The 461,373-nt window shown below is 55.4% G+C and carries 394 protein-coding genes, 5 tRNA genes, 1 other RNA gene, 16 pseudogenes, 1 CRISPR repeat array, 1 riboswitch and 1 other annotated feature (2 of these 419 running past the window's edge); of the genes and pseudogenes, 178 read left to right on the top strand and 238 right to left on the bottom strand.

Going from position 1 to position 461,373, the window contains the following annotated elements:
- Positions 1-800, top strand: partial view of a purine nucleoside transporter PunC gene (gene punC, locus ACN28Q_RS23775; protein ID WP_095848596.1) — the 3' portion only. Its footprint begins 406 nt before the window's first position; 800 of the gene's 1,206 nt are visible here — the last part of the coding sequence; its start codon lies off the left edge, out of view; the stop codon is at positions 798-800.
- Between the two features lie 566 nt (positions 801-1,366).
- Positions 1,367-2,518, top strand: coding sequence for a cyclopropane fatty acyl phospholipid synthase (cfa, locus tag ACN28Q_RS23770; RefSeq protein ID WP_095848595.1), 1,152 nt, complete (start codon positions 1,367-1,369; stop codon positions 2,516-2,518).
- A gap of 103 nt (positions 2,519-2,621) precedes the next feature.
- On the opposite strand, the gene ACN28Q_RS23765 is transcribed toward cfa, so the two are convergent.
- The gene (locus tag ACN28Q_RS23765) at positions 2,622-3,269 is read right to left on the bottom strand and encodes a riboflavin synthase subunit alpha (RefSeq protein WP_095848594.1); all 648 of its coding nucleotides are present in this window, start codon (positions 3,267-3,269) and stop codon (positions 2,622-2,624) included.
- Between the two features lie 236 nt (positions 3,270-3,505).
- Between ACN28Q_RS23765 and ACN28Q_RS23760 the strand changes: the two genes are divergently transcribed.
- The 5 genes from ACN28Q_RS23760 to ACN28Q_RS23740 all read left to right on the top strand — a co-directional run bounded on the left by ACN28Q_RS23760 (position 3,506) and on the right by ACN28Q_RS23740 (position 8,993).
- Positions 3,506-4,882, top strand: coding sequence for an MATE family efflux transporter (locus ACN28Q_RS23760; protein ID WP_095848593.1), 1,377 nt, complete (start codon positions 3,506-3,508; stop codon positions 4,880-4,882).
- A gap of 196 nt (positions 4,883-5,078) precedes the next feature.
- A tRNA-Val gene (locus ACN28Q_RS23755) sits at positions 5,079-5,155 on the top strand.
- 39 nt (positions 5,156-5,194) lie between these two features.
- Positions 5,195-5,271, top strand: a tRNA-Val gene (locus tag ACN28Q_RS23750).
- A 397-nt stretch (positions 5,272-5,668) separates the two neighbouring features.
- Positions 5,669-7,969 carry a TonB-dependent siderophore receptor gene (locus ACN28Q_RS23745; RefSeq protein ID WP_095848592.1) on the top strand — a complete coding sequence of 767 codons (2,301 nt, stop codon included), beginning with the start codon at positions 5,669-5,671 and terminating at the stop codon, positions 7,967-7,969.
- Between the two features lie 64 nt (positions 7,970-8,033).
- A complete protein-coding gene (locus ACN28Q_RS23740) occupies positions 8,034-8,993 on the top strand; it encodes an alpha/beta hydrolase (protein ID WP_329957372.1) in 960 nt (319 codons plus the stop codon).
- Positions 8,994-9,090: 97 nt separating this feature from the next.
- Here the strand turns inward: ACN28Q_RS23740 and iroC are convergent, their stop codons facing one another.
- Together iroC and ACN28Q_RS23730 are read right to left on the bottom strand one after the other, a co-directional pair.
- Complete coding sequence (gene iroC / locus ACN28Q_RS23735) at positions 9,091-12,786, bottom strand: salmochelin/enterobactin export ABC transporter IroC (RefSeq protein ID WP_095848590.1); 3,696 nt, start codon at positions 12,784-12,786, stop codon at positions 9,091-9,093.
- Between the two features lie 131 nt (positions 12,787-12,917).
- Positions 12,918-14,033: a glycosyltransferase gene (locus tag ACN28Q_RS23730; RefSeq protein WP_095848589.1), complete on the bottom strand. Its 1,116-nt coding sequence runs from the start codon at positions 14,031-14,033 to the stop codon at positions 12,918-12,920.
- A 725-nt stretch (positions 14,034-14,758) separates the two neighbouring features.
- Between ACN28Q_RS23730 and ACN28Q_RS23725 the strand changes: the two genes are divergently transcribed.
- A complete protein-coding gene (locus ACN28Q_RS23725; RefSeq protein WP_095848588.1) occupies positions 14,759-16,000 on the top strand; it encodes an alpha/beta hydrolase-fold protein in 1,242 nt (413 codons plus the stop codon).
- A 74-nt stretch (positions 16,001-16,074) separates the two neighbouring features.
- Positions 16,075-17,122: direct repeats of the CRISPR family, unit length 28 nt; unit sequence TTTCTAAGCTGCCTGTACGGCAGTGAAC.
- Positions 17,123-17,251: 129 nt separating this feature from the next.
- Here the strand turns inward: ACN28Q_RS23725 and cas6f are convergent.
- Genes cas6f through cas3f form a run of 5 tightly spaced genes read right to left on the bottom strand, consistent with a single transcriptional unit; the run spans position 17,252 to position 24,397 of the window.
- A complete protein-coding gene (cas6f, locus tag ACN28Q_RS23720; protein ID WP_095848587.1) occupies positions 17,252-17,806 on the bottom strand; it encodes a type I-F CRISPR-associated endoribonuclease Cas6/Csy4 in 555 nt (184 codons plus the stop codon).
- Between the two features lie 12 nt (positions 17,807-17,818).
- Positions 17,819-18,829, bottom strand: a complete 1,011-nt coding sequence (gene csy3, locus ACN28Q_RS23715; RefSeq protein ID WP_095848586.1) for a type I-F CRISPR-associated protein Csy3 — start codon at positions 18,827-18,829, stop codon at positions 17,819-17,821.
- 17 nt (positions 18,830-18,846) lie between these two features.
- A complete protein-coding gene (csy2, locus tag ACN28Q_RS23710; RefSeq protein WP_095848585.1) occupies positions 18,847-19,785 on the bottom strand; it encodes a type I-F CRISPR-associated protein Csy2 in 939 nt (312 codons plus the stop codon).
- A complete protein-coding gene (csy1, locus tag ACN28Q_RS23705) occupies positions 19,782-21,101 on the bottom strand; it encodes a type I-F CRISPR-associated protein Csy1 (protein ID WP_095848584.1) in 1,320 nt (439 codons plus the stop codon). The genes csy2 and csy1 overlap by 4 nt, the downstream gene beginning before the upstream one ends.
- 17 nt (positions 21,102-21,118) lie before the next feature.
- On the bottom strand, positions 21,119-24,397 hold the full coding sequence (gene cas3f / locus ACN28Q_RS23700) for a type I-F CRISPR-associated helicase Cas3f (RefSeq protein WP_095848583.1): 3,279 nt from the start codon (positions 24,395-24,397) through the stop codon (positions 21,119-21,121).
- Between the two features lie 452 nt (positions 24,398-24,849).
- Between cas3f and ACN28Q_RS23695 the strand changes: the two genes are divergently transcribed.
- From ACN28Q_RS23695 to ACN28Q_RS23675, 5 genes are all read left to right on the top strand, one after another.
- The gene (locus ACN28Q_RS23695; protein ID WP_095848582.1) at positions 24,850-25,029 is read left to right on the top strand and encodes a hypothetical protein; all 180 of its coding nucleotides are present in this window, start codon (positions 24,850-24,852) and stop codon (positions 25,027-25,029) included.
- Positions 25,030-25,223: 194 nt separating this feature from the next.
- A tRNA-Val gene (locus tag ACN28Q_RS23690) sits at positions 25,224-25,300 on the top strand.
- A gap of 108 nt (positions 25,301-25,408) precedes the next feature.
- The gene (locus ACN28Q_RS23685) at positions 25,409-25,708 is read left to right on the top strand and encodes a cupin domain-containing protein (protein WP_095848581.1); all 300 of its coding nucleotides are present in this window, start codon (positions 25,409-25,411) and stop codon (positions 25,706-25,708) included.
- A gap of 435 nt (positions 25,709-26,143) precedes the next feature.
- The gene (pykF, locus tag ACN28Q_RS23680) at positions 26,144-27,556 is read left to right on the top strand and encodes a pyruvate kinase PykF (RefSeq protein WP_095848580.1); all 1,413 of its coding nucleotides are present in this window, start codon (positions 26,144-26,146) and stop codon (positions 27,554-27,556) included.
- A 306-nt stretch (positions 27,557-27,862) separates the two neighbouring features.
- Positions 27,863-28,099, top strand: a complete 237-nt coding sequence (locus ACN28Q_RS23675; RefSeq protein ID WP_004943717.1) for a major outer membrane lipoprotein — start codon at positions 27,863-27,865, stop codon at positions 28,097-28,099.
- 128 nt (positions 28,100-28,227) lie between these two features.
- On the opposite strand, the pseudogene ACN28Q_RS23670 reads toward ACN28Q_RS23675, so the two are convergent.
- The 7 genes and pseudogenes from ACN28Q_RS23670 to sufA all read right to left on the bottom strand — a co-directional run.
- A pseudogene (locus ACN28Q_RS23670) lies at positions 28,228-29,160 on the bottom strand (L,D-transpeptidase family protein); the annotation flags it as partial.
- 314 nt (positions 29,161-29,474) lie between these two features.
- Positions 29,475-29,891, bottom strand: a complete 417-nt coding sequence (gene sufE, locus ACN28Q_RS23665; RefSeq protein ID WP_095848578.1) for a cysteine desulfuration protein SufE — start codon at positions 29,889-29,891, stop codon at positions 29,475-29,477.
- Between the two features lie 93 nt (positions 29,892-29,984).
- Positions 29,985-31,205, bottom strand: a complete 1,221-nt coding sequence (gene sufS / locus ACN28Q_RS23660) for a cysteine desulfurase SufS (RefSeq protein WP_095848577.1) — start codon at positions 31,203-31,205, stop codon at positions 29,985-29,987.
- On the bottom strand, positions 31,202-32,488 hold the full coding sequence (sufD, locus tag ACN28Q_RS23655) for a Fe-S cluster assembly protein SufD (protein WP_095848576.1): 1,287 nt from the start codon (positions 32,486-32,488) through the stop codon (positions 31,202-31,204). Before sufD ends, sufS begins: the two co-directional genes overlap by 4 nt.
- Positions 32,463-33,209 carry a Fe-S cluster assembly ATPase SufC gene (gene sufC / locus ACN28Q_RS23650; protein WP_095848575.1) on the bottom strand — a complete coding sequence of 249 codons (747 nt, stop codon included), beginning with the start codon at positions 33,207-33,209 and terminating at the stop codon, positions 32,463-32,465. The genes sufD and sufC overlap by 26 nt, the downstream gene beginning before the upstream one ends.
- Before the next feature lie 135 nt (positions 33,210-33,344).
- Complete coding sequence (gene sufB / locus ACN28Q_RS23645) at positions 33,345-34,844, bottom strand: Fe-S cluster assembly protein SufB (RefSeq protein ID WP_095848574.1); 1,500 nt, start codon at positions 34,842-34,844, stop codon at positions 33,345-33,347.
- Positions 34,845-34,858: 14 nt separating this feature from the next.
- Positions 34,859-35,230, bottom strand: coding sequence for a Fe-S cluster assembly scaffold SufA (gene sufA, locus ACN28Q_RS23640; protein ID WP_095848573.1), 372 nt, complete (start codon positions 35,228-35,230; stop codon positions 34,859-34,861).
- Between the two features lie 515 nt (positions 35,231-35,745).
- Here sufA and ACN28Q_RS23635 point away from each other — a divergent pair.
- Positions 35,746-36,150, top strand: a complete 405-nt coding sequence (locus ACN28Q_RS23635) for a hypothetical protein (protein WP_095848572.1) — start codon at positions 35,746-35,748, stop codon at positions 36,148-36,150.
- 36 nt (positions 36,151-36,186) lie between these two features.
- On the opposite strand, the gene menI is transcribed toward ACN28Q_RS23635, so the two are convergent.
- Together menI and ydiJ are read right to left on the bottom strand one after the other, a co-directional pair.
- Positions 36,187-36,600: a 1,4-dihydroxy-2-naphthoyl-CoA hydrolase gene (menI, locus tag ACN28Q_RS23630; RefSeq protein ID WP_095848571.1), complete on the bottom strand. Its 414-nt coding sequence runs from the start codon at positions 36,598-36,600 to the stop codon at positions 36,187-36,189.
- Positions 36,600-39,656, bottom strand: a complete 3,057-nt coding sequence (gene ydiJ, locus ACN28Q_RS23625) for a D-2-hydroxyglutarate dehydrogenase YdiJ (RefSeq protein ID WP_095848570.1) — start codon at positions 39,654-39,656, stop codon at positions 36,600-36,602. The genes menI and ydiJ overlap by 1 nt, the downstream gene beginning before the upstream one ends.
- Positions 39,657-40,134: 478 nt before the next feature.
- On the opposite strand from ydiJ, the gene ydiK reads away from it, so the two are divergent.
- Both ydiK and rprA read left to right on the top strand, forming a co-directional pair.
- Positions 40,135-41,235, top strand: a complete 1,101-nt coding sequence (gene ydiK, locus ACN28Q_RS23620; protein WP_095848569.1) for an AI-2E family transporter YdiK — start codon at positions 40,135-40,137, stop codon at positions 41,233-41,235.
- Positions 41,236-41,473: 238 nt separating this feature from the next.
- An RNA gene (gene rprA, locus ACN28Q_RS23615) (antisense sRNA RprA) lies at positions 41,474-41,583 on the top strand.
- 105 nt (positions 41,584-41,688) lie between these two features.
- Here rprA and ppsA read toward each other — a convergent pair.
- Positions 41,689-44,067, bottom strand: coding sequence for a phosphoenolpyruvate synthase (ppsA, locus tag ACN28Q_RS23610; protein ID WP_095848568.1), 2,379 nt, complete (start codon positions 44,065-44,067; stop codon positions 41,689-41,691).
- A 445-nt stretch (positions 44,068-44,512) separates the two neighbouring features.
- Here ppsA and ppsR point away from each other — a divergent pair, with 445 nt between their 5' ends.
- The 6 genes from ppsR to ACN28Q_RS23580 all read left to right on the top strand — a co-directional run bounded on the left by ppsR (position 44,513) and on the right by ACN28Q_RS23580 (position 50,106).
- Positions 44,513-45,334, top strand: coding sequence for a posphoenolpyruvate synthetase regulatory kinase/phosphorylase PpsR (ppsR, locus tag ACN28Q_RS23605; RefSeq protein WP_095848567.1), 822 nt, complete (start codon positions 44,513-44,515; stop codon positions 45,332-45,334).
- 224 nt (positions 45,335-45,558) lie between these two features.
- Positions 45,559-46,605: a 3-deoxy-7-phosphoheptulonate synthase gene (locus ACN28Q_RS23600; protein ID WP_095848566.1), complete on the top strand. Its 1,047-nt coding sequence runs from the start codon at positions 45,559-45,561 to the stop codon at positions 46,603-46,605.
- Between the two features lie 136 nt (positions 46,606-46,741).
- A complete protein-coding gene (locus tag ACN28Q_RS23595; protein WP_095848565.1) occupies positions 46,742-47,242 on the top strand; it encodes a glutathione peroxidase in 501 nt (166 codons plus the stop codon).
- Between the two features lie 248 nt (positions 47,243-47,490).
- Entirely contained in the window at positions 47,491-48,321 is an 831-nt protein-coding gene (locus ACN28Q_RS23590; protein WP_095848564.1) for a heme/hemin ABC transporter substrate-binding protein, read from the top strand.
- On the top strand, positions 48,321-49,325 hold the full coding sequence (locus tag ACN28Q_RS23585) for a FecCD family ABC transporter permease (RefSeq protein ID WP_095848563.1): 1,005 nt from the start codon (positions 48,321-48,323) through the stop codon (positions 49,323-49,325). Before ACN28Q_RS23590 ends, ACN28Q_RS23585 begins: the two co-directional genes overlap by 1 nt.
- A complete protein-coding gene (locus tag ACN28Q_RS23580) occupies positions 49,318-50,106 on the top strand; it encodes a heme ABC transporter ATP-binding protein (protein WP_095848562.1) in 789 nt (262 codons plus the stop codon). Before ACN28Q_RS23585 ends, ACN28Q_RS23580 begins: the two co-directional genes overlap by 8 nt.
- A gap of 52 nt (positions 50,107-50,158) precedes the next feature.
- Here ACN28Q_RS23580 and ACN28Q_RS23575 read toward each other — a convergent pair whose 3' ends face one another.
- The 18 genes from ACN28Q_RS23575 to ACN28Q_RS23490 all read right to left on the bottom strand — a co-directional run bounded on the left by ACN28Q_RS23575 (position 50,159) and on the right by ACN28Q_RS23490 (position 69,845).
- The gene (locus ACN28Q_RS23575) at positions 50,159-51,601 is read right to left on the bottom strand and encodes a protein adenylyltransferase SelO (protein WP_095848561.1); all 1,443 of its coding nucleotides are present in this window, start codon (positions 51,599-51,601) and stop codon (positions 50,159-50,161) included.
- A gap of 266 nt (positions 51,602-51,867) precedes the next feature.
- The gene (locus ACN28Q_RS23570; protein WP_165907103.1) at positions 51,868-52,572 is read right to left on the bottom strand and encodes an EAL domain-containing protein; all 705 of its coding nucleotides are present in this window, start codon (positions 52,570-52,572) and stop codon (positions 51,868-51,870) included.
- Between the two features lie 381 nt (positions 52,573-52,953).
- Positions 52,954-53,412 (bottom strand): NlpC/P60 family protein, encoded by a 459-nt coding sequence (locus ACN28Q_RS23565; protein WP_095848559.1) that lies wholly within the window; start codon positions 53,410-53,412, stop codon positions 52,954-52,956.
- 170 nt (positions 53,413-53,582) lie between these two features.
- A complete protein-coding gene (arnF, locus tag ACN28Q_RS23560) occupies positions 53,583-53,987 on the bottom strand; it encodes a 4-amino-4-deoxy-L-arabinose-phosphoundecaprenol flippase subunit ArnF (RefSeq protein ID WP_095848558.1) in 405 nt (134 codons plus the stop codon).
- Positions 53,984-54,328 carry a 4-amino-4-deoxy-L-arabinose-phosphoundecaprenol flippase subunit ArnE gene (arnE, locus tag ACN28Q_RS23555; RefSeq protein ID WP_095848557.1) on the bottom strand — a complete coding sequence of 115 codons (345 nt, stop codon included), beginning with the start codon at positions 54,326-54,328 and terminating at the stop codon, positions 53,984-53,986. The genes arnF and arnE overlap by 4 nt, the downstream gene beginning before the upstream one ends.
- Positions 54,325-55,989, bottom strand: a complete 1,665-nt coding sequence (arnT, locus tag ACN28Q_RS23550; RefSeq protein ID WP_095848556.1) for a lipid IV(A) 4-amino-4-deoxy-L-arabinosyltransferase — start codon at positions 55,987-55,989, stop codon at positions 54,325-54,327. The genes arnE and arnT overlap by 4 nt, the downstream gene beginning before the upstream one ends.
- A complete protein-coding gene (gene arnD, locus ACN28Q_RS23545) occupies positions 55,986-56,891 on the bottom strand; it encodes a 4-deoxy-4-formamido-L-arabinose-phosphoundecaprenol deformylase (RefSeq protein WP_095848555.1) in 906 nt (301 codons plus the stop codon). Before arnD ends, arnT begins: the two co-directional genes overlap by 4 nt.
- Positions 56,888-58,873, bottom strand: coding sequence for a bifunctional UDP-4-amino-4-deoxy-L-arabinose formyltransferase/UDP-glucuronic acid oxidase ArnA (arnA, locus tag ACN28Q_RS23540; protein WP_095848554.1), 1,986 nt, complete (start codon positions 58,871-58,873; stop codon positions 56,888-56,890). The genes arnD and arnA overlap by 4 nt, the downstream gene beginning before the upstream one ends.
- Positions 58,873-59,901, bottom strand: coding sequence for an undecaprenyl-phosphate 4-deoxy-4-formamido-L-arabinose transferase (gene arnC / locus ACN28Q_RS23535; protein WP_183096700.1), 1,029 nt, complete (start codon positions 59,899-59,901; stop codon positions 58,873-58,875). The genes arnA and arnC overlap by 1 nt, the downstream gene beginning before the upstream one ends.
- Positions 59,840-61,000 (bottom strand): UDP-4-amino-4-deoxy-L-arabinose aminotransferase, encoded by a 1,161-nt coding sequence (arnB, locus tag ACN28Q_RS23530; protein WP_095848552.1) that lies wholly within the window; start codon positions 60,998-61,000, stop codon positions 59,840-59,842. The genes arnC and arnB overlap by 62 nt, the downstream gene beginning before the upstream one ends.
- A gap of 386 nt (positions 61,001-61,386) precedes the next feature.
- Positions 61,387-62,142: a vitamin B12 ABC transporter ATP-binding protein BtuD gene (gene btuD / locus ACN28Q_RS23525; protein WP_095848551.1), complete on the bottom strand. Its 756-nt coding sequence runs from the start codon at positions 62,140-62,142 to the stop codon at positions 61,387-61,389.
- A 6-nt stretch (positions 62,143-62,148) separates the two neighbouring features.
- Positions 62,149-62,700, bottom strand: coding sequence for a glutathione peroxidase (locus ACN28Q_RS23520; RefSeq protein WP_095848550.1), 552 nt, complete (start codon positions 62,698-62,700; stop codon positions 62,149-62,151).
- Positions 62,701-62,782: 82 nt separating this feature from the next.
- Positions 62,783-63,787 (bottom strand): vitamin B12 ABC transporter permease BtuC, encoded by a 1,005-nt coding sequence (gene btuC, locus ACN28Q_RS23515; protein ID WP_095848549.1) that lies wholly within the window; start codon positions 63,785-63,787, stop codon positions 62,783-62,785.
- Positions 63,788-63,941: 154 nt separating this feature from the next.
- The gene (locus ACN28Q_RS23510) at positions 63,942-65,087 is read right to left on the bottom strand and encodes a glycerate kinase (protein ID WP_095848548.1); all 1,146 of its coding nucleotides are present in this window, start codon (positions 65,085-65,087) and stop codon (positions 63,942-63,944) included.
- A gap of 164 nt (positions 65,088-65,251) precedes the next feature.
- Complete coding sequence (garR, locus tag ACN28Q_RS23505; RefSeq protein WP_095848547.1) at positions 65,252-66,142, bottom strand: 2-hydroxy-3-oxopropionate reductase; 891 nt, start codon at positions 66,140-66,142, stop codon at positions 65,252-65,254.
- A 56-nt stretch (positions 66,143-66,198) separates the two neighbouring features.
- A complete protein-coding gene (gene garL / locus ACN28Q_RS23500) occupies positions 66,199-66,969 on the bottom strand; it encodes a 2-dehydro-3-deoxyglucarate aldolase (protein ID WP_095848546.1) in 771 nt (256 codons plus the stop codon).
- Between the two features lie 269 nt (positions 66,970-67,238).
- Complete coding sequence (locus ACN28Q_RS23495) at positions 67,239-68,537, bottom strand: MFS transporter (RefSeq protein WP_095848545.1); 1,299 nt, start codon at positions 68,535-68,537, stop codon at positions 67,239-67,241.
- Positions 68,538-68,648: 111 nt separating this feature from the next.
- The gene (locus ACN28Q_RS23490; protein ID WP_095848544.1) at positions 68,649-69,845 is read right to left on the bottom strand and encodes an L-talarate/galactarate dehydratase; all 1,197 of its coding nucleotides are present in this window, start codon (positions 69,843-69,845) and stop codon (positions 68,649-68,651) included.
- 476 nt (positions 69,846-70,321) lie between these two features.
- Here ACN28Q_RS23490 and ACN28Q_RS23485 point away from each other — a divergent pair, with 476 nt between their 5' ends.
- The gene (locus ACN28Q_RS23485) at positions 70,322-71,347 is read left to right on the top strand and encodes a LacI family DNA-binding transcriptional regulator (RefSeq protein ID WP_095848543.1); all 1,026 of its coding nucleotides are present in this window, start codon (positions 70,322-70,324) and stop codon (positions 71,345-71,347) included.
- An 81-nt stretch (positions 71,348-71,428) separates the two neighbouring features.
- On the opposite strand, the gene ACN28Q_RS23480 is transcribed toward ACN28Q_RS23485, so the two are convergent.
- Positions 71,429-71,866, bottom strand: a complete 438-nt coding sequence (locus ACN28Q_RS23480; RefSeq protein ID WP_095848542.1) for a DUF2502 domain-containing protein — start codon at positions 71,864-71,866, stop codon at positions 71,429-71,431.
- Positions 71,867-72,100: 234 nt separating this feature from the next.
- On the opposite strand from ACN28Q_RS23480, the gene ACN28Q_RS23475 reads away from it, so the two are divergent.
- Positions 72,101-72,244 (top strand): hypothetical protein, encoded by a 144-nt coding sequence (locus ACN28Q_RS23475; protein ID WP_165907101.1) that lies wholly within the window; start codon positions 72,101-72,103, stop codon positions 72,242-72,244.
- 208 nt (positions 72,245-72,452) lie between these two features.
- On the opposite strand, the gene ihfA is transcribed toward ACN28Q_RS23475, so the two are convergent.
- The 9 genes from ihfA to ACN28Q_RS23430 form a co-directional block, all read right to left on the bottom strand.
- Positions 72,453-72,749, bottom strand: a complete 297-nt coding sequence (gene ihfA, locus ACN28Q_RS23470) for an integration host factor subunit alpha (RefSeq protein WP_095848541.1) — start codon at positions 72,747-72,749, stop codon at positions 72,453-72,455.
- Between the two features lie 4 nt (positions 72,750-72,753).
- Positions 72,754-75,141, bottom strand: a complete 2,388-nt coding sequence (gene pheT / locus ACN28Q_RS23465; protein WP_095848540.1) for a phenylalanine--tRNA ligase subunit beta — start codon at positions 75,139-75,141, stop codon at positions 72,754-72,756.
- 14 nt (positions 75,142-75,155) lie between these two features.
- Complete coding sequence (gene pheS / locus ACN28Q_RS23460; protein ID WP_095848539.1) at positions 75,156-76,139, bottom strand: phenylalanine--tRNA ligase subunit alpha; 984 nt, start codon at positions 76,137-76,139, stop codon at positions 75,156-75,158.
- A gap of 66 nt (positions 76,140-76,205) precedes the next feature.
- Positions 76,206-76,329: a sequence feature (Phe leader region), on the bottom strand.
- Positions 76,280-76,324, bottom strand: a complete 45-nt coding sequence (pheM, locus tag ACN28Q_RS23455; RefSeq protein WP_106120997.1) for a pheST operon leader peptide PheM — start codon at positions 76,322-76,324, stop codon at positions 76,280-76,282. It overlaps the preceding feature by 45 nt.
- A gap of 109 nt (positions 76,330-76,438) precedes the next feature.
- Positions 76,439-76,795: a 50S ribosomal protein L20 gene (gene rplT, locus ACN28Q_RS23450; protein WP_004931417.1), complete on the bottom strand. Its 357-nt coding sequence runs from the start codon at positions 76,793-76,795 to the stop codon at positions 76,439-76,441.
- Between the two features lie 43 nt (positions 76,796-76,838).
- The gene (gene rpmI, locus ACN28Q_RS23445) at positions 76,839-77,036 is read right to left on the bottom strand and encodes a 50S ribosomal protein L35 (protein WP_095848537.1); all 198 of its coding nucleotides are present in this window, start codon (positions 77,034-77,036) and stop codon (positions 76,839-76,841) included.
- Between the two features lie 98 nt (positions 77,037-77,134).
- Positions 77,135-77,686 (bottom strand): translation initiation factor IF-3, encoded by a 552-nt coding sequence (infC, locus tag ACN28Q_RS23440; RefSeq protein WP_095848536.1) that lies wholly within the window; start codon positions 77,684-77,686, stop codon positions 77,135-77,137.
- Between the two features lie 3 nt (positions 77,687-77,689).
- Positions 77,690-79,618 (bottom strand): threonine--tRNA ligase, encoded by a 1,929-nt coding sequence (thrS, locus tag ACN28Q_RS23435; RefSeq protein ID WP_095848535.1) that lies wholly within the window; start codon positions 79,616-79,618, stop codon positions 77,690-77,692.
- A 349-nt stretch (positions 79,619-79,967) separates the two neighbouring features.
- A complete protein-coding gene (locus ACN28Q_RS23430; protein WP_095848534.1) occupies positions 79,968-81,005 on the bottom strand; it encodes a YrzE family protein in 1,038 nt (345 codons plus the stop codon).
- A 281-nt stretch (positions 81,006-81,286) separates the two neighbouring features.
- Between ACN28Q_RS23430 and ACN28Q_RS23425 the strand changes: the two genes are divergently transcribed.
- Positions 81,287-81,967, top strand: coding sequence for a MarC family NAAT transporter (locus ACN28Q_RS23425; RefSeq protein WP_095848533.1), 681 nt, complete (start codon positions 81,287-81,289; stop codon positions 81,965-81,967).
- A gap of 91 nt (positions 81,968-82,058) precedes the next feature.
- On the opposite strand, the gene ACN28Q_RS23420 is transcribed toward ACN28Q_RS23425, so the two are convergent.
- The 7 genes from ACN28Q_RS23420 to ACN28Q_RS23390 all read right to left on the bottom strand — a co-directional run bounded on the left by ACN28Q_RS23420 (position 82,059) and on the right by ACN28Q_RS23390 (position 89,140).
- The gene (locus tag ACN28Q_RS23420; RefSeq protein ID WP_095848532.1) at positions 82,059-83,342 is read right to left on the bottom strand and encodes an SLC5/6 family protein; all 1,284 of its coding nucleotides are present in this window, start codon (positions 83,340-83,342) and stop codon (positions 82,059-82,061) included.
- 303 nt (positions 83,343-83,645) lie between these two features.
- Entirely contained in the window at positions 83,646-83,840 is a 195-nt protein-coding gene (locus tag ACN28Q_RS23415; protein WP_095848531.1) for a hypothetical protein, read from the bottom strand.
- Positions 83,837-84,034 (bottom strand): hypothetical protein, encoded by a 198-nt coding sequence (locus ACN28Q_RS23410; protein ID WP_095848530.1) that lies wholly within the window; start codon positions 84,032-84,034, stop codon positions 83,837-83,839. Before ACN28Q_RS23410 ends, ACN28Q_RS23415 begins: the two co-directional genes overlap by 4 nt.
- Before the next feature lie 267 nt (positions 84,035-84,301).
- Positions 84,302-85,639 (bottom strand): c-type cytochrome, encoded by a 1,338-nt coding sequence (locus tag ACN28Q_RS23405; RefSeq protein ID WP_095849177.1) that lies wholly within the window; start codon positions 85,637-85,639, stop codon positions 84,302-84,304.
- A 12-nt stretch (positions 85,640-85,651) separates the two neighbouring features.
- A complete protein-coding gene (locus ACN28Q_RS23400; RefSeq protein ID WP_095848529.1) occupies positions 85,652-87,436 on the bottom strand; it encodes a GMC family oxidoreductase in 1,785 nt (594 codons plus the stop codon).
- 2 nt (positions 87,437-87,438) lie between these two features.
- On the bottom strand, positions 87,439-88,164 hold the full coding sequence (locus ACN28Q_RS23395; RefSeq protein ID WP_095848528.1) for a gluconate 2-dehydrogenase subunit 3 family protein: 726 nt from the start codon (positions 88,162-88,164) through the stop codon (positions 87,439-87,441).
- Positions 88,165-88,468: 304 nt separating this feature from the next.
- Positions 88,469-89,140, bottom strand: coding sequence for a transglycosylase SLT domain-containing protein (locus tag ACN28Q_RS23390; RefSeq protein ID WP_095849176.1), 672 nt, complete (start codon positions 89,138-89,140; stop codon positions 88,469-88,471).
- Between the two features lie 337 nt (positions 89,141-89,477).
- On the opposite strand from ACN28Q_RS23390, the gene ACN28Q_RS23385 reads away from it, so the two are divergent.
- The 5 genes from ACN28Q_RS23385 (at position 89,478) to ACN28Q_RS23365 (ending at position 94,085) form a co-directional block, all read left to right on the top strand.
- Positions 89,478-90,389: a metal ABC transporter substrate-binding protein gene (locus ACN28Q_RS23385; protein WP_095848527.1), complete on the top strand. Its 912-nt coding sequence runs from the start codon at positions 89,478-89,480 to the stop codon at positions 90,387-90,389.
- A complete protein-coding gene (locus tag ACN28Q_RS23380; protein WP_095848526.1) occupies positions 90,386-91,279 on the top strand; it encodes a manganese/iron ABC transporter ATP-binding protein in 894 nt (297 codons plus the stop codon). Before ACN28Q_RS23385 ends, ACN28Q_RS23380 begins: the two co-directional genes overlap by 4 nt.
- A complete protein-coding gene (locus ACN28Q_RS23375) occupies positions 91,279-92,142 on the top strand; it encodes a metal ABC transporter permease (protein ID WP_095848525.1) in 864 nt (287 codons plus the stop codon). The genes ACN28Q_RS23380 and ACN28Q_RS23375 overlap by 1 nt, the downstream gene beginning before the upstream one ends.
- Entirely contained in the window at positions 92,142-92,984 is an 843-nt protein-coding gene (locus ACN28Q_RS23370) for a metal ABC transporter permease (protein ID WP_095848524.1), read from the top strand. Before ACN28Q_RS23375 ends, ACN28Q_RS23370 begins: the two co-directional genes overlap by 1 nt.
- Positions 92,985-93,218: 234 nt before the next feature.
- The gene (locus tag ACN28Q_RS23365) at positions 93,219-94,085 is read left to right on the top strand and encodes a fructosamine kinase family protein (protein WP_095848523.1); all 867 of its coding nucleotides are present in this window, start codon (positions 93,219-93,221) and stop codon (positions 94,083-94,085) included.
- Between the two features lie 20 nt (positions 94,086-94,105).
- On the opposite strand, the gene ACN28Q_RS23360 is transcribed toward ACN28Q_RS23365, so the two are convergent.
- The gene (locus ACN28Q_RS23360; RefSeq protein WP_095848522.1) at positions 94,106-94,663 is read right to left on the bottom strand and encodes a YniB family protein; all 558 of its coding nucleotides are present in this window, start codon (positions 94,661-94,663) and stop codon (positions 94,106-94,108) included.
- Positions 94,664-94,844: 181 nt separating this feature from the next.
- On the opposite strand from ACN28Q_RS23360, the gene hxpB reads away from it, so the two are divergent.
- The 3 genes from hxpB to ACN28Q_RS23345 all read left to right on the top strand — a co-directional run bounded on the left by hxpB (position 94,845) and on the right by ACN28Q_RS23345 (position 97,822).
- Positions 94,845-95,510 (top strand): hexitol phosphatase HxpB, encoded by a 666-nt coding sequence (gene hxpB, locus ACN28Q_RS23355; RefSeq protein WP_095848521.1) that lies wholly within the window; start codon positions 94,845-94,847, stop codon positions 95,508-95,510.
- Positions 95,511-95,728: 218 nt separating this feature from the next.
- Positions 95,729-96,277 (top strand): metal-dependent hydrolase, encoded by a 549-nt coding sequence (locus ACN28Q_RS23350; RefSeq protein WP_095848520.1) that lies wholly within the window; start codon positions 95,729-95,731, stop codon positions 96,275-96,277.
- Positions 96,278-96,430: 153 nt separating this feature from the next.
- Positions 96,431-97,822 (top strand): L-cystine transporter, encoded by a 1,392-nt coding sequence (locus tag ACN28Q_RS23345; RefSeq protein ID WP_145957823.1) that lies wholly within the window; start codon positions 96,431-96,433, stop codon positions 97,820-97,822.
- Positions 97,823-97,886: 64 nt separating this feature from the next.
- On the opposite strand, the gene kdgR is transcribed toward ACN28Q_RS23345, so the two are convergent.
- Entirely contained in the window at positions 97,887-98,678 is a 792-nt protein-coding gene (gene kdgR, locus ACN28Q_RS23340) for a DNA-binding transcriptional regulator KdgR (protein WP_095848518.1), read from the bottom strand.
- Positions 98,679-98,902: 224 nt separating this feature from the next.
- Between kdgR and ACN28Q_RS23335 the strand changes: the two genes are divergently transcribed.
- Positions 98,903-100,297: an MFS transporter gene (locus tag ACN28Q_RS23335; RefSeq protein ID WP_095848517.1), complete on the top strand. Its 1,395-nt coding sequence runs from the start codon at positions 98,903-98,905 to the stop codon at positions 100,295-100,297.
- A 73-nt stretch (positions 100,298-100,370) separates the two neighbouring features.
- On the opposite strand, the gene htpX is transcribed toward ACN28Q_RS23335, so the two are convergent.
- From htpX to ACN28Q_RS23315, 4 genes are all read right to left on the bottom strand, one after another.
- Positions 100,371-101,249 carry a protease HtpX gene (gene htpX, locus ACN28Q_RS23330; protein WP_095848516.1) on the bottom strand — a complete coding sequence of 293 codons (879 nt, stop codon included), beginning with the start codon at positions 101,247-101,249 and terminating at the stop codon, positions 100,371-100,373.
- A gap of 820 nt (positions 101,250-102,069) precedes the next feature.
- Positions 102,070-104,109, bottom strand: coding sequence for a carboxy terminal-processing peptidase (gene prc / locus ACN28Q_RS23325; protein WP_095848515.1), 2,040 nt, complete (start codon positions 104,107-104,109; stop codon positions 102,070-102,072).
- A gap of 19 nt (positions 104,110-104,128) precedes the next feature.
- Complete coding sequence (gene proQ / locus ACN28Q_RS23320) at positions 104,129-104,839, bottom strand: RNA chaperone ProQ (RefSeq protein WP_095848514.1); 711 nt, start codon at positions 104,837-104,839, stop codon at positions 104,129-104,131.
- A 95-nt stretch (positions 104,840-104,934) separates the two neighbouring features.
- Positions 104,935-105,432 carry a free L-methionine (R)-S-oxide reductase MsrC gene (locus ACN28Q_RS23315; protein WP_095848513.1) on the bottom strand — a complete coding sequence of 166 codons (498 nt, stop codon included), beginning with the start codon at positions 105,430-105,432 and terminating at the stop codon, positions 104,935-104,937.
- 275 nt (positions 105,433-105,707) lie between these two features.
- On the opposite strand from ACN28Q_RS23315, the gene yebS reads away from it, so the two are divergent.
- The 4 genes from yebS to ACN28Q_RS23295 all read left to right on the top strand — a co-directional run bounded on the left by yebS (position 105,708) and on the right by ACN28Q_RS23295 (position 111,693).
- Positions 105,708-106,958, top strand: a complete 1,251-nt coding sequence (gene yebS / locus ACN28Q_RS23310) for a membrane integrity lipid transport subunit YebS (protein WP_095849174.1) — start codon at positions 105,708-105,710, stop codon at positions 106,956-106,958.
- Positions 106,927-109,557 (top strand): PqiB family protein, encoded by a 2,631-nt coding sequence (locus tag ACN28Q_RS23305; protein ID WP_095849175.1) that lies wholly within the window; start codon positions 106,927-106,929, stop codon positions 109,555-109,557. The genes yebS and ACN28Q_RS23305 overlap by 32 nt, the downstream gene beginning before the upstream one ends.
- 354 nt (positions 109,558-109,911) lie before the next feature.
- Positions 109,912-111,348 (top strand): 16S rRNA (cytosine(1407)-C(5))-methyltransferase RsmF, encoded by a 1,437-nt coding sequence (rsmF, locus tag ACN28Q_RS23300; RefSeq protein ID WP_095848511.1) that lies wholly within the window; start codon positions 109,912-109,914, stop codon positions 111,346-111,348.
- 96 nt (positions 111,349-111,444) lie between these two features.
- A complete protein-coding gene (locus ACN28Q_RS23295; protein WP_095848510.1) occupies positions 111,445-111,693 on the top strand; it encodes a YebV family protein in 249 nt (82 codons plus the stop codon).
- Positions 111,694-111,770: 77 nt separating this feature from the next.
- On the opposite strand, the gene ACN28Q_RS23290 is transcribed toward ACN28Q_RS23295, so the two are convergent.
- Entirely contained in the window at positions 111,771-112,163 is a 393-nt protein-coding gene (locus ACN28Q_RS23290) for an ASCH domain-containing protein (RefSeq protein ID WP_095848509.1), read from the bottom strand.
- Positions 112,164-112,487: 324 nt separating this feature from the next.
- On the opposite strand from ACN28Q_RS23290, the gene yniD reads away from it, so the two are divergent.
- Positions 112,488-112,595, top strand: a complete 108-nt coding sequence (gene yniD / locus ACN28Q_RS23285) for a small membrane protein YniD (protein WP_230469481.1) — start codon at positions 112,488-112,490, stop codon at positions 112,593-112,595.
- Between the two features lie 320 nt (positions 112,596-112,915).
- Entirely contained in the window at positions 112,916-113,125 is a 210-nt protein-coding gene (locus tag ACN28Q_RS23280; RefSeq protein ID WP_095848507.1) for a hypothetical protein, read from the top strand.
- A 307-nt stretch (positions 113,126-113,432) separates the two neighbouring features.
- Here the strand turns inward: ACN28Q_RS23280 and ACN28Q_RS23275 are convergent, their stop codons facing one another.
- Both ACN28Q_RS23275 and ACN28Q_RS23270 read right to left on the bottom strand, forming a co-directional pair.
- Positions 113,433-114,623 (bottom strand): M20 aminoacylase family protein, encoded by a 1,191-nt coding sequence (locus tag ACN28Q_RS23275; protein ID WP_095848506.1) that lies wholly within the window; start codon positions 114,621-114,623, stop codon positions 113,433-113,435.
- 23 nt (positions 114,624-114,646) lie between these two features.
- Complete coding sequence (locus ACN28Q_RS23270) at positions 114,647-115,960, bottom strand: MFS transporter (RefSeq protein WP_095848505.1); 1,314 nt, start codon at positions 115,958-115,960, stop codon at positions 114,647-114,649.
- Positions 115,961-116,107: 147 nt separating this feature from the next.
- Here ACN28Q_RS23270 and ACN28Q_RS23265 point away from each other — a divergent pair, with 147 nt between their 5' ends.
- The 10 genes from ACN28Q_RS23265 (at position 116,108) to ACN28Q_RS23220 (ending at position 127,473) form a co-directional block, all read left to right on the top strand.
- Positions 116,108-117,031, top strand: coding sequence for a LysR substrate-binding domain-containing protein (locus tag ACN28Q_RS23265; RefSeq protein WP_095848504.1), 924 nt, complete (start codon positions 116,108-116,110; stop codon positions 117,029-117,031).
- A gap of 330 nt (positions 117,032-117,361) precedes the next feature.
- Positions 117,362-118,363 (top strand): ABC transporter substrate-binding protein, encoded by a 1,002-nt coding sequence (locus ACN28Q_RS23260; protein ID WP_095848503.1) that lies wholly within the window; start codon positions 117,362-117,364, stop codon positions 118,361-118,363.
- A gap of 114 nt (positions 118,364-118,477) precedes the next feature.
- On the top strand, positions 118,478-119,350 hold the full coding sequence (locus ACN28Q_RS23255; protein ID WP_095848502.1) for an ABC transporter permease: 873 nt from the start codon (positions 118,478-118,480) through the stop codon (positions 119,348-119,350).
- Positions 119,350-120,126 carry an ABC transporter ATP-binding protein gene (locus ACN28Q_RS23250; protein ID WP_095848501.1) on the top strand — a complete coding sequence of 259 codons (777 nt, stop codon included), beginning with the start codon at positions 119,350-119,352 and terminating at the stop codon, positions 120,124-120,126. The genes ACN28Q_RS23255 and ACN28Q_RS23250 overlap by 1 nt, the downstream gene beginning before the upstream one ends.
- A gap of 4 nt (positions 120,127-120,130) precedes the next feature.
- Complete coding sequence (hisD, locus tag ACN28Q_RS23245) at positions 120,131-121,453, top strand: histidinol dehydrogenase (RefSeq protein ID WP_095848500.1); 1,323 nt, start codon at positions 120,131-120,133, stop codon at positions 121,451-121,453.
- 22 nt (positions 121,454-121,475) lie between these two features.
- Positions 121,476-122,801 carry a hypothetical protein gene (locus ACN28Q_RS23240; protein WP_095848499.1) on the top strand — a complete coding sequence of 442 codons (1,326 nt, stop codon included), beginning with the start codon at positions 121,476-121,478 and terminating at the stop codon, positions 122,799-122,801.
- On the top strand, positions 122,798-123,787 hold the full coding sequence (locus tag ACN28Q_RS23235) for a zinc-dependent alcohol dehydrogenase (protein WP_095848498.1): 990 nt from the start codon (positions 122,798-122,800) through the stop codon (positions 123,785-123,787). The genes ACN28Q_RS23240 and ACN28Q_RS23235 overlap by 4 nt, the downstream gene beginning before the upstream one ends.
- A gap of 9 nt (positions 123,788-123,796) precedes the next feature.
- Complete coding sequence (locus ACN28Q_RS23230; RefSeq protein WP_095848497.1) at positions 123,797-124,579, top strand: SDR family NAD(P)-dependent oxidoreductase; 783 nt, start codon at positions 123,797-123,799, stop codon at positions 124,577-124,579.
- 195 nt (positions 124,580-124,774) lie between these two features.
- Positions 124,775-126,034 carry an MFS transporter gene (locus tag ACN28Q_RS23225; RefSeq protein ID WP_095849173.1) on the top strand — a complete coding sequence of 420 codons (1,260 nt, stop codon included), beginning with the start codon at positions 124,775-124,777 and terminating at the stop codon, positions 126,032-126,034.
- Positions 126,031-127,473 carry a glycoside hydrolase family 32 protein gene (locus ACN28Q_RS23220; RefSeq protein ID WP_095848496.1) on the top strand — a complete coding sequence of 481 codons (1,443 nt, stop codon included), beginning with the start codon at positions 126,031-126,033 and terminating at the stop codon, positions 127,471-127,473. The genes ACN28Q_RS23225 and ACN28Q_RS23220 overlap by 4 nt, the downstream gene beginning before the upstream one ends.
- Before the next feature lie 32 nt (positions 127,474-127,505).
- Here ACN28Q_RS23220 and ACN28Q_RS23215 read toward each other — a convergent pair whose 3' ends face one another.
- The 10 genes from ACN28Q_RS23215 to ACN28Q_RS23170 form a co-directional block, all read right to left on the bottom strand.
- Positions 127,506-128,507 (bottom strand): LacI family DNA-binding transcriptional regulator, encoded by a 1,002-nt coding sequence (locus tag ACN28Q_RS23215; RefSeq protein WP_095848495.1) that lies wholly within the window; start codon positions 128,505-128,507, stop codon positions 127,506-127,508.
- 162 nt (positions 128,508-128,669) lie between these two features.
- A complete protein-coding gene (locus tag ACN28Q_RS23210) occupies positions 128,670-129,755 on the bottom strand; it encodes an iron-containing alcohol dehydrogenase family protein (RefSeq protein ID WP_095848494.1) in 1,086 nt (361 codons plus the stop codon).
- Between the two features lie 189 nt (positions 129,756-129,944).
- Entirely contained in the window at positions 129,945-131,102 is a 1,158-nt protein-coding gene (gene hisC, locus ACN28Q_RS23205; RefSeq protein WP_095848493.1) for a histidinol-phosphate transaminase, read from the bottom strand.
- Positions 131,103-131,109: 7 nt separating this feature from the next.
- Positions 131,110-132,798, bottom strand: coding sequence for a urocanate hydratase (hutU, locus tag ACN28Q_RS23200; protein ID WP_095848492.1), 1,689 nt, complete (start codon positions 132,796-132,798; stop codon positions 131,110-131,112).
- Between the two features lie 64 nt (positions 132,799-132,862).
- Complete coding sequence (gene hutH / locus ACN28Q_RS23195) at positions 132,863-134,419, bottom strand: histidine ammonia-lyase (RefSeq protein ID WP_095848491.1); 1,557 nt, start codon at positions 134,417-134,419, stop codon at positions 132,863-132,865.
- Positions 134,420-134,546: 127 nt separating this feature from the next.
- A complete protein-coding gene (locus ACN28Q_RS23190) occupies positions 134,547-135,326 on the bottom strand; it encodes an ABC transporter ATP-binding protein (protein WP_095848490.1) in 780 nt (259 codons plus the stop codon).
- Complete coding sequence (locus ACN28Q_RS23185; RefSeq protein WP_095849172.1) at positions 135,323-136,183, bottom strand: ABC transporter permease; 861 nt, start codon at positions 136,181-136,183, stop codon at positions 135,323-135,325. Before ACN28Q_RS23185 ends, ACN28Q_RS23190 begins: the two co-directional genes overlap by 4 nt.
- Positions 136,184-136,200: 17 nt before the next feature.
- Positions 136,201-137,181: an ABC transporter substrate-binding protein gene (locus ACN28Q_RS23180; protein ID WP_095848489.1), complete on the bottom strand. Its 981-nt coding sequence runs from the start codon at positions 137,179-137,181 to the stop codon at positions 136,201-136,203.
- 272 nt (positions 137,182-137,453) lie between these two features.
- The gene (locus tag ACN28Q_RS23175) at positions 137,454-138,023 is read right to left on the bottom strand and encodes a HutD/Ves family protein (protein ID WP_095848488.1); all 570 of its coding nucleotides are present in this window, start codon (positions 138,021-138,023) and stop codon (positions 137,454-137,456) included.
- Positions 138,023-139,393, bottom strand: coding sequence for a formimidoylglutamate deiminase (locus ACN28Q_RS23170; RefSeq protein ID WP_095848487.1), 1,371 nt, complete (start codon positions 139,391-139,393; stop codon positions 138,023-138,025). The genes ACN28Q_RS23175 and ACN28Q_RS23170 overlap by 1 nt, the downstream gene beginning before the upstream one ends.
- Positions 139,394-139,574: 181 nt before the next feature.
- On the opposite strand from ACN28Q_RS23170, the gene hutC reads away from it, so the two are divergent.
- The 3 genes from hutC (at position 139,575) to hutG (ending at position 142,456) form a co-directional block, all read left to right on the top strand.
- Positions 139,575-140,291, top strand: a complete 717-nt coding sequence (hutC, locus tag ACN28Q_RS23165; protein WP_413541207.1) for a histidine utilization transcriptional repressor HutC — start codon at positions 139,575-139,577, stop codon at positions 140,289-140,291.
- Positions 140,292-140,433: 142 nt separating this feature from the next.
- A complete protein-coding gene (hutI, locus tag ACN28Q_RS23160) occupies positions 140,434-141,663 on the top strand; it encodes an imidazolonepropionase (protein ID WP_095848486.1) in 1,230 nt (409 codons plus the stop codon).
- Complete coding sequence (hutG, locus tag ACN28Q_RS23155; RefSeq protein ID WP_095848485.1) at positions 141,650-142,456, top strand: N-formylglutamate deformylase; 807 nt, start codon at positions 141,650-141,652, stop codon at positions 142,454-142,456. Before hutI ends, hutG begins: the two co-directional genes overlap by 14 nt.
- 929 nt (positions 142,457-143,385) lie before the next feature.
- On the opposite strand, the gene ACN28Q_RS23150 is transcribed toward hutG, so the two are convergent.
- The 6 genes from ACN28Q_RS23150 to umuD form a co-directional block, all read right to left on the bottom strand.
- Positions 143,386-144,267, bottom strand: a complete 882-nt coding sequence (locus ACN28Q_RS23150) for a nucleoside-specific channel-forming protein Tsx (protein WP_095848484.1) — start codon at positions 144,265-144,267, stop codon at positions 143,386-143,388.
- Positions 144,268-144,731: 464 nt separating this feature from the next.
- Positions 144,732-145,004: a hypothetical protein gene (locus ACN28Q_RS23145; protein ID WP_095848483.1), complete on the bottom strand. Its 273-nt coding sequence runs from the start codon at positions 145,002-145,004 to the stop codon at positions 144,732-144,734.
- A 68-nt stretch (positions 145,005-145,072) separates the two neighbouring features.
- The gene (gene yddG / locus ACN28Q_RS23140; protein ID WP_095849170.1) at positions 145,073-145,963 is read right to left on the bottom strand and encodes an aromatic amino acid DMT transporter YddG; all 891 of its coding nucleotides are present in this window, start codon (positions 145,961-145,963) and stop codon (positions 145,073-145,075) included.
- A 260-nt stretch (positions 145,964-146,223) separates the two neighbouring features.
- Entirely contained in the window at positions 146,224-146,979 is a 756-nt protein-coding gene (gene budC / locus ACN28Q_RS23135; RefSeq protein ID WP_095848482.1) for a meso-2,3-butanediol dehydrogenase, read from the bottom strand.
- Between the two features lie 844 nt (positions 146,980-147,823).
- The gene (gene umuC / locus ACN28Q_RS23130; RefSeq protein ID WP_095848481.1) at positions 147,824-149,092 is read right to left on the bottom strand and encodes a translesion error-prone DNA polymerase V subunit UmuC; all 1,269 of its coding nucleotides are present in this window, start codon (positions 149,090-149,092) and stop codon (positions 147,824-147,826) included.
- A complete protein-coding gene (umuD, locus tag ACN28Q_RS23125) occupies positions 149,093-149,515 on the bottom strand; it encodes a translesion error-prone DNA polymerase V autoproteolytic subunit (protein WP_095848480.1) in 423 nt (140 codons plus the stop codon). It lies immediately after the preceding gene.
- A gap of 257 nt (positions 149,516-149,772) precedes the next feature.
- Here umuD and ACN28Q_RS23120 point away from each other — a divergent pair, with 257 nt between their 5' ends.
- Entirely contained in the window at positions 149,773-149,943 is a 171-nt protein-coding gene (locus tag ACN28Q_RS23120) for a hypothetical protein (protein WP_165907104.1), read from the top strand.
- A 97-nt stretch (positions 149,944-150,040) separates the two neighbouring features.
- On the opposite strand, the gene ACN28Q_RS23115 is transcribed toward ACN28Q_RS23120, so the two are convergent.
- Positions 150,041-150,121 (bottom strand) — tRNA-His (locus ACN28Q_RS23115).
- 1,139 nt (positions 150,122-151,260) lie between these two features.
- Between ACN28Q_RS23115 and cspE (ACN28Q_RS23110) the strand changes: the two genes are divergently transcribed.
- A complete protein-coding gene (gene cspE / locus ACN28Q_RS23110) occupies positions 151,261-151,473 on the top strand; it encodes a transcription antiterminator/RNA stability regulator CspE (RefSeq protein WP_095848479.1) in 213 nt (70 codons plus the stop codon).
- 415 nt (positions 151,474-151,888) lie between these two features.
- Here the strand turns inward: cspE (ACN28Q_RS23110) and cho are convergent, their stop codons facing one another.
- Complete coding sequence (cho, locus tag ACN28Q_RS23105; RefSeq protein ID WP_095849169.1) at positions 151,889-152,761, bottom strand: excinuclease Cho; 873 nt, start codon at positions 152,759-152,761, stop codon at positions 151,889-151,891.
- Between the two features lie 91 nt (positions 152,762-152,852).
- Positions 152,853-154,433 carry an FAD-NAD(P)-binding protein gene (locus ACN28Q_RS23100; protein ID WP_095848478.1) on the bottom strand — a complete coding sequence of 527 codons (1,581 nt, stop codon included), beginning with the start codon at positions 154,431-154,433 and terminating at the stop codon, positions 152,853-152,855.
- Between the two features lie 269 nt (positions 154,434-154,702).
- Here ACN28Q_RS23100 and ACN28Q_RS23095 point away from each other — a divergent pair, with 269 nt between their 5' ends.
- Entirely contained in the window at positions 154,703-155,764 is a 1,062-nt protein-coding gene (locus tag ACN28Q_RS23095) for a glycosyltransferase family 9 protein (protein ID WP_165907105.1), read from the top strand.
- A 204-nt stretch (positions 155,765-155,968) separates the two neighbouring features.
- Here ACN28Q_RS23095 and ACN28Q_RS23090 read toward each other — a convergent pair whose 3' ends face one another.
- From ACN28Q_RS23090 to aqpZ, 3 genes are all read right to left on the bottom strand, one after another.
- Positions 155,969-156,910 (bottom strand): alpha/beta hydrolase, encoded by a 942-nt coding sequence (locus tag ACN28Q_RS23090; protein ID WP_095848476.1) that lies wholly within the window; start codon positions 156,908-156,910, stop codon positions 155,969-155,971.
- A 315-nt stretch (positions 156,911-157,225) separates the two neighbouring features.
- Positions 157,226-157,684 (bottom strand): IS200/IS605 family transposase, encoded by a 459-nt coding sequence (gene tnpA / locus ACN28Q_RS23085; RefSeq protein ID WP_038918153.1) that lies wholly within the window; start codon positions 157,682-157,684, stop codon positions 157,226-157,228.
- Between the two features lie 197 nt (positions 157,685-157,881).
- Positions 157,882-158,577, bottom strand: coding sequence for an aquaporin Z (gene aqpZ / locus ACN28Q_RS23080; protein ID WP_095848475.1), 696 nt, complete (start codon positions 158,575-158,577; stop codon positions 157,882-157,884).
- Positions 158,578-158,982: 405 nt separating this feature from the next.
- Here aqpZ and ACN28Q_RS23075 point away from each other — a divergent pair, with 405 nt between their 5' ends.
- From ACN28Q_RS23075 to ACN28Q_RS23065, 3 genes and pseudogenes are all read left to right on the top strand, one after another.
- Positions 158,983-159,252 carry a hypothetical protein gene (locus tag ACN28Q_RS23075; protein ID WP_095848474.1) on the top strand — a complete coding sequence of 90 codons (270 nt, stop codon included), beginning with the start codon at positions 158,983-158,985 and terminating at the stop codon, positions 159,250-159,252.
- A 138-nt stretch (positions 159,253-159,390) separates the two neighbouring features.
- Positions 159,391-159,459 (top strand): DUF1493 family protein, encoded by a 69-nt coding sequence (locus ACN28Q_RS23070; RefSeq protein WP_121526049.1) that lies wholly within the window; start codon positions 159,391-159,393, stop codon positions 159,457-159,459.
- A gap of 871 nt (positions 159,460-160,330) precedes the next feature.
- A pseudogene (locus ACN28Q_RS23065) lies at positions 160,331-161,417 on the top strand (IS3 family transposase).
- Positions 161,418-161,855: 438 nt separating this feature from the next.
- Here the strand turns inward: ACN28Q_RS23065 and ACN28Q_RS23060 are convergent.
- The 6 genes from ACN28Q_RS23060 to ftnA all read right to left on the bottom strand — a co-directional run bounded on the left by ACN28Q_RS23060 (position 161,856) and on the right by ftnA (position 167,909).
- The gene (locus ACN28Q_RS23060) at positions 161,856-163,577 is read right to left on the bottom strand and encodes an AIPR family protein (RefSeq protein ID WP_095848473.1); all 1,722 of its coding nucleotides are present in this window, start codon (positions 163,575-163,577) and stop codon (positions 161,856-161,858) included.
- Between the two features lie 92 nt (positions 163,578-163,669).
- Positions 163,670-163,957, bottom strand: coding sequence for a replication initiation protein (locus ACN28Q_RS23055; RefSeq protein ID WP_095848472.1), 288 nt, complete (start codon positions 163,955-163,957; stop codon positions 163,670-163,672).
- Positions 163,958-165,334: 1,377 nt separating this feature from the next.
- Positions 165,335-165,676: a YebY family protein gene (locus tag ACN28Q_RS23050; RefSeq protein ID WP_095848471.1), complete on the bottom strand. Its 342-nt coding sequence runs from the start codon at positions 165,674-165,676 to the stop codon at positions 165,335-165,337.
- A 71-nt stretch (positions 165,677-165,747) separates the two neighbouring features.
- Positions 165,748-166,629, bottom strand: coding sequence for a copper homeostasis membrane protein CopD (copD, locus tag ACN28Q_RS23045; RefSeq protein WP_095848470.1), 882 nt, complete (start codon positions 166,627-166,629; stop codon positions 165,748-165,750).
- Positions 166,630-166,632: 3 nt separating this feature from the next.
- Positions 166,633-167,016 (bottom strand): copper homeostasis periplasmic binding protein CopC, encoded by a 384-nt coding sequence (gene copC / locus ACN28Q_RS23040; protein WP_095848469.1) that lies wholly within the window; start codon positions 167,014-167,016, stop codon positions 166,633-166,635.
- Between the two features lie 374 nt (positions 167,017-167,390).
- Positions 167,391-167,909, bottom strand: a complete 519-nt coding sequence (gene ftnA / locus ACN28Q_RS23035; RefSeq protein WP_095848468.1) for a non-heme ferritin — start codon at positions 167,907-167,909, stop codon at positions 167,391-167,393.
- Positions 167,910-168,314: 405 nt separating this feature from the next.
- Here ftnA and ACN28Q_RS23030 point away from each other — a divergent pair, with 405 nt between their 5' ends.
- Positions 168,315-168,545 (top strand): DNA polymerase III subunit theta, encoded by a 231-nt coding sequence (locus ACN28Q_RS23030; RefSeq protein WP_095848467.1) that lies wholly within the window; start codon positions 168,315-168,317, stop codon positions 168,543-168,545.
- 37 nt (positions 168,546-168,582) lie between these two features.
- Here the strand turns inward: ACN28Q_RS23030 and pip are convergent, their stop codons facing one another.
- Together pip and ACN28Q_RS23020 are read right to left on the bottom strand one after the other, a co-directional pair.
- Positions 168,583-169,536: a prolyl aminopeptidase gene (gene pip, locus ACN28Q_RS23025; RefSeq protein WP_095848466.1), complete on the bottom strand. Its 954-nt coding sequence runs from the start codon at positions 169,534-169,536 to the stop codon at positions 168,583-168,585.
- Positions 169,524-169,796: a hypothetical protein gene (locus ACN28Q_RS23020; RefSeq protein WP_121525669.1), complete on the bottom strand. Its 273-nt coding sequence runs from the start codon at positions 169,794-169,796 to the stop codon at positions 169,524-169,526. Before ACN28Q_RS23020 ends, pip begins: the two co-directional genes overlap by 13 nt.
- Positions 169,797-170,157: 361 nt before the next feature.
- Here ACN28Q_RS23020 and exoX point away from each other — a divergent pair, with 361 nt between their 5' ends.
- Positions 170,158-170,826 carry an exodeoxyribonuclease X gene (gene exoX / locus ACN28Q_RS23015; RefSeq protein ID WP_095848464.1) on the top strand — a complete coding sequence of 223 codons (669 nt, stop codon included), beginning with the start codon at positions 170,158-170,160 and terminating at the stop codon, positions 170,824-170,826.
- Between the two features lie 60 nt (positions 170,827-170,886).
- Here exoX and ACN28Q_RS23010 read toward each other — a convergent pair whose 3' ends face one another.
- The 7 genes from ACN28Q_RS23010 to cspE (ACN28Q_RS22980) form a co-directional block, all read right to left on the bottom strand.
- Positions 170,887-172,920 carry a S9 family peptidase gene (locus ACN28Q_RS23010; RefSeq protein WP_095848463.1) on the bottom strand — a complete coding sequence of 678 codons (2,034 nt, stop codon included), beginning with the start codon at positions 172,918-172,920 and terminating at the stop codon, positions 170,887-170,889.
- A 71-nt stretch (positions 172,921-172,991) separates the two neighbouring features.
- The gene (locus ACN28Q_RS23005; RefSeq protein ID WP_095848462.1) at positions 172,992-173,633 is read right to left on the bottom strand and encodes a tellurite resistance TerB family protein; all 642 of its coding nucleotides are present in this window, start codon (positions 173,631-173,633) and stop codon (positions 172,992-172,994) included.
- A 161-nt stretch (positions 173,634-173,794) separates the two neighbouring features.
- Complete coding sequence (yebF, locus tag ACN28Q_RS23000; protein WP_095848461.1) at positions 173,795-174,160, bottom strand: protein YebF; 366 nt, start codon at positions 174,158-174,160, stop codon at positions 173,795-173,797.
- A 66-nt stretch (positions 174,161-174,226) separates the two neighbouring features.
- On the bottom strand, positions 174,227-174,535 hold the full coding sequence (gene yqfB / locus ACN28Q_RS22995; RefSeq protein WP_095848460.1) for a N(4)-acetylcytidine aminohydrolase: 309 nt from the start codon (positions 174,533-174,535) through the stop codon (positions 174,227-174,229).
- Positions 174,536-174,574: 39 nt separating this feature from the next.
- The gene (locus ACN28Q_RS22990) at positions 174,575-174,898 is read right to left on the bottom strand and encodes a YebG family protein (RefSeq protein WP_095848459.1); all 324 of its coding nucleotides are present in this window, start codon (positions 174,896-174,898) and stop codon (positions 174,575-174,577) included.
- 87 nt (positions 174,899-174,985) lie between these two features.
- Positions 174,986-176,368: an ATP-dependent RNA helicase DbpA gene (gene dbpA / locus ACN28Q_RS22985; protein WP_095848458.1), complete on the bottom strand. Its 1,383-nt coding sequence runs from the start codon at positions 176,366-176,368 to the stop codon at positions 174,986-174,988.
- 147 nt (positions 176,369-176,515) lie between these two features.
- A complete protein-coding gene (cspE, locus tag ACN28Q_RS22980; protein WP_095848457.1) occupies positions 176,516-176,725 on the bottom strand; it encodes a transcription antiterminator/RNA stability regulator CspE in 210 nt (69 codons plus the stop codon).
- A 248-nt stretch (positions 176,726-176,973) separates the two neighbouring features.
- Here cspE (ACN28Q_RS22980) and purT point away from each other — a divergent pair, with 248 nt between their 5' ends.
- A complete protein-coding gene (gene purT / locus ACN28Q_RS22975) occupies positions 176,974-178,152 on the top strand; it encodes a formate-dependent phosphoribosylglycinamide formyltransferase (RefSeq protein WP_095848456.1) in 1,179 nt (392 codons plus the stop codon).
- A 65-nt stretch (positions 178,153-178,217) separates the two neighbouring features.
- Here the strand turns inward: purT and ACN28Q_RS22970 are convergent, their stop codons facing one another.
- Positions 178,218-178,472, bottom strand: coding sequence for a YoaH family protein (locus ACN28Q_RS22970; protein WP_095848455.1), 255 nt, complete (start codon positions 178,470-178,472; stop codon positions 178,218-178,220).
- A gap of 176 nt (positions 178,473-178,648) precedes the next feature.
- Here ACN28Q_RS22970 and pabB point away from each other — a divergent pair, with 176 nt between their 5' ends.
- The 4 genes from pabB to ACN28Q_RS22950 all read left to right on the top strand — a co-directional run bounded on the left by pabB (position 178,649) and on the right by ACN28Q_RS22950 (position 184,309).
- Entirely contained in the window at positions 178,649-180,022 is a 1,374-nt protein-coding gene (gene pabB / locus ACN28Q_RS22965) for an aminodeoxychorismate synthase component 1 (protein WP_095848454.1), read from the top strand.
- On the top strand, positions 180,019-180,597 hold the full coding sequence (locus ACN28Q_RS22960; RefSeq protein WP_095848453.1) for a CoA pyrophosphatase: 579 nt from the start codon (positions 180,019-180,021) through the stop codon (positions 180,595-180,597). The genes pabB and ACN28Q_RS22960 overlap by 4 nt, the downstream gene beginning before the upstream one ends.
- A gap of 446 nt (positions 180,598-181,043) precedes the next feature.
- Positions 181,044-182,408 (top strand): L-serine ammonia-lyase, encoded by a 1,365-nt coding sequence (gene sdaA / locus ACN28Q_RS22955; RefSeq protein WP_095848452.1) that lies wholly within the window; start codon positions 181,044-181,046, stop codon positions 182,406-182,408.
- A 266-nt stretch (positions 182,409-182,674) separates the two neighbouring features.
- Positions 182,675-184,309: an EAL domain-containing protein gene (locus tag ACN28Q_RS22950; RefSeq protein WP_095848451.1), complete on the top strand. Its 1,635-nt coding sequence runs from the start codon at positions 182,675-182,677 to the stop codon at positions 184,307-184,309.
- Between the two features lie 75 nt (positions 184,310-184,384).
- Here ACN28Q_RS22950 and ACN28Q_RS22945 read toward each other — a convergent pair whose 3' ends face one another.
- Positions 184,385-185,932, bottom strand: coding sequence for a TerC family protein (locus ACN28Q_RS22945; RefSeq protein WP_095848450.1), 1,548 nt, complete (start codon positions 185,930-185,932; stop codon positions 184,385-184,387).
- Positions 185,933-186,487: 555 nt separating this feature from the next.
- On the opposite strand from ACN28Q_RS22945, the gene manX reads away from it, so the two are divergent.
- The 5 genes from manX to mntP all read left to right on the top strand — a co-directional run bounded on the left by manX (position 186,488) and on the right by mntP (position 190,651).
- A complete protein-coding gene (gene manX, locus ACN28Q_RS22940; RefSeq protein WP_095848449.1) occupies positions 186,488-187,450 on the top strand; it encodes a PTS mannose transporter subunit IIAB in 963 nt (320 codons plus the stop codon).
- 55 nt (positions 187,451-187,505) lie between these two features.
- The gene (locus tag ACN28Q_RS22935; RefSeq protein ID WP_095848448.1) at positions 187,506-188,306 is read left to right on the top strand and encodes a PTS mannose/fructose/sorbose transporter subunit IIC; all 801 of its coding nucleotides are present in this window, start codon (positions 187,506-187,508) and stop codon (positions 188,304-188,306) included.
- A gap of 15 nt (positions 188,307-188,321) precedes the next feature.
- Entirely contained in the window at positions 188,322-189,167 is an 846-nt protein-coding gene (locus ACN28Q_RS22930; protein WP_095848447.1) for a PTS mannose transporter subunit IID, read from the top strand.
- A 51-nt stretch (positions 189,168-189,218) separates the two neighbouring features.
- Positions 189,219-189,689 (top strand): DUF986 family protein, encoded by a 471-nt coding sequence (locus ACN28Q_RS22925; RefSeq protein ID WP_095848446.1) that lies wholly within the window; start codon positions 189,219-189,221, stop codon positions 189,687-189,689.
- Positions 189,690-189,888: 199 nt separating this feature from the next.
- A riboswitch (yybP-ykoY riboswitch) is annotated at positions 189,889-190,070 on the top strand.
- A gap of 11 nt (positions 190,071-190,081) precedes the next feature.
- The gene (gene mntP, locus ACN28Q_RS22920; RefSeq protein WP_095848445.1) at positions 190,082-190,651 is read left to right on the top strand and encodes a manganese efflux pump MntP; all 570 of its coding nucleotides are present in this window, start codon (positions 190,082-190,084) and stop codon (positions 190,649-190,651) included.
- 71 nt (positions 190,652-190,722) lie between these two features.
- On the opposite strand, the gene rlmA is transcribed toward mntP, so the two are convergent.
- Positions 190,723-191,541 carry a 23S rRNA (guanine(745)-N(1))-methyltransferase gene (rlmA, locus tag ACN28Q_RS22915; RefSeq protein WP_095848444.1) on the bottom strand — a complete coding sequence of 273 codons (819 nt, stop codon included), beginning with the start codon at positions 191,539-191,541 and terminating at the stop codon, positions 190,723-190,725.
- Positions 191,542-191,781: 240 nt separating this feature from the next.
- Between rlmA and pgeF the strand changes: the two genes are divergently transcribed.
- A complete protein-coding gene (gene pgeF, locus ACN28Q_RS22910; protein ID WP_095848443.1) occupies positions 191,782-192,501 on the top strand; it encodes a peptidoglycan editing factor PgeF in 720 nt (239 codons plus the stop codon).
- 74 nt (positions 192,502-192,575) lie between these two features.
- Here pgeF and cspE (ACN28Q_RS22905) read toward each other — a convergent pair whose 3' ends face one another.
- The 3 genes from cspE (ACN28Q_RS22905) to ACN28Q_RS22895 all read right to left on the bottom strand — a co-directional run bounded on the left by cspE (ACN28Q_RS22905) (position 192,576) and on the right by ACN28Q_RS22895 (position 194,420).
- Complete coding sequence (gene cspE / locus ACN28Q_RS22905; protein WP_002221949.1) at positions 192,576-192,785, bottom strand: transcription antiterminator/RNA stability regulator CspE; 210 nt, start codon at positions 192,783-192,785, stop codon at positions 192,576-192,578.
- A 41-nt stretch (positions 192,786-192,826) separates the two neighbouring features.
- On the bottom strand, positions 192,827-192,943 hold the full coding sequence (locus ACN28Q_RS22900; protein WP_002211058.1) for a DUF2627 domain-containing protein: 117 nt from the start codon (positions 192,941-192,943) through the stop codon (positions 192,827-192,829).
- Positions 192,944-193,421: 478 nt separating this feature from the next.
- Positions 193,422-194,420 (bottom strand): MBL fold metallo-hydrolase, encoded by a 999-nt coding sequence (locus tag ACN28Q_RS22895; RefSeq protein WP_095848442.1) that lies wholly within the window; start codon positions 194,418-194,420, stop codon positions 193,422-193,424.
- Positions 194,421-194,627: 207 nt separating this feature from the next.
- On the opposite strand from ACN28Q_RS22895, the gene ACN28Q_RS22890 reads away from it, so the two are divergent.
- Positions 194,628-194,915, top strand: coding sequence for a hypothetical protein (locus tag ACN28Q_RS22890; RefSeq protein ID WP_095848441.1), 288 nt, complete (start codon positions 194,628-194,630; stop codon positions 194,913-194,915).
- Between the two features lie 51 nt (positions 194,916-194,966).
- Here the strand turns inward: ACN28Q_RS22890 and ACN28Q_RS22885 are convergent, their stop codons facing one another.
- The 4 genes from ACN28Q_RS22885 to mgrB form a co-directional block, all read right to left on the bottom strand.
- Entirely contained in the window at positions 194,967-196,334 is a 1,368-nt protein-coding gene (locus ACN28Q_RS22885; protein ID WP_095848440.1) for an amino acid permease, read from the bottom strand.
- A gap of 190 nt (positions 196,335-196,524) precedes the next feature.
- The gene (locus tag ACN28Q_RS22880) at positions 196,525-196,839 is read right to left on the bottom strand and encodes a phage protein NinX family protein (protein WP_095848439.1); all 315 of its coding nucleotides are present in this window, start codon (positions 196,837-196,839) and stop codon (positions 196,525-196,527) included.
- 104 nt (positions 196,840-196,943) lie between these two features.
- Positions 196,944-197,216 carry a YebO family protein gene (locus tag ACN28Q_RS22875; RefSeq protein WP_095848438.1) on the bottom strand — a complete coding sequence of 91 codons (273 nt, stop codon included), beginning with the start codon at positions 197,214-197,216 and terminating at the stop codon, positions 196,944-196,946.
- Positions 197,217-197,312: 96 nt separating this feature from the next.
- A complete protein-coding gene (gene mgrB, locus ACN28Q_RS22870) occupies positions 197,313-197,435 on the bottom strand; it encodes a PhoP/PhoQ regulatory lipoprotein MgrB (protein ID WP_095848437.1) in 123 nt (40 codons plus the stop codon).
- A 186-nt stretch (positions 197,436-197,621) separates the two neighbouring features.
- On the opposite strand from mgrB, the gene ACN28Q_RS22865 reads away from it, so the two are divergent.
- Entirely contained in the window at positions 197,622-197,855 is a 234-nt protein-coding gene (locus ACN28Q_RS22865; protein ID WP_095848436.1) for a YobH family protein, read from the top strand.
- Positions 197,856-197,892: 37 nt separating this feature from the next.
- Here the strand turns inward: ACN28Q_RS22865 and ACN28Q_RS22860 are convergent, their stop codons facing one another.
- The gene (locus tag ACN28Q_RS22860) at positions 197,893-198,132 is read right to left on the bottom strand and encodes a DUF2766 family protein (RefSeq protein WP_095848435.1); all 240 of its coding nucleotides are present in this window, start codon (positions 198,130-198,132) and stop codon (positions 197,893-197,895) included.
- A gap of 196 nt (positions 198,133-198,328) precedes the next feature.
- Between ACN28Q_RS22860 and ACN28Q_RS22855 the strand changes: the two genes are divergently transcribed.
- Positions 198,329-198,541 carry a YccJ family protein gene (locus tag ACN28Q_RS22855; RefSeq protein ID WP_095848434.1) on the top strand — a complete coding sequence of 71 codons (213 nt, stop codon included), beginning with the start codon at positions 198,329-198,331 and terminating at the stop codon, positions 198,539-198,541.
- A 480-nt stretch (positions 198,542-199,021) separates the two neighbouring features.
- Positions 199,022-199,408 (top strand): helix-turn-helix domain-containing protein, encoded by a 387-nt coding sequence (locus tag ACN28Q_RS22850; protein ID WP_095848433.1) that lies wholly within the window; start codon positions 199,022-199,024, stop codon positions 199,406-199,408.
- Between the two features lie 779 nt (positions 199,409-200,187).
- Here the strand turns inward: ACN28Q_RS22850 and ACN28Q_RS22845 are convergent.
- The 3 genes from ACN28Q_RS22845 to lysM all read right to left on the bottom strand — a co-directional run bounded on the left by ACN28Q_RS22845 (position 200,188) and on the right by lysM (position 201,069).
- Positions 200,188-200,352 carry a hypothetical protein gene (locus ACN28Q_RS22845; RefSeq protein ID WP_165907099.1) on the bottom strand — a complete coding sequence of 55 codons (165 nt, stop codon included), beginning with the start codon at positions 200,350-200,352 and terminating at the stop codon, positions 200,188-200,190.
- A 22-nt stretch (positions 200,353-200,374) separates the two neighbouring features.
- Positions 200,375-200,515, bottom strand: coding sequence for a hypothetical protein (locus ACN28Q_RS22840; protein ID WP_165907098.1), 141 nt, complete (start codon positions 200,513-200,515; stop codon positions 200,375-200,377).
- Positions 200,516-200,628: 113 nt separating this feature from the next.
- A complete protein-coding gene (gene lysM, locus ACN28Q_RS22835; RefSeq protein WP_095848432.1) occupies positions 200,629-201,069 on the bottom strand; it encodes a peptidoglycan-binding protein LysM in 441 nt (146 codons plus the stop codon).
- Positions 201,070-201,285: 216 nt separating this feature from the next.
- On the opposite strand from lysM, the gene ACN28Q_RS22830 reads away from it, so the two are divergent.
- Positions 201,286-201,477 (top strand): YdfD/YebW family protein, encoded by a 192-nt coding sequence (locus ACN28Q_RS22830; protein ID WP_095848431.1) that lies wholly within the window; start codon positions 201,286-201,288, stop codon positions 201,475-201,477.
- A gap of 67 nt (positions 201,478-201,544) precedes the next feature.
- Here ACN28Q_RS22830 and ACN28Q_RS22825 read toward each other — a convergent pair.
- The 24 genes and pseudogenes from ACN28Q_RS22825 to ACN28Q_RS22710 all read right to left on the bottom strand — a co-directional run.
- Positions 201,545-201,691, bottom strand: a pseudogene (locus ACN28Q_RS22825) (porin); the annotation flags it as partial.
- Positions 201,692-201,914: 223 nt separating this feature from the next.
- Positions 201,915-202,898, bottom strand: a complete 984-nt coding sequence (gene astE / locus ACN28Q_RS22820; protein ID WP_095848430.1) for a succinylglutamate desuccinylase — start codon at positions 202,896-202,898, stop codon at positions 201,915-201,917.
- Positions 202,899-202,912: 14 nt separating this feature from the next.
- Complete coding sequence (gene astB / locus ACN28Q_RS22815) at positions 202,913-204,253, bottom strand: N-succinylarginine dihydrolase (protein ID WP_095848429.1); 1,341 nt, start codon at positions 204,251-204,253, stop codon at positions 202,913-202,915.
- Between the two features lie 104 nt (positions 204,254-204,357).
- Positions 204,358-205,830, bottom strand: a complete 1,473-nt coding sequence (gene astD, locus ACN28Q_RS22810) for a succinylglutamate-semialdehyde dehydrogenase (RefSeq protein ID WP_095848428.1) — start codon at positions 205,828-205,830, stop codon at positions 204,358-204,360.
- A complete protein-coding gene (gene astA, locus ACN28Q_RS22805; protein WP_095848427.1) occupies positions 205,830-206,864 on the bottom strand; it encodes an arginine N-succinyltransferase in 1,035 nt (344 codons plus the stop codon). The genes astD and astA overlap by 1 nt, the downstream gene beginning before the upstream one ends.
- Before the next feature lie 54 nt (positions 206,865-206,918).
- Positions 206,919-208,130, bottom strand: a complete 1,212-nt coding sequence (locus ACN28Q_RS22800; RefSeq protein WP_095848426.1) for an aspartate aminotransferase family protein — start codon at positions 208,128-208,130, stop codon at positions 206,919-206,921.
- Between the two features lie 610 nt (positions 208,131-208,740).
- The gene (narI, locus tag ACN28Q_RS22795) at positions 208,741-209,418 is read right to left on the bottom strand and encodes a respiratory nitrate reductase subunit gamma (protein WP_095848425.1); all 678 of its coding nucleotides are present in this window, start codon (positions 209,416-209,418) and stop codon (positions 208,741-208,743) included.
- A gap of 1 nt (position 209,419) precedes the next feature.
- On the bottom strand, positions 209,420-210,142 hold the full coding sequence (gene narJ / locus ACN28Q_RS22790; protein WP_095848424.1) for a nitrate reductase molybdenum cofactor assembly chaperone: 723 nt from the start codon (positions 210,140-210,142) through the stop codon (positions 209,420-209,422).
- Positions 210,139-211,683, bottom strand: coding sequence for a nitrate reductase subunit beta (narH, locus tag ACN28Q_RS22785; RefSeq protein WP_095848423.1), 1,545 nt, complete (start codon positions 211,681-211,683; stop codon positions 210,139-210,141). The genes narJ and narH overlap by 4 nt, the downstream gene beginning before the upstream one ends.
- Positions 211,680-215,441, bottom strand: coding sequence for a nitrate reductase subunit alpha (locus ACN28Q_RS22780; protein WP_095848422.1), 3,762 nt, complete (start codon positions 215,439-215,441; stop codon positions 211,680-211,682). The genes narH and ACN28Q_RS22780 overlap by 4 nt, the downstream gene beginning before the upstream one ends.
- A gap of 361 nt (positions 215,442-215,802) precedes the next feature.
- Complete coding sequence (locus ACN28Q_RS22775) at positions 215,803-217,056, bottom strand: EpsG family protein (RefSeq protein ID WP_095848421.1); 1,254 nt, start codon at positions 217,054-217,056, stop codon at positions 215,803-215,805.
- Positions 217,057-217,163: 107 nt separating this feature from the next.
- Positions 217,164-218,069 (bottom strand): glycosyltransferase family 2 protein, encoded by a 906-nt coding sequence (locus tag ACN28Q_RS22770; protein ID WP_230469483.1) that lies wholly within the window; start codon positions 218,067-218,069, stop codon positions 217,164-217,166.
- A 55-nt stretch (positions 218,070-218,124) separates the two neighbouring features.
- Complete coding sequence (locus ACN28Q_RS22765; protein ID WP_095849167.1) at positions 218,125-219,099, bottom strand: glycosyltransferase; 975 nt, start codon at positions 219,097-219,099, stop codon at positions 218,125-218,127.
- Positions 219,100-219,104: 5 nt separating this feature from the next.
- Positions 219,105-220,997 (bottom strand): carbohydrate binding domain-containing protein, encoded by a 1,893-nt coding sequence (locus ACN28Q_RS22760; protein ID WP_095848420.1) that lies wholly within the window; start codon positions 220,995-220,997, stop codon positions 219,105-219,107.
- Positions 220,994-221,737, bottom strand: a complete 744-nt coding sequence (locus ACN28Q_RS22755) for a glycosyltransferase family 2 protein (RefSeq protein ID WP_095849166.1) — start codon at positions 221,735-221,737, stop codon at positions 220,994-220,996. The genes ACN28Q_RS22760 and ACN28Q_RS22755 overlap by 4 nt, the downstream gene beginning before the upstream one ends.
- Before the next feature lie 7 nt (positions 221,738-221,744).
- A complete protein-coding gene (locus tag ACN28Q_RS22750) occupies positions 221,745-222,800 on the bottom strand; it encodes a glycosyltransferase family 4 protein (protein ID WP_095848419.1) in 1,056 nt (351 codons plus the stop codon).
- 323 nt (positions 222,801-223,123) lie between these two features.
- Complete coding sequence (locus tag ACN28Q_RS22745) at positions 223,124-223,972, bottom strand: ATP-grasp fold amidoligase family protein (protein ID WP_095848418.1); 849 nt, start codon at positions 223,970-223,972, stop codon at positions 223,124-223,126.
- Complete coding sequence (locus tag ACN28Q_RS22740; protein WP_095848417.1) at positions 223,962-225,251, bottom strand: flippase; 1,290 nt, start codon at positions 225,249-225,251, stop codon at positions 223,962-223,964. The genes ACN28Q_RS22745 and ACN28Q_RS22740 overlap by 11 nt, the downstream gene beginning before the upstream one ends.
- A 4-nt stretch (positions 225,252-225,255) precedes the next feature.
- Positions 225,256-227,427 (bottom strand): polysaccharide biosynthesis tyrosine autokinase, encoded by a 2,172-nt coding sequence (locus ACN28Q_RS22735; protein WP_095848416.1) that lies wholly within the window; start codon positions 227,425-227,427, stop codon positions 225,256-225,258.
- Positions 227,428-227,457: 30 nt separating this feature from the next.
- Positions 227,458-228,591 (bottom strand): polysaccharide export protein, encoded by a 1,134-nt coding sequence (locus ACN28Q_RS22730; protein ID WP_095848415.1) that lies wholly within the window; start codon positions 228,589-228,591, stop codon positions 227,458-227,460.
- Positions 228,592-228,633: 42 nt separating this feature from the next.
- Positions 228,634-229,683, bottom strand: coding sequence for a UDP-N-acetylglucosamine--undecaprenyl-phosphate N-acetylglucosaminephosphotransferase (gene wecA, locus ACN28Q_RS22725; protein ID WP_095848414.1), 1,050 nt, complete (start codon positions 229,681-229,683; stop codon positions 228,634-228,636).
- 246 nt (positions 229,684-229,929) lie between these two features.
- Positions 229,930-230,892, bottom strand: a complete 963-nt coding sequence (locus tag ACN28Q_RS22720) for an NAD-dependent epimerase/dehydratase family protein (RefSeq protein ID WP_095848413.1) — start codon at positions 230,890-230,892, stop codon at positions 229,930-229,932.
- 178 nt (positions 230,893-231,070) lie between these two features.
- Complete coding sequence (locus tag ACN28Q_RS22715) at positions 231,071-231,973, bottom strand: winged helix-turn-helix domain-containing protein (protein WP_095848412.1); 903 nt, start codon at positions 231,971-231,973, stop codon at positions 231,071-231,073.
- Between the two features lie 737 nt (positions 231,974-232,710).
- A complete protein-coding gene (locus tag ACN28Q_RS22710; RefSeq protein ID WP_095848411.1) occupies positions 232,711-234,105 on the bottom strand; it encodes a NarK family nitrate/nitrite MFS transporter in 1,395 nt (464 codons plus the stop codon).
- A 342-nt stretch (positions 234,106-234,447) separates the two neighbouring features.
- Here ACN28Q_RS22710 and narX point away from each other — a divergent pair, with 342 nt between their 5' ends.
- Complete coding sequence (gene narX, locus ACN28Q_RS22705; protein WP_095849165.1) at positions 234,448-236,208, top strand: nitrate/nitrite two-component system sensor histidine kinase NarX; 1,761 nt, start codon at positions 234,448-234,450, stop codon at positions 236,206-236,208.
- A 14-nt stretch (positions 236,209-236,222) separates the two neighbouring features.
- A complete protein-coding gene (gene narL / locus ACN28Q_RS22700) occupies positions 236,223-236,873 on the top strand; it encodes a two-component system response regulator NarL (protein WP_095848410.1) in 651 nt (216 codons plus the stop codon).
- A gap of 6 nt (positions 236,874-236,879) precedes the next feature.
- Here the strand turns inward: narL and ACN28Q_RS22695 are convergent, their stop codons facing one another.
- Positions 236,880-238,313, bottom strand: a complete 1,434-nt coding sequence (locus ACN28Q_RS22695; protein WP_095848409.1) for a YchO/YchP family invasin — start codon at positions 238,311-238,313, stop codon at positions 236,880-236,882.
- 302 nt (positions 238,314-238,615) lie between these two features.
- Here ACN28Q_RS22695 and ACN28Q_RS22690 point away from each other — a divergent pair, with 302 nt between their 5' ends.
- Positions 238,616-239,863: an acyltransferase family protein gene (locus tag ACN28Q_RS22690; RefSeq protein ID WP_230469484.1), complete on the top strand. Its 1,248-nt coding sequence runs from the start codon at positions 238,616-238,618 to the stop codon at positions 239,861-239,863.
- Positions 239,864-240,127: 264 nt separating this feature from the next.
- Here the strand turns inward: ACN28Q_RS22690 and nirB are convergent.
- From nirB to chaB, 13 genes and pseudogenes are all read right to left on the bottom strand, one after another.
- Positions 240,128-243,061: pseudogene (nirB, locus tag ACN28Q_RS22685) on the bottom strand (nitrite reductase large subunit NirB); the annotation flags it as partial.
- Between the two features lie 82 nt (positions 243,062-243,143).
- Positions 243,144-243,932 carry an ABC transporter ATP-binding protein gene (locus tag ACN28Q_RS22680; RefSeq protein WP_095848407.1) on the bottom strand — a complete coding sequence of 263 codons (789 nt, stop codon included), beginning with the start codon at positions 243,930-243,932 and terminating at the stop codon, positions 243,144-243,146.
- Positions 243,933-243,942: 10 nt separating this feature from the next.
- Complete coding sequence (gene ntrB, locus ACN28Q_RS22675) at positions 243,943-244,845, bottom strand: nitrate ABC transporter permease (protein ID WP_095848406.1); 903 nt, start codon at positions 244,843-244,845, stop codon at positions 243,943-243,945.
- Between the two features lie 10 nt (positions 244,846-244,855).
- The gene (locus ACN28Q_RS22670; protein ID WP_095848405.1) at positions 244,856-246,115 is read right to left on the bottom strand and encodes a CmpA/NrtA family ABC transporter substrate-binding protein; all 1,260 of its coding nucleotides are present in this window, start codon (positions 246,113-246,115) and stop codon (positions 244,856-244,858) included.
- A 282-nt stretch (positions 246,116-246,397) separates the two neighbouring features.
- Positions 246,398-247,660: a nitrate regulatory protein gene (locus tag ACN28Q_RS22665; RefSeq protein ID WP_095848404.1), complete on the bottom strand. Its 1,263-nt coding sequence runs from the start codon at positions 247,658-247,660 to the stop codon at positions 246,398-246,400.
- Between the two features lie 129 nt (positions 247,661-247,789).
- A complete protein-coding gene (locus ACN28Q_RS22660; RefSeq protein WP_095848403.1) occupies positions 247,790-248,473 on the bottom strand; it encodes an ABC transporter ATP-binding protein in 684 nt (227 codons plus the stop codon).
- A complete protein-coding gene (locus tag ACN28Q_RS22655; protein WP_095848402.1) occupies positions 248,470-249,312 on the bottom strand; it encodes an ABC transporter ATP-binding protein in 843 nt (280 codons plus the stop codon). Before ACN28Q_RS22655 ends, ACN28Q_RS22660 begins: the two co-directional genes overlap by 4 nt.
- Positions 249,302-250,171, bottom strand: coding sequence for an ABC transporter permease (locus ACN28Q_RS22650; protein WP_095848401.1), 870 nt, complete (start codon positions 250,169-250,171; stop codon positions 249,302-249,304). The genes ACN28Q_RS22655 and ACN28Q_RS22650 overlap by 11 nt, the downstream gene beginning before the upstream one ends.
- Entirely contained in the window at positions 250,168-251,214 is a 1,047-nt protein-coding gene (locus ACN28Q_RS22645; RefSeq protein ID WP_095848400.1) for an ABC transporter permease, read from the bottom strand. Before ACN28Q_RS22645 ends, ACN28Q_RS22650 begins: the two co-directional genes overlap by 4 nt.
- The gene (locus tag ACN28Q_RS22640; protein WP_095848399.1) at positions 251,214-252,782 is read right to left on the bottom strand and encodes an ABC transporter substrate-binding protein; all 1,569 of its coding nucleotides are present in this window, start codon (positions 252,780-252,782) and stop codon (positions 251,214-251,216) included. Before ACN28Q_RS22640 ends, ACN28Q_RS22645 begins: the two co-directional genes overlap by 1 nt.
- Positions 252,783-253,012: 230 nt before the next feature.
- Entirely contained in the window at positions 253,013-253,966 is a 954-nt protein-coding gene (gene cbl, locus ACN28Q_RS22635; RefSeq protein ID WP_095848398.1) for an HTH-type transcriptional regulator Cbl, read from the bottom strand.
- 291 nt (positions 253,967-254,257) lie between these two features.
- A complete protein-coding gene (locus ACN28Q_RS22630) occupies positions 254,258-254,953 on the bottom strand; it encodes a gamma-glutamylcyclotransferase (protein WP_095848397.1) in 696 nt (231 codons plus the stop codon).
- Between the two features lie 319 nt (positions 254,954-255,272).
- The gene (chaB, locus tag ACN28Q_RS22625) at positions 255,273-255,500 is read right to left on the bottom strand and encodes a putative cation transport regulator ChaB (protein WP_095848396.1); all 228 of its coding nucleotides are present in this window, start codon (positions 255,498-255,500) and stop codon (positions 255,273-255,275) included.
- 173 nt (positions 255,501-255,673) lie between these two features.
- On the opposite strand from chaB, the pseudogene ACN28Q_RS22620 reads away from it, so the two are divergent.
- Positions 255,674-255,781, top strand: a pseudogene (locus ACN28Q_RS22620) (siderophore-interacting protein); the annotation flags it as partial.
- A gap of 310 nt (positions 255,782-256,091) precedes the next feature.
- Positions 256,092-257,192 (top strand): sodium-potassium/proton antiporter ChaA, encoded by a 1,101-nt coding sequence (gene chaA, locus ACN28Q_RS22615; protein ID WP_095848395.1) that lies wholly within the window; start codon positions 256,092-256,094, stop codon positions 257,190-257,192.
- A gap of 216 nt (positions 257,193-257,408) precedes the next feature.
- On the opposite strand, the gene ACN28Q_RS22610 is transcribed toward chaA, so the two are convergent.
- The 3 genes and pseudogenes from ACN28Q_RS22610 to ACN28Q_RS22600 all read right to left on the bottom strand — a co-directional run.
- Entirely contained in the window at positions 257,409-257,627 is a 219-nt protein-coding gene (locus tag ACN28Q_RS22610) for a DNA-binding transcriptional regulator (RefSeq protein ID WP_095848394.1), read from the bottom strand.
- A gap of 88 nt (positions 257,628-257,715) precedes the next feature.
- A pseudogene (locus ACN28Q_RS22605) lies at positions 257,716-258,535 on the bottom strand (contractile injection system protein, VgrG/Pvc8 family); the annotation flags it as partial.
- Positions 258,525-258,605: pseudogene (locus ACN28Q_RS22600) on the bottom strand (GPO family capsid scaffolding protein); the annotation flags it as partial. The pseudogenes ACN28Q_RS22605 and ACN28Q_RS22600, both read right to left, overlap by 11 nt.
- A 160-nt stretch (positions 258,606-258,765) precedes the next feature.
- Here ACN28Q_RS22600 and ACN28Q_RS22595 point away from each other — a divergent pair.
- The 4 genes and pseudogenes from ACN28Q_RS22595 to ACN28Q_RS22580 form a co-directional block, all read left to right on the top strand.
- Positions 258,766-259,278: pseudogene (locus ACN28Q_RS22595) on the top strand (terminase gpP N-terminus-related DNA-binding protein); the annotation flags it as partial.
- 396 nt (positions 259,279-259,674) lie between these two features.
- A complete protein-coding gene (locus ACN28Q_RS22590; protein ID WP_131928991.1) occupies positions 259,675-260,745 on the top strand; it encodes a hypothetical protein in 1,071 nt (356 codons plus the stop codon).
- Positions 260,720-261,154 carry a hypothetical protein gene (locus tag ACN28Q_RS22585; protein WP_095848391.1) on the top strand — a complete coding sequence of 145 codons (435 nt, stop codon included), beginning with the start codon at positions 260,720-260,722 and terminating at the stop codon, positions 261,152-261,154. The genes ACN28Q_RS22590 and ACN28Q_RS22585 overlap by 26 nt, the downstream gene beginning before the upstream one ends.
- Before the next feature lie 2 nt (positions 261,155-261,156).
- The gene (locus ACN28Q_RS22580) at positions 261,157-261,975 is read left to right on the top strand and encodes a hypothetical protein (protein WP_095848390.1); all 819 of its coding nucleotides are present in this window, start codon (positions 261,157-261,159) and stop codon (positions 261,973-261,975) included.
- A gap of 193 nt (positions 261,976-262,168) precedes the next feature.
- Here the strand turns inward: ACN28Q_RS22580 and ACN28Q_RS22575 are convergent.
- Positions 262,169-264,447, bottom strand: a pseudogene (locus ACN28Q_RS22575) (replication endonuclease).
- Positions 264,448-264,594: 147 nt separating this feature from the next.
- Between ACN28Q_RS22575 and ACN28Q_RS22570 the strand changes: the two are divergent.
- Positions 264,595-265,541, top strand: a pseudogene (locus tag ACN28Q_RS22570) (phage integrase).
- 142 nt (positions 265,542-265,683) lie between these two features.
- On the opposite strand, the gene phoH reads toward ACN28Q_RS22570, so the two are convergent.
- The 5 genes from phoH to putP all read right to left on the bottom strand — a co-directional run bounded on the left by phoH (position 265,684) and on the right by putP (position 273,796).
- Positions 265,684-266,472: a phosphate starvation-inducible protein PhoH gene (phoH, locus tag ACN28Q_RS22565; RefSeq protein WP_095848389.1), complete on the bottom strand. Its 789-nt coding sequence runs from the start codon at positions 266,470-266,472 to the stop codon at positions 265,684-265,686.
- A gap of 476 nt (positions 266,473-266,948) precedes the next feature.
- Complete coding sequence (locus tag ACN28Q_RS22560) at positions 266,949-267,173, bottom strand: hypothetical protein (protein WP_095848388.1); 225 nt, start codon at positions 267,171-267,173, stop codon at positions 266,949-266,951.
- A gap of 21 nt (positions 267,174-267,194) precedes the next feature.
- Complete coding sequence (locus ACN28Q_RS22555; protein WP_095848387.1) at positions 267,195-269,588, bottom strand: glucose/quinate/shikimate family membrane-bound PQQ-dependent dehydrogenase; 2,394 nt, start codon at positions 269,586-269,588, stop codon at positions 267,195-267,197.
- 199 nt (positions 269,589-269,787) lie between these two features.
- Positions 269,788-271,941 (bottom strand): TonB-dependent receptor PqqU, encoded by a 2,154-nt coding sequence (gene pqqU, locus ACN28Q_RS22550; RefSeq protein ID WP_095848386.1) that lies wholly within the window; start codon positions 271,939-271,941, stop codon positions 269,788-269,790.
- 370 nt (positions 271,942-272,311) lie between these two features.
- Positions 272,312-273,796 (bottom strand): sodium/proline symporter PutP, encoded by a 1,485-nt coding sequence (putP, locus tag ACN28Q_RS22545; protein WP_095848385.1) that lies wholly within the window; start codon positions 273,794-273,796, stop codon positions 272,312-272,314.
- Between the two features lie 490 nt (positions 273,797-274,286).
- Between putP and putA the strand changes: the two genes are divergently transcribed.
- The gene (gene putA / locus ACN28Q_RS22540) at positions 274,287-278,261 is read left to right on the top strand and encodes a trifunctional transcriptional regulator/proline dehydrogenase/L-glutamate gamma-semialdehyde dehydrogenase (RefSeq protein WP_095848384.1); all 3,975 of its coding nucleotides are present in this window, start codon (positions 274,287-274,289) and stop codon (positions 278,259-278,261) included.
- A gap of 104 nt (positions 278,262-278,365) precedes the next feature.
- Here putA and tcyN read toward each other — a convergent pair whose 3' ends face one another.
- The 4 genes from tcyN to ACN28Q_RS22520 all read right to left on the bottom strand — a co-directional run bounded on the left by tcyN (position 278,366) and on the right by ACN28Q_RS22520 (position 281,737).
- Positions 278,366-279,118, bottom strand: a complete 753-nt coding sequence (gene tcyN / locus ACN28Q_RS22535) for an L-cystine ABC transporter ATP-binding protein TcyN (RefSeq protein WP_095848383.1) — start codon at positions 279,116-279,118, stop codon at positions 278,366-278,368.
- Positions 279,119-279,120: 2 nt separating this feature from the next.
- Positions 279,121-279,783, bottom strand: a complete 663-nt coding sequence (gene tcyL / locus ACN28Q_RS22530; protein ID WP_095848382.1) for a cystine ABC transporter permease — start codon at positions 279,781-279,783, stop codon at positions 279,121-279,123.
- Entirely contained in the window at positions 279,783-280,583 is an 801-nt protein-coding gene (tcyJ, locus tag ACN28Q_RS22525) for a cystine ABC transporter substrate-binding protein (RefSeq protein WP_095849164.1), read from the bottom strand. The genes tcyL and tcyJ overlap by 1 nt, the downstream gene beginning before the upstream one ends.
- A gap of 167 nt (positions 280,584-280,750) precedes the next feature.
- A complete protein-coding gene (locus tag ACN28Q_RS22520) occupies positions 280,751-281,737 on the bottom strand; it encodes a D-cysteine desulfhydrase (protein WP_095848381.1) in 987 nt (328 codons plus the stop codon).
- 619 nt (positions 281,738-282,356) lie between these two features.
- Here ACN28Q_RS22520 and ydgT point away from each other — a divergent pair.
- The 34 genes and pseudogenes from ydgT to ACN28Q_RS22350 all read left to right on the top strand — a co-directional run bounded on the left by ydgT (position 282,357) and on the right by ACN28Q_RS22350 (position 323,315).
- The gene (gene ydgT, locus ACN28Q_RS22515) at positions 282,357-282,572 is read left to right on the top strand and encodes a transcription modulator YdgT (protein WP_095848380.1); all 216 of its coding nucleotides are present in this window, start codon (positions 282,357-282,359) and stop codon (positions 282,570-282,572) included.
- A gap of 1,799 nt (positions 282,573-284,371) precedes the next feature.
- The gene (tagV, locus tag ACN28Q_RS22510) at positions 284,372-284,875 is read left to right on the top strand and encodes a type VI secretion system accessory protein TagV (protein ID WP_095848377.1); all 504 of its coding nucleotides are present in this window, start codon (positions 284,372-284,374) and stop codon (positions 284,873-284,875) included.
- Positions 284,876-284,901: 26 nt separating this feature from the next.
- Positions 284,902-285,429 (top strand): type VI secretion system lipoprotein TssJ, encoded by a 528-nt coding sequence (gene tssJ, locus ACN28Q_RS22505; protein WP_095848376.1) that lies wholly within the window; start codon positions 284,902-284,904, stop codon positions 285,427-285,429.
- Positions 285,430-285,473: 44 nt separating this feature from the next.
- Positions 285,474-286,820 carry a type VI secretion system baseplate subunit TssK gene (tssK, locus tag ACN28Q_RS22500; protein WP_095848375.1) on the top strand — a complete coding sequence of 449 codons (1,347 nt, stop codon included), beginning with the start codon at positions 285,474-285,476 and terminating at the stop codon, positions 286,818-286,820.
- A gap of 3 nt (positions 286,821-286,823) precedes the next feature.
- Positions 286,824-288,047 (top strand): DotU family type VI secretion system protein, encoded by a 1,224-nt coding sequence (locus ACN28Q_RS22495; protein ID WP_095848374.1) that lies wholly within the window; start codon positions 286,824-286,826, stop codon positions 288,045-288,047.
- Positions 288,047-291,679, top strand: a complete 3,633-nt coding sequence (gene tssM, locus ACN28Q_RS22490; protein WP_095848373.1) for a type VI secretion system membrane subunit TssM — start codon at positions 288,047-288,049, stop codon at positions 291,677-291,679. Before ACN28Q_RS22495 ends, tssM begins: the two co-directional genes overlap by 1 nt.
- Positions 291,680-291,701: 22 nt before the next feature.
- Positions 291,702-292,424 carry a type VI secretion system-associated protein TagF gene (tagF, locus tag ACN28Q_RS22485; RefSeq protein WP_413541208.1) on the top strand — a complete coding sequence of 241 codons (723 nt, stop codon included), beginning with the start codon at positions 291,702-291,704 and terminating at the stop codon, positions 292,422-292,424.
- A 25-nt stretch (positions 292,425-292,449) separates the two neighbouring features.
- A complete protein-coding gene (tssA, locus tag ACN28Q_RS22480; protein WP_095848371.1) occupies positions 292,450-293,472 on the top strand; it encodes a type VI secretion system protein TssA in 1,023 nt (340 codons plus the stop codon).
- A gap of 101 nt (positions 293,473-293,573) precedes the next feature.
- Entirely contained in the window at positions 293,574-294,107 is a 534-nt protein-coding gene (gene tssB / locus ACN28Q_RS22475; protein WP_095848370.1) for a type VI secretion system contractile sheath small subunit, read from the top strand.
- A gap of 3 nt (positions 294,108-294,110) precedes the next feature.
- Positions 294,111-295,613, top strand: coding sequence for a type VI secretion system contractile sheath large subunit (gene tssC / locus ACN28Q_RS22470; protein WP_095848369.1), 1,503 nt, complete (start codon positions 294,111-294,113; stop codon positions 295,611-295,613).
- A gap of 96 nt (positions 295,614-295,709) precedes the next feature.
- The gene (locus tag ACN28Q_RS22465; protein ID WP_095848368.1) at positions 295,710-296,372 is read left to right on the top strand and encodes an Ssp6 family T6SS pore-forming effector; all 663 of its coding nucleotides are present in this window, start codon (positions 295,710-295,712) and stop codon (positions 296,370-296,372) included.
- A 769-nt stretch (positions 296,373-297,141) separates the two neighbouring features.
- A complete protein-coding gene (locus ACN28Q_RS22460) occupies positions 297,142-297,624 on the top strand; it encodes an Hcp family type VI secretion system effector (RefSeq protein WP_095848365.1) in 483 nt (160 codons plus the stop codon).
- An 89-nt stretch (positions 297,625-297,713) separates the two neighbouring features.
- On the top strand, positions 297,714-298,130 hold the full coding sequence (locus ACN28Q_RS22455; protein ID WP_230469486.1) for a Rap1a/Tai family immunity protein: 417 nt from the start codon (positions 297,714-297,716) through the stop codon (positions 298,128-298,130).
- Complete coding sequence (locus ACN28Q_RS22450) at positions 298,130-298,624, top strand: T6SS effector amidase Tae4 family protein (protein ID WP_095848364.1); 495 nt, start codon at positions 298,130-298,132, stop codon at positions 298,622-298,624. Before ACN28Q_RS22455 ends, ACN28Q_RS22450 begins: the two co-directional genes overlap by 1 nt.
- 233 nt (positions 298,625-298,857) lie before the next feature.
- Positions 298,858-299,340: an Hcp family type VI secretion system effector gene (locus ACN28Q_RS22445; protein ID WP_095848363.1), complete on the top strand. Its 483-nt coding sequence runs from the start codon at positions 298,858-298,860 to the stop codon at positions 299,338-299,340.
- 81 nt (positions 299,341-299,421) lie between these two features.
- Complete coding sequence (locus ACN28Q_RS22440) at positions 299,422-299,787, top strand: T6SS amidase immunity protein Tai4 family protein (protein ID WP_095848362.1); 366 nt, start codon at positions 299,422-299,424, stop codon at positions 299,785-299,787.
- Between the two features lie 125 nt (positions 299,788-299,912).
- The gene (locus tag ACN28Q_RS22435; protein ID WP_183096701.1) at positions 299,913-300,302 is read left to right on the top strand and encodes a Rap1a/Tai family immunity protein; all 390 of its coding nucleotides are present in this window, start codon (positions 299,913-299,915) and stop codon (positions 300,300-300,302) included.
- Positions 300,303-300,441: 139 nt separating this feature from the next.
- Entirely contained in the window at positions 300,442-302,178 is a 1,737-nt protein-coding gene (tagH, locus tag ACN28Q_RS22430) for a type VI secretion system-associated FHA domain protein TagH (protein ID WP_095848361.1), read from the top strand.
- On the top strand, positions 302,175-302,948 hold the full coding sequence (locus ACN28Q_RS22425) for a PP2C family protein-serine/threonine phosphatase (RefSeq protein ID WP_095848360.1): 774 nt from the start codon (positions 302,175-302,177) through the stop codon (positions 302,946-302,948). The genes tagH and ACN28Q_RS22425 overlap by 4 nt, the downstream gene beginning before the upstream one ends.
- A 27-nt stretch (positions 302,949-302,975) precedes the next feature.
- Complete coding sequence (locus tag ACN28Q_RS22420; protein ID WP_095848359.1) at positions 302,976-303,944, top strand: type VI secretion system-associated protein; 969 nt, start codon at positions 302,976-302,978, stop codon at positions 303,942-303,944.
- 16 nt (positions 303,945-303,960) lie between these two features.
- Positions 303,961-304,782: a type VI secretion system accessory protein TagJ gene (locus tag ACN28Q_RS22415; RefSeq protein WP_095848358.1), complete on the top strand. Its 822-nt coding sequence runs from the start codon at positions 303,961-303,963 to the stop codon at positions 304,780-304,782.
- Positions 304,783-304,784: 2 nt separating this feature from the next.
- A complete protein-coding gene (locus tag ACN28Q_RS22410; protein ID WP_230469488.1) occupies positions 304,785-305,363 on the top strand; it encodes a type VI secretion system baseplate subunit TssE in 579 nt (192 codons plus the stop codon).
- Positions 305,364-305,367: 4 nt separating this feature from the next.
- A complete protein-coding gene (gene tssF, locus ACN28Q_RS22405; protein ID WP_095848357.1) occupies positions 305,368-307,251 on the top strand; it encodes a type VI secretion system baseplate subunit TssF in 1,884 nt (627 codons plus the stop codon).
- On the top strand, positions 307,248-308,342 hold the full coding sequence (gene tssG, locus ACN28Q_RS22400; RefSeq protein ID WP_095848356.1) for a type VI secretion system baseplate subunit TssG: 1,095 nt from the start codon (positions 307,248-307,250) through the stop codon (positions 308,340-308,342). Before tssF ends, tssG begins: the two co-directional genes overlap by 4 nt.
- Before the next feature lie 64 nt (positions 308,343-308,406).
- Positions 308,407-311,040 (top strand): type VI secretion system ATPase TssH, encoded by a 2,634-nt coding sequence (gene tssH / locus ACN28Q_RS22395; RefSeq protein WP_095848355.1) that lies wholly within the window; start codon positions 308,407-308,409, stop codon positions 311,038-311,040.
- A 49-nt stretch (positions 311,041-311,089) separates the two neighbouring features.
- Positions 311,090-312,562, top strand: a complete 1,473-nt coding sequence (locus tag ACN28Q_RS22390; RefSeq protein WP_095848354.1) for a serine/threonine protein kinase — start codon at positions 311,090-311,092, stop codon at positions 312,560-312,562.
- An 88-nt stretch (positions 312,563-312,650) separates the two neighbouring features.
- Positions 312,651-314,579: a type VI secretion system Vgr family protein gene (locus ACN28Q_RS22385; protein ID WP_095848353.1), complete on the top strand. Its 1,929-nt coding sequence runs from the start codon at positions 312,651-312,653 to the stop codon at positions 314,577-314,579.
- Positions 314,580-314,620: 41 nt separating this feature from the next.
- Positions 314,621-315,058: a DcrB-related protein gene (locus ACN28Q_RS22380; RefSeq protein ID WP_095848352.1), complete on the top strand. Its 438-nt coding sequence runs from the start codon at positions 314,621-314,623 to the stop codon at positions 315,056-315,058.
- A gap of 5 nt (positions 315,059-315,063) precedes the next feature.
- The gene (locus tag ACN28Q_RS22375) at positions 315,064-319,446 is read left to right on the top strand and encodes an RHS repeat-associated core domain-containing protein (RefSeq protein WP_095848351.1); all 4,383 of its coding nucleotides are present in this window, start codon (positions 315,064-315,066) and stop codon (positions 319,444-319,446) included.
- A 16-nt stretch (positions 319,447-319,462) separates the two neighbouring features.
- Positions 319,463-319,903, top strand: a complete 441-nt coding sequence (locus ACN28Q_RS22370; protein ID WP_095848350.1) for a hypothetical protein — start codon at positions 319,463-319,465, stop codon at positions 319,901-319,903.
- A gap of 349 nt (positions 319,904-320,252) precedes the next feature.
- Positions 320,253-320,384 (top strand): annotated as a pseudogene (locus tag ACN28Q_RS22365) (RHS repeat-associated core domain-containing protein); the annotation flags it as partial.
- A 184-nt stretch (positions 320,385-320,568) separates the two neighbouring features.
- The gene (locus ACN28Q_RS22360; protein WP_095848348.1) at positions 320,569-321,174 is read left to right on the top strand and encodes a DUF6707 family protein; all 606 of its coding nucleotides are present in this window, start codon (positions 320,569-320,571) and stop codon (positions 321,172-321,174) included.
- 291 nt (positions 321,175-321,465) lie between these two features.
- The gene (gene tri1 / locus ACN28Q_RS22355; RefSeq protein ID WP_095848347.1) at positions 321,466-322,560 is read left to right on the top strand and encodes an ADP-ribosylarginine hydrolase Tri1; all 1,095 of its coding nucleotides are present in this window, start codon (positions 321,466-321,468) and stop codon (positions 322,558-322,560) included.
- Between the two features lie 14 nt (positions 322,561-322,574).
- Positions 322,575-323,315, top strand: a complete 741-nt coding sequence (locus ACN28Q_RS22350; protein ID WP_095848346.1) for a PAAR domain-containing protein — start codon at positions 322,575-322,577, stop codon at positions 323,313-323,315.
- A 1-nt stretch (position 323,316) separates the two neighbouring features.
- Here ACN28Q_RS22350 and ACN28Q_RS22345 read toward each other — a convergent pair.
- Positions 323,317-324,830, bottom strand: a protein-coding gene (locus tag ACN28Q_RS22345; protein WP_418251458.1) for an IS3 family transposase whose coding sequence is annotated in 2 segments (ribosomal slippage) — positions 323,317-324,380 and positions 324,380-324,830 — 1,515 coding nt in all. Because the reading frame shifts where the segments join, the coding sequence is not laid out codon by codon here.
- A gap of 165 nt (positions 324,831-324,995) precedes the next feature.
- Between ACN28Q_RS22345 and ACN28Q_RS22340 the strand changes: the two genes are divergently transcribed.
- The 12 genes and pseudogenes from ACN28Q_RS22340 (at position 324,996) to ACN28Q_RS22285 (ending at position 335,621) form a co-directional block, all read left to right on the top strand.
- Positions 324,996-328,730, top strand: a complete 3,735-nt coding sequence (locus ACN28Q_RS22340; RefSeq protein ID WP_095849159.1) for an RHS repeat-associated core domain-containing protein — start codon at positions 324,996-324,998, stop codon at positions 328,728-328,730.
- A gap of 5 nt (positions 328,731-328,735) precedes the next feature.
- Positions 328,736-328,942, top strand: a complete 207-nt coding sequence (locus tag ACN28Q_RS22335) for a hypothetical protein (protein ID WP_095848345.1) — start codon at positions 328,736-328,738, stop codon at positions 328,940-328,942.
- 379 nt (positions 328,943-329,321) lie between these two features.
- Positions 329,322-329,534: pseudogene (locus ACN28Q_RS22330) on the top strand (RES domain-containing protein); the annotation flags it as partial.
- A 1-nt stretch (position 329,535) separates the two neighbouring features.
- Positions 329,536-329,817 carry a hypothetical protein gene (locus ACN28Q_RS22325; RefSeq protein ID WP_095848344.1) on the top strand — a complete coding sequence of 94 codons (282 nt, stop codon included), beginning with the start codon at positions 329,536-329,538 and terminating at the stop codon, positions 329,815-329,817.
- Between the two features lie 473 nt (positions 329,818-330,290).
- Complete coding sequence (locus tag ACN28Q_RS22320; protein WP_095848343.1) at positions 330,291-330,572, top strand: hypothetical protein; 282 nt, start codon at positions 330,291-330,293, stop codon at positions 330,570-330,572.
- Between the two features lie 88 nt (positions 330,573-330,660).
- A complete protein-coding gene (locus ACN28Q_RS22315; RefSeq protein ID WP_131928972.1) occupies positions 330,661-331,023 on the top strand; it encodes a hypothetical protein in 363 nt (120 codons plus the stop codon).
- A 40-nt stretch (positions 331,024-331,063) separates the two neighbouring features.
- Positions 331,064-331,879 (top strand): hypothetical protein, encoded by an 816-nt coding sequence (locus ACN28Q_RS22310; RefSeq protein WP_230469570.1) that lies wholly within the window; start codon positions 331,064-331,066, stop codon positions 331,877-331,879.
- 258 nt (positions 331,880-332,137) lie between these two features.
- Positions 332,138-332,527 (top strand): competence protein ComJ, encoded by a 390-nt coding sequence (comJ, locus tag ACN28Q_RS22305; protein ID WP_230469569.1) that lies wholly within the window; start codon positions 332,138-332,140, stop codon positions 332,525-332,527.
- Positions 332,528-333,129: 602 nt separating this feature from the next.
- Entirely contained in the window at positions 333,130-333,414 is a 285-nt protein-coding gene (locus tag ACN28Q_RS22300; RefSeq protein WP_095848340.1) for a hypothetical protein, read from the top strand.
- Positions 333,415-333,474: 60 nt separating this feature from the next.
- Complete coding sequence (tri1, locus tag ACN28Q_RS22295) at positions 333,475-334,575, top strand: ADP-ribosylarginine hydrolase Tri1 (RefSeq protein ID WP_413541224.1); 1,101 nt, start codon at positions 333,475-333,477, stop codon at positions 334,573-334,575.
- 444 nt (positions 334,576-335,019) lie between these two features.
- Positions 335,020-335,304 carry a damage-inducible protein J gene (locus ACN28Q_RS22290; RefSeq protein WP_095848338.1) on the top strand — a complete coding sequence of 95 codons (285 nt, stop codon included), beginning with the start codon at positions 335,020-335,022 and terminating at the stop codon, positions 335,302-335,304.
- Positions 335,301-335,621, top strand: coding sequence for a type II toxin-antitoxin system RelE/ParE family toxin (locus tag ACN28Q_RS22285; RefSeq protein ID WP_095848337.1), 321 nt, complete (start codon positions 335,301-335,303; stop codon positions 335,619-335,621). Before ACN28Q_RS22290 ends, ACN28Q_RS22285 begins: the two co-directional genes overlap by 4 nt.
- Before the next feature lie 64 nt (positions 335,622-335,685).
- On the opposite strand, the gene ACN28Q_RS22280 is transcribed toward ACN28Q_RS22285, so the two are convergent.
- From ACN28Q_RS22280 to ACN28Q_RS22245, 8 genes are read right to left on the bottom strand one after another with little or no spacing between them, the layout of a single operon-like run.
- Positions 335,686-337,398, bottom strand: coding sequence for an AMP-binding protein (locus ACN28Q_RS22280; protein ID WP_230469568.1), 1,713 nt, complete (start codon positions 337,396-337,398; stop codon positions 335,686-335,688).
- Entirely contained in the window at positions 337,379-338,659 is a 1,281-nt protein-coding gene (locus tag ACN28Q_RS22275; protein WP_095849157.1) for an MSMEG_0569 family flavin-dependent oxidoreductase, read from the bottom strand. Before ACN28Q_RS22275 ends, ACN28Q_RS22280 begins: the two co-directional genes overlap by 20 nt.
- 17 nt (positions 338,660-338,676) lie before the next feature.
- Positions 338,677-338,967 (bottom strand): MSMEG_0570 family nitrogen starvation response protein, encoded by a 291-nt coding sequence (locus tag ACN28Q_RS22270; protein ID WP_095848336.1) that lies wholly within the window; start codon positions 338,965-338,967, stop codon positions 338,677-338,679.
- A 15-nt stretch (positions 338,968-338,982) separates the two neighbouring features.
- Complete coding sequence (locus ACN28Q_RS22265) at positions 338,983-339,939, bottom strand: sll0787 family AIR synthase-like protein (protein ID WP_095848335.1); 957 nt, start codon at positions 339,937-339,939, stop codon at positions 338,983-338,985.
- Entirely contained in the window at positions 339,939-340,499 is a 561-nt protein-coding gene (locus ACN28Q_RS22260) for an MSMEG_0567/Sll0786 family nitrogen starvation N-acetyltransferase (RefSeq protein WP_095848334.1), read from the bottom strand. Before ACN28Q_RS22260 ends, ACN28Q_RS22265 begins: the two co-directional genes overlap by 1 nt.
- 11 nt (positions 340,500-340,510) lie before the next feature.
- The gene (locus tag ACN28Q_RS22255; RefSeq protein WP_413541223.1) at positions 340,511-341,620 is read right to left on the bottom strand and encodes an MSMEG_0568 family radical SAM protein; all 1,110 of its coding nucleotides are present in this window, start codon (positions 341,618-341,620) and stop codon (positions 340,511-340,513) included.
- Entirely contained in the window at positions 341,580-342,581 is a 1,002-nt protein-coding gene (locus ACN28Q_RS22250; RefSeq protein ID WP_230469567.1) for a Nit6803 family nitrilase, read from the bottom strand. Before ACN28Q_RS22250 ends, ACN28Q_RS22255 begins: the two co-directional genes overlap by 41 nt.
- Positions 342,582-342,594: 13 nt before the next feature.
- Complete coding sequence (locus ACN28Q_RS22245; protein WP_095848332.1) at positions 342,595-343,077, bottom strand: MSMEG_0572/Sll0783 family nitrogen starvation response protein; 483 nt, start codon at positions 343,075-343,077, stop codon at positions 342,595-342,597.
- Positions 343,078-343,483: 406 nt separating this feature from the next.
- Here ACN28Q_RS22245 and ACN28Q_RS22240 point away from each other — a divergent pair, with 406 nt between their 5' ends.
- Positions 343,484-344,887: an aminotransferase-like domain-containing protein gene (locus ACN28Q_RS22240; protein WP_095848331.1), complete on the top strand. Its 1,404-nt coding sequence runs from the start codon at positions 343,484-343,486 to the stop codon at positions 344,885-344,887.
- 10 nt (positions 344,888-344,897) lie between these two features.
- On the opposite strand, the gene ACN28Q_RS22235 is transcribed toward ACN28Q_RS22240, so the two are convergent.
- Positions 344,898-346,598, bottom strand: a complete 1,701-nt coding sequence (locus ACN28Q_RS22235) for a sugar phosphorylase (RefSeq protein WP_095848330.1) — start codon at positions 346,596-346,598, stop codon at positions 344,898-344,900.
- A gap of 258 nt (positions 346,599-346,856) precedes the next feature.
- Between ACN28Q_RS22235 and ACN28Q_RS22230 the strand changes: the two genes are divergently transcribed.
- Entirely contained in the window at positions 346,857-347,279 is a 423-nt protein-coding gene (locus ACN28Q_RS22230) for a DoxX family protein (protein ID WP_095848329.1), read from the top strand.
- 59 nt (positions 347,280-347,338) lie between these two features.
- Here the strand turns inward: ACN28Q_RS22230 and ACN28Q_RS22225 are convergent, their stop codons facing one another.
- The 3 genes from ACN28Q_RS22225 to ACN28Q_RS22215 all read right to left on the bottom strand — a co-directional run bounded on the left by ACN28Q_RS22225 (position 347,339) and on the right by ACN28Q_RS22215 (position 350,007).
- The gene (locus ACN28Q_RS22225; protein WP_095848328.1) at positions 347,339-348,391 is read right to left on the bottom strand and encodes an SDR family oxidoreductase; all 1,053 of its coding nucleotides are present in this window, start codon (positions 348,389-348,391) and stop codon (positions 347,339-347,341) included.
- Positions 348,392-348,404: 13 nt separating this feature from the next.
- Complete coding sequence (locus ACN28Q_RS22220) at positions 348,405-349,199, bottom strand: SDR family NAD(P)-dependent oxidoreductase (RefSeq protein WP_095848327.1); 795 nt, start codon at positions 349,197-349,199, stop codon at positions 348,405-348,407.
- 88 nt (positions 349,200-349,287) lie between these two features.
- Positions 349,288-350,007, bottom strand: coding sequence for an SDR family oxidoreductase (locus ACN28Q_RS22215; protein ID WP_095848326.1), 720 nt, complete (start codon positions 350,005-350,007; stop codon positions 349,288-349,290).
- Between the two features lie 110 nt (positions 350,008-350,117).
- On the opposite strand from ACN28Q_RS22215, the gene ACN28Q_RS22210 reads away from it, so the two are divergent.
- Positions 350,118-351,032, top strand: a complete 915-nt coding sequence (locus tag ACN28Q_RS22210) for a LysR family transcriptional regulator (protein ID WP_095848325.1) — start codon at positions 350,118-350,120, stop codon at positions 351,030-351,032.
- 108 nt (positions 351,033-351,140) lie between these two features.
- Here the strand turns inward: ACN28Q_RS22210 and ureG are convergent, their stop codons facing one another.
- The 16 genes from ureG to nac all read right to left on the bottom strand — a co-directional run bounded on the left by ureG (position 351,141) and on the right by nac (position 364,365).
- The gene (ureG, locus tag ACN28Q_RS22205) at positions 351,141-351,758 is read right to left on the bottom strand and encodes an urease accessory protein UreG (protein WP_095848324.1); all 618 of its coding nucleotides are present in this window, start codon (positions 351,756-351,758) and stop codon (positions 351,141-351,143) included.
- Between the two features lie 8 nt (positions 351,759-351,766).
- Positions 351,767-352,441 (bottom strand): urease accessory protein UreF, encoded by a 675-nt coding sequence (locus ACN28Q_RS22200; protein ID WP_095848323.1) that lies wholly within the window; start codon positions 352,439-352,441, stop codon positions 351,767-351,769.
- Positions 352,438-352,980 (bottom strand): HupE/UreJ family protein, encoded by a 543-nt coding sequence (locus tag ACN28Q_RS22195; RefSeq protein WP_095848322.1) that lies wholly within the window; start codon positions 352,978-352,980, stop codon positions 352,438-352,440. The genes ACN28Q_RS22200 and ACN28Q_RS22195 overlap by 4 nt, the downstream gene beginning before the upstream one ends.
- A gap of 15 nt (positions 352,981-352,995) precedes the next feature.
- The gene (ureE, locus tag ACN28Q_RS22190; RefSeq protein WP_095848321.1) at positions 352,996-353,466 is read right to left on the bottom strand and encodes an urease accessory protein UreE; all 471 of its coding nucleotides are present in this window, start codon (positions 353,464-353,466) and stop codon (positions 352,996-352,998) included.
- Positions 353,467-353,475: 9 nt separating this feature from the next.
- Positions 353,476-355,179, bottom strand: a complete 1,704-nt coding sequence (gene ureC / locus ACN28Q_RS22185) for an urease subunit alpha (protein ID WP_095848320.1) — start codon at positions 355,177-355,179, stop codon at positions 353,476-353,478.
- Positions 355,176-355,487 carry an urease subunit beta gene (locus ACN28Q_RS22180; RefSeq protein WP_095848319.1) on the bottom strand — a complete coding sequence of 104 codons (312 nt, stop codon included), beginning with the start codon at positions 355,485-355,487 and terminating at the stop codon, positions 355,176-355,178. Before ACN28Q_RS22180 ends, ureC begins: the two co-directional genes overlap by 4 nt.
- Before the next feature lie 10 nt (positions 355,488-355,497).
- Positions 355,498-355,800, bottom strand: a complete 303-nt coding sequence (locus ACN28Q_RS22175) for an urease subunit gamma (RefSeq protein ID WP_095848318.1) — start codon at positions 355,798-355,800, stop codon at positions 355,498-355,500.
- Between the two features lie 12 nt (positions 355,801-355,812).
- On the bottom strand, positions 355,813-356,643 hold the full coding sequence (locus ACN28Q_RS22170) for an urease accessory protein UreD (RefSeq protein ID WP_095848317.1): 831 nt from the start codon (positions 356,641-356,643) through the stop codon (positions 355,813-355,815).
- Positions 356,644-356,725: 82 nt separating this feature from the next.
- Positions 356,726-357,457 carry an amino acid ABC transporter ATP-binding protein gene (locus ACN28Q_RS22165; protein ID WP_095848316.1) on the bottom strand — a complete coding sequence of 244 codons (732 nt, stop codon included), beginning with the start codon at positions 357,455-357,457 and terminating at the stop codon, positions 356,726-356,728.
- The gene (locus tag ACN28Q_RS22160) at positions 357,454-358,110 is read right to left on the bottom strand and encodes an amino acid ABC transporter permease (protein ID WP_095848315.1); all 657 of its coding nucleotides are present in this window, start codon (positions 358,108-358,110) and stop codon (positions 357,454-357,456) included. Before ACN28Q_RS22160 ends, ACN28Q_RS22165 begins: the two co-directional genes overlap by 4 nt.
- A 15-nt stretch (positions 358,111-358,125) precedes the next feature.
- The gene (locus tag ACN28Q_RS22155) at positions 358,126-358,785 is read right to left on the bottom strand and encodes an amino acid ABC transporter permease (protein WP_095848314.1); all 660 of its coding nucleotides are present in this window, start codon (positions 358,783-358,785) and stop codon (positions 358,126-358,128) included.
- Positions 358,782-360,152, bottom strand: coding sequence for an MmgE/PrpD family protein (locus tag ACN28Q_RS22150; RefSeq protein WP_095848313.1), 1,371 nt, complete (start codon positions 360,150-360,152; stop codon positions 358,782-358,784). Before ACN28Q_RS22150 ends, ACN28Q_RS22155 begins: the two co-directional genes overlap by 4 nt.
- A 27-nt stretch (positions 360,153-360,179) precedes the next feature.
- On the bottom strand, positions 360,180-360,965 hold the full coding sequence (locus ACN28Q_RS22145) for a transporter substrate-binding domain-containing protein (protein WP_095848312.1): 786 nt from the start codon (positions 360,963-360,965) through the stop codon (positions 360,180-360,182).
- 60 nt (positions 360,966-361,025) lie between these two features.
- Positions 361,026-362,000, bottom strand: a complete 975-nt coding sequence (locus ACN28Q_RS22140; RefSeq protein ID WP_095848311.1) for an agmatinase — start codon at positions 361,998-362,000, stop codon at positions 361,026-361,028.
- A gap of 135 nt (positions 362,001-362,135) precedes the next feature.
- Positions 362,136-363,011, bottom strand: coding sequence for a MurR/RpiR family transcriptional regulator (locus ACN28Q_RS22135; protein ID WP_095848310.1), 876 nt, complete (start codon positions 363,009-363,011; stop codon positions 362,136-362,138).
- A gap of 433 nt (positions 363,012-363,444) precedes the next feature.
- Positions 363,445-364,365, bottom strand: coding sequence for a nitrogen assimilation transcriptional regulator NAC (gene nac, locus ACN28Q_RS22130; protein ID WP_095848309.1), 921 nt, complete (start codon positions 364,363-364,365; stop codon positions 363,445-363,447).
- Between the two features lie 333 nt (positions 364,366-364,698).
- Between nac and ACN28Q_RS22125 the strand changes: the two genes are divergently transcribed.
- The 3 genes and pseudogenes from ACN28Q_RS22125 (at position 364,699) to ACN28Q_RS22115 (ending at position 367,174) form a co-directional block, all read left to right on the top strand.
- Positions 364,699-364,774: transfer RNA gene (locus ACN28Q_RS22125), tRNA-Asn, on the top strand.
- Between the two features lie 179 nt (positions 364,775-364,953).
- Positions 364,954-366,233 (top strand): annotated as a pseudogene (locus ACN28Q_RS22120) (tyrosine-type recombinase/integrase).
- A gap of 62 nt (positions 366,234-366,295) precedes the next feature.
- Positions 366,296-367,174 carry a GTPase family protein gene (locus ACN28Q_RS22115; protein ID WP_095848308.1) on the top strand — a complete coding sequence of 293 codons (879 nt, stop codon included), beginning with the start codon at positions 366,296-366,298 and terminating at the stop codon, positions 367,172-367,174.
- 1,136 nt (positions 367,175-368,310) lie between these two features.
- Here ACN28Q_RS22115 and ACN28Q_RS22110 read toward each other — a convergent pair.
- Together ACN28Q_RS22110 and ACN28Q_RS22105 are read right to left on the bottom strand one after the other, a co-directional pair.
- Positions 368,311-368,688 (bottom strand): annotated as a pseudogene (locus tag ACN28Q_RS22110) (IS3 family transposase); the annotation flags it as partial.
- 51 nt (positions 368,689-368,739) lie between these two features.
- Positions 368,740-370,551 carry a DUF7380 domain-containing protein gene (locus ACN28Q_RS22105; RefSeq protein WP_095848307.1) on the bottom strand — a complete coding sequence of 604 codons (1,812 nt, stop codon included), beginning with the start codon at positions 370,549-370,551 and terminating at the stop codon, positions 368,740-368,742.
- Positions 370,552-371,091: 540 nt separating this feature from the next.
- On the opposite strand from ACN28Q_RS22105, the gene ACN28Q_RS22100 reads away from it, so the two are divergent.
- Positions 371,092-371,565: an SDR family oxidoreductase gene (locus ACN28Q_RS22100; RefSeq protein ID WP_230469566.1), complete on the top strand. Its 474-nt coding sequence runs from the start codon at positions 371,092-371,094 to the stop codon at positions 371,563-371,565.
- A gap of 48 nt (positions 371,566-371,613) precedes the next feature.
- On the opposite strand, the gene ACN28Q_RS22095 is transcribed toward ACN28Q_RS22100, so the two are convergent.
- Positions 371,614-371,715, bottom strand: a complete 102-nt coding sequence (locus tag ACN28Q_RS22095; RefSeq protein ID WP_418251456.1) for a hypothetical protein — start codon at positions 371,713-371,715, stop codon at positions 371,614-371,616.
- A gap of 898 nt (positions 371,716-372,613) precedes the next feature.
- Between ACN28Q_RS22095 and ACN28Q_RS22090 the strand changes: the two genes are divergently transcribed.
- Both ACN28Q_RS22090 and ACN28Q_RS22085 read left to right on the top strand, forming a co-directional pair.
- Positions 372,614-373,354 (top strand): amino acid ABC transporter ATP-binding protein, encoded by a 741-nt coding sequence (locus ACN28Q_RS22090; protein WP_131928975.1) that lies wholly within the window; start codon positions 372,614-372,616, stop codon positions 373,352-373,354.
- A gap of 456 nt (positions 373,355-373,810) precedes the next feature.
- Complete coding sequence (locus ACN28Q_RS22085) at positions 373,811-374,662, top strand: IclR family transcriptional regulator (RefSeq protein ID WP_095848306.1); 852 nt, start codon at positions 373,811-373,813, stop codon at positions 374,660-374,662.
- 360 nt (positions 374,663-375,022) lie between these two features.
- On the opposite strand, the gene ACN28Q_RS22080 is transcribed toward ACN28Q_RS22085, so the two are convergent.
- Together ACN28Q_RS22080 and ACN28Q_RS22075 are read right to left on the bottom strand one after the other, a co-directional pair.
- Positions 375,023-375,436, bottom strand: a complete 414-nt coding sequence (locus ACN28Q_RS22080; RefSeq protein ID WP_095848305.1) for a cupin domain-containing protein — start codon at positions 375,434-375,436, stop codon at positions 375,023-375,025.
- Positions 375,437-375,439: 3 nt separating this feature from the next.
- Entirely contained in the window at positions 375,440-376,372 is a 933-nt protein-coding gene (locus tag ACN28Q_RS22075; RefSeq protein ID WP_095848304.1) for an NAD-dependent epimerase/dehydratase family protein, read from the bottom strand.
- A gap of 504 nt (positions 376,373-376,876) precedes the next feature.
- On the opposite strand from ACN28Q_RS22075, the gene ACN28Q_RS22070 reads away from it, so the two are divergent.
- From ACN28Q_RS22070 to ACN28Q_RS22055, 4 genes are all read left to right on the top strand, one after another.
- Positions 376,877-377,587, top strand: a complete 711-nt coding sequence (locus tag ACN28Q_RS22070; protein ID WP_131928971.1) for a DUF4286 family protein — start codon at positions 376,877-376,879, stop codon at positions 377,585-377,587.
- 174 nt (positions 377,588-377,761) lie between these two features.
- A complete protein-coding gene (locus tag ACN28Q_RS22065; RefSeq protein ID WP_165907056.1) occupies positions 377,762-378,559 on the top strand; it encodes a substrate-binding periplasmic protein in 798 nt (265 codons plus the stop codon).
- Between the two features lie 33 nt (positions 378,560-378,592).
- A complete protein-coding gene (locus ACN28Q_RS22060) occupies positions 378,593-379,273 on the top strand; it encodes an amino acid ABC transporter permease (RefSeq protein WP_095848300.1) in 681 nt (226 codons plus the stop codon).
- Positions 379,270-379,932, top strand: a complete 663-nt coding sequence (locus ACN28Q_RS22055) for an amino acid ABC transporter permease (RefSeq protein WP_095848299.1) — start codon at positions 379,270-379,272, stop codon at positions 379,930-379,932. The genes ACN28Q_RS22060 and ACN28Q_RS22055 overlap by 4 nt, the downstream gene beginning before the upstream one ends.
- Positions 379,933-379,934: 2 nt before the next feature.
- Here ACN28Q_RS22055 and ACN28Q_RS22050 read toward each other — a convergent pair whose 3' ends face one another.
- Positions 379,935-380,084, bottom strand: coding sequence for a hypothetical protein (locus ACN28Q_RS22050; RefSeq protein ID WP_183102169.1), 150 nt, complete (start codon positions 380,082-380,084; stop codon positions 379,935-379,937).
- Positions 380,085-380,272: 188 nt separating this feature from the next.
- Here ACN28Q_RS22050 and ACN28Q_RS22045 point away from each other — a divergent pair, with 188 nt between their 5' ends.
- On the top strand, positions 380,273-381,484 hold the full coding sequence (locus tag ACN28Q_RS22045) for an MFS transporter (protein WP_095848298.1): 1,212 nt from the start codon (positions 380,273-380,275) through the stop codon (positions 381,482-381,484).
- 462 nt (positions 381,485-381,946) lie between these two features.
- Positions 381,947-382,094 (top strand): annotated as a pseudogene (locus ACN28Q_RS22040) (IS4 family transposase); the annotation flags it as partial.
- 289 nt (positions 382,095-382,383) lie between these two features.
- On the opposite strand, the gene ACN28Q_RS22035 reads toward ACN28Q_RS22040, so the two are convergent.
- The 6 genes from ACN28Q_RS22035 to ada form a co-directional block, all read right to left on the bottom strand.
- Positions 382,384-383,634 carry an ATP-grasp domain-containing protein gene (locus tag ACN28Q_RS22035; RefSeq protein ID WP_095848297.1) on the bottom strand — a complete coding sequence of 417 codons (1,251 nt, stop codon included), beginning with the start codon at positions 383,632-383,634 and terminating at the stop codon, positions 382,384-382,386.
- Positions 383,621-384,913 (bottom strand): MFS transporter, encoded by a 1,293-nt coding sequence (locus ACN28Q_RS22030; RefSeq protein ID WP_095848296.1) that lies wholly within the window; start codon positions 384,911-384,913, stop codon positions 383,621-383,623. The genes ACN28Q_RS22035 and ACN28Q_RS22030 overlap by 14 nt, the downstream gene beginning before the upstream one ends.
- Positions 384,900-385,883, bottom strand: a complete 984-nt coding sequence (locus tag ACN28Q_RS22025; protein WP_165907055.1) for a class I SAM-dependent methyltransferase — start codon at positions 385,881-385,883, stop codon at positions 384,900-384,902. The genes ACN28Q_RS22030 and ACN28Q_RS22025 overlap by 14 nt, the downstream gene beginning before the upstream one ends.
- Positions 385,855-386,127, bottom strand: coding sequence for a Rieske (2Fe-2S) protein (locus tag ACN28Q_RS22020; RefSeq protein ID WP_095849155.1), 273 nt, complete (start codon positions 386,125-386,127; stop codon positions 385,855-385,857). Before ACN28Q_RS22020 ends, ACN28Q_RS22025 begins: the two co-directional genes overlap by 29 nt.
- A 46-nt stretch (positions 386,128-386,173) precedes the next feature.
- Positions 386,174-387,580, bottom strand: a complete 1,407-nt coding sequence (locus ACN28Q_RS22015; RefSeq protein ID WP_230469561.1) for an iron-containing redox enzyme family protein — start codon at positions 387,578-387,580, stop codon at positions 386,174-386,176.
- A gap of 126 nt (positions 387,581-387,706) precedes the next feature.
- On the bottom strand, positions 387,707-388,780 hold the full coding sequence (ada, locus tag ACN28Q_RS22010; protein ID WP_230474292.1) for a bifunctional DNA-binding transcriptional regulator/O6-methylguanine-DNA methyltransferase Ada: 1,074 nt from the start codon (positions 388,778-388,780) through the stop codon (positions 387,707-387,709).
- Between the two features lie 642 nt (positions 388,781-389,422).
- Between ada and gspS the strand changes: the two genes are divergently transcribed.
- Positions 389,423-389,830 (top strand): type II secretion system pilot lipoprotein GspS, encoded by a 408-nt coding sequence (gene gspS / locus ACN28Q_RS22005; RefSeq protein WP_095848293.1) that lies wholly within the window; start codon positions 389,423-389,425, stop codon positions 389,828-389,830.
- Here gspS and gspB read toward each other — a convergent pair.
- Entirely contained in the window at positions 389,827-390,294 is a 468-nt protein-coding gene (gene gspB / locus ACN28Q_RS22000; protein WP_095849153.1) for a type II secretion system assembly factor GspB, read from the bottom strand. The two genes, gspS and gspB, sit on opposite strands and share 4 nt — an antisense overlap.
- A gap of 356 nt (positions 390,295-390,650) precedes the next feature.
- Here gspB and ACN28Q_RS21995 point away from each other — a divergent pair, with 356 nt between their 5' ends.
- Positions 390,651-392,627 carry an acid phosphatase gene (locus ACN28Q_RS21995; RefSeq protein ID WP_269467117.1) on the top strand — a complete coding sequence of 659 codons (1,977 nt, stop codon included), beginning with the start codon at positions 390,651-390,653 and terminating at the stop codon, positions 392,625-392,627.
- A gap of 66 nt (positions 392,628-392,693) precedes the next feature.
- Here the strand turns inward: ACN28Q_RS21995 and ACN28Q_RS21990 are convergent, their stop codons facing one another.
- The 14 genes from ACN28Q_RS21990 to ACN28Q_RS21925 all read right to left on the bottom strand — a co-directional run bounded on the left by ACN28Q_RS21990 (position 392,694) and on the right by ACN28Q_RS21925 (position 405,869).
- Positions 392,694-393,545, bottom strand: coding sequence for a prepilin peptidase (locus ACN28Q_RS21990; protein WP_095848291.1), 852 nt, complete (start codon positions 393,543-393,545; stop codon positions 392,694-392,696).
- A gap of 109 nt (positions 393,546-393,654) precedes the next feature.
- Positions 393,655-394,401 (bottom strand): type II secretion system protein N, encoded by a 747-nt coding sequence (locus ACN28Q_RS21985; protein WP_095848290.1) that lies wholly within the window; start codon positions 394,399-394,401, stop codon positions 393,655-393,657.
- Entirely contained in the window at positions 394,391-394,882 is a 492-nt protein-coding gene (gspM, locus tag ACN28Q_RS21980) for a type II secretion system protein M (protein ID WP_095848289.1), read from the bottom strand. Before gspM ends, ACN28Q_RS21985 begins: the two co-directional genes overlap by 11 nt.
- Positions 394,879-396,084, bottom strand: a complete 1,206-nt coding sequence (gene gspL / locus ACN28Q_RS21975; RefSeq protein WP_230469560.1) for a type II secretion system protein GspL — start codon at positions 396,082-396,084, stop codon at positions 394,879-394,881. Before gspL ends, gspM begins: the two co-directional genes overlap by 4 nt.
- Before the next feature lie 32 nt (positions 396,085-396,116).
- Positions 396,117-397,067: a type II secretion system minor pseudopilin GspK gene (gene gspK / locus ACN28Q_RS21970; RefSeq protein ID WP_095848288.1), complete on the bottom strand. Its 951-nt coding sequence runs from the start codon at positions 397,065-397,067 to the stop codon at positions 396,117-396,119.
- On the bottom strand, positions 397,064-397,624 hold the full coding sequence (gspJ, locus tag ACN28Q_RS21965) for a type II secretion system minor pseudopilin GspJ (RefSeq protein ID WP_230469562.1): 561 nt from the start codon (positions 397,622-397,624) through the stop codon (positions 397,064-397,066). Before gspJ ends, gspK begins: the two co-directional genes overlap by 4 nt.
- Before the next feature lie 35 nt (positions 397,625-397,659).
- Positions 397,660-398,043 carry a type II secretion system minor pseudopilin GspI gene (gene gspI, locus ACN28Q_RS21960; protein ID WP_095848286.1) on the bottom strand — a complete coding sequence of 128 codons (384 nt, stop codon included), beginning with the start codon at positions 398,041-398,043 and terminating at the stop codon, positions 397,660-397,662.
- Positions 398,040-398,582: a type II secretion system minor pseudopilin GspH gene (gene gspH, locus ACN28Q_RS21955; RefSeq protein ID WP_095848285.1), complete on the bottom strand. Its 543-nt coding sequence runs from the start codon at positions 398,580-398,582 to the stop codon at positions 398,040-398,042. The genes gspI and gspH overlap by 4 nt, the downstream gene beginning before the upstream one ends.
- Before the next feature lie 3 nt (positions 398,583-398,585).
- Positions 398,586-399,011 carry a type II secretion system major pseudopilin GspG gene (gspG, locus tag ACN28Q_RS21950; protein ID WP_095848284.1) on the bottom strand — a complete coding sequence of 142 codons (426 nt, stop codon included), beginning with the start codon at positions 399,009-399,011 and terminating at the stop codon, positions 398,586-398,588.
- 33 nt (positions 399,012-399,044) lie between these two features.
- Positions 399,045-400,268 (bottom strand): type II secretion system inner membrane protein GspF, encoded by a 1,224-nt coding sequence (gene gspF / locus ACN28Q_RS21945; RefSeq protein ID WP_095848283.1) that lies wholly within the window; start codon positions 400,266-400,268, stop codon positions 399,045-399,047.
- Position 400,269: 1 nt separating this feature from the next.
- On the bottom strand, positions 400,270-401,760 hold the full coding sequence (gene gspE / locus ACN28Q_RS21940) for a type II secretion system ATPase GspE (RefSeq protein WP_095848282.1): 1,491 nt from the start codon (positions 401,758-401,760) through the stop codon (positions 400,270-400,272).
- On the bottom strand, positions 401,757-403,676 hold the full coding sequence (gene gspD, locus ACN28Q_RS21935) for a type II secretion system secretin GspD (protein WP_095849151.1): 1,920 nt from the start codon (positions 403,674-403,676) through the stop codon (positions 401,757-401,759). Before gspD ends, gspE begins: the two co-directional genes overlap by 4 nt.
- Before the next feature lie 57 nt (positions 403,677-403,733).
- Positions 403,734-404,570 carry a type II secretion system protein GspC gene (gspC, locus tag ACN28Q_RS21930; RefSeq protein ID WP_230469559.1) on the bottom strand — a complete coding sequence of 279 codons (837 nt, stop codon included), beginning with the start codon at positions 404,568-404,570 and terminating at the stop codon, positions 403,734-403,736.
- 402 nt (positions 404,571-404,972) lie between these two features.
- Positions 404,973-405,869, bottom strand: coding sequence for a LysR family transcriptional regulator (locus tag ACN28Q_RS21925; RefSeq protein WP_095849150.1), 897 nt, complete (start codon positions 405,867-405,869; stop codon positions 404,973-404,975).
- A gap of 95 nt (positions 405,870-405,964) precedes the next feature.
- Here ACN28Q_RS21925 and ACN28Q_RS21920 point away from each other — a divergent pair, with 95 nt between their 5' ends.
- From ACN28Q_RS21920 to ACN28Q_RS21905, 4 genes are read left to right on the top strand one after another with little or no spacing between them, the layout of a single operon-like run.
- Positions 405,965-406,753 carry a substrate-binding periplasmic protein gene (locus ACN28Q_RS21920; RefSeq protein ID WP_095848280.1) on the top strand — a complete coding sequence of 263 codons (789 nt, stop codon included), beginning with the start codon at positions 405,965-405,967 and terminating at the stop codon, positions 406,751-406,753.
- A gap of 5 nt (positions 406,754-406,758) precedes the next feature.
- On the top strand, positions 406,759-407,550 hold the full coding sequence (locus tag ACN28Q_RS21915) for an amino acid ABC transporter ATP-binding protein (RefSeq protein WP_095848279.1): 792 nt from the start codon (positions 406,759-406,761) through the stop codon (positions 407,548-407,550).
- The gene (locus ACN28Q_RS21910) at positions 407,550-408,224 is read left to right on the top strand and encodes an amino acid ABC transporter permease (RefSeq protein WP_095848278.1); all 675 of its coding nucleotides are present in this window, start codon (positions 407,550-407,552) and stop codon (positions 408,222-408,224) included. Before ACN28Q_RS21915 ends, ACN28Q_RS21910 begins: the two co-directional genes overlap by 1 nt.
- Positions 408,225-408,230: 6 nt before the next feature.
- On the top strand, positions 408,231-409,637 hold the full coding sequence (locus ACN28Q_RS21905; protein ID WP_095848277.1) for an MmgE/PrpD family protein: 1,407 nt from the start codon (positions 408,231-408,233) through the stop codon (positions 409,635-409,637).
- Positions 409,638-409,863: 226 nt separating this feature from the next.
- Here ACN28Q_RS21905 and ACN28Q_RS21900 read toward each other — a convergent pair whose 3' ends face one another.
- Positions 409,864-410,901, bottom strand: a complete 1,038-nt coding sequence (locus ACN28Q_RS21900; protein WP_095848275.1) for a LacI family DNA-binding transcriptional regulator — start codon at positions 410,899-410,901, stop codon at positions 409,864-409,866.
- A gap of 183 nt (positions 410,902-411,084) precedes the next feature.
- Between ACN28Q_RS21900 and hisD (ACN28Q_RS21895) the strand changes: the two genes are divergently transcribed.
- The 5 genes and pseudogenes from hisD (ACN28Q_RS21895) (at position 411,085) to ACN28Q_RS21875 (ending at position 417,322) form a co-directional block, all read left to right on the top strand.
- Positions 411,085-412,392, top strand: a complete 1,308-nt coding sequence (gene hisD / locus ACN28Q_RS21895) for a histidinol dehydrogenase (protein WP_095848274.1) — start codon at positions 411,085-411,087, stop codon at positions 412,390-412,392.
- A 137-nt stretch (positions 412,393-412,529) separates the two neighbouring features.
- A pseudogene (locus tag ACN28Q_RS25205) lies at positions 412,530-412,862 on the top strand (GntP family permease); the annotation flags it as partial.
- 1,307 nt (positions 412,863-414,169) lie between these two features.
- Positions 414,170-414,478, top strand: coding sequence for an arginine deiminase-related protein (locus tag ACN28Q_RS21885; RefSeq protein WP_165907054.1), 309 nt, complete (start codon positions 414,170-414,172; stop codon positions 414,476-414,478).
- The gene (locus tag ACN28Q_RS21880; RefSeq protein ID WP_165907053.1) at positions 414,472-414,588 is read left to right on the top strand and encodes an arginine deiminase-related protein; all 117 of its coding nucleotides are present in this window, start codon (positions 414,472-414,474) and stop codon (positions 414,586-414,588) included. Before ACN28Q_RS21885 ends, ACN28Q_RS21880 begins: the two co-directional genes overlap by 7 nt.
- 544 nt (positions 414,589-415,132) lie before the next feature.
- A complete protein-coding gene (locus tag ACN28Q_RS21875; RefSeq protein ID WP_095848270.1) occupies positions 415,133-417,322 on the top strand; it encodes a TonB-dependent siderophore receptor in 2,190 nt (729 codons plus the stop codon).
- 7 nt (positions 417,323-417,329) lie between these two features.
- Here ACN28Q_RS21875 and ACN28Q_RS21870 read toward each other — a convergent pair whose 3' ends face one another.
- Complete coding sequence (locus ACN28Q_RS21870; RefSeq protein WP_095849149.1) at positions 417,330-418,217, bottom strand: LysR substrate-binding domain-containing protein; 888 nt, start codon at positions 418,215-418,217, stop codon at positions 417,330-417,332.
- 140 nt (positions 418,218-418,357) lie between these two features.
- On the opposite strand from ACN28Q_RS21870, the gene ACN28Q_RS21865 reads away from it, so the two are divergent.
- Positions 418,358-418,975: a LysE family translocator gene (locus ACN28Q_RS21865; protein ID WP_095848269.1), complete on the top strand. Its 618-nt coding sequence runs from the start codon at positions 418,358-418,360 to the stop codon at positions 418,973-418,975.
- A 100-nt stretch (positions 418,976-419,075) separates the two neighbouring features.
- Here the strand turns inward: ACN28Q_RS21865 and ACN28Q_RS21860 are convergent, their stop codons facing one another.
- Both ACN28Q_RS21860 and ACN28Q_RS21855 read right to left on the bottom strand, forming a co-directional pair.
- Positions 419,076-420,212: a helix-turn-helix transcriptional regulator gene (locus ACN28Q_RS21860; protein WP_095848268.1), complete on the bottom strand. Its 1,137-nt coding sequence runs from the start codon at positions 420,210-420,212 to the stop codon at positions 419,076-419,078.
- 309 nt (positions 420,213-420,521) lie between these two features.
- Positions 420,522-421,655 (bottom strand): helix-turn-helix transcriptional regulator, encoded by a 1,134-nt coding sequence (locus tag ACN28Q_RS21855; RefSeq protein WP_095848267.1) that lies wholly within the window; start codon positions 421,653-421,655, stop codon positions 420,522-420,524.
- 1,233 nt (positions 421,656-422,888) lie between these two features.
- On the opposite strand from ACN28Q_RS21855, the gene ecpA reads away from it, so the two are divergent.
- The 7 genes from ecpA to ACN28Q_RS21820 all read left to right on the top strand — a co-directional run bounded on the left by ecpA (position 422,889) and on the right by ACN28Q_RS21820 (position 431,737).
- Positions 422,889-423,467, top strand: a complete 579-nt coding sequence (gene ecpA / locus ACN28Q_RS21850; protein ID WP_095848266.1) for a common pilus major fimbrillin subunit EcpA — start codon at positions 422,889-422,891, stop codon at positions 423,465-423,467.
- Between the two features lie 90 nt (positions 423,468-423,557).
- Complete coding sequence (locus tag ACN28Q_RS21845; RefSeq protein WP_095848265.1) at positions 423,558-424,235, top strand: EcpB family pilus assembly chaperone; 678 nt, start codon at positions 423,558-423,560, stop codon at positions 424,233-424,235.
- Positions 424,236-424,246: 11 nt separating this feature from the next.
- Positions 424,247-426,787 (top strand): TcfC E-set like domain-containing protein, encoded by a 2,541-nt coding sequence (locus ACN28Q_RS21840; protein WP_145957822.1) that lies wholly within the window; start codon positions 424,247-424,249, stop codon positions 426,785-426,787.
- The gene (locus ACN28Q_RS21835; protein WP_095848263.1) at positions 426,777-428,387 is read left to right on the top strand and encodes a fimbrial adhesin EcpD family protein; all 1,611 of its coding nucleotides are present in this window, start codon (positions 426,777-426,779) and stop codon (positions 428,385-428,387) included. Before ACN28Q_RS21840 ends, ACN28Q_RS21835 begins: the two co-directional genes overlap by 11 nt.
- 70 nt (positions 428,388-428,457) lie before the next feature.
- Complete coding sequence (locus tag ACN28Q_RS21830; RefSeq protein WP_413541221.1) at positions 428,458-429,138, top strand: EcpB family pilus assembly chaperone; 681 nt, start codon at positions 428,458-428,460, stop codon at positions 429,136-429,138.
- Between the two features lie 705 nt (positions 429,139-429,843).
- The gene (locus tag ACN28Q_RS21825; RefSeq protein WP_230469558.1) at positions 429,844-431,043 is read left to right on the top strand and encodes an MFS transporter; all 1,200 of its coding nucleotides are present in this window, start codon (positions 429,844-429,846) and stop codon (positions 431,041-431,043) included.
- Position 431,044: 1 nt separating this feature from the next.
- The gene (locus ACN28Q_RS21820) at positions 431,045-431,737 is read left to right on the top strand and encodes a cyclase family protein (RefSeq protein WP_095848261.1); all 693 of its coding nucleotides are present in this window, start codon (positions 431,045-431,047) and stop codon (positions 431,735-431,737) included.
- 109 nt (positions 431,738-431,846) lie between these two features.
- Here the strand turns inward: ACN28Q_RS21820 and ACN28Q_RS21815 are convergent, their stop codons facing one another.
- The 7 genes from ACN28Q_RS21815 to ACN28Q_RS21785 all read right to left on the bottom strand — a co-directional run bounded on the left by ACN28Q_RS21815 (position 431,847) and on the right by ACN28Q_RS21785 (position 439,887).
- Positions 431,847-433,499: an ABC transporter ATP-binding protein gene (locus ACN28Q_RS21815; RefSeq protein WP_095848260.1), complete on the bottom strand. Its 1,653-nt coding sequence runs from the start codon at positions 433,497-433,499 to the stop codon at positions 431,847-431,849.
- Entirely contained in the window at positions 433,496-434,371 is an 876-nt protein-coding gene (locus ACN28Q_RS21810) for an ABC transporter permease (protein ID WP_095848259.1), read from the bottom strand. The genes ACN28Q_RS21815 and ACN28Q_RS21810 overlap by 4 nt, the downstream gene beginning before the upstream one ends.
- A gap of 10 nt (positions 434,372-434,381) precedes the next feature.
- Positions 434,382-435,323 carry an ABC transporter permease gene (locus ACN28Q_RS21805; protein WP_095848258.1) on the bottom strand — a complete coding sequence of 314 codons (942 nt, stop codon included), beginning with the start codon at positions 435,321-435,323 and terminating at the stop codon, positions 434,382-434,384.
- Between the two features lie 32 nt (positions 435,324-435,355).
- Positions 435,356-436,951, bottom strand: coding sequence for an ABC transporter substrate-binding protein (locus ACN28Q_RS21800; RefSeq protein WP_095848257.1), 1,596 nt, complete (start codon positions 436,949-436,951; stop codon positions 435,356-435,358).
- 99 nt (positions 436,952-437,050) lie between these two features.
- Positions 437,051-437,905 (bottom strand): D-amino-acid transaminase, encoded by an 855-nt coding sequence (locus tag ACN28Q_RS21795; RefSeq protein WP_095848256.1) that lies wholly within the window; start codon positions 437,903-437,905, stop codon positions 437,051-437,053.
- A gap of 17 nt (positions 437,906-437,922) precedes the next feature.
- On the bottom strand, positions 437,923-438,846 hold the full coding sequence (locus tag ACN28Q_RS21790) for an N-carbamoyl-D-amino-acid hydrolase (protein WP_095848255.1): 924 nt from the start codon (positions 438,844-438,846) through the stop codon (positions 437,923-437,925).
- A 120-nt stretch (positions 438,847-438,966) separates the two neighbouring features.
- The gene (locus tag ACN28Q_RS21785) at positions 438,967-439,887 is read right to left on the bottom strand and encodes a LysR family transcriptional regulator (protein WP_095848254.1); all 921 of its coding nucleotides are present in this window, start codon (positions 439,885-439,887) and stop codon (positions 438,967-438,969) included.
- A 177-nt stretch (positions 439,888-440,064) separates the two neighbouring features.
- Here ACN28Q_RS21785 and ACN28Q_RS21780 point away from each other — a divergent pair, with 177 nt between their 5' ends.
- A complete protein-coding gene (locus ACN28Q_RS21780) occupies positions 440,065-440,964 on the top strand; it encodes an AEC family transporter (RefSeq protein ID WP_095848253.1) in 900 nt (299 codons plus the stop codon).
- Here ACN28Q_RS21780 and ACN28Q_RS21775 read toward each other — a convergent pair.
- The 4 genes from ACN28Q_RS21775 to ACN28Q_RS21760 form a co-directional block, all read right to left on the bottom strand.
- Positions 440,959-442,044 (bottom strand): AraC family transcriptional regulator, encoded by a 1,086-nt coding sequence (locus ACN28Q_RS21775; protein ID WP_095848252.1) that lies wholly within the window; start codon positions 442,042-442,044, stop codon positions 440,959-440,961. The two genes, ACN28Q_RS21780 and ACN28Q_RS21775, sit on opposite strands and share 6 nt — an antisense overlap.
- Positions 442,045-442,831: 787 nt before the next feature.
- Positions 442,832-443,788, bottom strand: a complete 957-nt coding sequence (locus tag ACN28Q_RS21770) for an ABC transporter substrate-binding protein (protein ID WP_230469557.1) — start codon at positions 443,786-443,788, stop codon at positions 442,832-442,834.
- Between the two features lie 45 nt (positions 443,789-443,833).
- Positions 443,834-445,414, bottom strand: a complete 1,581-nt coding sequence (locus tag ACN28Q_RS21765) for a rhodanese homology domain-containing protein (protein WP_095848251.1) — start codon at positions 445,412-445,414, stop codon at positions 443,834-443,836.
- Positions 445,415-445,416: 2 nt separating this feature from the next.
- A complete protein-coding gene (locus tag ACN28Q_RS21760; RefSeq protein ID WP_095848250.1) occupies positions 445,417-446,016 on the bottom strand; it encodes a cysteine dioxygenase family protein in 600 nt (199 codons plus the stop codon).
- A 110-nt stretch (positions 446,017-446,126) separates the two neighbouring features.
- Between ACN28Q_RS21760 and ACN28Q_RS21755 the strand changes: the two genes are divergently transcribed.
- The 9 genes from ACN28Q_RS21755 (at position 446,127) to ACN28Q_RS21715 (ending at position 457,166) form a co-directional block, all read left to right on the top strand.
- Complete coding sequence (locus ACN28Q_RS21755) at positions 446,127-447,014, top strand: LysR family transcriptional regulator (RefSeq protein ID WP_095848249.1); 888 nt, start codon at positions 446,127-446,129, stop codon at positions 447,012-447,014.
- 173 nt (positions 447,015-447,187) lie between these two features.
- The gene (locus ACN28Q_RS21750) at positions 447,188-448,270 is read left to right on the top strand and encodes an LLM class flavin-dependent oxidoreductase (RefSeq protein ID WP_095848248.1); all 1,083 of its coding nucleotides are present in this window, start codon (positions 447,188-447,190) and stop codon (positions 448,268-448,270) included.
- A 24-nt stretch (positions 448,271-448,294) separates the two neighbouring features.
- Positions 448,295-449,473, top strand: coding sequence for an acyl-CoA dehydrogenase family protein (locus ACN28Q_RS21745; RefSeq protein WP_095848247.1), 1,179 nt, complete (start codon positions 448,295-448,297; stop codon positions 449,471-449,473).
- A 64-nt stretch (positions 449,474-449,537) separates the two neighbouring features.
- Positions 449,538-450,512, top strand: a complete 975-nt coding sequence (locus tag ACN28Q_RS21740; RefSeq protein WP_230469596.1) for an ABC transporter substrate-binding protein — start codon at positions 449,538-449,540, stop codon at positions 450,510-450,512.
- Positions 450,509-451,558 (top strand): ABC transporter substrate-binding protein, encoded by a 1,050-nt coding sequence (locus ACN28Q_RS21735; protein WP_095848245.1) that lies wholly within the window; start codon positions 450,509-450,511, stop codon positions 451,556-451,558. The genes ACN28Q_RS21740 and ACN28Q_RS21735 overlap by 4 nt, the downstream gene beginning before the upstream one ends.
- The gene (locus ACN28Q_RS21730) at positions 451,539-452,537 is read left to right on the top strand and encodes an ABC transporter permease (protein WP_095848244.1); all 999 of its coding nucleotides are present in this window, start codon (positions 451,539-451,541) and stop codon (positions 452,535-452,537) included. Before ACN28Q_RS21735 ends, ACN28Q_RS21730 begins: the two co-directional genes overlap by 20 nt.
- A complete protein-coding gene (locus ACN28Q_RS21725; RefSeq protein ID WP_095848243.1) occupies positions 452,531-453,319 on the top strand; it encodes an ABC transporter ATP-binding protein in 789 nt (262 codons plus the stop codon). Before ACN28Q_RS21730 ends, ACN28Q_RS21725 begins: the two co-directional genes overlap by 7 nt.
- Positions 453,320-453,372: 53 nt before the next feature.
- A complete protein-coding gene (locus ACN28Q_RS21720; protein WP_095848242.1) occupies positions 453,373-454,170 on the top strand; it encodes a class II aldolase/adducin family protein in 798 nt (265 codons plus the stop codon).
- Positions 454,171-456,236: 2,066 nt separating this feature from the next.
- Positions 456,237-457,166, top strand: a complete 930-nt coding sequence (locus ACN28Q_RS21715; protein WP_095849146.1) for a LysR family transcriptional regulator — start codon at positions 456,237-456,239, stop codon at positions 457,164-457,166.
- Here ACN28Q_RS21715 and ACN28Q_RS21710 read toward each other — a convergent pair.
- The 3 genes in view from ACN28Q_RS21710 to ACN28Q_RS21700 are tightly spaced (at most 37 nt apart) and all read right to left on the bottom strand, a layout consistent with a single transcriptional unit that may run on beyond the window.
- On the bottom strand, positions 457,153-457,854 hold the full coding sequence (locus ACN28Q_RS21710) for a DUF6250 domain-containing protein (protein ID WP_183096707.1): 702 nt from the start codon (positions 457,852-457,854) through the stop codon (positions 457,153-457,155). The genes ACN28Q_RS21715 and ACN28Q_RS21710 overlap by 14 nt on opposite strands.
- A gap of 37 nt (positions 457,855-457,891) precedes the next feature.
- Positions 457,892-460,648 carry an exo-rhamnogalacturonan lyase family protein gene (locus ACN28Q_RS21705; protein WP_095848241.1) on the bottom strand — a complete coding sequence of 919 codons (2,757 nt, stop codon included), beginning with the start codon at positions 460,646-460,648 and terminating at the stop codon, positions 457,892-457,894.
- Positions 460,649-460,652: 4 nt separating this feature from the next.
- Positions 460,653-461,373: the end of a TonB-dependent receptor gene (locus tag ACN28Q_RS21700; RefSeq protein WP_230469527.1), read on the bottom strand. The gene runs 1,559 nt beyond the window's last position; the window shows 721 of its 2,280 coding nt (coding positions 1,560-2,280); its start codon lies off the right edge, out of view; it ends in the stop codon at positions 460,653-460,655.

Genomic DNA, 461,373 nt, shown 5'->3' with positions numbered 1-461,373 from the left:
CGTTGGTGGCATTATCGCCGGCCCTGGCACCGTTGCTGGGCGCCTGGCTGCTAAGCCACATCGGCTGGCGGGCGATCTTCGCTGTTTTACTGGCCATTACCGTCGCATTACTGGCGCCGACCCTGGCGCTGAAGGATAAACGCCGCTTACCGCAAGCCAGCGGCGATAACGTGGCGCCAGTCGGCTTTCTGCAACTGCTGCGTTCGCCCATTTTCAGCGGCAATGTGATGGTGTTTGCCGCCTGCTCCGCCGGCTTCTTTGCCTGGTTGACCGGTTCGCCGTTTATTCTCAGCGCTATGGGCTATACGCCAAGCGACATTGGCTTAAGCTATATGCCCCAGACTCTGGCTTTCTTAGTGGGGGGATATGGTTGCCGCAGCGCGCTCAAACGCCTGAACGGCAATGCGCTGTTGCCATGGCTGCTGATAGCCTATGGCGTGAGTATGATCGCGTTGTATCTGGTGGCAACCCTCACGCAGCCTACGTTGACCAGCCTGCTGGTGCCCTTCTGCCTGATGGCACTGGTGAACGGGGCCACTTACCCGATCGTGGTTGCCAACGCGCTGATGCCTTTCCCAACCGGCACCGGTAAAGCGGCTGCGTTGCAAAACACACTGCAGTTGGGGCTGTGCTTCATTGCCAGCATGCTGGTTTCAGCCTTTATTGCAAACCCACTGATTGCCACCGTGACGGTGATGGCTTCAACCGTGTTGCTGGCGATGCTCGGTTATTTTATCCAGCGCGATAAGCCGCAGCCAGGCGAGCGTGCCACCGGCGCTAGCGCCGACGCTTTTTCATAATTAACATTATTAATAATCACTATTAATAATCACTCGATAATACTTTTGCCAGGTGCGATTTACAGTTGAGTAACCGCCCTGGCGCGCCTATACTTTATTGCGAATAAGTTCGCTATCCCCCAAATAATTCAAGTTGCAGGATAAAAGCGCCAACGCGAGCTTAAACAGCGCGGGCGCAGAAGGGGTGAGTCACGTTGTTTTGCGGTGAAAAATTCGTCGGGAACGCAGGGTCCGCCAGCGGCTGGCCGGCGGTGAGAGACTGCCTCTCTCGCATTCATCTCTCGGCGTTTCAAAGCCACCCCCCCCGCCAACCTGAAGTATGAAGGGCATAACGCTATTGCATAACTTTTATTATTAGCAGTTACTGCGCTCGCGTATTGCGTCACAGTTTTTTAAGATGAGTGTCCCCTGCGCCCACTTGCGCCGGGCGTCTCCTTAAAGTTTTCCTCTGCTCATGTCGGATATCAGACGCCGCGGTTTTTTCCGTAGGTTTACGTATGTGCCCGCAAAATTGGCTAAGCTATTTCAAGCGGGCCATAAGTCAGAAGAAAGGTAATGGAGAAGCTATGAGTTCATCGTGTATAGAAGATCTGAGCATCCAGGATAACCAATGGTATCGTATCGCCCATGAAATGCTCAGCATGGCCGGTATTGCAATAAATGGCTCACGACCTTTCGATATCAAGGTTAAAAACCCTGATTTTTTTAAACGTGTCCTCCAGGAAGGTTCCCTCGGCCTGGGGGAAAGCTACATGGACGGCTGGTGGGAATGCGAACGGTTGGATGTCTTCTTCCAGCGCGTCATCAATGCCGGTTTGGAAAGGAAACTCCCCCACCACCTGAAAGACACGCTGCGTATCGCCACTGCGCGTCTGGTTAACCTGCAATCGAAAAAGCGCGCCTGGATCGTCGGGAAAGAACATTACGATCTGGGTAACGATCTTTTCACCCTGATGCTCGATCCCTACATGCAGTATTCCTGTGCGTACTGGAAAGATGCCAAAACCCTGGAACAGGCTCAGGAAGCCAAACTGCAGTTGATCTGTGAAAAACTGCAACTTCAGCCTGGAATGCGCCTGCTGGATATCGGCTGTGGCTGGGGCGGGCTTTCCGCCTATGCCGCTAAAAATTTTGGCGTTTCCGTGGTCGGCGTGACCATCTCCGCCGAGCAACAGAAGCTGGCGCAGGCGCGCTGTGCCGGGCTGGACGTGAAAATTCTGCTGCAGGACTACCGCGATCTGCAGCAACAGTTTGATCGTATCGTTTCCGTCGGCATGTTCGAACACGTTGGCCCGAAAAACTACCGCACCTATTTCAACGTGGTTGAGCGCAACTTAAAGCCCGATGGTTTATTCCTGCTGCACACCATTGGCTCAAACCGCACCGATATGAATGTCGATCCCTGGATCAACAAATATATTTTCCCGAACGGCTGCCTTCCTTCGGTTACGCAAATCGCGCATGCTAGTGAAGGGCATTTTGTGATGGAAGATTGGCATAATATTGGCGCGGATTACGATCGCACGCTTATGGCTTGGTATGAACGCTTCCAACAAGCATGGCCGCAGTTGGCCGCACGTTATTCCGAGCGTTTAGAACGGATGTTCAGTTATTATTTGAACGCCTGTGCCGGTGCGTTCCGCGCCCGCGATATTCAGCTGTGGCAGGTGGTGTTCAGCCCGAAAGGCGTTGCCGGCGGCATTCGCGTTGCCCGCTAACCCAGGCGCCTGCGCATAACCCTTGCTCCCTTCCGCCCCCGGACAGGGAGCGGGTTAGCGAATACGCCAGCACGCACAATCCCATTGCTGGCGATAATTACCATTACAGCTTGGCAACCACCTCTTCTACTACCGCCACCGCATTCCGGCTGGCAAGCACCCGCTCAACGGTATCCACCACCGCCTGCGTTTGCGGATCAATTTCGATATTCACCCGGTCGCCCAGACGTTTTTTACCCAGGGTGGTGCGCTCAAGGGTTTCAGGAATCAAGTGCACGCAAAAACGGTTATTAATCACTTCGCCAATCGTCAGGCTAATACCGTCAATGCCGATAAAACCTTTGTGCAATACATATTTCATCAGCGTAGCGTCAGGGATCTGGAACCAAATCTGGCGGTTATTTTCCGAAGTATGGATTTTAGCGATTTCCGCCGTGCAGATAATATGGCCGGACATCAAATGGCCGCCAATCTCATCGCTGAATTTGGCCGCACGCTCGACATTCACCTGCTCACCGAGCGCCAACGCCCCAAGGTTGGTCAAGCGCAGCGTTTCCTTGATCAAATCAAAACTAACGCGGCTACCTTCTATCGCGGTCACCGTCAGACAGCAACCGTTGTGCGCCACCGAGGCGCCCAGCTCCAGCCCAGGCAGCAAGTCTGCCGGCATATCAATCACATGGGTACGGAAGTTGGGTTTTTCATCGATAGCAACCAACGGTGCAGTGCCTTGTACTATGCCGGTAAACATGTTTGCCTCTTTATTCAGTCAATGTGTGCAACAACGCTGGAGCAAGTTTGCCCCACTTGGCAAAAAAAACCAAATCTACGACGGTAAAAATCGTTCAGGCATTGGCCCGCGCTAATGACAATGATTGATTCATAACGCCGAGCAGGTACAATATTTGTGAAAATGTTTCACAACTTTCATTGTTCGCCTTCACGGCGCCCTCTGCCTCTATTATAAATAACCCCAAAGGTGTATGCGTGCAGAAATACCTCAAGGAAGCGCGTAGTTTATTAGCCCTCGCCATTCCCGTCATTATTGCGCAAGTTTCACAAACCGCCATGGGCGTAGTGGATACCATCATGGCCGGTTCCTACAGCGCCACCGACATGGCCGCGGTTGCGGTAGGCACCTCTATCTGGCTGCCGGCCATTCTCTTCGGCCATGGCCTGGTGCTGGCCTTAACGCCGGTTATCGCTCAACTCAACGGTGCCGGCCGGCGTGAGCGGATTGCGCACCAGGTCAATCAGGGCTTTTGGTTGGCTTCTGCGGTTTCCGTGCTGATTATCGCCGTGCTGTACAACAGCAAATTCGTCATCGACATGATGCATAACATCGATCCTGAACTGGAAAGAAAAGCCGTTGGCTACCTGCATACCATTATGTGGGGCGCGCCGGGCTTTCTGTTCTTCCAGGTGCTGCGTAATCAGTGTGAGGGGCTGTCAAAAACCAAACCAGGGATGATCATTGGCTTTATCGGCCTGCTGATAAACATCCCGATTAACTACGTGCTGATTTTCGGCAAATTCGGCTTCCCTGAATTGGGCGGGATCGGCTGCGGCGTCGCGACCGGCAGCGTCTACTGGCTGATGTTCCTGATGATGCGCTGGTATGTCAAACGCGCGCCGTCACAACGCGACATCAAACTGTTGCCGACCCAGCACCGGGGGCCTGACTGGGCGACGATAAAACGCCTGATTGGCATTGGCATGCCGGTGGCGTTGGCGATTTTCTTCGAAGTTACGCTGTTTGCCGTTGTGGCGCTGTTGGTTTCGCCGTTAGGCATTGTCGCCGTGGCGGGCCACCAGATTGCGCTCAACTTCAGCGCCTTGATGTTCGTACTGCCGTTGTCGTTGGGCGTGGCGGCGACCATCCGCGTGGGCTATAACCTGGGGAAAGGTTCCGTCGAGGGCGCGCGCATTGCCGCCAATGCGTCCATCGGCGTGGGTATCGCTATGGCTACCGCCACCGCGCTATTTACCGCCATTCTGCGCGAACCCATTGCCTTACTGTATAACGACAACCCCGCCGTGGTCACAATGGCCTCGCATTTGATGCTGCTGGCGGCGCTTTACCAGATTTCCGACTCGATCCAAGTGATCGGCAGCGGTATCCTGCGCGGTTACAAAGACACCCGTTCGATTTTCTTTATTACCTTTATCGCCTATTGGCTGCTGGGCCTGCCAAGCGGTTATTTACTGGCGTTAACCGATATTCTGGTGCCGGCGATGGGGCCGAGCGGTTTTTGGATTGGCTTTATCATCGGCCTGACCTTTGCTGCTATCCTGATGGCGTTGCGCATGCGCTGGTTGCAAAAACAGTCCGCCAGCTTGATTCTGCACCGCTCCGCGCGTTAAAGGTTTTCCCGTGCGGGCAGCACCCTCCCTGCCCGCCGTTAATTTCAGCGCCAAATGCAGAAAAAAGCGGCATGCTGCACACTCGTGCAGCAATCGGATGAATAAGCGGATAAAATTGCATTTTTCCCCTTGCCAGCGTGCGGGTAGCTCGTTAATATTCGTCCCCGCTGTCAGCCATGACAGGCAGAAAAAAGATGCGTCCGTAGCTCAGTTGGTTAGAGCACCACCTTGACATGGTGGGGGTCGGTGGTTCGAGTCCACTCGGACGCACCAACGTTCTGTTCACCACGGTGACGAAAATTTGCGTACAGTGCGTCCGTAGCTCAGTTGGTTAGAGCACCACCTTGACATGGTGGGGGTCGGTGGTTCGAGTCCACTCGGACGCACCATTTCTCTTCCGTAGTTTTCTCTTCATACTCTCGATTATCAAAATAACAATAAAATGCTCTGCCCTTCGCCATGCAGTTTAGCTAATTCCCCCTATACAACCGATTTAATTCCACAGTGACTTCATCAATACTCTGCAAAATTAACCACGGGAATTTCACCACATAAATTGCGCAGCATTTTATGTTCATGCTCAAGGCGAGAGAAAAAAGACGACCCTGACGCCCCGCCCCCCAATATATTGCGCTTCCAGCACCGTATAATCAGTGACGGCCAAGCCACCTACGGCGGCGCCGTTTATCCTGCCGATAAGAACAATCTCAATTGTAATTGGGAATCACTCTCATTATAGTTAAGTTTTTCATTATCACATTTAACAGGCAGGTAATTAATACCATCATGAAAATTGCGTATAAATATTCGCTGCTGGCTTCGTTCATTGCTTGCAGCCTGGGGATCGCGCCGACATGGGCAGACGAAACAAATACCGAACCAGCGCAGAAACAAGGCCCGGCCAGCAACACCAATCACAAGAAAAACGCCATTAATACCGATGAAAAAAGCAGCAGCGAAAATACCATGGTGGTGACCGCCAGAGAGCAAACGCTACAGGCGCCGGGGGTGTCAATCATTGATAGTGAAGCAATCAAAAAACACCCCATCCAGCGTGATGTTGCTGAAATTATCCGTACCATGCCCGGCGTGAACCTTACCGGCAATTCCAACAGCGGCCAGCGCGGTAATAATCGCCAAATCGATATTCGCGGCATGGGGCCGGAAAACACCCTTATTCTGGTTGACGGTATGCCGGTTAGCAGCCGCAACTCGGTGCGCTATGGCTGGAGTGACGAACGCGATACCCGTGGCGATACCAACTGGGTGCCGCCTGAAATGATAGACCGTATCGAAGTTATCCGCGGCCCAGCCGCTGCGCTATATGGCAATGGCGCCATGGGCGGCGTGGTCAATATCATTACCAAACCGGCAACCAAAGAATGGCACGGCAGTTTCAATAGCTATTACAACGTGCCTGAACACAAATCTGAAGGGGCTACACGGCGCTTTAACGCCAGTTTACACGGCACCCTGACGGATAATCTCACTCTGCGCCTTTACGGTAACTGGAATAAAACCCAGGCGGATGCGCAGGACATCAACGAAAGCCACACGACGCCACGCACTGGCACTTATGCCGGCACCTATCCGTCGGGACGGGAAGGTTTCATTAATAAAGATATCCATTCAGCCCTACGCTGGGAATTTATGCCACAGCAGGCACTCGAACTTGATATGGGCTATAGCCGCCAGGGCAACCTGTATGCCGGCGACACACAAAACACCAATACCAATACATTGGTGAAGGAATACTACGGTAAAGAAACCAATATCATCTATCGTCAAACGCTCAGCCTGAAATATACCGGCGCCTGGGACAACGGCGTGACCACGAATAACTACGTTCAGTTTGAAAAAACACGCAATACCCGGCTCAATGAAGGCCTGTCCGGGGGGATCGCGGGCATATTCAGCCCTTCTAATGAAGGTTTTTCCACCATTACGCTATATGACACTAACCTCCATTCAGAGATCAATATTCCGCTTGATCTGTGGGTCAGCCAGACCGTGACCTTCGGCGCGGAAATGAATCATCAGGCCATGAAAGATCCGGCTTCAAATACCGAAACCACCACGGCTGGCGGTAGCGTTACCGGCATTTCCAGCTCCGGACGTGATAAATACAGTTCAGCCGATATTTACGGCGTTTACATGGAGGACAATATTGATCTGACGGATTCAACCCGTCTGACGCCCGGGTTACGTTTCAACTATCAGGATATTACCGGCAGCAACTTCAGCCCAGCGTTGAATCTCTCGCAGGAGTTGGGCAATGATTTTACGCTGAAACTCGGTATCGCCCGGGCCTGGAAAGCCCCGAACCTGTACCAGACCAACCCCAACTATCTTCTATACAGCAGCGGGCAGGGTTGCTATGCCAGCGCCGGCAGTTGCTACCTGCAGGGGAACAGCGACTTAAAAGCCGAAACCAGCGTCAATAAAGAGATCGGTATCGAATATCATCATGATGACATTCAGGCCGGCCTGACCTGGTATCGCAACGACTACCACGATAAAGTCGAAGCAGGCTACGCGGCGGAATACGCCAACGGCACATCGGATATTTACAAGTGGGAAAACGTGCCTAAAGCGGTGGTTCAGGGGCTGGAAGGTACCTTAAACTTCCCGATTGCTGAATCAGTGACGATGAAAAATAACTTCACTTATAACATCGAAAATAAAAACAAAACCACCGGCGATTACCTGTCGATTATTCCCAAATTTACCATTAACTCTATCGTTGACTGGCAGGCCACCAACGACCTGTCAGTTCAGGGAACCATGACATGGTATGACCGTCAGAAACCGAAGAAACTGAATTATAAGGGCGAAGCCACATCAGGCAGCGAAACCCGGCAAGTGTCGCCTTACGCCCTGTTCGGCATGAGTGCGACCTATAACGTGAATAAATACATGGATGTCACCGCCGGTATCGATAACCTGTTCGATAAACGCCACTTCCGCGAGGGCAACGCACAGAGTACCGGAAACGCCACAACGGGTGCGTACTTGTGGGGCGCAGGCGCTAATACTTATAACGAATCAGGCCGGACTTACTATATGCAGGTGGGCATGCATTTCTGATAAAACGTTTTTCAGGCTGCGATGATCCTTTCCGCAGCCTGAAATCGTTTTTATCAGCGGGCAGATGAAGAGAATACCCATGAATCACCGATTATCTTGCAGCAAAAACAGGCGTAGCGCGCTATGCCTGGCCGCGTTATTCACCTGCCTGTACGCAGGAGCAAGTTATTCCAGGCCGGATATGACGCCTTTGGGCCCGAATATCGCGGATAGAGGCTCTTCTTTTTATCATTTCTCTGTCAGCAGGTTCGATTCCGCCGACGGCAAACGGCATTACAACGTGTGGACGGGGGTACCCAATAGCCCGCCACCAGCCACCGGATTTCCCGTTCTTTATATGCTGGACGGCAACGCCGTCATGGACAGGTTATCGGATGCATTGCTGAAACAACTGGCGGCACAAAGCCCCCCTGTTCTGGTCGTCATCGGCTATCAGACGGCGCTGCCGTTCGATCTGCACGCCAGAGCGTATGACTACACGCCGCCGGTTAAAGACAATAACACGGGCGATCGGCAAAATATGCGCGGCAGAATGGCCGGCGGCGGCCTTATCTTTCGCCATCTGCTGGAAACGACCCTGGCTCCGCAGGCAGAAAAAGGGCTGAATATCGACCAGCGTAAACGCGGTATCTGGGGGCATTCTTTGGGCGGGGTTTTTGTGCTGGAGGCGTATTTATCCTCTGCGTTTTTTAGCCGCTATTACGCCGCCAGCCCGTCGCTGAACCGTGATTATGTGGGGTTACTGCAACAGTTAGCAGCGATAGATAAGCGAAAATTCTGTGATAAACCGCTGTATTTAAGCGAAGGAAACGGCGCTCCCGGTAAAAACCCAGAGGCGCCGCCTCCGGATGTGCTCAATAAAGTGCGCGCCACCGCGTCATCCCTTCAGCAGGCGGGGCTGCCCGTGACATACAGGCCGTATCCCGAATTATCACATGGCCAGATGTTTAACGTTGGTTTTGAGCAGGCGTTGCTGGATATGGCAAAAAATGCCGCAGGCAACGCGCCGGCACAGTGCCAGTGATCATCAGCCCGTCCTGCTGGTCTTCTCCGCTGAATAACGCTAACGGCGAGGGGGCGTTGCCACCGCAACCCCCCCTCGCCGGTTTCATTCGTCATCGTCAGGACAATAGCTCCTCTTCCCCCTCATCAAAGATCTGTTCCACCCGGGTTTCCGTAGCGGCGCCGGCGCTATCACGCCACAGCCGCGCATAGAGGCCATCCGCCGCCAGCAGCGCCGCATGCGTGCCGTATTCAGCGATGCGGCCCCCTTCCAGCACTGCGATCAGATCGCATCGGCAGGCGGTGGTGAGCCGATGAGCAACCACCAGTGCCGTTTGCCCATGGTTACGGGCGCCTGCGGCCAAAGACGTCATCAGCGCCTCCTCGGCCGAACGATCCAGGCGCGCCGTGGCTTCGTCAAGCAGCAGGACATGGGCATTGGCAAGCTGCGCGCGCGCCAAAGCGATGAGCTGGCGCTGCCCTGCCGATAAGCCCGCCCCGCCGTTATTCACCGGGGTGCGGAACCCCTGCGATAGCGCGCGCACCGTTGCCAACAGCCCGGCCCGCCGCGCCGCGTCTTCCACCGCCTCATTGCTGCTCCCTGGGCGCGCATAGCGAATATTGCCGGCGATATCGCCACTGAACAATGCCACATCCTGCTCAACCAGTCCCACACGGGAGCGATAGTCGGCAAGCAACATCTCGTCAACCGCATATTCGCCAATGCGGATCTTACCGCTAGTCGGGGAATAAAGGCCCGCCAGCAGTTTCACCAAGGTCGACTTGCCGGCACCGCTTGGCCCGACCACGGCCACCACCGAACCTTGCGGTATCGACAGACTTAACGTATCCAGGGCCAGCTCACGGCTACCGGGATAGCGGAAGGTGACATTTTCCAGCGCCAGTTCGCCCTTCAGCGGCACGTACACCGATGGATCCGCAGGCTGCACCTCCTCCGCCCCCTCGGTAGCCAACAGTTCGTCAATATGCTTGGTGCTGGCAGTCGCTTGCTGGTAAGCATCGACAATGCCGGACAATTGCTGCACCGGCCCATAGAACTGCCCCAGCAACAGGAAGAATGCCGCCAACACGCCGGCGGTCATCTCACCTTCGGCAACGCGGGATGCGCCCACGAGCAGGACGACAGCGTAAGAAGCTTCGGTACAAAACGTCAGGAAGGGAAAATAAACAGCAAGGTATTTTTGCGCACGCACGCGGGTAGCGCGGAAGCGATCCGACAGCGTCCGCAGTTTGGCGGCCTCCACGTCCTGCTGCCCATGCGATTGCACCACCCGCAGCCCAGACACTTTCTCTTGCAAGGTGCTATTTACCTTGCCGATCTCAATCCGCGCCTTGGCATACGCGGGTGAACTCAAACGGCGGTAAATCAGCGTCGCCGCGGCGATCACCGGCACAGCGCCTAACGTCACCAGAGCCAGCACAGGATCGAGCCAGAACATCGTGACCGCAATGGCGAGCATGGTGACCAGACTGGTCGCAGCGCCGGCAAGGCCGTTTTGCAGAAAGCGCGCCAGCGCGTCGACATCAACGGTCATGCGGGTGAGGCGTGCATCGGCGTATTGTTCATGGTAAGGCAGGCCCAGCCGCAACAGATGGCCGAAGCTGCGTAACCGCACGGTGTGCTGCACGGTTTCTGCCGCACGCGCCGAAACCACGGTCTGCAATGAGTAGCAGCACCAACTGACGATCACCAACAACAGGGCAAAAGCGGCACAAACCGCGATGGCGGTCAGATTGCCCATGGCGACGCCGCTATCGATACCGCGCTGCAGCAGCACCAGCACCCCGACGCTCGCGGCTGAATCCACGGCGATCAGTATCGCGGCAGCCACAAACAGCCACGCGACAGGGGCCAACAGCGATACCACCCGCCGCCCTTTGCCGGCCTGCGCCAACCGCACCGCCTTTTCGGGCACGCGGCACATGCGCTCGCGGAACCCCAGGCCGGCCCCGGCCGCGCGCGGTTCATCGCGCTCAGTGCCCACCGGCGAGGCGCTCGGCTCAGGCCAGAGCACGTTGGCCGAATCCGCCGGTTGTTCCAGAAAATCCCCCGTGCCGGACATCAGCGCACGGAATGCCGGGCAACGTTGCTCAAGCTCCGCCTGTGTGCCGATATCCGCAACGCGCCCCGCCTCCAGCACCACAATCTTATCGGCCAGTTGCAACGTCGAACGGCGCCGTGCGATCACCAGCAGCATGTGCTCGTCATCGGCATAGCGTGCCAGCGCGGTATTGATTTCCGCTTCCGTACCGGCATCCACCGCCGAAGTGGTATCGTCCAGGATCAACAGCTCCGGCGCGGTGAGCAACGCGCGGGCAAGCGCCAGGCGCTGGCGTTGCCCTCCGGAGAGGTTTGCCGCACGCTCGGCCAGCGGCGTGTTGAACCCCTTTGGCAGCGCTGAAATAAAGCCCGTGGCGCCGGCCGCATCGGCAGCGCGACGGATGTCATCTTCGCTGGCCTGCGGATGGCCATAGGCAATATTTTCGGCAACGGTGCCGGCAAACAAAAAGGTGTCTTCAAACACCACGCCGACCTGCCGGCGCAGCGCGGCCAGCTTGAGATCGGCAATGCTCTGCCTGCCCTGCGCCGTGTTGAGCCACAGCCGCCCGGCGGTGGCATCGTAGAAGCGCGCAAGCAGCATCAACAGGGTTGATTTACCCGAACCGGAAGCGCCAACGATCGCGACGGTTTCTCCCGCACGCATGGAAAACGACACGTCATGCAATACGTCCACGCCGTTGCCGTAGTGGAATCCAACACCGTCCAGTTCCAGGCCGACAACCTTGCCGGCGACGGCCTGATCGCCGTCCTGCATTTGCGGCCGGGTATCAATGAGAGAGAAAACGCGCTCTACCGAAGCCTGAGTTCGTTGGGCAATGACCAGAAACGAGGCAAATACCCGGGTCGGGCCGGTTAACATGGCGAGGAAGCTGGCAAAGGCCACGAACGTTCCCAGATCGATTCGGCCCGCCATGACCGACCACCCGCCGAACCCCAGCAGCACGATTTGGCCGAGCACCGGAAGCGCCAGCATGGTGGCGCCCGGCATCGCCTGGGAAATTGCCGCGCCAATGCGCACGCGGACTATCTGCCGCGACTGGCGATCCAGCCATTGCATCTCGCGCAGCTCTGCCACACAGGATTTAACGATGGAGATCTGTGTCAGCACCTCACGCATGTGTTCTGTCAGGTTGGCAAGCCGATCCGAGGCCTGGCCGGTCTGGGCAAAAACACGACGACGCGCACGCAGCGCCGTAATAGCAAGGCCGGCCAGCACCACCACCACGATGAGCGTCATTGCCGGCGACATCCACAGCATTACCGCCAGGCCGGCAATATAATAAGTGAGGACGGCCAATGGCACCGGGCACATCTGCAACAGAATGTGCATCTGCTGCAAATCGCTATTGGTGCGCGAAATGACCTGCCCGGTACGCAAGGCGTCTTGCCCTGCGCCATCAAGGTTCTGAATACTGTCGAAGGCTCTTCCGCGCAGCGTGTGCTGAACCCACAGCGAAAGCTCGCCCGCATATCCGCGCCGCACATAGTTACCGATGAAATCAAACAGAGCAATCACCAGCAAGCCACCGGCGAGCCATGGCAAGCGTGCCGGATTGCCGGCCAGCGCATCGTTAACCGCCTGACGAGTAAATAAAGGCGCCAACGCGGCGAGGACAATCGTCGATACCGAAGCCAGTATCACAATGATGCTTAACGTCTTTCGTTCCCAGCACACGCCGGCAAGACGGACAATCCAGGAATCAGTGGCCTTTGAAGAATGAGCAGTGGGCATCAAGCCTCCTTTATCTGCCAGAGCATAAATCCGATTAAAACTGCGCCAGCGTAGGCCGCCTCCGGGTTCTTTTCCGCGTGAAGACAGCGCCATCACTGACGCAATGCAATAGCGCCGCAGGCTGGCGCTAATCAGCCGTACCTCAGTTTGGCGACAAGTTGTTCAGCGACCTGCGCCGGGCTGGCCTGCGCCGCCATTTCGGCCGCCACCTGTGCTGATGCGGTACGCAGTGAGGCATTACTCAGGAATGTATTGATCAGATCGCTCGATAAGCCGTTTTTGCCGGGGATGATGCCGCAACCGCGATCCACCACGGCCCTGGCGTTGACCGGCCGATCGGCGCCCTCACCGAACACGATTTGCGGAATGCCGGCGTGCAGCGCCGTGAGGGTGTTGCCCGCCCCGCCGTGATGAATAAACCCATCGGCGCCGTTGAGAAACAGGCCCATCGGTATCCAGTCGACCAGCCGAACATTGGGCGGTAGCCGGCGCAAATCAGAACGCGCATTGGCTGAAAGCTGCAGGATAATCTCCGCATCCACCTCATCGGCCGAATCCATAACCCACGAGATCAGATCCAGCCCGTCAACCATCGGCTTGACGGTACCCAGGCTGACCAACAAACGCTTACGGCCGGGCGACCTGGCCCACCAGTCTTGCCAGACGGCGCCGCCGTTATAGGGGACATATCGCATTGAGATGACGGGCTCGCCGTCATTTTCCAGCATGCTCATGCTCGGCGGCGTGACATCGATCCAGGCGAGATCGCGCGGCGGTGCCGTGACGCCGTGGCGGTTATAGGCATCGGCTAGCGAGCGCGTCACCCCTTTGATATGCCAGGGCGTATGGGCGAACCCGACGGATTGCATGACAACCGGGATATGATACTTGGCCGCAATGAGCGGGCCGACCACGCCAAGCGGTGGATAGATGATAAGATCGGGCTGCCATGCCCCAGCCTGTTCAACCAGGCGATCGGCCATCTCTTCACTGAAGAACGAGAAGTTACCCATTTTGGTGCCGGCATGGTTTTTTTTACGCAGATCTTCCCGCCGCCGATAGTCGGCCTCCGAATCAAAGCCGGGCGCGGCATCGAACGCGACCAGGCCGGCCTCCGCCGCCTTTTGCGCAAATTTGCCTGCGCTCGCGATCAACACTTCATGCCCATGAACACGAAAAGCCTGGGCTAGAGAGAACACGGGATACAACAAACCGTATAAAGGTGGGCCAACAAAGAGAATACGCATGAGAAAATCCATCTCCGGCCTGACACAGTGAAATCCTGAAAGTCGCGCAGGCCCCCGACTGCTAAGGCGCCTATGGATTTCCAGTCAAGCGAATATTCAGCCAACCGGCGCTGAGTCCCCGTTGAAATGTCATGGGGGTGAATTATCGACGACCCAGCAACCGTAACCACGCAAACTATTACTTACCCAGCGCACTACACCCCTATCGAATAATGTTTTTCATTTCCCGGCGAACAACAGTGATTAATTTATCCCGCCTTCTAAAATAGTGACACAAAATACATTGTCATTATATCCAGAAATTACCCCAAACATTGCGGGTAATCGAAAACGTCGAAACCCATACAGAATTTCACATAAAAACAATAGAGTACATAGAATCGCATCAGGTTATGGAAAAGAAACCCGCGATAGGTATAGCTGCGTTCCAAAATAACCACGCATTAATGAATGTTTTGCGAGATTATTTACCCAGAGCCCGTCTTCGCCTTCATTGGCGAGCTCTGTTCATTACGTTAGCATATAATTATACGGTGAGTTTAAATTAAATCGATAATAGGAATTTTACCATATCATAATTAACCATTTAATTTCCCCGGCTTATTAATAATAAAACAGGCAGCGATGTTTTATCGTGACACGCGTTCTTACACACTTTAATATAAGGTTGAAATTATTTTATTGGCCAAATTAATAAACCCGGTATATTTCATGGAATGCCAAGAATGAAGAATGTCACCGCTTTCACCCCCCTTAAGCTCAGTGCAACAGAACGCTTACTGGCACAGCTGGCGAACCCGACGTCGCTGGATGTGACTCAGTTCTGGCATGATGTGGAAGCCGTCGATGTTCCTCTGGTGACTACGGCCGCCGGTAATCACGACGAGCGTGACGTCACCTTTCTCTGGCGCTCGGAAAAAGCCTTACAGGGGGTTTATCTCTGCCTGAACCGTGTGACGGATAAAAGCCACGTCGCCAGGGGGATGATGACCCATATCCCCGCCAGCGACATCTGGGCGCTGCAACTGCGCTTGCCGGCCAGCTACCGCGGTTCATACAGCATTACGGAGATTCCGCAGGGAACCTCACCCGAGCTGATTTCACAACTTGGCGGGCGCTTCACGCCGTTTATCGGGCAAGCCGATCCTTTCTGTAAAACGGCCAGCATCAACGTGCGTGGGGAGACGTGGGTCTCTGTTCTGGCCCTCGATCAGGCCCCCGAGCAGCGCGAGTGGGCGGCCGCACCCGCCCCCCACCGCGGCACGCTCACCGCGTCTTATCCCGTGGTTGCCGGGCAACAGCGCCGTGTGCGCCTCTATATCCCCGACGTAGCCAGTTCGACGCCTTTAGGTTTGCTGGTCTTGCCCGATGCCGAAACATGGTTTGATCACGTCGGTGCCCTGGGCGCTCTCGACGCCGCCATCGCCAGCGGCCGTATCCGCCCCCTGGCGGTGCTGGGCATTGACAACAATGATGAACGGGATCGCGCCGCCATCCTGGGCGGCGATAACCAACTGGTGATCGACATTGCCGAACATCTGATACCGCAGGTACGCGCCGCACACCCAGACAGAGCCTGGGCCGGCCGTTCTCAGACCGTGCTGTGCGGGCAGAGCCTGGGCGGCGTAACCGCTCTGATGGCCGCCGTGCACGCGCCTGACGTTTTCGGCGCCATAATCAGCACCTCCCCCTCAATGTGGTGGATGCCGGACAACAGCCGGCGCCCGATCATGTTTAAAGAAAGCGATACCTCGTGGGTGAGCGAACGGGTATTGTCCAGCCCGCCGCAGACGGTGCGGATCAGACTGTGCGTGGGGGCACTGGAAGGGGCGATGGTTCCGCATGTCGAGCAATTGCACCAACGGCTATGCGCCGCTGGCGTTGAGAGCCAGCTTGCTATCTATACCGGCGGCCACGACTATGCATGGTGGCGCGGCGCCCTTATCGACGGGTTGGCAGTGATATGATTGTTCACCACTGCCAGCGGCGATGCCTTTATGGCAGTGGGCTGTTACACGCTGGATGGTCGCTTTATCTATAATTCCTATGCTGCCTGTACGGCAGTGAACCAAGCATTCCGCTGCCGGTGTGCTACCAGATATTTCTAATCTGCCTGTACGGCAGTGAACGTGCGGTTTCGGGCCTTCGGCTAGGGTCTGATTTTCTAAGCTGCCTGTACGGCAGTGAACTTATCTTTCTCGTGGTCGTCCTGGCTGCGTTCTTTCTAAGCTGCCTGTACGGCAGTGAACTCAGCGCCTAACAAAATGATGTAGTCAATAAATTTCTAAGCTGCCTGTACGGCAGTGAACGTCTTTGCGCGTCTGCATGAAATTGATTTCGATTTCTAAGCTGCCTGTACGGCAGTGAACAACGCCCCCGGAGGGCGTATGAAGGTCCGTCTTTTCTAAGCTGCCTGTACGGCAGTGAACCGCATGTTATTAGGACAGCGAAAGGATTCCGATTTCTAAGCTGCCAGTACGGCAGTGAACTTATCGACGGCATCACCTTCGCGACGGAATAATTTCTAAGCTGCCTGTACGGCAGTGAACGAATATCAATGTTGCCCTCGCCGTGGCATTTATTTCTAAGCTGCCTGTACGGCAGTGAACTGCAGAGCTCAGGCGCGCTTCCTTCCCCTCCGTTTCTAAGCTGCCTGTACGGCAGTGAACGGATAAGCGCCGGGAGCTGCGTGATGTCGTTTTTTCTAAGCTGCCTGTACGGCAGTGAACACTTTTCCCGTTATTACTGGTGACGAATGCCTTTTCTAAGCTGCCTGTACGGCAGTGAACCCCGGTGATACGCGCGATACGTTGTTCCCCGATTTCTAAGCTGCCTGTACGGCAGTGAACCCAGTAGCGCAGCAGTTGCTCAGAATTCGATATTTCTAAGCTGCCTGTACGGCAGTGAACCTGTTTGCGGGTGAGTCTCTTGCCGGCGTCATTTTCTAAGCTGCCTGTACGGCAGTGAACGGCTCCACAGCACGGGCAATGCACATCGCTAATTTCTAAGCTGCCTGTACGGCAGTGAACCAAGCGATGAACGATAAAGACCTGAGCAAGCCTTTCTAAGCTGCCTGTACGGCAGTGAACCGTTATAGATAAAAGATAACAGTATAAGTATTAAAGAAAAAATTCACTTTTGGCTTAAAAAGGCTTTTTTTACTGGCGGCTAATACTATGATAAAAATCAGTACGTTAGCATTAGCGGTAAAAAAAAGGTCAAAACCAAGGCACGGTAGCACTCTCGCTGAGTCCGTATGAACTAAACCGGCCGGTTACGGCATAATCCTGTAGCGCGCCCTGTTCCACAAACAGCCGGAACATTTGCCTGGATGACAAGCTTTTCAATTGCAGGAACGGCAGTGCGACCCGTTTCTCCGCAGAAAGCAATATTCGCTCGCGCGCTTCATCCTCGGTCAGCCAGCCCTTACGAACCGAGCGGCGGCGTAACCGTTCTGCACTGCTTTTCACTTGCACTCGTTTTACCGTTCTGAATTTTACATTAGCCGGAACCGGCTGAATTTCGCTGGCTTGCGTATAGTCCCGCAGCCCTTTCAACCACGCATCGGCCTGAAGTTCAGTTAACGCCGACACCAGGCCATGTAACCGGATTTTTTCGCCCAGCGTTCTGCCCGCATCAGGAAAACTCACACCGATATCTCCCTCTCCCCGTTGTCCCAGCGCCCGATGCAATTTGGCAAACAACGCATTCAGCAAATCAGCGGCGGAGAATTCAGTGTCGGGCAGTATCCGTATCTCCAGATAATGATCCATACCAGCCTCCTTTTATTCCCCTTTTTCACCAAACACACCGCCGCGAATCAGCGTAGCGATAACGTAATGCTGCTGGTCGTTTTCCGGCACGCTGCCCTTTGTCACCCAGTTATCCAGCAGTGTGTAGAAATCCATTTTTTGTTTCGGCTGACGATAGGCTTTCCCGCGACTAGTAACAGAGCCGTAAGGTTCCACCGCGATTGGCCCCAGCCCCAGTTCGGCCGCATCGGGATACCAGTCATCAATAGTGCGCAGGGCATTGCCAATCTTTTGCGAATGCAGCGCGGCGACACCATCCACCTGATACAGGATCTTGCTTTTCTTATTGCGACTGTTGTCGTCCAGCACCAGCTCCTGCGAAGGGAAAACTTCCTGACCGGCTCCCAAACGCACAAATGCATCGACGGTGAAAAAAGCCGATTCTTCTCCCGCCAGTCCTTGTTCAATAGCCGCCGCCAGCAGTGCCAGCTCCCCGTCAGGCTGACTGAATTGCCGCAACGAGTAATCTCCTCCATCGAAATCCCAGCTTTTTTCCCCCTGTGTCACCCGAACGTTAAGCGCTTCCGCTCCCACGCGGTTACGCCACAGGAAACGGCCGTTGGCCAGATTTTCCGCATATCGAGCCGCCAGAACACCAAACCCCTGTTCGGCAACATAACCGTCGATCACCCGCGACAGTTCGGCCTGATACTCTTGATCGTTACACACGGAAGGCGTCGCCAGATTACCCAGCACGCGCAGTGAAAAGCTCACCTTCAACGTATCCGCGTCGAAAGGCAGCGCTGCCACATCAACACGCTGCAGGTTAGCCTTTTGGATCTCGGCATCCAGTTTCGCTGGGTCGCTGGCCAGCGCGTTTTTCAACCGGTTGGATATGGTGCCACGAACCGCTTTCTCTTTAATCTCAACCGGCCGCCAGTCCGTTTTCTGTTCCCAGTTGCCGGAAAACATCAGCGCATCGGAATTCGCCAGTTTACGTTCGAACGCCAGTACCGATGCCGTTTTAATGGTTGCTTTAGCCATGATTAAATCCTTTTTCGTTATTCATCGTCGTCATTAAATTCATAGGTTTCGTCTGCCACCGTCGCCTTACTGCAGCACTGGTACCGGCCATCGTGATAGTGGTAATGCCAGAGTATGGCGCGAAGATCGTTAATTCGGTGCGCACCCCGCCACTCGCCAATGCCGTAGATGGATTCGGCAAAGCAGAACGGCATGGTCGGATCGCGGGTTTTCTCTACTTCGCCTGCGGCATAAAGCGGAGAAATGGCACAGTAACCGGTCATCAATGGCACCAGATAACCTGCCGCCGGCTTTGGCAAATAACGCCAGTCAGCCAGCTCATTGCCAGCGTCGTTCGCGACGGATCCCATCTTTATCGCTGCAAAATCCAGCCAGGCATCTAGCATTTCAGCTTCCGGATTCTCCTGTTTGCATTGTCCAAAGTGATCTTTCAGCAGATCGCGGCGATCCAGCAATACATAACCCGGCAGCAAGCGATGCATAACGCGGCGGGTATGCGCCTCATTTTGCGGGAAAGCCATCACTTCGATTTTGCCGATGCGGGTAATCACGCCGCCCGCCAGCCGCTGATTGACACAGCGCGTAGCCAAGAGATCTGCCAGCGCCCGCGCGCCTTCATCGCCATCGGCAATCATGCCGTGGCATTCCATCAGCAAAGAGACTGTCATATGCATGCGGCCTTCTTCATTAAACGCGGCGGTTTTCTCTTCTTTCGTCAACGGGTTGCGGGTAAGCGCGAAAGATCGTTCCCAGCCGGAGCCATAAGCATGCAGTTGCTGTTTATGACAGATCACCCCACAGCCGCTCAGCGTCAGGTTACGGCTTTGCTGCAGCCAGCGGGAAAGGGCGTGGGCATAGCCCAGAAAGTGGGTAATCGCCGGGAAACCGTAGGTTAATCCGGCGATGGCGTTGGCGTTTTCCACGCTCACATGACGCAGAACAATCAATGAACTCATCGCATCGCCTCCGTCAGCGCAGACTCTGACTCCCGCATCCGGCGTTTGAACAGCGCCGCCGTCGACCACTCCCGCCGCTCGACCTCGCTAAAGCGCAGCTGTTCATGTTCCAGTTGGCGATTGAGCCAGACGCCAAAGTCCTGTGCGATCTCTTGTTTCCAGCCGCCGCCTCCGCGCGCAAATTTAAAGTCACCATCGGATTCAGCGCGCCAGGGATCAAGCCAAAGCTGCTGGGAGCGTTTTAACTCGCAGCATTCATTCGCGCTCCAACCGGCGTCCAGATTCTGTATTGCCGCCGCATAGTTAAACAAACTATCAATAATGCTGTCGGCATATGCCCAGCATTGCCGGCGCATTTCCAGCGTGTTGCCGGACGGTGCGACACTGAGCAGAAATTGTTGCATCTGGCGCACTGCCGGACGGGCATGATGTTCAAACTCACCGCGGGGGCGAAAAATGGACTTATGCTGTAACGGCGGCTTCGCAATGCTTTGCCAGACCGGCGCGGCGCAGGGCAATAAGTAAGACTTGCCCCGGCGCCCGCTATTAAGAAACGAGATGTTCTGCGGTTTGGTGCCGCCCATGTTCTGCACGGCAAGATTGGGATAAGACACATCGATCGCATCGTGCCAGCGTTGTTCCTTTCTGGCCTGACGTATCGCTTTGGCCTCATCGCTAAAACGGGCAACCGTAATGCGCTGGTGCAGCGCCTGCGCCAGCGAAGATGAATAAAGTGGGCTGAGCAGGTGATATTGGCTGCCAGCCGCGGTGTCTGATAAGGGAAAATAAATCTGTTTTGCCAGCTTATGTGAACGGAGTTGCTTATCGGTAAGCGCCCGCTTAAACCCGGTTATCCACTGCGTCAGTTGCTGTGGATCGTCCGTCAATACGGCAAGCGCGGCATGATCTTCCCGCTGCAATGCCGCAGCCAGCGAATCACCGCCGTATTCCGTCTGTAATAACTTAGCGACATCCAGCGCAGCGGCATTACCCACCGCATCCACCGCCGGTTGCCTCAGCGCGGCGGTGGAAAGATATTCCGGGCTTTCTTCCACTGGCGCAGCGCTAAACACGCTGCTGCCTTTGGCATCGCTATGGGTAAACTTCAGCGCATGGGTCACCAGGCTGATCTGCTCCGCGCGGGAAGCCGCATCGGTTAACCAGGCACGAACCTGATAGCGATCGTTAATCTCCTGCCGTTCGGCCGCCAACGCCAGCGCGTCGTTAGCAAACTTTTTTTCCGCTACCTCAAGCCTCAGCCGCCTGCGGTTTTCGATGTAGTCGATAATAAACCGACTTAGCCCGACCTCTTCCATTATCGTTCCCCTTTATCTCAACCGAGTGCGCCAAACACCCCGAGCAGTGGGTGCCATAGCCATCGTTCGTTTTTCTCTACTGCACGAACCGGTAAATTAATCTCGCCGAAACGCTGGCTGACGGCGCTCAGTTCCATATCCAGCTTCTCCGCTAACTGCGTATAGATTTGCTGATAATCCACCGTCAACCAGTTGCTGACGCCGTTTGCCAGCATGACGGTCACAGGTTGAAAGACATAGCTCTCTTTCCAGCCGGAATCATCGCTGTCCGGCATTTTGAACACAGGCTTATCGCCCTCTTCAGCGATCCAGAGGTAGTACTGTTCATCAGGAAACGACAGCCGAAACGGTTTACGGCGCTGCAATTCACCGCACCAGTCGGCGTCAGTTTTCCACCACAGCGCGGCATAGTACTCCGTTGAGCCTTTTATTCCCTGCATCGCCTTACGCAGCATATGATGTTCCAGATCCACCAGATTTTGCGCAGGCGTAAGCGATGGCCGCTGCTGAATGCGGGGAACGGCGCTGATGACGCGATACTGTTCTTCCGTCAGTAAATCCGCCAGATCGTGGCTGACCAGCTTTGGATCACCAGATGAGGAAGACTCAAACCCCGGACGACAATAGGCCGGACGGCAATCACGCAATGCCTTTACGTTTTTACGCAAAATATGCAGATTTGGCGTGACGGGCTGCTGCTGGCGATGGCGCTGAATACGCCCGGCAAGCTGAATCAATGAACGCATCGAACTGGGTTCGGCAACGGCCCAGTCAAAATCAAAATCACGCCCCACTTCCGCCACCGAGGTCGCCAGCACCACAAACAAATGATGCGATTCCGGGTCATGCGCCAGCGCCTGCCGTATTTCTTCTATCTGCCATAGCGCATCCGGATCATAACGGGTGAGAGAGGCATCCAGCCGTTGTTCAATAAAAGAACGCATCGCCAGCGGATGCTGGCTGTGATACACGCAGTAATGAATACGGTAACCGTCTGGCGACGGCTGTGTAAATAACTGGCGGGCGACGGCCACCAGCGGCGTGATATTCGCCATACGAACCAACCCCAGCGAGATCGTTTTACCCGACGGATGCATTTGATGATGCGCCTGATGCAGCGCCATCATCGATTGATGAAAACAGGCCGCCACGCCGGCAATCACGTCGCCGACCTTTGTCGTGGCGACCGTGACCGGAACCCGTTCGGCCAGACGCAGCACTGGCGCCTGGCGCAGTTTTTCCACCCTTGCCGCCACGAACGCTTGATGCGCCTGGCGGAAGGTTTTCCCCGTCTGATGGTCGCTATGCAGTGCGGTATGTTCATCAAACCAACCACAGCAGATATTCACCGGCCTATCCGGTGTCCCACACACCTGTTGATAGTCGGCCCGCCCACTGCGATAGGCGTTAAACAGCGCCTCAACCAACGCCGGCGGTAAGGTGGCGGAAGAGAGCAGCACCCGGGAACCGAGCATCCCCGCCCAGTTGACTAGGCGGCATAATGCCGGCAGGTCGGCCAGGTCAAAATCATCCGGTTCATCCAGCACCAGATCGGCGGTCAGCAGGCGCAGCATAGGCGCAATTTGTTTACCACCGCGTACACCTTCCGTTGCCGATATCAGATGGTCGATGGTGGAGACCAGCACCGGCGCGCTAAGCAATTTATGCAGCGTTGGGCTTTTACTTAACCAGGCGCTAAGGCGCCCGTCATCCAGACTGCCGTCATAACTGACATACTGGTGTTCCGCAAACAGCGCATCGGCAGATGCGCTGCCCGACCGGGCGACGTCCCGATTCAGCTCATGCAGTTGAGTAACAGCCTGCGAACCGATCAGCACCGCCAGATCGTCATCCTGCAACGTCAGTTTTTCCCGTAACGCATCGCCGGTTTGCAGCGTCAGTGTCCGTAACCCCAGCGCAACAGAAAAACGACAGCCCTGCTTTTCATCGGCCAGTCCGTACATAATGCGGGCATTGGCAAACGTTTTACCACAGCCGGTTGACGCCATATTTACGCCGAAAAACCCCTGTTCAGCGGAACGCTCGCGCAACGCGCTGGACACGTCGAAGGCTTTGTCCTGCCAGCGATATTTGGTACTGGTGGCTCGCTGTTTAAATCCTTTATGACGGGTGATGGAAGGCAGTGTTTTTCTTACTTGCGGCAGACTGCGCCCCAGCAGCAGAGCATTCTGACTGACGCCAATACAGTGTTCGTCCAACTTTTGTTTGCGTTGTCCGGTCTGACGATCGGTATTGGCAATGGCGTCGTAGGTGGCATCCTGCCAACCCACGGTCGGCGGTAGCGATGAATAGTGATGGTCGGCCAGCATCAAAACCAAACGGGCGAGATGGCTGGTAAAACGCTGGCCAAGCACACCGTACTGCGTCAGTGAACTCAGTTGCCGCGCCCGGGCGGCAAATTTATGCGCCTTACTGCGCCACGTCGTGCTGCGAATCGGCGTGCCGTATGGAAAGCGCCAGATCGCCTGTTTATCCCGTTCGCTCCAGCCTTCTCTGTCCATGTTGGTGGAGTTCCACACGGCGGTAAGTTGCTGCGTCAGCCAGCTATCGATATACGGCAGTTCAGGCGGGTGGGTATAAGGCTCAGACAACGCGTTTCCCTGTGCGGGATATGTGGGCAAACGATGATGTGACACAATCAGCCAGGCAACAGTGGTGGCCAGCGGTGGCAGCGTTTTAAACGGGTTACTGAATGGCTCAATGCCATCTTTTTGTAGTTTCTGGAGTAACACCGCCTCATCGGCAATATCGATCTGCCCGAGCGCCGTCAGCCAGCGTTGATCATCACGATCATCGACGAACGCCTGAAATAAGCGCAGAGAAACCCACTCATGCCGATATGGCTGCCAGGCTTTCCCCTCGCCGCGTAGCCCCTGCTGGAACAGCACATTCGCTTTACCAAAGTCATGGAATAGCCCGGCGATAGCGGCCAGCACGCTGACCGATTCAATACTGTGCCACGGGTTTTCATCCTGCGCTTTCAGAATATCGCGTTCGGTTGCGTTGGTCGGCACCACGCCCTGAGCATTAAAACGACGTAAATTGCCGACAATCCACAGTAATTCAGTTCTACCGGCGCTTTTGATCCAGTGGCAGGCGACGGCGGTATTACGACGCGCGGTTTTACGCAGCAGTTTGCGTAATGTCTTTAACCCCTCTAGCGTAATTGCCGTTTGCCATGTGCGATCGCCCTTGCGTTCGGCAAATTGATCCAGAACGCGGCGCGTTTCAGTTAGCGCGCGTTTATTGCATTGTGACACCAGCAGAATATTCATCGCCGAACCTGACTTAATTGCTCCGCAACGGTTATTAGAACGTTTAGAATGAAGAATCGTTTTCAGATCGGACGGGCTAAATGCATTATCCATGTACAAGTGTCCTGAAAAAGATTGATACCAACCTTCTTTAATAGATCGAGGTTCTTCCACAGCACGAGATATGCGCTGGCACCAGGCAAACCAGTAATCACCAAAGCATTAGTTTGCCGGCTTACTGCGTGTTATACCTATGAAAGACAAACACCTGCTTCATGGGTGACGATAATCATGGTAATGCCTCCTGCGCCAACTTATCCTCTCGTTCACAATAAAGCATCAATATACAGTGCGGCGCCAGCCTTAGATGCGATATGCTTTTTCTGTCTTAAGATATGTTTTTTAATTTTTTCCCATCATACGCCCAGCGCCGTAGTATAGCCCCATTAGCTAGAGTGACGATGGGGTGGGAAATGCAAAAAGTTAACCGTTTTCTTGAATTGCTGACCGGTTTTTTGATGGAAAAAGAAGACAGCGATACCGCCATCAACAAAACCACCGGTGCGGAAGATCTGGAAAACCATGTGATGCACTCGTTGCAACCGCGCGTTGCGCGTTCGGTCCCCCTGGCCGATCGCTTTATGTTTATGTAATCCCCCTAACCTGCGGGTGGCCAGCGGCATTATTGCCCTGCCGCCCGCAGCGCTGTCGTATAACTTCCGTGCAAACGGCCCGCCACGGCTTGCCATGCCCATAGCGTTAGTCCATAATCCTTCCTCTGTTGTTGGCGGGCAAATAAAGCCTTAGCAATCAGCGGGTCACAATATCAGCATTGTTTCAGTCGCGTGCGTCCGTAGCTCAGTTGGTTAGAGCACCACCTTGACATGGTGGGGGTCGGTGGTTCGAGCCCACTCGGACGCACCAAGTCTATGCCTTATCTTCCCGCACCGCGCCAATACGCAACAGCTTTACCGCCATGCTTCGGCATCGCGGGCCGCATTCTCGCAGATACCCTGCTACCAGGAACATTGCATGCTGACATTTACCGCACAAACGCCGCTCGATGATCTGGGCAACGGCCTGAAACAATGTTCCGGCATACTCAGCGATGGCACCGCGGCAAAACAGCTGGATTACGCGGCGGGCGCGTTCGGCCAACTGCTCAAGCATCCCCATCCGGTGCAGAACCGGGTTGTCGCCGGTGAGTTTGAGTTTACGGTAGGTAATGACGTCTTTATCGTGATTGCCGGCGAATCGGTCACTATCCCTGCCAACACGCCCAGCGGCTGTTTTTGCCTGGTTAGCGGCAGGCTTTGGGAAATTTCCGCCTGATTGACGTGCCGGGTAATAGCGGCCAAGTGAACAGGATGTAAACGCTGCGCAAACAGCCTGCACATAGTGCGTTTCTTTGCGCAACAACGTAAGTTGTTCCGGTGCGTTTTTCCTGGCGTTTTGGCTAAAGCTACGCCACTCATCGGTTTTTTATTTTGTTTCACGCGGCGATAGCTTTATAATGCCAGCGTCTTTTAGTTGAATGGTTTCAGCCCTTGATTCGCGAAAATACAAAAACAACATGCGCTGATTACGTCACTTTTTGCGGTGTCCTGTCTCCCATACGCGGACCAAAATTTTCCACCCGGTTGCTATCGCTGTCACCTATCCTTAACTATATTTTGCAACGTCAGGCACAATTCCTATTCCATCCCGGTGGCTTACCCACTGGTTTACTGTTTCTCTAATCCATCACAACTTGTAGAAAACATCGTCATGAAAAAGACCAAAATTGTTTGTACAATCGGCCCAAAAACCGAATCAGAAGAAATGCTGACCAACCTGCTGAACGCAGGTATGAACGTAATGCGCCTGAACTTCTCCCACGGCGATTACGAAGAACACGGTAACCGTATCAAAAACATGCGCGCCGTAATGGCCAAAACCGGTAAAAACGCCGGCATCCTGCTGGATACCAAAGGCCCTGAAATCCGCACCATGAAGCTCGAAGGCGGTACCGACGCGGCACTGGTTGCCGGCCAGACCTTCACCTTCACCACCGATCAGAGCGTTATCGGCAACAACGAACGCGTTGCCGTTACCTATCAGGGCTTCGCTGCCGACCTGCGTATCGGCAACACCGTGCTGGTTGATGACGGCCTGATCGGCATGGAAGTGCTGAACGTGACCGAAAACGAAGTGGTTTGTAAAGTGCTGAACAACGGCGATCTGGGCGAAAACAAAGGCGTTAACCTGCCGGGCGTTTCCATCCAACTGCCGGCGCTGGCGGAAAAAGACAAACGCGATCTGATCTTCGGCTGCGAACAAGGCGTAGACTTCGTTGCTGCTTCCTTCATCCGTAAACGTTCCGACGTACTGGAAATTCGTGAGCACCTGAAAGCGCACGGCGGCGAACACATTCAGATCATCTCCAAAATCGAAAACCAGGAAGGCCTGAACAACTTCGACGAAATCCTCGAAGCCTCTGACGGCATCATGGTAGCGCGTGGCGACCTGGGCGTTGAAATCCCGGTTGAAGAAGTGATCTTCGCACAGAAGATGATGATCGAGAAATGCAACCATGCACGCAAAGTGGTGATCACTGCCACCCAAATGCTCGATTCCATGATCAAAAACCCGCGCCCTACCCGTGCGGAAGCCGGCGACGTTGCCAACGCTATCCTCGATGGCACCGACGCAGTAATGCTGTCTGGCGAGTCTGCAAAAGGTAAATACCCGCTGGAAGCAGTGACCATTATGGCCACCATCTGCGAACGCACCGACCGCGTGATGCAAAGCCGCATCGACGCCCTGAACGACAGCCGCAAACTGCGCATCACCGAAGCCGTTTGCCGCGGTGCGGTTGAAACGGCGGAAAAACTGGAAGCACCGTTGATCGTTGTTGCCACCAGCGGCGGTAAATCAGCCAAATCCGTGCGTAAATACTTCCCGGGCGCGATGATCCTGGCGTTGACCACCAACGAAGTGACTGCCCGCCAGCTGATCCTGAGCAAAGGCGTTATCCCGCAGGTAGTGAAAGAAATCGCTTCCACCGACGACTTCTACCGTATCGGTAAAGAAGCGGCTCTGGCCAGCGGCCTGGCACAAAAAGGCAACGTTGTGGTGATGGTTTCTGGCGCTCTGGTACCAAGCGGCACCACCAATACTGCCTCTGTACACGTGCTTTAATCGAAAAGTGACAAAAACACGTTACGTTAAACGCCGCATTGCGGCGTTTTTTTTAACTACTGTAAACTATCCCGCCTAAAAAACCGCTGCAGATGCTTATTATTTAGCAAACAACAAATCGGAGCTGTCCGATAGAATCCGGCTGTTTTAGCTCGCTTTTTTAACTATTTTGTAAAACAAGATGCAAGTTTGAGCGAACGATCAAAATAAAGGGCCTCAACACAAAAAAATTATTCTCTTTCGAAAAAAGTTTGTGTAATACTTGTAACGCTACATGGAGATTAACTCAATCTAGAGGGTGTTATAATGAATCGTACTAAACTGGTACTGGGCGCTGTAATCCTGGGTTCCACTCTGCTGGCAGGCTGCTCTAGCAATGCTAAAATCGATCAGCTGTCTTCTGACGTTCAGACTCTGAACGCTAAAGTTGACCAACTGAGCAACGACGTGAACGCAATCCGTTCTGACGTTCAAGCAGCTAAAGACGACGCAGCACGTGCTAACCAGCGTCTGGACAACCAGGCTCACGCTTACAAAAAGTAAGATAGCTTTGGTAATTGAAAACGGTGCGCATTGTGCACCGTTTTTTTTTGCCTGCCGTTGGCTGAAACGGGCCAGACCGGCAATACGCCGGAACCGGCCCAAAACCCGCCTTAAAAGCCGCTAAACGGCGTTGCAGCGCTGCCGCTGCTCACCAGCACCGGCATCCCCGAACGGCGCGCCATGGCGCTGTCAAACTCGGTTTTATCGGTCTGAAGATCGTTCACAAACGCCTGCTTGCTGCTTGAGAGCGCAATCGGCATGGTTTGCGGATCGTCTTTTTCGGTCCTCGACAGCGGTTGATGCACCTCAACGTAACGTTTGCCGTCGGGTTCCACCGCCACCTTCACCGGTTCATTAATGATTTGCACCCGGGTGCCCTGCGGAACATGGTTAAACAGCGCTTCGATATCCTCCGGGCGAAGGCGAATGCAGCCCGAGCTGACGCGCATGCCGATGCCGAAGTTGGCGTTGGTGCCGTGGATCAGATATTGCCCCTTGCCCATCGCCAGGCGCATGGCGAACAGCCCCATCGGGTTCTCCGGCCCTGCCGGCACCACCGCCGGCAATATTTCCCCCTGCGCGGCATAGCGCTTGCGGATATTGGCGGTCGGCGTCCAGGTTGGGTTCGGGATCTTCTGGCTGATATGCGTCACTTGCAGCGGCGTATGCATCCCAACCTGGCCAATGCCGATCGGGTAGACAATGACTTTGTCCTCACCCTTGGGATAATAATACAGCCGCAGTTCCGCCAGATTGACCACGATACCTTCGCGTGGGGTGTCCGGCAGCAGCATCTGGGTCGGGATCGTCAGCACCGAGCCGGTTTTCGGCAGGTAAGGATCGGTGCCTGGGTTGGCTTCCAGCATCCCCAGCAGGCCAATTTTATAATCGGCGGCAATCATTTCCAGCGAACGGCCATCGTTCGGTACCACGTAAGTCGTATTCTCCCCAATCAGGCGGCTGTTTGCCGGCGGCAACGGGTATTCGGTCGCTTTGGCGGCGGAAACGCCGGCCAGCGCGGTGGCGAATAACATGCTCATTAAAGTCAACGCACGTTTCATGCTTTTCCCTATATTGTGACGGTTTGGCTTCGAGGCTACTCTGGCGCCCGGTGACAGGTAAATCAGACAACGCCCTGATTAAACGCCGTACGCTGAACGTTCAGCGCGCATCATGAGGCATGCACTAATAGTAGCAACCCTGCCTCCAAAGGCAATAAGTGCCCTAGAAATCAAGGTGTTATAACATGCATAAAGCGCAAGCTGGCCAGCCAATAGCGGTAATAAGTGACTGAAAAAGAAGTGATTTAGCAGAATTGTCTTGGGATAGAGAATGGCAGGTGCGCACCGGCGTTGCCGCCAATGCGCACGGGCAATCAGGCGAGCAACGCCGCCTTGGCGCGAATAGCGCGAATCATCGCTTCCAGCCCCTGGGAGCGGGAAGGCGTCAGGTGCTGGCTCAATGCCAGTTGGCTGAAGAACGGGCGAACGTCAAACTCAACGATGGCGCTCGGCCCCATACCGTGATAAAGGCTGAACACCACGGCCAGCAGCCCTTTAACGATGGCGGCGTCGCTATCGCCCTTGAACGCCACATTCCCCTGCTCGTCCAGCTGCATGACGATCCACACCTGGCTTTGGCAGCCTGAAATCAGGTTTTGCGGCTGGCGATCGGCCTCATCAAGCGCCGGCAGCTTAGCGCCCAACTCAATCACATACAGGTACTTATCTTCCCAGTTCAGGCAACGGGAAAAGTTGCGCACCAGCTTTTCTTTGTCCGGCAAAGTAGCCATGGAACTCCTTCTCGTAATATCAGGCCAGCCACGGCGTAATGTTTACGCCGATCCTTGAGAGAAAAAAGGAAACAGCCTGGCTTCTGCTGGGGCTCACCCCAGCAAAGTATGGATACGCTGCAGACCGGCAACCAACCGATCCACCTCTTCACGCGTATTATACAGCGCCAGCGAAGCGCGGCACATGCTCGGGACGTGATAAAAATCCATCAGCGGCATGGCGCAGTGGTGGCCGGTACGAATAGCAATGCCATAGCGATCGAGGAAACTGCCGACGTCATAGGCGTGATGTTTCCCCAGGTTGAAAGCAATCACCCCAGCGCGCTCCGCCGGGCCATAGACCGTCAACTGCGGCACCTGCTGCAGTGCCTCATGGGCGTAATGCATCAGCGCCTGCTCGTAGCGCTGAATAGCCTCCAGGCCCAGCTCGCTCACATAAGCAATCGCCGCCCCCAGCCCCATGATGCCGGCGGTGTTAGGCGAACCGGCCTCAAAGCGCCACGGCGGCTCGGCATAGGTGGTGCCGTTACTCAGGCTGACCTGCTGGATCATCGCCCCGCCGCCTTCCCACGGCGGCATTTGCTGCAGCAGTTGCTGCTTGCCGTACAACACGCCGATGCCAGAAGGCCCATACAGCTTATGGCCGGAGAATACATAGAAATCGCAATCCAGCGCTTGCACGTCGACAGCCTGATGCATCACCGCCTGCGCACCGTCCACCAGCACTTTCAGCCCGGCCGCTTTGGCCTGCGGAATAATTTGCTGCAGCGGATTGACGGTGCCCAACACGTTGGACACCTGCGTGATGGCCAACAGTTTGGTGGTGCTGTCGATCAACGCCGGCAATTGCGCAACGTCCAGCGTACCGTCTTGTTGCAACGGCCAAACGCGCAGCTTGACGCCCCGCGCCTGGGCCAGCATCTGCCACGGCACAATGTTGGCATGGTGTTCCATCTCGGTGATGATGATGCTGTCGCCCGGCTGGAGCAGATGGCCGCCAAAGCTGTTGGCCACCAGGTTGATGCCCTCGGTGGTGCCGCGCACGAAGACAATCTCTTCCGCCGAGGCGGCATTGATAAAGCGTGCTACTTGCTCGCGCACCGCTTCCATCTCGCTCGTGGCCTCGGCGCTCATGGTATGAATGCCACGATGCACGGCGGCATAGCCATGGCGATAGAAGTCCAGCTCGCGATCGATCACCGCCTGCGGCTTTTGCGCGCTGGCGGCGCTGTCAAGGTAGACCAACGGCTGATCGTTCACCTGGCGCGCCAAAATCGGAAAATCACTGCGTACGCGTTCGATCGGATAACTCATTTTGCCTCCCCTGGCAGGCGTGGGGCGATTTGCGCCAACACCCGCTCACGGATTGCTTCGTTTTCGATGCCTTCGGTCAGTTCGGCCGCGAAGGCAAAGATAATCATCTGCTGCGCCGCGTGCTCGCTGATGCCGCGTGAGCGCAAATAGAACAGCTGTTCGGCGTCGATACGGCCGACGGTGGCGCCATGGCTGCACTTAACGTCATCGGCATAGATTTCTAATTGGGGTTTGGTGTCGACTTCAGCCGTTTTCCCCAACAGCAGATTATGGTTGGTCATCTGCCCATCGGTCTTCAGCGCATGCTGGGCCACTTTGATCATGCCGTTAAACACCGCACGCGCGCGGTCGCTGACCACGGTCTTGTGCAACTGGCGGCTTTCGCAGTAGCCCTTATTATGCTCCAGGTAGGTACGGGTATCGCACACTTCCTGGCCAACCGGCAGCACCAGGCTGTTAATGGCAAGCGTCGTCCCTTCGCCGTTAAGCTGGGCGCTGGTATTGTGGCGCGTTAGGCCGGCGCCGAGCAGGAAGCTGTCGCTTTTCACCCGCGCGTCGCGGCCCAGCACCAGATCGTTATGGGCAAAGTGATAACTGGCTTGGCTTTCAAACGCCAGCTTGATATGGCGCAGCCCGGCGTTATCGGCCACGTTGGCCGTCAGGCGCGCTCCGGTAAAGTGCGCCGCACCGTCCAGGCTTACGTAGTGTTCGATGATTTCGGCCTCGGCACCGCGGCCCACGTCCAGGTGATGGCGGTGATGCACGGTGTTCACCTCGCCTTCCGCCGCACGCCCACTGCTGATATGCAGCAGGTATAACGGCAGCGCCGGGGCCTTGCCGGCCGGCAGGCGGATCATGCCGGTCTGCTGCGCCAGGCTTTCCGTCAGGTGCAGAAAGATCTCGGGTTGGATCGGCTCCGGCAAGGCGCGCAGCGTGCCGTAGTCGGCCAGATCAAACAGATAGCCACCCAGATCGCTGTCGCTCAACTCTGGGCTAAAACGCCCGTCGACGAACACCAGGCGGTAGGCGTCGATCGCCAGCGCCAGCGCGTCGCGCACGGCAGGGCTAACCGGCTGCGGCTGTGGCTCCAGAAACTGCTGTTCAAGCAGCCCTTCCAGCGGGGTATATTTCCAGTTTTCCTGTTTGCGCGTCGGCCAGCCCAGACGCAATGCCTGCTGCCAGTGGGCCAGCGCATGAGCGGAATGTTCACCGCCGCGGGCTTCGAACAGGCTGTAAAGCTGGCGCAGCGCCTGTGAATTATTGTTGGTCGGTAAGCCAGCCATAGCCCTGCTCCTCCAACTGTTTCACCAGCGAGAAGTCGCCGGATTTGACGATACGCCCCTGCGACAGCACGTGAACGTAATCGGGCTTGATGTAATCCAGAATACGCTGGTAGTGGGTAACAATGATAAACGCACGCTTGCCGTCACGCAGCGAGTTAACGCCGTTAGAGACGATTTTCAACGCATCGATGTCTAGGCCGGAGTCGGTTTCATCCAGAATGCACAAATCCGGCTCCAGCGCCGCCATCTGTAAGATGTCGTTGCGTTTTTTCTCACCGCCGGAAAAGCCGACGTTGACCGAACGGGTCAGCAGATCGGCCGGCATGTTCAGCAGCTTGATTTTGTCTTCAATAAAGTCGGCGAAATCGAAGCGATCCAACGGTTCTTGCTCGCGGTATTTACGCACCGCATTGACCGAGGTCTGCAGGAAGAAATGGTTGCTGACGCCGGGGATCTCCACCGGGTACTGAAACGCCAGGAACACCCCTTCACCCGCGCGATCTTCTGGATCCAGTTCCAGCAGCGGTTTGCCTTTGAACGTCACCTCGCCGTCAACCACTTCGTATTCTTCGCGCCCGGCAAGCGTCGCCGAGAGCGTGCTTTTCCCGGAGCCGTTGGGGCCCATAATGGCATGCACTTCCCCCGGTTTAACCTCCAGGTTCACCCCTTTGAGGATTTCATTGCCTTCCACGCTGACTTTTAAATTTTTGATGTTTAACATTCTGTGTCCTTAAGACGCGCCATAGTGCTGACTCCCATTTGCCCTGCCGATGTGGCAAAGCAACACGGGGTGGGTATGCTGCATATGAGCCTTGAAGCTCTGGCACGTGCAACTCAATAAACGCGCGATGCTGGGTTAACCCACGCTGTGTTCCAGACTGATCGCCAGTAATTTTTGCGCCTCGACGGCAAATTCCAACGGCAGCTCGGAGAATACGTCTTTACAGAAGCCGTTGACGATCATTGAGATCGCATCGTCTTCGCTGATGCCGCGCTGCAGACAGTAAAACAGTTGATCGTCGCCGATTTTCGAGGTGGTGGCCTCGTGCTCCAGTTGCGCGCTGTTGTTGCGCACCTCCACATACGGGAAGGTATGCGCGCCGCTGTCCGGCCCGATCAGCATCGAGTCGCACTGGGTGAAATTGCGCGCGTTTTCCGCGCCCGGCAGGATTTTTACCAGCCCGCGATAGGTATTTTCACTGTGCCCGGCGGAAATCCCCTTCGCAATGATGGTGGACTTGGTATTTTTGCCGATGTGGATCATCTTGGTGCCGGTATCCGCCTGCTGATGGCCGCTGGTTAGGGCCACAGAGAAGAACTCGCCGATCGAGTTATCCCCCTGAAGGATCACGCTGGGGTACTTCCAGGTGATGGCCGAACCGGTTTCCGACTGGGTCCAGGACATCTTCGAGTTCGCCCCTTCGCACAGCGCGCGTTTGGTCACGAAGTTGAGGATCCCGCCTTTGCTTTCGCCGCCGGAGAACCAGTTTTGCACGGTGGAGTATTTCACTTCGGCATCTTTATGCAGAATAACTTCAACCACCGCCGCGTGCAGTTGGTAGCTGTCGCGTACCGGCGCAGAACAGCCTTCAATGTAGCTGACGTAGCTGCCTTCATCGGCGATCAGGATGGTGCGTTCGAACTGGCCGGTCTTCGCCGCGTTGATGCGGAAATAGGTGGACAGTTCCATCGGGCAGCGTACCCCTTTCGGCACGTAGACGAAAGTGCCGTCCGAGGCCACCGCCGCGTTGAGCGCGGCAAAAAAGTTATCGTTGTGCGGTACCACGCGGCCCAGGTATTTGCGCACCAGATCCGGGTGCTCCTGGATCGCTTCGCCGAACGAGCAGAAAATCACCCCGCTTTCCGCCAGCTTTTCGCGGTAGGTGGTGGCAACGGAAACCGAGTCGAAGATCGCATCCACCGCCACTTCGCTGCCTTCACGTACCGGCACGCCCAGTTGGTTGAACGCGTTTTCCACTTCCTGCGTCAGATAGCTGTTTTCCGCCATTGCCGCGCCGGTTTGCTGCTCGGCGCCCGGTTGCGAACCGCAGGCATCGTCACAACTGCCGCACGAAGGCGCCGAGAAATAGCTGTAATCCTGATAGTCGAGCTTATCGTAGTGCGCCTTAAGCCAGTGCGGCTCTTCCATTTGCAACCATGCACGGTACGCCTCCAGGCGGAATTCCAGCATCCACTCCGGTTCATTACGTTTGGCCGAGATCGCCCGCACCACATCTTCGTTGATGCCATTGGCCAGTTCATCGGTTGCCAACTGGGTGAAGAACCCTTCTTTGTAACGCCCGTCACCGACCCAAGCCTGTACATCGTTAGGAAGGTCTACATTGCTTCGTGTCATGTTAGTTACATCGCTTAAACGCCAAAGCTTTCGCCACACCCGCAGGAATGTTGCGCTTTGGGATTATTAAATTTGAATATCTGATTCAGCCCTTCACGGACAAAATCCACCGTGGTGCCATCGATAAACGGCATTGCTTTCAGCGGCACGTAGAGTTTCGCGCCGTCACGTTCAAACAAGAGGTCGTCTTCCGCCGGAGCTTGGGTCAAATCCAGCACGTAGCCGAATCCGGCGCAGCCAGATTGTTTCACGCTCAACTGCAGCCCTTTCACCTGCGGATCCTGCTGCATGAGTTTGCTGATTTGCTTTGCCGCGCTGTCGCTCAGTGCAATGCCCTGCCAGACATTTTCATCTAGCGAAAACGTGCCAACACTTTCCGTTTGCATATGGCCTACCTCTTACCTTGTTTTTTATCATGCCAATCTGGCTTACTTACTATGTTAGTGATAACAATAATCACTTCAACCGTTTGTTTTACAGGGGTATGCGACAAAAAATGCGCTTTTTAACGTTGGCCGGCAATAAAACAGCCCGGCAACCGCGTGGCCCGCGATGAAACCATCGCCAGGGCGCGTTTTCATCCCCATGACTTTCAAGCACTATTCCCCATTCATCGCCGCGTTATCCGCAGGCGATAAACCGGATACCCCCTTGCGGGCAGATAATACTGAACATTCATAGAAAATACCTATTTCTGTGTTCGGGCGCGATAATATCCTTATTTATCTTGTGGTAATAACGCGCCTTATCTGTATTAAGTTTAGTCGTTAGCCAATAAATTGGGTCGCTAACGCAAAAATACAGCCCTATTTGCGGAAAATATTATTGCCAGGGAATTGATCGTTATCGCGCCAGCAAATATGATAATGATTATCATTTAACTGCATTAAGCGTGGGGCCAATGACTATTTCAATAAATGCGTGGCTGCTGAACAAGATTGATCAATACAAATTCAGCGTGCGTGACGCCACGATCGATTTCTACATGGCGGAAGCCGCACTGAAGCGGCCGGGATGCGATATCGAACACCTCAAGCGCTACAATAGCGTCAGCCTGAACATGGCCAATCTGTGCCAGGAAAACGGCGATGACGAAAGCTATCTGCACGCGCTGAGTAAATTACATAACCGCTTGATTATAGAGATCAATAACCCGGATCGCTGCCAGCTGTTCCGCGTACAGAGCTACCACTTTGCCCGCCATACCCTGCAGCTGATTTGCCATCAGTACGCCATGGAAGGCACCTGGGACAAAGCCAACGCCTTTCAGAAGGACTTCGTTAAACGGGTGCCGTTTCAGCTGTAGCCCCCGTTATGCGCCACGCCGGCGTGGGCTTGGCGCTTAGCCCAACACCGCCGTCGTCAGGCGGGAGGTACAACACAGGCGATCGCGCTTGTCGAAAATCTCGATTTGCCAAACCTGGTGGCGGCGGCCAACGTGCAGCGCGCGGCACACGCCACGCACCTGCCCGTCAAACACGGCGCGAATATGGTTGGCATTGATTTCCAACCCTACCACCTGTTGATCCCCTTCGGTGCACAGATAGCCGGCGATGGAACCCATCGATTCGGCCAGCACCACGGAAGCCCCGCCGTGCAGCAGGCCAAAGGGCTGAGTGGTCCGGCTATCGACCGGCATGGTGGCCTCCAGCGTGTCCGGCCCCAGTTTGGTAAACTCAATGCCCACGTGGGCGACCATGCAACCTTCGCCGGTTTTGTTCAACTGCTCCAGCGTTGTCTGACGTTTCCATAGCATTACGCGATCATCTCCAACAGTGCCTGTAATGGGTGGCGCACTCCGTTTCCTTCAATGCGTTTCACCTGGCTGCGGCAGGAATAGCCGGTGGCCAGACAGCGCTGGCGTGGCAAACGCTGCATCGCCTGATGCCAGGATAGCTCATAGATACCGAGTGAATTCTGCAAATTTTTGCTTTCGTGCCCGTAGGTGCCGGCCATGCCACAGCAGCCTACGTTAATGTTCTCCAGGCGGGCGCCAAAGCGGGCGAAAATCGCGATCCACTGTTGGGTGCTGGTTGGCAGCGCGGTGCTTTCCGTACAGTGGCCGAACAGGTACCACGACTCACCGCCAAGCGGCTGTTCGGCACGCTCGGCCAACACCGGCTGTAGCCATTCGTGCACCAACTGCACCTTGAAATCCCCACGCGCGTCGCCAAGGATTTCCCGGTACTCATCGCGGTAGCACAGCACCAGCGCCGGATCGACCCCGACCATCGGCACGCCCAGCTTCGCCACACGGTTGAGGAAATCGGCCGTTTTGCGCGCGGTCTTGGCAAAGCGCACCAGGAAACCTTTAATATGCTGCGCCTTGCCGTTCGGCGAAAACGGCAACATTACCGGCCGGTAGCCCAGTTTTTCCACCAGCCGAACAAAGTCGGCGACCACGTTGGCATCGTAATAGCTGGTAAACGGATCCTGCACCACCAGCACGTAATCCTGGCGCTGGCGTTCATCCAATGCTTCAAGCTGCTCGAGCGTGACCGCCGTGGCGCTGTGGCCGGAAAGCTGCTGGCGCAGCGTAGGGCTTGAGAGCATCGGCAGGTCAATCATCCCCAGCGTGCTGCGGCTCAGTTCCCGCACCCACGGTTGCCGAAACATAAAGTTGAACGCCTTCGGCGCCCTGGCCATCAGCGGCGTGTAGCTTTCCACCCCGGCGACCATATAGTCGCGCAGCGGCCGCAGGTAGCGAGTGTGGTACAACTGCAGAAAACGCGAACGGAAGCCCGGCACATCAATTTTGATCGGGCACTGGGTAGAGCAGGCTTTACAGGCCAGGCAGCCAGACATCGCCTCTTTCACCTCGTGAGAGAAGTCATACTCCCCTTTGTTGGCATACCAGGTGTTGCGCGTTTTCTCGATAAGCGCCCGGAAACTCAAACGCTGCTGCGGCAACTGTTTCTCCAGCGCCACCGGATCGGTGCCCTGCTCGCTGAGCAGCCGCAGCCATTCACGCACCAGCGCAGCACGCCCTTTAGGCGAATGGATACGGCTGCCGGTGATTTTCATTGAGGGGCACATTGGGCTGCGCACATCGAAATTAAAGCACAAACCGTTGCCGTTGCACTCCATCGCACCACGGAACGAGCTGCGTACCGTAAGCGGAATGCGGCGATCGAGCGTGCCGCGCTTTTCCGCGTCCACCTTCATCATCGGTGCTTCTACCCCGAAAGGCGGGCAGATTTTCCCTGGGTTGAGGCGGTTGTGCGGATCGAACGCCGCTTTGATGCGCCGCAGCTCTTCATACAGCATTTCGCCGAAAAAGGCCGGGCTGTATTCAGCACGGAAGCCCTTGCCGTGTTCGCCCCACAGCAGGCCGCCATATTTGGCCGTCAGCGCCACCACCTGATCGGAGATTTGCTTCATCAACATCTCTTGCTGCGGATCGCACATGTCCAGCGCCGGGCGCACGTGCAGCACACCGGCGTCAACGTGGCCGAACATCCCGTAGCTCAGGTGATGATCGTCCAACAGTTGGCGGAACTCGGCGATGTAGTCGGCCAAATGCTGCGGCGGCACGCAGGTATCTTCAGCAAACGGGATCGGCTTCGCCTGCCCCTTGGCGTTACCCAGCAGCCCGACCGACTTTTTGCGCATGTTATAAATGCGCTCGATGCCGGCCAGATCGCCACAAATCTGGTAGCCAATCACACCGCCCTGATGCGCCGCCATCAGATCGTCCAGGCGCTGGCACAGGCCTTCTAACTGTTGCTCAATCAGCGCGTTGTCGTCGCCGGCGAACTCGACGATGTTCAAACCGAGCATGTCTTTGTTCGGCACGTCGGTAATCAATTCTTTTACTGAATGCCAGACAATATCTTCCCGCGCCAGATTCAGCACTTTGGAATCGATGGTTTCCACCGACAGCGCCTTGGCTTCCACCATGAACGGCGCGTTACGCAATGCGGAATCGAAAGAGTCATATTTCACATTCACCAGCCGGCGCACCTTGGGTAGCCGGGTGATGTTAAGTTTTGCTTCTGTGATAAACGCCAGCGTGCCTTCGGCACCGGTCAGGATGCGCGTCAGATCGAAGGTTTGCAGATCGTCGCTAAACACGTGGCGCAAGTCATAACCGGTGAGAAAGCGGTTAAGTTTGGGGAATTTTTCCAGGATCAATGCTCGCTGATCGCGGCAGCGGTTCAGCACCGTATGGTAAATGCGCCCTTCGGTGGTTTCTTCAGCCGCCAGTGCTTCCGCCAGAGGGGTGGGCATTGGGCGCGTATCGAGCATCTCACCGCCCAGCAGCACCGCACGCAGCCCCAACACATGGTCCGAGGTTTTGCCATACACCAGCGAACCCTGGCCGGACGCATCGGTATTGATCATGCCGCCTAGCGTTGCCCGGTTGCTGGTCGAAAGTTCCGGCGCGAAAAAGTAGCCCAGCGGCTTCAGGTATTGATTAAGTTGATCCTTAATCACCCCTGCCTCAACCCGCACCCATCCCTGTTCGATATTGATATCCAGGATGCGGTTCATGTAGCGCGACATATCAACGATGATGCCGCTGTTCAGCGCCTGCCCGTTGGTGCCGGTGCCGCCGCCACGCGGGCTGAAGATCAAACTGCTGAAGCGCTCATCTGCGGCCAGGCGGGCAATCAGCACCACGTCGGCGGTAGAACGCGGGAAGATCACGGCATCGGGCAACAGCTGATAGATGCTGTTGTCCGTCGCCATCGTCAACCGGTCTGCGTAACTGGTGGCGGTATCGCCGCTAAAGCCGTTTTGTTCCAGTGCGTCCAAAAAATCGAGCACCCGTTGAACAATACCGGGTGCCTGAGAAATCTGTGGGATCATTCGCTTTTTATACTCTGTCTGTCTTTAATGCGTGATGCACGCTAACCCAGGCCCGTTGCCAAGCCTACCCTGCTTTTAGTTATCGTTAAAAGCCGCACATTGGAATGGAAGACGTTAGTGTTTTTTTTATTTCCATTTCAATATGTTGATACCTATCCGTTTTACCACAAGTTGATCCGTTCTGCCATTTCCGGCCCCGAAGCACCCCAAGCGGGCAGATTCATGTTCTTATTATTAAAGCAAAATCAATGTATTAATAAGAAATGATGCGATGTAGCCCGCACGCTCCGCCGCATTAATTTACTCCTGCCGGGCGCCACTGTCGCGGCCATTTACTGCCAACGGGCCGCCGTGGCCGGCAAATCGCTATGCATGGCAGCCGCTAATTAATATCGTGCGCAACACTGTGAAATCCGTGAAAAATGCATCATGATTAATCGGCTGAAGGAATTAACGTAAATAGGATGAGAACGCTTTCATGACACTCCCGCGAGACCGGTACGATTTGGCCACCATCATTTTCGGCGTGTTGTTTATCGCCATTTTGATCCTGGCCTGTTTTTGGGTGATCCAACCCTTTATCCTGGGTTTTGCCTGGGCCGGCATGGTGGTTATCGCAACCTGGCCGTTACTGATTAAACTGCAGAGGTTATTCTGGGGCCGGCGCTCGCTGGCCGTCGCCGCGATGACGCTGCTGCTGATCCTGCTGTTTGTGTTGCCCATCTCTTTGCTGGTTAGCAGCATTGTGGACAATAGCGCCCCCATCGTTGCCTGGGCCAGCAAGCCAGGGCAATTCCATATTCCCGATCTGGCCTGGCTGCAAGATATCCCGATGATCGGCAACAAGGTTTACAACAGCTATCATACCCTGGTGAACACCGGCGGTACGGCGTTGCTGGCCAAGGTTCAACCCTATTTCGGCCAGACCGCCACCTGGTTCGTCGCGCAGGCGGCACACATCGGCCGCTTCCTGCTGCACTGCGGCCTGATGTTGTTATTCAGTGTGCTGCTGTATGCCCGTGGGGAGCAAGTAGGCGCAGGGATCCGCCGCTTTGCCATACGCCTGGCGGCAGACCGTGGCGATGCCTCCGTGGTGCTGGCCGGCCAAGCAATCCGCGCCGTTGCGCTGGGCGTGGTGGTCACGGCGCTGGTACAGTCGGTATTAGGCGGCATTGGCCTGGCGGTTACCGGTATTCCGGCGGCCACCCTGCTCACCGTGCTGATGTTTATCTGCTGCGTGGCGCAGTTGGGGCCATTGCTGGTGCTGATACCGGCGATCATCTGGCTGTACTGGAGTGGCGATACCACCTGGGGAACAGTGCTGCTGGTCTGGGCATGCGTGGTGGGCACGCTGGATAACTTCCTGCGGCCGGTGCTGATCCGCATGGGCGCCAATCTGCCGATGCTGTTGATTCTCTCTGGCGTCATCGGCGGCCTGTTGGCCTTCGGCATGATCGGGCTGTTTATCGGGCCGGTGGTGCTGGCGGTCTCTTTCCGCCTGCTCAGCGCCTGGATCGATGAAGCGCCGAAACCCACTAATGCGCTGGAGGATGTGGCCAAGGACATGGAGAAAGAATAACGGCCATACTCCGTGCCGCCATTGCCAAAATTGCCCGGTTAACCGGGCAATTTATTAATCAGCCCGCGCATCCGCTGGCCTGGCTAATAAATTAAAACAATATCGAAAACAACACGCTTCCCCACTTAATCACTCTGTGAAATTAAAAAAACGCCCGTTACGCCAATAAACTCTCCGCCAGATAACCGGTAATAGCGCTCAATCTATTAGGAGGATTCTTAATGACGAAGCGCGCATAACTGCCTAATATTATTGGCATATGCTTAGCACAAATTCACTGTGTAATGCCATACATGTAAATTGCTGTGTGTAGTCTTTGCCCGTCGCCTACGATGGGCTTTTTTTTATTTTTTTCACGCCCATTTACGTTTTGTCATATTTAACGCGCAGCTTAAAAAAAAGCCGTAATATTACTTACGGCTTTTTATCAGTTAACTCATTTATGCCTGGCTATCATTTTTTATTTGCCAAATTCAGCCAGGTTTGCACTACCGTATCTGGATTCAGCGAAAGGCTATCAATGCCCTGCTCCATCAGCCATTCGGCAAAATCTTCATGGTCGGATGGCCCCTGGCCGCAGATGCCGACGTATTTGCCCTGGCGTTTGGCGGCCTGGATAGCCATAGATAACAGCGCTTTCACCGCATCGTTGCGTTCGTCAAACAGCTCGGACACCACGCCGGAATCGCGATCCAGGCCCAACGCCAACTGGGTCATGTCGTTGGAGCCGATCGAGAAGCCGTCAAAGTGCTCCAGGAATTGGTCCGCCAACAGCGCGTTGGAGGGGATCTCACACATCATGATCACTTTCAAACCGTCCTCGCCGCGTTTCAAGCCCTGGCGCGCCAGTTCCTCAACCACCGCTTTCGCCTGCGCCACAGTACGCACGAAAGGCACCATGATTTCGACGTTGGTCAGCCCCATCTCATTACGCACCCGCTTCACCGCCTCACACTCCAGCGCGAAACACGCGCGGAAGCTGTCTGCGACATAACGGCCGGCGCCGCGGAAGCCCAGCATCGGGTTCTCTTCGTGCGGTTCGTACTTATCACCGCCAACCAGGTTGGCGTACTCATTCGATTTAAAGTCTGACAAGCGCACGATAACGCGTTTCGGCCAGAAGGCGGCACCCAGCGTAGAGATCCCTTCCGTCAGGCGGCCAACGTAAAACTCGACCGGATCGTCATAGCCGTGCATCAACGCTTTGATTTCATTTTGCAATGCCGGCGTTTGCTGATCGAACTCCAGCAGCGCTTTCGGGTGGACGCCAATCATGCGGTTGATGATAAACTCCAGCCGCGCCAAACCCACGCCATCGTTCGGCAAACGCGCGAAATCGAAAGCCCGGTCCGGATTGCCGACGTTCATCATGATCTTCAAAGGCAGCTCAGGCAGTTCGTTAATCTCGGCGCTTTGCACGTCGAAATCCAGCAGATCGCTGTAGACATAGCCGGTATCGCCTTCGGCGCAGGAAACGGTGACCTTCTGGCCCTCCTTCAGCACGTCCGTCGCCGAGCCGCAACCCACCACCGCCGGAATGCCCAGCTCACGCGCAATGATCGCCGCGTGGCAGGTGCGGCCACCGCGGTTGGTCACGATCGCCGAGGCTTTCTTCATGATCGGCTCCCAATCCGGGTCGGTCATGTCGGTGACCAACACATCCCCCGGCAGAATACGATCCATTTCATTGATATTGTGGATCACTTTCACCGGGCCGGCGCCGATGCGGTGGCCGATGGCGCGCCCTTCGACCAGCACATTGCCGCTGCCGTTCAACTGGTAACGCTCCATAACCTGCTCATTGGAGCGCACCGTCTCTGGGCGCGCCTGCACAATCAACAGCTTGCCGGTGTGGCCGTCTTTGGCCCACTCGATGTCCATCGGGCGGCCGTAGTGTTTTTCAATCAGCAGCGCCTGGTGCGCCAACGCCTGCACTTCATCATCCGTCAATGAGAACTGGTTGCGCTGCGCTTCCTCGACATCCTCAATGCGTACCTGCTTGCCATGCTCCTGAGAAGGCGCATACACCATGCGGATTTTCTTGGAACCCATATTGCGGCGCACAATGGCCGGTTTGCCGTTCAGCAGCGTGGGCTTGTGCACATAGAATTCGTCCGGGTTCACCGCGCCCTGCACCACCATTTCGCCCAGGCCGTATGCCGAAGTGATAAACACCACCTGATCGAAACCTGATTCGGTATCAATGGTAAACATTACGCCGGACGAAGCCAGATCGGAACGCACCATGCGCTGCACGCCGGCGGACAGCGCCACGCCACGGTGGTCATAGCCCTGATGCACCCGGTATGAAATCGCGCGATCGTTAAACAATGAAGCAAACACATGCTTGATCGCCACCATCACGGCATCGATGCCCTGAACGTTGAGGAAGGTTTCCTGCTGGCCGGCGAAAGACGCGTCCGGCATGTCTTCCGCGGTGGCGGAAGAGCGCACGGCAAACGAGGCTTCCGCCTGGCCGTCGGCCAGTTGCTGATAGGCCTGGGTGATTTCACGCTCAAATTCAGGATGGAAAGGCGTATCAATTATCCACTGACGGATTTTTGCACCGGCAGCGGCCAATTGATTTACATCATCAACGTTGGTTTGATCCAGCAGTTGGTAAATGCGTTGGTTAACGCCGCTTTGTTCCAAAAAATCATTGAATGCCTGTGCGGTGGTGGCAAAACCATTTGGCACGGCGACACCCAAATCGGAAAGGTTGGTGATCATTTCACCGAGCGAGGCGTTTTTGCCGCCGACACGGTTAACGTCATTCATACCTAGCTGGTTGTACCAAAGCACATTACGCAAATCAGAGCCATTGTTGGACATCGAGACAATCCTTATTGCTATCAGTAGGGTATTAGCGTTTTTGCTCTCAACAACAGAGTAAATTCAGCCTAGCACATTAATCCCTAACAAATGGAAAGGTGAATCGATCAATCAAATGAAAAAAAACACTTTTAGGAGAATGACCTAATACGCCAGATAGGTGAAACAAGGGATAACTAAATAATAAAATTTTATTTTTTCAAACAATTAAATTAAAGAAATCGCCTATAACGCAAAGACCTTTCAACTAGAGTGGTTAATCTGCGCAGTGCGGGTGAAACGCAGTAAATGTCCTTTACCGTCATTGGTGTGTTAGCGGGCGAATCGGCATAATCGCAAACTTCGCGCTGCCCTCTTTACCCAGGCCAAGCCAAAGCCCATTATGCATTACGGCGTGCAGCCCAGCGCGGCCATAAGGTTAACGTTATTAGCTAAGGAGCCACTGGTGGAAAGAAGCGTTTTTTATATTTCGGACGGCACGGCGATCACCGCAGAAGTGCTGGGCCATGCGGTCCTTTCGCAATTCCCGGTCAAAGCCTCGCCCTTTACGCTGCCGTTTGTCGAAACGGAGGCCCGCGCCCGCGCCGTTTGCCAGCAAATCAATGATATTTACCACCAGACCCAGGTGCGCCCATTGGTGTTTTACTCCATCATTTCACCCGCCGTGCGCAATGTGATTACCCAAAGCGAAGGTTTTTGCCAGGATATCGTTCAGGCGCTGGTCGCGCCGCTGCAGAGCGAACTGGGGGTGGAGCCAACGCCGGTGCCCAACCGCACCCACGGGCTGACCGAGAGCAACCTCGGCAAGTACGACGCGCGTATCGCCGCCATCGACTATACGCTGGCGCATGATGACGGCATTTCATTACGCAACCTGGATCAGGCCCAGGTGATCCTGCTGGGGGTTTCACGCTGCGGTAAAACGCCCACCAGCCTCTATCTGGCGATGCAGTTCGGCATTCGCGCAGCCAACTACCCGTTCATCGCCGACGATATGGACAATCTGCAACTGCCGGCGGCGCTAAAACCGTTTCAGCATAAGCTCTTCGGCCTGACCATCAACCCGGAAAGGCTGGCAGCCATTCGTGAAGAACGGCGGGAAAACAGCCGCTACGCGTCGCTGCGCCAATGCCGGATGGAAATCGCCGAAGTGGAGGCGCTGTTTCGCAAGAACCAGATCAATTACCTCAACACCACCAACTATTCTGTGGAAGAGATCTCCACCCGTATCCTGGATATTCTGGGGATGAGCCGCCGCATGTACTAAACCGTGCCCCGCGCCACCGCGCCCTGTGCGGCGGCGCACCACCATACATTCCAGCGTTAACTTCTGCCATTTTCGCCTTATCCAGCTTATTTTATTGCCTTAGCCGCCTATCATTTAAAATAACACTGTTTACGCGGTTGAATTCAGCCACTATTGCGCTATCGTGAGCGTCATGACTTCCGGCATTCCCTGCCGTTGAAGAGCCACTTTTCGAGCCAAAAATCATGCATAACACAGATCAACCGCGCAGGACGCGTATCGGTAGCCTGGTTACCCCGCAAATCTTGGCCAGCAGGCTGCCTGCAACTAAAAACCTTATCGATAACGTGACAACGTCACGACATCGTATTGCAAAAATCCTGTCAGGCGAGGATAAACGCCTGTTGGTGATCATCGGCCCCTGTTCCATCCACGATGTTGAAGCCGCCACCGACTACGCGGCGCGCTTGAGTGCTCTGCGCACGCGCTATCAGGATCGGCTGGAAATTGTGATGCGCGTCTATTTTGAGAAACCGCGCACCGTGGTGGGATGGAAAGGACTGATTGCCGATCCCGATCTGGACGGCAGCTATCAGGTAAACCGCGGCGTCGAAACCGCCCGTCGGCTGCTGCTGGCGATTAATCATCTCGGCTTACCCGCCGCGACCGAGTTCCTCGATAGCGTCACCGGCAACTACATCGCCGATCTGATCAGTTGGGCGGCGATTGGCGCACGCACCACCGAAAGCCAGACCCACCGGGAAATGGCGTCGTCGTTGCCCTGCCCGGTGGGTTTCAAAAACGGCACCGACGGCAATACCCGCATCGCCATAGACGCCATCCGCGCCGCGCGCGCCGGCCATATGCAACTGGCGCAGGACGAACACGGGCAGGTCGCCATCTACCAAACCCACGGTAACCCGCACGGCCATATCATTTTGCGCGGCGGCCAATCCCCCAATTACCACCCACAGGATATCGCCGCGGCCTGCCATGCCCTGCGCAACGTTGGGCTGCAGGAACGCGTGGTGGTCGATTTCAGCCACGGCAACAGCCAGAAGCAGCACCAGCGGCAACTGGAGGTGGCGCAAAGCATCTGCAGGCAAATCCGCAACGGCGGCAATAGCATCGCCGGCATTATGGCGGAAAGTTTCCTGCAGGAAGGCGCACAGCACGTCGATGCTGACCAACCGTTAACCTATGGCCAGTCGATTACCGATCCCTGCCTCGGCTGGGCGGATAGCGAGCGGCTGTTGGCGATGCTGGCGGATGCCGTAGACAGCCGCTTTTAATCGGCAAATCAAGCAAATGGAGGGTTAACTTTGTTATAATGACGCGCATTGCCCAGCGACAGCGGGCAATGCTGTCTTTGTTTTATCATGGCATTCCCCGCATGGGAACGCCCATGCGGCAGGCTACGGAGCCCCTATGAATCAATCGCTGTTATCCATTCCCTGCAATACGTTGCAAGGCAAGACCACCACGCTGGCGGACTTCCCGGCCAACGCCTATCTCATCGTAAACACCGCTAGCAAATGCGGCTTTACCCCGCAATACCAAGGGCTGGAAAACCTGTGGCAGTATTATCGTTCACGCGGCCTGATGGTGATGGGGTTCCCGTGCAACCAGTTTGGCGCCCAGGAGCCAGGCGATCCGCTGGAAATCGCCAATTTTTGCACGCTCAACTACGGGGTTACCTTTCCGCTGTTTAGCAAGATCAACGTCAACGGCCCGGCGGCGCATCCGTTGTTTAGCGAACTCAAACGCCGTGCGCCTGGGCTGTTTGGCAGCCAGCGGATAAAATGGAATTTCACCAAGTTCCTGCTTAGCGCCGACGGCCAGCGGGTTAAACGTTTCGCACCAGTCACCAAACCCGAACGGCTGTTCGATCATATTGAAACCCTGCTGGCATCTTCCCGCTCGCTATGAGCGGATTATTTTCCCCGCAACGCTTGCCACACAACGGCTAACGGCCCGTTCACCGGCGCAAATTTCCCTTGCTGTCGCCCTTTGTTCACATGATAATAATTATCAGTTTGATATTAATTACCATTTTGCCAGCACCGCATTATCACCGGTAAAATCGCAGTGCCGTGGCGCTGGCTTGCTGCTGGCCAACCAGAACAATAGCGTGGCGCGAACCGTTCGCCATATTTGCAACCCAAGGAAATTGCCGCATGAAACCTTCACTGACACGCCGCCTGGCGCTTTGCATCGCACTGGCATTACCGCTCACCGCCGCCGCCGCTGAGCGCATTGTTTCAATCGGGGGCGACGTCACAGAAATCGCCTTCGCATTAGGCGCAGGCGATGAAGTTGTGGCCCGCGACAGTACCAGCCTGCACCCTACCGCCGTCACGCAGTTACCAGACGTGGGCTACATGCGCCAGTTGAATGCGGAAGGTATTCTTGCCCTCAAGCCGACGCTGGTGCTGGCTAGCGAGTTGGCAGAGCCGGCGTTGGCGCTGCAACAAGTAGAACAAAGCGGCGTTAAAGTGGTGCGCGTGCCCGGTGACAGCACGCTGGATGCCGTGCCGCAAAAAATCAGTGTGATCGCCGCAGCGGTCAACCGTGCGGCTCAAGGCCAACAGCTTACCGAGCGCTATCGCCAGCAGTTAGCCGCCGTCGCCAAGACGCCATTACCCGTCAAAGTATTGTTCGTGATGAGCCACGGCGGCATTTCGCCAATGGCCGCCGGCCAGCACACGGCCGCCGACGCCGTTATTAACGCCGCCGGCCTGAAAAACGCCATGCAGGGCTTTACCCGCTATCGCCCGTTGTCACAGGAAGGCGTGATCGCCAGCCAGCCGGACCTGTTACTGATCACCACCGACGGAGTGAGTTCCATCGGTGGGATGGAAAAACTGTGGCAACTGCCGGGCCTGGCGCTCACCCCGGCGGGTAAAAACCACCGGGTTTTGGTCATCGATGATATGGCCTTGCTGGGCTTTGGTCTGGAAACGCCGGCCGCATTGCAAAAACTGCGTAATGCGGCGGAGCAAAAATAATGCGTTACCGTGTAACTCCGCGCGTGGCCATCAGCAGCCTGCTGCTGTTGCTCAGCGTTTTGGTGCTTGGGGCGGCGAACATGGGGGCGCTGTCGCTCTCTTTTCGCACCCTGTGGCAAATGCCGTTTAGCGACACCGTTTGGCAAATCTGGCTGAACATCCGCCTGCCGCGCGTGCTGTTAGCAGTGGTGATCGGCTGCGCGCTGGCCGTCGCCGGCACGGTAATGCAGGGCCTGTTTCGCAACCCGCTGGCCGATCCCACCCTGCTGGGCATCAGCAGCGGCGGCGCCTTAATGGTGGCGATGGTCATCGTGGTGCCGCTCGCCTTGCCGCCGTTCATCGCCCTCTATAGCCATATGGCGGCGGCATTCTTCGGCTGCCTGGTGGTGTCGGTTGTCATTTTTGGCATCAGCCGCAGCGGCCATGGCAATTTGTCCCGCCTGTTGCTGGCCGGTATCGCCATCAATGCCCTGTGCATGGCGGCCGTCGGCGTGTTGTCTTATATCAGCAGCGATCAGCAACTGCGTCAGTTCTCACTGTGGATGATGGGCAGCCTGAACCAATCGCAGTGGCCGACGTTAACCGTTGCGGCGTCGCTTATCCTGCCAGCCTCACTGCTGACGCTGCAACAGGCCAGAAAACTCAACCTGCTGCAGTTGGGCGATGAAGAAGCCCACTATCTTGGCGTTGACGTGCAACGCACCAAGCTGCATCTGCTGCTGCTTAGCGCCCTATTGACCGGCGCCGCCGTCGCGATGAGCGGCGTGATCGGCTTTATCGGCCTGGTGGTGCCACACCTGATCCGGATGCATTTGGGCGGCGATCACCGCTGGCTGCTGCCGGCGTCTGCGCTGGGCGGCGCCTGCCTGCTATTAGTGGGCGATACGCTGGCACGCACCCTGGTCGCCCCGGCGGAAATGCCGGTCGGGCTGGTAACCAGTTTGCTCGGCGGCCCTTACTTTTTATGGCTGGTGATGCGCCAGCGGGAGCGTACCGGTGGCTGAAAACACAACGCTGCTGGCAGCGCGCCAGCTCTGTTACAACCTGGGAGGGCGGCGGCTGATTGATGACGTGTCGTTGACTATCGCCAGCGGTGAAATGGTGGCCATCATTGGCCCGAATGGCGCCGGAAAATCAACCCTGCTGCGCCTGCTGACCGGCTACCTGACGCCCAGCGGTGGGGAATGTCGCCTGCTCGGCCAGCCGTTGGCGCAGTGGCAACCACAGCAACTGGCCAAAGTGCGGGCGGTCATGCGCCAGCACAGCAGTTTGGCGTTCCAGTTCAGCGTGGAAGAAGTGGTGGCGATGGGGCGAGCGCCCTACGGCCAACGCAACATGCAACAGGCAGTGCAACAAGCGTTGCAGCACACCGACTGCCTCAGCCTGGCGCAGCGTGACTATCGCCAGCTTTCCGGCGGGGAGCAACAGCGGGTGCAGTTGGCGCGGGTGCTGGCGCAACTCTGGCAGCCGGAGCCAACGCCGGCCTGGCTGTTCCTGGATGAGCCCACCTCGGCGTTGGATCTGTACCACCAGCAGCATAGTCTGCGCCTGTTGCGCGGCTTGACGCGCAGCCAGCCGCTGGCGGTATGCTGCGTGCTGCACGATCTGAACCTGGCCGCACTGTATGCCGATCGCATTTTGCTGTTGCACCAGGGCTGCCTGGTTGCCGCCGGCACCCCGGCGCAGGTGTTGCAGGCCGACATCCTCACCCGCTGGTATCAGGCGGATCTTGGCGTTGGCGCCCACCCGGAAATGTGCTTGCCGCAGGTCTATTTGCGCCAGTAACACGCGGTGTGCCTCATGGCGGCGGCATTCAGCCCCGCCATGAGGCCATTCATCAGCTTGAACAAGAAACTTCCAGGCGTTTTCCCCAATCCGGCGGCAAAGCGGCAAGATCGTCATACTGCGGATCGTCTGCGAATGGTGCCAGCAGTGCCTGATGCAGCCGGGCCAGCGCGCTGGCATCATCCTGCTCTGCCGCCTCAATCGCCTGCTGCGCCAGGTAGTTGCGCAAGATCAGCTTCGGATTGGCCGCCTTCATCGCCCGCCGGCGTTCAGCATCGCTGACGCCTTCCTGCTGCAACCGCTGGCGATAGCGTTGATACCAGCCGTCAAACGCCGCACGATCGATAAACTCATCGCGTAACGGTGATTGCGCCTGCCCCTGCTGCACCTCACTCAGCAAAGAGAAGGTGCGGGTATAGTCGCGCCCTTCCTGCGCCATCAGGCCCAGCAGCCCGGTCAGCAGATCGTTATCCTGTTTGGCTTCGGTAAAGAAGCCCAGTTTGGCGCGCATCTGCGTGCCGTATGCCCGCATCAGCGCAGGTTCATAGGCCGCCAGCGCGGTTTGCAGTTGCTCGGTGCTCATCAAACCGGACAGCGCCTGCGCCAGACGGTGCAGGTTCCACAACGCCACCGCCGGCTGGTTGTCAAACGCATAGCGCCCTTGATGATCGGAATGGTTGCAGATGTAATCCGGCCGGTAATCATCCAGAAACCCATAGGGGCCGTAGTCGATGGTAATACCGAGAATCGACATATTGTCCGTGTTCATCACGCCGTGCGCAAAGCCAATGCACTGCCAGTGTGCGATCAGGCGCGCGGTGCGTTCCACCACGTCAGTAAACCACGCCGGGTAAGGGTTCGCCGCGCCGGCCAACTGCGGCCAGTGGTGCGCGATCACATAGTCCGCCAGCTGTTTTACCTGCTGCGGCTGTTTGCGGTAGTAAAAGTGCTCAAAATGCCCGAAGCGCACATGGCTTTCCGCCATCCGCATCAGCATGGCGCCCCGCTCCGGCCGCTCGCGAAACACCGGCTGTTCGCTGGTGACTACCGTCAGTGCGCGGGTGGTCGGGATCCCCAAGTGGTGCAGCGCTTCCGAAGCCAGGAACTCACGGATCACCGAGCGCAGCACGGCCCGCCCATCCCCCATGCGCGAATACGGGGTTAAACCGGCACCCTTCAGGTGCCAGTCCATGCGGCGCCCATCGGGCAAGATTTGCTCGCCGAGCAAAATCCCCCGGCCGTCGCCCAACTGGCCGGCCCACACGCCAAACTGGTGGCCGCTGTAGACCTGCGCCAGCGGTTGCATTCCCGGCAACAGGGTTTCACCGGCCCATAGCGGGTTTTTCTCTGCGCTGAACTCGCTTTCAGCCAGCCCCAGTTCACGCGCCAGAGGCTGGCTATGATACAGCAGGCGCGCATTTTTCAACGGAGTCGGTGCTAATGCCGTATAAAAACCGGGCAACTGGGTGTAATAACTGTTATCAAACTGCGGCATAGGCCCCCCGTTCAGCTATTTATCGCCCGCCGTGAAGCGCCAGGCGCCAATGCAGAGCGATATAAAATCAACGTAATAGCCATAAGTGTATACACAAAATCATTCAAGATGCACCGAGGCGGCAAGAGAGAAAATCCCCGGCAGCATAGATAACTCTGTGACCGGGTTTTCTGAACGCAGCCAACAAAGAGGCAGCTTGAAGGATGACGTGTATAAAGCCTGAAAGAAAGGATTAACACAAAGTAACTGCAAGGAGAATGGCGGCATTACGCGTTATGCTGCCGAGAAGGGAGCAACGAATTGGCGATATCTTGCTGTGTATAGCAGTGCCATAAATAGCCTTGCATTAAATACTCCCCATTTTGCTGCGCCACCGCCAAATACTGCGTTGATTCAACGCCTTCAATAATCACTTTGTTACCGGCATATTTTTTTATTTTGGCAAGGGCAAGCGGGAATATTGGCCGATTATGGTATTTCCAGAAGAAGTCTTTATCTACCTTCACAAACTCATAAACCCGATGGCGTATGGCTTGAATACCGGCAGCGCCTTTACCAAAATCATCCAGCCAGAGCGTGAAGTGCTTGTACAACTGTGCGATTAGCCTATTGCCTACCCCTTCGTTAATGCCTGGGAAAAACTCATTGATCTCCAACCTAACGAAGGGCATTTTTTTGATCAGCTTGAAAATGCGGCGCGAACCCAGTATCAATGTTGCGCAGTCAGCATCAACGTTGACGGAAACCAGCACGCCTTTGGCAACAAAAAGATCTGCATGCTGGCTTATGTATTGAATCTGTTTGATAAATATCTGCCGGCGGGTATCTGTATCCAAATCGTAATACGTCAAAGAACTCCCTTGGGGGCCATTGTCGCATCTTGTTAATACTTCAAAGGCAAAAAAGTCTCCTGAAGGGAAGACAATAGGCTCAAAAATGAACCTAACCTCTTCAACGGAAAGAATTTTCAATTTTCCCACCCCGTCACGACACATTATCAGCAATCATTATATATGATCGTCATTAATGATCAATTAATATAATTCAATAGATATTAACTATTAAGTGTGTCAGATATTACCCTATAAGGTTGCTCAAACCCAATGAATTAGTTAATGATTTTTTATTTTTTAAGAATTCCCGTATAAAAGTGACATAAAATCGCTGTCACTGCTACGCGATAATTTAATGCAAAATCATTGGGATGTTAATAATCACACGGGGATACAGTGCATTTCAATCTTCCGGTTAAGGCACATGAGATGATCAGAACAGGGGCAAAAAGAACGGTAGCGCGAACAAAACCGGGAATCGGTGGGAAAATAAGCGTGGGGTGCCGGGCAAACGCCCGGCTAAATGCGGCGGGCCTGCCAGTAGACTTTTCGCCAGTAAACATTATCCAGCGACGAGCGGATCACACCGCGGCTGGTCGAGGCATGAATAAACTGATCGTTGGTATCATAAATACCCACGTGCAGACCATTTTCACCGGAGCCGGTTTTGAAAAACACCAGATCGCCCGGCATCAATTCATCGCGCGAAATGCGCGTGCCAAGCGCGGTTTGTTCTTCCGTCGAACGCGGCAGTTGCATGTCGAAGCGATCGCGGAACGTGCGGTAAACAAAGCCAGAGCAATCCACACCGGCATGATCCAGCCCACCGTAGCGATAAGGCGTGCCATACCATTGGCGTAACTGTTCATTCAACTGGGCGACCACCACGATCGAGTCAGCCAGTTTGCCACTGGGCGGCGGCGCATGACTGCTGCAACCGGCAAGAATCAGGCAGGCGAATAAAAACCAAACACGCATCCGTTAATATCCTTACAGTGAATACGTTGCGCCAGCGCCTGCATAGGGGATAACAATGATCGCCGCCCGGCCGCTGCCCGCAAGGGAAAGCGCTATTTGGCGTTAATTTATCCCCGGCCATAAGAAAAAGGCAAGCATTGTGAAAGAGATAATCGAACCGGGTCAGATTTTCACCGGCTTTTGGCGGCGCTATTGCCACGATGGCTGCTAATTAACCCGACGCCGAGCAGAATAAACAGCATGCCCAGCGTCTTAAGCAGCGTCGCGGATTCGTGAAACCAGGGCAGCAACACGGCGCACACATAAACCAGCGCATAGCTCAGGCTAAGCAGCGGATAGGCCCGGTTCAGCGGCAAATAGCGCAAGGTAAAGAACCAACACGCCATCGACAGCGCATAGCCCAGCACCCCGCCGGCCACCGCCAGCAACTGCCATTGATAAAGCCAGATGGTGAGTACGCTGATATCCGCATAGCCCAGCAGCGGGATCTGCCCCATCCCCCATTTCATCAGCAATTGCGCCGCCGTCACCAACAGCACGCTGGCGATGCCCCACAGATATCCTTTGCCTTTCATGCGCCCACGCTCATCAACACGATCCCCAGCATAATCGCCGCCACGCCACACCAGTGGCGCAACGAAGCTACCTCGCCGAACAGCCAACGCGCGGCCAGCGTCACCAACACAAAATTGAAGCTAAGAATGGGGTATGCCAGGCTAAGGGGCAGCCGTTGCAGCACGTTCAGCCATAGCGCCATACCGGCGGCCAGCAACGCCACCGCCAGCAATAGCCAGCGCAGCGTTGCGCCGATTCGCTGCGCCGGCGGCAGTTGCCAGCTTTGCGCCGCCCGTTTCTGGCACAGTTGCCCAGCGCAGGTCAGCAGGCTAACCATAATTATCAGTAGATAGCCCATCATGGCCGTTGCGCATACCATAACAGCACCAACCGGTTCATCACCACCTGCTGCTCGGGCTTTGGCAGCCCTTCCGGGATTGAATCACCGCGTGGCAAATGCAGCACCAGCGCGACGTTCCCCTGGCTACGCGCCTGGGTCAGCCAGCGAGGGAAATCCGCTTCGCTGACGAAACGGTCCGCGGCATCCGGATACGCCAGGCCGTACTCCACTTCCCCTTTTTCGCGGTACAGGGTGATATCACTGCGCTTAAGCTCCCACGCTAACCCGGCGGCGATGCCGACGCTATTGGTCAGCACGTAGCGGCTGTTGCCAAGCGCCGGCCGATTGGCGGCGATGAAGTTCTGCGGCTGTTTCGAGTCAATCACCTGCTGCGGGATAGCACTGCCAACCAGCAGGCACAGCAGCAACGGGCAACCGGCGGCCAAAGGCCAGCGCCGGCCATGATCCCCCAGTGAAAGCAGCGCAAACAGCAACCAGCCGCCAAAGGCAATCATACCGATAATCACTTTCGGCCATTCATCGGGGGCAAACAGCCGTACTTCCGGCAGCATCCCCAGGGCGATTGCCACCAACGCCAGCGCCCCGAGCAGGCCAAAAAGGCCATTCAACACGGCATTGGCTTTAAACACCTGGTAACGCAACGCGCCGGCGCAGTCTTCAGCATAAGCGGCGATCAACAGCGCCAGCGGCGCCATGCACGGCAGGATATACGTCGGCAGCTTCCCCTTGGCAATGCTGAAAAATAGCAGCGGCATGATGCTCCAGCTCAACAGGAAAAACCGTTGCGGATGCTGAATGCGTTCACGCCAGCCCGCGGCCAACGCGCCCGGCAGCAGCGCAAGCCACGGCAACACGCCGGCCAGTAAGATCGGGATGTAATACCAGAACGGCGCTTTATGCTGGGCGTTGTCTTCAGCAAAACGTTGAATGTGCTCCACCCAGAAGAAATAGTGCCAATAATCCGGCTCGCGCAGGGCCACCGCCCACGCCCACGGCAGGCTAATCAGCACGGCGGCACAGACCGCGATCGGGCCGTAGCACAGCAGTTGCTTAAACCGCCGCTGCTGGATGGCGATCGGCAATGCGGCAATCACCGGTACGGCCAGCGCCAGGAACCCTTTGGTCATAAACCCCATACCGCAGGCCAGGCCCAGTAAAACGTAAGCCCCCAGCCGGGCTTTACGCGACGTCGCCTGCAGCGCCAGGTAGTAACAGACCATCGCGGCCGTCAGCCAGAGCGTAATCATCGGATCCAACACGCTGTAGGAGCCAATGCTGAAAACCAGGGTCATGGAAAGGAAAATCAGTGCGGCAAGGCTGGCCCGGCGCGCATTGCGCCACATCATCCATGCCAGCGTGAAAACCAGACAGGCCGTTAAGCCGGTGCTGAACGCCGCGCCAAAGCGCACGGCAAAGAGCGTGTCGTCAAACAGCCATTGGCTGACATTGTTGAACCAGTAGCCCGCCACCGGTTTTTCAAAATAGCGCAGGCCGAGCAAATGCGGCACCAGCCAATCCCCACGTTGCAACATCTCGCGGCTGATTTCGGCATAGCGGGTTTCATCCGGCTGCCAGAGCAAACGCCCGTTGAGCGGGATCAGGTAAACCAGGGTGAAAAAAACGGCCAGTATCGCGGCCCACGCGCCCTTGATCGCCTTCATGGAGTACCCTTCACTTCGGTTTGACAGCCAAGCCAGCCCTCTCGCCCGGGGAACGGCGCCCGCACGATCTGCCCTAACGGCAGCGCCGTGGTATCAACAGGCAACAGTGCGCCCAGTGGGCAAAATTGAATACCCAGGCGTTCTGCCTGTTGCAATAATCGTTCGAACATCGCGCTCTGCGACATACCTTCCACCTCCGTGTGAATGGTGTATACCGGCACAGCGCTGCTGTGCAACATCCGCTGCAAAATGAAGTCGTTGTAATCCGCCAGGCTGACCTCATGGCCAATCACCTCATCGAACGTCGGCAAGGTCACCGGGATCTGCACCGTGCCAATGCGCCCATCCGCCAACAGTGGCCGGAACGGGTGCGTGCCGCGGCAATCGCTATTGTAATGAAAGCCAAAGCGCTGCTTCACCGACAACACGCGTTGATCCGCACGCCAGCCGGCCACCGCAGAGCACTTTACCGGTTGCTCAATGCAGGCGCGCAAAGCCCCAACGCCCAGCTGAATCTGGCGCGCCAGTTCGGCCTCGGACCAGCGTGCCACTTTGGCCTGCCAGCCCTGGTGATCCCAGGCATGCAGCCCCACCTCATGCCCGGCGCGCGCCGTTTGCTTCATCAGTGGGCCAAAAGCGCGGGCGATGTTGCGCCCCGGCCATGCGGTGCCGGCCAGCAGGATATCCCAGCCATACAGCGAAGCAGCCTGTGAACGCAGCATTTTGCGCAGGAACGCCGGCCGCAGCAGGCGCCACAAGTGGCGCCCCATGTTGTCTGGCCCAACGCTGAAAAAAAAGCTGGCCGTGATGCCATACTGTTCGAACAATTCCAACAGGCGCGGCACACCGTCACGGGTGCCGCTATATGTGTCGACATCTACCCGCAGGCCGACTTTTATCATTGGCTAACGCCCTTTTCCTGAACGTTGGTTTGCAGAAAGTAATCCAGCGTTTCGGCTACTGTCTGGCGCATTTTAATGGTCGGCTGCCAATCCAGCAGGCGCTGTGCGTTCCTGATGCTCGGCGTGCGGTGCTCAACGTCCTGATAGCCTTTGCCATAGTAGCTGCTGCTTTCCACCGCGTTAAAACCGGCGAACGGAGGGAAGCGATCGCGCAGCGGGTGCTGGTTGAAGCATTCCAGCAGCATTTCCGCCAGTTCGCGGATGCTGGCTTCGTTGGTCGGGTTGCCGATATTGATAATCTGGCCGTCGCACTGGCCGTGGCAGTTTTCGATAATGCGAAACAATGCTTCGATGCCGTCGTTAATGTCGGTAAAGCAGCGTTTTTGCTCCCCGCCATCCACCAGCTTGATCGGCGATCCTTCCACCAGGTTGAGGATCAACTGGGTAATCGCGCGGGAAGAGCCGATGCGTGCGGCATCCAGGCTATCGAGCCGTGGCCCCATCCAGTTGAACGGACGGAACAGGGTAAATTTCAGCCCCTGTTGCACGCCGTAAGCCCAGATCACCCGGTCAAGCAGCTGTTTGGAGACCGAGTAGATCCAGCGTTGCTTGCTGATCGGCCCGACGATTAAGCGCGAACAGTCTTCGTCAAACTGCTGATCGTCGCACATGCCGTAAACTTCGGATGTGGAGGGGAAAATAATGCGCTTGTGGTATTTCACGCAGTCGCGCACGATTTTCAGGTTCTCTTCGAAATCCAGCTCGAACACACGCAGCGGGTTGCGGGTGTATTCGATAGGCGTTGCGATGGCCACCAGCGGCAGCACCACGTCGCATTTTTTAATGTGGTATTCAATCCACTCGGAATGGATGCTGATGTCCCCTTCCACAAAGTGGAAGTGCGGATCGTCAAGGAAGCGGCAAATGGCGTCGGAGCTGATATCCAGCCCATAGATATCGTAGTTGCCGTCGCGCAACAGGCGTTCGGTCAGGTGGTTGCCGATAAAGCCGTTCACCCCCAGAATCAACACCCGGGTCCGGCGTTTAACCGCGCTGGTCGGCTTGGCGCCCAGGCGCACATCGGTGACGATGCCCATTTCCTCTGCCAGGCGGGCACCGTGCACATACAGCCCCGCCTCGCTCTGGCCGGCGACGATTTCCAGCGCGCCTTCGCCACAGGCGATGGTCAGCGGCGCAGTGGCCAGCACAGTGCCCGGCTGTTTGTCATGCGGTGTATTCAGCACGCGCCCCTGCCAGACAATTACTTTCTGCTGGCCCAGGTAACTGAACGCACCCGGGTAAGGATCGGTTACCGCGCGCACCAGGTTGTTGATTTCCCGCGCGGATTTATGCCACTGGATCTCGCCATCGGCGGCAGTGCGGCGGCCGTAATAGCTGGCTTCGGCCTCGTTTTGCGGGGTGAAGGTTACGCTGCCGTTCTTCAGTTGCGGCAAGGTGTCGTTCAGCAGGCTCTGCGCGGCTTCCCGCAGTTTACCGTGCAGGGTTAACGCCGTGTCATCCTCGCTAATCGCGACCTTATGCTGGGCAACGATGTCGCCGGCATCCGGGCGCTTAACCATTTTATGCAGCGTTACCCCGGTTTCGGTTTCGCCGTTAACCAGCACCCAGTTGACCGGCGCCCGCCCGCGGTAGCGCGGCAACAGCGATCCATGCAGGTTGAAGCCCCCCTGCGGCGCCAGCGCCAGGATCTCTTCGCTGAGCATGTTGCGGTAGTAGAACGAGAAAATCACGTCCGGCTGCAGCTCGCGAATACGTTCAACCCACAAAGGGTGATTGACGTCCTCCGGCGCATAAACCGGCAGATTCAGCTCTGCGCCCAACCGCGCCACGGAAGAAAAGAAATGGTTTTCACCCGGCGCATCGGTATGGGTGAACACGGCCTGCACGTCATAGCCGGCCTCCGTTAGCGCTTTCAAACCGGCGCAGCCGATATCATGGTAAGCAAATACGATAGTTTTCATTACTCTTCTTCCTGAATGTGGTGGTTTGGCTTAGCGCCAACCACTTTCTGAACAAAATAACGTGGGCGGGCGCGCACATCGTTGTAGATACGCCCGATGTACTCACCGAGTAGCCCCATACCGACAAACTGGGCGCCGACGAAGGTAAACAGCACGGCAAACAGCATAAATACCCCTTCGGCCCCCCACTGGGTGCCTAAGATCAGCCGCATGGCGATCAGCACGATCGCCAGCGTGAAACCGGACAGCGCGATGACGCTGCCCACCACGCTGAGCAGGCGCAGCGGCGTGGTCGTCAGGCAGGTGATCAGGTCATACATCAGGTTAATCAGCTTCATCAGGCTGTATTTCGAATCGCCGAATTCACGCTCTGCGTGCTCGACGTCGATTTCCGTCGTGCGGCGGGCGAAGGTATTGGCCAGGATCGGGATAAAAGTGCTGCGCTCATGGCAATGCAGCATCGCCTCGACGATGTGGCGGCGGTAAGCACGCAGCATGCAGCCGTAATCGCCCATCGATTTGCCGGTGGCGCGCTGGATCATCATATTGATGACGCGCGACGCGCTCTTGCGGAACCAGGAATCCTGGCGGTTGGCGCGCACCGTGCCGACCACGTCATAGCCTTCTTCGGCCACGCTCACCAGCCGCGGGATCTCTTCCGGCGGGTTTTGCAGATCGGCATCCAGGGTGATGACCAGATCGCCGTGCGCCTGGTTAAACCCCGCCATGATCGCCGAGTGCTGGCCGTAGTTGCGGTTCAGCAGCACGGCGACGATATGGCTGCCCGGGCTCTCGGCGGCTTCGGTTAATATCTCGGCGGAGTCATCGCTGCTGCCGTCATCCACCAAAATGATTTCATAGGCCTGGCGCAACTGCTGACAGGCGGCGGTGATACGTTCAATCAGCGCCGGCAGGCTCTGCTGTTCGTTGTAGACCGGGATCACCACCGATACGTTATTAATAGGTTCAACCCGCGGCACGTTCTGACTCCACAATTGAAAACAAGGCGTTAACAACGCGATCGACATCTTCATCGCGCATATCCGGAAATAACGGTAAAGAGCACAGCCGCGCCGAGTTCCATTCGGTATTCGGCAATGAAAGCTGTGGATAGCGTTCACGGTAGAATTTCTGCGTGTGCGCCGCGCGGAAATGCAGGCCCGTGCCAATGCCCTGCTCTTGCAGGCGTTGCATCAGCCGATCGCGATCCAGGCCGCAGCGTTCGAGATCGACGCGCACGATGAACAGATGCCAGGCATGGTCGTGCGGATAATCCGGCAGGCCGAGCGGTTGGAAGGGAGAATCCTGCAACATCGCCAGGTAGCGTGCCGCCAGTGATTTGCGGCGGGCGTTAAGCTGCGGCAAACGCTGCAGCTGCACCACGGCGATGGCTGCATGCACATCGGAAAGATTGTATTTGTAGCCCGGCTCGATCACTTCCGCCTGGGGTTTACGCCCTAGCTGTTGGCGATCGAAAGCGTCGACACCCAGGCCGTGGAACTTCAGGCTGCGCAGACGCGCCGCCAGTGCGTCATCATCGGTGGCGATCAGGCCGCCTTCGGCACAGGTCATGTTTTTAATCGCATGGAAAGAGAAAATCGCCGTGCCGCGCGCGCCCACCCACTCGCCGCGATAGCGGGCGCCGGCCGCATGGGCCGCATCTTCAATCAGCGGAATATTGTGCCGCTGCGCCACGTCGCGCAGTGCGGCGATGTCCAGCGGCGCACCGGCATAATGCACCGGCACAATCGCCTTGGTTCTCGGCGTGATGGCGGCTTCAACCGCTGCGGCACTGACCATCAGCGTATCGCGATCAATATCAACCATCACGGGCGTGGCGCCGAGCAGCTCGATCATGTTCGGCGTAGAAACCCAGGTCATTGAAGGTGTGATGACCTCATCACCCGGCCCGATGCCCAACGCCACTAGCGTGACATGCATACCCGCCGTGGCAGAGTTAATGGCAATCGCGTATTTACAGCCAAAGGCGGTGCAAAAATCCGTTTCCAAACGTTGGTTTTGCGGGCCGGTGGTAATCCAGCCGGAGCGTAATACCTTTTCAACCGCTGTTATTTCTTCTTCACCCATAGATGGACGAGAGAATGGCAAGAATTGTTCCTGAGCCATAGTTAACCTAAGCATATCGAGTTTGCGATAGGGCAATTATAGGGCGCAATTATTTAATGAAGATTAAACGACAAAGGAACAGGCCAATAATATTTTATGAAAGGTGAATTTCTGTAAGCATAGTTAACTGCCGTGATTAGAACTGTAACGATATTAATCTATGTGTATGACTAGACTAAAAACAAAAAATATAAATACAATATTAACTTATTTTCTCATCTTAATGCATTCTTAATAAAAGTCACTTTAATCACCAGTACCTTGCCCTTTTTGGGTGTAAAAACCAGAAAGTCTTGAAGAAAAATTCATATTCTACAAATTCGATTTCATTTATATTCGTTTTGTTTAACTTCTATTTATATTGCAAATCATAGGCAACTTAAGTTTTAAGCATCGCGCGTCATCAGCCAACGCTGCTCGCCAACCATTTGTAAATGGAAACCAATCTCATAAACCGGCGATAATAACGCCGGCACCATCACTTCCTGGCTTGGCCCTTGCGCCACCACCCGCCCGGCGCGCAATAACCACACCTGATCAGCCTGCTGCAATGTTTGGTTCAGATCGTGCGCACAGACCAGCACGCTGCGCCCCTGTTGGCAAAACTCGCGCAATAACCGATCCAATGCGGCTTTCTGCGCCACATCCAGGCTATTGCCCGGCTCATCCAGCAGCAGCAGCCGGCTCAATGGGTTGACCGCCGGCCAAACCTGCAGCAGCGCGGCAACCAGGCGCACCCGTTGCCACTCGCCGCCGGAAAGCTGGACGAGCGTGCGCGGCAACTTATCCGCCAGCTTCAGTTGCCGACACAGGTACCCCAGGGTATCTTCCAATACGGCAGCGCCACACCCCGGCGGCTGATGCAGCGCCAGATATTGAAAAACCGGCATGAATGCCGCCGGCGGCTGTTGCTGGCCCAAATAGGCGCGCCGGCGTGCCAACTGCCCCGCCGAATAGTGGCTGAGCGGCTGCCCATCCAGCAGCACCTGGCCGCCGCCGGGCAGCAGCCCAGCCACCCGCGCCAACAGGGTGCTTTTACCGGCGCCATTGGGGCCAATCAGGTGTATTTGGCTGCCTGGCGCCACCCGGGCAGACAACGGGAATAGGCGTTGATCAACGCTGACCTGATTAAGCTCCAGCATCGCGAATTACTGCGCCAGCGCCTGTTCGATGGCAGTGACAATGGCAGGATCCTGCGGCTTCATATCCGGGGCAAAACGCGCCAGCACGTTGCCATCGCGCCCAATCAGGAATTTCTCAAAGTTCCACAGAATATCGCCGGGCTGCTTTGGCCCCTGCCCCTTGCTGATCCGGCGTGCCTTGAACTCGCTGCCGGCTGGCACCACGGCTTCTGGTTTAGCGGCAATCAACGCCTGATACAACGGATGGCGGTTTGCACCGTTGACTTCAATCTTGCTGAACATGGGGAACTGCACGCCGAACGTGCCGCGGCAAAACGCCAGAATCTCTTCGTTGCTGCCGGGCTCTTGCCCGAGAAATTCGTTGGACGGAAAGCCCAGCACCGCAAAACCGCGGTCGCGATAGCTTTCATACAGCGCTTCCAGGCCTTCATACTGTTCGGTCAGGCCGCATTGTGAGGCCACATTGACCACCAGTAAAACGTCGCCTTGATACTCCGCCAGCGTGGTTGCACGGTTATCAATCGTTTGCAGTGGTATCGCGTTTATTGACTGACTCATCGGAACCCATCCTTTCTGTTTATTTGCAGGTGAAGATACGCGGCGCACGGCGCAGCGGCCAATGTGTACCGCATCGATGCGATTACCTTACGCTTTTTACCCGCAGCAGTAACCAGATAAAAAGCGGTGCGCCCAGGGTAGCGGTGACCACGCCGATCGGCAATTCGGCCGCGGCCAGAGTAACCCGCGCGGTCACGTCTGCCGCCAGCAAAACGCCGGCGCCGGCCAAGGCGCAACCGGGCAACAGATAGCGCTGATCGGTCAGCCCAATCAGGCGCAATATGTGCGGGATCACCAGGCCAACAAAGCCTATCACGCCGGCCAACGCCACGCTGATGCCAACCAGACAGCCGACCGCCAACACCAACAGATTGCGCCACAGGTATAAAGACAGCCCGAGTTGCCGCGCCTGCACCTCGCCCAGCGCCATCACATTGAGCACGTTGCCCTGCCGGCATAGCCACAGCAGCACGGGCAGGAGCGCCAAAACCAGCCATTTTTGCCGCCAGTCCACGCCGCCAAAGCTGCCCATCATCCAGTACATCAGTTGGCGCAGATCCAGGCTGGTGCTGATGTAAACCGCCCAGGTCATGATCGCGGAACACACGATGCCGAGTGCCACACCCACCAGCAGCAAACGCGCGTTGGTCACGCGGCGGCGGGCAAACGCCAACAGCAGGAAGGTTATCAGCAGCGCCCCGATAATCGCATTCAGGCTCATCAACGCAACCGGCAACAATCCATGCCCCAACAATACAGTGAGCACCAGCGCCACCCCGGCCCCGTTGGCCACGCCAAGCAGCCCCGGCTCCGCCAGCGGATTTTCGAACAACGCCTGCATAACCGCGCCACTCACCGCCAAGCTCGCCCCCACGGCCAGCACTGCCAGCGTGCGCGGCATGCGCAGTTGCCAAACAAATAATTGCGCCGAATCGCTCAACCACTGCGACGGCCAGATCCAACTATCGCCGGCGCACAGGCTGACAACGAAAATAACCAAGGTGCCGAACGCCAGCAGAGACAGGTGGTTTTGATCGCGGGAACGTTGCTGTTGCAGAAGAGCGATGAAAGTGGGCTTGGTTGGCATAAACAAACAGGTTCCCGGCGGCGATAAAACAGTGCAAGAGTGAATGACCGATGCCAAATAGTAGGATGTTAGCCTGCAACACGCAATGCCAACCCCATGGGCGCCGCAGACCGGCGGAAACGGCACACCGCCGCTCCCGCCGGATCGCTATCGATTAAAGGCGAACCCCCTTCATACATTGGAGGGCCGCCGCAACGTTGCGCGCCGTTTTTGTCACATTATCCGATGCATTTAGCATCGCTTGTTCAAGCGAACAAATTTCATAAATCACACTGAATACCGCATCGATCCCCTGTTGATAGACCACATCGACATCGCAAGACAGGCTCCCGGCAATGCCGATAACCGGTTTCCGGTGTTTTTTCGCGATAGCGGCCACCCCGATCGGTACCTTGCCGTTGATGCTCTGCCCATCAATTCGCCCTTCCCCAGTCACGACCAGATCACAGTCTTTGATATGGCGCTCCAGCTCCAGGGCTTCGGTGACGATTTCAATGCCCTTCCTGAGCCTGGCCCCGCAAAACGCCAACAGCGCGGCACCCATTCCCCCCGCAGCACCCGCGCCGGCAATGCTGTCGACCTCGATGTTTAGTTGATGCTTAATGATCCCGGCATACTGCCGGAGATTGTTATCAAGCAGTTCGACCACCGCTGGCGTTGCACCTTTCTGGGGGCCAAACACCCAAGAGGCGCCATTAGGGCCGGTTAATGGATTGGTAACATCACAAGCGACGTCGATACGGCACTGCTTCACCCTTGGCTCAAACCGGCGCATATCGATGGCAGCGATCTCGCTAAGGCTGCCACCGCCACGGCCAATGTCGTTACCCGCCCGATCGAGCAGCCTGGCACCCAACGCCTGAACCATACCGGCACCACCATCATTCGTTGCGCTGCCGCCGATACCGATGATGATATGACTAACCCCGGATGCTAAAGCCGCACGGATTAACTGCCCGGTGCCAAATGATGTCGTTCTGAGCGGGTCTCTTAGCGCGGGCGGCACTAGCTCAAGGCCGCTGGCGGCCGCCATCTCAATAAACGCAGTCTTGCCATCGCCGGAAAGCCCCCAAAATGCCGCAACGTCCGTACCCAACGGGCCCGTCACGTTCTCGTTCACCTTCGTGCCGCCGGTGGCGCCGATCATCGCTTCCACGGTGCCTTCGCCGCCATCGGCAAGCGGGATGCTGACATAGGTCGCTAAAGGAAATATTGCGCGGAAACCACGCTCGATAGCGTGGGCAACGCCCAGCGCACTCAGGCTTTCTTTATAGGAATCGGGTGCAATGACTATTTTCATCCATCACTCCACAGGCGCTGTTTCACAGGTTGAAACTGGGTGCTGAAAATTCAGCCCCCATGACGAAACATTAATCGCACGGCAGAAGGATCGGGCGTTCAGACAAGGCAGCGCCGGTTACCTTCCCCGTTCGCCCCACGGATCCCAAAGCGCCAATAGCGCGATTAATCAAACTGTTTCACTTCAACCTTCGCCAGTTTCTCGTAATAGCAGGCCAGCGCCGAGTGATCCGCCGTTCCCAACCCATCCACCCGCAGCGCCTGCATCATTTCCATCACGGCCGACGTTAACGGCAATTGGGCACCTACGCTATGGGAGGTATCCAGGGCGTTAGCCAGATCTTTAATGTGCAGATCGATACGAAACCCCGGCTTGAAGTTGCGGTTTAACACCATTGGCGCTTTGGCCTCCAGTACCGTGCTGCCCGCCAGGCCGCCGCGGATAGCCTGAAACACCAGTTCGGGATCGACGCCGGCTTTCGTTGCCAGCACCAGTGCCTCCGCCATCGCGGCGATATTCAATGCCACAATCACCTGGTTGGCCAGTTTTGTGACATTGCCAGCCCCGATATCGCCGGTATGCACCACTGAACCTGCCATGGTTCTCAGCAAATCATGGCATTGGTCAAACAGCGCTTTGTCTCCCCCCACCATTACCGACAGCGTGCCGTCTATGGCTTTGGGTTCACCACCGCTGACTGGCGCATCCAGCATCAGGATACCTTTCGCTTGCAGTGCGGCGGCAATTTCACGGCTGGCCAGCGGGGCAATCGAACTCATATCGATAAAGATCGCGCCTGCCCTGGCACCATCAATCACGCCATTCTCGCCAAGAGCGACCTCTTTCACCTGCGGCGAGTTAGGCAGCATGGTGATAATAACGTCGCACTGCGCCGCCACCGCTTTCGGGGTTGCCGCGCTGGCGGCGCCCAGCGCCGTCAGCTCATCGATGGATGCCGCATTTTTGTCAGCAACAACCAGGGAATAACCGGCTTTAATCAAGTTTTTACTCATGGGCTTACCCATGATGCCCAAGCCAATAAATCCTATTTTCATCATCGATTCCTCATCTATCGATTAGTGGTCCATACCGGCAGCAAGCGAACGCACGTTTACGGTTTAAACGTATCGCTCAGTTTCTGCGTGGCATTTCTAAATAACCCGAGATCGCTCCCAACCGCGACGAAAGTGGCGCCCCACAACAAATAGCGGCGGGCGTCCGCTTCAACCGGGGCCAGGATGCCGGCAGGTTTTCCCTGCGCCTTTGCTCTGGCGAAAATGTGCTGAATGACCTGCTGAACCTCGGGATGCGCCGGATCTCCCAGGTGCCCGAGTGCGGCAGAAAGATCGCCCGGCCCAACGAAAATGCCGTCGACGCCCTCAACGCCGGCGATAGCATCAATGTTGTCCACCCCACGCTGGCTCTCAATCTGCACCAGCACGCTAATGTTGCTATCGATCTGCGTGAAATAGTCGGGGACAGTGCCATAGTGGTTACAGCGGTGGGATACCGAAACGCCGCGGATGCCGTAAGGCGGATAGCGCGTTGCGGCCACGGCCTGTTCCGCTTCGGCCTGGGTTTCTACAAACGGGATCAGAAAGTTGTAGAAACCAATATCAAGCAGGCGTTTGATGATCACCGGCTCATTGGTCGGTGCCCTGACCACCGGCGCACTGGCGCTGCCTTTCAGCGCCATCAATTGGGGAATGAAGGTGCCGATATCATTCGGCGCGTGCTCACCATCCAGGAGCAACCAGTCAAAACCGGCCAACCCCAGCACTTCTGTGGTAATCGGATTCGCCAGCGCGCACCAACAACCATATAAACGCTCGCCGTTTTGCAGTTGTTGTTTAAATCTATTTGGGAATATCACATTAGCCATTTTAACCTCGACAATTTATAAACCACGCAGAGTGATGTAATTCCCCGCGCAGATGAATGCTTAGCCAATCGCTTCTGGAGCCTACTTCTCAATATCAACCATGAGAGATAAAGTTGATAACGATAAACACACCGTATATTCATGGTGAATATAAAAATATCATCCAAAAGAAATACGCGGTACGGCACAACAGGCTGTGAAAGATCACAATAAGTCACAGTGAATTTTTTTAATTAACGGCCAACAGGCAACAGCGAAAACAATGAATACTATATTTCCAAACGCGCCAACCGCCCCACCACAAACAAATAGGAACAGAGCCCGACCAACCCCATTGAGCCAACATAAAGAATGGCGAAGTCAAAAGAGTGCGTCCACGATAAAATAAAACCGATGGCCAGCGGCGTTACAATACTTGCCAGGTTGCCGCACATATTAAATACGCCACCGGCAACGCCTAAAACCTCTTTAGGTGAAGTATCACTCAAAACGCACCAACCAAGATTACCAAACCCTTTGGCAAAAAAAGCCAGGCTCATTGCCGCAATTACGATAACTTCTGAGTCGGTATAGTTGGCCGTAATAATGGTGCATGACAACAACATACCGCATATAATGGGAAGTTTTCTGGCGACGGTCAGACTGTATCCTTTTTTGAGCAAGAAATCGGAGAAAACCCCACCGCTGATCCCGCCAATAAAACCCGCGATGGCCGGAATCGATGCGATCATGCCTACCTTCAGGATTGACATTCCTTTGTCCTGATAGAGATAGGTCGGGAACCAGGTAAGGAAGAACCATGTGATAGAGGTCAGACAGAATTGGCCAATATAGACACCGATCATCATTCTGTTGATGCACACTTTTTTTATTTGCGCAAAGCTCACTTTTTCTTTTTTAGCTTCAGCCCCCAACTCCGGCATACCGCCGCCCGCTTTGATATAGGCAATCTCGGCCTGATTGACCTTTTTATGCCGCAGCGGATCCCTGATATACACCAGCCATAATACGCCGAGAACGACACCAATCATGCCGATATAATAAAAGACATAATGCCAGCTCCAGGTGTGCAATATGATGGTCATCAGCGGCGTGATCAATGCCAGAGAGATATACTGCGCTGCCTGGTAAACCGAGGTGACAAACCCGCGTTCACTATTAGGGAACCATTGTACGCTAAGCCGGCTGTTGGCTGGAAATGCCGGGGCTTCGATAGCGCCCATCAGCAACCTGAGTATAATTAGCACCATTAACGGTGAAGCATATAAATAGATCGTCCCTTGCAGCATCGTGACCATCGACCAGCCAATCAGCGCACCACCATAGACGATTCTGGAACCATATTTATCTAATAGCCAGCCACCCGGTATTTGCATAATCACATATGAAATACCAAATGCGGAGAAAGCAACGCCCATCATTTCAGGATCAAAGTTCAGTTCCTTACTCATAAACGGTGCGACAACGGAGAGCGTTGCCCTATCGGCATAATTGAAAACGGTAGCTGCAAATAAGAAGAATAATATAATAGATCTTACGTTTGTTCTTTTTTCCGGTTTTTCGTTCATTGACAACTCCTAAAATCATGTAGGGTTTTAAAATATGATTTTTTCATTTAGAAGATGTGAGATGACCGACGCATTAGAAAAATCCCGCATCAGTCATCGAAAAATAGCGAATCAGGGGCGTTTGCCAAACTCACATTGCGCAACAGTCCACGCACTAGCCTGTTCACTCAGCGTAAATCCAAGTCCGTAACGGTCAGATACCAGCATGCGGCCATCGCGTAATTCGAGCTGTTCATTAAATAATGGGTTTAGCCATTCGAAATGTTCCAGCCACGGCTCAATAGGATAAGCGGCGGCGAGATGTAAATGAATTTCCATGGCAAAATGCGGCGCTAATTTACGCCCGTTTTTAGCAGCTAAATCCATGATTTTAAGGAAAGGTGAAATACCACCGACGCGCGGCGCATCGGGTTGCACAAAATCACTGGCATTGCCCAGAATTAATTGCTCATGCTCACGGAAACTGGTCAGCATTTCACCCGTGGCGATCGGGGTATCCAGCGCGGTGGCTAATGCGGCATGGCCTTCCACATCGTAAGCGTCCAGCGGTTCTTCTATCCAGATTAAATTGAACGCCTCCATTTTACGCCCAATACGCATAGCAGTTTCCCGATCCCACTGCTGATTCGCATCAACCATTAACGGAAAATCATCGCCCAGCTCTTTGCGCACCGCAGTTAAACGTTTCAAGTCCTCTGCGGTGTCAGGCTGGCCGACTTTAATTTTTATGCCGCCGATACCACTTGCGCGGGAGATAGCCACATTTTTTATCACCTGATCCAGCGGCGTATGCAGGAACCCGCCGGAGGTGTTATAGCACTGCACAGAATCGCGATGCGCACCCAATAATTTTGCCAGCGGTAATTGCGCGCGTTTCGCCTTCATATCCCACAGGGCAATGTCAAAAGGCGAAATGGCCTGCACCGCCATACCGCTTCTGCCAACGGAGGCACCGGCCCACAGCAGTTTGGTATAGACCTTATCGATATCGTTAGGATCTTCATTCAGCAGGTTATCGGCGATCTCTTTGGCATGCGCATAAATCCCCTGGCCACCGGCACGTTTGGAGTAGCTAAAGCCAATACCTTCAAACCCATCACGGGTACGAATTTCAGCAAAAATAATCGCCACTTCCGTCAGCGGCTTTTGTCGGCCAGTAAGGACTTTTGCATCGCTGACTGGTGTCGCTAGCGGTAAAAGCGCTAACGAAACCTTGACCCATTCGATGCGGTCTCCCGTCTCAGCAGCGGTTCGTACATTGGAAACCCGGGCATAGGAAACAGCATCTGAGTTCGCACTGGTTGTCATCTTCATTTCTCCTGATTGACGTATCTGGAATTGCGTTATAGCAAAAATGATTGCGCTAACATTTTTACCCTGAACAAATTTAGTACGCCATAACCAGATCGCACTTGTGCGCCACTGATCACAAAAAAACATATAAAATAACAAGTTAAATTGTTGTTAAATTAAAACAAGTTACCGATAAACAATAATTTATTTCAATAAATGATAGCGCAATCATTTTATAAAAAAACAAAGCTATGCCCCCGCACGCCGAGCAATGTGCAGAAATAATGCGGTTGGTTGGGAAACTTGCGAACAGGGCCTGGCGTCATCTTCGCTCTACTACTCTGTTCGGCAGGATCGAAAACGGCAACAAACACTGCATATGCCGTAATAATCCTCTGCGCTGGGCGTGCTGCCATGGTTGTTGGGTAAGCCCACCCTTTTACTATAATATATTGCCCTGTAACCAATTTTGTCGTTGTTCAAGGACTGGTATGAAGGCGAAGAATGCTCTGCAAAAGTACGGTAAAACCAAATCCCCTACGCTGGAGGATGTAGCTCGAGAAGCCGGCCTATCCCCCATGACGGTAAGCAGAGCGCTCAATAATCCTCAGTTGGTTCGTGAGACAACCGTTGAAAAAGTAAAAAAAGCCATTGCCGTAACGGGTTATATTCCTAATTTATTGGCCGGAGGGCTGGCATCAAGGCGCAGTAAACTGGTTGCCGTCGTGGTTCCGCAGATCAATAACAATATGTTTGTCGATACCGTTCAGGCCGTCAGCGACCAGTTAGCAAAACGCGGATATCACATGCTATTGTGCGTCGGCGGGTATACCGAAGAGCTGGAAACCGAGATCGTTTCCGCCATTTTATCTCGCCGCCCGGATGGGATCGTATTAACAGGCATCCAGCACTCCCAGCAAATGAAGCGCATTATCTTATCTTCCGAGATCCCGGTGGTCGAAATATGGGATCTCACTCCAACGCCATTAGACATGCTGGTGGGTTTTTCTCATGAGAAAATTGGTAATCAGATAGCTAACTACATGTATGAAAAGGGATACCGGAAATTTGGCCTGATATGGACTGAAGATCAACGTGCGCTTATCCGCCAAAAGGGCATTACCGACATATTAGCGAAGAAGCAGGTCAACCCGATTGCGACGGTAACGGTTCCGCTGCCGGCGACCTTGTCTCTGGGTCGAGAGGGGTTTTGTCATCTGTTTGATGCTGAAAATGCCTTTGATGCCATGATTTGTAGTTCCGATACCCTGGCGCAGGGAGCAATAATAGAAGCGAATAGCCGGGGGCTACGCGTTCCGCAGGATATCGCCATTATGGGTTTCGGCGATCTGGACTTTGCCCGCCATAATATTCCGTCAATTTCAACCGTGAAAATAGATCGATGGCGCATAGGGATTGATGCCGCCAATATGTTGACAGACAAGATAGAAGGAAAAGAAGCGAATGAAGTGGTTACTGATATTGGTTTTGAATTGATAGAACGCGAATCAACCTAAACTACCCCGCTTCCCATTGAGCAAGCCTGCTGGCCTTGCCTGCCACACTACGATGACGGCAAAACCAGCAGCGCTTGATTTTTAGTTATGTGGGCCGTTGTTTTTCTGCGGGTACTGTTGCTGCCCCGGCCCATTGTCGTGACCGCGATCGTTGCCATGGCCTCTATCATTGCCATTGCCGTGGTTATCACGACGATCGCCGCCGTTGTCATGCCCGCGTTCGCCGCGGAACGGGTTGCCGCCTTGCGGGCCGTTATTTTGGCGGTGCGGCGGCTGAGCCTGCCAGCGGCCGCCATCCCAGTACATGCCATGGCCGTTGCGCTCGCCGATACCGTGGCCCTGATGCTCATGCCACCACTGTGGCGGACGCCAATCATAACCGTCCCAGTAATAGCCGCGGTTATCCTGATCCCCCAGATGCACGGATACCCCCGGCACATTAATGTCGATAGAGACATCAGCGCTGGCTGCCAACGGCAGCATCAGCGGTAAACACACCAGTAATAGGATCTTTTTCATATTTAACTCTCACGTTATTTGACGCTGAAGAGCGTTATATCAAGGCGATTATTTATCGACTATCTCATTTGTGCTCATTTTCAGTTTGTTTTCATATAACTTACAAAATACTTACAATCAATTCTTTCTTATTTAATTAATATAGCTGCTAACAACGATTAACGATTTACTGATGTACTATGATTATTTAATCTATTTATAATCAGTTTATCCCCACAACCCAGAGATAATATTATGTTGAAACGTATTGGATTGTTCCTGACCGTGACAGTGCTGGCAACAGCGCTGAGTGGCTGTATCTTCCCACCGTGGGGTGGCCCTGGTGGCGGTCATGGCGGTGGTGGCGGCGGCGGCCACGGTCATCATTTTGATCGCTAAGTTATTATAAGGGGCTACGGCCCCTTTTTTATTTATAGGGAATAATAAATATATATAAGAATAATCCGCAAAACATCCTGTCAGTTTTAATTAACCACTTTCTGCCAAAACCCACTGCTAATTTACACCTGGTTTTTTAAGAATAAACTGAAATATATATTAGAAAAGAAAAAAGGCCGCAAAAGCGACCTTTTTGGTTTTATAGCAATTAGCCTTTTGGATTGGCGTTCTCCACACGGCTTTTCAACTTTTGCCCTGGACGGAAAGTAACCACACGGCGCGCCGTAATCGGAATGTCCTCGCCAGTTTTCGGGTTACGCCCCGGACGTTGGTTCTTGTCCCGTAAATCAAAGTTACCAAAACCTGACAGTTTTACCTGTTCTCCGTTCTCAAGAGCCCGACGGACCTCTTCAAAGAACAGTTCCACCAAGTCTTTGGCGTCCCGTTTGCTAAGCCCAAGCTTCTCAAACAGGTGTTCTGACATTTCAGCTTTAGTAAGCGCCATAGGTTCAATCCCTCAAGGATGCTTGGAATCGCTGTTTTAAAGCCTCTACGCATTTTGCAACGGTAGTGGCTATCTCCTCTTCTTCCAGTGTACGAGCGGTATCCTGCAATATCAGACTGATAGCCAGGCTCTTATAACCCTCTGCCACGCCCTTACCACGGTACACATCAAACAAGTTTACGCCAACTATATGATTTACGCCAACTTTCTTACACTCTGCCAAAATATCTTCTGCGGGCACGTTTTCAGCGACCACAACGGCGATATCACGGCGGTTTGCCGGGAAGCGGGAAACCTCCCGCGCCTGAGGCACCACGCGGGTTGAAACCTTGTTCCACTCCAGCTCAAACACCACGGTGCGGCCATTAAGTTCCAGTTTACGCTCAAGTTCCGGATGTACAACACCAATGAAACCGACACGCTCACCGTGCAAATAAATCGCGGCGCTTTGCCCCGGGTGCAAGGCAGGATTCGCTTCTGCCTTGAACTGAATTTCGGATAATTTACCCGTTAATTCAAGCACAGATTCCAGATCCCCTTTCAAATCATAGAAGTCTACCGCTCTGCGCGCCAGATCCCAATGTTCTTCGTGGGTGGAACCGGCGATCACGCCAGCCAGCATGACGTCCTGACGGATACCCAGATCTGCCGTAGTATCAGGCACAAAGCGCAGGCCGCTTTCGAACAGGCGCACACGGCCTTGCTGGCGGTTCTGGTTGTATACCACGGCAGACAACAGGCCGCTCAGTAACGACAAACGCATCGCCGACATATCAACCGAAATAGGACTTGGCAGAATCAGCGCTTCTTCAGCCGGGTGCAACAACGCCTGCACTTTCGGATCGACAAAGCTGTAGGTAATCGCTTCCTGGAAGCCGCGATCCACCAGCAGCGTTTTGACGCGTTTCATCGCCAGATCCGCTTCACGATGGTGGGTCATCACCAGATCGGCACGTACTGGCACGTTTGGAATGTTGTCATAGCCGTAAACGCGCGCAACCTCTTCCACCAAATCTTCTTCGATTTCCATATCGAAGCGCCAGCTTGGCGCAACCGCCAGCCAGTCATTCCCCTGCTCTGTCACCTGGCAGCCCAGGCGGCGCAGAATATCGCTCACCTGCTCGCTAGGCACCACATGGCCAATCAGGCGATCCAACTTCTCACGGCGCAGAGTGATGGTGGCGCGTTTTGGCAGTTCGCTCTCGGCGGTGACGTCAATCACCGGCCCTGGCTGGCCGCCGCAGATGTCGATCAGCAGGCGCGTGGCGCGTTCCATAGCCTGGTGCTGCAACGCCGGATCCACCCCGCGTTCATAACGGTGGGAAGCATCGGTATGCAGCCCGTGGCGGCGTGCGCGGCCGGTGATAGCCAATGGATTGAAAAAAGCGCATTCCAGCAGCACGTCTTGCGTTTCAGCGTTCACACCGGAGTGTTCGCCGCCGAAAATGCCGGCCATGGCCAGCGCTTTTTGCCGATCGGCGATCACCAGGGTATCGGCATTCAGTTTGGCTTCATTGCCATCCAGCAAGGTTAGCGTTTCGCCTTCCTGCGCCATACGCACCACGATCCCGCCGTCAATACGGTTCAAATCAAAGGCGTGCATCGGCTGGCCCAATTCCAGCAACACGTAGTTGGTGACATCCACCACCGCGTCAATAGAGCGAATACCGCAACGGCGCAGTTTCTCGCGCATCCACAGCGGCGTTGGCGCATTGACGTTGATGCCTTTCACCACACGGCCCAGGTAACGCGGGCACGCCTGCGGCGCTTCAACCTGAATAGGCAGCGTGTCGTTGACGGTGGCGGCCACCGGGCTCATGTCTGGCGCGGTCAGCGCAACCTGGTTCAGCACGCCAACGTCACGTGCGACGCCGATAATGCCCAGGCAGTCGGCGCGGTTTGGCGTGACGCTGATATCGATGGCCACATCGTCAAGCTTGAGGTATTCACGAATATTGCTGCCGACCGGCGCGTCTGCTGGCAATTCGATGATACCGTCATGATCGTCGGAAATGCCCAGCTCAGAGAATGAGCACAGCATCCCTTCAGACGGCTCGCCGCGCAGCTTGGCGGGTTTGATTTTGAAATCGCCCGGCAGTACTGCGCCGACCGTAGCCACTGCCACCTTCAGGCCCTGGCGGCAATTTGGCGCGCCGCAAACGATATCCAGCAGGCGATCGCCACCGACGTTGACTTTCGTCACCCGCAGCTTATCGGCGTTCGGGTGCTGCGCGCACTCCATCACCTGGCCAACGACAACGCCGTTGAATGCGCCGGCAACCGGCTCCACGTCATCCACTTCCAGGCCGGCCATGGTAATTTGTTCTGCTAATGCTTCGCTGCTGATGGCCGGGTTTACCCACTCGCGCAACCAAAGTTCACTGAATTTCATGTGATATTCCCGCCTTACTTAAACTGTTTGAGGAAACGCAAATCGTTTTCGAAGAATGCGCGCAAATCGGTTACGCCGTAGCGCAGCATGGTCAGGCGCTCCATCCCCATGCCGAAGGCAAAGCCGGAGTACACCTCAGGATCGATACCGACATTACGCAGTACGTTCGGGTGCACCATGCCGCAACCCAGCACTTCCAGCCACTTACCGTTCTTGCCCATAACATCCACTTCGGCGGAAGGCTCGGTAAACGGGAAATATGAAGGGCGGAAACGGATCTGCAGATCTTCCTCAAAAAAGTTCTTCAGGAAATCATGCAACGTGCCTTTCAGGTTGGTGAAACTGATGTTCTTATCCACGATCAGCCCTTCCATCTGGTGGAACATTGGCGTGTGGGTTTGATCGTAGTCGTTGCGGTAAACGCGGCCCGGCGCAATGATGCGGATCGGCGGCTGCTGATCTTTCATGGTACGGATCTGCACGCCGGAAGTTTGCGTACGCAGCAGGCGCTTGGCGTCAAACCAGAAGGTATCGTGATCGGCGCGCGCCGGGTGGTGGCCTGGGATATTCAGCGCATCAAAGTTATGGTAGTCATCTTCAATTTCCGGGCCGGTCGCCACAGAGAAGCCCAACTCGCCAAAGAAGGTTTCAATACGATCGATAGTACGGGTCACCGGGTGCAGGCCGCCGTTTTCCAGGCGGCGCCCCGGCAAGGAGACGTCAATGGTCTCTTCTGCCAGGCGAGCATTCAGTGCGGCGGATTCCAGCGCGCTTTTACGCGCATTGAGCGCTTCTTGCACCTGTTGTTTGGCCTGGTTGATCACGGCCCCCGCGGCCGGGCGCTCTTCCGCCGGCAGATCGCGCAGCGACTGCATCTGCAAGGTAAAATGGCCTTTTTTGCCTAAATATTCGACGCGCACCAAATCCAACGCGGCTACATCCTGGGCATCTTCTACGGCTGCCTTGGCATTGGCAACCAGCTCTGCGAGATGTGGCATTGTGTTCCTCTTCTTGGGCCGCTATGGCCGCTAAGTAGTGATTGAGTAATTTATTTGATAGCCAGAAACAAAAAAGCCTCCGCTTAGGGAGGCTTAGGCGCTACTTTCCGTTTCTTTTCTTACGCGCAAGCCCCCTGGATTCAGGCGCTAAAGTAAAAAAAGAAGCGGAAAATGGCAGCGTTCATGCTTGCATTACCTTTCTGGGTTACGTGACGTTATGTGGTAAAGCGCCAGCTAACAGAAGTTTATAGGTTAAAAATACAGGATAAAAGAGGGAGCAAGCTCCCTCTTCCACTGACTTACGCCAGAGCTGCTTTCGCTTTTTCAACCAGTGCGCCGAAGGCCACTTTGTCGAATACCGCGATGTCAGCCAGGATCTTACGGTCAATTTCAATAGAGGCTTTTTTCAGGCCGTTAATGAATTTGCTGTAAGACAAGCCGTTCTGACGAGCAGCTGCGTTGATACGTGCAATCCACAGCTGACGGAACTGACGCTTACGTTGACGACGGTCACGGTAAGCATACTGACCTGCTTTGATTACTGCCTGGAAGGCAACACGATATACGCGCGAACGGGCACCGTAGTAGCCTTTCGCCTGCTTCATAATTTTCTTGTGACGTGCGCGTGCAATTACACCACGTTTTACGCGAGCCATATGCTCTCTCCTAAAGTCTTATTCTTGATTCAAAAAAAATGGCTTATGCGTACGGCAGGCACGCAATAACCAATACCAGATCGCTGTGCGCTACCATGCCTTTCGGACGCAGGTGACGTTTACGCTTGGTTGCTTTTTTGGTCAGAATATGACGCAGGTTAGCATGTTTACGCTTAAAACCACCGCTGCCGGTTTTTTTGAAGCGCTTGGCTGCACCACGTACAGTTTTAATCTTTGGCATTTTAATTAAATCCACTTCGCATTGTTAAACAACGAATCAGTGAGGCGAATAAAGCCCACACAGCGCAAGCGTTGCGCGGGCCTGATTACTTGGAAGCCTTACTGTTTCTTCTTGGGTGCGAGCACCATGATCATCTGGCGGCCTTCGATCTTCGTAGGGAAGGATTCGACCACTGCCAGATCGATATCTTCACACAGATCTTTACGGACGCGGTTAAGCACTTCCATGCCGATCTGCTGGTGCGCCATTTCACGCCCACGGAAACGCAGGGTGATTTTGGCTTTATCGCCATCTTCCAGAAAGCGAATCAGGTTGCGTAGTTTGACCTGATAGTCGCCATCATCGGTACCAGGACGGAATTTGATTTCCTTGACCTGAATAACTTTTTGCTTCTTCTTCTGTTCTTTCGTCGACTTGCTCTTCTCGTAGAGGAATTTGCCGTAATCCATAATTCGGCAAACTGGCGGTTCGGCATTTGGGCTGATTTCGACTAAATCAACGCCCGCTTCCTCAGCTTTTTCAAGAGCTTCATTCAGACTGACAATACCAATCTGCTCGCCATCGACGCCGGTTAGGCGAACTTCTTGCGCGCGAATTTCTCTGTTAATGCGATTAGGACGCGCCGTTTGAACTCGTTTTCCGCCTTTAATACTTTATTCCTCCAGTTGATGAAGACTACGGCTGCGGATTTCTGTCAGCAGCTTGTCTACAAATGCGTTTACGTCTTGGCTACCCAAGTCTTTCCCACGGCGAGTACGAACGGCAACTTTGCCTGCTTCGACTTCTTTATCACCGCAGACCAACATATATGGCACCCGACGTAAAGTATGTTCGCGAATTTTAAAGCCAATCTTCTCATTTCTCAAGTCTGCTTTGACCCGAATGCCTGCATCTTGCAGTTTTTTGGTCAATTGCTCGACGTATTCTGATTGGCTGTCGGTGATATTCATCACCACCACCTGTACCGGGGCAATCCAGGTTGGGTAGAACCCGGCGTATTCTTCGGTAAGGATACCGATGAAACGCTCCATGGAGCCCAAAATAGCACGGTGAATCATTACCGGCACCACGCGATCGTTGTTTTCGCCAACGTACGACGCGCCTAAACGGCCCGGTAAGAAGAAATCGAGCTGCACGGTACCACATTGCCAGGCGCGATCCAAACAATCATGCAGAGTAAATTCAATTTTTGGCCCATAAAAGGCGCCCTCACCCGGCTGATATTCAAACGGAATGCCGTTTTCAGTCAGCGCTGCGGCCAGATCGTCTTCCGCGCGGGTCCACATTTCGTCAGTACCGATGCGCTTCTCCGGACGGGTGGACAACTTCACCGCAATCTTTTCAAAGCCAAAGACGCTGTACATGTCATAGACCATCTTGATGCAATCGTTGACTTCAGCGCGCACCTGGTCTTCCGTACAGAAAATATGTGCATCATCCTGGGTAAAACCGCGTACACGCATCAGCCCATGCAGGGAACCCGAAGGTTCGTTGCGGTGGCAGCTGCCGAACTCGCCCATGCGCAGCGGCAGATCGCGGTAGGACTTCAGGCCCTGGTTGAAGATCTGTACATGGCCCGGGCAGTTCATCGGTTTGATGCAATACTCGCGGTTTTCCGACGAGGTGGTGAACATGGCGTCTTTATAGTTGTCCCAGTGGCCGGTTTTTTCCCACAGCACACGGTCCATCATAAATGGCCCTTTCACTTCCTGATACTGGTATTCCTTGAGCTTCATGCGCACAAAGGCTTCCAGCTCGCGGAAAATTGTCCAGCCGTCGTTGTGCCAGAACACCATGCCCGGCGCTTCTTCCTGCATGTGGTACAGGTCAAGCTGCTTGCCGATTTTGCGGTGATCGCGCTTGGCAGCCTCTTCCAGGCGCTGCAGGTAAGCATTAAGCTGCTTTTTATCTGCCCAGGCCGTGCCATAGATACGCTGCAGCATTTTGTTTTTGCTGTCGCCACGCCAGTATGCGCCGGAGGTTTTCTGCAGTTTGAAATGGTGGCAGAAACGCATGTTCGGCACGTGCGGCCCACGGCACATATCAATGTATTCTTCGTGGTGATACAGGCCCGGGTGGTCGTCATGGCTGATATTTTCATCCAGGATCGCCACTTTGTAGCTTTCGCCGCGCGCCACAAAGGCGTCACGCGCTTCTTGCCAAGTGACCTTTTTCTTGATGACGTCGTAGTCTTTATTGGCCAACTCATGCATCCGCTTTTCCAGCAGATCCAGGTCTTCCTGCGTCAGGGTATGGTCGATATCAACGTCATAGTAAAAGCCGTTGTCGATTACCGGGCCAATGGCCATTTTGGTATCCGGCCACAGTTGTTTGATGGCGTGGCCCAACAGGTGCGCACAGGAGTGGCGCAGAATTTCCAGGCCTTCAGGATCTTTGGCGGTGATGATCGCCAGTTGCGCATCGGATTCAATCAGATCGCCGGCGTCAACCAGCTCACCGTTCACCCGCCCGGCAATACAGGCTTTCGCCAGGCCAGGGCCGATATCAAGGGCAACATCCAGAGGGGAAACAGCATGATCGTAGTGACGTTGACTTCCATCAGGAAGGGTAATAACAGGCATTAAAAATTCCTTATCTACAGTGGTGACCCACACGACAGATCACATGCAGTACGAAAATTGGGTTTGGATTTAGTCAGTTAGAGTGCAGATCTCGCCCACAATTGCCAGATTGGTTTCTAACTTGGTACACAGCGTGGCAAGCATACCTTCACAGCCGTATTTGGCTAAATGGATAGTATCACTAAATTTCTTCTGGATAAATAAACGGCCTTGCCGCTGCCGAGCGAAACAAGAAAAACCCCGGCATCGTTGCCGGGGCTGGCCAGTCTTTCCTGGCTGCCACTTCACCTTGTGAAGAACCGGCCTCTCATCCCTTCATCGAGACGCGCAAACGGACCGGGGTATGCTGTTATTTTACTACTACGCGGCGGGCGTTAGTCTTAACCCCCCACAGCCCTGCCAGCGCACTGATTACTGCGCCAATCAACAGGGCAAAGAACGACCACAGTGCAGCATGGGCCAACGCATCAGCAGCAATGGCCGCCTGTTCGCGCGCCTTCTGTTTCAGTTCGGTGTATTCCTGTTTGGCCTGGTTGATTTTCGCATCGGCGTCGTTTAAACGCTGATTGACTATCTCTGCCGTTTTGTTTTTCGCTTCAACCAGGTTTTTAACCGTCTGATCCACCTGCTGCGGGGTCATATCGGTATTCTCCACCAGCGCTTTTTTCACCGCGTCCTCATCCACATCCTGTGAAATCGCGGTACCGTGCATTTTCAGCTTGGCCAGCAAATCCTGAATAATCGCGTCACTGTTGTCCGGCTGAAGCGCCAGCGCCTTCACCGCATCGGCCACATCGTTTTTGGCCGCATTCAGTTGCTGCTGCATGAATTCCGGCTGCAGCGAAGGGATACCGCTTTTTTTCAGCGCGGCCACCACATCGCCCTGCACCTGCTGCGGTTGCAGCGTGGTGTCGATGCCCAACTGATCAAAGGCTTTGCTGCCGGCATCCGCCAGCCCGGCAGCCCCTTTGCCGATGGCCGAACCGGCGCCGGAAAGCAGACTGCCGGAGGTGGATGCAATCGCGCCGAGTGCATTGCCGGTCGCCTTCACGGCAGACCCCACCAGCAACCCGCCCAGCACCGCAGCCACAATCAGCGCCGTCGCCCACACCAGGAAACCGTGGATCAACCCGTCATTCGCCGCCAAACGGCCAGCGATAAAAGCACCGGCTGCCAGGCTGATGATAATTGAAACCGCAGACCATACCACCACCGCGGTGCCTGCGCCGTTAACCGGATCGTCAGACGTTGGCTCAACCATAGAAAAACCCAGGCTGGTGCCCAACGTTGACAGCAACAGCGACACCGCCAGTACGGTGATCACGCCGCCAATCACGCTCCCCCATGATATTTTTTTTACTGTTGCAAATTCATTTGCCACTTCCATAGTAAAACTCCTTTTAAGTTTTCGATTATGCAGAACCGCCATAATTCTTTATTAGTATAGGATTGGTTGAAAAAATCAGGGGGGAAATAGCAAAAATAAACAAACAAATTTAATCATATGATCATTGCTAATATATTTTCACCGCCCGCTACCACGGCCCCAGCCAGCGCCGGCAGCGGCAAAAACAACGCAGGCGGCAAATAGTATTTTGCCTGCCGTTTAACAACGGCTAACCTGCATTCTTTAAGTATTGTGCGATTTAGCATGAGGGAGCTGTTTTGATGTCGAGCATTTTACAATTGTTCCAGGCCGTCAGCCTTGGCCTGGTCTTGTTGTTACCCTTGGCCAACCCACTGACCACGGTGGCGCTGCTGCTGGGGTTATCCGGCAATATGACCCGAGAAGAACGCCAACTGCAGTCACGCATGGCGTCAATCTATGTCTTTTTCATCATGATAGTGGCGTTTTATGCCGGGCAATTAGTGATGAAAACCTTTGGCATTTCCATCCCCGGCCTGCGTATCGCCGGTGGGCTTATCGTGGCGTTTATCGGTTTCCGCATGCTGTTCCCACAGCAAAAAGCCGATGAAGCGCCGGAGGTGGAAAGCAAAAATACCGAACTGCGTAAAAAAACCTCGGCTAATATCGCCTTTGTGCCGCTGGCAATGCCGAGCACGGCCGGGCCGGGGACCATCGCGATGATCATCAGCACGGCTTCCAGCATCAAAGAAAACACCCTGGGGTTTGCGCATTGGGTGCTGATGGTCGCGCCGGTGGTCACGTTCCTGTCGGTATCGTTGATTCTGTGGGCATGCCTGAGCAGCTCCGGCGCCATCATGAAGCTGGTCGGCCAAAGCGGTATTGAGGCGATTTCACGCCTGATGGGCTTCTTGCTGGTGTGTATGGGGGTGCAGTTTGTTATCAACGGCATTTTGGAGATTATTGCCACCTATCCCCAATAGCCTGACGGAACCAAGCGGGCCACTCGCGTCAGCCAGCGGTTTACACGGCGAAATCAATAAACGGCGCGCGGTGGCCCGCACGCCGCCGGGATCAGATCAAACCATAAATCAGCGCGGACAGCGCAATAACGCCCATCACCAACACGAAGATATTGCTCAACGCCCGGTAACGGTGCATGGCAGGCACTGCGCGCACGGCATACATCGGCAAAATAAACAAAATTACCGCAATCAACGGGCCGCTGATGGTTTCAATAATATGCAGCGCGCTGGGGTTCCATACGGTCGCCCCCCAGGTCAGCACGAACAGCAGCACGCCGGAAAGCCGATGGGTGACGCGCGAACTCAAGGGCTTGCCCAGCGCACGCGTCAGGCCGTCAATCAGGCTGGTGGCCCCTTCTGTGACCCCCAGCGACGTGCCGAGATACGATTTCGCCATCGCCAGCATCGCCATCAGCGGCGCCAGATAGGCAATCAGCGGGTTGGAGAACTTGTTCGCCAGGGTGGTCAGCACCGTGATGTTCTGTTCTTTCGCCTGCGCCATTTCCTGGTGGGATAAACTGAGCACGCAGCTAAAAACGAAAAACAGCACGGTAACGCAGATCAACACGTAGCTGTAGCGCATGATGCGGGCGCAGCGGCGTTCGGCGCGTGCGCCGTACAGGCTTTTCTGCGTTGACGCAAACGAAGAGATGATCGGCGCATGGCTGAATGAAAACACCATCACCGGCACCGCCAGCCACAGAGAGTGCCACAGGCCAGGGCTATCAAAACGGGTGTTCACCAGGCCATCAACGAAATTCGCCGTCTGCCAGGTCGGCACCAGGTACAAGGCCAGGCCCATCAGGAATATCAACAGCGGGAACACCAGCATGCCCATCGCCGCGACAATGGTATCTTTGCCCCGTAGCAACACCAGGTTCAGCACGATAATCACCGCCAGGCTGAGCCAGACGCGCGGCAACGGCGTGATATGGAACTGGTGGATCAGGAAGTTATCCAGCGCGTTGGTGATCGAAATGCTGTAAACCAAAACGATCGGGAAAAAGGCCAGAAAATACAGCACCATGATCAGTTTGCCGGCCAGCACGCCGAAATGCTCGACCACCACGTCATGGATGTTGCCATCGCGGCTGGAGCCGGAAAGCACAAAGCGGCATAGCGCGCGGTGTGGCAGATACGTCAACGGGAACGCGAACAGCGCCATTACCACCAACACCAGCGGGCCATTCAACCCAGCGTTGACCGGCAGAAACAGCGTGCCCGCCCCCACTGCCGTGGCATACAGGCCGAACATCCATACGGTGTCGGTTTTATTCCACTTGCCGGGCTTGGACGCCGCCAGCGTGTCGGAATCGGAGGAAATTGTACTCATTAGGACAGCTTACCTTAATCTATAGCGACAACGATTGCGCTCAATGGAATATCCTTATCCGTAAAATTTATTGAAAACAGTGCGTTAGAGAATTAATTGATTCTTGCGCATGATGAAAGGACGGCAAAGCATAAATAAAAATGGTTGCGGGGTCTATGTTCCGGCGGTTAACCGGGCACTTAATAATCAAAAAAACAGATAGGAATACCCGGCTGGAAACGGCAATAACGGTGGGAAGGAAGGCAAGCACAAATAAAAACCAGGCGATGGGGCATCACCAGGCTGGCGGGCACGGCAAAACGGCTATTTAAACAACGCCATCAGCCAGAAGAAAAACAGCGTAAGCACGATGATAACAACGGTTTGCACCGTTTTTCTCAGCAACCGATCCGTACCGATGCGGGTCACCGTCAGTTGTGAATCCAGCAAGGAAAGCACCGGCACGATCAGCAGAATATAAGCCAAGATAATCAGCGATGTTACTGCGGGGTTATTCATGATGCCCCTCCATTACGGGTTACCGGGTTGGCGAAACCAATGATATGCACCAATACACGCGCACTGCCGGCGCTGAAAGTCGCGTATTCAACGCTGCCCTGCTGATGCGGCACATCCTGCACAAGCGGGTTTAGCGATAGGCTGCCAAGCGCCTTCAGCAATTTTTTTCTGTGCCTTTTCGAGTGATCGACCATCCTACCTCCAGCAATACAGCAACGTGCTCAACGCCATTGCGGCGGGCCAGCAGACATACCCGCGCAACCAATAAGATTATTATATTGTAAACGATAATCATTATCAATTATGGTTGAGTAAAAAATTGCAAATTTCACGTAAGACGAAGGACTGGCTCGCCTTTGCCCGGCTGGCGCTATGGCAGCGATAAAAAAATGCCAGTCAGGATGAACTGACTGGCATCATACTGGCGGCTGGATGAGACGTTTATCCAGCGATAAGCGCCGTTACCTGGCCGCTTCGGGATGATCCTGCACCTGGGCGCTGCCCATGGCTTTGGCGTCAGCGATCATTGAACGATCGTTACGCACTTTGGCAACCTCTGAAGCGGTAATCGGTTTGGCCTTATTGCCCCAACTGCTGCGGATAAAGTTCACCACATCTGCGACCTGATTATCGTTCAAACGCCATCCAAACGGCGGCATGGTGATATTGGAGACGGCGCCCTGCACCGCCGGCGTGGTATTGCCGGTCAGCACAATATGAATCAACGACGTCGCATCGTCCGTCTGCACCACCGCATTCCCTTTCAGCGCCGGGAAGGCGCGCGAGTACCCCATGCCATCGGTACGGTGGCAGGCGGCGCAGTTATCCACGTACACCGCGGCGCCGGGCTTGCTGTCATTGCCGCGCCACAGTTCCCTGGCCGCGCTATCCTCAACCGGCACCGCCTGTGACTCTCCGCCCTTCGGCGCCAGTGTTTTCAGATAACGGGCGATGGCGGTGATGTCGTCATCGCTCAAGTATTGCAGGCTGTGCTCAACCACATCGCTCATGCCGCCAAACACGATCGACTTATCGTTGCGCCCGGTTTTCAGGAACTCGCGCAGCTCGTCTTCACTCCAACTGCCGAGGCCATCACGCTGCTCGCCACGCAGACTGGAAGCCACCCAACCGTCGATAGGCGCATTGCTGCCGGCAAGGTACTCATCCCCGTCTTGATTGCTCAGCGCTTTCTCTTGCATGGTGATGCTGCGCGGCGTATGGCAGGCGCCACAGTGCCCCAGCCCTTCCACCAAATAACGGCCGCGTTCGATCACCGGATCAGCATTGGCATCAGCGACAAAATCCGCCGGTGCAGGCGCAAAAATACCGCGCCAGATACTCAACGGCCAGCGCATAGACAGCGGCCATGGAATATCGGATTCCTGGTTCGTCTGCTCCACCGGCGCCACGCCATGCATGAAATAGGCATACATCGCGCGCATATCGTCTTCTTTCACCAGGGCAAAAGACGGATACGGCATCGCCGGGTATAGCGTGCTACCGTTTTTGGCAACGCCTTTACGCACCGCCTTGTCAAAGTCGTCAAAGCTATAATCACCGATACCGGTTTTTTTATCCGGCGTGATGTTGGTGGAATAGATCGTGCCGATCGGGGTCGCCATCGCCAGGCCGCCGGCAAACGTCTTACCGCTGCTGCCATTGGTATGGCAGGCCACGCAGTCGCCGGCACGCGCCAGATATTCGCCGCGCTGGATCAGTTCACTGCTGACCGTGGCGTCCTGCGCCCAGACCGAAAAACTTAACGCACTGGCCAGCAGTGCGGGTGCAAAAACTTTCATCATCAGCCGTCCTTATGCCTGTACCAGTGGGCCTGGGTTCTTCAGATACTGCTCGCGGATCGCACGCGCAGACCAATATGCCAGTGCCGCTACGGTGCCGGTTGGGTTATAGCCCAGCCCCTGCGGAAACGCGGATGCACCGATGGAAAAGACGTTGTGCACATCCCAACTTTGCAGATAACGGTTCACCGCGCTGGTTTTCGGATCTTCCCCCATCACCGCCCCGCCGTTCATATGGGTGGTCTGGTAGCTGGTGGTATCGAAATGGCTGTTGGCGTTCTTCGGGCTGCCGGTGATCAGTTTCGGCTTCATCGCTTTGGCAATCGGCGCCATTTTTTCATACATGAACTGGGCCATGCGGATGTCGTTCTCTTGCCAGTCGAACGTCATGCGCAGCAGCGGTTGGCCGTAGATATTTTTATAGTTGGGATCCAGATCCAGGTAGTTCTGACGATAAGACTGGTGCGCGCCGTGCGCATCCATCGACAGATGATGGGTATAGGCATCCGCCACTGCCGCCTTCCATTTGCTGCCCCACGCCGGGGTGCCCGGCGGGGTCGGCAAGCCGGAAATCGGCTTGGTGCCCGCCTGGTTGACCCACATCGGCGAGCCGCCCACAAAACCGGCCTGCGCGTGATCGAAGTTATCCGCGTTGAAATCGTCCACCCCGACGCCGTTACCGCCGGCGCCGATGAACGGGTTGGTGAAGGTGTCTTTATCAAAGAACGCTTTGATGGTGGTCATGTTCTGGTAAGCGAAATTGCGCCCGACCACACCTTCGCCCGTCAGCGGATCATACGGTTTGCCGATGCCAGACAGCAGCATCAGGTGCACGTTATGGAACTGGAATGCGCCCAGGATCACCAAATCCGCCGGTTGTTCAACCTCACGCCCCTGGGCATCAATGTAGTTAACGCCGGTGGCGCGGGTTTTATCGTCGGTCAGGTTGACCTTCAGAACATAGGAATTGGGGCGCAGTTCGAAACGTTTTTCCCTGCGTAGCGCTGGCAGGATATTGACGTTCGGCGAAGCCTTGGAATACATGTAACAGGCGTAGCCGCTGCAGTAGCCGCAGAAGTTGCACGGCCCCATCTGCGCGCCGTAAGGGTTGGTATAGGAATCAGACGTGTTCGCCGAAGGCAGGTTATACGGGTGGTAGCCCACTTCCAGCGCCGCTTTTTCAAACAGTTGCGCCGAGAAGGTGTTTTTTTGCGCCGGCAGCGGAAAGTCGTCAGAGCGATCCGGCGCAAACGCGTTGCCGCCCTTGCCTTGGCCAACCAGTTTGCCCTTCACCGTCCACGCAGTGCCGGAGGTGCCGAACACCTTTTCCGCTTTGTCGTAAAACGGTTCCAGTTCGTCGTAGCTGACGCCGAAGTCCTGAATGGTCATGTCCGGCGGGATAAAATGCTTGCCGTAACGTTCTTCATAGTGGCTGCGCATCCGCAGCTCAATCGGATCAACGCGAAAATGCACGCCAGACCAGTGCAAACCCGCCCCGCCCACGCCGGTGCCCGGCAAAAAGGCCGCCAGTTGGCGATACGGCATGGCGGTTTGGCTGGTGTTGTGGCGAATGGTCACCGTGCTCTTCGACAGATCCTGGAACAGCTTGCGGCGAATGTTATAGGTTAACTCATCGATCACCTGCGGGTAGGAGCCGTCCGGGTAGGTATCGCGCATTGGGCCGCGCTCCAGCGCCACCACGTCCAGGCCGGCTTCGGTCAGTTCTTTCGCCATGATGGCGCCAACCCAGCCGAAGCCAACGATCACCACGTCCTTTTTCTTCATTAAATTGGCCATCGTTACCCTCTCTCCCCACGAATTGATACCGGTGGGAAGGGATAACGTTCCCCTCGCTCAACCCAGTCCATAAAGTCGGCGCGTGCGCCCGGAAAGTTAATCAGCGTCCAGCCCACCATGCCTTTATTGCCGCCATGGATAGGATCGCTGAAGAAGCCTTCACGGGTGTTTTGCAGCAGGTAAGAGAAAAACAGCGCGGACGGCACTTGCTCAAACTGCGCCGCGCCGGATTCGAATTGGCTTAGCAGCGCATCCTGCTGTGCACCGTCCAGTTCGTTAAAGGCTTTGCCGGCGGTTTTTTTGCTATAGGTTTGCGCATCGGCGATGCCCAGATTGTAGATTTGGCGCGGCACCAGCGGCAGTTGATAGCCCAGCTCTTTCGGCGCCTCCGGGTGAAACGGGCCTTGCATATACCAGATAGCACCGGTGGCATAGGGAGTATTCATCTGGCGATCGATAAACTCCGGCACGCCGGCTTCCAACGCGCCGGCGCCGCGATCGTCTGCCGGGATCAGGCGGGCCACGGCGGCCTGAATAAAGGCCCATTCTTCCGGGGTAAAGAACGTAGGCTGATAGTCATTTTTGGTTTGCGTGGCGTTGGCTGCTTGCGCCGCCGCAGGGGCCACCAGCGCCCCTACGCTGCCACTGCCGATCACTGCTGCGGGGATTAAGGTCATCGATTTTAATAAAAAATCGCGCCGTGAATTATGAGTTATATTGTCCGACATATCACATTCCATCCAAAGATAATCACAACTATTTAACCTCAACCTTGTTTCTTATGCGGCTTTTAAACACACTTTGTAACTTTTTTATCTATTTATTGGATGCAGGGATGTGAACGTTAACAATGAAGTTACCGGTAACGTATTGAATGAACGTAAAGTTTTCTCTATTAAGGTAAATTTAGCTTTTAGTGCGATTTTTTCACTAACAGTGTGGGATTAGCCGGCTTTTTGAACAGCCCCACCAGGGGCGAGAAAAAACAAAACCGGCCTGAACGGCCGGTTTTAGCATGAAAGGTTTGGCGTTTTACTGCTGTATCGCCATTGCCTGATAAGCAGTGTTCACTTTCCACAAATAGCGCGGCGCCTGCGGCGCGGGATGGTTGCGCTGAATATGCTGATAAAACGCTTCCGGGCTCATCTGGTTGATGCGGTTAACCGCCACCCGTTTATCCTGGGCAAAGGTACGCAGCATCGCGCCCGCGCCGTTGACATAGGAAACGATGGTGGCATAGCGCAACGTCTGGGGGTCGTTGATACCGGCAAGCTGTTGGCTTTGAAGAATATTGATATAGGCGGTTCCCAGATCAATATTAACCGCGGGATCCTTCAGCTCGCGCGAACTTGGTTGGCCGTTTTTGCCTTTCATACGGTAAGCATCGCGGCCGGCGGTTGATGCCTTCAGTTGCATCAGCCCCACCGCATTGGATGTGCTGACCACGTTTGGGTTAAACCCGGATTCAACCTGAATAATCGCCTTGATCAGCGTTTCATCAACGCCATAGCTGTTTGCCGCCTGGCGGATGTAGTCATTATAAGCAACGGGCGTGCCGGTATGGTTATTTGCCCCGCTCTGTGGTGGCTGTAACCAGCCATTACGCGGCTTGCCGCTGCCTGAATTATTATCCGCCGTCCGCGGGCCTTGCGCGCACCCCGCTAAAACCATGATTGCCACCAGGCAGCCTATTTTTAAATTCACAGAATTCGTCACCCCTTTCAATAAGTTGCGCAGCATATCCGGCTAATATGAATGCCAGTATTAATTTATTAGACTAATCTTACGCTATTCATATACCAAGGGAGGATTTACGAGTCAATCAGCAGGCGCCTGTTTTGCGGTGGTATTTCATTATTAGCAGGCGCTGCAGAACCCGCGGAGACTTAAATAGTTACACCCTGACACACAACATGATATAAATTCCCCAGTGGTTGTTTGTTATTAAGCCAAAAGTCATATTCAAACACGCTCTATAGGCTCTTGACTTCCGCTCAATTGATATTGATAATCATTTTCATTTGAGACGAAAGGAGTCATCATGTTTTTGAAATCCCCATCCCTCTTGCGCCCTCTGGTGCTGCTCTCCCTGCTGTGTTGTGCCCTTTTCGCCAGCCACGGCGCGTTCGCCGAAAAGAAACTGCGCGTCGTCACCACCTTCACCATCATTCAGGATATTGCGCAAAACGTGGCGGGTGATGCCGCGATCGTGGAATCCATCACCAAGCCAGGGGCGGAAATCCACGATTATCAGCCCACCCCGCGCGATATCGTTAAAGCGCAGCATGCCGATCTGATCCTGTGGAACGGCATGAATCTGGAACGCTGGTTCCAGCGTTTCTTCGATAACATCAAACAGGTGCCTGCCGTTGTGGTAACCGATGGCATCACCCCATTGCCAATCCGCGAAGGGCCGTATAACGGCAACCCCAACCCACACGCCTGGATGTCGCCGAGCAATGCCCAAATTTATATCGAAAACATCCGCAAAGCGTTGGTGCAATATGATCCAGCCAACGCAGAAACCTACAATCGTAATGCCAAGGCCTACGCCGCCAAAATCGCCGCCCTGGATGCCCCACTGCGTGAACGCCTGGCGCGCATCCCTGCAGGCCAACGCTGGTTGGTGACCAGTGAAGGCGCATTTAGCTACCTGGCGAAAGACTACCAGTTGCAAGAAGTTTACCTGTGGCCGATCAACGCCGATGAACAGGGATCGCCGCAGCAGGTGCGCCGGGTGATTGACGCCGTGCGCGCCAATAATATCCCTGTGGTATTCAGCGAGAGCACCATTTCCGACAAGCCCGCCCGGCAGGTGGCAAAAGAGACCGGCGCCAACTATGGCGGCGTGCTGTATGTCGATTCACTGTCCGCTGCCGATGGCCCGGTACCGACATATATAGATCTGCTGAACGTGACCGTACAGACCATTGCCAAAGGATTCAACCAATGAAGACAGAGGGGGCCTTCATTCGCCCGGAACTGCACGTTGATAACGTTACCGTCACCTATAACAATGGCCACACCGCAATTTTTGATGCCAGCTTTACGCTGGCCGGCGGCACCATCTGCGCCCTGGTGGGGGTAAACGGCAGCGGTAAATCCACATTGTTCAAAAGCATCATGGGGCTGGTGCGCCCCACCCGCGGCAGTGTGCGGCTCAATAATCGCCCGGTGGCACAGGCGCTGAAGAAAAACACCATCGCCTATGTGCCGCAAACCGAAGACGTTGACTGGAACTTCCCGGTGCTGGTGGAAGACGTGGTGATGATGGGCCGCTACGGCAAAATGAATTTTCTGCGTATTGCCGCCAGGGAAGATCGGCTGCGCGTTGATAACGCGTTGGCGCGCGTGGGCCTAAGCGAACTTCGCCAACGCCAGATCGGCGAGCTTTCCGGCGGCCAAAAGAAACGCGTATTCCTGGCACGCGCCATGGCCCAGCAAGGTTCGGTGCTGTTATTGGACGAGCCGTTCACCGGCGTGGATGTCAAAACCGAAAATGCCATCATTGATCTGCTGCGCGCGCTGCGGGATGAAGGCCACCTGATTCTGGTGTCCACCCATAACCTGGGCAGCGTGCCGGAGTTTTGCGATCGGGTGATCCTGATTAACCGCACCGTGCTGGCCGCCGGCCCGACGGAAACCACCTTCACCCAAAGCAATCTGGAGCAGGCCTTTGGCGGCGTTTTACGCCACATCAACCTCTCCGGTTCCGCACTGCATGACGATAATGATGCCCGCAGCGTCACGGTGCTGACCGATGATGAACGCCCGGCGGTGTTTTATGGCCACACCAAGAGCGATCCGCCAACCCAGCGCCAGTCAACGGAGAAACAGCCCTGATGATGGAACTGCTGCTGCAACCCTTTCATTATAATTACATGGTGAAGGCCATCTGGGTCAGTGCAATAGTCGGCGCAGCCTGCGCCTTTCTTTCCGCCTACCTGATGCTGAAAGGCTGGTCGCTGATGGGCGATGCCTTGTCCCACTCGGTAGTGCCCGGCGTGGCGGGCGCTTATGCCCTTGGGCTGCCCTATGCCGCCGGTGCTTTTTTTACCGGCATGTTGGCGGCGCTGGCGATGACGCTGGTGCGCCATGTGACCCGTTTACGGGAAGATGCGATCATCGGCTTTATTTTTTCCACTTTCTTCGCCGTGGGGCTGTTGATCATCTCCCTTAACCCCACCTCGGTAAATGTGCAGTCAATCATCTTTGGTAATATTCTCGGCATTGCTGATGAAGATGTGCTGCAGGTCGAGATCATCATCGGGGTTTCCCTGGTGATCCTGTGCCTGCTGTGGAAAGATCTGCTGGCCGTGTTCTTTGATGAAAATCATGCCGTCTCGATCGGTCTTTCTCCGCTGCGCCTGAAAATCCTGTTTTTCACCCTGCTCAGCGCCTGCACCGTCGCCGCATTGCAAACCGTCGGGGCGATACTGGTGATCGCCATGGTGATTACGCCGGGAGCCACCGCCTATCTGCTGACCGATCGCTTCAGCCGCCTGGTCGCCATCGCGATTCTGATTGGCATGCTCACCAGCGGCATTGGCGCCTATATCAGCTTCTTCCTGGATGGCGCCACCGGCGGCGTGATCGTTACCCTGCAAACGCTGGTGTTCCTGCTGGCGTTCGTGCTGGCGCCCAAACATGGCCTGCTGGCCAACCGACGCCGCGTGGCGCGCGCTGAACATGCGGAGGACAACTGATGGAGACGCTCTATCAACTGCTCAGCGAGCCTTTCGCCTATCCCTTTATGCTGCGGGCGATCATAGCCGCCATCGTCACAGGCGTGGTGTGCGCCGTGCTGTCTTGCTATCTGGTGCTGAAGGGCTGGTCACTGATGGGCGATGCTATTTCGCATGCGGTGTTGCCCGGCATCGTGCTGGCGTTTGTGCTGGGTATTCCGCTGGCGATCGGCGCCTTTCTTTCCGGCATTTTCTGCGCAGTGGCCACCGGCTACATGAAGGAAAACAGCCGGGTGAAAGAGGACACGGTGATGGGCATTGTGTTTTCCGGCATGTTCGCACTGGGCCTGGTGCTATTTGCCCGTATCGATACGGATCAGCATCTGGCGCATATCCTGTTTGGCAACATGCTGGGCATTACCGACGGTGAGTTGCAGCAGACCCTGCTGATTGCCGGGATTACGCTGGCGGTGGTGCTGTTAAAGCGCAAGGACTTCATGCTGTATTGCTTCGATCCCAACCATGCACGCGTTATCGGGCTGCCAGTGAAGCTGCTGCACTATGGCCTGCTTTGCCTGCTGGCTCTGACCATTGTCGCTTCGCTGCAGGCGGTGGGGGTTATTTTGGTGATTGCTATGCTGATTGCGCCCGGCATTATCGCCTTCCTGCTCTGCCGCAGCTTTGATCGCATGCTGATCGTCGCCACGGTGGTTTCCGTCTTCTCCTGTGTGCTTGGCACGTTAATCAGCTTCCACATCGATGGCGCGACCGGCCCGTGCATTGTTATCGTGCAGGCGGTGTTGTTTGTCATTACCCTGCTCTATGAGCGTTTAAGTAAGTTACAACGTCACCCAGCCAGCTAACGCTTCCGCATAACGGCGGCCACGCGCCGCCGGTTTTCATTCCCCCACGATTAACAGCCAATATTGCGAGCCAGGCCTGTACTTAATTTAACCAATCACGTATATATTCAGTGCTAATACGGCGCGGGGCCAAATAAGGCGGCCGATGATCTCAGTCTGTGCGCCGCTTCGTATTCTCACCGCAGTTAAAGACGTTAAGCTAATGAAACAGCAGGCAACACGGAGGGGAAGACCATGTGGCAAGCTATTAGCCGTCTGTTAGGCGAACACCTTGGCAGTGCAGAGATCCGTGAACGAACCGAACTCCCCGGTGGGGAAATCCACCCGGCGTGGCGCGTCGGCTATGGTGAACATGAGGTGTTTGTGAAGTGCGACACTCGTGAGCTGTTGCCGGTTTTCACCGCCGAGGCCGATCAGCTCGCCCTGCTGGCGCGCAGCAATACCGTGAATGTGCCGCAGGTTTATGGCGTAGGCAGCGGGCGCGACTACAGTTTTCTTCTGCTGGAATACCATGCGCTAAAACCGCTGAATGCCCACGGCGCCTACTGCCTGGGCCAACAGTTGGCCCACCTGCATCAGTGGAGCGAGCAGCCGCAGTTCGGCCTGGATTTCGATAACGATCTTTCCACCACACCGCAACCCAACGCCTGGCAGCGCCGCTGGGCGCAGTTCTATGCGGAACAACGGATCGGTTGGCAGTTACAGCTCGCCGCGGAAAAGGGCATGACCTTCGGCGATATCGACCAGATTGTCGACATCATCTACCAGCGCCTGCAAAACCATCAGCCCCAGCCCTCGCTGCTGCATGGCGATCTTTGGCCTGCCAACTGCGCCCTGGCGGCGCAAGGCCCGCTGCTGTTTGATCCCGCTTGCTACTGGGGCGATCGCGAATGCGATCTGGCGATGCTGCCGTTATACCCGGAGCTGCCCGCCCAGATTTATGACGGTTATCAGAGCGTATGGCCGCTGCCGGCGGCGTTTATTGAACGCCAGCCCGTGTACCAGCTGTATTATCAGCTCAACCGCAGCAACCTGTTTGGCGGCCAGCATCTGGTGGCGGCACAGCGGGCGGTGGAAGCCTTGCTGCACAACGACGCATAACGCGCCGCCGCGCCCGGCGCTTAGCCGGCGGCCAGTTGGCCCAACAGTTTCAGTACAAAATAAGCCACCAGCGCCAGCACCACCGGCAGGATATACAACGGGAAGTATTGCAGGAAAATGGTGTGGTGCGGCAGCGTAATACGCGCTTCAAGTTGTTCACGCGTATGCCCTTCGCTGCCCTTCGCCTGCTCCAGGATCATTTGGTCTTCCAGCCCCTCACGGATAAACTTCACCTGGCGCGACATGCGCGCACCGGAAGCCTGAAGCGCCAGCCCGACGAAGATCAAAAAGTAGATGACAAGAAACATCAGGTTGGCGCCGCTGAATACGCTTTTATCAACGTCCGGTACCGGCGAGTTGTACCAGAAAATATTCAGAAACGGCGTATTAAAGCGCACCATATCCACCATGACGTGAACAAAATCCAGCATAACCGCATTGATGCCCTTGGTTTTTTCGCTGTGCTGATAAACAAAGCTCAGCAGTGAAATCAGCGTTGAGAGCAGTGCCGGGATAAAAACCACCCACCCCAAAATGCGTTTCACAATGGCGATACGCCCTGCCTGTTGATACGTCATTCCTTCCCCTTGTTAGCGACGCAGTCGAGAGGCTAAGTTTACCCGCAGTTGGCAAACCGCGCCCACCGTTTTCTTGATTTATAGCAGGATCATGGCGCGGCGGTGGGCAAAAAGTTTAGTCTGGCGGGCCGTGGTGGTAGAGTAGCAGCCCCACTCACCAAGCCCACAGGAGTTGACCTTAATGGCTTATTCGCACCGTATTGATACCGCTATTTTCGACATGGACGGTCTATTGATTGATTCTGAACCGCTGTGGCTGCAGGCCGAACTGGATACCTTCTCCGCACTGGGGCTGGATCTGTCCGAGCGCCACAAACTGCCAGATACCCTGGGTTTACGTATCGATCTGGTGGTAAAACTGTGGTACCAGGCGATGCCATGGCAAGGTGCGTCACAAGAAGAAGTGACCAAACGGATCATCGAGCGCGTGATTGAGCTGGTTAACGAAAAGCGCCCTCTGTTGCCCGGCGTGCGCCAGGCACTGGAACTGTGCCGCAGCCTGGATCTGAATATCGGGTTGGCTTCTGCATCCCCGCTGCATATGCAGCAGCAGGTGCTGAAAATGTTCGATTTGGAAAACTACTTCGATCAGTTGGTTTCTGCCGAATACCTGCCGTACAGCAAGCCGCATCCGCAGGTCTATCTGCTGGCCGCAGAGCGCCTGGGCACCGATCCCCTGCGCTGCGTGACGCTGGAGGACTCCTTCAACGGCATGATTGCCACTAAGGCGGCGCGTATGCGCTCCATCGTGGTTCCCGCAGCGGAAAACCGCCATGATGCCCGCTGGGCGTTGGCCGACAGCAAACTGAACGCCCTCACCGAGCTCACCGCAGAGCACCTGTCTTAACCTCCATCCCCCGAGCAGGCACCATACGGCCAATGCGCCAACGTGGTGCTGCCCACCATGCATTGCTCATTCGCTAAGCTATTTCAGCCAAAAACGCACCAAGCCGTTATAAAATCAGCTAAAAATACACGATTAGTTACAGCGTCACGGGTTTTACTGCCGGTGAATATACATTATACTGGATAAATTACCAGCTCAACATCCGGAATAACCATTGCATGACCGCGGAAGGGCACCTTATTTTCTCTGTCGCTTGCGCGATCCTGGCGAAGAAGGCAGAAGTGACGCCTGATATCGCCAGCGGCGACTGGTGGCACATCATTCCTGGCGCCTTGCTGACGTCGCTGCTGCCGGATATCGATCACCCCAACTCGGTGCTGGGGCAGCGGTTGCGCTGGGTTTCGGCGCCGATTGCCCGCGCCTTCGGCCACCGCGGTTTTACCCACAGCCTGTTGGCTATCCTCGGCGGCATCGCGCTTTTCCACATGAATATCCCCCGCGGTTGGTTTATCCCAGCCGACGCCCTGCATGCCATGATTATCGGCTATTTCAGCCACCTGCTGGCCGATATGCTCACGCCCGCAGGCGTGCCATTGCTGTGGCCCTGCCGCTGGCGTTTTTGCCTGCCGCTGTTGAATTCGCAAAAAGGGAATCAACTGGAGCGTGCGCTGTGCCTGTGCCTGGTGGCTTTTGCGCTTTATTGGCAGGGCGGCTATACCTTCCCGGTTCAATCGTATGTCGAACAGATAAAAAACTTCAGGTTTTAACGCTGCACGCGCCCCCGCCCTGGAAATAGCAAAATATTATATTTAATTCCATTCCAGTATAAGCTGCGCCAACACCTAACTGTTAGGATACGCGGCTTGCTACAGTTTGGTGCGTAGCTATATTGAAATAAGTAAATATTATGGAGAATCGGGATGAATCTACCACTCGTTGTCAACGTACTGATTTTTGCCGCCCTGCTGCTGCTGTTGGCGCAAACCCGCCATAAGCAATGGAGCCTGGCGAAAAAGGTCTTGGTGGGTCTGGTTATCGGCGTACTGTTTGGCCTGGGCCTGCAATGGGTATACGGTGCGGACAGTCCGGTACTGAAGGCCTCTATCAGTTGGTTTAACATTGTCGGTAACGGCTATGTACAACTGCTGCAGATGATTGTCATGCCGCTGGTATTCGCCTCGATTCTGAGCGCGGTCGCCAAGCTGCATAATGCCTCTTCGCTTGGGAAAATCAGCGTGCTAACCATTGGCACCCTGCTATTTACTACGCTGATTGCCGCGCTGGTCGGCGTGCTGGTCACCAACCTGTTCGGCCTGACCGCTGAAGGGCTGGTGCAAGGGGCGCAGGAAAGCGCTCGCCTGTCGGCGATTGAAAGCAACTATGTGGGCAAAGTGGCCGATCTGAGCGTGCCGCAGTTGGTGCTGTCTTTCGTACCGAAAAACCCGTTTGCTGATCTGACCGGCGCCAACCCAACCTCCATCATCAGCGTAGTGATCTTTGCCGCGTTTCTGGGCGTGGCGGCGTTGCAACTGCTGAAAGATGACGCAGCTAAAGGCCAGCGAGTGCTGACCGCTATCGACACCCTGCAATCCTGGGTGATGAAGCTGGTACGCATGGTGATGAAACTCACCCCCTACGGCGTGCTGGCGTTGATGACCAAAGTGGTGGCCGGTTCTAACATTCAGGACATCATCAAGCTCGGCAGCTTTGTGGTCGCTTCCTATCTGGGCCTTGGCATTATGTTCGTCGTGCACGCCCTGCTGCTGTCACTCACCGGCGTGAACCCGGCCAGGTTCTTCCGCAAAGTGTGGCCGGTACTGACCTTTGCCTTCACCAGCCGTTCCAGCGCCGCCAGCATCCCGCTGAATGTGGAAGCGCAAACTCGCCGCCTAGGCGTGCCGGAATCCATCGCCAGCTTCTCGGCCACCTTTGGCGCCACCATCGGCCAAAACGGCTGTGCGGGCCTGTATCCGGCCATGTTGGCGGTTATGGTCGCGCCGACCGTCGGCATCAACCCGCTGGATCCGGTTTGGATCGCCACGCTGGTAGGGATTGTAACCATCAGCTCCGCTGGCGTTGCCGGTGTGGGCGGCGGTGCAACCTTCGCCGCGCTCATCGTCCTGCCGGCGCTCGGCCTGCCGGTCACCCTGGTCGCCCTGCTGATTTCCGTGGAACCGCTGATCGATATGGGCCGCACCGCGCTGAATGTCAGCGGCTCGATGACGGCCGGCACCGTGACCAGCCAGTTGATGAAGCAAACGGACAAAACCGTGATGAACAGCGAAGACGATGTCGAGCTGGCCCATCGCTAAACCTGCCGCTTAATCGCCTCTCCCGATGGGGAGAGGCGAGATTCCGCGCTCATTGGCGCCATGCCTAAAACGGATAATCCCCGTAGCCCATTTGTTCAGAAATTTTCCGCCCCGCCGCCTGCAACCGCGCAATGTAATCCGCTTTAACCTGTTCAGAAAACCGAATGGTCGGGAATGAAATGCTCAGGCCAGCAATCACTACGCCGAAGCGATCAAAAATCGGCACCGCAATACAGCGCAGGCCGATTTCTTGCTCTTCGTTATCTTCGGCAAACCCCTGTTGCCGCACCTGTTCCAGCGCCGGCAGCAGCTCGGCAACGCTGCCCAGAGTGTTTGGCGTGCTACGCGTAAAGACCACGTCAGCAAGGATGGCGCTCGCCTCATCTCGGCTACGCCAGGCCAAAAGCACTTTGCCTATCGCCGTGCTGTACAGCGGGTTACGGCGGCCAATACGTGAATACATCTGCAGGTTATACAACGCATCAATTTTATGGATATACACGATGCTGTCGTCATCCAATGCTCCGACGTGAATGGTTTCGCGGGTATATTTCGACAGGTCACGCATCTGAACATCCGCAATGCGGATCAAATCAACATTCTGCAGCGATAAGGCCCCCAGCTCGAACAGTTTGAGCGTCAGCGAGTACTTTTCCGTGTCTTCTTCCTGCGCCACATACCCCAGCGCCTTCATGGTTTGCAAAAAACGGTAGACCGTGCTCTTGGACATCATCACCCGTTGGGCAAGCTCGGTAATACCGAGTTCGCGCGCGTCGCCGAGCGCCTGCAGGATACCGAACACCTTCAGCACCGATGACACCGCGTCGGGTTGTTTGTCTGGCTGTGCATTGGCCATCGTTTTTCCTTACGAACGTTCTGTTTTATCAAGTTAAACCAGGGTGCAGTATAGGAGCAACGCCCGCCGCCAGCAATCAGGCTGCCAGCAACCATCACCTATGCGGCCAATATAACGGCGCTTATCATCGCTATTTACAATTAGCGCGCCACAGAAGAGTGATTTCATCGGCGATTATGATTAGCATGTTAACTTTCCCCCGGATTAACCACCTCAGGACTGATATGGGTTCTTGTACCGATGGGCTTCCCCTTCCCCAGCGCTATGGCGCGATCCTGTGCATCGCACTCGGCATTACCGTTTCCGTATTGGACGGCGCCATCGCCAACGTTGCATTGCCGACGATCGCCCGCGATCTGAACGCCAGCCCGGCAGCCTCGATTTGGGTAGTGAATGCCTATCAATTGGCGATCGTCATTTCACTGCTTTCGTTGGCCTCGCTGGGCGATATGATTGGCTACCGCCGCGTTTATCAAACCGGGCTGTTGGTCTTTAGCATCACCTCACTGTTTTGCGCGCTGGCGGACTCATTGCTCACCCTAACCATCGCCCGCGTGCTTCAGGGGTTTGGCGCCGCCGCCATCATGAGCGTCAACACCGCGCTGATCCGTATCATCTACCCGCAAAAGATCCTGGGGCGCGGTATCGCCATCAACTCGCTGATTGTCGCGTTCTCCTCCGCGGCAGGCCCGACTATCGCCTCAGCAATCCTTTCGGTGGCCTCCTGGCAGTGGCTGTTCGCCGTTAATCTGCCCATCGGCATCCTGGCGCTGCTGCTGGGCCTGCGATTCCTGCCGGCCAATAGCCAGAAAAGCAACAATAAACGTTTTGATCTGATCAGCGCACTGATGAATGCATTGACCTTCGGGCTGCTGATCAGCGCCATCAGCGGCTATGCCCAGGGCATGAGCCTGCGGCTGATCGCCGGTGAATTGGCGCTGCTACTGGTTATCGGCTATTTCTTCGTGCGCCGCCAGCTCAGCCAGGCGTATCCATTGCTGCCGGTGGATCTGCTGCGCATCCCGATTTTCTCGCTGTCGATGGGCACCTCCATCTGTTCGTTTGCCGCCCAGATGCTGGCGATGGTTTCGCTGCCCTTCTTCCTGCAAATCGCCCTGGGGCGCACCGAGGTTGAAACCGGCCTGCTGCTGACGCCATGGCCGCTGGCGATTATCGTGGTCGCGCCCATTGCCGGGCGCCTGATAGAACATATTCATGCGGGGTTGTTAGGCGGCATTGGCCTTTGTGTCTTTGCCCTGGGGCTATTCTTGCTGGCGCTGCTGCCGGCGCAACCGACCAACGTCGATATCATTTGGCGTATGGTGCTGTGCGGCGCGGGCTTTGGCCTGTTTCAGTCGCCCAATAACCACACGATCATTTCCTCCGCACCGTCTAACCGCAGCGGCGGCGCCAGCGGCATGCTTGGCACTGCGCGTTTGCTGGGCCAGACTTCCGGCGCCGCGCTGGTGGCGCTGATGTTCAATCTGTTCCCCCATTCAGGCACGCATGCATCGCTGGTGCTGGCCGGTATCTTTGCCGCCGTGGCCGCCGTGGTCAGTAGCCTGCGGATCACCCAGCCACGCGCCGCACAGGCGGGAACCCAGGGTGATCATCGCTGACGCGGCGTACGCCGGCCAAAAAAAAACCGCTCGCCTAAGCGAGCGGTTTTTCTGCAAGCTAAACCGACTAACGTTACTTCAGATATTGGCCGGAACGCAGCGCTTCAATACGTTTATCCAGCGGCGGGTGCGACATGAACAGCTCGCTGAACGACTTGGATTTACCATTGATGCAAAATGCCATCATGCTGCCCGCTTCCTGCGGTTCATAGCTGGTTTTCAGGCGTTGCAGCGCGGCGATCATTTTCTCGCGGCCCACCAGTTTGGCAGAGCCGGCGTCGGCATGGAATTCGCGGTAGCGCGAGAACCACATGGTAATGATGCTCGCCAGAATACCGAACACCAATTCAAGCACCATCGATACGCCGAAATAAATCATCGGGTTGCCGTTGCCTTCCCCCTCGCCGTCACGGTTGCCCAGGAAGCCGGCGGCCACCTGCGCAATCAGGCGCGAAATAAAGATCACGAAGGTGTTCACCACACCCTGGATTAGCGTCATGGTCACCATGTCGCCATTGGCAATGTGGCTGATTTCATGCGCAATCACCGCCTCGGCCTCATCGCGGCTCATGTTTTGCAGCAGCCCAGAGCTAACGGCAACCAGCGATGCGTCGCGGCGTGCGCCGGTCGCAAAGGCGTTGATATCCGGTGCGTGATAGATAGCGACCTGCGGCATGGCGATACCCGCCTGCTGCGCCTGGCGGCCGACCACGTCAACCAGCCAACGTTCCGTTTCATTACGCGGCTGTTCAATCACTTCTCCGCCCACGGAGCGCAGCGCCATCCATTTGGACATCAGCAGTGAAACAAACGCACCGCCAAAGCCAAACAGGCCGGCCATGATCATCAGGCCCTGAACGCTACTGGATTGGATTCCTGTCAGACTGAGCACCAGTCCGAAAACCAACATCACCGCCAGGTTGGTGAGCAGGAACAGAGCTATACGCATCATAAAATGTTTGCTTCCTCGTAAATGTTAACAAATGCTGCCAAAGATACCCTTGATCGTATGGGCATCGGTCACAATTTCAAGTGCCACCTGTGATTAACCTACTAAAAATACGAAACTTTACAAAATCAGCGTTTTCGACAGGGATTGCTAATTGTAAACGGTTGTTGCATTAAAACGTAAGATTTAGCGAATTAGATCGGAGTGACACTGGCAGCGCAGGGAAAGAAACAAAAAAACCACCCAGAAGAGTGGTTTTTTTGTTTCCCCCGAGATTAGCGGTCTCAAGGAGAAATGACGCAAGCACAAGACGAAGATGACTATAACCGCCCTACTTATTTTTTTCAACCTATCCCCCCTATCATCTCTAACGACACGAAACATCCCAACAAATTCATATGAATCCAAGCCAACCAATAAAATCAAATAATTTCAAACAAATAGCAGGGTAATGGTATGATTCTGCCCGGCCCCTCTCACCGACTAGCAATCGGTCACCGACCTTCGGATAGGGAACCTGAATACCGTAAACGCAAGCACAAGACATGCTTGCATCGTTGCGGTTCTGTCGGTGGAGCTTCAATGGTTGCGGTTTAAACGGAACCGCACAATGAAAAGACACTTTTGTGTTCTGCTCATTGTTTTTGGTGGGGTCGTTGGTACTGTGAAAGGAGGCTGGTCAGTCACCAGCAACCAGATCAATATCAGCGTGAACATTCAAAGCAAGTAGCCACAAGCCGCCCTTCGGGGCGGCTTGTTTCTAGAGGAAACTGATTGATTTTCACCTGATAAAAACGCCCCCGAAGGAGCGTTATATTTTAGGTTATTTCGCCGGCTGTGGCTGCGGCTGTTTTTCCAGTTGCCACAGATCAAGCGCGATATGCACGGTTTCATCCAGGTAAGGATCGGGCTCCTGGTAATCTTTCGGCAGATCCTCAAGCGACTTCAACGGTTTCTTGCCAGCGTGCGCCAGGCGATCGTTAATCCGTTGCAGCCGGGTTGCGTCGTCATCGTGGTTCTCTTTTTCACGCTGCGCATAGTTCAGAGAAACGATGTTGCGTTTATCTTTCAACGCTTTGTAACGCGCAATATCCTGGGCGATGTACTGGAACTCCGGATCCTTGGCGATACGCTGCTCATGGTCTTTCAGCAGTTCCGGCTCAAACGGTTTCAAATCACCAAACCGGGTGAAGCTTGCCGCATTAATGCTATCCCACGGCATGGCGTTATCTTCAAAGCTTTCGCCCGTTTCGGCCGGATCGATACCGGTCGGCATCAGGATATCCGGCGTCACCCCTTTGCGCTGGGTGCTGCCGCCGTTAATGCGATAAAACTTCTGAATGGTGTACTGCACCGAGCCCAACGCCGGCCATTCCGGGCGCAGCATCTGATCGTAGATGCGGTTGAGCGAACGGTACTGCTGCACGGTGCCTTTACCAAAGGTCGGCTCACCAACGATCAACGCGCGGCCATAGTCCTGCATGGCGGCGGCGAAAATTTCGGAAGCCGAAGCGCTGAAGCGATCGACCAGCACCACCAGCGGGCCTTTATAGTAGATGACATCATCGGTATCAGCGTCTTCACGGATTTTGCCGTTGTTGTCACGCACCTGCACCACCGGGCCGCTTGGGATAAACAGGCCAGAAAGCGAAACCGCTTCGGTCAGCGCCCCACCGCCGTTGGAACGCAGATCGATCACCAGGCTTTTCACGTTTTGCTTGGCCATCTTCTGCAGTTGTACTTTCACATCGTCGGTCAGGCCAACGTAGAAGCCCGGGATATCCATCACCGCAACTTTGTCTTTGCCCACGGTTTTGATGGTCATTTTCACCGCGCGATCTTCCAGGCGGATACGCTCACGGGTCAAAGTCACCACGCGCGTTTTGGTGCCCTTACCGGCCGGTAGGATCTCCAGGCGCACCTTGCTGCCCTTCGGCCCCTTGATCAGGGAAACCACGTCGTCCAGCCGCCAGCCGATAACATCCACAATCGGCTTGCCAGTCTGGCCAACGCCGACAATGCGATCGCCCACGGTGATTGCCTTGCTCTTGGCCGCCGGGCCGCCCGGCACCATGGAGTTGATCAGGGTGTAGTCGTCATCCATCTGCAGCACGGCGCCGATGCCTTCCAGCGACAGGCTCATCTCGGTATTGAACTGCTCGGTGTTGCGCGGCGACAGATAGTTGGTATGCGGATCGATTTCATGCGCGAACGCATTCATGATCAATTGGAAAACGTCTTCGCTGTTGCTCTGCGTCAGGCGCTTGATGGCAGCCTGATAGCGTTTGGTCAGCGTTTCGCGAATTTCTTTGTCGTTCTTGCCCGCCAGCTTCAGGTTGAGACGGTCATACTTGACCTTCGCATCCCACAGGCGATCCAGCTCGGCCTTGTCTTTTGGCCACGGGGCTTTACTGCGATCGATATCGATCGTGTCGTTGCCGGTGAATGCCACCGGTTTATCCAGCAGCGTTAACGCATAGCTGTAGCGCTCGAAACGGCGTTTCTGCGCCAGATTGTACAGCGCGTAGGCGGTGTCCAGCTTGCCGCTTTTCAGCTCTTCGCCGATCTGGTTACGCTTGTCAGCGAACTGTGCCACGTCGGATGCCAGCAGCACGTTGTGGTTATAATCCAGCATATTCAGGTAGCGATCGAAGATCTTGCCTGAAAACTCTGCATCAAGGGAAAATTGGCGGTAATGAGAGCGGGTGAAGCGCGAAGTCACGCGCTCACTCACTGTCGCATGCTGGGGTTCCTGGTGAAGCTGCGGCAGTTGATCAATGCGGATGTTGGCGGTATCCGCACCAAAACTGACGCCAGCCCACAGCAGGCCAGCCACTGCGGTCAATCTGACAAATTTGTTCATGCCTTAGTTGGCCTCCGTATCAGAACTGCAAGTGTTCTGCGCGCACAATCATCGCCAGACCGGAAGATAGCTGCACACGTACGCCGTCTTTAGCGACTTCAAGCACGGTGGCATCCATAGCGTTCTTGCCAGCTCTGACTTTGATTTCCTGACCAATTTGCAGTTTCGATATATCCGTAACTGGCACTGGGCGAGGCTGACGTTCCTCTTTTACCGCACGAGGTTGGCGTGTTTGTTGCGGGCGGGCTTGTGGGCGCGGCTTGCGGCCTTCCGGCGCAGCACCGGCTTCACGGCGTGCAACCGGCGGTTTGCCGGCAGCGCGTGGGCGGCGTGGTGCATCAGTAGCAGCGGCGCCAGCGGCCTCGCGCTTCTTGGCATTTTGCTCGGCACGCTGTGCCTGAACACGCGCTTTAGCTTCTTCAAGCTGTTGGCGGGCATGATCGACGTGCTGCTGTTCCAGCTCACCACAAGGGTTACCGTCAAGATCAACGCGCTGTGCGCCTACTTTGACACCGTACAGGTAGCGCCAGCTTGAGGTATACAGGCGCAAAGCAGAGCGCAATTGTGTCTTGCTCAGATTTTCTTCGCCCTGCACACGCTCTACCAGATCCTGAAAAATACCGATTTTCAGCGGACGAGCTTCGCCTTCGGCACTAAAGCAGAGCGGAAAACGCTCGGCAAGAAAAGCAATGACTTCTTTACTAGAGTTCAACTTAGGTTGATTTTCCATGAAATTTCCTGATTACAACGGGTTTGCCAACCAGCGCAGGCATGAACAGGCGTCATTATAATGACGCCATCGGTAATTGCCACGTTAACTGTCGATCAACTTACCGTTGTAGTGACATATTTCTCACTATCACACTGCTCCAACTGCGCGCAAAGCCCCGCCACCACTGCCTTCAGCCCTAACTCATCCTGTTCGTCGAAGCGTTGATAAACTGTGCTATCGATGTCCAGCACGCCGATAATTTGCCCGCCAACCACCAGCGGCAGGACAATTTCTGCGTTGCTGGCCGCGTCGCAGGCGATATGCCCGGGGAAAGCATGCACATCATCAACGCGCTGTACCCGGTTTTCCGCCACGGCCGTTCCACACACACCTTTACCCACCGGAATACGCACACAGGCGATCTTGCCCTGAAATGGCCCCAGCACCAGTTGGGCGCCATCCATCAGATAAAAACCCACCCAGTTGACGTCATCCAGGCGTTCATTAATCAACGCGTTGGCGTTCGCCAGGGCGGCAATAAAATTGCGTTCTCCATCCAGCAACGCCGCCAAATCGCGCGCTAATTCTGCATAGTTTTGTTCTTTGTTCATTTATTAACCATAACACTCTGTAGATAACCGAAGCATAACCCGTATAAATAAGCATTAAATGCGTATCGTCACAAGGCCAATCATCCGTTGCTTCACAAAACCCTCTGCTTCAGGGTATGTTTGGCTGCGGCAGAGGTGACACTTTTTTACCATTAATCGCGGCAGGCGGCGCAACTTCCGGCTACGCTGAACAAGCAACGCTAGGCCCGCGCCGTAATCAATATGCACCGTTATCGGCGGTTTATCATCACCAACCCGTAGAGCCATTTTCCATGATGGAAATACACGCAATCACCAGCCAGCCGCTTAAGCCGCGCTATCAACGTTGTAGCGAATGCGATCTGCTGTTCTGCGTGCCACCGCTGGCGGCGAACCAGGCGGCATTTTGCCCGCGCTGTAACGCCAAAACCCTGCGTGGCCGCGACTGGTCGATGAAGCGCCTGACCGCCATCGCGGTGGCGATGCTGCTGCTGATGCCGTTCGCCTTTACCGAACCGCTGATCAACATTCACCTGCTGGGCACCAGTATCAACGCCAGCCTGCTGCAAGGCATCTGGCAGATGAGCAGCCAGGGCAACCCGCTCACCGCCAGCATGGTGGCTTTTTGCACCTTTGGTGCCCCGCTAACGCTGGTGCTTTCCCTGCTCTACCTGCGCATTGGCCATACCTTTGGCATGAACCTGCGCCCCGTGCTGCTGATGCTGGCCCGGCTGAAAGAATGGATCATGCTGGATGTCTACCTGATCGGTATGGCCGTCGCCGCTATCAAGGTGAAGGAATATGCCGACATTCAATTCGGCAATGGACTGGTGGCCTACCTGTCGCTCACGCTGCTCAGCATCCTGACGTTGATCCACATGAATCTGGAGCAGCTTTGGGCGCGTTACTACCCGCAAGAGAAACGCCGGGAAGGCTCGCCGGAAACCCTGCAGGTTTGCCTGGCGTGCCATTTTACCGGCACCGCTGATGCGCAGGGGCGCTGCCCGCGTTGCCATACCCCACTGTGCCGGCGCCAACCCTACAGCCTGCAGAAAACCTGGGCGGCGCTGATTGCGGCTATGATCCTGCTGCTGCCGGCCAACCTGTTGCCCATTTCGGTTATTTATGCCAATGGCGAGCGCCTTGAGGACACGATTTTTTCAGGCGTGGTGTCGCTGGCGACCTCCGGCAACGTGCCTATTGCCGGGATTGTCTTTATCGCCAGCATACTGGTACCGTTCACCAAAGTGATCGTGCTGATTACCCTGCTGCTCAGCATCCACCTTAAAGCCGCGCACAACCTGAAAACCCGGATCCGCTTGCTGCGCCTGGTGACCTGGATTGGGCGTTGGTCAATGCTCGATTTATTCGTCATCGCGTTGATGATGTCGCTGGTTAACCGCGACCAGCTATTGTCTTTTACTATGGGGCCTGCAGCCTTTTACTTCGGTTCTGCAGTTATCTTAACCCTCCTTGCCGTTAAATGGCTGGATAGCCGACTGATTTGGGATGCGCATGCCACAGGAAATGCCGAATACACCGATTGAAGCACGGGTCACCAAGAAACACCGCATCTCGCCATTCTGGCTACTGCCGTTTATTGCTTTATTGATCGCAGGCTGGCTGCTTTACAGCAACTACCTGGAGCGCGGCACCACCGTCACCATTGAATTCCAGTCGGCGGCGGGCATCGTTGCCGGCCGCACGCCGGTGCGCTATCAAGGGGTGGATGTCGGCACCGTGCAATCCATCAGCCTGAGTAAAGATCTGCGCACCATCTTGGTTGAAGCCAGCGTTAAAAACGAACTGGCGGACTCGCTGCGTGAGGGCACACAGTTCTGGTTGGTCACACCGAAAGCGTCATTGGCCGGGGTTTCCGGCCTGGATGCCCTGGTCGGCGGTAACTATATCGGCATGCTGCCCGGCAGCGGCAAACCGCAAGACCACTTCAGCGCGCTTGATACCCAGCCCAAATACCGCCCGAATACCGGCGAGTTAATGATCCACCTGCATGCCGACGATCTTGGCTCTCTCACCTCCGGCTCGCTGGTCTATTACCGCAAGCTCCCGGTCGGCAGCGTTTACGACTACACCGTCGCCGAAGGCAATAAGGGCGTGACCATCGACGTGCTGATTGACCGCCGCTTTACCCACCTGGTGAAATCCGAAAGCCGTTTCTGGAACGTCTCCGGCTTTAAGGGCGATGTCAGCCTCGCGGGGGCGTCGGTACAAATGGAAAGCCTGGCGGCCTTGGTTAATGGCGCGGTGGCTTTCGATTCGCCGGCGCCGGGCACCCCAGCCAAGGCCGATCAAAACTTCACGCTGTACCCGGATCTGGCCCACAGCCAGCGCGGGGTGAGCATCACGCTCGATCTGCCGAGCGGCAACGGCCTGAATGAAAACCACACGCCTCTGATGTACCAGGGGTTACAGGTAGGTACGCTGACTAAACTGACGTTGCAACAGGACAACAAGGTCAGCGGTGAATTGACGATCGATCCTTCCGTGGTCGATCTGATGCGCAGCGGTACCCGTATTGTGATGCGCAGCCCGAAAATCAGCCTCAACGATGCCCGGCTAAGCCAACTACTGACCGGCAATACGCTGGAGCTGCTCCCTGGAGAAGGCGAGCTACAGCAGCACTTCAACGTACTGGATAACAATGAAACGCTATTGCAGCAGCCGGGCGTACTTACCGTTACGCTGTCTGCGCCGCAAAGCTACGGTATCGACGCCGGCCAGCCGCTGCTGATCCATGGTATCAAAGTGGGCCAGATCGTCGGCCGCACCCTGACCGGCAGCGGTGTGGTCTTCCAGGCGGCGATCGACGCCCAATATCGCGATCTGCTGCATAAAGACAGCAAGTTTGTCGTCAACAGCCGTGTTGATATTAAACTCGGCCTGGACGGGGTGAACGTGCAAGGCGCCAGCGCCCAGGAGTGGCTTGACGGCGGGGTGCTCATCATTCCCGGCGGCAAAGGCGAACCCGCCCGCCAGTACCCGCTGTATGCCAATGCCGATAAGGCCGCAGCCGGCATCACCGGCGATGCGCCGCTGCCTACCCTGACGCTGACGGCGACCAGCCTGCCGGACGTACAGGCCGGTTCGATCGTGCTGTACCGCAAGTTTCAGGTTGGCGAGATCGTCAATGTGCGCCCCAAGGCCAATGAGTTCGAGGTGGATGTCTACATTAGCCCGGAATACCGCAAGCTGCTTACCGAGCAAAGCATTTTCTGGGCCGAAGGCGGCGCCAGGGTGCAGTTGAACGGCAGCGGCCTGACGGTGCAGGCTTCGCCACTGAACCGGGCGCTCAAGGGCGCCATCAGCTTCGATAACCTGCAAGGAGTAACGCTGGACAAAGGCGCCAAACGCGTGCTGTACGGCAATGAAACCGCAGCACGCGCCGTCGGCAGCCAAATCACGCTGAAGACCTACAATGCCAGCAAGCTGTCTTCGGGAATGCCGATCCGCTATCTCGGCATTGATATCGGCCAGGTGGAATCATTGCAGCTTTCTCCACAGCGCAGCGAAGTGCTGGCCAAGGCGGTGCTGTATCCGGAATACGTCGCCACCTTTGCCCGCGCCGGCACCCGTTTCTCGGTCGTCTCCCCCGAAATTTCCGCGGCTGGGGTCAATAACCTGGATACGTTGTTGCAGCCCTATATCAATATCGAACCGGGCCAGGGCGGCACGCGGCGTGAGTTTGAGCTGCAAGAGGCCAGCATCACCGATTCACGTTACCTGGACGGCCTGAACGTGGTGCTGGATGCCAGCGACACCGGCTCGCTGCAAATCGGCACGCCGGTGCTGTTCCGCGGGATTGAAGTGGGGACGGTCACCGGATTCTACCTGGGAGCGATGTCGGATCGCGTGCATGTGGCGCTGCGGATCAGTAAGAAATATCAGAACCTGGTGCGCAACAACAGCGTGTTCTGGCAGGCTTCCGGCTACAATCTGCAGTTCGGCCTTACCGGTGGGATAATAAAAAGCGGTACCTTCCAGCAGTTTATCCGCGGCGGGATTGCTTTTGCCACACCACCAAGCATTCCACTGGCGCCAAAGGCTGGGCCGGGGAAACACTTCCTGCTCAATGCCGAAGAGCCGAAGGATTGGCGTTCCTGGGGCACGGCGATCCCACAGAATTAACCTCACGGCCCCCTCACCCTAACCCTCTCCCACAGGGAGAGGGAACCGGCCGGTGTGCGCTTTAACTCCTGTATACTCACCCTGGCCCTCTCCCACAGGGAGAGGGAACTGACCAGTGCTCGCTTCAACTCCTGTACCCTCACCCTGGCCTTCTCCCACAGGGAGAGGGGATCGTCTGGTGTTCGTTTTAACCGCTGCGCCTTGTTGAATAGAGCTACATGTTTCACAGCGCGCGCGATCGGCTCCCTCTCCCGCTGGGAGAGGGTTGGGGTGAGGGCAATCACATCCCCTGTCCGGCATTTTCATGCTAAAATCCCGCCTTTCATTTTTATTTACAGCCCAGAGAGTTCCCCCGTGGCCAAACCCGCCTCCGTATTGCTACCGCCCGAATTTCTTGCATCAACACGCGCCATTATGCCGGCCGAACTGTCGATGGAGGCGTTCATCGCCGCCTGCCAACGCCCGTTGCGCCGCAGCCTGCGGGTGAATACGCTTAAAATCAGCGTGGCGGACTTCCTGGCGCTGGTGCAGGGCTACGGCTGGCAACTGGAGCCAATCCCATGGTGCGCCGAAGGGTTTTGGATCAGCCGCGCGGATGAAGATCTGCGGCTGGGCAACGCGGCCGAGCACCTGAGCGGCCTGTTCTATATCCAGGAAGCCAGCTCAATGCTGCCGCCCAGCGCGCTGTTCGCCGCAGAAGCGGCGCCGAGCCGGGTTCTCGACATGGCTGCCGCGCCCGGCTCAAAAACCACGCAAATCGCCGCGCTGATGCACAATGCCGGCGGCATCGTCGCCAACGAATACTCCGCCAGCCGGGTGAAAGTGCTGCACGCCAATATCAGCCGCTGTGGGGTAAAAAACGTCGCCTTGACCCATTTTGACGGGCGAGTGTTTGGCGCCGCCTTGCCGGAAAGCTTCGATGCCATCCTGCTGGACGCCCCCTGCTCCGGTGAAGGCGTGGTGCGCAAAGATCCGGCCGCCATGAGCAACTGGTCGCCGGAAAGCGTGGCCAGCATCGCCGCCACCCAGCGCGAGCTGATCGATAGCGCATTTCACGCGTTGAAGCCCGGCGGCGTGCTGATTTACTCCACCTGCACCTTGAACGAACAGGAAAACCAGCAGGTGGTGAACGGCCTGCTTACCGCCTACCCCGAAGCGGTAAGCGTCGAACCGCTGGGAGATCTGTTCCCCGGCGCTGAAAAAGCGCTGACGGCGGAAGGGTTCCTGCACGTCTTCCCGCAGATTTACGACAGCGAAGGCTTCTTCGTTGCGCGCCTGCGCAAAAACGGCTCCGCCCCGGCGCTGCCTAAACCCAGCTACAAGGTCGGTAAATTCCCCTTCACCCCCTTCGCCGCCAAAGCCGCCGCCCAGCTGTGCCAGAGCGCCGCGGCGGCCGGGCTGGCATGGGATGAAAATAGCCGCCTGTGGGAACGGGATAAGGAAATTTGGCTGTTCCCCGCCGAGCTGGAGCCGCTTTTCGGCAAGGTGCGTTTTTCCCGCATTGGCCTGAAGCTGGCCGAACGCTTCCCGAAAGGTTACCGCTGGCAGCACGAAGCCGTGATTGCGCTGGGCGATGGGCGCGGCCAGCAGGCCTTTGAGCTGAACGCCGAGCTGGCACAGGAGTGGTATCACGGGCGCGATCTGTATCCCACCGACTTACCGGCAAGCGATGAGTGCATCGTCACTTATCAGCATCAGCCGCTGGGGATCGCTAAACGTATCGGCAACCGGATCAAAAACAATCTGCCGCGTGAACTGGTGCGCGACGGCGCGCTGGATTTTCACCCATAGCGCAGGCTTCGGCGCCCTCGGTGGCATTTTTTGCTCTGTTGACTATGCTCATAAAGGACTGGTCGTACCTCCCTCCCCACAGAGTAAGGAGTTCCTATGGGCAAAACCGTAGTAAAAATCGGCACCTTCGAGATTGACGATGCGCATCTTTCCCCCGCCAATGGGCAGGCGGAGGGAGACAGCACGTTGAGCATTCCCTGTAAATCAGATCCTGATTTATGCATGCAGTTGGATGGCTGGGATGAGCACACCAGTATCCCTGCCGTGCTCAATGGGAAACAATCTTTGCTGTATAAGCACCACTACGATAGCCAGGCCGATGCCTGGGTGATGAAACTGAAATAATGGCTGGAAAGACAAGGAGCGCGCTGTGATCCGCAACGGCACTGCGCGTTTTTTTATTGCCCCGGCACGGCCAGCGATCAGAACCGCTCCACCACCTTGAAGTGCATCAGGATCAGTGACATGTCCGGTGAAAACATCTCGTACTCTTCGAAGAAGCGTTTATGCTCCCGGCGCCAGTGCGCCAGCGAACGGTCGCCTTCGCCTTCCGCATAGGCATGGGCTTCGTCCACCTGATCGTAGCTTTTCAGATCGACCGCGGTCAGTTCCACCGCACACACCGGCTCCCCTTTGCCGTTGACAACGACGAAAGCGTCGCCCACCACCGGGATACCGTCTTCATCCAGTGCTGAACAGGTGGCCGTTTTCTGCCCATCGAGCACCAGCGCGACTAACTCATCCGCCAGTTGCTCGGTATCGCCAAAAGCCCAACGCTCGGCATTTTCATACTTCTTCGGTACCGCTGTTGACATCATTTACCCTGCGTGATTGCATTATAGAGGCAACAGAATAATACGCCCTCTCAACGTGAGGAAGCAGAATTGGCAATCCCCCCCACCGCCAATACGGATTTACCCTATTTTACCCGTCGGCTATTGCCCGGGAGTATTACGCAGGCATACTGGTTGGCTACACACGTAAGCCGCAGCGCCGCACCAGGTGGAAATATGAAGAATTCCGATAAAGATCCCGATGATACCTTCAGTGATTTATTAAAAGTGATCGCGGTGGCGGTTATCATCATTATCATTGCATGTATCTGGTATATTAGCGCCTAAGCGAATAAGGAGGTTCAGGTGGTCACCAAACGTATGCGGCTAAAACACTGGAAAATGTTTATCATTCTGGTGTTGATTTGCCTGGGGTTACTGCTGTTGCGCTGGGCGGCGATCGCTTTCGGCTAAGGTTGAGTGCGAGCTGCGGCTCAAGCAGCTCGCGCAGGTAGGCAATACGCGCCTCCCCCTGCGGCAACCACCGGCGGCACAACCAGTTCTGTACTTCAGCGTGTTGGCTCAGGCGGTAATATTCAGCCAGTTGATCCACCATGTTCATCGCGCTTCCCTCCCTTGATTATTCGGTACCTTCATTATCAGGTGAATAACCAGAAGAAATACTGACGAATTAATTTTTATACTTCCTGTTTTCGGCCCGATTAGCCACCTGGAGTAGCGACATGGGTGTACAATTGCTACATTGAGCAAAAATCACCCAACCGAGGTAACCCATGAATTTCTCGGAGCAGGAGATCAAACCCGTATGGGATGAAGTCGCCCGCTTGATTGGTGAAAGCGTGATGGAACTGCGCCATCGGGGTGAAGTTTTATCGGTAGAAACCTTGGCAAAACACCTGGAGCAACAGCGGGACAACAACCGGGATATTGAATCGCGCATCTTGATCGGCGCGGCAATTAATATGCTGAAGGATAAAAAATGAATCGCCAACCCGAAGGCTGGCGATCCGTTAGAAACCCGAGGTATGCAAGCCCGGCTTTCTGTACGCATTATCGCACTCACAGGCCGCGCCGTTAATAAGAATCGTCGGATTTTCGCGTAATTAACAGCATTTTTCTCTCATCCCTTACCGTTTACTTTGGCAACGACAGATATCGTGCCTATTTCTGCTTTCTGCGCCCTCTGCCACCGCCACGCCCCAGCGAAGTTCAAAAATCCCGGGTGATGAAACCAGGGATTTGGGTATAAAAGACAGCCAGAGAAGGGGATGGTTGAGGTTGCTAAACCGCTTATTCCGCGCCCAGTTCCAGCTTCACGATATTGATCCAATACCCGATGCCGAGCGGCAGGATCTCGTCATTGAAATCAAACAGCGGCGTATGAACATGATGATAGCTGCCGTCGGGCTTAACGCCGTTGCCAATCAGCATAAACGCGCCTGGCCGGGCCTTCAGCATATAGGCGAAGTCCTCGCCGGCGGTAATCGGCGGATAAGCCGCATCGACGCCCTCCTCACCCACCGTGCATACGGCAGCAGCGGCGGCGAGTTCCGTTTGCGGCGCGGCGTTGACCAGTGCGGGATATCCCCGTTCATAGCAGACCTCCGCCGTACATTGGTGCGCGGCCGCCAGGTTTAGCGCCAGGTCGGTCAGCCGCTGTTCCAGCGTATCCCTGACCGATGCCTCATAGGAGCGGGCGGTTCCGCGCACGACGATCTCGCTGGGAATGACATTCGCGGAACGCTCATGCCCCGCCGAAATATAACCGGCGCTGAGAACCGCCGTCTCACGCGCTGGCACGTTACGGCCAATAATGGTTTGCAGCCCCAGCAGGAAATGCGCCAGCGGCATGCTGGGATCGGTGGCGCGATGAGGAACCGCGCCGTGCCCACCGGTGCCCTTGAATTTGACGGTCCAGGTATCCACGCTGGCCAGCATCGGGCCGGGCCGGATGCCGAACCGGCCGACCGGCAATCCCGGCTCGTTGTGCAATCCGTAGACGGCATCGCAGGGAAAGCGCTCAAACAGCCCTTCTTCGATCATCACACGCCCGCCGCCGCCTTCCTCTTCCGCCGGTTGAAAGATGAGATGAACCCTTCCGGCGAAGTCGGGATGTTCGGCAAGATAGCGCGCCGCGCCCAGCAACATCGCCGTGTGGCCGTCATGACCGCAGGCGTGCATTTTCCCTTCGTATGCAGAGGAATACGGTAAGCCGGTCGTTTCCTGCAGGTTAAGCGCATCCATATCCGCCCGGAGCCCGATACGGCGTTTCCCCGGCCGGTTGCCGACGATGGTGCCGACCAGTCCGGTGCAGGCAAGCCCGCGCGTCACCTCGATGCCCCAGCTTTCAAGCGTTCTGGCGATAATCCCGGATGTTCTTTCTTCTTCGAACGCCGCCTCGGGATGCTGGTGAATATCCTGCCGCAGGGCGATCAATTCAGGCAGGTATTCGCTGATTTCATCAAATATCGTGTTCTTCATTTATTTCCATTCCCCTACTCTATTTAATCGTTAAGCCGGACATGCCGCGTCTCACGCATCATCAGCATGGCAACGACGGCGACCGCATTGGCGATGACCAGATACCAGGCCGGCGTCATCGGATTACCCGTGATGCCGATCAGCCAGGTGACCACAAACTGCGCCGTTCCGCCGAAAAGGGTGACGGCCACGGCGTAGGAAAACGAGAGGCCAAGGCTGCGCACATGGCTCGGGAAAGACTCGGGGATCATGCCCAGCATTACGCCGGCATTGATTGAATGCAGCGTCACCAGCAGCGCGACCATCAGCAGCAGCATGGTTCCCGTCTGATGATGCGTGATCAGCAGGAAGGCGGGATACGCCGCCAGCACCAGCAGCGCGCGCGGAATAATCATCACCACTTTGCGGCCGAAGCGGTCGGAGAGCCAGCCGCCGACCAGACTCATTACCGCCATGGTGGCGCCGGTGACGAATGTCGCCAGCATGGCAACGCCCATCGGCAGCTTGAGGGTCGTCAGCGCGTAGGTGGTCATATAGCTCGAAATATACATGGTGACAGCGCCGCCGGCGATAGCGAGACCGGCAAGCACCACGGTACGGCCATGACCGGCGAACAAATCGGCGAGCACGGCTTTTGTCGAGCGGTGCGCCTGCTCGTTATTCAGCGTCTCAGGCAGCCGATTACGGATATAGATGCCGACAGGGGCAATCAGAATGCCCAACAGGAAGGGCACGCGCCATCCCCATGACTCCAGACTCTCTTGCGGTAAAATCTGTGTCATAAGAAAACCCATCAGCCCGGCGAGCAGGAAAGCCAACCCCTGGCTGGCCGACTGCCAACTGGTATACAGGCCGCGTTTGTTGGCGGGCGCGCGCTCCAGCAAGTAGGTGGTGGCCGGCCCCATTTCGCCGCCGGCGGAAAATCCCTGAATAAGACGCGCCAGCACCACCAGACAAGGCGCCGCGATACCAATCGACGCATAAGGCGGAATAACGGCGAGCAAAGCCGAACTCAAGGCCATCAGGGAGATGGTCAGGGTCATTGCCGCTTTCCGTCCTTTTCGATCGGCATAGGCGCCGATCAGGATCCCCCCCAGTGGGCGCGTCAGAAACCCGACGCCGAACACCGCCACCGAAAGCAGCAGGCTGCCCAACGGCGTTTCCGCCGGAAAAAACTGCCTGGCAATAACGGCGGCAAAAATGCTGTAAATGGTAAAGTCATAAAACTCAAGCGCGTTTCCAAGTGTGACCGCCCCAATACTCGCCGTCCTCCCCGGCGCGTTAGCCTCTGTTTCATGCTGCTCACGGGCGGAAACCGCCGCCGTCGTTCTTTCCATACCAGTCCCCCGGGTTACATGTGATTTTTGTCTTTCAGGTCAGACTAGCGAAAATAGTTAATTTGAAAAAATGCATTAATATTGAACAATACGTACATAAAATGTATGTTTTAACCAAACTGTCATCATAACTATTCAGGTGAATACGTGTCCTATTCGATCAAACACCTGCATTATGTTGTCGCGGTAAAACAGACCGGTTCGCTCGCTAAAGCGTCCGAAAGCATGTCGGTTTCCGTGTCCTCGATCCGTGAAGCCATTCGCCTTATCGAAGCCAAGCTGCATATCAGCCTGTTCCTCAGCGAACCGGCCAAAGGAATGAAACTGACCCGCGACGGGGAACGATTCGCCGCGCTCGCCGAAGAGTTTCTCAGCGCCTATCGGGGGTTTGAACAGGCGGCGGCGCATATCCCCCTGGATTGGGAGCGCGATATTTCTCTGGGGGTGCTTGCCAGCGCCGGGCCGCTTATCATGCCGGCGCTGCTCGCTCAGTTCTCCCGTTCTGTTTTGAACGGACATATCCAGCTCGTTGAGCACGGTTCGAAAGAACTTTCAGAAGCGGTTCGTTCCGACAAACTCGCGGCGGCTTTTACCTTCAATGACGATCTCCACCCCTCGCTGGCGTTCGTCGAGTTGTTCAAACCTCCCCTTCACGTCGGCCTGCACCCGACCCATCCGCTCGCCGGGAAAAACACAATCCATTTATCAGAGTTGGAAGAAGAGCCATACATTCTGCTCGATTTCGATGGCGCCCGGCGCTATTACGCGGGACTTTTCGATCATCATGGGATCAGACCTCAGGTCGCCTATACGGTGAGTTCGCGCGAGATGGCATACAATATGGTGGCTGCCGGCCTCGGTTATTCGGTGTTCAACCTTTGTCCGCTGCCTACCGAAAATGGGCCGTTGTCTGAAGCGATCGTGCGTATTCCGCTGGAATCGGACTACTGGAGTCCGGCCTTCGGCATGATCCATCTGCGCAGCCGCAACGGCGGCCTGATTGACGGTCTTTATCAGACCTGCCGTTCCATTGCCGGCAGATCCGGGAATGGCCGCTATCGGACGAATTGATCTTCACGCCTTCAACGGGATGCCCCTGCGCCGCAACGGTCATCTGCGTTCACTCAACCAACGCTAAACATTCGGGTGTCCACACGGCGCCCCATCATTGCCCACCCGCGCCAAAGTTGGGCGCAGTGGTGGTGCAATCGCCGCCAAACCAGGGCAAAACCGCCGTTCGCGCAACCCATAACTAAATCAAAGTTTTTATAAATCAGCTAGCTGATAAATATCCTCGCCGATCCGCCGCGATTGGCCTTTAACTTGCTTTGGCTTGTATATACATGGACGGACATTACCGATGAGGACATCAACTCACCAGTGCGAAAGATGAGGGTTCCAATGAAGCAACCAATAACAACGTTGAAAAAAATGCTCGCCGCCGCCTGCTGTATCGGGATGCTGTCGGCCCAGGCACTCGCCGCCGACGCCCCGCTGCCCAAACCGGAGCCCGGTACTTTTAAAATGGGCATCGAGCCCTGGCTGGGCTATGGCCAATGGCACGTAGCCAACCAACTTGATTTATTTAAACAGCAAGGGCTGGAGAAGGTTGAGATCATCAACTTTGCCGAAGACAAAGACATTAACGCCGCGCTGGCCAGCGGCCAGATCGATGCGGCCAATATCGCCACGCATACCGCGATGGGGATGGTTTCCGCCGGTTTGCCGGTGAAAATCGTGCTGCTGCTCGACCAGAGCCAAACCGCCGATGCGCTGATTGTCGGCGCGGGCATCAACGCTCTGACCGATCTGAAGGGCAAACAGGTTGCCTATGAAGAGGGCACCACCAGCGACATTCTGCTGCACAGCGCCCTCGCCTCGGCCAACATGCAGTGGAGCGATATCGTGCCGGTGCCTATGCCGGCCGATTCCGCCGGCAGCGCCTTGATCGCCAAGCGCGTCACCGCCGCCGTCACCTACGAGCCCTACCTGAGCATGGCGAAAAAACAGGATCCCAACGTAAAACTGCTCTACAGCGGTGAATCCGATCCGGGCCTGATCAGCGATGTACTGGTGGTGCGCGATGAAGCCATCAAAAACAAACCGGGCCAGGTAGCCGCGATGATAAAAAGCTGGGATGCCGCCCTGCAGCACTATCAGCAAAACACCGCCGAAGGCCGGGCAATCATCGCCAAACAGGTGGGCGCCAGCCCGGCAGACCTGGAAACCGCCTTCGACGGCGTGAAGTACTACACGCTGGCGGAAAATAAACAGGTATTGAGCGAACATTTCGCCAAAGTGACCTTTGCCCACGTGCTGAAAGCGGCCACGGAAGCCAAACTGGTAAGCAAGCCGGTCACGCCAGAACAAATTATCGAACCGAAGTTTGTTAACGGCCTGTAAGGCCGTTTTGCCCCTCGTTTCTGGCGAGGGGTTTTCGCGTGCCCGTGCAACACCCACCCTGCCGGCAGCATACCGGGGCCGACAGGGTGCGAGATAACACCAGAGGAAACACCGATGAGTTCAGTGAAATTGGATGCGCCGGAGACGCGCGCCCAAGCGCGCCCACCCCATCTACCCAATCATAAAAAACGCCGATCCGCCGGCCTGTTTGTGATCGGCAAAACGCCCTCGCGCAAACTGTTCGTCAGCATTGCGGTGGCGGTATTCGCCCTGCTGCTGCTCAGTTGGTGGCTGGCCACCCGTAGCGGCGCGGTGCCGGCGATCTTTATGCCGACGCTGGGCAACGTTTGGCAGCGCATGATCAGCCTGGCGCAAGACGGCACACTGTGGAGCGATATCCGCAGCAGTCTGTATCGTATTTCCATCGCCTTTCTGATCTCATCGCTGATGTCGATCGTGATCGGCGTACTGGCCGGCTGCTATGGTTTTTTCAAGGCGATCACCGAGCCGCTGGTGGACTTCATCCGCTACATGCCGGTCGTCGCCTTTGTGCCGTTGACCATCCTGTGGACCGGCACCGACGACTTCCAGAAATTCCTGATTATCTGGATCGGCACCTTCTTCCAACAGGTATTGATGGTGATTGATGCGGTAAAACGCGTTCCGGGTGATTTTGTCGGCCTGGGGCGCACGCTCGGCATGCCGGATCGCAACATTCTGTTCAAAATCGTGCTGCCCGGCGCACTGCCGGAAATCTGGGATGCACTGCGCATCAGCCTGGGCTGGGCATGGACCTGGCTGGTGCTGGCCGAACTGGTTGCCTCCACCTCCGGGCTGGGCTACCGCATCGTGGTGTCGCAGCGTTTCTTCCAGACCGACACCATCATCGGCTACATCCTGCTGCTCGGCCTGCTTGGCCTGGTTACCGATCAGGTGATGCGCGCCGCAGAGCGCGTTCTGTTCCGTTACAACGCGAGGCGCAAATAATGGCTACCTTAACCATCAGCGGCCTGAACAAAAGCTTCCGGGTCGGCAAGGGCACGCGCCAGGTATTGCATAACATAGATCTGACGTTGGGCAACAACGAGTTCGTTTCCGTGGTCGGCAGCTCCGGCTGCGGCAAAAGCACCCTGCTTTCCATCGCCGCCGGGCTGGAGGATTTTGACGACGGCTGCGTGCGCGTCGACGGCGAGGATATCCGCGGGCCGGGCATCGATCGCGGCGTGGTGTTCCAGTCCTATACGTTGCTGCCGTGGCTGACGGCGCGGCAAAACATCGAATTCGCGCTCAAGGCCGCCGGCTATGCCCGGGCCGAATGCCGGGAGATCGCCGATAACCATCTGGCACTGGTGAACCTGACGCCGTTTGCCGACGCCTACCCCAACGAGCTTTCCGGCGGGATGAAACAACGGGTGGCGATCGCCCGGGCGCTGTCATACCGGCCGAAAATCCTGCTGATGGATGAGCCTTTCGGCGCGCTGGACGCCATGACGCGCCACCAGATGCAGCTGTTGCTGACGCGCATCTGGGAAACCCACCGCCTGACGGTGATGTTCGTCACCCACGATATTGAAGAGGCCGTGTATCTGTCGGATCGCATCGTGGTGATGGGGCCCGGCAACATCAACACCACCTTCCAGGTTGACTTGCCTCGCCCGCGCAGTGAAGAGATCAGCGCCGACATGCGCTACATCGAGCTGCAACGCCAGGTTCTAAAATCCATCCGGGAACAGGCTTCCCAACACGAATTTGCCCAGGAGTAAACGCATGACACAGACAGTGACCTTTCACGATCTTAGCGATTGCCAACAGTTGCCGGACGCGTTGTTTAAACGCACTGAAGCGGACCTGTCGTTCTTCATCGAACGGGTTCAACCGATTATCGCCGCCGTGCGCAGCGAAGGTGATGCGGCGCTGCGGCGTTTTGCCCGTGAATTCGACGGCGTGCAGGTTGAACAAATGGCGATCCGCGCCGAAGAGAGCGAATTTGAAGCCGCGTTTGCCCGGCTGGATCCCAAGGTGATCGAATCCATTTCCTTTGCGGCGGAAAATATCCGCGCCTTCCACCAGGCGCAAAAGCCCGAAGAAATGTGGTTGAAGGAGATGCAGCCCGGCGCCTTTGCCGGCGACCGGATGGTGCCGATCGACTCCGTAGCCTGCTATGTGCCGCGCGGTAAAGGTTCTTTCCCCAGCGTGCTGCTGATGACCACCATTCCTGCGGTGGTGGCCGGCGTGCCGCGTCCGGTGGTGATCACCCCGCCCGGCCCGGACGGCAAGGTGGACGACGCCACACTGGTGGCGGCCCGCCTGGTCGGTATCAAGGATATTTATAAGTGCGGCGGCGCCCAGGGCGTGGCGGCCGTGGCCTACGGTACGGAAACGGTGCCCAAGTGCCTGAAAATCGTCGGCCCCGGCAGCCCGTGGCTGGTTGCCGCCAAACGCCTGCTGGCGCAACATATCGATCCCGGCGTGCCGGCTGGCCCGAGCGAAAGCATTATACTGGCGGATGAAACCGCCAACGGCGCCCTGGCCGCGCTGGATCTGATCATCGAATCGGAACACGGCCCGGATTCCTCCGCCTGGCTGGTCACCTCCAGCCGCCAGGTAGCGGAACAGGCCATCGCCGCCCTGCCGGGCTACTGGGCGCAATTGGATGAAAAACGCGCCGGCTTTTCCCAGGCGGTGCTGGGCGGCGAACATGGCGGCGTGGTGTTGACCCGTGACTTCGCCACCGCCGTGGAGTTCGTCAACCAGTACGCGCCGGAGCACCTGGAAATTCTGGCGGAAGAACCGCTGGCGGTGATGGCGACAATCCGTAACGCCGGCGAGATTTTGCTCGGCAACTATACGCCGGTAACGCTGGGCAACTTTGTGCTGGGGCCGAACGCGGTGCTGCCCACCAACGCCGCGGCCAAAGTGGCCGGGCCGCTTTCGGTGTTCGACTATATGAAACGCATTTCCGTCGGTTACGTCACCCGCAGCGGTTATGACGCCCTGGCGGATAAGGCGCACGATTTTGCCGTGTACGAAGGTTTTACCGGCCATGCGCTGGCGGTATCTCCGTTACGCAAAACCCTGCTCGGCCGTTAACCCCAAACCCCGGGAGGTTGTGATGACCGATAATCCCATTCCCCAGCGTGAACCGCTGGCGGCCCAGGCGCGCGCCCTGACGCACGCCGGTGAATGGCAGCAGGCCGCCGCCAAACTGCGCCAGTTGGTCGGGGAGATTACCGGCGCGACGGTAACCCAGTTGGCCATCAACCGCGATCAGTACAGCCTGAACTCGCTGAACGGCACGCTGACGTTGGCCGATGGACGCGGGCTGTTCTTCAAGTATCACCATGAGGAAGGCGAAGATCACACCATCGAGGAGTATTACAACGCCGAGCTGCTGCGCGACAGCGGCTTTCGCGTCGACGTGCCGCTGTACGCCTGCGGTGAACCGGGGCGGCAGATCCTGCTGTACCGCCTGCGCCACGATCGGCGCCTGGCGGACGTTTGCCGCGAGATCGAACTGCATCAACGCTGGGACGACGCCGCGCCGGTGATTGCCGCCCAGCAACGCGCCGATCGGGAAATCCTGGCGCTGACCCTGCCGACGCTGCAGGCCGGCGAGCCTGGCGCAGTAGCACGAGAGCCGATCCACCAGTTGTTCCACCACCGGCTGGTCAGCCCTGGCGCCGCGCCCGGCTTCGGTGGCCGGGTGGCGCAGTTCTACGTCGGCCAAACGTTCACGCTGGCGCAGCTCACGCTGCCGTGGGCGCAGTTGAAAAACCTGCGCTGGCAGATAAACGGCATACTTTACCCGCATACGCTGGGGGAATTGCTGTTGCAGGCCGGCGAGCTGCTGGCACCGGCAAGGCTAGCGCAGCACGGCGTCGTCACCGCCCACGGCGACGCGCACAACGCCAACGTGTGGTATGAAACCGAACACCCGGAGCCGCAACTGGTGAGTTTCGATCCCGCCTTCGCCGGGCGCCATATCCCGGCGCTGCTGGCGGAGATCAAGGCCACGTTTCACAACATCTTTGCCCATCCGTTCTGGCTGTATGAACCCCAGCGCTGTGATGAGCGTTACCAAATCAACGTGCAGTTGCAAGGCGACCGCCTGCTGGTGGAACACAACTGGCAGTTGACGCCGCTGCGTGCGCCCTTCCTGCAAAGCAAAGGTGAAGGCTACTGGCGGCCATTATTGGCCGAGCTCAACGCCCGCGGTTGGCTGCCGGCCCACTGGCAACGGCTGATGCGGCTGGCGCTGTTCTGCTGCCCAACGCTGGTGTTGGATCTGCGCGACGGTGGCGGCGGTGGCCACAATGTCACCAGCTCGGCGCTGGGGTTCGCCATCGCCGTGATGCTGGGCAGCGAACCACTGGCCGGGGAGGATATCGCCAGCCGCTGGTTCAAGCTTATCGATCCGGCGAACGGCGGTGAAGCATGAAAGCCGCCCGTTTTTATGGCATTGGCGATCTGCGCATCGAACAGATCCCCCCGCCCGCCGCCCCGCCCGCCGACGGGGTGTGCCTGCGGGTGCTGGCGGCCGGCATTTGCGGCTCCGATCTGCACAACTTCCGCACCGGCCAGTGGATCGCCCAACTGCCGGTAACGCCGGGGCATGAGTTTTGTGGTGAAGTGCTGGCGATCGGCACCGCGGTGCGCGGGCTGGCGGTGGGCGATCGCGTGGTGGTGGATTCCCGCGCCTGCTGCCGCGTTTGCCCCGCTTGCCAGGCCGGGCGCAGCAACCTGTGCCCGCGGCTTGGCTTCGTCGGCGAAGTGTGTGACGGCGGCTTTGCCGAACTGGCCCTGTTGCCCGCATCCAGCTTGTTGAAGGTGCCGGCAACGCTGCCAGCGCCGATCGCCGCCCTCAGCGAACCGCTGGGGGTCGCATTGCGGGTGGTAAACCAACTTAACCCACCGCACGGCGCGCCGGTATTGGTCGCCGGCGGCGGCACCATCGGCGGGCTGGTCGCGCTGCTGCTGCACCATCTGCGCGCCTGCCCGCTGTTATTGGCCGAGCGCAACCCGCAACGCCTGGCGTTGCTGCAGCGCGTTCTGCCGCTGCAAGCGCTGGAATTAGGGCGCCCGCTGCCGCAGGCCATTGCTTTTGCCGTGGAAGCCACCGGCTCGGCCGGCGTGCTCAATCAGCTGATTGAACATATCGCCCCCGCCGGGCGCATCGCCATGGTCGGCCTGTTCCACGGCCAGGTGCCGATTGACGCCAACCGCCTGGTAGAACGTGAAATCACGTTGGTGGGCTGCAGCGTATTTGCCGACGAACAGCAACAGGCGATCGCGCTGCTGCCGCAGCTTGCCGATAAACTGGCGCAGTGGCTGTCGCCGCCGATTGCCCTCGACGCGCTGCCGCAGGCTTATCAAGCGTTGCTGGCCGGCGATGCCGCCGCGTTGAAAACCATCGTGGTGCCTTAAGGAGAAACTATGCAAAACGCAACTTTACCGCCTGGGCTGGCGCCGTTTTCACTGCAGGGCAAACGGGCGCTGGTAACCGGGGCGACGCGCGGCATCGGTCAGGCGCTGGCCATAGGGCTCGCCCAGGCCGGCGCGCAGGTGATCGTCGCCGGCCGCCAGCGTGCCGCACTGCAAGCGGTGGCGCAACAGTTGAACAATTGGGGCGAACATCCGCAGATGGTGCAACTGGACGTGCAGGATCCGGCGTCGATCCGCGCGGCGTTCGCCAGCCTGGCCGATAAACCGTTGGATATCTTGATCAACAACGCCGGTATTGAACAGGTGCGCCCGTCGCTGGAGGTTGACGAAGCGCTGTGGGACAACATCCTCAATACCAACCTGAAGGGGGCGTTTTTCTGCGCGCAGGCCGCCGCACGCTTAATGATGGCGCAGGGCAGCGGCAGCATCATCAACCTGTGTTCGCTGACCACCGCCGTTGGCGTGCCGGGCGCCACCGCTTATGGCGCATCGAAATCCGGGCTGGCGGGCATGACACGCGCGCTGGCCAGCGAATGGGCGCCCCATGGCATCCGGGTGAACGGCATCGGCCCCGGCTATTTCCAAACCGCCATGACCGAAGTGTTCTACCAGGACAGCGAATGGTGCAACGCCATGCAAAGCAAGATCCCGATTGGGCGCTTTGGCGAGCTGCAGGATCTCACCGGCGCCGCCATCTTCCTCGCCAGCCCGGCGGCCGCCTATATTACCGGGCAGATCCTTTACGTCGACGGCGGCTACCTGGCCAGCATCTAAACCCTGCCCCTGCGCTTATCTCTCGCCACGAGGGATAAGCGACGCCCATGATCAACACGTGATTTCGATCACATCGCAAAAATGTTAACGTTAACTTTTGTGATTAACATCGCAATCAGCTGCGATGGTATCTTTATCTCGTCAAAAGTTAACGTTAACAATAGAGCCAATCTCACTCATCAGGGCAACATCACCATGAACCGCGAAACCAAAAAGTACTATGTGCTCCTGAGCGGCCTGCTGTTTTTTTTCTTTTTTACCTGGTCGTCCAGTTTTTCACTGATTTCCATCTGGCTTAACCAAAAAATCGGGCTGAAAGGCGCCGAAACCGGTTTGATTTTCTCGGCCATTTCGCTGGTTGCCCTTTGTGCCCAGCCGCTGTACGGCTTTATTCAAGACAAGCTTGGCCTGCGCAAACATCTGCTGCAGTACCTGGGCGTGATGCTGCTGCTCACCGGGCCATTTTTTATTTACGTTTACGCGCCACTGCTGGCCATGAACCTGCTACTGGGCGCGCTGATCGGCGGGCTGTTTATCGGCGCCACCTTTTTTGCCGGCATCGGCGCGCTGGAATCCTATACCGAACGCGTCAGCCGTATCGTCGGCTTTGAATTTGGCCGCGCCCGCATGTGGGGCTCGCTCGGCTGGGCCTGCGCCACTTTCTTCGCCGGGTTTATTTTCAACATCAACCCCAACATTAACTTTTGGCTGGCTTCGGCTTCGGCAGTCGCGTTTCTGCTGCTGCTCAGCCAGGTGCGTGAGCTAAAACCCAATGCCATGGCCGGGTTGGAATACGGCAAGCCGGAAAATCTGCAGCTCAACGACGCGCTGGCGCTGCTGCGCCTGCCGGGATTTTGGGCGTTGGTGGTGTTTGTACTCGGCATCAGCGTGTACAACGTGTTCGATCAGCAGTTCTCGGTCTATTTCGCCTCACAGTTCCCAACCCACCAACAGGGCAACGAAATGTACGGCTTCCTCAATTCGCTGCAGGTGTTCCTGGAAGCCGGCGGGATGTTTCTGGCGCCCTTCCTGGTGAACCGCATCGGCGCTAAACAGGGCCTGCTGCTGGCTGGCGCCGTCATGGCGCTGCGGATGTTCGGTTCGGGGCTGGCCAGCGGCGCACTGATGATTTCCGCCATGAAGCTGTTGCACGCCGTTGAATTGCCGATCCTGCTGATCGCGCTGTTCAAATACATCGCCACCCGCTTCGACAGCCGGCTGTCTTCCACGTTGTATTTGGTGGGCTTCCAGTTCATCACCCAGGTGATGGCCAGCTTCCTGTCGCCGCTGGCCGGCCACGGCTATGACCATATCGGCTTTGCCGCCACCTATCTGCTGATGGGCTGTATGGTCGCCTTTACTACCCTGCTTTCCTGTTTCCTGCTGCGCGGCGATAACGCCGGGAAGGATGCACACTTTCAACCCACGATAAAATCAAGCGAGTCGATGCAATGAAAAATGCCTTACTGTCCGCCGATCATGCCGTTGAAGCCCTGCATGCTCAACGCCAGGATGATTACTATCCGCGTTTTCACCTGGCGGCGCAGGCCGGCTGGATTAACGATCCCAACGGCCTGATCTGCATCAACGGCGTGTACCACGCGTTTTATCAGCACCACCCTTTTGATGCGAACTGGGGGCCGATGCACTGGGGCCATGCCACCAGCCACGATTTGGTGCACTGGCAACATCAACCGATCGCGCTGGCGCCGGGCGATGAATTCGATAAAGACGGCTGTTTCTCCGGCTGCGCGGTGGACGATCGCGGCGTGCTGACGCTGATCTACACCGGCCACGTCTGGCTGGGCAAAGCAGGCGATGACGACCAGGTGCGCGAAGTTCAGTGCCTGGCCACCAGCAGCGACGGCGTGCACTTCGTCAAGCATGGCCCGGTGCTGTTGCCGCCAGACGGTATTCAGCACTTTCGCGATCCCAAAGTCTGGCAACAGGACGGCCAATGGTGGATGGTGGTCGGCGCCAAGGAAAACCAACTGGGCCAGGTGCGTCTCTATCGCTCGCACGATCTGCGTGCCTGGACATTCGAGCGCGTGCTGGCGCGCGCGCAAACCGCCGCTGAAGGGTATATGTGGGAATGCCCGGACTTCTTCCCGCTGGGCGAACGCCACCTGCTGATGTTTTCGCCACAGGGGCTGGCCCCCCACGGCTACCATAACCGTAACCGTTTCCAGAGCGGCTACCTGCTGGGCGACTGGCAACCGGGGCAGGCATTCACCCTCGACCAGCCGTTCCGCGAGATGGACGCCGGGCACGATTTCTATGCGCCGCAGTCTTTCACCGCGGCCGATGGGCGCCGCATGCTGTTCGGCTGGATGGATATGTGGGAATCGCCGATGCCAAGCAAAGCCCACGGCTGGGCCGGCGCGCTTACCCTGCCGCGCGAGCTTTCGCTGGATACGGATGGCAGCGTGTTAATGAACCCGGCGCGGGAGTTGCGTGCGCTGCGCGGCGAAACCCAGTCATTCGGCGCTGCGCAGTTGCGTAACCAGCGCCTGGTGCTGGGCGCCGCGCTTCAGGAGCTGGCGCTGACGGTGGATACTGCGGCGAGCGATGCGGAGCGTTACGGTGTCACCATCGGCAACGCCGCTCGGTTGTATATCGATAACCAGGCGCAGCGGCTGGTTCTGGAGCGGTTTAGCGATGAGCCGGGGCTGTGCGGCTGCCGCAGCGTACCGCTGCCACCGGCGGGAAACATGCAGCTACAGGTGTTTATCGATCGCTCTTCCGTCGAGGTATTCGTCAACCAGGGCCGCGCCTGCCTGACCAGCCGCATCTATCCGGCCGACGGTGAGCGCACCATCAGTATGTTTGCCGAAAGCGGCGCGGCGGCCTTCGGCGAACTTCACGCCTGGGCGCTCGGCAGCATCTGGGAATAATCCCTTTCCCGCCCTCATCGGCGGGAACCCCATCACAGCGATGCCCGCAATAACAGCGGGCAAGCCACCTTCACGGTTTGCCGGTGCTCAAGCTGATTGATCAGATGCAAAGCCGCCTGGCGGCCCAACTCATAATGCGGCAACTGCACCGTAGTCAGCGGCGGTTGGAACAGCTCGCCGATGCCGACCATATTGTCATACCCCAACACCCCAACCTGCTGCGGGATCTGCCAGCCTTGTGCCAGCAGCGTCTGGTAGACCAAAAACGCCACCCGATCGTTGCCGCACACCACCACGTCGCAATCACGCTTGCCCGGCGAAAAATGGCGCGCCAACAGCGCCAGGCTGTCGAGATAGTGGCCATCACCTTCGCTAAGATCCAAATGGTATTGCTTAAGCTGGACAACGTCACCGCTGGCCTCGCGCCAGGCGCGCTCCAGCCCGCGGCGGCGCAGCCCGGCGGCCGGGATGCCCTCCGGCAGATGGATACACAACGGCGCGCGATAGCCTTTGGCGATCAGCGCTTTCATCGCGTCATACTGGCCTTGTTCATCATCGGGAATGTAGCTGGCGATAGCGTTGCCAGGGCTGGTACAGTTGGCCAGCACCAGGCGTTTATCCAGCAGTTTCGGCGGCACCGTCACCTGCCGCAGCCCCATGGTGGTAAAGATCACCCCATCCGGCCGGTGCGCCAGCAGCAAATCAATGGTTTTTTCTGCACTGTCGTCGGCAAACAGGTTGACGACAAAGCTGTTCCAGCCGTGTTCGCGCGCGGTTTTTTCAATCGACAGGATGATTTCAACGGAAAACGGCGTGGTGGCGGTATCCAATGCCAGTACGCCGATAGTTTGCATCCGGCTGCGATCGCCGCGGATGCGCCGGGCGGAGAGATCCGGCACATACTCGAGCCGATCAATGGCCTGCTTCACACGTTGATAGGTTTCGGGGCGCAGTTTATCGGGTTCGTTGATCGCACGGGAAACCGTCATCAACGACACACCAGCCAGTTTTGCAACGTCTTTCAGCGAGGCCATTCACCCTTCTCCAAGTGGGATACACGCGCGCTATGGCGCGTTACCGGCCTGCTGACGATCAACTACATCGCCGCCTTCCGGCAACACGCGTTATTTCGCGTATCAAGGGCGAAATAATCCCACAAATCGGCCCGCAGCTCTAGGCTGGTTAAACCGCTAACGTTACAGCCGCTGCGCCAGCGCGTGCACCCGCTGGATGGCCTGGGCCACCTGTACCGACGTGACCGGCTGCGGCATATTGGCCATATCCGGCGCATCCACCGCCGCAGCCACAATGGCGTCGATCTCGTCCGCGGTCAGATCGTCGGCGATCTGCGCCATGTGCAGCGGGATATTACAGGCTTGCGCCAGTTTCAGCGCCTCCAGCAGCTCTTCGTCGCTGCGTTGTTCGATCGCCAGCAGGCACAGGTTGCCATACCCTACCAACAGGCCGTGGCCGAAATCGCGGGTTTTGTCGCAAACGGTGAAGCCTTCAAACAGCGCATGCGCCGCGGCGGCATGGGCACCACTGCCCATCAGCGATGTCAGCCCGGCGAACAGGAAGATGGCGTCCAGCACCTGCTCCAGCTCCGGCGTGGCTTCCCCGCGCTCCGCCGCCTGGCTGGCCGCGGCGCCGTAGGTTTCAATCAATTGGTAGCAAATACGGCTATTGGCCTGCGCCGCCAGCGCCATCCCGCCCACTGCGCCGTTACGGCTGATGGCGCGGTATTCATACCATTTAGCCAGAGTATCCCCCAGCCCGGCAGCCAGCCAGCGCGTCGGCGCCTGGGCCAGCAGTTGGCTGTCGATCACCACCGCCACCGGCGAGTTCGCCAGGTGCAGCATGTCGCGGAAATGCCCGTCGGGGTAATAGCGCACGGTCAGCGGCGTTACCGCCGCACAGGTGGCGGCAATGGTGGGAACGGTAATCACCGGCAAGGCGCAAAGATTACCGACCGCTTTGCCGGTGTCCTGTGCTTTACCGCCGCCGGCGATAATCAGCACCTGTGCCTTTTCAGCCCGGGCCTGCGCCGCCAGGCGGTTAATGTTTTGCTCGGTGCACTCGCCGCCGAAATGTTCGCTGGCCACCAACTCCACCGCCGCGGCCCGCAGGCAATTACCGATGGTCGCCTCCGTCACCGCCAGCGCCCGTTCGCCGCCAATCAGCATGGCACGCGAACCGTAATCCGCGCACAGTGTTCCGATCTCTTCCAACGCCCCGGCGCCGCGCACGATGCGCGCCGGAAAAGCGATTTGTGTTACAGACATGCGACTTCCCTCCAGCCAACCTGTGGCCGCAAGCCAATAAGGCTTGCGTGCTGCGCGCGGCGCCGGCCTGGCGGCGCCCACGCGCGAACGATAATCATACTGTACCTTCCCGCCTCGGCGACCGCCGCATGCGCGACGTTCACCGGCACCACCAGCCTATCACAACCGGCTGGTCATACTGCGTTAACCTTACGCCATTTTGATCTGGCTCTGGGCGGCGGCCAGCACCTGCGCCAGCGCCGCCAGAAAGCGCCGGTTATCTTCCGCGCTGCCGATCGAGACCCGCAGGAACTGCTGATAACCGGGCTCACGCCAGGGTTTGACGATAATGCCGTGCGCCAGCAGCGCTTCTGCGATTTCTGTGCTGGGATGGCCGCAGTCAAAAAACAGGAAGTTGGCGTATGAGGGCGCCACTTTTAGCCCCATGTCGCGCAGTTTGGCCGCCATGGCGCTGCGCGCGGTGCTGACCCAGGCCACGCTGTAGGCCACATGATCGCGATCGCGCAGTGCCGCCAGCGCCGCGCTTTGCGCCGAACGGTTGATATTGAACGGCGTGCGCACCCGGTCCAGCAACCCGATCAGCTCGGCATCGCAGGCCATGCCGTAGCCCACGCGCAACCCCGCCAGCCCATAGGCCTTCGAGCAGGTGCGCAGCACGATCCACGGCCGGGGCTGCTGCGGCAACAGTGACAGGCTATCCGGGTAGTCCGCCTCGTGTGCGCAGTACTCATAATAGGCTTCGTCGATCACCAACAGGCAATCCTGCGGCACCGCGTCGAGCAGTTGCAGGAACACGTCGCGCCCCAGCATGCAGCCCACCGGGTTCGACGGGTTGCTGAACACCACCATTTTGGCCGGTTGCTGCAGCGCCTGGCGCCAGGCGGCCAGATCGAACTCCAACTCCCCGCTGACCGGCACCATAGTGACTTCAGCGCCCATCATGCGCGGGTATATCTCATGCAGGCCGAATGACGGCAGCAACGTCACCACCCGATCGCCCGGATTGATAAAGGCCAGGCACAGCATCTCAAGGATGTTTTCCGAACCGTTGCCCACCACGATCTGCGCAGACGGCACGCCGGTTTGCCCGGCGATTTCCGCCCGCAGCGCCAGGCTGTTGGGATCCGGATACACCCCGCTGTCGCGGCTCGACGCGTGTAACGCCAGTTGCACCTGGGGGCTGGCGCCGAGCGGGTTTTCATTGCTCGCCAAGCGCGCGATATCAGTGACACCGTAACGTTCACGCACGGCGTCGCTGGAAAGCCCGGCGTTATAAACGCCGAGCGCGCTGGCCTGCTGGCGGGCCAGGCGGCGCACCGCCTGCGCCGTGGCTGAAAGCGTCTCCATTCTCACCTCACAGGTTAAGCAGCGGCAAATTCAGCTGATGTTGTTCGGCACAGGCAACGGCGCTGTCGTAACCGGCGTCCGCATGGCGCATGACGCCGGTGGCCGGATCGTTCCACAGCACGCGGGCCAAGCGTTTATCCGCATCTTCGCTGCCGTCGCAGACAATCACCATCCCGGCATGCTGGGAGAAGCCCATGCCGACTCCGCCGCCGTGGTGCAGGCTGACCCAGGTTGCCCCGCCCGCGGTGCTCAACAAGGCATTGAGCAACGGCCAGTCAGACACCGCATCGGAACCGTCGCGCATCGCTTCGGTTTCACGATTGGGGGATGCCACCGAGCCACAGTCCAGGTGATCGCGGCCGATGACGATCGGCGCTTTCAGCTCGCCCGTGCGCACCATTTCGTTGAAGGCCAGCCCCGCCAGATGGCGTTCGCCCAGCCCCAGCCAGCAGATACGTGAAGGCAGCCCCTGGAAGGCAATACGCTGCCGGGCCATATCCAGCCAGTTATGCAGGTGAACGTTATCTGGAAACAGTTCTTTCAGCTTGGCGTCGGTTTTGTAGATATCCTCGGGATCGCCAGACAGCGCCACCCAGCGGAACGGGCCTTTCCCTTCGCAGAACAGCGGGCGAATATAGGCCGGCACAAATCCAGGGAAATCAAACGCGTTGCTCACCCCTTCCTCCAATGCGACCTGGCGAATATTGTTGCCGTAGTCCACGGTCGGTACGCCCATCTCATGGAACGCCAGCATCGCCTTAACGTGCACCGCCATCGACTGGCGCGCCGCACTCACCACGCTTTGCGGATCGCTGTTGCGAGCCGCTTGCCAGTGCTCGACGCTCCAGCCGGCCGGCAGATAGCCATTGAGCGGATCGTGGGCGGAGGTTTGATCGGTCACGATGTGCGGGCGTGGGCCGCCGTTGGCCGCGCGCTGCGCCAGCAACGGCAGAATTTCCGCCGCATTGCCCAGCAGCCCCACCGAAATGGCTTCGCCCTTGGCGCAGGCCTGTTCAATCAGCGCCAGCGCTTCGTCCAGATCGTCGCATTTATGATCGAGGTAACGGGTACGCAGACGGAAATCGATACGTGATTCCTGGCATTCGATCGCCAGCACGCTGGCGCCGGCCAGCACCCCGGCCAGTGGCTGCGCGCCGCCCATGCCGCCCAAACCGGCGGTCAGGATCCACTTGCCGCGCAGATCGCCGCCGTAATGCTGGCGCCCCGCTTCAGCAAAGGTTTCGTAGGTGCCCTGCACGATGCCCTGCGCGCCGATATAGATCCAGGAGCCGGCGGTCATCTGGCCATACATCATTAGCCCGGCCTTATCCAGCTCATGAAAATGCGCCCAGTTGGCCCAGTGTGGCACCAGGTTGGAGTTGGCAATCAGCACGCGCGGCGCATCGCTGTGGGTTTTGAACACGCCGACCGGCTTGCCGGATTGCACCAGCAGCGTTTCGTCCGGGTTAAGCGCCCGCAGGCTGGCCAGGATCGCTTCAAAGCACGGCCAGTTACGCGCCGCTTTACCGATGCCGCCGTACACCACCAAATCCTGCGGGCGCTCGGCGACGTCGGGATCCAGGTTGTTCTGGATCATGCGGTAGGCGGCTTCGATCAGCCAGTTTTTGCAATGCAGTTCGGTGCCCTGCGGCGCACGCACTTCCCGTGCCACGGCATTTTTGATCGTATCGTTCATGGTAAATCCTTAACGAGTGAGTCAATGACTTCACCGCCAGCGCCCGGCCGGCGGTACAAGAAAATTACAGCGCGCCGTAGCTTGGCAGAATCGCGCTAACGGCCTGCGGCCAATGCCCAGCGGTGGCCCAATGGCGCATAGCTTCCACGTCCGGCGCCATCAGGCGATCCTGTTCGAGGAAAGGCACCTGTTCGCGGATCGCCGCCAGTTGCTGTTCCAGCAACGCGGAGCTGCGTAATGGCCGGTGGAAATCGATCCCCTGCGCGGCGGCCATCGCTTCAACGCCCACCACCACGGCGGTGTTGAAGCACATATCCCCCAACCGACGGGCGGCATAGGTCGCCATGGAGACGTGGTCTTCCTGGTTGGCGGAGGTCGGCAGGCTGTCGACGCTGCCCGGGTGCGCCAACGATTTGTTCTCGGAGGCCAACGCCGCAGCGGTGACCTGTGCAATCATAAAGCCGGAGTTGATGCCGCCTTCCTTCACCAGGAACGGCGGCAGGCCGGACAGCCCGGTATCCAGCAGCAGCGCCAGCCGGCGCTCGGAAATGGCGCCGATTTCCGCTACCGCCAGCGCGATAATGTCGGCGGCGAACGCCACCGGTTCGGCGTGGAAGTTACCGCCGGAGATCACATCGCCGTTATCGGTGAACACCAGCGGGTTGTCCGACGCGGCGTTCGCCTCAATGCGCAGCACCCGGGCCGCGTGCAGCAGATTGTCCAGGCACGCCCCCATCACCTGCGGCACACAGCGGATGGAGTACGGATCCTGCACCCGGCCGCAATCCACGTGCGAACATACGATGCTGCTGTCGGCCAGCAATGCGCTGACCGCCTGCGCCACGGCGATCTGCCCGGCCTGGCCGCGCGCCTGGTGAATACGCGGATCAAACGGTTTAACCGAGCCTTTGATCGCTTCCAGCGACAGTGCGCCGGCCACCAGCCCGGCGGCGAACACCTGTTCAGCTTCAAACAGCCCGCGCAGCGCCAACGAGGTAGACACCTGGGTGCCGTTGAGCAGCGCCAGCCCCTCTTTCGGCCCCAGCTCAAACGGTTCCAGCCCGACCCTGGCAAGCCCTTCGACGGCGCTGCAACGCTGGCCGTCAACGGTGACGTCACCCACGCCGATCAGCATCTGCGCCAGGTGGGCCAGCGGCGCCAAATCCCCCGAGGCGCCCACCGAGCCTTTTTCCGGGATGCACGGCATCACGCCGGCGTTGAACAGTGCCAGCAGCGCATCAATAACGGCGATGCGAATGCCGGAGTGGCCGCGTGCCAGGCTGATGATTTTGGTCGCCATGATCAGGCGCGCCACGTTGTCCGGCAGCATGTTGCCCACGCCAACGCTGTGCGAGAGCACCAGGTTGCGCTGCAGTTCTGATAACCGCTGCGCCGGGATGCGCGTTTGCGCCAGTTTGCCAAAGCCGGTGTTAATGCCGTACACCACTTTGCCCTGCTCGAGGATCTGCGTTACCGCCTGCGCAGCCAGCTCGACCGCGCCGCGGGCACTTTCCGCCAATGCCAGTTTGACGCCGCCGCGATAGATGGCGCGCAACGTATCCAGCTCAACCTGCCCTGGGTGTAGTTCAACCACGCTTACTTCTTGTTTGGTTGGCAACATAGTCTATTCCTGTATATACAAGTACACGTAAAAACTATCCCGACGAATCGGGCTTGTTGATGCGGCTGGCGGCGCCTGCGTACGCGTTAACGCACTGCCGGGCGCCACCCCGTTGGCCTGTTGGGCCTTAATGCATGCTTTGCAGCGTTTCGCTGCGGATCTCTTCCGTGACCCGCGCCTTGATGGCCATAAACTCCGGCGACGTTTTCAGGGTGTAATCACGCGGGTGTGGGAAGTTGACCGGCACTTCGGTTTTGATCCGCCCCGGCCGCGCACTGAAGATAGCCACCTTGTTAGCCATGAAGATCGCTTCGTCGATATCATGGGTGACGAACAGCACTGTCTTGCGGGACGCTTCCCAAATATTGAGCAACAGTTCCTGCATCATCACCCGCGTCTGGTTGTCCAGCGCGCCGAACGGCTCGTCCATTAACAGAATTTTCGGATCGTTGGCCAGCGCGCGGGCAATTGCCGTGCGCTGCTGCATGCCGCCGGACAGTTGGCGCGGGTAGTGGTGCTCAAAACCGCGCAGCCCGACTTTGTTGATGAAGTAGTCGCTGCGTTCTTTCTGCTGGGCCAGGCCCACACCGCGCTCCTGCAGGCCAAAGCGGATGTTCTGCTCCACGGTCAGCCAGGGGAACAGCGTATAGCTTTGGAACACCATGCCGCGATCGGCGCCCGGCCCTTCGACCAACTGGCCGTCCAGCCACACTTCGCCCTGGGTTGGGCTGTCCAGCCCGGCGATGATGCGCAGCAAGGTGGATTTGCCGCAGCCAGAGGGGCCGAGAATGGTGATGAAGTCATTCTCCTGCACCTGGTAATTAATCGGCAATAGCGCCTGGGTCTGCTCGCCGTGCGGGCCGGCGAAGATGCGCGATACGTTCCTGACATTGAGTTTACTGTTCATCGCAGTGAGCTCCAGACAAACAGGCGCTGGTTAGCCGCCTTGAATAACAGATCGGACAGCAAGCCAATACAGCCGATAACGATAATGCCGAAGATAATCTGCCCGGTATTGAGCAACGCCTGGCTGTCGACAATCATATGGCCGATACCGCTGGAAGAGCCGATAAGCTCCGCCACAATAACGTAGGTCCAGGCCCAGCCCAGCACCAGGCGCAACAGTTCGGCAATCTCCGGCGCGGCGCCGGGGATCAGCACCCGGCGCACCACGCTGCGGTTAGACGCGCCCAGCGTATAGGCGGCTTCGACCAGATCGCGGCGGGCGGAACCCACCACCACGGCCACCATCAGCACAATCTGGAAAAACGAGCCGATGAAAATCACCAGGATTTTCTGCATTTCGCCGATGCCGGCCCACAGGATCAGCAGTGGGATAAACGCCGAAGCCGGCAGATAGCGGCAGAAAGAAACAAACGGCTCCAGAAAGGCTTCGATCAGCTTGTACGATCCCATCAGGATGCCCAACGGCACGGCGATCACCGCCGCCAGCAGGAAACCGCTTAGCACGCGGAACACCGTCATGCCGATATCCAACGAAAAATTATATTCGGTGAACAGCAGGATGCCTTCGTGCACCATGGTGAGCGGATCGGCCAGGAAGGTGGGCGACACCACGCCGGCGAAGGTCGTCAGCCCCCATACCGCAACGAACAGTACGAAGAACGCCAGGCCAAGGAACCAGCGCAACCGCGTCGCGACGGGCCGCAGCGGCACCATCATCGGGTTATGCCAGTGCGGCTTGGCCGGCGGCAACGCCTGTGGTTCACGTTCTACGGCCTGCTGGCTGACGGTTGAATTCATATCAGTCTTCCCCATAATCATTGCACGTAGCTGGCGTCATACAGCGTGTTGATATCCGGCACCTTGCGGATCACCCGCATTTCCAACAGCAGCGCCGCCGCTTCTTTACTGAAATCAGCCAACTCGCCGGCAAAGAACTTGCGGTTCTGCTCGCGATCCTGCCAACGCAGATAGCTGGCGGATTCGGCGAACTGCTTGCCGCTCGATTTCACCGCAGCGCCCATGATTTCATACGATTTATCCGGCTCGGCCTTGATCATATCCAGCGCGTCGAAGTAGCTTTTGACGATCGCTTTCGCCGCCTGCGGGTTCTTTTTCAGGAAGTCCGGCGTACAACCGAGGGTATCCATCACCATCGGGTAATCGAGTGTGGTGACCAGGATCTTGCCCTGCGCCGGGTTCTGGCGCACCGTCGACAGGTACGGTTCATAGGTCATCGCCGCGTCGTTCTGCCCGGCGTTGAACGCCTGGGCCGCCGCCTGTGGCGACAACGTGGCCAGCTTGACGTCTTTGAGCGTCATGTTGTTTTTATCCAGGATCCAGGCCAGTGCAAAATAAGACGAGGTGCCCGGGGCATCCACGCCGATAGTTTTGCCTTTCAGCTCCGCCACGCTGTTGATGCCGTTACGCACCGCCAGGCCATCGGCGCCATAGGATTTATCCAACTGCACGATTTGGGTCAGCGGCACGCCGTTGGCGTTCCAGGCGACGTAGGTTTCCACCGTGGTCGCCGCACACTGCACGGCGCCGGATGCAATCGCCAGGTGGCGATCTTTTTGCGGGATCATTTTCAGATCCACATCCACGCCGTTTTTCTTGAAGATCCCGGCCTTATCCGCCAACGTCAACGGGGCAAACCCAGTCCAGCCGGAGATGCCGATGGCCACTGGCGTATTGGCAGCCTGCGCCGCAGTCACCAACAACCCGGAAAACCCAATAGCCGCTCCCAGCGCTGAAAATTTCCTGACTGCCGTTCTTACGGAAAAAGTCTTGCTCATACTGCGCTCCTGTTGTGCTGTGCCGATAAACCCACCCGGACGGGCGGGAAAATGCATCTGTATATTCTTGTCTATACAAGTGCATCTATACAGCAAGCAAGATGTGCGCCAAAAACGCAAACGGCCTCAAATGCTGGAATTACTTGCCGGCCATGGCTCATCGGTGGCCGGAACGGATCGCGATGGTGCAAAGTACGCACCACGATGAAGCACACTGACCGGAATACGGAAGAACAACCTGGCGCCGGCGCAGGCCAGGGAAGCAAATACCTTTAGCACGGGTGAATATCGGCCCACAGGGCAAGCGCCGGTTCGCTCCCCTGCGGCACAAACCGGGCCGGCGCCGCCGCCTGCCGCCACCAGCCGCCTTCGCCGGCGGCCAGTACCGCCGTTTGCTGCTGCACCCACTGCCAGCGGCCACAGAGCACGTACAGCACCCCGTCATGGCCGGCCGGAAGTTGAATCGGCCCGGCCAGGCGTTGGACGTTAACCGCCCATCGGCCGCGCCGCACCATGATATTGAAATCCTGGCTGGCGCCGCCAAGCAAGGTGGCATGCAGCGCTACGTCGCCGAGGAAGGCAAACGGCTCGCCGACGTGGGCCAGTGGGTGATCGATCAGCCCTTCGCTGAACAGGCGCACGCCGTCGCCCGCCAGTAGCGTGATTGAGCGATCAATACCGGGGAACAGCGAAAAGGGGCCGCTTTGCGCGATCGTGGCAATGCTGGCGCGCCAGTTGAAATCCGCCCCCGCCGGTTGGCTGACGATCTCGCGGGTTTCACCGCCGCCGTTGCGCCAGCGGCTGACCGGCAGCGTGGCAAAGGAAAAACGGTGCAGGCTCATCACACCTCCTGACGCAGCGTTTTCAACACCTGCTGCAAGGCCGCGGCGCTTTGTTGTTCCAGCGCATGGCGCCCCTGGCTAATCACTTGCTTGCCCGCGACAAATACGTCGCGGATCTGCTCGCGGCCACCGGCAAACAGCCAACGGTTGAGGATTGCCTCATCCGCGGCGGCGGCCAGGTAAGGATCATTGCCGTCGAGCACCAGCCAGTCGGCCCGGTAGCCGACCGCCAACTGACCGATCGCCACGCCGCAGGCCTGCGCGCCCCCTTGCAGCGCCTGCTGGTAAAGTACGTTGCCCACCACCGGCTGCCGGGCGGTGACCAGGCGGTTGCGGCGCTGATCGCGCAGGCGCTGGCCGTATTCAAACCAGCGCAGTTCCTCGACCACGTTGAGTGAGACGTGGCTGTCGGAACCGATGCCCCAGTGGCCGCCGTGGTGCAGATAGCTATCGCCGGGAAAAATACCATCCCCCAGGTTGGCTTCAGTGGTAGGGCACAGCCCGGCGACGGCCCGGCTTTGCGCCAGGCGCACCAGTTCATCGCGATCGAGATGCGTGGCGTGCACCAGGCACCAGCGTTCATCCACCGGCAGATGGTCATACAGCCAGGCCACCGGGCGCTGGCCGCACCAGGCCAGGCAGTCATTCACCTCTTTTTGCTGTTCGGCAACGTGGATATGCACCGGCAAGGCGCTATCGCACGCGGCCAGCACCTGCTCCATTTGCTGCAGCGTCACCGCGCGCAGCGAGTGGAAACACAGCCCCTGATTCTGCAGGGGTTGCCCGGCCAACTGGCGGGCGATGGTGCGTTGCTGGGCCAGGTAACTGTCGGTATCCTGAATAAATCGCAGTTGCCCCGGCTGGGCCGGCTGGGCGCCGAAACCGGCGTAGCTGTATAATACCGGCAACATCGTCAGGCCGATCCCCGCCTGCGCCGCCGCCTGGCTTAGTTGGCCAGTCATTTCCCCAGCATCGGCGTAAGGCTTGCCGCCCGGGCTATGGTGCAGGTAATGGAACTCGGCCACCTGGGTATAGCCGCCCTTTAGCATTTCGATATACAGTTGGCCGGCGATGGCCGCTATTTGCTCCGGTTCCAGGCGCTGCACCAGGCGGTACATCAAATCACGCCAGGTCCAGAAGCTGTCCTGCGGGTTGCCCGCCACTTCCGCCAGCCCGGCCATCGCACGCTGGAACGCGTGGGAGTGCAGATTGGCCATTCCCGGCACCACATCGCCCGCCAGGCGGGTGCAACCTTCCGGAGCGGCGCCCACTTCCACGTGGCTCAGGTAGCCGACATTGTCGACGTTCAAGCGGACATCATGCGCCCAGCCATCGGCAAGCAAAGCGCGCGGAGCAAAATATGCAGGCATAGCGGTTCCCCAACGTTAAAAAGTGGCGGCCGGCCCAAAATAAGTGCTGACAAAACCGCCCTTGGTTGTATATACATATACATACACCAGCATCAACAGTAAACTGGTGTTATGCTTTTTTTATTTGATGAGGTTAACGCCCGTGGTGGATCAACAAACCCTGCTACAACTGGCTGCTGCAATGAGCGATACCCCTGCCCCGATTTATCAACGGGTGAAGCAGGCCATCGTGAACCAAATTCGTTCGGGCCATTGGCAACCGCATCAACGCGTTCCCTCGGAAAGCGAACTGGTGGCGGAGCTTGGCGTTAGCCGCATGACCATCAACCGGGCGCTGCGGGAACTGACCAGCGAAGGGTTCCTGATCCGTATGCAGGGCGTCGGCACCTTTGTCGCCGAAGCCAAGGCGCACACGGCGCTGCTGGAAGTGCATAACATTGCCGATGAAATCGCCGCCCGTGGTCACCGCCACCGCAGCCACATCGTCGAATTTATCGCCCGCCCCGCCAGTGAAGAAGAAGCCGCAGCGCTGGACATTCAGCCTGGGCAGCAGGTGTTTTATTCCCAGATAGTGCATTACGAAAACGACATGCCGGTGCAGGTGGAAAACCGCTGCGTCAATCCGGTGGCTGCGCCGGATTACATGATCCAGGATTTTGACCGCGTTACGCCCTATACCTATCTGATGCAGGCTGCGCCGCTCACCGCCGGCGAGCATATCGTCGAAGCCGTGGTGCCCACCCGGCATGAGCGCGAACTGCTGCAGTTGGCGGAGCATGAGCCTTGCCTGCTGATCCACCGCCGCACCTGGTCGGGGAAAACGGTGGTCACATCGGCCAGGCTGCTGTACCCAGGCAGCCGTTACCAGCTGTTTGGCCGTTTCACCAACGAACGGTAATCCCTACGGGGGGTGAACGTTCCCCCCTGCTTCCCCTACCCTGGTTATTGCATAAATTTCACGCGTTATGGTTGCCGCCTTGCCGGCAATGCGCTAGCTTGTGTTTAATTGTATATACAACAATATGGGAGTAGGAAAGCACATGACCGCTGAGACTCACTGCGACAGCCTGTGGTACGGGGCGGATATTGTTACCCTGCGAGACGGCCGTTATCACACCATCAAAAATGGCGCGATAGCGGTGCGCAGCGGAAAGATCGTCTGGTTGGGGGAGCATGCGGCATTGCCGGCGTTCACGGCGGATAATACGGTGGCCTTCAACGGCGGCATCATTACGCCGGGCTTTATTGACTGCCATACCCATCTGGTGTTTGGCGGTAACCGTAGCAGCGAGTATGAGCAACGGCTCAACGGCGTGAGCTATGCCGAGATTGCCGCACAGGGCGGCGGCATTGCCGCCACGGTGCAGGCCACCCGCGCCACGAGCGAAGAAACACTGCTGGAGCAGGCGCTGTTTCGCCTGCGGCCGTTGCTGGCCGAAGGCGTTACCTGCGTGGAGATTAAGTCCGGCTATGGCCTGACGCCAGAAAGTGAGCTGAAAATGCTGCGCGTGGCGCGCAAACTGGGCGAACTTCTGCCGGTTGAAGTCAAAACCACCTGCCTGGCCGCACACGCCCTGCCGCCGGAATATGCCGGCCGGCCCGACGATTATATTAGCCTGGTCTGCAACACCATTATCCCGCAGGCGGCCGAGGCGGGCCTGGCCGACGCCGTGGATGCTTTCTGTGAACATTTGGCGTTTTCCCCGGCGCAGGTGGAAGCCGTCTTTGCCGCCGCCGAGCGGGCCGGTTTGCCGGTAAAACTGCACGCCGAACAGCTTTCATCGCTCGGTGGCAGCGCGCTGGCTGCCAAACACCATGCGCTTTCCGCCGATCACTTGGAATATGCCACGGCCCAGGACGCCGCCGCCATGGCCGCTGCCGGTACCGTGGCCGTGTTGCTGCCGGGCGCCTATTACCTGCTGCGTGAAACGCAACGCCCGCCGGTCGAACTGTTCCGCCAGCACGGGGTGACGATGGCGATCGCCAGCGATGCCAACCCCGGCACTTCGCCAGCGTTGTCGCTGCGCTTGATGATCAATATGGCCTGCACGCTATTCCACCTGACGCCGGAAGAAGCGCTGGCGGGGGTTACGCTGCACGCAGCCAAAGCGTTGGGGCTGCAGCAAAGCCACGGCTCGCTGGAAACCGGCAAGGTGGCGGATTTTATTCATTGGCCATTATCAACGCCGGCTGAACTGGCCTATTGGCTGGGCGGGCAACTGCCCTGTACGGTGATTTTCCGAGGAGAAGTACGCAATGAGCATCCATGATCCTTTTGATTTCCAGGCCGGTAGCCTGCCGTTGCTGATCAGCATACCGCACGCCGGCACCCGGCTCACCCCGGCGGTAGACGCCACCCTGACCGATGACGCCCGCCCGCTGCCGGATACCGACTGGCATATTCCGCGGCTGTATGATTTTGCCGCCGCCATGGGCGCCAGCATCCTGGTTGGCAACTATTCACGCTTTGTTATCGATCTCAACCGCCCCGCCGACGACAAACCGCTCTACACCACTGCCACCACCGGCCTGTATCCCGACGTGCTGTTCGATGGGCGGCCAAGCTTCGCCGCCGGGCAAGCGCCGTCGGCGGAAGAACGCGCTGGCTACCTGCAACACATCTGGCGGCCCTACCACCAGCAGCTACAGGATGAGCTGGCACGGTTGAAGGCTAAACACGGCTATGCGCTGCTTTTTGACGCGCATTCCATCGCCTCCGTCATTCCCCGCCTGTTTGACGGCACGTTGCCGGATCTCAACCTGGGCACCAACAGCGGCGCGAGCTGTGCCGGCACGCTGAGCGATCGCCTGCTGGCCTGCTGCCAGCAGCAACAGCAATACACCCATGTGCTGAACGGGCGTTTTAAAGGCGGCTACATTACCCGCGCCTATGGCCAACCCGCCGAAAATCAGCATGCCGTGCAGTTGGAACTGGCGCAGGTGAACTATATGCACGAACAGCCCCCCTTCGCCTATGACGCACCGCGCGCCGCGCAGTTGCAAGGCCTGCTCAAGCCGTTGATTGAAACCTTACTGGCCTGGGGTGAACAGCAGTACCACTAACCTACCGCCGGGCGCGGCCCAGGGATGGGCCAAATAACCAGGCAAACACCCCGGCAACATAGGGAGTATTTACAGAAAAGTTCCACGGCACCGGATAATGGCAGCGTATTATACGCAGCGTGGTAACAAGGCCAAAGCAACGAGCGCAAAGCATTAACAATATTTACAGCCTGCCAAAGTAAATACCCGGAAGGGGAATTTAAATTCAGATATTTCTTGCAGTGAAAAAGCCAATCCAGTACTTTTGGCACCGGTAACTAAAAAGAGTTACCACGTTTTTTTCGCATCTCAAACTTATCTTCCTTATCATCCAAGATAATATTTCTGTGAGTTCCCGCCGTTATCGGCGGGATATTTTTTCGCATTCGTTACCTGGCGCCCGCCGTCGCCTCCACGCGCCCCAATGCGGCGGGATCAGGCACGGGGTTCGCCACTCAACGTAAAACAAACTATAGCGCTTATATTTTAATACCTTAAAAAACGCTGTAGTTTATTTACCCAAGCCGTTTATAACCTGGCGCGCTTAATAATAGAACGCTGATTGAGCAGGCGTGTTTAAATGCCGCACAGAATAACCTGCCGTTAAAATAAACGATATCTCAACAAAGAGTGGGAAATACGGGAAACGATTAATGAAATAGTGGATGATACCTACCGTTGCAGATACCACGATTCTACGGTAATAGCGTTATGAAAAATATGATTTATAAATCAGTAATAGTGACGGTTATGCTCTTTTTAACGGGCTGTGCGCCCCTTCACCAGCACGGCGGCCATGCACCCAATCGGTTCGACCACGGGCATAGCCACCCGGCGCCACACCACGGCCATCACCGCTAAGCACGCAGCCCCGTGGCACCATAACGGCAGTGCCCCTTTATCCAGCCGAATAAAGGGGCATTTTTTACCGTTTCAGCTTGGCTGACGCGTTAGAAGTTGTAGCCCGCCACCAGGTAGTAACCCCAGCCGGTGGATTTGATCGGGCTTTGTTGCAAACCGATATCCGCCCCATCCTGCCACTGGCCGCCGTGATGGAAGTAACGCGCCACCACGGAATAATGCCAATGCGCATAGTTCAACGACAGAATATGGCTGGAGGCGATGGAATCGTTGGTGCGGACCTGTTTGCCGGTGCCGTCCACCCAGTTGCTGTCCTTGCCCAGATCGGAACCAAAATCGAAGTTGGTAAAGCCGATGTAGCTGAGGTTGCCGCCCCACAGTTCGGTAATCGGCACAAAGTATTTTACTTTGACGCGGTAACCGTCCCAGCTGTTTTCATTGGCCGCGCCGTAGTTCTGCCATTGATATTTGGCATACACGTTCAGTGACAGGCTCATCGGCAGGCCGGTATCGATATCGGTGCCCAACCCCATATACCAGGTGCTCTGACGGGAAGCCTTATCACGCCCCATATCGTAGATATAGTTGTTGGCGATGTACCATTCTTTGAACGGCCCGAAGCTGAGATCGGCCCCGGTCAGCTTATCAATGGAAAAGCGCGGTTCGATTTCCATGAACATCGGTGAGCCCTTATCCCAGATGCCCCGATCCGGCGTGTTGCCAACGCCGAAGAATTTCGGCACGTCGACATAGCCGTAAAAATCCAGCCATTCATGTTTGGCAAACGCTTCGTATTCCAGGTAAACGTCATTGTTCAACTGCGGCCCGAAGCGGGTATGGTAGCTCCCCACTACGTTGACACTTTGGTGCCACCAATCCGAAACATATTCACTGTCTTTGCTATCAGCCATTGATGATGCGCTGTACGACGACGCGAGCAGCACACCTGCTGCGAGAGCTATTTTTTTCATTTTATTACCACATGCTTAAAGGGCCATTTCCTGCCCGTTAGAAAGATGACAAACCTACCAACGACACCCGGTATCGCGTTCGGCTCACGATGCCACCGAATCACGCGCGCATTATAAGAACCACAAAGTGCAACAGTCTGTGATCCAGTTACGCATTTCGCGAATAGGTAATCGATTGCCTTCACATTTGTCAATTTTTGTTTCATGAAAAATCATAATTTTTGTGATTTTAATCATGATAAGAATTTTTAAAGCAAGATATATGCCATATTTACTGGCAACTTGGGGTTATTGATCTGGTGGCTGGTAGGGATAAAAAAACCGCAGTTGCCGGCCGGCAGTGCGGTTTTGATGTGAGCAGGCGCCAGGCTGAACTAAAGAAACCAACGCTGGGTGAAACCCATCAGCATTGCTGATGAGCTAGCGGTAAGCACAGCATCTGCAGCGATAGCCTGGTATAAAAGCTAACGCGCGCCTGGCAACGCTTTGGCAATGTTCTCCTTACGGAACACCACCTCTTCGCCCGGATTAATTTCCCATGCCTTCAAGGGGATATCCAGCCGGGGCGCCGCGGCAATGACCGAACCATGAAATACATTACCTTCACGGAATAAAATACTGACGTCGATCTGGTATTCATGCCGCAAATTCGCCGTCGTCAGGCGAACAGTATCGCCACGGCCATAAGACTGCGCGCCACTGCTGGGCTGTAGAGTAAATTGAATATCGTCTCTCATGAGCAACATCTCCATACAAAAGGGCTACTTACAGCTTAGCGGGGAATTGCCCCTGGTGCTCAATCTGCTTACCTGCGAGTAGCCCACCAGCACACCAACGATCCCAAGGTTACCATCGCGCCCCCCTGCCAGAAATTGATGCTGAGCACAGTGCTGAGCACGATGGCGGCAAGCACCGATGAAAGCACCGGGGTAAAATAAGAGGCGGCCGCGAGCAGCGCCATGTTGCCACGCAGGATGCCAACGTTCCAGGCGGCATAACCCGCCCCCATCGCCACGCCCACGCACAGCAGCGCCGCCGTGACGGCGGGGGAAAATTGCATGCCCGTTTCGTTGCTGATGGCATATTTCACCCACAGCGACACCGCCGTCAGCAACATAAACAGCACCACGCCATTATGGCCCTGGGCGCTTTTCCGGGTGACGTTGCAATAGGCGGCCCAAAGCAGCGCGCCGCTAAACACCAGGCCGTAGCTAAGCGGGTTGCTGCGCACGTTGTGCAGCAACTGCGCCAACGACCCTGCGTTCCCACCGTTCATGATCCAGCCAATGCCCGCCAGTGACAGCAGCATACCCGGGATCACCCACCAGGTGGCGCGTTGCCCATTAAACACTATCGCCATCAGCACAGTGAAACAGGGCCACAGGTAGTTGATCATGCTCAATTCTATTGCCTGGGTGCGGCTGTTGGCATAGCCGAGCGCCAACGACAGACAGATTTCATAGGCCACGAACAGCACGCTGCCCGCTATCAGATATACCCTGGGGAATTGGCGCAGTTTGGGCCAGCCCATCACCGCCAATAAAAACAGCGTACTGACGCTGTAGATCATCGCCGCGCCGCCGATCGGCCCCAGGCCTTCACTGACGAGACGGATCAGGCCGGTGATGCTGCTCCATAACACAATTGCCAGCAGGCCCAGCAACGTAGCTTTATGCCGGGCCAAAAAAGAAAACATGTTCAGGCCTTCCAATCGATTATTTTTATCCGTTTTTTACTTTACGGTGCGGTACGAGAAAAGAAAAGGCGCAGCGCCAATGGCTGCACAAAGGAGCGAGGTAGCCTGCCAAGCTGCGGGGCATCGTTGCAGCAAACAGGGATCATGAGGCGTCTACGGTTAGCCGGCGGCAGGTATAAAAAAGGGCACAGCAAGCTGTGCCCTATTGGCGTAACGCCATACGTTACGCAGGCAATGATGCATTGCCTTCCACTACAGTGTTAAACGATTTTTGGCTGGCCGTCAGAGGCGGTTGCCCCGCCATCGACCGGCACGTTGGCGCCGTTGATAAAGCTGGCGTCATCGCTGGCCAGGAATGCCATAACCGCGGCGATTTCTTCGGGTTCTGCCGCACGGCCCAACGGGATACGTTCGTTGAATTTGTCGCGGATCTCCTGCGGCCAGCCATTGGTCATGTTGGTTTTCACCAGGCTTGGGCACACAGAGTTCACACGCACGCCGTCTGCGCCGTGATCCAGCGCCATGGCGCGGGTCAGGTTAACCACTGCGCCTTTCGCTGCACAGTAATAGGCTGCGCCCCAGTCACCGCCCAGGCCGGAAACCGATGCAGTATTCACGATACTGCCTTTGGTTTTCAGCAGGTGCGGCAGCGCGAATTTGGAACAGAAGACCACGCCGTCGATATCCACACCGGCAATGCGGCGCCAATCGGCAACGCTGGTTTCCAGCACGCTACCGGCAACGTGAACACCGGCATTGTTCAGCAACACGTCAATACGGCCGAGTTTCTCTGCAACGTCATTCATCATTTTTTCAACGGCCGCAGGATCGGAAACATCAACGTGTACCGCATGCGCTTTGCCCTTTGGCAGCGATGCCGCAACGGCATCGACGGCGTCTTTTGCCCAGTCGGCCAGTACGACAATAGCGCCTTCAGCGGAGAAACGGCGAGCGGCCGCTTCCCCCATGCCGTTACCCGCACCGGTAATCACGACGACTTTATTATCAAAACGCATAGAACCTCCTCATGAATATAAATATTGCTTAATAAATCGTACAAATACGAAACTAGAGCGAGGATAGCCCTCGAGGGTAGAAACGACCAGTCAAAACGTGCGGAATTTAATACCAACCCGGCATTTATGGTTATTAATTAATCAACAATTGCAACCAAATGCTGTTTGTTTACACAATCAGCCGATCTTGTTCGATTTCAGTTATCATGGAACCAGCGTAGGCAAAGTATTAAGAGTTACTGGAGGATCTCGCATTATGGAACATGATTCCCATGGGATGCGCGCAGTACAACAGGGCTTGCCGCTAAAGGAACAACACGAAAAGTGTTTATCGGTATACCGACAGTACGTAATAAAATCTTATCACCCAAACGTCCACACACTGCGCCATCCAGTGAAATGAAATAACTGATTCTTATTCTTATAGCGATTGCCGCCGGCGCACGTTTTGTGGCCTAACGGCCCCACGTTTTCATGATAAAAATTAAGTTTTATTGATGTATAGCAAACTATTGGACCCCGTTTGCGGGTATAAATTAATTAGATTCACTTATATTTTCCCTGGTGTTGGCCGAATTGGCAACCCGCCGTATCACAACAGATCGGCGGGATTTTTTTCTGCTTTTGGCGACTTTATTACCACACGAACCTATCCACTGGTTGTTCCCTACCTATTTGCAGAGTGAAATCGTGTAGCGCCGTTGCCTATGCCCATTTTCGCTGGCTTACCACTTTTAACGTGACAGCTGTAAATTAACTTATTAGTTAATATTGTTAAGTATTTTTTTCGGGGAATTATATAAGAAACCAGGTATATGGTTGCGCCCCATTCCCCCGAGCCAGGTTAATACACCCGCGCACGCGGCAGATCGGCCAGCCTTGTTGTGTAAGCCGGCGAGAGCAGTTCACGCTTCATCGCCCACACCTGCTGCGCCCCCTGCCCGGCAAACCACACCTTCGCCCCGCCTGACTGATTGATCTGATCCAACACGCTCATCAGCGGCCCACTGTTAGGCCGCGGCGGGTATTCATCGAACAATCCCAACTGGGCCACGCCCTGGCTGAAAAAGTCTTGCAGTATCACCCCGCATTTTTGGTAACGATGCCCTGGCTGCCAGATCTTATCCAGGCAGCGCATAGCCGCGGTGATAATGTCGCGGGTATCCTGCGAGGGGGTATGGAGCGGTATGCTGGCCGCATTGCCGTAATAGGCGCGATGATTCGCAAAGGGGCTGGTTTTGATCCATGCGCTCACATGACGGCAATACTGGTGTTCCGCCCGCAATTTTTCCGCCGCCCGGCTGGCATGCAGGCAGATGGCCTGGTGCATATGCTCATACAGCGTTATCGGATCGCCAAAGCTACGGCTACAGACGATCTGCTGCTTGGTCGGCGCAAACTCTTCCAGTGCCAGGCACGGCTGGCCACGCAGTTCACGCACCGTGCGCTCAAGCACCACGCTGAAATGCTTGCGGATCATCGCTGTACTGGCATCGGCCAATTGCAGCGCTGTTTCAATCCCCATGACGCTGAGTTTTTTCGCCAACCGCCGGCCGATGCCCCACACTTCCGCCGCCGGCACTATCGCCATTAACCTCCGTTGCCGCGCCGGGTTAGAGAGATCGACCACGCCATTGGTCTTCTGCCACCGCTTGGCGGCAAAGTTAGCCAGCTTGGCCAGCGTTTTGGTTTGCGCAATCCCGATACCAATCGTTAACCCGGTTTCTTTTTTCACCCGGCTTCTGACCTGGTGCCCAAACGTTGCCAGATCGGTACAGTTGCGCACGCCGGTCAGATCGAGAAAGCTTTCATCAATGCTGTAGATTTCGATGTGCGGCGCCATCTCTTCCAGGATGGCCATAACGCGCGTAGACATATCCGCATAGAGCTCATAATTGCTGCTGAATGCGATACCGCCAGCGCGTTCAAAGCGTTGCTTAATCTGGAAATAAGGCACCGCCATTTTTACGCCGCAGGCTTTGGCCTCTGCACTTCTGGCGACAACGCAACCATCGTTATTCGACAGCACAACCACCGGCCGGCCACGCAAATCGGGGCGCCACAGCATTTCACAGCTCGCATAGAAATTGCTCACATCAGCCAATGCGTACATTTACTTGAGCCTGGTGATAACAGAGACAACAACGCCGAATATCTCAACCTCGTCATGGCCTTCCCGCAGGGCTATCGGTTGGTATTTGGGGTTCATCGGCTCCAACTGGCGGCGAGGGTGCAGGCACAGCCGTTTTACGGTGAACTCCCCGGCAACACTCGCGATCACGATATCGCCGTGCCCCGCGCTGATGCTGCGATCGACCACCAGCATGGAGCCTTCGGTGATGCCCGCTTCGAGCATCGAATCCCCTGTGGCGTACAAAAAGTAGGTCGCGTTGGGGTGGCTGATGCAGTACTCGTTCAGATCTATCCGTGCGCCGACATAATCCGCCGCCGGGCTGGGGAAGCCTGCCGGCACTTTGTCAGAGAACAACGGAAGTTCGAGTTTGCCGGGGTTCGCCGTTGGGTAAAATAATCTCATATGCTCACCTTTACTGTTTTTTTATACAGTATAAAGGGAAATTTTTAGCAATGGGAGAGGCCGCTATGCCAAAGCACGCTAGCCTACTGATCGGTAAAGAAAGTTAGTGTGAAGTGACGGGCTAAAAACAGCGCCAGGCGCTTGCCGCACGGCCTTCCTGCACAGGAATCGGTCGTGCCGCAGCCTTAATCAAACTTTTACCGGGCGTTTTATGGTTAACTACCCTGACGTAAAACTACCGAAATAGGTTACAGATAATGGACGATAAAAAACCGCAAGACACCAAGATCAATGAAGGCTTTGCCAAGGTTCACAATGCCGGTGAACTCGTCAGCGAAGAGGAAATCGCGCATTTGGCGGAAAAGGCCAAAGAAGAGGCAAAGGCCAATATGGAAAAGCACGAAGCCAAAAAATCACAGAAAAAGTAGCAGCACGCCAGCCCCAGAAACGCGAAACCCCGGCGGTGGCCGGGGCGCCAGGGCTATTCGCACAGGGGCATACTCATATGCGCCCTGCGGCCGTATTTGGTCCGCCATCGAGGTCTCGAACCCCGGCTCTTACTTCCTGTCACGAAGCAATGCTCTTGCCACGTTGAGCTAATGGCGGATAGAGCGATCATATCGGCCAGAGCCTCATCGTTCAACCCGATTAAACACGTGGGTTCCGCCCCGCCCTTGGTTGAACCGGTTCATAACGCTTGGGGATGTACGCTCACGCCAGCGGCAATCGCACATTGATGCGCGCAGAAGATAGCCCATAGGAAATTGGCGGTTAAATAAATACGTCATTTAAGATAAATAAAAATATCACGCGACTATCAGCGCGGGGAAATATATACCAAACACGCCGGAGTAATATTTTAAACAAGCCAGCAAGCGGGGATAAAGCGAAGAAACATGACGCAGTGATTTTGCCGTTGCAGCGATGACTTTGGTTCCGGGCAAAGGGCGCTTTAGGCGGGTAGCCAAACGATGCGACTCCTTTGCAGCCCCCCAGGGTGAAGCCCTGGAAGGACTATAATGGGTTTTTAAGATAGACGTCCAAAATCCAGAGCACCACTAAAATGCCGATGAAAAGCGGGTTGTTCATATGCCCCCCCTTAACGTTCATACTCATGAAACACAGCTTCCAAAGCAGATTGTCAGATGCACGCTAAGCGCCACAAGAATGTTTAATACAACCAGAAACAGGGTAGTCTCCGCATTGGAAATGCGTAACATTCTACCCTTTCCTGATCGCTCTTCAAGCACATTTGCAAACGGCGCAAGCTCATGACCAGGCACCGTTTCCAGACCGTTCAGCTTCTTTGTTACCGCAGGCCGGGGCACAATGGCACCGCGGCTCTCCTGCGCCTTATGCCCTAGGATGCGGCCATGATGATAACGCTCGGATAAAAACGATTTCACAAGAGTTGATCAGGCTGAGAAATATGCGTTTCGCATTCGATAAAAATCTAAACCTCATGAAAAACCCAAAGCCGAAGAGCCAATGAACACCAATAAAACATTTAAAAAATCAGATAAGAAAAATTAACACTTGCTTAATAAAGCAGGACAAGGATATGATGCGTCATCGGTTTGGAACACAGACCTTATGAAAGCAGTTTTAGTAAAGCAGTTCTCAGTTCAAGAGTTTATCCATAGATGCCCTTCTTCATGAGCCTTCTCCTAAGTGCCCAATAAGTAATTATCTGAATACAGGCCATGTTTGCCACCTTAAGTGGCTAAAAATTAAAGGAAGTATCTATGTCTAATAAAATGACTGGTTTAGTAAAATGGTTTGACGCTGGTAAAGGTTTTGGTTTTATTTCGCCAGCAGATGGCAGTAAAGATGTATTCGTACATTTTTCAGCTATCCAAAGTAATGACTTCAAAACTCTGGATGAAGGGCAAAAAGTGGAATTCTCTATCGAGAATGGCGCAAAAGGCCCTTCTGCCGGCAATGTCTGTGCGATTTAATGCCAGATAATTCGCAAAGGCTTACAATAGCGATGACGGCAATAGCCTGAGCAGTTAAGCCATAGTGATAAAAACCCGCTGCTGCGGGTTTTTTTAAATGTAAAAAATAGCAAAAGCCAACATAACTGCAACTTGAATGATTTTGTGTATAGATACACAAGACCAAAGAAAACCATCAGTACCGGTAAAATGCCCCAGGGCAACCCATGTTTATCTCTTCGCCTTTGTTTTAGCCAGACACCTATAATTTAATGATTTTTTATACTCATAAATCTCATATTTTTTGAACTCTAACCTGTTACGTTCCTCAGCAGAGCCCACTGCATCATCCTCACCGTTTTTAGCTAACGAGCCGGCTAATGCCCAACCAGACAGATACGAATAGGAATTACGCCCAAATAAAGACTCTAGGGCGTCATGCTTGTTCGTAAAGATCTATAATCTCATACTGCCCACTCATCACGGGTTTACAGAGAATTTTATAGCCGTCGCTGTCAAAACCCGGCGCAGCGACCATTAACGCCGGTGCATCGCCCAGATCGTCTACGGCACCGAGCCAGAGCCAATGGTGAATAATGTGGTACTGCACCCTATCCGGCCCCTGCTCGCGCAAAGCGATCGGGCCCTGCCACGGCCAACACACCACGCGGCCTTCCTCAAGCGCAGCAAGCAGCCGCTGGCGATGCGCGGCCAGGCTCTCCTTGCCACAACAGGCGCCGGCGCAACGCTTCAGCGCCGAGCGAAAACAGGGGCGCCCCCGGCTCAACGGCTCAAGCCCCAATAGCCCATAACAGAGTTGATGCCGATCGGCGATGGACTGCAGCGCCTGCAGCGCCGCCCGCCGGTTAGCAAATAGCCCGAACAACCCCGCTTTACGAGCGAAGTCCACCTCTTTGGCATACACCACTTCAGGCTTATCGGCATTAAGCTGCAAGGCACAAAGCTGTTTGTTGCGGCGCAGGCGCTTATTAAACAGCGGCTGCTGCTTTTTGATCATCTGCGCCTCCAGCAGCAAGGCGCCGATTTCACCGGCGGTTCTGACGAACGAGATCCGCCGTGCCTGGCGCAGCATCGCGGCTTCATCCGGGGCGCGCAAATGTGAAAGCACCCGGCTACGGATATTCACGCTTTTACCAATATAGAGCGGCATGGTTTCACTCTCGCCGTGGAACAGATAAACCCCTGGCAACGAGGGCAAGCCCGCCAACCATTGGCGCAGGTGCTCTGGATATTGATAAATTGCCGCGGCTTCAAATGCCAACCGCGGCGCGCTTTGATGTCTGGCCAATGATTTCCCCTGTACTGGTTTTTCATACAGTATAGCGCCATTAAATAACGTTTTACATGGCGACAGGCAAAACCATGGCCCGCTGACCAATTCAGCGCCGCCAACGAGATAGGGCTGCACGTGCAATTGCTGCGCCGATGTCCGCGCTTGCGGTAATGCCCTGCACAAAAGGCCGGTCATGCATCAGGTATGGCAATGCGCCAAAAGCAATGCGCCCGCGCGCGATATCCGGCGCCAGCAAGGTGTAATCGTCGCCGACGGCGGGAATATCCTCGCCCGACGCCATCAGTTGCCGCCTTAGCCCCGGAAACGGCAATTCGTTGGTTTTGAGCGGCCGCTGGCCGCGGGCATCAATGAATAAATCAAAGAGATATTCTGCGCCATCAATGCGGATTAGTGTGTTTTTGTCCAGTACCTCTTGTTGATAATCATACCCAAGCTCCAGCAGGCCAATCACCCCGGCTGCGCGCAGCGCCAACAGCCGGCGTATAGATTCGGGCGGGATTGCCGCATAGTTATCAATGAAAACCTTGGCCAGCCCGGCCGTGAAGCGTTGGTGATCCTGTTCCCCAAGGTGCGGCACGATGGCCTGCACGGCTTCATGCAGCCGCAGGATCGCATAACGCCAGGGCACGGTGCGCTTGCCGCGCTTGTTGCGCTCAACTTCGGCCAGGTTGTATTCAGCCCAGCGAAACGGATCATAGCGTGCGCGATCGCTGAAATAAGCATCGGCGAAACTGTCAGCATCCAGCGCCGCGAGCGATACCCGCTCACTCCAGGCGGGATCGGCAAGCTGGATCTCTTCAACCATGAGCATAAACACGCGATCCAACAGCCCCTCTGGCCCGGCAGCGATTTCTTGTTTAATCGCCTGCTCGGTTGCCATGCGCAGAGGCTGATAAGGTATGGGGCAGTAAAAATCGGCTTCCGGCAGTATCCCCGAGCGTGACATCAGCGTGATGCTCAACGCCTGGCTTTCCGGGGCAAGCTCGAAACACAGTTTACCCTCGGCGCCCTCAACAAACTGGCCATGCTGCTCCACCACGGCCATGGCCGCATCAATCGCACTGAGCGATGTCCCCATGATGCCAATGCGACAGGCGGGAATCGCCGTTTCCACCAGCCCCGACCAGGGGCTGGGAAAATAGCTGCGCGTCGAGGCTTCCTTTTCCGGCCAAACATGCCCGGTGGCAATCACCACCAGATCAAAAAAATCGGCGACAGGCGCGCCGCCGGCGCACAGCTTCACACCTGCAGGCAAGGCTTCAATATCCGCCACTTTGCACGACTCATGTAATGTGACCGCAAAACCGCGCGCCGATGCCTGCTTCAGCAGTATCTGGAATTGATCTCTGAAATATTGCCCAAGCAAAATCCGCGGCAAAAACTGGCGCTGATGCAGGCTTGATTTATCAACGCCGAAACGCGCCAGTTGTTTTTCGTCTTGCAGGCGCAACCATGCCAGATAGCTGGCAGTAATCGGCGGGATCTCGATACTGGCGATATTCGCCAGCATCAGCCGGCTATTATCCTCATCGCTATAAGGCATCCCCACGCCCGCCTGCTCTGCCTGCTCGAAGAGGGTTATCGCCAGGGGTGTTTCACTTTTTAAGAGCGAAAAGAACGTATAAATCCCTGTTGGGCCTGTCCCCACAATCGCAATGCGTTTCATAGCGCGCTCCAGTTATTTTTGGCATCCATTAATCAGGGTGTATGGCCCTCACGCCCAGCTCCATAAAGGGTAGCTTTCTCCCCCCTAAAAAGTAAGTTAACATGCGCTGCGGTAAGCACCTGGGGTTAGGGCCGAGCAGCTAACCTTCTTGCCGTTAGCGTGGCGTTAACGGATACCCTGGCCGGATGGGTACGGAGCAGGCTGCTCTGTATTTTTTGCTTAATGGTCACATCGCTGCTATCTGTTTGCGGACTGGAGCCGCCCTAACCATGCAGTTTTTAAAACGTTTCAACCGCGCTAAAAACACCGTTTTGCGCCGCCTTAAACTGCACACGCTCAACACCTGGCTTAATATCACGTACCGCCCACCCAGCTGGGAACCCGAGAAGGTTAAACGGGTTCTGCTGCTGCGCCTGGACGATAAAATCGGCGACATGGTGGTGACCACCGGTACGGCGAAACAACTGGCCGACAACGGCTATCACGTCTCGGTGCTGACAGGCAATGTCTGCAAATCTATGCTGGCATTCTGTGATGCGGTTCAGCAAACATATCTATACGAAAAGCGGATGTCATTGCGTTCACTGCGGGCGCAACATTTTGACGTTGTGATCGATTTCGATGACGTTGTGGACTACGAACGGCTACGCCTGCTATTTCTGCTTGCGCCACGCCATGTCATTGGCTTTAACAAGCCAAATTCGACGATTTATTCCCCGAAGTTAAACTGGCGCAATAGCGAGCAACATATTACAGAACGGCACCGGCAAGTGTTGGCGTTATTCAATTTGCCGCCTGCGCCCTTCCACTATCATTTGGGGCGTGATCCTGCAGCGGCGGCCCTTGTCGCGCCATTAACGCTGCCGGCGGATCGCCGGCTTATCGCCATCAATCCGTTCACCGGCGCAGAAGACAAAGACTTTTCCCGCGAACAGGTGCAATGCCTGATCGCGCATATACGCCAACACCATCAGGAATGCCGCATCCTTTTAATTGGGCATAGCGACAAACTGCAATCCTTGCAAATTCCCACAGCGGAATATGTGGCTAACAGTACCATTAATACCGCCATTGAGATCGTGCGAAACGCCGATCTGGTGATAAGCCCCGACACGTCGATTGTGCATATCGCATGTGCTTTTAATACGCCGCTGCTGGCGGTTTACAATACCCGCCGCCTGAAAGACAGCGGATTAGTCGGCTATAAAATATGGGCGCCAAATTATTCGCATGCCACACAAATTGTTACCGCGTGCCCGGCGATTCGCGATCTGTCTGTAACCACGCTAATACAAGCGCTGGATGAAAAACTCACCCAATTAGCGCATTAACGCCGCCGACATTAACAGCACATGAGGTAATTCCGGCATGGTTTAACTGCCATTGATATTGCAAGGTGTACAGTGCTTGCAGATAACGAGATCCAATTATCTGCCATTCCATTGATGCCCTACCCGGTTTTCCCGCTGTGCTCTGCCCAGCGGGATTTTTTATGGCCAACGCCCCACCTGACAGCAACGGCGCCACACCATCAATCACCTTGATGAGCTGTGGGACTTTACGAAATCCGTGATAGCGCTCACCACGCCTGGCGCCAGAGGCAGATCGGCCATAGCATAAGTCGCCAGATTAACGGCTTTGTCATCCGTCGTGACCGATTTAAAAATGTGATTCGTATCGGGCAGCATGGCCAGCGTTGCCTGGGGAAAAACCTGCCTAAGTTGTTCAGCCGTGGCGGGCACCTGAATATCGCGCTCCCCTTGCAGAATCAAAACCGGCTTATCGATCTTGCCCGCTAGCTTAATGGGGTTCAATGAAAAAGCACTGATTAGGAACCCCTGCACGGCGGGCTTAAAAAGCGGCATAAGCAATGGCGGTATATTCTGGGCATCGACACGATGGCCAGCCGAGAGCTGGTTGATCACGTTTACAGCCGCATCCATCAACGGCGCATTATGAGGGTTGGACCGTAGCTGTGCGGCCAAAACCTCACCCAGTGGCCTGGCCGGCGTGGCAAGCAGCACAAGCCCACAAATATTTTTAATTTTTCCGACAGCAACCAACGCCACCAGCCCCCCCTCACTGTGCCCCAACAGCCAAATGCAGGATGCGCCAGTTTGTGCCATGGCAACATTCACCCACGCGCTGATATCGTCAACATAATCATTGACGGTTACCGCGTTGGCATCTGGCACGGCGGCCTGGCTGCCGAACATACCGCGCTTATCGATTCGGATACTGGCAACACCTTGCGCTGCCAACCCTTCCGCCAACAATTTATAGGTTGCTGCGCGAATGCCCAGTGGGCTATTGCCATCACGATCGGTAGGCCCAGAGCCCGGGATGATCAGGATAACCGGCGCCCCTTTTTCTGCCGGCAGAACAGCCGTTCCCCGCAGGGCACCCAAAGGACCTGGCGCCTCCATTTCATAGCTTGAATGTAGTTGATGAGTGGCTACTGGAGCATCAGAAAACATGAAATCCACCTTAGTCTACGAACCGTTATATTCCCTGCCGCTCTCCTCAAACAGGCAACTATCACTATCGATCTGTTAACCATAGAAGCCAATGAAAGCAGCGCAATTATTAAATACCGCGAATGTTACGATCATTGATGTGCCATAAAAAAGTTAACGCGGCATGAAAAGGAGCAAGGAGGCAGGTAAATAAAATGGTGGCGGCAAATAAATATCCTCCGGCATAGCCGGAGGTTTTTCTGATGCGCCTATAAGGCTCTGTTACCAGCCGCGCCCTAACAGGCGCATACGATCTGACATTTGCATCAGACTCCGTTACTTACGGCCCGTAAACGGGCTACCCGGGTAAGGGATCGATAACTGCTCGCCCATTTTATCCTCTTCAAGTTGGTGCTTTATGTATTCCTGTATCTTCGCGGTGTTCTTCCCCACCGTATCTACGTAGTACCCCCGGCACCAGAACTCCCTGTTTCTGTATTTGAATTTCAGATCTCCAAACTGCTCATAAAGCATCAGACTGCTTTTCCCTTTCAGATATCCCATAAAGCCAGATACGCTCATTTTGGGCGGGATTTCCACAAGCATATGGATATGATCTGCGCAGCATTCAGCTTCCAGGATCCGTACATTTTTCCACTCACATAGCTTTCTTAAGATACTGCCTATCGCCAGACGTTTCTCTCCGTAGAACGCTTGTCTTCGGTATTTTGGCGCAAAAACTATGTGATATTTACAGTTCCATCGGGTGTGCGCTAAGCTCTTTTCGTCCCCCATTGGGACCCCCTTTTGATTTCTTGTTGAACTTTTGCAGTTGCCAGACCGCAAGATGTTTTAACAAATCAAAAGGGGTTTTAATAACTGGCTTAAAGCTGAAAGCTTTCCGGAACCCCCAGCCTAGCTGGGGGTTTTCCATAGACAACAAAAACCCCGCCTGTTGGCGGGGTGAATCATAGGTTTAATGTGAGCAAGGTTTAGTCTTTACGCTGCAAAAGAAAGCGATAAATCAGCCCACCGACAACGCCCCCAACCAGCGGCACCAGCCAGAATACCCAGAGTTGCTGTAAGGCCCATGTTCCCTGATAAACCGCCACGGCGGTGCTGCGGGCTGGGTTTACCGATGTGTTAGTGACCGGAATGCTAATCAAGTGAATAAGGGTCAGCGCCAGACCAATGGCAATGGGCGCGAACCCCGCCGGAGCGCGTTTATCTGTCGCACCATGAATCACGATCAGGAAAAATGCCGTCAGAACCAGCTCGATGATAACGGCAGACTGCAGTGAGTATCCACCAGGAGAGTGCTCGCCAAAGCCATTTGATGCAAAACCACTGGCCGTTACATCAAAGCCAGATTTACCGCTGGCAATCAGATACAGAACGCCACCAGCAGCAATACCACCAATCACCTGCGCAATGATGTAGGGTATAACATCCTTGAAAGATATCCGCCCACCGGCCCATAATCCCAGAGTCACTGCTGGGTTGAAATGGCCGCCAGAGATATGCCCCACGGCAAAAGCCATTGTCAGAACTGTCAGACCAAACGCAAGCGCAACCCCCGCAAACCCAATCCCCAGTTGTGGGAAGGCTGCGGCTAACACCGCGCTCCCACAACCACCAAACACCAGCCAGAAAGTGCCGAAGAATTCAGCAGCGGTTTTTCTAAACATTTCATACTTCCTTCTGTTCGTTAACGATTAACGACGCTCATATGTCGCGAGCTTATGATAACCAACGAAACTATGAAAGAAACTAATTTTATGTATTTATAACAATAAGAAAGACACTATTTTTGTATGGATATAATAACGTTGCGCAGTAAATTCAGATAAGAGCGAGCAGGTATTATCAGGTTGGAAACCTAGTGCAACGCCCAACACGCGACAGATGCCAAAAGAGCCACGCGTTAGCGCCGGCGCATAAAATTCAGGGTTGAAATCATTTGTGATAATGATTATCATTTTCACGGCTTGGTCTCTGACCAGCCTGACCCAGTATTCAGCGCGTTACTGCCCCATTGTTTACCGCCGATTTCGGGCAACAAACTCATTTTCCCTTTAGGGACCATAGACAACATGCGTAAACAGATTATACGATACGTCGCCAGATACACCCTGCTCTACAGCGAGAGGCGGCCAGCATTGCCATGGGATTCGATTCGCGACATCTTAATTCAGGCACAATGCGGCATTATCGAAAATAATCTGTTCCTTAAAGGCTGGAAAATCACCCTTTACCACCATAGAGATTCCGCCTATCCCTATTTCATCGCCAAGCATAAATACCGGGGAAGCCTTAGGATAGATTATATTGACTATCAGCAAGAGCTTGCGCTTATCAAATGAAGACGTTTGCCTATTAGATGAGTTTTATGTTTTAAAATCAATAAATAGTGCCGAATACGATGCCTTGATAGTTAAGGAAAAGTTATTTAATCAAAAGTTATACAACTTCGGTGCCTGACATACCTTGTCAACGCTTTAATGTTGATCCCGCTGACGGTTAGAATGCTAATAGATTCTGCCGAAGCCAGCTGCTGGTTGTACGATTAGAGCATCTAATATCGAGCACTAATAGCCCTAGACACACCTGTACTATAAGCGTATGGCTATCCACGACGCTCCTGATTTTCGTAAATGTGATGTAAGATGGAAATATTAATATTTGTAGTTCTTTATTATCATTTTCTATCTGATACCAGCAAACACTATCGATTAGTTTTTGACAAATCATGTGCTAATGCATAGTGATAATAAAAAGGAATGAACAAGTTCGATTTTGTTATCCTTATGATCAGGCCTACGGCCTGTGCTATAGATTTCCTGCTGTTCTTAATGGTTATACAAAAATAAAACCATAGCCAGTAAGATAATAAATCGTATGGCCTCTCACCATTGCAAGTAGCCCCAGAAAAATTTCAGCTAACAAACTAAGACTATCGTAAAATTCCCGGATCGCTCTAGGTAGCCTCAAGATACGAATGTTAGAAATTCCGTCAATATCTGCCTAATGATGGCAGCTTTCAATCGTCTCTTATCCCTACTTATGTGAATATTTCACTATGCACTAAATGGCTTTTCATAATACGGCTACACCTTGTGGAAAGCTTGTGCACAAGGCGTTAGGCTTGCTCACCATCAAGCGCCCGCCAGATAAGGCTTAACAGTCGAGTACAGTGATTGGTAATGTGGTTACTTCACATCCATCCAGTGATTTACTATTTTGAAAAGTTATTTAAACTCATGGATGGTAAAGATAGTGATAGATTCGACTAAGGTCATTAATTGGTTATGCGGAAACAATGATGTCTGATTATGACAGTTTTGGGAGACACACCTGAGATTAATCAGACAGGTAATCCCCCCGAAAAACCGGTGTGTTCATAAGTAGAATTTTCTCGTAACCTGAACCGGGGAGATCTCTATGAAAAAATCACGTTTCACTGACAGCCAGATCATGTCCATCCTGAAGCAAGCCGAGGCAGGAACGCCGGTGGCCGAACTGTGCCGCGAGCATGGCATGAGCAACGCCAGTTTCTATAAGTGGCGTTCACGCTTTGGCGGGATGGATGCTTCCATGATGACCCGCCTCAAAGAACTGGAAGAGGAAAACCGTCCCTCAAAAAAATGTATGCTGAAGAGCGTCTCAAGGCCGAAATTATTCAGGAAGCCATGGCAAAAAAGTGGTGAAGCCATCGCGTCGAAAGCAGATGGCGCAAGAAGCCGTCAGGAGCCGAAACGTCAGCGTGCGTTTTGCCTGCCGGCTGTTTGTTGTCAGCGAAAGTTGCTATCGCTACCAGCCGCAACGAAATGAAGAAAATGACGTCATCGCCGACTGGCTGCTCCGTATCACTGACAGTCAGCGTAACTGGGGATTTGGCCTGTGTTTTCTGTATCTGCGTAACGTAAAAGGTTTCCAGTTTAACCATAAAAGGGTGTACCGGATTTATTGCGGGTTGTCGCTTAACATGCGGATCAAGCCGAAAAAACGACTGAAACGGGATAAACCTGAGCCACTGGTGGTGCCTGAAAGTGGCAACGAATGCTGGTCGATGGATTTCATGCATGATCAGCTATCGGATGGACGTTCTGTTCGTTTACTGAATGTTATCGATGACTTTAATCGGGAAGCGCTGGCGATTGAGGTGGATTTTTCCCTGCCAGCGAGTCGGGTGGTCAGAACACTGGAGCAGCTCATTGAATGGAAGGGAAAACCAGCAGCTATCCGGTGCGATAACGGGCCAGAATATACAGGCAGGATACTGATGTCATGGGCGGCCCGACAGAATATAACCCTGCGTTTTATTCAGCCCGGTAACCCTCAGCAGAACGCTTATATTGAGCGATATAATCGTACAGTACGCTATGACTGGCTAGGGCAGTACCTGTTTTCCTCGCTGGATGAATTGCAGGACTATGCCACACGCTGGCAATGGTTTTATAATCACGAGCGTCCGAATATGGCATTGAATGGCTACACGCCGATGCAGCATATTCAACGCATGACCTGATTCTACTTATCACCTCCGTTAAAAATGGGAGGATTACCGACAGACCGCTCCAAGCGAAAAGCGGACTACTTTGAAAAATTAAGATTTTAGACAAGGGCTGTGTTTAAACGCCGGTGTTAAGTGGCGAGATTATCTCGTTCACCAATGTGGGCCGGTAATAGATGTCTATTCCCTCTCATCTCTGAGGATTAAACGGTATTTATTCCGGCTCGTGCGTCATGAACAACAACAGAGGAATATAATTGCCTGGTAAATTGTTTGATTTTGAATCTTGCGGGCTTCGCGCACCGCGCCGAATTAGTTTCATGAAGCAAACAGGCTGTATAAAGGCTTAATTAAAGAGAAGTACAGCACGTCTGTGTGTGATTATGGCAAGTAAAAGCCCTCTGCCAGAGAGGGCTGCTACTTGATATAGGTTGTTTAGTCTAAAGGTGAGACTTAGAGAACCATGACCTCTTTAACTTTACTTTGATTTTCGAAAAAACGAGGCATGTGACTAGTAGCGTAATGTTCGTCTATGTGTGCCTTGATTTTCTTGAAAGTCTCGTTTATATATGGCTTTAGGTCGGGGATATCATCAACAGGAACAACTGCGTTCCTCTCGATTAAACTCCGATATTTATTCATAACTAAAGAGATGAAAATGTATTTCCCATGAATAACTATCTTTTCATCGCGCTTCGTTTTTCTATTTTTTTCCATGTAATTAAGAGCTTCATTCGCAGATCGAAAAAAATTAACTGTATTGATTAGCATCACACAATGAACACTAGGATTAAAAACAGCCTTATATACTGGACTGGTTATAGACTCAAAAAACCTTCCTCGATTTGATTTCAATAAGGCCATATATCGAGGTGAATTTAAGTTACAAACTAATGATGAAAGTGCATCTTCTATTGTTATAACATTAACGCCAGGAGACTTATTTGAATCTTGCTCGCTTCTCTTTATTTCGTAAACGTAGGGTTCCTCAAAAGAAAATGATCTTTTCAACTCTATTTGGAATGGGTCCTTTGAAATAAAGTCTCTAGCTGTAACTTTATTCTGACTATTGTTGGCTATGGTTATTGACAGCGCGACATCTAATCCGCCGCCATCTTGGCTGCCATAGTCTTCAACTTTGATAAAACGGCATGGCAATTTAACTTCAGCCAGTTGATCCATGGTAACTTCACCAGATAGATAGGCTTTCCCAATTGTACTAATGGTTTGAGCACCGTTAATAACATTAACATTAACTAGGTCAAAACCACCGTTTTCTCTTCTCGTTTTACCATTCCTCATTTTCGGAGTGATAGTGTTAACTAGTATAGTGACTCCATTATTAAAGTAGTAGAACATCTCAGGGTTATCAATAAGTGTTTTTTTTATTCCTTGGTTGACATCAGATACTTCGCCTAACCCACCTCGAATATTATCTTCTAAAAGAAGATCACCATAGTCTTCCCACCAACTAGCGACCTGATCACCAGTAATCAGCCCATGAACAGCTTTCAATGGCTCCTCTGTCACCCCATACTGGAAAATCTCGACATCATTTATATTGATATTTCCAAGTGATCTTCTGCTCAAGTAATCTTTTATTTTGCTTAAAGATAGTGTCTGTATTTCTATGTAATCACCATCAAGGTCAAAATTGAATTCTTTCTTTCTTTGTTCAATTTGCCTTTTAACATCTTCTGATAACTCATCTCTACCGCTATAAGCAAAAACAAAAAAATACTTGTAGGAGTTGTCATAAGCAACTTCTAGCGATTCTGAAAATCTATTAAATCTATCGTTGAAAAGGTTATATTCTTCCATCAATACATCTCTGCATGATGTTAAATAATCCGCCATATCTTGCCTAGATATTGAACCATTCCCAGACTGATCGAATTTTGACTGGACTATTGTTACTTGTTTCTTATCATGATTTACATAAACAGCATCTATACATCTATCATCGCTGCCATCGCATACCGATTCTGAACAAACAACCTCACTTAACTCTGGGTTAAAAATATTTACAGCTAGCGCGGCTATTGCTCTAGAAACCTTGACTATCTCTTTTGATTCTTCGCTTCCACCAACATTATCCATGTTAATGTATTCACCATACCTTGATAGTAATCTTTTCTTTATTCCAGAAATGGTTATTTCTCTTACGCCAGCCATGATTTTATATCCTCTTTCGTCGAAAGTAAGTTGCTCTACTTATTCCTGTATCTATCTGTGATTTATTTAATGAAGGCCTAGCACCTTTTTACCTATTCCACCACTGATAGATTCATTTCCCATAAATTAAGATTTTGATTTTTGCATATTAGCCTAAAATAATCCACATCAGCATCTAATTTTTCACATAGTGCGTTCTTTACGGAGGTGTACGGCTTCCTTTTTGCGCCTCGCGGTGCGGATGATTTTTTTGAGCGCATAGCGCAGATGCGCTCATCCGTTTTCGGGGTTTTGATAATCGGCGTAGGCGCGGGCGGGTTACAGTCACTCCAGTCTATAACAGTACCCGCACGGTCGACATCAAATCCCTGCCAAAACATGGAGTGAGAATGTTTGAACGCTTTCTACATTGACGAAAGAATTTTACGATTTAATCATTACAGACGTCTGCGTCAGAACGGCATTTGTAAATATTGTTTACAGCACAACGCCAGATAATTACCTATAAAGCAAGCTACTAAGCAACATCCGCTTCTGGCACGCAGCGGACAAAAAACAAGGTCGTCAGGTCCGCTGTGAGCGAGAAGCGGCCATTCGTTATTGTTACCCCCTGATTCCGAATATGACAAGCCGTTGTAGCAACGTCCACTTTTGGTACTAAGCTGACATGCCGATCTTACTGCCCCCAAAACAAAGATGTGAAATCAATCATAAGTTAATACACCACGAATAATGCAATATAAGTGACACAATTAGCTTCACGACTGCACTGATGATTACAATTAGACTGCAAGCCAATCCAACCATTTGAACTATATCACCTGACAATTCTACACAATTAATCACAAAGAGTACAAATAAGAAAAACAGTAAAAAAATCATTCAAAGAAAACTTTTTATCATAAAAGACAAAATAGTAATTTTAGGTGATAATTAATGCGATAATTTGTATATCAGTTTCACTTACCTTGCTAATTTAAAATATACATCGCATCCTAATCTCTATTTTCTGAATATTATTTTTAATAGGAATTAACAAAAAACAGCGCTGTGTCATATTCAATAATTAGCTTGATAGCATTTCCTATAGTGGCGTCATGTATTTCATTCCCTCCCCTGGCTCTGGAACTGAAAGCCGTAGCCTCCGGCCTGGCACCGTGACAGATCGCCGCCGTCTGGCCAACACGACAGACTTTATGATCAGCGCTGGCATCAGGAAAACAGCCCGAACGGCGCTCAGCATCCCGATAGGATCACGAAAAAATCTGTCACCGCACGAAAAGCGCCGGGATCGCGTTCCAGAATAGCCTACCGACATTCCACGGGATCCGTGGTTATCAGGACGACTGTATGAAAAGGAGGAAGGAAAGGAGTTTGCACGGAAACTATTGGGGCATAAATCAGAGAAGATGACTGACAAGTATCTCGATACGTGGAAAAAAGAGTACGTGATACTGTAAAAGACTGAATATCAAAATTCGAGTTAATTCCAAAAAAACAATTAAAATCAAAAAATAAAAAAAAGACCGAATACGATTCCTATATTCGGTCTAGGGAAATGGCTCTTGGGAGAGAGCCGTGCGCTAAAAGTTGGCATTTAATGCAGGGCTTATTCAGCCATGCACTTTAAGCGTAGCCCAAGCCGCTATTTTTGCCAGCGTGGCGCACGGTGCGTGATAGTTTACCGTAGAAATCAAACACCTGGTTTTCACCGGCAACGGCGGCCCCCAGCCATAACCCTTTCTTTCCGAAAAAGATCAGTGGGCGCACAGCTGCTGCGCACGCTCACGGAACGCTTCTGTACTCATCTTGTGGCCAGGGTTGTTGGCATCATCGAGCAGGATCACATCCAGCGGCTGGGCACGTTGCTGGCCTGCTTTTACCTGGGCCTGGGCGATATCATTTAGCGGATATTGCATCAGCGTGCTGTTGTTCAGCACAAACAGCGCGCCATCTTTCCGGCACTGCAGCGTCACCTCTTCCCGAGTAAATGCCCACTGTTTGCCGTATTCCAGCTTAGTCACATTGACTAGCCCACCGGCCGCCAACGCGGCGTTGGTCGCTGCCAGCAACGCGAAACCGAGTAATGCTCGTTTCATTTTATGACCCTAATTTGATTTACTATTTCGTTGATTTTCCCGTAATCCACGGTAGCGGGCAAGGCGTAATGTCACCGCGGTGAATAGGTGGCAAACACACTGACCAGCATCAGCGCCACAGCCCCCAATGCCACTTCCGCCCAGCAACCCCATACCAACCCACGCAACGCCAGCGCGGGGTCGCGCTTCATTAACGGCACCAGGGCATAGCGGTTGCCTGCGGCAATCGCAACCATCCCCGCCACGGCTGCCGCCTTAAATAGCAGCAGGCGCTGGTAGGTTGAATCCGGGTTCAGCGGCCAATGGCCGGTGATCAACAGCCCGTTGACGATACCGGTGAGGATAACCAACGCCACGGCCAAATGGCCCCAGCGGGAAAAACGGATCAACACATGGATAGCGTCATAACGCCAAAGCGGCTGATGCAGATAACGCAGGCACAACAGCAGCGGCAGCAAACAGCCGAACCAGTAGCCCGCTGCCAACAGGTGCAGCGCATGGTTAATACGGTGTGCTGCACCCAGCACGCCATCATGCATCACCGCATGGCCGATAAATGCCAGGCTCACCAGCAGCAGAACGGCAAGCAACGCACCGATCTGCGCACCGCGAACAGGCGGCAACAACAACGCCAAGAGGGATAACGCCGCCAGCCCAAGGTGCCAGCACCAAACCTTGCCGAAAGAGGTCGAGAGCACTGCCAGCCAAACGCTCGGTTGCCAGACATCCATCCAGCCATCGCCCATCAGGCCCGCCTGGATAGCCAACATACAGGCGGCGGAAAGCGCTCCAGCCCAGACAGAAGCCACCAGCAACGGGCGCACATCAGGGGTAAGCCGTTGCGAAAAGCGCTGCGGCGCTAATATGGCGGTGAATATACTGGTGCCAAACATCAGCATCACCGCCGCAAAGTGCACAAAGCGACACAGGACGAACAGAGCCGCCAAACCCATCGGTTATTTTACAGTAAAGCTGTATTGGCCTTTGGTTTTATGGCCATCAACCGAGACAACGTGCCAGGAAACGTGGTAGTTGCCGGCGGTGAGCTGCTCATCAATCGGCACGCTCACCTGGGTTTTACTCTCACCCAGTTTCAATTTGCCGGTTTTTACTGCGGCATTATCGGCACGGGTGATGTTAATGCCGCTGAAGTTGGGCTCAATCCCTTCAGAAAACTGCAGTTCCAGCTCGCCTGGCGCTGCGCTGACAGTGGCATCGGCAGCCGGAGTCGCAGCTTTAAGATGCGCATGCGCCAATACCTGCTGGGAAAATAAGCCAGCGAGTAAAACAACCAGCGCGGGAAACAAACGAGAAGATGAACGGAGTTTAGCGATCACAATGGTGTTATCCCTTTAATCAAATGAAGGCAACAAGGGGTAAAGCCAGATGGCAGACGAAGGCCTTAACCCACCGCAATAATTGCGCCACGAGTAAAGGAAGGTGTTGACGGGTTCACTAAGTTGACCAATACCATCCCTGTAGCGTATCGGGCCAAATCATAACGGTGATAATGGGGCGAGTCGAGCACATCACTGGCATCAACGCCGCAGACCGCATTTCTCGCTGCATAACCACAATAAAACCAGGGAAATAATCCTATCCCCTTAAACATTGCAAGAGGCAGGAAGCGCGCCGCTCAACGCGCACCAACAAAAAACGCACCCCGAATGGGGTGCGTTTCAACAGAAGGCTGTGCTGCCCATACTTCAGGCGATCACACTTGGCCGTTGCTGCTCGCGCCGGCCGCACCCATCTGTTTGAGATCCTTGTCAACGAAGAACAGCGCTTTACCGCTGGTGCCCACCAGCGCCAGTTTATCCAGCACGGATTTGAACAGTTTTTCTTCTTCATGCTGCTCGGCAACGTACCATTGCAGGAAGTTGAAGGTGGAATAATCGTGGGTGGTCATTGCAACATGCGCCAGCTCATTGATCTGGCGGGTAATCAGCTGTTCATGCTCATAGGTTTGCTTGAATACGTCTTCCAGCGAAGCAAACTCAACCGGCGGCGCGGCAATGCTGCCCAACAACGGCAGAGCCCCGGTATCGCTCAGGTAATCGAACAGGCGCTGCATATGCTGCATTTCTTCCTGAGAATGGGTTTTCAGAAATGCGGCTGCCCCTTCAAACCCTTTGTCGCTGCACCAGGCGCTCATCTGCAGGTACAGATTGGCTGAATAGAACTCCAGATTGAGTTGCTCATTCAGTTTTTTTACCATTTCTTGCGTTAACATAATTATTCCTATTTTAATTTTCGGCAGGCAGAAAACTTAATTTCGGCACATTATGCACTGTAAAAAACAAAATAAAAACACCTTATTCACAAGGTTAATCATTAAAAATAAAATCAAAATAATTCAATGAGATAAAAATAAATTTCCACCACAAATTAACGCTTATAATAATTATTATCACTTATTTAAAAAATAAGATAATAATGATTCCCATTTCAATAAATAAACAAATTTCATTGCCTGTTTTGGTATGGGCGGCAATTTACAGCGCTATACCCTTCATACGTCGAGCCGCAGGTGCAGGCATTCGAAACGGCTATTGCGCGATAACGTGGTACTTGCCAAGCGGATTCGGCTGGATTACCTTTCAGCGCTGATGGTGGCATTAGCGGTAAGGAGAACAGAATGGGTTACAACCTGGCGGAACTGTCTAAAGAAGAGATGGACAAGGTCAACGTTGATTTAGCGGCTTCAGGTGTGGCGTTCAAAGAGCGCTATAACATGCCGGTGATCCCGGAAATGGTTGAACGGGAACAGCCCGAACACCTGCGGGATTACTTTCGTGAGCGCGTGGCCCACTACCGGGCGCAGTCGCACAAATTCTCACAGTTGCCCTACGAACCAAAAACTAAATAAGCTAAGCCTGCCCACCAAGGCAGGCTATGGCGGCGTGCTACTTGCCGGCAAAACGATCGGTCGCTAACATCAGTTGGTGCAGAATCCCGGGCTCATCAAAGGAGTGCCCGGCCCCTTCCACGATTTTTAGCTCCGCTTCAGGCCAGGCCTGCGCCAGATCCCAGGCGTTTTGTAACTGGCAAGCCATATCATAGCGGCCATGGATGATCACCGCCGGGATATGGCGAATGCGGGGAACGTTGCGCAGCAGTTGATCGTCCGTTTCCAGAAATCCCAGATGGGTAAAGTAGTGGTTCTCAATGCGCGCAAACGCCAGCGCAAAATCGTCCTCGCTGAACGAATCAGACTCGGCGCTTGGCAACAGCGTCACCGTCTCCCCTTCCCATACGCTCCACAGTTTCGCCGCTTCCAGTTGCACCTGCAGATCCGGCGAGGTCAGCCGCCGCCGGTAAGCGGCGATCACGTCTTTGCGTTCGTCGTCAGACAGGATCGAAAGCACGCGCGCCCATTTGTCCGGGAAGAAGCGCGAAGCGCCATCCTGGTAATACCAGCTTAATTCCTGCTTGCGCAGCGTAAAGATGCCGCGCAACACCATTTCACTCACGCGCTGCGGATGGGTTTGCGCATAGGCCAGCGCCAGCGTAGAGCCCCAGGATCCACCAAAAACCAGCCACTGTTCAACGCCCGCCATCTCACGCAAGCGTTCAATGTCGGCCACCAGGTGCCAGGTGGTGTTATTCTCCAGGCTGGCGTGCGGCCGGGAACGCCCACAACCACGCTGATCGAACAGCAGAACCTTGTAATGCTCGGGGTCAAACAGCTGGCGGTGACGCGGGGAAATGCCCCCCCCCGGCCCGCCGTGGATAAATACCGCCGGCTTGCCGTTGGGGTTACCACTCAGTTCCCAGTAAATGCGATGACCATCCCCGGTATCAAGCCAACCGCTGTCGTATGCGGCTAACGGTGGATACAAACCTCTTAATTGTTCCATGGCGCTTCCATCTCTGTGTGGCTCATGCCTTCATCAAAGCCCATGCAACGGAGCAGGTCAATGATAAAACCGGGAAATCTGCATATCTGCCGGCCGGTTAGCGTCTGTTTGCTTAAAATGAACGCAATGGCTGTCGCTCGCCTGGCAGATGAATCGCCCACCGGCTGTTTATTGCGCCAACCCGTGCTTTTGCCATAGCGCCAAAAAAAATTATCGGGTTTAACAGTGCATTGGGTTTTTTTGATCATTCCTGCTTGCATCCGGCCCCCTTTAGGGGGTTAATAGATAAGCAATCTACCCACCATAGGTAATAGAGAGGCCAAAATGAGTAAGGGAATGGATAGCAAGAAAAATGCGAAGAAAAAGCCGTTGAAGACCCAGGCAGAAAAACGCGCGGACAAGCGTGCGAAGAAAGCACATCCTGCCGGTGAATGATTAAGTAAACGTTCTTCTATTCGTAGTTAAGCCCGCCTCGGCGGGTTTTTTGTTGCCTGAAATCCCCTGCGGCTAACGCCGATCATCGTCGCCGCTGCCGATGTAACGCTCGCCGGGCAATCTGCCGGGCATTGGCATGGGTATGCCCAGCTGTTAAGCTCGCCTTTCGGACACCCTGGAGTACATATGGCGTTACGCGTAATAGATACCGAAACCTGCGGGCTAAGCGGGGGCATTGTCGAAGTGGCGTCTGTCGATATCATCGATGGGCAACTGACCAACCCCATGAGCGATCTGGTTAGCCCAGACCGGCCAATCAGCATTGAAGCGATGGCAATCCACCACATTACCGAACAGATGGTGGCCGGCAAACCGCGCATTGCGGTAGCCATTGGCCGCTATCAGGGCAGTGAATACTATGTGGCGCACAACGCCGCTTTCGATCGCGGCGTGCTGCCGGAAATGAACGGCCAGTGGATCTGCACCATGAAGCTGGCCAGGAATCTATACCCGGACATCAAATACAGTAACCAATATCTGCGCTACGCGCTGAACCTGAATGTGCAACTGCCGCAAGACGCCACGCTTTACCCGCACCGCGCCCTGTATGATTGCTACGTGACCGCTGCGCTGCTGCAGCGCATTATGCAAGATTCCGGCTGGTCGCCGGCGCAGATGTCGCAGATAACGGCCCAGCCTACCTTGCTGAAAAAATTCAAATTCGGCAAATACCGTGGGCATGATATTGAGCGCGTCGCGCAAGAGGATCCGGGGTATCTGCGCTGGATGCTGAAATCGATTAGCGATCTCAGCCCAGACATGCAATACACCCTGAAATACTACCTGATTGGATAACAGCGGCGGCAGTGTCTCACACCGCCGCCCCCATCACATTCGGCCTGGCATTGATGCGCCCTATTCCGCCAGCGCCAGGATAAACGCATATTCCAGCGCAATATCCTCATACGCTTTAAAACGCCCCGACTTGCCGCCGTGCCCCGCATCCATATCGGTGTATAGCAGCAATTGGTGATCGTCCGTTTTCAGCTCGCGCAGCTTCGCCACCCACTTTGCCGGCTCCCAATATTGCACCTGCGAATCATGCAAACCGGTGGTCACCAGCAGGTGCGGATACGCCTGAGCCTGCACCTGATCGTATGGGCTATATTGTTTGATGTAGTCGTAATAGGCCTTATCTTGCGGGTTGCCCCACTCGTCGTACTCACCGGTGGTGAGCGGAATGCTCTCATCCAGCATGGTGGTTACCACATCAACAAACGGCACCTGCGCCACCACACCGTGGAACAGCTGCGGCGCCTGGTTAATCACGGCGCCCATCAACAAGCCGCCAGCGCTGCCGCCCATGGCGAATACACGCCGGGCGTCACCGTATCCCTGCGTCACCAAAGCCTGGGTCACATCAATAAAGTCGTTGAAGGTATTCATCTTGTTGAACAGCTTGCCGTCTTCGTACCACTGCTGGCCCAGTTCACCACCGCCGCGAATATGCGCCAGGGCAAAAACAAACCCGCGATCCAGCAAGCTCAGGCGGCTGGCGCTGAATGCCGGATCCATACTGCTGCCGTAAGAGCCGTAGCCGTAAACCAATAACGGATTGGCCTGTTTGGCAAAAAGATCGGCCCGGTAAACCAGAGAAACCGGCACCTCAACGCCATCGCGCGCCTTCACCCACACCCGCTCGCTGCGGTAGTTTTCCGGGGTGAAGTTGTTCACCTGCTGCTGTTTGAGCAAGCGGCGTTCGCCGCTATCCATATTCAGCTCATACAGGGTCGTCGGCGTGGTCATAGAGGAATAGCCATAACGCAGCAGCGCCGTTTCAGGCTCCGGGTTATAGGCTAGCCACGTCACATAGGTGGGATCGTCAAAGGCTATGCGCTTTTCTTCCCCGCTTTGCCAGTGGATCTGGCGCAACTGCGTCAGGCCAGCCTGGCGCTCTTCCACCACCAGCCAATCACGGAACAGGTTGAAGCCCTCCAGCATCACATCGCTTCGCGGGGCGATCAGCGTTTGCCACTGGGTCTCATCCGCCTGCTCGCTCTGATACAGGCCAAAATTCTTACCGTCCTTGTTCGAGCGGATGTAGAAGCGCCCACGATAGTGATCCAGCGCGTATTCGTGATCTTTGCGGCGCGGCAGGAACATTTGCGGTGCGCTGTTGGCGTCATCGGCATCTAGCAGCAGAATTTCCGAGGTGGTGGTGCTGCTAAGGTGGATCAGAATAAACCGCTCAGAGGTGGTTTTTTCCAGGCTAACGTAGAACGTATCGTCGGTTTCTTCATACACCAGTTGATCCTGGCTAGGATCGGTGCCCACGACGTGGCGATAAACCTGATAAGGCAGCAGCGTCGTCGCATGTTTACGCACGTAGTAGATCGTCGCGGAATCATTCGCCCATTCGCTGCTGCCGGAGGTGTTTTCCAGCACCTCGTCCGCCCACGAAGCATCGTTCAGGTTCTTGAAGCGGATGGCATACTGGCGGCGTGAAAGGAAATCTTCCGCTACCGCCAGTGTGCGGTTGTCCGGGCTGATATCCAGGCCGCCCAGCGTGTAGAACTCATGCCCTTCAGCACGCTGGTTACCGTCAATCAAGGTATCCCACTGCACGCTCTCCACCTCTGGCTGGCGCACGTACAGCGCATATTCATTGCCTGGCTCGTAGCGCGTCTGGTAACGGAAACTGCGCTTTACATAGGGAAAGGAATGCTCCTGCTGCGGAATACGCGCCACCATTTCGCCATACAGCGTTTCCCGCAGCGCCTGCTGCGGCTGTAAAGCGCCTTCGGTAAACGCATTTTCCGCCCGCAGATAATCCAACACCTGCGGGTCCGCGCGGTCATCATCGCGCAGCCAATAGTAATCGTCTACGCGAGTATCACCGTGGGTGGTAATGGGATAAGGGCGCTTCTCTGCCTTCGGGGGTGTCATCATTACGTCATCGTCCGCTTACAAATATTACAGTAAGGGTGACACGACTCTCACTGCTTTAACAAGCGGCGCGCCTAGGTCAATTCACGCTTTTTTTCATTAACATCGCTTTCTATCCCCTGTTTTACATCCACCGGGATCTTCAGCGCCTGTGCCAGGGCATCCAAGTAGCCGCGCTCCATAAAGTGATCGACGTCGATCACCATGCAGCTTAGGTAGTAAACTTCCAGCGCTTCGTCCTCATTTTTTATACTTTGGGCGATCAGCTCCGGGTTTAACGGTTGTTCAATCGCTTCTTGCACCCAGGCCTGCGCCTGTTCGCCCACCTGCAGTTGCTCCAGGCTGTGATCGATAGCGCGCTTTTCATCGGCATCGATATGGCCGTCGCTCTTGGCGGCAAACACCAGTGCCTGCACCAGCCGTTTGGCGCGTGCATCAACCGGGGTGCTTTGTATCCCGAACTGTGGCTCCCCCTGGTGTTCTTCTTTCACGCGCTGCTTATATTTATTCCACAATACCGCGCCCACTGCCGCGCTGCCGCCAATGATCAGGGCATTTTTACCAAATTTACCCACCAGTTTGCGTGATGACTTATTTGCCAACAGCACCCCAACCAAGCCACCCAGCGCAGTCGGCGCCAGCAGTTTACCCATGCCTTCAGAGCCAGCCTTTTGCCCCAGCAGGGATTGAATTTGCTGCATCCAGTTATTTTTCATCTTTTGCCTCTTTGGTGGGAACATCATGCGGCAGGCACGCCCATAGGCGGCCGGCAGCTAAACCACCAGATTAGGGGATAGAATGTCAATTAACGTATGGAAGATGAAAACTTGTGTGGGAGTATGCCGGCCTGCCGACGGCAGGCCGGAAAATACACGCGCTATTGCGGTTCACTGTAGCGGATGTCGCCGGTTTGGCAATCCAGCGTAACTTGGTAAGTTTTGTCCAGCTTGGTGCCACGCACGGTCAACGGTACCTGCCAAACATCGCCTTTCCCGGTGATGGCGTCCTGGCTCACCCAAGCGACCGGTGTAGCCGTGCCCAGCAGGCGTTTATCGCTTTCCCAACGCGTGATACGGTTTTGCAAGAAATCACGTTTCACCTGGGCGCTGGCATCGGTGGCCTTTAAACCGACGCATTGCCCGATCTTGGCCGTGCGCTGTTCCTGCTCTTGCGCCTGCGCCGTAGCAACCACACCCACCATGGCAAGCAGTGCCGCAGCCAACCCTAACCCTGTTTTATTCATATGCCCTCCGGTTACCCTTAACGCTATCCGGAGGCGCAGACCGATTATGGCAGGTTTGGCATAGGATCAACGTTTGATAAAGGCAATGACAAACAGTTCATCCACTCCCGGATAGATCTCCTTGATAACCTGCTTCAGCGTATTGAGCGGCATGTTCTCCTGTTCAGCGTGCTGCGCGGACAGCGCTTCCAGGCGCACCGGCGTAACGGACAGCACTTCTATCAGGCAAAAAAACACACCGTCTTCGTAGCGGCTGACACGCAAAACCTCACCGGGTTGAAAGTGAGATTCACTGGCGTCCCGAAGGGTGATCGTCTTGCGGCCAGCCAGAATATCCGCTTCAAAACGGCCGAAGAAGGTTATTTCACGCATCATTCTAGACCCTTTTTCATTACATTACCGCAACATTAATAACTACGCCGCCTGTTTTTCCGCCGCAGCATTAGCCTGCAGCGTTTCAGCCGCTTTTACCGCAGCGGCTTTGCCGGTTTTTTTAGCTGCGGCCTGTGCCGGCGCACCGCGCAGGATTTGAGCCATCGCCTCTTTGCGCTCTGCCAGGAAGAAGCTCAGCGCCTCGCGCTGCTCGTCATCCAGCGCCACCGGCGCCTGTTGCAACAGCTCACCAAGGTTATCGGCCAGATCCAGCATTTTGTCGTAGGCGTCCGCCTCTTTCTTGCTTGCGAAAGTCATCTTTTCTTCACCCTTCCTGACCACCACATATTTAACTTCGACTGCCATATGCGTACTCCCAAAATAATTATACTGTATTTATATACAGTATAATTGGAGTCACGTCAGGATACAAGCGGCTACCGATGGCATAGGCTATTTTAGCAACCGAACCTTGCAGCTTTTGCCTTTGATTTTTCCCTGTTTAAGCTGCTGTACCGCGCGGCGGGCGCTGGCCTGGCGAATAGCCACATAGGCATGCACCGGGAACATATCAATTTTGCCGACATCGGCGGCGGTCAGCCCCGCTTCGCCGGTGAGGGCGCCAAGAATATCCCCCGGGCGAATTTTTGCCTTGCGTCCGCCGTCAATACACAGCGTCACCATTTCCGCTTCCAGCGGGGTTTCCGACGCGCCGTGCAGTTCAGCCGCCGGCGCCCAATCCAAGGTTATCTGCAGGTAATCTTCCAGGGCATGCGCCCGCGGCATTTCCTGCGGCGTGCACAGGGTGATCGCTGCCCCACTCATGCCGGCGCGGCCGGTACGGCCGACACGATGCACGTGCACCTGCGGATCGAATGCCAGCTCGTAGTTCACCACCAGCTCCAGCTCTTTGATATCCAGCCCGCGTGCCGCAACGTCGGTCGCCACCAATACGCGGCAACTGTGGTTGGCAAAACGCACCAGCACCTGATCGCGATCGCGCTGTTCCAGATCGCCATGCAGCGCCAGCGCGCTGATACCATGGGCTTCCAGCGCTTCGAACACGCTTTGGCAATCGCGCTTGGTATTGCAGAACACCACGCAGGAAGAAGGCTGATAATGGCGGATGGCGGCAACCAACAGCGCCGGGCGCTGTTCGCGGCGGGTTTCATAAAAACGTTGCGCAATGGCCGGGGCTTGCTGCGCGTTTTCCACTTCAACCACCAGCGGGTTGCGCTGCACGCGCGCGCTGATTTGCTCAATCTCCGCCGGATAGGTGGCTGAAAACAGCAGCGTCTGGCGTTGCGCGGGGGTATAGCCGATCACATCATCGATTGCTTCGCTAAAGCCCATATCCAGCATCCGATCGGCTTCGTCCAGCACCAGCAGCTTCAGCGCATCCAATAGCAGCGTCTTTTTGCGCAAATGCTCCTGCACCCGCCCTGGCGTGCCAACCACGATATGCGGCGCATGCACCAACGAATCCAACTGCGGGCCCATCGGTTGACCACCGCACAGCGTCAGAATTTTAACGTTCTGGGTGAAACGCGCCAGGCGGCGCAGTTCCTTGCTGACCTGATCGGCCAGCTCACGCGTTGGGCACAAGACTAGCGCCTGGGTCGCCACCTGGGCAACGTTAATGCCATCCAACAGGCCGATGCCAAACGCCGCCGTTTTGCCGCTGCCGGTTTGCGCTTTGGCACGGACATCCTGCCCTTGCAAAATGGCAGGCAGCGCGGCGGCCTGCACCGGGGTCATGGCGGCATACCCCAGTTCAGCAAGGTTGGCCAGCTGTGCGGCTGGCAATGGCAGGGAAGAAAAGGAAACAGTGCTCACGGCGATAACTCTTTATGCAGATGAAAAGGCGGCGCAACACGGTGGCGGGCGCCGATATGGGGCAGATGATAGCAGAGATGGCGGGTGATTCCGGATTTCACCCGTAAAAAAACCCGCCTGAGCGGGTTTTTGGCAGCGGCGCGTTGCTTAGATAGCAACGACGTTGGCTGCAGCCGGGCCACGTGGGCTGTCTTGGATGGTGAATTCAACCTGCTGGCCTTCTGCCAGAGTTTTGAAACCATCGCTAGCGATAGCGGAAAAATGAACGAAAACGTCCTTGGAACCATCGGCTGGAGTGATAAAGCCGAAGCCTTTGCTTTCGTTGAACCATTTTACGTGACCAGTGATCTTAGTCATTTGACTTTCCTTTACTTGATAAACCTGCCTTAACGGCACTAACAGCGTGAAACCCCTGAATCAGCGGGGCTTCTTTCGCCGCTGATTATTAACGCATAATCATCCTGACAGGGCAAATTTTTTCGTTTGTTATGAAAACAGCGGCTTCACTCAGAAGACGCGGGTTCGATTGCTGCCAGCGCAATCGTTTTCGTATATACTGCGCGCTTGTTTTCAGACCGTTTAATTTTCAAATCAGGTACGAAGCTATGCTAACTCTTGGAACCGCCCTGTGCCCTTCCGCCACCCGCGTCATGCTGCTTGGCGCCGGCGAACTGGGCAAAGAAGTCGCCATTGAATGCCAGCGTCTGGGGCTGGAAGTGATTGCCGTCGATCGCTATGCCAATGCGCCCGCCATGCACGTGGCGCACCGTAGCCATGTGATTAATATGCTTGATGGCGCCGCGTTAAAAACGCTGATCGAACAGGAACGCCCAGATTATATCGTGCCGGAAATTGAAGCCATTGCCACCAGCACGCTGGTTGAGCTGGAACAACAGGGCCAGCGCGTGGTGCCGTGCGCAGAAGCCACGCGCCTGACCATGAACCGTGAAGGGATTCGCCGGCTGGCTGCGGAAACCCTCGGTCTGCCCACCTCAAGTTACCGTTTCGCCGATAGCGAAGAAGCCTTCCGGCAGCGGGTCAGCGAGATCGGCTACCCGTGCATTATCAAACCGGTCATGAGCTCTTCCGGCAAGGGCCAGAGCCTGATCCGTGATGAATCGCAACTCACAGCAGCCTGGAACTACGCTCAGCAAGGCGGGCGCGCCGGCGGTGGCCGGGTGATTATCGAAGGGCTGGTAAAATTTGATTTCGAGATTACGTTGTTGACCGTCAGCGCCGTCGACGGTATCCACTTCTGTGCGCCGATCGGCCACCGCCAGGAAGACGGCGATTACCGTGAATCCTGGCAGCCACAGCAGATGTCTGCCCTGGCCCTGAGCCGCGCGCAGGAGATCGCGGCAAACGTGGTTAAGGCGCTGGGGGGCTTTGGCCTGTTCGGCGTAGAGCTGTTTGTCTGCGGCGACGAGGTGATTTTCAGCGAAGTTTCACCGCGCCCGCACGACACCGGCATGGTCACGCTAATTTCCCAGGATCTGTCCGAGTTCGCGCTGCACGTGCGGGCGTTTTTAGGCTTGCCGATTAGCGCCATTCGCCAGTTCGGCCCTTCGGCTTCCGCGGTCATCCTGCCGGAGCTGACCAGCAGCGATCTGCGCTTTAGCGGCCTGGAGCAGGCTTTGACCGGCTTTAATCAAATCCGCCTGTTTGGCAAACCGGAGATCGGCGGCAAACGCCGGCTCGGCGTTGCGCTGGCAACCGCAGAAGATACGGAACAAGCGGTAGCATTAGCGAAACAGGCCGCCGCGGCCGTGGTGGTCCAGGGCTAACGCCCCTGCTAAAGCCATGCGCTGCGTGGCTTTAGCCCTACTCTATCTATTACGAGCAACGTGGCTTAATAGGCGCGTTCAGGATCGTCATCCTCGTTGTCGTCCTCTGCGTCTGAAGACGCCGCGTTTTCTTCATTATTCATCTCGTCTTCATCATCAAACATGACCGCCACGCGGGCGCCCTGATGATGTTCTCGGATTTCCTGTGCAACGCGCGCAATGGCTTCGCCACTGCTCATGCCCTCTTGCATCAACTGGTGGATACGTTCCGCAGCTTCCTGTTGTTCCTGATGAGTCAGAGCCGGCATACCCGATATCATACGTTTCTCCCCGCTAAAGTGGAGGGTGAGTATACGCCCTAAGCCCAAGAACCCCAATACCTGTTATTCCCATCAGCCCGCGCCCTCGGCGGCGGCAATACATGCACGGGCCGGGCGAGTGTGGCAAAATGGCGCACCCGATGTCTTAGCCCCGTTAGCCAGGTTTAGTTAACCCAATGAGTGGAAACGCCCCGAGCCTTAAATCACTGCCTTATACCCCTGAAGCCCTGTTGGACATCTTTGCGCCGCTGGCGCAGCGGCCCTGGGCCATGCTGCTGCATTCGGGCTTTGCCGAACATGCCCATAGCCGTTTTGACATTCTGGTGGCCGAACCGCGCATCACCCTGGTTACCCGCGGCGAAACCACCACGATCCAGCAGGGCGAACAGCGGCAGCGTTCGGCAGCGGATCCCTTCACCCTGCTGCACGAACAGTTGGCCGGGCTCAATTTGCACCCGCAGCCCGACAACAGCCTGCCGTTTCAGGGCGGAGCGCTAGGGCTGTTTGGCTATGATCTCGGGCGCCGGGTGGAAACCCTGCCGCAGTTGGCGCAGGCGGATCTGGCGTTGCCGGATATGGCGGTGGGCATTTATGACTGGGCGCTGGTTGCCGATCATCAGCAGAAAACGCTGGTGCTGCTGAGCTACGGGGACGTCGAACAACGCTGGCAATGGCTACAGCAACAGCGGGCGCAGCCACAGCCGCCGTTCGCCCTCACCAGCCCGTGGCGCGCCAACATGTCGCGGGCACAGTATGGCGCCAGGTTCCGCCGCGTGCAGGAATACCTGCGCAGCGGCGACTGTTACCAAATTAATTTGGCGCAGCGTTTCACTGCCGACTACCGCGGCGATGAGTGGCAGGCATTCCGCCAGCTCAATACGCGTAACCGCGCGCCGTTTTCCGCCTTTCTGCGTTTGCCGCACAATGCGGTATTGAGCGTGTCGCCGGAGCGCTTTCTGTGGCTGGAAAACCAGCGCATTCAGACCCGGCCGATCAAAGGCACGCTACCGCGGCTGGACGATGCCGCAGAGGATGCACGCCAGGCCCAACGCCTAGCAAACGCCGAGAAGGATCGGGCCGAGAACCTGATGATTGTCGATCTGCTGCGCAACGATATTGGCCGCGTCGCCCAGCCCGGCAGCGTGCGGGTGCCGGAGCTGTTCGTGGTGGAGCCGTTCCCGGCCGTCCATCACCTGGTTAGCACCATCACCGCGATTTTGCCGGCCGATACGTCGCCGACGGCACTGCTGCGCGCCTGTTTCCCAGGCGGCTCGATTACCGGCGCGCCGAAGGTGCGCGCGATGGAAATTATCGAAGAGCTGGAGCCACAGCGGCGCAATGCGTATTGCGGCAGTATCGGCTATATCAGCGCCTGCGGCACCATGGACACCAGCATCACTATCCGTACACTGATCGCTGAAAATGGCCGTATTCACTGCTCCGCCGGCGGCGGCATTGTCGCCGACAGCCAGGAGCAGGCCGAATATCAGGAAACCCTGGATAAAGTCGGCCGTATTTTATCGCAACTGGGGGAGTTTACCGTTTCGTGAGTCAGCCCTGTTATCCCGCCGAATTGGTTGAGTTTATCCGCCGTTTCCAACTGCAGTTGCCGCAGTCCAGGCCCCTGTCCCGCCACTCGCGCCCGGCGGCGGTGTTGATCCCGATTATCTGCCGCCCAGAGCCGACCTTGCTGCTCACCCGCCGCGCCGATATCTTGCGCCACCATGCCGGCCAGGTGGCCTTCCCCGGCGGCAAGAGCGATGCAACGGACGGCTCCGCCATCGCCACCGCGCTGCGCGAGGCGCAGGAAGAGGTCGCGATTCCCCCGCAGGCCGTCACGGTGCTTGGCCAGATGGCGCCATTCGACAGCACCAGCGGCTACCGGGTTACTCCGGTGGTTGGGCTGGTGCCGCCGGATATCCACTTTCATGCCAATATCGGGGAAGTCGCCGAACTGTTTGAAATCCCACTGCAGGAGGCGTTGACGTTAACGCGCTATTATCCGCTGGATATCAAGCGCGGCGACCGCCGGCAGCGGGTTTATCTTTCCTGGTATCAACGCCAGTTTATTTGGGGATTAACCGCCGCGATCATTCGCCGGCTGGCGCAACAGGTTAGCCGCTAGCGCCTGGCCGTGGGCGGTTTCATCACCGCGCACCTCGTGGCGATGCACCTTTCCCCCAGGAAAGCGATCGCCATCACTTTTTTCCGCTCACTTTCCACTACCTTTCCCGCTAGATTCATTCTAAAATGCCGCGAAATAACCACTTTACATAAATAAATTTCACTCAAAAAACATATAGCAGAACAAAGCACTAGAAAGAAGTTCATAAAATAAACAAAAAAAGATAATGCGATCCGACACAATCTGGCGATAAAAAATGAGGCAAAGCAACCCTCTAAACCTCTCTCATCGCCGATGACGTCAGCTTATCTGGCAATACCAAGGATTATTTTATTTCATGCGAAAAAAGCAACACAAGCGGTATGGCCCTTATAGAATGTCGGAAATCCCTGTCGCCTATTTAACCCGCCAGCCCCTGGCAGCATGCCGTTTGAAGGAGTTCCCGCGTGATTAGCGTTTTCGACATGTTCAAAATCGGTATTGGGCCATCCAGCTCCCATACCGTGGGGCCAATGAAAGCCGGCAAACAGTTCGCCGACGATCTGGTTAATCGCGGCCTGATGCCCACCGTCACACGTATCGCGGTGGATGTTTACGGTTCTCTGTCGTTAACCGGCAAAGGCCACCATACCGACATCGCCATTATTCTCGGCCTGGCGGGCAACCAGCCCGATACGGTGGATATCGATCATATTGCGGGCTTTATCAGCGATGTCGAACAGCGCCAGCGCCTGATACTGGCCAATGGCCGGCATGAAGTGGATTTTCCGCGTGATAGTGGGATGGTGTTCCGCAGCGACAACCTGCCGCTGCATGAAAACGGCATGCAAATCCATGCCTTCGCCGGGGAGCAGCAGGTTTACAGCAAAACCTATTATTCGATCGGCGGCGGTTTTATTGTCGATGAAGAAAACTTCGGCAAAACCGCGCTCAGCAAGGTATCCGTTCCCTACCCGTTCCATTCCGCGCGCGAAATGCTGGAGCACTGCCGCCAAACCGGCCTGTCGCTGTCCGGCATGGTGATGAAAAACGAGCTTTCGCTGCGTAACCGGCAAGAGATTGAAACCTACTTCGACAACATCTGGCAGACCATGCGCGCCTGTATCGACCGCGGCCTGAACACCGAGGGCGTGCTGCCGGGGCCGCTGCGCGTGCCACGCCGGGCCTCGGCGCTGCGCAGGATGCTGGTTTCTTCCGACAAGCATTCCAGCGATCCAATGAACGTGATCGACTGGATTAATATGTTTGCGTTGGCGGTGAACGAAGAAAACGCTGCCGGCGGGCGCGTCGTGACCGCACCAACCAACGGCGCCTGTGGCATTGTGCCTGCGGTTCTGGCCTATTTCGACCATTTCATCGCGCCGGTCAGCACGGACATCTATATCCGTTACTTTATGGCCGCCGGGGCAATTGGCGTTCTGTATAAAATGAACGCCTCGATCTCTGGGGCAGAGGTCGGTTGCCAGGGCGAAGTGGGCGTGGCCTGTTCGATGGCGGCGGCCGGGCTGGCCGAACTGCTGGGCGGCAGCCCGGAGCAGGTTTGCGTGGCGGCAGAGATCGGCATGGAACACAATTTGGGCCTGACCTGCGATCCGGTCGCCGGCCAGGTTCAGGTGCCCTGCATTGAGCGCAACGCCATCGCCGCCGTGAAGGCAATCAATGCCGCCCGTATGGCGATGCGGCGCACCAGCGAACCACGCGTATCACTGGATAAAGTTATCGAAACCATGTACGAAACCGGTAAGGACATGAATGCCAAATATCGTGAAACCTCACGCGGTGGTTTGGCGATAAAAGTGCAGTGCGACTGATACCCTCTTTTGCTCCCCGCAGGCTCTGCGGGGTTCCCTTTGCCAATTTCAAGACATTCGCTCCGATACGTGACATAGTCACTGGCGTTTTTTATTTTCCCTTGCTCACCCGTTTTACCCTTTGCGCGCTGTAACTGCGCAAGAGTGAAATTAATTTGTTGAGTTATCATCAATTTTGCATCGCAACAGGCTAGAATTGAGAAATATTCCGTGGGCATTTTGCCTGACCGTAGTCTCAGGCTGATTGGCGAACAAGGATTTACCGGATGTTAATGTCCCAGCTCTCCGTGACAAAATACCGCTACTATCGCTGGCTGCTGGCCAGTTTTGTTGGGGTCGTTGTTCTGCTGGTTTCTTTGTATAGCCGCTTTTATCAGGAAGTTAAAGATATCGAGCAAAGTCAGCAGGTGCTGGCCAGGCGTATTGTCACAAAACTCAATCAGGTGCTGATGCCCGCACACCAGCAGGCGCTGCGTTCAATGCCGCTGCTCAATGAAAGCTGCGAAACCATTATTCCCACCCTGCGCTACCGTACGGTACAAAATGCCGGGGTGCGCGCCATGTTGCTGGTTAAAAATGATAATGTTTACTGCTCCAGCATCTTTGGCGTGCGGCAATATCCGTTTAACAGCAATTTGCCCGGCATGGCCAACAGTGAAACCAAACTGGCGTTGCGCTCATCAATGACGGTATCCAAAGGCACCCCGATTTTACAGATGTGGCTGCCGGATCCGGCCGATCGCTCACGCGGCGTGCTGCAGGTCTTCGGTATCGAACTGCTGGCCAGCTTCCTGTTGGAGCCACAGGAGCCCTACGCCCGCCGCGTAGAGCTCAACGTTGCCAACTTTAGCCTGGGTTACAATCAACGGGAACTGCTGCGCCGGGAAAACCAGCCCGATGATTTGCGCTATACCGCCAGCTCCAGCGAATACCCGTTTTCAATCACCGTCTTTGGCCCCAGCGCGGAAATTCTGGCGCTGGAAAAACTGCCGCACCAGATCCCATTAGCCCTGCTGATCAGCCTGCTGGCCGGCTATGTGGCCTATTTAATCAGCGCCAACCGCATGAGCCTGGCTTACTATATTAGCCATGCGATCACCCACCGCAAGTTTCTTGTGTATTGCCAGCCGATCATTGATGGCGAAACCGGGCGCTGCATGGGGGTGGAAATACTGCTGCGCTGGCAAAACAAACGCCAGGGCTGGGTTTCGCCTGATGTTTTCATTCCGCTGGCGGAACAGCACGGGTTGATTATTCCGCTGACGCGCTACCTGTTAAGCACCGTGGTGGAAAACCTGGCCCTGTTCCCGCCGCGGCCTTCATTCTACATCAGTATCAACGTGGCCGCCGAACACTTCAACGCCGCCTACCTGCTGAAGGACATCAACCGGCTTTGGCAACCGGCGCAACCGATGCCTTCACTGGTATTGGAATTAACCGAGCGCACCGAACTGGCGGCCGATCACTATGAGCAAATCAAGGCATTGAAGGAAATGGGGATCATGCTGGCCATTGATGACTTTGGCACCGGGCACAGTTCGCTAAGCTACCTGAAGAAGCTCAATCCCGATATTCTGAAAATCGATCGCAGCTTCACCGCCGCGATCGGTACCGATGCCATTAACGCTACCGTGACGGATACCATCATTGCGCTGGCGAACGCCCTTAAAATCAGGCTGGTCGCCGAAGGCGTCGAAACCGAGGAACAGTTGGAGCATCTGCGCGCACGCGGGGTTAATGCGCTGCAAGGTTTCTATTTTGCCAAGCCAATGCCGATTAACGAATTTCCGCTGTGGCTGCAGCACTATGAAGAACACTTGCGTTCGCAGGATATGCGGGCTGACTGGCTGAGCGCCGCCGCACCGCAGGATACGCCGCTCGGCACGCCTGATGGCCGCTAGTGCAAAACAACAAGGCCTGGCACCGGGCCAGGCCTTGTACACAACGACAGGCGGCGACGTTAAACAGCCAACCGGTTACTCTTCTTCTGGCTCCGGTGGAGCGATTTTGCTGATGTGCACCAGCTCAATGCGGTAATCGGTGCCCACACGGATCTCAAAGCGCAGCTGGTTCAACTCAATCACGTCACCCACCGCCGGCATTTGGCCGCAGTAGGATAACAAGAACCCCGCCAGCGAGGCATAATCCGCCGTTGGGCTGACCAGATCGCCGCAATCCAGCACCTGCTCCAGCGAATGCAGGTCCGCACCGCCTTTCACCAGCCAACCGTCGCCATCGGCCACAATCTCCGGGGTTTCGTCCTCATCGGGGAACTCACCGGCGATAGCTTCCAGCACGTCCAGCGGCGTCACCAGCCCCTGTACAACGCCAAATTCGTTGCTGACCACCAGCAGGCTACCCTTGGCCCGGCGCAGCACGCCCAGCAGCTTGAGCACATCCATCGAGTCCGGCACCACGATCGGCGGCGTATGCGCAGCAAATTCGGCAATATCGCCGCCCTGTTCCAGCACCACCAGCAAATCCTTGGCGCGCACCACACCGATGATTTCGTCCAGCTCATCCCGGCACACCGGGAACAGACTGTGCGGCGTATCTAGTAACTGAGCGCGTACTTCGTCCGGCGAACGATCGCAGTCCACCCAGGAAATTTCGCTACGCGGCGTCATTACGCTGCGCAACGAGCGGGAAGCCAGCGTCAACACGCCGCTGATCATGTAACGCTCTTCTTCGGCAAAGGCCTCTTCCACCGGCAGTGGCGTATCTTCCACCGCCTGCTGCTGAGCGCGCCGTTGCCCCATCAAGCGCATAATGGCTTCCGCCGTGCGTTCGCGCATCGGGCGGTGCGCCTGGTGTTTGATGAAATTACGGCGGGCAATCTGGTTAAACAACTCAATGAGGATCGAGAAGCCGATCGCGGCGTACAAATAGCCTTTCGGAATATGCAACCCAAAGCCTTCGGCAATCAGGCTCAAGCCGATCATCAACAGGAAGCTGAGGCACAGCACCACAATGGTTGGGTGAGCGTTAACGAAGTTAGTCAGCGATTTCGATGCCAGCAGCATCACCGCCATTGCAATCACGACCGCCGCCATCATCACCGGCAAATCGTTGACCATCCCCACAGCGGTAATCACCGCGTCCAGCGAGAAGACCGCATCAAGGATCACGATCTGCACCACCACCGCCCAGAACTTGGCGTAACCACGGTTGCTGCCATCCTGATGGGCATGCCCTTCCAGCCGTTCGTGCAACTCCATGGTGGCCTTGAACAGCAGAAACACACCGCCAAACAGCAGAATCAGATCGCGGCCGGAGAAACTGAAGCTCGCCACGCTAAACAGCGGCGTCGTCAACGTCACCATCCACGACACCACGGACAGCAAACCAAGGCGCATCAACAGCGCTAAAGACAGGCCGATAATACGCGCTTTGTCCCGCTGTTTTGGCGGTAGTTTGTCGGCCAGAATGGCAATAAACACCAGGTTGTCGATACCCAGAACAATTTCCAGGACGACGAGCGTCAATAAACCTGCCCAAATTGAGGGGTCCATTAAAAATTCCATATCAGACTCCGGAAAAAGACAGAATAGCCAAGCCGTGCTGATGCATGGCGGCGCCAGTGGTGAATACGGTACGGGATGAAAATGGGATTACCGGTGAATAGCCGAGCGGCCGTGACGTGGATTTTACGCCAGCAGGTGGCGGGTAGAACCTTGGAAAACAGTAACTTCGGTGACAGTCCATAGGGTGGGCTGATGCCCTTCACTCCTGAGTGATGAAAGAAGAAATCACTTTATCAGGAAATTTTGGGCAGGCAAGAGAGATTTTTATCCCGGCCCGTTTTCCCAAGCCGACGCTTGTCGATTAATTCTGCAAATGTATCACTTCAATCAAACCGTGCGCTCAATAGCAGAGCGCCGTCACAAAATTTATTTTTTCACTTACTAAAATAATTACCAGTGTCCTACCACGGCAGGCGCAGGTTTTTGAAACTGCGGTGATAAGTGTTAAGGGCGCTTTTTTATATTTCTACCATAATGTATCTGAACTGAGGAATCGCTGCCAGGAAGGCGGCAAGACGCACAATCCGTGCCTGAAGTTTAATGAGGAGGTAGCGAGTGGCAATAGCTATTATCATCGGCACTCACGGGACAGCGGCGGAACAATTGCTGAAAACAGCGGAAATGCTACTAGGCGAGCAGGATAACGTCGCCTTTATCGATTTCGTTCCCGGAGAAAATGCCGAAACCCTGATAGAAAAATACACCAGTAAACTCAGTGGGTTGGATACCAGCGGCGGTGTCCTGTTCCTGGTTGACACGTGGGGAGGCAGTCCATTCAATGCGGCCAGCCGCATTGCCGTAGATAAAGAGCACTATGAAGTTGTCACCGGGGTTAATATTCCCATGCTGGTGGAAACGTTTATGGCGCGCGACGACAACCCAAGCTTTGACGAGCTGGTTGCCCTGGCGCTGGAAACCGGGCGTGAAGGCGTTAAAGCACTGAAAAAACCTGCCGAGGCGCCAGCCAAACCTGCGGCGCAACCCAAGCCACAGGCCGCTGCACCACAGGCGCCGCTCGGCCCGAATGACCGTATGAAAATCGGGCTGGCGCGTATCGATGACCGCTTGATCCATGGACAGGTTGCCACCCGCTGGACCAAAGAAACCAACGTCAGCCGCATTATCGTGATCAGTGATGAAGTGGCCGCCGACCATGTGCGCAAAACGTTGCTTACCCAGGTTGCACCTCCCGGCGTAACCGCCCACGTGGTGGATGTGGCAAAAATGATCCGCGTCTGGAATAACCCTAAATATGCCGGCGATCGCGTCATGCTGCTGTTTACCAACCCGACTGACGTTTGCCGGGTAGTTGACGCCGGCGTGGCGATTAAGTCGGTCAATATCGGGGGCATGGCATTCCGCCAGGGGAAAACTCAGGTAAATAATGCCGTTTCAGTCGATGAAAAAGATATTGAGGCGTTCAAGAAATTAAACGATCTCGGTATTGAATTAGAAGTGAGAAAAGTATCAAGCGATAACCAACTGAAAATGATGGATCTGATTAATAAACTCAATTAATAGCATCTGCCAGTAATTATTTTACTCAGAGCGATTTGGTCATAGGAGAAGTACAATGGAGATTACCACTCTTCAGATTGTGCTGGTATTTATCGTTGCATGTATTGCCGGTATGGGGTCCATTCTGGACGAATTCCAGTTCCACCGCCCATTGGTGGCCTGTACCCTGATCGGCATCATCCTCGGTGATATGAAAACCGGCATCATCATCGGCGGTACGTTGGAAATGATTGCCCTCGGTTGGATGAATATCGGCGCGGCAGTCGCACCGGATGCCGCTCTGGCATCCATCATATCCACCATTCTGGTTATCGCCGGCGGCCAAAGCGTGGGGGCCGGTATCGCACTGGCGATCCCACTGGCGGCGGCAGGCCAGGTACTTACCATCATCGTGCGTACCATCACCGTTGCCTTCCAGCATGCCGCAGACAGCGCGGCGGAACGGGGCAGCCTGCGCGCCATCAGTTGGCTGCACATCTCTGCCCTGCTGCTGCAGGCAATGCGTATCGCCATTCCGGCAGTCATCGTTGCCGTTTCTGTCGGCACCGAAGGCGTCCACACGCTGCTTAACTCCATCCCGGAAGTGGTCACCACCGGCCTGAACATCGCAGGCGGCATGATCGTTGTCGTCGGTTACGCCATGGTTATTAACATGATGCGCGCCGGCTACCTGATGCCGTTCTTCTATGCGGGTTTCGTTACCGCCGCGTTCACCAACTTCAACCTGGTTGCGCTGGGCGTCATCGGCGTAGTGATGGCCATTTTGTATATCCAGCTCAGCCCGAAATACAACAAAGCACAGGTTGTTCAGGGCGGTGCCGCACAGCCCAACGATCTTGATAACGAACTGGACTAGGAATAGGTGAGAGACATGGTTGATACAACTGCAACGCAAAAGAAACTCACGCCGGCCGATATTCGCGGCGTAGTACTCCGCTCCAACCTGTTCCAGGGTTCGTGGAACTTTGAACGCATGCAGGCGCTGGGGTTCTGTTTCTCCATGGTGCCGGCCATTCGCCGCCTGTACCCGGAGAATAACGACGATCGCAAGCAGGCGATTAAACGCCACCTGGAGTTCTTCAACACCCACCCTTACGTGGCAGCGCCGGTACTGGGCGTCACGCTGGCGATGGAAGAACAACGGGCCAACGGCGCGCCGATTGACGATGCCGCTATCAACGGTATCAAAGTGGGCCTGATGGGCCCGTTGGCCGGGGTTGGCGATCCTATCTTCTGGGGCACCATGCGCCCGGTATTCGCGGCTCTCGGCGCCGGCATCGCCATGACCGGCAGCCTGCTCGGGCCGGTGCTGTTCTTCGTGCTGTTCAACGTGGTGCGCCTGATGGTGCGTTATTACGGTGTGGCCTATGGCTACCGTAAAGGCGCGGATATCGTCAATGATATGGGCGGCGGCTTCCTGCAGAAACTGACGGAAGGGGCGTCGATCCTCGGCCTGTTTGTTATGGGGGCGCTGGTCAACAAGTGGACGCACGTTAACGTGCCGCTGGTGGTTTCGAGTATTACCGATCAGACCGGTAAAACCACGGTGACCACGGTGCAAACCATCCTTGACCAGTTGATGCCGGGCTTGATTCCGCTGCTGCTGACCTTTGGCTGTATGTGGCTGCTGCGCAGAAAGGTCAACGCGCTGTGGATCATTCTGGGCTTCTTTGTCATCGGTATTCTGGGTTATTGGATTGGCCTGCTGGGCCTGTAATCGTTAGCTGCCGGGGGCATGCCCCCGGCCTATTATTTCGCTGGGGATGGAATGTCGTTGACCGATGCCGCAATGGTTGTTTTTATCGCATTGATGCTGCTGTACGCGCTGTATGATGAATTCGGTATGGAACGGATGAAGGGGCAAACGCTGTTGAAAGTGCCGCTGAAACGCAGTAACCGTATCGATTGCCTGATCTTTGTCGGCCTGCTCGCCATTTTGGTTTACCGCAATATCACCAATCAGGGGTCGCCATTAACAACGTGGTTATTAATTTCATTAGCGCTGATTAGCGTCTACATTTTCTATATTCGCTGGCCGAAATTGTTGTTTAAACCCCAAGGTTTTTTCTATGCTAATGCCTTTATTGAATATCCACGTATTAAGGCGATGAATTTATCTGAAGACGGAATCCTGGCCATTGATTTAGAGCAGCGGCGTTTATTAATTCAGGTAACGAAATTAGATGACCTTGAAAAAATCTATCATTTTTTCCTTGAAAATCAAAAAATAAAAATATAAAAACCACAATAACAATCACTATACTGCGGCAGTACCCTGTGTAATTAATCAGCAACGCTGTCGCTTCCTCTCTTTATTTTTTGTGTAATAATTACCCTTATTTTTCGAATGATTTGATGTTAATGAAAATAAGTCTCAATTACACAAAATGCCGCGTATAATTAAGGGTTGTCTCAAACAAAAATAATGTGATAAGGTTGCGCCCGTCATTGGGGAGTAGCCGGTTTCTGGGTTGTATCAGCCAGAAACGCCCGTATCAACATACTCGTTTTGTTGTTAAAACGTGGTGCGGGTAGCCAGGAAAGGTTGGCGAGACCATAGGCACGTGACTCCGTCGTATGGTTGGGGGTGGGTTACGTGTATATGGAGGCTCCCGGCCGAGGTTATTTCAAATGAATCTATCCGCAACGCTTATTCTTGCTTTTGGCATGTCCATGGATGCTTTCGCTGCATCAATCGGCAAAGGCGCCACACTGCATAAACCCCGTTTTCGTGAAGCACTCCGTACCGGCCTTATTTTTGGCATCATCGAAGCCATTACCCCGCTGATTGGCTGGGGCATTGGTCTGTATGCCAGCCGCTATATTATGGAATGGGATCACTGGGTGGCGTTTAGCCTGCTGTTCATTCTTGGCATGCGTATGATCGTTGAAGGTATGCGCCACCGCACCGAGGAAGAACCGCAGGTTCGCCGCCACGGCTTTTGGGTATTGGTAGCGACAGCCATCGCTACCAGCCTGGATGCGATGGCGATCGGCGTCGGCCTGGCCTTCCTGCAGGTTAATATCGTGCACACCGCGATGGCCATCGGCTGCGCCACCATGATCATGGCGACGCTGGGTATGATGATTGGCCGCTTTATCGGCCCGCTGTTTGGCAAACGGGCGGAAGTGATCGGCGGTGTCGTATTGATTGGCATCGGCGTGAATATTTTGCTGGAGCACCTGGGTTATCTTTCCTGACAGGTCATCCCAGCAACGCCGGGGGCCAACACAGGCCCCTGGCCGTTTCCCCCCTCTCCCTTAAAAAACGCCTATTCCTGCCGCCGGTGCAACCTGATCGTAAAATCCGTCTCACAATCAAACAGCGCACGGCTCGCCAGGCTTTGCCGCACCTCCGGCGAGGCGCGCCAGGCAAACGGCGTCATCTGTAATAAATTTTCCGCCTGCTCGCCCGGCAAAGCCATCGCGTAACTCAGCTGTTCACTGCTTTCACAGGTAAAACCAGGCAGTTGCTCATCAACCTCGGCATGAAGTTGGGTTTGCTGGTAAACCTGTTCTTTAAGCTGGTAAAGGTGGCGCGGGCCGGGCGATACCGTCACCACTACCCCGCCGGGTTTTACCACCCGCGCCAGCTCCTCGGCTTTGCAGGGCGCGTAAATGCGCAGTACCGCATCCAGAGAGGCTTGCGCAAATGGCAAACGGTGGCTTGATGCCACACAGAACGCAACGGCAGGATAACGTTTCGCGGCGTAGCGGACAGCCACTTTAGCCACATCCAGCCCGTAAGTGCTAAACGCCCGCCGCTGCGCGAGCCGTGCGGCGACTTCCGCCGTGTAATACCCTTCACCACAGCCAATATCCAGCAGAACGCTTGCGCTGCTGCTCAACGCATCATCCAGCAGTTCAGCCACCCGCTGCTGCAGCGGACGGTAGAACCCCGCATCGAGAAAGGCCCGGCGCGCCTGCATCATTTCCGCACTGTCGCCCGGCTGTTTCGAGCGTTTATGCTGCACCGGCATCAGGTTGACATAACCTTCTTTCGCACAGTCGAACTGATGGTTGCTCTCGCAACGCCACTGGCGGGTAGCAAAATGGAGCGGTTGATGACACAAAGGGCACTGATAAGACATGATGACGAAGATTCCAGAAAGAGAGGTGCATTAGGCAAAGCCCCAGGCATTCCAGCCGGAGCGTGCCTAGTCTAAAGAAGGCGTAATGACGTTGCAAGGCGACATCCCGTTTCATCCCGCCACGCAGGGCAACAACCGCCGCTACGGCCTCTTGCTTGGCACAGCCTAATTCCGCTGGTCAACGCCAAACAAAGCTGATTACACTGGGGGCTGGTTCCCTGACGCAGGCAAGAATGTTTTATGGCTGATTACTCTGCGCTGCTTGGCGCAATCCCCACCATTGAGCACGGTTTTGGCAACAAGGGCGCCCTGCTCCCCGAACATTTGGCGCGCTACCAACACACCATGCCAGAAAAGAAACAAGTGCACGGAACACGCATTGTTGACGTTACCGCGCCGCACCAGGCCTGCGGCGAAGCCGACGGTTTTTACACCACGCAGCCGGGCATCCTGCTCAACGTGCTCACGGCCGACTGCCTGCCGGTGTTGTTCAGCCGCCGTGACGGCACAGCGATTGGCGCCGTGCACGCTGGCTGGCGCGGGCTGTTGAATGGCATCCTGGAATGCATGGCCGCACACATTACTCGCGCAGACAGCACGGCCAACTGGGTGGCGACTATCGGCCCGGCAGCCGGCGCCTGCTGCTATCAGGTTGATGAAGCGCTGGTGGAGCAGTTCCAACAGGCGCTGCCGTTGCCCGCGCCGCTTATCAGCCCACACTACCGGCACCTGGATTTGGCGGCGATCGCCGCCAGGAAATTACAAGATCTGGGCTTTGCCGGCGTCGATCAGGCTGGCAGTTGCACTATCTGCACCCTGAATCAGGATCCGGCATTGCCGTACCGTTTCAAATACACCAGCTTTCGCCGCAACAGCCACCGCCGGGCGGCAGATCCCAACCATCCGGGGATTAAGGGCCGTAATCAATATGCCGGGATTATCATGCATCAAGGGAAATAAACAGGCAAAAAACCAGTGGTTCATTACAACGAAAAAGCCCGCACATGGCGGGCTTTTTATACAGCTGACGCTGATTAGATAGCAGTTACGTTAACTGCAGATGGACCTTTCTGGCCATCCTGGATTTCGAACTCAACGTTCTGGCCTTCAGCCAGGGTCTTGAAGCCGTTACCCTGGATTGCAGAGAAGTGTACGAACACATCTTTGCTGCCGTCAGCCGGGGTGATGAAACCGAAACCTTTAGACTCGTTGAACCACTTAACTTGACCTTTGATCTTTGCCATCTTGAGTATTTCCTTTGGATTGTTTAAACCGCCCGTAGGCGTTACATAGACAAACTAGAGTCGTTACTGCTTGAGGCACTAAGATAAGGATCGGCAGAGAAGCGGTATTCAACGCTAACGTCTTTACTCAGAACTTCTTTACTGAAAATGCCACACATATACAGAACTGTACCTCGTTTTACCCAATTGCGTTATCACATACTCTGTATGCGATGGCAAGCCATTTTTAATCGTCGATCGACACGTCGCACATATTTGAAACGGTCAGTCGCAACAATAGCTTAAACAGATTAAAAGATGTTGAAGCTTTATCTGTTTTCTGCTTGGCATGGGCATGCCGCCACACTCCGCACCCCGTCTGCATTTTAACAAAACGGTCAAGTTTAGCGGCCTGAACGCGCCCGGCTGCGCACTGCTTAAAACGTTAAAAATTTTGAATCTATATGAAATTCAATATTCCATATGACAATTTTAATAAATGTGAGCCACATCAGCTTACTGCGCCCCGTACTGGGCGGCCTGATAACGGCACGGCAGCGCAGGCGCCACAGGCCAAAACGTTAGCGGCGATAGCCCGCCGCCCCCCCTGCATAGCTATGCAGCCACGCGGCTTGGCGTGCCGGCACCTCATGGCCGCTAACTGCGGCCACCGATATCTATCCGCTCACCAATTTTCAATGGTTGAAAACCGTGCTGCGTCATACCCGCGGCGTTCAGCGCCTGGTGCAGTTGCTGCGGAGGTTCATCCAGCGACTCATCGGCCAGTTCGAACACCCCCCAGTGAATAGGGAACGCCCGCGGCGCATTCAGTTGCTGGTACAACTGGACGGACTGCTGCGGATCCATATGCTGCGTTTGCATGAACCAACGCGGCGCATAGGCGCCGATCGGCAACGCCGCCAGATCAAACGGCCCCAGGCGCGCGCCGATCTCCGCCAACCGGTCGGAATAACCGCTGTCGCCAGAGAAATAAAAGCGCAACGCCGGGTGGTGGATAACCCACCCGCACCACAAAGAACGGTTGCGATCCCACAGGGTGCGCATGCTCCAATGGCGTGCGGGCACCGCGTGCACGGTCAGATCGCCCAATGCCAGGCTATCCCACCAGTCCAATTCTTCAACGCGCTGAAAACGATAACGCCGAAACCAGCGCTTCAGCCCCAACGGCACTACGCAGGTCGCCTGTGGGAAACGCCGGGCCAGTTGGCGGATGGTGCGCCGATCCAAATGATCGTAATGGTTATGGGAAATCAGCAAGACATCCACGGCGGGCAAGTCTCGCACCGCCAGCGGCGATGGCGTTTTGCGCTTCGGGCCATAAAAACTCAGCGGCGAGGCGCGCTGCGACAACACAGGGTCAATCAACACGTAACGCCCGCCCAGGCGCATTAATACCGAGGCATGGCCCAACCACCATACGCTATCGTTACTGCCCTGCAGATTGGCCTGCTGCCACCAGCGTTGAGTAAACTGCCGGTACCCCATTTGCGGCGGCTTGGGCAAGCCCAGCTTTTTGCGCTCGGCCCGCCAGCGCTGTAAATCGCCTTCCTGGCGCTGGGTGGGCTCCAGGTTGCGAAACCCTTGCGGCGTATGGTGCGCCTTGCTGGCATTGTAATAACGATTAGTGATCTTCATTGGCGCTCTCCGGGTAACCCACAGCCATTTGCATCCAAAGGATAAGATAATTATCACAAAATGGGGCAAACTCTCTATCGCCACTGACCTTTCGCACTATGTTGTTGTCACAGTTATGGTCATGCAGTAAGGGCCGCCAGAGCCCGTTAAGCATTTCTTAAGAACGTTATGTTTTACTTGTTTCGGTCATTCAATGAAGGGGAATTTATGGGCCGTTCTACAACACGCAAATCATCTGTCCGCCGCAAGGGCAGCATCCGCAGCAAACTGCTGGCCCAGGTTCAATACGGCAAAATGTATCTGGCCATGAAGCTGCGGCGGGCGCGTATCCCCGCGCCGCTGGTGGCACTGTTTGGCGCGATGCTAAGCATTCTGATCCTGGGGCTGCTGATAGCCAGCGTTGTCGCGATTGATATTATGACAACCCTGTTCCTGCTGTGCCGCAAACTCTTGGGCCGCAACCACAAAGCCGGAGCTTTAATGCCACGCGGATAAAACGCCAGAGGCGCCCAGGGGCGCCTCATGGTATTGCCGCAGGCGGCGCGTTTATTTCACCGCGGCCGCTTTACCACGGCGCGTCAGCAAAAATCCCACCCACAACAGCAGGATCCACGCCGGGATCAACAACACCGAAATTCTGATCCCTTCGCTGTAATACATAATCACCAGAATCAGGCCCAGGAACGCCAGGCACAGATAATTGCCAAACGGGTACCACAGCGCCTTAAAGCTTGGGATCACGCCCTGCCGGTTTTTCGCCGCGCGGAATTTCATGTGCGCCAGGCAAATCATTACCCAGTTAATCACCAGCGTGGAGACCACCAGCGCCATCAGCAGCTCAAACGCCTTCCCAGGCATCACGTAGTTGATTAACACGCCGATAGACGTCACCAGCGCCGACAGCGCAATCGACAACACCGGCACACCGCGCTTGTTCACCCGGGTCAGCGCCTGCGGTGCGTTGCCCTGCTTAGCCAGGCCAAACAGCATGCGGCTATTACAGTATACGCCGCTGTTATACACCGATAACGCCGCGGTGAGCACCACCACATTAAGGATTGTTGCCACCAGGTTGCTGTTGAGCGCGTGGAAAATCAGCACGAACGGGCTGCCGCCATCCGCAACTTTACTCCACGGATACAGCGACAACAGGACCACCAGCGAACCGATGTAAAAAATCAGAATACGATAAACCACCTGGTTGGTGGCCTTGGGGATACTGGTACGCGGTTCTGCCGCCTCTGCCGCGGTGATACCCACCATCTCCAGCCCGCCGAACGAAAACATAATCACCGCCATCGCCATGACAAGCCCGGAGATACCGTGCGGCATAAAGCCCCCCTGCTGCCACAGGTTGCGCACACTGGCTTCTGGCCCGCCGCTACCGCTGGCCAACAGATAGGCGCCAAAGCCGATCATCCCGACGATTGCCGCAACCTTGATAATGGCAAACCAGAACTCGGTTTCACCGTACATCCGCACATTCACTAAATTAATCAGGTTGATCAGCACAAAGAACAGCGCCGCCGAAGCCCAGGTGGGGATCTCCGGCCACCAATACTGAACATAAATGCCGACGGCGGTCAGTTCCGCCATGCCGACCAGAATAAACATCGCCCAGTAATTCCAGCCGGAAAGAAAACCGGCGAAGTCGCCCCAGTATTTATAGGCAAAGTGGCTAAACGAACCGGCAACCGGCTCTTCCACCACCATTTCCCCCAGTTGCCGCATGATCAAAAAGGCAATAAAGCCCCCTATCGCATACCCCAACAGTACCGATGGCCCCGCCATTTTGATGGTTTGCGCGATGCCGAGAAATAGCCCAGTGCCAATCGCGCCGCCAAGCGCGATAAGTTGTATATGTCTGTTTTTTAAACCGCGTTTTAGCACGGTATCCTGAACCTGGCCGCCCATTTTATCCTCATATGACTGAACATCCCGCGCAGTTAACGCAGAATATCGCGCGTTAGCACGTGTGAATGTGGGCGGTTTTTTAACATTTAACCCCGGAGGTAGCAAGGAGTAGCGCCCCCTGGCGGGCAAAAGGGGCGGTTTTTGGCAGAAACGAGCGAGGAAACTGGGGGGTGTTATCCGTTATGCGGCGTTAGCATTCAACGCCTTCGGTCTGGCGGCTTAGCAGGAAGCAAATCATCGCAGCCCGCAGTGGGCTATTGCTGTCCGCCTGCCATTCGCCCTGATGGGTGGCAATGCGTGCCAGCCAGCGATCGGGCTTGCCCTGGCTGTCGGCGTTCAGGCTAATTTTGTTGGCGCAGATAATCGGCCAGGCGTCAGAGGGGTTCTTACAGTAGTCTTTACCTTTAATACCGCCGTAGGGGTACCATTTGTCCGGGTTTTCCCCGGTGAGCAACGCAATGCTGCGGTTAACCTCAGCGTCGCTTTCTTCATGCCATTTAATCATCGGCTTAATCCATCCTGTAGTAGTTTGAATTACCTTACGACGCCGATACGACAGATTTATGACAGCCGCCGTGGAACCACGGCGGCATGCAAAACACGTAGCGATCAGCGCTCGGGCACAAAACCGCTAAAATCCAACCCGGGGGCGGCCTCGTCCGTCGAGGCGGTTTCTTCCCCCGGCGCATCCTGCACCAAGCGTTTCAGCAAGGCCGTTTGTTGGCGCTGCTGTTCCGCAATTTCCTGCAGCAGACGTATCTGCTCATTTGCCCGCACGCTGGCACGGTTGACCAGGAACCACAGCCATAGCCCCAGGGCCACCGCCAGAATGCCCACCGCTAACGAAACCAGGCCCGCCGGGCCAACACCTAAATCGAACATGGACTACCCTTTCAACGGCAAAAAAAGACAACACACATCTTAGCATTCCCTGGGGGATACCAACATCTTCTGCAAAGAGAGCGTAGTGCCGAACCGTCACCAGGGAATAAAACGGGTAATGGAGCAAATACCAAGCGCAAAGCTCCCATCTTCATCACAGTAGCTATCCAGCGCCAGCAGATAAAAGAACAAGCATGCTGCAAGGATGGCAATTATCATGAGGATTCTTTTCCGCAACAAAATTAGCAGCCTCATTGTTAACGTGTTAATAGGTTCTTAATGCTAACACACCAAACCTAAACAAAGTTTAACGATACGTTAAATCCTATCTTTCAGACTGTTACCGTTGCCTGGCGCGGGCGACCGTGGCTAGATCAGGCCTGCAATCGACAATAAGGAGTGAACGTGAAAAATTTACTGAAGTTGTGCGTACTGTTGGCGGTGCTCTATGGGGCATTGTTGTTCTCCGGCTACGGCGTGCTCATCGGCAGCCAAAAAAACGTCGCGGGCCTGGGCCTGCAGTGCAAATATCTCAGCGCCCGTAACGTGGTGACGGCCCAATATCTCAACGGCGAGAATGGCGTGATCGGCACCTCATCCTGCCCCATGCTGAAAAAAGTTGAGACAGTAGTGGACTGATCACACCACGGCTTATCTGGCGGCGTGCGTTACAGTGTCACGAGCGTTCGAATTTCATTTCAATTAGCGCGATGGCCTTTTCAACCGCCCGCCGGGTAACCGGATCCGCCCCCGCCGGGTTGGATGAGAAATCAACGCTTTTCAGTTGATTGGCCATTTTATCCCGGACTTCCGTCGGCGCAATCACATCGATCACATCCAGTATCTGTTTAATAACCAGTTGGCAGGCGACCAGATCGGACACCAGTTCCTGATCGTTGCTCAAAATCGTAGACATAATAATCTTCCTTCTTATTCAGCGGCGGCACAGAATAACATGCACCGCGTGATTTTACCGCCGCCTGGCCGCGCAAGCCCTGATTTTTCAGCATAAATACGCCGTCAGCGCCGGGAAAAACCGCCGGACTGGCCTATACTTTACCTATCCATTGCGATATCGCATGCCACATTGATGCATAAAGAGGGAGTTTTTTATGGCAAACCACAATATCAAATCCTGGGCTAGCGTGCGGGAAACCTCCGTTGAAATCGCCGAAGCGATTTTCGAAGCCGCTGGCGATGACGAAGTATTAGCGCAGAAAATCTGGGAAGAAGGCAGCGACGACGTGTTGGCGAAGGCATTTGCCAAAACCGACGCCAACCAGCTTTATTGGGGCGATGAAACCGTCGAACGCAAAAACGTGTAACGCACAGAAAACGAAAGCCCGGGCCATCGCCCAGGCTTTAAAGGAACGTCAGCCCACACAGGGGCATATCAATCGGCCAAAAATCACTGTTTTTCACCTCCCACACCTTCCGCATTATTTGCCATTATCGTAGGGGCAGCCATAAAAGCAGCAACGCCCACAATCACAACCAAAGTAATAATCACTGTCATTAACATGCGATCACCCCATCAACGCTACGTTGTTACGGCTAGCTTTTGTCTTGGCTGTTATCACTGCGGCCTGAACCACTTGAGGCGGTAGCGGGCAAATTCAGAGTACCCCTTTTTACATTAGCCTGACAACAGGTTCTCTACGCATGGCCGCGGACGCGCTCCCCCCAATGCCGGGGTGGCCCGCTGGATTTGTCTGAATTAAACGGCGCGCGGCGGCCGGTTTTTTTGTCCCCTGCCGCAAGTTGTGTATACTTCACGATCATGTAGATCTCACACAGACGCGCTGATGATTCAAGAACACCACCTCTCATTGGTCTGCGCCCTCAGCAAATGGGTTGAAACCCACCTGGGGCGAGTCATTCACCTGGAAGAACTGGCTGCGTATTCCGGTTACTCACTGTGGCACATGCAAAAACTGTTCAAGGAAGCCACCGGGATATCGCTGGGCAAATATATCCGTGAGCGCCGTTTAGCCGGAGCGGTGTATCAATTGCGCAGCAGTGATGCCTCTATCTTCGACATCGCCATGGACTTTGGTTTTGGCTCGCAGTCGCACTTTACCTATATGTTCAGGAAGCGTTTCAACATCACGCCTTATGATTTCCGCCAGGATCTCAGTGTAGATCTGCATATCGACCCGCCGTTGCATATTATCCATCAAAAAACCGCGTGAGCGCACCTAGCCCAGGCCACTACGCGCAGCCCTCGCCCCAACCCGTGATAACTCGTTAAAATAAAAGAAAATAAATCGAACAAAGGCATTCTATGCATTATGGAATGACGGGTATTGACGATCGCTAACGGCGGATGGGAAATCCAAAAGAAGGGATAAAATACACATTAATTGCGCCAGGCCACAGAATATGGGCCCAGCGCCAAATAAATTATTTTAAACAACCGGCTTAGTTTAGCGCCACCACCAATAAAGTAGCGATAGAAACCCAAAACGCTGCCGTTACAATAACGACATGGGACAATCTTGCACGGTAGAGTATTTGGCTCATAACAACCTCACAGGCATCAACTAACAGTGTTGGTAATTCAGTTCATAAGAAGTATCTTAATTGCCTATTGGCGTTAATTACTTGCTGGAGATCACTATTTAACCGCACCCGCCTGACGGGATTAAAAATATGGATGTTAGATCACACTTATCCAGTATAACGCCGGCAGCATGAGTACAAATATCCTGCATCACATCACCGAAACCGGGTTACCAGCCCGCTGGCAGGCCCGTTCTGACGGGGAAGGTGCAGCAATGCGCCGGAATGGCAGCCCGCAGCCCCACCCCGCCATTGTTATCCCTTACTTTATTGCTTTTTATTTGCGCAAAAATCGCCACGCTATTTAGCCATCCCATTGCACCAATAAGGAGCAAATAGGCGAATGCGCAGTGAAATTTATATTTGCCGCTGCGCTTAGCCGAGCGACAGTGCATATTTTAGCCAGACGCTACGGCGTTTTAAGGTAGCAATTTTGCACATCAACACCTTCATGCGTGTTGTGGGTGTCTGAAAAGTAGGTTATGCCGAACAGTATCGATACCACGAGCAGTACAGCGACCAGCAGGCCAATGATAGCGAGCAGTTTTGTTTCGTCGTGGAGATTGTGCTCCATGTTTTCTCCTGTGTGCATGACGTTATGTCAACCACAACGTGACTATGAGCGCCAAAACGATCAGCGAGCAGGATGCCATTGCCAGCACGGTGATGGCAAACGGAATATCCCCTAACGCTTCACGTTCATCGGTTTCTTTTAGGGTATTGCGGGGTTTTTTCACGCAGTATGTCTTAATTCATCACGCCAACGGCGTGTTTGCCGAAGGAGTATATCTGTCATCAAGGGAATAAAAAACCGGTCTATGACCGGTTGGTACTTTACGCGGGCGGGGGGTTACTGCGGGATACGCAAAACCTGGCCCGGATAAATCTTGTCCGGGTGGGTTAACATCGGTTTGTTGGCTTCGAAAATTTTATTGTACTGATTCGCGTTGCCATAAACCGCTTTGGCGATGGCGCTCAGGGTATCGCCCTTTTTCACCGTATAAAATTGGCTTTCAGCCGCGCTCTGCGCCACTGCAACGTGGTCTTCAACACCGCTGATGCCGGCCACATTACCGACGGCTACCAGGATCTTCTCTTTCAATTCCTGGCTAATGCCTTCGCCCGTCACCACCGCTTTACCATCGACAACCTTAACATCAACTTTATCGGTATCCGGCAGCCCACTCTTGTCCAGATGCTCTTTCAGCTTGGCGCTTTGATCGGCGGCATTACCGGTAACGGTGTCCCAAAGTTTTTCGCCAGCTTCTTTGACGAAATTAAACAGTCCCATAATCACTCCTGTTGATGGTTGTGTTGTTACCTCTACTTAAGACAGGTTAAGCTTAGCAGCACACGTGATTTTTTCAATTAGCCCCGCGCGATTAAGCAGTTAGCACATTTTTCACCTATACTCAATGCGTCGCCCCCGGGCCAGATTCGTTACGGCTTCTTCAGGAAACCGACAAATCCTGGCGGCATTTGGCTGTGTCAGTAAGGAAGGAAAGCGATGTATGCATTAGTGATGTTTGTATGCTATCTGGATGGCGGCTGTGCCGACATTGTGGTTGACGTACTGCGCGATGAGCGCCAATGCCTGTTCGCAATGAAAGAGCAGAACCTGCGCCATGCGGGGTGTTACCCGGTTGAAGACTGGATTGACGGCTTCTGGCTGCCCGCGCACGAATACGCGCCTTTCTAACCCCCACCGACGATGCCTCTTGAGCCCTATTGCCCTGCCCATAAGCCAGCGTTTTTTGCGCGCTGGTGCGGTAGGTCGCCGAGCCGTTAGAACGCCCGGTCATAAAGTCGTCGGTATTGCTCAGTGAGTCACCGCCAAATTCTGGCAGCATATCGGTATAGGCGGCGGCGTCATAGACCACGCCATAGTTACGGCCGTAGTCAAAGGAGCCGTAGATCGTAATATATCCAAACGGCAAAGCGGAAAATACCGGTAAGCGTTAATCGAATATTTAATTTAAACAGGCACGTCGGGCGGTATGATATTACCGATTTATGGAACAGAGAAGGATATATTTTAGGCGGTTATTATCGGTTAAATGAAACAGGGATCGCACCGGCGGCCAGATATAAAACGGCAGATGAGATCCCTAATAGCACAAAGGCCTGTTCACAGACTCAGAACAGCGTACTGCGCGCAACCTCGGTTAACACCAACCCGGCACGCAACCCCAGCGCCACGTTCGGGTTGGGGAACAGGATCCACGCCTTGGCATGTTGCACCCGATATGCCTCCTGGGGCTGTTCGCACACCAGCATCCCCTCGGGCAACTCGGTAAAATTGGCGGTGTCATCGCTCAAATACAAACGAAACGCTGCACTGCGTTTAATCAGCGATGTCTCAACACGGAACACCCGTATCGGCGCCCCCTGCCGGGCTGGCAGCGGCTCGCCGCTGGCCACCGCCTGCAGCACGCGTTCAATAGCGGCAAACTGCTGCAGATCGTTTTGCCCAAACGGGCGCGCCTTGCCCAACTCCAGCGTGCAACTGGCTGCCCCGGTATGCTCGCAGGTAAAGTGGCTGAAGGTTCCCCCCGGCTCACTGTGCAGCACCAGACCATCCAACGCCGCCGCGTCCAGCGCCGCCAGCAGCGTATGGCTGTATGGCCCTGGCTGGAAAGGCAAAATACCAAAACGTGGCAACCGTGAATCACGGATCGCGGTGTGCAAATCATAATGAAAACGATCGGTGCTTTCGTCAGCGAAAAAGGCCGCAATCGCCTGTTCCAACAGTTGCACCCGCGCCGTTTCGCCGCTGGCGGGGAACGCCTGGGCGCGCCCGCCAAACATCCGGTTCATATCGCTGTGCAGATAACGTTTGCCGGCGCGCATCGCTGCGGGGTTGCCAAGCATAATCAGCATCTTCGCCGCCAGCGGCCGGTGCCCAGCCAGCAGCGCGTTGACCAGGTTGTTCAACAGCTCAATGGGCGCGGTTTCATTGCCGTGAATGCCTGCCGACAATACCACTGCCTGGCGGTAGCCGTGCAGCGGGCAAAGCTCCAGTATCCCTTCCCCCAACCAGCGCCACCGCAGGTTTTGGTTCTGCCCTTGTGGCTGGGCGGGTGTTTCGCCCGCCAGCGTCAGGGCTAATAAATCCAGCATATGCACACCTTTGTTTAACGTTGGAATGCGTAAATCGCCCCCAGCCCCAGGATCGCCGTCAGCGCATCCAGCGCTTCCCGCCCTTCCCGCAACAGCTGCGGATCGGCCAGGTCCTGCTGGCTTAGGCGATCGCGATAATAGCGATCCACCCAGGCGTTCAGGGCGGCAAAAAGCCGGTCGTTCATCAGCACGCCGGGGTTCACCGCCTGCAGTTCCTGCTCCGTTAAGGCAACGCGTAACCGCAGGCAGGCCGGGCCGCCGCCGTTGCGCATGCTCTCGCGCAAATCAAACACGTTAATCTCGTCAATCGGCCCACCCGATGCGGCCATTTCATTCAAATAGCCCCACACGCCGCTGTGCTGGCGCGCTTCTTCCGGCACCACAATCAGCATGCGGCCGTTCGGCTTGGTCAGGATCTGGCTGTTGAACAGGTAGGTCGCCACCGCATCCGCCACCGAAACCCGCTCGGTGGGGACTTCAATCGCCACCAGTTCCTGTTCCAGCGTCGCCATTTTGCGCCGCACTTCATCCAGCGCCTGCGCCGGGTGTAAAAAGGCCTGCTGATGATGAAACAGCACCTGCTGGTTACTGACGGCGATAACGTCATTATGGAACACCCCTTGATCGATCACGCTGGGGTTTTGCTGGATAAACACCGTGTGGCGCTCATCCAGTTGGTGCAAGCGGCTGATGGCCTCGCTGGCTTCCCGGCTCTGGCGCGCGGGATAACGCACCGGCGCCACTTCCCCGCCGAACTCCTGGCGCCCATAGACGAACACCTGCACGCTTCGCTGGCCATAGTCGCCGCCCAGGCGGTTATGGTTGGCCGCACCTTCATCGCCAAACAGCGCCACCTGCGGCAAAGCGGCATGGTGTGCAAAATGCTGTTCGTCGCGAAAAATCGCCCGCAACACTGCCGAGGTGGTTTCCGCCTCGATCGCCCGGTGGAATTTATTGTTCAGGTTGGCCGCGGTGAAATGCACCCGGCCATCCGCACTGTCTGCGGAAGGCGAAACCGTCGCCGCGTTAGCCGTCCACATCGGCGAGGCAGAGCTTAATGCGGATAACAGCCGTGGCGCTGTGCGCATCGCCTGTGCCAGAACGGCTTCGTCGGAACCGGCAAACCCCAGTTGGCGCAACGTCGGAATATGCGGCCGTTCCTGCGGCGGCAACACCGCTTGCCGGAACCCCAGATCCGCCAACGCTTTCATTTTCAGCAGCCCTTGTTTCGCCGCCAGTTTCGGGTTGGACAGGCTGTTTTGGTGCTGCACAGAGGCTTCATTGCCATATGACAACCCGGCGTAATGGTGCGTCAGGCCCACCAGCCCATCAAAATTGACTTCATATCCCGGCATTTTATTCTCCTGCGGCGCCGGCAACCGAGGCTGCCGGCCGCCGACTTATTTGATGGCTTTCGGGCGGGGAACCCCCGGCCCGGTGCGAACAATACAGTGGCGTCTCAATCGAACGACACGCCGGGCAGTAAACTGGCCGGCAACGCCAGGCTCTCGCTTTCCAGCGAAGCCATCGGCCAGGCGCAATAATCCGCCGCGTAATAAGCACTGGGGCGATGGTTGCCGGAGGCGCCCACGCCGCCGAACGGCGCGGCGCTGGAGGCCCCGGTCAACGGTTTGTTCCAGTTGACAATGCCGGCGCGCGCTTCAATCAGCAAGCGCTCAAACAATGCCCGCTCCGGCGACACCAGCCCGACCGACAGGCCATAGCGCGTGTGGTTGGCAATCTGCAGCGCCTGATCAAAATCGTCGTAACGGATAATGGTGGTCAACGGCCCGAAATACTCTTCGTCCGGCAGCTCCTGCACCCCGGTCACATCAATGATGCCGGCGCTAAGAAGCGAGCTGTTGTCGGCCAATTGCCGCATCGCCAACAGCGCCTTACCGCCCAATGCCAACAGGCGCTGCTGCGCCGCCAACAGATTTTCAACCGCCGACAGCGAGATGACGCCCCCCATAAACGGCTGTGGTTCGTCATCCCAGCGGCCAATACGCAGCCCCGCCGCCACCTGCACCAGGCGTGCAATGAAAGCATCCCCCTGTGCGCCACGCTTCACCAGAATGCGTCGGGCGCAGGTGCAGCGTTGGCCTGCGGAAATAAACGCCGACTGGATCGCCAGGTTCACCGCGGCGTCCAGATCCTGCGCCTGATCGACGATCAACGCATTGTTGCCGCCCATTTCCAGTGCCAGGATCTTCTCCGGTTGCCCGGCCAACTGGCGGTGCAGGTGATAACCGGTGCCCGCGCTGCCGGTGAATAACAGGCCGTCGATGTCCGGACTGGCGGCTAGCGCCTCACCGGTTGCTCGCCCGCCCTGTACCAGATTAATCACGCCATCCGGCAGGCCGGCCTGTTGCCACAGTTTGAGCGTTTCCTCCGCGGTGTGCGGCGTTAACTCACTGGGCTTAAACACCACGGTATTCCCGGCCAGCAGCGCCGGGACAATATGCCCGTTCGGCAAATGGCCCGGAAAATTGTACGGCCCGAACACCGCCATTACGCCGTGCGGGCGATGGCGCAACACCGCCGCGCCGTCCGGCATTGCCGTATGGCTCTCACCGGTACGGGCGTGGTAAGCCCGCAGGGAAATGCCGACTTTACCGATCATCGCCTGAACTTCGGTCAGCGTTTCCCAGCGTGGCTTGCCGGTTTCGCGGCTAATCACTTCCGCCAACGCGGATTTATGCTGTTCCAACAGTTCGGCAAAGCGTTTTACCCGCTGCTCACGCTGCTCAAAAGGCATGCGCGCCCAGGCGGGAAATGCGCGGCGGGCCGCAGCGCACGCGGCGGCGACGTCATCCGCATCTGCAGCGTTGGCCTGCCACAGCCGCTGGCCGCTGACAGGATCATGTTTAGCAAATGCAGCGGCGTGGCCTGGCAGCCAGGCGCCATTAATTAACAACCCAGGGTGTGACATTATGCTTTCTCCTGTGGAATAAGGGGGAGCACCCGCACCGGCTCACCAGGCTCGATGCCGAGCATCGCCGCGGTATCCGTGCCGATCGACAGCCGATCGCCATCCCGATCGGCCCGCACCAGCAGGGCGCGATAATCCTGATAGCGATCGTTGCTCACCAGATAAACCGGCGCATCGGGGCGTGCCGGCTCGGCGGCTATCGCGGTTTCCAGCCGTTGGCTGTCTTTCACCGCGCGGATCTCGTCAATCTCGGCTTCAAGCGTCGGCCCGCCGTCGAAAATATCAACATAGCCCTGATAGCGCAGCCCTTCCGCCTCCAGTAAACGGCGGGCCGGCGCCGTATGCGGGTGCACCTGCCCCACCGCTTTTTGCGCGTCCTCGGCCAGGAAATCCAGATACAGTGGGTGCTTTGGCATCAGTTCGGCGATAAACGCTTTTTGTCCGGTGCCGCTTAGGTAGTCGGCCTGGGCGAATTCAATCGAGAAGAAATGGCGGCCCATGCTTTCCCAAAACGGCGAACGGCCGCTTTCATCAGAAAAGCCGCGCATCTCGGCGATCACTTTCTGTGAAAAACTCTCGCGAAAGGCGGCCATAAACATAAAGCGCACCTTCGAAAGCAGCTTGCCGTTACTGCCGTGGCGATAGTCTGGATCGAGAAACAGCGTGCACAACTCCGAATGGCCGGTATGGTCGTTGCTCAAAAACAGCGTCGGCACCGATTTATAGACCCCTAATTGCTTTGAGGCATGCACCTGGGTGCCCACCCGGAAGCTGTACCAGGGTTCGGTCAGCCCCACCGCCACCTCAAGGGCGCTAATCCCCACCACCCGCTGACATTCGGTATCTTCCAGCACGAACAGGTAGCACTGCTCCGCGCGGGGAAGCTCGCCTTGCCAGGTTTGCAGCGCCCGTTCGATGCGTGCCGACAGCGTTTCTTCATCTTGCGGCAAGGAAGTCAGGCCTACGCCGCCTTTGCCGGCGAGCGCCAGCAAATCGGTTAAATCCCGGCGCGCGACTGGGCGAATAATCATCATAATGCGACCCTCAACTTGCATGCGGCCGCCCGGCTGGGCACGGCCGCGCTTTCATCAACAAAGGCGTGCCACGGCACGGGCAAAACGCGCTAAACCTTCAACCACATCCTGCTGCGGAATAATCAGCGAAGGAGTAAAACGCACCACATTCGGGCCGGCTATCAGCGCAATAACCCCTTCTTCATTAGCCAGCCTGGTGAGCTGTTTCGCCTTGCCCGCAAACGCCGGGGCCAGCTCGCAGCCAATCAGCAGCCCTTTACCGCGGATCTCGGCAAAAATGCCATATTGTTGATTAATGGCATTCAGCCCGGTGGTGAACCATTCATGGCGTTGTTTTACGCCGCCCAACACCTGTGGGGTATTGATGATGGAAAATACCGTGCCCGCCACCGCCGTTGCCAGCGGGTTGCCGCCGTAGGTGGTGCCGTGGGTGCCCACGCCAAAGGTGGGCGCCAGTTTGTTGGTGGTCAGCATCGCGCCAATCGGGAAGCCGGCGCCGAGCGCTTTGGCGGTTGTCAGCACATCCGGCACCACGCCGTAATGCATATAGGCATACAAATCGCCGGTGCGGCCGACGCCCGTTTGCACTTCATCAAAAATCAACAGCGCGCCATGGCGATCGCACAGCTCGCGCAGGCCCTGCAGGAAGGCCGGATCCGCCGGCAGCACGCCGCCCTCGCCCTGGATCGGCTCGACGATCACCGCGCAGGTCTGATCGCCGATCATTTCGGCCGCCGCCGCCAGATCGTTAAACGGCGCGTGGGTGATGCCGCCGGGCAGCGGCGCGAAGTCCTGCGAATATTTAGGCTGCCCGCCGACAGAAACGGTAAACAGCGTGCGACCATGAAATGCATTGTTAAAAGCGACGATTTGGTTTTTCGCCGCGTTGCCCTGTTCCAGTGCATACTTGCGCGCTAGCTTCAACGCGGCTTCGTTAGCTTCCGCACCGGAGTTGCAAAAAAAGACTTTGTCGGCGAACGTAGCGTCGATCAGTTTTTTTGCCAGGCGCAGCACCGGCTCATTGGTGTAGCCATTGCCCAAATGCCAGAGTTTCCTCGCCTGTTCGGCCAATGCCGCCGTGACGGCCGGGTGAGCATGCCCCAGCGCATTGACCGCAATACCACCGGCAAAATCAATGTAGGATTTGCCCTGCTGATCCCAAAGTTGCGATCCTTCCCCACGCACCAAGATAAAATCGGCAGGCGCATAAACCGGCACCATCCAGTCGTCAAAAGACTGGCGGCTAACTGCAATTGGCTGTTCCATTCGTGACCTCACATCTTAGAAATGCTGAATTTGATCGTACGCGCCGGCGCTATAGTGGATATTGTGCGATAAAACAAAAATATCCCGCAGCAGGCTCCCTTTCACCATGGCGATAATTCGCCTCATCGCCGGAAATTGCGTACAAAATCATCATAAAAAAACGCTATATCGCCCTATATTTCACTGAAAAGCAGCGCTAAAGCGGATAAATATCAAGGTGTGCATAACAACACTTATTAATTGATAAAGAGTGTAGAGCAGCTATCGTGCCAGAATGGAAAAAACCGCCAATTTCGTAAATTTTCCCTTTAAAACAACAAGTTATAGTGCATAATTATGCATTTTTTATGCATTCATACTGAATAATCGGGAAAATAAGGCGAAAAATCATCGCTGACAAAAAAAAACTATTCAGTCAGCAAAAAACGTATTTTTTCGCAGTTGCAGTGCAGAAAAGAATTTCCCAGCGCGATTCAACAGCGGCGCAGCAAACCATTTTGGTGCAACGTCGCACCAAAATAGATCAATGCAGCCGCACCATTCAGGGGCAAAACGGGAAACACGGCAGAAAGGCAGGCCATCGGCCCCGCCAGGCGACGGGGCCGATGGTTTAGCGGCGGTTACGCACCAGTTGATAACGGCGGGTGAGGTACTCCACCGGCGCACTCCATATATGCACCAGGCGGCAGAAAGGGAACAGGATGAACAGCGTCATCCCCAGCACCATATGGATCTTGAAAACCAGCGCCACGCCGTCCAGATGCTGCGCCGCCCCGGCATGGAAGGTCACCACTGCCTGGGCCCAGGCGACCAGCTTCAGCATCTCGCTGCCGTCCATGTGCTGGGCTGAAAACGGAATCGTCAGCAGGCCAAGCGCCACCTGCACCACCAGCAACGTCAAAATCAGGATATCGCCTGCGCTGCTGGTGGCCCGCACGCGCGGATTGGTCAGCCGGCGTTTCAGCAGCATCACGCCGCCAATCAGCATCATCACCCCACAGGCGCCGCCGCCAATCATCGCCAGTTTTTGCTTCACGGCAATCGGCAAGAAGGCTTCATACATCCAGTGCGGCGTCAGCATGCCGAAAAAGTGCCCGGTGAAGATACCGATGATGCCGATATGGAACAGATTGGAAGCCAGCCGCATCCCTTTCTTGTCCAGCATCTGGCTGGAGCCGGCGCGCCAGCTGTACTGGCCGTAGTCATAGCGCAGCCAGCTGCCGATCAGGAACACCGTCCCCGCCAGATAAGGGTAAATATCGAAGAAGAAAAGATTTAAAAATTGCATGTCAGCCCCCTTTTCTACCCGGCATGGCCTGCGCCACGTCCAGATACTGTGGCGCCACCGCATGCGCATGGCGGCGTTGATGCGCCGCCTGCTGGGCAGACGCGCACCCTTGTTCCCCAAGGAACTTGACCTGTTCCTCTTCCCACACCGCATCCAGCGCCTGCGGCGTATCGTCGCGAGCTTCAACGGCCACTTTTTGCTGCAACGCGGCGGCCTGTATGCCGCTGCCGGACAGCGCCAGCAGAGCATCGAACAGCACGCTGTATGCGCTCTGGCGGCTGTTGAGCCGCTCGCCCAGCAGTGCCAGAATGGGCGCCACGTCCTGTAGCCCGCCGCGCGCCTGCGCCTGGCTGCCGCTGGCCAGATATTCCAGGTACATCGGTAAAAAGTCCGGCAGTTCACGGCTGTCGATTTCCAACCCGGCCCGGCGATACTGGGCCATCAGATCGACCATCGCCTGGCCGCGATCGCGGGATTCCCCGTGCACATGTTCAAACAGCAGTAGCGAGGTGGCGCGCCCACGATCAAACAGTTCGCAGTATTCCGCCTGCACGTCCAATAGCGGGCGGGCGCAAAAGCGCTGGATAAAACCCTTCAGTTGCGTGCGGTGGTGTGGCTCCAGTTCATCAGCGCTTTCCAGTGCGGCGATCAACGCCGACTGGTGCGCGAACAGCGCCGGATCCGGATAATCCAATAGGCGTGCTATCACGCGCAGGGCCATCATGATACGTCCTCCCGGCGCGGCGTTTTCGCCGTCACGTCGATAGCATCAATGCGGCGGCTGTTAAACAGGTTGAATTTACTGTCGCTACCGTGGCAACCATCGCCAAAGCTAAAGCCGCAGCCTTTGCTTTCCGGGAAAGCCTCGCGCGCCAGCTCGCGGTGGCTGGAAGGGATCACGAAACGGTCTTCATAGTTGGCGATCGCCAGGTAGCGGTACATTTCCTGTGCCTGGGCTTCGGTTAGCCCCACCTGTTCCAGCGCACGGGTATCCACCTGCCCGTCAACGCTCTCGGCACGTTTGTAATGACGCATCGCCAGCATACGTTTCAATGCCAACAACACCGGCTCTGGGTCGCCTGCGGTAAGCAGGTTGGCCAGGTACTGCACCGGAATGCGCAGGCTTTCGACATCCGGCAATACGCCGCTGTGCGGCAACGCGCCGGCATCCGCAGCGGACTGGATCGGCGACAGCGGCGGCACATACCACACCATCGGCAGGGTGCGGTATTCCGGGTGCAGCGGCAGCGCCAGCTTCCAGTCCACCGCCATTTTGTACACCGGCGACTGTTGCGCCGCGTCGATCACCCCTTGCGGCACCCCATCTTGCAGCGCCTGGGCGATGACCACCGGATCGTTGGGATCCAAAAAAATATCCAGTTGGCTGCGGTACAGATCCTGCGCGTTTTCCGCCAGCGCGGCCTGCTCGATGCGATCGGCATCGTACAACAGCACGCCCAGATAGCGGATGCGCCCCACGCAGGTTTCCGAACATACCGTCGGCTGGCCGGATTCAATGCGCGGGTAACAGAAGATGCACTTCTCGGATTTGCCGCTTTTCCAGTTGAAATAGATTTTTTTGTAGGGGCAACCGGTCAGGCACATACGCCAGCCACGGCATTTATCCTGATCGATCAGCACAATGCCGTCTTCACCGCGTTTATAAATGGCGCCGCTGGGGCAAGTCGCCACGCACGCCGGGTTAAGGCAGTGCTCACACAGGCGCGGCAGATACAGCATGAAGGTGTTTTCGAACTGGCCGTACATCGCCTTTTGCATGCTATCGAAGTTTTTATCTTTGGCGCGCTTTTCAAACTCGCCGCCGAGGATCTCCTCCCAGTTCGGCCCATTCTCGATCTTGTTCATCCGCTTGCCGGTGATCAGCGAACGCGGGCGGGCGATTGGCTGGTGTTTGCCCTGCGGCGCCGCCTGCAGATTTTGGTAATCGTAATCGAACGGCTCATAGTAATCGTCCAACGCCGGCACGTCCGGGTTGGCGAAAATCTTGGACAGCAGGCTGACGCGGTTGCCCATGCGCGGCTCCAGCTTACCGTTGATTTTACGGATCCAGCCGCCCTTCCACTTTTCCTGATCTTCCCAGGCCTGCGGGTAGCCGACGCCGGGCTTGCTTTCCACGTTGTTGAACCAGGCGTATTCCATCCCTTCACGGCTGGTCCAGACGTTCTTGCAGGTGACCGAGCAGGTATGGCAGCCAATGCATTTATCCAGATTCAGCACCATGCCAATTTGAGAACGAATTTTCATTTGGCTTTCTCCCGTTGGCTGCCCTGCACGCTGTCGTTGCCCTCGCCGTCCAGCCAGTCAATACGGTTCATCTTGCGCACCACCACAAACTCGTCCCGGTTGGAACCTACGGTGCCGTAGTAGTTAAAGCCATAGGCCAGTTGGGCGTAGCCGCCGATCATATGGGTCGGTTTCGGGCTGATGCGGGTAACGGAATTGTGAATACCGCCGCGCTGGCTGGTGATTTCCGAGCCGGGGATATTCATGATGCGCTCTTGCGCGTGGTACATCATGGTCATCCCTGAAGGGATACGCTGGCTGACGACCGCGCGCGCCGTCAGTGCGCCGTTGGCGTTGAAGGCTTCGATCCAATCATTGTCGACAATGCCCAGGGATTTGGCGTCGTCTTCGCTCAGCCAGATAATCGGCCCGCCGCGCGCCAGGGTCAGCATCAGCAAGTTATCGCTATAGGTGGAGTGGATCCCCCATTTCTGGTGCGGCGTCAGGAAGTTGAGCGCTTTTTCCGGGTTGCCGTTAGGCTTTTGGTTCAGCAACGGCTGTGCGGCCCGGGTGTCGATCGGCGGGCGATAAGCCAACAGGCTCTCCCCGAACGCCCGCATCCACTCATGGTCTTGATAAAGCTGCTGACGGCCGCTCAGGGTGCGCCAGGGGATCAGCTCATGCACGTTGGTATAGCAGGCGTTGTACGAAACGTGTTCATCTTCCAGGCCGGACCAGGTGGGGCTGGAGATAATTTTGCGCGGCTGGGCCTGAATATCGCGGAAGCGGATTTTCTCGTCTTCCTTGTTCAGCGCCAGGTGGGTGTGATCGCGCCCGGTCAGGTTGCTGAGCGCCTGCCAGGCCTTCACTGCCACCTGGCCGTTGGTTTCCGGCGCCAGTGACAGGATCACTTCTGCCGCGTCTATGGCGCTTTCTATCTTCGGCCGGCCGGCCGCCGGGCCGCTGGTTTTCACATAGTTGAGTTTTTTCAGAAAGTCGACTTCCTGCTGGGTGTTCCAGCCGATGCCCTTGCCGCCGTTGCCCAGTTTATCCAGCAGCGGCCCCAGCGCAGTGAAGCGTTCATAGGTCGCCGGGTAGTCACGCTCCACCAGCATGATGTGCGGTGCGGTTTGGCCTGGGATCAGATCGCATTCGCCCCGCTTCCAATCCTGCACGCCGAACGGCTGCGCCATTTCTGCGGCGGAGTCATGCTGGATCGGCAGCGTCACCACATCGGTTTCCTGCCCCAGATGGCCAACGCACACTTCAGAGAACTTGCTGGCGATGCCTTTATAAATTTCCCAGTCGCTCTTGGATTCCCAGGCAGGATCCACCGCCGCAGACAACGGGTGGATAAACGGATGCATGTCCGAGGTGTTCATGTCGTCTTTTTCGTACCAGGTGGCGGTCGGCAAGACGATATCCGAATACAGACAGGTGCTGGACATGCGGAAATCCAGCGTGACCACCAGATCCAGCTTGCCTTCACCGCCCTGATCCTGCCATTCCACTTCCTGCGGTTTGACGCCGCCCTGCTGCCCCAGATCTTTGCCCTGGATACCGTGTTCGGTGCCCAACAGGTATTTGAGCATGTATTCATGCCCCTTGCCGGATGATCCCAACAGGTTGGAACGCCAAACGAACAGGTTACGCGGGAAGTTCTGCGGATTATCCGGCTGTTCGGCGGCGAAGCGCAGTGTGCCTTGCTTCAGGCTGGCAACGGTATAATCCACTGGCGTTTGGCCGGCCGCCGCGGCCTGGGCGGCAATACGTAGCGGATTGGTGCCCAACTGTGGCGCGGAAGGCAGCCACCCCATGCGTTCAGCGCGCACGTTGAGATCGATCAGGCTGCAGTTGAAACGGCTTTTGTCCGCCAACGGCGACAGCAGCTCCTGCGGGCCGACGGTTTCATAGCGCCATTGGCTGGAATGGTTATAGAAAAACGAGGTGCTGTTCATATGGCGCGGCGGGCGCTGCCAATCCAGCCCGAACGCCAGCGGCAGCCAACCGGTTTGCGGGCGCAGCTTCTCCTGGCCGACGTAATGCGCCCAACCGCCGCCGCTTTGCCCCACGCAACCGCAGAAGATCAGCATATTGATCAACCCACGGTAGGTCATATCCATGTGGTACCAGTGGTTGATGCCGGCGCCGACGATAATCATCGAGCGGCCACGGGTTTTCTCGGCGTTTTCGGCAAATTCACGCGCGATACGAGTGATATTGTGGCGTGATACGCCGGTGATTTGCTCTGCCCAGGCCGGCGTATAGGCCTTCACCTGGTCATAATCGGTGGCGCAGTTGGCATCGTTCAGGCCGCGTTCCAGGCCATAGTTGGCCAGGGTGAGATCGTAAACGCTGGCGACCCGAGCTTCACTGCCGTCCGCCAACCGCAGGCGTTTTATCGGCAGTTTGTGCAGCAGGATCTCATCAAGCGCCACGCTGTTGAAATGTTCGCTTTGCGCGCCGCCAAAGTAGGGGAAACCGACGTCGACAACCTCATCGTGCGCGCCGAGCAGGCTGAGCTGCAGCGCTATCTCACGCTGCTGCCCGCCTTCGCGCTGCTCCAGGTTCCACTTGCCCTTTTCGCCCCAGCGAAAACCAATCGCCCCTTGCGGCGCGACCAGCTCACCGCTCAGGCTGTCGATAGCGACGGTTTTCCATTGCGGGTTATTTTCCTGCCCCAGGGCGGCCACCAGATCGCTGGCGCGCAGCATGCGGCCGGCGGCGTAGTAACCGCCCTCGCGCGCTTCCAGCAAAACCAACATCGGCATGTCGGTGTAGCGGCGCACATAATCGCGGAAATAGCCCACTTCACGATCCAGATGGAACTCCCGGAGCATCACGTGGCCCATCGCCAATGCCATTGCGCTGTCGGTGCCCTGCTTCGGGCTCAGCCACTGATCGCACAGCTTGGCGATTTCTGCGTAATCCGGCGTGACGGCCACGGTCTTGGTGCCTTTGTAGCGCACTTCGGTGAAGAAGTGCGCGTCGGGGGTACGCGTCTGCGGCACGTTGGATCCCCAGGCAATAATATACGACGAATTGTACCAGTCCGCCGATTCGGGCACGTCGGTCTGCTCGCCCCAGGTCATGGGCGAAGCCGGCGGCAAGTCGCAATACCAATCGTAGAAACTCAGGCAAACGCCGCCAATCAGCGACAGATAACGTGCACCGGCAGCATAAGAGACCATCGACATCGCCGGGATGGGTGAAAAACCGATAATGCGATCCGGGCCATAGGTTTTGGCGGTATAAACATTGGCGGCGGCGATCAGCTCATTCGCTTCCTGCCAGTTGGCGCGCACAAAGCCACCGCGGCCGCGTGCGCTTTTATAACTGGCGGCCTTTTGCGGATCGCTGACGATGGAAGCCCATGCGTCAACCGGATCGCTGTGGCGGGCCTTGGCCTCGCGCCACAATGCAACCAGGCGTTTGCGCATCAGCGGATATTTCAGGCGGTTGGCGCTGTAAAGATACCAGGAGTAGCTGGCACCGCGCGGGCAACCGCGCGGTTCATGATTCGGTAAATCGGGGCGGGTACGGGGGTAATCGGTCTGTTGGGTTTCCCAGGTCACCAGGCCGTTTTTGACATAGATTTTCCAACTGCATGAACCGGTACAGTTTACGCCATGGGTAGAACGCACCACTTTGTCGTGCTGCCAGCGGCTACGGTAACCGTCTTCCCAGTCGCGGTTGGCGTTCAGCGTCTGACCATGCTCGCCAGAGAACGGCTCGGCCAGTTGTTTAAAATAGCGAAACCGGTCTAAAAATTTGCTCATCCGGGCTTCTCCTGACTGCTCTTATCGTTATTGGTTTACCCAATGAATTTCAACGAAGCATGAAAGACACGGGTATAGACATTGCTCGATCTGGCGCCCAGCCTACTGACGGGCTGGCGCAGGCCAGTTGATTGCGATCAAGGGAAGCTGACGCGTTAAGCGACGAAACTGGCGCAAATACCACCAAAGAATAACCTGGTGGTATTTGTTTAATTGATTGATAAAAAAGAAATAATTATTGATTATCGGCAAGAGGAACTGCGGGGAACACGGCGTGGGATATTTAGAGGTAGCGTGCGGGGTGCACGCTAATCAGAGTCTTGAGTTGGGCGCCATCGGTGTAAAATTCGGCTCTCTGAAGTTAAGCACCGTCCATTTCATGGCCAATCCACTCACCGCTTTCGCGATTGATGTGGTTTAAGTAGCGCTCATACTGCTCTTCGCCATAAAACACATTCAACAACGGCGTGTTGTACAGAGACTCCCACATCTGCCCAAGCAATATCGGCCGCCGCGGCACATAGATGTTCTCAATCAGGTTATAACCGGTTGCCATCAACATCAGGAAAAGGAAAAAGTAATTGAAGCGGCCGCGAATAAACGAAGCTGGGTAGGAAATATAATAAAAAAGCAAAAAAATCGATGCGGCACTGGCGTAACGGCTGGCCGCCTGAAGTGAACTGGAAGAGAGGAAGATAAACACCACCAGCCACGCGGCATAATTTCTAATATCACCAGGCTGGTTACGCATAGGGTAAGCCAAAAGATATACGCCAAGAAATAACGCTGGGAATAAGACAATCAGGAAGTTAATCATCCCATTCGCATTGCCACTGGTAAGATATTCACTGGCATACAAACCCGAAGTGTATACGCTGGAATAGCTATCAATACCGGAGATAGTAATATGCGACAGGATAAATGGCAGCGCATATTTGGCGTTCAAGAACGCCAACGCGCTAAAAACCACCGTGAGTAAGCGGTTCAGTAAAAAGAACCGGCTGCAGAGAAACACGCCGAGCAACAGCATGCTGGAAAAGTGCGTCAACATGGCGAATAGCAGAAGAAATACGGCCAGATGAAGGTGCTTCCGTTCACAGAGCATGACCATGGCAAGGGTCATAATCGCGATGGAAAAGCCAAATCGCAGCCCCATGGCAATGATAAAGGGGTTAATCAAGAACAGCACCGCCAGGTGCAACAACACAAACTGGCGCGGCGAAAAAACCTTTCCGCTACCGAGCAACACGATGTTCAGTGCGTTCAGGTAAGCATACACCCCCAGTGCGGCATACAGTGCCGGGATAATATAAAACGGCACGCCGAGGGTTTTAAAAAGATAAATATTGGCATGTAAAATCAAATCCACTTTACCCAGCATAATGTCGCTCAAATGGGTGGCAGAGTTGATCGATTCATAAACAGAATAATGACGATAAAGATCGGACAACGGTGGTATTTTAAGGAAAAGGAAAAAATAGCAAACCGCAATAAGGAAATAGGCCGATGAATTCCGATTGCCTGAACGTAACGTGGCAATGCTGTGTAATAAAGCCAATAGCGGCATGATCAGCAACAATACGCTGCCGATCACTGCCGAGCGTTCAACACGCATAAATATCCTCTAAATTAATCTTCTCTATCGGCTTGATGGCACGGCGGCCATCAAGACAAAGAAACCGAATTTACCCTGGCACGGCGGCACCAAACGAAGGGGTTCAGTCAGAAAGGCAGGCCCTTGAAAAAGGCATTGCGGAGAATATTTTTGACATAAACCCCAGCCGCAGAACCGCTGTTGATGTAAATAATCCCCTTCATCCCATGCAATATGCCGCTAATACGGCTGTGGTTATCGGTCAGAATGCGCGAACGGATACAGGTATGGCGCAACTGCATGATCTTGCGCGCCTGTGGCGAAATCATCGGCATCAGGCGGCGTTCAAAGCACATCTTGTGCTGGTAACCCACAATGCCTTTCGCGCTATAGGTAATACGTTCGCCGTCGTGGTCGTTATGTACCGCCAGCCGCTCGTGCAATATCCCAATGTGCGCGCCGGCCGCCAATAAGCGATACAAAAAGAGGTGGTCCTGGTAGCGTGGGGTATTAAAAAAACCGCGCACCCGGATCGCTGTCTCTCTACGCAACATAATCATCGGGGTGTAAGCGACGCCGGCCAACATAAAGTCCTGCAGCCCCTGGCAGCGCGCCTGGTAATAATGTTCAGCACTGATCTGCCCATCTTTGAGAATGTCCATATCGCACAGGCTGACGTCGTAACCGCCCGTCCGCATAAAGGCCAACTGGCGGGCAATTTTCTGTGGGTGATAGTAATCGTCATCATCCAGGAAGGTAATGTACTCCCCCGTCGCACGCAGAATACCGCTATTACGTGCGCGTGAACCGCCACCGTTGCGGCGGCGTGGATAATAGATTATTTTCCCCTGCTCGATATAAGGCGCCAGGCGCTGGCGCGTAGCCTTGCGCTGGGGCTCACTCGGCGGATTGTCATCCACCACAATCACTTCCACCTGCGCATAGGTTTGTGCCAGGACGCTATTAATGGCGCGGATCAGTAATTCACTGCGGCCATAGGTGGGTATAATCACACTAACTTTGGTGCTCATCATTTTCATCCGCAATAATCATTTTGTTCATGCCCTCCCCAGCCCTGTTCACGGCCGCTTATCCACCACGGTTATACAAGCGGGCCAACAGGTAATAGGCCAACGGGCTACGATAGAACAACCGGTTTTTCCGGCTCAGCAACCGCTGTTCTTCCGCACGCAGGCGCGTGTATTGGCGCCTTAATAACGCCGTTTCGCGCAGTGCGGCGGGCAGGCCGCAAAAATCCACCCCAACCAGCAGGCGGGCTTTCAGCGTGGTAACAAACAGGATGGAATACAGATGATTGCCAGGCGCTTTACGCCGGCCAATATTTGCCTGGCCCAGCGCATAGTCCAGATCGTCCAAATCACGCCGTTTCGGTGCACGGGTAATGCCTGCAGGATTCACGCGATACCCCACCAGTGGCGCACTGCAAGCGACGATGCTGCGCGCCTTCAGGTAGAGTTGCGGTATCAATTGAATATCTTCGAAGTTGCGCCCGGCAGGGAAAAGCGCGCCGTCAAACAACGCCGCACGATAAATACGCGCCCAGGCGTACCACATGCTGCGATTGAAGCTCTCCTGCAACAACGCCTGGTGCCCAGCGCTGTCTGGCGGCTTCACATCGCCAGGCACGATGTGCATGATGTTTCCCGCGCTCGCGTCTCCGGCAGTGGAAAATCTTCTGGCGTTGAACGCCACAATTTCCGCCTGCGGGTTTTCCGCCAGTAACTGCCCAAGCGTAGTGAAATAATCCGGCAACAGCAGATCGTCCGAATCAAGGAAACCAATGTAGCGCCCGGTCGCGTGGGCAATCCCGGTATTCCGTGCCGCACTCAATCCCTGATTGGTTTGGCGCAGCATGACGACCTGCCCCTGCCACTGCGGATAACGCTCCAGAACCCGTTTGGCGATCGCCATCGAATCATCGGGGCTGCCGTCATCAACGATAATCACCTCCGCCCAGGCCGGCAATGAGGCGAGCACCGAGTGAAGGCAGGCTTCAATATAATCCGCGACCTTATAAACGGGGATGATAAGGCTAAGAGTCATCGTGTTCACTGGCGATCCTTTTCCACTGTTTGACGTTGTACCCACAGCGCCATACTGCCCATCGACGGCAACGCTAACTCCGCGCCCTGTGGTTCCTGCCATTGCCAACCGGCCGGCAGCGCAAAACGCACGGACATCGGCCGGTAATAGGGATTGACCACCAGCACCAACCCACGGCCACCGTCGATAAACAACCGGGCCGGAATGGCCGTGTTATTGCCATGCAGCATTCGGCTTTCGCCCGAGAGCAAATAAGGGGTAAAACTGACGATCTCCTGTGCAACCTTGGCCACGCCCTGCCAAATGCCGTCAAACTCTTGCTGCCGGAACGTTCCCCGGTTGCGCTTGTAAAACAGATCGGTATAGGAATAAAAAAGTATCCCTTTCGCCCCGCCAATCAGCCCCAGCCAGGCCTGGTTCCGCATCTCGGCCTCACTGGGTTGGTGCGGTTTTCGCCCGGGGCTATACGCCGCATGATCCATGATTTGGGTGACAATCCACGCCCCCTTGGCCTGCCGGGCCGCCATTTTGGTCAGGCGGGCATACAGCAACGTACGGGTGAGATCGTTATCTTTACCGATCGGATAAGGATCGCTGGCCAACACATCCGAACTGTTGAAATAGCTGTCCAACGCGCCGGCCCGGTCCACGACCTGAAACGTCAAATGATCGGGATCGCGCTGTTTGATCTGCAGATGCTTTGCTTCAATCTGCGGCACATATTCCAGCCCCAATTCATCGTTGATATACCAGGCCAGCAGATTAGGCTGGTGTTTGAGTTTCTCTACATACGCGGCGGTCAGGGCCGGATAACTCAGGTGGGTTTCCGGCGCGAACTGCGTGCCGGCATAAAAGTCCTTCACGGAATAAATGACCTGTAAATCATGTTGCTGCGTCTTGCGGAAATAGCCGGCGGGATCCTTGCTCACACCGTAATCATAATCCAGCAACGTGTTAAAACCCGCCGCACGAATACGTGCCAGATGTTCATCGGTCGCCATGCCGGCATACATATAGATCCCAAGCGGGAAAAAACGCTTACCGTCTTTTAGGGTATATCCCTGTGCATCCAATGCGACTTTCGGCGGCCGGCTGCTGATGCTGATCGGCATAGCGCTGGAGCGGCTAAGCTGCGAGTCTTGCGCAGTCACCCGCTGTTGCAGCCGATATTCACCGGCCGAAAGCGTTGCCGGCAGCGCAAACACCACCGGCTGCTCCCCTTCTATATGGTAATGCCGGCGATCGTGTTTAACCGCCTCACCGCGGCTATCCAGCAATGTGCTATCCACCTGCACCGGTTGTTTGTCCGGCATGAACACGGTACTCAGTGCCATCGCATCGTCTGCCCGCACCTGGTAAAGCACCGGCGCGGTGGGTTGCAGGCAGGCATAGACATCATCAAACTCTGCACGCCCCGTGGTGCCCCGGCGAAAGTAGACGCCGAGCGTCACTTCCGCCGCCCGTGCCGGCACCAAAAAACGGCCCGCGACAGGCTGCCAATCACCGGTGCCGACCACGCCCTGCGGATGGCTTCCTGCCAGATAGCGCCCATCCGCATCGTAACTTTCGACGAAAATGCCCGCGCCCCGATCGTCGGCGTCCCCCTGTAAATCTGCACCATTCACCCAAACGCCAAAATCGAGCGCCTGCCCGGGCTTAACGCGCAATTGTTGGGTCATCGTGTGGTAACGTTCGGGATCGCTATTCTGATAGCGCAGGCTGGCCTGCCCAGTGCGGCCGCCGGTGGTAATTTCGCCGGCCGATAGCGCCCAACCTTGCTCCCCTAGCTCAAACCCGCCGTTTTCGATCAGGTTATCCGCACAGCCGGCCGCGCACGCCTGCCCTGCTAACCACACGCCGGCCGACAGACAAGCGCCTGATAATATTGAATACGTCATTGCCTTTTCATCGCCGCGTTGTACAGATAGGAACAAAACAGATAGCAGGATTTTTGGTAGGAGAAGCCTAAATGGCGGCGGTAAATTTGCCATTGCCAGTCCGCCGCTTTGATTTTGTTGCCAGACAGCGACTGGGCGGAAAGGCGATAAAACGCTAATGGTTCGGGCACGCAGTAGGCCTGGCGATTACGGGCCTTTTCCATCACGGACAGCCACATCACATAATCTTCATGCCCCACCTTGCGCTGGAATACCTTGCCGGTGCGATGCCGGTTATAGATCCCAGTCAGGTTACCTATCCAATTGCTTTTCAACATATCGCGATAGGCGATGATCTCCTGGCCGCCGCGGTAGTGCTTAATTTGCTGCGGATCCTGTTCAAAAGTGCAGTAATGCGAACACACGACATCGTAACGGCCGGTTTGCAAAATACCAACCTGGCGCGCCAGCTTATTCTTGTGCCAGATATCGTCGCTGTCGCAAAAGGCGATATAGCCGCCGCGCGCCGCCTCAATCGCAATATTCCGCGTTTCGGCGACGCCTTGATTGGTATCGTTGCGAATATAAGTCAGCCGATCGTGAATAAACGGTTTGATCACTTCCGCGGTATTGTCGGTGGAGGCATCGTCGATCACATACAAATGGTAATCCTGGTAGGTCTGCGCCAATACGCCCAGGATCGACTGTTTGATAAAGCTGGCCGCATTGTATACCGGCATGATAACTGACACGCTTTCCATATTAACCTCACGCAATTAACTGCTGCCATTGGGGATAAATACGTTCGGGGATAAACCGCTCGGCTTTTTCCAGCGAACGTAGGGAAAAGCGGCGCCGTAGAGCGGCATCCGCCATCAACGCCAAAATGTGTTGGCCAAAGGCCTGAACATCGCCGTCCGCAATCAAATAACCGTTACTGCCGTGGTCGATCAGCTCGGCCGGCCCGGTCTGACAGTCAAAGGCGATCAGCGGCAAGCCAAAACTCATCGCTTCAATCAGCACCATCGGCAAGCCTTCATAGCGGGAGGTCATCAGTAGCATGGCGGCCTGGCGATAATGGCTGGCGATATCGGCCGTTGCCGGCAACAGTTTGACCTGCTGCGCCAAACCCGATGTGTTGATTTGCTGTTGCAACGCCAAACGTTCCGGCCCGTCGCCAACGATATGCAATTGCCAGCCCTGAGCCCGCGGCACAATGCTCTCCCAGGCAGAGATCAGGCGATCAAATCCCTTCTGCCGGCATAAGCGCCCTACCGCCAACGCCATCGGCTGGCGCAGCGCCGGTGAGGTGGGTTGAATAGGAAACGGAGAAACGTTTTCAATCACCAGGCATTTCTTTTCGGGCACCCAGCGGCGGATGTTCAGCAAATCTTTTTGTGTCAGTAACACGGTGCGATCGCTGAGGCGGTAGATAAATATTTTCAGCCATTTCATCAACCATGGGTATTGATGGAAGCTGATGTGCTCACTGAGCAACAGGCGGCTTTGCGGGCATAGCAGGCGCAGATAAGGCGCCATAACGACCGAAAGTTTGCCCATCGAGACGGTGATAATGGCGTGGTATCGGCCATGGCGCAGCAAGCGGGCCAGCCGCCACGGCCACCACAACGCCCGATCGTTAAGCAGGCGCAGGTTAACCTGGCGGTCAAGCGGATAAAACGCGCCATCGCCGCAAATGGATAGCAGATCGACCTGATAACCCGGCAGCGCGGCCAGCGCATTGGCTAAACCGCTGGCGACACGCTCGGTTCCCCCTTTGCCGGCCATATTTTCAATCACAATCGCGACTTTCCGATATTGCATGTTGTCTCCATACCCCTTCGTCAACGATTCCTGTCATGCACCGGGCTTCAGCGATATTGCGTGTAAAGCGCGGGCATAAAGAAATCGCTACTGTTATTCACCGTTAATAGAACATTGCCGTTTTCTTTTTAATAAAACGGCAAGAGGCAATGCTATAGGCGCAATCAATTATTAATAACACGCAGATATGATTTTTATTTACACTCGGCGGGTGAAACGGCCAAAAGCATTATCCTACCCGATGACGTTTCGGCCTTATATCAGGCGCACCATACTGTTAAGTTGTGTATTAATAACGTGATGGTTGTATAGCGTAGGTGAGGCTATTCAAAAAAATAGCTCCCCCATTCTTTCTCAACGGTTGCCGGCAGCAGTTTTTGTAAACCAGCGCCCGGTGTAAAAGTCAGTTCACCAAAATAAACCCGCTCTTCCACCTGGTAAAAATCAACCCTGACATACGAAAACTGCTCAGCGACCCGGCGCGTCAACGCCAACATCAGCCGCAGTTGGCTCGGTTTTGCCATCGGAACATCGCTGTTTGGCACCCCCATGCGGATTTCCGTGCGGTTCCAATCCTGATCAAAAAAATCACGCCGGTGATCGATAAAGCGCTGATAATCAATCTGAATAAAAAAGCGAATTTCCCCATCACGATTAAAACAGTGGATCTTGATATCGTTTGGCGTCTTCCCCTTCTCCATCAGCATTTTCTCTACCAAAATACGCGGAGGAATATCTTTATAGTGCCGTTCCCGATAAACCTGGTAAAAATTCTGCCGCATCCAGCCTTCTGTGAGCGTGCGCAATTCATTAAAGCTGGTTTGGGCTTTGTCAAACACCAACTGATTATAACCACTGCCGTGATTAGCCTTGATAACAAAAGCGTTGGGTAAACGCTGGTACATCTCTTCAGTCAGTGTTTCTCCCTGCGCATACAGTTCTATCAGGTACTCTTCCCCCCACAGTTTTGCAATATAATCCCTCACCTGATATTTATCCGAAAGCTGGGTATAGATGCTGCGGGGGTACACCTTTCTGCGCATCAACTTTTCACTGTAGTATTTCGGTTTTGATAAATGCGGTATTTTGTGAAAAAACATGGCATATTTTAACTGATGATATATCGCATCGGGCATGCATTTATAAAAACCATGTACTAGGCTACTTAACATAAATCTCTCTGACCCTCCCTATTAACTGGGGCAAACAACGATAGCAAGTTATCTGCAACCTGGTTATTTGTCCTCGCCTGAAAAAACCATTAAATACAAAAAATGAAACAAACTCGGTTATCAGCGTTGAGATGGCCGCGCCATGAATGCCGTAGCGCGGGATCAACACAATATTCATCACCACATTGACCAACGCGGCCAGTGGCATTTTTATCGCAATGAATCGGTAACCGCCGAATAGCACGATAGCCTGGTAAGAAACGGTACCCATGACGGAAAACAATGAGGTTACCGAACACAGCGCCAGAATCGTCGCGGTTTCCCGGAAATTCTCGCCAAACAGCAACACCACCAGTTGCGTGGGGAACAACGAGAGCAGCAAGATCACCGGCGCGGATAACAGCAACACCACCAAATAGAGCAGGCGGATGCGATCTTCTTTCAACTGCTGGGTGCGCGCGCCGGCCACGCTTGGCAGCATGGAAGTGATGAGCGCCATGGGGACAAACACCCATCCCTGGCTAAGCGTAATCGCCGCACTGTATAAACCAACGCTATGCTCCCCCAGGTAGTTGCCGAGCATGATCTGATCAATACGCGTATAAATGACGATCGACAAACCGGAGACGGCTAACGGCAGCCCGACCTTCAACAGATAGCGCCCGTAGCCGCGCTGATGGCGTTTAGCGATAGGCCGCAATGGCGGCCTTGAGCGGTGAAACAACACGCTGCGAACCAGATAAGGCAACAGGCTGCTAAGCACGTAGGGAACGGCAAACCACACCAGCGGCAGTTCCATGTTAACCAACACCAGACGCATGATGATCGACAGCAGCAGCGCCACATTGTTAATCATGGTGTTTAACTTGGATTTCAGCAGTGCGTCGTAATAAATCTTGTACACGTCCTGCACGGAAAAATACGCGCTGACCAACATCAAAGCCATCATGATCTGGCTGGTGCGATCCTGCGTCAGCAGCGCCCAGGCCATCAAGGGAACGGCAATCACGGCGAATAATTGGCGGCGAATACGCATTGAAGCCAGCATCAGCCGAATACCGCTATGCACGCGTTTAGCCACCCGGTTGAACAGCACCGTATCCGCGCCCAACTGCACCAGCGGTACGCCGATGGCGATCACCGACAGCAAATAGCTAATCAGCCCATATTGAGCCGGCCCAAGATAACGCGCGACGTAGACCGAAACAAAAATGCCTGAAAGGCTCAACGATATCCGTTCCAACATCAGCCACAGAGAGTTCATCAGCACTGTTTTCATGCCGTTATTTAGCCTCTTGCTGGTAGCTTGGATAGGCGAAGGTATAGTATCCCGCATCGTTATTGGCGCTTCTTTTGAGCACGCCGTTGAGGATCACGCCTTTGACTGCCACGCCATTTTGCTCAAAACGGCGCAGGCTAACTTCAATTTGCTTGACGGTGTTGACTTCGAAACGCACCACCATCAATGCGGTGCCGGCATGCCGGCCGACGATCGCGGCATCGGTGACGGCCAATATCGGCGGGGTATCAATCACCACCAGATCATAATGCTGTTCCGCCCAGCGCAAAAAATCGGCAAAGCGCCGGTGCATTAGCAACTCCGACGGATTAGGCGGCACCTGACCACGGGAGACAAAATCCAGGTGTTCAACATCCGTCCGTTTGACCACCTTTTCCATCGTCACCTGGCCGGCCAACATGTCGGAAAGCCCCGGCTGAGCGTGGCTACCCATCCAACGGTGCAAAAAACCCTTGCGCATATCGGCGTCGATCAGCAGCACCCGTTGCCCGGCCTGGGCCAACACCACCGCCAAATTGGTGCTGGTAAAGCTTTTACCGCTGACCGGGCTGGCGCCAGACACCAACAAAATATTATTTTTGGCTTCCAGCATGGCAAAATGCAGGCTGGTACGCAGGCTGCGAATCGCCTCCACCGACAAATCACCCGGCTCTTCCAACGCTAATATCGGCAACTGGGCGCCGCTGCTTCTGGCCAGCAGTTGCTGTTGGCTACGGTTGCGTCTTTGTTGCCACGGCGAGAGCGGTACCGTGGCATAGACGTTGATCCCGCGCTTTTCCAACACATCGGTATTACTGATACCGCGATGAAATGCCGCACGCAGCAAGACCACCGATGACGACAATACCCCACCGATCAACAGTGCAAAGATCACTATCAGCATTTTTTGCGGCTTCACTGGCCGCATCGCGGTTTCCGCCTCGTCGATGATACGAACGTTCCCTACCGTTCCCGCCTTGCTGATGCTCAGTTCCTGCTGCTTGTTCATCAGTTGCACGTAAATCTGTTGATCCACCTGCACGTCGCGGGTCAGGCGCAAAATTTCCTGCTGGGTTTTCGGCAACGCCTGGACCTGTTTGCCCAGCCGCGCTTTTTCCGCCTCCAGCGTGGCGCGCTTTTCCAACAGCGCGCGGTATGCCGGGTGCGCACGGGTATACAGTTTGGAAATCTCTGACTCTTTGAACGTCAGTTCATTTAACTGGGCTTCCAGTTGCACCAACGTATCCAATACCGATTTGGCTTCCAGCGACAAATCGACGGAATCATTCTGCTGGCGAAAAAGATTCAGTTGGTTTTCCGCCCCGTTGAGGGAAGCCTGGGTTCGCGGCAACTGTTCCCGCAGGAAGGCCAGCATGCGCTGTGCCTCTTCGGTTTTGCGGTCTACATTCTGCTGTAGATAATTTTCTGTAATGCTTTTGAGGACATCTTCTGCATGCTGCGGGTTTTCTTCCGTCAGACTAAACGTCATGATGCCGCTTTCCTTACCGGCTGATGCGACATCCAGCCCATTGCGCAGATCATCAACGGCCGCCTGGCGCGGCACTTTTACCACGGTAAAGGTGCTGCCGACCGGCGCCGTCAGCGCCGTCACTGCCAGGCGCCAACCGCCCTGGTTCAAGACTTGCCCAACCGCACCGGCCAGAATGGGCTTATCGGCATAGCTCAACACCACATGCTGCGGATCCTGCACGGTGAGGGTTAGCCTTTCCCCCTGCATGCCGGCCGGTACGGTCATCTCGCTGATATGCACTTCCGGCGGCGTTTCGCCACGCAACCGGGCGAGCCCCTTACCGAACAACGGGAAATAATCAGGCTGCACGCGTACCGTCAAATCCAAATCGTCGACGGTTTTACCAATGACATAGCGTGATTTGGCCAACGAAACTTCATCTTGCGTGGCAGGGTTCTGGCCGAGCGTATTTTCCAACGTTTCGCGTAGCAATGACTCGCCTGATAGCTGCTTTTCCACCTGCACCAACGCGCTGGCCTGGTAAACCGGTGTGGCCAGCAACGCGTAGGCCACGCCCAGAACGCCGGCAAGCCCCGTGACCAGCGTGATACGCCAGCGGTTGTCCCACAGGGGGCCGATCAGCCGTTCCCAATCCAGTCTTTCATCCTGCTCGGCCATCACAATGGGCAGTGCGCTGTTATTCATGTTCAATAGTCCTTGCTTAGACGTTGTGGTTTACCAATTGCGGATCCGCAACGTGGCTTCGCTGAGATCGTTAAAACCGGAGATAGTTGGCGTCAGTTGGGCAATCAGGCGATTCCAGCGCGCCACCGGCGCCGCCGTGACGTACACCACATCAAAGGGTTGCAGTTGGAATTCGGTGCCCATCGCCAGCGCCGTGGCATCGGAAAGGTCAAACTGATAGAGCGCGGCCAACGGCCCGGCGTTGCCGCCGCCGCTTGGGCGGATCACAAACACGCCGGTGGCGTCGGCAACCGTCTGGCTGATGCCTTCGGCGTTGCCCAATGCTTCGGTCAGCGTCATACCGCTGCGATCCATTTTCAACGTGCTCTGTTTACCCACCTCGCCCATGACGAACACTTTCAGTTCGTCATTGCGCGGCACGTAAAGAATATCGCCGGGCGCCAGCAGATGGTTCTGGCTGGTATCGCCGCGCTGCATCAGCGCCTGCAGCGAGATGCGTTGTTCCTGGCCGTCGTGGGTCAGTACCACATTGCGCCAGTCGGCGTTTTGCGTCAGGCCGCCCGCGGCGTTGATGGCGTCCAGCACCGTTAACGGCACGTTCGTGATCGGCTGCTGGCCCGATGTCTGCACCTCGCCGGTCACATAGGCTTTTTGCGAGCGGAAAGCGGCAATGCTGACATCCACCTGCGGGCTTTCCACATAGGCCGCCAGGCGCTGGGCGATCAGGCTGCGCACGTCGGTCACCGTTTTGCCCACCACCGGCACGCGGCCAATATAGGGATAGAAAATGGTGCCGTCGGCATGCACCCAGTTACCGGTGTCGCTGGCGCTACGGTACTGGCCAGCCGGCGTGGTCAGTTCGGGATGATCCCAAACGGTGACGTTAAGCACATCACCGATGCCGATACGGTATTGGTAACGCTGCAAACGCTGATCCAACTGCGGATTGGGCCGCGCCACCGGCTCTACGCGGCGCATTTTCTCCAGCAGCATTGGCGTCATGCGGTAAACCTGCACCCGCTTGTCCAGATCAAAATCATCATCTTGTTGCGCTATGCGGGCTTTGCCCTGGGTGGGTAAATGCGAGCCGGGAACAACGGTACAGCCGGAAAGTAGCGCGCCGGATAACATCAGCGGCAAAAAATGAGGCAAATGAAGATTCATGAAAATACCGTGAAATAGCAGGCCGTGCGGCCTGCGTAGAGGTTAACGATCGGCAGAGCGCCGTTCGGGGAAAACCGTGGCCGCGCGCGGCTCGCGCAACAGGGAAAAATAACCGATGAAACAGAGCACGAAGGCCAGCAGCATAAGGTCTTCAGGCAACAGCAACACTTCGCTGCAAATGCCCACGCAGGCTAGCGTGATGGAGAGCATGCAGCTCATACCCAACGCCTGGCGGGCGTTAAGGCCATGGCGCATCAAAATATGGTGGATGTGATCGCGCCCGGCTTTGAACGGGCTTTGATGGCGCATTAAGCGCCGCACCATCACCGTCACCATGTCCATCAGTGGGATGGCAATCAGCCACAGTGCGGTGACCGGCCGCATTACCGCCTGGTCGCCCTGGGTCGCCGTAATCAACAGCCACAGCACGGTAAAACCGATCACCATGCTGCCGGTGTCCCCCATAAATACCTTGTTCTGCTGGCCGAAGATTCCCAAGTTGAACAACAGGAATGCCGCCAGTGCCACCATCAGCCCCAGGCACCACAGCGCCAGGTTCATCTGCCCGCTGATGCCAAACAGCAGCGCCAGCGCGGTAAAGGTGACGCAGGAGAGTACGCCGAGTTGGCCGTCGATACCGTCAACCATATTGTAGGCATTGATGGCGCCCCATACCGCCAGTGGCGTAATCAGCAGGGTCAGGCTCCCCAGCAGCAGCTCGGTATTGCCCAGCAGGTAGCCGAACGACTCCAACTGCATGCCGGCTTCCAATATCATCACCAGCGCGATCCCACCCTGCGCAAACACGCGCGGCGCGACGGGTAAATCGAAACGGTCGTCCAGCGCGCCCATCAGCGCCAGCACGGTGACGCACAGCAGGTAGACCGTTCCTTGCGGCATCCAGAAGGGTTGCCAGAGCAGCATCAATAAAATCGCCAGGTAAAGTACAATACCGCCCACCAATGGAATGTGCCCCTGGTGACGCTTCCTATCGCTCGGTTTATCCACCAACCCAATAGCAAACGCCACTTGGCGGGCAAACACCAACAGCAACAGCACCACAATAAATAGCCCGCTCAGTTGATATAACATTGTTCCTCCGCTCATTAATTGAGCTCGCCTTTATCTCCGTCATGCTTCCTTCACGTTGTAAGGCCGTGAAGCGGAAAACCCTGCCAGTCATTCAGGCACGCTACCGCCCTTGGGTTACAGCTCCCAATGCGCTATCAATAAAAAAAGAACGGCGAACCCCAGGAAAAAAATCAGCATGATTTGATCCTGCACAAACACATTTATTAATCGGGTAGCGGAAACTCCCACCGCTAGCCCGGAATAAAACTAATTGTTAAAAAATTCGTGCTTAATTGTTTTTTCGATTGCCGAACCAAGATGAACTGGCGCGACGAAATCGCTGTCAATATTGGTCTTAAATTGCGTTCTGGCACAGAATTTCTGTACACGAACACGGCTGATAGGAAATTTACGGCGACTTATTTTACTCAACACATCGAGCGCAGAGGCGCCGCAAAGACCAACGAAATAAGGAATCCGAATCGTTTTATTGCTTTTCCCTAAAGCAGACGAAATAACGTCAACCAGTTGGTTCATCGTGAAATCAGGTTTATCAACATAGTTGCTAACCAAATAACCCGATGGATGATCAAGGGCATATTCCAAACGGGCGGCAATATTTTCGACATAGGCCATGGACTTCATATTGTTGCCGCTGCCTACCATAACAAAACGGCCGCTGGCGATTTGCCGGAACAGGTTATAGACGTTGCCACGGTTGCCCTCACCGAACACCACGGTAGGCCGAATAATCGTGAGTTGGTTTCCACCCGCCGATTTGCGCCAGTCGTCATATGCATGTTCAGCTTCAAGCTTGGATTTGCCATAGTGATTGAATGGCTCAAAGCGCCCTTCCTCACCGGTTTCCTGCTGAACAAAACCATAAACCGCAACGGAAGACGTGAAGATAATCTGCCGGATATTCAGCCGGGATGCCGCCAGGCAAACATTGCGTGCCCCTTCCACGTTTACCTGGTAATACAATGCTATCGGTTCAACATTGTCTTTATGTTCGGCAGCAAGATTAATAATGGCGTCGCACCCCTGAAGCGGCTCAATCAACGTTTCAGTCTGGGTAACATCTCCATATTGATAAAGTTCGGGAAAACGCTCGCTCTTTCGTTTATCGATGATAATCAATTGCAGATCGGTGCGTTTGCTTAGCCGCTTTACCAATCGAGTACCAATAAAGCCGGCCCCCCCAATAATAGCCACTTTGCGCTTATGCATAATTTGTCACTCAGCCAGGTATCCTATATTTACTTTCCGCCACACCATGAGGCAGAACGCTAAATATTCTTGGTGCTACCAGACTGGACAAACTACCCTAGCCTTTCAAATAACAAATGGTGAAATAACATCTACCAAATTTATAAAATCCGCACGTATCGTGAAATATTATCTATTATTATATTTCAATGTCATAAAGAGACGGGTACTGTTTTGTTTTATAAGGAAGAATAAGGCCAAACCAGTGATTGCCAATCCCACTTGAACTGTCAAGGCTGGAAAAATGTTTTGGCTCCCCCGGTTTGGAATCTACACATTCGAGCGTGGCCTGCTCCCGGTTCTGGCTCTGATACAAACAAAGTAAAGTTTGAGTTCCGTGATTAAGAGGATCGTTGAACGTTACCGTCAACACTAAACGCATATTGTTCTGAATATCATTGGCAATTGTCGGGCGCGTTTGATTGCCCAACACATAGGAAAAGTGCGATATGACCAACAGTGAAACTAACGCCGTCAGGTATTTCATTACGCGCCCAGCGGGCACATGCGGCAAACGTGGGGGAATATGGGCTTTATCGCGGTTCTCAGGCGGCAGGTCGTCCTCTTCCGGTACAATGGCTGGCTGGGTTGCCGAATCGCTATCAGGGGTGGGAACGGCCGGTATATCACTCTCTGCCAGCTCGGCCACTGGCTTTTCCGGCCGTTCTTCCCCAGCGTCTTGCCGTTCCTCGTCCGGCACGGCTAGCGTATCTTCACTGGAATACTCTTCTTCACCGGAGCTGAAGTGGAATATGTTCTGGTTTTCCACCTTGTAACCCAAGCGGGGAATGGTGCGAATCAAGGTGTGCCGGGTGTCGCCAATTTTTTGGCGAATAGATTTAATTGTTTGATTTATAGTCGAATCTGAGCAATATGTCCCTTTCCATATACTTTCTACAATTTCCGAACGCGTCACCAGCTCAGGCGATCTGGCAACAAGCAATGAAAGTATCTGATACTCTTTCCAGCGTAGACGGAACGTCTTCCCATCAGGCATCAGTACATCGAGGTTCCTAATCTTTATTCTCTTATCAAGATTCACTTTTAATTTCCTTAGTATGCCTATGATGCACACTTTTATAGAAACATGAAAAAATGTTCGAGAAATTAAATGTAAACTCAACAGGCGCATTCAAACACTATGTATTTTTATAAAAATTGCCGATTTCATTTTTTACAGACATTGTGTCTCTATGAGATATTGGCTATTTGAACTACTTATTTTCCCTGTTGGCAACATTGCATTTCCTTGCCCTAGCTGACGATGTAATCATCACAATAATTTGATTTTTATAAAAAAAAGAAAACTCCTTGCACCATGTTAATCTTATGAAATTGTAAAATTTCATACCAATACTGGACAATAACTCGGCTTTACCGCTAATCCAACAGCGAGATAGCCTACAAAAAGACAGAAAAAACAGAATGAGAGTTATCTGATTTGAGCATTTTTAAAGAAAAATGGGACATATTTTGTTCTTGAGAGTCAGGCTCACGAAAAAATGCAGATGTGAGAACGCCGATTTATTTTCTTACTCTGCCATGTCATCAAACTGAAATTAATACTGATTGCTGACGATGGCGCCACGGTTAATGAGGCTGCGAAGTAATAAAAATAAAATCGGCGCTAAGATAATAATTTTATAAAAGTAGATGCTGGCAGAACGCAAGCATGAGAATTTTACTGATAAACAGCGAGATTAACGTAAAACAGAACAAGACGAATGAAAAAAGATAAATTCTCCCCTGCCAGGGTAAAATTCGGCAGGGGAAGAAAAATCAACTGCGTTTTTTGCGGCCATAAACTGCCCAGGTGATCACCACACACAGCAGATAGAAAATCACGAAGATTTTCATCGCGCCTTCCGGCGAACCGGTTAACGCCAGCGAGGTGCCAAACGCCTTGGGAATAAAGAACCCGCCGATGGCGCCAATCGCTGAAATAAACCCCAGTGCGGCGGCGGAATCGGTCACCGCTTCACGCTGCGCCTGCTCGTCGCTTTTGCCATTGGCCTTTGCACGTTCAAGGGTGATTTTGCGAAAAACGACCGCAATCATCTGGAAGGTCGAGCCACTGCCCAGGCCGGCGGTTAAAAACAACAGCATAAACACCGCATAAAACGCCATAAACGCCCCTGCCTGCCCTGCGCCAGGCAGGGTGAGGAACAACAACCCGGCAAAGACCGCCATTAGCACAAAGTTAATCAGCGTCACCCGCACCCCGCCGAAACGATCGGAGAGCGCGCCGCCGACCGGCCGCGCCAGCGCCCCCAGGAATGGGCCGAAAAAGGCATAGTGCAGGATCACCACGTCCGGGAACTGGGTTTTCGATAACATGGCGAAACCGGCCGAAAAGCCGATAAACGAACCGAAGGTCGCCAGGTACAACAGGCTCAGCACCCAGAGATGGCCACGTTTAAGCACCGGCAACTGTTGACGGATAGAGGCTTTCGACGCCGCCAAATCGTTCATGCCGAACCAAGCGGCCACGGTCCCCAACAGCAGGAAAGGCACCCAGATCCAGGCGGCGTTCTCCAGCCATAGCGAACTGCCGTCGGGCTGCAATTGGCCGCCGCCGCCAACAAAGCCGAACACCCCGAAGGAAACCACCAGTGGTGCGATAAGCTGCATTACGCTTACCCCCAGGTTGCCCAAGCCGCCGTTCAGCCCCAGCGCACCGCCCTGCCGGGATTTGGGGAAAAAGAAGCTGATATTGGCCATGCTGGAAGCAAAGTTGGCGCCGCCGAAACCACACAGCAGCGAAATCACCACGAAGACATTAAACGGTGTGGATGGGTCCTGAACGGCCAGGCCGAGCCACAGGCAGGGAACCAGCAGCAAACAGGTGCTGATGGCGGTCCAGCGCCGGCCGCCGAACAGCGGGATCATCAATGCATAGGGCACCCGCAGAATAGCCCCGGAAACGGAAGGCAGCGCCGCCAGCATAAATAGCTGATCGGTGGTAAACGCAAAGCCCACTTTGTTCAGGTTAACCGCGACCGCACTAAACAGCATCCAAACGCAGAAAGACAGCAACAGGCAGGGAATGGAAATCCATAGGTTACGCTGGGCGATGCGGCGGCCCTGCTGCTGCCAGAATATGGCGTTTTCAGGGTGCCAATCCTGGATAACCGCGCCCGTTTTCTTCAATGGTGGCGTTGAGTGTTGCGACATAAAGACCTCATGAATACGGTGAGAACGCCACCCACCCTATTGATCCGCACCTTCCCCAAAGTTGACGTGAATCAAGGGGATGATGGGTTGTTCATTGGGCAAAAACACCACTCAATACTAAATAAGTAGTTAACCTGACCGGGTAAAAATCCAGAAAATCAATCTGCTAGTTAAAAACCTTGTAGGCCGGATGGCGATCACCCACCCAGGTGGAAATTAATAGGTACTTCGTTTGGAGTATATGGTTATGCCGGGGGATAATGAAAAATAGTGCAGAATTGTTACCTGGCGGCAAATATTTTACCCATAAGCCGCCATGTTATGAACGGGGACTCACAACGCATGAAACACCTGCTGGCTTCGCTTTCCATTGTGCACCAGGTTTCACTGTTGATGCTACTGCTCGGCCTGCTGGGCATCGGCGGAATGGGGATTTCCACCTGGATGTCGCAAAGCATTCAGGGGAATGCCCATGCGATCAACAAAGCCGGCTCGCTGCGGATGCAGAGCTATCGCCTGCTGGCACAGGTGCCGCTGGATGCGAACAGCGAACGGCTGATACAAGAGATGGCACAGGATGAAAACAGCCCGATGCTGCAGAGCGTGGTCAGACAGGAGGGGCTAACGGCCCAGTTCAACGCACTGCGCGACTACGGGCAGCAAACGCTGCTGCCGCGCTTGCGTCAGGCGCAACACCCCGCCGACGCCAGCACGCAGGTGGCGCATTTTGTTACCCTGCTGGATAAGCTGGTATCCAGTATCGATTACCAGACCGAACGCCGGTTAGGGTTGGTAACACTGGTGCAAGCGGGCTTTATCGCCCTCACCCTGCTGCTGTTGCTGGCGACCATTGGCTACCTGCGCCAGCGGCTGTTGCACCCCTGGCGGCAACTGCTCGCCATGGCGCAGGCCATCGGCCAAGGCAATTTCAGCGGCCGTTTTACCCCTTCCAGCCACCGCCATGATGAAATGGCTTCGCTTGGCTATGCGCTCAATAGCATGTCTGACGAACTGTCGGCTATGTACAGCCGGCTGGAACAGCGGGTGGCGGAAAAAACCGCCGATCTACAGCAAAAAAACCAGGTGTTGGCGTTCCTGTATCAGGCCAGCCGCCAGTTGCACGCCAATCAACCGCTGAGCGCCCGCCTGCCGCCGGTGATTGAACAGTTGCAGGCCCTCACCCCCTTGCAAGCGATCCAAGTGCACCTGTATGAAAACAACGGCGCGGCGCAGTTTGGCCCACAGAGCGCCGAACAGGCGCCGGCGGTGGAGTATGCCTCACGCCCCACGGGCAACGCCGCCGCGCCTGGTGATGAAACCACCCTAAGCTGGAGCCTGCACGATAAACTCGGCAGTTACGGGCTGATCGTGGCGCAGCACGATCGCCATCAGCCGCTGAACGACGAGCAGCAGCGGCTGATTGATTTGCTGGCGGAACAGTTGACCAGCGTGCTGGCGATCGAACGCCAGGTGGATCACCGGCAACAACTGATGCTGATGGAGGAGCGCGCCGCCATCGCACGTGAACTGCACGATTCTATTGCCCAATCGCTCTCGTGCCTCAAAATGCAGGTCAGTTGCCTGCAAATGCAGGGCGAAACCCTGGCCCCAGCGGCGCAGGATCTGGTGCGGCAAATGCGTGAAGAGTTGAATACCGCCTACCGCCAGTTGCGCGAGTTGCTTACCACCTTCCGGCTACAGCTCACCGAGCCTGGTCTGCTGGCCGCGCTGCAGGCCACCGTACAGGAGTTCAACCCGCGCCTGGGGCTGGAAATTGCCCTCGATTACCAACTGAAGCCGCGCTTGGTGCCGCCGTACCAGGCGATACACCTATTGCAAATCGCCCGTGAAGCGCTGAGCAATATTTATAAACACGCGCAGGCCAGCCAGGTGCAGATCCACGTCAGCAGCCAGCACGGGGAAGTCATCCTTAGCGTCTGCGATAACGGCCGCGGCCTGCCGCAACACCGCGAACGGCCAGGCCACTATGGCCTGATGATCATGCACGATCGCGCCAAAAGCCTGCACGGCCATTGCGAAATTCTCCCCCGCCACGGCGGCGGTACCGAAGTCCGGGTGACATTCCGCCCAGACACAGTTTAAACACAGGAGACACCATGACCAACGAAGAAGCCGCCACTCTGTTACTGATTGACGATCACCCGATGTTGCGTAACGGCGTGAAACAGCTCATCAGCATGGATGCACGCCTGCGCGTCATTGCCGAAGCCAGCAATGGCGAACAGGGCGTCACGCTGGCTGAAGATCTGGATCCAGATTTAATCCTGCTTGATCTGAACATGCCGGGTATTAACGGGCTGGAAACGCTGGATCGGCTGCGCACCATCGCCCTGTCTGGGCGGATTGTGGTCTTCAGCGTATCCAACAACGAAGACGATGTGGTCAGCGCCCTCAAGCGCGGCGCCGACGGCTACCTGCTGAAGGATATGGAGCCGGAAGACCTGCTCAAGGCCCTGCATCAGGCAGCGGCCGGGCAGATGGTGTTAAGCGAAGCGCTCACGCCGATCCTGGCCGCCAGCCTGCGCGAACAGCGCCCGAACGGTGAGCGCGATATTCAGCAACTTACGCCGCGCGAACGCGATATTCTCAAACTGATTGCCCAGGGGCTGCCGAATAAAATGATCGCCCGTAAACTGACGATCACCGAAAGCACCGTCAAAGTCCACGTCAAACACCTGTTGAAGAAGATGAAGCTGAAATCACGCGTTGAAGCCGCCGTCTGGGCCCTGCAGAGCAAAAACAGCTAGGCTGGCCTAACTGCTAGTTGGAAGAGTCGGCACCGGTTCCTCGCCGCTGGATAACGAAAGCGGCGCGGTGACCTGCAGGGTAATCCAGTTGGAAGTCACGCGCTGCTGTTTGTCATCTTCCAGCGTCACCGACAGCCGGTAGCGGTTCTCCGCCCCCTCGGTGGTATCCCATTTAGGCATAATCACACTCCAGCCGTGCGGATCGTTGTTGTTTTGCGGCGGGGTAAGGCTCAGCACCTGGGTATCACCTTGCCAACTGACGCGAGCGATGGGGTTTTTGCTTTTAATCTCCAACACCAGCGGCAGCGTTTCCCCTTCCCGCAGGCTCCACGGCGGCGTGGCCAGGAACACCTGCAGCGTTTTACGCTGCTGGAACGCCAACACCGGGTCATTATTGCGCTCGATACTGTCATAGCGCCCGCCGCGCAGCGATTTGGCATCGGCGACGTACTGTGACTGGAGCTGTTTTTCCAGCGGCACGCCAAGGCGATAGTTGAGCGACAGCTCCACCGAATCCTGGGTTTCGCCCCCCTCGCCCAACTGGTGGTTGGCTTTTACCGTCACCAAAGGCACCGGGGTATAGTTAAGGCTGAACTTGACGGCGCGCGGATCGCTATACCGATTGCCGCTGCCGAACAGATCGATATTATCACCAAGGTATTGTTCGTAGCGGAACGATGCGCCAATTTGGCGGTAAAACGGCAGGTAGCCCTGCGTGGTCATATCGTAGCCGCGTGCCGGGCGGCTGAGCAACGCGGCCCCCGTGGTCTGTGGTTTGAAGGAAGAAAGCGGGTAATAATAATTCGCCGAAAACCGCAGATAGTCGCCCCAGGCTTCGGCCCCCAGGCTGCCGCGGTTACGCTGATAGGTAATATCGCGATCCAGCACGGTGTTGTAGCCCAGCATCCAGTCACCCGACATCCAGCGCTGGCCAAGCGCCAGGTTGGCCAGCGAACTGTCCGTTTTTTGCCAAAAGCCCAGTTGGCTGTAGGTTAACAGGTTACCGTTTTCATGCAGCGGGGTGAATAACTGGCCACGGCTGCCGGCAAAGCCGCCGTCGTCCGCCATCACCAGCGACACGCTGGTCGTGCCCAGCGGGGAAAGAAAATCCCGGGCCTGCTGCTGCAGTACCGTAGAGGCTTTGCCCAGCATATAGTTGGCGGCGTTGGTACGCGCCTGTTGCCCCGAAGACTGGTTCATGCTGCTTTCACCCAGGCTTTTGGCAACTTCCGCCCAGTTTTTCTCTCGTTCACTCTCGGTGTTGCTCACGGCGCTACTGCCAAGATCGGGCAACGCCTGCGCGTCAAGTGGCGCAGCGATCGCCAGGGCCGGCGGGCTAAAAACGGCCGACAACAGCCCCCCCGCCAGCCATACCCAGCGCAGAGGAGACACACACCGTTGCTTTCGTACTCTAATATACAACACTTGAATAACAGCCATTACACCTTCGCCATACCGTCTTCCAAACGGCAAGGCACTCGCATTCTTTACTGCAGCCACTCCTGACAACAGACAACCAAACCTTGGCAACTATAGCACATCGTTGTTTTCAACTTCATTGCACACGGCGCATTGCCAGCCCCGGCAATAACGAATAGCCTATGCCGGTCTATTACACGTCGAGCGCCGCCCAAGACCGCGCCGACCTTAAATTAAATGCAATTAAAACAATCAGATAAGCCTTTTTATCATTAAGACATGACACTGTCACGTTTATGAAACCCTACATGCAGGAGCCGCTAGTGGTAAAACAGCAACGTAAAGAACGGTTTATTGGCCTGGAATGGCTGCGTTTTCTTCTGGGCTGCTATGTGATGATTTATCACACGCTGCACCAATATCCGCAAATCAGGAAAGTGCCCTTTTTAGCAGAGCTGACCAGCATGGGCTTTTTTGCCACCAGCACTTTTTTTGTGCTGTCGGGCTTTCTGCTAACGCACGTCTATTGCAACGGCAACCAGATGCGTGAGCCGGCCAAAACCTTCTGGGCCAAGCGTTTTTTCAACCTGTACCCGATTCATATCATTGCGCTGCTCTCTTCCATGCTGGTGGTCACCCTGATGCAGTGGTGGGATATCCCGCCGGAAGGCCCGACGGCCAGCCTGCGCTTTGTGGTGTACGACACCAATGAAGACGTCAGCCCGGAAATCCTGCGCCATTACATGACCGATCCCCAGCTCACATTCAACATCGTGCTGCAACTGCTGATGCTACAGGCCTGGAACCCCTACTTTCTCACCTTCAACGCCCCGCTGTGGTCGCTTTCCACCCTGTTTTTCTTTTATCTGTTTTTCCCGCAGTGCGCACCGCGTTTGCTGGCAGCGCGCCGAAAGGTACTGTGGTTCTTCCTGCTGTGGGGGCTTTACCTGCTGCCGCCGGTTTGGGCCGTTTGGCACCATCAATACGGTATGCCCTATACCGGCCTGTTGCAGCGCGGCCCGTTGCTGCGCCTGCCCGAGTTCCTGGCCGGCATCGTCTGTTATGGCATTTTCCGCCAGCGCCGGATGAGAGAGAAGCACCACGGCGTGGGCTGGCGCTGGGGCAGTGTTTTGTTCATCCTGGCCTGCTTTTTTACCGCGACCGCGCTGTTTACCCACGGCGCCAGGCATTGGTATTTCCTGCTGCATAACGGCCTGCTGCTGCCGGCCCAGTGTGCGTTGGTCTACCTAAGCGCCCTGGCGCGCGCACCGGGCAACCGCTGGGTGCAGCACTGGTCGCCGCGGTTGGGGGCCGCCTCGCTGACCATCTTTGCCCTGCATGTGCCGATTTTTAACTTGTACCGCACGCTGGAGCAGTTCCTGCGGGGGGATCCGCTCGGCTGCTTCAACAGTTGGCAGAGTTGCATTGCCGCCGCCGGCGATGTGGCGCTGTCGATCCCCGGTTACCTGCTTTACGTGGTGCTCACCATCCTGCTGTGCCTGTTGTTCCAGGAGCGAATCGTCGTGCCGGTTCGCAACGTATTGGCACGGCGCTTTCTCAAGCCCGCCTAGCCGCCACTCGCCCGGGTGGGTTTTATTTACCTGAAATTCCCCCGGCGCGCATTTCACTTTTTTCCAAAAAATTTAATTCTTCAACCGGTTGCGCATATTTTACATGTGCACACCGGCCTGTTGCAGGTGGCCTGGAATACACCAGGCAGCCTTTGCAACGCAGGGTGAAATACGCTTACCGGGGGCGAATTTTGCCGATATATTGAGCGCCAGTTTCACTTATTCAGAGGGGCACACCGGATGTTCGTGAACCTGCCCCCCCGTTCAGGGGGCCTCGCTGGCGGCTGCCGGCACGTTGCTATCCACCTTCATCGGCTGGCTGAAAACCCATACCTGGCCGTTTTCCACCCGCGCCGGCCAGGCACTGATGCGCTGGGCCGCGTTATCAACGTTCACGCCGTCGCGCAGGCGGAAACGCTGCTTATACAGCGGTGATATCACCACCGGCTCGCCGGCCACATCGCCCGTCAGGCCGCGCGCCAAGACGTTCGCCTGGCTGCCCGGCTCGTGGTTGGCGACGGCGAAAACGCCAAAGGCCGGCAGATGGAACAAGGCGATCTGCTGCCCAGCCACGCGGGCGGCGATGCCTGCCTGTTCCGGGATGGCCGCCAGTGCGCACACTTCCTCCCACCGGCCTTCCCGCGCATCGCTTTGCTGCACCGTAATCACCTGCCCACGCTCTTCCACCGTTGCCGGCCGGCGCTGGCCGCGTTCCGGCTGCCAGGCCACCGCTTCGTCCGGCTTTTCGCTGTTGACGAAAGGACGGAACAGTTTCAGCCGCTGCGGATCCGCCAGGGTGGTTTGCCATTCGCATTGGTAACTGTCGACCACCGCCTGCATTTCGTTTTCCAGTTCCGCGCCAATCCCCAGGCTGTCTTCAAGTACCACCTGGCGCAGGTAATCCAGCCCGCCCTCCAGATTGTCCATCCAGACGCTGGTGCGCTGTAAACGATCGGCGGTGCGGATGTAAAACATCAGGAAGCGATCGATGGTTTTGATCAGCGTGGCGGTATCCAGATCGCTGGCGAACAGGTCGGCATGGCGGGGTTTCATCCCGCCGTTGCCGCACAGATAGAGGTTCCAGCCCTTGTCGGTGGCGATAACCCCCACGTCTTTGCTCTGCGCCTCTGCGCATTCGCGGGTGCAGCCGGAAACCGCCATTTTAATCTTATGCGGTGAGCGCAGCCCTTTATAACGGTGCTCCAGTTCGATCGCCAGCGTGGTGGAATCCTGCACACCGTAGCGGCACCAGCTTGCGCCAACGCACGATTTCACCGTGCGCAGCGACTTGCCGTAAGCGTGGCCGGTTTCGAAGCCGGCGTCGATCAACGCTTGCCAGATTTCCGGCAGTTGCTCCAGCCGGGCGCCGAACATATCCACCCGCTGGCCGCCGGTGATTTTGGTATACAGCTGATAGCGCTGGGCTACCTGGCCGATGGCGATCAGGCCTTGTGGGGTGATTTCACCGCCCGGCACGCGCGGCACGACTGAATACGTGCCATCTTTTTGAATGTTGGCAAAAAAGCGATCGTTAGTATCCTGCAAAGGCAAATGCTGCGGCTTGAGCAGGTATTCGTTCCAGCACGACGCCAGGATCGATCCCACCAGCGGTTTGCATACTTCGCAGCCGTGGCCTGTGCCGTGCGTGGCCAGCAATTCATCGAAAGTGCGGAAGCCGCCGATACGCACCAGGTGATACAGTTCCTGGCGCGAGTAGGCGAAATGTTCGCAAATGTCTTTTTTTACCGTCACGCCACGCTGCACCAGTTCATGTTCCAGAACCTGTTTCACCAGCGCCACGCAGCCGCCGCAGCCGGTGCCCGCGCGGGTGCAGGCTTTTACCGCAGCCAGATCGCCGCAGCCTTGTTCCACCGCGTGGCAAATATCGCTTTTGCTGACATTGTGGCAAGAGCAAATCTGCGCCGTGCTAGGCAGTGCGGAGACGCCCAACGCTTTAGGCGCCGCGCCGCTGCCGGCGGGCAAAATCAGGCTTTCCGGCGCAGCCGGCAGCGGGATGCCGTTGAGCAGCATCTGCAACAGGGTATTGTATTCGCTGCTGTCGCCCACCAGTACCGCCCCCAGCAACTGTTTGCCGTCGGCGCTGACCACCATTTTTTTATAAACCCCGGCCGGCTCGTCGACCCAACGGTAGCTCTGGCTGCCCGGGGTGTGCCCGTGGGCATCGCCAATGGAAGCCACATCAACGCCCAGCAGCTTCAGTTTGGTACTCATATCCGCGCCGCGAAAGGCGTTTTCCCGCCCGGCCAGGGTATCCGCCAGTGCACGCGCCATTTGGTAACCCGGCGCCACCAGGCCGAAAATCTGCCCGTTCCACAGTGCGCATTCACCAATGGCGAAAATCGATTCATCGCTGGTGCGGCACTGGTCATCAATCACAATGCCGCCACGCGGCCCTACCGCTAACTGTGCGGCGCGCGCCAGTTGATCGCGCGGCCGGATACCGGCGGAAAACAGCACCAAATCGGTTTCCAGCCGCTCGCCATCGGCAAAATTCATACAGTGACGGTGTAACATACCCGCTTCTATCGCTTTGGTTTCCTTGCCGGTATGCACGCTAACGCCCAGCGCTTCGATCTTTTGCCGCAGCACCGCTGCGCCGCCTTCGTCCAGTTGCACCCCCATCAGACGCGGGGCGAACTCCACCACGTGGGTTTTCAGGCCCAGTTGCTTGAGCGCATTGGCGGCTTCCAGGCCGAGCAACCCGCCGCCGACCACCACGCCGACGCTGCCCTGTTGTGCACTTGCGGTAATTGCCGCCAAGTCGTCCAGCGTGCGGTAGGCCAGGCAATCCGGCCGATCGTTGCCGGGAATCGGCGGAACGAAGGGATAAGAGCCGGTTGCCAGCACCAACAGCTCGTAGGGGGTTTCGGCCCCCTGCGCATCGGTGATGCATTTGCGCTGGCGATCGATCGCACAAACCTGTTGCCCCAGCCGCAATTCAATACCGGTGCGTTCAAAAAAGCCCTCTTCGACCATCGAGAGTGAGGCCGCACTGCGGCCAGAGAAAAACTCTGACAGATGCACGCGATCGTAAGCGGCGGCCGTTTCTTCACCAAAGACCACAATGTGATAATGCTGGTGCAACTCACGCGCCACCAACTGCTCCAGAAAGTGGTGCCCCACCATGCCGTGGCCAGCGACCACCAAAACGGGCTTATGCATATCCGATATCCTCTTGCTCACCGCCATACTGCGGTCAATCATGTTTGCCATGCTGGCGCCTTCCGCCTGCGCGTTACCCAGGATGAAGGCAGGCGGCCTATGCCGCTTTGGCATGTTTTTCATACAGGAACTTCAGCACCTGCTGGCGGCACTGGTGATAGGCCGGATCGTCCGCCAACGCCACGCGCAAACGCGGGCGCGGCAACACCACCGGCAGGATTTCCCCTACGGTGGCCGCCGGGCCGTTGGTCATCATCAGCACCCGATCGGAAAGCAGCACCGCTTCATCGACATCGTGGGTAATTAGCACGATGGTGGTGTTCAGCCGCTGTTGGATTTCCATCACCGCATCCTGCAAATGGGCGCGGGTCAGCGCGTCCAGCGCACCGAACGGTTCATCCATCAGCAGCACCTTCGGTTTCATCGCCAGCGCGCGCGCAATCCCCACGCGCTGCTTCATGCCGCCGGAAATCTCATGCGGCCGCTTATCGAGCGCATGGCTCATATGCACCAGTTCAAGGTTGTGTTCGATCCACTCGCGCATCTCCACCTTGCTCATCTGGCCACGAAACACCTGGCGCACCGCCAGCGCCACGTTCTCAAAGGTGGTCAGCCAGGGCAGCAACGAATGGTTCTGGAACACCACGCCGCGCTCCGGGCCCGGCCCGGTGATCTGCTGGTTATCGCACAGCAATACGCCCTCGCTGGGCAGCGCCAGCCCGGCGATCAGGTTCAACAGCGTGGATTTTCCGCAGCCGGAGTGGCCGATCAGGCTGACGGTCTCCCCCGCCTGAATATCAAAGCTCACATTTTGCAGGGCGATGAACTCCCCCTGCGGGGTATCGAACCGCTGGCTAACGTTCTGCACCTGGATAATCGGTTTCATGGCATGCCCCTCATTTCACTTGATAACTAAAACGTTTTGCCAGCAGCATCAGCCCCTGCTCCAGCACCAACCCAACCACGCCAATCACCACAATGGCGATGATGATGTTTTCAACGTTAAGGTTGTTCCACTCGTTCCAAATCCAAAAACCGATGCCAACGCCGCCGGTCAGCATTTCCGCCGCCACGATCACCAGCCAGGCGATGCCGATAGACAGGCGCACGCCGGTCAACACATAGGGCAGCACCGCCGGAAACAGGATCTTGCGCATCACCGTCCATTCGGAAAGCTTCAGCACCCGCGCCACGTTGAGGTAGTCCTGCGGAATGCGCGTCACACCCTCTGCGGTGTTCAGGATCATCGGCCAGATAGAGCAGATAAAAATGGTCCAGGTGGAGGCCGGTTCGGCACGCTGGAACAGCAGCAGCCCGATAGGCAGCCAGGCCAGCGGGCTAACCGGGCGCAGCAGCGAGATAATCGGGTTAAGCATGTGCGCCAGGAACGCAAAACGCCCCAGCAGAAAGCCGGCTGGCACCCCTACCAGCGCCGCCAGGCCAAAACCGATGGCGACACGCTGCAACGACGCCAACACGTTCCAGCCGATGCCCTGATCGTTCGGGCCGGCGGAGTAGAACGGATCGGCAAACAGCGTTAACGCGGCCTGCCAGGTTGACAGCGGCGTGGGGAAACCATTGCTGTTTTGCGCGGCGATTTGCCACACCACCACCACCAGAGCCAACCCCAGCACGGCCGGCACCAGGCGCCTGAAGGCCTGTTCCAGTTTGCCGGCACGCCGCCGGGTAGCCACCAATGTGGGCGGCAGCGCAGGCGCCAACGGTGCGGCCTCTTTCAGCGGCACGATTTCCGCACTGGCGGGCGCATCGGCATCAATACGTTCTGCAAGATTTTTCATGGCTGGCCTCTTAACGTTTCAGGGCAAAACTGTCGGCGTATTGCGCCGGGTTACTGCCATCCCAGCGTTTGCCGTCGATCAAGGTACTGGCACGCATCTCGCTGCCGGGCAACGGGATGCCGCCCACGGCGGTGGCGGCCTGTTTGTAGACATCAATGCGGTTCACCTGCTGCGCCAGCGCCAGGTAGTCCGGCTGGGCATTGAGCAATCCCCAGCGTTTGTGCTGGGTCAGGAACCACATGCCGTCCGAGAGGTACGGGAAATTCACTTCGCCGTCATGGTAGAAGCGCATTGCGTGCGCGTCCTGCCAGGTCTTGCCTAATCCGTTGTCGTATTGCCCCAGCATGCGCCCGGTGATGGTTTCCGGTTTGGTATTAACGTAAGCGCGGCCGGCGATGATCTGGGCGGTTTCCTGGCGATTGGCATCCGAGCCGTCGATCCAGCGGGAAGCTTCCAGGATGGCGGCGGTCAGCGCACGCGCGCTGTTCGGGTTGGTTTTTACCCAGTTGGCGGTGGTACCCAATACCTTTTCCGGATGATCCGGCCAGATCTCCTGTGAAGTGGCAGCGGTAAAGCCGATGCCGTCGGTAATCGCGCGCTGGTTCCAGGGCTCCCCGACGCAGCAGCCGACCATATTGCCAATCTTCATGTTCATCACCATCTGCGGCGGCGGCACCACCACATTGCGAATATCGTCGAACGGGTGAATACCCGCGTTCGCCAGCCAGTAATAGAGCCACATGGCATGGGTGCCGGTGGGGAAGGTTTGGGCAAAGGTGTAGGTGCCTTTGGCGCTGGCATCGATGTGTTTTTTCAACGCGGCGGCATCGGTGACGCCGGCCTGCTTCAGTTGGTTGGAAAGCGTGATAGCCTGGCCATTGTTGTTCAGCGTCATCAGCACTGCCATATCATGCTGCGGCCCGGCGGCGCCCGCCTGCAGGCCGTAGATCATGCCATACAGTGCATGAGCGGCATCCAGCTCGCCGGAAAGCAACTTATCCCGCACTGCGGCCCAGCTGGCTTCTTTGCTGGGGATGATGGTGATGCCGTACTTCTCATCAAACTTCTTCACTGCCGCCATCACCACCGAGGCGCAGTCGGTCAGTGGGATAAAGCCGACGCGCAGCGTTTTCTTCTCTGGCGCATCCGATCCTGCCGCCCAGGCGGCATTCATCAGGCCGGGCAACATCATGCTGCCGCCCAGCGCAGCGCTGCCAAGCAGGAAACGGCGGCGCGACAGCGCTATCCCAGGGTGTTTAGTGTGCGTCATCAGCAAATCCTTCAACGGGCGATAAAAACAAAAAAGGCGTCCAATCAGCACACTCCACCGTCGGGGTGAACGTGCTGAAAGGACGCCTTTATCCAAAATTATTTACTGCCGGACCGCCATTGGCCCGTTAGCCCTTAAATGAATGCAGTTTGTATGCCAATTTGCTAACTCATGGATTTCTCACGTATCACGGTAAACTGGCCGGCACGGCCCGGCTTTTTTTGCACAACCGAGAGGCATTACCTGCACTTACTATGTGCATATACCCAGTAAGGAGTAGTGCTATTTCTCCGGTAAAATATCGGCCACTGCCAGCATCGCCTGGGCAATGTCGATCAGCCGTTTATTTTGGTTCATCGCCATTTTACGCAGCAGTTTGTAGGCATCTTCTTCAGACAGGCCACGGTGCTGGATCAGCAGCCCTTTGGCGCGCTCAATCTCCCGCCTTTCGCGTAGCGACGCCCGCGCCGCCGTCAGTTCCTCCGAGAGAACCTGCAAGCGCTGCGACTGCTGTTGAATCAGCTCCATCATCGAACGCCCCAGCCGCGGGCTGATACCATCGCTGGTCAGCGTTTCCCCTTCACCCAGCGGATCGGCCACAAACACCGCATAGCTTTCCGCCAGCGCCTGCGGCGCATAGATTTCATTCGCCAACGCCTCATTGGCGGCCGCCAGACTGGCACGGCAACTGGCCATCAACGCGTCTTCCAGCCGATCTTCAACCTGCTTCATGCCATCAATGCGTGCAGTGGTAATGTCAAACCAGCGCAGGCTGATATCCTTGCCGCCGCTGAACTGTTTTTGCGTGCAGGCCACGCGCCGCAGGCGCTCGAATTCGCCATCCTGCTGCTGCAGCATCTTCTGCCAGACGCCCAGCGAGCCGGCGTCGGCAAATTCGCTGAAAGTCTGGAAGCAGCGCTCCTGCCCTTCAATAAGCAGCAACAGTTGGCGCTGGTCATCATCGCTGAAGTGTTGCGCGGCAAACCCCGCCGAGCCGATGGCACGTTCCTGCCCCGCCAATTCCTTGCCCTGCATAAAACTGAACATCGCGATCAGTTGGCGCGCCATGCCCGGTTCAGCACAGGCGTCGGCAGCTTCGAACACCAGCGCCAACAGGCTGCGGATTATCTCGTTGAAGGTGTTCATCGTTTCTGGGTGGTTAACCTGCAGGTTCTGGACCCGCTGGCGCAGTATCGGCAACAGCGTCAGGTTGTGCAGCGCCCAGGCGATGCGGCTGAACAGGCGACTGGCACCGGCCAGCGGGGCAGCGGAAGCATCCAGGCGCGCCAACTGACGCTGGACCACCAACTCCGCCTGCTGCACCTGTTGCATTCTGCCCGCCAGTTGCTCGCCGTACAGCGCACCGCGCGAACACAGATAAATATTGATGGTGCCGCGTTCGCGCTGCAACACGTGGATCAGTTGGCTCACGCCGCCAACCAGTTTCCCCATCTGCAACAACTGTTGCAGCACGGTAATTTCACAACGCTTAGACGCCAGCAGAAAATCACTGGCGCTGGGTGGGAAAGCAGGGTTACGGCTCATCAGGCGATTTCCATTGCGTCAAATAGCCTGATTCCTGCAAGAACTGTGCCGCCGGTACGGCACGGCCAGGCAAAGAAACGGGGCCACGGGATTGTGCGGGCACGCTGAACGCGCCCGGGAAAGAAACGCTCAGTTGACGCTTTCGCGCACCAGCCGCCCCTGCGCCATCGTCACCGCGCGATCGCACATATGGTCGATCACATCCGCATCGTGGCTGACCAACACCATGGTCAGGTCGCCCGCCTGTTTCAAATCATTAAGCAGATTGAGGATCTCGGCTTGCACCGACATATCCAGCGCAGAGGTTGGCTCATCCAGCAACAACAGTTTGGGCTTGAGCAACAGGGCGCGCACGATAGCCACCCGCTGGCGCTGGCCGCCGGAAAGCTGGTGCGGGTAACGCGCCATCAAACGCGGATCAAGCCCCACGCGCCGGAACCCCTCGGCGATCTGTTGTTCGATATTCGCCTCCCGCAGTAATTTTAGCGGCTCCGCCAATGTGCGCAGCAGCGTATGCTTGGGATGCAGCGAGGCGTAAGGATCCTGGAACACCATCTGCACCTCGCGCCGCAGCGGGCCGGTAAACGCCTGGCCCGGCCTCAGATCATGTCCCAGCAGTTGGAATCGCCCCTGCCAGTTGCCGTTCAGCCCGGCCAGCACCCACAACAGCGATGATTTGCCGCAGCCGGAAGGCCCCACCAGGCCGAAGCACTCCCCCTGTTCCACCTTTAGGCTAACGCCATGCACCACGGTGCGTAGTTCATCGCCCTGGCGATGGCTCACGCTCAGGTTTTCCAGTGCAATCACGCTCATTTCAACGCCTCCAGCAGGGAGCGATCCAGCACCGGCAGCCGCTGGCCGTGCGTGGCCCGGCTTGGCCGGCAGGACCACAGCGTGCGGGTATAAGGGTGCGCGGCGTGCGCCAGTTGATTTGCCGGCAGTTGATCCAGAATGTCGCCTTTGTACATCACCAACACCCGTTCACAGTATTGCGCCACCTGTTGCAAATCGTGGCTGATCAGGATCAGCCCCATGTTGCGCTGTTCCACCAGCTTTTCTATCAGTTGCAGCACCTGCTCACGCATTTGGTGATCCAACGCGGAGGTCGGCTCATCCGCAATCAACAGTTGCGGATCGTTAATCAACGCGATCGCCAGCATCACCCGCTGCCCCATACCGCCGGACAACTGATGTGGGTAGCGCTGGCTCAGCCCGCGCGGATCCGGCAGCCCGACCGCCGCCAGCATATCCAGCACCTTTCCGCGGCGCGCGGCGCGCCCCAGCCGGCTGTGTAAACGCAGCGGCTCTTCCACCTGCCAGCCAATCGGCCGCGCCGGGTTCAATGCGTATTTCGGGTCCTGCAGCACCATCGCCACCTGCTGGCCGCGCAGCCGGTTCCACTGGCGCTCGCCGAGCCTGATAAGATCGTTGCTGGCCAGCGCCAACCGCTGCGCCTGCAGCGACAACGACGGCGGCAACAGCCCCATCAGCGCGCGCGCCGTCAGCGACTTGCCGGAACCGGATTCCCCCACCAGCGCCAGGCGCTCCTGGCCCATGCTGAACGAAATCCCCTTCACCAGTTCAACCGGTTGGGCGGCGCGCAGCCGCACCGAAAGGCGCTCAACGGCCAATAATGTGTTATCAGTTTGCATGGCGTGGATCCATTTTGTCGCGCAGGCCATCGCCCAGCAGGTTAAATGCCAGGCTGGCGAACAGTATTGCGCCGCCGGGGGCGGCGGCCACCCACCATTGGTCAAAAATCACTTTGCTGCCTTCCGCCACCATTGAGCCCCACTCGGCGGTAGGCGGTTGCACGCCCATGCCAAGGAAACCCAAGCCGGCGGCGGAAAGAATGATGCCCCCCAGGCTCAGTGCCGCGCGCACCACGGCGCTGGGCAAACAGAGCGGCAGAATATGCCCGGCCATCAGCCGCAGGCCGTTGATCCCCTGCATACGCGCCGCCGCCAGATAGTCGCTGCGGCGCAGCGCCAGCGTTTCCGCCCGCGCCTGGCGCGCAAAGGAAGGCCAACTGGTCAGCGCCAGCGCCAGAGCGCCGTTCATCAGCCCCGGCCCCAGCACGGCGACGAACGCCAGCGCGATCACCAAACTCGGCAGCGACAGGAAAATATCGGTAATACGCATCAGCACGCGCTCGACCCAACCGCCGAGATAACCGGCGCAAATCCCCACCACCAGCCCGATAGGGATCGTCAGCAGCAGGATCAGCGCCACCAGAATCAGCGTGGGCCGCGCGCCGTAGATCACGCGCGAGAGCAAATCACGGCCAAAGCCATCGGTGCCCAGCCAGTGCTGCGCCGATGGCGCCAGCAGGCGCAGCTCAATGTGTTGAATGTTCGGATCGAACGGCGCCAGCCAGGGCGCCAACAGCGCCGTCAGCAGCAGAACGGCCACCAGCGCGCCGCCCACCGCCAGCGTGGTGATGCGCCGACGCGCGAAGGCGCCCGGCGCGGGTTCGTTCTGCGGTTCATGTTCAGATAAATATTGGCTCATCGGGTTCTGGGATCCACGGCATAGGTTAAAGCATCCGCCAGCGCGTTCAGCAACACGAAACAGGTGCCGATCAACAACGTTGCCCCAAGAATCGCCGGCGTATCGGCGGCGAACAGCGCATTGGTCAAATAGCGCCCCACGCCCGGCCAGGCGAACACGGTTTCGGTCAGCACCGCGCCTTCCAGCAGGCTGGCATAAGACAGCGTGAGTACGGTGATCAGGGTGCCGAGCACGTTGGGGAATACGTGACGCAGTAAGATCCGTACCCGGCAGGCCCCTTTGGCGCGCGCCAGCGTAACGTACTCCTTGTTGCACTCTTCCAGCATCGCGGCGCGCAGCAGCCGGGTAATGCCGGCCATCGACAGCAGCGCCAGCGCCACCACCGGTAGCCACAGGTGCATCAGCGCGTTGTAAAAGATCTCGCGATCGCCGGAAAGCCAGGCATCAATCAGGATAAACCCCGTACGCGATTCCATGGTGTAAAGGTAGATATCGTCCAACCGCCCCGGCCCCGCCGACCAGTGCAGCGTGGCGTAGAACAGCAGCATGCCAAGCAGGCTCAGCCAGAAAATCGGCACCGAATAGCCCAGCAGCGAAACCAGGCGGGCGGCGTTGTCCAGCAAACTCCCCGGTTTGTACACCGCCAGCAGCGCCAGCGTGATGCCGCACAGCGCCCCCAGGATGATGGCACAGGTCGCCAACTCCACCGTCGCCGGGAAGGTGCGCAACAAATCGCTCAGCACCGGCTGGCCGGTGGTGCGCGAAATGCCCATGTCGCCGTGGGCCAAATACACCAGGTAGCGCCAGAACTGCACCGGCAGCGGTTGATCCAGCCCCAGATCGTGGCGCACCTGCGCATAGATGGCTTCACTGGCGTGATCGCCGGCGATCTGCAACGCCGGATCGATCGGCGCCAGGTGCGAAAGCATAAAGGTGAACAGCAACAGACCCAGCAGCGTCAACACCAGGGAAGCCGCGCCCCCCAGCAGCCGCTGCGCCCAGCGCCAGCGTTGTCGGGCGCGGGCGGTCAAACCCAGCGCCATTATTTGCTGACCTGGCTGTAGAACACCATGTCAGGGTTAATGCCCTGCACATAGCCTTTCAGGTTATCGCGCACGGCAATCAGGCTGCGCGCCTGCAGGCCAATCACAAACGGTGAGCTCTGCTGTACCGATTTTTGCAGCGCCTGATAATCCGCCGTGCGTTTGGCGCCGTCGCTTTCCGCAATCGCCGCCAGCGTCAGCTTATTCAGTTCTGGGATCTGCCAGTTGGCGCGCCAGGCCAGGGTCTTGCTGCCATCTTCCGGGTTATAGGCAAAAGCGGCGGCATTGGTATTCGGATCAAAGTAATCCGGGCCCCACGAGGTCAGAGTGGCTTCATATTGATGCGATCTGACCTTGGTCGATACCTGCGAGCTGATACCGGGCACCAGTTCCACCTTCACGCCGGCCTGCGCGAAGCTGGCCTGCAGCGCCTGGGCGATATCCAGGTACGGCGGCTGGTTGTTCACATCCAGCCGGAAGCTGACGTTGTTCAAACCGGCCTTCGCCAGGATCTGTTTGGCCTTTTGCGGGTTGTAGCTGTAGGGCTGGTCTGTCAGCGCGCCCGGATAGCCATTGGGCAGGAATGCCTGATGGCTCTGGAACTGGCCTTTTAACAGATCGTTAGCGATGCCGTTATAGTCAAACAGCCAGCGCGCCGCTTCCCAAAACGCCGGGTTGCCCAACGCCGGCGAGGCCTTGGCGTTGAACTGCAGGAAATACAGTGAAGCATATGGAATCGCCAGCGCCTTAACGCCCGGCTTGTTGGCCAGCGCCGCCATCTGATCGGCGCCCAGGTTGCGCGCCATATCGGCATCTCCCTGCTCCAGCAACAGGCGGCGCGCCGCCGGATCCGGCACGTTTTTGATCAGCACGGTTTTCAGCTTGGGCGCGCCTTCCGGCGAGCTGGGGTTGGCCGCCAGCACCACCACTTCATGCGGCACATAGTTTTGGATTTTATACGGGCCGCTACCGGCGGAATGGCCGCTCAACCATTGATTGCCCAGATCGCTCCCCTGCTGATGCGCCAACGCCTCTTTGGCATCGACGATGGAAGACACCGGCGCCGAAAGCAGGCTTAGCACAAACAGCGGGCTAACGTTCGCGGTCCAGCTCACTTTCACCGTGTGATCGTCGACTTTGGCGATCAGGCCATCAATATTCTGCGCATTCCAGCCCAACTGGGTGAGGATAAACGCAGGCTCCAGGTTGAGTTTCACCACCCGCGACAGTGAGAAAATCACATCTTCCGGGCGCAGCGGGTTGCCGCTGGCGAAGGTGGCGCCGGGGCGCAAGGTAAAGGTCAGGCTGCGGTTATCGCTGCCCGTTTGCCAGTGGCTGGCCAGCGTTGGCTTGAGATCGACCGGGTTATGCGGATCGGACTGCACCAGGCGCTGATACAGATTATTGATGGCCTGGATGGTGGTCAGTTCAGAACCCTGCGCCGGATCAAAGCTGATGGCGTCATCAATCGACTGTGCCACCACCAACGCATTGGCCGGCGTTGCCGCCTGTAGCGAAAAACTGGATGCCATTGCCAAAAACACCAGGGATGGGATAAAGACTTTCATCAAAAACGCTCCAACCAAATGGAATTTATATAATTTCGCGAGTCTAGGCGAGCACTATAGGTATGCGAAAGTCTATTAACAACTAAATATATTCCCAGAAAGAATATGAAAATGATTTTGATTATAATATGGATTATTTATGGCGAAAAAGCCGCCAGGGCGTGGTTTTGCCGGGCCATATGGCCCGGAAATATGCCAGGTTGGCACCCGGCATCACCACCGCCAAGGGGTTAGATTTGGTAGTCGATCGCCGACTCAATCGAAGAGGAAAAGACCTGATCCTTGATCTCGGTGAGCGTCAGGGTCGGGTTGCACAGCTGGATAAAACGCCAGGCGAAGTTACGCTGTAACTGGCCGCGTTTTACCCCGAGCCAGACGGTGTTGGGCTCAAACAGGTGCTCCGCATTAATGCAGACCAGGCCGGTATCGCGCTCTTTTTCATACGACATGTCCGCCAGCACGCCCACACCCAGCCCCAGCTCGACATAGGTTTTAATCACGTCGGAATCCTGGGCGCTGAGCGCAATGTCCGGCGTCAGGCCCGCTGCCTTGAATGCGGCATCAAGTCGCGAACGGCCGGTGATGCCTTGGCGGTAGGTGATCAGCGGCAGCGTGCTAAGCATTTCCAGCGTCACCTGCGGCTGTCTGGTCAGTTCATGCCCTTCCGGCACCAGAATGGCATGGTGCCAGCGGTAGTAAGGGAACGCGGCCAGCGCCTCGGCATTCATTAACCGCTCGCTGGCGATGCCGATGTCGGCTTCCCCGGCGGCCAGCATGGAAACGATCTCTTCCGGGCTGCCCTGGTTCAACACCACGCGCACGCGCGGGTACAGCGCGCGGAATTCCTTAATCACCCCCGGCAGGCTGTAGCGCGCCTGGGTGTGGGTAGTGGCGATATGCAGTTGGCCACCGTCCTCGCTGCTGAACACGTTAGCCAGGCGGCGGATGTTATTGGCGTCGTTGAGGATACGCTCCGCCACCACCAGTAACTCTTTCCCCGGCTCGGTCATGCCTAATAGCCGTTTGCCGCGCCGGATAAATATTTCAATACCCAGTTCTTCTTCCAGTTCGCGAATATGGCGGCTGACACCGGATTGCGAAGTAAATAAGGTATTGGCCACTTCCGTCAGGTTGTAGTTGCAGCGTGCCGATTCGCGGATAATTTTTAATTGTTGAAAGTTCATACTCCCCCCCTTGCCTTACAAAACCGTTAGCAATATTGATACGTAGTCATTACCGTGCTAACAAATAAGAAATACTATTTACTTATGCTTTTTTATGCTAAGTGGGGATTTACCGCGCGCTGCCTAAATACACGCCGCGCAGAAAAGAATGAATCGTGTTAAGAATTAATAGGATAAATAACACCAGGGAAAGGAGGGATAAAAATACACTCGCCTGAAAAGTTATTATTTATAGGGAACGGATATAACCAACCGTTGGCTTATTGGGGGGCAACACGCCCCCTGCGCCGTTTACGCCGTTGCCTCGCCGCCTAACTGACCAGCAGTATTGTCCTGCAGCCACTGGCGAACATAGTTAACCAGTTCGACGATGCAATCGTCCTTCATCCCCTGGTTTTTCAATTCGCTTTCCAGCGCAAAAAGGTATTGCGCATTGGTGCCGAGCGGGCCGCTGGCACGCGCGATTAGCGGGGCGATGACCTGGTGGCGCACATCTTCTTCAAACAACGGGTGCTGCGGGTTCATCACAAAAACCAGCGCCGTCACCACCTGCCCGTCTTCCAGCGACAAATCGCACCAGGTGGGCAGGTAACAGCCGGTGAGCATTTCGCGCTTCCACAGCAGTTCCAGCTCTTCACGCAGCGTTGCTTCCGGCAGACGAAACGCCAGGCCGGTGGTGCAGCCCCCTTCCTTAAGTGCCAGCATACGGCCCGGCCGGTGCAGCGTGCCGCGCCCGGCCGTCAGCCGCAAACAGAAAGCACGGTGCCAACCTTGCAGGGTGGCGCGCCGCACCTCTTCTGCTTCAAACAGAGGGTTCCACATCAGCGAGCCATAGCCAAAGATCCAGACCGGGCTGTTATCAGGACGACGTGACAATGTACAATCCAACGAGGCCAAACGCTGTTCTGTTGTCAGCAACAGCGCGTCATCAATGGTACCGAACGCCGTTTTACAATCTGCTTTTTTCAGAAAATCTCGCGTTAACACCTGTTTACCACCTCCTGAGAAACCGGTTTGCCCTATTTCTCCTAAACACCCTTCATGCCTCACGTTGCCCCATGCGTTGGGCCAGCGTCAGCACGATTCAAAACGCGTTATCCTGCGGCTTGAATTTGCAGGGTATACAACTCAAATCGTTAACCCTTCGATAATTTGGCGCGCGTATATTTATTTATATAGCGGCACCATAATGTAAATGACATTATTCTTTTCCGGCGTGGCGATCAAGCATCCCGGAAGGTTTCGGTTAAAAAAGCAGGAACCCAATGATAATAAGATTATTCCGCACCGCATTCGGGCTCTACCCTCACTTTTTATGCCAGCGATCATCACTCCCTTTGCGATAAATCTGTTTTACCGCCGCCCAGGCAACCTTATGCGCCGTGGTTTCACGCGAATCATCACCGCGCCGGTCTTCTGCATCTTTATACTCATCCCAGGCGCTGTTAAACGCCTCTTTATAGATTTCTTGCGCATGTTCAGGCAAAACGTTTTTTACATTTTCCGGCAATGCGCTTTTATTTTTATACGGCATGATATTCCCCTTTTCTCGACATCTTCTGATTCTAGATGCCACATTGCCCGCCTTCAAATTGTAAATAATTCTCATTGTTAATAACGGTGATAAAAAAGATTACCTCCTTACACACCTGGTTGGTTGAAGTAAAAACTATTCATAATATCACGCTGCTGCCAGCGGCATGATCAAAGTGCAACCGTAATCAGCAGTATGTGATTCCTTACTGGCGAGAGGGGTTAAATAAAGAGAATTATCATCAAAAACGGCGCCAAATCGGGGACCATATCGATAGTTGACCGGCCGATACGGCGTTAGCCAGCTGGCTAATTATCGCTATTAGTCACTTTTTCATGCCATTGATGTTAGAAAAGTGTTTATGTTCGTAAAAGTAGGTAAATAAAACCGCATCAGTTGCGTTTTTTTTGTTAACCTAGTCACATAAAGCAAGTGATTGCTTTTTCAAGTTAAAACAACATCACATCTTTAACCCGGCACGGCACACAGGGTGTATCCTATTATCAATCACTTTCTGAACGCGCAGAGCCGCCTGTTAACCGGCATTCTGCGATGACGGAGCCACGCGGTTTGAGAAGGAGAAGCACAACAATGCAGTCACAACACGATACCGAGCGCTCAAAATCCCGCCACAGCGAAATTTCACTGATATTCCCGGTTGTGGCGCTGGCGGTTCTGAGCATTTGGGGCACTACCGCTAATATGCCATTGATTGTCGGCATCAATATTCTTGCCCTGATCGGTATCCTCAGCAGCGCCTTCAGCGTGGTTCGCCATGCCGACGTGCTCGCCCATCGCCTGGGCGAACCCTATGGTTCACTGATTCTCAGCCTATCCGTAGTCATTTTGGAAGTCAGCCTGATTTCTGCCCTGATGGCCACCGGCGACGCCGCGCCGGCGCTGATGCGCGATACGCTCTACTCCATCATTATGATCGTGACCGGCGGCCTGGTGGGCTTTGCCCTGCTGCTGGGCGGGCGCAAGTTCGCCACCCAGCACGTTAACCTGAGCGGCATCAAACAGTACCTGATGGCCATCTTCCCACTGGCGGTGATCGTGCTGGTGCTGCCAAGCGCCCTGCCCGGCGGCAATTTCAACACGGCCCAGGCGCTGTTGGTGGCGGCAATTTCCGCTGCCATGTACGGCGTGTTTTTAATCATTCAAACCAAAACGCACCAAAGCCTGTTCGTTTATGAACATGAAGACGACGATGGCGATCCGCACCATGGCAAGCCTTCGTCCCACAGCAACACCTGGCACGCCGCGTGGCTGGTTGTGCATCTGGTTGCGGTTATCGCGGTAACCAAGTTCAACGCCGGCCCTCTGGAAGGCCTGCTGACCAAATTGAATGCGCCGGCGCAGTTCACCGGCTTCCTGGTGGCGTTGCTGATCCTGTCGCCTGAAGGGCTGGGCGCATTGCGCGCCGTGCTGAACAACCAGGTGCAACGCGCCATGAACCTGTTCTTCGGCTCGGTGCTGGCCACCATCTCACTGACCGTACCGGCGGTGACCATCATCGCCACGCTGACCGGCCAGACGCTGATTTTCGGCATGCAGGCGCCGCATATGGTGGTGATGCTGGCCGTGCTGATGCTGTGCCACATTTCATTCTCCACCGGCCGCACCAACGTGTTGAACGGCACCGCGCACCTGGCGCTGTTTGCCGCCTATATGATGACGATTTTCGCCTGATCGAAAGCGCCCTGGGGGCCAATGAACGTATGCCAGCCGGTTCATTGCCGGCTGGCATTTTTTATGCCTGAATAACGGCCAGGAAAAAGGCCGCCGCAGCGGCCTAGCAAAGATACATTAGTCATTTGAAATAAAAGGATTTATTTCTAAGCGTGTCCACGCATTGACCACACTTCGAAAAAAAATCCCCGGTTTTCCGGGGATTCTTCGTTTTAGCTACATCAACATGCTTTGCTGACCGTAATGTGTCGGGTGAGGTAACACCGGCACCACATGGCCGGGTTTCATAATGGTGCGTCCAATTGTTTCCATGGTGACAAATGTATGACTGCAGTTGATGTTCTGACACTGGTGATAACGTTCTTTGGTATTCTCACTGAGATAACGACTTGAACGAGCATGTGCAGCAGTTCCGCAGATATTGCAATGAAACATAATTTATCACCTCAACCATTCAATATTGATAAAGTTATTTTAGTCTTTTTTACTTTAATATCAATTAATTACTAACAAACCAGCCTTGCTAATTTTCCTCTTCGTACTCCACATCTAAAAGCTTAACCTCAAGTTCTAGTGATTGTCCACGCCTGCTCGTCTATGACGTGCTTAAACCCCCTCACTGCTACCGGCGTTTCTGGAAATAAATCCGCGCGCCCCATGGCAAGATTGATAGAAAACTCCGCAACACCACGTTGTAACTTATCCCACTTCGCCAGTGCTGCACGCATCGCCTGTGCCTTGCTGGCGTAGACTGTGGTGATAGCAAACACATTATCGGCCTCGCCGGTCATGTATTCCCCTTCACGCTCCTCTTTCGGCTTGGTCGCCGCTTTCTTGGCAGCAACCGGTTTTGCCTTTGGATGTTGCAACGCGCGCAGGTGCTGCGGCTTCGGTTTACGCTTGGGTTTTACGTGCTGCTTTTGCGGCTTAGGGTCTTTGGTGTGCAGCCATTTGGCCGTGACGCCGGTATAGGCCGCCCGGTCTGCAATGGCAAACTGATGCCCGTCACTGTCGCGACGCTCAATAGTCATCTGCGGTATTGGCTTGCCGCTGGCGGTCACACCATTCCCGGCCCTGATAAATAACAGCCTCCCGGCTTTTATCGACACCTCCGCGCCGTTACGGGTGACGAGGCGCGTCAGGAACTTGGCGTCAGACTCCTGCGACTGGTCGATATGCGGGACTTTAATCTCGGCCAATCCTTTCGCGACAATTGCCGACAGCTTGTTTCGCTCGGCAATCTTGCTAATCACCGCGCTTAGCGTTGTGTCGTGGTAAGACTCCTCCCGGCGGGCATTGAGCGAACCACGAAAATCAGCGGAGCGGGCGCGAATCGTCACCGTCAATTACGCGGTTGTCACAGGTGTCGCCCTCGACGCCAATGCGAAACCATTTAGATACTTTCTTTGCCATGAGCCATTGTCCTGAGTGGTTAAGGTCGGGCTAGTTTCCCGACTGACCACCCTCACGGCCAGCGACTGCCGACGGACTATCCCCCCAGACAACAGCACCTTAGCGCGCGGCCGTCGTGGCTTGCGTAGCCTTGCCCTCGTCATCCACACGAGGGCATATCATGCAAATCCAGACCGACACCTCGCTACTCAGCGACCCGCGCCGACAGGCCGCGTTGCTGAACTGGCAAGGTTTCTCCGTGAAGCAAATCGCGGAAATGTTGAAGCAGAAAGCACCCACGGTGCAAAGCTGGAAACAGCGGGAAAAATGGGACGATATCGCGCCGATCTCCCGTGTGGAGTCCAGCATCGAGGCGCGAATGGTGCAGCTCGTTCTCAAGACAAAAAAAGAGGGCAGCGACTACAAAGAAATTGACCTGTTAGGCCGCCAGATTGAGCGACTTGCGCGCGTCAGGCGCTACATGAATTCCGGCAACGAAGCCGACCTTAATCCCAACGTTGCCAACCCCAACAAAGGCGAGCGCAAAAAGCCGACAAAGAACTATTTCAGCGATGAGGCTATCGCAAAGCTTGAGGATATTTTTTACGACGAGTCTTTCGATTATCAGCTTGGCTGGCACAAAGCCGGACTCGCGCAACCGATCATTTTGCTTAACCGATCGGTGTTAGCCTCATTGGCGGCCTTTTCATACCCACCCCAAAACGCCCTCAGACGCCCACCTCGGCCCACTCCACCACACGCACCCGCGAATCAAAACAGAATGTCAAAACACCATCACGACGCGCTGACGCCGTCAATTCTGATAATTAAATACGTGCCTGCGCGCAATGCTATCCCCGCCACGCCTGCCCGCTTCATGTGTCGATTTTCATGCAGTTGCTTGCTTCACTCGCAGCCTTGCCAGCCATGGTTCAAATCAAAGAATGAAAACCCAATAGAGAAATGCAAAAAAATGCAAATTTATGCGTGGACTTTATTACATTTAATGATAAAAAATAGAGTCATCTTTGAGCTTCTTTTTATACCTTAAATGGTTTGTTTGATTTTGTTCAAAAAGGAACTACACAAAATGAGTACTCAGCAAGTTCTTAACACGCCCGTGACAGCATCCGTACCTGTAGTTGAGATTGATAACTTATTGAAAGGACTAGAGCAAACTACGGAGTTAGCATATTTTCGTCGTGTAGGTGGCCGACATGGCTTTGATGTGACAACCAGATGGGCAAGTACATTAGAAAACTTAAGAAAAACGCTAAGTGACCCAACAAAACAAGGCACGCCTGCTAATTATTCAAACTTACGATTAATTACATTAAAAATAATAACGGCAGCCAATCATTATTATTCTATAGATTATATCAAAGGTGGCGATTTACATCTCATTCCAACGATTACAGGATATAACAACTTCGACCCAACCTTTCAATCCGTATTCCCGACCAAATTAGAGGATGGTAATGGTCTACCACCTATCTCTGGCCACTTCATCACTTCAATTGAAGATATGGGCGATGGAAAAGCCATTATTTATTCTTATGTAATATTAAGAACAATAAATGGCCGCAGTAAGCTTCGTAGTAATCAATATCCAGAACAATACTTCAACACCGTATTTATTCCAAATGATCTAAGCCGAATTGAATATAGAGTTGATAAGTCGCTCGGGAAAAGATCTGCAGATAAAGCAATGGGCGAGTTGAGAAATAAACTCCTTGAATTGATGGTTGAGTTAAATATTAATCTTAATCTTGATACTGTTAATTTCTACAATGCAATTTCTAATATTTATAATGATAAAAGTTATGGACGTTTAGTTCAGGTCGATTTTCTTGACCCCAATGGCGATGAAGATGCGGTGCTTCGATGTAGAAATGACCCTAGCTATGATGCTCGTTATCGAGAAGTAGTATCTAAAACACAAAGCGGATCAACTAACTCATTAAATTTAAAAGTTTCTGGTGTTGCTGTAAGACTCGATAGTAAACTGCAGAAAGAGATCGTTTCAAACGAAATTGGTTTCGAACCTAGCAAAATTGATTGGGCTGTTAACAAGTTTTGTGGAGGATTTTACTTCACCCAGACAGCGGATCATCAGGCACATTATGGAGTGATAAATGATATCCTCACTAGAGCGAAATGATAGAATGCGCTCAATGATCATAAAACAAAGAGAGTTAGTAAAAGATCTTTGTGATTCTTCAGTTTTTATTACTGAGGATTCTCAACGATTTTACTATAATCTCCTTGAATATATCGAGAATCACACCCACAAGGAAATTTATACAATACCATTGTTGCGTCAAGCAATTAAAACCACCAATAACGATGATTTATTGAAAGTGGTTCAATTTTTTAGTGGTGGAGGCTCAAAGTTTTTCGATATAAAATATTGCTACGAGCAAGAAGATAGGCAGTATATTGAAATTCCTTTCGAGGAATATAATAATTATATATTAAACAACCAAGAACCTGTTGATATAAATGGTGTAGAGCTCGAAGATTTCAATCCAAAATACCTTTCATTTTATTGTTTGATAAATTTGGATTAAAGATGGAAAAGCAAAAAATCACAGCAGAACTACATAAAAGAAATAAATTCGATAGCGAAGATAATTTCATCTCAACATTATATTCTGATATTGCATCAATTATAAAACTTATTGAATCATCAAGTGACAAATACTATTGCGATGATGAAGATAAATTAAGTCACTCTATCGCTTCCTCTTTAATCCATCTGGGTTATAGAGCATCTGAGCAAACTAAAAAAAATGGTAGCGTAGACATTACTGTACACTCAAAAGATGATGCTTACGAATGGATTGCAGAAGCAAAAATAGGTTATGGTAACCAAAAAATATTTGAAGGTTTACTTCAACTCCTCACTAGATATATAAAAAGAGACAACCATGCAGGGGTTTTCATCTATTATCAAAAAGCCAAATCTACATTTTACTTTAAAGATTGGTTAAAATACTTACATGAAAACAAATGGACCGCTTACTGTTCTAAGCAAGGGACCCTAAATAAGGTTTCACCGCTACTGCAACACCTTAACCCCAGTCAATGCCCTACAGTAGTTGGTGATTGTTGTTTCGCAGATGTAAGTGTAATAAAACCGTCAAGTGACAATCTAAATATTCGATTTTTTTATATCGATGTCCATCATGAACCGTTAGATAAAAGTGGAGTAAACAACCAATCCATAGCTTATGGTCAGGCAAAAAACAAAATCAGGGATCTATATAATATGTGGCGGGAAGGAAGTTATGACGAAAGCATGACCAATGAATTATTTGAATCTATAAAAATATTTCATGATGACTGTCTTGATGATGAAAACGAGAGTGATACTAAGAATAAAACCTAATTATCAGCAAGGCACCTTAGATATGACCTATTCGTGAGCAGCGCCGAGGAAAAACACGCTCATGGGGATTTTATCTTTAATGCTATTCAGATGATTTTATTGTCCAATGAGACTATGTAGGAATGAATTACTACATTTCGTTTTTCTGCTGTGCAACTGATTAGTTTCCCCGCATTGTTCCTCTTTACATTTTCTACTGAAAACTCGGCCAATCGTCACATGTAAGATATGAAAGCTCTATACCATCTTTAATCACCGTAGCTCCACGTGTCAATACTTTCAGTTCCCAAGGTTCAGCAATAATTCCCTGGCGCGCCAGCTCAAGCCGGATTTGCGGAACCCTAGCTCTTTCTGCCGGAGTTAGACGCGCCGACGGCGAGTCATTCTGTGATTTCTTGCGATTTCGAGCAATTTCTAGGTGGCTACTCTTCGGTGATTGCTGTCTTAGAGCGTATCTCATCGTCTTGGCGACGTCGGCGTCATCCCAGCTAACATCCCCGCTCTCAATCAAACCCATCACCGCCGTGACATACTCAGGCGTTGCTACCTGCATATCTGGATCAGGTTCTCGCTGAACCTCCCCACAGTTATTGACAGGACTCCGAGGCGCGCCGGAGGCGCTTTTTAAAGTCAAAAGATTAACGTCAACAGCCTTGCGGACAATGCGCCATTCTGTTGACCGGGTTTCGTGGATATGGCCTGCGCCAAGGTGCGGGGCAAAAATGCCGACAATCTTTTGCACTTCTTCGTCATACGCGTTCGGCTCATCAGCCACCTAGCGCGCAACGCGAACAGTCTGCACATCACGCGGGACGTTTGCACCGCCCTGCCCGGCGATATAGGCGGCAAAGTCTCCAGCATCAGCCGCCGCACGCACTGCCTCGACTCGCTCGTCAAAGGAATCGGACAGGCTAACGCCACGAAGGCAAGCGGCCCGGCACTCACGGTAAGCGCCCATGGTGGGCACGCCAATAGGCTGAAACTGCGGGATGCGCCACGTTGACACCCAGGAGGTCACCGCCGCAGCCATATCGCGCAGCGGCTTGCCGGTGTCGTGGTCAATCTGGCCGTCGAGCGCATAACCGTCGATATTTTTGGCGATGTATTTAGCGATATACCCCGCCGCACCGCCCTTGTTCATGTGTTTGGCTTCAAACCGGTTCTTTGCCGCACCTCGCTCGTCGCCGTCCTCTTTCAAGGCATAGCGACGCATAATATAGATGACGTCCTGACGCTGCTTGCGCTGGCAGAAAAGCATCATATGCCAGTGCGGCGTACCGTCATGGTGTGGCTCAACGACGCGCATACCGTAAACGCTCAAATCGTTGTCTTTAAACGCGGTGCGCATCTTGCTCCAGATGTGCACAAGATAACGCTGGCCGTCTTTCGGTGAAAAGCCTCTAAATCCCAGTTGTGGTTAAACTGGACTTTTTCAGCCCCTTCTTTGCCGACGACGCGGATCGGGTGGTATTTCGATGGGGTGGTGATGGTGATAAACATGCCGACATGCTTCTCGCTGGCCGCAAATTTCTCTATCCCTGCGATGGTGCTCATCAGCTCCATCCGGCGGATTTCCGGGTTAGATATGCTGGCCATAACCTTATCAATTAGGTCGATACGCTCACCGGTAGCAACGTTCTCCAGCTCGCACCCTTTCAGATAGTCCATATTAGCAAGCCGCCGGGCCTGCACCTCACGGATAGCCTGCTTACTCGCGTAAGGGTGTTTTTTGAGGTTCACTTCACCGGCAGCAATAAGCAACGCCTCACGCCAGCGCGTGCGCTGAGCCTTCAACTGGCGTTCCCACCACTCGGAGTTAACCAGACGTGACAGACTGGCAATCGCTGATGTAGCGTCCAGCCTGCCTTTGAGATATTTGCGCCAATGCACCGGTGTGACGTTAAACGCCCGCACCATACGCGCGATGCGGCCATAGAATTCAGCCTGCACACTGTTGCTAATTAGCTGCGAATTATCCCCGTTATTTTCAGCGATAAACGCCTCACAATAGCGGTCATAATTTTGCAGCAACTATCCGGCGATGCGGTCAGCAAAGCGGCGCAACTCCTTGTTATCCACGCCCGGCAGACTCGCATAGTTGTCTACCTCCGCCATAAAGCACGACGAGGCGTTAAGATTCATCGCATTCTTTTCGTTAACGATTTCGATACGCGGCCAGATGCGACGCTGGAGCTGGAGCACTAGCCATTTATTAGCGGCGTGGATCCCCTGCTCTTTCAGCAGATAAGTATGGCGGCCCAGAAAAATAAGGCTGAGGAAATGCGGCAAGGATTGGATATTACGCAAAACAGCTTGCCCCTGAGCGTGTTGCTCACGGGTAAGCGGTCTTTCTTTGCCAATGGCGGATTTTGGGGCATTCCATGAATGAACACCGACGAACCGCTCGCCGGTAGTTGTAGCGAATGGCGGCGGCGGTGAGGGGGCTATACGCCCCCGGACTGATACAGTCATTTAACCAATTTCGCCACAACCTGCACTACTACCGCAATCACGAATAATGCGGCACCGATTAATAAGATGCCAACGGGCACAGCCCATAATGGTGCGGTGACCACCCACCAAGACCACGCGGCGAGAAAACCTGTCAGTTTCAACGTGATGAAAATTAGGCCGAACGGGCGCAACGAAAAGCGCATCCGTCGGAAATTTGATAGGAAACATGAAGCACAAGCTTTTGAGAAGTACATCACTGTCAGCTATCACGACAAAGAATGGCTCTCAAAGCCTACGGATAAAAGGTCATTATCTGAGCTGGTTAAATTGTGGTGGAACTACCATGGCAAGAACAATGACCACGGGCAGTCCTATCTAAGAAAACTGGAGCGCATTACGCGAATGATGGACAACCCAGCCGCATTTCAGATTGATAAATCTCGCATTACAGCTTATCGATCGGCGCGGCTAGCCGAAGGCATTAAAGCATCCAGCATTAATCGCGAAATGACAGCGATAAGCGGGATGTTTACCGACCTTGTCGACTCGGGGCTTTACTGTGGTGAGCATCCGATTCGCGGCAGCGGCAAGCTCAAAGAAGCCAATACGGAAATGACTTATCTTGCCCGCGATGAGATAAGCGTATTGCTACTGGCGTTAGATGGCGATAACCGCCGGGTGGCTGTTTTGTGTCTTAGCACTTGCGCACGTTGGGGAGAGGCCATCAAACTCAAAGCTGAGCATGTCATTCACAACCGTGTGACCTTTGTGCAGACGAAAAACGGGAAACGGCGCAGCGTCCCCATTTCTCAGGAAGTCTCTGACGAGATCGTTTCCCAAAAATCTGGGTTATTGTTTCCGCAAGCCTCTACAGCAATTTCCGAGAGATTTTTAAGGCGACCAAACCCAACCTACCTCACGGGCAAGCATCCCATTCGTTACGTCATACATTCGCAACTCATTTCATGATGAACGGGGGCAATATCATCACGCTCCAGCGAATACTTGGCCATGCGCGGATTGAGCAGACAATGAACTACGCTCACTTTGCACCTGATTTTCTTCAGGATGCAATTTCCTATAATCCGCTGGGAGGGAAAATCTATGTTTAGCGTCCACACATAGATAGTTTTCTAGGGGTTGTAGTTGTCTGTAGTGCAACTTAACCACCTGTTTTATATAGACAGTACTGATATTCAAGGCAAGAAAAAGGCCGCCGCGGCGGCCTTGGTTCGACAGGAAAAGCAGTGAGGGTTAGCTGTAGGCATGGAGCGTGCGCTGGCACAGGGCGGAGCGCACACAGTCTTGTTTTTCAAAGCGGATAATACCGACCATCTCGTCTTCTTCGAAGCGTTCAAGCGCATCGCTAAGACCGGATTTTACCCCGCGCGGCAGGTCGCACTGGGTGATATCCCCGTTGACGATCACCGTCACGTTCTCACCCAGACGGGTCAGGAACATTTTCATCTGGCTGGCGGTTACGTTCTGGGCTTCATCCAGGATCACCACCGCATTTTCAAACGTGCGGCCGCGCATATAAGCGAACGGCGCGATCTCCACCTTGCCGATTTCCGGGCGCAGGCAGTATTGCATAAAAGACGATCCTAAGCGGCGCAGCAAAATATCGTACACCGGGCGGAAATAAGGGGCGAATTTCTCAGAAATATCCCCGGGCAAAAAGCCGAGGTCTTCATCCGCCTGCAGAACCGGACGGGTAACAATTATCCGATCCACCTCTTTATGTATAAGGGCTTCAGCCGCTTTGGCGGCGCTGATGAATGTTTTGCCGCAGCCAGCTTCGCCAGTGGCAAATATCAACTGCTTATTTTCTATGGCTAATAAGTAATGACCTTGAGCTTCGGTTCTCGCCTCAATAGGGGAAGTATCGCGCTTATCCCGCGCCATGCCGATAGACTCGACGCCCCCCATTTGTACCAGCGAAGTGACGCTTTCTTCTTCAAGCTGGCGATGACTACGAGCGTCACGACGAATGACGCGTTTCGCTTCACGACGTGCTTTGATCACTGCTTTCTGTCTTCCCATAGTGGCACCTTACAGTTTGGTTCACCTACCGCAACGGCATTGCCGTGCGATCATGTTTACAAGCAGACTGTCGCCTCCTTCACAACCAATATAAGCCAACGGAAATGGTGAATACGCGGCAATTGCGTTGTGCCGTGATTCACCGGACATGGGTATATAAAGATGGGTGTTATAAGCTGAATGACGATGCGCGAAAAGCTGAGAGCTGGCGGAAAAAAGAGAGTCGGGGATAAGCCCCGTGTTACAACAGGAAGTCGGGAAAGGTATATCGTTTTTTCTTGCCAGCCCAAACATGGACTTTACCATTAGCGATCCCCGCAGTGATATTTGCAGCTCCAGGCTGCGCACCGTGTGAAAACTACCGCCAGATGATTACAGTATAATGACAATTCAAACCTGCGCGTTATCGAAAAGTAAAAAAAATTAATTACTGCAGTTTTCAACCAACGCAAAATCACTATATCACGCCGTTCAGCTTACGCCACCAAAACTTTACTCGCCTTATAAAACAATCTGTTGCGATTAAACCTGGCAGATGACATTTTCGTTTCCTGATTAAAAAAAACGCAAACAAAAAAGCGGCCATCGCGCATCTCAAACGGCAAACGCAGGCGGTCGTACATTTTTTGTCCAATCAGATAATGAAAAAGGCGGGAAAGCTCCCGCCCTGAAACTTGTTTGCCACTACCGCCGGTTTGCATCAGGCAAACCGGCGAGGTGGTTTATTTACTGTCCGGCAATGCATAGGCAATAACATAATCACCACGCTGCGGCGACTGGCGCGCACCACCTGCGCTGATAATAATGTATTGCTTGCCATTTTTCGGCGAGACGTAGGTCATTGGCCCGGACTGGCTGCCGACCGGCAGGCGTTCTTTCCAGATTTCTTTACCGCTGGCGGTATCAAACGCACGCAGATAGAAATCCTGGGTACCGGCAAAGAACAGCAAACCTGCCTGGGTAGAAAGGCTGGCGCCCAGCGTCGGCATACCGACTTCCATCGGCATACGCATCTTGATGCCCAACGGCCCGGTATCCTGCACCGTACCCACCGGTACCTGCCAAACCAGCTTGCCGGATTTCAAATCAACCGCTGACATGGTGCCAAACGGTGGCTTCTGGCAAGGAATGCCGAGCGGCGACAGGAAGCGCTCGCGCACCGCGCCATAGGGCGTGCCATCCATCGGCACCAGGCCCATTTCAATCCCGCTGGCGCCGGTCGGCACTTTGTTGCGCGGCACCATATAGTTGGCCAGCCCCAGGCGCATGTCGTTGACGAACATAATCGCGTTGTTCGGATCCACCGAAACGCTGCCCCAGTTCATCCCGCCAAGGGAGCCTGGGTACTGCAACGCGCGATCCAACCCTGGCGGCGTATAAACCCCCTGGTGACGCATGCCTTTAAACTCAATGCGGCACAGCAGTTGATCGAGCGGTGTGGCCCCCCACATGTCGGATTCCGTCAGCGTTTCATTGCCGATGTTCGGCATTCCCACGGAGAAAGGTTGGGTTTTCGCATAGCGTTCGCCAGGGACGTTGCCCTGCGGCACTTCACGGTCTTCAACCTTGGCCACCGGCTGGCCGGTTTCCCGGTTCAGCATGAAGATCATGCCCTGCTTGCTGGTTTGCACCAGTACCGGCGTTACGCCGCCGTTACCGTCGGGCAGATCGTAAAGCAGCGGCTGCGATGGCAGGTCAAAGTCCCACAGATCGTGGTGCGTAGTCTGGTAATGCCAACGCACCTGGCCGGTTGCCGCATCCACCGCCACCACGGAAGAGTTGTATTTATCATCCAGCGCGGTACGTTCGCCGCCGAAGAAGTCTGGCGTGGCGTTGCCGGTTGGCAGGTAAATCAGGTTCAGCTTGGCATCATACGCCATGGCAGACCAAACGTTCGGTGTGCCGCGGGTATAGGTTTGCCCTTCCGGCGGCAAGCGCGTGATGGCCGGGTTACCCGGATCCCATGCCCAAGCCAGTTCACCGGTATGCACGTCGTAGGCGCGCACCACGCCCGGGGGTTCGCCCGTGGAGTAGTTATCCGCCACGCGCCCGCCGACCACCACCAGGTTGCCGGCAACCAACGGCGTTGAGGTTTGCTGGTAATAACCCGGTTTCACTTCGCCCATACCGACTTTCAGATCGACAATGCCGTTGGCGCCGAAATCTGCGCAAGGCTGGCCGTTATCGGCATTGATCGCGATCAGACGAGCATCGGTAGTCGGCAGGAACAAGCGGCGCGGGCAGACGGCGGCGGCGTTATTCGCCACCGCATCGCTTTGGGCCGGCGCCGGGTGTTCAGCATCCGCGAAATATCCCAGGCCGCGGCAACGCTGCCAGTTCGGCGCCTGGGCTTTCGGATCGTACACCCACTGCTGTTTGCCGGTATCGGCCTCCAGCGACAACACTTTGCCGTAAGCGGTGCACACATACAGTGCGTTGCCGATTTGCAGCGGCGTGTTTTGATCTTCCGCGCCCGAGCCGTTGCTCTGCGGAATATCGCCGGTGTGAGCAACCCAGGCAACCTTCAACTGGTTGATGTTGGTCTTGTTGATTTGGTCCAGCGCCGCAAAACGGTCGCCGTGGGTGGTGTTGCCCCAGTGCTCCCAGTTTTTCTGCTCGCTACCTGGCGCAACCGGCTTCACCGGCACGTCTTCGGTGGCGGCCACGATCGGCGCCGGCACAAAGGTATAGCCAAAACCGGCCACCAGCGCGATCGCCAGCAGCGCCGCCAACACGTAGCTCGGTGCGCCGCGCCCGGTGCCGCCTACCTGTTTCTTCAGCCACGGATAAGCCAGCGCCACCAAAAACGCCAGCACACCGAACATGAACAACCGCGAGAACAGCGGCCAGAAGGTCAGGCCCACATCCCATAGCGCCCAGGCGATGGTCAATACAAAGGCCAGCGCATACAGCCAGGCGCCGGCCGGTTTACGTTTGATAATAAGCACCGCGGCGATCAGCATCGCCAGCCCCATCACCAGAAAATACAGACTGCCACCCAGCGTCGCCAGGTAACCCCCGCCGATCGCCAGCGTCAGGCCGATAACCCCCATCAGGCCGCCTAGCAGCCAGATGAGGTATATCCCTATACTTCGTTTTCCACTTGAATTTGCCATATTTGCTCTCCCACCCACAGGTGGCGACGCCATTGTGGGTGCAATAGTTTTAATCCTATCCGCCATACTTCAAGTTGCAGCCGCGTTGCTTTTGCCCCTCGAATGACTTTGGATATCTATCTACAGTTGCCATAGGTTATTCAATTTCATTTCACCGCTGCTACGGCGTTGGTTTTGTATGCCACATTTATAATTCCCTTTATTCAAAAGAATAGGCAACGCTCATACCGCCGCCCCAATTTCTGCCCGGCGCCGGTTCGAAATAGCGCCCATTGCTTTCATTTACAATCACAGAACCGACGTATTGCCGATCAAATACGTTGTCCACCCGGCCAAAGACGGTAAACAGCCAGTTGCCCATCGGATAGCGATAACCGGTATTCAGCGCCACGGTGGTATAAGACGGTGCCTGCGCCGTATTTTCGTCGTTGGCCTGGATATTGCTCATATAGCGGACCTCGGCGCCGGCGAACCAGCCGGCCGGCGGTGACCAGGCCAGGGAAGCATAGCCCATATTGCGTGCGATCCCCGGCATCCGGTAACCGCGCAGCACACTGCTGTCGGCACTGCATTCGCTGTCGCCACAGACATTGTCGCGGTAGCGGGCGTCCAGCAACGTCCAGGCCAACTGCAGGTGCCAGTCATAGGCGAACTGCTGATCCAGCGCCAGCTCAAGGCCACGCCGCCGCGTCTGGCCGGCGTTCTTATAGCTGCTGCGGCCGTTGCTGCTTTCATCCACCACGATTTCATTTTTGGTGTTGGTCTGGAACATCGCGGCAGTGAACAAGCCATTGCCGATGCGCGTTTTGCTGCCCAGTTCCACTGTTTCGCTGGTTGACGGCTTCAGATCGAAATTCAGCCCGGACAGCCCGCCGGAACGGTAAGAGAGCTCGTTGATGGTCGCCGTTTCAAAACCACGCCCGGCGGACACATACATATTCCACCCCGGCGTGGCGGCATAGTTGAGCGAGGCGGCCGGCAACCAGCGGTGATAGCGCGCGCTGCCGCTGTCATCGCCATTGTTGCCGGTGACATAAAAATCATTGGAATCGAAATTGACGGTGCTAAAGCGCACGCCGGCATCCAGCGTCAAGCGTGGCGTTAACTGCCAGGAGGTCTGCAGATAAGGATCCAGGCTCCACATCAGGTTGCGCTCGTTGCGGCGCAAATCGCCCAGGGTGCCTAACTCCGTCACGCCATTGTTTACGGTAAAGTTTTCATAGCCCTTGCGGCGTTCCGTCATGGTTTCATAATCCAACCCGCCGGTCAGGGTGACGGGCACCGCGCCCAATTCGCCACGGTGCGTCCAGCGGGTATCAATCCCCTGATAGCGGCGGGTGAGATCGATCACCCCGCCCGGGTGCTGATCGCTGCTTTGCTGCACCGAAGCCGGGATTGCCTGGTATTGCGTAGTTTCGCGTATCCCGGCGTACATCATCACGCTCAGATCGTCATTGGCGCTCATCTGGCGTTCATAATGCAGCCCGGCCTGGGTTTGCTTGGTGCTCTTGCGCGAATTGTACTGATCGGCCCGCGGCGCCTGGCGTGGGTTAGCGCGCCATTCGGCTTCGGTCAGGCCGCCGGGATCGTTGGCGTTGATATCCACGCTGTTGAACAACAACGTCAGGGTGCTGACGTCATCAATCCGCACCCCCAGCTTGGCATTGCCCAGGTTCTTTTGCGCGCCGCTGTGATCGCGGTAGCCCTGGGTGGTAAAGCGCGTCGCGGAGACGGCGTAGTTCACATCGCCGGCGTGGGTGCCATCGCCGGTGGCGCCGGTCGCTTTAAGCCCATAACGCCAGGTGCCGTCGCTGCCGAAATACATCCCGGATTCAATGCGCGGCGGCTGCTGGCCCGTTTCGGTGACCACGTTCACCATCCCGCCGGAGGCATTACCGTACAGCGCCGAAAACGGCCCGCGCAGCACTTCCACCCGTTCGGCCGAGTTTAAATCGATATTCGACGTTTGCCCCTGCCCATCCGGCATGGTGGCCGGGATGCCATCGACATAGATCCGCACGCCGCGCACGCCGTACATCGAACGGGCGCCGAAGCCACGCACGGAAAGTTGCAAATCTTGCGCATAGTTTTGGCGGTTCTGGATCTGCACGCCAGGCACGCTGCCCAGGCTTTCAGAGAGGTTAATCTGCGGTTTGGCATCGCGCAGCTGTTCGCCGTTGACCACGCCGACCGCGGCCGGCGTCGACAGTTCAGAAAGGCCTTCACGCTTTGCCGACACTACCATCGCCGATGTGTCATCACTGTCCTGTGCAAAACAGACGGAAGCGGGCAGCAATACAGGAATAAGAACGGCAGAAAACGCCGCCGTCTTTTTATGGGAGATATTTTTCATGAGGAAGGTGCCGTTAATGAACCCAGGTAAAATGAACCATTTGGAACACGAGTGGCGACATGTTAATACTTATAACATCCCATTGAAAAGAGTTAGCAACAATTTAAAACGTCAGCAACAAATCCCTTAAGGAAATTATTAACACAAATTAACGTATGTGCAGTATCAGCCCCGCACGAAACGCCTAACAGCCATAACAGTCGCCATAATTAACAACAGGTTAAAGCCAATCCTTTTTTTAACCTTACCGTTTATTATCAGCACCCGGAATGGATAAATCCAGTAGGTTAACCAGGCAATGCTGTCTGCCTGGCACCAATCCTTTACACGCCACGGTAATTCCCCCCTTAAGGGAGGAACCGAAATACCGTTATACCGTTTTAAACTCTGCTTCAGCTTTGGCGAACCGTTCGGTCATCGCCGCAGAAGGTGCACGGCCCAGCAGGCTGACCGCCACGATGGCTATACAGCCAAACAGGAATCCTGGAATAATTTCATACAGATCCAGCCAGCCGTACTGTTTCCAGACCAATACCGTGATAGCGCCCACCAGCATCCCCGCCAGCGCCCCGTTGCGGGTCATACGCGGCCACAGCACCGAAATCAGCACCACCGGCCCAAAGGCGGCGCCAAAACCGGCCCAGGCGTAGCTCACCAGCCCCAGCACACGGTTTTCCGGATTGGCCGCCATCGCGATGGAAACCAACGCCACCACCAGCACCATCACACGGCCAACCCACACCAGCTCGCGTTGGCTGGCCTTTTTGCGCAGGAAGGCTTTGTACAAATCTTCCGTAATGGCGCTGGAACAGACCAGCAGTTGGCAACTCAGGGTGCTCATGACCGCCGCCAGAATCGCCGACAGCAACACACCGGCCACCCACGGGTTGAACAGCAGCATCGCCAGCTCAATAAACACCTGCTCGCCGTTTTGCGTTACGTTGCCGGCCTGGTGCGGGTTATTCGAGAAGTAAGCGATGCCGAAGAAGCCGACGGCGATGGCACCCACCAGGCACAGGATCATCCACACCATGCTGATACGGCGGGCGCTGCGGATCGTGTGGTGGGAGTCTGCCGCCATAAAGCGCGCCAGGATGTGCGGCTGGCCGAAGTAGCCCAGCCCCCAGCCCATCAGCGAAGCGATCGCCACCACGTTCAGCCCTTTCAACATATCCGTGTTGGCCGGGTTCTTGGCTTCAATCACCAGCATTGAACTGTCGATCCCGCCGACGGCAAAGATCACCATCAGCGGCGTCAGAATTAAGGCGAAAATCATCAGGCTGGCCTGCACGGTGTCGGTCCAGCTCACCGCCAGGAAACCGCCCACGAAGGTATAGACGATGGTGGCGGCCGCACCGGCCCACAGCGCCGTGGTGTAACTCATGCCAAAGGTACTTTCGAACAGCCGGGCGCCGGCTACCACGCCGGAGGCACAGTAAATGGTAAAAAAGACCAGAATGACAATGGCGGAAATCACCCGCAGCAGCTTGCTGTTGTCCTCAAAGCGGCTGGTGAAATAATCCGGCAGCGTCAGCGCATTGTTGTTGGCCTCGGTATGCACCCGCAGCCTGCCCGCCACCAGCTTCCAGTTCAGATAGGCACCAATGATCAGGCCGATGGCAATCCAGCTTTCGGAAATGCCGCTCAGGAAAATGGCGCCCGGCAAGCCCATCAGCAGCCAACCGCTCATATCCGACGCACCGGCGGAAAGCGCCGTCACCACGCTGCCCAGGCTGCGCCCGCCTAAAATATAATCATCGAAGTTATTGGTCGCCCGGTAGGCAAAGAAACCGATCAGCACCATCCCAAAGATATACACCAGGAAGGTCACCAGCATTGGTGTGCTCATTGTCATTTAATTCTCCAATTTCATTATTATTTGATCGCGATGTTTTTCACTGCGCGCGCCGGAACGAGGCGAAATTAAAAAACGGGCAGCAGCAGCGCGGGGGTCCTCCCCTCACGCCGGTTATCCTAGATGACACCGTTGCGAACCAACAAGAAATTTAACTACGGGGTTACACAAAGTTTACCCGCATCACATTCCTCTGGCGAAGGTTGCACCCGACAATCAACCTTAGAACAACTTAAACAAGCGATAATTCACGCTATAAAGCGGTGATAATAGGGGATCAAACACCCCTTTCCCGAGTTAACAATTTAAAATACCTCACACTCTGAAAAACGCATCGTTTTAACAGGGTTGCACAAAGTTGCAACATGCCCGATATTATCCCCATCCGACAGACACACAACCTATCCCGCCGGCCGATAACAGCAGGCACATAGGCTCCCTGGAGCCCCTGCCGGAAGCGGGTAACCACAAATACAGGAGTTGGCGAGGTATGGGTACAACCACCATGGGCGTGAAACTTGATGAAGCCACACGCGAACGGATTAAGAGCGCGGCGCAACGTATCGATCGCACGCCACACTGGTTAATCAAACAGGCCATTTTTAACTACCTGGAACGCCTGGAAAGCGGGGCCGATCTCCCTGAGCTGCCGGTATCCACCAACAGTGCTCCGCAGCAAGCGGACGATATTATGCAGCAAGAAGTGGAAGAGTCACACCCGCCTTTTTTGGAATTCGCCGAACAGATTTTGCCGCAATCGGTCACCCGCGCGGCCATTACCGCCGCCTATCGCCGCCCGGAAACAGAAACGGTAGCCATGCTGCTTGAACAGGCGCGTTTGCCGGCCGATCAGGCCGAAGCGACCCACCGCCTGGCCTACCGCATCGCAGAGAAGTTGCGCAACCAGAAAAACGCCAATGGGCGCGCGGGTATGGTGCAGGGGCTGCTGCAAGAGTTTTCCCTTTCATCGCAGGAAGGGGTGGCGCTTATGTGCCTGGCGGAAGCGTTGCTGCGCATCCCCGATAAGCCGACGCGTGATGCGTTGATCCGCGACAAAATCAGCACCGGCAACTGGCACTCACACCTGGGCCACAGCCCTTCCCTGTTTGTCAATGCCGCCACCTGGGGCCTGCTGTTCACCGGCAAGCTGGTTGCCACCCACAACGAGGCCAACCTTTCCCGCTCGCTGAACCGCATCATCAGCAAAAGCGGCGAGCCGTTGATCCGCAAAGGGGTGGATATGGCGATGCGCCTGATGGGCGAACAGTTCGTCACCGGGGAAACCATCGCCGAAGCGCTGGCCAACGCCCGCCGGCTGGAGGACAAAGGCTTCCGCTATTCCTACGATATGCTGGGGGAAGCGGCGCTGACCGAAGCCGACGCGCAGGCGTACCTGGTTTCTTACCAACAGGCGATCAATGCCATCGGCAAAGCCTCTAACGGCCGTGGCATTTATGAAGGGCCGGGGATCTCGATCAAGCTTTCGGCCCTGCATCCGCGCTATAGCCGCGCACAGTATGAGCGCGTGATGGAAGAACTCTATCCACGCCTGCTGGCGCTCACCCTGATGGCGCGCCAGTATGATATCGGCATCAATATTGACGCCGAAGAGGCTGATCGCCTGGAGCTCTCGCTCGATCTGCTGGAAAAACTCTGCTTTGAGCCACAGCTGGCCGGCTGGAACGGCATCGGCTTTGTGATTCAGGCCTACCAGAAGCGCTGCCCGTTGGTGATTGATGCGCTGATTGATATGGCCACCCGCAGCCGCCGGCGCCTGATGATCCGCCTGGTCAAGGGCGCCTACTGGGATAGCGAAATCAAGCGTGCACAGATTGACGGCCTGGAAGGCTACCCGGTGTATACCCGCAAGGTGTATACCGACGTTTCCTACCTGGCCTGCGCGCGCAAACTGCTGGCGGTGCCGAACCTGATCTACCCGCAGTTTGCCACCCATAACGCCCATACCCTCAGCGCCATCTACCATCTGGCCGGCAATAACTACTACCCGGGCCAGTATGAGTTCCAGTGCCTGCACGGCATGGGCGAACCGCTGTACGAACAGGTAGTGGGCAAAGTGGCCGACGGCAAGCTCAACCGGCCGTGCCGCATTTATGCGCCGGTCGGCACCCACGAAACCCTGCTGGCCTATCTGGTGCGCCGCCTGTTGGAAAACGGCGCCAATACGTCGTTCGTTAACCGCATCGCCGACAGCAGCCTGCCGCTTGATGAACTGGTGGCGGATCCGGTGCAGGCGGTTGAAGCGCTGGCGGCCAGCGAAGGCCAGGTTGGCCTGCCGCACCCGAAAATCCCCTTGCCGCGCGCGCTGTATGGTAAACAACGCATCAATTCCAGCGGGCTCGATTTATCGAATGAACACCGGCTGGCATCGCTTTCCAGCGCCCTGCTCACCAGCGCAACCCAACCCTGGCACGCAGCCCCCATCATTAATGCAGCGTTGGATCTCGGCGTTGAGCAACCGGTGGTTAACCCGGCGGAGCCTGGCGATATCGTCGGCTATGTGCGTGAGGCCAGCCGTGAGGAAGTCAACCGTGCGCTGGATGCCGCCAACGCCGCCGGCCCGATCTGGTTTGCCACACCGCCGGACGAGCGCGCCGCCGTGCTGGAACGTGCGGCTGAACTGATGGAAGCACAGTTGCAAAGCCTGCTCGGCATCCTGGTGCGGGAAGCGGGCAAAACCTTTGCCAATGCGATTGCCGAAGTGCGCGAGGCCGTCGATTTCCTGCGTTACTACGCCGCCCAGGTGCGCCACGACTTTGCCAATGACAGCCATCGCCCATTGGGGCCGGTAGTCTGCATCAGCCCATGGAATTTCCCGCTGGCAATTTTCACCGGCCAGGTGGCCGCGGCATTGGCGGCGGGCAACAGCGTGCTGGCTAAACCGGCGGAACAAACGCCGCTGGTGGCCGCACAGGCCGTGGCGATTCTGCTGGCCGCCGGTATTCCGCCGGGCGTCTTGCAACTGTTGCCCGGCCAGGGCGACAGCGTGGGCGCTGCACTGGTTAGCGATCCGCGCACCCGCGGCGTAATGTTCACCGGTTCCACCGAAGTGGCCGGTATTCTGCAACGCAGCATCGCCGCCAACCTGGATCCACAGGGCCGACCAACGCCGCTGATTGCTGAAACCGGCGGCCTGAATGCGATGATCGTCGACTCCTCGGCACTTACCGAACAGGTGGTGACGGATGTCGTCGCCTCCGCCTTCGATAGCGCCGGCCAGCGCTGTTCTGCACTGCGGGTGCTGTGCATTCAGGAAGACGTCGCGGAGCACACCCTGAAAATGCTGCGCGGTGCCATGGCCGAGTGCCGCATGGGCAACCCGGAACGCTTATCAACCGATATCGGCCCGGTGATCGACGCCGAAGCCAAGGCCAACATCGAAAACCATATCCAGGCCATGCGTGCCAAAGGGCGCAGCGTATACCAGGCGGCGCGCGGCAATGCGCAGGAGGAAAGCGAATGGGCGCGCGGCACCTTTGTGAAGCCGACGCTGATTGAATTGGACAGTTTCGGCGAATTGCAAAAAGAAATCTTCGGCCCGGTGCTGCACGTGGTGCGTTTCCAACGCGAAAACCTGGCCACGCTGATCGAGGAGATCAATGCGGCGGGCTATGGCCTAACGCTGGGTATCCATACCCGCATTGATGAAACCATCGCCCGCGTCACTGAACGCGCCAAGGTCGGCAACCAGTACGTTAACCGCAATATGGTCGGCGCCGTGGTCGGCGTGCAACCCTTTGGCGGCGAAGGGCTATCCGGCACCGGGCCAAAGGCTGGCGGGCCGCTGTACCTGTACCGCCTGTTGGCCAACCGCCCGGACGATGCCGTGCTGCGCACCCTGAATCGCCAGGATGCGGATCAACCGGTGACAACCCCGGCGCAGGCCCCATGGCTGGCGGCGCACCAGGCGTTAGTTCAGTGGGCCAAAGCCGCGAAGTTAGCCACGCTGGTTCCCCTGGCGCAGCGTTACGCCGAGTTGAGCCAAAGCGGCAGCGTGCGCCCGTTGCCCGGCCCTACCGGTGAGCGCAACACCTATACTCTGCAGCCGCGTGAACGCGTGCTGTGCCTGGCGGATGAAGAAGGCGATGCTCTGGCCCAGTTGGCCGCCGTGCTGGCCGCCGGCAACCGGGCGCTGTGGCCGGAAGCTGAACTGCAACGCACGCTATACCGCCGCCTACCGGCCGAGGTGCAAGCGCGTATTGATTTCAGCAAGGAATGGCAAAGCGATGAACAGTGGGCGTTTGATGCCGTCATCCACCATGGGGATGCCGATCAGCTCCGCACTCTGTGCGAGCAGATCGCCGAACGCCGTGGCGCTATCGTTACCGTGCAAGGGTTCGCCCGCGGCGAAACCAACATCCAGTTGGAACGCCTGTGGCTCGAGCGCTCGCTCAGCGTCAACACCGCCGCCGCCGGCGGCAATGCCAGCCTGATGACCATCGGCTAACCCCAAACAGTCCCCTCTCCCTCTGGGAGAGGGCTAGGGTGAGGGCCATCACTCGCACCAACCAATCCCCTCTCCCTCTGGGAGAGGGCTAGGGTGAGGGCCGCTCAACGATTCAGAAACTTATCAAGAAACTGCCGTGTCCGCGGGTGCTGCGGATGACTAAACAGCTCCTTGGCCGGCCCCTGCTCCACAATCTGCCCCTGATCCATAAAAATCGCGCGGTCGGCAACGTCGCGGGCAAAGCTCATTTCATGGGTCACGATCGCCATGGTGCGTTTCTCCTGCGCCAACGCACGAATAGTGCTCAGCACTTCCCCCACCAGCTCCGGATCAAGCGCCGAGGTCGGCTCATCAAACAAGATCGCTTCCGGCTGCATGGCCAACGCACGGGCTATCGCCACCCGTTGCTGCTGCCCGCCGGAAAGGCGTTTCGGGTAGGCGTGCTCTTTGCCGCTCAGTCCCACCTTGGCCAACAGCACCCGCGCGCGTTGCTCGGCGCTGGCTTTGGCTTCGCCTTTCACAATCACCGGCCCTTCGATAATATTTTCCAATACCGTGCGGTGCGGGAACAAATTGAAGTTCTGGAACACAAACCCCACCTCCTGGCGCAGCGCGCGCACCTGCGCCTTTTGCCGGCTAAGCGGCCTGGCGCTGTCAATGCGGATATCGCCCACCGTGATGATGCCGGAATCCGGCACCTCCAACAGGTTGATGCAACGCAGCAGTGTGGTTTTTCCCGAGCCGCTGGGGCCGATAATCGCCACCACTTCGCCCGCGTTAATCGCCAGATCGATACCGTGCAGCACCGGCTGACCATTAAAATGCTTAACCAGTTTCTTAACGTCAATGGCGCTCATCGTTACGCGTTCTCCTGGCGGTTAACCTGCGCTTCCAGACGGTTTTGCAAGGCGGAAAGCAGCGTCGCCATCACCCAATAAATCAGTGAGGCGGCCAGATACATCGTAAACACCTCCAGCGTGCGCGACGTGATCAACTGCGCCTGACGGAACAGCTCAGGCACCTGAATGGTCGCCGCCAGCGACGTGTCCTTCACCAGGCCGATAAAGCTGTTGCCCAGCGGCGGTAATGCCGTACGCGCTGCCTGCGGCAGGATCACCCGCCGCAGGGTCTGCCAGCCGCTCATACCGATGCTGGCGGCGGCTTCCCACTGCCCTTTATCAATAGAGGAGATCGCCGCGCGCAGGGTTTCCGAGGTATAGGCCGCAGTATTCAGCGAAAGCCCAATCAGCGCCGCCGGGAAAGGATCCAGTTCGATCCCGAACTGTGGCAGGCCATAGTAGATCATGAACAGTTGGGCGATCAGCGGCGTGCCACGGAATAAGGAGACATAAAACCGTGCCAGCCAGGCCAACGGCCAGAAACGCGAAAGACGCATCAGCGCCAGCAGAAAGCCGAGCGCCAGGCCCAATGCCATGCCCCCCAGGCTAAGCTGGAGGGTCAGCAGCGCCCCTTTCAATAAAAACGGCGCTGAATCCAGCGCCAGTTGGATACTCTCGTGCATTATTGCGTTACGTCCGCGCCAAACCATTTCTCGGAGATTTTCGCCAGGCTACCGTCGGCCCGCATCGCGGCAATCGCCTGATTAATGGCATTCAACAGATCCGGGTTGTTTTTGCGCACCGCCACGCCCGCTTCCTGGCGCGAAAACGCCGGGCCGGCAACCGCCAGCGTATCGCCGGTTTTCTTCACCAGATCCAGCGCCGCCAGGCGGTCAACCAAAATGGCGTCGATGCGGCCCACGCGCAGATCCTGATATTTGGTAGGATCATCATCATAGGTGCGCACATCCACGCCCTGCACGTTTTCACGCAGCCACTGTTCGTAGTTGGTGCCCAGGCCCACGCCCACCTTTTTGCCTTTCAGATCGTCCGGCTTGGCGATCTCGCCCACATTGCCCTTTTTCACCAGCGCCTGAATACCGGAAACGGTATACGGGGTGGAGAAATCGTATTTCTTTTTACGCTCATCGGAGATCGTCACCTGGTTTATCACCACGTCAATGCGTTTGGATTCCAGCGAGGCCAACATGCCGTCCCACTTGGTGGGGGTCAGCTTGGCTTTAACCCCCAGATGCTGGGCTAACGCATCGGCAAAGTCCACTTCGAAGCCGGTGAGCTTGCCATCTTCGCCCTGAAAGCTGAACGGCGGGTAAGTGCCCTCCAGGCCGACAATCAGCGTGCCGCGTTGTTTAATCTTGTCGAGTAAATTCTCTGCGGCATGGGTTTTCAGCGGCAGGCCGGCGACCAGAGCCACCGCCATCACCCCCATCAGCAGTTGACGACGAACATTTGAAAAGACCATAAATACCCCGTATGCAGTTTTTTTGATTTGCGATCGGTAGATTACCCACATTGCCGCGTGCTTGATGGAATATAAACTCATAAATGCGCGGCTAAATGGAATATACCCAAGGTAATGGTTAGCAAGACAAAACGCCCCGCCAACCTGAAGTATAACGGGGATAGCCGCTATACCGCGGGATGATAGGCAAACAGGGCCGGCGCCCCACCGGTATGCACGAACAGAATCGGGCCATCATCACGAAAACGTTGCTGGGCGATGCCGTCAATTAACCCGGCCATCGCTTTGCCGGTATAAACCGGATCCAGCAAAACGCCCTCCAGTTGGGCCAGCAGACGCACCGCCGACATCCCTTCTTCATTCGGCATACCGTATTGCGGCGCGAAATAATCATCCCAGAGGGTAATAGGCGCTAAGGCGTCGCTCGCCAGCGAGCAGGCCAGCGCCTTCTGCAATTGCTCAACCTTCGGCAACTGATCGATCACCTTGCGGGAAACGGTCACCCCGACCAACTCCGTGCCGGGCAATAGCTGTTGCAGGCCAACGGCCAGCCCGGCATGGGTGCCGGCACTGCCGGAAGCCACCACGACGGCGGCGAACTGCACATCTCGCGCCTGCTCGGCGATTTCCAGCGCGCACTGCACGTAGCCCAGCGCCCCCAGCGCGTTTGAGCCCCCCACCGGCACAATATAGGGGCGGAACCCTTGCGCTTCCAGGCGCGTGCCCAGATCGGCCAGCTGCGCCTGCGGATCATGCAGCGCATCGCACATAACGACTTCGGTATTGAACAGTTCCAGTAGCAGCCGGTTGCCGTTAGTGAGGTAATTTTCCGCCGTGGTATCAATCGGGTTTTCCAGCAGCGCAACGCAGTGCAGGCCGAGCCTGGCGGCCACGGCCGCGGTTTGGCGCACGTGGTTGGATTGAATGGCGCCGGCGGTAACCAAGGTATCGGCCCCTTGTCTCAGCGCGTCAGCGGCCAGATACTCCAGCTTTCTCAGCTTGTTGCCGCCCATGGCGATGGGCGTGACGTCGTCACGTTTGATGTAAATTTCACGGCCAAGATAGTCAGAAAGGCGAGGCAGTTTTTCGAGCGGCGTCGCGGAACCAACAAGATCCAGGCGCGGAAACTGCGCCAGTTGCTGTTGCAGATTCACAACTTCCCCCTGGGGTTAAGGCATCAAGATCGAAAGGCTATATTTAGCAGATGTAGGCTCAATAATCACTGTTTATTCCAGGCGGCGCGGGCCACTTATATGCCCATGCTCTGCATCACACTATGAGCATGAAGCGCAGCTGCGCCGGCACAAAACGCGCTAACCGCCAGCGGGAGTGCAATTCGCGGCGTGCGCCGCAGCCCCTCCTTCACATACTGCAACAATTACAATGTATTGCCGAAGGACAATAACCTTTTAAGCCATGACGTAATTCGTTATTTTACCAGGGCAGAATATTGCCGATAATGTTTTTGCAGATTATCATTTAACAGAACCATGATGTTTAACGGTCCATTTTGCCCAATTACGTTTATACCCGTCATACTTCAAGCTTCAGCTGTGTTGGCTGTGTTTTATGCAGTTCATCCCAGCGCCTGGCCTTTAACGGGGCCAGCGCAAACATCGTTGGCTTTTTTTGCCGGCAAGGCGAATTATTTCGGGTATTTTTATTCGGTGTGTTTTTTAAATTTCTACCCTATCGTGCGTCTGTCGCCCGGCCAGGTGCTGTGAGCAACGGATGTTTTCCATACGGTGACTACTAGCAGGTTTTATTACGACCATGACAAGTACCTTAGATTACCTGATGACCTTCCGTAAATGCTCCAACCTGGACAGCCTGGAAAAGGTCTATGACAAGTTGAACTATTCAATTGATAACGATGGGGAAATGAGCAACATGTACCGCGCAGCCGATCATCGGCGCGCCGAGCTGGTGGCCGGTAAACTGTTCGATTTAGGGAAAGTGCCTAAAACACTGTGGGCGCAGGTGCTTTAATTCTTTTATCACCACGTCTTTATACTCAGATACGCCAGGTTACCTGTGTTGCACGGCCCCACCGCGGGCCATTGGCAGGCTAATGCTTTCCTGGCGAGCTTTCCTGCGTTTGCCGCTTTATACGCTTGATAAAAAGCCCACGCTTTAGCATTGGCGAAAACGACAACGTTTTTGGCCCTAACTCGCATTATTTATTAAACGGCATTTTCTTTTTAATAACGAAGATTATGAATACGTGCAATTCCATTGCGTGTGGTTTTCATTATGTTCTTATCAAAATAGCCATCATCAAATAACCCCGGCAGCACCGCGGATCCTCTCTCACTAATCATGCTATTTTGCGCGCAAATCCAGTACAACCAAGCCCCCACCTGTTCGCCCAACCAGTAACGCGCGGCGTTAAGCCAAGCCTACCCGGCGGTGCCCGTTTTTGCCGCTCATTTTTTGCCACAGATAATTCTTCAGGCAGTAAAAAAACTGGCCGCATGGCCAGGTAGCCTGCCCCCCACAGCAAAAACATAAAAAATTTTTAGCTATAAAAAAAATCACTAGGCGGATTCGTTAACCTCCGCTTGTTTATTTTTTATCCAATTCACTGTTTGATTAGCCACCACTGGCGATGAGAATCATCCGATTTTATATTTATTGTTTGAATATATTAACACTTACTTACTTTTCACCCTGGTATGTGTAAAGAATCGCCAACCACTTATTTCAAGTTGAAAAATAGCATTCATTTAAGCAACTTACCTTTCTTTACATACCCATGAAAATTGGTATTACCAATTTACCAATTATTTTTATCGTTTTTACGATAACAGCTATTTACATGTTTTATCTACAAAAAATAGAATTACTTCGTCAAAAACCAGAGTTACGCGTTGATCTTTTTGCCTATTTTGCAAATGCAGAGGGCTGGAGTAGACTTTTGCCAACCTTACAGCGTGTAAGTTTTGTTAAAGAATACGTAAGGCCACTTCTCATTTTGTGACATGAACGCCCTCGGGATCGTGCGTAAATCTCGTGCGGTAGCCATGCCTAAGCCGAAAAACACTACGACATAACTAATGATTAAATCAGCGCGTACAGCAATAAAACTGCGCGATATGAACAGGGACAGGTAAACCGGCATCACACGCAACCATCTCTGGAAGTAATGATTCATTGTTAAGTTATTCACGCATATTCAGGCCGTGCGTCCGTTGCAGGGGTTAGCCCCGCAGCCTGCGTCCAGCGCCTTTTAATGGCCACTGGTCATTTTTATCTGTAGTGACAGGAATGATATCCAAACCGAAAACGGGATTGTTTTTGAGCAAAGCGCCACTCTGGCTTGCAGATATCTACAGGAATCCTTATTCGAATGAAAACCAATAAGACACAGCACATCAGCTTATGCACCCGCCTTTTCCGCTGGCCGGTGCCCCCGCACATGGGCGCGCCCCTGTTGGCCACGGCCGGCAAGGGGGTGACGTTACGCCCACACAATTTGTCGGCGCGGCAAGTGATTGCCGCCCTCGCCCCACGCATTCGGCACAAACGCACTGGCGTAGCTACGCCCGGTGTTCTATTCCCCCGGCTCGCGCTCTTGCCGCCCCTATCTCTTTTTATGCCTTCTATACAGAAACGTGCCTGGAACCCCACGGCTGCCGTGGGCGATCTCCACACGTCGATCGCCCGCGCACCACGCCAAAAACCTTGCTCTACCGCCGGTGCCGCAGGCCCCTGAGTGCCCTTCCCCAACGGAGTGGGAATATCACAACAATGGCTTCAGCCGAAAACAAAATATAAAAGAGGATATTGTGAAAACACGGATTACGATGACACTGTTTGTCTCTTTACTGCTCGCCGGATGCTCATCACCGCCGCCACCCCCGCCGGTGGTGATTAACAACGACGCGCTGGTCACCAGCGAGGTTAATGGCGTAACACTGCAACACCGCGCAGCCGTTAGCGCACCGACGCAGTTCAAACCCATCAACGAACCATACCGCAGCCTATACGCCGCCAGCGTAATGAGTCAGCCGGATTACCACGGTGAACCCATCAGCCAGCTTGGCAGCGCCGCACCGTTTTTTGTGCTGGGTGAAGCGCAAAACCACTGGCTGGCGATATCCAACGCCCACGGCGGCGAACTGCAAGGCTATGTGCAGAGCAACGCCGGCGTGCCAGAAAAACAATACAAGGCGACGCTGCGTAAAGACTTGCCGCGCCGCGCTGCGAGCCGTAAGCCAGACTGCGTGAAAATCGGCGGCAACAGCCAAGCGTGTAAAGACGCCGCTTCCGCCACCTGGATCATGCAGTAATTCTCTTCTGAGAGTGCGAGAACATCATGAATAAATCCCGTATCGCCGCTGGGTGTTGGGGCCTGTTTTTGCTGCTGGGCGCGCTGGCATTGAGCGGCTGCATGTCTTCCGCCAAGAGCGTGCCCGCCCGCTATAGTCTGGTGTTCGATGCCGATCGTCTGGTGAATACCGCCGCGGATCAGCGCCCAGCGCCGGTTAAGGTGCGCGTCCTGTTGCTGCGCTCCGACGCAGAGTTTATGGATGCCGATTTCTTCAGCCTGCAGAGCAACGCCAAAGGCGTTCTTGGCAACAGCCTGCTTGATAGCGACCAGTTCTTCCTTTCTCCTGGCCAGGTGGGCAAAACCCTTAACGGCCAGGGCACGCTGGAAACCCGCTACATCGGCATCATCGCCGAATACCAGAATCTGGATGGCAAGGCCTGGCGCCTTTCACTGCCGCTGCCGGAGCCAACGCAAACCAATTTCTATAAATTTTGGCAATTTTCGCCGGACAAACTGGAAGCGCACATCATTGCCGGCAACAACGGCCTGCGCAGCGTCAAGGACGGAGAATGACAATCCGCCGTTGCCAACATAGACAAGAATAATCAGGTGTGATGATGAAAGATGCTCATAAAGTGGTCTGGACCGAGGGAATGTTCTTGCGCCCTCACCATTTCCAGCAGGCGGAAAACTATCTCGAAGGCTACACGCGCAACTGGGGACAAGCGTTGCATGGCTGCTTCTGGGGTTTCCTGACCCTGGAATTCGACACCGCCCTGCTGCGGCAGGGCAAAATCGCACTGAGCGAAGCCAGCGGCATCATGCCGGACGGCACCCCATTCCACTTGCGCGGCGCACAACAGGCGCCGGCGCCGCTGGCCATTGCCGATACGCAAACCGGCGAGAATATCGTGCTGGCGCTGCCCACCTACCGCGCCGGGCGCGAAGATGTGGTCTTCCAGGAATCCACAGATGCCCTAGCACGCTACCTGGCCTATGAAACCGAAGTGGACGATCTGAACGCGGTGTCGGTCGGCAGCGCGGCGCTGCAGTTCGGCCGCCTGCGGCTGCGGCTGATGCCGGAAAGCGAGCTTAACGCAGAATGGACCGCGCTGGCGGTGGCGCGGGTGCTGGAAAAACGCGCGGACAACAGTTTGCGCCTTGAGCCGGCCCAGATCCCGCCGATGCTCAACTGCCAGGCCCACCCGCTGCTGAAAAGTTTTATCGGCGATTTGCAGGGCCTGCTACAACAGCGCAGCCAGCAGATGAGCCAGCGCCTGGTGCAACCGGGGCGCGGCGGCAGTTCCGAAATTCTGGACTTTATGCTGCTGCAATTGATTAACCGCTATTTGGGCCAGGTTAGCCATGCCAGCCACCTTGACCATCTGCACCCGGAACGGCTGTTTGCCGAATGGCTGCAGTTCGCCACCGAACTGGCCAGCTTCTCGGCGCAGCGCACCCCGGACGCGCGGCTACCGGTCTATGACCATGACAACCTGGCGTTGTGCTTCGGCAAGCTGATGTTGCTGCTGCGTCAGGGGCTGTCGGTGGTACTGGAAGATAACGCGATTCAACTGACGCTGGTCGAACGTTCTCACGGGCTAAACATCGCCACGGTGCACGATGCCAACATGACGCGCGATTTTGGTTTCGTGTTGGCGGTGCGCGCAGACGTTGCGCCAGAGATGCTGCTGACCCATTTCCCTGCGCAGATGAAAATCGCCCCGGTCACCCGCATTCGCGATCTGGTTCAGCTCCAGTTGCCGGGCATCGGCCTGCGCACCATGCCTTCTGCGCCGCGGCAAATCCCGTATCACGCCGGGTATACCTACTTCGAACTGGAAAAAAACGGCGATCTGTGGAAACAGATGGAAAAATCCAGCGCGTTTGCCCTGCACCTTTCCGGTGATTTTCCCGGGCTGGATATGGCGTTCTGGGCAATTCGCAGCCATACGGACCGGTAATCTATGACTCAGGAAAACAGCCAGGGCAATTCGCTAAGCAACCCGCTGGTGGCGGCGGCCAATCCGCTGCTGAATGCCATTTCGCAGATTCGCCAGTCGGCCACCCATGCCAACCCGGCGCAGCTGCGCCAGCAGCTTATCGACGAAGTTCGCCGGTTTGAGATCCGTTGCCAGCGCGCCACGCTGCCGTATGAGGTGATCATCGGCGCCCGTTATTGCCTGTGCACCGCACTGGACGAAGCCGCCGCGCTCACGCCCTGGGGCAGCAACAGCGTGTGGTCCGGCAATGGCCTACTGGTGACATTCCACAACGAAACCTGGGGCGGCGAAAAATTCTTCCAACTGTTGGCCAAGCTTTCGCAAACCCCACGTGAACATATTCAACTGCTGGAACTGATCAACTTCTGCCTGCTGCTCGGTTTTGAAGGGCGCTACCGGGTGATTGAAAACGGGCGTTCACAGTTGGAAACCATGAAGCAGCGGCTGCTGCAACTGATTCGCTCGGTGCGCGGCGGCTACGCCCCGCCGCTGTCGCCCAACGTGCACGATCGCCCGGTGCAACAAAAACGCTGGCGCCCGCTGGTGCCGCTGTGGGCCTGTGCGGCATTAACCGGCTTTGTGGCTTCACTGTTGTTCATCATCCTTAACTGGCGGTTGGGGGATGCCACCAGCCCGGTGTTGGCGTCCATTTATCAGACCAACCTGCCGCAGGTGAGCATCGCCAACCCGGCCCCGGCCGCACCGCCGGTGCTGAGCCTGAAGAGTTTCCTGAGCAAAGAGATTGCCGAAGGGCTGGTGGTGGTGCGCGATGAGGCCCAGCAAAGCGTGGTGATCCTCAAAGGCGACGGCCTGTTTGATTCCGGCGCCACCACGGTGCGCCCGGCGTATTTACCGGTGCTTGATCGCATTGCCAAGGCGATGAACGGCGTCAGCGGCCGCATCCTGGTGACCGGCTACAGCGACAACGTGCCGATCCGCAGCGCACGCTTCGCCTCTAACTGGGAACTTTCCCTGGCGCGTGCCGAAGCCGTCAGCGCCCAGTTGCAAAAACACATTGATGACCCGCAGCGGGTGAAGGCGGAAGGCCGGGGCGAAAGCAACCCCGTGGCGCCGAATGATAGCAAAGAACACCGTGCGAAAAACCGCCGGGTTGAAATTACGCTGTTGGTTGCGCCGGGGAACACCCGCGCGCAGCTCAATGGATTGCAGCAAGGAAACGGAAAATAATGCTGAACACGTTATTTGCCATTATCACCAGCCGCCTGCTCTGGGGGTTCGCCGGCATCACCGCCTTGTCGTTCATCATCTGGACGATTGGCCCGCTGGTGGCGGTTGGCGACTACCGGCCGTTTGAGCCGGAACTGAACCGCATTATCACCATTGCCGCAATCGCTGTGATCTGGGTGCTGTGCCGCATTGTGCCGCGCCTGTACAGCGCCTGGCTCAACAAGAAAATGTTGAACAACCTGAACAAGGTGGAAGAAAACCAGGAGAAACCGGCCGCAGGCAAAGCTCAACAGGATCAGGCGCTGGCGCAGCGCTTTGACGAAGCCACCCAGTTGCTCAAACAGGCCCGTTTCGCCCCCGGCCAGGGTGGCAAACCGCATTGGGCGGCGCGTTTTAGCCGCCAGTATCTTTACCAACTGCCCTGGTATGTGATTATCGGCGCGCCCGGCGCCGGCAAAACCACCGCGCTGGCCAACTCCGGGCTGCATTTTCCGCTGGCTGAACGCTTCGGCAAAACGGCGCTGCGTGGCATTGGCGGCACCCGCAACTGCGACTGGTGGTTCACTAACGAAGCGGTCATGCTGGACACCGCCGGCCGTTACACCACCCAGGAAAGCCAGAGTGAAAGCGACGCCGATGAATGGCAAAGCTTTGTCGGCCTGCTCAAGAAATACCGTGCACGCCAGCCGATCAACGGCGTGATCGTCACCGTCAGCGCCGCCGACCTGTTGGGCGAAAGCGCGGAAACCCGCACCGCACAGGCCGTGGCCTTACGTAAACGGCTGGTGGAGTTGCACAACCAGTTGGGCATCCACTTCCCGGTGTATGTCATGGTCACCAAAACCGACCTGTTGAACGGCTTTATGGCCTATTTCAACAGCTTCGACAAAGCCCAACGCGACCAGATTTGGGGCATGACCTTCCCTTATGCGCAAACGCGCCAGGCGGATTTCAATCTGAGCCGCGCCTTTGAACAACAGTATGCGCTGCTGCAACAACGCCTGGACGCCGGCTTGCCGGATACGCTGCTGATGGAAAACGATGCGCGTCAGCGTGCAGAAAGCTATCTGTTCCCGCAAGAATTTGCGGCGCTGCAGCCACTGCTGGCCCAGTATCTGGACACGGTGTTCAGCACCTCAAACTTTGAAACCCGCTTTACCCCGCGCGGGATCTACTTTACCAGCGGGACCCAGGAAGGTCTGCCGTTCGACCGGGTGATGGGCGAGCTAAACCGTTATCTGCAACTGCCCACCGCGGCCGCCGGCAACAGCACGCAGCCGGCCTGGAATGCCGTCAGCCATGAAGCGCCGATCCCGGCGCCGAAGGGCCAAAGCTTTTTCCTGAAAGAGATGCTGGAAAACGTCATCTTCCAGGAGGCCGGGCTGGCCGGCAGCAACCGCTGGTGGATATACCGCAACCGGCTGCTGCACTGGGCGGGCTATATCGCACTGGGGCTGGTGTTGCTGGTGCTGGGCGTGCTTTGGTTCACCAGCTACGGCAACAACAAGGCCTACCTGGCCGAAGTAGGCGCCAAAGTGCCGGCGGTGGAACGCCAGGGCCAGGGGCTGACGCAGTTGGGCGCCAGCGATATGTTTGCCCTGTTGCCGTTCCTCAACAGCGTATTGCACCTGCCGGAAAGCCAGAACTTCTCGCTGCAGGATCCGCCGTTGACCTACCGTATGGGGCTGTACCGCGGCGATCAGATCAGCGCCGCCAGCAACGCGCTCTATCAGAAAACCTTGCAGGAATTGCTGTTGCCGCAGGTGGCGCAGCAAATTGCCGCCACGCTGCGTAACGATAGCCATAGCGATGCCGACTTCAGCTATGAAGCGCTGAAAGCCTACCAGATGCTCTACCTGCCCAAGCAATACGACGGCCAATTCCTGCGCGCCTGGGTGATGCTCAACCTGCAGCGCACCCTGCCCCAGGGCAGCACGCAGAAGCAGTTGCAGCAGCTTGAATGGCACCTGAGCCAATTGCTGGACAACCAAATCCAGTCATCGCCTTATGCCAAAGATGAAGCGCTGGTCGCGCAGGCTCAGGCGGCGATTAACCGCGCGCCGCTGTCGCAACGGGTATACGGCCGGCTCAAACGCCTGCTGCTGAAACAGACCGAGATCAAACCGGTCAGCGTAGTGGATCTGGCCGGGCCGCAGGCCGAACTAGCGTTCAGCCGCAAGAGCGGCCAACCGCTGACCGACGGCGTGCCGGGGCTGTTTACCCCGCAGGGGTACTGGAAAGCCTTCGACAGCAATATCGACCAGGTTACCGATACCCTGCGCCAGGAAGACGTTTGGGTGCTCAACACCCAAACGCCGGAGCAGAAAAGCGCCGATCTGACCAAAACCGTGCGCCAGCTCTACATGCAGGACTTTACCAACAGCTGGGACGCACTATTGGAAGATTTGCAGTTAGCTAACATCAGCAGCCTGGAGCAACGCATCAGCAGCGCGCGCCTGCTTTCCGGTACCCCTTCCCCACTGCGCAACCTGCTGGTCAACATCGCCAAAAACGTGACGCTGCGCGATGAAAGCAGCAATAACACCGCGCAAGCCACCGCCAAAGCGAGCCAGCAGTTAAACCAGAACGCCAACCACACGTTGGAAACGCTGTTTTCCAACCACCCGGCCAACGCCGACGGTGATGTTTCCGCCCAGCCGGAACAGGTGGTGATGGCCCACTTTGCCCCGCTGCTGGCATTGGCACAGGGCCAGGGCGATAGCAGCAAGGCGATCCCATTCGACAGCGTGCTCAAGCAGGTGGACGAACTCTACAGCTACCTGACCGCGGTACAGGGCGCCGCCAACAGCGGTATGTCCGCGCCGCCGGGGGATGTGATCCCACGGCTGCAGGCGGAATCCGGCCGCTTGCCGGTGCCGTTCAAGCAAATGCTGTTGCAGTTGGCGATCGGCGCCAGCAGCGACACCCAGCGCAAAGAAATGGAAAACGTTAAAAAGCGCATCAGCTTTGAAGTGGGCAGCTTTTGCCAGCAGGCCATTGCCGGCCGTTACCCGCTCACCGCCCGGGCGCGGCAAGAAGTCACGCCCGACGATCTGGCGCGCATGTTCGCGCCCAATAGCGGGCTGATGGACAGCTTCTTCCGGGAAAACCTGCAGGGCAAAGTGGATACCACCCGTGCCAACTGGCGCTTTACCCCAGGCGTAGACGGCAAAACCCTGCCGGGCGGCGAAGGTATTTTGCGCTCATTCCAGCAGGCGCAGCGCATCCGCGATGCGTTCTTCGCCAACGGCACCGCCACGCCGTCGTTCCGCGTGACGGTGCGCCCGGTGCGCATGGATAACGATATCCTCAATATGACGCTGGACGTTGACGGGCAACTGTTCAAATACAGCCACGGCCCGCAGGTGCCATTAGTGGTGAGTTGGCCGGGAACCAACAATACCAACCAGGTGCACCTGCAGTTGGCGCTGGCGAACGGCACCAGCGCCAGCCTGGTGACCAGTGGCCCGTGGGCGCTGAACCGCATGGTGGATATGGCCCAGCTTTCCGCCGGCGCCGGCGGCTTAAGCCGCCAGGCGGCGTTTAACCTTGATGGCCACCATGTCACGCTGGAGTTTACCGCCAACAGCATTCGTAATCCGTTCCAACTGCCGGCATTTTCTTGCCCTTAGGCAGTGTCCCAGAAAGGACCTGATGATGAGTAACGAACATCCCCTGAGCGCGCATATCGGCTGGTACGGCAAAATCCCGGTCGCCGGCGATTTTTTACAGCGCCGCCTGCCCGATGCGGTGATCAACCACTGGGCGCACTGGTTTCATAACGGCTTGGCAAACCTGCAGCGCAGCCTGCCGGATAGCGCCAACCAGGTATTCAGCAGCGCCCCGGTATGGAATTTCGCCGTCCCGGCAACGCTGGGCGTCCCCTATGTGCAACTGGGCTGCCTGCTGCCGGCGCGTGACCGCGTTGGCCGCCATTATCCGATCTGCGCGCTGCGCCTTTTCACCCCGGAACAGTGGCGTAATCCGCAGTTGAATCACGCGGCGCAGTGGTACCAGCAACTGGGCTATACCTTGCTGAACGGTGTGCGCAACGGCTACTCCGCGGAACAGATTGATCGGGCGCTGCTGGCGATCCCGGCATTGCCGGCCCCGCCGCCGGAAAGCGAATCCGATATTTTGGCGATCATCGGCGATCCTTCACCGGAGAGGCCGGGGTTGGGCTGGCAACAGGCTGCCGATTGTTTTGACCCTGCGCAGTACACCAGCTTCTGGTGGACCAACCAAGCGGACGGCCACCCGCTTTATACCCACGTGCACAGCGGTAACCTGACGGTGCAACTGTTTGCGCTCCTGTTTGAACTCAACGGTTGGGCGCGCGCCGGCCGTCGCGGGCAATACCCGCAAATGTTTGATTAACTGCAGCTTAATTAAGAGACACCCTATGGCTATCGATACCCTGCTGGCACCGGTTGAAACAGACAACCCCTGTGGCGACAACCTGGAATATGACGCTGATTTTCTGGCGATGGAGCAGGCTTCGGCGGGCAAGGCCGAACAGCAGTTCGGCAGCACCATCATCCCGGCCGAAGCGCCGGACTGGATGCTGGTTGAACGGCTGGCCACCGGCCTACTGGCGCGCACCAAAGATCTGCGCGTGATGCTGTACCTGACCCGCGCCTGGGCGCAGTTGCGCGGCCTGCAAGGCTATGCCGACGGCCTGACGTTGATTCATCAGGCGCTGGAACGCTATTGGGACAGCCTGCTGCCGCTGTTGGAATTCGACGGCGAAGCCGACCCGCTGTTTCGCATTAACGTGCTGGCCGACTTAAGCGATAAAGCCGCGCTGGCCAGCTGTGTGCGCCATGCCCCGTTGTTGAAAAGCGCCGCCGGCGAAATTTCCCTGCGCGATGCCTGCGCGCTGCTTGATGGCAGCAAACAGGAGTGCCCCGGCTTCCCCGGCGGCCGGGCGCGCCTGCAGGATGAGCTGGCGCAGGCGGATCAACCCGCCGGCCAGGTGGTGCACACCATTGCCCAACGCCTTGGCGCCATCCGCGAAGTGGTGACGCGCCATCTGGGCGAAAGCGCGCTGCCGGAAATGGACGGCCTGCTGCGCATGTTTAGCCTAGTTGCCCAATCTTGCCAGGCCCCCGCCGCACCGCAGACCGAGCAGGAAACGCCGCCGGCCGACACGGCCAGCGAAGCACAGTCCGCCGTACCGGCCGCCGCAGTGTTCAACTGGCGCAGTGCGCAGATCCAGTCGCGCGATGATGCCCTGCTGATGCTGGACAAGGTGAAAAACTACTTCAGCCTGCATGAACCCAGCCACCCGGCGCCGTTGATGATCAACCGGGTACAGCGGCTGATTGCCATGGACTTTATGCAAATTGTCCGCGATCTGGCCCCGGACGGCCTGAACCAACTGGAGACCATTCTTGGTCGCCCCGACAATGAGGAGAACCGTTGACCAGCCAAAACAAGCGTTCTTCCCAACCCACGATATCCCCCAATTTGAACCGCACCATCCACGGATGGAAGGTTCCTAATCATCATTAGATGGAGTAACTCATGGCAAACGCAAAATCCCGCAGCGGGCAGAAGTTCATTGCCCGCAACCGTGCACCGCGCGTGCAGATTGAATACGATGTGGAAATCTACGGTGCCGAGCGCAAGATCCAACTGCCGTTCGTCATGGGCGTGATGGCAGACCTGGTGGGCAAGCCGGTTGAAGCGCTGCCAAGCGTTGACGAGCGCAAATTCCTGGATATCGACGTCGACAACTTCGATGAGCGCATGAAATCCCTCAAGCCGCGCGTTGCCTATCAGGTGGACAATACGCTGACCGGCGAAGGCAAGCTGAATATCGATCTGACCTTTGAAAGCATGGAAGACTTCTCCCCTGCCGCCATTGCGCGCAAGGTCGATTCCCTCAACGGCCTGCTGGAAGCCCGTACCCAGCTTTCCAACCTGCTTTCCTACATGGATGGCAAAAACGGCGCCGAAGAGCTGATTTCCCAGATCCTGCAGAACCCGGAACTGCTGAAATCCCTGACCAACGCCGCTAAGCCGGCGGCCACCGACAACAACGAGCATGAGGAATAATCGATGAGCAACTCTCCTCAGCAGCAGCAACCCCTGCAAAGCGGCGAAACCTTCTCCAGCGACGAATTCAGCGCGCTGCTCAATAAAGAGTTTCGCCCCAAGACCGATCAGGCCAAAGAGGCGGTGGAAAACGCGGTGAAAACCTTGGCGCAACAGGCGCTGGAAAACACCGTAACCGTATCTTCCGATGCTTACCGCACCATTCAGGCGCTGATCGCCGAGATCGACGAAAAGCTGTCGCAGCAGATTAACGGCATCATTCATCATGAAGAGTTCCAGAAGCTGGAAAGCGCCTGGCGCGGCCTGCACTATCTGGTCAGCAATACCGAAACCGACGAAATGCTGAAAATCCGCTTCATGAGCCTGTCCAAACAGGAACTGGGGCGCACGCTGAAACGCTATAAAGGCGTGGGCTGGGATCAAAGCCCGATTTTCAAAAAAGTTTACGAACAGGAATACGGCCAGTTCGGCGGCGAACCGTTTGGCTGCCTGATGGGCGATTACTATTTCGACCACAGCCCGCAGGACGTGGAGCTGTTAGGCGAGATGGCGAAGATCGGTGCGGCTTCGCACTGCCCGTTTATCGCCGGTACCGCGCCGAGCGTGATGCAGATGGAATCCTGGCAGGAGCTTTCCAACCCGCGCGATCTGACCAAAATCTTCCAGAACACCGAATACGCCGCCTGGCGCAGCCTGCGCGAATCGGAAGATGCGCGCTATCTGGGCCTGGTGATGCCGCGCTTTTTGGCGCGCCTGCCGTACGGCGTGCGCACCAATCCGGTGGACGAGTTCGATTTTGAAGAAGATACCGCCGGTGCCACCCACAGCAACTACACCTGGAGCAACGCAGCCTACGCCATGGCGGCCAACATCAACCGCTCGTTCAAAGACTTTGGCTGGTGCACCGCCATCCGTGGGGTGGAATCCGGCGGCGCGGTTGAAAACCTGCCGTGCCATACCTTCCCGAGCGATGACGGCGGCGTGGATATGAAGTGCCCAACCGAAATCGCCATCAGCGATCGCCGCGAGGCCGAGCTGGCGAAAAACGGTTTCATGCCGTTGGTGCACCGTAAAAACTCTGACTTTGCCGCCTTCATCGGCGCCCAATCGCTGCAAAAACCGGCCGAATACTACGATGCCGACGCCACCGCCAATGCCCAATTGGCCGCGCGCCTGCCCTACCTGTTCGCCTGCTGCCGCTTTGCCCACTACCTTAAGTGCATCGTGCGCGACAAAATCGGCTCGTTCCGCGAGCGCGACGATATGGAACGTTGGCTGAACGACTGGATCATGAACTATGTGGACGGCGATCCGGCCAACTCTTCACAAGAAACCAAATCTCGCAAACCGCTGGCCGCGGCCGAAGTGCAGGTGGAAGAAATTGAAGATTCGCCAGGTTACTACAGCGCCAAATTCTTCCTGCGCCCGCACTATCAGTTGGAAGGTTTGACCGTTTCACTGCGGCTGGTTTCCAAACTGCCGTCGCTGAAGGCAAAAGAGGCGTAATAGCGACCAACGCTTTGCCATAACATCACCCGATAATATTCAGATGAAAAATATTTTCGGGTGACACGTTTATAATAAATAATAGATTGACTAACAATGGACTCACCAAAACAGATTGCTGACGGGATGTTGAAGCTTTTAGAAAACCGTAGGAAAGGAAATTCGGAGATTTTCTTCCATAGTGCCGCGAAGGGATTCATGGATATTCCGGGGGATTTATGGGCATTAACACGTGATTTTTTCGATACGGACAACCAGTGGCGAAATCAAACTGACAAAATTCGCTTGATGAATTTGATAAAAAAGGGCGTAACATCTGATGATATCAGACGTTTAATTAATATAGTCATTCGAAAATATTTATCCGGACTGAGCGAGGAACAATCTAAAAAGCTGCTTATAAAAATAGCAGGTAATCAGATGGGTTCTTTTGCTTTCAAAGCTATATTCGTGAATGAGCTAATTGCATTATTCGCGACAAGGATCATTCCAAAATTTCTTGTTTCCGCCGGGATTACCGGTATTTTGAGCATTGGCGCATCAGTTTCCCGCTCGATTTATGCCTCTTATGAACTAAAGGATATCAATCAGAGCGTCTATAATGAATTACGTGCCGCAGGAGACTTAGATCTCATGTATTTTATGTTGGAAGAATATATAAACCCATATCTTCATGCTATTAAATATCAAGGTGTAAATAACGTTATAGATCAGCAGATATTTGACAACCTATTGGCGGGAGTAAATCGTGCCCAGTAAAATCATCAAATATGCCATTGCTTATATATTAATATTTTTTGCCTTTCTACTGTTTTTTTCATGCATAGGATATTATATATTCTTCTTTAACTGGGATACCGAAACGATTAATATAGTTATGAACGCGATTGGTATTGTTATCGCTCTTGTCACGTCCATAGCTATTTACGGATTCGCAGAAAAAATAAAATCAGCTGCGTGATTTTTTATATATTTTATAGAACAACATTATAATAGCCAGAATCAGAATAAAGAACATTATCTTACCAAAGATAAACCCTAGTGATTGCCATGTCATAGCCTCATACCTTACAACGTTAATAAACGAAGTAAAAACATCAAAAATAGAATAAACAGCTATTATTGACAAGAACAAAACAATTATTAATGAAAGATACTTCAATACCATTTGATAGCTCCTTATTAAATCACATTTTTTTGATTTTAGTGTATGGATAACTTAGAGTCCAGATTTTTATGTTACGCTTAACTGTTTACGTTTATACCACAACCAGGAACCGGATAAATTACCCCGCGAGGTTTCACTAAACAACACTAATCACGCCTGGAATCAGGACAACGCGGGTTAATTTTATTTCTGATCGTCTGCTTAACGCAGAGATTAAGAAAACGGAAAAGATTTCCCATCGATTCCGTTAAAGAGGCAGAGGCAAAATATGGACTGTTTTATTCAGCCCCATGCTTTCCTGTTTGCCATCATAGACGCTTTTTCGAAAGCAATAATTGTCATTAACGAAGAGTAAATATTATGGCTATTGATATGTTCCTGAAGATCGACAGCGTGACCGGTGAATCGAAAGATTCCAATCACACGGGCTGGACCGACATTACTTCTTTCTCTTGGGGCGCATCCCAGCCGGGCAACATGAGCGTTGGCGGCGGCGGCGGTGCCGGTAAAGTCAATTTTAACGATCTGCATATCAATGCACTGATCGACAAATCCACTACCGCAATCCTGAAACACTGCTCAAGCGGTAAACACCTGACCAAAGTTGAAGTGTCTATCTGTAAAGCAGGCGGCCAGCAGGTGGAATACGCTCGCATTACGTTGGAAGACGTGCTGGTAACCTCCGTGCAGTTCACCGGTGCGGATAACGGCGACACCGTTGGCGTTACCTACGCCTTCCAGGCTGCGAAAGTGAAACAGCAATACTGGGAGCAAACCTCTTCAGGCGGCAAAGGTGCAGAAAGCAGCACCGGTTGGAACATCAAAGAAAACCGCGAAGCCTGATTGCGTGCCCCCCGGTTACGGCCGGGGGATGCCAAAAGACCGACAGACCCACGAGAATTTACCTCCCCTACAAACGATTAGAGATCCCTATGAAGAAACATTCGTTTTTTTTCGCGGCGGCAATAAGTTCTCTACTGATGTTAACGCCAGTAGTATTCGCATCTTCTCCAAGCCTTCCGAAGGATGACACGGCAAACCTACTACGCGATCCACAATTACTTTCCCGTGATGACATTAACTTGAGTGGTGGCAAATTTCTTCAAGCATGGCTTTCAACAACAGATGAACGTGAGCGGATGAAAGCTAACATGTATATGCTGGGTGTTTTTGATGCAACAGAAGGCCAAGCCTGGTGTAGTTATAAGAAGTCGTTACCGGGATCATTAAGAGAAAGTATCTACGATTTTTTCAAAGCATTACCCTCAGAGCGGTTGAAAGAAAGAGCGTCTGGATTAATTACAGAAGCATTATCTAAAGAGCTACCATGCAAAAATGGGGGTGAATAATGAGACCTTTATATGAACAATTAAAAAGAAATCATTACTCATCTAATGAAGCTCATCCTGATTTTGTCTCTCGTGGTAGTCTATTTTTAGAAATAGGTTATAATGCCGATGAGTTAATAAAGTCCAATCCTGGGTACCAAAATACCTGTGCAGTTAGGTTAAGCCTGGCACTGCTAAAATGCAACATTGCTTTTAGTGGAAGACTTCCTATAAAAGCAGGCCCCTATAAGGGAAAGAAAATAGAACCCGGTGCGAAATTATTAGCAGACCAGCTTTATAAAGGCCATGTATTTGGTAAAGCAGAGATCTACACTGATATCCGCAAAGCTGGCCTCTCGTTAAGAAACAGAAAGGGTGTTGTTTTTTTTAACATTATTTCAGGCTATGGTGGTGGTCATATAGATCTATTGGAACCACTTAGTGACAATGTTTTTCAGTGCCACTCTAATTGCTATGTAGACTGCAAGGAACTCTGGTTCTGGGAACTGAGATAAGCTGTTAAACAGCATCGGCAAAAGGCACCATTTTATTTTGTTGTAATAATAGAATTCTAATCCTGATAAAAATTTATCGGTGTAACTTCATTTTACATCTAATAAATTCTTATCAACTTAACAGTAAATTTTTAACGCAAAGGTAAAAGTGGAGATTTTTCCACATTTTCCTGTTTGCCATCATAAACGCTTTTTCTAAAGCAATACATTATCACTAACAAAGAGTAAATATTATGGCTATTGATATGTTCCTGAAAGTCGACGGTGTGACCGGTGAATCGAAAGATTCCAACCACACGGGCTGGACCGACATTACTTCTTTCTCCTGGGGCGCATCCCAACCGGGCAACATGAGCGTTGGCGGCGGCGGCGGTGCTGGTAAAGTCAATTTTAACGATCTGCACGTCAATGCGCTGATTGATAAATCCACTACCGCAATTCTGAAACACAACGCCAGCGGTAAACACCTGACTAAAGTTGAGCTTTCCATCTGCAAAGCCGGCGGCCAACAGGTGGAATATGCCCGCATCACGCTGGAAGACGTGCTGGTGACCACTGTACAGTTCACCGGCGCCGATAACGGCGACACCGTGGGCGTCACCTATGCCTTCCAGGCCTCGAAAGTAAAACAGCAATACTGGGAACAAACCGCTTCGGGCGGCAAAGGTGCGGAAAGCAGCACCGGTTGGAACATCAAAGAAAACCGCGAAGCTTAATTTTTATAACGAAGCCCCTGAACATGGGGCTTTTTATGAAAAAGCTATGAGGTTGTCATAATGCTATTGCAAAACCTTTAAATGAAAACCATACACTTCGTTTTTATTTTAGCAGCCATATCAACACTCACGCTGGCTAACGCTATGAGTTCTGAAACTTTATCTCAAGAAACTCTATACAAAAACTGGCTAGTTAGCCGTTGCCTGAGTAAAGCAACTGATTCAGAGAACACTCGCCAAGATGCCTTCCGTTCGGCAAGTGCTTATCTTGAATTCAGCAAACTGCCTATGGATGCGTTTGACCAAGGTGAAGAATTAATCAACCAATACCTGAAGAAAAATACGCAAGGTTCTGTTAAAGGGAGCTACCACACTATGGAATGCCTTTCACTTTTACAGTCTAAAGAAGCGGCAGGTATTTTTGAGAAGTATTCAGGAAAACAATAAAACAGTGATACATCCATAGATAAGCTTGTTTCAAACCTGAAAGCATTAGCCTAACTATATTTACTCTAAGCTAAAATAGCCACTCTAAAAAAAATATGCTTAATCATCGTCGAAAAGGAAGAAAAATGAAGCGGATGCAGTTTTTTTTAGCAGTGACGGCCAGCACAATATTTCTAACCTCGTGTCTTGTTTCAGCAAATCCAGATTCGAGCCAACTGCTTATTCGCGATCAAAAATCATTATGGCCAGAAAACGTTAACCTGACTGGTGATAAATTTCTGCAAGCATGGACCTCAAAATCAAACGAGCAAGAACGGCTCAAGGCTGACATGTACCTTCTGGGAGTATTAGACGCCACGGAAGGGAAAAGCTGGTGTCATTATCAGACATTAAAAACGATAACGTTACAAGAGATTATCTATAGCTATTTCAAGAAACTACCCCAAGTACGTTTAAATGAAAGAGCGGCCAGCCTAATTGAAGAAGCAATAACACAGCACCATCCATGTAAATAATAGTGAAGGGCATAAACCTATAAACAATCACTAATCCACAATAAGAAAACTAAACAGAACGCAGCCTTACCTCTTTATCTTGCCCGCGCGATGGGCGAACAAAACAGTTTGCATCACACCTAATCAGCAGGAATGTCTTATGCGATTTACCATTGTACAAAATAAAAATGGCCATACACCGCCGCAAAGCAGCTGCGATTTTCTGCCGCCGGGTGGCACCATTGGCCGCAGCGTCGATAACAACCTGGTGCTGCCGGATGATGAACGCGCTATTTCACGCCTGCAGGCCATTGTGCACATTTCTGCTGACGGGGAATGCCGCATCACCAACCGCGGCAACGTGACCCGTGTGGTGCTAAACGATATTCCGCTGGAACGCGGCCGCCAGGTGGAACTGCAAAACGGCGATGTGCTTGGCATCGATGATTACCGCATTCAGGTGAGCGCGCCGCACCAGCAGGCCGCGCCGGTGCAACAGCAGCCGGCGGTTGATGATACTCCGCCGCCCGTTGCCGCAGCCGCCACGCCGGTGCCAAACGAAATCTGGGATAGCCTGGTGGAAGAGTTCACCCCGGCGGCGGCGCAGCCTGAACCGGTCCCGCAGGCGCCTTTGCGTAATGATAACCCCCTGCTGGCGCAGCCGCGCCCAGAGCTGAACCCAGCGGATCCGTTGGCACAACTGGCCGGCGATGTCGACCTGCACCATTTGCAGCATAAGCAGACCGATCCCAACGATCTGTTTAACGGCAATACCGCTTTTGAGCGGGAGAATATCCTCAACGACACCACGCCAAGCACACTGTTGGCGGGAAAAAGCCCGGCAAGCGCGCCGCTGCAACCCGCCCCCGGCGCGGTGAAAAAAGCGCCGCAACAAGAGTTGGATCCGCTGGCGCTGTTTGGCGGCGGCTCATCCTCATCCCCTGCGGCGCCGGAAACGTTAACGACGGACGATCCGCTAGGCCTGTTGATGGGCGGCGCGGCACCGCTGGCCCAGGCTGATGTACCGCCGGCGCGCCCGCAGCCACAACCGCAGCCACAACCCCAGCCACAGCCGGAACCCGCCCCGGCGCCGAAACCGCAGCCACCTACGCCGCCAGTGGCTGAAGCCGCACCGGTTGCACCCGAGCCAACCCCAATCCCAACGCCGGCACCGGCGCCGCAACAGCCGCGCCCGCGCCCAGGCAACCGCCTGGGGATCGATCCGGTCGCCTACCAGGCGCCGCAGCCGCAACCGGCCGGCGCTCACCCCGGCGATGCGCTGCACGGCCCGATGCTTGAAGCCCTGCTGCAAGGCATCGGTCTGAACGATTTGCAGCCACAGCCACAGATTGATGAACAACAAATGCAGTTGGTGGGCCGGCTGCTGAGCTTGTTCTCCCAGGGCACGGTGGCGCTGCTCTCTTCACGCTCCATTCTCAAGCGCGGCGTGAAGGCGGAAATGACCATGATCCTGGACGAGGCCAACAACCCGTTCAAACTGTTGCCTTCCGGCAAAACCGTGCTGATGCAGATGTTCGGCAGCCGGATGCCAGGCTTTATGCCGCCAGAGCAGGCCGTGCGCGATGCGTTGATCGATCTGCAGGCGCACCAACTGGGGATGATCGCCGGTATCCGCGCCATCATCGCAGCTATGCTGCAATCCTTTAACCCGGAGCGGCTGGAGGAAGAGGCGCGCAAAGAAGGCGCCGCACCGCGCCTGTCGCTGCCTTCCAACCGCAAGGCGGCGCTGTGGGATTACTTCGTTAAAAACTACCAGCAAACGGCCGGCGAAATTGAAGACGACTTCCACACCCTGTTTGGCGAAGCCTTCCTGCACGCCTACGACGTTGAAGTGAATCAGTACAAAGACTCACAGACCAAACCGGATGCGCAATGAAGATCACTTTAGCCTCTACCACTAACCAGGGCAGCCGCGCCACCAATCAGGACCAGACCGGCGAAGTGTTGGGCGAACGTTCCGCCTGCTTTGTGGTGTGCGACGGTATCGCCGGTTTTCCCGGCGGTGACGTGGCCGCCAGGCTGGCACGCGATACCATCCTGCACAATTTCGACGGCGAAAAACACCTGAACGCGCAGAGCATTCGCGCGCACATTGCCCGCGCCAACGCGGTTATCCACCAGCAGCAGCGCCAGGTGGCCGAACATAGCAAGATGGGCACCACGCTGGTGAGCCTGTTTATCGATCGTGACTATCAACTGGCCTACTGGGCGCACGCCGGCGACAGCCGCCTGTACCTGTTTCGGCGCGGTTACCTGCATACCGTAACCACCGATCACAGCCTGGTGCAACAGATGCAGGATGCGGGTTATCAAACCAACGGCATCAACAGCAACCTGCTGTACTTCGCCCTCGGGCTGAGCGAAAAACGCGATGCCACCTACAGCGATGTGCTGCAGTTGGAGGATGGCGACGTCTTCCTGCTGTGCACCGACGGCTTTTGGCACAACTTTACCCCGGCCGAGCTGGAACAGTCGCTGCATATGGTCAACTCCCCCAGCGAGTGGCTGGCCCTGATGCAGCAGGCATGGAAGCAAAATAATAACAGCGATAACTACAGCGCTATCGCGGTATGGATTGGTTCACCGCAGGAAACCACGCTGCTGCACTCGTTGGCGGACGCCGAGCGTTTCCTTCCCCGCGACTGAGCCGTTATGACACAGCCAAGGTTAACTATGAAATATTGGATGCCAGGTGCCATCGCCCTGCTGGCGATGCCCGCCGTACATGCGGCAAATTACCGGCTGGTATATTCCCCCAGCCAAAAGCTCGAAGTGTTCATCGACGACGTAAAAAACAATAAACCGGAAAGCTGGTGCGCCAAGAGCATCCCGTTGCGCATCGTCTCCGGCCAAAGCAAAGATGCCGCCGTATTGGACGATTTTCTGCCGCGCGTCGGCAACCTGCTGGAAAAACAGTGCCCCAGCGTTGCCCAGTTGCCGTGGCAGCTCACGGATAAAGGCGGGCAGGCGTTGGCAGAAGGCAACGCAGCAAAAAACCAACGCTGGAAGCCGCTGCTCAAACAGCCGCCGGCAACGCCACCGGCCCAGCCCAGCGCGCCGCCCGCCGTTGCCGTCACCTCACCGCTGGCGGATGCCGAGCCGGTGCAAACGTTCGATTTGCCCCAGGGTTGCCGCTTCCGCACCTACTGGAGCAGTGCCGGCAACGGCAGCGCGCTGTTTATTCCCGGCGGCGACAACCTGCGTTGCGCCGATGGCTGGCTGAACGGCAGCAGCACCGTCTTGCTGCAACAAAGCAAGCAGGCGCAACCGGTGGCCGTGACCTTCCTGCAGGGCTACCCGCTGATCAACCTGAACCTGAATCAACAAACCCTGCGCGTGGTGAGCGCCAACCGCCAGCGCCTGGTGCTCGGCGGCGCAGCGGCCGGCAGTTACCTGCTGCTGCCGTTTGATGCGCAGCGCCATGCCTGGGCCTATGGCGGCACCATTATCGTTGAGCTACCGCGCCTGGAAGCCGCCGACGCGGCCAAGGTCAAACAGCGCATCAGCCGCGCGCACGAAGCCTGGCAACCGCTGCTGGCCGGCCAGCCGCAGCCGACGTTTAAGCTGGTGGAAAGCCTGGCCGCGGATCGTGAAGATCCGGCCAGCGGCAGCTACCAAACCGTAACCGCCACCGCCCATTGATGACGAGGAACTCACCGTGAACTCATTAACCCAACTCTTAGCCGGGGGCTCCGTCAGTGCGGCCATTACCACCGTGGAAGACGCGATCCGCCAACGCCCGGCGGATGCCGATCTGCGCGCCGCTTTGGCGCAACTGCTGTGCCTGAGCGCCAACTGGCCGCGTGCCAAAGCGCAGCTGAAATCCTGGCTGGCGCTCAAACCGATCGCGCAACCCACCACCCTGCTGCTGACGCAGGCCGTAGACGCGGAACTGCAGCGCCAGGCGGTATTTGCCGGTGAAGCGGCACCGGCGCTGCTCCAACCGGGCGAAGCCTGGCTCTCTTCACTGGTGGAAGCCCTGCGCCACGATGCGCACGGCGATGCCGGCACAGCCCAGGCATTGCGCGATGAAGCGCTGGCCGCCGCGCCGGCCAGCGCCGGGGAGCTTACGGTAGCGGAAGGCGACGCACCGCACAGCGTGCCCTTCGACTGGCTGATGGACGGCGACGGCCGCCTGGGCCCGGTGTGCGAGCTGGCGCTGAACGGCGTGTACTACTGGCTGCCGTTCTCCGCCATCGCTGAAATCCAGTTTCAGGCACCGCAAAGCGTTATCGATCTGGTCTGGAGCCATGCGCTGGTGCGCCTGAACGACGGGCGTGAACAGGTATGCCAACTGCCGGCGCGCTATCCGCTGCCGGAAAACCCCAGCGATGCCCTGCTGCTCGGCAAACTGACCGAATGGCAGCCACTGGGCGACGGCCCGCATTACGCCGGGCTGGGGCAAAAATCCTGGCTGAGCGCCGAGCATGAATTCCCGCTGCACACCCTGCGCCAACTGCGCTTCGAACAAGGTGCCTGAAAATGACCGGCAAACGCCCAACGGTAATGCTTAGCGGCAGCGATCTTCAGCGCCAGGGCTACCGTTTTCGCGACAACAGCGAACAGCTCACTTCGCGCGACAAAATGCAGCCGGTGCTGCTCGATCTGCTTACCGACGACGAGCCGCAGAAAAAACAGGAAGCGCAGGTGCGCAACCTGGTGTCGCACAGCGAACTGCGCCGCCGGGTGCTGCGCGATCTGCAGTGGCTGTTCAACTGCGTCAACCACGAATCGGGCGCCGATCTGGCGGACTACCCCCATGTGCGCCGCTCCACCCTCAACTATGGCATCGCCTCGTTGGCGGGCAAGCGCATGTCGGACATTGAATGGCTGGATATTCAGCGGGCGCTGACCGAAGCCATCCTCAACTTTGAGCCGCGCATCCTGCCCGATGGGCTACAGGTGCGCTGTATCTCCGATACCGGCTCGCTGGAACTGCATAACGTACTGTCAATCGAGATTAAGGGGCGCCTGTGGTGCATCCCCTACCCGCTGGAGTTTTTGTTCCGCACCGATGTGGATCTGGAAAACGGCCATTTCGATCTGAAAGACATAGGATAAGGCGATGGACAGTAAGCTTTTAGAGTATTACAACCGCGAGCTGGCATACCTGCGTGAAATGGGCGCCGAATTCGCCGAGCAATACCCGAAGGTCGCCGGCCGGCTTGGTATGCGCGGCATCGACGTGGCCGATCCTTACATTGAGCGCCTGATGGAAGGCTTTGCCTTCCTCACCTCGCGCGTGCAGTTGAAAATGGATGCGGAGTTTCCGCGTTTTTCGCAGCGCCTGCTGGAGATCATCTACCCCAACTACCTGGCGCCCACGCCGTCAATGGCGATCGCCGAACTGACGCCGGACAGCAGCAAAGGGGATATCAGCGGCGGCTTCCGCGTACCGCGCGGCACCATGATGGATAGCCAAACGCTGAAAAAGACCGGCATCACCTGCAGCTACACCACCGCGCACGACGTGACGCTGCAACCGGTGCGCATCAAGCAGGTTGAGCTGGGCGGCATTCCGGCGGATATTCCGCTGGCCGCCCTCGGGTTGCAAAACCGCGGCAGCGTCAGCGCCCTGCGCATTCGCATGGAATGCTTTGAATCGGTGACGCTGAAAAACCTCAACCTCGATCAACTGATGTTTTATCTTGCCGGCCCCGATCTGCAGGCACAGCAACTGCTGGAGCTGGTGATGCAGCATAGCGTCGGGCTGCTGTGCCAAACGGTTGAAGCCACGCCGCAGCGCTGCGTGCTGGCCGACGATGCCCTGCGCCAGGAAGGTTTCGAGCCCGATCAGGCGCTGTTGCCGAACGATCTGCGCAACTTCGAAGGCTACCGCCTGCTGCAGGAATACTTCGCCTTCCCGGCGCGCTTTCAGTTCGTCAGCGTCAGCGGCCTGCGCCCGCTGCTGCAGAATGCGCGCGCGAGCCAAAAAACGCTGCGCCAGTTCGATATCATCGTGTTGTTGGATAAACAAGATCTGGCGCTGGAGCGCGTGATCGACGCCAGCCATCTGGCGCTGCACTGCACGCCGGTGATCAACCTGTTCCCGAAGGTGGCCGAACGCATCACGCTGAATGAAAACCACCATGAATATCACCTGGTGGTGGATAACATTCGCCCGCTGGATTACGAAGTGTTCTCCGTGCAACGCCTGGGCAGCAGCGCCAGCGAAAAGCGCTACGAGCAGGAATTCCGCCCGTTTTACAGCACGCTGAGCGAAGACGACGGTAACTATGGCGCCTATTTTTCGCTGCGCCGCGAACAGCGTTCGCTGTCGGAACATGCCCGTCGCTATGGCACCCGCACCGGCTACATCGGCTCAGAGGTGTTTGTCTCGCTGGTGGACGAACGCCAGTCGCCGTGGCACAGCGATCTGAAATACCTCACCGCCGACGTGCTGTGCACCAGCCGCGACTTGCCGCTGATGCTGCTGCAGGATCAGGGCAACTTTGTGATGCCGGATTCCATTCCCATCAAGCAGGTCACGCTGAAAAAAGGCCCGACCCCGCCACGGCCGGCGCTGGCCGACGGCATGATAGCCTGGCGGCTGATCAGCCAACTGCAGCTTAATTACCTGAGCCTGATGGATGGCGATCCACAACAGGGCGCGGCCAGCCTGCGCCAATTGCTGGGGCTGTATGGCAACCTGAGCGAACCGGCGATCGCCAAGCAGATCCAGGGCGTGCGCCACTGCCAACTGCGCCCGGTGTATCGCCGGGTGCCGGAACCCGGCCCGATCGTCTTCGCCCGCGGTATTGCTATCGATCTTACGGTGGATGAACGGGCCTTTTCCGGCAACAGCCCCTATCTGCTGGGCAGCGTGTTGGAGCGCCTGTTTTCCCGCCTGGTGGCGATCAACACCTTTACAGAAATGACGCTGTCCAGCCAGCAGCGCGGTGAAATCGCCCACTGGCAGGCGCGGGTGGGCAAAAGGACGCTGATATGAGCGAACGCGCACCCGAAGCGGCCGCCGCGCCACAGCAAACCAGCGCGCCGAAAATTCACGCGTTGCAGCGCCTGCCGGGCGATTTCTGGCCGCGCCTGATGGCCGCGCCCTACCGCTACGATCTGTTCCAACTGCTGCGGCGCATCGACGCCCAGGGCGGCCAGCCTTACCTGCTGGGGCGGGCGCCGCAGCCGCGTTATGAAATGCTGCGCATCGGCCAGGAACCTTCATTGTCGTTCGCACCGTCGACGCTGGCCAACGTTAGCCCACGCCCCGGCAGCGATCTGCACGACGTGGCGATTTACAGCTTCGGCCTGTTCGGCCCCAACGGGCCACTGCCGCTGCATCTGACGGAATACGTGCGCGAGCGGGTGTATCACCATCAGGATCATACGCTGATGGCGTTCGCCAACCTGTTCCATCACCGGCTGGCCCTGCTGTTTTATCGCGCCTGGGCCGATGCCCAACCGACGGTATCGCTGGATCGCCCGGACAACCGCCGCTTTGATAACTACCTGGCGAGCTTGATCGGTAACGGCCAGCCAGCGCAGCGCGACCGCGACAGCCTCAGCGGCCACGCCAAGCATTACGTGGCCGGGCACCTGATCCGCCATAGCCGCGATGCGGAAGGGCTAAGCAAAATACTGCGCCACTACTTCAAGGTGCCGGTCAACATTGTGGAGAACGTGCCGCACTGGCTGCCCGTGGACAAACGAGAACAGGCGCGCCTGCAGGCCGGGCGCGGTGTGCCGCGGCTGGGCGAATCGGCCTTTCTTGGTATCGCGGTGCGCGATATGCAGCACAAGTTCCGGATCGAACTGGGGCCGATGCCGCAGCAGGATTATGAACGCTTTCTGCCCGGCGCTCCGCAGTGCCAACAGTTGCGCGACTGGGTGCGCCAGTATCTGGGCATCGAGTTTGTCTGGGACGTGCGGCTGATCCTGGCCAAAGACGCCTTCACCGGCACCCAACTGGGCGGCCGCCAGCGTCTGGGCCTGAGCAGTTGGCTTGCCGCGCCGGGCTATCACCGGGATGCCGATGATTTGATTTTTAGCCCTGAGCCGCTGGAAAAGCAGGCCGTATACCCGTAGTCACCCCTTTTTATTATCCGGCCGGCGGCGCACAGCGCCGGCCCTGTATGCCCTGAGGAAAACCATGTCTGAAATCAGCCGTTCGGTATTATTTGGCAAACTGGATAGCCTGTTATTTACCTCGCTGGAAAGCGCCACGGCGTTTTGCAAACTGCGCGGCAACCCCTACGTTGAAGTGGCGCACTGGCTGCACCAGTTGATGCAAGCGCCGGAGGGCGATCTGCAACAGGTTATTCGCCATTTCGGCCTGGACGAGGCGCGGCTTGCCAACGACATCGTCGCCGCGCTGGATCGCCTGCCGCGCGGCGCCAGCGCCATTTCCGATCTGGCCGAACACATTGACAGCGCCGTTGAACGCGCCTGGGTTTACGGATCGCTGAAGTTTGGCGCCAACAACATCCGCGGCGGCCACCTGCTGCTCGGGATGCTGAAAACCTATAGCCTGCGCCACCTGTTGAAAGGCATCTCGGCGCAGTTCGATCGCATCAACGCCGATCTGCTGATGGAACAGTTCGCCACGGTAACCGCCCACTCGAGCGAAAATGCCCAGGCACAGGCGGCGGCCAATACCACTGGCGAAACGCCTGCCGCCGCTGGCGGTAACCTGCTGGCGCAATATGCCCAGGATCTAACGGCGCGGGCGCGCAATGGTGAAATCGATCCAATCGCCGGCCGTGACGAAGAAATCCGCCAAATTATCGATATCCTGATGCGCCGCCGGCAAAACAACCCGCTGCTGACCGGTGAAGCCGGCGTCGGCAAAACCGCCGTGGTGGAAGGGCTGGCGCTGCGCATCGTTGCCGGCGACGTACCGCCGCAGCTGCGCGACGTGCAGCTTTACCTGCTGGACATCGGTATGCTGCAGGCCGGCGCCGGCATGAAGGGTGAGTTTGAAAAACGCCTGCAAACGGTGATTGATGAAGTGCAGTCCAGCCCAACGCCAATCATCCTGTTTATTGATGAGATCCACACCCTGATCGGCGCCGGCGGCGCGCAGGGCACCGGCGACGCCGCCAACCTGCTGAAACCGGCGCTGGCGCGCGGCCAGTTACGCACCATCGGCGCCACCACCTGGGCGGAATACAAAAAGTACATTGAGAAAGACCCGGCGCTGACCCGGCGCTTCCAGGTCGTTCAGGTGCAGGAACCGGATGAAGGCAAAGCGCTGCTGATGCTGCGCAGCACCGTAAGCCCGCTGGAACAGCACCACCGCGTTCTGCTGCTGGATGAAGCCGTCGAGGCGGCGGTGCGCCTTTCCCACCGCTACATTCCGGCGCGCCAACTGCCGGATAAAGCCGTCGCCCTGCTGGATACCGCCTGCGCGCGTGTGGCCGTTAGCCAGCACGCCGAACCGGCGCAGGTGGAAGACTGCCGCCAGCGCATCAATGCGCTGGATATCGAGCTGGCGATTGCCCACCGCGAAGCCAAAGTCGGCATTGGCGATCCGCAACGCCCCGCGGCTATCGAAGCACAGCTAACCACGCTGCGGGAAGAACTGGCGCAGTTGAACGCGCGCTGGCAACAGGAATTGGCGCTGATTCAGCAGATCATCGATCTGCGCGCCCAATTGCACCGCCAACAAGAACAGGATGCGCCGGAAGCCGATGCCGATGCGCTGCGTGCCCAACTAGCCGAACTGCAGCCGCAACTGCAGGCGTTGCAGGGTGAAACGCCGCTGATCTTCGCCGCCGTTGATGCCAACATCGTGGCCGCCGTGGTCTCTGACTGGACCGGTATCCCGCTGGGCCGCATGGTAAAAAATGAAATCGACGCCGTATTGAACCTGGCCGATACCCTCAACCAACGGGTGATCGGCCAGCGCCACGCGCTGGATCTGATTGCCCGCCGCGTGCGCACTTCCCGCGCCCGCCTGGACGATCCGAACAAACCGGTGGGGGTGTTCCTGCTGGCCGGCCCTTCCGGCGTGGGGAAAACCGAAACCGCCTTGACGCTGGCGGAAAACCTGTACGGCGGGGAACAGAACGTCATCACCATTAACATGAGCGAATTCCAGGAAGCGCACACCGTCTCCACGCTGAAAGGAGCGCCTCCCGGCTATGTCGGCTACGGCGAAGGCGGCGTGCTGACCGAAGCGGTGCGCCGGCGCCCTTACAGCGTGGTGCTGCTGGATGAAATCGAAAAAGCGCACCCGGACGTGCACGAGATCTTTTTCCAGGTGTTCGACAAGGGCTGGATGGAGGACGGCGAAGGCCGGCACATCGATTTCCGCAACACCATTATTATTCTGACCTCCAACGTCGGTAGCGATCTGATCGCCGGCCTGTGCAGCGATCCTGACCTGCAGCCAGACCCCGAAGCGTTGAGCGGCGCCCTGCGCCAACCGCTGCTTTCGGTGTTCCCGGCCGCCCTGCTGGGCCGCCTGCTGGTGGTGCCTTACTACCCGCTGAACGACGATACGCTCGGCAACATCGTGCGCCTGCAGCTTGGCCGCATCCAGCGGCGGCTGGCGGAGAACCACGATATCGCCACCACCTTTGACGACGCAGTAGTTCAACAAATCGTCAGCCGCTGCACCGAGGTGGAATCCGGCGGGCGCATGATCGACGCCATCCTGACCAACACCCTGTTGCCGCAAATCAGCCATACCCTGCTGGCCGCCAGCGCCAACGACCAACGGTACCACACGCTGCACATTACTATGCAAGGCAATGAATTCGCTTATCAATTTCAGGCGTAATGCCGGAGCCGCTACGGCGGCGGCGCTTATTTACAGAGAGTAAATCATCATGTCGGAAACCGGGATAAAAAAACCGAACTCAAACAGCCTGCCGATTGGCCATCGCTTCAACGAGTTTGAGATTAAGGAAGTGATTGGCGAAGGCGGTTTTGGCATCGTGTACCGCGCTTACGATCACCAGTTGGAGCGCGCCATCGCCATCAAGGAATACATGCCGACGCAGTTGGCGATGCGCAACGACGATCTGACGCTAAGCCTGCGCGGCGAGCGGTTCAGCAAAACCTTCCAGGCCGGGCTTAACAGCTTTATCCAGGAGGCGCGCCTGCTGGCGCGTTTCTCACACCCTGGCCTGCTGCATGTGCTGCGCTTTTGGGAAGAGAACGGCACCGCGTATATGGGCACCCAGTTTTACAGCGGCACCACGCTGAAAAACCTGAAGGCGCAGCACCCGGAGAAAATCGACGAAGCGTGGATCCGCCGGCTGTTGCCGCCGTTGTTCAGCGCCATCAACACCATCCATCAGGAAGGCTATCTGCACCGCGACATCTCGCTGGACAATATTCAGATCCAGGAAAACCAGTTGCCGGTGCTGCTGGATTTCGGCTCCGCGCGCAAAGAGATCGGCAACCTGTCCGATTCCACGGAAATCATGCTGAAACCGGGCTTTGCGCCGATTGAGCAATACAGTGAAGACAGCGACGGCGAACAGGGGCCTTGGACCGATATCTATGCCCTGGGCGCCGTGCTGCATACGCTGATTGCCGGCGATCCGCCGCCGGTGAGCGTGGTGCGCAGCATTGAAGACAACTACCAACCGCTGCTGGAACGCCGCCCGGCCGGCTATTCGGCGGAGCTGCTGCGAGTGGTTGACCATGCGCTGGCGCTGAAGCCGGAAGACCGGCCGCAGACCATCGATGAGATGGCCGAACTGCTGAACCTGCCGGTGGCCGATGAAGCCGACATCGTCAGCGCCCCTTCCACCACGCCGGAACCTGCGCCGTCAGCAGCCAAACCCGCCGCCAGCGCCCCGGCCGCCGTTGCCGAGACGGCGAACAGCACTTCGCGCGCGCGCCCGATGATCTATGGCGCAGGCGTGGCCGCCGTGGTGGTGATTGGCGCGCTGGCCTGGTTTATGCGCGGCGCCAGCACCGAGAACAACGCCGCCGACACGGTGAAACAGGACGCACAGCCTTCAGCGGTGGAAAAAACCCAGGAGCCGATGCAACACGCGCCACAGCAAACCGCGGCCAATAATGCCCCGGTCCAGCAAGCCGAGCCAGAGCCGGCGCCGGTCGTCGCCGCACCGGTGGCGCTGGTGTATTTCCGGCTACAGCCCGGTGAGAACGTCAGCCTGAACGGCAAACCCCAGCAGGTGCAGGCCGGCAGCAACGGCTTTGCCAGCCTGAACCTGGCGCCGGGCAAATATCAGGTTGAGATCCGCCACGATCGCAACCTGCGCCGCCAACAGATCACGATTGAGAATGCCGGCACCTGGTTGATTAATCCGGCCACCGCAGGCTAACGCTTTATCGGCAGCCGCCAACGCTGCCCCTATTCCCTACGAATAAGTTCGGCGCGCCTTAGCGCGCCCCGTTACAGAGGATGTCCGCATGCTGGACCGTATTTCCGCCTATACCCCGCTGGGCACCGGGCAACTGCTGTTCCATTCCCTGGACGGCACTGAGGCCCTTTCCGAGCCTTTTGATTTCAACGTGGCCCTGTTGAGCACCAACCCACGCCTGGATCGCAAGGCCCTGCTCGGCCAGCCGCTGACCCTAGTTATCCCTACCCAGGGCTTTCTCGCCGAGCCGCGCTTCCTTAACGGCAAAATCACCGCCGTCGCCGTTTCCAGCGAAGAGATCGGCGGCACACGCTATGCGGTCTATACCCTACGCGTGCAGCCCGATCTGTGGCCGATGACCCAGGATCGCAACTTCCGCATCTTCCAGCAGCAGACCGTGCCGCAGATCGTCAAGACCCTGCTCGCCGAGTACAACGTCCAGGTGGAAGACCAGCTCACCAGCAGCTACCGCCAGTGGGAATACTGCGTGCAGTACAGCGAAAGCTCCTTCAACTTCATCAGCCGCCTGATGGAGCTGGAGGGCATTTATTACTACTTCAAGCACCAACAGGATCAGCACACGCTGGTGCTGGCCGATGCGCCACAGATCCACACGCCCTACCCCGGCTATGAAACCATTCCCTATCACCTGACGCCGTCCGGCGGCATCACCAATGAGCAAGGCATCAGCCAGTGGACCCTGGCCGACCAGGTGACGCCGGGCATCTACAGCCTGGACGATTACGATTTCCGCAAGCCCAACGCCTGGCTGCTGCAGGCGCGCCAGAACCCGGTTTCGCCGCAGCCGGGGCAAATCGACGTGTATGATTGGCCGGGCCGCTACACCGAACACCAGCAGGGCGAATTCTACGCCCGCGTGCGCCAGGAAGCCTGGCAGGCCGGGCACCACCAGACCGGCGGCACCGCCACCGCGCTCGGTATCGCCCCCGGCTACACCTTTACGCTCAACAACGCCCCCTATGCCGACGATAACCGCGCTTACCTGACGGTGCGTGCCCGCTACCGCCTGCAGGAAAACCGCTACGCCAGCGGCGACAGCCAGGCCAGCGAACACCGTATCGACTTCACGGTGATCCCGTCCGATATTCCGTGGCGCCCGGCGCAGCAGGCGCATTGGCCGAAAACCCATGGCCCGCAGACCGCGCGGGTGGTCGGCCCGACCGGCGAATCCATCTGGACCGACAAATACGGCCGCGTGAAGGTGAAGTTCCACTGGGATCGCTTTGGGCCGGCGGACGACGGCAGCTCCTGCTGGGTGCGTGTTTCCAGCGCCTGGGCCGGCCAGGGCTTCGGCGGCGTGCAGATCCCGCGGGTGAACGACGAAGTGGTGGTGGATTTCATCAACGGCGATCCGGACCGCCCGATCATCATCGGCCGGGTCTACAACGACGCCAACATGCCGCCGTGGGCGCTGCCGGCCGCAGCCACGCAGATGGGTTTTATGAGCCGCTCCAAAGACGGCTCGCCGGACAACGCCAACGCCCTGCGCTTTGAAGACAAAGCCGGCGAAGAGCAAGTGTGGCTGCACGCCGAACGCAATATGGATATCAATGTCGAGAACGATGAAAACCACACCATTGATAAAAACCATACGCATCTGGTGGGCGGTAATGAACTGCAACGCGTCGTGCTCAACCAGGCCATCGGTATCAAAGGCGATGCCTCATCACTCACCGGTAAAACACGTTCAGATAACGTGGTAGATGCCTTCACCCTCGGTTCCGGCGAGACCCTCCGCCTGGAGTGCGGTGAAAGCGTGATCGAGCTGAAAGCCAATGGTCAGATCAGCCTCACCGGCACCAGTTTTAATATCACCGTGAAAGAAGGCGGTGAGATCAACACCGGCGGCAAATTGCAACTGAACCAACCCAACGGAGCCGCCCGTGCCAAAGCCCCCGGTCCCGAGCACAAAAAAGCCATTCAGGCCGCCGTGGATCAACTGTTCCCCAAATCATGATTATGTGGGCGTAGCCCCGCGCCAGCTAACAGAGAAGACTTATGAATTATCTTTTCCAGGAAGGCCATTTCACCCTGCCCGCCGGCCCTTGGCAGGATTGCACCGTCAATATCCTGAAAAACCCGCACACCGGCGCTTCATTGGTGATTACCCGCGCGCCGCTGCCCGAAGGCAGCACGCTGGAAGGTGAATTTGAAAAACAGTGGGCCGCTCTGTTGCCGCAGATAAGCGACTTAGAGCAGTCGCCGCGCCAGCGCATCAGCGCCGGGCCGGATGGCGCTATCCAGGCCATCGAAGTCACCAGCCGTTTTTTCCGCGCCGGCTACCACCACCATCAACACCAGTTGGCGGCCCAGACGAACGACAGCCAGACACTGATTATTTTTACCTATTCGTCAATGAACCCTTTCACGCCCGAGGACGATAACCGTTGGCAACAGGTTAAAGCCTCCCTGACATTATCTGGACAGGATGACTGATAATCATGAGTGAACTCTGGGCAGCAAGAAAAGACGATGAGTTGATCCACTCCAGTGCTCTCGCGGATATCGCCAGTGCCGTGGCGGAAGTGGCGGTCTATTCCCTGGCCACCATGGCCGTGAGTGCAGCGGCAACCGCTGCCGCCCCGGCACTGGCGGGCGTGGCCGTGCTGGGTGCCGTTGCCGCTGGCGCCTCAACCTGCGTTGGCGCTGGCCTTATCGTAGGTTTTGCCGCCAACATTTCGGGTATTGGTGATGATATCAGCCATGGCTGCGACGCCGTGGCAAACGCCCTGTTCCCGCCTTCGGTCAGCGGCGTGATCCTGACCGGTTCCAACAACGTGTTTACCAATGGCAAACCGGCAGCCCGCGCGGCCGGGCGCCTGCTAACAGCGGAAGAAATTAACGCGCTGCCGGCACCGCAACCGCCGCAAAGCTTCTGGGATTACGGCGCTGAACTGCTGGCAGCAGGCGGCAATCTTATTTCCCAACTGTGGCAGCCCACGGTGGCCGGCCCCAGCCAGCCGAGCCAACCGCTGGAAGAAGACAAAATCAGCTGTGACAAACACAGCGGCCCGCAATACCTGGCGGAAGGCTCCGGCAAAGTATTTATCAACGGTCAACCGGCCGTGCGTAGCAAAGACCGCTCCACCTGCGAGGCCACCGTATCCACTAACGTCTCCAAAAATGTCTTGATCGGCGGTGAAACGGCCACCGTACGCGAAATAAAAAGCGGCAAACTTCCTGGGATTGGCCTGGCCATGACGCTGCTGCCGCTGCTCCTGGGGCGGCCGAGCAAAGTGCTGCCCAATCTCCCCTGCATGATCGGCGGCGGCCTGGCCGCTGCCGGCGTCAATGCGTTGGGGGAAGCGATCCATGCGGCATTCAACCCCGTCCATGCCGCTACCGGCGCCAAGGTTTTACATGGCGAGGAAGATCTGGATTTGCTGTTACCGGCACGTTTCCCGTTTGCCTGGCAACGTTACTACAATAGCCGCAACCACTACGCGGGCCTGTTCGGCCAAGGTTGGCGCACCGCCTTCGAGGTTTGGGTTGATCTGGCGGACGATGGCAATGGCGGCACCGAATGCTGCCTGCATGATGAAACCGGCCGTGAACTACGTTTCCCGCTACCGGCAATTAATGAGCCGAGCTTTAGCGCAGGCGAAGGATTGATTTTTCGCCGCGGCGAAGAAGGCCAACTGATTATTGCTGATACCGACGGCAGCGTATGGCGGCTGTTCATCCCATTGCCACAGGAGCCCCGCCGTTTGCGCCTGGTTTCGCTCAGCGATGAATATGACAACGCCCTGCTGCTTGGCTATGACGCAGCGCAACGCCTAAGCACCATTACAGACGACACCGGTGCATTGGAACTCCAACTGGCCTATGAGGATACGCGTTACCCCGATCGTGTTACCGCACTGCGCCATGCTGGCAACGATCGGGTGCGCTACCGCTATAACACCGCCGGTGATTTGCACCAGGTTATTGACGCCAGCAACATCGCCACACGTGAATTCCACTATAACGATGCCCACCTGTTAACCAGCCATCAACAGGCCGGCGGCCCGCGCTTCGAATACCGCTGGGCCATGTTCGACGACTGGCGGGTGGTTGAACACCGTAGTGAAAGCGGCAGCAGTTGCACCATTGATTACGATTTGGCGGCCGGTTTAACGACAGTAACGGAATTTGATGGTCTGCAACATCAGCACCGCTGGAACGCCCAACAGTTGGTGACGGAATATACCGATGAACGCGATGAAGTGTGGCACTACCAATGGAACGATGATGCCCTGCTGATTGCCACGCGCGATCCCCTGGGCCACAGCTGGCAATTCCGCTATGACGATGCCGGCAATCTGGTGGAAGAGGAAGATGCTCTGGGCCATATCCGCCTGACCACCTGGCTGCCACAGCGGGCGCTGCCGGTCAGCATCAAGGAAGCCAACGGCGCCACCCATCATTTTTACTATGATGAACGCCATGCACTGATTGCCGAGGTGGATGCGCTCGGCCATAGCCAACGTTATCTGCGTGATAATTATGGCCAGGTGGTGCAATCGGTTGATGCCAACGGCGGCGTCAGCCACTTTGACTATGATGCACACGGCCAGTTAATTCACGCCCGCGACTGTTCTGGCAAACAGACGGTTTACCACTACAATGCCGAGGGCTGGCTGACGGAAGTGACCGATGCCGAGGGCGAAAGCACCCGCTATAGCTACGACGCCGCCGGGCGGCTAACGCAGTTGCAACGCGCCGAGGGCTGGCAGGAAACGCTGGCCTGGAACCCACAGGGCCAACTGGCGCACTATCAGGGCGCTGACGGCCGCCTGACGCACTACCGTTATGACAACGCAGGCCGCCTGCTGGCCACGCGCAACCCGCTGGATGGCGAAGTGGTGCGCCGCTACGATCCGCGCGGCCGCCTGATTGCATTACGCAATGAAAACGACGAAAGCTATGCCTTCCGCTGGGGCGCCTGCAACCTGCTGCTGGAAGAGACCGGACTGGACGGCGTTAGCACACGTTACCGCCATGACGAATGCCGCCGGGTCATTGAACGTGCTTTTGCCGCCAATACCCCCGACACGTTTTCACACTTCTTCAGCCACAATGCCGCCGGGCAACTGACCGCCAGGCAGACGCCAGACGGAGAAACCCGCTATCGTTACAACGCCGTCGGCCAACTGCTGCAGGCGGCTTTCTACCGGGGCGATGTCTGGCAAGGCTACGCGCAGGAAGCAGAAAGCGACGTCCGCTTCCAGTATGATCTGTTGGGCCGCGTGGTTAATGAACAAGGCATTAACGGCACACTGGCCTATTCTTACGATGCGCTCGGCAACCGGACGCAGATCGTCCTGCCTGATGGCCGTGCGCTACGCGCACTTTATTACGGCAGTGGCCATTTGCTGCAACTGGCGCTGGATAATGTCACGATCAGCGAGTTTGAGCGCGATAATCTGCACCGTGAGCTCAGCCGCACTCAGGGCCGCCTGACCAGCCGGGTGCATTATGATCGGCTGGGCCGCAAGGATCGCCGGGAGATCCACAGCACTGACCGGCCGCGCCCGGCGCCGGCCAGCAGCTCACGCCAATGGGCCTATGACTACCAAAACAACCTGACGCGCGAGGAACACAACGCCAACCCGTTTGCCTATCGCCACTATCACTACGATGCCGCCGGGCGGCTGTTGGCACAGGAAGGCTCCCTGCCGGATACGGAGCATTACCGTTACGATCCGGCGGCCAACCTGCTGGACGAAGGGCAATTTCGCCAGCGGCACAACCGGGTAACGCACTATAAAGGCATCGATTACCGCTACGATACCTTCGGCCGTACGGTCGAGAAGCATAAAGATCGCTATCGCTGGCACTATCGCTATGACGCCGAACACCGTCTGACCGAAGTGATACGCCACAGCACGCACTTTAATGAGCCGGTGCAGCATGTGCAGTTCCGTTACGATCCCCTCGGGCGCCGCACCCATAAACAGGTGTGGCTGCAAAGCCGGGATCTGCGCCAGCCCACCGGGCAACGGCAAACCACCACCTTCCTGTGGGAAGGCTTCCGGTTGCTGCAGGAAACCCGTGATGGCACCCCACTCACCTATGTGTATGCCGATCAGGGCAGTTATGAGCCGCTGGCGCGTATTGACGGCATAGCGCCGGCACAGGTGTTTTATTTCCATAATGCGCCCAACGGCGAACCGGAAAGCCTGACGGACAGCGACGGCACGGTGCGCTGGCAAGGCCACAGCAGCGCCTGGGGCAAGTTAAGCTACGGGGAAAACCAGCAGACGTTGGATTATTCCCAAAACTTGCGTCTGCAGGGCCAATACCTGGATCGCGAAACCGAATTGCACTACAATTTGTTCCGTTACTACGATCCGGATATCGGCAGATTTACTCAGCATGACCCGATTGGGTTGGCGGGTGGGATAAACCTGTATGCCTATGTCACAAACCCTCTCACATATATTGATCCACTTGGGTTGGCATCCTGTCGTCTAAATAACATGGGGAAAACCCCAGGTAAAAATAGTAAGACTGGCAGAGAAGTTATTGAGCGAATGCGTAGTGAAGGTCGTATTCGTGGTACAGGTGATAGGATGCAGTTTAAGAGCTCAACAGATAGTCGATGGTATAATGTTAAAGATGCCGACATGGCTCACTTAACAGATGCTGTTAAATATTGGAATCAGAAAGGTGGTTATTATGGACAGAAATCTAAAGAAGTTAGAGCCTTTATGCGAGATTCCAAGAATTATGAATTAGAATATTATGGTCATAACCGTTCTCAAGGCGCGAGGTTACCTGACAGATATAAAGATCCAGGTGATTTTATTGGACCAGAAGAAAGATCGCAGTACTTTCCATGATTAAGGGTGGTGTGTAATGAAAGAGCTTGCTGAAGAAAATAAAAAATTAGAAGAGATAATAGTTTCTACTGTAGAGAAAGGCAATGAACTTCATGATGGTAAATCTTATGAAGAGGCTTTAAATGAATATAACAAGGCTTGGGGATTGCTTCCTGAATCTAAGCTAGAGTGGGAAATTGCCGGTTGGATTGCAGCATGTATATATAGTGCTTATTTTGATATGGCAGCTTTCCAAGAGGCTAAAAAATGGGCGGAAGTCGCATTGCAAACGCGAGGATCCGATATAGATACTGCTCCGTTGATCGATCTTGGAATGGTCTGTTATGAGTTAGAACAATATGATGAATCATATAAATACTTTGACGACGCCTATAGTTATGGCAAAGCTCGTGCATTTAAAGAAAGACCGAAAAAGTATCTTGATTTTTACTTAGCTAAGAAAAAAGAGATGAAGTAAAAATAAATGGCCGGAATGGATATCTTTGAATCTTCCCGGCCATTCTTTATATTCTGTTACGCCAATATATTTTCTTGCGGAATCTGAAGCACTACCTTGCCAGGCATCACGCTGATCGCTAGCGGTTCCCCGAGCAGGCCGAACTATGACAACCAGTCTCCTGCCAGATATACAGTTATCCCGTACCCTGTCCACGCCGATATGGGGATACTACTATGCTTCAATCAGTCTATATTTTCATTACCAATTGATTTAAAATAATTTTGTGCAGATAAAAACTATCACTGAAGGGCGGTAGCGTATGAACTACGATGCAAAATCCTTGACCCATTACAACCCAAATGGGTAGTACGACCCAGAGGTAGGCCGGTTTACGCAACAAGACCCGATAGGGTTGGCGGGTGGGATAAATCTTTATCAGTATGCGCCGAATGCGTTGGGGTGGATCGATCCGCTGGGGTTGACTCCTTGTTCATCTAAAGGATCTAATCGTAGAGATAGAATTACCAGTCGCTGGACAGGCCGTTTGACGGGAAAATTCCCGCCTTTTTGCTGCTACCGAGGCGCAAACCTCGCCTCAGGCAGTGCCTACTCATAGCATCATTTCGAAAACCTTAGAAGATTTTTGATAGCAACGGCACCTTGAATAGGTAAGAGACAGCATAATGAATATAAAAAATAAAATAGAAAAAATCAGCCCATCTCTCAATGAATTTGTTTTAAAAACACCAAATAAAAACAAAAAGACGACAATCATATTACTTGAATCTCTAACCAGATTAGCATACAGCCTGTATGTTTTAAAAAAATACTCATTAACCAATGAATTATTAGATATTTTGACAGAAATTCCTTTTAACAATGACTTTGATTCCTGGACTTGGATAGAATACGCGCTATCCCTAAAATCAAGAATGTCCAGAGAAAAAGAAGAATTGGCAGAATCATCTGAAGCGATAAGAAAAATCATCATAGCTACTGAGACCGGAAATGAATTGGAAATATCAATAAAACACCGTGTTTTTCAGAGAATGCTAAAAGGTGAAAATATTTTCCTTGATGGACTACATGAGGCTATCGATAGTAAAGACAAAGTAATGGAGTATAATGAAAGGATTCTATATCTAATGGAAATTATAAAAATTGATGAAATAAAAAAAGAAATAGAAAAATCTAATAAACAAGGAAACACCGAGATAGAAAAACAAATTTCAGCCTGCAAAGACATTATTAATTTAATAGGAATTGAAAAGACAATGCCTTTTAAATAACAACTTAATTAAGTTGGGGTTAAAAACTAAAAATTCCATACTGAAGAAACGTCATTTACTAACTATTGCGACACTGCTACCACTTACGAGCCCGTTCAGTCATAGTAGGAACACCGTATTCAAGCCTAGAAGGAATAATACCTTATTAACAATGAACAGCCATGATGATTATGGCAATTCATATTTACAAGTGAATCTTAGCTTTTTTTGGCGTAGTGAAAATCACGCTTTATTAAATTAACTGAATAATAAGCATAATGGTGTTAACAATGTAATTCAAAAGGAAATACAATGATTGATTTACACCAAAATGTAAATACGTTGGAAAGCTATGCGGAACGGTATCGACATCTACTTCCTGTGGTATCACAACGGCTTCAGGATCGGATGAACTATAGCACCCCAAAGCATAGACATCCCCCTATGATAGATGTCACCAGCGGGAAGGTTCAATGGCAAGAATCACAGCCCCAAATTGTTACTGATGAAGTTGCACTTGATAAGGCAAAAGGCGCTCTTGTTGGATTAGCTATCGGTGATGCGGTAGGAACGACACTCGAGTTCCAGCCACGTGACGCAAAGCACATCAATGATATGGTTGGCGGCGGTCCATTCAGGTTAAAACCCGGCGAATGGACCGATGACACATCAATGGCATTATGCCTTGCCGATACCTATCTAACAGCAAAACGATTAGATATAACGCTATTCAGGGATAACCTTGTGCGCTGGTATCGGTTTGGTGAAAATAGCTCCAATGGTCGTTGCTTTGATATTGGCACCACAACTCGCTATGCATTAGAACAATATTTGATATACGGAGAAAGATGGTTTGGCAATTCCGAACCAGAAACCGCAGGGAACGCAGCATTAATACGTCATGCACCCGTAGCAATTTTTAGAAGAAAGTCATTTTATAATACATATACGGAATCAGAAAGACAAAGCATGGCAACTCACTGTGCTGTAGAGTCTATGCGTAGTTGTCAGTTCTTAGGTTTGATACTCCATTATCTCATTAATGGTTATAGTAAAGAAGATACTTTTTCTCAGCACATTATTACATTACCCGTGAGAGCATTACTTATTAACGCAGGTGAGTACAAAAACAAAAGTCGCGATCAAATTCGATCAAGCGGTTATGTAATAGATACATTAGAAGCAGCAATGTGGGCCGTATGGAATACGGATAATTTTCGCGATGCCATTTTACTCGCAGCCAATCTGGGAGATGATGCAGATAGCGTGGCCGCAACAGCAGGACAGATTGCAGGTGCCCTATATGGCTATTCTGCAATCCCTGACGACTGGTTAAATAAGCTGGCACAACACAAACGAATAACAGAAATAGCCGAAAAATTATTTAACTTATCGCCTAATGAATAGTCATACCCCAAAAGGTGGAAGGCGCTATCTATTACGGCATTTTGGTCGGCTCGGCCGCGCTGTTCGGCACCGGCGTGGGTGCCGTGGTCGGTGTGGGACTGCTGGTCGGCGCCATGGCCAGCGGCCTGCCGGAAAAAATAGGCAACGCGGCGGGCAATGCCGTCGATAGCGCGCTTGACGCACTCGGTCTGCGAGGGCCGCCGGACGCCAAAATAACCAGCGGCGCCGACAACGTGAAGATTATGGGAAAACCGGCCGCACGCGCCGCCGGCACCGTTGACCATGCCTATCTCAACAGCCCGGCGGCCGACGCGGAAGGCCCTGGCGCACTGGACACCGCCATTGCGTTGGCGGCCGGCATTGCCGCCACCGTGATGCACCCCGGCGCCGTGCTGGAAAAACTCGGCAAGGTCGACGGCGATGCGGTAAAAAACTGGCTGGGCGATGTCTGGGACGATCTGACTCAACCCACGGTGGAAAGCGCCAGTCCCCATGCCACCCCCGCCGACAAAGATACCGTTGACTGCAGCAAGGGCCATCTGGCGGAAAACGTCAACTTCCTGGCGGAAGGCTCGAAAAAGGTGCTGATCAACGGCCACCCGGCGGCACGCAACGGCGATCGCAGCACCTGTGAGGCCAAAATCACGGTCGCCGGCAACCCGCGCGTGCGTATCGGCGGCGACAGCATCGTGGTGCGCGATATCCGCAGCGGCAAAAATGCGGTAAGTGTCAAGATAGTTGGCACCCCCGGTTGATTTAGGCTGCCTGTTTTTCTCGCTCTGGATTCAGCATTACCTCGCCTATCGGTTGCCAGTTCCGTGTCCTGCCAGACCAGCGTTCAGGTCGTTGCGCTTTTGCCATCTGGTACACGTCATCCCGCTTCTTCAGCACCCTGCCATCTTCACCACGGTGCCGTTGGCCTGGCGTTACGTACCTGATGCCGCTATGTCTATGCGTTTCGTTATACCACCGGGTAAAACTCTCTACCCATTCACGCGCATCATCTAACTTGTCGAACCCCGATGACGGCCACTGCGGCACATATTTCAGCGTCCTGAACAGCGATTCCACATAGGCATTATCGTTACTGACCCTTGGCCGGCTGTGAGACGGCGTTATTGCCAACTCATGCAGCTTCATCTGCAACGTCTGCGACTTCATCGCCGCCCCATTATCCGCATGCAGCACCGGCGGACATTGCCAGCATCCTTCCCGACGTACCGTGCGCTGTATCAGGGCGGCTGCCTGCTCGCCACTTTCTGCTTCATGCACTTCATATCCCACGATTTTTCGGCTGAAGAGGTCTTCCACCAGATACAGGTAAAACCAGCGTCCCTTCACGGTTGACGGGAGCCATGTGATATCCCATGTCCACACCTGATTCGGCCCACTGGCCTGCCAGGTCGTTGCCGGGGTGACTTTCTGTGCCGCTCGCTGTCGTCCCCGGCGATGCGCTTCTCCATGCCGACGCAGCACACGGTAGAAGGTTGATTCACTCGCCAGATAAATCCCGTTATCAGCCAGCTCCGGCACGATTTGTGACGGGGGCAGGCTGGCATACGCGGGTTGATGGCACACCGCCAGTATCTGTTGCTCTTCTTGCGCACTTAGCCGGTTCGCCGGCGAGGGTCTGACTGCGCTGGCACGCTTGTCCTCCATCGCGATTTGCCAGCGTCGCCACGTCCGCTCACTTAATCCGGCTTCAGTGAGCGACACCGACAATCGAGCGCCTGACACCATCGCTTCGCGCACATAACCCACCAGGACCTGTCGCTCTGTGCCGGATGTCAGTCGTCCTCGTCGGTTTCCCCGTAGAAGTCCCGCAACTGCTTTCGGAGCACCAGTATCGCTGCCGCCTCCGCCAGCGCCTTTTCCTTACGAACCAGTTCGCGTTTCAGTTGCTTGACTTCTTTCTGGCTTTGTCTGAGCGCGGCTTTATCATTAGGCGAAGATACCTGCAAAAATCCTTGTTTCCACTGACTAATCTGCTCAGGATAAATCCCTTTCTTACGGCAGTATTGCGCCAGTTCCGCTTCACTGAGTGTGGCGGTTTCGATAATCACTGCCAGCCGGGCATCGGCTGACCATTGGTCTGTGGTTTTGTCTGCACCCGGCACCGGTATTCCCTCTGCTTTCGCCTTGTTACGCCAGTTATAGAGGGTAGCTTCTGATATCCCTTCCATCTGTGCAACTGCGGTGACGGTCATGTTGTAGGGCGGCAGTAATTTAGCCAGTGCGGCTGATTTACGTTCTGGTGAAATACGTTTCACGATCGGGTCCCATCTTGTCATTAGTGTTTTCGATAGGGGTGCCATCTATCCTGACAGAGGGGGAATGCCCTGGCCTACTTTATCGGCGCCCTGGTCGGCAGCCTGGGCAGAGACGGACTCAAACTGGCACAATCATTGTTCAGCCGCGTGGTACGGCGCCAGGCGATGAAAGAAATCGCCTGTACGCTGGCTGCCGCTGCCGCCTCCGAACTGGCGGCCAATGCCATCGGGGCGTCGGCCGCACGGGCGTTGACCGTTGCCACCATGACTGCCCTGCCGGTGCATATTCCCACTGGCGCCAAGATCTTGGCTGGTGAAGAAGATCTGGACTTTACGCTGGCGGACCGCTTGCCGCTGAACTGGCAGCGCCTGTACCACAGCCGTAACCGCTCCACCGGCATGCTGGGCACCGGCTGGATGCTGCCGTTCGAAACCCGCCTGATCCGTTTCCAGGCTGACGATGGCAGCCTGCAATTCGTCTGGCGCGACATCACCGGGCGCGAAATTGGCCTGGGCGCCGTTGAGCCCGGCGACATTATCCATTTCTATGAAGACGGCTTTACCCTCTATTGCACCCGGCAAGGGGTGATGCTGTTGCAAAACACCGATGGCGAACATCAGCTTTATGAACCCGATCCGGCCCGTGAAGGCGAATGGCGCATCGCCCGTATTTATGATCGCCATGAGAACTGCCATTACTTCACCTGGAACAGCGCCGGCCAGTTGATCAACATCGCCAGCGACAATCAGGCGCTGGAAGTTGAACTTAGCTATGAAGCGCACCACGGCCGGCTGGCCGCCGTGCACCAATGCGTAGGCAATGAACGGCATGCGCTGGTGAATTATCGCTACAACGAACAGGGGCAACTGATCGCCGTGCAGGATGCGGACGGCATCACCACGCGCCGCTTTGGCTGGGACAGCGACTGCGGGCTGATGGCCTGGCACAGCTATGCCTCCGGGCTGACCGTGCGTTATCACTGGCAACCCGCCGCACAAGGCCCGCACTGGCGCGTCAATGCCTATGAAGTGCTGGATGAGCAGCAGCAAAGCCTGGAACACTGGGTGCTGGATGCGGATGAGCAGGCGCGCAGCGCCGTCGTCACCTGCCTGTCCGGCGGCAGCACCGAACACCACTGGGATGCGCTGAACCGCATTACCGACTATACCGACAGCTACGGCGCCCGCTGGCAGTTCCAATGGTCGGCACAGCGTGAAAGCCTGAGCACAGTAGTCAACTCGGAAGGGCAACGCTGGGAACTGGCACATGACGAACGCGGCAATCTGACCTTGCTACGCGATCCGCTGGGCCGGGCAACCCAGACCACCTGGCATGCCGCCTGGGCACTGCCGTTGAAAACGGTGCTGCCTGACGGCGCCTGCTGGCAATACCGCTATAACGTACTGGGTGATCCGGTCGAACAGACCGATCCGCTGGGCCACGTGACGCGTTTTAGCTGGAACGATCAGGGCGATCTGGTTACCCGTACCGACGCGCTGGAGAACACGGCGCGTTTCTGGTGGAACGAACGCGGCCAGTTGGTGCGGGAGGAAGACTGCTCCGGCCATTCAGCCACGCGCCAGTACGACGATAGCGGCCGGCTGCTGAGCAGCACCGATGCTGCAGGCAACAGCACCCGCTTCCACTGGAGCGCGGCAGGCCGCCTGCAGCGCCTGATCCGCCCCGACGGCCGTGAAACCCTCTATGATTACGATCGGGCCGGCCTACCGTGCCGCGAGTCTGTCGATGGCGTGTCTGAACGCCAGGTAGCGCGCAACGTGCGTGGCCAAATCGTGAGTGAAACCGATCCGGCGGGCCTGCAAACCCGCTATCAGTACGATCGCTTCGGTCGCATGACCGCCCTGCTTAACCCCAACCACGATCGCTGGCAGTTCGATTATGACAACGGCGATCGCCTGCTGGCGCAAACCGACTATGCCGGGCGCCGTACGCAGTATGGCTATGATCGGTTGGGGCAACTCACACAGATCACCGAATACCCACTGGCCGCCGAGGGCGAACTCACTGCGCCGCTGCACACGCGGCTGACTTATGATGCGCTGGGGCGCCGGGTAGCGAAGGACACCGCCGACAGCCACACCGAATACGGCTATGAAGATCGCAGCGTGGAGCTGCGCCGCACCACGCTGGCCCGTTGGCAACAGGCCCAGGCAACCGGAGAGCCCGTTGAGTGGGAAGAGACGCTGCGCTTTTCCCTCGACGCCGCCGGCAACCTGTGCAGCGAAGATAACCAAAGCGGCCACTGGCAGCATGAGTACGATCCGCTGGGCAACCTGCTGACCACTCGGATGCCGGACGGTAGCGCCCTGAACCACCTGCGCTACGGCACCGGCCACCTGCTGCAGATGAATCTGCAACACGGCGGCCGCACGTTTGATATCGCCGGCTGGCAGCGGGATGCGTTGCACCGTGAAATCAGCCGCACCCAGGGCGCGCTGCACCAGGAGACGCGTTACGATGCACTTGGGCGCATCACCCTGCGCCGTGCAACCGGTGAACGTGAGCACGCTTTCCTGTTTGAACGCCGTTACCTGTGGGATCGCCAGGATCAACTGGTGCAGCAGATGTTCACCGAAGACGGCATCGGCCAACCGGGGCCGCAATGCCTGCAAAGCCGCTTCGGCTACGATGCGCGCGGGCAGCTCACCCACAGTATCCAGCCACATCAGGAAGAACGTTTCCATTACGACGCCGCCGGCAACCGCACCGACAGTTCATCGGCCACGGTCTGGCACAACCTGCTGCAACGCCTGGGCGGCACACGCTGGGGCTATGACCGCTTTGGCCGCCTGAACTGGCGCCACAACGGCCCACAGGGTGAAGAACAACGTTTCAGCTATGACGCGGAACACCGGCTGACCGGCGTGAGCTTTACCGGCAACCCGCATTATCAACGGGCGGAATACCGCTACGATGCCCTGGGCCGCCGTAGCCAAAAAATCCTCTACCCGCACCACGGCGAACCGGAAACCGTCACGTTCCACTGGAACGGCCTGCGGATGGTGGGAGAACAAAGCAGCCTGCGCCCTGAACAGGCTACGCGTTACCTTTATCAAGAGAACAGTTGGGAACCGCTGGCGCGCGTCGACAGCATCGGCGAAAGCAGCGAGGTCTACTGGTACCATACCGAGCTGAACGGCCTGCCGACACGCATGACCGACGAGCACGGCAACCTGGTGTGGCAAGGACAGTTTTCCGCCTGGGGCGAAACCCGCAGCGAGAGCACCCCGCAGCAGTTGGCAACCCCGCAGAACCTGCGTTATCAGGGGCAATACCTTGACCGGGAAACCGGACTGCATTATAACCTGTTCAGATACTACGACCCGCAGTGCGGTAGGTTTACGCAGCCGGATCCGATAGGGCTAAGAGGCGGTCTTAACCTTTATCAGTATGCGCCGAATCCGCTTACTTGGATCGATCCGTTAGGTTTGAGTAAATGTAGTTCCGGTAGCAAACCCGATTTTTATGTTGGGCCAGCGGGGCCGAGTGCGACCATGCCTTCCACTGCTTATCGGTATATGAATAGTAAATTTGCTGCGCAGACAATGGAAAGCAAGTCGGCTCCATTAAGTTACTTCGGGTATACAAAATATAAAACCGGACATGACGCCAGAGATGCATATCAAATTTTTTACGAAAAAGGTAATCCTGATTCATGGAGTGATGCTCGACTGTTAGGGGAATTTGATACTCTACAGCTTTATAAGAATGGAGTACCTCAGGTTAAAGTCCCGCTTGCCAATGGTGATAGAGGGCCGGGGTATGAACTTTTTACCAGCGCATATCCTGAGTATGGCAAAGGGGGGGCATTACAGTTACTACCAGTAGAAAAGGGTTATACTGTTATTTTCGATAAAGTTAGTATTATTCCAGAGTAAATGCCATGACAGATGAAGAATTAAGAAAAAATCTTATTTATTTAATAAATAAGTATATTCCAGAGAGTGAGAGAGAATCATTCTATGGCGATATTTCAAGGGATGATGTGCCAGTAAAAGGCATTTTAGCTGACTTTAATAAAGTCAAGACAAGGACTGTCGAAAAAGTTGATGGTGATTTAATAAGTAATATCTATTTTAATTTTTGCTGATAAAAAGCCGGAAGCGATCTTAATGATCCTTCCGGCTTTTTTATTATAGGTCAGTCACTGCTCGTAATCTCCGCCAGAACCAGCCCGCCGGGAAAGCGGTTAAGCCACTCGGCGGCGGCGTGCTCATCGAACGGTTCCCGCCTCAGTCCTTCGAGACAGCGCCATAGATCCCGAATATCCTGCACGGTACGGTAATGGCAATGCTGCCCGGCATGACACGCAGTTTGAGCGGCTGCCAAATGCTTAAATGGAATGTAGGGGCGCAAACCATCGATATACAGGAAAAGGTTTGGGTGGTGTGTATGGTGCAAACTCTCGGAAAACAGCTCTTGCTGAAGTTAATGCATAGAAAGTTAATTTATCTACTCGTGAGCTAACCAGCAAAAAAGTGCAGCTCAATAATGTCTTGGATCTGACACGTCCAAATGTCAGAGATCAACCTGGTGTATCCTTAAAAGATATTACTGGAAGTGAATATGATGTTACTCATCAGATTGGATCATGGGCTAAGTCTCAAGGATATGACGGGATATTAGCTCCTTCAGCACAAAATATTACTGGTTCAAGTTTGATTGTTTCCTTTGGATTTTAATATGCATAGATTAGAAAGGTATTATTCTAGTGACGCTGACTGGAATGACTTTGTAAAGCTCTACGCTGAGGATTATCTAGATGAAAATGCACGTATTTTATCTAGTAAACTCAATGGCGCCATTGACTTAGCAATCGTTATTTACGGAAAAAGAGGGATAAAAGAAGGAGAATGGTGGATAGAACAGGAAGTACCTATGCTTGACAAAATCAGACCCTTAGACTGTCTTGATGATCCCGAGTTACTCAGGCGTCTTCGGGAGTGTTTAATGCGGATGCCATAAAGAAATATGCCGGTAGCGTAAGCAATTCCTTACACTATGGCGACGTTACGAAAGATATTTACTACAAAAGCCGGTAGTACGACCCGAAAATCAGATAAATTATTTCGCCGGAGCCGCTAGGGTTGGCGGGTGGGTTGAATATCTATGCTTATGTCGGAGATCCGTTAACTTGAGTGGATCCGCTAGGCTGGATGCGTTGCTCAACAGACTTATTGATGGGGTAGAACTGGCTATAATATTCCGAGGTGTAATTCATTATCTCGCTCATAGCTTCGTTAGAATTTTCGAATCAACTATCCGTTATCCATGTCGTTTTACGGCTTCTGAAGAATCAGCAATTTCCCCACCGATTCAGGTTTTGCTTTATCTGATATATCCACAGTAACTGCCTGAAATTTCTTCTGGCATAATGGCCGCACCTTCTGCCCGTAACCCAACGGGCACAAACTTAATATCATTTAGAGGATTTTAATATGGGGTTAGAATTGGATTATCTTGGTGATAACGCTTGGAATGATCTTGTTAAATCCTTTGATGAGGTATATTCCAATGCGGATGTGGATATTTTAACAGAAAAAATGAACGGTGCACGCGACATGGCTATTGTTATAAATGGGAAAATAGGGTTAAAAGGAGGGATTGAATGGATGGAGAGAAAAGTAAAAATGCTTGAAAATATCCGCCCTTTAGATTGCCTAAATGACCCTGATTTAATTAAACGATTACGGCAATATTTAATAGAGTTACCATGCTAAAACATTGCATGTGAACCTTGATTGTATAACCAATAGGTCGATTAATCAAAAATTAATTTATTTTTAAGGCGAGGTTTATTTTAACACAATGAAGAATTCAATAAAAAATCCTATATTATTGCATGATGGTTTTGAAAATAATTTCATTCATAACAAAAACTTTATTAATTGCCCGTATTGTGGCAGTCAGGTAGTTTTTACGGTTTTCAACTCTAAACGATTTGATCTAGAGAATGAGTTGTTTAAAAAAGAGATTGCAAGTCATATTAAAGGCGTAAAAGAAAATGCAATGAATTCTGGACGTTATAATTACAAAGGGGATGCAATATGTTTTTTTGAAAGTAAATGCTCTCTTCATAAGCATAATACTTTAATATTTTTTACATTTTCAGAGATTCAACCTGCAAGATATATATCTTACCTTATAGGTATTTTTGGCCAGAATAGTTAATTTGTTATATTGAGTCTGTAATATGAGATTTAGGTATACTTTGACTATTTATATAGTGAGCGAAACCGATCCGGCGAGCCGGCAAACCCGCTATCAGTACGATCGCTTCGGCCGCATGACCGCCCTGCTCAACCCCAACCACAATCGCTGGCAGTTCGATTATGACAACGGCGATCGCCTGCTGGCGCAAACCGACTATGCCAGGCACCGCACGCAGTATGGCTATGATAGGTTGGAGCACTCACACAGAGCATCGAATATCCGTTGGCCGCCGGAGGCGAACTCACGGCACAGCTACACACACGGCTGGCTTAGAATGCGCTTAGGTGCAACAGATGTTCACCGAAGACGGTATCGGCCAACCGGGGCCGCAGTGCCTGCAAAGCCGCTTCGGCTACGATGCACGCGGGCAGCTCACCCACAGTATTCGGCCGCGGTCTGGCACAACCTGCTGCAACGCCTGGGCGGCACACGCTGGGGCTTTGGCCGCCTGAACTGGCGCCACAACGGCCCACAGGGTGAGGAACAACGTTTCAGCTATGACGCGGAACACCGGCTGGCCAGCGTGATTTTTACCGGCAACCCGCATTATCAACGGGCGGAATACTGCTACGATGCCCTGGGCTGCCGCAGCCAAAAAATCCTCTACCCGCACCACGGCGAACCGGAAACCATCACGTTCCACTGGAACGGCCTGCGGATGGTAGGTGAACAAAGCAGCCTGCACCCTGAACAGGCTACGCGTTACCTTTATCAAGAGAACAGTTGGGAACCGCTGGCGCGCGTCGACAGCATCGGCGAAAGCAGCGAAGTCTACTGGTACCATACCGAGCTGAACGCCTCCCGACACGCATGACCGACGAGCACGGCAACCTGGTGTGGCAAGGGCAGTTTTCCGCCTGGAGCGAAGCCCGCAGCAAGAGCCCCCGCAAAATCTACGTTAGCAGAGGACATACCTTGACTGGGAAATCGGACTGCATTATAAGCTGTTCAGAGACAAAATAACTGGAGAAAAGGCTATCAATGAAATGAAACATAATTACACCGTCGATTTACTTATATCTCACAGCCAAATTCAAGTTCGTTCCAGGGCATTTGATGCGGAATTAAGTCAGTGGGGAGAAAAAACATTAACCAAGGGGCTGTTATTCATAAGGACTATGTGATTTTTGATCCCCTACCAGAGGATACTTTTGGCGCTAATATTCATTTGGCTTTAGCAAATGAATTTAAAATAGATAAAGACACTCAGCGTTGTATAGTTGTTCCGTTTTATATCAGAAACAATGAAAACATTGAGATTGCTTCGGTCACAGAGAAGTTCAAAATAGATTTGAGCTTTGAAGAAAAATTATATTCTCTTTATTATGAGGTTTGTGAAGGGGATGAAATATTTTATAAGTTAACATTCATTCCTTCTGAAACGCCAATAATACCGATGTATTTAATGGATGATCCTTGGGGAGGGGAAAAGAATAAATCCCTTGAGATAGGGCAAGTTTAGAACAACAACCCAAAGCAGAGCTCTCTGCCCCACTTCGCCATCCCAATGCCGTACCTCATCCTCTAAGCGCCAATTGCTTACGCAACAATTTGCCGAAAAAAGTGCGCGGCAACGCAACCACAAAATATATATGCCCGGCAGTGCGAGCAGACCGTAGTTGGCTACAATCCGTTGGCGCATACGCTGTTTAAACTGGCGCATATCGCGCCCGCATTGAACAACGTAACAATGGAGGTGTCGCCCCTATTGGGCCGGTAGTCAACACGCGCCTATAGTGATCCGGCTGAGCGATTTTAAAAACAGCGCTATCTAACGTAGAATGCGCGTCAGCCATAGTCAATAGGAATGAACGGACGGGCAGTAGCATTTGATCAGATATGGCGAGCAGGATTAATCTTTATCAGTACGCGCCGAATACGCTTACTTGGTTCGATCCAATAGGGTTAACTCCCTGAAAATTTTTACCATCAATATGTAAAGCAGGTAAACTACGATCCAGTAAATGGTCAAGAATTATATGTATTACATGATTGGAATAATATTTTATATGTAGCTCGAAGCGATGTGTTATATCGCTTAATATCATTCTTAGGAATTTAGGTATGCCTCCGTTAGAAAATCATTATACAGGTGATGAAAAGTGGAATGATTTCTCTGATTTTTATTCGCAGGATTATTTGGATGATACTGCACGTAATCTTGCGAAGAAATTAGAAGGACATTTAGATATTGCTGTTGTTATTTATGGCCTATTAGGTCCAAAGGAAAGTTTTGATTGGATTGATAAAAAAATCCCTGTTCTTGATAATATAAGCCCGAAAGACTGCCTAAAAAGCGAATCATTACTGAAACGTCTAAAATCAGCTTTAATGCGTATGCCATGCTAATAAAATTTATTAGTATGTCTGGTTATAATTCGCACCATACACGCTATCTAGTTGGAGGTTATTTTGTTAGATTTACATACAGATGTTTCCTCTTTGAAAATTTTTATTCATGAGAATTATCCATACGTAATACCTGATGGTTATCATCAGGCTTTTCAAGAAGAAGGTGGTCTGCACTTGGATTATAATCGTTGGCTTAGCGATCAGTCCAATTTACCAGACTGGCTACATTCCGTCGGGCCGCAGCTGAGTGAAGAAACATTACTGGACAGAGCGAAAGGTTCTCTTGTTGGCCTTGCGGCAGGTGATGCTGTTGGCACTACGCTTGAGTTTTTACCTCGCGACCAAAAATACGTCGATGATATGATTGGCGGTGGTCCATTCCAACTTAAAGCGGGGGAATGGACTGATGATACGTCTATGGCGCTTTGCCTGGCCGAAACTTACGTACACTGCCATGATCTAAACGTGACCGATTTTAGAAATCGTTTAGTGAACTGGTATCACTATGGTACAAACAGTTCGAATGGCATTTGTTTTGATATCGGCAATGCAACTCGTCACGCGCTGGAGGCTTACCTGCAATATGGGAATGAGTGGTTCGGCAATAATGATGCGCGCACAGCTGGAAACGCGGAAATAATACGTCTTGCTCCTGCTGCTATTTTTCATCGTCATTCCTTACTACATACCCTGGCACAATCTGAATTACAAGGTAAGGCCACTCATGGAGCGATAGAGTCCATGGACTGCTGCCGTCTGCTGGGAATGATACTGCATCATTTACTTAATGGCGCTAACAAATCTGAGGCCCTGGCAACAAAAACTTGTCCTTTGAATGCCAGAACAGCGCTAATTAATGCAGGAATTTACAAAAATAAAACCCGGGAACATATTCGCTCTAGCGGATATGTGATTGACACGCTTGAAGCAGCGTTGTGGGCTGTTTGGAATACATCGAATTTTCATGATGCTATTTTATTGGCTGCAAATCTGGCTGACGATGCCGATAGCGTCGCAGCGACGGCTGGACAAATTGCAGGAGCGCTGTATGGATACTCTGGAATCCCGAAAGTATGGCGGGATAAACTGGTTGAGGAAGAACGTATTTCTGGTTTGGCTGAACAACTATGGGGTCATTCTGATCCATCTAAAAGATAACATTAATGCTGGAGTTTGCTTGTAACATCAAAAATTGTCGCCCAATAACATTATTGCCTCAGTCAAACTAAAGAAATCAGTTCATATATTAAAATCCAAATAAAAACCTTAGAAAAATAAATTGCCAAATCAATATTAGCCATGTACTCAGAACTTATCTTACCGGCTTTGAAGTAAGTCGGCGGCGCGTTCATCGAACACTTCCCGGCTTAATCCTTCCAGACTGTGCCACAACTCCCGCAGATCCTGCACGGTGATGACGATGCAACCCAGCATCTTGGGCCATAAGAAGCTGGAGGCGACACAGGTTTACACGCGGACGTCATCGGGCACTCACAAAAAGTGCATGGAAAAACGCGTCCGATTAAGCGTAAAGCGAAGAAGAGGAAAAAACAGGGAAAGTAGCATAAAATGACAACACGAATGACACCACAGGAGGCAGCGATGAGCACTATCCACTTCAGAATCGATGAGGAAATCAAACGATTGGCGATGCGGGCCGCCGAGCGTCATCAGGTCACGCTGACAGAGTTGATGCGTCAGCGGGCGGAAGAGCTGGCCGAAGAAGAGCGGCAGCATCAGCGTAATGTCGGTGATGAATGGCTTGAGGCACAAGTACAGGAAGCGTTCTCTCGTTATGATGCGGGAGAAAGCGAGCTCATCAGCAATGAGGATGCCAGTCAGCGGATGAATGAACTGAAAGCGCGGGCGGCGCGAGGTGAGTTGTGACAGTCAGTGTGCGTTGGGAAAAACGAGCGCTGGCAGACCGTGAAGGTATCTATCGTTACCTGTATAAAGAAGCCGGACTGGATGTGGCGAATGGAGCGGATGACAAGTTCGAGTCGGCGGTTTCGCTGCTGGAAGCCACGCCGGAAGCGGGGATCGATATAGGCAAGTCAGGGGAAAGAAGAAAACGGGTGCTGACAAAGTTCCCGTTCATCATTATCTATGCGCTGAAACGAAAGATAAACGAAGTGCATATCCTGCGGATATTACATACCTCTCGCAAGGTGTCGGCAAAATACCAAACGCAACAGAAAAGTTAGCTCTCTCTTTCCTCCCTCCAAAAGCCGGCCTCCCTGCCCCATTTCGCCACCCCAATGCCCTCCCTCATCCCCGACTCGCCAATTGCTTGCGCACCACTTTGCCGGAAAAGGTGCGCGGCAACGCAACCACAAAATAGATATGCCGGGGCAGTGCATGCCGGCCGCAGCTGGCCACGATCCGTTGCCGCACGCGCTGTTTCAACTGGTGCATATCGCGGCCCGCATCAAACGACGTCACCAGATACAAGCTCACCATTTGCCCCAGCAGGCGATGGGCGATGCCAACCGCCGCCGCTTCCGAGACGCCGTCGATCGCCAACACCGCACGCTCAACCTCAACGGTCGATAGCCGCTTACCGCCGACATTGATCACATCATCCATTCTACCCAACACGGTGATCGCCCCCTGCGCGTTGCGCACTGCACGATCGTGAGTGGAATACAGCCATCGCCCCTGCTCTCGCCGCCAGTAGCGTTGATCATGTTCAACGTCGTCCTGCCACAGCGTGCTCATGCCGCCAGGCCCCAGCGTATCGCGGATCACCAATGTGCCGGGCACGCCGTCGGCGCAGGGTTCGCCGGTGATATCGTCCAGCACCTCAACGTCACGCGGCGACACCGGGCGCAGTTGGCCGCCTACTCCGGTCAGGATCGGCCAGCCGGTTTCCGTTTGCCAGTAGTGATCTTCCACCTTGATGCCGGTGACGGCGGCCACCCACTGCCGCGTAGGCTCATCCAACGGTTCGCCGGCAAGATAGATTGCACGCAGGCTGCGCAGATCGGCGCGGGGCGCTCCCTGTTGCCGGGCCATACGCATCGCGCCGGGTACCGTCAGCATCCGGGTGATCCCCAACTGTTGCACCCATTGCCACCAGCGGGCGCCGGGCTTATTCAGCGCACTGGCTTCCACCATCACGGTGGTCAGGCCCGCCAGCAGCGGTGCATACACGCCGTAACTGTGCCCGGTCACCCAGCCCACGTCGGCACTGGTGAAAAAGATCTCGTCCTCGCCCAATTGAAAGATGTTGCGTATTGAAGCCAACAGCGCCACCGCATAGCCACCGGTGTCGCGCACCACACCTTTGGGCTCCCCGGTGGTGCCCGAGGTATACAGCAGATGCGAGGGCGCGTCCGCCGGCAGCCAACAACACGGCACTGTGCGGCCTAGCGCTCGCTGGCGCTTCTGCTGAAAATGAGCGGAGCTCACGTCAATCAACGGGCAACGATAGCCGCTGCTGCACAACGCCTGCGTCAGGTGTGCGGCGCAGGGCTGTTCGCGCTGCCCGGCGTAAGTGACGATGGATTTTGGCTGGCTGGCCCGGATACGCTGGGCTAACGGTTCATGGGTTAGCCCGGAATAAACCACCACATGCACCGCGCCCAGGCGGCAGCAGGCCAACATCGCGATCGCCGCCTGCGGGATCATCGGCAGGCAAATCAACACCCGGTCCCCTTTTCCCACCCCTTGCTGGTGCAGCATCCACGCCATAGCCTGCACTTCCTGGTGCAGTTCGCGGTAGCTCAACGCCGTGATCTGCCCGGCATAATCGCAGTGCAAAATCGCCGTTTTGTCGCCGCGTGCCGCCAGGTGGCGATCCAGCGCGTTGTGGCAAAGGTTGGTGGTGCCGCCCACAAACCAGCGGCTGCGCGGGCCGTGGCCCTGATAGGCCGCCACCTGTTGGTACGGAGTGTGCCAGTCAAGCGCCTCGGCCTGCTGGCGCCAATAGGCCGCGCGGAAGCGATGCCGCTCCGGTGTTTCAACGCAGCGCATAATCATTCGCCACCGCCTGCGAGTTACCCGCCGTTGCGCCGCCGCTGCGTTCGGCGATGTGCCCGGCAAGGTGTTGCGCATCTTCCCCCACGCCTTCAAAACGCCCGGAGCCCCAGGTCCACAGCCACGGCAACCCCAGGAAATATAGCCCTGGCACCACCGAGCGGCCACGCTGATGCAGTGGGTAGCCCCGTTCATCAAATGCCGGCAGGTCGATCCAACTGAAATCAGTGGTGAACCCCACCGCCCAGATAATGCTGGTGATGTTGGCCTGTTGCAGATCAATCTCCGTCGGCGGGTTTTCCGGCTGCCAAAGCGGTTGATAGCGCGGCTCGCTCGGGGCATCGATCCCCTGCGCGCTAATCCATTCATCGATGCTGTCTTTGATTTTTTGCGACGTGGCGTCGGCGCCGTCCAGGTTTTTCGCCAGATCGTCGGCGGTGATCAGTTTGCCGTCGCGCAAATCGAGCAGCCGCCCATAGAGCTGCATTCCCTGCAAGGCAAAGGCACGCAGATCGATATCGCGCCCGCCGTCGCGGCCGGTGACGTAGTGGTTGGTTTTGCGCCGGGCGTCCTCGCCCAACGGATGATCGTCAACAGTCAGTTTGTAGTGCCCCATATCCTCCAGCCAGGCCACCACATCCCGCCCGCGATAAAAGCGCGATACCCGCGGCGCGCTGCCGACGCACAGGTGCACCTTGCGCCCGCTCAGGTGTAGATCCTCAGCAATCTGCGCGCCAGATTGCGCAGAACCGACCACCAGCACCTCACCGGCCGGCAGTTGCTCCGCCGATTTATAATTGGCCGAATGCACCTGCACGATGCCCGCCGGCAGGCGCGCGGCGATCGCCGGGAAGCGTGGCCGGTGGTAATTGCCCACCGCGATCACCACCTGGCCGGCATAATAGTTGCCGGCGCTGGTGTGCAACAGGTAGCCATCGCTATGCTGGCTAACGCGCATAACGCTAATGCCTTCACGCAACGGGGCATTAAAACTGTCGGCATAACGCTGGACGTAATCAATAATCTGATCTTTCACCATAAAGCCGTCTGGATCGTCGCCGTCGTACGGGAAGCCCGGCAGCTTGCACTGCCAGTTCGGCGTCACCAGGCAAAAGTTATCCCAGCGTTGTTCGCGCCAGGCCCACGCCAACTGGTTCCGTTCCAAAATAACGTGATCGATATGGCGTTGCGTCAGGCAATAGCTCATGGCCAGCCCGGCCTGACCGCCCCCCACAATAACGACTGGAAATTGATTGCGTTGCATGCTGTTCCCCACCTGATTCATTGCCCGATCACCGTAATTTTCTCAACCACAACCGGATCGGTAGCGGCGAACTGTTGTGCCTTCTGCCCAATGGCGCGGGATTGATCCATCGCGCTGGAGCAGGCATAGCCGAATTTGGCGGCAACGCGTGCGCTGGCTTCATCCAGCGCGGTTTGTGCGGCGAGCACAAACGCCTCCACCGTATAGGTGTGGTTAACGATCAAATGTTTTTCGATGGCGGTAGACGGCGAATAACAGTTCTCTTTGCTGCCGTCCGGCCAACACACGACAAAATTCATTGCAGGCATAGTCACCTCCTAAAGTTATTTGCCCATGCCGGTTAACGGCTGGGTATGCAAATCCCAAAAACAGCCACGCTCGCCGTTATGCGCAACGGTCAGGCGCAGCGAATCATCAAAGGTTCCAATCGCCGCCGCAGTAATCCCGGCCTGGATGAAACGGGCGATAACCGCTTCCGCCTGCTGTGCTTCAGTAGCCAACAGGTAGCCAAAACTGGGGAAGGCACACAGCCACTCTTGCCAGCCGCACGCCGCAGGTTTGGGCACCGCAGCCAGATCCACCGTTGCCCCCACCTGCGCGCTTTCCATCATCATCACCAGCGTGCCCAGCAGGCCGGCCTGGCTGATGTCTTTGGCGCCGATCACCCGCTGTTCCTCCGCCAGCGCGGGCAACAGCGCCAGCGCCCGGCGCAGTGCCGCCGGCTCGGCAGCGGTGGCGGCATCCCAGTTCAACCCCGGCGGGTGCCAGCGCCCCGCCAGATTGATGGCGGCGATCAGCGTTAGCCCGGGCGTGACTGCAAAGCTGCTCAACACCCGCCGGGCGTGCCCCAGCACCGCCACCGCCAGTTGCGCTTGGTTGCTGCGCAGGTTGGTGTGCCCGCCGACAATCGGCACCTGAAACGCCCGCGATGCCGCCGCCATGCCCTGCAAAATCTGTTCGGCCTTGTCGCCCTGCTCGCTCCATAGCGCATTGACCACCGCCTGCGGCCGCCCGCCCATGGCGGCGATATCGCTCAGGTTCACCATCACGCCGCACCAGCCGGCGAACCAAGGGTCCTGTTCCACAAAGCCATTGATAAAACCTTCCATTGCCAGCAGGCTGAAGCCGTCTGCGGCGGGCAGCACCGCGCAATCGTCACCGTTCGGGTGGCCGGCCAGCGGCCAGGCTTGTTGCAACGCGGCGGCCACCTGCTGGATATCGCTTTTGTGCGCAATGCCGCTGTGCTGGCGCACCGCCGTAAGCAGTTCCGGCAATTCCATCAGGCCACCCTCATCATCAGCGGCGCCAGCTCCGCCGGCACTCGCGGCAGGCGAGCGTTAAGCACCATGCCGCTAAGCGGATCGTGGCAGGGAGGGTAATAGGCCAGATCGGCCTGCATAAAGGCATGCGGCAGGCCGCGCAAGGTCACCGTCTCCAGCGTGTGCCAGTGCATACGCCGGAACAGCGGCTCGTTCTGTTGCTGAACGTGCGCGTAGAACTCTCGGCAGCCGAGCGCGTGGGCGCTGCTGACCGCCAGGCGGATTAGCATCGGCCCGAGTTGGCCCTGCCGGCGAAAGCTGCCGTCGACTGCCAGCCGCGAACCGAACCACACGCCAGGCTGCGGCTGGTGAATGCGCACCGTGCCCACCACTTCTTCATGCCAACCGGCAAGGGTGCCTAGCGCCACCAGCAGGTGGGCCTGTTCGTCGATGTCATCCAGATCGTGCTGTTCAAACAGCCCCTGTTCCTGGCAAAACACCCGCTGGCGCAAGGCGTAGGCCTGCCGGCGTTCCCACGGCAGGGTGACCCATTTGATGGTGTATTCGGCATAGTCGGGCATTTTGCGCCTCCTCAGGCGACCGCCTGTTCAAAACTGGACAAGGATGAACAGGCGCCGCAGCGGCCGCACCCCGCCTTGATATCGCTTGAACGCAGTTGCCCTTCACGCAGCATGCGCCCCAGTGGTTCGAGAATTGACGCCATGAACGCGGTGCTGGGCGCCGGGTGGTGCTCCAGCGGCGTGCCGCTGATCGGCACAAACGGCACCACGAACGGGTAAACGCCCAGCGCGATCAGCCGTTCCGAAATCGCCAGAATGGCTTCAGGCGTGTCGCCCATGCCGGCCAGAATATAGGTGCTGACCTGCCCGCGGCCAAAAACGGCCACCGCCTGCTCAAAGGCCACCATATATTGTTCGATGGTCACCTGGGCCTTGCCGGGCATAATGCGCGCGCGCACCTCCGGCGTTACTGCTTCCAGGTGCATGCCGAGCGCGTCGATCCCCGCTTCTTTCATACGGGTGAACCACACCGGGTCGCCCGGGGGTTCGCACTGCCCCTGCAACGGCAAATCCACCGCAGCCTTGATCGCCTGCGCGCTTTCCACCAGCAAGCGAGCGCCGCGATCGCTGCCTGAAGGCGTGCCGGTGGTCATCACCATGTGCTTCACGCCGTCCAGCTCAACCGCCGCTTTGGCCACCTCGGCCAACTGCTGCGGAGTTTTGTGGGCGATAGTGCTCCCGGCAGCCAACGATTGGCCGATGGCGCAAAACTGGCAGGCTTTGCGCCGGTTTTCATAACGGATACAGGTTTGCAGCACCGTGGTGGCCAGCACATCGGTGCCGTGCAGCGTGGCGATATGCGAGTACGGGATGCCGTCTGCGGTTTGCAAATCATAGAACCGCGGCTTATGGGCAAAGGTGATGTCCCGCACCGGGATCTGGTTTTTCAATAACGTGGTTTTGCCCTGTTCGGCATGCTTCACCTGCCATGCCGAATGGCGCGCGGTTTGGGTGTAGATCGGCACCATTACCGTTACGCCGTCGATAGTGACCGCCTGATGATCCGAAGGGCCGGCGCCGCCGTGGCGGCTCACATGCTGTTCCGACGGGTTCACCACATTCACGCCCTGCGTCAGCAGTTCAGTAATCAGTTGTTGTCTGGACAGGCTCGGCGTCGTCATCATTTTCTCCTTCACGGGCGGATTCGTTGTAGCTGGGCACCACATAGCGCGCCGGGCGGTCGTCAAGCCGCAGGCTCAATAACTCCGGCCGAGCGTAATGCCCCACCGAATCCATCATGCGTTTACGTTTGGTGATCAGGCGCATATCCAGATCGGCGATCAGGATCCCTTCCCCCTCCGTCAGCGGCGGCACAACGTGGCGCCCTTCCGGCGAGATAATGGCGGTGTTGCAACCGCCGCGCAGCCCTTTCTGCAACGCCGGATCGGGCGTCAGCTCTTCAATCTGGGCGTCGGTCAGCCAGCCGGTGGCGTTAATCACAAAGCAGCCGGATTCCAGCGCGTGGTGGCGAATGGTCACATCCATCTGTTCCGCAAAGATCGGCCCGACCAGCGAGCCGGGGAACTGGCTGCAATGGATCTCTTCGTGCTGGGTCATCAGGCTGTAACGCGCCAGCGGGTTGTAATGCTCCCAGCAGGCTAGCGCGCCGACGTGCCCAACGGCGGTATCGACGACTTTCAGCCCGGCGCCGTCGCCCTGCCCCCAGATCATGCGTTCATGGTAGGTCGGGGTGATTTTGCGCCGTTTGAGCACCAGTTTGCCGCTGGCATCGAAAACCAACTGGGTGTTATACAACGTGCCGCCATCGCGCTCATTAACGCCCAGCACCACGACGATCTCTCGCAGCCGCGCCCGCTCACCCACCGCCTGGGTAATCGGCCCGGGCACCTGGACCGCCTCATCGTAAAGCCGCAGATGGGCCGCGCCGGCGGTCATCGCCGGGGTGATAAAAGAGAAATAGGGGTAATAAGGGACGAAAGTCTCCGGGAAGACCACGATTTCCGCCCCCTGCGCCGCTGCCTGATCGATGGCGTCCAGAACCCGGGCCAGCGTTTTGCTGGCCGCGTGGAGATCTGGCGCGATCTGAACCGCAGCCGCACGTACCGTACGTGACTGAGCCATCTCGCGCCTCCGCTTACATGGTCCAGGTGTCGATGATCAGCGCATTGTCACGCGTATGCAGCAGCTTGAGATCCAGCACATCCAGCGGGTTGATAGGCCGGATGCCTTCAATCAGCGAAGGTTCGCCATGGCCGTACAGCGCCTGCAGCGCAAAGCGGCAGGCATAGACCTTGCCCCCTTCCGCCATAAACTTGGTCAACTGATTGTTGTAGTTCTGGTGGCCGGGAAACGCCTCTGCGCCCAGCGTAGGGAAACCGCGCTGCACCCCCAGCGTGACCCCCGGGCCGTAGAGCAGAATCGAGGTTTCAAAGCCTTTGCGCTGCAAGCGGGTGGCCTGCAGCATATTGACGAAGCCGATCGAGCCTTCAAACGCCACGGTGTGGAACGTCACCAGGGCTTTTTGGCCCGGCTCCGCCTTCACGTCTTCAAAAACTTTTTCTTCATAGTCGACCAGGAAATCACCGGTTTTATGGGCAGGTAAGGTTACTTTTGGCATGGTGTGCTCCGCATTGTCTCAGTTATAGGTGAGAAGCCAGTGGCTCCCCATTACGATGCATTTCGCCAATGGTGCGATAACGCGACGTAATCACTGGAGCAAGGGGCGTGCCAGCACAAAAATCGCCGATGCAATCATTAGCGAATCATCGGCGCAATATCCCGGCAAAAAAATTTACTTTCACCGCTTTACATTCACAATAAATACACAATCGATCACTTGGCACTCCATGTACGCACTTATTTGATGCTTAAATGCACTATTAATGCGCACAATGAAAATCAATATCCAATCATTAATGCAATCAATACAACAATGATTGCATGACGGGTGTTTTTCACACTACAGTGTCAGCGTTCCCGTTAACCCTGCCGCGGGCGGCAGCGTCAAAAAGGGCTGTAAAATCATGATCGATCCTATTTATGAGCGCTGGGCGGCCTATCTGCGCCAGCAAACCCAACGGCCGGCATACCTGCTGATTGCCGATTTGATCGCCGACGGTGTGAAAAGCGGCGAATTCCAGGCGCGCGATCGCCTGCCGCCGCTGCGCGATCTGGCGGTGGCGCTGGCGTTGAACTACACCACGGTAACGCGCGGCTACGCCGAAGCCAGGAGGCGTGGCCTGATTGATTCGCGCCCCGGTATGGGCAGCTTTATCCGCGGCAAGGTCCCGGCGATCCCACTAAGCAGCGGCAGCAGTTACGATATGACCATGAACTCGCCGATTGAGCCTGAAGCGCCGGATGTGGCCGACGCGATTCGCCAGGGCGCGCTGAATCTATTCGCGCACCAAGATATATATAGCCTGCTGCGCTATCAGGATTTCGGCGGAACGGTGAATGACAAAGAGGCGGCGATGATCTGGCTGGGCAAGCGCCTGCCGCGGCTGGATGCCGACGAGGTGTTGGTGTGCCCCGGCATTCATAGCGTGCTGGTGGGGCTGGCGACGCTGCTGGGCCGCAAAGGCGGCACGATCTGCGTAGGCAGCCTGATTTACCCGGGGCTGAAGGCAATCGCCAGCCAGTTGAATATCCCGCTGCACGCGCTGGAGTGCGACGGCGACGGCCCGCTGCCGCGGGCATTCGAGAACCAATGCCAGTTGGGCAACGTCAGCGCGCTGTATCTGAACCCCACCATCCACAACCCTACCACGCTGACGGTGCCGCTGCGCCGCCGTGAGTCGCTGGCGGATATCGCGCTGCGCTACAGCGTGCCGATCATTGAAGACGATGCCTACGCCGCACTGCCCAAACACCACGTCACCCCGTTTGCCGAATTGGTGCCGGAGCTGACCTGGTATATCACCGGGCTGTCGAAATGCTTCGGCGCCGGGCTGCGCATCGCCTACGTGAAAGGGCCGGGCAAACGCTCTACCCAGTTGCTGGCCGGCGCTCTGCGGGCGTTAACCGTGATGTCCAGCCCGGTCACCAATGCGCTGGCCAGCCAATGGATTGGCGATGGCACTGCCGATAAAGTGCTGGCGGCGATTCGCCAGGAAGCGGCGATCCGCCAGAAACTGGCCGCCAAATACCTGCATAAGTTCCACTATCAGGCGGATCCTCATGGCTTTCACCTGTGGCTGCACCTGCCCAAACAGTTGCATTGGAACCCGTCCGACGTGGCGATCCGGCTGCGGGAGCACCGCGTGAGCGCGGTTTCCAGCGCGGCGTTCTGCACCGACAATAATCCGCCGGCCGCGCTGCGGCTGTGCCTGGGCGGTGCCTATAGCCGCCAGCTATGCGAAGACAACCTGGCGACGGTGGCCGATCTGATGGAATATCCGGAGCACTTTACCAGCGGCGCGCTGTAGGCACGGGCGTTTAGCCGCCCTCATGCTTGATCCACACGGCTTGCCACGGCCGCAGCACCAGGGCGCCGTCAAACGCCGTCAGGGTGATCAGCTCAATGCCCGGCAGCGGCAGTTGCAGCCGCTGCGCATGGCTGCTGATGTTCACCACGCAGCTAATGCGCTCACCGCTGCGGGCGTCGGAGCGTTCAATGCCGAACAGCGCATCGCCCAGCTTTAATACTCGTTGCGTGGCCTGCGGTGAAAACGCTGGCTGCGTGCGGCGGCAATAAATCAGGTGGCGCATGCGGTGGAAAACCTCAGCACGCAGGGTGCCCGGCGTTAACAAGGCGTTTTCCAACGGCTTCAGCGCCAGCTTTTCGCGGTTGATGCGGCGGTTGATACCGGAACGTTCCACGCCGGCCAGATCGTTTTCGCTGCCCAACAGGCTGTGATAGTACAAGGCGGGCACGCCGCGAAAGGCCAGCAGTATCGACTGGGCGGCCAGAAACTTATCCGCCTTGGTGGCGATATCATCATCCGGATCGGTGATCGCATCCAGATAGTTGATGTTCAGTTCATACGGCGATTTGCTGCCGTCGGCGTTGCTGCGCCAGGAGATACGCCCCTTGCGGCGCTCCACTTCGGTGACCAGGAAAGCGCGTTCGGTGTCGTCCAGCAGGTTTTCCGTCGGCCGCAGGCCAATGCCGTCGTGGCTGGCCAGGAAGTTAAAGAAGGTAGTGTTGGGTGGGTGAACCTCTGAACTCAGTTGCGTGGCCCAGGCGTTCAGCCAGCGCGAATCCTGGCGCAAAAACGCGTGCAGCGTCAACGGCGGCAGCGGGAACTGATACACCATATGCGCTTCATCGCCGTTGCCGAAATAGCGGATATTTTCATTGTGCGGAACGTTGGTTTCGGTGATCAGGCGGCAGCCGGTATTGGCGCGATCGAGGATCAAGCGCCACAGTTTGATAATCTGGTGCACTTCCGGCAGGTGGATGCAGGGCGTGCCCGCCGCCTTCCAGATAAACCCGATGGCATCAAGGCGGATCGAGCGCCCGCCGGTGGTGGCATATTGCAGCAGCACATCGATGCTTTCCAGCAGCACCGCCGGCTCACGAAAGTTAATGTCGATTTGGTCTTCGCTGAAGGTGGTCCAGACATACACGCGCTGCTGGTCCGCTTTTACATAAGGCGTGAGCAGCGGCAAGGCGCGCGGGCGCATCACATAATGGTAATCGGCCTGCGGGTCGGCTTCGATAAAGTAGTTTTGGTACTTTTCCTCACCTTTCAGGTAGCCCTGGAACCACACGCTGGCGCTGGAAACGTGGTTTATCACGCAGTCGAACATCAGATCAAAATGTTGGTTCAACGCCCGGATATCCGACCAATCGCCCAGCTCCGGGTTAATGCGCCGGTAATCGACCACGCTAAAGCCGTCGTCGGATGTCCACGGGAACATCGGCAGCAAGTGAATATCGCTGACCAGCCCCTGCAACCAGCGATCGGCAAACTGTTTCAGCACCACCAGCGGTTTTTGTTCCTCCTGGTGTAGGCTGTCGCCGTAGGCGATTAAATAAACTGTTTTTTCGTCAATCGGTTGCGCCAATTGCCCGGCGGTACGCTGCCACTTTTCCAGCAGCCCTCGAATTCCCTCGATTAACCGCGCATGCTGCTCGGCAGGATACAGCTTGTTTAACGCCTGCTGGAGTTGCTGGACAAAATCAGAGCTCATCACTTACCACCTTTGGGTTGGCCGTCACTTTTTGTACCCTTCCCTTTATAAACGTTCGGCGCTGTGATGCAAATTCGGTGCGTTTATTTTCCGCGGATGAAAAACAGCATGTTGCAACGCCTTCCCCCTGGCGAATCTTCACTTTTTCCACGAGATTATCGTTACCATGCCGCTCTGCCCAGCGGATTGGTTAAGGTATATACTCTCCTGACCCCCCCCCGCTCGTCAGTCACTTAAGTTTAAACAGGATAGGACAAAATGAACGTATCTATGAACCGTTGGCTAGACAAACCCGATCTGGGAAAATTGCTGCTGCGCGTATCGTTCGGCGCCATGATGCTGTTTCACGGCGTGCATAAACTGTTATACGGCATCAATAGTATTATCGGCATGGTGGTGCACCATGGTATGCCGTCGTTTGTGGCTTATGGCGTTTTTGTGGGGGAAATCATCGTTCCTCTGATGTTTATTTTCGGCATCCTGGTGCGGCCCGCCGCCTTGATTTTCTGCGCAACCATGCTGTTCGCCTGGTTAATCACTCAGCCCGGCATTATTTTCACGCTCACCAAGGTTGGCGGCTGGGGGCTTGAGGAAATCGCAGTTTATTTCTTTGCCGGCCTGGCGATCGCGCTGCTGGGGTGCGGGCGGTATAGCATCATGAAAAACCCGAACTGGCGGTAGCCGCCCGCGGCAGGTGAGCGGCGGCTTCGCCATAACAGCGCCGCCGCAGCCTGTTGTGCTTAAGGGATAACCTTGCGTGCGCGGAACTCCTCGAACAAGCGTATAAACATTTCGGTGCTGTCTACCACATCATGGAAACCGGCCTGGCGTATTTTGGTGGTGCTGGCGATCACATCCCAATCACAGCGGAAAATAAAATCGCCGAATTCCCAGGCGGCAAGCTGCTCGTAAGGCACCGGCAGCAGGTTGTGCTTTTCCACCAGCGCCTGCCAAAGCGGCCCTTTGTCGGCCATATACTCCGCCAGCGGCAGCGTTAACGGCTCTGCCAGCGGCATATCAAACCAGCGTGCCACGGCTTCCCACAGTTGATACCAGCGGAAAATATCGCCATTGGTCAGATTATAGGCCTGCCCCCCGGCGGCTGAGGTGGCCGCCCATACCGAACCATGCGCAAGATGCGTGGCGTCTGTCACCTGCGCCAGCTTGCCGTAACAGGTGGCGGTGCCGGGGAAACGCAGTGGTAGCCCCAACGCCTTACTGATGGTGGCATAGACTGCGATCTCCATCGCCAAATTCATCGGATTGCCGAGGGCAAAACCACAGACCACATCGGGCCGCAACACCACCGCGTCCCAGCTTCGGCCCGCCGCATAGCCATACAGCCAGTCCTCCATCGCGTAGTAAAAATTCGGCGGCATATGCCGCGGATCATCTTCCTTCGCCGGGGTTTTAAACGCCCCCAAATGTGCGCCATAGTATTTGCCGCCTTCGTACAGCACCACCCGCTGCAACGACGGGGAAAATTCAGCCACCGTTTCCACCAGGTTTTGCAACATCCCCAGGTTGGTGTCAATCAGCGCCTGCGGCGTAGCGTGCGCCTGATAGGCGGCATGGAAGATATGAGTTACGCCGGTCAGTTGCGAAAGCCCGGCGCGGGTGGCAGCGGCATCGAGCAGATCGACGGCGATATAGTTGCCTGGCGTACCCGCAGGCGGGGTACGGCGCGACAGGCCAAACACCTGCCAGTCATCCTGCGTGGCGAGGTATTCGACCAAATTACGGCCGATAACGCCCAGCGCGCCCGCTACCACGGCTATTTTCTTTTCGCTCATGGGTTATCTCCAATCAGACGATATCGTCAATCACACCGCCATCAACCCGCAGCGCAGCGCCCGAGGTCGCCGAAGCCTGGCGTGAGCAGACATAGACCACCATATTGGCCACCTCTTCCACCGAAGCCGCACGCTGAATAACCGAGCTGGGCCGGTTGGCCATCACGAATTCACGCGCCAGCGTCTCAAGCGATTTGCCGGTGCGCGCCACCTCTTCCGCCATCATTTCGGCAAAACCATCGGAAATGGTCGGCCCCGGCAAAACGCTATTGACCGTTACCCCGCTGCCCGCCACACGCTTGGCCAACCCGCGCGATAACGCCAACTGCGCGGTTTTGGTCACGCCATAATGGACCATATCGGCCGGGATGTTGCACGCCGATTCGGATGAAATGAACACCACCCGGCCCCAGCCCTTATCGACCATCGCCGGCAGTAACGCCCGCGCCAGCCGCACGCCGGACATCACGTTGGTTTGCCAATAGCGCTCCCAGGTGGCGTCATCGGTAGCAAAAAAGTCCTGCGGGCCGTAGATCCCCGCGTTATTGACCAGAATATCCACGCTGGGCAAAGCGGCTATCAGTTGGTCTGCGCCGGCGCCAGTGCTGAGATCGGCCGCGATGCCGCTAACCTGCGCCTGCGGATACAAAGCGAGCAGTTTGTCTTTCGCTTTGGCAATGCTGCCGGCGCTGCGGCCATTGAGTAACACACTGGCGCCGGATTCGGCCAGGCCCTGGGCAATCGCCAGCCCAATGCCCGCGGTAGAAGCGGTGATCAATGCAGTTTTGCCGGAGAGATCGATTTTCATATGTGGTACTCCATCAGTGAGTCATCACGCGGCGCTGCTGCACCGCGTTAGCGTAGGCGAAAACCGGTGGGAAGCGTACGGCGGCGGTTTAGGCAATAGCGCCGCCGCCATCCACCAGCACCGTCGAACCGGTGGCATAAGGCGTCGTCGCCAGGAACAACACCGCGTTGGCGATATCCTCCGGCTGCCCCATCACGCGCGCCGGCAGCGTGGCAGCCGCCTTGTCGTACATCGCCTGGCGCGCCTGCGCGTCCATTCCGTCCCACAGCGGCGTGGCGATCATGCCGGGCGAAACCGTATTCACACGCACTTTTTGCGGCGCCAGCTCCAGCGCCAGGCCGCGGCCCAGCGATTCCAGCGCCGCATTGATGGCGCCTTGCAGTACCCAATTGCCCGGGCGCACGCTCAAAAAGCCGGAGATAAAGGTCAACGTCCCTCTTTCATTGATGTTGACGGCGCGGGCAACGTGATAGGCCCCCCAGAATTTGCTGTCCATCGCCGCTTTGGCGTCGGCCAGCGGCAATTGGCGAACCGGCCCGCCCGGCGTTTGGGCGGCGCTCACCACCACGTGGTCGAAACGCCCGGCCTGGGCGAAAAAGGCTTCCACCGCAGCATTATCCGTGGTGTCGAGCACCGCGGTTTGCACCCCGTGGCCGATAGCTTCGGCCGCAGCTTTCAGTTTAGCCTGATTACGAGAGGCGATAGTGACGGCGGCGCCTTGTGCGGCAAATGCCTTGGCAATCGCTTGCCCCAGGCCGGAACTGCCGCCAACGACCAAAACTTGTTGCCTGGTAAGACTGGTATGCATGATCTTTCCCTCTTAAAAAAGGATGAAAAATCATTCTTGCTGATGTGTTATACGATTAAAATGGAAAATATCAGGAATAACTGTTTCCATTATGTTGAGAATACGCTGCGATGAACCTGATTGATGATCTGCCCGGCCTGATCGTATTTGAACGCACCGCGTCTTTGGGCAGCTTTACCGCCGCCGCCCATGAGCTTGGCGTATCGCTGTCGGTGGTCAGTAAGCGGCTGGCCAATTTTGAGCAACGGTTAGGCGTGCATTTGCTGAACAGAAGCACACGCCGGCTATCGCTCACCGACGAAGGGCGGCAGCTGTTAACCCACGCGGTGCGGATCATTGCCGAGTTAAAGCTGGCCCAAGAAACGCTGCGCCGCCAAAGCGAGGACGTCTCCGGGGTGCTAAAAATCACCGCGCCCAATGGCTTTGGCCGGCGGCGGCTGGTGCCCTTGCTGGCAAGCTTCCGTGCGTTACATCCCCAATTGCAAATTCAGCTGCAGCTCAGCGATAACGTGCTGGATTTGATATCAAACGGCTTCGATCTGGCGCTGCGCTATGGCGAGCTGCCGGATTCCAGCCTGATCGCGCGTACCCTGGCCCCCAATCGGCGCGTGTTGTGCGCTTCACCGGCCTATTTGCGGCGCTACGGCCAGCCGCGGAGCCTGGCGGATCTGCCCAACCATGACTGCATACATATCGGTGCCGCTGCGCTAGCCGAATGGCGCTTCGATGATGAGCAAGCCGTGCGCTTCACCGCCCGCACGGTGTGCAACGACGGCGAAGCGGCCCATGCGATGGCGCTGGCGGGCATGGGCATTGTGCTGAAGTCGTTTCTGGATGTGGCGGACGATCTGGCCGATGGCGCACTCATCCAGATGCTGCCACAGCACGCGGAATCCGCTGCCCCGCTCAACGCGGTTTACCCACGCGGGCACCAGGTGACGCCAAGGCTGCGCGCCTTTATTGATTACATCGCCGGGCAGTTGGCGAGTGAAAACCGCCGACAACGGCCTGATTATGCAAGATAAAACGGATACGTGAAGGCAAGGCGATAATGGGGTGGCATAGCTGAACGCTTGCATAAGTGACAGGATCACCGGCATGCTGCCAGGCCCCAATGGGGGCCTGGTAAAGCCTCACTCAGCCAACATGCCCTGGTGCTCAATAAAAGCAATGATGTTCTCCAATCCTTCGCCTTTCTTCAGGTTAGCGAAGGTCCAGGGTTTGCCGGCGCGCATCCGCTCGGTGTCGCTTTGCATCACATCCAACGAAGCGCCGACGTATGGCGCCAGATCGATTTTATTAATCACCAGGAAATCGGAACGGGTGATGCCCGGGCCGCCTTTGCGCGGAATTTTTTCACCTTCGGCCACGTCAATCACATAGATGGTGAGATCGGCCAGCTCCGGGCTGAAGGTGGCGCTCAGGTTATCGCCGCCGCTTTCAACAAAGATAATGTCGAGATTGCCGAATTTCCGGCTAAGATCTTCCACCGCAGCCAGGTTCATCGAGGCATCTTCACGGATCGCCGTATGCGGGCAACCGCCGGTTTCCACGCCAATAATGCGCTCCGGTTCCAGCGCGCCGGCTTCGGTCAGGATGCGTTGGTCTTCCTTGGTATAAATATCATTGGTGACCACCGCCAACTGATAGCGTTCGCGCATCGCTTTGCACAGCACTTCCAGCAGCGCCGTTTTGCCCGAACCGACCGGGCCGCCCACGCCAATACGCAGCGGTTGTTTGTAGTTCTGCATGACTGCTCCTAAGAACGAAATAATCGGGTATGTTGGTTTTCATGGCGCGAAGAGGCGATGGCGACCAGCGGCAGGCTGCCGCCCAGTTCGTCATCGCTCAGGGCTAGCGCCAGCGGCAACTGCTGCGCCAGCACCTCGCTCAGATCCGCCAGCAATGATTGCGCCGCCTGCTGCCCGAAAGGCACCAGCTTCACGCCCGCCATCACCGCACTTTCCAGCGCGCTGTAGCCCAAAGACAGCAGCAAGGCATCGGCGGGGATTTGCCAGCAATAACCGGCCCATGCCAGCCCGCCGCTTTGGCTCAGGCCAAGCGCGCCCTGCCAGGCCGGCGGCGGCGACAGTTGTAGCCCTGCCAGCACGCGCGCCATCGCCGCGCCGCGCTGCCGCTCTTCGGTACGCAGCTCCGCCGTTTCGCGGCAGGCCAATAAAAAGCGCGACCAGTCAGCGAAGCGCTCAGCATCCTGCGCGGCGCAGGCGTTATATAGCCGCAGCAACAGCGGCAAATCCTGGCGGATCAACACTTGTTCGATCTGCAACTGTTGCCACTGGCGAAACTGCGCCGCGCTGGTGACCCATTCGGCCTCCACCGCCCACTCCAGCCCCTGCGAATAGGTAAAACCGCCGACCGGCAGCGAGGCACTGCTCAATTGCAGCAGGCGCAGCTGTTGCAGCGGCGTTATCATCCGGCCAGCACCACCGCGGCGGCGGCCAGCCAGCCGCTACCGGCGATTTTACGCAGCGCAGGATGGCGGCGCAGCTGTACGCCAGCCGCATAACCGGTCAGCAACAGGGCGCTGCTGGTGGCCATAAAACCGGCGGTAAATAGCCAGAAACCGTCGGCGGCACCTTCGGCACCGTGCGCCCAACCGTGCGCCAGCGCCAATACCGGCATCAGCCAAGCGCCGCGCCCGGTGAAAGCGGCAAAAATCATCGCCCCCGCCGCCAGCACGGAAAGCGCAATCAGCATTTCCATCCCGCTGAACGCCCCCAGCGCACGGCCCGCCAGCGCGCCCACCAACATCGCCGCCAGCGTGGCGAAGATAAAGCTGCGCGGGCGTTGCCCCAGTGCCGCAATAATGCCTGCGCCGGTCAACATCAGCAGATGATCCAACCCCGTCAGCGGGTGCAATAACCCGGCGCTCAGGCTTTCCGGCCCGTGGCCAGGGTGCGCCAGCGCAGGCCCGGCAACCAACAGCAATAAAAACGGCAAACCATATTTCATCTTCTTTCTCCGCGATCAGTGGTGGTGATGGTGGTGGTGCGAATGGGAATGGGCGTGCGAACCGGTTTCATACGCGCCGGGCACCGGCTCAAAAGGCGCCTGCTCGCTGTTGACGATAAGCCCCAGGCCGATCAGCATGTCGTCCAGCACGTGATCGTGCAAATAAGCGACGCGCCCGGCTTCAATTTGCAACGGCACATGGCGGTTCCCCAGGTGATAACAGGCAATCGCCAGTTTGAGCGGATCGCCGCAGCGCGCGACGGAAACCGTCTCCGGCGCGGCTTCAATCCGCACCACGTGCTCGCCGCTGTCGTCACAAAGAATGTCGCCGCCGCGTAGCATCGAGCCACGTTCAAGCTGCAACCCGGCCTCCCGGCCGTCGTCCAGGGTGATGCGCGCCCGGCTTTTCAGCCGAGTATCGAAATCAAGCCTGGCGGTGGCGTTAACGTTGGCCCCGGCCGCCAGCTTGCGGGTAAGAAAAAGCATTGTTCCTCCTTAAAACAAAAAATAACGCTGCGCCATCGGCAACTCGCTTAATGGTTCACAGGCCAGCAGTTGGCCGTCGGCCCGCACTTCATAGGTTTGCGCATCAACCTGAATATCGGGGGTGAGATCGTTATGCACCATGTCGGATTTCCGCACCCCGCGGCAATTCTTCGCCTCGCCAATCAGGCTTTTCAGGCCCAGTTGGCCGGGCAATTCATTGCGCAGCGCGCGGGTTGGCAAAAAGGTCATGCGGGTGGCATGGCGCGCATCGCCCAGCGTGCCGAACATCGGCCGATAGTGCACCGGCTGCGGCGTGGGGATCGAGGCATTGATATCGCCCATCGGCGCATAGGCAATCATCCCGCCCTTGACGATCAGCGCCGGTTTCACGCCAAAGAAGGCCGGGCTCCACAGCACCAAATCCGCCAGTTTGCCCGGCTCAATAGAGCCGACTTCGTGCGCGATGCCGTGGGTAATCGCCGGGTTGATGGTGTATTTTGCGATGTAGCGCTTAACGCGGAAATTGTCTTTCTCTTCGCTGTCGCCGGGCAACGGCCCGCGCTGCAGCTTCATTTTGTGTGCCACTTGCCAGGTGCGCATGATCACTTCGCCAACGCGCCCCATCGCCTGGGAATCCGACGAGGTCATGGAAAATGCCCCGATGTCATGCAGAATATCCTCGGCGGCGATGGTTTCCCGCCGGATACGCGACTCGGCAAACGCGATATCTTCGGCAATGCCGGCATCCAGGTGGTGGCACACCATCAGCATATCGAGGTGCTCATCAACGGTGTTGACCGTATAAGGCAGCGTCGGGTTGGTGGAGGATGGCAGAATGTTGGCGAAGGCGCAGGCGCGGATGATATCCGGCGCATGGCCGCCGCCGGCCCCTTCGGTATGGAAGGTGTGAATCGTGCGATCGCCTATCGCCTTGAGCGTATCCTCAACAAAACCCGCTTCATTGAGGGTGTCGGTGTGGATCGCCACCTGCACGTCTTCTTCTTCCGCCACCTGCAGGCAGCTGTCGATGGCTGCCGGGGTTGACCCCCAGTCTTCATGCAGCTTCAGGCCGATCACGCCCGCGTCGATCTGTTCACGCAGCGCTTCGTGGCTGGAGGTGTTGCCCTTGCCGAGCAGGCCGACGTTCACCGGCAGGGTGTCGGCCGCCTGCAGCATGCGGGTGATGTTCCAGCGCCCCGGCGTGCAGGTGGTGGCGTTGGTGCCGGTCGCCGGGCCGGTACCGCCGCCGATCATGGTCGTTACGCCGGAGGTGATTGCCTCAACCGCCTGCTGCGGGCAGATGAAGTGAATATGGGCATCGATACCGCCCGCGGTGACGATCTTACCTTCCGCCGCGATGATCTCAGTGCCTGCGCCAATCGGCACCGTGACGCCGGGCTGAATGTCGGGGTTGCCGGCTTTGCCGATCAGCGCGATGCGGCCGTTCTTGATACCGATGTCGGCTTTGACGATGCCCCAGTGATCGACAATCAGCGCGTTGGTCAGCACCACGTCCATCGATTCGGCGTCCGGCATTTGCCCCTGGCCCATGCCGTCGCGGATCACTTTGCCGCCGCCGAATTTCACTTCTTCCCCGTAAACGGTGTAATCCTGCTCAACTTCTATCCACAGCGCCGTGTCGGCCAGCCGCACGCGATCGCCGGTGGTCGGCCCAAACATTTCCGCATAGGCCTGGCGGGAAATTTTGCTCATGAATCCAACTCCCCCTGAATATCGCCGCGAAAGCCGCGAATAATGCGCTGGCCCACGACCGGGATCAGCGCCACTTCGCGCGCCTGGCCCGGTTCGAAACGCACGGCGGTGCCGGCCGCGATATCCAGCCGATAGCCACGCGTTTTTGCACGATCAAACACCAATGCCGGGTTCACTTCGTAAAAATGGTAGTGCGAGCCCACCTGGATCGGCCGGTCGCCGTGGTTCTCAACCGTCACCCATATCGCGCTACGGCCAGCGTTGAGTTCAATCTCACCGGCGGCCACCCTGATTTCACCTGGGATCATGCTGTTCTCCTCAGATAATCGGATCGTGGACGGTCACCAGTTTGGTGCCGTCCGGGAATGTCGCTTCAACCTGCACGTCGCTTATCATCTCCGGCACGCCTTCCATAACCTGCTCGCGGGCCAGCACGTGGCGCCCTTCTTCCATCAGTTCCGCCACCGTTTTGCCGTCGCGCGCGCCTTCCATGATAGCCGCGCTAATCAGCGCCACCGACTCCGGGTAGTTCAGCTTCAGCCCGCGCGCCAGCCGGCGCTCCGCCACCAGCGCGGCGGTAAACAGCAGCAGTTTGTCTTTCTCTCGGGGTGTCAGCTCCATACTCTTTCCTTTTCAGGTTGACCATATTCGGGGGTTAACGGCGCCCAGCCCAATCACCTGCGGGCGGGCAAGGCGCCACAGTTGGTGCAGATCCGCTTCCAGCGACAGATTGCTGTGATCCAGCAGGCGGATAACCATTAATTTATCCAGCAGCGTGGCGCCGGCCGGATGTTGCCGCGGCGCCAGGTGCACGCGCACTTCATCCAGCAGGGCTTCGCCGGCGGGATACAGCAGCATCGTGCTGTGGAAGGGGTAACCGGCCAAGGTGGCCAGGCCGCCGCTGACGCGCAGCGTTTCGTTCAGCAACGGCTCGCCGCCGCACCACACCTGCAGCTTGCTCACTGCATTGCCGCAATCATAGCGCTCTTTCATTACCGGGCGGCCGAAGCAGAAGGTTTCCCAGGCAATCAGCCGAGAATCGGCGGCCAGATGAAATTCACTGCGGATACGCGCTTCGGTGCCGGGAAAGAAGATGTTGCCTGGCGGCAGCCACTCTACGGCGCAACCGGATTGCAGCGTAACACATTGATTAATTGCGGCGATAGCGCCATTGCTGCGATAAATTTTCGCCGCGCCCGGCATGGTGATCAGGGCGCCCGCCTGCTCTTCCAGTTGGACATCGATCGTCAGTTGGTCGCCCCCCACCACCCCGCCCGGCGGGTGCAATAGGTAAAGGTGGCTGGTGTGGCCTTCGGGGTAAAATGGCCGCTGCACCCGCAGCGGGCCGAAGTGGCGTTGATGCGTTAACACGGTCTTGCCGGCTTTTTGGGCAAGCCGCAGCGCCAGTTGCGCCTGCCAGCCGGCTTCGGTGGTTTCAGTTTGTCGTTGCGCATCGCGCTTCACAATGGAATATCCCTTTTATCAGCATCAGGCAGGGTTAACGGGCCCATCGGCGGGCCGCCCCCCCGCCACGCGCTGATTTTCATCAGGCCAGAAACTGCCGCAGTTCGGCAGTGCGTGGCGCGGTAAACAATTCAGCAGGGGCGCCGATTTCATGAACCCGCCCCTGGTGCATAAACACCACGCGATCGCTCACCCTGCGCGCAAAATTCATCTCGTGGGTTACCATAATAATGGTCATGCCATCTTTTGCCAGTGATTCAATTACCTGCAGCACTTCCCCCACCAGTTCAGGATCAAGCGCCGAGGTGATTTCATCACATAACAGGATTTCTGGGTTCATGGCCAGCGAACGGGCGATGGCCACGCGCTGCTGTTGCCCCCCGGAAAGCTGATCCGGCCACTGTTCGAATTTATCGGCAAGCCCCACACGCTCTAGCAAACGCCGTGCCACTCTTTCCGCTTCAGCCGGTTGCTGTTTTTTCACCAACGTCGGCGCCAGCATGACGTTACGCCCGACGGTCAAATGTGGAAACAGATTAAAGCTTTGGAAAATCATGCCGACGTTTTGCCGCAGCTCGCGCAAAGCCGCCGCATCATGATGCAGCACCGGCTGACCGTCGATTTTCAACGTACCCTGCTCGAAGGTTTCCAGGCCATTGATGCAGCGCAGCAGCGTGCTCTTTCCCGAGCCGCTTTTGCCGATGATGCAAACCACTTCCTGGCGTTTAATTTGCAAGTCGATCCCTTTCAACACCGGGTTTTCACCGAAACGTTTGTGCAGGCCGTTGATATCAACCAGGGCAAAATCCGTCATTTAGCTGTCCTCCGCGAAAGACTGTGTTCCAGACGTCTGCTCCACAGCGATAACGGGAAGCAGAGGAAAAAATAGAATAAAGCCACGCTGCCGTAGACCAAAAACGGCGAAAACGTGACGTTGGTGATGATCTGGCCCGAGCGCGTCAACTCAACAAAGCCAATCACCGAAGCCAGCGCCGTGGATTTCACTGCCTGCACCATAAAGCCCACGGTGGGCGCAACGGCGATTTTCAGCGCCTGCGGCAAAATGATGTGGCGCAGCTGTTCCATAAACGTGAGCGCCAGGCTGGTGCCGGCTTCCCACTGCTGGCGCGGGATCGAACGCACCGCGCCATACCAGATCTCGGTTAAATACGCGCTGGCGTAAACGGTCAGGCACAGGCTGGCGGCCATCAACGGCGAGGTTTCCACGCCGAATAGCGCCAGACCGAAGTAGCAAATAAACAGCTGCATCAGCAGCGGAATGCCCTGAAACAGCTGAATATAGATCCGCACCGCGCGCGCGGCGCCGGGCAGCGCCGACAGGCGCAGAATCAACAGCGCCCCGCCTAACGCCCCGCCGCCGGCGAAGGCGATCAGCGACAGGCTCACCGTCCAGCGCAACGCCAGCAATAAGTTGCGATAGATATCCCAGGTCGTGAATTCACTCACCGGCCTCTCCTCTGATTAACGGCCAAAGATAAAACGCGGCCCGATCCAGTTCAGGATGCGGCGCACCAGCAGCGCCAGCAGCAGATAGATCGCTGCGGCGATGATGTACGCCTCGAAGTTGTGAAAGCTGCGGCTGGCAATCAGATTGGCGGCATACGAAAGCTCCTCGGTAGAGATCTGGCTGCATACCGCCGAGCCGAGCATAATGATCACCACCTGGCTGCCGATTGCCCCCCACACGCGCCCCAGCGCCGGCGGCAGCACCACGCGGGTGAAGATTTGCCAGCGGTTCAGCGCCAGGCTTTGCGCCGCTTCGATCTGGCTGTGCGGGGTGCTTTGGATCCCGGCCCGCACGATTTCGCTGGCATAGGCCGCCAGGTTGAGGATCAGCGACAGCACGCTGGCGCTCAACGCGGAAAGCTGAATACCGGCCGCCGGCAGGCCAAAGAAGATAAAGAACAGCTGAATGATATAGGGGGTGTTGCGCACCAGTTCGACGTAGCAGCCCACCGGCCAGCGCAACCAGACTGGGCCGTTAGCGCGCGCCCAGCCGCAGGCAATCCCCAATAAAAGGCCAAATAGCGTCGCCAGGAGCGTCATCAACAGCGTGATACCCGCGCCGCCAAGCAGCGACGGCCACTCCGACAACACGCTAATAAAATCGAATTGCGTCATGTTCCCGTCTCCTGAAATAACAACAGTTGCGACACAGCCAGCCGGTCGATTTGCCACAGCTGGTTCAACAGATGGTATGCCGGCGCGGCGCCCAACACCGGTTCGCTGCACTGGAGAAATTTGGCGCCAAGCTCATCATCGCTGAGCGGCACGCTGGCCGCCCCGCGCGCCTTGGCCACAAAGTGGCTGCGGCTTGAACCATCGCGCAGGCAAAGCGTCACCTCTGCGCCCTCCGGCGCATCACGCATCAGATCCGCCTGCTGCCAGCGAGCGCTGGAGTGGTAGCGGACCTTCTGCATCAGCAGGCGTAACCGTTCATCCTGCAGGTGTGCATCGTTCAGATGGCGAAGCTGAACATCCCCGGTCAACAGCGTTTGCGCCAGGGCGAACGGCAGGCTGAACTGTGCCTGCTGCGCATTCAGCGGCAGATCGTAAACCAGGTTAGCGCGGACGATTTCCGGCACATCGCAAACCACACTGTCTATTTGCGCCAGGCTGCACGGCTGTTGCTGCAGCAAAAACAGCAACGCGTCCACCGCCGCATGGGAGGAAAGGCACAGCGGTATGCGCTTGATATCCACCCCGGGTTCGCGCAGGCACCAGTGACGGCTATCCGCCCGTAGCCACTCCGCCGCCCAGTGCCCCTGATTGCATAACGCAGCGAAGCCAGCCGCATGTTCCAGCGCATTCAACGGCCCAGTAACGCCGGCCTGCGCCATTAGCGCCGCCATCACGCCGCGCTGGGCCGCATAGCCGGCGGTTAAGGGCTTGCTGTCCGTGCCGAACACCGCTTTCATTCCCGCAGCGGAAACCAGCGCGATGCCCAACGCATGGGCGCACTGCGTGCTATCCAGTGCCAACAGCGTGGCCGCAGCCGCGCAGGCGCCCACGCCGCCCAACATGCCGGTGGTCCACCAGCCGCGCTGGTAGAGCACGTTTTCCAGCGCCATGCCAAGCCGATACTGGCATTCGCTGCCCAGGGCAATGGCAGTCAGCAGCGCATCGCCCCTGGCCCCTTTGGCATCCGCCAGCGCCAACGCCGCCGGGACAATCACCGCCGAACCATGCACAAAACCGGCGTAGCAGTTATCATCAAAATCCAGCACATGTGCGGCCACGCCGTTAACCAACGCCGCCGTGGCGGGCGCGGCGTGCAACGCGGTGCCGATCAGCCGCGAAGGCCCCTGTTCACCGGCCACAATCCGGCGGACTTTGCCCGCGACCGGTTGCTGTGCCCCGGCCAGCATGACGCCCAGCGTATCGACCAGGCAGCGCCGGGCCGTGTGCCGAATATCCGCCGGCAGCACGCGGGCGCGGTGCCCGGTCAACCATTCGGCCAGTGCGGCCAAAGCCGGAACCTGATTCATGAGTACGTTACTCCTGCGCCGGCCCTGTTATTCCGGTAACTCGCCCGCAGGCGCGCCCAGCCATTTCTGCGAGATGCGATCCAGCGAGCCGTCCTGCTTCGCCTGGCGAATAATCTCGTTCACTTTCGCCACCAGATCAGGTTGCCCTTTCGGCATGCCGATGTAGCACGGCGAATTCGACAAGATCACCTTCAGCGCAATATCCAGTTTCGGATTCCGCGCCTGGAGGGTGGCGGCGACGGTGGTGCCAATAGCGGCCATCTGCGTTTGCCCGGAGGTGAACGCAGCGATGGTGCTGTTGTTGTCCTCAAAGCGCCGGATAATGGCTTTCGGCGCCAGTTGGGTCAGCTCGTCGTCCTGCATGGAACCCCGGGTCACCGAGACGGTTTTGCCCGCCAGCTCTTCCGGTGTGGAAGCCTTCAACGCCTTTGGGCCAAAGACCGCATCAAAAAACGGTGCGTAGGCAATGCTGTAATCAATCACTTTGGCGCGCTCTTCGGTTTTGCCCAGTGATGAGATCGTCATATCGGCTTTACCGGTTTGCAGATAAGGAACGCGGTTTGGCCCGGTAACCGGAATTAACTGCACCTTTACGCCCAGTTGTTTACCGATCAAATGCGCGACATCGATATCCAGCCCCTGCGGCGACATATCCGGTGAAATAAATCCGTATGGCGCGTAGTCTTGCGGCACCGCAATGCGCACCAGGTTACGGCTTTTAATATTTTCCAGCACGGTTGCCGCAGAAACGGAAACGCTGGCGAGAGAAACAAGGCAACAGAGTGCCGCAGACAAAAGGCGATTCTTTGTCATAATATAACTCCGCAATTAATAATCACTTCATGGATGGAAATCCGTGCAGGATATCCAGGATCACTTCTCTTTCTTAAAATAGCCGGCTCTTACCGCCATCCCGATTAAATTTACAAAGAAACGGCAGGCGGTAATCGCGGTAATTTTATTCACATCTTTCTTCGGCGTAATTTCCACGATATCCATTCCGACAACGCGCCCTTTTTTCACCAAACCGTGAATGAGTTTGCGCATTTCACCATAGGTAACGCCATCTAACGCTGGGCCATTGACCGCCGGCATAATGGTGGGATCAATCCCGTCGGCGTCGCAGGTAATATAATAATTACCGCCATCCGGAATACGCGCCAGCACGGCTTCGATACCTTCATCATGCAATTGATGCGCCGGGATCAAATGGGCGCCATAGGCCAGTGCGGCATCCACTTCTTCCTGACGGGCGGAACCATTGGCACGCAGACCGATTTGAAAAATCTCGTGAACGTGCGCCATTTCCGATGCGCGGCGGATCGGGCTGGAGTAACCATCAGGAACGCCGTTAACCTCATCGCGCCAGTCAAGATGGGAGTCAATGTGGATCAGCGTGATCGGCCCCACGCTGTCCAGCGCGCGCAGCACCGGGATCGGGATGCCGTGATCGCCCCCGATAATCAGCGGCATGCCGCCCAGCGCGAGGATTTTACGCACCACCGCCTCGGTAGCTACATAGTGCTGGCCCAGCGCGCGCGCATCGCCGGCGATATCCCCGCAGTCCACCATGCGGATCGGCTGGTTGTCGGTCATGGAGCCGCCGATGTCGAAATCGTAACGCTCGAAGCTGCGCAGCGCGCGGTCCGTCGCCTGGCGCACCGCCGTTGGCCCATTGGTTTGATCGTTGGTGACTTCATCAATGGAATATGGCGAGCCATAAGGAACCCCCAAGACCGCGATATCCACATAATCGAGCGTATTTAAATCGGTGACGACTTCGGAATACAGCAGGCTTTTGTGGCCATGTTTAGGTGCCGTCGTTAATTCTGGTTTATATGCAGTCATTTCTTTGCCTTTAACGTCAGTGGGAAATTGTTTATAACCAAAACAATTCGAGTTGCAGGGAAAACGCAAACGCGTGGTTGAACCGCGCTAGCGCTCTCCTTTAGAGCCAGTTAAAACCTAAAAACCGAGAATGTATCAGGTGGTTTTTAACCACTCACCCAAAGCCCATATTTTCTCCTCGGTATTTTTTACCTTGGAGCGAACATCGCCTTTGGTATTAGCGGCCAGTAGTGCAATTAATATTTCCGTTGCCAGCAGCGCCGGCGTCAATGTGTCAAAAAAGGAATTCGTTTTCTTTTTTACCACGATGGCTTCATTGGAAATTCTCGCCACCGGTGAGCCGGCATTATCGGTGATGGCGACAATTTTCATTTTCTGCTGGTGCATATAGCGCGTCAGGGTGATGGTTTTACGCGCATAAGGGGAAATACTGGTGACGAACAACACATCTTTACTGTTCAGTTCGCGCATCAGCGCCATAATTCCGCTTTCACCGGAGCCATCAATCAAATGCACCTCTGGGTGAAAATAGCTCGCCACATGGGAAAAGTGGTGCGCAATCGGGTAAGACGACCGCAGCGCCAGACAATATATACGCCGGGCCTGCGCCAGCAGTTTCCCCGCACGCACGATGGTATCCATCTGGTGCGCGCTGCACAGCGTCTGGATATGCGCCACCGTGGTGTCCGCCAGATCGGCCGCCAGCGAGTGATCCCCCACCTGCTGTTTCATCGCCACCAGGCCCGCCATACGCGATTCATAGGCGTTGCCCTGGCCGCGGATCGCCGAAATGAAGATCGAACGCAATTCATCAAACCCGCTGAAATCGAGATGCTTGGCGAAACGGGTCATGGTGGAGGCCGGCAGGCCAGCCATCAGCGCCAGCTCGCGCATCGACATCACCGCAACTTCATGCGGGTGTTCTAACACAAATGCCGCCGCCTGCTGCTCGCGCCGGGGCAGCACATCAAAACGGTCTTTTATCAGTTGATTCAGATCTTGCTGGTTCATGGCGGTTCCCCCTTAGCACATGAAGGACTTTGCAACAGGTGGGCCAGTTTTTTATACCGATGATTCAGTTGAAACACTTCCGGCCACGCTGCCCGCAACCTGGAAGCATTGAGTATTGAAAAGGGGGAACTCTGTTTGATTGGTTTGATTCAAAATTCAGATAAAAAAATTATTTTGAACCAAAAACCACAAAATAAAAATGGTTAATAGCATTGCACTATGAGCGGGCCGTTGCCTTATGCTGGTGCGTAAGTTGAACCAAAATGAGCCGCTGGCGGCAGCCTGGGAGCATAGTCATGCACCGCCGACAGGGGAGAAAACGACAGCATGCATCATGCCATCGTCAACAAACGGGGAATGCCGCACGCCGGTCGCAGCAAAAGAACACCAGACGCCGGCGCCTCTCGCGGGAAGCCTGGCTCCGGGGGCGTTACTAGACCAGCGCCAGGGCGCGTTTTTCCTGGCCGCGGCTGGTGATAATGGATAACAGAATATCTTTTACCACCAGCGCAGGCGCAGACAGCGTTTGCTGGCTGGAGACGCACAGCGACAGCGGCACCGTCAGCATCGGCGCGCTGATACGCGCCATCCAGGCTTTGGCCGGGCCCAACATGGCGCGCGCTGCGGATTCTGGCAGGATGGTGGCCCCTAAACCGCCGGCGATAGCCGCACTGAGCGTGGCCGGGGATTCGATTTCGCCCACCACGTTGGCCACCAGCTTGCGCTGCGCCATCGCTTCATCCACCTGATTGCGCACCGCATCCCCTTCCCGCGGTAAAAACAGGTTCAGGCGCGCCACGTCGGCAAGGTCAATGCTGTTGCCGGGGCTGGGCACCGTGCGGGTCGCCACCAGATACAGTTCTTCTTTAACCAGCGTAATGGCATTCAGGCCGGACGGCATTTTGGCGCCGTACATCAGCGCCATATCCAACGTTTGATTATCAATCTGGCTGCTTAGCACCGCGCCGATATTTTCATTCAGGCTAAGCAGGATGCCGGGGTGCTGGTCGCGAACCGCCTGCAGCAGCGGCAAAGCCAACTGCGCGGCCGCCCCGCCCGGCGTCAGCCCTACAGATACCGGCCCGCTCATTGCCTGCCCGGCGCAGCTCACTGCGCTTTGCGCCTGTTCGCACTGGCGCAGAATGCCCTGAGCATGTGCATAAAGGATATTACCCGCCTCCGTCGGCATCACGCCGCGCTTGGTACGGATCAGCAGTTGTTGTTTCAGTTCGCCTTCTAACGTCGCCAGTTGCTGGCTGAGCGCCGGCTGGGCAATATGTAATACCTCTGCCGCCTGCGTCAGGCTGCCAATGTCGACGATTTTCACAAAATATTTAAGACGTCTGAAATTCATACTGCCCCCATCTTGCCGGTTTACCTTAGAATAGAGAATAAGCAGCAAAATTCAGGCCAGATCCCAACCGCCAGGCAAGGCAGTGCTTAACCGTTTGTAAAACAGCAAGAAAAGACACATCCACAACCCCAACTGCACGTGGTAATTTGCGCAAAACCGCCCCACCCGCACCATAAGCATGCAACAAAGCACCTTAAGGGGAGCGCGTTGAACCAGGCAATAACAGCCACAAAAGCAGCAAGTTGGCTAATCTTATAGCAAACGATACGGCAAGCGGATTTCACACTTTACAAGCCCGGCACACGCCGCTAATATGCGCCCCGTTCACACGATTCCTCTGTAGTTCAGTCGGTAGAACGGCGGACTGTTAATCCGTATGTCACTGGTTCGAGTCCAGTCAGGGGAGCCAATTTAAGGGAAGCAGACGTTCACTGACGTCTGCTTTCTGCATTTCTATCAGTTGGTTATCCCCTTCTTCAAGTTCACCCTCGTTCACTAAAAACCACTCGAAGCCATACCCTTTTGCTGGTAAAAATACTGGTAAAGCTGGTTCGATTTCGTTTTTACCAGCAATCGGAGGGAGCCGTCATGCCACTTACTGATACTAAAGTAAAAAATGCCAAGCCATCGGAAAAAGTGGTTAAGCTCACTGACGGGTTCGGTCTCTACCTGCTGGTACATCCCAACGGCTCTAAATACTGGCAGTTAGGCTATCGCTTTGAAGGGAAACAGAAGGTGTTTTCCATCGGTGTCTACCCTGCAGTTTCGCTGGCTGATGCAAGACAACGCCGGGATGAAGCCAAAAAACTGTTAGCCGCTGGAGTAGACCCCAGCGCTAACAAGCAGGCTGACAACAAAACCATTCAAGAGCGACGTAACAACACCCGTGCTTTCAAAACCGTCGCCAAAACCTGGTTTGCCACCAAAACCACTTGGTCAGAAGATTATCAGCGCTCTGTTTGGACACGACTCGAAACCTACCTGTTCCCTGATATTGGTAACAAAGATATTGGTGAGCTGGATACGGGCGATCTGCTGGTTCCCATCAAAAAAATAGAGAAGCTGGGTTATCTGGAAATTGCCATGCGGGTGAAACAGTACGCCACCGCCATCATGCGTTATGCCGTCCAGCAAAAGATGATCCGTTTCAACCCTGCCTACGATTTGGAAGGCGCGGTTCAGAAGCCACAGACGGAACACCAGCTTGAAGATATACCAGCCCTGCTGGAACGTATTGAAAGCTATCAAGGCCGTAGCAGACTTACTCTACTTGCGATAAAACTCAATCTGCTGATTTTTGTGCGTTCCAGTGAACTCCGCTTTGCCCGATGATCAGAGATCGATTTCAAAAGTGCCTTATGGGTTATCCCTGAACAGCGTGAAGCCATTGAAGGGATCAAGCATTCAGCCCGTGGAGCTAAAATGCGCAGAAAGCATTATGTTCCTCTATGCAGTCAGGCACTGGCAATTTTGGAAGAACTAAAAGATCTCACCTATGACGTTAACGGTGATGAGGGTTTATCCTTACGGGTTGTTATGATGCGATGAAGCCAATGAGTGAAAACACCATCAACAAGGAGCTGCGGAAAATGGGCTACGATACCAAAACCGATTTGTGCGGTCATGGTTTCCGCACGCTGGCGTGTAGTGCGTTAATCGAATCGAGTATCTGGCCTGAAGATGTAGTAGAACTTCAGATGAGCCACATGGAAAAGAACAATGTCCGCACTGCCTATACTCATAAGGCCAAGCACCTTGAACAGCGTCGTCTGACGCTGCAGTGGTGGGCTGATTTTCTGGATGCTAACAGCAACGAGATGGTTAGACCATTTGAGTTTTCACTAAATAAGGAGTCAAATTACGGGTAGAAAATAACTTTTGCAGTTTTTGATGGCTATACACAATTTATTTCAATAAGGATATTTAAAAAATGATGTTAGAAAAAAGAAAATTGAATACCAAAGAAATGACTCGGGCTGAGATTAAAAAACTGATAGAGTCGAAAGTTAAGCAATTGCGTAGCTATACTCCTCGGGTCGGCGTTTTCGGAGTAACTGGTGTTGGTAAGTCATCCCTTTGCAACGCTCTATTTGGCAGAGACCTAGCACAAGTTAGCGACGTATCAGCATGTACAAGAGATGTGCAAGAAATTCAGCTTGGCGATACATCGAATGGTTCTGGAATAATCTTACTTGACGTGCCGGGTGTTGGGGAAACAATAGAAAGAGATAAAGCGCATTTCCAACTATATAAAGATTTATCACCAACTTTAGATTTAGTAATTTGGGTAATAAAAGCAGATGATAGGGCTTACGCTATAGCAGAAAAAGCCTATAAGGAAATTTTAAGTTCAAATTTGGAGCAATGTCCTGTTTTGTTTGTAATCAACCAAGTTGATAAAATCGAACCACTTTTAGATTGGGACCGAGAAAATAACAAACCGATGGAATCAAAAGAATTTAATATACAAAAAAAAGTGATAGAAATTTCAAACGCATTTGGTGCACCAACGAAATATATTCAGACAACTTCTGTCGCTCAAAATTACAACGTAATTGAGACAATGGAGAAAATAATAGAAATCCTGCCCAACGAAAAAAAGTACTCAATGTACAGAGAAGCAACAGAAGCAATAAAAACGGAAAAAATGGCAGAAAGCGCAGAAATGGGAATATGGGAAAGCGTAAAAGAATTTGCAGGAGACGCATGGGATACAGTTAAAGACGTGGCAAAAGAAGTTGCTATTGAAGGCATAAAAACTGTCGCAAAAACAGCCATATTTTTTATAAAAAGATTTAAATTTTGGTAATTTAAACGATATGAAACAACATTAATTATGTTAAATTGACCTGTATATTACAGTAATGAATCCAACAAATTCATTACTGTCTTTATATAAAGAATTCCCATAGCCATTATCATTAATTACAATGTGTTAATTGGTAATTTAAAAGTCTTGCGAACCATCCAAACCTTTCAAACCTTTCAAACCTTTCAAACCTTTCAAACCTTTCAAACCTTTCAAAAAACATTTTCATAAAAAACACATAGAACCATATATAGACAATCAGACATTTTCTGAAATTAACATATCGATATAAACATACTATATTTAAGTATAAAATACAAAAAATAAAAAAATATATTTACCTCACCAAATCGGATCATTTTTTTCATAAACCCAACCAACCCCATACTGACCTATAGTTCAGATTTTCAGTTGACTATGCGATATATATTTCAATAATAACATATAGGCCACAACGGGTTTTAATATGCTGTATTCCTCAATATTATCTCTATTTCAAAAACCCGGAATGAGGTAATTAATCTTACTTTGTGAAGAGTAAGAAATATGCAACTCAAGAAAATCACCATTTAAATACTTAACAAAGACATTTCCTTTTCCCCACCAATCATCGCCACAAAGATACTCAATTGATCTAACGTGTAGTATCCATTCGGTGGTGTTATAACAACAGCACTCGCTATTTCCATATTTAATTCGATACTATCCCTGAAGATAGCAACAACTATCTTTATAATATTAATTATATAGAATATCCATAATAAATCACGACGGATTCATTGGTTTTTATTAAAAACAAAAAAAACCTACATGCCACAATGGAATACCCAGACGTCTGCTTTAACAACCATTTTCCGGCAGTATCTTGACTCAATGAGCACTGCGCCCCACCACTTCTATCGGCAATAACTGGAATACTGATAGTATCTCAACGTAAAAAAACTATGCTGACCAAGGTTTTGGCCCAACCATGCTGTATTACTACCATCGGAGGAATAATAAACCTCTGATGTATTAAACGCGTTTTTCCATATCCCATTTTGGCAGGATAGAATTAACCCCTCACTATTTTTACTCATCAAACCGTCTGAGGAGCATGATGCCCCTGATCCTACCCACGTAATGTGGACACCGCCCTAAGCGAGATTCTGGTTTTCAAATTGTTCCGGGCTGAGACCGCCGCAGGCACTGTGACGGCGCCAGCGATTGTAATCACACTCTATATAATTAAACACCGTGCTTCGCATTATTTCACGGCTGGCGAAGTGTTCACCGTGGATGCATTCCACCTTCAGTGAGTGAAAGAAGCTTTCTGCACAGGCATTATCATAACAGCAGCCTTTTGCACTCATACTGCCACGCAGATTATGCCGTTTCAGTAAAGTCTGGTAATCCGCTGAGCAGTACTGACCGCCTCTTTCTGTATGAACAATAACCTGTTCCGGCCGCTTCCGACGCCACAGCGCCATCTGTAACGCATCGCAGGCCAGCTGTGCCGTCATCCGCGAGGACATCACTTGAACCATGCATCAATCAGCACATTACATATAGCTCCTTCAATTTTATTAGGCAAAGTTTTCGGGATTAGGTATTCGGAATAGCGGAGATTGTGTTACCGACCTCACTATTATTTTGAAGTATAGCCACCATGCGTAGACGACGGCTTCACTCTGAGATGAATTATCATTTAGTAGTCCATGTGCAACATAATTTCTGATATTAGCACCCAGAGCTTCGGTAAAAAGCGCCTGAAAGTTAAAGTGCAAATCTTTTCCAAAGATTGATTCCGCTTCTGGTTTATCAAGAAGAGAACTTAAGCCGATTTCGTTCTCGACCCCTATCTCGTCGATGGTACTAGTACGCACATTGGCTTTTTTCAGCATATCCCTGACTAAATGCTCAACTTGAGGCGATAACAAATGAATCGCCTCAGAAAAACGGTACTCAAATCCCAGATATAACGCCCTAGCAACAAGGTTCACCCTGTCTGTATGAATAAGAGGGGATAGCTGACAAAGCTCCTGAAAAAATGGCAGCACAAAATTATATTCCTTTAAAAGCTGATACATGGCAGGCATAATTTCGCCAGCTACTGCAACTTTTAGGGAGAAATCAAAAGATTTCAGTTGCTTTGCCATCCTGTCAGCTCTGACATCCCCAGTAGCTCCTGTTCGTCCTATCACTCGCCCATCTCCAGAAAGATAGGTTGCACCGAACAGGTCGGAAATACGTGTCTGCTTGTTTTCGTCATTGTCCTCAAGATCTTTTAATTCTATAGCCTTAAAACCAGAGAAATACAGGCTGGCTTTGAATATATCGCCCTTATCTTTAACGTGGTTAATTGATATTTCTGCAAGATCTGACAAGTCACAGCTCGGAAGCTGGAACGTGTGCATATCGTCAAGAGAAAGCTCCCCATGTAACCGAGCTCTCTTCTGGCTTTCTTCGATTTTATTATCTGCGCCCAGCTCAGTTCTGAATGATTTTGGGATAATCCTGTAGCGCTGCAGTGCCCTCTCATATATCACTCCGGCAAGAAGGTTACCCTGAGATTCTGAGCCAGCGCGCTGCTCGGCTTCTAGAAAAAGTATTTCAGCGCTCTCAACAATTGCTTTCCGCCATTCCGGTTCCATCTTGAGTGATTTATAAAATTCGCTGGCCATATAATAAAGGCGTTCAGCGGAGTGAAAGTCGTTTTGCGACCTTTGATAAGTAGCATGTCTCATCATCAATTCGGGTAACTTTACTCCCAGTAGGGAGCACAAATTAAATTCCTGAATAAACTTTAACAGAAAAAAAGAAATACCGATATTACCTATAGAATGAGAGAACAAATAGGTTTCAATCTGCGATTCAATCTGGTTGATGAATTTTGATTTACGGAACTGGCGTGACAAAATAACTGCTCTTGCCCACAAACTCTCCTGATGCATATACCAATAATCTTCGTTGAGGCCTCCTTTAAGGTAGCCTTCGATGATTTCATCAACTAAATCGTAGCGACGTGGTTTATCCAGAAAAAGCATGATTTCTGCGATGCGGGATTTCAGCAATCCTCTCGACAGCTTTGGATATAAAGTACTTAGAATATCCCTGTCTTCCTGTTGCAAATCTGAAGGTGATACTGATTGTTTGTTAGTGAAAATAATCGCAGGCACAATAGGCATGTTTCGGCTCCGCGCATCAAGCGACATATGCGTTACGTACGCAAGCGTTTTAGTTATATTTCCCATCTCATTATTCCCTTTCTCTCTATATTCAGCAGACAGAGATGAAAAGAAGCTGTACATTGAATGATAAGCATCATAATCATAGAGGGTTTTTGAAGCCAGTTGTTCAATATGTTGTAATATTTTTTCTTCCAAAGTTTGATTCATGTGTGTACCTCAGAATTAACATTTTTGCGAAGCATGCTGTATTGCAGGATTTTTATTTCCGTCAAAAATATGGGTGACTCCATTTGAATTTCTTGTGATTTATCCGTGTTCAGATCGCTCATCTTCTTTTTGTCTTCGTAAAACAACAGCCGTATCAGTTTACCAAGTCCTCCAGCATTAACCCAAGCACCAACTCAAATTTCTCACATTAGTTGTCACCGGGACGACGCTGACATGCCTAGCAATGGCCATTTCAATCGGCCGCAATTGGTTGACACATTCTGCATGATGCACCTTTTGAAAGTTTGAAGTGGCACACTGAATTTGGCCACCTGAACAGGGGTGATATGCTTACCTCAGAACAACACAGGTGCTCCAATGAAAAAAAGAAATTTTAGTGCAGAGTTCAAACGTGAAGCGGCTCAGTTGGTTGGCCGTGCGTGATTGGCACTGAGTCTGCACGAAGTGTACTTGAAGGGCAAGCGACCCGAATTTTGTTTAGTTACCAACTTCGCTCAGATCAAAGAAGACTGGGAGGCCATGACGGCAACCAAATTCACCGCCATGCGCCGCTTTTGCCGCGAGGTGATCCCGGGTATGCAGCAGCGCCAATGGGGGCGTATTGTGAATATCTCCTCTATCGGCGGGCTGTATCCCAACCCGCCGCTGACGGTTTCCCACGCCCTGAGCGCGGCCATCAATAATCTGACCCGCAGCCTTGCGCTGGATGTGGCGCCGATGGGTATTCTGGTCAATGCCATTGGCGTCGGGGCGGTGGCGACGGAAAACTGGGCAAAGAATATGCTGCCGAACGTCCGCGCCCGTCGTCCGGAGCTGTCAGGTAAAACCGATGAGGAGATCATGACCCTTCTCGGCAAAGAAAAAACGCCGGTCGGGCGCTTCGGCCGTCCGGAAGATATCGCCGCTATCGCCGCGTTCCTGCTTTCAGCACGCAATCAGTTCGTGACCGGCCACACCGTGGAAGCCTCCGGCGGCGCGGACCGGTTTATGTAAGTATGATAAAACCCACTGCCCTGCCCGTGGCAATAACGTAGTGGAAGGTCATGCTCGCGATACCACGGGCGCGGTGCGCCGTTTACGCGCGCCCCCCAGATCTGCTTGCCGGTAGGTCCCCAGACTCAGCGTGTTACGCTTGCCGGTCACAGGACGGCGGTAATCCAGCCGCCACCAGCGGCTCCCATCCGGGTGTACAAGCCAGTCCTATCACCTAACTTCATAGGGGAGCCGGACGGCCTGGCCTTCCGGATTGCGATCTCGGTCAGATAAGTGACGGTAGCAGGCATGGCGGTAACTATTGGATGCAGGTAGGTGGGTTACCGCCATTCTTACCGCCAACTCAAGGATGAACGGGCGGGTAAATCGCCTAAAGCAATCCCCATGACGCCAGAACAACTCGAGGATCGCGGCCTCGGCCTGAACAATGAAGGCCGGCCCTCCTCACAACGGGATTGCCTCCCAAGAGGCGTCCCTTTTCTGGGATAACCACCCACCATGTGAAATTCTACCTTTGGCGACATCCAGACTACGCTATGCAGGCAAAGCCGGTGATTAATGGAACGTCCGGCGCGTTGCGATACATCTGGTGTCGTCAGCAGTCCTGGAGCTTCTGCGATGATGCGTGGCGTGATGCCCGCTTGACGGTCTGCAACACTTTACTTACTATATTCAGAAATCAAATACCACAATACCGCAAACAAACATAAAGGTCCCCTTCTCTCGTTGCCGTGCTGACGCAGATATCACTCGCCAGCCGAGCGCAGCGCGAAGAAGCATAAAAGTTTGTGATTAGTGAAAGCAGAACCGGCGGTAAATTCTGCATGCGTGTTTGCTCAGGGCGCGGTAACGATTTGCGTGAATGGAAACGCAGCTCGCACTCTCCCAAAAACATATTCTTATTTAACAATTAGTTACTCAATACGATGCGGTTCCGCATCTTTGCATGTGCCCAATTGTAGTTCTTGAAGTAGAGCGTTTAAGATAAAGGAGAAGAAAGTTGACGAGTATCGACCAACAGGGCACGCGCCCCTATAGTGACAACGCGATTGTCCCCGCAATTTGTATTGATAAATTGAATAAGTGGTATGGTCACCATCACGTGCTTCGCGATGTCTCCCTGCAGGTATCGACTGGGGAACGCATCGTGATTTGTGGCCCTTCCGGTTCCGGGAAATCCACCTTAATCCGTTGTATCAATCGGCTCGAAGATCACCAGAGCGGAATGATAAAAGTGGACGGCATAGAACTGACTGAAAAGGTGAATAGCTGGAATCTGATTAGACGTGAAATAGGCATGGTATTCCAATCGTTTAACTTATTTACACACCTGACGGTTCTGGAAAACTGCATTTTGGCGCCGGTTTCCGTTCTGAAAATGAAAAAATCAGAGGCTGAAGAGTTAGCAATGTCTTATCTTCGCCGGGTAAAAATCCCTGAAAAGGCGAACAAGTATCCGGCGGAGTTATCGGGAGGGCAGCAACAGCGCGTCGCCATCGCCCGCGCCATGTGCATGAGCCCCAAAATCATGCTGTTTGACGAGCCAACCTCTGCGTTGGACCCCGAGATGATCAAGGAAGTCTTAGACACAATGATTGAGCTTGCCGAAACAGGCATGACGATGATCTGCGTAACGCACGAGATGGGATTCGCAAAGCGGGTTGCAGACCATATTGTCTTTATGGATGGCGGACAAATTCTTGAGAAGGGGACGCCAGCCGACATTTTTGGTTCACCGCAGACCGAGCGTCTTAAGTTATTTTTGGGGCAGATCCTTGAGCGACAATAATGTTCCACCCGCCTTTCCGCCGTTAGCCTGCGGGCTGATTTGCCGGGCAGGCACGGAGTCGTTACCTCGCTGATTTCGCTAAAGCTTCTGAGAGGTGGCCCTATTCTTTTGGGCGCGTTTTTTGATTATTATGTAGAACGCTGGCCAGCCACGCTGCTGCCCACCTCTGCCACAACGACAATTTTTGCTTAGGCATCGTGGCATCTGCAACAACATGAAGACAGCGGTCGCAAGTTCCACAATGGCCAAGACCGCACCGTGGAAACAGGCTTTTCGTGGCACGATGCTTCGGCCTGTGAAATGACCGAGTTTTAAGAAAGTTTGTGAAAAACAGGTTGAAGTACTCCGGCGAATCTGTGATGTTTTCGGAACGAGACCATGTTGTCGTAATTAAAACCCGCCAGCGTGCCAGAAATCGTAATTGACGGCGAAACGAACAATATTAATGAGACTAACATGGAAAAAGCAGAGCAAAGTAAAGCAGCTAAACACACGAAAACAACCGAATCGGACAGTAAACCCAGCGCAGGCGGCGGCGTACAGTCGCTGCACAGAGCGATGAGTATTCTAAAAGTGGTTGCGCATTCGCGCGAAGGTGTGGGGTTGACCGACCTTTGTAAAACCATCGGCTTACACTCTAGCACCACCTTTCATATTGCGAAGACGCTGGTGAATATCGGATTGCTTCGCCAGGACAGCGAATCAAAGCGCTATCGTGTCGGTGTGCAGCTTTTTAGCCTGGCGACGGGCGCATTTGATGAGGTGGAACTGCTCAGCCTGGCCTCTCCCTTTCTGAGAACTCTTGCGGAAAGCACCGGTGAAAGCAGCCATCTCGCCGTCTATGCAGGGGCGCTCAACGTGGTAATCATCGACAGAGTGGCCGGCTCCGCATCGCTACAATTAACAGAAAGAATCGGCACCGCTCGTCCTGCACATGCCACTGCTATCGGCAAGGTATTGATGGCGGGTTTCCCTCCCGAACAGCTGGAAGCAAGCCTCTCTGACTGTGTTTTGGACGCTGTAACGCCCAAAACGATCACGGATGTCGCAACGCTGCGGCAGACCATTGAAGATGTAAAGCGGGACAAAATCGCCTTTGATGACGGGGAGTTTGATACTGAGGTTCGTTGCCTTGCCTCGCCGGTTTTTGACTTTAGGGGGCGCATGGTCGCCGCGATTGGCATCTCCGCGCCGATTTGGCGTTTGAATATGAAACAAATCAATGACAACACCGAGCTGGTCAAACACGTAGCCCGCAACTTTTCGTTGGCATTAGGCTATCAGGATACGGCAGATAAGGAGTGTTAAAACGCTTTGTCCTGCCAGGAATCCCCCCTTTGATTGCGACAAGGCACCCAGGGCAGATCAGTTCTGCGAGACGTGTTAAGTGGATCTCTCTTAAGCAGCGGCGAATAGATGAAGCAAAGCAAGCCAAAGAAAGCGCTGGCGCCGCCGCTTTATACCAGGCATCTTTAATTACGGGGCCTGATTTTTCTCCATCAATTCGCAATTAATAAATGATACGTCAACCCGTAACCGATTCCCGCGGGGGCAAAGATAGCGTGCCCGTCGGTAACGACGATAGCAGATTGTTTAAATACGCTCTTGGTACACGCTTAGCAACTGCGAATATTCACACACCAGCCGGCCCGACAGACTAAAACCACTCTACTCACCCTCACTCTGAGGGCCATCCGTCGGGGCTACGGGGAGATCTTCAACGGGCGACGTCACCACGATTAATTTGAGGTCGGTCTGGCCAGTGTTGTAAATCGCATGTTCTACCCCAGGCGGCAGAAAGATCACATGATCACGGCGAACCACGCTCCTTTCGCCCTCAATTTCCATCAATCCTTCACCATCAAGTATGTGGTAAATTTGTTCCTGTTGATCATGTTTATGCGGGACGACATAAGCCCGGGGTTGATATACCGAGATTCGGTAATCCAAATGCTTTGATCCTGCTACTTCCGGGCGCACGAGCAACTTCGAGATGGCGCCGCCGATATGCTCCGGCAGCCCTTCCCACATCACCTCCGCAGCCTCTCTAATTATTGCGCCACCTTCGAATTTCATGGCCATCTATTAACTCCTCTCTTTCTCTGCAAGTGCCTGGAGGTAGACCTGTAGCCCTAACTCCGGAGGAAACCTGGCGCAATAGCCAACTTCGGAACTGGCCCGGGAACAATCAAGCGCCCCCTTTCTGGGCAGGGCATTATCCGCCGCATCCAACAACGGCCCTTCCCCCACGGATAGGCGAGCTTCGGGCACAAGCCGGTTGAGTATCTCAACAAGCTCACCAATGGATAATGCGACACCAGAACTGATGTTGTAAATATCAAAATTGAGCTTTTCCGCATCAAGCAGCTTAAGCGTTCCGTCAACAAAATCCTCGATATAAGTATGATCAATCCTGGTATCTTGGCCGTTGGGAAGGTGTAAGGGCCGTTTGAAAAAAGCCGCTTCCACAATATTGCGGGGAATGCGCATGCGCGGTAGCCCGGCGCCGTAGACCCAGGATGTGCGAACATTCACGACATCCAGGCCGTAATTGTGCGAATAGTAGCGCCCCAGTTGTTCAACCGCCAATTTGGATATCGCATAAGGCGTCCCCGGCGAACAGGCGTGATCCTCGGAAATAATGTCTGAATCAAACTCACCATAAATTTCTTCAGAACTGATGTGCAGGCAACGCCCCTTGCCCGCTCGCGCCATAACGTCATAGAGATTATTGGAACCATCAATATTAACTTTGAGGATCTCGGAGATTCTTTCCCCTTTGGGGATCCCGCCGATCACAACGGCCGCACAATGCACAACTTTACTCGGAGAATAGCGGGCAAACACACGCTCAACGGCGCCAAGATCCGTAATATCTATCTCTTCGAAAGGAATATCGCCGGCTTCCGATGAAGTGCGCTGGCGATCTATAGCGACGACTGCATCGCCACGCGCCGTAAGCGCCCTGCAAACTGCTGCACCAAGAAATCCGTTGGCACCCGTTACTAGCACAGTCATGATAATAATCTCACTTAGTAATTAAAAACGATTGGCCGTTAGACGGCCATATTACGGACAGTAAGCTTCAACGCCTCGCATTCATCCTCGCTCACTTGAGCACCACCCTGTGCCGTCCAAACCCTTGGTTATGGCGCTCATGGCCCCGGCGCAATAACCAAAAGAAGCCGGTGCCGTGGAAAAACGTCACGCAGTCGAGTTAGCGGTTCCGGCCGAAAATTTACACTGCAACCATATTTACAACAATAAGAGATGTCAACGTTCAATTTAGCAAAACAATAAAATTTAGAATGATTATTGGGCTAAATACGATATATAAGGTTTTCATATGACGGTCATTGCTAAAATATGGGTTGACTACCTACAATGTCGCATATAGGTTGATTCCGTCGTTTAATTGCATGCGGGCCGTTTAAGTCGTGGGATTTAAAGGCGGGTGGTTAGTGTTCTCCCAAATTCCGCAATGTAATCATTTTTCTGATATTTACTCTTTGAGGAAAAACCATGAGTGAACTTGCTAGCAGCGGTGTTGGAGTCCTTGCCATTTGGCATGATATCGATCCCGAATATGAAGCAGAAGTGATTGAATGGTATAACCGCGAGCATCATTTTGAGCGGGTATCAACCGATGGATTTCGGCGTTCAAGACGCTATGTCGCAGTACAAGGGGCACCCAAATATTTCATTGCGTACGAGACAGAGAGCGCTTCAGTACTCAGCTCGCAAGCATACCTGGAGCGGGCGAATGCGCCGTCGCCCTGGAGCCAACGGTCTATGCCCCATTTCAAAAATAATCATCGCACCGTTTGTAACGTCGTGTGGCGCACGCGCGGTGCCGACGGCGGCTTTGTCGCCACCTTCCGATTAGAACCTTTGGCTTCGTTTGATCAGGCCGCCGAAAATAAGCTGTTTGATTACTTTCAGGAAACGGTTCTTAACGCGGCGGGAATACTGAAGGCGCAGCTTTGGCGGGCCGATGCAGACGCAAGCGCAATTAAGACCGGCGATAAAGCACTGCGTGACCATGAGGATTCACATTCGGCGTTGGCGATTATTCTCAGCGGGATCGATTTACCCAGTCTTCAGGCTGCCGTAGCCGAATATCTGAACACTGAAGTTTGGCGCAACCTGGGTTTAGATGGGGAGCGCGTCGCGGCCGGCTACTATGTTCTACAAGCCGCTCTCGAAAAAGAACATGTAGAGACCTACCGATAGAACGTCCAGCATCGCGAACGTATAACAAGCCCCCTAAATCGCCACCCGGGGCTTCTGTTTGACGTGCCGCCTGATCGGCGCCGGATGCGGTACCACATGCTGTCACAGCTCAGGTGTGAGAACACTTACAACAATGTAGCAAAACAAGGCGTTTCGCCAAATCGGAGGATTACGATGAAATTCATGCACAAATGGTTGTACGCGGTAGCGGTAGTTACAGTCAGTTTGTTTTCGGTTTCGCACGCTAACGCAGAAACCAAAGGGATCCTTCAGCAAGTCATCGATCGCGGGGCGGTACGTATCGCTATCATCGGCGGCGCTGCGCCATGGAGTTCAATAAGCCCCAGTGGCGATCCGCAGGGATATGAGATTGAGATAGCAAAAAGCTTCGCATCGGCGCTGGGCGTCAAACCCGTATTTGTCACCACGAGTATTCCGGGGCGCTCCGCCATGCTTCAAAGCGGCAAAGCGGACATGGTTATCGCTCAATACACAAATACCGCCGAACGGGCCAAAACCATCACCTTTACCAGGCCATATATGACCATCGGCATGCAATTCCTCGTGCTGGCCGATCGGAAAGACATTAATAGCGTCCAGGATCTGGATAAAATGCATGCGAAAATCGCCGCGACGCGTGGCGGCTACACACAGACACTGGTCCCTCGCCTGCTGCCCAATGCTTCTATTCTAAATTTTGACAATATTAAAGATGAAATTCTGGCGGTCGACGCCGGCCAGGCCGATGCGACATCGGAGAATCAGATCTGGAATCGGGATCTGATGACAAAAAATCCGGGGAAATACAAGGTGATCCCCGGTTTGCATTCGCATGAAGAGCTATCAATCGCGGTGCCAAAAGGGGATTTTGACTGGTGGCAACTGGTCAACGACTGGGTAGAACAGTTTAACGCCTCAGGCGATAACAACCGCATGTTTAAACAGGCGTTCGGTTACGACAAGCCAGAATAACAAGATACCCACGTAAATTCCGTCGGAGAAAAAATGCAATATCAATTCGACCTGAGCGCATTAGGGAGCTTTCTTCCCCATCTTCCCTCTGCGATCGCCAATACACTAACGTTGACTGTTGCCGTTTGCGTGGGGATCACCATTTTTGGGGTAATGGGTGCGTTGGCCCGGACGCATTCATCCCAACTGGTGCGCGCTCTGATGGCTTCATATGTAGAAATCATGAGAAACGTCCCTCTGCTGGTGATTCTCTATCTTGTCTATTTTACGCTCGCGCAGGTGGGGCTGCGGATCGGAGGATATTGGTCGGCATTTATCGCCTTAACGCTAAACGGGACGGCATTTACCACGGAAATCTTCAGAGCGGGTTTTGCCACGGTTCCACGCGGGCAATACGAAGCGGCCAATGCCTTGGGGCTAAGCCGCTGGCAGTCTTTTAGCATGGTCATCGCGCCGCAGGCTATTCGCACCGTCTATGCCCCGCTGGGAAACCAATACGTGGCGACCGTGCTGGGGACGTCTTTGGCTTCGGTCATCTCGGTGGGCGAGCTGACTGATTGGATGGGAACCGCCGGCTCGTATTCTTCGCGTTATCTGGAGGCCTTTGTTGTCATCGGCGCACTCTATTTGCTCATTTGCCAAGTAGTGAACGTCATGCGGATCGTTATCGGCCGTGTATTTATTCGTAAAATCCCAGGGAGGTCCGGACAGTGAGCGATAATCTCCTCCAGTATTTAGGTTATTTTTGGCAGGGCGCTAAGGTGACGATTTGGATCAGTTGGCTGGCGTTGCTGCTTGCCTGTGTGATCGGGACGTTGGTGGCCACCGCCAACCTTAGCAAATACCGGGCTCTCAGGATTTTTGCCAAGGTCTACATTGAGTTTTTTCGCTCGATGCCGATCCTGGTGCTTCTCTTCGTTTGTTATTACGGCCTTCCTCTTATCGTCGGTATAGAAGTATCGGCATTTACCGCGGTGACGCTGGGTTTGGGCCTTACGACAAGCGCGGCCGTTGCCGTGGTCGTCCAGGCTGGCATTGCTTCCGTGGATCATGGCCAACGGGAAGCCGGTGTCGCGCTCGGGCTGAGCCCATTTCAGCTCTGGTCAAAAGTTATCTTACCTCAGGCCCTGCGGGTCATTGTGCCCCCTTCTGTCGGTATTTATATTTCAGCCCTGAAAGACTCATCACTCGGCGCTGTTATTGGCTATGTTGAACTGACTAAAACCGGCCTGTTGATTAGAGATGCGACCGGTGACAACGTCAGTATCATCGTTGCGGTAGCCAGCATTTACTTTCTCATCAACTTTTTAATCTCCCGGCTTGGCGCTTTTCTGGAATATCGCATGAGGATCCCAGGCTTTTCACGGAGTTAATTTCAAATCGAATGCTTGTAAGTAGCGATCTGAATATCCGGCAGCGGTTGCTGAGCACCTGCCGGTATTACCGCGGCCACTCGCGCTGTGCCTTTAATGCGGCTTTCCACGCTCGCCAGCAGGAAAGCCGAAACCATAAGCAGCTCCGTCATTCCGAGTTGCGTCGCTGCACTGAAACGCCGTAGGCGCGCCATCAGAAACTGAGCCCCCAAAGTGACGGGTTCAGTTTCAGCGCTGCAGCTTGATGAACCGGTCAATGCATTCCGGCGCAGTCGGTGCCATACCTCTAAATAGCTTCGCACGGATCCTGAAGTGAGCAGAAGAGAGATATAAGCAGATAATGACGACTCAACCTAACCGGCTACCCGCCGCAGCACAGACAAACCCACTGTCTGTAGCCACGACTTTATTGCTCGCCTTTGCCTGTGGCGCCACAACGGCGAATGTCTATTACGCACAATCAATTGTGGGGCCGATTGCTGCGGGCCTGCAACTGCCGGCAAGCCTTGCCGGCCTGATTGTCACCACAACCCAGGTCGGTTATGGCATAGGCCTGTTCTTTCTGGTCTGCGTTGCCGATTTGGTGGAAAACCGCAAGCTCGTCTTGATCGCCGCGACCGGCACCATACTTAGCCTGATCGGCGTAGCTTGCAGCACCAGCGCTCCGGCCCTCCTCATCACATCTTTGGCACTTGGTATCTGCACCGTGGGCAGCCAAATCCTGGTTCCACTTGCCGTGCAACTGTCGCCAGAAGCGCAGCGCGGCCGGGTCATCGGCAACATCATGTGCGGTTTGGTAGCGGGCATTATGTTGTCCCGGCCATTAGCCAGTTTTCTCACGGCCTATTGGGGTTGGCGATCGGTTTTTATCTTCTCGGCCGTGGTGATGTTCTGCACGTTATTACTGTTGGCGAGATCCTTGCCAGAATGGCGGCCACGGCCCAGCCGAGGCTATGCGGCAACGCTGCGATCCATGCTATGCCTGCTGGCAACCTCGCGTCCTTTACAGCGCCGCGCAGCTTACCAGGGAACCATGTTCGCGGTGTTCAACATGTTCTGGACCGCCGCACCGCTGATGCTGCATGTCCGCTTTGATATGGGCCAGGTGGGCATTTCCGCTTTTGCGCTGGCGGGAGCTGCCGGCGCGCTTTCTGCCCCCCTGGCCGGCAAGATAGCCGACCGTGGCGGCTCAAGATTAGGCACCGGGCTGGCTTTACTGTGCGCCGCCCTCGCCATGCTTATTAGTGAATGGGGGGAAGCCGTCGGATCGTTGCTGATTCTGGTCGCTGCGGCGATTATTCTCGATGCCGCTACCCAGGCGAACCAAGTGTTCGGGTTGCGAACCATCCAGAGCCTGGATGCCGAAGCACGCGGACGACTGAACGCAGCATACATGACGGTGATATTTCTTTGCGGTGCGATGGGGTCAGCTTTGGGGTCGATAACCTATTATTACGGCGGTTGGCTGACGACATCCCTGACAGGCGCCGCCTTGGTGTTGTTCATTCTGGGCATATTCACAACCGAAGTGCGCGCGCCACGCAAGCCGTAGGCGCGTTCATTGCGGGCATGAACGCCTGGATGTGCTGATGAGGCATTGTGCAAACGCTCAGCGCTTCAACGGTGAGCATTACAGGAATGGCCTATGTAAAAAGACGATTTGGAATGTCTAGTCACCTTGCTTTACCCCCGTTCTCTTTGCCCCATACAACTTTGTACATTGCATATCCGACTCGCCGGGTACAGCCGCAACGAGTCGGTGCATTCGCCTTGGGCGAACAGATCTTGAGTAATCAATGCCAGATTGTCGTGACAAAATGGTACCTTTTAAAATAAAAATGATTTATCACGTAGCTAAATCACTAAGTTCCTGATGCAATGCAATTCTTCCTAAATTCTGCAATAACGATAGCATCGATCGATTAAGCGAAATAAGCGGTTGAACGATCCGGCAGGTGTATAAAAATAGGCCATATTACTTTTTTGATGATTTTTTATGCTTTCAACCTAGTTTGACGATACACAGACATGGCCTAATCGATTCCACTTCCCTGTTTATCGCTCTATATCTTTAGAAGGGATATCTCAGGTCCTTATTTCTACTAACAAGGCCAGCATTTGTAATACGTAAATTTGCTATTGAACTTATGGTCTGGTTGATTGACTCTATCCATGAACAGTGGGCACTCTATTAAGAGAGTAAAACCGTTAACAAGATGAATCATGGCACAAGTAAAATCAGTGAAGAAACATCCTGTAATCAATAGCCCCGGAATTTCGACCAGCCAGTATAACAAATTTGTCATCTGTTATGAACAAGATAGCCAGAAACTGTCTTTCAATAGTGAAATTAGGCTGCATCTGGATTTTCACCAGAATATTATGTAATTGAGGAACACAGCCTAACATTGAATAAAATTCGTTTTAAACTCCCTCATCCATGTGAAAAATTTAAATATTAATGAAAACTTCTGATAACATCCTCTTTAATATTTCATGATCCTTTTGAACTTGTTCCGCTGAGCTGTGAGACAAAACGACAAAGCCAAGGTCGAAAGTAGAAAATAGATCGGTGGTCGGCAACAAGACATCTCCTTCATGTACATTGAAATATGATTTATAGTGAGATTTAAGGTTGGTAATTAGATCAAGTTTATTAATTTCCTTAGCCTGAGATTTTTCTTTATTTATTAAAAAAACCACTTTGGTATGGTTTTTAAGTTGATAATTTGTTGATATTTTTCTTTGATTGGAAACGAAATCAATTAATCGATGCAATTGACTATCTCCTGTTGCAACCAAGTTGAATATAGGGTGACCGCCACCGTGAGCTCTCGCTCCGACCTCAATTAGCTTCGGACCATCATTGGTCAACATAATTTCTATATGAGCGCAGCCAAATTTCACCCCCAGGGCATTGAGTACCAGGTTAGTATAATTAATAAGAGAAGGTGCAACAGGATCTGTCTCCTCAACCCATTCAATAGTCTCATATATAGACATTTGGTGTTCTGTGTTTACTTTACTATATTTACATATATCACAGACATAATGAATCCCGTCTACAGAAAATGTATCAACAACATATTCAATACCAGAGACAAACTCTTGAACAAGAACTTTATCATTCAGAATTTCAAGTTTATTTATCTTTCCATATATCTTATTAAATTCTTCATCAAGTTTATTCAAGTCAGTTAGTTTTATAACACTATCTGTTCCCGAGCTTTTTGGGGGCTTTAATACTAATGGCATACCAGCGAGATCATTTTCCCTAACCCATTTTCTAATTTCGTTTACAGAGTCAGTACAAATTTGTAATATGTGTGGGATCCGTTCCCTCGCTATACAATCCCCCATGCGCCCTTTATCTCTTCTAGCCAACATCATTGCTTTAGAGTTTGCAAAGTTTGGGGTTAGATGTAGTGATATACTATCGGCTAACTCTACACCAGTTTCACTACCAGGGATTATTGCAATAGGAGAATATTTACGCAGTTTTTCCAATGTTTCATTTAATATTCCACGATGATAGATTATTTTCTCGAAATCTTGTGGTCTGAATGTTATTTCACACGCACTAGGCAGTTCAGCATAGCTAAGCAATGCCAAAGGTTTTATGTTATGCTTTTTGAATTCATCCGCGTACAAGTTTCCTGTTGAAAACGGATCTACAATGACAACGTATCTATTTTTTCTCATGTAAAGCCTCACTATGCGTTTTTAGTAGGTCTTTCTTTATACCCTTCCTCACTAAAGGAATAAGACATAAAAGTGTTCCACAGCCACCAATCCAGAGGGCTGCTTTTAATCCACCAAAATGTATAACGATAGAGTTAATCAAACTACCTACCGATATAGCCCCCCAGATCAGGAATCGATGAACAGAGTTAACCCGCCCCAACATTTTCGCTGGCGATTCCTTCTGCCTAAAAGTAAGTGCCACGGGATTGAATACTCCCTCACCAAAGCCATGAATTACGCATGCTATTATTATCCCTATGACTGAATTATACATACCTGATATAGGAATAAAAACCAATCCACAAACTGATATGGTTGCCCCTAAAACAAGAGTTCTTGCGAACGAAAGTTTATTCACAATCGGAGAAGAAAGTATATTTCCCAAAGGAAACCCGGCAGCAGCAGCACCAACAACCAACCCAATCTGGTAAGATGATAGACCAAGTACGGACTTACAATATAGAACAAGACTAGTATCAATGGTTGTTAGAAAAAGGACGTACATAGCCCCACATAAAAAAATTGGCTCTAGGTACTCATGTCCAAATACAAACCTTATCCCTACAATTATATCATCTAAAACCGCTCGAAAAACACTCACACTAGTGTGACGAAAGGTAGATTTATCCTCTTTATAATCTATGGCTTTTATTAATCCAAGAGTCATCAAAGAAATTAGAAATGACAATGAGTTAGCGGCAACAGCCACAGTAACACCGAATAAAGAAATGAGAGGACCGGCTAAAAAAGGTCCAACAATATTGACCATTGATTCCGAAAAGCAGAGTTTTGCATTTCCTTTTTGTAACGGAGCTTTGTCTTTAAAAATAATGGGTAATACTGACGTATATGAAATTTGAAAAAAAACATTTGCGCAACCAGATAAAAAAACCAACCCCATTAACATGTAAATTTTTATTTTAAAAAATATGGATAAAAAAAATATCGTCAAATATATAATAGTTTGAACACCATCACAGAACATCATAATTCGGCGTATATTTATGCGGTCAACGATCGCTCCTACAGGTAAGCCAATTATCAGGAAAGGGAGATACATCATGAAAGGAAGAAGAACTGCTTGAGAGGGACTGGCCTCAGCAAACTGCAATGCTAGTAATGGCATGCCGACTACAACGAACTGACTGCCAAGGAGGCTGAGAGTTTGTCCTGCCCATAGTAGATTAAAGTTGTACCAGCCCCGGTCTGGGGCTGTTTTTTTATTAAATAAGCTCATTGGACACTTTATCTGTATGTAGTAGGGAACGATTCGTATCGTCGGTATCTGGGTAGACTCCTTTAAACACAATTCCATTTTCAGTCGAAAAACAATGCAGATGGTATAGGCTGTTTTCTTTAACCTCTACAGGGTGCTCAAATAACTGAACGGCTTGCATCCAATGAGAACGGTTGTTCTCTGGAGAATTACTCAATTCAATGTTCTCAGCCAAAGACAAGTTAAACCAAAAAAGAACACCATGAACCTGAGTTGATGCTGTGGCCCTTTTCTGGATAAAACAATTTTTATCAAAAGATATGTTGCTTTGAAAATCCACAATCATTATTTCAGAAACATTGCTGACAATCTTGTGGTTCCAAGTATTTAACCTTACTGGAAAATAACCAGGAGTTTGAAATTCATTAAAAGAGCTCAGGTCGAATCCTAAGATGTTATCCGGAACACAATTCAACGCGGCAATATCTTCACTATTAATTAGGCAACAGTTGAGTCTTACTGCGCTAGGTATTAGCAGAGCGTTTTCGTGTAAAAGCTCACGGAGAGCATGCGTAAGAGAAACTGCAAAACCTTCTCCAAAAAAACCACAGTCTACAGTTTCAGAAATAAGCACATCAGCTCTATCAGGCAGGTCAAAACCTAATATTAAATCAGTGGAAAGTTTATTTATTACAGTTATTTTATCCTTATATCCATTAATAGATATTATCTCTTCCGCTTTTTTAGCGACATATGGATTAACTTCACATGTATAAACATGTTTCGCTCCATTCTGGACGGCTAGCATTGATAGAAAGCCGGTCCCAGTTCCAATATCGAGAACTAGCTTATCTCTCATATCAGAAGATTCCATAGCAAGTTTTAGCTTTTCATTTCTTTCATTATCATTCAGCATGGCGAAATGCCAACGTGGGATACTACTTAATACACGAAATTCGGATTCACAGACTTTGCAGTCTTTCATCAGCATAACCCCCTCCATTCAGACTCGATAACGTTATAACCGCTTCAAAGTCTTTGACTGTAACAGTTAGACTATCCCCGTTTTTTATTAAAGGTAAGTTCAACTTATTCAACGTACACTTTAATGTTCTTTTCCCATGCCATGGGCAAACAATCGAACGACCGACAAATGTGCCGTGGCTAAGCGGTCCTCCTCTATGTTTACATGTGAAATCTGTAAAGATCACGTTGTTATCATCATTTTCTACCATTATGAATAGATGCTTTGTTTTCAAAATAAATGGGAGTTGGCACTTTTCAAATCTTATAGTTTGCATACTTTGTATAGTCCCCAATTGAAAGGATCCTGTACTTACAGTAATCAGAAAGAACCAGTGCTCCATGTAACCTATTCTTCCGAATTACAACGCAGTCACCGGGGAGAAGATCAGTATAGCAATCAGGGCCATGACAAAAACGTAGCATTCCTTCATCAACGATACAAAACTCATCTCCATCATGAACATGTGGAACTGACAATTCATTCAATGGTTCATTTAGGTATGCTACAGGTATTTTTTTTATATCGTCTAGAACTGATCTTTTAATGTCTTTTGCTAACTGGACATATTTTTCTTTGTTCTCCATCCAACGAATTTGATCGCAGAGTTCTTTTTCCATCACTTTTTGTAAGAAGCCACAAACTTCAATCCCTTTTACAAAGTGCACATATACATCATTGCCAAATCGCTTAGCTAATGGATTCAATATTTCATGTAGCGTCATCCGTCCATGAAATCCATCTATATGATCGTGTTCCTCATAGTAGCGAACATCAATGTCTTTAATCGTCTCTTTCAGCATGTTTCCTATCATCCTACAATAAGGACCGAATGAATTTTCTGCCCAGGTGATAGCACCTACATACTCGAAAAATTTAGATATATCATTGGTAATATAATGAAAGTAATTATTATTCATTAATGTAGAATTGAGGTAAAAATTCCAATATGCATGAGAATTATCATACATTCCTGCTGACGATAAAGTTTTTTTGAATAGAGTACTGTGTTTTTCTTCATGTCTTCCATAACCAAACTCATCGAGTAATACCCTAAATAAAGCTGACTGCTCTGCACCAAAATCGCCTTTTGCGTAGCGAATCATGTGAGATGATTCGGGTAGGAAGTCCAGAGCATGTTGCATTAATAAAAATTTGGCCACCAATTCTCTTGAAGATGATTTTTCTATCAAAACTAGACTTTCAGGCTTTTCAGAAAGAGTGCTTATCTTGTTATTGAAATATTCTTCAAAGGTCTCTCTATTCCAATCACCTGTAACATAGACTTCTTTGTCAATGTATCCAAATATTTTTTCTTCCAGTACAGGAATTATTTTATTTTTTAGCTTGATTATCGAACTGTTATAGTTCTCTGATAATTCTCTTGTAACGTTGTTCGACGTCTGAGGAAGAAAAAGAAAATCCATCTCATACATAGCTGTTAGAATTCTATTCATTGTAAATGTTGAGTAATTGCTTATGTTTTCGTTCTGAACATCATCGAATACGATATGTTTAAATGATTGTGGTCTGACTGGACGCTTCCAAACGTCATCTGGTTCATACCAAGATGTTGAATCTCGGAACTTATTAAAAGCAGACATTTCTTGCAACAGTATGTTTAGTTCTTTTTCTGTCATTCGGTTCATATTTTCACTAGCCATAGTCGTACTACCTCAGTTCATTTAGCCCTGTCGTAGTAAGACTATCTCGTTTCAATGAGTATCGAAAATACGCTACATTGCTATTTGAAAAATACAACAAATTATATATAAATCATATAATTATACTTAATTTCCTTTCTTTCCTATGATTCTGTGTTGCTCTTTTTCTCTGTTTATCAATACTTTTTTCCTATCAAGCCCCCATCTATAACCGCCAAGAGATCCATCATTTCGTACAACTCGATGGCAGGGCACTGCTACTGCTAACTTATTTGCCCCACATGCATTTGCTACGGCCCTATATGACTTTGGCATACCTATTTTCTGTGCTATGTAGGAATATGTAACTGTTTCACCGGCAGGGATTTCCCTCAATGCTTTCCAAACTTTTTGTTGAAATGCTGTTCCCCTGATATCGAGTGGAAGTTCTGTATCGTTTCCGGGATGTTCAATAAGTCCGACAACTTTTGCTACAATAAGGTCAAATTCCGCATCGCCTCCAATTAGCTCAGCATGGCTAAATGCATCTTGTAGTTCTTTGATTAGTACTTCTGGATCATTATTTATTGAAATTCGGCAAAGACCCTTTGCACTTTTGGCTACAAGAAAAGAACGTAACGAACATTTCCCAATGGAGAAGTAAATGACTTCGTTTTTACCTCCCGATTTAAATTTTTTTGGGGTCATGCCTAGAAGTTGATTTGACTTTTCATAAAATCTACTATTGGAACTGAATCCACTATCATAAACTGCAGCGGTGATTGAGTCATGGGTACTGATATTTTGTTGGACTTGATTTCTATTTTTGGTTTGCAAGTACTCTTTCGGTGTAACTCCTGTCTGTTCTTTAAATACTCGGTGAAAATGATAAGCACTCATCCCGACAGTGTCCGCTAATTCATCTAGCTTTATCTTGCCGTCGCTATTATCCATTATCTCACAAGCTTTTTTTATAATCTTACAATGCCTATTTTTTGTGTTTTTTTGTATATCTCCACAACGTTTAGACTTCCTATAACCAGCCAAAATTGCATCATTTTCATTATCAAAGAAAACGATATTTTCTGGTTTTGGTAAACGAGATGGATTATGTGGGTCAAAATAAATTTTGCTTGCAATTACCCCGTAGACAAATTTTGCTTTTTCTGGAACCTCTTTATTTTTGAGCCATTTCCATCGTTTATCTTTTAGTATCTTCATGCTCCAGTCCATTTCAAAACATCCTTTCATTCTCATTAAAACGGATACATTTTCAAAAATAAAAAATCAAAACCATGCCACTTATCGCTATTTTATCTTTCCCAAAAAAGCAACTGACACATCCATAACTATATGAAATAATTTATTTTTTTACAACATTAATAATTTCCAAAAATGGTCAAAAAATATGTACAGGTATGTTTATCATCATATTAGAACCAGATGAACAGAGACTAAGAAGGGATACAGGCCACTGCTACTGGTAATACAGGGTTGAATAACACGCCACATTCACCGTCGCCGAAAAACCCCATAGTGAATTAAATACACTGTTCCAGTTTTCATTAGTAAAAGTTGGAGTAATGAATAATAATCCCCTTGCCAATTTAAAAATAGAGAAGAAAGCTTACATACACGTTTGAAATGACAGTTCTCTCAACAAGAATAATTTGACCAAAAATCAGGATTGTATGGTAGACAAGCTAATGCCGATATGGCACCAGCCGCCACGCAGTACTCACGGTTCTCGTTGGCATTAATGCACAGCCGCACCAAAAAGTGTCAACGGTTACACGAAGTCAGTGACTGGCAGAGGCGATTTGCTAGAATGGTCGCCACTTAAAACAGCAGATATGTATCATCATGAATTCACCCTTGGCCAAAGTATTACTCATCAGCTTATCAAGCCTGGTTCTGACGGGTTGCCAACAGTCTGCGCCAACGGCGCCAAAGCCGGTCAGCAGTCTGTCGCCGGTGCCGGAAAGCGCCCAAATGAACCAGTTAGCGTCGTTGATCGCGGCGAGCCGCTATCTGAGGCAACAGTGCAATCGCGGCGATCTGCCCGATGACGCCACCATTAACCAGACGGCATTAACGTTGGCTAAGCAGAAAGGATGGAATATCAATAATAACCAGGCGCTGGCCCAGATGAGCCATACGCTGTATCAGGGGCTGCTGGAAGACACTACGCCGAAAGAGACGCAGTGCATGACGTTTAACCGTTCGCTGGTGCCGTTTATCGACGCCATGCGTTCACAACAAAACGGTTAATCAAGAGGGAGTTGGCCGGGTTGTTCCTGCTCTTCGCTATCAATTTTTCCCCCCGGCCAGTCTTGCAACGCGTCAAGGATAAAGGGTTCTCCATTGACGCTGAACACCGTGACATCCTGCTGAATCTGCTCAATGATTACCCCTTCCACCGGACTGTCCCCTTCACGATAGCGCTTCCCGTTCAGGGTGATGCTGCGCTTACTGTCGTCGGTGGTATAAACATGCGCGCTGTAGTTCAGCATCGGCAGCTCGCCATCGCGCATCCGCGCGGCGGGCGCCGCCGCAGGTTCGCCGACGACAGGCGTGGGTTTTAGCCGCGTGTTTTCCGCAACGGGCACGTTAACGCGCTGCACGAGCGCCGGTTGCGGCGACGGCGTCAAAGGCGCAATCCCCCAGCGTTGGCCGCTAAACCACCCCAGTGTCACCAGTAATAACGCATAAGCCGCCAATAAATAACCGGGCATACGATAGCCCGTTGAATTTTCCCGCGCCGATTCGGCCACATTCCCCTCTCAGTCTCTATTTTTTTGCCGCCGTCTTCTGATGCTTCTATCGGATAAAGCGTAAGCCTTCAGTTATCCAGGTTATCCCAGCCGGCTGTTGCGCGGCTGCGGCAGCTACCGTCATTTGAGTATGAGAGGTCTATAGCACAGAAAAATGACAATTATGTCATTCAATTGTCGGTTCGCAGAGGCGTTAACGGTCGAGTGCAATTTATCGTATGGGGAGGTAAAGCGTTTTCATCATTGTGTAATAACCGACTGATAGTTTCCTCGCGCAACTTAATTATTACACTAATCAATTATTCGAGAATTATACCATGGGATACAACAACACTCCGCCTAAGCTGCATAAACGATTGCTCACGCTGGCACTCGCCGGCGCAATGACCCTGCTGGCCGCCTGTGATAACAACAGCAGTAACAGCGGCCCCACCGACAACGCGGTCGAAACGGCAAAACCGCCGGTGGGGCTGGGCCAGGTTGAAACCGCCCCCGTCCAGAATGAATCCACCGTTCTTCCCTTTGTCGATTATGCCTATACCAACCAGCGCGGCGACGCACGTTATGCGACCCAAGAAACCAACGCCGGCGTGCGGGTGCTGGCCGGCTTTTTGAAGGTATGGGAACCCAGCAGTCTGCTGGTCGACGCTGACGTATCCGCCGAAGCGCGCGACGGCTTCCCGGCCGTCGTGAAATCCAGCTGGACAGGAATACCGGGCGATGCAACCGATGGCCGGGTATTGGATACGGTGGTACATGATGAAAACATTGATTTCTCCATGCGCACCACAACCTCACGCACGGACGAACAGGAGCTGGCCGCTTATCTGGACGATCGGCGCGGCAAAGGTTATAGCGTCACGGATGGTTTAGGGCCGCTGACCGAGGCATGGCGCACCGCCGCACGCCAGTTCACTACCATCACCGACATTCCCGCTGATGCCGACACCGTAAAATATGACGATGAAGGCAACAACACCGGCGTCAGCGGTGACGCCAACCCGGAATTCGGTAAAGCGATTACTTTCGTTCAAAATATGGGAACGAATGCTTCGACCGAACCCGCCAAACGCTTTTACAAATATGCCCGCCCCTGGCGATGGAGCGATCAGGTGGTGATCGCCCCATCGCTGGTTCCGGCCACCAGCAGCACGCCTAATAACGACGGCGGCTTCCCCAGCGGACACACGGCGGAAAGCGTGCGTAACGCCATCGCCATCGCCTACCTGGTGCCGGAGCGATTCCAGGAAATGGTGGCGCGCGGCGTGGAGTTGGGTGAAAACCGCATTATCGCCGGGATGCATTCGCCGATGGACGTCATCGGCGGGCGCATTTTAGGCCAGGCGTCGGCCTTGGGTAACATTTACGCGCAGGATGAAGCTACGCGCCAGGCAGCCTACGATCAGGCGCACCAAACGCTGATGAGTGCGGTCAACGCGCAGGAGCCGGCGGACTTCCTCAATTTCGCGCACTCCGCGTCAACCACCGACGATCGTTTTGCCGACCATCAAGCCAATAAGGAAAAATACCGCGCGCGCCTGACCTTCGGTTTCCAACAAACGGGGGACACCACGCGCGAAGCCGTGGTGCCGAAAGGTGCCGAAGTGCTGCTGGAAACGCGCTTGCCTTACCTGGATGCCGAACAACGCCGCGTGGTCCTGAAGACCACCGCGTTGCCGTCCGGCTATCCGGTGCTGGACGATGCGGAAGGCTTCGGTCGCTTGAACCTGTTTGACGCGGCCGACGGCTATGGCGCGTTCAACGGCGACGTAATCGTAAACATGGATGGCAACCTCGGCGGCTTTAACGCGCAGGATAGCTGGCGCAACGACATCAGCGGCGCCGGGAAACTGACCAAAAAAGGCAGTGGAACACTGATCCTGGCCGGCAATAACAGCTACACCGGCGGTACGATCCTGGAAGAAGGCACGCTACAGGCCGATGCGGATAACGCATTTGGCACTGGCGATGTTTACGTTGAAGCGGGCCGTCTGGCGGGCCATGCCGACAAGACGGTAAACCTTGCCGGCCGCTACACACAGTTGGCGGAGGCGACGCTGGCGCTCTCGCTGGGCCAGGATGGCGCCGGGCGGATAAATTCGACCAGTACGGTGGATATCGTCGGCGGCGGTCTCGAAATCAGTTTCCGCGACGGCTATCAACCGCAGGCGGGCGACGTGCTTGAAGTCATCAAAAGCGCCAGCTTCAGCGGCAAGTTCAGTAACATCACGGTCGACGGTTTTCAGGCCACGCCGGAATACTCAGCGACCGGGCTAAAACTCAAACTGGAGTAAAGATCGTTGAGCACAACGGCGCTGAATGACTCGGCGCCGTTGTACCCGTTGAACAATAAACACACCTCATCCCGTCATCCCCGTTACCTGCAGCAGCAGGCAAACCGCGCCGCCCAACGCCAGCCAGGGGCCGAAGGCCAGCGGCTGCGTGACGGACCGCCCCGTTATGCCGCGCTGTATCAACGTCGCCAACACGCCGCCGCCCGCGGCAATCAGCAGCAGATGCGGCAATGCCTGCCAGCCCAACCATGCGCCCAGCGCAGCCAGCAGTTTCAGGTCGCCGTAGCCCAGGCCATCCATACCGCGCAGCAGCTTAAAGCCCCACAGCAAGCACCAGAGAAGCAGGTAACCGGCCATCGCGCCGGCCACCGCCTGCGCCAGAGGTACAAAGGTATCGCACAGGTTGAAGCCAAGCCCCAGCCACAGCAGCGGCAAAGTGAGCACATCTGGCAGAAGCCACGTGCGGGCATCAATCGCCGCCAGCGCCAGCAACCACGGCAGCAACAGCAAAGCGCCGGCCAGTTCCCACCCCACGGGTATCAGCCAACCGGCCAGTAAAAACAGCAGCATACCGGCCAGCTCAACCAAGGGATAACGCCAGGGAATGCGCCATCCGCAGCAACGGGCGCGGCCGCTCAGCAACAACCAACTGAGCAGCGGAATATTATCTTTGGCCGCAATCGGCCGCCGGCATCCGGGACAGGAGGAAGGCGGCAGCAATAAATCGTAGCGCGGCGCCGCTTCGTCCAGAGAGAGAGACAGTTGCCGCCGCGCGTCGTCACGCCAGCGGCGCTCCAACATTTGCGGCAGCCGATAGATAACCACATTCAGGAAACTGCCCACAATGAGCCCCAGCAACGCCAACGATACCAGCCAGCCTACGGGATAGGCCTCACTCAACGTCGTTAACCGATCCACGTCATGCTCCTCTGAAAATCATGGGGCGCCATCCTTGCACAGCCGCAAAACGCGGGCAATTTCGGCCTGATGGCCGCCGTCAATGCTGCGCAACGCCGCGCAATTTTGCTTAAAAGGCGGGCGTTAACCGCCCTTCATACTGAAACTCTATTTCTCCGCGCGCGTTAACATTACGCTGGGCGGCCAACAGCTGTTTTAAGCCCGTCGGCAACTCATCCCCGCGCATTAACCGGCCGGCGAAACGGTACTGCCCCGAAGGCATCAACGCCCCCTGCCCCGACAGTTGCAGGTGCGCGGATTTCTGCCGCACTTGCGCATCAATATTTCCCTGGCGGCAACTTAGCGTCGCCAGCGGATTGGCCAACTCAACGCCGCCCAGCGGGCTTATCAACACCGCATCGCGCCAGCTCAGCGTTGCCGTCAGCGCATCGCAGCGCCGCTGCGCAAAGGTAGCGCGCTGAACCTGGAGCTGCAGCCTGCCGGTCGCGCGCAGGGGAACCGAAAGGGGCAGATGGCTCAACGCATAATCCGCCGGCGCCGACAGTTGCCATTGTTCAAACTGCAGGCGGCGCCAGCCGCGAACGTTACCCTGCCCGCTGATGCCTTCGGGGTTTTGCAGCCGCAGATGCAACACCGGCGTCAGCGCGGACAGACCGAGACGCCAGGAGATATTCCCCACGGCGTGCGTTCGCCAGCGCACCTGCTGCAGTTCGCCATGCCACAGCGTGCCCGCCGCCTGCGCGGCGGAGATGCCCGCGGGCAGCCGGCTTATCAATACGCCGGCCGGTAGCTGAACAATCAGAAACAGCAGGTAAAGCAGCATAAACACGGCGGCCACCCGTACGTTAGCCCGCATCGGTGCGCTCCAGCAGCAGCTTGCCGACCGTCACCCTGCCCGTTTCGGCAGGCACGGCGCTGACCTCCAGGATCTGCGTTTTCACCGCTTCGCCTTCCAGCTCGCTCAACCAGTGTATCAACGCATTGAAATCGCTCGGTGTCAGCGTCACCGTCACTTGCCGCCCCTGCGGTTGCAGGCGAATGATATTCAACCCGTGACGGCTGGCGCTACGCGCCACCTGGGCGGAAAGCCCAGGTTGTGATTCCCCCTGCGCCGCGGGGGCCCCGGCAGCCTGTTTAATACGCGGCGCCTGCTGCCGTAGCCAGATCGCCGTCTGCCGTTCGCGTTCGGCAATCAACCGCCATTGGCCCTCGCGTTGCTGCCATGGCTGCCAGATCAGGTAATAGCCAAGCCATAACGCGATCGACAGGGCGCAAATCGTCAGCAGCACGCGTTCACGCGCGCTAATCGACAACCAGCGGCGGCGTAGTGCATTCATTGCTTGATCCTCAACACCAGGCGGCCTTCAACACCGCCACTGTTTTGCCTCATTTCACCGGGCGTTACTTGGTAGGCCGCGGCAGCCTGCCGCTGAAGCTGCTCCAGCTCTTGGTAGCCGGCGGCGCGTAAATCCAGACGCCATTCGCCGCGCGAGCCGTCATAGGCCAGCATTTGCAACGCCACGCCGGCGTTGCGCGACATCAACCGCTGTAATTGCGCCAACTGCTGCGCCAACGGCGAGGCGTGACCATCATCCGTCAGGCGCTGAAGATGCTGCTGCATTTGTACGCGTGGATTCACCACGTTGTTCTCTGCCGGAAAGAGTTGCCGATAAATGCGCACGCTTTCCTGACGCCAGTAATTCGCCTGCTGATAATGCTGATAGTGCGTCCAGGCGGCGTCTGTCGCCAGCAGCCCCAGATAGCACACCGATGCCAGCGCGATGCGCCGCCAGGTTGCCCGCCCCTGACGCCACGGAGTTGGTGCGGCGAATTCGCCCTGGCGTAGATCTACCGCAGGTAGATTGCCGCCCATCGCCGCCAGCGTCAGCACATCGGCGACCGGCTGCTGCCGCCACTCTAGGCCATAGTCCGGCGGATCGCCGTAGCAGCATACCGGCGGCAGCGGCGCACAGGCGTTCAACAGCGCCGGCAGCCATGACGTTTCCGCGGCCATGCCGCGGCAGCGCGACTGACGAAATAGCCAGACATCCTGCTCCCGCAGCGCGCTCCATCCCTCGTCATGCAACGGTAGCGCCAAAACGTCCGGCACCAGACGCGCAACGCCGATCCCCAGTTCGGCGCACTGCGCCATCCACTGGCGCATCAGTGCTTTCGCCGCCACCGCCACCGCGGCTTGCTCACCACGCCATTCCAGTACGGCGAAGTGCAACTGTTCAATATCCGCGGCGAGCTGATCCTCCAACATAAAAGGAATCACCTGCTCCTGCTGACGCCGTGCCCGGCGTGATAAACTCACCTGATGGAACGCGATGCCGGTAGCGGGCACCAGCACCTGCGCCGGGTTCACCGCGGCATAAGGCGCCAGCGCCGCACGCACGGACGCAAGCGAACCTTGCCCCCGGGCCACGGCCCGCGCCGTGGCATCCGACCACAGCAACCAGCCGATCTCGCCTTGTTCATCGTGCGCCAGGCGCACAACCAGGCGCAGCTTCCCATCCGCCTTGTTCTGTTTAATCACGGCTCCTCCGCCCTGTCCCAGCCATATTTCCTTTACAACACGGTGATTTTTCTATCGTTAAGGCGCAACAAACTGTGCTGATGGATATCGCTGTCGCCCACCCGCACGTGAAGATCAACAAAAAACACATCGCTTTTTACCGTCAGGAACTGCCGGGCGGTGGCGTTATCGATGTCGCGCAGCAGATCCGTCCGCCACAGCTCGTCCAGGCTTTCCCAGCCGGTGCGCGGCCGCAGGCTCAGCAATGCCGCGGCCTGTCCGCTGTCCAGTTGATTAAGCAACAGCGCCGCCAACAAAGGCGCCTGCTCCTCGCTCAGGGTATTAATATTGATCGCCAACGTTTCCTGCGGTAATACGCAAACGTAAGGCAACAGGCGCTGATAGAGATCGGCGTCGACGCCGTATACCGTGCGCAGCTCGCTGATATCGCTCATCGGCTGGTTGGCGGGACGATAAGGCGGCGAAAGCGAGGCGTAAGACGCATCCTCCGCGCCGTTGGCCGCCGGATAGCCGTCGGCGTCGATCCAGTCGCGTACCGCCCCCGTCACCTGCTGCGCCCGCACATCCTCCTCACCCAGATTGATCAGCAGATACTGCAAGACCTGCGCAGGATAAGGCGTGGTCAACGCGGTGCCGTTATTATCAGCCGATTGGTTGATGGCATTGAGATTAAGGCAGGCGCGGCCGTCGCGTATCCGGCCCTGAATCTCTCCGCCATCCACCGGAAACTGGCGCCCCTGCTGCGCCCAGAATTGCGCCAGATGGGTTCGCTGCGGCGAATCCAGCGCGTCGCGCAGCAGGATATTGCCCGCCAGCGATTCCGCGCCCAGCGCATACCATTTGGCCTGCTGGCGGCCAAGTTGCCCTTCGGCGCGCAGCAAACTGCGTCCGCTGCGTTCGGCCATCACGGCAGCCAATGCCGCCATCAGCGCCAGCATCAGCAACACCACCAGGAGCGCGACGCCGCGCTGCCTGCGCATCATGCCTCTTCGCCCGTCGTCACGATAAATAGCCGCGATAGCTCGCCGTAATCGGCCAGTATCAATACCACTTCGATACCCTGCGGCAGGCGCGTGCTGCTGTCCCAGCGCTCCCGCCATGTGCCGTTAGCGAAAAAGCGTAGGCGAAACCCCTCCACGCCGCTCAGCAACGGCGTCACTATCGGCTCCTCGCCCGGCAACGGGTCAGGGTGACGGTAGTGCAACCGCTGTAGCTGCCGGTTTTGCAAACGATAGCTGACCAGCTGTAACTCCGAACGGCGCAGCAGCCCGAAGGGATTGGGCCAACCATTACGGGTAAATGTCACCGCCCAATCGTCGCTTTTCATCTGATAGCGGGCGGCATAAAACGGCTGCTCGTTCGCACGGCTACGGCGCGCAATCAGGTGGGAAAAATCGCCGTCCAACTGACCGAAGGCGCGCTGCAACTGCGCCAGGCGTTCGGCTTTATGCTGTGCGAGTTCATCGTTGCGCAGTACCGCGTGCAAAATCTGCATGGCGCCGACGCTCAGCGCGGCGAAAATAGCCAGCGCCAACAGCATCTCCAGCAGCGTGAAACCCTGATTACGCCCGCGCTTCACCCGCCGCTCCCCGCGCCCTGACGCACCACATAAGTGCGTAAGTACCCCTCGGCCGATACCGCGTTTTTCTGCCGTCGGACTTCCACGTCCAACGCCCGCAGTTGGCTGTCGCCGGTCGCTACCCCCTGCCAGCGCCAATACCAGCGCTCGCCGGCAAACTGAGTTTCGCCGCTGACCCAGCGGGTTTCCGGCCAGGTTTGCTCCAACCGCAGCCTCACCTGCTGATTTTCCGCAATCCAGGCGGCAAAAGTTTTCTCTTCCAGACGGCCGATGCCGGCGGCCTGCTGCGTCGTGGCTTTCAATAACGCCAGACCGGCGAGTGCGAAAACGCTGACCGCGACCAGCACCTCCAGTAACGTCATCCCCTGCTGCCGTCTCATGGCGCCGCCTCACCGTTATCGCTCAGCGAAGTGCTTATCCGTCCGCTGTCGTCCACCTGTAGCCAGGATGAAATGCCCTGTTGCGCATTATGAAAAACCAACGTGAAGGGGGTTATCTCCCCGCCCGGCAGAATCAAAATGGCCGGTTGCTTATCGCCTTCCCCGGTATCGCGCAGATGCAGTTCAAGACGCACGGCGGCCGGCAGTTGCGCCGACGCCGCCAGACGCCGGGGTTGCCATGGCTGCCAGCGATAGCCGCGCCACACATCATCGCCGCTATCCGGTTGAGCGGTTTGCCGGCGCTGCAGCACGTTAAACTGCCAGCGGTCGGGATAGATGCTGATACCCAGCAACTGCTCATGCAACTGGCTGTTATCCACCGCGAAATCCAACTGCGCCTGGAAACGCGCCAACTGATATGCGGCGTCCTCCCGCCGGTCGGCAGGAAATGACATCATCACCAGGCTGGCAGCGCTGCCGATCAGCAACACCACCAGCATCATTTCCAGCAGCGTGAAGCCGCGCGCATCACCGGCCATCGGCTATTTCCCGCCGAGGTTCCAGTTGCCGAGATCGTCATCGGTATCCGGCATACCGTCCGGGCCGAACGAAAAGACATCCAACTGGCCGTGTTGGCCGGGGTTCAGGAGCTGATAATCATTGCCCCACGGATCCTTCGGCAGACGGCGGATATAGCCATCCTGCGGATAGTTGCGCGGCTCCGGCGCCAGGTTGCTTTTTGTCACCAGCGCCACTAATCCCTGCTCGGTGCTGGGATAACGGTGGTTATCCAGCTTGTACATATCCAGTGCGCTTTCCAACGCCACCAGATCGCTGGTCGCCTTCTGCCGATCGGCCTTCTCTTTATTACCCATCAAATTAGGCACCACCAGACTGGCCAACACGCCCAGAATAACGATAACCACCATGATCTCTAACAGGGTGAAACCACGCTGACGCTGCTGCATCCGTTTTCTCCATCGCTAAAATTTTCGCTAACTTCATGAACTCATTAAGGTATTCAATTGCAGAATCGGCTGTAGTATCGCCATGACGATAAACAGCACGATGGCCGCCATAGTGACGACCAGCAACGGCTCAAACAGCCCCAGCGCCAGCGTTATCTGGGCGCTGAACTCGCGGTCCTGATTATCCGCCGCCCGCGCCAGCATGCTGTCCAGTTCACCGCTGCGTTCGCCGCTGGCGATCATATGGCGCATCATCGGCGGAAATAACCGGGTCTGCTCCAGCGCCTTATGCAAACTCACCCCTTCGCGTACCGCATCGGTGGCCTGCGCCAGCCGGTAACGCGCGTAATCGTTGTTCATCACATCGCCGCTGATGCGCATCGCCTGTAGCAACGGCACCGAACTGGCGTTGAGAATACTCAGCGTGCGGGCGTAACGCGCCGTATTCAGGCCGCGCGCAATGCGCCCCAACAGCGGCAGACACAGCAAACGGCGATGAAATGCGACGCGCCTTTTCTCCTGCCGCAATAGCGATTTGCCCAGCAACGCCCCCGCCAGCAACGCCAGCAGCAGCCAGGGGCCGATATGGCGCACTGCATCGCTAAGCCCCATCAGTAAGCGGGTGGAAAGCGGCAGCGCCTGCTTCATATGGATAAATTGCTCCACCACTTTCGGCACTACCGCCGACAGTAAAATGCTCACTACCCCGATCGCCACCACGGTCAGCACACAGGGGTAGATCATCGCCTGCTGTATCCGGCCGCGCATTTGCTGACGCTGTTCGGTATAGTCCGCCAGCCGGTTGAGCACCGTATCCAGATGGCCGGACGCTTCCCCCGCCGCCACCATGGCGCAATACAGCCGGTCAAAGCTGGCGGGGAAGCCGCTTAGCGCTTCCGCCAGCGCATGCCCCTCCAGAACTTTGGCCCGCACGCCGGCCATCAGCGCGCTCAACCGCGGTTTTTCACTTTGGCGCGCCACCGCGTCCAGCGCTTCTTCCAACGGCAGCCCGGCGGCCACCAACGTGGCCAATTGGCGAGTCAGTAAGGCCAGATCGGCGGCGCCGATGTTGCGCCGCCGCAACAGACGCATGCCTGCCGGCGCGGCCTGGCGTTCGTCCCGGCCCTCTTCCAGCGCCAGCGGCACCAGCCCCTGCTCACGCAGCAGTTGGCGCGCCTGGCGCGCGGAATCCGCCTCCTGCATGCCGCGACACTTTTTGCCCTGCGCGTTCAACGCCTGATAGTGGAATAGCGCCATGTCACTCCTCCGTGGTCATCCGCACCACCTCTTCCCAACTGGTGATGCCGGCCAGCACTTTTTCCAGCCCGTCCTGACGCATTGATGCGCGCTGGACGCCCGACATCCGCGCGATGGCCAGTTCGCCCTCGCCGCGCTGGATCGCCGCACGTACCCGCTCGTCGATCGTCAGCAGCTCATGAATGCCGGTACGGCCGCGATAACCGGTGAAATTGCACAACGCGCAGCCGGTCGGCCGGTAGATCTGGCTGCCGGGCGCGATCCCCATCTGCACGGCCTGTTGCCCATCGACCGTCCAGGGTTGCCGACAATCAGGGCACAGCGTTCGCACCAGGCGTTGCGCCAGCACCCCCAACAGCGAGGTAGCCAGTAAAAAGGATTCAATGCCCATGTCCTGCAGGCGCGGCAGCGCGCCGAGCGCGCTATTGGTATGCAGCGTGGACAGCACCAGATGGCCGGTCAGCGAAGCCTGCACCGCAATCTGCGCCGTTTCGCCGTCGCGGATTTCCCCCACCAGCACCACGTCCGGATCCTGACGCAAAATGGCGCGCAGCCCGCGGGCAAAGGTCATCTCCACCCGCGGGTTGACCTGGGTCTGGCCGATGCCGTCCAGCTCGTATTCGATGGGATCCTCCACCGTCATGATGTTGCGCTCCGCCGCGTTCAGCTGTCTCAGCGCCGCATACAGCGTGGTGCTTTTGCCCGAACCGGTCGGGCCGGTGACCAGGATGATGCCGTGAGGGCGGTGAATCAGGTCATTCATCTGTTGCTGCAGATGAGCGGACATACCGAGCAGCGCCAGATCCAGCGGCACGCTGTTTTTATCCAGCAGCCGCAACACCACGCGCTCGCCATGGTTTGAAGGCAGCGTGGATACCCGCACGTCGACCGCCCGACCGCCGATGCGCAGCGCCATGCGCCCATCCTGCGGCACGCGCTTTTCAGCGATATCCAGCCGCGCCATCACCTTAATGCGCGATACCAGCAGCGACGCCAGCTTGCGCCGGGGGCGCAAAATTTCACGCAGCACGCCGTCGATCCGAAAGCGGATCTGCAAGTGGCGCTCATAGGTTTCTATATGGATGTCCGAAGCCTTCTCTTTTATCGCTTCGGTCAGCATGGCGTTGATCAGGCGAATAATCGGCGCATCGTCGTCGGCATCCAGCAGATCGTCGCTGTCGGGCAACTCTTCCGCCAAGGTGTAGAAATCGATGTCGTTGCCGATGTCCTCCATCATGCGTTTAGCTTCGTTGGAATCGCGCTGATAACAAGCGACCAGTTGATGTTCGAATGCTTCTTCGCTCACCAGTTGCACGCTCAACGGGCCGCCGGCCACCCGCCGCGCTTCCAGCAGCGCCGGGGCTGCGGTCTGCGCCATGCAGATCGCCCGGAACGCCGCCTGCTCCTGTAACAGCAGGATTTGCTGCGCCCGCGCCCAGGCAAAGGGCAACAACGGACGCTGCTCGCCACCGCCTGACTCGCGATCGTTCATCGCTCCCCCGGCCGATAGAACGCGGCTATCGCCGACTGCACCTGTCTGAAGGTGTAGGCATTGTTGCCTTCGCGCGGCAGTTTAAGCACGTCGTCGGTCAGGATACTTTCCCCCTGACGTTGCTGTTCGTGTTCCTGGGCGAATGCATGGTATTTATCCGCCGAGGCATGGCGGTACTGTTGGCTATCGCGGATAATCGACGGGCGAATAAACAGCATCAGGTTGCGTTTCGACACCTGTTTGCTATCGGAGCGAAATAAACGGCCCAGCAGCGGAATATCCCCCAGAAACGGCACCTTACTCGCCGTTTCCTGGGTTCTTTTATCCAGCAGGCCGCCAACCACCACGGTTTCCCCGCTGCCGACCAGCACCGCGTTGTTCACCGTCCGGGTATTAAAGGTCGCCCCCAGCTCCGCACTGCTGCTGGAGGAGGAATCGGCCACGCTGGAAACCTCCTGCTCTATTTCCAGCAGCACCGAATCCCCTTCGTTAATCTGTGGCTTGACCTTCAGCTTGATACCGACCGTTTTACGCTCGACGGTGTTAAAAATATTATCGCCGGAGGTGGTGCGCGAGCCGGACAGCACCGGCACCTCCTGACCGACGTTAAACGTCGCTTCTTTGTTGTCCAGCGTAACGATACTCGGCGTCGCCAGAATGTCGTTTTTACTGTCGCTGGAGAGCGCAGTCAGCAACATCGCCCAGTTGCCGGAATAAAACCCGGCGGCGATGCCGCTGAAACTGTTGATGGTGCTCGCCAGCGTGCTATCCACCGTGCCATCCTGGCGGTATTGTTCCGCACCGGCCGCCACGCTGGCGATCGGCAGACCGGTATTGGTGAATTGCGTCATGCCGGCATGCTTATTGCCCCATTGAATGCCGAGATTCAGCCCGTCCGCGTCCTGCACCTCGGCAATAATCGCTTCCACCAGCACCTGGGAACGGCGAATATCCAGCTTCTCGATCACCTGCTCCAGATCGCGCATCACATCCGGCGCCGCGGTGACAATCAGCGAGTTGGTCTGATCGTGCGCCTTGATGGTGACATCCTTCAGCAGCGCCTGCGCCGGCTTGGCGTTTTTTTGTTCGCCCTGGATGCTGTCGCTGACCCCGTTCAGCACCTCAACCAGATCGCTGGCTTTGGCGTATTTCAGATAAATGACTTTGGTATTGCCCTGCACCGCCTGTTCATGATCGAGCTGCTTTATCATCCCGATGGTCCGCTGCCGAGAATTCGGTTCGCCGCTGACCATTATCGAGTTGGTTCGTTCGTCCGCCACCAGTGTGGCCACCATGCTGCCGGGCAACGCCGATTTACCCTCGTTTTTATTCAGCTCCGTCACCATCCTGACCACTTCAACCGCGGAAGCATACGCCAGCGGCACGGTCACTACGTTGCGATCGCCGACCTTATCGACCTGTTCGACAATCGCCATCAGCCGTTTGACCACCGCCGCGCGGCCGGTCATCAGCAAGACGTTGGATGGCTCATAATGCACCACGCTACCCGCCCCGGCGTTGTCATTAAGCTGGCGCAGCAACGGCGCCAAATCGCGCGCGGCCACGTTATTGACCGGCACTACCCGGGTGACCACCTCATCCCCCAGACCGGGCTGCGTATCACTGGCCACCGGCCCCGCCGCGGTTTTGGCGTCTTTGGCACGGATGATCTTCAACACGCCGTTATCCATCGGAATAGCGGCGAAGCCATAGACATCCAGCACGCTGAGGAAGAACTGGTAGTACTGCTCTTCGTTCATCATGTCATAGCTGCGTACCGTAATCGTGCCTTTCACCGCCGGATCGATAATCACCGTTTTGTTCAGATTTTTGCTCACCGTGTTAATGAATTCCTGAATATCCGTCCCTTTAAAACTGGCGGAAAATTCGGCACCCCAACCACAGGAAACCCACATCAACAGCACGCCAGCTCCCAGCAAACGCCAGCGCGGCTTTATTTTTTTACTTAACAATTAGTCATCTCCGGCTACCAGATAAATGTCCTGTCGTTGCCCCTCGCGTTCAATCGTGAGGGTTATTTCGCTCAGGCCGGGTAATTGCTCCATCGCCTGTTGCGCCTGCTGCGCATCGCGTAAATCCAGGCCATTAAGCGCCACGGCCAGATCGTTTTCATGCAGACCAACCCGGTGAAAGAGCTCGCTCTGTTTGCCGGGATTGAGGCGATAACCGATCAGCGCGTTGCCGTTCATCACCGGAGAAATCGTGATGTAATCCATCACTTGCATCGGCTTGCTCTGTAGCCGTGCTTTTAATTGCGCTATGGAGGGTTCGCCGCCAGAGGCCTGCGGCGGCGCGGCATCGTCGTATAGACGTAAAGCTTCATAACGCCCCTGGTATTCAAGCACCACCCGATCGGCGGAAATCGCCGTCACTTTGGCTGCATAGCCGGGAACCGCTTCGCCGACGCTGCGGCTGAACTGCTGATTGTCTTTGGCGATAATGGCGATCGAACGTTTTGGATCCGGACTGGCGAGCACGCCGGTTAACCGCAGCTTAAGCGCAGTCAACGGAAGATCCGTCAGCAGAGCGGGATTGACGGCTGCGGATGGCATCCGCCCGTCGGAAGGAAGGCCAAATAAGGTCAGCGTCGCCGCCGTGGCGCGCGCTGCCACCGGCGGCGAGGCAGGCGCGGACACGGCGGGCGCGATACCGGCAGGTATGAGTTCGGGTAGCCACAGGCGCCAGCTTAACGCCGCCAGTTGCTGAGCGATCAGCAACAGTAACCCCCAGAATAGAAAACGTTGCCACAGCATCATCGACAATGCCGGCCGCAGAGACAAAAGAGTCATTCGTCGGGCGCCGCAACGGTGCCCGGCGCCGACTGGATAGCAAACCAGAAAAAAATCATAACCCCGTACTCACTATTATTATTTAACGAGCCTTAGCTTTCCCCGGCGCAATATCCCTTGCAGTCAAATAGCGTGCATAAAGCTAGCAATGCTTTATTGCACTTTTATGAAGGCGTCGGGGCAACACCCCACTAAGCGGAGAACAGGATGACCGGCGGTAGAATTGGCGGTAGATCGTGCTATGGCGCGGCACCGCCAGGCTATTATGGGCGGGTGGTTTTTCTCATCCGCGCCGGCGGTACGGGAAGGTTGTTGGAAGACGACGTTTAACGCGATACGAACATTGGCACTCAGCCCAGCCTAAGTGCGCGGCATCCCCCGCTTAAGCGGGCTTTTTGCTTTTCATATATCGGCAGTTTCCGCCATTAATTCCATCATCAGGCTCACAAACACCTCGCCCGGCTGGGACATGACGCTGTGCCCATCGGTGATCGCCACGACTGAAATCGGTAATGCAGGGCGGAACGCTCGCACCGCCAGCCCGGCGGTGTCGATCCCCTGTAGAGAGAAACGGTCAACGATAGTTGCACTATTATTCCCGTGCCTGACCAGATTAATCGCCATGCTGTAACGGTTGGTTTCTACCGCCGCCACCTGGCGCTGGCGGAACGCCGGCACCTCTTCGGCAATCATGGCGACCAGCCGCGCGTCGGTGGTGATAAAAACCAGTTCGCGCGGCGAGATATCCTGCCAACAGACCTCGGCCTGCTGCGCCAGCGGATGCTGCTCGGGCAGCACGCACACCATTTCGCCCCGGCTGACGGCCAGCCGGTTATCCTCCGGCTCGTGGCCGGGCTTGACCATAAAGCCGAGATCGTAACGCCCGCCTTCCACCGCCGCCTCAATGTCATTATTCAGGCACATGTCCGCCACCACGCCATAATCCGGAAAGGCCTGGCGAAAGCGCGCCACCGCCCGCGGCAACATATTTAGCGCCAGCGCAGGCGTGGCGCAGACCCGCAACTGCCCGACGCGGTATTGGCGGAGGTGATCAACAAAGCGCTCGAAACGCAGCCGGTCCTGATGCACGCGCAGCGCTTCTTTATACAGTTCCCTGGCTTCGGGGGTCGGCTGCATTTTGCCCTTATAGCGTTCAAACAGGCTGAACCCCATCTGTTGCTCGATAAGCGCCAGGCTTTTGCTCACCGAAGGCTGGGACATGGCTAACTGCGCCGCCGCTGCTGTCACTGAACCGAGCTGAACGATACTGATAAAGACGTCGAGTTGCTTGGGGGTCATTGCCATTTTCCAGATAACGATATGATGATTATGCATTTAAAATGCATGCACCCAGGGTTATAGAATCACTAATTATATTCACTCAGGGGCATAAAATGAAATTATTCACTGCACGTTTAATGTCGGCATTGTTGCTGATACCGGGGATTTTCTTAACGCAGCTTCCGGCGCAGGCCGAGGACAATATCAATACGATCCTGCCAAACCATATCATCCGCGTCGGTGCGGTCAACGCGCCGCCGTGGTATCAGAAAGATCTGCTGACCGACCAGTGGACCGGGCTGGTACCCGACGTCGTGCAGGCGATATTTAAAAATACCGATATCAAAATTGAATACGTCGATACCCAGTGGGGCACCGCCGTGGCGGGTTTGCAGTCCAACCGTTTCGATATTTTAGGTGGCTTTAATAACACGCCGGAAAGAGCCAAAGCCGTCGACTTTACCCGCCCGATGGGCTCTCACCAGATGGGCGTACTGACGCTGGAGAAAGACACCAAGAAATATCAGGCCTGGGCAACCATCAATAATCCACAAACCCGGCTTGCCGCGATTGACGGTTCGGCGGCAGTAACGCTGCTGCAACCGCAGTTGGATAAAGCGCAGTGGATTATCGTTCCCGATAGCGACAACATGCAACTGCAGATGGAGAGCGGCCGCGCCGACGCCATCGTCACCAACGATATACAGATGGCGCAATATATTCAGAAGCGCCATCAGGGCACGATGATTATCCCGCAGCCGGTCAAAGAGCAGGCCACCAATATGGGCCTGCGTAAAGATCGCCCGCAGTTACAGGCGTGGCTGGATGGGCGGCTTGAACAGTTGGATAAAGACGGCACGCTGAAAAAAATCTGGCATCAATACACTCACCCGGCGAAATAACCCTGATGAGCCAATCGTCTTCATTACCGCTGCTGAAAATTGCCGCGCTCAGCAAATCGTTCTCGGGTAATAAAATCATTGATGACGTCTCCTTCGAGGTTCGCCCCTCGGAGGTGATTGGCATCATTGGCCGCAGCGGCGCGGGGAAATCCACCCTGCTGCGCTGCCTGAACATGCTGGAGATCCCAGACAGCGGGCATATCTGGCTGGGCGAGGAAGAGATCGGGTTTTACGGCGCGCAGAGAAAACCGGTGAAACGGCGCACACTGGCGCGCCAACGCGCATCAATGGCGATGGTGTTCCAGCACTTTAATCTGTGGCCGCACCGCAGCGTGCTGCAAAACATTATTGAAGGGCCGATACAGGTGCTCGGTATGTCGCGTAAAGCCGCTACGGAGAAAGCGATGGCGCTGCTCACGCGTATGGGGTTGGCGGAAAAAGCCGGCGACTTTCCGGTGCAACTTTCCGGTGGTCAGCAGCAGCGGGTATCTATCGCTCGCGCCCTGGCGATGGAGCCGCGGGTGATCCTGTTCGATGAACCCACCTCTGCGCTCGATCCGGAGTCCGTCGGCGAGGTGCTGGCGGTGATCTCTGAACTGGCGGCCAGCGGCACCACCATGATGGTCGTTACTCATGAAATGCGCTTTGCCCTGCAGGTCTGTAGCCGGCTGCTGTTGATGGAGAACGGCAGGTTGGTGGAAGAAGCGACCCCGCGGGAAATCTGGTCACGGCCGCACCATGCCCCTATCCGTCACTTTATGGCGCTGTCCGGCGTGACGGCGGAGGATCTGCGCTAATGTCATATCACTGGGATTTCTCAATACTGTGGCAATATCACGCCGTTCTGCTGGCAGGGATATTCACCACCTTTAAAATCGTTTTGGCCTCGGTCACGCTAAGTATTCTTGGCGGCGCCCTGCTTGCGCCGTTACGTGGCGCTTCCAGGGCGGCGATCCGCTTGCCCACCCAGGGGCTGATTGAGATTGTGCGTTCAATCCCCCCGCTGGTGCTGATCGTCTGGGCTTACTACTGCCTGCCGATTCTGTTCGGCCTGACCCTCTCCTCGTATCTGACCTGCGTACTGGCCATCTCGTTATATGGCAGCGTGTTTTTCGCCGAAATATTTCGCGCTGGCCTGCAATCGGTCGATCATGGCCTGGTTGAGGCCGGCCTGTCGGTGGGGATGTCGCCGCTGAAAGTGTTGGTTCGGATTACCGGGCCGGTGGCCTTTTTGCGGATCTTGCCGGCGTTTGTCAGCCAGTGCGTGATGTCGATAAAGAACTCGGTACTGGCGAGCTATATCGCGACGGGCGAGATCCTCTATCAAGGGCAACGGCTGAGCACCGCCACCTTCCGCCCGCTGGAAACGCTGACCTTTGTGGCGCTGTTTTTCGTCGCCACCATTCTTCCGCTGTCACTGCTGGCAAGCTATGCCGAGCGCAGGATCCGCACCCGTTACTTCAAACGTTGAATAACCATGAATATCACCGCGACACGCCAGTTGGTAAATTTTGCCTGTTCTTTATCTGCGCCAACTATTCCGGCCGTCATCCGCCACAAGGTTCGGCTGCATTTGCTGGATGCCCTCGCCTGCGGTTGGGCCGCCAGCCGCCACCGCGTCAGCGAACCGGTTATCCGCGCCACCCGGCTGTTCGGCGGAAACGGTGACTGCACCGTCTTCGGCGAGCCCGGTTTCAGCCCGCTGGCAGCCGCTTTCGCCAACGCCGCCGTGATAAACGGCCTGGACCACGATGACGGCGTGGAGATCGACGGCAAAGGGCTCGGCCACCCCGGCGCAACCCTTATCGCCACGGCGCTGGTCGCCCTTGATCTTAGCCCGCGGCCGGTAACGCATGACACGCTGATCACCGCCCTGACGGCCGGCTTCGAGGTGAATAATCGGCTAATCCACGCCATCCAACCCTCGGCAGAACGCTTCAGCCAGGTATACGGCGTGGCGCAGCATCAGACAATCGGCGCGGCGCTGGTAGCCGGGCTGCTGCTGGGCCTGCCCCCGGCGCAGTTGAATCAGGCCATTGGGCTGGCCGCCGTGCTGACGCCGCTGCCCAGCCTGCATCAGTACAACTGGCAACAGCGACCGCTGATGGCACTTAAAGATGCCGTGGCGCCGGCGGCACAGGCAGCGGTGCAGGCGGTGATCATGGTGCAACAGGGCCTGAGCGGCAGCCTTGACGCGCTCGACGGCGATCAGGGCTTTTGGCGAATGATCGGTTCCGACCACTTCGTACCGGAAATGCTGACCGATAATCTCGGCAGCCACTGGTACGCCGGTTACGGCAGCTTTAAGCGCTATCCCGCCTGCCGCTGGCTGGCCTGCGCGCTGGAATGCATGGAGTGCATTATGCAGCAGACCGGCTGGCAGGCGGCGGATATCCGCGCCATTGAGGTGCAGACCTTCCCGCGGCTGGTCGAGGATATGATGGACTACCGCCCCCGCACGGCCACTGACGCGCAGTTCAGCCTGCCCTGGACGATGGCGGCGGTCGCCGGCGGCCTGCTACCCGGCGCCGACTGGTATACGGAGCACAGCATGCAAAATGCGGCATTGCAGGCGCTGGCGGATAAAGTGACGGCCGTTATCACCCCTGAATTTACACAACGAATGAATGGTCCAGCACGCCAGCCCGGCGCGCGCGTGGTGGTGACGCATCGCCACGGCGAAAGCGCCGTGCAAGAGCGCAACAAGCCGCTGGGCAGCGCCGAACGCCCAATGAGCGAGGCGGAGATGATGACCAAGGCGCGGCGTAATTTAGGCGGGGATAAGCTGCAGGTTGAACAACTGATTGCCCGAGTGATGCAGGAAAACGGTGCCGTGTCGTACTGTTCGGCTGTGGAGCTGACCGGCTTTTCGCCCGCGCCTTAAGCAAACTTAACTAAGAGCCTATCCCAATAGGCGTTATTGTCGCAGCCAGTTTGGACACGGACAGCGCGCAGACAACATGCCGCGCATGTTGAACGGACTTTAGTCCGGCCCGTAGGGCGAGCGGAGCGAGTAAACCGGAGCGTACACGGAGTACGTGAGGATTTCGAGCACTGCCCAGGTTCAAAATGGCAAGAAAAATAGCCCTAATGGGATAGGCTCTAACTTCCTATTGGTGTTTTAGCTCGTACCCATCTACCGGCCTTGTGCTGCCACGGATCACCAACATACCGGGTAAAACCTGCTGAATAGCAGATGCTTCAACATCCTTCAACTGTGAGGAAATGATGGCAACGGTAGCGGAAACCATCTCACTGATTGGCTGGACATAGGTCGTCAAGTTATACATGGGCCAACCTGCCATTGCTATGTCATCAAAACCGACGACAGAAATATCTTCTCCCGCAATCATACCCAGTTCACCCACGGCGACGTTAAGCGCGCCGATAGCCATAATGTCATTGGCACAGAAGAGTGCATCGGGCCGCCGTCCCCCCGCCAGCAAACTACGGGTGGCAGCCATCGCACCTTCAATAGTATACAGCCCGACGGCACGTTGCGGCGGTTCAAAACCCCGCAGGAGCAGGCGCTGTGTAAAACCCTCTTCACGATCACGGCTGGTCGATGAGCTCTCCCGCCCCGCCATAAAGGCAATATGGCGGTGGCCACCGGCAATAAGAAAATCCGCGATGGCGGCGGCGGCAGGACGGTTGTCACTGGTCACGCTGGAAACCGTTTCACTGTCATTCTTACGGTTCAGCAGCAACACGGGTAGGCCATTATGCTGGCATTCTTCAGCAAAATGAGACGACAGACTGGTGGAAACCAGGATCAATGCCTCAACACGGTGCCGTAAGACGTCTTCCAAAATAGGATCGGTATCATCGTCGTTATACATGGAGAAGAGCAGGACACGGTATCCCAACTGGTTTAATTCGAGAGATAGCCGATCTAACAGGTTTGCATAGAATGGGTTTGCTAACCCAGGCACCACCACACCAATAAGGTTGGAACGCCGCGTAATCAATGAGCGGGCAACAAAGCTAGGGCGATAACCCAAGGCCATAGCCGCCTCCCTGACTTTTTCACGCATAACCGGCGAGATTTTCCCCCCTTCAGTAAAAGCGCGTGATACGGCGGATTGTGATACCCCCGCGAGTTTAGCCACATCATAACTGGTGACTGGGCGGCGCGTACGTCCTGTCATCAGACCCTCCTCCCAATAATTATCCTGCCCACATTATGGTGGATCTCAGTCTCAATGCATAATTTTTGCGATCTGCGTTGCATTCGAATGCAACGCTTCTTTACGCTCACTAAAATTTAACACTAAGATACACGTGAATTCGAATTCACAAACAATTAATTAACATCTATGGAGTAGTTCATCATGGCAAAATGGCTTAAAAAAGGTGCTGAAGCAGAGGCAATCAAAAATGCCGATCGCAAAGTACGCGACACGGTTGAACAGATTCTGGCTGACATTGAAGAACGAGGCGATGCGGCGATTCGTGAGCTTTCCATTCGCTATGATAAGCTGGATCGGGAAGATTATCGTTTAACAGAGGCGGAAATTCAGGCGTGTTACGCGCAGTTGTCAGAGCGCGATATCGCCGATATTGCTTTTGCACAAGAGCAAGTTCGCAATTTTGCCCAACACCAGCGTAACAGCCTGGTCGATATTGAGGTTGAAACCCTACCCGGCGTTATCCTCGGTCATAAGAATATCCCTGTAAATACCGCCGGCTGCTATGTTCCTGGCGGAAAATACCCTCTGCTGGCCTCTGCGCATATGTCCGTGATCACAGCTAAAGTCGCGGGCGTCCCACGGATTGTCACTTGCGCTCCCCCGTTCAACGGAAAACCCGCCCCGGCGATTGTCGTGGCCCAGCACATGGCCGGCGCCGATGAGATCTATTGCCTCGGCGGCATTCAGGCCGTTGGCGCGATGGCCATCGGCACCAAGTCTATTGCGCCGGTAGATATGTTGGTCGGCCCGGGAAACGCGTTTGTTGCCGAAGCCAAACGTCAACTATTTGGCCGTGTGGGTATCGACCTGTTTGCTGGCCCGACAGAAACTCTGGTGATTGCCGATGACAGCGTTGACGGCGAGATCTGCGCGACAGATCTGTTAGGGCAGGCAGAGCATGGCCCGGATTCGCCAGCCATTCTACTGACAACATCAGAAAAATTGGCAAAAGAGACATTGGCGGAAATTGAACGTCTGTTAAACATATTGCCGACGGCGCAAATTGCCCGCCAATCCTGGGAAAAACTTGGTGAAATTATCGTTGCGGATAGCGATGAAGAGATGCTGGACATCGCGGATAAACTGGCCTTTGAGCATGTCCAAGTGATGACGAAACAACCTGACTGGTTCCTTGCCAACCTCCGCAACTTTGGTGCCTTGTTTCTGGGCCCGCGCACAAATGTCGCTTACGGCGATAAAGTGATCGGCACCAACCACACATTGCCAACCAAAAAAGCGGCCCGTTATACCGGCGGGCTGTGGGTGGGTAAATTCTTAAAAACCTGTTCTTACCAGAGAGTACTCACCGATGAGGCTTCTGCTTTAGTGGGTGAATATTGTTCACGCCTTTGCGCACTGGAAGGCTTTGCCGGCCACGGCGAGCAAGCAAACATTCGCGTACGCCGTTATGGCCACAAAGACGTACCGTATGCCGGGATCGCCGAATAATATCGCGCCAGCAACGACCCAAACACATGTAAAAAACAGCCGCCCAAGATGGTGCAGAGCGTTAAAACACTCTGCGCTGTCTCTCTTTCTACCATGGAGACTCTATGGACGTCTTTATTGCATTACTGGCATTGGTGATGTTGATGCTGGTCGCCTATCGGGGATATAGCGTAATTTTATTTGCCCCTGTGGCTGCGCTGGGTGCAGTGTTGTTGACCCATCCCTCCGCCGTAGCGCCCATGTTCACCGATGTCTTTATGGAAAAGTTCGTTGGCTTCGTCAAACTCTATTTCCCGGTCTTTTTGCTGGGGGCCGTTTTTGGCAAATTGATCGAACTTTCCGGCTTCTCGCGCGCAATAGTGAGCGCCATTACACGGCTATTAGGAAAAAACCAGGCAATGACAGTGATTATCCTGGTCTGCGGTTTGTTGACTTATGGCGGCGTCTCGCTGTTTGTCGTCGTGTTTGCCGTTTATCCATTCGCTGCCGAAATGTTCCGGCAGGGGAATATCCCTAAGCGTTTGATGCCGGCCACTATTGCGCTGGGTGCATTTACATTTACGATGGATGCCCTTCCCGGTTCGCCCCAAATTCAAAACATCATTCCCACCACATTTTACGGAACTACCTCGTGGGCCGCGCCTTGGCTGGGCATCCTGGGCTCTCTTTTTGTCGTCGGCGGCGGCTTATTGTATCTGGATCTTGCGCGACGGCGAGCACAGCGCTCTGGCGAAGGATATGGCACCACATTGCGCAATGAGCCCGCAACACCGGAGGATATACCTCTTATTCATCCGATGATCGCCCTGTTGCCGCTGGTTGTGGTCGGCGTGATGAATCTGATATTCACCCATGCACTCCCTCATTGGTACGGCGCCACCTATGAAATAGCCTTACCGGGATTAAAAAGCCCTATCCAGAGCGACGTCACTAAAATGGTCGCCATCTGGGCCGTACTGGCGGCGCTGTTGTGCGGTATTTTCACGATCTTTATTTTCGCCTGGCGCACCGTAGCTAATAAGCTGGCGGAAGGCAGTAAAGCCGCCGTAAGCGGTGCGATGCTTGCCGCATTGAATACAGCTTCAGAGTATGGTTTTGGCGGTGTTATCTCCGCGCTTCCCGGCTTTGTTGCAGTAGCCGAAGCGTTAAAAGCAATACCTAATCCGTTGCTTAACCAGGCGATTACAATCAACCTGCTTTCCGGCATCACCGGTTCGTCATCAGGCGGTATGAGTATCGCACTGGCTGCGATGTCAGATCAGTTTGTTGCTGCCGCCCATGCCGCACATATCCCTCTGGAAGTTATGCACCGGGTTGCCTCTATGGCAGCTGGCGGTATGGATACCTTGCCCCATAATGGCGCCATCATTACATTGCTGGCGGTCACTGGGCTAACGCACAGAGAAGCATATAAACCTATCTTCGGTATCACCATTTTCAAGGTCATGGCCGCCTTCTTTATCATTGGAGTCTATTACCTGACCGGGCTGGTTTAGCTGCTATAACCATCTATCAGTGCTCTTTACCAGTATTGGTAAAAAATTCCGTCCTAAACGCAATAGCGCTCGTACATGAGCGCTATTGCATGCCTACCAACCTCGGCGGCATTCCCGGCAAGCTTTGACCAATCAGCCATAAATTCACCTGTTCTTGACGTTGTGGTAACCATATAAAAAATAGGCAATGACACAATTTTAGATAGCGCAACCCTTCCAGTTCGAGCTGCCTGCCCCATTTAGATTTTTGCAAATATGGGCAACAAAAATCGGGTTATCAGGTGATTGATTTTACTGCAGAAGATGCTCAGGGGCGGGCCATCTACCATACCAATGTGATGATGAGCATCGGCATTCGTTACGCCGTGGTCTGCCGGGAAGCGATGGTGGAAGCAACAGCGCGTGAGCAAATACTCAATAGCCTGAACGCCAGCGGCAAAACCGTCATCGCGATAACAATGGCCCAGATGCACGCGTTTTGCGGCAACATCCTTGAGCTATGCAGCCACGATGGGCATCCGGGCATCCGGTCATCGCCATGTCAGAGCAGGCCTGGCGTGCGTTCACACCCGCACAACAGAAGATGCTAAGCGCTTACGCACGCATTGTGCAGGCACCGATTGCGGTGATCGAACAGCACGGCGGTGGCGGCGCTCGCTGTATGCTGGCCGAGATTTTCGCGCCCAAAGTTACCGGCTGACTACTGCAACCCGCTAATCATCACAGCGTGAATACCCGGCTTCCGATGGAAATCGTTACGCCGTAACGCCGCTTCGTCCAACGGCGATTTATCGGTTTTTCCACCCCAGCCAGCAGCCCGGCACACAACGCCAACGGGCCGTTAGCTTTTAGCGGGATTTCATGCGTCAGCGCATCAGGAAATGCGTGTATATATTTCGTTAAGATAACACCAAGAAATGTAATGATAACGTAGGTTAATGAAAGTAAATATTACGAAAATAGTTGCCAATGCAAGCAATTCCATTACCATAATGATAACTATTATCAATGTATGAATGGGATTTCCCCTATGTTTTCTCTGCCTCAAGCCATTGGTACCGACGTTGCAGCCCCGTTTTTTTTAAACGCACTGCTGCGCGAAACCCAAGACTGGCAGCACCTCTCGCATAATGAGCCAGACCAACCTGCGAAAATTCATATTCCCCTTTCGTCCACCCAGGCCAGGCCTTTCAACCCTTAGTAAAAACGACTGAGTACTGACACACCATCGGAGCATTACAATAATGAAACATCAATATCGCTGGGTTTTAAATCCGTGCCTACTCGCCATACTCTCTTCCCCCGCCTGGGCGGAAGATCCTGAACAAGAGCAGATGGTTGTCTCTGCCAGCCGTGCCAACCGGAGCGTGGCGGAAATGGCGCAAACCACCTGGGTGATTGAACAGGCTGAAATTGAACAGCAGGTTCAGGGCGGCAAAGAGTTAAAAGAGGTGCTGGCACAGCTCATACCGGGCATGGATGTCAGTAGCCAGGGGCGCACCAACTACGGCATGAATATGCGCGGGCGTTCGATGATGGTGATGGTCGACGGGGTGCGCCTTAACTCTTCGCGCAGCGACAGCCGCCAGTTGGACGCGATCGATCCCTTCAACATTGCGCATATTGAAGTTATCTCTGGAGCAACGTCACTGTACGGCGGTGGCAGTACCGGCGGCCTGATTAACATTGTCACCAAAAAGGGCCAGGCCGGGACGCAGGTAGAATTCCAGACCGGCGCCAAAAGCGGCTTCAACAGCCACAACGACCACGATGAGAATATCGCCGCGGCGGTGAGCGGCGGCGATGATAAAGCCTCTGGCCGGCTTGCGCTTTCCTACCAGCGCTATGGCGGTTGGTATGACGGCAAAGGCAACGAGGTGATCATCGATAATACCCAGACGGGCCTGCAGTACTCCGACCGCCTTGATTTGATGGGCACGGGCACCATCAACATCGACGAACATCAGCAGCTACAGTTGACGGCGCAATACTATAAAAGCGAGTCGGACGGTAAACATGGCCTGTTCCTTGGGGAGAACTTCGCTGCCGTGACCGGCGATGGCAATGCGTATAACGCCGGCAACCTGAATTCCGACCGTATTCCCGGCACCGAGCGCCACCTGATTAACCTGCAGTACGCCAACAGCGATTTCTTCGGCCAGGATTTGGTGGCGCAGGTTTATTACCGTGACGAAAGCCTGACTTTCTATCCTTTCCCGACGCTGGGTGGCGGCGTGGTGACCAGCATCGGCGCATCACAGCAAAAAACCGATTTCTACGGCGGCAAACTGACCCTTAACAGCAAACCCCTGGACGATCTGACGCTGACCTGGGGCCTGGACGCCGACCACGAAACCTTTAACGCCAACCAGCAGTTCTTTGATCTGAATACGGCGGCGCAGAGCGGCGGCATGACGCTAGACAACGCCTATAACGTTGGGCGCTATCCCGGCTACAGCATCACTAACCTTGCCCCCTTCCTGCAAGCCAGCTACGACATTAATGCCATTACCCTAAGCGGCGGCGTGCGCTACCAGTACACCGAAAACAAAGTGGATGATTTTGTCGGTTACGCTCAACAGCAGGCCATTGCCACCGGGCGAGCGCAGTCTGCCGATGCGGTGCCAGGAGGCAAAACCGACTATAACAACGTCTTGTTCAACGCCGGTATTCTGGGGCGCCTGACCGAACGCCAGCAGGTGTGGTTCAACTTCTCACAGGGCTTTGAGATCCCGGATTTAGCCAAATACTACGGCTCTGGAACATATCAACTGGTGGATGGGCACTATCGCCTGAATAACAGCGTTAACGTCAACGACTCCAAGCTGGACGGCATCAAGGTCAACGCCTTTGAGCTGGGCTGGCGCTTTACCGGTGACAACCTGCGTACCCAGGCGGCGGCTTACTACTCGCTGTCTGACAAAACCATCAACATTAACAAAACCGATATGACCATCAATATTGAAGACGACAAGCGTCGTATCTATGGGTTGGAAGGCCAGGTGGATTACTTCTTCACCGACAGCGAATGGAGCACCGGGGCGAACTTTAACGTCATCAAATCCGAAACCCGCGTAGACGGAAAGTGGCAGAAGTTGACCGTCGACAGCGCCAGCCCATCGAAGGTCAGCGCATGGGTGAACTGGGCTCCTGGCGACTGGGGCCTGCGCGTGCAGAGCACCCAAACCTTTGACGTTTCAGATAGCGACGGCAAGAAAATTGACGGCTACAACACTGTAGACTTTCTCGGCAGCTATAACCTGCCGGTGGGCAAACTTAGCTTCAGCATAGAAAACCTGCTGGACAAAGATTACACCACGGTTTGGGGCCAGCGTGCACCGGGGCTTTACAGCCCGACCTACGGCGCATCGGAGCTTTATAGCTATAAAGGCCGCGGCCGCACCTTTGGGCTGAACTATTCGGTGTTGTTCTAACGGCCCCCTAGCCAGTACATTCCACGATGGCGGAGAGGCTCATTGCCGCCTCTGCCATCAGCCATTGCTTGAAGCGTGCGCACTTGTCATCCTGCTCCAGCGGCCGAGGCGACAGCAACCAATAGCTGGAGCCATCGCGCGTGAAGCCGTATGGCGCATGCAACTGCGCGCTCTCCAGCTCATCCTGCACCATCAGGAAAGACACCATCGCCATTCCCAACCCGGCAACCGCCGCCTGAACGCACAGGTAAAAGTGTTCATAATCAACCCGGATGCTCCCTTTGGTGGAAACGCCCGCCAGCCGCTGCCAGGCCGACCATGCCTTCGGGCGCGTCCCGGCGTGCAGCAGGCGCACACCGTCCAGCTGCGCCTGGCGGCCTGAGTTTTCCCGGCTCACCGGCCCCATCCATTCATCGCAGATTTTCGCGGCGTGAACCCCCTGATCCCAACGGAAATCGTCACGCCGTAACGCCAGATCGACCCCTGCCCGGGCGAAATCGATCGGCCCGCCGGCGGCGACCAAATGCAGATTGATGTCGGGGTTTGCCTGGTGAAACGCAGGCAAACGGGGAATCAGCCATTTCATGGCGATGGTCGGTTCGCAAGACAGCACCAGCACCTGTTCGCGCGCCGACTGCTGCAAACGGTACACAGCGCCTTCAAGCTGTTCGAACACCGCGAGGGTGGTGGCATGCAGCGAGCGCCCGGCGGCATTAAGGAAGATGGCCCGGTTTCGCCGTTCGAACAGCTCAACACCCAGCGCCTCCTCCAGCAGCCGTACCTGCCGGCTGACGGCGCCGTGCGTCACATGAAGTTGCTCGGCCGCCTTCACGAAGCTGCCGGTTTGCGCTGCCGCTTCGAAAAAGCGGAATGAAGCCAGAGAGGGAAGTTTCATATACTCGATGAAATCTGACAGATTTCCCTCAAGATAAATCGCTTTTTCCACCAGCACAAGCACTCAATAATGGCGCCCTACGGCACAAACGATCTGTGCAAAATCATCGTCAAAACAACGCCTGAACGGAGCTAAAAACCATGAATGAACTGATTGCGGTAGCCACCATCACTATTTTGGCGGTTATCAGTCCCGGCCCCGATTTCGCGATGGTCAGCCGCAACAGCTATGCCTTCGGTTCGCGCGCCGGCTTAATTTCGGCATTCGGCATTGCCTGCGGCGTGCAGGTTCATGTGATGTATACGGTGCTGGGCATCGCCGTGGTTATCGTCAATTCTCCCCTGCTGTTTCTGGCGATGAAAGTGCTTGGCGCCTCTTATCTGATCTACCTCGGGTACAAATCCCTGAGCAACAGAACGGTGCTGAAGATGGAAGACGCGTCCGGGGCTGCGCCGTCATCATGGGCGGCCTTTCGCATGGGGTTCCTCACCAATGCGCTCAACCCGAAGACAATGCTATTCGTCGTTGCCACCTATACGCAGGTGGTTCGCGCCGGAAGCACGCTAAGCCACAACGTTGCCTATGGCCTGTTCATGTCGGTTTCGCACTGGATCTGGTTTAGCATCGTCGCACTCTTCTTCGCCGCCCCCACGATGCGCCGGCGCCTGCTGAATCATCAGCTCACCGTCGACAAGATCATCGGGGTTGCCCTGCTGCTGCTCGGCGTGTCACTGGTGTTTACCAACGTCAGCGTTTAAAAAAAGAAAAACTCAAGTTGCGTTGGCCCCAAGGGGAAGACCTGGGAGCGGACTAACCGTTAAATTTAGCCAACGCATCTGAAGCTTCAGGTATGAAAGTCTATGAGTCCACCCAGAAAATAAGCTGGCTTAATAATGAGGTCAGATCCGTTTTATTATTCGTACCAGTTTTATCTAATATTATTTTTATACGCTGCCGGGCATGTTCATAGCTAATACCGGCCGCCGCTGCGGATTCGATCAAGCTAAACCCTTTGGCTAACAGATAGCAAAGTTTTGCTTCAGTATCCGTTAGCTTGTAAAGATTTTTTAGCAGGGTTGTATCCAACGCCCCTCTGCGCAAGCTGGCATCCGTTATAGAAATTAAAATTAATGCGGGGGTGTATATCAGAGGTTTGCCAAGATCGCGATTGACACGGGTAAATTTTATGATGAAGTTTTTAAAACCACTTCGTACCCCAAACGTCTGATGATGCCCTAGCGGCGTGGCATTTAGCCTTTTCACTTTCTCAAGAAAAAGCTTATTTAGTTCATTATTTATAAAGCTAAGCACGCCCTGACGATACCGAACCAACGTCCCTTCTGCGACAAGCATTTCAGCACGTGGATTCATCTCATAAAGCTTCATTCTTTCATCTACGACGAGGGCCGCTCCCGCAGAAGACAAGGAGATCGCCACTTCCGCCATTACACGCTGCCGTATATTGTTAACACGCTTCTCCTCGGCGAGCAGCCTTAACAGCGGCATCTTAATGGCGGAAAACAGGTGGGGGAAATATAAATCCAGCCTTCTGCTGGACTTTAGTGAGTAATTGAAACATAGGAAAAAATTATCATGTGGCCCCATATCGATTTTCATACCGGACCAGGCTATGCGTTTTCCCAACCTGGAATGATAATCGCAGTAGTATTCGGTATTTTTAAAGGTATCAGCCGGCATTTGCTTCTCAGAAACAAAGATAGATCCACTGGGCAAAGCGGCAATAACCGGAGCCCACGGATTAATGCCGATATAATAGCGTCTATAGCTATCTGCAATGACGTCATCAACACCACACCAGCTCAGCGTCAGCGCTTTACTGGCAAAGGGATCATGGTGAACGGAATGCAATGAAGTACCGGGGATGATTTCCGTGATCTTCTTTAACACCCCGTCCCAGGTAATTTCTCCCCACGAGGCACTTTCCAATACATAGGCTATTTCCAGTGCATCACTGTCTACAGATTCTTTTCTCACTTAAAAATCCTCATATAGTCAGAGAGATACCTCCATCCATGCTTGGCTATAAGGTTTTTAATTTTCCATAAATTAGAAATCATCTCTGAAATTAACATAAGAACAATCTTAAAACCAATTAAATTAAGCAACGAGAAATTAGGAGCGCAGCCAGCCCATAGGGAATAATCCTAAATAATTCGGGTTGCATGATAAAATATTGGATTTTTTAATAAAATAATTGCGCTGGCCTTACGAGAACGAGTTTTATGGGCAGATCAAATCGTTGAACTCAGCCAACACATATTTATTTCAGCAATGCCATAGCTATTAATCCAGCCAACACATCAGTTGACTTAATAATGCAGTCAGTTCCGTTTTATTTTTTGTACAGGTTTTCTCTAAGATTATTTTTATACGTTGACGGGCATGCTCATAACTAATACCCGCCATCTCAGCTGACTCCATTAAACTTAATCCTTTGGCTAGAAGATGGCAAAGTTTTGCCTCAGTATCAGTAACTTTGTAAACACTCTTTAATAGTTTTATATCCAGTTCTCCTCTACGCAGGCTGGCATCTGTTATTGAGATGAAAATTAATGCTGGTGTGTATATCAAAGGTTTACCCAGATCTCGACTGACCCGGGTGAACTTTATAATAAATTTTTTAAAACCACTCCGTACCCCAACCACCTGTTGTGAGCCAAGCGGAGTAGCATTAAGAACTTTAACTTTCTCAACAAAAATATTATTCAATTCGTTATTTATGAAACTAATCACCCCCTGACGATACCTAACTAAACTCCCTTCAGAAATAAGCATTTCAGCGCGAAGATTCATCTCAAAAAGCTTCATTTTTTCATCTACAACCAGTGATGCGTCCGTTGAAGATAAGGATATTGCTGTTTCTGCCGTTACACGTTGCCGTATATTGTTGACACGCATCTCCTCACCAACGACCCTCAACAGCGGCATCTTAATAGCGGAAAGCAATTGGGAACAATATAAATCCAACTTTCTACTTATATTTAACGGGTAATGTAGACAGAAGAAAAAGTTCTCATGTGTCCCAATGTCTATTCTTATTCCGGACCAGGCGACCCGTTGCCCCAACCGGGAAAGATGATCGTTGTAATATTCGGTATTTTTTAATGTACTGGCCGGCATTTCTCTCTCAGAAACGAATATAGTTCCGCTGGGTAGCGCGGAAAAAACCGGCGCCCAGGGATCTATGCCGATATAGTAATTCTTATAGTTATCCGCAATAGCATCATCAATACCATGCCAGTCAAGTGTTAGCGCTTTACTGGCAAATGGATCATGATGTGCTGAATGCAATGAAGTACCAGGAATAATTTCTGCTATCCGTTTTAAAACAGTATCCCAGGTGATTTCTCCCCATGCAGCACTTTCTAATATGTAGGCTATTTCAGCCGCATCATTATCTAAAGACTTTTTTTTCACTTAAAGTTACCCATGAAGTCCGTAAGGTTCAATACGAAAAAGAACAGGCTTGTTATTCTTGCTCATGAGATTTCTTCAAAACCTCCCAATTGGGAGGTTTCGACACGGATGCTTACATGCAGAATTGCCACCAACACAGTGGTTACATACTGGTTACAAGTAGCGGCAACGCATTGGCCTGGTAGTGCCGGAAGCATGCACAAACGACAAAACCCAAACGATGCGCAAATGCGTCTTTTATCTTGCGTTGTGCAGCTTGTAGAAATTTGTTAATTCCATGTTCCGGCACACGAATAACGCCAGCAAAATGAAATGAACAAAAGCGTCAACGCCAATATCAGCACGCAAACACGCGCTAAAAACGCACGTGGCCCTAGCGGCATTGATTTAATCGGGTAAGAAGTATTCGGCGATAGGGAATGGGAAGTCAGAAAATACGGTGCGGAGAAACGGCGGATCTGGCGGTGGATAGCAAGCATCATGAAGATGTCTGCGCCAACCGGTCACTGAGCAATGTCATTGATTTGCGGGTGATATAACAACACCTGATAAAAATTTCGCAGGTTCTTAATGTGATCCGTTGCTGTCGTGGCAGCGCTTACAAAAAGAAGTCACGCTGAGGAATAAATATGGAAATGGCAGGTTACCCTTTTAATCATCATTTTTTTGACTTGGGCATAAAATACTTACATGAGTTAGTTAAACTACGGCAAGATGGCGTCCTTTACTGGGACTTTTCTCGTAAGAATTTTAAGTCATTTTTACCAAAAATCATTTTGTTATATGTTTCATCTGGAAAAAAATCACGCTTTTTTGCGATGATCATACACTTCCCGTTGCCTTATATCTTCGTGGGAAATCAAAAAATATCTTCATCGTGAGAATAAAGGCCGGAGAGGACGTATTACTGAATGACTTGCGGTCAGTAGCTAAAGGTGAACAACCTCTTATTCCTGAAGAAACCCAAAAGAACCGCCTGACATGGAAAGAATACCATCTATTAGATGAGATCTTACGTGGTAAAAAAATCATTTCAATCTCGAAAGAGAACATTGAATCACACAAGACAACCTATTCACGTGTTCAGAGTATTACTAAGAAGATGAAAGTAAGAAAAATTGCAATGCTGATTATGAGTTAATCAGTCTGCAAGAACGTAGGAGATCCTCCTAAAAACCAATGAAGTGCTGCAGTAAAAATTATCATCGGTCATCACATAAAAAGGAAGTTTCAATGAAAAAACTTGTTTTAGCTACACTCATCACCTCGTCATTCATTAGCGTTTCTGCCTTAGCCGACGTTACGGCGTCCGCTACGGCAAGCTGGGATGCGAGCGCAACCAAAGATACGACCAGTGCACTGGTCGTTACCCCACTAAAATCACTGACGTTTGAGTACGCGGAAGGCATCCAGGGTTTTAACACCCAGGACGGCGCGTTTGATATCACCATTCAGGGGCAGTCCGGCGCAACCGATTTTACCCTGACCTCGCAGATTGTCAGCAATACCCTGACGCGCAGCGCCGACGCGTCCACCTTGGACGTCGGCGTCGCCTGGAACGGTACCGCATTGTCCAACAGCAGCGTAACAACGCTGATCGATACGGCTAACAACGTGTCTTCCGGTCTGGATGCGCTGGCAGTAAGTTCGGCCTACGCCGGCAGCGATCGCACCAGTACCCAGGGCGCCTTCACTTTCTCCATTGATTCCGCCACCTCGGACGGTTCTACAGCCGCCGCCTTTGCCGATCTGGCAGATGGTTACTGGAGCGGCGACGTCAAAGTTCAGTTCACCGCTAACTGGACGATTTAATCGTTCCTGACGCATAACGGCTGAACCGGCACGTTGTTAATATTGCGCGAAATTAAAGGAGGGTTTACCCCCTCCTTTAATGAGGTTTTTATGAATAAAGTTTTTACTCTTTCCTGGTCTGTTTTAGCCCTACTGCCTTTAATGGCGCAGGCTGTCAATGTGGGCGAGGTAACATCCATGATGGCGCCTGACGAATTCAGCCTGTCAAAAGAAATTACCAACACGACAGATTCCGCACGCTTTGTCAGCGTCACAGTTTATCGCCTATCGTCCCCAATGGCCGAAGGCGTGATTATTCCGATGGAAAGCAAATCGGAACTCTTATCAACGCCTTCAAGCCTCATTCTTCCAGGCAATGCCAAAGATAACTTCCGTTTTTTCTATAAAGGCCCTAGTGACAACAAAGAGCGTTATTACCGGCTTTCATGGACAGACGAACCTATTACAGAGTCAGGTTATACGCAGAAAAGCAAACAGGGCCAGGCCACCACGTCTGCCGTTATCAATACCATATTAGTCGTAGGGCCGCGTAAAGAAAACTTCGATTTCAAACGTGATGGCGACACGATATATAACAGCGGCAATGCAGCATTCCGTGTCATCTCATTCGGAACCTGTAAAGACAAAAAAATGGACCAGGGCAAAGGGTGCCGTGAACGATATTACATCATGCCTGGCAAGAGCGTTAGGATAAAATATACCGATATTACAAACAATAAAACACGCATAGGTATTTGGCACGGCAAGACTTATATAAATGTAAAATAAAAGAGCGGAATATGGATAAATGGACTGGTTGCATAAAAGCGGCGGGGGTGAGTATTTTCTTTATTTCTTGCTCGTCGTCCGGAGCAGAAAAGCAAACATCGGTCAAGCTAGGCGAGTATCTCATCCCTGGCGTATTTGCCAATGCGCTGAATCAGGGCATGAGGGTGCCCGTGTTTATTAAATATAGCGGTGATGCGCAAAATAATAAAAGCCAACAAAAGATCGCTGATGCCGCACTCGCCATTGACGAAAACGGTTTTCTTATCCGTGAAGTGACGCTGGCGGATCTGCCGAACAACACCGAATTATCCCCTGCGACAAAAGCGATAATCATCGGACTAAAGGATAAACATTTCACCGGCGGAACCACGTTACGCCTCGGTGATGACGCGACCCTCAGTCTGGATATCAAGTCATTTTATCTGGAGTTGACCGTTAACCAACAGGCGCTGGCCGCATCGATTATTCCACGCAGCAATTTGCTCGGCGAATCGACGTCAACCGATCTCTCCTCCGTGCTGAATTATACAATCGGCAGCTATTACAACAAATATTCGAACCGCAATAACGGCAGCAGTTTTATCACGCTGGATAACACCACCTCATTGCGGGAGAACCACTTCAACCTGAATGGTTCCCTTTACGGATTGGGGACAGGCGACACCAGCAGCAACCTTTATCGCGCCATGTACGAGCGTGACTATGAGGGGCGCAGACTGGCACTGGGCATGGTCGACACCTGGAATTTACAGTCCATCGCCAGCATGAGCGCGCTGAATTCCAGCAGGATCTATGGGATAAGCTACGGCAATAAAAGCAGTACGCAGATCGAAGACAATACGCTGTCATTAACACCGATTACCGTATTTTTGCCGAGCGCCGGCGAAGTGCACATCTATCGTGAAGGCCGTTTGCTCAGCATCCAGAATTTCGCCATGGGCAACTATGAAATCGATACCACCCGGCTGCCCTTCGGCGTCTACAACGTGGACGTGCAGGTGGTGGTCAACGGCCAACAGGTTAGCAGCCGTACCGCCCAGATCAACAAAACCTTCTCCAGAAAAAGCAGCCTGACCGGGGAAGTCGCGTGGCAAACCTTTAGCGGCATGTTGCAATACAATCGTATGGACTATCGCCGCGAGACCGAAAGGAGCCTAGGGAAGAAAGAGACCTGGCTTGCCGGCGGCGCCGCGGCGATAACGCTGCCTTACCTGTCGGGCATATCGCTAAAATCCACGTTCTACGGTTTCGATCATACCGGTGTTAACGAAAATGAAGTTAACGTTTCGTTCAATGACACGCTCAGCTTCAACCAACAGATGATGGCCGCGACGGACTCCTCCTGGAAAAGCATCAGTACGCTTAACCTGAGCATACCCGGCGGCTATGGTTCCTTGTGGGGTTCGCGCGAATTGAGCCATATCGGTAATAAACTACCGATTGAAAAAGGTGATTTTTACTCCGCCGGCGCCACCTTGAACCTGAGAAAGCTGACGCCGTATCTGGGCAGTCTGTCCCTCAGCAAAACCGTTAATAATTATACCGGCAACCAATATACCAACATCGACTACAGCCAGACGCTGTACAACACCCGCTATGCCACCATCAGTCTGCGCACCGGCATACAGCGTTATTACTACAACAATAGCAATGACGACGGCCTGCAAGATAAATACGTCAACATTGAGTTCTCCATGCCGCTGGCAACCTGGCTCAGCGCGGGGGTTTCAAGCGAAAACGGCAATATGCTGGCCAATACCAGTATCCGAAAACGCTTTGACAACAGTGTGATTACCAACGCCGGCGCGTCATTATCCAAACGGATCAAAGGTGGCGACGACAATAGCTATACCGCAGACCAATATTCACTGAATGGCTTTGCCTCTTACGATACCAAATATAATGCGGGCACGGTGGCGATGACGCATACCTCGGAAAATAACACCAACCTGAGCCTCAGTTCGCAAGGGTCGGTGGCGTGGTCTGGCCGCAACCTGGCGCTCAGCAAAGACAGCCAGCGCGCAGGCGTGCTGGTCAATACCGACTTCGCAGAAAAAGGCACGGTTGCGGCGCAGGTTAACGGGCGCACCTATGCCCTGTCCGGTAAATCCAATTTTATCGCCCTCCCCCCTTACGCAAAATATACCGTTGAATTAATGAACGATAAAAACTCCGAGGACAGCGTGGATATCGTCAGCGGCCGCAAAAACAGCGTCGTGCTTTATCCCGGCAACGTCAGCGTGGTTAACCCGGAAATAAAACAACTGGTGACCGTATTTGGCCGCATTCGCCACTCAGATGGCCAATTGGCGGTGAATACCGATATTCATAACCATATCGGTAAAACGCAAACCGATGAAAAAGGCGAATTTGCCATGGACGTAGATAAAAAATTCCCATTCATCACCCTGCTGGAAAGGAATGGCAGCGTTTGTGAAGCCGAACTCAATTTGCAGGGGGCAAGAGGCGCCGTATGGCTCGGTGATATTCATTGCGTCAGCCAAAATCAGACTGCGCAGCAGGAAGAAAAGGAGAGGCAATATGTTTATTAAACTACGCCAGACGCTGTTTTTATTGTGCAGCCTGGCGCACGGCGCAGGGGCGTTGGCCGCCACGGCCTACAACAGCGGCTCCGGGAGCAATACTTACCTGTTTATCGAGAATAACATCGATAATGAATATGTGGTGACGCCGGGCGCCCTCGATCCACGTTTTTCCGGCGCTAACGTCTGGACCAAATATTCAACCAACCAGACCAGCCTGGGTTATATGGGCTATGTCGGCTGGGCATCCGCCAATACCTATTATGATATGTGGATTGATAATTCCCCTATCACGGAACCATTTCAGGGCATACGCTGCATGTCGTCAGGCACTACCTGCCCTTCCGTTGGTTATATTGCCGGCGCAGCCACCGACGCCAACGGCTTTTACCACGCGCTGGCCGGCAGCAGCGTTTATAATGGCAGCTACGGCTTCGCCTCGTTTTCAGCCGCGGCGTATCAATATTTCAGAGAAAAATCCGTGGGATCCAGCGACAGCTTTACCCTGAACTGGTGTTTTACCTCAACCAATTATGACTATGCTGCCGGCACCCGATGTAAAGATCTGACCAGCAATGCGACATGGTACTACTACACCCTCACGGCCACCAAAGTCGGCCATTTAACGCTTAACAGCACCGGCGCGATGTCTGAACTTTGGGTAGCCAGTGACGGTACTCCCAGCGTGAATAGCGGCAGCGACATGTGCAGCATCGCGACCGTTAGCGGCACGTCCGGCGTCATTTGCAAAATGGTATCTTACTCTTTGCAACAAACCCAACAGGTCACCGCCGCATTATATTTCAGAATGGTGCTGGATACCGCCGCACTCGGCTTTACGCCGGCGGCCAACACAGTTAGATTCAGCGGTGACGGTTCCACCTGGTACAACTACAGTGCCAACACGACCTACAGCAACGTATTTACCACCGCGGGCAACTATGTCTATGTCTTCCTCTCTAATACCTTCTTTAGCAATATTCTTAACAACGGCGTGACCATTTCTAACAATAATTCGCTGTTTACCTTCTATTTTACTAACGCGCTGACGCCGGAATCCGGCTATTACCAGTTCACAGCCTCCAATTCGCTCAACGTGACGCCGAAAGAATACGGCATTAGCATTGTTGCCACGGATGGCTCGGCCAACCCAAGCGCATCGGGAACCATCGGTAGCACATCGCCGATAGAATTTGACTATAAGGTCACCACGTCCGCATCCCGGCAGGCGGACGCCATTACCGCACAGGTAACGGGCAACAGCACTACCATCAATGACACGCCCTACTGTTTATTTACTTCGGCGGACGGCACATTAAACGTGCCGATTCCAGCCTATTTGTCTTATGTTTCGGCGGCAGGCGCGACGATAGAAAGCCGCAATAGCTGCAGTGAAGCGGCTATCGACATCACCAACGCTAACTGGACGCAAACGGCCTGGAATGCGGCGCTTGACGACGGCTACTACTTCACCACCACGCTAAAACTATTATTCCCAATGAATGATACGCGCTCGCTGTACACGGTAAGCGGGGATGACTGGGCCGGCACGGTCAGCGCCAGCGGCGAAGTGAATGTCACCGCAACCTGGGTCGGTGTTGATCCGTAAACCGCCAGGCCAGGGGCTCCGGCATGCCGGAGCCCGATGACGTATTCAACCGTATGATTGAGAGCACGCCGTGACCAAACACATGATTCTGGCCCTCCTTTGGCTGTTTTCAGCCAGCGTGAAAGCTGTTTATTTTGACTCTATTATTTATGAGATGCCGGCGGACAGAGATTTCATCGCCAAACAGCTTTTTAATGACACGCAAAAGAATAATATCTACACCATTTCCGCCTACCGGATAGATCGCCCGGGCGTCGGCGGCGAACACCGTTTGCCGATGGAAAATGGTGAACTGCTCTATGCGCCGCTGAAATTCTCCGTCGCCGCCAATGGCAAAGAGTACTTCAAAATATTTTACCGTGGCCCCCGCGACGATAAAGAGCGCTATTACCGCATAACCTTCACGGAATCGCCGCTGACGTTATTCCCGTTGAAACCGGCTGACCGCAAGACCTATATCTTCCCTGTTGTCGCCATGAACACCATTTTAGTGGTGCGGCCCAGAACATTGCATTTTTCCTACCGGCTGGATGAGCTGAATGGGACGTTACAAAACAACGGCAATACGTTCTTTCGCGTGATAATTCAAAAAGGTTGCAATGGCGATGATGAAAGCTCCACACAGTTCTATATGCTGCCCGGCGAAACTTATAAAAATAAAAGTCTCAGCGCCAAAAATAAGAAATATTTAGTGGCAATGGAAAGATACATCAAGCTGGGGAAAAGCTGTTTCAGTCATCCCCCGCAATAAAATCCCCCCCCACCGCACCGGTGCAGCGTCACTGCATTTTCCGGGTACCGGGTTACCCCAGCACGACAGCATACCGCTGAAAGCTGGTATGTTCGGCATCTCCGCAGTTAGCTGTAAGGGGTTAAGCCGCGTTTATGCCGCCATTCAGGGCGACAAAAGCCCCCGCGCACATCATAAACCACCGTTTCGTCATAGGCCCGGAGCCCCGCTATGGGTGCGGGCCCCGATAAGATAATTGTGATTCAGGTCTAAAATCACTCATTCCATTCTTGTATGGTAGTATCTGCACGCCTATCTTTAGGTCATCAATTAAGATCACGGACGTATTCACATCACATATGTTAATCCATGCTGGCCATGGATTAATGCCGTAATTCTATCATGGATGAAATCGTTTTTATTTGAATAGCCTGCCACCTCAAACTCAGGTGTCGGGTACATTCACCTTTTATTTATCAAGGTGAGTGGTTTTTATTTTCCTGTTTCGTTACCCGCAGGATAAACCATTATAAACTTTTACCTTATGCAACGAGGTGTTAAGAAATGGGCAGCGAAGAAACACCATTGGCCGATCATGAAAAAAATACACATGATTACCTATCCCCGGTAGACACATCCAAACGGCCCGTCGAAAAACGCCGTTTTTTCCCTAAAGCGCACCCATTATCCTGGTGGATGCTGGTGATAACTACATGCGCTATTTTAATGAACTCAATTGACAGGATTATTTTACCCACGCTGCTGCCCGCCATTATGAAAGACTTTAATCTGACGGAAATACAAGTAGGCTGGCTTAACTCATTAAGTTTTTTCGGCACATTAAGCGGCGCAGTGATTTTCGGCATATTTTCTGATGTTATCGGCACAGGCTATAAACGCTGCTATAGCTGGACCGCAGCGGTGTTAGTTGAAGTGATATCGGGGGTCGCCACCGCGTTTTGCAAAACCCTGGGTGCGTTTCAGGCATTGCGCGTGACCATGGGAATGGGAACCGGCGGCTCCGAACCTATCAACGTGGCCATGCTGGGGGAATGGTGGCAAAAAGAAAATCGCGGCTTCGCCATCGGTGTGCACCATACCGGCTTCCCGTTAGGGCAGTTTATCGGCCCGGTGTTGATTGCCGGCATCCTGACATTCGGCACCTGGCGCCAGGCGTTTCTGTTTATTCCGCTGATCGGCCTTTCGATCGTTGTGCTGCAGTTTTTTATTTGCACCAAGAAAAACCATCAACGCGTGATGACATGGATTGAAGAAAACAACCTCACCGTACCGGTAGAACCGGTAGACGAGACCAAACGGGACAGTTTTAGAACCACGTTGGGCAAATCCTTGTCATGCCTGAAAAACCGCAACTGCCTGTTGGCGATACTGCTGATCTTCGGCTTCACATGGGCGGAAATGGGTATTGCGAACTTCCTGACGCTGCAATTAACCCGTGATGTGGGGCTGCCTCTTGGAACCGCAGCCATCATTTCCGGCGCCTCCGGCATCACCGGTTGGATTGGGCAAATCCTCTGGGGCGGCTATTCCGACGTCAAAGGCCGCAAGCGCTCGCTCGGCGTGATCATTTTCGGTTGGATGATCGCCACCGCTTTGTGTACGTATATCCATTCCGCCGCTTTTGGCTGGGCCATCTTGATTTTCTGGGGGCTATTCAGAAATTCCCCCTATCCGGTCGCCTATGCGCTGTTGATTGATTCAGCGCCGAAAGCGGCGGCATCCAGTATGGGGTTAATGATTGGCCTGGCGGTCGGCATCGCCGGTATCCTGGTGGCGCCAATCACGGGCTGGATTATCCATGACTATGGTTTTAATGTGCATTACATGATTATTGTTGGCGTTCTGGCGCTGTCTTGCCTGCCGCTTTATTTCATTAAAGAAACCATAGAACATAAGGATATTTAAAATGAATATCGAGCTGCTTAACGCATTACGCGACTATGAACTGATTGAATTAAACCATACCTATGAAGCGGCAATGCCCGTATGGCCAACGCATCCCAAATTTTTGCTGGCTGATTCAGAAACCTATGCCGCCGGGGACGGTAATTATAATAATTTACTGCAAATGGGCGACCACTGCGGTACCCATGTGGATTCCCCATCGCATTTTATTCCAGAAGGAAAAACCATCGAACAAATTAATGTCAGGCGGCTAATCGGCCGGGGCGTAAAAATAGACGTATCAGATTATCCCGACGATAGCGAAATTACCGTCGCCATGATCCAATCGTGGGAAAAAAGCAACGGTGATATCCAAGCCGATGATATTGTTTTGTTCCGTACCGGCCACGATAAAAAATGGCGGCTGCGGCCGGATCATAAACCTTTCTTATCCGGTTGGTCGGGCTTATCTGCGGCCGGCGCAGAATACCTTTTGGCGAAAGGCGTGAACGTCATTGGTTCCGATGCCATGTCGCTCGATGCCTGGTCGAACTCCAGCTACCCTGCGCATCAGATTATTTTGGGTTCAGGCAAATTGATCATGGAAAACCTGGCCAATTTGGATAGCGTCCCCGAAACCTTCATTTTTATCGCGCTGCCGTTAAGAATCAAAGGGGGTTCAGCCTCCCCGGTAAGGGCGATCGCATTGGTATAAGGCTATCCAGACATACGCCACTTGTACGCTGGCTAGCCATTCTGGTGTTTCCCCTTACCCGGCCAAACGCCGGTAAAGCACGCAGGCCGTGATATTGCCGGGCCGTCAATCAAATGCCGCAGTCAGATCCCCTGCCTGCGGCGAAGTCCCAGCTTTTTCCGGGCACCGCGTCCATCAGCTGTTGCGTATAGGGATGCTGTGGTGATGCCAGCACGTCGGCTGCCGCCCCATACTCGATCACCTCACCATACCGCATCACCAGCACGTCGTCGCACAACTGCGCCGCCACCCGAAGATCATGGGTGATAAATAAAATGGCGACGCCCAGCCGCTGCTGAATATCATTAAGCAGTTGCAGCACCTGTGCCTGTACCGAGACGTCGAGTGCCGACACGGCTTCATCGGCGACGATCACATCAGGCTCCATCGCCAGCGCCCGGGCAATAGCGATACGCTGCCGTTGCCCGCCGGAAAACTGGTGCGGATAACGGTCAATGGCGTCGGCCGGCAGCCCAACCAACTCCAGCAATCTTTGCCCTTTCGCCCAGGCCTGGGCAAAGGAGGCGCCGTGGTTCATCGGGCCTTCCACTAAACTTTTGCCAATGCTGATGCGCGGATTGAGGGAACGGTTCGGATCCTGGAAGATCATCTGGATACGTTTGCGGTGCGGTTTAAGCCCGGCGGGCGACAGTTCGGAGATATCATTGCCGGTAATACGTATCGCGCCCTCGTCAGGCGTCAGCAGACGCATCACACAACGCGCCATCGTCGATTTACCAGAACCGCTTTCGCCGACAATCCCCAGCGTGCGGCCACGTTTAAGGCTGAAGGTCACATCATGCAACGCACGGGTGCCCTTGCGCCGCTTGCCGAACCAGCACAGCGCGCCGCCTTTAGGCGGATAAATTTTCCCCAGTTCAACAACATCAAGCACCACCTGCGCGCTGATCGCCGGGCGCACCGGTCTTGGCGCCAGGCTCGGCACCGCTGCCAACAGGGCTTTGGTATAGTCCTCGCGCGGCTGCGACAGCACTTGCCGCAAGGCGCCGGCTTCAACGATATTGCCCTTGCGCATCACGCAGACGCGGTCGGCGATGTCCACCACCACGCCCATGTCATGGGTGATAAATAACACCGCGGTACCGTGTTTTTGCTGGAGTTCGCGGATCAGTTTGAGGATTTGCTGCTGGGTGGTGACATCGAGCGCGGTCGTCGGTTCATCCGCGATCAGCAGCCGGGGTTCGAGCACCAGCGCCATGGCGATCATAATGCGCTGCCGCTGGCCGCCGCTAAGCTGGTGCGGATAGGCGTCATAAACACGGGCGATATCCGGCAAATGCACCTGCGCGAGGGCGTCCAGCACACGCGCATGACGTTGCGCAGCGCCGAGATCGGTGTGCGTTTGCAGCACTTCATCTATCTGCCGCCCCACGGTCAGCACCGGATTAAGCGCGGTCATCGGCTCCTGGAAAATCATCGCCATATGGCTGCCGCGCAGCGCCTTCAGCCGCCCATTGGTGACCTGCAGCACGTCTTCGCCATCCAGCAGAATGCGCCCGCCAACCACCCCGAGCGCGCCTTTCGGCAGCAGGCCAAGCGTCGCCAGCGAGGTGACCGATTTGCCTGAACCGCTTTCACCGACCAGGCAAAGTGTTTCCCCGGCGCGGATACTGAAGGAGATGTCCTGCAAAATTGGCACGCCTTGCGCGGTGTTCACCGACAGGCGATCGACATGCAGGATAACGTCATGCTGTTCACTCATGCTCTCCCCCTTTTATTCAGCCGCGGATCAAGCGCATCGCTCACCCTATCCCCCAGCAGGTTAATCGACAAAATACACAATGAGAGAACCAGCCCCGGCCACAGCACCAGCGAAGGCTTAAGCTGGAAGTAGACGCGGCCTTCGGAAATAATGTTGCCCCAGGTCGGGATTTCAGTGCCAATCCCCGCGCCAAGGAACGACAGAATCGCTTCCGTCAGGATCGCAGAGGCGCAGATATAGGTACTTTGCACAATCAATGGCGCCAGCGTGTTGGGCATCAGATGCCGGGTAAGCACCTTGAAGGTCGACGTCCCGCTGAGTATCGCGGCTTCGACATAGGGTTCTTCACGCGCCGACAGTACCCGCGAGCGCACCAGGCGAACAACCTGGGGGATTTCCGGGATCATGATCGCTACCATCACCGTCCAGATACCGGCGCTGCTCAACGAGACAATGGCAATGGCCAACAGGATGCCCGGGATCGCCATCAGGCCATCCATCACCCGCATCAACACGGCGTCCACGCCGCGAAAATAGCCCGCCAGCAGCCCCAACGGCAGGCCTATCAGCACGCTCATCGCCGTAACGCCCAGCCCGACAATCAATGAGATACGCGCGCCGTAAACAATACGCGAAAACAGATCGCGCCCATAGGCGTCGGTGCCCAGCCAAAACGCCTCGCCGGGCGGGCGGAGGCGAAACGCCGGCGCCAGCGCCTGCGGATCGTGATTGGCGATCCAGGGCGCAAATATCGCCATCCCGACGATCAGCGCCAGGATCACCAGCGCAATGGCCGGCATCAGCGGTATACGCGGCAGTTTGATCAGCCGGCTGCGGGGTGCCGGCAAGATCGCTGAAACAGGTTTGCTCATGCCATGCCCCCTAATAACGAATACGCGGATCGCTCAGCGCGTACGACAGATCGATCAGCAGATTGATGATGACATAGACGCCGCTGGTCAGCAGGATCATGCCCTGGATAACCGGGTAGTCGCGCGCCAGCACCGCATCAACGATCAGCCGCCCCAGCCCCGGAATATTAAATACGCTTTCGGTCACCACCACGCCGGAGATCATCAGCGCAAAACCAGTACCGATCACCGTCAGAATCGGAATCATTGAATTACGCAGCGCATGGCGGAACAGCACATGGATCTCCGGCAACCCTTTGGCGCGGGCGGTACGAATGTAGTCTTCCCCCAACACCTCCAGCACGCTGGCACGGGTCATGCGCGCCACCAGCGCGATATAGACCGAAGACAGCGTCAATGCCGGCAAGATAATGCGTTGCGTGAACGGCCAGGCCCCCAGGGAGATGCTGCGAAATCCTTGTACCGGCAACCATTTCAGTTCGATGGCAAACAGTGTGCTCAACAGATAACCAATCACGAACACCGGTATCGAGAACCCCAGCACAGAGGAAGACATCACCAGATTGTCGATCCAGGTGCCATGCTTCCACGCCGCCAGTACCCCCAGCGGCACCGAAATCAGGATGGTGAAAGTAATCGCGACCAGCGCCAGGCTCAGCGTCGGCTCCAGACGCTGACCAATCATGGTGATAACCGGCGTCTGGGCCATCAGGGAAGTGCCGAAATCGCCCTGAAACAGTTGCGCGATCCAGACAAAAAACTGTTGATACAACGGCTGGTTCAATCCCAGACTTTCACGAATCGCGGCCAGTTGCTGCGGAGTCGCCATATCACCGGCAATAATCGCCGCCGGATCGCCCGGCGACAGCCGCAGCAACAGGAAAACAAACAGCGCCACCACCAACATCACCGGAATGGCCGCCAGCACGCGGCGAATAAAGTAACCAACCACAGGAACCTCCGAAAGGCGTATTTGCCCGGTAACTAGTCGCTTTTCTCAACGTTCCAGAACACTGTGGACGGGCCGGTCATCAAATGGCTGATATGGCTGCTCCACGCGGCCACATCATAGAACTGGCCCAGCGGAATGTAGCTGACCTGCGCCATCGCGCGCTTTTGGATCTCGACGGCGATATCTTTCTGCCTGGCCGGATCGGTCGCGGTCGCAAAATCGATCTTAAGCTGATTCATCTGCGGATCGGTCGGCCAGCCAAACCACGCCCCCTGGCGCCCACCGCCATCGAGCATCGGATTGACCACCGGGTTCCAGATCGTTTCGGCATTCCAGTAGGTGAAGAACAGGTTCCAACCGCCCTGTGACGGTGGGTTCGGGTTGGCGCGCCGCGACACCAGGGTCTGCCAGTCCATCGGCTGCAAATCGACCTTGAAACCGGCCTTGCGCAGCGCCTGCGCCGCCACCACCGGTTGCGACGCCTGGCTCGGCACGTCGGTCGGCTGCATGATCACCACCGGCGTGCCATCGTAACCGGCCTTCTTCAGCAGCGCCTTCGCCGCTTCAAGATCGCCGCCGTTCAGCAGCGTTTCACCGCCGGCCTGGCTTTCCAGCGCGGTGCCGCAGCCGAATACCGATGCGCACAGCTTGAAGTACTGCGGGTTGCCGACCAATGCGTCGAGCACATCCTTCTGGTTCATCGCCAACAAGGCGGCGCGGCGGATATCCGGATTATTAAACGGCGGGTAGAGAAAATTCATCCGGCCGCCGGTCATCGCGCCCAGCTTGCTCAAGGTGCCGGACTTAAGGTTCGGATCGGCCTGCACCATCGGCAAAAGATCGATGGGCAACTGTTCGATAAAGTCGATGTCGCCGGAGGATAATGCGTTGATTGCCGTCATCCGGTCCGGCATGTTGATCCACTCAACACGATCAACCTTCACCACTTTACCTCCCGCAGTGCCGCTGGCCGGCTCTTTGCGCGGCACGTATTGCTGGAATTTTTCATAAACCACGCGATTGCCGGGATCGAATTCCCCGGCGACAAACTTGAACGGGCCGGAGCCGGTGTAGTCGGTGATCATTTTGCCATCGGGGGTATTCGCGACGCGTTCCGGCATCATAAACGCCGCCACCGACGAAGGCTTCGCCAGCAGTTGCAGCACATAACCGAACGGTTTCGCCAGCTTCAGCGTGATGGTTTTGTCGTCGGTGGCGGTAATGCTGTCGGTGTACTTCATCATCAACTGACCGCCGACATCGTAGCGCGCCCAGCGTTTGAGGGAGGCGACGCAATCGGTGGCGGTCACCGGTTTGCCGTCATGCCATAGCAGCCCGTCACGCAAGGTGAAGGTGTAGGTCAGGCCATCCGGCGAAAGAGTCCAGTCCGCCATTTGCGGCTTCGGCTCCAGCTTCTCGTCCATGCCAATCAGGGTGTCGTAAATCATGTAGCCGTGGTTACGGGTGATTTGCGCCGTGGTGGCGATCGGATCCAGCACGCGCAATGAAGATGACATCACCGCATGCAAGGTTTTCTCCGCCGCCAACGCGGATGGGGCGATGAACGCGGTGCTCACGCCGAGAGACAACAGACAAGCGATCAAACAACGGGACGGATATAGTTTCACGTTAACACTCCAGTAAATAGCAACCCCGGCTGTTGGGCGTTGCGGTGTGTGCAATGTAATGTGACAACGCTGGGCGCCAGAAACCGCGGCCTGCCGCCGTCAGCTGGTTAGCGCCAACGCACGATCGATATAAAGCTGGCGTAAACGCCGGGTCACTGGGCCAGGCTTACCGTCGCCGACAGGCTGGCCGTCGATACTCACCACCGGGTAGATAAATGAGGTGGAGGAAGTAATAAAGGCTTCTGCGGCGCCTTTTGCTTCATCCAACGTGTAGGCCCGCGTTTCAAGACGCAAACCCTGTTGATTAAGCAGCGCAATCAGGGTACCGCGGGTAATGCCGGGCAGCAGAACATGCGACAGCTCACGCGTGATCACTGCGCCATCACGGCTGACAATAAACGCATTGTTAGACGTGCCTTCGGTGATCAAACCGTCTTTCACCAACCAGGCATCATCCGCGCCGCGTTGCCTGGCCTGCTCTTTCGCCAGGCAGGCGTACAGCAGCTGCGTTGTTTTAATGTCGCAACGCCCCCAGCGTAAGTCCGGCAGGCTGATAATGTTCATGCCCTGCTCGGCCAGCGGGCTGGCGAGGATATTTTTGGCCTGGGTGTAGAGCACCAGCGTCGGCGGCGTGCCGGCCGGCGGAAAAGCAAAGTTACGGTCTTCAACGCCGCGGCTCACCTGCAGGTAGATCAGCCCCTCCTGCAGTTGGTTACGGGCGATCAACGCCTGATGGATAGCCAATAACGCATCGTTATCCAGCGCCAACGTCAGCGCCATGTCATCCAGCGAGCGCCGCAGGCGGGCCAGGTGCAACTCAATATCCAGCAGCTTGCCTTGCAGTACGGCGGTGACCTCATAAATGGCATCGGCAAAGGTGAAGCCACGGTCAAAAACCGAAATCTTCGCTTCGTTTTCAGCAATGAATTCACCGTTCAGGTATAAGGTACGCATAACGCGATATCTCCGGGTTACGGGCGCTCAACGCCGGTCTGGCGGGTGATAATGCCGTAGTGTTCGATGCGCCGGTGGCGGGCAAAGTCGAAGATGGTGCTTTTGCCAAACTGGCACAGATCCATATCGCAGCGGTGGGTAATCAGCTCATCGCCCTGCCCATTCGCTCTGGCCACCACAAACCCGTTGGGATCGACAATCACGCTGCCCCCCATTAGCGGAAAACCATCCTCTACGCCGGCCTTCGCAACCCCGACCACCCAAGTGGCATTCTGGTAAGCGCCGGCCTGCATGCAGAGCTCGGAATGGAACAGCCGTTGCGTTTCGCCTTCGCCGCGTTGCAATGAATTGACCGAAGGGGTGTTGTAGCCCAGCGTGATCAACTCCACCCCCTGCAAGCCCATGACCCGATAGGTTTCTGGCCAGCGGCGATCGTTACAGATGCACATACCCATCACCGCCCCCAGGTTTTCCCAGGTTGGGAAACCAATATCACCCGGTTCGAAATAGCGCTTTTCCAAATGCTGAAAATCACGATGGGGATCGAACTCGACATGCCCTGGCAGGTGCACTTTGCGGTATTTGCCGACGATATTGCCCTGGCGATCGGTAACGATTGAAGTGTTGTAATGGTGACCATCGGGGGTCAGCTCGGCGTAACCAAAGGTGATGGCGATGCCGTGCTCACGGGAAAAATCAAATAATGGCCGCGTGACGTCATTCGGCATTTCGCGCTCAAACCAGCTGTCGACTTCACGCTGATCGTCCATATACCAACGAGGAAAAAACGTCGTCAGGGCCAGCTCAGGGAACACCACCAGTTCGCACCCTTGCCGCCGCGCCTGTTCCAGCAACGCCAGCATCCGCTGGACCACACTCTCTCTCGAGTCGCTTTTCTGGATCGCGCCCAACTGAGCACCGCCAATTACGATTTCGCGCATGCACGCTTCCTCCACAAGGCCGACCCGGTGTCGGCAACCCTTTTGCATTGCATAGGGCCATTGTGGGAAGTTCAGCGCCGCATGTCGTATACCAATATGTCGCGCTGGCTTAACATGAAGTTAATCCATGTTGAACAGGTTAAAACCGCTCTCGGCCAACACGCTGCGCAGATGCTCGACAAACACCTGTGCAAATTGCGCCAACGGTTCATTGCGCAGGTGCACCAGGCTGATGGTCAGGCGTTCTTCATTAAGTATCGGCAGGACAGCCATACGCTCGGAACCCGATGCCTGGAAGGAAATCTCATCAACCACCGAAAAGCCGGTGCCGTTTTTCACCAGCGCACAGGCGTGGTGCGGGGAGTCCACATCAATGCTCGGCCGGTAAGGCAAACCCACCCGTTCGAAAACCTGTTTCATAAAGTGGTGGAACGGCGTATCGGCGGAATAACCGATAAACGGCATCTCCGCCAACGCAGCAGGCAATTCGTTGGCCGGGACTTGCGTAATCGGATGGCCCGCCGGGCACACCACCCTCACCCGGATATAGCTCAGCGGAACGACGCGCAAATTGGGGTGATCAATCGGGAACAGCGAAATGCCGAGATCTGCCTGCTGCTCAAGCAACCGCTCGCGCAACAGCATATGCCGCAGGCACTCCAGGCTGACGAGGATCTCGTCATTGCACTGCCGGAAAGCACCGATGGCGTCCGGCACCAATTGATGCCCCAGACTGGGGCTACTGGCGATGCGCAGCACGCCGTGGCGCTGCTGCACCAGATTGTGCAGCGTGGTATTGACGCGCTGGATATCGCGATACACCGACTCAACGTCATTAAACAGGCAGCGCGCCTCCGGCGAAGGATATAGCCGCCCCTTAACCCGCTCGAACAATTGGAAGCCAATACGCGCCTCGGTGTGGGACAGCATGCGGCTGACCGCGGGCTGCGATACATACAGAAGTTGCGCGGCGCCGTTGATCGAACCGGTGATCATGACCGCGCGAAATACCTCAATCTGACGCAGATTAAGCAACTGCATTCGATTTCACCTCCCAGGAATAAACGGCGGGCGCACCACCAGATACGCTTAACACCAGGTTATAGGGTGTTAGCAATTAGTATGCCAGGGGGGATAACACAGAGAAAATTGCGCTGACAGCGGCGAGAGGCTCCGGTAATAATAGCGTTCGCCAGTGTTTTATCGGAGCCTGTTACTGTGAGCGTGTCGCAAACCATTCTGCCCGTTTTTCTGCTGATCATTCTGGGATATATTCTTGCTCGCCGCGGGGCGCTGGATACCCATGCCAACCAAGCGTTGGCTAGCCTGGCCTTTAAACTGTTTATGCCGATGGTTCTGTTCACCGGGATGGTTAATGCGCCGCTGCACGACGGCCTGGACACCAGGATCCTGGCGGCCTACTTTGTGCCCGCGCTGTTTATTTTCGCCGTGGTCAATCTGTTCACCCATCGCAGCCTGGGCCACCCGACCCCGTTCGGCCTGACGGCCTCTTTTTCCAACAATGCCCTGATCGGCCTGGCCATGGTGGCCGGGCTGTATGGCAACGCCGGGCTGGTGTTGCTGTTTACCGTACTGGCCGTCCACAGTCTGCTGCTGTTCAGCTTTCAAAGCCTGTATAGCTGCCTCGCCGGCAGCGAGCCCTTTAAACCCGCGGTACTGATCGCCAGCCTCGCCAACCCGATGATCGTTGGGCTGCTGTTGGGGACGGTGGTTAATTTGTCCGGCCTGGTGCTGCCAGGCTGGAGTATGAAACTGGCGACCTGGCTGGCGCAGGCGGCGTTGCCCTGCGCGCTGATCGTCCTCGGCGCCAATCTCTCCGGCTATCGGCTGCGCCCCAACGCCTATGTGGTCGGCATCACCGCCGCCAAGCTGGCCGCCATGCCGTTGCTGGTCCTGCTGGTATGTATGCTGTTGGGCATCAGCGGCCTGCCGCGCGGGGTGCTGGTGCTGATGGCCGCCAACCCCTCCGGCGTCAACGTGCTGGGGTTCTCGCGATCGCAGCAAGACAGCCAGATAACCAGTTCGGCCATTTGCCTGACGACGCTACTGTCGATGGCGACGCTGCCGCTGTGGATGTGGATCAACACATTACTATGACCCGCCGCGCTGCTGAATCAAACCCGAGCGCGAATGCAGCAATGCATAGCGTTCGCTATTGGCGCGCGCCGGAATGGGCGTTATATATTCTTCGCGCCAGGCTTTTGGTGATAAGCCAAAGCGCAATTTATACAGCTTGCTTAATACGCTGGGGTTACTGAAACCGCACTGATAAGCAATTGTCTCAATGCGCTCCTCAGCGCTGTTTTCCAGTTTGTGCCTGACCGCATTCAGGCGCACCTCATGCAGCAGCTTCATTACCGACGTACGTTGTTCCAGACAAGCCCGGTCCAGGCTGGAACGTGAGCAATGTAACGCCTGTGCGATAATATCCGGCGTTAAATCCATACGCGCGTAATGCTGCTCAATATAACTTTTCGCCGCAATATAAATAAAAGTCTTGGTCTTATCGGTGTAATTTCCACGTTGCTTTCCAATATCCGCCAGCATTAATATTGCCATACTGTGCAACCCATCCAGAATGCTGGCGATGGCCTTGGTGGCCAAGCGTGCTGCATGTGCGTCCAGCAACAGCATCTGGGAGCGAATAAATGGCGCCAAAGGATGGACATCAAGCGGCAATATCAGTTCGTCAAGGCCACCGCCAAACGCCGCGCGCGCTTGCATATACGGCAGAATAAGGTAGAGCTGCTTAACGTTATTGCTATCGTAGATAATCGGCCTGTTTCTTTCGTATAGCGCCAAAGCCAGCGAACCTGCGAAAATATCTTTATTTTCTGTTACTTTTCTCCCTGTTAGCTTTACGCTGCCTTGCAGGAATAATGAAATAAACAAGCTGCCGGCATAAGCCTGATGTGGATCAAACCGGCTGTGGTGCACAGAACCCGACGTGGAACAGAAATCCCCATGAACGCCCGAAATGGTATGGTGCAAAGCGATGATAGCTTCCGGCCGCCGATTGTTAGCAACATCGATTCCACAGGGCTTGAGCTTGCCAGTCAGGATCTCGAACCGCTGTTCCGGTTCGATGCCCTGCGCATCAATAGTCTGCAGCTGGTACAGCCGGCCAGAGCGCGGCAAAAAACGTGTGTTATTAGGCTTAATGAAAGGTTGGCTCATAATATCTCTTTACGGATACGTTCTGATAAAAGACCAAGGCCGCGGCCAAAATAAGAAATTTACACAAAAGCTCTGCGGGGAAAAGAGGGAAATGAGAATTTTCTTATTCTGACGATGACAGACAAGCAATGAGGCCAGCAGACATTTTTCCGGCCATTCGTTGTGCTTACTATTGATGGGCCGAGTAATGGTGCAGGCTGCGCCGAAAAGAGGAAAATATGCCCACCGACCTATTAACATATTATAAACATTCGTTACCATAGCACGATAGGCTAAAACCAAGTAGTCATAGAACATTAAAAATAACCTGGCTTTAGGAGCAGAGGATTTTAGGCATTTTATAGCCAACAGATTTTACATTTCAGGTGTATTGGTTTTATTAATCGGCCCATCTTTGGGCCGCGCCGCTGCATTGCCGCGTGATTCGGCCATACGGCCTCCCCCTACGAGGCCAGCGCTAACGCTGTCCAAAAATGCAAACGCGTTTTTTAGCAGCGGTTCGAATTACTTTGGGTTTATTTTATTTAAAAAACACATACCAATATTATAGGTAATAATATGTTCATGATGACAATCGCAATTCTTCTGTTAGCTATTTCTATATGCAGTTTTTATTCTCACATCCAAATCCGTAAAAGCATGTTATTAATAAACCCGAGAAGAAAAAAAAGAAGATCTCGCTATTCAATACATTTCGGCCGGCATAATAAAGGTGATAAAGCGATTATTCCGGTCGCTACAACACGGGCGTTTCCTGTTCCACCCCAGCCCGCGACCGGTGCGCTATTTACTTCACCGGCGTAAATTCCTGGTCGATCAACTGACTAACATCCACGTGGTTCGGCAAAATCTTTAACTGATAAAACAGATCGGCCACCGGCTGCAGCACATTAATGTCCTGCTGATTAACGCTGTGCGCGCCCTTTGACGTGCGATCCGCAATGTGCCTGGCGGTTTCCAGCGGTAAACGCGTCAGTTGGGCGTAAACTTTGGCGTATTCCGCCGGGTGATCGATCGCCCACTGCCGCGCCTTGGCGACGCGCTCGGCGAAGTCTTTGATGGCCGCCCGCTTGTCCGGATCGGCCAACGAGCGCGTAGTGGCGGTCAAAAAACCGAGCGACGGGGTTAACCCCTGGCCATCACGCAGCAGGCGCGCACCGCTTTGCTCCGCAACGCCCAAATAGGGATCAAAAACCGCCCAGGCCGCCACTTTGCCGGTGCTGAATGCCGCGCTGGCGTCGGTGGGCATCACGAACTGAATCTGCACATCTTCCCGCTGCAGCCCGGCTTCCTGCAACGCCGCGTACAGCAAGTTTTGCGAGATGCTGCCACGCGCCGAGGAAACCACCACCGTTTGCCCTTTCAACTGCTGAACGCTGTGCAACGGTGAATCCTTCGGCACAATAATCCCGTTAGACTGACCATAGCCGACGTTGGTCTGAATCAGCTTAAAATCCACCCCGCCCGCCGCCGCCATCAATACCGGCAAATCCCCGGCATAGGAGGTATCCACGGCATCTGCGCGCTGCGCTTCAAACAACGGCGCCGCCCCCTGGAAATTGGCCCATTGATACTGATAAGGCGCATCTTTCATCACGCCTGCGGCCTCGACCAAACTGCGTAATCCGCGGGCCTGATCCCCCAGCACCAGTTTGGCGTCGCCGATCGCCCCCTGCGCCAGCGATGCCGTCAATAACGTGGCGCTCAGCCCCACGGCCCTAAGTAAAACAGAAAACTGCGCCATACTTTTCCTCTTTGCCGGTGATGGTTATGCGTATCGTCTGGTGATTCAGAGCACGGTAAAGCCATGGGTTGCATCACGCGCCAGCTGTTCCACCAGCCCAAACTCCCAGTCCAGATAGGCTTGCATCGCTTCACGCGGATTGTCCGTGCCTTCGTACGGGCGGCGATAACGGTCGATACGCGGCGCGGCCAACTGCCCTTCGCCCTTTGCCAACGGCCGGTTTTCGGCGATCCACGCCAGGGTGCCGCCGGCAAGCAGTTGCACCGGCTTGCCGGTCAGCGTGGCCACTTCCGGCACGGCATAGCGCGCCAGCAGGCTGCTACCGCAGGTCAGAACATAGCGTTTGGCCGGCGGCAGGTTTTCCAACGCCAACGGCAGCTGCGAGCGGATAACCCAATGCGCACCAGGAATATGGCGCGCAACGTAATTGGCGCTGGTGGTGAAATCCAACAGCACCGTGCCTTCCTGCTCTAACAGGGCGGCCAACTGCGCCGGGGTGATTTCATCCGCCGGCGGCGGCGGCGGTAGCTGCGCCGCCGGATCGCCCGGCTCGGTAAGGTCGGCGGCGGTCAGCCCGTCCACTACCGCCGCCTCCCAGCCCATCTGCGCCAGCCAGGAGGCGCTCATGTTGGCGCGCACACCGTCATCATCCACCAGCGCCACGCGGGCACCGAGCACGCTGGCATAGTGATCCGTTTCCTGCACCAGTTGCCCACCGGGCGCGCTGTAACTGCCCGGCAGATGCCCGGCGCGATACTCCTCGGGGCTGCGCACATCGAACAGATAGGTGGTGCGCGCCGCATCCTGCCGCCACAGCCCAAGCGTCTCGCGGTCAATGCGCCGGACACCGGCCGCGTCCGCCACCCGACGCGCCTGTTGCTGCGCCTGCGCCAGATTCTCCGCGCCGTTCGGGTAGCGGCGCTGCTGCTGGCTTTCTAACGCAAACCCCGCCAGCCCCCAGCCGATCGTACCGTTGCGCAGCGCCGCCACCGGGTTGCTGATGCCAGCGTTGATTAACGACTGGGTACCGATAATGCTGCGCGTGCGCCCGGCGCAGTTAACAATCACCTGCGTGTTGGGATCCGGCGCCAGCGCCTTGATCCTCAGCACCAGCTCCGCCCCCGGCACGCTGGTGCTGGTGGGGATACTCATGGTTTGGTATTCATCAAAACGGCGCGCATCAACGATCACCATATCGGCATGCTGATCGATCAGGGCCTTAACCTGCTGCGCAGTCAGCGATGGCGTGTGCCTGCGGCTTTCCACCAGTTCACCAAAGGCCTTGCTTGGCGTGTTCACGTCCTGGAAAAGCTCGCCGCCACCGGCTTGCCAGCCCGCCAGGCCGCCGGCCAGCAGGGCAACATCACCATAGCCGAACTGCTGCAGCCGCCTTGCCGCCTGTTCGGCCCGTCCGTCGCCGTTGTCATAGACGGTAATGGGGGTGCTGCGGCGCGGAATACGCCGGTAGGCTTCCAGCTCCAGCTTGCTCAGCGGGATATTCACGGCAAACAGCGGGTGGCTTTCAGCAAATTCGGCTTCTTCACGCACATCGATCAGCGCCAACTCCTGGCGGGACAACAACGCGGCGCGCAGGGTGGAAAAATCACGGTAAACAAAGGCAGGCATACTTACACTTCCTTAGAAAGATCCCAAATATTAGGCAGTTGAGTGTTGGAGTAACCGGAGATAAAAGGCTTCACCGCGCCGCTTTCGCCATACACCGCACGCTTAACGGCGCCGATATTGCCGCCATACACATGAATGCTGATCGACACGCGATCGTTAAACGCATTGCTGACCTGGTGAATATCGCCGTCTTGTTCGGACAGTTTCGCCACCTGCCCGGCGGTTAACCGCTCGGCGCCGCCTTCGGGCTGGGGCACGCCCTGGCCGTCGAGCACATAACGTTGGTTGGTTTCAGCGCCGCGCAGCATGCCAATCAGCCCCCACACGCGGTGGTCATGGATCGGCGTGACCTGCCCCGGCCCCCAAACGAAGCTGACGATGGAAAAGCGCTGGGCGGAATCAACGTGCAGCAGGTACTGCTGATAATGTTTAGGATGTGGGCGGGCGTATTCTTCGGCCAGCCAGTCATCCTGTTTGACCAGTTTGGCCAGCAACTGCGCCGCCTGTTCCAGCCGCGCCGCATCGCCCAGCGGCTGTTGATGCAGTTGGGCCAATTGTTCAATGAACCCGCGTAAACGGTCTAAGCGTAATGGCGTTGTCATAGGGCTTTCCTGTCTGAAGCAGTGCCTATCACGCTAACAAAGAACTTTTTATTATTTAAATGCATTTTTGTAATAAACTAAAATGCAAAATACACATAAAGAGAGTTTCCATGCGTACAGACGACATTGACGCACTGCTGGCGGTGGTGCAATTCGCTTCGCTTAACCAGGCCGCGGAATACCTTGGCATCAGCCAATCCGCCATGACCCGCCGCCTGCAAAGCTTTGAACAAAGCCTGGGCGCCACGCTGCTGGATCGCCAAACCAAACCACTTAAACTGACGGCCATCGGCCACCGCGTCTATGAACAGTGCCTGACGATCAAACGCGAAACCAAGCGGCTGGAAAGCCTGCTTAATCAGGATGCGGAACCGAGCGGCCCGCTGCGCCTGGGCATCCCGCAAAGCCTGAGTGAAATCGCCTTGCGGCCGGCGCTGGTGGCCCTGGGCGAACATTACCCGCAGTTGCGCCCGCAGGTGGTCTGCGGCTGGGGCGGGCAGTTGATCAAACGCCTGGAAAACGTTGAGCTGGACAGCCTGCTCGCCATGGGGCCAGCGCAGCAAAGCTTCGATGACAGCCTGGTGGCAAAGGCGCTGTGCCCGCTGGAAGTGGTGGTGATCGCCGGCAAAAGCCTTAACCTCAACGCCACCCGCCTCAGCGGCTGCGCCCACCTCGGCTGGGTATTGAACCCCGACGGTTGCGGCCTGCGCGCCGGCTTAAACCGCGACCTGCAGGCGCAGGGGCTGGGGTTGAAAATCAACGTGGAAACCGCCGGCGCCCAGTTGCAAATTAGCCTGGTGGCACAAGGGCTGGGGCTTGGGCTGGTGCCCAGAGCCGCGTTAACCCACAGCCCGCACCGGGACGATATCGCTATTGTTGAGCTGGCTGATTTCCAGCCGAAGGTGCAACTGTGGCAGGTCAGCAGCCCGGGGCTGGGCAACCTGCAACGCCCCACCACCTTTTTTGCCGAGAGGATCGTGCAAGAACTGCGTAGTTAATTCGATGAAAAATAATGAATTATTATCATAATTAACTTTATGCATATTAAGATATGATAAAAATGCATTTAAATCATTAGAACATCGCGTATAGGGTATAAAAACCACGCTGCTTATCGCCAAACATTTGGCCGGCAGCCAACCCCTATCACGCGTCCTGGCAAGGAGTTCTAATGAGCGTCCAATTTTTAGGCATGATCGGCCACCGTCTGTCTTCGGAAATCATCCCCCCGGCAGGCCCGATATTTGACCGCGACTACATTGTGCGCTTTGCGCAAACCCACGAGGCCGCCGGTTTTGACCGGCTGCTGGTCGGCCATTGGTCCGATCAACCCGACGGCTTTCTGGTCACGGCGTTGGCCGGGCTTTCCACGCAGAAAATCAACTTTTTACTGGCGCACCGGCCGGGCTTCGTCGCGCCGACCCTGGCGGCGCGCAAATTCGCCACCCTGGAGCACCTGCTGGGCGGCCGCCTGGCGGTGCATATCATTAGCGGCGGCAACGACGCAGAGCAACGCCGAGACGGCGACTACCTCGATCACGATCAGCGCTATGCTCGCACCGACGCGTTTTTAGACATTGTGCGCCAGGTCTGGACCGAGGAACGGCCGTTCGATGCCCATAACGATTTCTATCAGGTCGAACAGGCCTTTTCGGCGATAAAACCGCTGCAAAAACCCCATATCCCGATCTTTTTCGGCGGCTCGTCAGACGCGGCGATCGCCGTGGCTGGCAAGCACGCCGACGTGTTTGCCCTGTGGGGCGAATCGCTGGCGCAAACCCAGGAAACCATCCAGCGCGTGCGGGCTGAAGCGGCCAAACACCAGCGCCAAATCGATTTCAGCGTGTCATTCCGGCCGATTATCGCCGCCACCGAAACGCAGGCCTGGGAAAAGGCTAAAGAGATCCTGCATGTCGCCACCGAACATGCCGAAAAAACCGGCGTGGGCTATAAGAACAAACCCAACAGCGTGGGCGCTCAACGCCTGCTGAAAACCGTGGCGCAGGGCGAAGTGGTGGATAAACGCCTGTGGACTGGCATCGCCAGGCTGTTCGGCGGCGGGCACAATTCCACTGCGCTGGTGGGCACCCCGGAGCAAGTGGCCGACGCCCTGCTCGATTACTACGATCTGGGGGTGCGCAACTTCCTGATCCGCGGTTTCGATCCGCTCAACGACGCCCAGGAATACGGCAAAGAACTGCTGCCGATCGCCCGAGCCAAAATCGCCCAGCGCGCCGCCAGGCAAAGCGCCTGAAGGCCAACGGAAGAGGCACCCCGCATGAGCTCTGTCTGGTCTACCCGCCCACCGGCACGCCAACGGCACATTCAGCCGCCGCTGGCGCAGATTACCGCGCAACTGGCGCAGCAGGCCGCGGCGCTGGATCGCAGCGGCGAGTTCCCACACGCCAATCTGGCCTGGCTGCAGGCGCATGGCCTGCTGGGGCTGGCCTGCGGGCAGCGTTACGGCGGCGCCGAAGCCAGCCTAGCCACCCTTCAGCAGGTTATCAGCGCCATCGCACAGGGCGAACCGTCCACGGCGCTGATCGTTTGCATGCAGTACCTGCACCACCTGCGCCTGGCTGCCAACCCCGACTGGCCGGAGGCATTGCGCTGCACCATCAGCCAAAGCGCGGTGCAGCACGGGGCGCTGATCAACAGCCTGCGGGTGGAGCCAGAGTTAGGCTCCCCGGCGCGCGGCGGCCTGCCCCACACCGTGGCGGCGCGCACGCCGGCAGGCTGGCTGCTCAACGGCCACAAACTCTATACCACCGGGATTGAGGGCCTAAGCTGGCTGGCGATCTGGGCGCGCAGCGATGACGCCAATCCGCAGGTGGGCACCTGGCTGGTGCCGCGCAATAGCCCGGGCATCACGATTAAACACAGTTGGGATCACCTGGGAATGCGCGCCACCGGCAGCCACGAGGTGATACTGCACAACGTGGCGGTGCCGTTGAGCCATGCGGTGGGAACTTACCCGGCCGAGCGGCCGCCGGCGCCGGATACGGCGCAGATCCAGGCCGCCGCCAATGCCCACACAGCCCTGCTGCCGGCCATCTATGACGGCATTGCGCAGGCGGCGCGCCGCTGGCTGATCGCCTGGCTGCAACAGCGCGTGCCGGCCAGCCTGGGCGCGCCGTTAGCCAGCCTGCCGCGCGTGCAGGAAAACATCGGGCAAATCGATGGCCTGCTGCTGGTCAACCAAAGCCTGCTGCGCCAGGCGGCGGCGCAGGCATTCACTACCGAACAGGCCAACCTGGCGAAAGTCACTATCACCGAAAACGCGGTAAATGCGGTGGAAAAAGCGCTGGCGCTGACCGGCAACCATGGCCTGACGCGCCACAACCCATTGGAACGCCACTACCGCAATGTGCTGTGCGGCCGGGTGCATACCCCGCAAAACGACAGCGCGTGGATTAACGCCGGCAAAGCGGCATTAGGCGGCGGCATACCCGTATGAACCGCCCGCTGACGCAGAGCACGGGCTTTGGCAACACCGCTTTAGACCAAAGGAAATGATGAACATGTTGCGTATTAAACAGACTCTGGGTGCTTTACTGCTTATTGGCCTGGCTGGCCAGGCGCTGGCCGCCGACGCGCGTATTACCTTGCATATCGCCGATCAAAAAGGCGGTATGCGTTCACAAATGGAAGCGGCCAACGAACTCACCAACCTGCCTTACGATATCAAATGGGCCGAGTTCCCCGCCGCCGCCCCGCTTGCCGAAGCACTGAACGCCGGCGCGGTCGACGTCGGCATTATCGGCGATGCGCCGTTACTGTTTGCCCTTGCGCAGGGTACGCCGGTTAAAGCGGTCGCGGTGGATAAAAGCAACCCGGCGGGCACCGCGGTACTGGTGGGCGAGAACTCGCCGCTGAAAAGCGGCCAGGATCTGAAAGGCAAGCGCATCGCCACCGGCAAAGGTTCGATCGGCCACTTTGTGGCGCTGAAGGCGCTGCAACAGGCCGGCCTGTCCGCCGCCGACGTGCAGTGGGTCTTTTTAGGGCCGGTGGACGCCAAGGTGGCGCTGCTCAGCGGCTCGGTCGACGCCTGGGCCACCTGGGAGCCTTACACCACTCAACTGGTTAAAACCGGGCAAGGGCATGTGCTGGTCAGCGGCACCGGCCTGCTGCCGGGGAATACCTTCCTGGCGGCCACCGATGCCACGCTCAGCGATAGCGCCAAACGCCAGGCGCTGCAGGATTATCTCAACCGCCTGGCAAAGGCGGAGCGCTGGGCCTATGCCAATCTCGACAGCTACGGCAAAACGCTGGGGCAAATCATTAAGTTCCCACCCGATATCGCACGCGAGCAGTTCGCCAGCCGCCAACTGCGCTGGCAACAGATTGACGATCAAACCGTGCGCCAACAGCAGGCCACCGCCGATTTTTATCAGGCTAACGGGCTGATCCGGCAACCGCTTGACGTTACCCACACCTTTGATAACGGCTTTAGCGTACCGCCGCTGGCGCAAACACAACAGGAAGGTCAGCCATGAAACACATTGCCCAGTATTCACGCCGCAGATTCCTCAGCCTGGGCGGCAGCCTGCTGGCGGCACCGGTGTTAGCCGGCATCTCGCCGAAGCTGTTCGCCCATGATATGGCGGCCATGCATCAGGAAGACGGCAACGCGCTGCGCCTGCCGGCTCCTTACAAGTTGAAGCTCGCCATCAATCAGAGCGCGGTGTGTATTGCCCCCGTTACGGTGGCGGAGCAGCAGCACTTCTTCAGCAAATACAATTTGGACGTTGAGTTCGTCAACTTCGGCAACTCGACCGATCTGCTGCTGGAAGCGATCGCCACCGGCAAGGCCGATGCGGGCATCGGTATGGCCCTGCGCTGGCTGAAAGCGCTGGAACAGGGTTTTGACGTGAAGCTCACCGCCGGCACCCACGGCGGCTGCCTGAATTTGCTGACCGCCAAAAACGCCCCTTTTACCAGCCTGGAAAAGCTAAAAGGGCAAACTATCGGCGTGACCGACATGGCCGGCCCCGACAAGAATTTTTTTGCCATCCTGCTCAAACGCCACGGCGTGGACCCGATCGCCGACGTGCAATGGAAGGTCTATCCCGCCGATTTATTGAGCGTGGCGCTGGATAAACAGGAAATTGCCGCCATCAGCGGCAGCGAACCGTTCAGCTACCGCTTATTGGACACCGGCAAATACCAACTGCTGGCCAGCAATATGACCGGCGAGTACGCCAACCTCAGCTGCTGCGTGGTCGGCGTCAGCGGCTCGCTGGCCCGCGAACACAAAGCCGCGGCGGCGGCGTTGACCCAGGCGCTGCTGGATGCCCACAGCTACGCGGCGGAGCACCCGGAAAGCGTTGCCGATGCCTTTATGGCCCACGCGCTGAACACCAACGTCAAGGAAGTGGCCGGTATTCTGCACGGCCAGGCGCACGGCCACCACGCGGTGGGCGAAGCCTTCGTTAAAGAGCTGACGCAGTACGTCAGCGATTTGCAGTTGGTCCAGGTGATTAAGCCCAGTACCGACGCCCACCAATTTGCGGAGAGCATCTATGCCAACGTATTTGCTTGATCGAACCGTGAAACGCGAAAAAATCGCCGGCCAGCGGATCTGGCTCACCGGCCTGCTGGCGGCGGCGGCCTGGCTGGCCGCCGGGCTTATCACCACCTACTGGCCCAACGTCAACCGCCAATGGCCATACAGCCAGGCCTGGGCTGGGCTGCAACTGGCGCTGGGCGTGGCGCTGTTGGCGCTGGCGCTCAGCTACCGGCAGTGGCAAGGCCGTGGGCAACGCCTGCAGCGCGCCGGGCAATGGCTGATCGCCCTGCCGCTGTTTTTCAGCCTGTGGGAGTTGCTCACGGTGAAAACCGGCGCGCTGCCGCTGCCGTTCTTCGCCCCGCCGCAGGCGCTGATTGAGGTGTATCTCACCGATTGGCCGCGCCTGCTAAACAGCCTGTACCACTCGTTATCGTTATTGCTGCTGGGGGTGGCGATCGGCACGCTGGTCGGCTTTATCAGCGGCGTGTCGATCGGCTGGTCGCAGCGCATCGGCTATTGGGTGCATCCGATACTGCGCATTCTGGGGCCAGTGCCTTCAACCGCGTTGCTGCCGCTGTGCCTGTTTATCTTCCCCAGCAGCTTCGGCGCCAGCGTGTTTTTGATCGCCCTGGCGACCTGGTTCCCGGTTACCGTCCTCACCTGGTCGGGCGTCGCCAACATCGACAAAGCCTATTACGACGTGGCGCGCACCCTGGGCGCCAGCCAGCGCTTTTTGATTTTCCACGTGGCGATCCCCGCCGCCCTGCCGAACGTCTTCGTCGGTTTGTTTATGGGGCTGGGCGCCTCTTTCTCGGTGCTGATCGTGGCGGAGATGGTCGGGGTGAAGGCCGGCATCGGCTTTTATTTGCAGTGGGCGCAGGGCTGGGCCGCCTACCCGAATATGTACGCGGCGCTGATCGTGATGGCCTTTTTGTGCTCGGGGCTGATCAGCCTGCTGTTTTTCGTGCGCGATCGCCTGCTCAGTTGGCAAAAAGGAGTGATGAAATGGTAGCCCAAGCCGCCCAGGCGCGGATCAACGCCACGGGCACAACGATAGACGTGCAGAACGTTAGCCACAGCTTCACCCTGGGGAAACGGGAAATTGCCGTGCTGGACAACATCAGCCTAAGCATTGCCGCCGGCGAAAGCGTCGCGCTGCTGGGCCCGTCCGGCTGCGGCAAGTCCACCCTGCTGCGCCTGCTGGCCGGGCTGGAGCCGCTGCAAACCGGCCACCTGCTGGCCGACGGTCAGCCGCTCGGCGCCCCCAGCCCCGAGCGCATTCTGGTTTTCCAGGATCCCACGCTTTACCCGTGGCGAACGGTGCGGCAGAACGTGCTGCTCGGGCCGCAGGCGCAGGGGCTGAACGGCCAGGAGCAAAAGGCCGACGGCCTGATCAGCCGCATTGGCCTGAACGAGTTCGCCAACGCCTACCCCAAACAGCTTTCCGGCGGGATGGCCCAACGCGCCGCGCTGGCACGCGCTCTGCTCAACGAGCCGCGCCTGCTGTTGCTGGATGAGCCCTTGGGCAAACTGGACTCGCTGACCCGCATCAGTATGCAGCGCGAATTGATTAACCTCTGGCAGAGCCAAGGCTATACCAGCCTGCTGGTGACGCACGACGTCGAAGAGGCATTGCTGCTGTGCGATCGGGTGATCGTGCTTTCGCCGCGCCCGAGCCGGATTTTGGCGCAGTTTGCGGTGCCGCTGGCCTATCCGCGCCACCGGGGCGATCCGCTGCTGATTCAGCGCCGGCAGGACATATTGAAAATACTGGGCCAAGAGATCGATTGGTAATCGAGCGCCAGTCGCGGCCAACACTTATCAAACCACCGTTAACGGGAGTTGTTATGTCTTTGGTGTCTATCCCTACAGCCAATACCGGCGAGGTAAAAAACGGCGTCAGCCAGGAAGAGTGGCAGGTGCGCGTTAAGCTGGCCGCCGCCTATCAGTTGGCGGCCCTGTATCACTGGACCGATCATATTTATACCCATTTCTCGGTGCGCGTGCCGGGCGCGGAAGAGCACTTCCTGATTAACGCCTACGGCCTGTTGTTCAGTGAAATCACCGCCTCCAACCTAGTGAAAATCGATTTGGACGGCAATATCATTGCCGATCCCACCGGGCTGGGCATTAACCAGGCCGGCTTTGTGATCCACAGCGCCATACACCGCGCCCGGCCCGATCTGAAAGCCGTGCTGCACACCCACACTAAAGACGGCGCGGCGGTATCGGCGCAAAAAGACGGGCTGTTGCCGCTGTCGCAGCATGCGCTGGCTTATTATTCACGGATTACCTATCACGAATACGAAGGCGTCGCGCTCGATCTGGATGAACAGGACCGGTTGGTTAACGATCTGGGCCACAGCAACGTGATGATTTTGCGCAACCACGGTTTGCTGGCCGGCGGCGTGAGCATCGAGCACGCGTTCCGAGAGCTGCACGGTTTGGAGCGCGCCTGCAACATTCAGGTGGCGGCGCTCGCCGGTGGGCGGGACAATTTGCACTACGCGCCGCCGGCCGCGATCGAAAAGGTCAAGGCACAGTCGGCGCGTTTTCGCAGCGGCACGGATGAGATCACGCAAAAACACTGGGCGGCGGCCATCCGCCAGTTGGAGGCCAGTGGGTTAGCCAATTATCACCAATAACGGTACTTTGATGCGAAATGTCGCGGCCGAGAAGCACGCAGAATGTTGATAAAACCACCCTTTGCCACCATCGGTGTAAAGGGAATTGCCTTAATCGTGCTGCGTTTCTTTGCGGCAATCGCGCACGGCAATTGTCAGGGCCGAAGGCCCCTGGCAACGGCGCCTTGCTCGGCAGGCCAAGATGCGCGCTAAACGTCAACACTCCAATCTATCGCCACCGGGCAACCTAACCACCGGTTTTGACATGGGCTAATTTATCAATTTCAAAGACGATTCATGTGGTGAGTGGAGCACGGGTGTGGAAGCATTGAAGGCGCCGAACGGCGGAACGTAGCATAGGCGAAACCGCCAGGACGGCGGTTTCAGGCGAGACAGGCAGGGACGCCTGTCGTAGCCGGCCGTGATGCGCAGTGACACAGTGAGGGCAGCCGCACAGCGGCCGCCTGATATGGCGCAGGCGCGGGTCGTTAGGGGACGCGCCCACGTCCCCTAACTCGGGCGCGAGCTACGGTGCGACAAAAAACGACCGAGTTATAGCGACCGAAACCCTCTCGGTCAGGGCAAAGAACATTGCCAAAACAGTACTCTGCCGCCACCAGCGTAAAGGGAATTGCCTTAATCATACTGTGTTTCTTTGCGGCAATCGTACACGGCAATTGTCAGGACCGAAGGCCCGGCCCCGACACCCCGGCCTGCGCTTAACATGGCCTGCCCGCTACGCGGGTACCCTCGCCGCGTCCCCGTCGCCGGACGGGTCGGCTACGACAAACATCCCTGTTTGTCTCGCCTCAATCGACCGTCCGTGGCCGATTGCCCCTGGCAACGGTGCCTTGCTCGGCAGCCCAAGATGCGCGCTAAACGTCAACACGCGAATCTATCGCCACCGGGCAATCTAACCACCGGTTTTGACACAATCAAAGACAACGCATTTGGTGAGTGGAGCACCGGTGTGGAAGCCATTGAAGGCGCCGAACGGCGGAACGTAGCATAGGAGAAACCATCAGGACGGCGGTTTCAGGCGAGACAGGCAGGGACGCCTGTCGTAGCCGGCCGTGATGCGCAGTGACACAGTGAGGGCAGCCGCGCAGCGGCCGCCTGATATGGCGCAGGCGCGGGTCGTTAGGGGACGCGCCCACGTCTCCTAACTCGGGCGCGGGCTACGGTGCGACAAAAAACGACCGGGTTATAGCGACCGAAACCCTCCCCTAATCCAACAAAGAACATTGCCGAAACAGTACTCTGCCACCACCAGCGTAAAGGGAATTGCCTTAATCGTGCTGCGTTTCTTTGCGGCAATCGCGCACGGCAATTGTCAGGGCCGAAGGCCCGGCCCCGACACCCCGGCCTGCGCTTAACATGGCCTGCCCGCTGCGCGGGTACCCTCGCCGCGTCCCCGTCGCCGGACGGGTCGGCTACGACAAACATCCCTGTTTGTCTCGCCTCAATCGACCGTCCGTGGCCGATTGCCCCTGGCAACGGTGCCTTGCTCGGCAGCCCAAGATGCGCGCTAAACGTCAACACCCGAATCTATCGCCACCGGGCAATCTAACCACCGGTTTTGACACAATCAAAGACAACGCATTTGGTGAGTGGAGCACCGGTGTGGAAGCCATTGAAGGCGCCGAACGGCGGAACGTAGCATAGGCGAAACCGCCAGGACGGCGGTTTCAGGCGAGACAGGCAGGGACGCCTGTCGTAGCCGGCCGTGATGCGCAGTGACACAGTGAGGGCAGCCGCGCAGCGGCCGCCTGATATGGCGCAGGCGCGGGTCGTAAGGGGCCGCGCCCACGGCCCCTTACTCGGGCGCGGGCTGCGGTGCGACAAAAAACGACCGAGTTATAGCGACCGAAACCCTCTCGGTCAGGGCAAAGAACGTTGCCGAAACAATACTCTGCCGCCACCAGCGTAAAGGGAATTGTCTCAATCCCCTCGACCCCTTCCCCTATCACCCAAATTATTTTAGGTATAGCTAAAAGGAATATAAAAAAGTTATCTATTATTTTTTTATTGGTGGAAAGCCCGCTAGTCTGGGCGCTAACTCCCACACTTGTGCATAACATCCGATGATGAATATCGATCTACGCCAACTGCGCCACTTTATCGCCCTGATTGAACACCGCAACTTCACCGCCGCCGCGCAGGCGATGCAGATCTCACAGTCGGCCTTCAGCCGCAGCATTCAGGCACTGGAGCAGAACGTGGGCGCCCGGCTGATCGACCGCCATAACGACCTGGAACCCACCCGTAAAGGCCTGGTGGTTCTGGAGCACGCCCGGCGCTTAACCCACCAAAGCCAAGATCTGCTCAACGACATCGCCGCCTTCAGTGAAAAAGAGGCCGGCGAGGTGCAATTTGGCTGCGGCCCGGCGCCCGCCGCATGGCTGATGCCCCAGGTGATCGGCGCTTTTTCGCGCCACTCGCCGAAGATCCGCCTGGTGTTCCGGGTGGACAACTGGCAGGCGTTGGGCAAGCGGCTGTTGGCGGAAAAATTTGACTTTATCGTCGCCGATACCCGCAACTTCGAGTTTGATGCCCGCTATACGGTACAACCGCTCACCCGCCACCGCTGGGGGTTTTGCTGCCGGCAGCAGCACCCGCTGGCAGCCTTTGACGAAATCACCGTCGAACAGCTGTTCAGCTACCCGCTGGCCGCCACCATCCGCCCGCCGAACCTGCACCGGGCGCTGGTGCAGCTGAGCGGCCGCCAGGACATCCGCACCAGCATCGAGTGCGAAAATGGCTACAGCCTGCTGGACGTGATCCGCCACTCGGATGCGATCGGCACCACCAACCATTTCAAAACCCCGGCGCGGCACGGCCTGCACATGCTGAAAATCGCCGGGCTGGATGACAACACCGATGAGTTCTATACCCATTACGGCATCATCTCCCTGGCGGGCGCCCGGCTCCCTTGGCTGACGCAAACGCTGATGGCGACCTTTGTGCAGGTCGATAAAGATCTGCACGGCAACCCGGCCGCGGCTACAACGGCATGATGGCGAAATCCGTAATCACCTGGCGCGACCACACGGTGCGGAAGCCGAAATAACCCACAGCGGGCGGTGCGGCATAACGCGCCTGGAAATAGGGTTCGCCATCCACCAGAAAACGGGTGCCGCCGCTGCCCACCTCGATCACAATCTCATATTGCCGGTTGGGCTGCAGCAGGTGTTGGGCGTCGGTAAACTCACCGAGCAGTTGGCGCTGCCCGCGGCCGTTGTAGTCGCGAAAGCGGGTGGTGCTGTTCCAGTTGCCGCCCATCCCCACATAGTAAAGATCAAGATCGTCGTATTCATCCAACACGCCGCTGCGGGTGAACAGATTAGGGTTTGCCGGATCGCGCGCCGCCCAAAACTGGTTCAGATCGGAAAGCCGATCGTAGGGCCGCCCGGCCAACTGCACTTCACGCACAAAACGAATGCGGTAGGCGCCGGAAAGGGGGTGATCCAGCCACACGGTCAGGCCGGCGGCGCTCTCCAGCGTCAGTTGGCCCGGTTCGGCCTGCACCGACGTTCGCTGCGGATCCTCCTGCTCCACCCGCCAATGCCAGGGTGTCGCCGCCGGTGCGGGTGCCCAGCGCAAAAGGTATTGGTGTTCAGCCTTGAGTGATGAAGAAGGGCAACAGTCAATCTCCTGTGGCTCGCCCGGATCCGGCTGCTGCACAGCGGTGTTTAATTCCGTCATGGTTTTTTCCTGTTATAAGCCTGTCGGCGCGGATGTGTTAGTGGGAAGGCGCCGGGGCATCCAACAGCGCCAGCAGCGCCAATGCCGTTAGCCCCCACTGCGCCACCGCATTGGTGGCAAGATTAGTGTCGCCGGTGCTGCCCGAGCGTTTGTCGATGGAGGAGTCAATCCCGGCCTCTTGCAACGGCGCCAGCACCTCCGGCGGGCGGATCAGTCGGGTGGTGGTGTTAGGTTGCACAATCCCCCCTTCCCCGCTGAAAAACTCCCGCCAGGCGCGCGCTGCCAACGCCTTATCCCGTTGATGCCAGGCGGCGAAGGCGGTCAGGCGAGCGTGGCCCTGCACCAGGTTGAGCTTTTTCACCGGCTTGCCGACGAACGCGCTCAGCGCCGGCAGATCGTTATATAACCGGCAATAATCCAGCCAGGCGCGCGTAAAGCCCTCGTCCGGCAGCAGCTGTAGCAGCTCGCTGCAAATTTCCGCCAGGCCAAACACCGCGCTCAGGTGGGAAATAAACAGCTGTTCCGGCCCGGCGGGGGCGAATACGCCGGTGTCGGGATCCATCTCCGCCAAGCCGGTAAAGAAGCCGTGCGGCTGGGCGGCGATCGAACGCATACTGTTCAGCAAGCGATCACGCATCTGTGGATCGCCATGCCGCTCCCAGGCCGTCAACCAGGCGGCGGCTACCGCACTCCAGTCGGTGCCGAAATAGAGGCTAATGCGTTTAGGATCGTCCGGCGTCTGTTGGCCGATCTTTCGCCCCGGCATCACGTCGCGCAGGGTGCGCCCCCCTTCGATTTGTTCATCCATCAGTTCGCCGATGCGCTCATCGGCAGTGAGGTAGTACAGGAAGCGGCGGTTCGCCACGGTGGAAATGCGCAGCTGTTTGGCGCTGTCGCCCCAGTGGCGGACGTTGTGCCGGGAGCCAAGCGGTTTGAAACGCCCCAGGTGATAAACGTCCACCTCGCCGGTGTGGCGCGTCATCGCCTCCGCCATGCGGAAAGCCTCCGGGCGGCCGCTGTGCAGGAAGTAGTACCACAGCCACAGATCGGTACTCAGCTCAGAGTTATCCCAGGCGTACCCCCCCACGTCATAACGCCAGACGTGGCGATCGCTGTCGTAGGTGTGCATAACATCGCCGAAATCCCAGAAGCCATACCATTTGCGCTGCTCTACTTCCTGGCGGTAAAAATCGAAATACCACGCCAACTGCGCGGCGAGATCCTGATGGCGCGGGCTCACGGCGCTGGCCGGCGCCCACACCGGGCCAAACACCCGTGCACGCCTGAGATCTTCGGCGTTCGCCACCAGCAGCGGCGGCTGCTGGATACGCCGGGCGATATCCACAAAAGCGGCGTTATCCGGCGTTGACGGCAGCACGTCGATAAACAGCTCGCTGGTGCGCGCCACCCCGTGCGGCGTATCAAAGCCGGGTTCATAATCTTCATAGGTGATGTCCAGCGCTTCCCGCTGGGCTTTAAAGGTTGTCAGCCCCATTTCACCGTGCCAGGCGCGCATATCCATCGGCTCCGCCCACGGCGACCACAGCCAGAGCGTGACCGTCGCCTGCTGCTGATGCGCCCCGGCGATTTCCAGGCAGGCCGGGTAGCTTTGCCAAAAGTTGCGGATACCGAAAGCCACCCCGCCCTGCGGTGAACCAAGATAGCCCACGCCGGCCGCCCGGCTGCCAGTAGCCGACAGCAGCCAGCCCAGCCCCGCCTCCGTGCGCTTGTGGATCTGGTAGCCGTCGGGGTGGTGTTGCGTTAGCCGGTAGCTACCGAACGCCGGGATGTAGCCAAGGCCGGCCGCCACCTGGGGCGCAAAGTCCGCCAGCGGCGGTGTGGCTTTGCCGCTTAGCTGCGCCTGCGTAACCTGGGCGCCAGGATCGCGCCGCAGCCCGGTCAGGCCACGCACCGCTTCGGCGAAAACGCCCCCCTCGTCAGAGGCGAAGCGCACATGGCGATCGTGCAGTTCGCCCTGCAACGGCACATCAAAGGCCAGCCCAATGCCCTTCACAGATTGCTGCGGCCGATCGTTATCGTAGATCAGCGTATGCACTACCCGGAAAGAGGATGAACCGGCATAGCAATACAGGCGCACGATAAACGGAATCCGGCTATTTTCATCCTGCTGATGGCTGCCGCGAAGGGTGATGACCGCCCGCTGCGGCCCGTTCTGCTCCAGCGTGACGGATCCCGCCTGCCCCTGAAACGCCGCCACGCTGTGCGTGCCTTCCGCCTCATCGCCGGACTGGATACGCAGTACCAGCCGCCCGCGAGTGAGCGCCAGGCGATCGTTTTGCCACACCTCGTCAATCAGGTACCGCCCGCTGCGGGAGACGCTAAAGCGCATCTGCCCGGTATCGACCAGCCAGCCCTGTTCGGTTGCCATCGCCAGGTTCCGCTGCGGCGCGGCCTCGGCGGCGGTAGGAAGCAGAGTGAGCGCCCCGATGCGCGGCGTGGCGGCGCCCAGCGCATGGCCGGACCATTTCACCGAACCATCCGGCCACCAAGCCAACGGCCAGCTCTGCAACGGGTATGCCTGCTGCCCGTCCTGCAGTAAAAAACCGCTCCCCGCCGGCACCGCCCCTTGCGGCCAGGGGGCGCCCCAGGTGACGCCGCTCAGCACCCGCGGCGGTTGCCCGTCCAGCCAGCGTAACTGCACCGCGTGGGGCGTTACCGCCGCCCCGGCATGGCTGGGCGCCGCCGCAGTAGCCGATTTCCACAGCGGCAGCGCCAGGGTCAGCAAGGTGCTGTCGCGCAAAAAGTGCCGCCGTGAGTAAGGAAGATTACGCATTACACTATCCTTTAAAGTCATAGCCTACTGTCAGGCCAACCATGCGCGGATCGCCCAGCGAACCATAGGCCGAGCCGTAATCCCCGGATTTCATGACGCGGTAGTAGGTTTTATCCAACGCGTTTTTCATCCACAGCGAGACATGCCAGCCGTGATCGCCCTGCTTGCCGCTCAGGCCGGTCGCCAGGTTCAGCACGCCATAGGCGGGAATGCGGGTGTAGGCCGAGTTGTCCACGGTGCCGTACGCCCAACTGCGCCACGACCACTGGCCGGAAACGAACGCCTGCAGATTATTAAAGGTGTTCCATTCATAACGGATACGGGCGTTGTAGCTCAGGCGCGGCGAGTTGAACACCCGTTGGCCGGTCAGATCGCAGGTGGCCGGGGCGCCAGCCTGCAGCGAGATTTCCGCCGGGCATTTGCCGTTAGTGAAGTTCAGGTACGAAGCATCCAGCAGGGTGCCATTAAGGCTCAGGCTCAACCCTTCAACCGGGTAGACCGAGAGCTGCGATTCGATACCGCGTGAGCGGAACTTCCCGGCGTTGATCAGGTAGCTGCTGAGCGTTTCTTCGTCATAGGCGGTCGTCTGGAAATCACGCACTTCACTCCAGAACAACGCCGTATTCCACTCCAGCTTGCGCTGGAACCAGTGGGTTTTCACCCCCAGCTCAACCGCCCGTGTTTTTTCCGGCTCTATGTATAACGAGCCCAGGCCCGCCTTGGCC

It is taken from the genome of Gibbsiella quercinecans (genome assembly GCF_002291425.1).
Taxonomy (GTDB): Bacteria; Pseudomonadota; Gammaproteobacteria; order Enterobacterales; family Enterobacteriaceae; genus Gibbsiella; species Gibbsiella quercinecans.
This window is presented reverse-complemented; position numbering and strand designations above follow the sequence as displayed.

What these genes read in the sequence shown, in the direction of transcription:
- cfa (WP_095848595.1), top strand. Translation starts at nt 1,367, where the DNA reads ATGAGTTCATCGTGTATAGAAGATCTGAGCATCCAGGATAACCAATGG.
- ACN28Q_RS23765 (WP_095848594.1), bottom strand. Translation starts at nt 3,269, where the DNA reads ATGTTTACCGGCATAGTACAAGGCACTGCACCGTTGGTTGCTATCGAT.
- ACN28Q_RS23745 (WP_095848592.1), top strand. Translation starts at nt 5,669, where the DNA reads ATGAAAATTGCGTATAAATATTCGCTGCTGGCTTCGTTCATTGCTTGC.
- ACN28Q_RS23740 (WP_329957372.1), top strand. Translation starts at nt 8,034, where the DNA reads ATGAAGAGAATACCCATGAATCACCGATTATCTTGCAGCAAAAACAGG.
- iroC (WP_095848590.1), bottom strand. Translation starts at nt 12,786, where the DNA reads ATGCCCACTGCTCATTCTTCAAAGGCCACTGATTCCTGGATTGTCCGT.
- ACN28Q_RS23730 (WP_095848589.1), bottom strand. Translation starts at nt 14,033, where the DNA reads ATGCGTATTCTCTTTGTTGGCCCACCTTTATACGGTTTGTTGTATCCC.
- ACN28Q_RS23725 (WP_095848588.1), top strand. Translation starts at nt 14,759, where the DNA reads ATGAAGAATGTCACCGCTTTCACCCCCCTTAAGCTCAGTGCAACAGAA.
- cas6f (WP_095848587.1), bottom strand. Translation starts at nt 17,806, where the DNA reads ATGGATCATTATCTGGAGATACGGATACTGCCCGACACTGAATTCTCC.
- csy3 (WP_095848586.1), bottom strand. Translation starts at nt 18,829, where the DNA reads ATGGCTAAAGCAACCATTAAAACGGCATCGGTACTGGCGTTCGAACGT.
- csy2 (WP_095848585.1), bottom strand. Translation starts at nt 19,785, where the DNA reads ATGAGTTCATTGATTGTTCTGCGTCATGTGAGCGTGGAAAACGCCAAC.
- csy1 (WP_095848584.1), bottom strand. Translation starts at nt 21,101, where the DNA reads ATGGAAGAGGTCGGGCTAAGTCGGTTTATTATCGACTACATCGAAAAC.
- cas3f (WP_095848583.1), bottom strand. Translation starts at nt 24,397, where the DNA reads ATGAATATTCTGCTGGTGTCACAATGCAATAAACGCGCGCTAACTGAA.
- ACN28Q_RS23695 (WP_095848582.1), top strand. Translation starts at nt 24,850, where the DNA reads ATGCAAAAAGTTAACCGTTTTCTTGAATTGCTGACCGGTTTTTTGATG.
- ACN28Q_RS23685 (WP_095848581.1), top strand. Translation starts at nt 25,409, where the DNA reads ATGCTGACATTTACCGCACAAACGCCGCTCGATGATCTGGGCAACGGC.
- pykF (WP_095848580.1), top strand. Translation starts at nt 26,144, where the DNA reads ATGAAAAAGACCAAAATTGTTTGTACAATCGGCCCAAAAACCGAATCA.
- ACN28Q_RS23675 (WP_004943717.1), top strand. Translation starts at nt 27,863, where the DNA reads ATGAATCGTACTAAACTGGTACTGGGCGCTGTAATCCTGGGTTCCACT.
- sufE (WP_095848578.1), bottom strand. Translation starts at nt 29,891, where the DNA reads ATGGCTACTTTGCCGGACAAAGAAAAGCTGGTGCGCAACTTTTCCCGT.
- sufS (WP_095848577.1), bottom strand. Translation starts at nt 31,205, where the DNA reads ATGAGTTATCCGATCGAACGCGTACGCAGTGATTTTCCGATTTTGGCG.
- sufD (WP_095848576.1), bottom strand. Translation starts at nt 32,488, where the DNA reads ATGGCTGGCTTACCGACCAACAATAATTCACAGGCGCTGCGCCAGCTT.
- sufC (WP_095848575.1), bottom strand. Translation starts at nt 33,209, where the DNA reads ATGTTAAACATCAAAAATTTAAAAGTCAGCGTGGAAGGCAATGAAATC.
- sufB (WP_095848574.1), bottom strand. Translation starts at nt 34,844, where the DNA reads ATGACACGAAGCAATGTAGACCTTCCTAACGATGTACAGGCTTGGGTC.
- sufA (WP_095848573.1), bottom strand. Translation starts at nt 35,230, where the DNA reads ATGCAAACGGAAAGTGTTGGCACGTTTTCGCTAGATGAAAATGTCTGG.
- ACN28Q_RS23635 (WP_095848572.1), top strand. Translation starts at nt 35,746, where the DNA reads ATGACTATTTCAATAAATGCGTGGCTGCTGAACAAGATTGATCAATAC.
- menI (WP_095848571.1), bottom strand. Translation starts at nt 36,600, where the DNA reads ATGCTATGGAAACGTCAGACAACGCTGGAGCAGTTGAACAAAACCGGC.
- ydiJ (WP_095848570.1), bottom strand. Translation starts at nt 39,656, where the DNA reads ATGATCCCACAGATTTCTCAGGCACCCGGTATTGTTCAACGGGTGCTC.
- ydiK (WP_095848569.1), top strand. Translation starts at nt 40,135, where the DNA reads ATGACACTCCCGCGAGACCGGTACGATTTGGCCACCATCATTTTCGGC.
- ppsA (WP_095848568.1), bottom strand. Translation starts at nt 44,067, where the DNA reads ATGTCCAACAATGGCTCTGATTTGCGTAATGTGCTTTGGTACAACCAG.
- ACN28Q_RS23600 (WP_095848566.1), top strand. Translation starts at nt 45,559, where the DNA reads ATGCATAACACAGATCAACCGCGCAGGACGCGTATCGGTAGCCTGGTT.
- ACN28Q_RS23595 (WP_095848565.1), top strand. Translation starts at nt 46,742, where the DNA reads ATGAATCAATCGCTGTTATCCATTCCCTGCAATACGTTGCAAGGCAAG.
- ACN28Q_RS23590 (WP_095848564.1), top strand. Translation starts at nt 47,491, where the DNA reads ATGAAACCTTCACTGACACGCCGCCTGGCGCTTTGCATCGCACTGGCA.
- ACN28Q_RS23585 (WP_095848563.1), top strand. Translation starts at nt 48,321, where the DNA reads ATGCGTTACCGTGTAACTCCGCGCGTGGCCATCAGCAGCCTGCTGCTG.
- ACN28Q_RS23575 (WP_095848561.1), bottom strand. Translation starts at nt 51,601, where the DNA reads ATGCCGCAGTTTGATAACAGTTATTACACCCAGTTGCCCGGTTTTTAT.
- ACN28Q_RS23565 (WP_095848559.1), bottom strand. Translation starts at nt 53,412, where the DNA reads ATGCGTGTTTGGTTTTTATTCGCCTGCCTGATTCTTGCCGGTTGCAGC.
- arnF (WP_095848558.1), bottom strand. Translation starts at nt 53,987, where the DNA reads ATGAAAGGCAAAGGATATCTGTGGGGCATCGCCAGCGTGCTGTTGGTG.
- arnE (WP_095848557.1), bottom strand. Translation starts at nt 54,328, where the DNA reads ATGATGGGCTATCTACTGATAATTATGGTTAGCCTGCTGACCTGCGCT.
- arnT (WP_095848556.1), bottom strand. Translation starts at nt 55,989, where the DNA reads ATGAAGGCGATCAAGGGCGCGTGGGCCGCGATACTGGCCGTTTTTTTC.
- arnD (WP_095848555.1), bottom strand. Translation starts at nt 56,891, where the DNA reads ATGATAAAAGTCGGCCTGCGGGTAGATGTCGACACATATAGCGGCACC.
- arnA (WP_095848554.1), bottom strand. Translation starts at nt 58,873, where the DNA reads ATGAAAACTATCGTATTTGCTTACCATGATATCGGCTGCGCCGGTTTG.
- arnC (WP_183096700.1), bottom strand. Translation starts at nt 59,901, where the DNA reads ATGTCGATCGCGTTGTTAACGCCTTGTTTTCAATTGTGGAGTCAGAAC.
- arnB (WP_095848552.1), bottom strand. Translation starts at nt 61,000, where the DNA reads ATGGCTCAGGAACAATTCTTGCCATTCTCTCGTCCATCTATGGGTGAA.
- btuD (WP_095848551.1), bottom strand. Translation starts at nt 62,142, where the DNA reads ATGCTGGAGCTTAATCAGGTCAGCGTTGATCAACGCCTATTCCCGTTG.
- ACN28Q_RS23520 (WP_095848550.1), bottom strand. Translation starts at nt 62,700, where the DNA reads ATGAGTCAGTCAATAAACGCGATACCACTGCAAACGATTGATAACCGT.
- btuC (WP_095848549.1), bottom strand. Translation starts at nt 63,787, where the DNA reads ATGCCAACCAAGCCCACTTTCATCGCTCTTCTGCAACAGCAACGTTCC.
- ACN28Q_RS23510 (WP_095848548.1), bottom strand. Translation starts at nt 65,087, where the DNA reads ATGAAAATAGTCATTGCACCCGATTCCTATAAAGAAAGCCTGAGTGCG.
- garR (WP_095848547.1), bottom strand. Translation starts at nt 66,142, where the DNA reads ATGAAAATAGGATTTATTGGCTTGGGCATCATGGGTAAGCCCATGAGT.
- garL (WP_095848546.1), bottom strand. Translation starts at nt 66,969, where the DNA reads ATGGCTAATGTGATATTCCCAAATAGATTTAAACAACAACTGCAAAAC.
- ACN28Q_RS23495 (WP_095848545.1), bottom strand. Translation starts at nt 68,537, where the DNA reads ATGAACGAAAAACCGGAAAAAAGAACAAACGTAAGATCTATTATATTA.
- ACN28Q_RS23490 (WP_095848544.1), bottom strand. Translation starts at nt 69,845, where the DNA reads ATGACAACCAGTGCGAACTCAGATGCTGTTTCCTATGCCCGGGTTTCC.
- ACN28Q_RS23485 (WP_095848543.1), top strand. Translation starts at nt 70,322, where the DNA reads ATGAAGGCGAAGAATGCTCTGCAAAAGTACGGTAAAACCAAATCCCCT.
- ACN28Q_RS23480 (WP_095848542.1), bottom strand. Translation starts at nt 71,866, where the DNA reads ATGAAAAAGATCCTATTACTGGTGTGTTTACCGCTGATGCTGCCGTTG.
- ACN28Q_RS23475 (WP_165907101.1), top strand. Translation starts at nt 72,101, where the DNA reads ATGTTGAAACGTATTGGATTGTTCCTGACCGTGACAGTGCTGGCAACA.
- ihfA (WP_095848541.1), bottom strand. Translation starts at nt 72,749, where the DNA reads ATGGCGCTTACTAAAGCTGAAATGTCAGAACACCTGTTTGAGAAGCTT.
- pheT (WP_095848540.1), bottom strand. Translation starts at nt 75,141, where the DNA reads ATGAAATTCAGTGAACTTTGGTTGCGCGAGTGGGTAAACCCGGCCATC.
- pheS (WP_095848539.1), bottom strand. Translation starts at nt 76,139, where the DNA reads ATGCCACATCTCGCAGAGCTGGTTGCCAATGCCAAGGCAGCCGTAGAA.
- rplT (WP_004931417.1), bottom strand. Translation starts at nt 76,795, where the DNA reads ATGGCTCGCGTAAAACGTGGTGTAATTGCACGCGCACGTCACAAGAAA.
- rpmI (WP_095848537.1), bottom strand. Translation starts at nt 77,036, where the DNA reads ATGCCAAAGATTAAAACTGTACGTGGTGCAGCCAAGCGCTTCAAAAAA.
- thrS (WP_095848535.1), bottom strand. Translation starts at nt 79,618, where the DNA reads ATGCCTGTTATTACCCTTCCTGATGGAAGTCAACGTCACTACGATCAT.
- ACN28Q_RS23430 (WP_095848534.1), bottom strand. Translation starts at nt 81,005, where the DNA reads ATGGAAGTGGCAAATGAATTTGCAACAGTAAAAAAAATATCATGGGGG.
- ACN28Q_RS23425 (WP_095848533.1), top strand. Translation starts at nt 81,287, where the DNA reads ATGTCGAGCATTTTACAATTGTTCCAGGCCGTCAGCCTTGGCCTGGTC.
- ACN28Q_RS23420 (WP_095848532.1), bottom strand. Translation starts at nt 83,342, where the DNA reads ATGAGTACAATTTCCTCCGATTCCGACACGCTGGCGGCGTCCAAGCCC.
- ACN28Q_RS23415 (WP_095848531.1), bottom strand. Translation starts at nt 83,840, where the DNA reads ATGAATAACCCCGCAGTAACATCGCTGATTATCTTGGCTTATATTCTG.
- ACN28Q_RS23410 (WP_095848530.1), bottom strand. Translation starts at nt 84,034, where the DNA reads ATGGTCGATCACTCGAAAAGGCACAGAAAAAAATTGCTGAAGGCGCTT.
- ACN28Q_RS23405 (WP_095849177.1), bottom strand. Translation starts at nt 85,639, where the DNA reads ATGAAAGTTTTTGCACCCGCACTGCTGGCCAGTGCGTTAAGTTTTTCG.
- ACN28Q_RS23400 (WP_095848529.1), bottom strand. Translation starts at nt 87,436, where the DNA reads ATGGCCAATTTAATGAAGAAAAAGGACGTGGTGATCGTTGGCTTCGGC.
- ACN28Q_RS23395 (WP_095848528.1), bottom strand. Translation starts at nt 88,164, where the DNA reads ATGTCGGACAATATAACTCATAATTCACGGCGCGATTTTTTATTAAAA.
- ACN28Q_RS23385 (WP_095848527.1), top strand. Translation starts at nt 89,478, where the DNA reads ATGTTTTTGAAATCCCCATCCCTCTTGCGCCCTCTGGTGCTGCTCTCC.
- ACN28Q_RS23380 (WP_095848526.1), top strand. Translation starts at nt 90,386, where the DNA reads ATGAAGACAGAGGGGGCCTTCATTCGCCCGGAACTGCACGTTGATAAC.
- ACN28Q_RS23375 (WP_095848525.1), top strand. Translation starts at nt 91,279, where the DNA reads ATGATGGAACTGCTGCTGCAACCCTTTCATTATAATTACATGGTGAAG.
- ACN28Q_RS23370 (WP_095848524.1), top strand. Translation starts at nt 92,142, where the DNA reads ATGGAGACGCTCTATCAACTGCTCAGCGAGCCTTTCGCCTATCCCTTT.
- ACN28Q_RS23365 (WP_095848523.1), top strand. Translation starts at nt 93,219, where the DNA reads ATGTGGCAAGCTATTAGCCGTCTGTTAGGCGAACACCTTGGCAGTGCA.
- ACN28Q_RS23360 (WP_095848522.1), bottom strand. Translation starts at nt 94,663, where the DNA reads ATGACGTATCAACAGGCAGGGCGTATCGCCATTGTGAAACGCATTTTG.
- hxpB (WP_095848521.1), top strand. Translation starts at nt 94,845, where the DNA reads ATGGCTTATTCGCACCGTATTGATACCGCTATTTTCGACATGGACGGT.
- ACN28Q_RS23350 (WP_095848520.1), top strand. Translation starts at nt 95,729, where the DNA reads ATGACCGCGGAAGGGCACCTTATTTTCTCTGTCGCTTGCGCGATCCTG.
- ACN28Q_RS23345 (WP_145957823.1), top strand. Translation starts at nt 96,431, where the DNA reads ATGAATCTACCACTCGTTGTCAACGTACTGATTTTTGCCGCCCTGCTG.
- kdgR (WP_095848518.1), bottom strand. Translation starts at nt 98,678, where the DNA reads ATGGCCAATGCACAGCCAGACAAACAACCCGACGCGGTGTCATCGGTG.
- ACN28Q_RS23335 (WP_095848517.1), top strand. Translation starts at nt 98,903, where the DNA reads ATGGGTTCTTGTACCGATGGGCTTCCCCTTCCCCAGCGCTATGGCGCG.
- htpX (WP_095848516.1), bottom strand. Translation starts at nt 101,249, where the DNA reads ATGATGCGTATAGCTCTGTTCCTGCTCACCAACCTGGCGGTGATGTTG.
- prc (WP_095848515.1), bottom strand. Translation starts at nt 104,109, where the DNA reads ATGAACAAATTTGTCAGATTGACCGCAGTGGCTGGCCTGCTGTGGGCT.
- proQ (WP_095848514.1), bottom strand. Translation starts at nt 104,839, where the DNA reads ATGGAAAATCAACCTAAGTTGAACTCTAGTAAAGAAGTCATTGCTTTT.
- ACN28Q_RS23315 (WP_095848513.1), bottom strand. Translation starts at nt 105,432, where the DNA reads ATGAACAAAGAACAAAACTATGCAGAATTAGCGCGCGATTTGGCGGCG.
- yebS (WP_095849174.1), top strand. Translation starts at nt 105,708, where the DNA reads ATGGAAATACACGCAATCACCAGCCAGCCGCTTAAGCCGCGCTATCAA.
- ACN28Q_RS23305 (WP_095849175.1), top strand. Translation starts at nt 106,927, where the DNA reads ATGCCACAGGAAATGCCGAATACACCGATTGAAGCACGGGTCACCAAG.
- ACN28Q_RS23295 (WP_095848510.1), top strand. Translation starts at nt 111,445, where the DNA reads ATGGGCAAAACCGTAGTAAAAATCGGCACCTTCGAGATTGACGATGCG.
- ACN28Q_RS23290 (WP_095848509.1), bottom strand. Translation starts at nt 112,163, where the DNA reads ATGTCAACAGCGGTACCGAAGAAGTATGAAAATGCCGAGCGTTGGGCT.
- ACN28Q_RS23280 (WP_095848507.1), top strand. Translation starts at nt 112,916, where the DNA reads ATGAATTTCTCGGAGCAGGAGATCAAACCCGTATGGGATGAAGTCGCC.
- ACN28Q_RS23275 (WP_095848506.1), bottom strand. Translation starts at nt 114,623, where the DNA reads ATGAAGAACACGATATTTGATGAAATCAGCGAATACCTGCCTGAATTG.
- ACN28Q_RS23270 (WP_095848505.1), bottom strand. Translation starts at nt 115,960, where the DNA reads ATGGAAAGAACGACGGCGGCGGTTTCCGCCCGTGAGCAGCATGAAACA.
- ACN28Q_RS23260 (WP_095848503.1), top strand. Translation starts at nt 117,362, where the DNA reads ATGAAGCAACCAATAACAACGTTGAAAAAAATGCTCGCCGCCGCCTGC.
- ACN28Q_RS23255 (WP_095848502.1), top strand. Translation starts at nt 118,478, where the DNA reads ATGAGTTCAGTGAAATTGGATGCGCCGGAGACGCGCGCCCAAGCGCGC.
- ACN28Q_RS23250 (WP_095848501.1), top strand. Translation starts at nt 119,350, where the DNA reads ATGGCTACCTTAACCATCAGCGGCCTGAACAAAAGCTTCCGGGTCGGC.
- hisD (WP_095848500.1), top strand. Translation starts at nt 120,131, where the DNA reads ATGACACAGACAGTGACCTTTCACGATCTTAGCGATTGCCAACAGTTG.
- ACN28Q_RS23240 (WP_095848499.1), top strand. Translation starts at nt 121,476, where the DNA reads ATGACCGATAATCCCATTCCCCAGCGTGAACCGCTGGCGGCCCAGGCG.
- ACN28Q_RS23235 (WP_095848498.1), top strand. Translation starts at nt 122,798, where the DNA reads ATGAAAGCCGCCCGTTTTTATGGCATTGGCGATCTGCGCATCGAACAG.
- ACN28Q_RS23230 (WP_095848497.1), top strand. Translation starts at nt 123,797, where the DNA reads ATGCAAAACGCAACTTTACCGCCTGGGCTGGCGCCGTTTTCACTGCAG.
- ACN28Q_RS23225 (WP_095849173.1), top strand. Translation starts at nt 124,775, where the DNA reads ATGAACCGCGAAACCAAAAAGTACTATGTGCTCCTGAGCGGCCTGCTG.
- ACN28Q_RS23220 (WP_095848496.1), top strand. Translation starts at nt 126,031, where the DNA reads ATGAAAAATGCCTTACTGTCCGCCGATCATGCCGTTGAAGCCCTGCAT.
- ACN28Q_RS23215 (WP_095848495.1), bottom strand. Translation starts at nt 128,507, where the DNA reads ATGGCCTCGCTGAAAGACGTTGCAAAACTGGCTGGTGTGTCGTTGATG.
- ACN28Q_RS23210 (WP_095848494.1), bottom strand. Translation starts at nt 129,755, where the DNA reads ATGTCTGTAACACAAATCGCTTTTCCGGCGCGCATCGTGCGCGGCGCC.
- hisC (WP_095848493.1), bottom strand. Translation starts at nt 131,102, where the DNA reads ATGGAGACGCTTTCAGCCACGGCGCAGGCGGTGCGCCGCCTGGCCCGC.
- hutU (WP_095848492.1), bottom strand. Translation starts at nt 132,798, where the DNA reads ATGAACGATACGATCAAAAATGCCGTGGCACGGGAAGTGCGTGCGCCG.
- hutH (WP_095848491.1), bottom strand. Translation starts at nt 134,419, where the DNA reads ATGTTGCCAACCAAACAAGAAGTAAGCGTGGTTGAACTACACCCAGGG.
- ACN28Q_RS23190 (WP_095848490.1), bottom strand. Translation starts at nt 135,326, where the DNA reads ATGAACAGTAAACTCAATGTCAGGAACGTATCGCGCATCTTCGCCGGC.
- ACN28Q_RS23185 (WP_095849172.1), bottom strand. Translation starts at nt 136,183, where the DNA reads ATGAATTCAACCGTCAGCCAGCAGGCCGTAGAACGTGAACCACAGGCG.
- ACN28Q_RS23180 (WP_095848489.1), bottom strand. Translation starts at nt 137,181, where the DNA reads ATGAGCAAGACTTTTTCCGTAAGAACGGCAGTCAGGAAATTTTCAGCG.
- ACN28Q_RS23175 (WP_095848488.1), bottom strand. Translation starts at nt 138,023, where the DNA reads ATGAGCCTGCACCGTTTTTCCTTTGCCACGCTGCCGGTCAGCCGCTGG.
- ACN28Q_RS23170 (WP_095848487.1), bottom strand. Translation starts at nt 139,393, where the DNA reads ATGCCTGCATATTTTGCTCCGCGCGCTTTGCTTGCCGATGGCTGGGCG.
- hutC (WP_413541207.1), top strand. Translation starts at nt 139,575, where the DNA reads ATGAGCGATACCCCTGCCCCGATTTATCAACGGGTGAAGCAGGCCATC.
- hutI (WP_095848486.1), top strand. Translation starts at nt 140,434, where the DNA reads ATGACCGCTGAGACTCACTGCGACAGCCTGTGGTACGGGGCGGATATT.
- hutG (WP_095848485.1), top strand. Translation starts at nt 141,650, where the DNA reads ATGAGCATCCATGATCCTTTTGATTTCCAGGCCGGTAGCCTGCCGTTG.
- ACN28Q_RS23150 (WP_095848484.1), bottom strand. Translation starts at nt 144,267, where the DNA reads ATGAAAAAAATAGCTCTCGCAGCAGGTGTGCTGCTCGCGTCGTCGTAC.
- ACN28Q_RS23145 (WP_095848483.1), bottom strand. Translation starts at nt 145,004, where the DNA reads ATGAGAGACGATATTCAATTTACTCTACAGCCCAGCAGTGGCGCGCAG.
- yddG (WP_095849170.1), bottom strand. Translation starts at nt 145,963, where the DNA reads ATGTTTTCTTTTTTGGCCCGGCATAAAGCTACGTTGCTGGGCCTGCTG.
- budC (WP_095848482.1), bottom strand. Translation starts at nt 146,979, where the DNA reads ATGCGTTTTGATAATAAAGTCGTCGTGATTACCGGTGCGGGTAACGGC.
- umuC (WP_095848481.1), bottom strand. Translation starts at nt 149,092, where the DNA reads ATGTACGCATTGGCTGATGTGAGCAATTTCTATGCGAGCTGTGAAATG.
- umuD (WP_095848480.1), bottom strand. Translation starts at nt 149,515, where the DNA reads ATGAGATTATTTTACCCAACGGCGAACCCCGGCAAACTCGAACTTCCG.
- ACN28Q_RS23120 (WP_165907104.1), top strand. Translation starts at nt 149,773, where the DNA reads ATGGACGATAAAAAACCGCAAGACACCAAGATCAATGAAGGCTTTGCC.
- cspE (WP_095848479.1), top strand. Translation starts at nt 151,261, where the DNA reads ATGTCTAATAAAATGACTGGTTTAGTAAAATGGTTTGACGCTGGTAAA.
- ACN28Q_RS23100 (WP_095848478.1), bottom strand. Translation starts at nt 154,433, where the DNA reads ATGAAACGCATTGCGATTGTGGGGACAGGCCCAACAGGGATTTATACG.
- ACN28Q_RS23095 (WP_165907105.1), top strand. Translation starts at nt 154,703, where the DNA reads ATGCAGTTTTTAAAACGTTTCAACCGCGCTAAAAACACCGTTTTGCGC.
- ACN28Q_RS23090 (WP_095848476.1), bottom strand. Translation starts at nt 156,910, where the DNA reads ATGTTTTCTGATGCTCCAGTAGCCACTCATCAACTACATTCAAGCTAT.
- tnpA (WP_038918153.1), bottom strand. Translation starts at nt 157,684, where the DNA reads ATGGGGGACGAAAAGAGCTTAGCGCACACCCGATGGAACTGTAAATAT.
- aqpZ (WP_095848475.1), bottom strand. Translation starts at nt 158,577, where the DNA reads ATGTTTAGAAAAACCGCTGCTGAATTCTTCGGCACTTTCTGGCTGGTG.
- ACN28Q_RS23075 (WP_095848474.1), top strand. Translation starts at nt 158,983, where the DNA reads ATGCGTAAACAGATTATACGATACGTCGCCAGATACACCCTGCTCTAC.
- ACN28Q_RS23060 (WP_095848473.1), bottom strand. Translation starts at nt 163,577, where the DNA reads ATGGCTGGCGTAAGAGAAATAACCATTTCTGGAATAAAGAAAAGATTA.
- ACN28Q_RS23055 (WP_095848472.1), bottom strand. Translation starts at nt 163,957, where the DNA reads ATGTTTTGGCAGGGATTTGATGTCGACCGTGCGGGTACTGTTATAGAC.
- ACN28Q_RS23050 (WP_095848471.1), bottom strand. Translation starts at nt 165,676, where the DNA reads ATGAAACGAGCATTACTCGGTTTCGCGTTGCTGGCAGCGACCAACGCC.
- copD (WP_095848470.1), bottom strand. Translation starts at nt 166,629, where the DNA reads ATGGGTTTGGCGGCTCTGTTCGTCCTGTGTCGCTTTGTGCACTTTGCG.
- ftnA (WP_095848468.1), bottom strand. Translation starts at nt 167,909, where the DNA reads ATGTTAACGCAAGAAATGGTAAAAAAACTGAATGAGCAACTCAATCTG.
- ACN28Q_RS23030 (WP_095848467.1), top strand. Translation starts at nt 168,315, where the DNA reads ATGGGTTACAACCTGGCGGAACTGTCTAAAGAAGAGATGGACAAGGTC.
- pip (WP_095848466.1), bottom strand. Translation starts at nt 169,536, where the DNA reads ATGGAACAATTAAGAGGTTTGTATCCACCGTTAGCCGCATACGACAGC.
- ACN28Q_RS23020 (WP_121525669.1), bottom strand. Translation starts at nt 169,796, where the DNA reads ATGCAAGCAGGAATGATCAAAAAAACCCAATGCACTGTTAAACCCGAT.
- exoX (WP_095848464.1), top strand. Translation starts at nt 170,158, where the DNA reads ATGGCGTTACGCGTAATAGATACCGAAACCTGCGGGCTAAGCGGGGGC.
- ACN28Q_RS23010 (WP_095848463.1), bottom strand. Translation starts at nt 172,920, where the DNA reads ATGATGACACCCCCGAAGGCAGAGAAGCGCCCTTATCCCATTACCACC.
- ACN28Q_RS23005 (WP_095848462.1), bottom strand. Translation starts at nt 173,633, where the DNA reads ATGAAAAATAACTGGATGCAGCAAATTCAATCCCTGCTGGGGCAAAAG.
- yebF (WP_095848461.1), bottom strand. Translation starts at nt 174,160, where the DNA reads ATGAATAAAACAGGGTTAGGGTTGGCTGCGGCACTGCTTGCCATGGTG.
- yqfB (WP_095848460.1), bottom strand. Translation starts at nt 174,535, where the DNA reads ATGATGCGTGAAATAACCTTCTTCGGCCGTTTTGAAGCGGATATTCTG.
- ACN28Q_RS22990 (WP_095848459.1), bottom strand. Translation starts at nt 174,898, where the DNA reads ATGGCAGTCGAAGTTAAATATGTGGTGGTCAGGAAGGGTGAAGAAAAG.
- cspE (WP_095848457.1), bottom strand. Translation starts at nt 176,725, where the DNA reads ATGACTAAGATCACTGGTCACGTAAAATGGTTCAACGAAAGCAAAGGC.
- purT (WP_095848456.1), top strand. Translation starts at nt 176,974, where the DNA reads ATGCTAACTCTTGGAACCGCCCTGTGCCCTTCCGCCACCCGCGTCATG.
- ACN28Q_RS22970 (WP_095848455.1), bottom strand. Translation starts at nt 178,472, where the DNA reads ATGATATCGGGTATGCCGGCTCTGACTCATCAGGAACAACAGGAAGCT.
- pabB (WP_095848454.1), top strand. Translation starts at nt 178,649, where the DNA reads ATGAGTGGAAACGCCCCGAGCCTTAAATCACTGCCTTATACCCCTGAA.
- ACN28Q_RS22950 (WP_095848451.1), top strand. Translation starts at nt 182,675, where the DNA reads ATGTTAATGTCCCAGCTCTCCGTGACAAAATACCGCTACTATCGCTGG.
- ACN28Q_RS22945 (WP_095848450.1), bottom strand. Translation starts at nt 185,932, where the DNA reads ATGGAATTTTTAATGGACCCCTCAATTTGGGCAGGTTTATTGACGCTC.
- ACN28Q_RS22935 (WP_095848448.1), top strand. Translation starts at nt 187,506, where the DNA reads ATGGAGATTACCACTCTTCAGATTGTGCTGGTATTTATCGTTGCATGT.
- ACN28Q_RS22930 (WP_095848447.1), top strand. Translation starts at nt 188,322, where the DNA reads ATGGTTGATACAACTGCAACGCAAAAGAAACTCACGCCGGCCGATATT.
- ACN28Q_RS22925 (WP_095848446.1), top strand. Translation starts at nt 189,219, where the DNA reads ATGTCGTTGACCGATGCCGCAATGGTTGTTTTTATCGCATTGATGCTG.
- mntP (WP_095848445.1), top strand. Translation starts at nt 190,082, where the DNA reads ATGAATCTATCCGCAACGCTTATTCTTGCTTTTGGCATGTCCATGGAT.
- rlmA (WP_095848444.1), bottom strand. Translation starts at nt 191,541, where the DNA reads ATGTCTTATCAGTGCCCTTTGTGTCATCAACCGCTCCATTTTGCTACC.
- pgeF (WP_095848443.1), top strand. Translation starts at nt 191,782, where the DNA reads ATGGCTGATTACTCTGCGCTGCTTGGCGCAATCCCCACCATTGAGCAC.
- cspE (WP_002221949.1), bottom strand. Translation starts at nt 192,785, where the DNA reads ATGGCAAAGATCAAAGGTCAAGTTAAGTGGTTCAACGAGTCTAAAGGT.
- ACN28Q_RS22900 (WP_002211058.1), bottom strand. Translation starts at nt 192,943, where the DNA reads ATGTGTGGCATTTTCAGTAAAGAAGTTCTGAGTAAAGACGTTAGCGTT.
- ACN28Q_RS22895 (WP_095848442.1), bottom strand. Translation starts at nt 194,420, where the DNA reads ATGAAGATCACTAATCGTTATTACAATGCCAGCAAGGCGCACCATACG.
- ACN28Q_RS22890 (WP_095848441.1), top strand. Translation starts at nt 194,628, where the DNA reads ATGGGCCGTTCTACAACACGCAAATCATCTGTCCGCCGCAAGGGCAGC.
- ACN28Q_RS22885 (WP_095848440.1), bottom strand. Translation starts at nt 196,334, where the DNA reads ATGGGCGGCCAGGTTCAGGATACCGTGCTAAAACGCGGTTTAAAAAAC.
- ACN28Q_RS22880 (WP_095848439.1), bottom strand. Translation starts at nt 196,839, where the DNA reads ATGATTAAATGGCATGAAGAAAGCGACGCTGAGGTTAACCGCAGCATT.
- ACN28Q_RS22875 (WP_095848438.1), bottom strand. Translation starts at nt 197,216, where the DNA reads ATGTTCGATTTAGGTGTTGGCCCGGCGGGCCTGGTTTCGTTAGCGGTG.
- mgrB (WP_095848437.1), bottom strand. Translation starts at nt 197,435, where the DNA reads ATGATAATTGCCATCCTTGCAGCATGCTTGTTCTTTTATCTGCTGGCG.
- ACN28Q_RS22860 (WP_095848435.1), bottom strand. Translation starts at nt 198,132, where the DNA reads ATGTCTACGATTTTGAGCAACGATCAGGAACTGGTGTCCGATCTGGTC.
- ACN28Q_RS22855 (WP_095848434.1), top strand. Translation starts at nt 198,329, where the DNA reads ATGGCAAACCACAATATCAAATCCTGGGCTAGCGTGCGGGAAACCTCC.
- ACN28Q_RS22850 (WP_095848433.1), top strand. Translation starts at nt 199,022, where the DNA reads ATGATTCAAGAACACCACCTCTCATTGGTCTGCGCCCTCAGCAAATGG.
- ACN28Q_RS22845 (WP_165907099.1), bottom strand. Translation starts at nt 200,352, where the DNA reads ATGGAGCACAATCTCCACGACGAAACAAAACTGCTCGCTATCATTGGC.
- lysM (WP_095848432.1), bottom strand. Translation starts at nt 201,069, where the DNA reads ATGGGACTGTTTAATTTCGTCAAAGAAGCTGGCGAAAAACTTTGGGAC.
- ACN28Q_RS22830 (WP_095848431.1), top strand. Translation starts at nt 201,286, where the DNA reads ATGTATGCATTAGTGATGTTTGTATGCTATCTGGATGGCGGCTGTGCC.
- astE (WP_095848430.1), bottom strand. Translation starts at nt 202,898, where the DNA reads ATGCTGGATTTATTAGCCCTGACGCTGGCGGGCGAAACACCCGCCCAG.
- astB (WP_095848429.1), bottom strand. Translation starts at nt 204,253, where the DNA reads ATGCCGGGATATGAAGTCAATTTTGATGGGCTGGTGGGCCTGACGCAC.
- astD (WP_095848428.1), bottom strand. Translation starts at nt 205,830, where the DNA reads ATGTCACACCCTGGGTTGTTAATTAATGGCGCCTGGCTGCCAGGCCAC.
- astA (WP_095848427.1), bottom strand. Translation starts at nt 206,864, where the DNA reads ATGATGATTATTCGCCCAGTCGCGCGCCGGGATTTAACCGATTTGCTG.
- ACN28Q_RS22800 (WP_095848426.1), bottom strand. Translation starts at nt 208,130, where the DNA reads ATGGAACAGCCAATTGCAGTTAGCCGCCAGTCTTTTGACGACTGGATG.
- narI (WP_095848425.1), bottom strand. Translation starts at nt 209,418, where the DNA reads ATGCAATTTTTAAATCTTTTCTTCTTCGATATTTACCCTTATCTGGCG.
- narJ (WP_095848424.1), bottom strand. Translation starts at nt 210,142, where the DNA reads ATGATGGCCCTGCGCGTGATAGCACGCCTATTGGATTATCCGGATCCG.
- narH (WP_095848423.1), bottom strand. Translation starts at nt 211,683, where the DNA reads ATGAAAATTCGTTCTCAAATTGGCATGGTGCTGAATCTGGATAAATGC.
- ACN28Q_RS22780 (WP_095848422.1), bottom strand. Translation starts at nt 215,441, where the DNA reads ATGAGCAAATTTTTAGACCGGTTTCGCTATTTTAAACAACTGGCCGAG.
- ACN28Q_RS22775 (WP_095848421.1), bottom strand. Translation starts at nt 217,056, where the DNA reads ATGCGTGTTGAACGCTCGGCAGTGATCGGCAGCGTATTGTTGCTGATC.
- ACN28Q_RS22770 (WP_230469483.1), bottom strand. Translation starts at nt 218,069, where the DNA reads ATGATGAGCACCAAAGTTAGTGTGATTATACCCACCTATGGCCGCAGT.
- ACN28Q_RS22765 (WP_095849167.1), bottom strand. Translation starts at nt 219,099, where the DNA reads ATGACTCTTAGCCTTATCATCCCCGTTTATAAGGTCGCGGATTATATT.
- ACN28Q_RS22760 (WP_095848420.1), bottom strand. Translation starts at nt 220,997, where the DNA reads ATGACGTATTCAATATTATCAGGCGCTTGTCTGTCGGCCGGCGTGTGG.
- ACN28Q_RS22755 (WP_095849166.1), bottom strand. Translation starts at nt 221,737, where the DNA reads ATGGAAAGCGTGTCAGTTATCATGCCGGTATACAATGCGGCCAGCTTT.
- ACN28Q_RS22750 (WP_095848419.1), bottom strand. Translation starts at nt 222,800, where the DNA reads ATGCAATATCGGAAAGTCGCGATTGTGATTGAAAATATGGCCGGCAAA.
- ACN28Q_RS22745 (WP_095848418.1), bottom strand. Translation starts at nt 223,972, where the DNA reads ATGTTAAGTAGCCTAGTACATGGTTTTTATAAATGCATGCCCGATGCG.
- ACN28Q_RS22740 (WP_095848417.1), bottom strand. Translation starts at nt 225,251, where the DNA reads ATGAAAACAGTGCTGATGAACTCTCTGTGGCTGATGTTGGAACGGATA.
- ACN28Q_RS22735 (WP_095848416.1), bottom strand. Translation starts at nt 227,427, where the DNA reads ATGAATAACAGCGCACTGCCCATTGTGATGGCCGAGCAGGATGAAAGA.
- ACN28Q_RS22730 (WP_095848415.1), bottom strand. Translation starts at nt 228,591, where the DNA reads ATGAATCTTCATTTGCCTCATTTTTTGCCGCTGATGTTATCCGGCGCG.
- wecA (WP_095848414.1), bottom strand. Translation starts at nt 229,683, where the DNA reads ATGTTATATCAACTGAGCGGGCTATTTATTGTGGTGCTGTTGCTGTTG.
- ACN28Q_RS22720 (WP_095848413.1), bottom strand. Translation starts at nt 230,892, where the DNA reads ATGCATAAGCGCAAAGTGGCTATTATTGGGGGGGCCGGCTTTATTGGT.
- ACN28Q_RS22710 (WP_095848411.1), bottom strand. Translation starts at nt 234,105, where the DNA reads ATGTCGCAACACTCAACGCCACCATTGAAGAAAACGGGCGCGGTTATC.
- narX (WP_095849165.1), top strand. Translation starts at nt 234,448, where the DNA reads ATGAAACACCTGCTGGCTTCGCTTTCCATTGTGCACCAGGTTTCACTG.
- narL (WP_095848410.1), top strand. Translation starts at nt 236,223, where the DNA reads ATGACCAACGAAGAAGCCGCCACTCTGTTACTGATTGACGATCACCCG.
- ACN28Q_RS22695 (WP_095848409.1), bottom strand. Translation starts at nt 238,313, where the DNA reads ATGGCTGTTATTCAAGTGTTGTATATTAGAGTACGAAAGCAACGGTGT.
- ACN28Q_RS22680 (WP_095848407.1), bottom strand. Translation starts at nt 243,932, where the DNA reads ATGAAACCGATTATCCAGGTGCAGAACGTTAGCCAGCGGTTCGATACC.
- ntrB (WP_095848406.1), bottom strand. Translation starts at nt 244,845, where the DNA reads ATGAAAAATCTTGCAGAACGTATTGATGCCGATGCGCCCGCCAGTGCG.
- ACN28Q_RS22670 (WP_095848405.1), bottom strand. Translation starts at nt 246,115, where the DNA reads ATGACGCACACTAAACACCCTGGGATAGCGCTGTCGCGCCGCCGTTTC.
- ACN28Q_RS22665 (WP_095848404.1), bottom strand. Translation starts at nt 247,660, where the DNA reads ATGAGCCGTAACCCTGCTTTCCCACCCAGCGCCAGTGATTTTCTGCTG.
- ACN28Q_RS22660 (WP_095848403.1), bottom strand. Translation starts at nt 248,473, where the DNA reads ATGAGCGTGATTGCACTGGAAAACCTGAGCGTGAGCCATCGCCAGGGC.
- ACN28Q_RS22655 (WP_095848402.1), bottom strand. Translation starts at nt 249,312, where the DNA reads ATGCAAACTGATAACACATTATTGGCCGTTGAGCGCCTTTCGGTGCGG.
- ACN28Q_RS22650 (WP_095848401.1), bottom strand. Translation starts at nt 250,171, where the DNA reads ATGAGCCAATATTTATCTGAACATGAACCGCAGAACGAACCCGCGCCG.
- ACN28Q_RS22645 (WP_095848400.1), bottom strand. Translation starts at nt 251,214, where the DNA reads ATGGCGCTGGGTTTGACCGCCCGCGCCCGACAACGCTGGCGCTGGGCG.
- ACN28Q_RS22640 (WP_095848399.1), bottom strand. Translation starts at nt 252,782, where the DNA reads ATGAAAGTCTTTATCCCATCCCTGGTGTTTTTGGCAATGGCATCCAGT.
- cbl (WP_095848398.1), bottom strand. Translation starts at nt 253,966, where the DNA reads ATGAACTTTCAACAATTAAAAATTATCCGCGAATCGGCACGCTGCAAC.
- chaB (WP_095848396.1), bottom strand. Translation starts at nt 255,500, where the DNA reads ATGCCGTATAAAAATAAAAGCGCATTGCCGGAAAATGTAAAAAACGTT.
- chaA (WP_095848395.1), top strand. Translation starts at nt 256,092, where the DNA reads ATGCAGTCACAACACGATACCGAGCGCTCAAAATCCCGCCACAGCGAA.
- ACN28Q_RS22610 (WP_095848394.1), bottom strand. Translation starts at nt 257,627, where the DNA reads ATGTTTCATTGCAATATCTGCGGAACTGCTGCACATGCTCGTTCAAGT.
- ACN28Q_RS22590 (WP_131928991.1), top strand. Translation starts at nt 259,675, where the DNA reads ATGAGTACTCAGCAAGTTCTTAACACGCCCGTGACAGCATCCGTACCT.
- ACN28Q_RS22585 (WP_095848391.1), top strand. Translation starts at nt 260,720, where the DNA reads ATGATATCCTCACTAGAGCGAAATGATAGAATGCGCTCAATGATCATA.
- ACN28Q_RS22580 (WP_095848390.1), top strand. Translation starts at nt 261,157, where the DNA reads ATGGAAAAGCAAAAAATCACAGCAGAACTACATAAAAGAAATAAATTC.
- phoH (WP_095848389.1), bottom strand. Translation starts at nt 266,472, where the DNA reads ATGGGAAGACAGAAAGCAGTGATCAAAGCACGTCGTGAAGCGAAACGC.
- ACN28Q_RS22560 (WP_095848388.1), bottom strand. Translation starts at nt 267,173, where the DNA reads ATGCAAACCGGCGGTAGTGGCAAACAAGTTTCAGGGCGGGAGCTTTCC.
- ACN28Q_RS22555 (WP_095848387.1), bottom strand. Translation starts at nt 269,588, where the DNA reads ATGGCAAATTCAAGTGGAAAACGAAGTATAGGGATATACCTCATCTGG.
- pqqU (WP_095848386.1), bottom strand. Translation starts at nt 271,941, where the DNA reads ATGAAAAATATCTCCCATAAAAAGACGGCGGCGTTTTCTGCCGTTCTT.
- putP (WP_095848385.1), bottom strand. Translation starts at nt 273,796, where the DNA reads ATGACAATGAGCACACCAATGCTGGTGACCTTCCTGGTGTATATCTTT.
- putA (WP_095848384.1), top strand. Translation starts at nt 274,287, where the DNA reads ATGGGTACAACCACCATGGGCGTGAAACTTGATGAAGCCACACGCGAA.
- tcyN (WP_095848383.1), bottom strand. Translation starts at nt 279,118, where the DNA reads ATGAGCGCCATTGACGTTAAGAAACTGGTTAAGCATTTTAATGGTCAG.
- tcyL (WP_095848382.1), bottom strand. Translation starts at nt 279,783, where the DNA reads ATGCACGAGAGTATCCAACTGGCGCTGGATTCAGCGCCGTTTTTATTG.
- tcyJ (WP_095849164.1), bottom strand. Translation starts at nt 280,583, where the DNA reads ATGGTCTTTTCAAATGTTCGTCGTCAACTGCTGATGGGGGTGATGGCG.
- ydgT (WP_095848380.1), top strand. Translation starts at nt 282,357, where the DNA reads ATGACAAGTACCTTAGATTACCTGATGACCTTCCGTAAATGCTCCAAC.
- tssJ (WP_095848376.1), top strand. Translation starts at nt 284,902, where the DNA reads ATGAATAAATCCCGTATCGCCGCTGGGTGTTGGGGCCTGTTTTTGCTG.
- tssK (WP_095848375.1), top strand. Translation starts at nt 285,474, where the DNA reads ATGAAAGATGCTCATAAAGTGGTCTGGACCGAGGGAATGTTCTTGCGC.
- ACN28Q_RS22495 (WP_095848374.1), top strand. Translation starts at nt 286,824, where the DNA reads ATGACTCAGGAAAACAGCCAGGGCAATTCGCTAAGCAACCCGCTGGTG.
- tssM (WP_095848373.1), top strand. Translation starts at nt 288,047, where the DNA reads ATGCTGAACACGTTATTTGCCATTATCACCAGCCGCCTGCTCTGGGGG.
- tagF (WP_413541208.1), top strand. Translation starts at nt 291,702, where the DNA reads ATGATGAGTAACGAACATCCCCTGAGCGCGCATATCGGCTGGTACGGC.
- tssA (WP_095848371.1), top strand. Translation starts at nt 292,450, where the DNA reads ATGGCTATCGATACCCTGCTGGCACCGGTTGAAACAGACAACCCCTGT.
- tssB (WP_095848370.1), top strand. Translation starts at nt 293,574, where the DNA reads ATGGCAAACGCAAAATCCCGCAGCGGGCAGAAGTTCATTGCCCGCAAC.
- tssC (WP_095848369.1), top strand. Translation starts at nt 294,111, where the DNA reads ATGAGCAACTCTCCTCAGCAGCAGCAACCCCTGCAAAGCGGCGAAACC.
- ACN28Q_RS22465 (WP_095848368.1), top strand. Translation starts at nt 295,710, where the DNA reads ATGGACTCACCAAAACAGATTGCTGACGGGATGTTGAAGCTTTTAGAA.
- ACN28Q_RS22460 (WP_095848365.1), top strand. Translation starts at nt 297,142, where the DNA reads ATGGCTATTGATATGTTCCTGAAGATCGACAGCGTGACCGGTGAATCG.
- ACN28Q_RS22455 (WP_230469486.1), top strand. Translation starts at nt 297,714, where the DNA reads ATGAAGAAACATTCGTTTTTTTTCGCGGCGGCAATAAGTTCTCTACTG.
- ACN28Q_RS22450 (WP_095848364.1), top strand. Translation starts at nt 298,130, where the DNA reads ATGAGACCTTTATATGAACAATTAAAAAGAAATCATTACTCATCTAAT.
- ACN28Q_RS22445 (WP_095848363.1), top strand. Translation starts at nt 298,858, where the DNA reads ATGGCTATTGATATGTTCCTGAAAGTCGACGGTGTGACCGGTGAATCG.
- ACN28Q_RS22440 (WP_095848362.1), top strand. Translation starts at nt 299,422, where the DNA reads ATGAAAACCATACACTTCGTTTTTATTTTAGCAGCCATATCAACACTC.
- ACN28Q_RS22435 (WP_183096701.1), top strand. Translation starts at nt 299,913, where the DNA reads ATGAAGCGGATGCAGTTTTTTTTAGCAGTGACGGCCAGCACAATATTT.
- tagH (WP_095848361.1), top strand. Translation starts at nt 300,442, where the DNA reads ATGCGATTTACCATTGTACAAAATAAAAATGGCCATACACCGCCGCAA.
- ACN28Q_RS22425 (WP_095848360.1), top strand. Translation starts at nt 302,175, where the DNA reads ATGAAGATCACTTTAGCCTCTACCACTAACCAGGGCAGCCGCGCCACC.
- ACN28Q_RS22420 (WP_095848359.1), top strand. Translation starts at nt 302,976, where the DNA reads ATGAAATATTGGATGCCAGGTGCCATCGCCCTGCTGGCGATGCCCGCC.
- ACN28Q_RS22410 (WP_230469488.1), top strand. Translation starts at nt 304,785, where the DNA reads ATGACCGGCAAACGCCCAACGGTAATGCTTAGCGGCAGCGATCTTCAG.
- tssF (WP_095848357.1), top strand. Translation starts at nt 305,368, where the DNA reads ATGGACAGTAAGCTTTTAGAGTATTACAACCGCGAGCTGGCATACCTG.
- tssG (WP_095848356.1), top strand. Translation starts at nt 307,248, where the DNA reads ATGAGCGAACGCGCACCCGAAGCGGCCGCCGCGCCACAGCAAACCAGC.
- tssH (WP_095848355.1), top strand. Translation starts at nt 308,407, where the DNA reads ATGTCTGAAATCAGCCGTTCGGTATTATTTGGCAAACTGGATAGCCTG.
- ACN28Q_RS22390 (WP_095848354.1), top strand. Translation starts at nt 311,090, where the DNA reads ATGTCGGAAACCGGGATAAAAAAACCGAACTCAAACAGCCTGCCGATT.
- ACN28Q_RS22385 (WP_095848353.1), top strand. Translation starts at nt 312,651, where the DNA reads ATGCTGGACCGTATTTCCGCCTATACCCCGCTGGGCACCGGGCAACTG.
- ACN28Q_RS22380 (WP_095848352.1), top strand. Translation starts at nt 314,621, where the DNA reads ATGAATTATCTTTTCCAGGAAGGCCATTTCACCCTGCCCGCCGGCCCT.
- ACN28Q_RS22375 (WP_095848351.1), top strand. Translation starts at nt 315,064, where the DNA reads ATGAGTGAACTCTGGGCAGCAAGAAAAGACGATGAGTTGATCCACTCC.
- ACN28Q_RS22370 (WP_095848350.1), top strand. Translation starts at nt 319,463, where the DNA reads ATGAAAGAGCTTGCTGAAGAAAATAAAAAATTAGAAGAGATAATAGTT.
- ACN28Q_RS22360 (WP_095848348.1), top strand. Translation starts at nt 320,569, where the DNA reads ATGAATATAAAAAATAAAATAGAAAAAATCAGCCCATCTCTCAATGAA.
- tri1 (WP_095848347.1), top strand. Translation starts at nt 321,466, where the DNA reads ATGATTGATTTACACCAAAATGTAAATACGTTGGAAAGCTATGCGGAA.
- ACN28Q_RS22340 (WP_095849159.1), top strand. Translation starts at nt 324,996, where the DNA reads ATGAAAGAAATCGCCTGTACGCTGGCTGCCGCTGCCGCCTCCGAACTG.
- ACN28Q_RS22335 (WP_095848345.1), top strand. Translation starts at nt 328,736, where the DNA reads ATGACAGATGAAGAATTAAGAAAAAATCTTATTTATTTAATAAATAAG.
- ACN28Q_RS22325 (WP_095848344.1), top strand. Translation starts at nt 329,536, where the DNA reads ATGCATAGATTAGAAAGGTATTATTCTAGTGACGCTGACTGGAATGAC.
- ACN28Q_RS22320 (WP_095848343.1), top strand. Translation starts at nt 330,291, where the DNA reads ATGGGGTTAGAATTGGATTATCTTGGTGATAACGCTTGGAATGATCTT.
- ACN28Q_RS22315 (WP_131928972.1), top strand. Translation starts at nt 330,661, where the DNA reads ATGAAGAATTCAATAAAAAATCCTATATTATTGCATGATGGTTTTGAA.
- ACN28Q_RS22300 (WP_095848340.1), top strand. Translation starts at nt 333,130, where the DNA reads ATGCCTCCGTTAGAAAATCATTATACAGGTGATGAAAAGTGGAATGAT.
- ACN28Q_RS22290 (WP_095848338.1), top strand. Translation starts at nt 335,020, where the DNA reads ATGAGCACTATCCACTTCAGAATCGATGAGGAAATCAAACGATTGGCG.
- ACN28Q_RS22280 (WP_230469568.1), bottom strand. Translation starts at nt 337,398, where the DNA reads ATGATTATGCGCTGCGTTGAAACACCGGAGCGGCATCGCTTCCGCGCG.
- ACN28Q_RS22275 (WP_095849157.1), bottom strand. Translation starts at nt 338,659, where the DNA reads ATGCAACGCAATCAATTTCCAGTCGTTATTGTGGGGGGCGGTCAGGCC.
- ACN28Q_RS22270 (WP_095848336.1), bottom strand. Translation starts at nt 338,967, where the DNA reads ATGCCTGCAATGAATTTTGTCGTGTGTTGGCCGGACGGCAGCAAAGAG.
- ACN28Q_RS22265 (WP_095848335.1), bottom strand. Translation starts at nt 339,939, where the DNA reads ATGGAATTGCCGGAACTGCTTACGGCGGTGCGCCAGCACAGCGGCATT.
- ACN28Q_RS22260 (WP_095848334.1), bottom strand. Translation starts at nt 340,499, where the DNA reads ATGCCCGACTATGCCGAATACACCATCAAATGGGTCACCCTGCCGTGG.
- ACN28Q_RS22255 (WP_413541223.1), bottom strand. Translation starts at nt 341,620, where the DNA reads ATGACGACGCCGAGCCTGTCCAGACAACAACTGATTACTGAACTGCTG.
- ACN28Q_RS22250 (WP_230469567.1), bottom strand. Translation starts at nt 342,581, where the DNA reads ATGGCTCAGTCACGTACGGTACGTGCGGCTGCGGTTCAGATCGCGCCA.
- ACN28Q_RS22245 (WP_095848332.1), bottom strand. Translation starts at nt 343,077, where the DNA reads ATGCCAAAAGTAACCTTACCTGCCCATAAAACCGGTGATTTCCTGGTC.
- ACN28Q_RS22240 (WP_095848331.1), top strand. Translation starts at nt 343,484, where the DNA reads ATGATCGATCCTATTTATGAGCGCTGGGCGGCCTATCTGCGCCAGCAA.
- ACN28Q_RS22235 (WP_095848330.1), bottom strand. Translation starts at nt 346,598, where the DNA reads ATGAGCTCTGATTTTGTCCAGCAACTCCAGCAGGCGTTAAACAAGCTG.
- ACN28Q_RS22230 (WP_095848329.1), top strand. Translation starts at nt 346,857, where the DNA reads ATGAACGTATCTATGAACCGTTGGCTAGACAAACCCGATCTGGGAAAA.
- ACN28Q_RS22225 (WP_095848328.1), bottom strand. Translation starts at nt 348,391, where the DNA reads ATGAGCGAAAAGAAAATAGCCGTGGTAGCGGGCGCGCTGGGCGTTATC.
- ACN28Q_RS22220 (WP_095848327.1), bottom strand. Translation starts at nt 349,199, where the DNA reads ATGAAAATCGATCTCTCCGGCAAAACTGCATTGATCACCGCTTCTACC.
- ACN28Q_RS22215 (WP_095848326.1), bottom strand. Translation starts at nt 350,007, where the DNA reads ATGCATACCAGTCTTACCAGGCAACAAGTTTTGGTCGTTGGCGGCAGT.
- ACN28Q_RS22210 (WP_095848325.1), top strand. Translation starts at nt 350,118, where the DNA reads ATGAACCTGATTGATGATCTGCCCGGCCTGATCGTATTTGAACGCACC.
- ureG (WP_095848324.1), bottom strand. Translation starts at nt 351,758, where the DNA reads ATGCAGAACTACAAACAACCGCTGCGTATTGGCGTGGGCGGCCCGGTC.
- ACN28Q_RS22200 (WP_095848323.1), bottom strand. Translation starts at nt 352,441, where the DNA reads ATGATAACGCCGCTGCAACAGCTGCGCCTGCTGCAATTGAGCAGTGCC.
- ACN28Q_RS22195 (WP_095848322.1), bottom strand. Translation starts at nt 352,980, where the DNA reads ATGAAATATGGTTTGCCGTTTTTATTGCTGTTGGTTGCCGGGCCTGCG.
- ureE (WP_095848321.1), bottom strand. Translation starts at nt 353,466, where the DNA reads ATGCTTTTTCTTACCCGCAAGCTGGCGGCCGGGGCCAACGTTAACGCC.
- ureC (WP_095848320.1), bottom strand. Translation starts at nt 355,179, where the DNA reads ATGAGCAAAATTTCCCGCCAGGCCTATGCGGAAATGTTTGGGCCGACC.
- ACN28Q_RS22180 (WP_095848319.1), bottom strand. Translation starts at nt 355,487, where the DNA reads ATGATCCCAGGTGAAATCAGGGTGGCCGCCGGTGAGATTGAACTCAAC.
- ACN28Q_RS22175 (WP_095848318.1), bottom strand. Translation starts at nt 355,800, where the DNA reads ATGGAGCTGACACCCCGAGAGAAAGACAAACTGCTGCTGTTTACCGCC.
- ACN28Q_RS22165 (WP_095848316.1), bottom strand. Translation starts at nt 357,457, where the DNA reads ATGACGGATTTTGCCCTGGTTGATATCAACGGCCTGCACAAACGTTTC.
- ACN28Q_RS22155 (WP_095848314.1), bottom strand. Translation starts at nt 358,785, where the DNA reads ATGACGCAATTCGATTTTATTAGCGTGTTGTCGGAGTGGCCGTCGCTG.
- ACN28Q_RS22150 (WP_095848313.1), bottom strand. Translation starts at nt 360,152, where the DNA reads ATGAATCAGGTTCCGGCTTTGGCCGCACTGGCCGAATGGTTGACCGGG.
- ACN28Q_RS22145 (WP_095848312.1), bottom strand. Translation starts at nt 360,965, where the DNA reads ATGACAAAGAATCGCCTTTTGTCTGCGGCACTCTGTTGCCTTGTTTCT.
- ACN28Q_RS22140 (WP_095848311.1), bottom strand. Translation starts at nt 362,000, where the DNA reads ATGACTGCATATAAACCAGAATTAACGACGGCACCTAAACATGGCCAC.
- ACN28Q_RS22135 (WP_095848310.1), bottom strand. Translation starts at nt 363,011, where the DNA reads ATGAACCAGCAAGATCTGAATCAACTGATAAAAGACCGTTTTGATGTG.
- nac (WP_095848309.1), bottom strand. Translation starts at nt 364,365, where the DNA reads ATGAATTTCAGACGTCTTAAATATTTTGTGAAAATCGTCGACATTGGC.
- ACN28Q_RS22115 (WP_095848308.1), top strand. Translation starts at nt 366,296, where the DNA reads ATGATGTTAGAAAAAAGAAAATTGAATACCAAAGAAATGACTCGGGCT.
- ACN28Q_RS22105 (WP_095848307.1), bottom strand. Translation starts at nt 370,551, where the DNA reads ATGAATCAAACTTTGGAAGAAAAAATATTACAACATATTGAACAACTG.
- ACN28Q_RS22100 (WP_230469566.1), top strand. Translation starts at nt 371,092, where the DNA reads ATGACGGCAACCAAATTCACCGCCATGCGCCGCTTTTGCCGCGAGGTG.
- ACN28Q_RS22085 (WP_095848306.1), top strand. Translation starts at nt 373,811, where the DNA reads ATGGAAAAAGCAGAGCAAAGTAAAGCAGCTAAACACACGAAAACAACC.
- ACN28Q_RS22080 (WP_095848305.1), bottom strand. Translation starts at nt 375,436, where the DNA reads ATGGCCATGAAATTCGAAGGTGGCGCAATAATTAGAGAGGCTGCGGAG.
- ACN28Q_RS22075 (WP_095848304.1), bottom strand. Translation starts at nt 376,372, where the DNA reads ATGACTGTGCTAGTAACGGGTGCCAACGGATTTCTTGGTGCAGCAGTT.
- ACN28Q_RS22070 (WP_131928971.1), top strand. Translation starts at nt 376,877, where the DNA reads ATGAGTGAACTTGCTAGCAGCGGTGTTGGAGTCCTTGCCATTTGGCAT.
- ACN28Q_RS22065 (WP_165907056.1), top strand. Translation starts at nt 377,762, where the DNA reads ATGAAATTCATGCACAAATGGTTGTACGCGGTAGCGGTAGTTACAGTC.
- ACN28Q_RS22060 (WP_095848300.1), top strand. Translation starts at nt 378,593, where the DNA reads ATGCAATATCAATTCGACCTGAGCGCATTAGGGAGCTTTCTTCCCCAT.
- ACN28Q_RS22050 (WP_183102169.1), bottom strand. Translation starts at nt 380,084, where the DNA reads ATGACGGAGCTGCTTATGGTTTCGGCTTTCCTGCTGGCGAGCGTGGAA.
- ACN28Q_RS22045 (WP_095848298.1), top strand. Translation starts at nt 380,273, where the DNA reads ATGACGACTCAACCTAACCGGCTACCCGCCGCAGCACAGACAAACCCA.
- ACN28Q_RS22035 (WP_095848297.1), bottom strand. Translation starts at nt 383,634, where the DNA reads ATGAGAAAAAATAGATACGTTGTCATTGTAGATCCGTTTTCAACAGGA.
- ACN28Q_RS22030 (WP_095848296.1), bottom strand. Translation starts at nt 384,913, where the DNA reads ATGAGCTTATTTAATAAAAAAACAGCCCCAGACCGGGGCTGGTACAAC.
- ACN28Q_RS22025 (WP_165907055.1), bottom strand. Translation starts at nt 385,883, where the DNA reads ATGCTGATGAAAGACTGCAAAGTCTGTGAATCCGAATTTCGTGTATTA.
- ACN28Q_RS22020 (WP_095849155.1), bottom strand. Translation starts at nt 386,127, where the DNA reads ATGGTAGAAAATGATGATAACAACGTGATCTTTACAGATTTCACATGT.
- ACN28Q_RS22015 (WP_230469561.1), bottom strand. Translation starts at nt 387,580, where the DNA reads ATGGCTAGTGAAAATATGAACCGAATGACAGAAAAAGAACTAAACATA.
- ada (WP_230474292.1), bottom strand. Translation starts at nt 388,780, where the DNA reads ATGAAGATACTAAAAGATAAACGATGGAAATGGCTCAAAAATAAAGAG.
- gspS (WP_095848293.1), top strand. Translation starts at nt 389,423, where the DNA reads ATGAATTCACCCTTGGCCAAAGTATTACTCATCAGCTTATCAAGCCTG.
- gspB (WP_095849153.1), bottom strand. Translation starts at nt 390,294, where the DNA reads ATGCCCGGTTATTTATTGGCGGCTTATGCGTTATTACTGGTGACACTG.
- ACN28Q_RS21995 (WP_269467117.1), top strand. Translation starts at nt 390,651, where the DNA reads ATGGGATACAACAACACTCCGCCTAAGCTGCATAAACGATTGCTCACG.
- ACN28Q_RS21985 (WP_095848290.1), bottom strand. Translation starts at nt 394,401, where the DNA reads ATGCGGGCTAACGTACGGGTGGCCGCCGTGTTTATGCTGCTTTACCTG.
- gspM (WP_095848289.1), bottom strand. Translation starts at nt 394,882, where the DNA reads ATGAATGCACTACGCCGCCGCTGGTTGTCGATTAGCGCGCGTGAACGC.
- gspK (WP_095848288.1), bottom strand. Translation starts at nt 397,067, where the DNA reads ATGATGCGCAGGCAGCGCGGCGTCGCGCTCCTGGTGGTGTTGCTGATG.
- gspJ (WP_230469562.1), bottom strand. Translation starts at nt 397,624, where the DNA reads ATGCTGTTGGCGCTGGCTATTTTCGCCGCGCTGAGCGTCGGCGCCATG.
- gspI (WP_095848286.1), bottom strand. Translation starts at nt 398,043, where the DNA reads ATGAGACGGCAGCAGGGGATGACGTTACTGGAGGTGCTGGTCGCGGTC.
- gspH (WP_095848285.1), bottom strand. Translation starts at nt 398,582, where the DNA reads ATGGCCGGTGATGCGCGCGGCTTCACGCTGCTGGAAATGATGCTGGTG.
- gspG (WP_095848284.1), bottom strand. Translation starts at nt 399,011, where the DNA reads ATGCAGCAGCGTCAGCGTGGTTTCACCCTGTTAGAGATCATGGTGGTT.
- gspF (WP_095848283.1), bottom strand. Translation starts at nt 400,268, where the DNA reads ATGGCGCTATTCCACTATCAGGCGTTGAACGCGCAGGGCAAAAAGTGT.
- gspE (WP_095848282.1), bottom strand. Translation starts at nt 401,760, where the DNA reads ATGAACGATCGCGAGTCAGGCGGTGGCGAGCAGCGTCCGTTGTTGCCC.
- gspD (WP_095849151.1), bottom strand. Translation starts at nt 403,676, where the DNA reads ATGTGGGTTTCCTGTGGTTGGGGTGCCGAATTTTCCGCCAGTTTTAAA.
- gspC (WP_230469559.1), bottom strand. Translation starts at nt 404,570, where the DNA reads ATGACTCTTTTGTCTCTGCGGCCGGCATTGTCGATGATGCTGTGGCAA.
- ACN28Q_RS21925 (WP_095849150.1), bottom strand. Translation starts at nt 405,869, where the DNA reads ATGACCCCCAAGCAACTCGACGTCTTTATCAGTATCGTTCAGCTCGGT.
- ACN28Q_RS21920 (WP_095848280.1), top strand. Translation starts at nt 405,965, where the DNA reads ATGAAATTATTCACTGCACGTTTAATGTCGGCATTGTTGCTGATACCG.
- ACN28Q_RS21915 (WP_095848279.1), top strand. Translation starts at nt 406,759, where the DNA reads ATGAGCCAATCGTCTTCATTACCGCTGCTGAAAATTGCCGCGCTCAGC.
- ACN28Q_RS21910 (WP_095848278.1), top strand. Translation starts at nt 407,550, where the DNA reads ATGTCATATCACTGGGATTTCTCAATACTGTGGCAATATCACGCCGTT.
- ACN28Q_RS21905 (WP_095848277.1), top strand. Translation starts at nt 408,231, where the DNA reads ATGAATATCACCGCGACACGCCAGTTGGTAAATTTTGCCTGTTCTTTA.
- ACN28Q_RS21900 (WP_095848275.1), bottom strand. Translation starts at nt 410,901, where the DNA reads ATGACAGGACGTACGCGCCGCCCAGTCACCAGTTATGATGTGGCTAAA.
- hisD (WP_095848274.1), top strand. Translation starts at nt 411,085, where the DNA reads ATGGCAAAATGGCTTAAAAAAGGTGCTGAAGCAGAGGCAATCAAAAAT.
- ACN28Q_RS21880 (WP_165907053.1), top strand. Translation starts at nt 414,472, where the DNA reads ATGCTAAGCGCTTACGCACGCATTGTGCAGGCACCGATTGCGGTGATC.
- ACN28Q_RS21875 (WP_095848270.1), top strand. Translation starts at nt 415,133, where the DNA reads ATGAAACATCAATATCGCTGGGTTTTAAATCCGTGCCTACTCGCCATA.
- ACN28Q_RS21870 (WP_095849149.1), bottom strand. Translation starts at nt 418,217, where the DNA reads ATGAAACTTCCCTCTCTGGCTTCATTCCGCTTTTTCGAAGCGGCAGCG.
- ACN28Q_RS21865 (WP_095848269.1), top strand. Translation starts at nt 418,358, where the DNA reads ATGAATGAACTGATTGCGGTAGCCACCATCACTATTTTGGCGGTTATC.
- ecpA (WP_095848266.1), top strand. Translation starts at nt 422,889, where the DNA reads ATGAAAAAACTTGTTTTAGCTACACTCATCACCTCGTCATTCATTAGC.
- ACN28Q_RS21845 (WP_095848265.1), top strand. Translation starts at nt 423,558, where the DNA reads ATGAATAAAGTTTTTACTCTTTCCTGGTCTGTTTTAGCCCTACTGCCT.
- ACN28Q_RS21840 (WP_145957822.1), top strand. Translation starts at nt 424,247, where the DNA reads ATGGATAAATGGACTGGTTGCATAAAAGCGGCGGGGGTGAGTATTTTC.
- ACN28Q_RS21835 (WP_095848263.1), top strand. Translation starts at nt 426,777, where the DNA reads ATGTTTATTAAACTACGCCAGACGCTGTTTTTATTGTGCAGCCTGGCG.
- ACN28Q_RS21825 (WP_230469558.1), top strand. Translation starts at nt 429,844, where the DNA reads ATGAACTCAATTGACAGGATTATTTTACCCACGCTGCTGCCCGCCATT.
- ACN28Q_RS21820 (WP_095848261.1), top strand. Translation starts at nt 431,045, where the DNA reads ATGAATATCGAGCTGCTTAACGCATTACGCGACTATGAACTGATTGAA.
- ACN28Q_RS21815 (WP_095848260.1), bottom strand. Translation starts at nt 433,499, where the DNA reads ATGAGTGAACAGCATGACGTTATCCTGCATGTCGATCGCCTGTCGGTG.
- ACN28Q_RS21810 (WP_095848259.1), bottom strand. Translation starts at nt 434,371, where the DNA reads ATGAGCAAACCTGTTTCAGCGATCTTGCCGGCACCCCGCAGCCGGCTG.
- ACN28Q_RS21795 (WP_095848256.1), bottom strand. Translation starts at nt 437,905, where the DNA reads ATGCGTACCTTATACCTGAACGGTGAATTCATTGCTGAAAACGAAGCG.
- ACN28Q_RS21790 (WP_095848255.1), bottom strand. Translation starts at nt 438,846, where the DNA reads ATGCGCGAAATCGTAATTGGCGGTGCTCAGTTGGGCGCGATCCAGAAA.
- ACN28Q_RS21785 (WP_095848254.1), bottom strand. Translation starts at nt 439,887, where the DNA reads ATGCAGTTGCTTAATCTGCGTCAGATTGAGGTATTTCGCGCGGTCATG.
- ACN28Q_RS21775 (WP_095848252.1), bottom strand. Translation starts at nt 442,044, where the DNA reads ATGAGCCAACCTTTCATTAAGCCTAATAACACACGTTTTTTGCCGCGC.
- ACN28Q_RS21770 (WP_230469557.1), bottom strand. Translation starts at nt 443,788, where the DNA reads ATGGCGCAGTTTTCTGTTTTACTTAGGGCCGTGGGGCTGAGCGCCACG.
- ACN28Q_RS21765 (WP_095848251.1), bottom strand. Translation starts at nt 445,414, where the DNA reads ATGCCTGCCTTTGTTTACCGTGATTTTTCCACCCTGCGCGCCGCGTTG.
- ACN28Q_RS21760 (WP_095848250.1), bottom strand. Translation starts at nt 446,016, where the DNA reads ATGACAACGCCATTACGCTTAGACCGTTTACGCGGGTTCATTGAACAA.
- ACN28Q_RS21755 (WP_095848249.1), top strand. Translation starts at nt 446,127, where the DNA reads ATGCGTACAGACGACATTGACGCACTGCTGGCGGTGGTGCAATTCGCT.
- ACN28Q_RS21750 (WP_095848248.1), top strand. Translation starts at nt 447,188, where the DNA reads ATGAGCGTCCAATTTTTAGGCATGATCGGCCACCGTCTGTCTTCGGAA.
- ACN28Q_RS21745 (WP_095848247.1), top strand. Translation starts at nt 448,295, where the DNA reads ATGAGCTCTGTCTGGTCTACCCGCCCACCGGCACGCCAACGGCACATT.
- ACN28Q_RS21740 (WP_230469596.1), top strand. Translation starts at nt 449,538, where the DNA reads ATGTTGCGTATTAAACAGACTCTGGGTGCTTTACTGCTTATTGGCCTG.
- ACN28Q_RS21735 (WP_095848245.1), top strand. Translation starts at nt 450,509, where the DNA reads ATGAAACACATTGCCCAGTATTCACGCCGCAGATTCCTCAGCCTGGGC.
- ACN28Q_RS21730 (WP_095848244.1), top strand. Translation starts at nt 451,539, where the DNA reads ATGCCAACGTATTTGCTTGATCGAACCGTGAAACGCGAAAAAATCGCC.
- ACN28Q_RS21725 (WP_095848243.1), top strand. Translation starts at nt 452,531, where the DNA reads ATGGTAGCCCAAGCCGCCCAGGCGCGGATCAACGCCACGGGCACAACG.
- ACN28Q_RS21720 (WP_095848242.1), top strand. Translation starts at nt 453,373, where the DNA reads ATGTCTTTGGTGTCTATCCCTACAGCCAATACCGGCGAGGTAAAAAAC.
- ACN28Q_RS21715 (WP_095849146.1), top strand. Translation starts at nt 456,237, where the DNA reads ATGAATATCGATCTACGCCAACTGCGCCACTTTATCGCCCTGATTGAA.
- ACN28Q_RS21710 (WP_183096707.1), bottom strand. Translation starts at nt 457,854, where the DNA reads ATGACGGAATTAAACACCGCTGTGCAGCAGCCGGATCCGGGCGAGCCA.
- ACN28Q_RS21705 (WP_095848241.1), bottom strand. Translation starts at nt 460,648, where the DNA reads ATGCGTAATCTTCCTTACTCACGGCGGCACTTTTTGCGCGACAGCACC.